Here is a 461,373-nt window from a genome sequence, read left to right as displayed (position 1 = left end):
CACCGGCATACACGCGGTGTGCAAGCTCGGGGTTAAACCCAATATATACACCAACTCTGCCGGGGTATTTCGCCGCAAGCTCGTTGAAAAAGCTCTCGTACATGTAATCGCCGTTGCCCACTAGCACAATTTGAATGCCGGAAAGCACAATGTATTCTGCTACATGGCGCACAAGGTCAAGCCCTTTGTGGCTGACAAGGCGGGTTACCATGCCCAGCACCGGCATATCGTTCTGCTCTAAATTAAACTGCTCGCGCAGTGCTTTTTTACAGGCTGATTTTCCTTCGCTGTAATTGGTAACATCATAGTTTGCTGCGATGTACGAATCGGTGGCGGGGTCATAGGTATCTACGTCGATGCCATTGAGGATGCCGCAAGTTTTATAGGCTTTTTCTCTCAGCAGTTTATCGAGGCCGTGGGCGTACCACGGGTCTAAAATCTCCAGTGCATAGCTGGGGGAAACAGTGGTAATCTTATCCGCTGCCTCAATAGCGCCCTTCATAAAGTTGACACAGTGGTCAAACTCAACAATGTGGGCATTCTCTTCGCTGATGGAGAGAATATCTGACAGCATCTCCAGCCCGTACTTGCCCTGATACTGGATATTGTGAATGGTGAATGCGGTTTTGATTTTGCTATATTTCTCTTCTGCGCGGTAATACAGGTTGAGGTAAACCGGCACAAGCGCCGTTTGCCAATCGTTGCTGTGCAGAATGTCGGGCGCAAAATCGATATGGCGCAACATTTCAAGAATCGCACGAGAGAAAAATGCAAACCGCTCTCCATCATCATAAAAGCCGTACAGACCGCTGCGTTTAAAATAGTATTCGTTATCTAAAAAGTAATAGGTAACACCGGCATGCTCTGCTGTAAACACCCCGCAATACTGGTTGCGCCAACCTACCGGTACAGTGAAGTTGGCAAGGTAGGTCATATGCTCGCGCAGTTCTGGTTTAATGGTGTCGTAAAGAGGCAGCACCACACGGCAGTCGGCACCGCGCGCATTGAGCGCCTTGGGCAGGCTGCCTGCAACGTCCCCAAGTCCACCGCTCATGGCATATGGCTGCGCTTCGCTTGCACAATATAAAATATTCATCCAAAGCGTCCTTTCCGGGCGGCAGTCTGTGGCTGCGCCCCACTGTCAATGAGAACTTGCTTTTGCCAGCTGCCGCAACTGATGGCAGCCACGGCAGCTGTCTCGCTTTATTTAAACGGTAGAGCCTTTTTTCACAAATACCTGGAAATTCTTCGTGCCGCCCAGGTACTGGCCCTCACTCACCGTCACATCTTTATCCGTAATCACGTAGTTCATTCTCGCACCAGGGCCGATAACTGTATTCTGCATTAGGATACAGTTTTTGACCACAGCTCCTTTGCCCACACGGCAGCCGCGGAAGAGAATGCAATTTTCTACCTCGCCCTCAATGATGCAGCCGTCTGCCATGGTTACGTTTTTCACCTTGCAGTCAATGGCGTAGCGCACCGGGGCCTCATCGCGCACCTTAGTGTAGATGGGACGTCCTTCGGGGAAAAGCCGGTTCAGGTTTTCCACATACAGCATCTGCATATTCGCTTCAAAATAGCTGCCCATATCTACGATGCGGCTGCGGTAACCCGAAAACTCGTAGCCATACACCTGCATAGTTTCAAGCTTTTTGGCGATAATCTCCTGCTCAAACCGCACCTGCCCTTTGGAGAAAGCATTTTTGACGATGGAAACCAGCATTTCGCGGCCCACTACCATAATGCCCATTGAAAGGTTACGTTTGCCCGTGGTAGAATCGTTCGTCAGCAGCTCACGCACCCGGCCCGAGGGCGCAAGTTGCAGCGAGATGTTGTTCTTTTCAATTGCGGGGGTCATTTTTTCTTTGGTGTAGGCAATTGTAATGTCGGCGCCCAGCTCTTGATGCTTCTGCACCAAAGCCGCATAATCCATGTTGCAGACTACATTGCAATCCGCAAGGATGACATAGTCTTCTTTTGCTTTTTCTATGTAGGGCAAAATGGTATGCAACGCTTCGATGCGACCATGGTAATCGACGCCTTCGCCTGCCGAATTCGGCGGAAAAATGGTAAGGCCGCCGCGCTTGCGCGAAAGGTCCCACTCACGGCCGTTGCCAAGGTGGTCCATCAGGCTTTGGTAGTTCTTTTTAACAATCAGGCCTACGTTCTGCACGCCCGCTGCCGTCATGCCGGAGAGGACGAAATCAATCAGCCGGTAACGGCCTGCAAACGGCACAGAGGCCATGGTACGGTGATCGGTCAGCTCTTTGAGTTCGCTGTCGTGCATATTGGGGAAAATAATACCCAGTGCGTTCAGGTTTACCATCTTAGCGCACCTCCTTGACGTCTTCTGTAAGCATGGATTTGGGCTGCACTCTTGCGCCCGCGCCCACTGTGATGCCTTCGCCCAGTACCGTAACGCCCCACTGGGACAAATCGGTCATGCACTCCGGCCTTGCACCGACAATGGCATCTTTTTTGATGGTCACATTTTCGGCAACGATAGAGTAGTGCACCTGTGCACCCTCTTCAATTACCGCACCGGGCATAATGATGGAATCACGCACCACAGCACCAGCGCCGATTTTCACGTTGGCGAAAATAACGCTAAACTCCACAGTTCCGTCCACCTCGCAGCCCTCGGTAATCATGCTGTTTTCTACATGTGCGAGGTTAGAGATGTGGTGCGGCGGCTGGGCAGCCGTGCGAGAGTAAATCTTCCAGTTCTCGTCCCATACGTCCAGCGGAACATTCGGGTTGAGCAGGTCCATATTGGCTTCCCACAGGCTGTCGATGGTGCCGACATCTTTCCAGTAGCCTTCGAACGGATAAGCACAAAGTTTCTGCCCATCTGCCAACATGGTGGGAATAATGTTTTTGCCAAAGTCATTTTCACTCTTGGTATCGGCTTCGTCCTGCTCCAGGTACTGTTTCAGCTTGCTCCAGGTGAAGATATAAATACCCATCGAAGCGAGGTTCGACTGCGGCTTTGCCGGTTTTTCTTCAAACTTGGTCACCACACCATTGGTGTCGGCGGTCATGATGCCAAAACGGGAAGCTTCCTCCCAGGGTACCTCTAACACTGCAATGGTACAGTCGGCACCCTGCTCTTTGTGGTAGCTGAGCATTTTGGAGTAATCCATTTTATAGATATGGTCACCAGAGAGGATGACCACATATTCGGGGTCATACCGCTCGATGAAATTGCTGTTCTGATAAATTGCGTTTGCGGTACCCTTGTACCAGTCACTGCCGCTCGCTTTTTGATACGGCGGCAGCACGTGCACACCGCCGTACAGGCGGTCAAGGTCCCAGGGTTGGCCGTTGCCGATATATTCGTTTAGTACCAGCGGCTGATACTGGGTTAAAATACCCACGGTGTCAATGCCGGAATTGACGCAGTTGGAAAGCGGAAAATCGATGATGCGGTATTTGCCGCCAAACGGCACTGCCGGCTTTGCCAGCTTTTGGGTCAGCGCATAAAGGCGCGAGCCCTGCCCGCCTGCCAGCAGCATTGCGATACATTCTTTCATAGACATTCTTCCTTTCTGGATGGCCCGCAGTTTCTTGCGAAAGACTTCTTTTTACCGCCCAAAGGTGCGGCCACAAGAGGTGCTGCTTTATTTTACAGCCGGCTTTTTCTTTTGCGTCGCGGTGCGTTTGGCCGGTGTTTTTGTTGTTTTCTGCGTGGCTGTGCTTTTAGGCACAGGCACAGAAAAATAAACGGTACTCATCGGGGGCAGTGTTACCTCGATGCTGTATTCCTGCCCATGGGCAGCTTTTTTCTTTGCGCGTATTGGCGGGTTGTGCAGTCCGGTGCCGCCAAATTCTACAGCGTCTGACGAAAGCAGCTCTTTGTAAGTGCCCGCACGCGGAACACCGAACCGGTATCCGGGCCGTGCAACCGGCGTAAAGTTACAGGCAATCAGCACCTCACGCCCATCGTCGTCCAATCTGCGGAAAACGATGATGCTCTGGTCTTTATCGTCTGCAACCACCCACTGGAAGCCTTCCCAGCTGTAGTCAATCTGCCAAAGCGCAGGTGTTTCGGTATAAAAGTGGTTGAGCGTTTTAACATAGTTTGCAAGCTGTGCATGTTTTTCATAGCTCAGCAGCAGCCAGTCCAGTTCTTTGGCTTCGTTCCATTCAATAAACTGGCCGAACTCTTGCCCCATAAAAAGCAGCTTTTTGCCGGGGTGTGCCATCATATAACCAAAGAAAATACGCAGATTTGCGAATTTCTCTTCGTACTCACCCGGCATTTTGCCAATCAGGCTACATTTGCCATGCACAACCTCGTCGTGCGAAATAGGCAATACAAAATGCTCAGAAAACGCATACATAAAACTGAACGTCAGCTTGTCATGGTTGCCCGCGCGAAAGAGCGGATCAGTGGCCATATACCGCAGCATATCGTTCATCCAGCCCATATTCCATTTAAAGTTAAAACCAAGGCCGCCCTCTTTGCCGGGCCTTGTTACCATCGGCCATGCAGTGGATTCCTCTGCAATCATCATCGCTCCCGGCAACCGCTCAAATACCGCGGCGTTCAAGGTACGCAAAAACTCAATGGCTTCCAGGTTTTCATTGCCGCCATGAATGTTGGGTCGCCACTCACCGTTCTGACGGTTGTAGTCAAGGTACAGCATACTGGCAACCGCATCCACCCGCAGGCCGTCAAGGTGATACTCGCGCAGCCAATAAAGTGCGTTGGAGATAAGGAAACTTTTCACCTCGTTACGCCCGTAATCGAACACCATGGTACCCCACTCTTTGTGCTCGCTGCGCAACGGGTCCGCATCTTCATAACAGTTTTCACCGTCAAATTTATAAAGGCCAAATGCGTCTTTGGGGAAATGCGCGGGCACCCAGTCCATAATGACGCCAATTCCGTTTTGGTGCATCGTGTCCACAAATGCCATAAAATCTTTTGGCGTGCCGTAGCGGCTTGTGGGTGCATAATAGCCCGTGACCTGATAACCCCAGCTGCCATCGAACGGATATTCTGCCATCGGCATCAGCTCTACGTGGGTATAGCCCATCTCTTTTATGTAAGGCACCAATTGCTCGGCAAGCTGGGCGTAGCTCAGCGGATTGCCATCTGCATGGGTGCGCCAGCTGCCGGCATGCAGCTCGTAAATATTCACCGGCGTGTTGACGATATCTTTATGCGAGCGGTCGCTGCACCATGCCTCGTCCTGCCAGCTATAACCCGAAAGGTCATACACTTTGCTGCAATTGCCGGGCCTTGTTTCGGTGTGAAAAGCATAAGGGTCAGCTTTCAGCAATTGTTCGCCGGTTTGTGTCGTAATTGCGTATTTGTACATTGCGTATTCCGGCAGGTCCTCTACAAAACCTTGCCAAATACCACTTTTGTCAGGGTCCGTCAGCGGGTTCGCTTCCGGATCCCAATCGTTAAAATCGCCTTCTACTGATACTTTTTTTGCATGGGGCGCCCATACAGTAAACAGTACGCCCTCACGGCCGCCCTGCACAGCAGGGTGAGCGCCGAAAAAGCGGTAGCTCTCAAAATTTGTGCCCTGCTTAAAGAGGTACACCGGCAGTTCGCTCGTGCCCATCTCCTGATAGTTCAATGGATTACCCCCTTTAAAAAAGACGGCAGGGGGCTTGATGAATTTGTATCTTCACCAAGCACCCCTGCCTTTCCTTCTCATTCTTACCCCCTATTTTAACACAACGGCACTTTTTTTCAAGTTGTATTTAAGCAATTACCCCCATAAAAAAAGTGCCCATTTTACTGTTTTTGTTTAAAGTGTCTAATTCTTATAGCAAAGAGTATCCAACATGTCGACATGGTTTGAGAGAAAACTTGTCTTTTCTTTCGGCTGTTATCAACTATTTGGTTTTTGCTAGCTGTTTTTTGTGATATTTCACAAAACATTTTTTAAAATTTATGTAAAGTGCCACATGAAAATCGTCATTATGGCTAATCAAGATTTTATAAGCCGCTGTTTGATTTTTAGGGTATCTACGTGCTGCACGTTTCTTGTTTTTATTTTTGAACCGCACTATGTTCTTATTTTTGGTTTTTGTTTTTAGCAATAAAATCATATTCTATGTAGCTATGACCGCAAGTATATAAGTTAGACAAAACTGCGTAAAATGTCAGCCACCAGACAAAGCTTTCAACAAACCAGTTGAAAAATGCTGTTTAGCCTTGCTTTAGCGGCATTTCACAGCCCTTTTGGTGGTAAATTGCAAGGGTTTGTGCTATACTATATTTTATATGTAAATTATCTTAAGGATCCGAGGGAACGCTAAGTGGAAATTTTGAAACCGGAACAGTATGCCGAAGCGGAAGCCTTTGTGGCTGCCCACCCGAACGGCAGCTTTATGCAAAGCCCCGCATGGGCCAAGGTAAAACCGAACTGGAAACACGAAATCGTCGCAGTACGGGATGAAAACGGCGCACTGCGCGGCACCATGAGCATTCTGATTATGCCTATGGGCCCCGGCGCATTGATGTACGCCCCGCGCGGCCCGGTGTGTGATTATGACGACAAGGCATTGATTGCCGAACTGCTGGAGGGTGCTGCCGCTGTGGCCAAGCAGTACCATGCCCATATTTTAAAAATGGACCCCTATCTTTACGAAGGCGACGAAAAGCACATTGAGCTTTTCCGCTCTTTGGGTTGTGATTTTACACCCGATGCCTCGTTTAAAGATACGATTCAGCCTCGCTACAACTATATGTTACCTTATATCAAAGGCCTCACTGAAGAGGAGCTGCTGGCAAAATTTGCCCGCGAAACCCGCTATTATATCCGCTACGCACCCAAGCAGGGCGTTGTTTGCCGCCATGGCATGGAATGCCTAGACGACTTTTACAAGGTGTACAGCGAAACCGGCGAACGCCAAGGCTTTTCGATTCGTCCGAGGTCCTATCTTCAGGGCTTTTTGGATGCCTTTCCTGAAGCAGCACGGCTTTATATGTGCTATTCACCGGACGGCGAGCCCATCTGCGGCGGCCTTTCGGTCAACTACGCCGGCCGCACTGCTCACGTTTACGGGTGCAGCAGTGACGACCATTCTCTGCGCCGCCTGCGCGCCACTTATATGCTCCAATGGGAGATGATGAAGTGGGCACTTTCCACCGGCTGCCATGTGTACGACATGCAGGGTGTCGCCATTACTCCAGAAGACAGCGAAGCACTCTACAACGTACTCGGCTTTAAGCAAAACTTCACAGGCGAAATTGTCACCACGGTGGGCGAGTTCCGCATTGTTTACAATGCCGCTGTAAACGCCGCACTAGAAACGGCACTGAAAGTACGCAGCAAGTTGCGCCACCACTAAACGCTCAGCGCATCTCGCTGGCAGGTGCCATTTATAACCTCACCACTGCAAAGTCTGTTTTCACCGGCAGCTGCTGTTCTTGTTTGGTGCAGCTGCCGTGTGCTTTGCGGGGCCAATTGCCCCGCTTACATTTTCTGCCCGTCTTGGCGGGAGGTTTTCTTTTCACGCTCTGGTACAGAGCAATTACACTACACAAATTAATTCGGCAGGCTCATTCGTCTGCCGGAGGAGGAAAACAATATGGAAAAGAAAAAATATTACATCACAACCCCGATTTACTACCCCTCGGACAAGCTGCACATCGGCCACAGCTACACCACGGTTGCCTGTGACGCACTGGCCCGCTACAAGCGGATGCAGGGCTACGACGTTATGTTTTTGACCGGCACCGATGAGCATGGCCAGAAAATTCAGGACAAGGCCGCTGACAAAGGCGTGACCCCGCAGCAGTATGTGGATGACATCGTCGCGGGCATCAAAGAGCTGTGGAAGCTGATGAACATCAGCAACGACCGCTTTGTGCGCACCACCGACGAATACCATGTCAAAACCGTACAGAAGATCTTCAAAAAGCTGTACGACCAGGGCGACATTTATAAAAGCGTTTACAAGGGCCACTACTGCAAACCCTGTGAGAGCTTTTGGACCGACAGCCAGCTGGTTGACGGCAAATGCCCCGATTGTGGCCGTGAAGTTTACGACGCAGAAGAAGAGGCCTACTTCTTTAAAATCAGCAATTACTCGGACCGTCTGCTGAAGCTGTATCAGGAAAACCCGCAGTTTATCCAGCCGGAAAGCCGCAAAAACGAGATGATCAGCTTTATTGAGCAAGGCCTGCAGGATACCTGTGTTTCCCGCACCAGCGTAAAATGGGGCATCCCGGTGGACTTCGACCCGAACCACACCGTATACGTCTGGATTGACGCGCTCTCCAACTACATCTCGGCACTCGGCTATGAAAATGATGCTTATAATGACTATGCCAACTACTGGCCGGCTGACCTGCATATGGTAGGCAAAGAAATTCTGCGCTTCCATACCATCATCTGGCCCGCTATGCTCATGGCACTGGATCTGCCGCTGCCCTCTCGCGTCTTCGGTCACGGCTGGGTACTCATCGACGGCGGCAAAATGAGCAAATCCAAAGGCAATATTGTGGATCCGGTCGTGCTTTGCGACCGTTATGGCGTAGATGCCATCCGCTACTTCCTGCTGCGTGATATTCCGTTCGGCAACGACGGCGTATTTACCAACGAAGCACTGATCAATCGTATCAATGCCGACCTTGCGAACGACCTTGGCAACCTGCTCTCCCGCACCACTGCAATGGTGAAAAAATACTTTGGCGGCACCCTGCCCGCAGAGCGCCAGCCCGAAGCACTGGATAAAGAGCTGATTTCGCTTTGTGAAGCATTGCCCGAAACCGTTACTGCCTGCATGGACAAACTGCTGCTGCCCCAGGCACTGCAAGAAATCTTTAAGGCAATTCAGCGTGCCAACAAATATATCGACGAAACGATGCCGTGGGCACTGGCAAAAGACCCGGCAAACAACGCCCGTCTTGCAACTGTGCTTTACAATTTGTGCGAAGTGCTGCGCTATGCCGCGGTACTGCTCACTCCGTTTTTGCCGACCACCGGCCCGAAGATTGCCGCACAGCTTGGTGCACCGGAAGATGTTCTCAGCTTTGACACCCTTTCTAAATTCGGCATGCTGCCCGCTACCCTTACCGTAGCTGGCGGCGACCCGCTCTTCCCGCGTATTGACGCTGCGAAAGAGCTGGCCGAGCTGGAAGCACAGAAAAAAGCACAGGAAGAGGCTGCAAAAGCCGCTGCCCCGGCACCGACTGCGCCCGTTTCTGCTGAGCCTATCGAGCATCTGCCGGAAATCACAATTGATGACTTCTGCAAATGCGAGCTGCGCGTTGCGAAAGTGCTCACCTGTGAGCAGATGAAAGAAAGCAAAAAGCTGCTGAAGTTCACCCTGTTTGACGGTGAGCGCGAGCGCATGATTCTTTCCGGCATTGCCAAATGGTACAAGCCGGAAGATCTGATTGGTAAACACGTCGGTATTGTGGCAAACCTTGCCCCGCGCCCGATGATGAAAGGCCAGTACGTTTCGGAAGGCATGATTATGGCTGCCGACACCGCTGATGGCGGCGCTTCGGTCGTTTTCTTCCCCGAAAGCGTTGCTCCTGGTTCTGCGATTCATTAAACTTTGTTCAGCGCCTGCCCCGTTTGGTTTGGGCGGGCGCTGATTGTTTTTACAGCACACAAACACCCCTTCTGGCTCTGATTGCATTTGTTGTGCGCTGTATCTTTTTCACTTTTCCAGAAAGGAAGAGGCACTTTTATGCCACAAATTTTTGATACACACACCCATTATCTTGCTCAGCAGTTCGATGCGGATCGTGATGCCTTACTTGCTGCATTGCCGCAAAATGGTGTAGGGCTCGTTGTGGATTGCGCTACCGATTTTGAATCCAGCGAAAAGGTCATCGCTCTCTGCGAAAAATATCCGCATATTTATGGGGCACTGGGCATTCACCCGGAAAGTATTATTGAGGAGGATGCCTCTACCCGGGCATGCTTTGGCGGCGACTGGCGCGCAGAAATGGCTGCGATTCGTCCACTTTACGAGCACCCCAAAGTGGTGGCGATCGGCGAATGCGGGCTCGACTATTACTGGCCGATTCCCAAAGACGAGCAACTGGCTTTGTTTGAAGCCGAGCTGCGGCTTGCGCTGGAACTGGATAAGCCGATTATTGTGCATGACCGCGAGGCGCACGGCGACACTTATGCATTGCTGAAAAAATATCGTCCCAAAGGAGTAGTGCATTGCTACTCCGGCAGTGCAGATGATGCCAAATGGCTCACTGCGCAGGGGCTGTACATTGGATTTGGCGGCGTCGTTACCTTCAAAAACGCACGCAAAACCATCGAAGCCGCTGCGGCTGTGCCGCTGGATAAGATGCTGATAGAAACAGATTGCCCCTATATGGCGCCGGTGCCCTATCGCGGCAAACGCTGCGACTCCACCCTGCTGACCTATGTGGCACAAAAGCTTGCCGAAATCAAAAATGTGGGTTCGGACGAAATACTTACCCGCACCTTTGAAAACGGTAAAGTGCTGTTTGGCATCGATTAATTGTTAGAATTGGCTCGCGCATAAATTCGTCAACCATATTTTAAATTAAGGTTGACATTTTGTTTTTTCTTGTTATAATAAATCTGTAATTACAAATAAACAGTGGAGGCCTCCGCTATGACAACCAAAGAAGCGTTACTTTTGCAGCTACTCGAGCATCGAGATAGTTTTCTTTCCGGCGCCGCGATTGCCGCCGAACTTGGCGTTTCGCGCAATGCCGTGCATAAAGCAGCCAACGAGCTGCGAGAAAAAGGCGTACTCATGGACGCTGCCGTTACCAAAGGCTACCGCCTTGCACCTCAGGCGGACGTGCTTTCGGCAGATTACATTAAAAAGCAATTGGGGTTAGATGATTGGAAGATTCAATGCTTTGATGCAGTGGACTCTACCAATCAGGTCGCGAAAGAGCTGGCCCTAAATGGTGAACCAGGCCCTGTCGCGATTATTTCGGCAGAACAAACTGCTGGCCGCGGCCGCCGTGGTCGGGTGTTCCACTCACCCAAACACGGCCTTTACCTCACCATGCTGGTGCGCCCCAGGGCGCTTGCTTCTGCTGACGGCGGGCTTGCAACGACCGCCGCCGCAGTAGCCGTCTGTGGCACCCTTGCAGACCGTGCAGGCATTGATGCCGGCATTAAATGGGTTAACGACGTCTTCATCGACGGCAAAAAAGTTTGCGGCATTCTTACCGAAGCCGGTACCGATATGGAAACCGGAGACGTAGACTGGATGGCTGTTGGCATCGGACTGAACCTGACCGCCCCCGAAGGCGGCTGGCCGGAAGAGCTGCGCCAGATTGCCGGCGAGATTTTTAAAGAAGGCCATCAGACGCTTTTCTCTAACGAAATTGCTATCGAGATTATTCGCCGTTTTGCCGCAATGCTGCCAGCGCTCGGCCAAAAAGGCTTTTTGCCCGAGTATCGCCGCCGCAGCATTCTGCCCGGCAAAAAAATTATGGTACTGCCCAATGGCCGCGATCCTTACCCTGCAACGGCAATTGAGATTGACGATGAATGCCGTCTTGTGGTAGAGTTGCCAGACGGTACCCGTGAAGCTTTGTTGACCGGCGAAGTGTCGACACGGCTCGAATAGCATCAAAAGCGCTTCTTTGATACTACAATTTGTATTATTGGAGAATATTATGACTAAATCTAAAACCAAAGATCTTGTTTTGGCAGGTCTGCTTGCTGCGGTAATCGCAGTGCTTGCACAGATTTCTCTGCCCATCGGCCCTGTGCCGTTCACCTTGGCGGTGCTTGGGGTCTTCCTCACCGGCCTGCTGCTCACCCCGGGCTGGGCAATGGCTTCCATTGCTGTTTACCTGGTCATCGGCGCCATCGGTCTGCCGGTATTCTCTGGTTTTTCTGGCGGCCCCGCCGTGCTGGTCGGCCCCACTGGCGGCTATCTTGTCGGCTACTTTTTTATGGCTCTTCTGCCCTCGCTTGCGGTAAAAAAACAACTGCCCACCTGGGCGATTGCCGTGGCTACCCTATTGGGCCTTGTCTGCTGCTACGCACTAGGCACCGCATGGTTTATGTTCCTTACCGGTAACGGCCTTGCGGCCAGCCTTGCAATGTGTGTCACTCCGTTTCTGATTCCCGACTTTGTAAAAGTTGCAGCTGCGGTAGCACTTTCCGGTGCGCTGCGCAAACGCATGGCACATATCTAATACACAAAACAAAAACCCCTTGCAGTGTAAAACTGCAAGGGGTTTTATTTATTCGTGTTTTACAATTGCTTGGCAGGTTTGGTACCATTCGCAGCTTGCGCAAACGGTTGAAAACTCTCCCGCGGCTAAAATTCGGCTGTCCACCAATGCGGCAAACTCGCTCCATTTTAAAGTATCCCCGGGCTGCAGGCCACAAAGCCGAAGTACTTCACCGTCAAACTTTCGCACCTTGGCAGCGCTTTCACATTCGGTTTTGTTGTGCGGGCAGGCCGCACATAGCACATCTTCGCCCTTTGCCAGCGTAAAGAACGGATCTTCCTGTGCAAGGCGTGCAATTACCGTTTTCATATTGGCTGTAAAAGCTTCGCTATAGCCCTTGCCCACAAAATTGTGGATGCAAAGCCCGTGGTGAGGCCGCAACATCAAGTTCATTAGTCGATAACCTTAATGCTGGTAATCTTAGGCTGGTCTTCTGCGGCTACTGTGCCGTTGCCGTCCTGTACCGGGGTATCTTTGCAGATTTGATCAATGACTTCCATGCCCTCGGTGACATGACCGAATGCAGCGTACTGACCATCCAGGAAGGTGCTGTCTTCGTGTACAATAAAGAACTGGCTCGAAGCGCTGTCCGGGGTCTGTGCACGCGCCATCGAAATAACGCCTCTCAGATGCGAAATTTTATTTTCAACACCGTTCTGGCTAAACTCGCCTTTGATGTTTTTGTCCGAGCCACCGGTGCCATTGCCCTTCGGGTCGCCGCCCTGTGCCATAAACCCACTGATGACGCGGTGGAAAGTAAGACCATCATAGAAGCCACCTTTTGCAAGATTTACAAAGTTGGTCACCGTGATGGGGGCAGTATCAGCATCAAGCTCCAGCTTAATGGTGCCGTAATTTTCTACTTCAATTTCAGCATGGTGCAGGCCGGTCAGCAATTCTTCCGTTGCAGCGCTACCCGATGCAGAAGATGCCGTAGAGGAATCGGCTTTTTTGCCGCAGCCCGAAAAGGCAGAGAGTGCCACTACCGCGCAAAGCGCAAGGGCAAATACTTTTTTCATAATTTTGTGTTCCTTTCTGTGGAAAGTTGCAAAATACGTACCGCTGTTTACGGCACTTGTTTTAGTATAGCATACCCGTGCCCGGCTGGGCTAGACAGCGGTGTGAAAAGCTTGTGAAAATCTTTCGCCTTTCTTTTGCAGCTATGGCGTGTCTTGTCCGCACTTCGATTGATTTTGACATGCTCTTATCTAAACTGCGCAAGCGCAAAGCGGAACATCTTGTTTTTTGCATATCTCTGTTTTAGCCCAACCAATGGCCTATTGGGCCTTTTATGGCTTAATGCTGCTGCGGATAATGCTTATTCATATTTAAAAATCACTCCGCCATAAACTTTATATATATTGCTTTAATTTGTTTTTTGTGTTTCTAGCGGCATTGTAGTTTTTCTTTAGCCAATCAGCAATAAAACAAAAATCATTTATTTTTAGCGGTTTTTTCTCTATTTTTAAACGTTTTATAATAAATATTCATAATTTTTCACTTTTCCACAGCATCACTTTATGGTACAATATTCTTAAATATTTTTCCGGGCGAGGCTTTCCCCCTCTCTCGCTGTACCTTAAAAATTTCAGAAACAACAACAACTTGGAGGCTTTATGGCAAACACCAACAGTTCCTTCCCCCCTGCTGGAAAAACCGTATGGCATATTTGCAACGGTACCGCAGCTGTGCTGGCAATTGTGGGTTTCCTGCTGGATACCCCGCGCAATATTCTGCATGGCATTTACACTTATGTACATACCCCGGATATTCTCGTTACCGACTATTTCGTCATCGGTTCACCCGGTGCGGCTTTTGTAAATGCATCTATCGTCATGTTTATCTCTATTGCACTGCTTTGGTTCTGCAAAACACCCTTTACGGGGGGCGCTATTTCTCGCTGCTTTTTGATGGCGGGCTTTGCGCTTTTCGGCAAAAACCCAATTAATATTTTGCCGTTTTTTCTGGGCGTGTGGATCTACTGTAAAATTCGCAAACTGCCGATGGGCAACTACACCGCTGCGGCACTTTACGCCTCAGCACTTGCGCCCATCGTCAGCGATATGATGAACCGACCCGAGATTCCCTCGTACTGGGCACGTTTTCTGCTTGCGGTTATCGTCGGCGCGCTGATCAGCTACATCATGATTCCCGTGGCGGAGCACTCTTTCTCTGCGCATATGGGCTATACTCTTTTCAACTACGGCTTCGCTGGCGGGTTAATCGCGCTGGTTTTTGCCTCCATTATGAAATCCCTCGGCAACCCCATCGACACCGTCAGCATCTGGCAGACCGGCATCGACCCGTTTATCTTTTCTTTCCTGGTCGCCATCTGCCTTGGGCTCATTGTCACCGGCCTTCGTTATTCCGATTGGTCGTTTCAGCCCTTTATCAAGCTAATGCGCCGTACCGGCCGCGCCCCGTCTGACTTCATCACCTCCGACGGCATCGGTGCTACTTTTGTAAACATGGGCATCGTCGGCCTTATCTGCATCGCTTACATCGTTGCCATCGGCGGCGACCTGAACGGCCCTGTCATCGGTGCCATTCTTACCTGCGTGGGCTTTGCTTCCTGCGGTTTGCATCCGCGCAATGTTGTGCCTATCATTTCCGGCGTGTTTTTGATGTCACTTTTCATTACTTCCGGTACTGCCGACCCTTCAATGCAGCTTGCCGCTCTGTTCGGCACCGCACTTGCCCCTATTGCCGGGCAGTTTGGCTGGGTTTATGGCATCGTTGCCGGTATGCTGCACACCGCGCTCGTGCTTGTGCTGGCAGCGCCCTGCGGCGGTTACAACCTGTACAACAACGGTTTTTCCGCTGGTCTCATCGCGCTTATTATGATTGGTTTCATTCAGGGTTTTTCTCCGAAATGGCACCACGACGCAGAAGAGGTGTAACCTTTTTATTTGCTTTTTGCAACTTTTGCTGTTTTAACGCATAAGATATTCTGTGAACAAAGGCGTTCGCCCCAGCTTTTGGGGCGTGCGCCTTTTATTTTTGCAGATGAGGTGGAGCTATGTGCGGAATTGCCGGATTTTGTAACTTTGAACAGGATTTTACCAAAGAACGTCCCCGCTGGACCGATGCCTTGGTTGCCATGCGGGAAGCCATCGCTCACCGGGGCAGCGACCAAACCGGAGAATACTTACAGCCGCATCTGGGTTTTGCCCATACGCGGCTTTCTATTCGTGATATTGCCGGGGGCGCACAGCCTATGGTACGCAATGCCGGCGATGCAGTGTATGCGATTGTCTATAATGGCGAGGTGTATAACACCGATGAGCTGAAACCCGATTTAGAACGTGCCGGATACCGTTTTGAAACCACCACCGACACCGAGGTCATCCTTTATGCCTATATGGAATATGGCCCCGATTTTGTCACCAGGCTCAACGGCATTTTTGCTTTTGCTATTTGGGATGGGCAGCAACAGTGCTTGCTGCTGTATCGTGACCGGCTGGGTGTGAAACCCTTTTTTTACACGATTCAAAATGGCACCCTTATTTTCGGCTCCGAACTGAAAGCTTTGTTTGCCCACCCTGCAGTTACCCCCGAAGCAGATGAAAACAGCTTTCGCGAAGTTTTCGGTATTGGTCCCGCGCGCACCCCGGGCTGTGGTGTGTTTAAAGGAATTCACGAGCTGCACCCCGCCAGCTGTGCTATTTTTAGCCGAGACGGATTTTCGGAATCCGTTTACTGGGAGCTAAAGGCACAGGAGCATCAAGACAGCTATGCGCAAACGGTGGAAAAAGTTTCGTACCTTGTGCGGGACGCAATTACGCGCCAGATGGTGGCTGATGTGCCGGTTTGCAGCTTTCTCTCTGGCGGCATTGATTCCAGCATTGTGACCGCCGTGGCTTCTCAAGTGCTTGCAAAAAGTGGGGGCAAGCTGAACACGTTTTCTTTCGACTTTGCTGGCAACGATGAGAACTTTCACGCAAACGCCTTCCAACCGGAGCGCGACCGCCCTTATGTAGACAAAATGCTTACCGCATATGACCTTAACCACACTTATCTTGAGTGCGACGAATACAAACTGGTCGACTTACTGTATGATGCTGTGCGGGCCAAAGATCTGCCCGGCATGACCGATATTGACGGTTCGCTGCTGTATTTCTGCAAGCTGGTAAAGCAACACAACAAAGTCGCGCTTACCGGCGAATGTGCAGACGAGATTTTTGGCGGCTATCCGTGGTTTTACCGCAGCGAGCTGCTTTACGCAGACGGCTTTCCCTGGTCGAGCGATCTTTCTGCGCGCACCGCGCTGCTGAATATGGAAACCCTTCAGCGGTTGGATCTCGGCAGTTATTCCCGCGCAAAATACGAAGAATCACTTGCTATGATGCCGCATCTGAATGGCGAAAACGCCGAACAAAAGCGCCGCCGCGAGGTGAGCTATCTGAACATTCGATGGTTCATGCAAACCCTGCTGGACCGTATGGACCGCACCAGTATGGCTTGCGGATTGGAAGCGCGGGTGCCGTTTGCCGATCATCGCATTGTAGAGTATCTTTATAATGTACCCTGGGAGATGAAATACCAAAACGGTGTAGAAAAAGCACTGCTGCGTGATGCTTGCGGCGGGCTGCTGCCACCCGAGCTGATGCACCGCAAAAAAAGCCCTTACCCGAAAACCTATAGTCCACAGTATGAAAAATTGCTGGTACAAAGGGTTACTGCCATGTTGCAAGACCCCAACGCACCGGTAATGGCATTGCTTGACTGCGGCAAGACAGAGCAGTTTTTACAAAGCCCGAAAGATTATGGTAAGCCCTGGTTTGGCCAATTGATGGCAGGGCCTCAGATGCTAGCCTATATTTTGCAGGTCAACGATTGGATGCAGCGCTACCATCTGGAACTGCGTTAACCTTATTACCCAAAAGCAACCGCATTGGCAGTTATCACCCCGCCAATGCGGTTGCTTTATTTTACTATGGCCGCCTTTTTGTATATGCTCACAGCCGGGCTACCGCAGCACGATGAATGGCTATCGGTTTAACGCTATGGCAGCTGCTTTTTAAATACCACTAAGTTGTCTGCCTTTTAAAACATATTGCTTTGTTAAGATTTTTCACGCGGCAAACAACCATTTCAAATCATTTGCTGAAAAATACTTTAATTTGACTTTTTGTTGGCTTGATAATCCCCCTGCAACATGCTATCATTTGCTTAAAAGCTAAACTTTTATCACAAAAAAAATATATATTTATCCTTTATTTTAGGCAACCCATACATAAATGCGGCTTTGCTTTCGTATGGTGCCGTTTTGCAGCTTGCCATTTTTGTGATGAAAAAGCAAAAAAATTGTTGGTTTTTAGCCAACCGGAGGTGCTGACATGGAGGGATTTCGTTTTCCTGAAAATTTCGCGCTCGGTGCAGCTTCCGCCGCTACTCAGGTAGACGGCGACTGCAAAGAGAGCAACTGGTACGATTGGTACCAAAAAGGGCACATCAAAGACGGTTCTGACCCTGATATTGCGACAATGCATCGCAAATATCTGCGAGAGGACACCGAATTAATGGCCGAGATGGGGATTCGGCACTATCGCTTTGGGATTGAGTGGGCGCGTATTGAACCGCGTGAAGGCGAATTTCAAGAATGCGAGTTTTTAAAAATTAGAGAAGAAATCGAGCTATTGCAGTCACATGGTATCGCCGTGCTGCTTACCATTCATCATTTTTCCAACCCTATCTGGTTTGAGCAACGCGGTGCCTTTTTAAGTGCAGATTGTGTCCCAATTTTTCTGCGGTTCACCAAAAAGGTAGTAGAAAATCTGGGCGATCTTGTCAGCGAATACATCACCATCAACGAGCCCAACGTGTATGCCGTCAGTGGCTATTTCGGCGGCGACTTCCCTCCGGGAGAGAACAGCATGTCTAAGACGCTAAAGGTGATAAAAACATTAGGCGAGTGCCACCGCCGCGCCTATGAGGTGATACATAAGCAGCGCGAAACAATGGGTTATACCGATACCAAAGTCGGTTTTGCACACCATATGCGCGCGTTTGCCCCTTACCATGCAGGTAACCCGTGGCATCGTTTGTGCTGTCGCATTTCTGAAAAAATGTTCCAGACTGATATCAGTAAAACCTACTTGCTGGGCACTGAAAAAGACCCCGGCCAATATGCTGATTTTCTGGCCATTAATTATTACGCACGCACAGCCTCCAAAGGCTTTGCAGACGGCACCTTTCCCGGAGCATCAGTCAACGACCTCGGGTGGGAGATTTACCCGGCTGGCATTGCGGAATGCTGTGCCAAACTGCACGCCCTTTTGCCGCAGCTGCCCATTTATATTACCGAAAACGGCACTGCCGACAACCACGACACCTTCCGCCGGCACTACCTCTACGACCACCTCAGAGCCCTTTGCGAAAGCGGCCTGCCTGTAACCCGGTATTACCACTGGTGCTTTGTGGATAACTTTGAATGGCTGGAGGGCTTTACCGCACGTTTTGGCCTTGTGGAGCTGAACACCAAAACGATGGAGCGCACCATCAAACAGAGCGGCGAGTTTTATCGCCAAATGATAGCATACCACGGCGTAAGCGAAGAAATGGCAGTCGAAGCCGAAAAAGAGGTGTATCCGCATGCCTGAAACACTGTGGTGGAAGCAGCGCGTCATCTATCAAATTTATCCGATGAGCTTTTGTGATTCCAACGGAGACGGCATCGGTGACCTGCGCGGTATTCTTTCCAAACTCGATTACTTGAAAAGCTTAGGGGTAGGCGCGCTTTGGCTTTCTCCTGTTTACTGCTCGCCCAACGAAGATAATGGCTATGACATCAGCGACTACTGCAACATTCATGAGAATTACGGCACCCTTGCCGATATGGATGAGCTGATTGCAGAAGCTGCCCAGCGGGATATCAAGATTATCATGGATCTTGTCATCAACCATACCTCCAACCAGCACGAATGGTTTCAAAAAAGCCGCCGACGCATTGCCCCTTACACCGATTATTATATCTGGCAAAAGGGCGAGCCCGGCAAAAAGCCCTCTAACTGGGGCAGCTTTTTTGGAGAAGACTGCTGGGAGTACGACGAACTGCGCGGCGAATATTACCTGCACCTTTTTGCAAAGGGCCAGCCGGATCTCAATTACCACAACGATGCCGTTATTGAAGCGGTAGAAAATGTGATGCGCTTTTGGCTTGCGCGTGGAGTAGCCGGATTCCGCTGTGATGTTATCAACATCCTCTATAAAGATTCGTTAAAAAACGGGCGTTGGAAGCCTGCCCTTACAGGAAGTGAGCATTATATCTCCACAAACGGCACGCATCAATTGCTTAATCGTTTCCGCCGCGAGGTATTTGAGCCTTACGACTGCTACACGGTCGGTGAAACGGTGTTTGTTACGCCGCAAATGGCGGACGATTTGGTCAATCCTTCTCGGGCAGAATTGGACTGTGTCTTCTCTTTTGAGCATATGGAAACCGACTGCCATTTTGTAAAGTGGTTTTTGCGCAAATTTTCGCCAGATCGCTTTTTTGATACGCTGACCAAATGGCAGACCTCGCTGGACTGGAACACCGTCTATTTTGAAAACCATGACCAGCCCCGCAGTGTTTCCCGCTTTGGGGACGACGGTGCATTCCACAACCAAAGTGCGAAAGCGCTTGCCACGTTGTTGCTTACCTTGCGCGGCACTCCGTTTCTTTTCGAGGGCCAGGAAATCGGCATGACAAACTTCGACTATCCCGATATGGAGAAAGTACGCGACGTGGAATCCATCAATATCTGGAATCTGACCGGTCGGCTGCACCTACCGCAGTCTTTGCGCTGGAAGATGATAAAAACAAAAAGTCGTGACAACGCACGCACCCCGATGCAGTGGAATGATACTGTAAATGGCGGTTTTTCTACCGGTACGCCCTGGCTTTCGGTCAACGGTAACTATCCGCTGTTTAATGTGGAGCAGCAGCTTCGCGACGAAGGCTCGGTGCTGCAGTATTATCAGGCGCTTATTGCCTACCGCAACCAAAGCCCGGTATTGCAGGCTGGCAGCTTTGCGCCGCTATACCGACAAAATGGTGTATATGCTTACGCTCGCACTTTTGAAGGCGAAACACTGCGTGTTGTGATAAACCTCACCGCTGAAGCAAAACCTTCGCCTTTTGAGGGCAAGGCGATATTCTCCAGCTATAACAAAGCAGAAGTGGACGGCACCCTTGCGCCGTACGAAGCTGCAATACTGAGGGGGTGAGTGTTTGCAGTACATTACACAAGCAGAAAAATTGTTTTTACTGCGCACCGACGAAACAGCTTACCTGCTGCTTATCAATGAATATGGGCATCCTGAACATCTGCACTATGGTACGCCGGTAGCACTGGCCGATGCAGCGGCACTGCGGTATAAGCGCACGATGCCATATGGTGCCGAAGTGCTGTATGCCGAAGATGACCCGACCTATTGTTTGGATAATCTGCCGCTGGAATGGTCAGGCATCGGCAAGGGAGATTTTCGGGTTTCGCCCATTGAACTGGAGCTACCGGACGGCTCGTACACCTGCGACTTTGTATTTCAATGTGCCAAACTGCAGCCCGGCGCCCGTGGGGCAGCAACGCTGCCGGGTGCTTACGCCGAAGAAAGTGCAGACGCTGAAACGCTGGTGCTTACTTTAAAAGAAAAGGTATTCGCGCTGCAACTGGAGCTTATCTACACCGTATACCCGCATGAAAACGTAATCACTCGCAGTAGCGTATTACATAGCCAAGAGGCAAGCCCAGTCAGGATACGGCGGATGATGAGCCAGCTGCTCGATTTGCCGAATGACGGCTACCGGCTGGTTACATTGGATGGGGACTGGATTCAAGAAGCACACCGGCACGATCGGGCGCTGATGCCCGGCTGTTTTGTGAACGAAAGTACCACCGGCAATTCCTCTAACCGGCATAACCCCGGCGTGATGCTTGCCGCCCCCACTGCCTGTGAAGACAGCGGTAACGTATATGGCTTTAACCTTATTTACAGCGGCAACCATTACACTGCGGTCGAGCTCTCGCCCCGCAACATGGTGCGTATTGTCTCCGGCATTAACCCGCTTTGCTTTTGCTGGCAACTGGTCCAGGGCGAAACATTTGAAACACCCGAAGCGGTACTTACTTTTTCGTCCCATGGCTTTAATGGAATGAGCCATAATTTCCACGAATTTATTCTCCACCGTATTCTGCGCGGAGACTGGAAAGCAAAAGACCGCCCTGTGCTTTTGAACAACTGGGAAGCCCATTTTTTTGATTTCACCCGCCGCAAGCTGTTACGTCTGGCCCGGCGGGCAAAAAAGCTGGGCGTAGAACTTTTTGTGCTGGATGACGGCTGGTTTGGGGCGCGCAACAGCGACCACGCTGGTCTCGGAGATTATACGGTCAACCGAAAAAAGCTAAGAGATGGCATCGAGGGCCTAGCCCAACGAATTAATGCGTTAGGGATGCAGTTTGGGTTGTGGTTTGAACCAGAGTCAATTAACACCGACAGCGAGCTGTACCGTAACCACCCGGAATACGCAATGCAGCTGCCAAGGCGCACCCCCGCATTGGGCCGCAATCAGTTGTTACTGAACCTTGCAAATCCTGCTGTGCGAGATTACATTGTAGAAAACGTCAGCAGTATTTTGGATCGCGCGAACATTACTTATGTGAAATGGGATATGAACCGTCACATGAGCGATATGTACTCTGCGGTTTGCCCAGCCGGAGAGCTTTATCATCGGTACATCTTAGGTCTTTACGAGGTACTGGAGCGCATTTTCCGGCCTCGGCCGCATATTCTGCTCGAAAGCTGCGCTTCCGGCGGCAACCGGTTTGACTTGGGTATGCTTTGCTATTCGCAGCAAATATGGGCATCCGACAACACAGACCCCATAGAACGGCTAAAAATACAGAAGGGCTTTTCGTATTTCTATCCCCCCGTTTGCATGGGGGCTCATGTTTCACAATCTCCTCATCAGCAGACGCTGCGCTCTACCCCGCTTTCTACCCGGTTTAATGTTGCGGCATTCGGGGCACTGGGGTATGAGCTGGACCTCGCGGAGCTTTCGCCGATCGAGCATCGGCAAATCAAAGAACAGATTTCATTTTATAAGCAGGTTCGGCACACCTTGCAGTTTGGGCGGTTCTACCGTTACCAGCTGCCTGAGATAAACAAAGATGTTTTCCTTGCAGTTGCGCCGGACCAATCCCATGCGGTACTCAGCTTTGTACAAACCCTTGCCACAGCCGGCGACAGCAACGATGTGCTGCGGGTCAAAGGCTTAGACGCCAACGCATGTTACCGGCTAACCGCCGTGCCACAAAAGGTATCGCTCGCACGGTTTGGTGGACTGCTGAAGCACATTATGCCATTTACACTGCGGGCAGACGGCTTTATTTTGCGCACTGCAAATCGCGTGCACGCGCTGCCCGATGGTCCGTTCTCGCTTTGTACCAGCGGTGCTGCGCTGCAAAGCGGTGTTGGACTGAATGACCAGTTCATCGGCACCGGATACCACAAGGATTTGCGACTATGGGGAGATTTCGGTTCTCAACTTTACGTTGTAGAGCTTGAGCAAGAGGAGGAAGCAGAATGACGAAACTGGACAGACGGAATATGATCTTTTTTGGTCTCGGCACCGTCGGTCGGGATATGTTCTATGCGCTCGAGGCGAACGCGCTGATTTATTATCTTTCGAATGTGATGCAGCTGCCCATTGGGGTTTTTGTGGCAACTAGCCTGGTTTTCACTGTGCTGCGGGTGTTTGATGCACTCAATGATCCTTTTATGGGGCTGCTGGTAGACAACTGCCGCTCCAAACATGGAAAATTCAAACCACCAATGCTGTTTGGCGCACTGGCAGGCGCCGCCTGCTATCTTGTACTTTTTACTGATTTTGGCCTGCGTAACTACTGGTTTGTGGCCATCTTTGCTATTGCTTACATCCTTTGGGATATTTTCTATGGGCTCAATGATATTGCCTATTGGTCGATGCTTCCTTCGCTGAGTGTAGACCAGAAAGTACGCGAAAACATGGGCGCTTTTGCCCGCATCTGCGCAAACATCGGTATGTTTGCCATTATGGTAGGCTGGGAGCCGATTACCCGCGGCCTTGGCAACACCCCAAAGGCATGGTTCCTCGTTGCGCTCACCGTAACGGTGCTGATGCTGCTGTTCCAGCTGTTCACTCTTCTGGGTGTTAAAGAAAAAACCACAATGTTTAAAGAAGAAGAGAAAACTTCTTTGCGTGATATGTGGGTGGTTATCGGTAAAAACGATCAACTGCTTTGGACAGCACTCTCCATGTCTCTGTTCACCATCGGCTATATGACAACCACGACTTTCTCTATCTACTATATGCAGTACGTTTTTGGCAACAAGGATATGTACGCTGTGCTCGCGGCTGTGGTTGGTGTAGCCCAACTTTCCGCCCTTACGGTTTTCCCCTTCTTTTCGAAGCGTCTCCCGCGCGAAAAGCTGTACCTTTACTCTACTTTTTTGGTCATCGCGGGGTATCTGGTATTCTTCTTTGCAGACCAAAGCCTTGCACTAGTGGTAGTGGCAGCGCTGCTGCTCTTTGTCGGCGAAGCTTTTATTCAACTGCTGATGCTGATGTTCTTAGAAGACACCATCGAATATGGGCAATGGAAATTACATAAGCGCAACGAGAGCATTACCCTTTCGGTACAGCCATTCATCAATAAAATCGGCGGTGCAGTATCCATGGGCTTTGTCAGCTTGGCGCTGGTTTGGGCCGGCATCAAAACCGGAGACACTGCCGCAGTTGCAATTGACGACGGCGGCAAATTAATCATTAAACTCGTAATGCTGCTTTTACCGCTTGTCTTTATTGTTACCGGCTACCTTATCTATCGCTTTAAATTTAAAATCAATAAAGAGATGTACGACCGCATTCTAGCTGATCTGCACGAACGCGGCGAGCTGAACCTTGACGCAAAGGATACAGCGCCCAATGCGTAACGCAGCATCTTTATAGCAAACTTCTATTCCATCGGCTTGCACATCATACCGCGAGAAAACGCATCGTTTCATATCATCGAAAAAGCATAAAACAACTAAAGGCAGAAGCTGCAAATAACAGCTTCTGCCTTTAGTTTTGTATTTTGAATGCATCGTGCCGAAAGATTTAGATTTGAGCAGCTGCTTCCTGATCCAACACCAGGATAAAGTCCGGGTGCATTTGCAAAATAGAAGCTGGTACTTCTGGCGTAACTGGACCGAAAAAGGCTTTTTTCACAATATCCGCCTTATCTGCCCCATTGACAACCATCAATATTTTACGAGCCTGCATAATAGATTTGATGCCCATAGTATAAGCTTCGCGCGGCACATCTTCTTTGCTCTCAAAAAAGCGCTTGTTGGCTTCGATGGTGGATTCAGTCAATTCCACACAGTGGGTACCCAGCTCAAATGCTACGTTGGGTTCGTTAAACCCAATATGCCCATCTCGGCCCAGCCCCAGCAGCTGCAAATCAATACCGCCCAGCTCATGAATCACCGAATCATAGCCTTCGCAAACAGCCTGTGCATCTAAATTTGCACCATCTGGCAGGTGAACATGGGCCGGCTGAATATTGATATGATTAAAGAAGTTTTGGTGCATAAAGTACCAGTAGCTCTGCGGATTTTCTTTGCTGATGCCCCGGTACTCGTCTAAGTTTACTGTCGTGACCTCTGCAAAATCAAGATCCCCTTTTCGGTACCACTCAATCAGCTGTGCATAGGTGCCAAGCGGGGTACCGCCGGTGGCGAGGCCCAGTACGCAGTTTGGCTTCATAATCACCTGTGCTGAAATGATATTAGCCGCCTTGCGCGACATTTCGGTGTAGTCTTTTGCACGAATAATTTTCATAATTCCGTCTTTCCTCTCTGCTGTTTTTGACGAGGCTGTCGATTTTTTCTACTGTCGTCACAGCCATTCCTCACCCATGCAAGCGCGGGCAAATATCCTCTGCTCTGCTTTGGGCCTGCTTTTCGCAGCATCCTTTCCTCTGCGCACACAATAAGGAGGAATCAGTGCGCGCAGAGGAGAGGATTGCGCTCGTGCCTAACTTGCCAGCCGCTATCCAGTTCCGCTATCAGGCTGCAAATTTCAGATTATGTAGACCCATTTCATCTGCCTTGCAGTCATTTTCTTATTGCCGCCTAAGCGCGGCAAAATCGCACCGTTGTTTTTGCGGTGCGATTTTGCACTATTGTGACTTTGCAAGGCTTTGTGGGCCAAAAGCCATTTTAATATATTGTTTTATTTAAGCAGTTTATTGAACTCGTCAGCTACAAACTGAACCTTGGGTCCAATGACTACCTGCACACTGGATTTGCCCGGACGAATAACACCCGCGACACCGGCAGATTTAATCTTCTTTTCATCTACCAGCAAACGGTCTTTTACTTCAAGGCGCAGGCGGGTAATGCAGTTATCAGCAGTCTCGATATTTGCTGCGCCGCCGCAGCCTTCGAGAATGATTCTTGCCATACCGGTATAGTCGTTGTTGGCAAGCTCAATCTTCATCTCTGCCGCATCGTCATCGTCCTCACGCCCTGGTGTTTTGAGGTTAAACTTTGTAATGGCAAAGCGGAACACAAGATAGAATACCACAAAAGCAGCAAGGCCCAGCGGGAGAATGAGCCAGGTTTTTGCAGCTGCGGGCAGCTGTGCCGAGAAGATGAGGTCGGTAAGGCCTGCCGAGAAAGAGAAGCCCGCGCGGAAACCGAGCATGCCGGTAATAACGGTGAACACACCATAAAGCAGTGCATAAATCAGATACAGGCCGGGAGCAAGGAACATAAATGCGAACTCGAACGGCTCGGTGACGCCGCAGATAAATGCGCAAAGTGCAGCTGAACCAACAAGGCCGATGGCCAGTTTGCGTTTATTGGTTTTTGCACTCTGAATCATGGCGAGCGCGGCACCGGGGATACCGAACATCATGCAGGGGAAGAAGCCGGACATATACATACCAAGGCTCCAGGTGACATTGTTAGCGCCCGTAACGTCGCCTGCCCAGAAGTGGGTGAGGTCGCCGAGGCCAATTGTATCAAACCAGAATACGTTGTTAAGCGCGTGGTGCAAGCCGGTCGGGATAAGTAAACGGTTGAGGAATGCGTAGATGCCTGCGCCCACATAATCCAGGCTGACAATGCTCTTGCCTAGGGCAACGAGCGCACCAAACAGAATCGGCCAGACGAACAGCAGCACAACGGAAGCCAAAATCGAAACTACTGCAGTTACGATGGCAACGCTGCGTTTGCCGCTGAAGAACGCGAGAACATCCGGCAGCTTTGTGCTCTTAAACCGGTTATAGCAAGCGCCCGCAATCAAGCCAGCGATGATGCCAATAAACGGGTTCTGAATTTTGTTAAATGCAATGGTTGCGCTTTGATTTTCTGCAATTGCCGGGATGATGGTGGTGACAACACTGGTGCTGAGCAGAGTGGTCATCATCAACCAAGAAACGAGACCCGCAAGGCCTGCGGTGCCGTCGTGATCATCTGCCATGCCGACTGCGACACCCACCGCAAACAGCAAGGCCATGTTGTCGATCAAAGCGCCGCCCGCTTTTACCAAAAACAAACCTACTGTCGGCAAAAAGCCGACGATATCGCCGCCCTGCATGGTTGCCGGGCAAAGCGCATAGCCGAGACCCATTAAAATGCCGCACACCGGCAGGCACGATACGGGCAACATTAAAGATTTGCCCAATTTTTGCAAATAGCGCATCATAATATGACTTTCCTCCTTATTTTGTATAAACCTAAGAACCGCCGGCCCACAGCAGTTCATCGTTCCATTTTAAAGATTTGCCGCCAAAAATTCGCTGATAGCAGCCGCAGCCATCTCTTCGTCTATACCTTCGCAGGTAATGGTCAGCGGAGTATTTTGTTTTGCCGCCAGCTTCATCACTGCTAAAATCCGCTTGGCGTCCGCCTCATTTTCCGGCGTTGCCAGCCGAATATTACACGCAAACCCAGCAGCCAGCTTTGCAAGCTGGCCTGCCGGTCGGGCGTGAAGCCCGACTGGGTCGGTGAGAAGATGTGTGAACTGTTTCATACGCTATACCTCGCTTTCGCAAACCCGTTTACGCAGGGCAAGTACCTCGCCCGGGGCTACGGATAATTCGTCAAATCCCATTTTTAAAAAGCGTTCTGTCAACTGTGGGTCTGCAGCAAGCTCTCCGCAGATGCCTGCCCAAATGCCCGCTTTATGAGCACTTTCAGCAATATAGGCAAGCATATTCAGCACCGCGGGATGATGTGGATCGCAGTAAGGCATCACTGCCGCATTCTGCCGGTCTGCCGCCAGCAGATACTGAGTTAAATCGTTGGTTCCCACACTAAAAAAGTCCACCATCTGCGCAAGCTGCTCACTGCAAATTGCCGCCGCTGGCGTTTCTATCATTACGCCAATTTCCGGCTTACCATGGGCGATGCCCTGCGCAGTCAGCTCTGCTTCCACACTCTCGCAGATGCTGCGTGCTTTTTCCACTTCCCACGCCGATGCAATCATCGGAAACATGATGCTGACAGGGCCACCTGCCGCCGCCCGGTAGATGGCACGCAACCCGGTGCAAAAAACATCTTCTCGGCCAAGGCAAAACCGAATTCCACGCTCACCAAGTGCGGGGTTTTCTTCTTCTTTTAGTCCCAGATAATCCGCTCGCTTATCCGCACCGATATCAATCGTGCGGACAATGACCGGTTTTCCCTGCATCGTATCCACTACACTGCGGTACGCCGTGTAAAGTTCTTGTTCATTGGGGTAATCCTCGCGCCCCAGGTACAAAAACTCGCTGCGCAACAGCCCGATGCCTTCGGCATCCCCACACATTGCGGCTTTTGCATCTTCTACATTCCCGATATTGGCATAGATTCGTACTGTTTTGCCCGATTGAGTAACGCTCGGCTTGCCGCGCCATGCTTCCAGTTCCCGGACCTTTTGACTCTGCGCATTCCGGCAGGCATTCAGCGCTTTTATCGTTTGCTCGTCAGGGTCAAGCGTATAGGTTCCGGTAAATCCGTCCACCGCCATTTGCCGCCCTGCAAGCTCCGGAGAAAGTTCAATCTCTGTTTGCACAAGGGAAGGGATATTCAGCGTACGTGCCAGAATGGCCGTGTGGCTGTTGGTAGACCCTTGCTTTGTTACAAGCGCAAGAATATTCTCTCGGGGCAGCTGGATGGTTTCGCTGGGGCCCAAATCTTCTGCCAAAACAATTGCGGGCTCTGGCAAAGAAATAGCATCCTGATTGCTGAGAATTGCTGCCAGCCGACGGGCTATATCTTGAATGTCGGCTGCCCTGGCTTTCATATATTCATCGTCGAGCGCTGCAAATTCTGCGCTGCACTCTTTCCCTGCATCTAAAGCGGCCTGTGCAGCACTTGCGCCCTTTCGAATTTTCACCGTCACATTGTCCAAAAAATCTTGATCCTGCAACATCATCTGCTGCACCTCAAGAATCATGACCTGTTCTTCGCCCAGGTCCTTGCGGGCATGCTCGGCAAGCTGCTCTAACTGGGCATCTGCCTCTTTGCAGGCACGTGCGAAGCTCTCCTGCTCTTGCTGCGGGTCGCCGCTTCCCGTAGTATCTATAGGACGATTACGCTGCAAAAGGCATACCTTGCCTACCGCTATCCCTGCAAATGCCGGAATTCCTTTTCCCTGTTTCATAAGCCACGCCCTTTCCGCCACAAGGGCTTTATTTTTTCAACGTCATAACCGGCTCGCCCTCTGCGACAACGGTGCCGATGTGCGGGGTGATGGTTTTAAATTCGTCGCTGTTGCAGATAACCATGGGGGTGACCGTATCATAGCCTTCCGCAGCAATCGCTGCACGGTCAAACTCGATTAGGAGCTGCCCCTCTTTTACCACGTCGCCCGTTTTAGTGTGCACCGTAAAGTGCTTGCCTTTGAGGTTGACGGTATCAAGGCCTACGTGAATCAGCACCTCGGCGCCGAAATTCGCCTTTAAGCTGACGGCATGCCCGGTGTCAAACATCAAATCCACAACTGCGTCGCAGGGGGCAACAATACGGTTACTTTCTGGCACAATCGCGATGCCTTTGCCCAAAATTTCGGTGCTAAAGGTTTCGTCCTTTACCGCGGTGACCGATACCGCTTTGCCCGCCGCTGGGGCGCTCAACCGGTACCCGTCATTTTTAAACAGTTTCCCTAACCATTCCATTGTGTGTGCTATCCTTTCTGTCTTGCCCTACCCGCTTCCGGCGTTCTTGTGCTGCAACGGCAGGCACGGTGAAAATAAACCGCAAGGTTGGCAATTTGTTCTTCTGTGATGGGACGATTGTACTGCACCTGAAGGTAGCGCCCCACCTGCCGTGCGCATTGGTATTCTGAAGCATAAATTTTACGCACCATACCAACAAAAGCGGGTTCTCCCTCTTCGGCTTCGTTTGCTTCGAATGCGCGCATCACTAAAAATTTCAGATGGACAATCAGCTCATCGTAATAAAGCGTATCCTCTTGAATCGGCAATTCTGGGTACTGGTGGATAATTTCCAGAATTCCTTTGATGGCCTGTGTGATATGTAGTGTTTCACTTAATGAGGTTTCATATTCCGCATTGACCAGATGAAGTGCAATACTCGCGGCCTCATCTTCGGGAAAACGAATCCCCTGCTCTTGTTCAATCAAGTCCAGCGCGTGTTTGCCAACAGCAAACTCTTGCGGATAAAACACTTTTACTTCTGTCAGCAGCGCATTTTGGAACATCATCCCCTGCTTCATACGCTGCACTGCAAACCCAATGTGGTCAGTGAGCGTCAAATAAACGCTCGGGCTCAAACGGCGGCTCAGTGTTTCGGTGGCATAGGCGATGATGCGGGCGCACATTTCAATTTCCTCCGGAGGAAGGCTAGCCAAAAGATCTTTGAATCGATCCGTTTCGCCTTGTGTCTCCATGCGAAATATTTTTTCCGCCTGTGCCGATAACAATGCCATTCCGGGTTTTGCGCTAAAGCCCAGCCCACGCCCCATCGCGATTAACTCTCGGCCGGAATCATCTACGCAGCTTACTACGTTATTGTTGATTACTTTTTGTATTCGCACGATAATTCCTCCTTTTAGAACTGGCGATGCGCGACTTTATAAAAAAAAACCAAATTCTGCAAAACACGGCAAAACGCCGACCATTGCAGAATTTGGTTTTGCCTGTTACAAACACAGTAACAATCCAATTTCTTGATGCCAGTTTAGCAAGTCGTTCACAGAATGTCAACAATGATATTGTCGATTGATTCTTTTTTGTTGACATTCACAACATTACGGATTTAGGCTTGTGCATTTGTGCGGCAGAGCTATGGAAACGTGTTCTTGAATTTGTACTTTTGTTGCATTTTACTTTTTGCTTATTTTGTAACCATCGCTGCCCTGTTGCAAAGGCATTACAGTAAACTTGACAAACAGATAAAACTGCGTTACAACAAACTAGCAAAGATAAAAACACAGTTCCGGTCGGTAGTCCGGACGCAGCATACGCTGTCAGTAACCTGCCTCCTTGGTTGTCCGTTCTTTGTAAGGCATTTATTAAGGAGGAGCAAACCATGAAACAGGCTTTTGCAAAATTGACGGTATTTTTTGAGGATCCGTTTTGGATTGGCGTATGCGAGCGCGGTGACAGCGCTGGTTACGAGGCTTGCAAAATCGTATTTGGGGCAGAGCCCAAAGATGGCGAAATCTACGACTATCTGCTCAAAAATTACAACAAGCTGCAGTTCAGTCCATCGCTGGCAAACTTTTCGTCTGATGAAAAGCGTCCAAATCCTAAACGGCTTCAGCGCGAGATTTATCGCACAGTACACATGGCAGGGGTTGGCACAAAAGCCCAGCAAGCTTTAAAATTACAGCAGGAACAATGCAAGCTGGAGCGTAAAACCCGCAGCCGCACACAGCGGGAAGCTCAGCAATATCTGCGGTATACCCTGCGTCGGCAAAAGCAAAAAGAAAAACACAGAGGGCATTAATGCACTCTGTGTTTTTCTTTGCAGGGCTGTACAGGGGTTTCTCTGTGCGGCCCTGCTCAATCTAGCGGGCTTTTATACAAATGGTGATGGAGGTGAGTAAATTAGAGGAGGGTATAAAAGCCGGAATTGAAGGTATTTGATAGGCTATTTAAAAAGAGGTTTATACCAGATAATTTTGCGTTTTAGGCTTTTGCCAGGGCTGCCCCAAGGGCCTCACAATCTTCTGCTACGCTGCCCGCGGGTGCGCCGTTTGCAATAACCGGTGATGCAACCAGCCGTGCTCCCGCAGCTTCGCAATCTTCCGCCCAGCTTTGCATCCACTCGCCATTGCCCCAGCCGTAAGAACCGAACAGCACTACGGGCTTGCCCGAAAGAGAAGGTCGCACTGCGTCATACATCGGCTGAAATTCCGTTTCTTCCAGCTGCTCGGCCCCCATCGAAGGGCAGCCAAAGCCGATAGCTTCGTAGTCAGCGGCTTGTGCGGCAGTAAAATCTGCTGCTAAAATCAAGTCTGTGGGTTTACCGGCTGCCGCCGCGCCCTGCGCTGCAAGCTGCGCCATAGCCTCCGTATTTCCGGTGCCACTCCAGTAAACAATTGCAATTTTATTCATATCTTTGCTCCTTTCTGCAAAAGAAAAAATAACGTTTATGCTGCCACTACGAGGTCCAGCAGCGGGGTGCCTTCTGCAAACCGTTGCTTGTAAATGGCAGTGCATTTTTTATATCGTTCAAAGCACTTCTGTGCTTGTTGCGGGTCGCTGTAAGACTTCCAGTAACCGCTGCAGGTAAAGTTGAGCCCCTTGTTTTCGATAAAGCCAACAACATCACAGAGTGGATAACCCAGAAATACGCCAATCTCATGCGGGAACTCACTTTCCATACAAAGCCGTTGAGAAAGCTGTGCCAGCAAACTTTGCAGCTGGTGGGGTTCACGGTACCCGACCTTTTGCAAAAATGCCTGAGAGGCTGGCTCTTGCAGCAAAGCCGTAAGCCATTGTTCGCGGTAAAGATAAATGAGAAACGACCCGCTACGCATACATTCTTTTAAGATGCAAATACGAATACCATACGGTGCAAATTCTGCCGCCCATTTTTTTGTGCTGCGCAAGACTTCTGCTCGGCTCGCTGCCTCCACACGAAACAGGTTGGCCGGCTTTACCGCAGCAAGCGTAGGGGCACCGTGTTCGATTAATACCAGTTCAAAGGGTCGCTGCATGGTTTCTCCTATCTGCTACAAAGTACTATAATTTGTAGCTTTTCAGTTTAAGTTAGCTATGGCTAACCCACGCTCAAAAAAAATTATAAGGGTTATTCGGCAAGAATAATAAGGGAGGATGCGGGGCTTGCGTGAGTTAGCCATAACTAACTGTTTATGTTATATCATACTGCTGCCCTTGCTGTCAAGCAGAAAAGTAAAATATTTTTCTTTACTTTTCTGCAAATTCGTATTTTTCGGTTTACATCTTAGCGGTACCTGTTGTTATTCCTTTCTTCTATTTATTAGGTGAGGCACAGCAAATATCAGCCGGATGTAATAAGCTTGGTATGCCGGCTTGCCGTGGTTTGTCGCTGGTTTCTTTCCAGTTCCCTTTCGATGGCATAAAGATTATATCGCAGAACAAATGATAAAAGCCCATTACAGCGTAGTAACAAGCAGTTCGCAATGCCCAGAAAGCGTATAAGCGCCGCACCCTGCGGGCATAAACATTGTTTCCCCTTTGTTTAGAGAAGCATTCTGTCCATCCAATTCCACCTGCGCAGTGCCATTGGTGCAAAGCAGCGCATGATAGCTACGTGCATCTGCACAAAGCTGTGCACTGCTGCTTACCCTTATGCGCGTAACAGAAAAGTAGTCGCAAAGCCCCAACAAGGTTTCCGTATAGCCGTCCCGCTGAATCTCAGGTCCGAACGGTTCTGTATTCCGCTTGGGCGCGCATCGCTCTGTCACATCAAGAGCTTTGTCGATGTGCAACTCTCGCAGATTCCCATCCTTATCTCGGCGTTGATAGTCGAAAATGCGATAGGTAGAATTAGAGTTCTGCTGAATTTCTGCAATCACGATTCCAGCGCCGATGCCATGGAGGGTACCCGCATCGATAAACAATACGTCACCCGGCTGCACCTTTACGGCATTAATATCTTCCAGTAAGGTTCCATCCTGGATATGGGCACGAAAATCCGCCTTACTGATCTCTTTTTTAAATCCGTAAAGCAGCTCAGCACCCGGCTCTGCCGCCAACACATACCACATTTCGGTTTTGCCGTGTTCGTGCTCCACCCGCTGAGCATATTCCTCCGTAGGGTGCACCTGCACCGAAAGCTGTTGTTTCGCATCGATTAGTTTGATAAGAACCGGCAGTCCACCGGCAGGGCAAGCAGTCCCCAGAGCTTCCGGATGGGCAGAAAGAAATTCCGGCAGGGTTTTGCCCCGCCATTCCCCTTCTGCAATCACCGAGGGCCCGTCCTTATGTATCGAAAGTTCCCAGCTCTCCGCCAAAGGCGAAGTGTCGGTCTGCTTACCGAATTCTGTTTTCAGGCGTTCCCCGCCCCATAAATAATCTTTAAATGCAGGCATTAAACGAAACGGTTTCAGCATCTTCACATTACTCCTTGTATAAACACCTCAAGATAGTACCTATTATGGGATTATTCGATGGTAATTCCCAGGCCTGCCAACATTTCGAGCGCTTTTTCATGCGCCTCGCCTATGGCTGCGCAGAGATCTTTTTTCACCACAATGTTCGCACGTCGAAAGGCGGTTTGCAGCATTACGGCATTTGCCAGTACGCAGATATTAGTGACCACACCGCAGATAACTACCTCATCCGGCTCATCGCCTTCGAATAGCTGCTGAACAGCATATGGCAGCCCTGCGCTGCCAAAACCTGGCTTGTCCAACAAACTGGTAGCGGGGTGTTCTTCATATTTACGCAAAGCACCGTAAAGGTGCCAGCCCTCGCTGTTTTTAATGCAGTGAGGTACCGGCAGAAATTTACCTTCACGCGTTTCAAGATAATCCTTTGCATGCGTATCACGGGTAAAAATGACTTTGGTGCCTTCCTCAAGTGCTGCTTCCACGAGCGCTTCAATTCCGTTCTCCAGCTTTTTTGCCTCTTCAAAGCCAAGTGAGCCAGTCACAAAATCATTCTGATAATCGATTACAACAAGAATTTTTTTCATTTAAAAGTCTCCCATATAGTCAGTAATGCTAATCTGTTTGCCGCCGCGTGTATAAACGCGCGGAACCCGGCGCCCGATGTCGCACAAAATCTCATAGTTGACAGTGCCGCACTTTGCAGCAATATCATCAATTGAGTCTGCCGCACCACCACCGAAAACAGTGGCAACCTCGCCTTGTTTCACGCCGGGAATCTCGGTGACGTCTACCATCATCTGGTCCATACAAACCCGCCCTACCACACGCGCGGGCTTTCCGTGGATAGAAACGATACCTTTATCCGAAAGCGCACGCTGATAGCCGTCGGCATAGCCCACAGCAAGGGTTGCAATCGTCATATCTTTTTCGGCACGGAAGATACGCCCGTAGCTGATATCGTCACCCGCTTTAATTTTTTTAACCAGGCTGATGGTAGCTTTAATTTCCAGTGCACCGCAAAGCTCGGCACAGTTTACATCTGGCGAAGGTTGGTAGCCGTAAAGCACTACACCGGGGCGCACCAGGTCAAGCTGCATTTCGGGGTACATAAAGATGGCCGCACTGTTACAGCAATGCTTGATAGAAAAAGCAATGCCGCGTTCCGCCAAACGTTTGATGACATCACAGAATAAAGTATATTGAGTTTTGGTGTATGCAATATCCGATGGCTGTTTGGAGTCACTGACAGCAAAATGCGTAAAAACGCCTGTCGGGCATAGTCCGGGCAAGCGGGTCGCTTCGGCGATTTCAGTCAGTGCAGTTTCCAAATCGTCACGCGCCGCAAAGCCAATGCGTCCCATGCCGGTATCTACTTTGATATGAATGTTAACCGTGGTATGCGCCGCGACCGCCGCAGAAGAAAGCGCACGCGCATATTCCAGCGAATAAACGCTCTGGGTGATGGTATTGATAGAAAGCATCGCCGCCTTTTGCGGGCTGGTATAGCCCAATACCAATACGGGACGTGTCACACCCGCGCGGCGCAGCCGCATGGCCTCTGCAAAGCCGGAAACAGCAAATTTGTCAGCACCTGCCTCTTCCAGTACGTTTGCCACCACAGCGTCCCCGTGGCCATAGGCATCTGCTTTTACCACCGCCATAATTTGGCTTTTAGGGGCCTGCTTTTTAATCACTTTCAAATTGTGTTCGATTCTATCGAGATCGATCTCGGCCCAGCAACGTTTCTCAAATTCCATGTGATGACCGTTCCTTTTATTATATAGTAGTATATAAAGTATAAATACGCTATTAAAGGTAGTATAGCACAATTTAGGGTAAAATAAAATTCAAAAATAGCAATCGAGTAAACTAGAGCATATAAGAGGAAACAAGAGAAAACGAGAGCTTCTAAAATCTAAATTAAAAAATCCAAAAAATGCTGTTGACAGGCTATAAAAGCCCTGTTATAATAACAACTGTGCCCAAATTGGGCCTTTAAATTGTTCAAAGTTTTTTGAAGATACAAGATAACAGGAGGAAACACGTTATGAGCACTACTTTAGCGAAAGCTGGCAAAGTGGAACGCAAATGGTATATCATCGACGCTGCCGGCAAACCGCTGGGCCGCGTTGCTGCCAAAGCTGCTGTTCTTCTTCGCGGCAAAGATAAGGTCATCTTCACTCCGAATGTGGACTGTGGCGACCATGTCATCATCATCAACTGCGATAAAGCAGTTCTGACCGGCAACAAGCTGGACCAGAAATTCTACCGCACCCACTCCGGCTGGATCGGTGGTCTGAAAGAGATCAACTACCGCACCATGATGGCCAAAAATTCTGACAAAGCAATGATGGTTGCTGTCAAAGGCATGCTGCCCCACAATACGCTGGGTGCATCTGCTCTCAAACGTCTGCGCGTTTACAAGGGCGCAGAGCATGAGAATGCCGCACAGAAACCTGAACTGTATACACTGTAAGGGGGTAACGAAAGATGTACGAGACAAAACCATATTTTTACGGCACCGGCCGCCGCAAATCCTCCGTTGCCCGCGTTCGCGTATACAACGGCACTGGCAAAATCACAATCAATGACCGTGACATCGACGATTTCTTTGGTCTTGAGACCCTGAAACTTATCGTTCGTCAGCCGCTTCACCTGTCTGAAGTGGAAGGCAAATTCGACATCGTTGTCCGCGTTGCAGGCGGCGGTGTTTCCGGCCAGGCTGGCGCTATCCGCCACGGCCTCGCACGTGCTCTTCTGCAGTACGACGAGAACCTGCGCCCGGCACTCAAAAAAGCAGGCTTCCTGACCCGCGATCCGCGTATGAAGGAGCGTAAAAAGTACGGCCTCAAAGCTGCACGTCGCGCACCTCAGTTCAGCAAGCGCTAATTCTTTCAATAATCAAAAAGAGAGCTACCATATGGTGGCTCTCTTTTTTTATTGATTTTACATTTAATCGGGCATCTATTGATTTTCGAGTGTCAGCATTGATCAATATGGTAATTCGTTGTGAAAATTCTCAAAAAGCGTTTTTAAAGCTGAAGTCGTATCAACCCTTGTGTTAAAGATAATTTAATAGTGCAGACCTAAAGTATATTGCCACTAAAACAAGTTAATATAAATGTTTGAGCATAACTCCCGCATCTGGAGGCCGCTGAATGAATTACCGCAGATATTCTGTCATGCTCATCCTATTTGCAGATATCATTAGCAAGTATTGGGAGACTGCTCTTACCTAAAAAAGCCTACCGTGATAGTCATAATTCACAGACTGGAATGTTTACATCACCATTTGTGGAAAATGACAAATCTCGATAGACCTATTTTCTTGATGCAAGCAAATAACAGTGCAAACCTATCTGTATGCCACAGTAAATCGCAGCTATTTGCCAAACAGAAAACATGAATGGCACTATAATGTGGCACAACTCGCATGAAAAGTACCATGTTTATGTTTAGCCCAGCGCAGAAATGAGGACACCTATGACAATTAAAGCCAGTGCCAACACTTTTTTCTTGTTTAGCTTCTCTTTAAAAATTACCACACCAAAAATGGTAATGTAAATATAACTTGTGGTTTCAAGCACAGGGCCAAGGCTGACAGGGATGCCCTTATAAGCAACTACGCCGAGCAGTGTGGTGCTAAAGAATAAAAAGTAGGCAAAAATCACAAGCGGATTCAAGTATTCCGCCATCATATTTTTATACTTTTTCATCGCTGCTTTTTTCAGTAGTACTTGAGATACCGAGGCCACAAAGATAGAACCCAAACTAATAGCGATATAAGGAAGCATGGCATTGATACTATTCATTGTCTGTCTCCTTTTTCTCCTCATCACTAAAAGCAAAGAGCAATACCCCCGCCACAATAATGACGCATCCAATCATTTTGCCTACGGTGATTTTTTCATTAAAAATCAGCAGACCCCAGAGTAATCCCCATACCACTGTGACCGCCTTATTCGCATAAGCGGCTGTTAAAGGCATCCTTTTGATAATTTGCTGCCAAAACAACGCATAAACTGCTAAAATCACCAAAACTAACCCGTAAAACAAGCAAAATTTAAAACTTAAAAAAGGCTGTTTAGAGGCAAGCTTACTGCAAACAGAAGAAAGGCTGAACAGCACAATTAACAAGTGCAATGCCAAATACATTTTAGGGCTGGTCTTATTTTTCATCGGCTTGCTCCTCAAAATTGAATCGTTTTTCTTCCACAACAAGCGGACGATGCATCAAGCGTTGATTCATACTGAGAATGTACTCACCCAAAAGACCAATAAACATCAATTGAATGCCACCCATCAAAAATACACCGATTAAAATTGGCGTAGTGCCAGCAATAAAGCGATTCCACCATACCAACTTCATGATGAGATAAACTAATGCTACCACGCAAGAAATACCACTTGCCAAAAAGCCTACTAAAGTTGCAAGGCGAAGGCCGATTTTCGTGTAGCTCGTAAAACTAAGCATTGCTGCATCGTAGAGGGTATACCAGTTGTTATGGGTTTTTCCGGCACGACGTTTGGGCTGTTCAAACGGAATATCCTTTCGATCAGGTCCAAGCTCTGCCACAATGCCGCGCATAAATGGGGTGGAATCGTCCAGCTTGCGCAGCGTTTCGATAAAACTATGGTCGTATAAACCAAAACCGGTAAAATGTTCGATTTGTTCTACCGAACTCATCTTTTTAATTGTTTTGTAATAGCAACTCCTCAAGAAATACATCAGGTGAGATTCTTTACTGGAGGTTTTGATGGCACAAACCACCTTATACCCCTGTTCCCATTCATGTACAAATTTCGGAATCATCGAAGGGGGATCTTGAAAGTCTGCCGACATGCTTACAGCACAATCGCCCGTTGTTTGCAGCAAACCATAATAGGGGCTATTAAACTGACCAAAGTTTTTAGAGTTAAAAATAGCTTTTACGCACTTATCCTCTGCACAAAGTCCCTGTAGCAAAATCCGCGTTTTGTCCGTAGATTTGTTATCAATAAATACAATTTCGTAGTTGTACTCTGGCAGCTCTTTTTGGATGACTCCACGCACGGCTTCGCAGATTGCAACAACATTTTCTTCTTCATTGTAACAAGGAATCAAAACTGATACTGTTTTTTTATCGCTCATTTTCTCGTTTCCTTTACCCAGTCAATTGTCTTCCGGATGCCGGTTTCAAAATCCATTTGCGGCATAAATCCAGTGTCTGCGGTCAACGCAGAAATATCTGCCTCCAGATGCATCACTTGCCCCTCCATATACGGGCGCTTACCCAAACCTGCATTAAGTGACGGGTTGATGGCATCTCGAATGGCGAGAATATACTCTTTAAGCGGACGAACGGTGCCTCCACCAAGCGGATACACCGCTCCATCGTGCCCCTTTTCTCCAGCAAGGAGAATCGCATGTGCGGCATCTTCGCTATACAGGTAGTCCCACATCTGCTCCCCGGCGGTAAATGCTGTTTCTTTGCCGTCCAAAAAGCTCTCAATGGCACTACCAACCAGCGTATAGGCGTTATCTCCGGGTCCGTAGATACTCAAAATGCGCACCCATACATGTCGCAAGCCTAATTTTTTACATTCTACGCGGCTCATTTCGCCTGCACACAGCTTTGCCATACCATATCCATTTTCAGGAAAGGTTGGGGTTTCGGGGCGAAGCTTGCCCTCTACCCGGCCATACTCCGCTTGACTGCCTGCGCCTACAAATACATTGCAGCCCATCGCTGCCGCCGCACGCACAGCATGTACTGTGCCGGTAATATTGCCTATCTGGCTATCCATATCATTGCGTCCGCCGCCAAAAGCATCTGCCCACGCTAAATGAAAAAAGCAGTTCCACTCATGATTAGCTAGTTTTTCCGGCAATGTGGAAATTTCATCTACTCCACATTCCACTAACGAAAGCATAGGCGAATCCGGCAAGTTTGCAAGCTTTTTTGTGCCGGGCCGCACAACCGCAAGAACTTGGGTACCTTGCGCAATCAACTGTTTTGCAAGGGTGCTTCCAATCATTCCTGTTGCGCCCGTGATAATCGCTTTTTTTATCATGTCAATTCCCCTCTTATCCAGCTTGTTGCTTCTGCCACTGTATATGCACAAAAAGCCACTCGTGGATCGGTAATATCTTCGGGTTTGGTTTGGCCCCAGGCAGCTAACACACAAGGAATCCCTGCATTTGCTGCGGTATCCAAATCGGTTTTTCCATCTCCCACATAAATCGCCTCATCAAGGGTACAATGTGCGGCTTGACAAATGCGTATGACTCCATCAGGGTCTGGCTTGGAGGGGCGTGTGTCATCATAACCTACAACGGCACAAAACGGAACATCAGGAAACAATTTTGCGACGAGGGCATCGGTCAGTTGTTGCCCTTTATTGGTATGCACCGCTAATTTAGCCCCGGCACTTTGTACCATCGCTATCATTTCCATAATGCCCAAATAGGGCTTGGTGTTCGGCTTGTCACTTGCAAGGTATCGTTCACGATAAGCCGTTTTCACTTGGTCTATTATTTTCGCATCTTCTTTTGCCGCTGGTGGCAGCATACGAGAGACAACGGTTTCCAGATTGCCGCCTACAAAATTGTCAAACGCTTTCAAGGAATGCCCCGGCTGACCACAGGCAGCCAGGGCCCCATTGAAGCAAATTGCTACGTCGGTAATCGTGTCTACTAAGGTTCCATCAAAATCAAAAATAACCAGTTTTTTCATTTGTCTGATCTCAGCCTTCAAAATGATTGGCACGATATTCTTCTTCGGGCAGGAACGGGAACATATCATCGAGCTTTGGCGATACAATCTTGCCATCGGGCAAAACTTTGGAAGAAAGTTTGGGCGCAAAGTTTTGTGTTTCGTCTACAACTACTTCGCAAAGTACAGGCCCTTCCACCGCAAGCAGTTCTGCCAGTGTAGCCTGAGCGCTCGCTTCGTTGTCAATGCGTCGATATGGAATCCCAAATGCATCCGCCAGCTTTGCAAAATCCGGAAAACCTACACCACTTTCCGGCCCGACACCTATCAAAGGCGGCTGAAAAATATTGGTCTGGGTCTGACGAATGGAGTGATATCCTGCGTTATTTAACAGAATGATTTTCATATTCTGTTTGTGGAGTGCCACAGTCGCAAGCTCTTGAATATTCATCATAATGCTTCCGTCGCCATCCACACAGATTACCCGACCGTCTTTTTTTGCGACAGCGGCGCCAAGTGCGCCAGGCAGGCCATAGCCCATCGCTGCACAACCAGAGTTGGTAAACATGCGCTGACCCTGTTTGATTTTGCTTGCTTGGAATGTCATAACACATGCGCTGCCATTGCCGCAGACAATCGTATCATTTTTATCCAATGCATCAAACATCTGATCCATAAATACATATGGATTCAGCTTTTCACTGCCGTGGTATTCAGGCAATGCTGCCGGGTAGCGCGCATTGATGGTACGGCACCAAGACAGCCACGCTTCATGCGCCGCAACCGGTGTATAATCTTCTTGCAGCAATGCACCCAGTACCTGTTTTACATCTCCGTGAATCGGAAGATCAGGTACAATGGTCGGCTTTTTCAATTCTTTTTCATCAATATCGACCACGATTTTATAAGCGTTTTCTGCAAATTGACGCTTGTTGTAGCTAATCATCCGGATATTGAGCCGGCAGCCCAGAGAAAGAAGCAAATCACAGTTTTGCACTACAAAATTGCCGCCACGGGTGCCAACGGTGCCGGGCATACCTGCAAAATAAGGGCTGTCTGCGCCTACCACATCGTTTGCATTCCACGCAGTAACAATCGGCAATTGCATTTTTTCCGCAAAACGAAGCAGCTCATTTTCTGCGTCACCCAACCGGATGCCAGTACCAACCAAAATCAAGGGACGTTTTGCAGCCGCAATCTTCGCCAAAATACTCTGAGCTTCTTGCGCACACAGCGAAGGAATCGCTGGTGCCGCCTCTTTCGCTGCATCAAAATGAACGAGGTCGTCCGTTTCGATTTTTGCACCTTGCACGTCGAGCGGCACATCTACCCACACCGGACCGCCGCGGCCTTCTTTCGCAAGATACAAGGCTTTTTCCAGATGATAGGCAATCTCATTTTCATTGGTCACCATGACCGCATATTTCGTCATGTTTGCAACGGTGTGTACAATGTCAAATTCCTGATCGCCAAGCTGGCGCAGGCCAAGCTCAGGAACAGACCAGATGGTCGTTTCGCGTTTGACCTGACCCGAAAGAATAAACATCGGGATAGAATCTAACCAGCCGCCCATGGCGCCGGTAATCGCATTGGTACCACCCGGGCCACTTGTCACACAGCAAACTGCCAGCTTGCCAGTAAGGCGAGTGTAGGCTTCTGCGGCAATCGAGCAAGCCTGCTCGTGGTGATTGTAGGTTACGGTGAGTGCGTTATGATGCCCCAGCGCATCATTCATGTGCATGGCACCGCCGCCGGTAACGGAAAAAACATCCGTAATCTCATTTTTCGCAAAGAAATCCGCAATATAATCGGCTACTCTTACTTTCATTCGTTGATTCTCCCCTGCACTGTTTCTTAATCTTGATAATGCGAACGAGTCACAAACGTGACCTCAATTTGATCTGCATGTTCTGCCAGGAATTTTTTCGCATAAGCGTTCAAATACTCCGCTTTTTCTTTTGCGAAACTGTATTCCATGTTGGTATTAAAATAGTTTTCTTCTTCTTCCCGCGCAGTATAGCCGTCAAATCCCGCCAAAAGAATTTTGGTGACACCAGATGCCATCAATACTTTTAACATCATGATCAGAGAGTTATCGGGAATTTCGGTTTTCTCGTCAATCAAATTGCTGTAATTCAGCTCATACTCAAAAGTGCCTTCCGCTTTTGTCACGTTAGAAGTGGCGATCAGCGGCATGTTTTTATTGGCGGGGTCTGCAAGACGAGTACTCAGCTGTGCATAGCGCTTGGAATTAGTCAAGAAGAGATAATCCGGCTTAAACTGCTTGGGCATAAAGTTGACAGAAATAATCACTGGGTCACAATTATTCAGGCAGTCCCCAATTAAATTGGCCTGCTGTACCAAGTTTTTGCCCGGGCCTAATACCAGCACGGTCTTGCCCGCAAGTTGTGCTTTTAGCTGGCTCCGTGCTTGAGAGTCTTCACACTCTGTCTTCTGATAGTCGAGATAAAGCTGCTCAATCAATTTTTTATCATACAGCAGCTTGCTTTCGCCCTGTAAATGCGGCAAAATCTCATTGATGGATTTAATCGAAAGCGTCCGCTTGTTCATCAGATAAGACACATAGCTGGGGTGGCAATGGTTGGATGCCGCCACATAATAAAACAGGTTATAACCCCACGGAATATGGCGATAGATTTCCATAATATTGTTTTCAATTGCTTCCAGCATCTGACCTACGTCGTACTGCTTGCCTAAATTGTCGTTCATATACATGCCCAGCAACTCAAGCGGTGCATTGCCAGCGCTTTTGCCCATACCATATAACGTACCGTCTACAAGAATGGTGCGTTCGGTATCGGTGTGCAGCATTTTGATGCAGTTCGCATATCCCATCTGGAAGTTGTTATGCGCATGGTAGCCAATGCAGATTTCCGGGTCAAGATTGTGGTCCAGAATATCAAAAATATGAGAAAGGTTTTCCTGATGCATCAAGCCATAGGTATCCACCATAGAAACTGCATAGGGCTTGACACTGTTCACCAAGTCAATCAATTCCAGCAATTCTTTATCGTTATAGCTGGTAACCGACACGAGCTGTGCGAAAACCTGGTATCCTAGGTCTTTGATTTGCTTGCAAAATGCCAGCGCTTCGTGCATGAGGTGTTTTTTAAAAATCACACGAATACCATCCAGATAGCTCTCATTACAAGGCTGAATCTGCTCGATTCCGCAAGTGCCATAGTCGATCATTCCGACCACCATTGCACTGCCTTTATCCACCCCACCGTATATCTTGCCGGCACTAGCCGTATCCGGCATAATACTGCGATTAATATCAAAGGCACGACGCTCGTCTAAAAATCCAATTTCAATTGCATCCACTTTGGTGCTGACAAGGCGTTCAAATACGCTAATTAGCGTATCATGGCCAAACTCCCAGTCATTGATATAGCCCCCATCGCGCAGCGTACAATCCAGTAATTTTACATTTTTCATAACTGTTTCCTTTCTCGGTGCTTTTTGAAGCAATCTTCAAGCTGCACAACTTCCGCTTTTCCGTATTAGCCTTAGAAATCCCACCTAACGATGATCCATTTTCATAACATCTGTAACAGCTTACTTTTCACGGTATCACTTTTCGTACAGACAGCACCTAACGGCTTAGCCAGTAGGTGCTGTCTGGTAGAGTAAGGAGTAAGCATAATCTGTATTCACAATCTTCCGGCGCTACGCAATTAATGCAAATCTTGAACACCAGTTTGGATTTTGTAGCTCATTACTTCAGCGTCCAAAAGCACTCTTGGATTTCTTATGGAATTAACCTACTAACGAAGTTTCAGCTGTGACAATTTGGAAGTACAATTCTCGAGGATCCTCAGGTGCTGATATGCGCTGAGTTGTAGTTGTCATAACCAGTTTATTGTCGCCTGTTTTCAAGGGCAATTTTAAATCAAGATTGAGCCGGGAGTTTTCTGAATCTACTGGTGTCTGAAATATGATTTGGTCATTCAGCTTAACGGTAAATTGCCCAGGGGTTTCTGCGTTACTCACAATCAGCTTTGTCTTAAGTTCTGCGTCCACCTGATGCTCTACGTTAGAGTTGATTGTATATTGCGCTTCTTTTTGACACCAAGTAAAGTTTGACTCGGGAGCGTATACACCTTCTACTGGATAAAGAGAAATAGAATCTGGCTTATAATAAGTAGATTTAATCGGATACCCATCATTTAAACGATAAACACCATAATCGCCTATTCTTCCAATCATGGTATATTGTGTGTTTGCGACGCTGTGAAACCAATCTACAATTTCACGTTGCTTTAACAATTTCCCATCACGAAATACATCTTCGTGCACCTCGATACAATAAGGAATCGTTTCCCAGATGATAATATCCGGCGGATTTTCTTTTAAACGTGATACTTCTTCTTCGACATAGCTATCTGCGGAAACGTCATAAAACAGAACCGGCATAAATGTACTCATTTTATACCGATTGGTTAGCACGTTAAAAATTTTAATATGAGGATACCCCCATACTACATCATCTTCATCACTGTTTTCTTCCACCAGTTTGGTGATTTCTTCATAGATTTCCTTTTGTTCTGCGGATAGCTTTAAACCTTTTAGTGCAGGGATGTCTACGGGATAAATCTTCTCATGAACAGAATAGTCAGTCCATCCCCACCATGTATATGCGCTATTGCACTTTTGGGCAATACAAACAACGGATAATAAGACGCAAGTACTTCCCAATAAAAATTTCCAAATCGTCACAATTCCTCTTTGATCTATTTTAAAAGAAAATACGCAGCAGATAAGCAGGGGAAGGGTGAGATTGAAAATCCGAGCGTCTATCTGGCCATTTGTAGTCATAACGAAAGCATATATCATACTCAAGCCACCACTAGTGAAAAAAAATAGCGCATCACTTCGGGAATCTTTTCTAGAGAAAAAATAAAAACACAGGCCAATTGTAATAAAAAATACAATTGTGGAGAAATCGCTTTCGATTAAGGTGTAAATTAACGTTTTTTCAGTCTGTGTCTGTTGCACAAAATCGGTCGTGAACGATTCATTACGAAAAACGGAGATTGCGGATATCACTGTGCCCAAGGCTATACTGAGTACTTCGATTGAGAGAGGTATTTTTTTGTTTTTATAACTTTTAAGTAGCTCAATGGTAATAAACGGTAGCAATGAAGCAAATATGATAAAACATTCGAGCGGATACTTTTGAAACAGCAAAAGCAACTCCACAATGCAGTCCTGATAACCGATCAAAATCGAGACTAGAACCACCATTAAACCAATTTTTTTTGCATAAAATGACCACTTGGTGCTTTTATGCCGTGCAGAATAATATTTGAAAAGTAAAGTAACCCCAATAATAAGAAGTGCCATCTGTAAGGCTCGGTATTTGGTAAACTGTAAAATCAAACGCCCCAGCATAATATTATACATTGAGCCTTTTCCGTCTACGTTCAAAAACACTTGCTCTACAAAAGGTTGAAAAGCATTGTTGCTAGCCAAATAAACAAACACTGGAATAATGGTTAATATAAGCCCTGCAGCAATCGCACCGCAATAGCTTAAATAGTGTTTGTCTCTATATTTAAAACAGAAAGCACTGAAGCAAAGAAAAAAAACTGCAAAGTTAGCTACAAAGACCGGCTGTTTTAATAAGAACATACCGCCTAATATAATGCCACCTATCAGCAAAAAAGAATACCTGCTGTTGTTTCCTTTGCGGTCGGCAAATCCCGTAGCACAGTAAATTAAAAGTAACGTAAATAAAAACTGTGTTTGATTGTAGTCACCAAACAAATCGTAGACATTCCCCGTGATTAAGACACCTGTAAATGCGCATCCGAGCCAGACTACACTGCTGTTAAAGTACCGTGAAAGATAGTTGAACACAAGTAGTAGAATTCCAATACGCTCTGCAAGGCGCCAAGCTCTGTATACCAAGAGCAACCCACCAGACAATCGCCACAGTAACGCATCAACCCAGATATTTAGAGGGGGAAGATAATAATAAAAGTCTCGATATGGAACCATACCGGATCCGATTAATTCTGCATAATTGATGCCCCACCCCTCTGTAGTTGGATAGGTGTTGAAAAAATATAACGACGAGTAGAACAAAATTACAGCTACTAACGCTATCGCCCAAGCAAATTTAACGCTTCTTTTTTGCACTATAAAACCTCTGCTTTGTTTTGACAATAGTTTCTCCAATAATACCTTTCCTTCCGCAGGGAAGATCGTTTGCCCTGACCTATTATATCAAGCCATTAACTAAGCAATCAGCTTGTTGATCTCGCTTTACAAATGAACAGCATCCAAAATAGTTTTTGCCATGTAGTCGATCATCTCGTCGCTCATGCCAGGGTAAACGCCCACCCAGAACGTGTTATTCATAATATAATCGGTGTTAGTCAGCTCGCCCACAATACGGTAGCCTTCACCGGTGGCACGCATTTCATCAAAGCAGGGGTGTTTCACAAGGTTGCCAGAGAACAACATGCGAGTCTGCACGCCTTTTCCCTCGATAAAACGCACTACCTCTTCACGGTTCAGCTTGGCCTCTTCTTTAATCGTAATCAAGAAGCCGAACCATGACGGGTTGGAGTTTTCTACAGGCTCCGGCAAAATCAGCTTATCGCTGCCAGCCGCCAGTGCAGCACGCAGTCTTGCCCAGTTGTGGCGGCGACGCTCTACAAACGATGGAAACTTTTTGAGCTGCTCACAGCCGATTGCTGCCTGCATATCGGTAACCTTAAGGTTATAGCCAAAATGGCTGTAGACGTACTTGTGGTCGTAACCCTTCGGCAGTTCGCCGTATTGACCATCATAACGATGCTTACAGAAGTTGTCCACGCCAGACGGGCAGACGCAATCACGGCCCCAGTCACGGAACGAGTTGATTAATTTATGCAGCAACGGATCATTGGTATAAACACAACCACCTTCACCCATCGTCATGTGATGCGGGGGGTAAAAGCTGGACGTACCAATATCGCCGATTGTACCGGTCAAGTAGGTTTTGCCATCCAGTGTATATTCGCTTCCAAGCGCATCGCAGTTGTCTTCGATCAACCACAGATTGTGCTTATCGCAAAATGCCTTCACCGCCGAAAGGTCAAACGGGTTGCCCAAAGTATGAGCAATCATGACTGCCTTGGTTTTTTCGCTGTAAGCAGCCTCTAGTTTGGTTACATCAATGTTATACTGTGGAATGGTAACATCCACAAATACCGGCACTGCGCCATATTGAAGAATCGGCGTAACTGTGGTCGGGAAGCCACAAGCAACGGTGATGACCTCATCGCCGCGTTTGATGCGGCGCTCACCCAATTCCGGAGCAGTAAGCGCTGTAAATGCAATGAGGTTTGCGGAAGAGCCGCTGTTAACGAGACTGGCATATTTCACACCAAGCCACTGTGCAAACTCTTTTTCAAACTGGTCAGAGAAGCGACCGGTGGTCAGCCAAAAGTCAAGGGTTGCTTCAGTAAGTGCGCACATTTCTTTTTCGTCAAAAACGCGTGCCGCATAGGTAATGCGGTCGCCTTCTGTAAACGGTTCTTTCTTTTCCTTGTACTCGTGATAATATTCCGCAACAGCAGCCAAAATTTCCTGACGTGCCTCGGCTTCTTTTTTCCCTTTAAACATGGTTTTCCTCCAAAAATTCGTCAATCTGTTTATCCATTACCGCTGGAATATCGCCACCGCTTAAGTAAGTGCGGGTCCATTCCACTGTTTTTTCAATCGCCTCGCTAATGTGCCAACGCGGTGCCCATCCAAAGCGACTTTTCAGCTTGCTGCAATCCAGCTTCAAAAAATTCGCCTCGTGAGGTCCACCTACCCATTTATTGACCCATTTCACTTTATCCGACCATTTTTCGCAGAACAAGGTGACAAGATCTCCGGTAGTCAAGCAATCACAGTCATCCGGTCCAACATTATACCAATCTGCATAAGTTGCGTCCTCATACTGTTTCTGCGCAATCATCAAATAGGCAAACAGCGGTTCCAGCACGTGCTGGTAAGGCCGTGTTGAATGCGGGTTCCGCACAACAATATCGTACCCTTTTTGAACCGCTCTTACGCAATCCGGTATGATACGATCATGGGCAAAATCGCCGCCGCCAATCACATTGCCTGCGCGTGCAGTGGAAACCGCCGGCAAATCGGTAGCAAAAAAGCTGTTTTTGTAACTGTGAGTGACCAATTCCGAACAGCTTTTGGAGTTGGAATAGGGGTCGAAGCCATCCAAAGGTTCTGTTTCGCGATAGCCCCATTCCCATTCATTGTTATGATACACTTTATCCGTTGTGACATTCAAAACACTCTGTACGGTGCTGGAAAGACGAACACATTCTAAAATGTTCACGGTGCCCATAACATTGGTTTCATAGGTATAACGAGGGTCATTGTAACTATCCCGGACAATCGGCTGAGCCGCCAAATGCAGCACAATTTCCGGACGCGCTTCCTCGAATACCCGCTTGAGGTGCTCGAAGTCTCGAATGTCCCCAATCACGCTGTTCATGCGTCCTTCCAAATCGGCCATAGAAAACAGGCTCGGCTCTGTTGGTGCGGGCAGGCTGTAGCCCGTCACCTCGGCGCCCGCATTGACTAACATACGGCACAGCCAAGCACCTTTAAACCCGGTATGTCCAGTTACAAAAACTCGTTTTCCTCTGTAAAAATCCAGTTTCATGCGATATTTTCTCCTACCACTTAATCCAAGGTGCTTTTTTCTTGGCAATCAAGTCTTCCAACATTTCTTTGTCTCGCATGGTGTCCATGCACTGCCAGAAGCCTTTGTGCGGATACGCAACCAGTTCGCCCTTGGCCGCTAGCGTCTCCAGCGGTTTCTTCTCAAAAACAGTTGCATCGCCGTCAATGTAATCAAAAATTTCAGGATCTAGCACCATATAGCCACCATTAATCATGCCGCCATCGCTGTCATTTTTCTCCCGGAAAGATTGAATGGCACCCTCTTTACCGATATCTAAAACGCCAAAGCGTTGTCCAACATTCACGGCGGTCATGGTTGCGATTTTATCGTGAGATTTGTGGAATTCTAACAGCTCGTTGATATTTACATCACAAACACCATCGCCATAGGTCATAAAAAACGGCTCATTGCCTACATATTTTTGAATGCGTTTGATTCGACCGCCTGTCATAGTGTTCAACCCTGTGTCAACAACGGTTACTTTCCAAGGCTCCGCAAAATTATCATGTACTTCCATACTGTTGTTCTGCAAATCAAAGGTTACATCCGATGTATGAAGGAAATAATCTGCAAAAAATTCTTTAATGACATATTGTTTGTAACCCGCACAAATAATGAAGTCATTAAACCCACAAGCCGAGTATTCTTTCATGATATGCCACAAGATAGGCTTTTCGCCAATTTCAATCATCGGCTTCGGTTTCAAATGACTCTCTTCACTAATACGAGTGCCCAGTCCACCTGCTAAAAGTACCACTTTCATATCTATGACTCCTTTAAAACACACTATTTTTCAATCATAACATGCCTGTTATAAAATCACAATTTATTGCATTCTACGCTTACTTATTTTACGATTCAGCAAAGAAAAAATTTTCGACATGGAAAATAGAGGCATTAGCCTCCTCCTCATCTTATAAATTTTACATAAAGAACTTTCCTTGCTTCGAATATGGCTTAGCATGTCCAATATTATCTTTGATGATATTACAGCTGTTACGTCTCTTTTGATTTACGCAAATAAACAGCGAGCAACGTTTTGTTCTATTTTTCTCACCAAAAGATTATTTTAGGCATATCTTTTTTATTAAAACAAAATAATAAAAAGCAAAAAGACAATTTTTCCGTTTTTTCATGCCGATACTCATATAAACAGTTTTGGGTACAAGTTATATCTCTCTCTATCATACATGTTTTAAGAAAAAAATTATAGGCAATTTGTCGAAAAAGCTCCGAATTTGTTTATTTTCACATTTTTTAATAAGGCATAATAATTAATTTGTAAGTTTCTTATAAATTCTCTCATGATTTCATCATTTAAGATATAAAAACACACTTTCTATCTATTGTAATAAAAGCGACAAGGTTATTTTATTAATACCGACTTAGAACTAGAAAAGCATCTTTTTTGCAGAATAATTTCGGCTAATATAAAACATTTTATGTGGTAGTTAAGAATTGAAATCTGATAATGGACAGGCGCAGATATTCCTATCTTGCGTATTTTTGCGTTTCGTCCTAAGATGGATTTTCTTGCTATTTTATATTGCCGCTGTCAGAAAATCCTACTTTTTTTGGCAACTGGTTTTAAAGAAATACCTTATTTATATAAAGCTACGCCATTTTCCACGCAAATTCCATATATAGGTGCAGAAAGGCACCTTCTTACTCTTCGCTTGCAGTTTTGCCATGTCTTTTCCTCATTCCGAAATGAGAGCTTTTGAGACAAGGTATGAGCCCTCTGTCCTAAGCAGCTTCTCTTTTATTCGAATTTCACCTGCATTGGTTACAGCCCGCTTGTTTCATCACATTCCAGTTTTGTTCCTGCATTCCCTTTAGTCTAACATATAGCTCTCGCATATCACCCGGTGCTGCTACTTTGTTCGCCTCTGAAACAAATAGCAATTTATTGACCCCCGGCTGAAGCGTCAAGGTTAAGGTGATTTTCTGGTAATCAGCATCAATTTCTGTCTGTTTTTGCACTTCACCATTTAATTGAATGGAAAGCGGACAACCCTCCGGGGTAGCCGGTGCGGCTAGCTCAAAGGACAAGTTATACCCCACAGGTTGTTCACTGGGATTAAAAATATTAAACTCTCCCGTCTTGGAAAGCCAAACAGCTTCTTCTTCCCAGCCTAACATTCCTTCTCCACCTGCAAGAATCGGAACCGAGGTGATTTTGTTCACCGTTTCCACATCCACTTCCCCGTTTTCGAGGTGGTAAAAGGCAATTTGGCCATCCTCACGAATGGTTGGCTCGCCGCAAAGTGCAGTTAACCTTTCTTCCAGCACTGCAAGCTGCTCTTGTTCCATATAAAGCCTGCGATCCACCCAAATGCCTGAAAATCCCACTTGCTGCAAAAACGCTACCATGTCATCAGTGTCCGCTCGCTCTACCGCACTATTCCAACAATCTGCATAGCTTCCTCGAATGCTCCCATAGCTCCAGCGGAGTGTATTGGAGTGTAAATAACTTGTCATTGGCAAATAGCTTGCTTCTGGGTATGGAACATAAGGCATCTGAAACACCATTGCTTGGGGTTGCAGAGAATCTTCGATTTGGGACACAAAGTTACGATCTTGTTCGTAAGCACTTTGATTTTGAGCAAAATCCGGTGTGTTTCCGGGGTACTGTTCCCAAATACCAAATGAAAAAAGCAGTACGAAACCTATTGTTAATAATCGTTGACGTGATGGCGAACATTTTATTTGTGATAACAGCAAACAAATTCCCGCAATACAGAGAAATGCAATAAAAACGCTGATGCGGTTATAGCATCGCAACGCACTTGTAATAAAAACACTAACAAAACTTCCGATACCGCCGATTGTCCCCAACAAAAATGCTGCGAGACTAAGCCTAGAAAAAAGATATAGCTTAGGATTTTGAGAGCCTTCTTTGAATAAGGCTAGCATTAGACATACAAATCCTAATGCGCCCATAATACCCAAATAAACATGAGTGTTTTCGTTGACGAGCAGGGCACGCTCTTGATAATTACTGATTAGTCTTTCCAGCGAAGGAATACCATGCCCATTTTGCGGTAAAAACAAATTGATGAATTTCAGACCATACACTTCCGCCTCAAACGGACTGCGACCTCCCGCCGCACCTATCGCAAAGCCATTGTTTGAGCTAAAAACCAACGGCAGCAAGCTGCTGCCCACTGTAAGTGAAATTCCTGTTATTCCTATAATTGCAGGCTGTACAGCACACAGCTTTTTCTTTCGCAACAGGCACATCAGCCCTGTAACCGCCAGCAAAAAGCAGGTAAAAAAGGGGTAATAAGTCAGCCCGTTCATTCCAATCAAAAAGCAAAAAATTAGGGCTATTATATTTTTGCGATAAGAGAAAAATCCGCGCTGCCAAACAAATAGCCTCTCATCTTCCCAAAGCCATGCACAAAGCAACACCGATAGCGGAACAAACTGATAAGCGCTTAATTCTATGTGCATAATGCCACGCAAGAAAATATAGCTAAGTGTCGCAAATGTTGTACTGCCACACAGCGCAAAAACTGGGCGAATTTTAAACTCTCGTAAAACGAAATAAGAAATCACTCCAATGAGCGGAAAGAGTAAAAGATACCATAGATTCACACTGAGAACAATGTTTTGTCCCGTCAAAAAAACGAGGATTGCTAAAAGCAAACTGTCAACGTTGTGTGTCATAGAGACCGGAAATGCGGTTCGATTCACACCAAATGGGGCGCCCTGCCGGTCAGAAGTTAAAATCCAACCGTTGTCCCGAATCGAGACTGCCTGCATATATGCCCCCATCACATCGGAATCCTCATAAGCAATCGGAAAATTCAAGTCCGATGGGGTAGCTTTCCATAGCAAAAAAACAATGGCAAGCGGCAGTAACGCAGCCAAAAGGCCATATGTAATATTGCTTTTCCATGTTTTCGTCCGTGCTTGTGCCATATATTTTCTCCATTTGTATGTATTGCTTTCAACTTATTCCTTACTATTAGAAGCCGTCATATAATATCACATTATAGGCCGACGTTCAATGAGGTCTCTATGCAACTTGGAAAAACAGCGCAAGAAAAGTTGCAAAACATCGTATTTCGTGTAAAATGATAATATGTATATTTTGCTATTATTTAGGAAGTAGGCTGATTATGATAAAAAAAAGGCTTTTTTCTTTTCTCTTAGCGTTTGTTCTTCTGCTCTCTACCACGCTTCCCACCGTTAGTGCGCTCAGCAACTCGTCTGGTCCTGCTGGTTCGTCTGAATCGATGACTACGTCGGAGCCGACTGCGACACCAGAAACTACTGCGGCACCAGAAACTACTGCGACACCAGAAACTACTGCGACACCAGAAACTACTGCGACGCCAGAAACTACTGCGACGCCAGAAGCTACTGAGACCCCAGAAGCTACCGCAACACCAGAAGCTACTGCAACACCAGAAGCTACTGCAACACCAGAAGCTACTGAGACGCCAGAAGCTACTGAGACGCCAGAAGCTACTGAGACGCCAGAAGCTACTGAGACGCCAGAACCAACCGCTACGCCGGAACCCGACGAAACTTTGATGGAGCAGGTGGTACTTAGCCCCGTGGAGCAGTTTGTCAGCCGGATGTACCGCATCGGCTTACAGCGTGTACCGGATGATGCCGGTCTTGCTTACTGGAGCAATGCACTGCTTTCTCATGAAATCACCGGTGCCTCTTTTGCCAACTCGATTCTCAACAGTGCCGAGTTTAATGCACGAGGTCTTTCGGACGGTGATTATCTGGAAGTGCTGTATCAGGCCTTCTTCGATCGTGCTTCTGATCCCAGCGGTGCTGCTTATTGGCAAAACTTCCTTAACCAACGCTTTTCCCGCTATTACATATTAACCAACTTTGTTTCTTCTCAGGAATTCGCCAATCTGTGCGCTGCTGCCAGCATTGACCGTGGTTCCATTCCCGCTTCTTCGGAAGCTCGTGACCAGAACGGCGGCATCAATACCTTTATTTCCCGCCTTTACCGCCAGTGTTTCAGTCGCGATTGTTCTAACGATGAGCTGAACTACTGGGCGGCTACCCTGCTGAGCGGCCAGCACACCGCAGCTTCGATTGGCCTTCCTTTTATCCAGGGTGCAGAATTTGCTTCCCGTCATCTTTCTTACGACCAGATCGTTGCTGTGCTATATGACATCTATATGGGACGCGGTGCTTCTGCTTCCGAGATTGATTACTGGGCCAGCTATCTCAAACAAGGCTATTCTGTTTATTTCTTGCAGGTCAACTTTGTCAACAGTCAGGAGTTTGCTGACATCTGTGCCGCTTACGGCATTCCCCGTGGCAGCCTTGCTGCTTCCACACAGCCCCGCGACCAGAATCCCAACATCAACGCTTTTGTGATGCGGCTGTATGACCAGTGTCTTTCCCGCTCTGCCTCTGGTGACGAGCTGAACTACTGGGCAGGGGTACTGCTTGCTGGCACCCAAACCGCAGCAAATCTTGCAAACTCTTTCCTGATGGGACCCGAATTTACTGCTCGCGGCTTATCCAACGGCGATTACGTCAAGGTATTGTACCGCGTTTTCATGGATCGAGAGCCGGCACAGTCTGAAATTGATTACTGGGCTGGTTTGCTTAATCAACAGGCTTCTCGTTACCGGCTGCTTGCCTCCTTTACCGGCAGCACCGAGTTTGGCAACATTTGTGCGAAATTCGGCATTCCGCGTGGCAGCTTGCCCGCTTCTACCGAAGCTCGCGACCAAAACCTAAGCTACAATCTCTTTGTACAGAGNTCTACCGAGGTGAGCTGGGGCGATTTATTATGGCCACACCAAACGCGTGAGAGCAGCGCAAGTGCCTCTCTGCGTGGTGTGCGCATCTCAAACTATGCTTTTTTATCGGTTGGCGATAATTATGATGGAATGTTCAATAACAGTGGCCGAGGCAACCGCACCATCTGTCATGAATTTTTGCACGGCATTGGTCTACCTGATCTTTATCGCTATGAAGACCAGGGCGCCAACCGTGACCCGGTTGGTTATTGGGATCTCATGTCCAACGGTTCTAACACCGCAGTTCCTTCCGTAAATGCTTATTTACAACATGAATATCTGGGCTATGGAAATCCACTGCCCACGGTTACTGCTTCCAGTACAGTTACTTTAACATCTGCTGGATACACCGATCCTTCAAAGCCCTATGCAGTCATTATAAAAAGCCCCTACAACAATAACGAATATTTTGTCGCTGAATATCGCAAAAATCAAGGTTATGGCGGCGGTGTAATTGTATACCGCATCATTCCTTCTCTGGCTTATGAGGGGAATAGAAACGCTAATCCTTACAATGGCGGCAATCCCGATTTTATGTTTGTCTTCCGCCCGCAGGATTTAGGCTATCATGCCGGTTCTGCGTTGCGGTTGATTTACGCAGGGCTTTCCCCCACCAATGCTACCGGGTGGACCTCATTGGGGCGAGCCCGTGGAAGTGCAGACGCCTCCTTCTCCAATACGCTCTATTTCTCCGATAAAACCAACAGTGGCATCGTATTAGACCAATTAAGCGGTGTTGGAACGGATACCGTTACCTTTCGGGTCACTATCCCCAATGGCCCTGAGGGCAGTGGCACACAAAATGACCCCTATCTCATTTATACCGCATCTGACCTGGATCTTGTACGTAGCAATAGTTACAGTGATACCTTTTATTATTATAAGCTGATGGCAAATCTGGATCTTTCTTATCTCTCTAGCTTTAAAAGTTTAGGTGGGCTGAATGGTGTGTTTGACGGAAATGGAAAAACCATCGAAGGCCTTACAATTTCTGCAACGAATGGCGACATTGCCGCACTATTCGATAGTGTTGAGGGGGGCAGTACTGTAAAAGACTTAACGCTCGCCACACCACATCTCACTGCTACCGGCTCTTCTCCTGCTGCCGCCATAGCGTATTCTCTTTCGGGAACATTGCAAAACATAGAAGTCCACGGAGGCACGGTTACCAGTGAAACACGGGCAGGTGGCTTAGTTGGTTCTTTGATCGGCTCTCCAAATAGCACCGACTATGGGCAGATCATTAACTGCACCAGTTCTGCCTCCGTCAGCGCACCAGAGGCTGGCGGTCTGGCCGCAATTAATGGCGGCGGCTCGGCTGTGCAGTGCCTTTTGACAGGGCGTGTTTCCGGCGCACGGTCCGGCGCAGTTTACGCTTATGAAATGATGGCGCCGGGCACAGTAACTGACCATTGTAGCGAAGTGTTTTGGTCTGCGAATTCTGTAGCTAAAAATGAAGCTACTAGCGCAGGACAAAAAGCTGGTACGGCCGGCATTCGGCTTTCTTCAGCGGCGTTTCTTTCTACGGGGCAAACAATGCAGCCCACTTTAGAAGTTCTAAGCGTAGGAACCCCCGTGTTAAAAGGTACCTATGCGGCATCCGGCAGTTTACGTTTACTGGACACTACCTCTGGGCGCTGCCTCGGAGCTTATGGCGGAAATGGCACGCTGCAATATACACTCACTGCTGGCACACATTCTTTTGCTTGTTCGGTCACGGTTGCCGTGTCAAGCGCATCCAGCCCCGTGGAGCAGTTTGTCAGCCGGATGTACCGCATCGGCTTACAGCGTGTACCGGATGATGCCGGTCTTGCTTACTGGAGCAATGCACTGCTTTCTCATGAAATCACCGGTGCCTCTTTTGCCAACTCGATTCTCAACAGTGCCGAGTTTAATGCACGAGGTCTTTCGGACGGTGATTATCTGGAAGTGCTGTATCAGGCCTTCTTCGATCGTGCTTCTGATCCCAGCGGTGCTGCTTATTGGCAAAACTTCCTTAACCAACGCTTTTCCCGCTATTACATATTAACCAACTTTGTTTCTTCTCAGGAATTCGCCAATCTGTGCGCTGCTGCCAGCATTGACCGTGGTTCCATTCCCGCTTCTTCGGAAGCTCGTGACCAGAACGGCGGCATCAATACCTTTATTTCCCGCCTTTACCGCCAGTGTTTCAGTCGCGATTGTTCTAACGATGAGCTGAACTACTGGGCGGCTACCCTGCTGAGCGGCCAGCACACCGCAGCTTCGATTGGCCTTCCTTTTATCCAGGGTGCAGAATTTGCTTCCCGTCATCTTTCTTACGACCAGATCGTTGCTGTGCTATATGACATCTATATGGGACGCGGTGCTTCTGCTTCCGAGATTGATTACTGGGCCAGCTATCTCAAACAAGGCTATTCTGTTTATTTCTTGCAGGTCAACTTTGTCAACAGTCAGGAGTTTGCTGACATCTGTGCCGCTTACGGCATTCCCCGTGGCAGCCTTGCTGCTTCCACACAGCCCCGCGACCAGAATCCCAACATCAACGCTTTTGTGATGCGGCTGTATGACCAGTGTCTTTCCCGCTCTGCCTCTGGTGACGAGCTGAACTACTGGGCAGGGGTACTGCTTGCTGGCACCCAAACCGCAGCAAATCTTGCAAACTCTTTCCTGATGGGACCCGAATTTACTGCTCGCGGCTTATCCAACGGCGATTACGTCAAGGTATTGTACCGCGTTTTCATGGATCGAGAGCCGGCACAGTCTGAAATTGATTACTGGGCTGGTTTGCTTAATCAACAGGCTTCTCGTTACCGGCTGCTTGCCTCCTTTACCGGCAGCACCGAGTTTGGCAACATTTGTGCGAAATTCGGCATTCCGCGTGGCAGCTTGCCCGCTTCTACCGAAGCTCGCGACCAAAACCTAAGCTACAATCTCTTTGTACAGAACCTTTATTCTCAGGCACTTCACCGGTTGCCTTCGGACGCCGAGATGAACAACTGGGTCGCAAATCTACTTACCAACAGCATGTCTGTAAAGCAGCTGACTGGTGCCATTGTGTTCTCTGCTGAGGCTAAAAACAACACCCTTTCGGAACGTGATTACATTGCCCTTATCTACAATATCCTTCTCGGCAGAGCTCCTTCCGATGGGGAAGTAACCTCATGGACACAGTCAATTATAAATGCAAATAACCGCCAGACGTTGGTGAACAGCATTGGGAATTCAGCGGAATGCGCCCAATATCTTTCTGGTAAATACACATTATCTAACCAAGGAGCTGACATGGATCTTCCGTCTTACTCTGAGGGAATTGATGTTGCCATGTACCAAAATATTGCCACAGGTGCTATTGACTGGATAAAAGTTGCCGCCAGCGGTAAAAGCTTCGTCATGGTGCGTGCCCTAGGCAACGGCAAAAGCGTGGACCCCTACTTTTATGAGAATGTGCGCGGTGCCAAAGCTGCCGGTTTAAGAGTTGGCGTTTACTACTTTACCTATGCGATCAGCGAAGCAGAAGTAATTGGAGAACTGCAAATTGTACTTAATGCCATGCAAACTTTAGAAAATGAAGGCATCCGCTTCGATTACCCCATTGCGGTCGATATGGAATCGAATAAATTTATTGATAAATTGACCGTGCAGGAACGTACACACCTTTTGCGGTTCGCCCTCACTATTTTGGACCAGCGCGGCTACTACCCGATGATTTATACCGGCACCCATTATGCAAATACGCAACTTGATATGTCTCAACTTGCCGGCATTGATGTTTGGATTGCGGATTACCGTGCAAATCTGGGTTATCGTGGACCTCACACTATGTGGCAATATTCCAGCAAAGGCACCGTTCCTGGAATTTCCGGAAATGTTGACTTGAACCATTGTTATGTAAACTACCCGCATTTGATTATGTCTAGCGGAAAAAATCATTGGAAATAATCCAGTTTTTCGTGTGATGGGAAGGAATCTATGAAAAAAAGACTTTGCACATTGTTTTTGGCCGCCAGCATTCTTTTTCAGCTTGGCGTGCCTGCGTTTGCGGCACTTCCAACCCTAGCTGTCGTACCGCCTTCCTCGGAGCAAACCTCAATCACTGAGCCAACTGCAACGCCGGAGCCAACTGCAACGCCGGAGCCGACTGCAACGCCGGAGCCGACTGCAACGCCGGAGCCGACTGCAACGCCGGAGCCGACTGCAACGCCGGAGCCGACTGCAACGCCGGAGCCGACTGCAACGCCGGAGCCGACTGTCCCGCCTTTGCCAGAGCGGGAAGAAGGCTCAGATCACTGGGATCATTACGATCTTTCCAAAGGCAGCAACCGTATTTCCGAGTCGGAGTTTTATGCTGCACAGTCTCCCGTTGCTTATACTAATATCAATAATCTGGTTGTCTTTGTTTCATTTGCAGATTCTGCGGAATATTTGACTGCCGAACGTTTTGCATATGCAAATACGAACTATAATACAGTGAGTGCAGCCAATGCCTCAGTTACTAACGGCACATTGAAAGATGTGACTGCACGCCTAAGCTATAACAAACTCACTGTAAACAGTGTTTTTTGTAGTACGTCCAATACCCAGTCTATTAAGTTATCGCGAAACAAGGGCTATTATATGCCTTACAGCAGCACTAACTTAGAAGGGTATCAGTCCTCTACGCAGCGTTGGGAGCGAGAAAATGAACTGGTGAGAACCGTATCTGGCGCTATGCCTACACTGCTTGCCGAAAATTGCAATCTGGATGATGACAAAAACGGCGTCGTTGACAGCATCTCTTTCGTGTTTCCGGTGTCTCTGTCTACCGAGGTGAGCTGGGGCGATTTATTATGGCCACACCAAACGCGTGAGAGCAGCGCAAGTGCCTCTCTGCGTGGTGTGCGCATCTCAAACTATGCTTTTTTATCGGTTGGCGATAATTATGATGGAATGTTCAATAACAGTGGCCGAGGCAACCGCACCATCTGTCATGAATTTTTGCACGGCATTGGTCTACCTGATCTTTATCGCTATGAAGACCAGGGCGCCAACCGTGACCCGGTTGGTTATTGGGATCTCATGTCCAACGGTTCTAACACCGCAGTTCCTTCCGTAAATGCTTATTTACAACATGAATATCTGGGCTATGGAAATCCACTGCCCACGGTTACTGCTTCCAGTACAGTTACTTTAACATCTGCTGGATACACCGATCCTTCAAAGCCCTATGCAGTCATTATAAAAAGCCCCTACAACAATAACGAATATTTTGTCGCTGAATATCGCAAAAATCAAGGTTATGGCGGCGGTGTAATTGTATACCGCATCATTCCTTCTCTGGCTTATGAGGGGAATAGAAACGCTAATCCTTACAATGGCGGCAATCCCGATTTTATGTTTGTCTTCCGCCCGCAGGATTTAGGCTATCATGCCGGTTCTGCGTTGCGGTTGATTTACGCAGGGCTTTCCCCCACCAATGCTACCGGGTGGACCTCATTGGGGCGAGCCCGTGGAAGTGCAGACGCCTCCTTCTCCAATACGCTCTATTTCTCCGATAAAACCAACAGTGGCATCGTATTAGACCAATTAAGCGGTGTTGGAACGGATACCGTTACCTTTCGGGTCACTATCCCCAATGGCCCTGAGGGCAGTGGCACACAAAATGACCCCTATCTCATTTATACCGCATCTGACCTGGATCTTGTACGTAGCAATAGTTACAGTGATACCTTTTATTATTATAAGCTGATGGCAAATCTGGATCTTTCTTATCTCTCTAGCTTTAAAAGTTTAGGTGGGCTGAATGGTGTGTTTGACGGAAATGGAAAAACCATCGAAGGCCTTACAATTTCTGCAACGAATGGCGACATTGCCGCACTATTCGATAGTGTTGAGGGGGGCAGTACTGTAAAAGACTTAACGCTCGCCACACCACATCTCACTGCTACCGGCTCTTCTCCTGCTGCCGCCATAGCGTATTCTCTTTCGGGAACATTGCAAAACATAGAAGTCCACGGAGGCACGGTTACCAGTGAAACACGGGCAGGTGGCTTAGTTGGTTCTTTGATCGGCTCTCCAAATAGCACCGACTATGGGCAGATCATTAACTGCACCAGTTCTGCCTCCGTCAGCGCACCAGAGGCTGGCGGTCTGGCCGCAATTAATGGCGGCGGCTCGGCTGTGCAGTGCCTTTTGACAGGGCGTGTTTCCGGCGCACGGTCCGGCGCAGTTTACGCTTATGAAATGATGGCGCCGGGCACAGTAACTGACCATTGTAGCGAAGTGTTTTGGTCTGCGAATTCTGTAGCTAAAAATGAAGCTACTAGCGCAGGACAAAAAGCTGGTACGGCCGGCATTCGGCTTTCTTCAGCGGCGTTTCTTTCTACGGGGCAAACAATGCAGCCCACTTTAGAAGTTCTAAGCGTAGGAACCCCCGTGTTAAAAGGTACCTATGCGGCATCCGGCAGTTTACGTTTACTGGACACTACCTCTGGGCGCTGCCTCGGAGCTTATGGCGGAAATGGCACGCTGCAATATACACTCACTGCTGGCACACATTCTTTTGCTTGTTCGGTCACGGTTGCCGTGTCAAGCGCATCCAGCCCCGTGGAGCAGTTTGTCAGCCGGATGTACCGCATCGGCTTACAGCGTGTACCGGATGATGCCGGCCTTGCTTACTGGAGCAATGCACTGCTTTCTCATGAAATCACCGGTGCCTCTTTTGCCAACTCGATTCTCAACAGTGCCGAGTTTAATGCACGAGGTCTTTCGGACGGTGATTATCTGGAAGTGCTGTATCAGGCCTTCTTCGATCGTGCTTCTGATCCCAGCGGTGCTGCTTATTGGCAAAACTTCCTTAACCAACGCTTTTCCCGCTATTACATATTAACCAACTTTGTTTCTTCTCAGGAATTCGCCAATCTGTGCGCTGCTGCCAGCATTGACCGTGGTTCCATTCCCGCTTCTTCGGAAGCTCGTGACCAGAACGGCGGCATCAATACCTTTATTTCCCGCCTTTACCGCCAGTGTTTCAGTCGCGATTGTTCTAACGATGAGCTGAACTACTGGGCGGCTACCCTGCTGAGCGGCCAGCACACCGCAGCTTCGATTGGCCTTCCTTTTATCCAGGGTGCAGAATTTGCTTCCCGTCATCTTTCTTACGACCAGATCGTTGCTGTGCTATATGACATCTATATGGGACGCGGTGCTTCTGCTTCCGAGATTGATTACTGGGCCAGCTATCTCAAACAAGGCTATTCTGTTTATTTCTTGCAGGTCAACTTTGTCAACAGTCAGGAGTTTGCTGACATCTGTGCCGCTTACGGCATTCCCCATGGCAGCCTTGCTGCTTCCACACAGCCCCGCGACCAGAATCCCAACATCAACGCTTTTGTGATGCGGCTGTATGACCAGTGTCTTTCCCGCTCTGCCTCTGGCGACGAGCTGAACTACTGGGCAGGGGTACTGCTTGCTGGCACCCAAACCGCAGCAAATCTTGCAAACTCTTTCCTGATGGGACCCGAATTTACTGCTCGCGGCTTATCCAACGGCGATTACGTCAAGATATTGTACCGCGTTTTCATGGATCGAGAGCCGGCACAGTCTGAAATTGATTACTGGGCTGGTTTGCTTAATCAACAGGCTTCTCGTTACCGGCTGCTTGCCTCCTTTGTGGGGAGCAGAGAGTTTAGCGATATCTGCGTATCTTATGGTATTCCTCGTGGCACATTGTCTCTATAATTGGCTTTATTAAAGGAGTTTTCATATGCTGACCCGTACCCAAAAAATTCTTTTTTCGTGCTGCGCCTTACTCTGTGCGACTTTATTGGCGATTGCTGCAAAATGGGATCTTTCTATCGCAAATTTTCTTTACCAGCCCGAAAGTTCTTTTGGCATTGTGATGGAAGCCTTTTGTTACTGGCCGATTAAGCTGCCTTGGATTCTTTTAGGTGCAGTTTTGGCTGCGCTGTATAAGGATCAGCCGTTGCTCCGTATCCCCTTTGAATTCTTCGTTTTATGGTATTTAAAGCAAATCACTGTCAGCTCGGTGGAGAACCTTGTCTTTCGAGGTCTGCTGGGCGAAGTTAATAGTAGATTCCTTATGATTGGTATTGTCTTTTGCGCAGTATTGATGCTGGCGGGCGCCAGCAAGCTGTCTACTCGCACTTTGCTTCGGCTGAGATTTGTTGCGATATTCGGCATCGTTTATAAAACGATTGAAATTTTTCTGGTTGACCGGGTCAAGCTCTTTTGGCTGCGTACCCGTTACGATGATTTACTTGCAGCGGGTGATTTTTCCGATTTTACGCCATGGTATCAAATAGCCGGTCACCCCGGCAATACCAGTTTCCCGTCAGGACACGCCGCAAATGCCTGTGGCATTTTGCTTTTATTGCTCCTTCCTATCCTGTTTTGCGGGCTAAAAAAGCACAGAGGACTTTTTTCGGGAATCTGCATCGCTTATATCGGCTTTTCGTGCCTTTCTCGCCTTGTTATCGGCCGGCACTTTTTATCCGATACCATCGTGGGCGTGTTGATATCCTGTACTGTCTTTTTTGTTTTACTTTCCTTGCCTTTTGTGAAAAAACAACTGCAACAATTAAGCTGTGAACCCGGCACAGCACCGTAGCGCACCTTCTGGGTTCCCACGTCTCCTTGGGCAAAACAAGGAACAAAAAAGGGCTATCGTTCTGCATTTAGCAGACCATAGTCCTTTTTTCTATTTATTCAAACTTCTTTTCTTATTGCTATACTTGCGTTTGGCTCTTCTTTGTCTCACAGATTCCCGCTTTAAACCTCAAACAAAAGCACCCCCACGGAAAACGATAACTACCATTTTCTACGGGGGGTGCTACTACTTATAACTTCGATTATCAACGCTTTCAATAACGTGTCAAAAGATCTAAACTGTCAAACTCGACCGGATCTGCATTGTTCATACGCCAAAGGAAGTAATTCTCATGTGCGATGACATCAGAGCGTACTAGCTTCTGAGTTCCCTCTGCGTCTCGATATAGGAAGGCAGTCGTCTCGCCCTTGGTAGTATAGATGCTTAGATCGCTGACTAGAACATCCGTTACTTCTTGCGTATCCGAACGATACCGTACAGTATCAATTTTGCCCAATGTTGCAAAGTATTCCGAATCGGTGCCGCTGTAATAAATTGCCCAAAGCGGTCGATCCGGTGTCCAAAGAATTTCTTGCCCCTCCGGCTTGCCCTTTTCCTGTACTTCTTCACCAAGCTGTTGCCGTGAGATACAGTTCAGCACAATATGACTGTATTCGGTGTAGAATGTCGGCCCGTTCCATTCATAATCTGTCATACTTACCAGCGTGGCTCCCTCTGGAAGCTGTGCCAAAAGCTGACTGTCAGCGGCAGCAGCATATGCCGCTTTCGGAAAGCGCCAATATGCTTGTGTTTGCTGGATAGCAATGCGCATATTCTGCTGCTCCAGCACAAGAACCATGGCTAAAGCAATGGTGACGATGCTTTTCATCCAGATTGCTGTTTTATGTTTAAGTGGTTTTGTGCGCACTATCAAACGATATACAGCAGCTGACAGCCACAGCAGGACTAAAAGCATACCAAACCAGGCAAGGTAAACCGAAATGTGTGCAACGCCCCAATACAATTCTGATTGGTACTTCGCGGATACGGCAATCAGACAGCCGGGGCAGAGCCACAGGCTCACGGCAAATAATAAAAATCTCCAGTCCTTAACCTTCTCGCTCCAGTCAAACTGCGTTGTGCGAAGTAGGTATACCATCAAGACGACAAATAAGGTTGCGAGCAGAAGGTCCCGAACTGTAAGGTTTTGCAAAAAGGCACCGATAGAATACGGATACGGCAAATGAGAATAGCCGGTATTGTTTTTGGTAAACAGATAATTAGAAAGCGGCAGCGCTGCAACCGACTGCTTAGCCAATGTTTGCAAAATAACCGCTGGCTTAATAGAAACCGTGATGCCCTCATAGCCAGAGGAATAATGCATTTTAACCCAAACATTAATGGCACCCACTGCGCCAAGAGACGGCAGATAGATGCATGCGGTCTTGACAGAGGGCCAAAACTTCTTTTTAGAATACCAAATAAGGCAGCCTGCAATGGCAATATAGGTAAATGCCACCTCATACAGTAGCAACCCAGCAGTGTAACAAACGAGGCTGAGTGCCAAATAAAATTTTTTACCCCGTGTCAGATAGCGCTGCAGAAAAATCAAAGTGCCCAGCAGCACGCTCATCATAATGGGCATAAACATATGGAACGAAAGAATCGAAGAGTGATAATTGGTTACCACCTGAAACATTAGACCCATGCCCAGCATGGAAAAATAGCAAAGCTGCCGCGAGCCGGTCATTTCCCGCATTAAAATGCCGAACAACCAGACACTAAAGCATATCGTAACGATAAAAAGCAGACGATATGCTGTTACGCTGCTAAAATAGTAAAACACCACAAGCGAATAGACCGAAAGAGGGAAAAAACGGCCTCGACTGATCCAGTTAAAAATTTCAGTGCAAGCGTATTGCCACAGAGTTTCATGGGTAATGGCCAAATGTCCGCGCAAAAAATAGTAAACACCGTCATCAGATACCATGGGACAGTTGATTGTAGGTGAAAGTACCACGGCGATAAAACATAAAATGCCGCACGTAATCAACCGATCTTTCCAAGCTGTCCACTGGGCATTCCGCAACAGCGAATCTCTTCCCGTCATAAAGTCTCCTTTTTCTGACCCACCGCGGCATTCAGCACACCAATCTGCTCAAGATGAAAAAACATCTGCTCCCCCGCAGCATCTATCTCGATGAGCTGATCCAACAGTAAATCTACCGGGTCATCGTCCTGCCAAGTACCGCTCAAAACACGACGCATAAATTCCGCATAGCGCTCGGCGTTAATCTCAATATCACAGTTCGTGTAGGCGAATTCCAATGCTTTTTCTCCGCACACGTCCAGCAACTCACGTTGTTCAGTGAACTTGCACAGTACCTGCAATATTTCTTGTATCTCGTCTTCGTCGTGGCTAATTTTAATGACAAAATCATCCGAATACTCATCAAAGCTGCCAATTGCGGTGACTAGGACAGGCTTGCCCAATCCCAACATTTGGTGTAAGCTGGCTGAACTTTCTCCATGGGTCGGATAGCGAAGATTCAGGCAAAGGTCGCAGGCCGCCATATAGGTCTGGAATTCTTCCATGTCTACAAACCCGGTCACCGTGACATAGTTCTCCAGTTGTAATCGCCCAAGGATTTCATCCGTATCCAGCCCTTCGACCTTGCCTACAATGTAATAATGAAAGTCTTGATTTTCGTTACGATAAAGTGCCAAAGCCTCAAGAATCTGCTCAATGCGCTTTGCGCGGGTAGCAAATCCAAAGGAGCCAAACACCATGGTCGTTTCGCTTAGGTGAAGCACTTCACGGGCATCCTTTTTTTCTTTGGCTGCATCTTTTGTAATATACGGCGTATGAAGTGGAATATTGATGACCGGCATCTTAGGATTGATTCCTTTAATCATCTGCTTTGCCATATCTGAATGGACAATGACACCCTTGGCATAATCGACCAGAAAACGGTTCATGGTCATCTCCAGCGCATGTTCTTCCCATGGCGCTTTGGCTTCCCCGCTCAAAAAGCGATCTGCCAGTTCCAGTCCATCTGTACCATGGTTGTATTCTGCCATCGCACGGTAACCCTCAACATCCCCGCGGGCATAGGTCATCTGCGCAACATAGTTATGCAAAGAAAAATCGTGCAGTTCCAAAAAACCAGAATGCTTTTGAAATTGCTTCACGATCCCACTGTGATGACCATAATGATTCCCTATTTGGCAAAGCAGCGCATCATATCCATCGCACACTGCGTCGCTTTCCAGTTCAGACAGTAAATGGCAGGGTGCAGTTTGGCAAAGAGTTTTATCTTCCGGTTCTACCTGGCTAAAGATTTCAAGAGGAATCTGCTTACTTAAGTAGGGCAGAAGCTGCTCTGCAAAATCCGAAATACCAGAGCGCACCGGGTTGAGCGGGGTGAGATAAGCTATTTTCATTCATATCCTCCTCAGCGCAGCGTCTCGGTCAACAAGTCAATTACATGGTCCCAAGAAATATCTTTTACCGCCTCATATCCGGCCTCACCCATTTGCTTACAGATGGTCTTGTTCTGATAGAGGGTATTGATATTATTGGCTAACTCTTGTGCCTGTGCTGCGCTGATAAATGCACTTTTTTCTTGCTCTACAAATTCCAGCACACCACCGGCGTCCCAAGTGGTAATGAGGGGCTTTTTACTGAGCAGTGCCTCCAGTGTGATATAGCCGTAGTCTTCATCGACCGGTGCAAAATACACTGCAAACGCATTCGCATAAAGTTTCAGCAAGTCTTCGTCCGGCGCAAAGCCTAAAAACTTCACACGATCCTCAAGCCCTAACTGGTGCGTCAGCTCTTCTAAGCGTTGACGTTCAGGACCATTGCCGCCGATATATGCTTTAATTTTAGGGTCACAAAACTGAAGCGCACGAATTAACTCGTCCACACGTTTTTTCGCATCTAAACGGCCTACAGAAACAATATAATCTCCATATTCTTCTGTGAAATAGTGGCCGACATGCTTCGGCGGGTGATACAGTGCTTCTGCTGCAATATGATTGTGCTGTGCCAATCGGTTGCAGACATTCTGAGAGATCGCATACAGCTTTTTTGCTTCTGGAATAAAGGTGTTGTCCATGGTTTCGATGCGCTGTTTCAACGCAGGGCCGCCAGGCAGTGTGCCAAGCCCCGCATAAGGTACGCTGTCATACAGGTCGTACGCCTCGCGGAACTGATGCATTAGCCAAAGCACCTTATTTTCACTGCGTGCCAAATAGGTCGGAAATTTTGTGCCAATGACCAAATCAATTTTTTGGCCGTTGCTTTCAGACAAATCAATCATGCGCCAAGCAAGGCAGCTATCCAGCAGTGTTTCGTTTGGATACCACTTAAAGGGCAATTGTACCAGCTCGGCATCATATCCTCTTTTTTTCAATTCTGATGTCAATGATTCTACCATCAGCTCGGCACCGCCCCGGATAAACGGGACTTGCGCACCCAATACGCAAATTTTCTTTTTCATGCTTCTCACGCTTTCTCGTTTTGGTTTTTTGGCAGCCAAACCGCGCCGATTGTCCAGAACAACGGCTCCTCTGCCAAATCTTGCGGCAGAGCTTCTAGTATACCTGCGCCTACTGGCAGCAAATAACAAGGTTCAAAGCCTTGTTCTGTGAGTTCTTGCAAGAGAGCCTCCTTGGTGAAAGGCACCTCATATAATTCAGTGTTGCCAAATCCACCTGCCCTATATTGAATCGGCATGTGTGCATTGGGCGCATCGAACAGTAGCAGACCGCCAGCTCGCAGATTGTCTTGAATTCGTGCATAGAGCGCACACCGCTGCGCATAACTGAAATGCCAAAGATACCCGAAAGCGGCAACGGCATCAAACTGCTGCGCCAAGTCCTGCTTGCTGTAATCACAAAGCTGTACCGAAAAATTCTCATTCGCACCGAAAAGCTGTTGCAATCGCTGCTTTTCCTCTTCTGCTCCTGTTACGGACACACAGGTTCCGGCCGTCAAACACTCTTGCGCAATTTCCGGATTCCCAGTAGCAATATGCAAAGTCTGTATCGGCTGGCTTCCAAACTGCTGTTGCAACACAACCCGAACCGCTCTCTGCTTGAAAGCGGAGAGACTTTTTTCTTTGGCATCAACGGTTCCCTCTGCCGGAGCTACGGGCGATAATGTTTGTAAGCGAGCATATTCTTTGATTGCATCTGTGCCACGCAGCAATTGGCGGCCGTTTGCGGCCAAAGTTTGTGCCCATTCGCCCAACATCATTACATCACGCGGCGGTGCTTCCTGTGCTTTTTCCTCTACGAGTTCCAGCAGCCTCATGCCACTAAACTGCTGCAAAAGAAAATCACGCATGGGTTCTTCCAACGAAGTGTTGCTCTCGTTCACCTGTCGCAGCGCATCGGCTACCGCAGATACTTCCGGCTTTGCAACGCCGCCAAAGCCGGTTTGCCGTACCAAATCACTTACTCCTGCTACGCTGGTGGCTACCACAGGAATATCATTGAGCATCGCTTCTATGGCAGAAAGAGAGCAAGCGTGGTTATTGTCCTCCGTAGTATAGGGAATCAGCAAACAACTAATTTCGTTGTAAAACCGCTCCATATCATATTTGCCGTAGCATATTTTGCAATTATCAGCGTTCGCAAGTGCTTTTGGCACAGCAAGCCCCGGGTTACGCCACAGCAAAAGAAAGTCGAACTCCGGCAAGGCAGTCACCAAGGCGCAAAGCAACTCCGCACCACGGTCTGCAAGCTGGTTCTCCAGCATGGGAGAAGAGGCAAAACCGACGACAGGCCGCCCCGTCCATTGCGTGCGGCGACGCGCCAAAATCTTAAACTGTTCCACCGGAGGGTAGCACAGATGTACATCGGTAAATCCACGCTGTTCCAGAATTTGAGCAGCTCGCAGCGATTCTACTGCATAAGTCTGTTTGCCGTAGTCATTAAAATGAAGCAATTCTTCACAGGTGTGTTCATCCAGCCCCTGTAAGGGGTTTTGCGCACTCAACCGTAACAGCAAGTGGTATGGCAGCAGTGCGTTATCAAAATCAAACACCAGATACGGTGTGCTTTCCATAATCACAACAAGTGCGGGGTTCAGGGTATCCAAAGTAGTTTTTAGCTGGCTTCTGGTAATATAATGCACATTCGCATTATCGCCGCAGCTTCGCACTTCTTCTTCTAGCGAAACCAACTGTACCGCATATTCGCTTTGCTTTGTTAATAAGGCAAATAACGCACCTGTTTCGTTTTTTATCGCTTCCAGACCATATTCGTTGTAAAAGTGGTTACACAAAAGTACAATCGGGCGCTTGTTACCTTGGTAGCACAGGTGCGTTCTGAGATGCTCTTCATATGCGTCTGCCACCTGTGTCAACAGGCTCTCGTATGCGTTTCCATCGTTTTGTGCCGCCCGCATCGTCTCGCAAAGGGGAGACGGCAAAGCGGATGCCGTAACCGGTATCGACAATACATTCTTATAAGGGCGAGTGGTCCGCAACTGGGGTGCCACTGCACGCTCAAAGCGTGCGGTGGACATTCGTAAATCCCATGTTTGCTGTTCCATGGTGCGACGGCATCTTTCTCGCTCCTGCTCCAGCGTCTGCCGATACACTTCCATGTCCTCTTCCAAAGCTGCACAGCGGTTCTCGGCATTTTCCAGTAATTTTCGATATTTGTTTTGCACGGTTTTCATCTCGTCTGCCCGCTGCTGCTGCAAGGTCAACAACTGACGAAGCAGCGTAGCGGCATCCGCCATTGCGTGGTTATACTCGTTTTGTTGTGCGATGACTGGATTGATTAACCAACCAAACAGAAAGAAAATCAGCTTACGCAGTGCGCGCCGCACCACGCTAACCCCGGGGATATGGGAAGCGATGGGATGATGCAACTGGTTGCCACTGTTGCGATATGCGCAACTTAGGTTTTCCTCCAGCATATTTACTGCGAGGGCGATATCAAATTCGCCCACACGATCGCTCTCGATTTCCGGAATTTCAGTTTGTGTGCCCCGCCATTGCTTGGCGAGCAGCCGCAATTTGTACTTGCGTTCCAGCTCGGCTCGCGCGTTTCTCATACTTTCTTCTCCTTTTGATGGTAACCGGTTATGCACCGAAGCGGGTCGTACATATTTTACTCAAACGCTGTACTGCTTCCTCTACCTTAGGCTCGGTTTCTGCTTTTGCTGTTACATATATTTTCAGCTTCGGCTCGGTGCCAGAAGGACGCACTACCAGATAACACCCCTCCGCCAGCCCAAAGGCCAAGACATTGCTTTTGGGTAGGCCGGTCTCGTCATTCTCATAATCGATGGTTTGCTCTACTGCATAGCCGGCAAACTCTGTCGGGCGCTCGGCACGCAGCTTGTCCAAAATGCCTTTCATGGTGTCCATCCCCGTAGGGCCTTCAAAGGTAAAGCTGAGCAAATCGCTTTTATAATAGCCGTATTTTTCATACAGACTATTCAGCACATCAACTAGATTCTTACCTTCTTTTTTATAGTGAGCAGCCATCTCGCAAATCAGCATTGCAGCGTCCACGGCGTCCTTATCGCGTACATATGCGCCGGAAAGATAGCCGTAGCTCTCTTCGAAACCAAAAATATAACGCTCCGGATGGCCTTCCTGCTCCAAGTATCCAATCTGTTCGCCGATAAACTTAAACCCTGTCAGCACATTGCGCAGTTCCACCTGATATTCTTTTGCAACGGCCGCCGCCATTTCGGTGGTAACAATGGTTTTTACAGCAACTGGATACTCAGGCATTGTACCTTTTGCAATACGATTTTTGCAGATAAAATCAAACAGCATGACGCCCATCTCATTGCCGTTAATCAAGGTAACTTGATCCCCTTGTACCACGGCTACACCTACGCGGTCGCAATCGGGGTCGGTAGCCAAACAAAGGTCTGCACCTTCCGCACGTCCTAGCTGTACTGCCAACTCCATCGTTTCACGGATTTCGGGGTTTGGATAGGGGCAGGTCGGAAAATTACCGTCCGGCAGCTCCTGCTGCGGCACCACCGTAACCTGCACATTTCCAATCCGTTTAAGAATTTCTCGCACGGGCTGATTGCCAGTGCCGTTTAAGGGGCTATACACAATTTTCAGCGGCACTGCCGGTGCTTCCACACTCTGCTCCAGCACGGCGCTGTAATAGGCCTCGATGGTTTGTGCGTCAATCAGTTTGATTTTGCCGTTGGCAAGGCAGGCGTCGTAGCTCGGCTCTTCTGAAACAAAATCGGCCTCGCTAGTGATAAACGAAAGCACTTTTTCTGCAGCTTCCAGCGTAATCTGGCAGCCGTCTGCGCCATAAACCTTGTAGCCGTTATATTTGGCTGGGTTATGGCTTGCCGTAATTACAATACCGCCCATACAGCCCAAATACCGCACTGCAAAGCTAAGCATCGGCGTGGGCATACGCTCCGGATACAAGTAGACCTGAACCCCCGCTTCGGCCAATACCGCTGCCGCTGTTTGGGCAAACAGGTGCGACTTATTTCGGCTGTCATATGCGATGGCACAGGACGGCTGAGGGAACTCGGCCTTTAAATATGCAGCAAGTCCGCGTGTCGCCTTTGCAACCGTATAAATATTCATGCGGTTCGTACCGGCCCCAATCACACCCCGGAGGCCTCCGGTGCCGAATTCGAGGTCGCGGTAAAAGCGATCCTCAATTTCAGTGCTATTGTCTGCATTTGCGACCAGCTCTGCTTTTAGTTCAGCATCCAAATTTTTATAATTCAGCCATTCTTGATAGCGTGTTTCAGCATTGCTCATAGTTCAGCGCTTCCTTTCTCTTCCGGCAAAAGCCCAAGCGTGTTTAGTCTCTTACGGACGATGCTACCGACAGCCACCGGAGAAAACTCTTCCTCGATTACCTTTTTGGCTGCTATTGCCATGTTGGTATAAAAGTCGGTATCATTCACCAAACGTTTCATTTGTCTGGCTGCATCTTCAATGTCTGGCTCGGCCCAGTGGCATCCTTTTTTATAAGGTCCATGTGTTGTTTGAATCTCCACCATTTGATAATCTACCGGACAGCACGCACCTTCTCGCATATATTGCGTGTTCCCGCTCCAATTTGTGAGGACAGCAGGAATACCCAAACCCATAGCTTCTGCCGGGCCAAGGCCAAAGCCCTCACTGCGGTGAAGCGAGACGTAAGCGTTAGAGCAACGAATCAGCGCATTGAGATCCGGCTTGGAAAGCCGTTCAGAAATGGTGAGCACATCGCTGCGGCGCAAAAGCTTTTTCAGCAACCCATCTTCACCATCCCAATCGGGGGGAACATTCAGCTTTAATAGCAAACGCACGTCATCGGTTTCCTGTGGAAACGCACGCAGATAAGCTTCTACCGCCCCTTCCGGATTTTTACGCGCAGAAAAACTGCGCACATCGTACATTACAAGGAATAAAAACGGTTTTTCTGGCAAGCCAAAATCAGTGCGCGTTTTTGAGGAGCGTGCCTGCATCGTGATAGCATGGGGTACCGTAGTAACCGTAACCGGAGATTTCTGCCGAATGGCCTCACTGGTAAAGTCAGAGCAGGTCCAGACCTCATCAAGTGGTGCAAATGCTTCTTCCCAGCCATTTTCGGGGAATTCCGGCAGTTCCCACGCCCAGTAGCCGATATTGTACCGCCCTTGCAGTGCCTGCGGTGCCACATGTCTCAAAAAGACCGCTTGTCCATCTCCGTTGGTATCGAAAATGTTAATATTATAAATAAAATTGTTGCTGATTTTATCGGCAAACGCCTGATTCGTGTAGGTGTGTTCTTTCGCATCTTGAAAATCCACAATGGTATATGGAATTTTCGCAGCCTCCAAAATGGTGGCCAAAATACGGGCAGATTCCCCAAGTCCAAAATCGCCCTTGATGAAACCGCATAAATTAACACCTGCGGGATATTTGGCCTGCGGTATTAGCGCGCTTTCTCGTTGTTTTTGTGGCATTTTCATGATGCGGCGCAACCGGTCTTCCACCTTTTGTGTAAACGTACGGCGGTCGATGGCGCGTGCCCTGCAATCCGCTTCATGTGCATCCACTGCTGCCTGCACTGCGTCGGTATAGGCTGCTTCCAACGAAAGCTCCTGTGCGCCGTACTGCAAATACCAATGCACAAAGGCTTCTCTGTTTTGCGAAAATTGATTCTGGAAGCCACAAATCAAATCCATCCGCTGCTGGCGAATCGCCTCCATCGCAGGAGTGACTTTCAGCAATGTGGTATCTCCCAGCAGCACCTGCTCATCGGTAAAAAGAGAACGATGCGCAAAGGGATTGCCTGCGCATTTTTCTTGCAAATGATAGTTAACGCCATAGTACTCGCGCAATGCTGGAAAAATGCGCACACCGTCCTCAAAAAAGTCGAATCGGTACGGTACTGCTTCTTTGTCCGAAGCTTGCGAAGTGCGTGGCGAGCTTGGCTGTAAGATTACCTTGCAGCCAAACAAACCGGCGTAATCCCACCAGCTTGCGCAAAAATTCCGTTGTCGTAACGCATCCGCATACTCTGGGGCGACGATATGCCGATGCTGCTCTAATAGCCAATCAAACTTTTTTTTGCACCAGCTTAACCAGTTTGCTACCCCTGTTCCATTTCCAAACAACAGATAATCTGGACGGTGGCTGTGTGCATGGCCCAGCACATAGCTCATCGCAAAAGTTGGTTTTTCTGAATCTGCTGGCAGCATAATCTCGTCGGGCTGCGGCACAGCGCAGTGTGTTACGGTTGCAGTAGGGGCAACCCAAAGGATCTGCCCCTGTTCTTTATTTAGGCGGGAACAAAGCAAAAAGCCGCAGTAATCCCGCAGCTCTTCTTTGCTAAAATAAAACGCCTTATCATAAAACGAATCGCCCAGTAGGTTTCGGGCGCAAAATAACTCGATGTCTGCCGCCTGCCCATGTGCAGGCGGAATGTCTCCATCCAACACGCACAGCCAAAGCCGTGCGTTGGGATAGAATTGGCAAAGCCGCTGCAAATTTTCTTTAGCAGCATCTCGTTCAGCCTCTGCGGCGATGCAGATGAGTGTTGTTTTCATCTCGGCCTCCTGCTTTTACGCTTGGTTTCTCCAGTATGTCAGGGTCTCTTCGAGCGTTTGTCCAAGTGAAATTTCGGGTTTCCAACCGGTTGCTTTTTGCAGCTTGCTAATGTCGGCTTCGATAATCGGCACATCAACAGGGCGCAGTTTGGCAGGGTCAATTTCCACCTGTATCGTCTCTTTCGACAAAGACAAAATCATCTGCAAAATAGCGTTAATCTCAACAGCTTTGCCCTGCCCTACATTGTAGGTTTCGCCTTTTTCACCGGTAAGTGCAAGCAGCCGGTAGGCACGCACCACATCACGCACATCGGTAAAATCGCGTTTTGCCGACAGATTGCCTACCTGCAAAACAGGTTCATGCCTCCCCTTTTCAATTTCAACCACCTGACGGCAAAAATCCGCCACCACAAATAGAGGGGTTTGATTGGGGCCGATGTGGTTGAACGAACGGGTCGATAAAATATCAAGACCATAGGCCTGCGCATAAAGCCGCCCAAGCTGGTTTTGCGTATTTTTAGTAACTGCATAAATATTACCGGGACGCGGCAAGGTAGTTTCCTTCACAGGAATTTCTTCCGGTGCTACCGCACCATACTCTTCGCTAGAACCAATGAGCAAAACACGAGGCGAGAAACCGCAGTCTCGCACCGCATCCAGCAAATTCAGCGTACCTTTGATGTTGACATCTACCGTCAATCCGGGGTTCTTCCAAGAAACCGCGACGCTGCTTTGCGCCGCAAGGTGAAAAATCACCTCCGGGCGCAGCTCCGCCAGCAGCGTGTCGACCGCTGCCCTGTCCAGAATATTCAGGTCATAGGCAGTAACAGATGCAATGGACAAGGCTTCCTGCGGCATTTTCGTCACGCAGACAGACCACCCACCAGCAGCATTTAACTCATCTGCCAGATATTTTCCAACAAAGCCCGCTGCACCAACAATCAGTGCCCGTCTGTCAGTCGGCTGCTTATTCATGGCTTACGCGCTCTTTGTCGGCCAGCACCATACGGGTGACCAATTCCTTAAAGTCGATTTCACGCTCCCAGCCAAGCTCTTTTTCTGCTTTGGTGGGGTCGCCCAACAAAAGCTCTACTTCCGCAGGGCGGAAAAATTTCGGGTTTACTTTCACAACGGTTTTTCCGTTTGCTTTATTGGTCGCATACTCGTCTGCGCCTTCGCCATGCCATTCTAGCGCAATGTCCAGTGCTTCAAAAGCAGCGTCTACAAATTCACGAACCATGCGGGTTTCGCCGGTAGCAACCACATAATCATCCGGCGTGTCCTGCTGAAGCATCAGCCACATTGCACGCACATAGTCTTTGCTGTGGCCCCAGTCGCGCTTTGCTTCCATGTTGCCCAGTTCAAGGCAATCCTGTTTGCCGGCAGCAATACGCGCAGCCGCATCGGTAATTTTGCGGGTAACAAATTCTTTGCCACGGCGCTCAGATTCATGGTTGAACAGAATACCGCTGCAAGCGTACATATTGTAGCTTTCACGGTAGTTTTTGGTAATCCAATGACCGTACAGTTTTGCGACACCATACGGGCTGCGCGGATAGAAAGGAGTCGTTTCTTTCTGCGGAATCTCCTGTACCAGACCAAACATCTCTGAGGTAGATGCCTGATAGAAGCGGCAGCTCGGTTTGACCAGTTTAATAGCCTCCAGCATATTGGTGACGCCGACTGCGTCAATTTCTGCTGTTGCCAAAGGCTGTTCCCAGCTTGTTGCAACAAAGCTCTGTGCGGCCAGATTGTACACTTCATCTGCATCAGATTCCCGCATTGCATTGACAAGAGAAACAAAGTCGGTCATATCCGCATAAATCAGATGCAGATGTTCCGCACCAATCAAATGGTCAATATTGCCATAGTCCAGCGTAGATTTACGGCGCATGATGCCGTACACTTCATATCCTTTTTCCAGCAGCAGCTCTGCAAGGTAAGAGCCGTCCTGACCAGTAATTCCGGTAATAAGTGCTTTTTTCATATTTTTGTCCTCCGAGTTGTTTTGTTTATAGCAAATTTTTTCAATTGTGGAAAAGGGTTATAGATATCTGATATCGCCCCGCTCTTTCAGCTTCGCCACAATTTTTTTCACATCCTGTGTATTGTCTTTGTCGCAGACCAAAGTGACATCAGGGGTTTCTACGACAATAAGGTTTTGTACGCCAATTGCCGCAACAAGCCGCCCATTTGATACGAAAATGCTGTTTTCGGCACCAAGTTGCAGTACGTTACCCTTGGCGTAGTTGCCAGCAGCATCCGTAGGATTAATTCGTTCCAAACTGAGCCAGCTTCCCACGTCATCCCAACCAAATGAGCCAGGCAGAGTATAAATGTTTTGTGCTTTCTCCATGATACCGTAATCAATCGAGACACCCACACAGTGCCCAAAGACCTCCGCAACTGTTTTTTCGTGCGTGTCTTTGCCCACGGAATCACGAATCTTTCCTGCATCTGCCGCAAGGTCCGGCAAGAAACGTGCAAAATTTTTGAGAATAGTGGACACTTTCCAGATAAACATGCCACTGTTCCAAAGGTAATTGCCCTCATCTACATAACGAGTGGCTGTTGCAGCATCCGGTTTTTCTTCAAACCGATCCACTTTATACACACCGTGCAGGCCCACTGCTGCGTCTTTGGTGAATTTGATATATCCATATCCGGTTTCAGGATAGGTCGGCGTAATGCCAATTGTAATTAGGTTGTCCCCTTTTTCGGCAACCTCTGCGGCAAGCGACAGCGTGTCCGCAAACAGTGCTTTGTTTTTGATAATATGGTCAGAGGGCACAATGCACATAACTGCATCCTCATATTTTGCCTGGATAACTGCCGCCGCATAAGCTACGCAAGGGGCAGTATTTTTTGCCATCGGCTCACACAGCACATTTTCTGCGGGAAGATCGGGCAACTGCTCTGCCACAATACTGCGATAGTTTTGATTGGTTACAACAAAAATATCTTCCATCTCTACCAGACGAAGCAGACGCTCCACGGTCAGTTGAATCATTGTTTTGCCATCACTAGTAAGCGAAAGAAACTGTTTTGGCATATTAGCACGGCTTTGGGGCCAAAAGCGTTCACCTTTTCCCCCTGCCATAATTACTGCAGTTGTTTTCAAAAAGTACATCTCCTTTTAGCCGTTTTATCAGGCTATTATAACCTAGCGATACGTATTGATATTATAATATAATATGTAGAACAAGTAAAGCGTTTAAAATGTTACGTTTTTGTGATTATGACGCACCAAACCGCTTCACAATCATAGTCTCTTTATTTTTTATCTATACTGCTTTTTGAAATTATGCTATACTATACTAATAAAACGACTTTATCGGAGGATTCCTTCTTGAAAAAAGAAAACATCCGCAATTTTTGCATTATTGCACATATCGACCACGGCAAATCCACGCTGGCAGACCGCATTTTGCAACTAACCAGTGCGGTAGATGACCGCCAGATGGAAGAGCAGTTGCTCGACAATATGGACTTGGAGCGTGAGCGTGGCATTACCATCAAAGCGCGCGCCGTTACTATGCACTATACCGCTAAGGACGGCGAGGATTATGAGTTCAACCTCATCGACACCCCGGGCCACGTGGACTTTGGCTACGAAGTCAGCCGCTCGCTTGCTGCCTGTGAGGGCGCTATTCTTATCGTCGACTCCACACAGGGTGTAGAGGCACAGACTCTCGCCAATACCTATATGGCATTGGAGCACAATTTGGAAATTTTGCCGGTGCTGAACAAAATCGATTTACCCAGCGCTGAACCGGACCGTGTCGCACACGAGGTAGAAGACGAAATTGGTCTGCCTTGCCTTGATGCACCACGCATTTCTGCCAAAACCGGACAAAATGTCAGTGACGTGCTGGAAGCGATTGTCGCAGGAATCCCTGCGCCCAAGGGCGACGATACCGTTCCCCTGCAAGCACTTATCTTTGATGCAGTATACGACAGCTACAAGGGTGTTATTGTTTACACCCGCGTTCGCGAAGGCAACGTAAAACCTGGCGATACCATCCGCATGATGCAAACCGATGCAGAGTTTGATGTTGTCGAGGTCGGACACATGGGCGCACTTTCGCTTGCTCCCTGTAAAGAACTGTGCGCCGGCGAAGTCGGCTATATCACTGCCAGCATCAAAAGTCTGCGTGAGGTACGCGTTGGCGATACCGTCACCAATGCGGACCGCCCCGCACCCGCACCGCTGCCCGGCTATCGTCAAGTTATGCCGATGGTTTTCTGCGGCATCTACCCTGCTGACGGCGCACATTACAACGATTTGCGCGATGCGCTGGATAAATTGCAGCTCAACGATGCTTCGCTTACCTATGAGCCGGAAACTTCCGCTGCTTTGGGCTTTGGTTTCCGCTGCGGCTTTTTGGGTCTGCTGCATCTTGAAATTATCATCGAACGACTGGAACGCGAGTTTGATCTTGACCTTGTGACCACGGCACCGAGTGTAAAATACCGCTTAACCATGACCGATGGCGCACTGATTGAAATCAGCAACCCGACCGATTATCCTGACCCGGCAAAAATCAAATCGGCAGAAGAGCCGTTTGTCAACGGACATATCTACACTCCGACCGAGTATGTCGGCAGCTTGATGGAACTTTGCCAAAACCGTCGCGGCATTTTTAAAGATATGAAGTATCTTGATGCCACTCGTGTCGACCTGCATTATGAACTGCCGCTCGGCGAAATTGTGTACGACTTTTTTGACGCTATCAAGAGCCTTTCGCGTGGATATGCCAGTTATGACTATGAGATGAAAGGCTATGTGGACAGCAAGCTGGTGCGTTTGGACATTTTATTGAATGGCGACACAGTGGATGCACTGAGCCTCATTGTTCACGCTGACAAAGCCTATGAGCGCGGCAGAAAAATCGCTGAAAAGCTCAAAGACAACATCCCCCGTCAGCTTTTTGAAGTGCCGATTCAAGCTGCCATTGGCGGCAAAGTGATTGCGCGTGAAACAGTACGTGCAATGCGCAAGGACGTGCTTGCCAAGTGCTACGGCGGCGATATTACCCGTAAAAAGAAACTGCTTGAAAAGCAGAAAGAGGGTAAAAAGAAAATGCGCCAACTGGGTACTGTGGAAGTTCCCAGTGAGGCATTTACGGCGGTTCTCAAACTCGATTAAAAATAGTAGTCGTACCGAATTTCGTTACTTTTGCATTGTCGGCGCCAATTTCGCGTATTTGGCCTTTATAAATTCGCAAAAAGAGATACAACTTGATAACATGAACAACAGCCTGACAGGCCTCTTTTATAAGAGTGCTGCCAGGCTGTTGTAGTTTAGTGAAAAGCGCTAGTGTCGTTCGGATAAAAGTAATCATGTACGGTACACTAGTAAAAGCGCCTAAAATCTGCCGCTTTTATTCACTCCGCATACGTAGAAAGGAGCATCATGAATAAAACAAAACTAATGTTAACAACTATGTTAGCAGTTGCAATTTTGGTTGGATGTGAAGATGACAGCAAACAGCAAGATATCAGCTCTTCTTCCACATCCTCTTCCAGCACTTCCGTTTCTTCCCAAAGTACGGTTATTTCGTAGGCTGTGCCGCATACCAGCGGCGAAGGAGCTGCTGCTTTGGCACTGGCTCCTTTGGGAGGTATCAATAGTATATCTGATGACAATATCCCATTGCCCAATTTTCTTAACAATGACCAGCAGAAATTATTTTTAGCCGCCACTAGATTGTACACCGGCGTGGGCGGCGGCGGACACCCCGGCTACCAACCGGATTTCTCCGTTGTCATTACGCAAACGGTAGGGGGCGTAACCTCGAATTACAATTTAGATACAGCTTTCGAAAATTACGCCGCGTTTGAAAAGGCAATCTATGCCACCTTCACTAAAGCATATGGCAAGGAGCTATTGTCCGATGTCGGTATAAAAGAACATGACGGAAAATTATATGTGGTGGATGCTGATCGCGGGAACATAGGAATTGGGTTTAAACGAGTCACCTATGAAGTGGTAAGTCAATCAGAAGATCAAATTGAATTTATCATGCGAGGACATTACCAGAGCGATGTAACCAAGCCCGAGACCACTACTGACTATCCTATCCGCATGCTAAAAGAAACAGACGGTTGGCGATTTGACCTTTTTGCCAGCCTAGCCTTTCGAAGTTAAACAATGATAAGGATTAAAAGGCATACACCTGAAAAGATGCATGCCTTTTGTTTTAGCGCGTAGCTCACGGAAGATTAAAGATGTGAACTCGCTGTCCCGATACAATGTAATCCTCTGTTTTTAAATATGCGTCTCTTTTACCTTCACTTAACTTTTTTATTCTATTTTTGCCTTAAGCTAATTTATCATTATCGTTTGGCAATGTCTGCGATAGTTTTATGACCAATTATATCCGCGTTCATAGTTTGTCTATTGAAGATACTATCTTACTGTGATATAGTTATCCACGTGAATGGGGTTCTTTTACTTTTAAGTAAGTGCAACCTCGTTGCGGTGGATTAGAAATTTTTTGTAAATATGAAAAGCTGTGCTATAATGCACAGCTTTTTTATAGAATAAACGAGGCAAAAGATGGAAAAGAAAAAACTATTACTTATGTACAACCCCACTTCTGGAAGAGCAAAAATCAGTCGACAGCTTGCTGACTTGCTTGAGCTCTTTTTCGACGCAGATTATGCAGTTACTGTCTCTTCAATTCGCCCACCCTATGGTGCAGAAGAAATTTTAACTGAAAGCGAGCCCTTTGATATGGTGGTTTGCTGTGGCGGAGACGGCACCTTAAACCATACCGTTAATGGTCTGATGCAGCTGCCTTCCAAGCCGCTGCTCGGCTATCTGCCCTGCGGTTCTACCAACGACTTCGCCGCCACCCTCGGCCTTGGCAGAGAGCTGATGGACGATTGCCGCGCCATTACAAAAGGCGAACCGTTTTGCTACGATATCGGCTCATTTAACGGCGAACGCTACTTTAACTATATCGCAGCATTTGGGGCATTCACTGAAGTATCATACACCACCTCACAGGCTGCAAAGAATTCGCTGGGTTACCTTGCATATATCATTGAGGGCATCAAGCATCTTCCGTTTGACTGCAAATACCATGCCAAAATCACTCTCGGCGATACCGTAATAGAGGATGACTTTTTATACGGTGCTTTCAGCAATTCACTCTCCGTAGGCGGCATCCATTTGGGCGACAACCTAACCGTGAAATTAAACGATGGCATCTTCGAGACGCTGCTGATTCGTGCACCGCGTAATGTGATTGAAATGCAGAACACCGTGGGCAAACTGCTCTCGCGCGATTTTTCGAGTGAAGAAGTGCGGCTGATTAGAGCCCAGCATGCAACGTTTGAGTTTGAAGAGCCAGTAGCGTGGACTCTGGATGGTGAAGCAGGTGGGAGTTGCACGCATTGCTCCCTCGGGGTCGTGCCCTCGGCAATCACTATCATGCGTCCTAAGGATGCACAATAAACTCTGCCCTCTTTCAAATGATTACTTGGTTACACATTATTTTTTAGCTTGCTACCAGAAAAAGAGCAGCCCTTGCCATACGGCATGGGCTGCTCTTTTAGATTCCTTATTCCGTCCCATTACTATCGCAAGTAGCTTTCCAGTTTTCATAGATCTTTTCGGCACTACGATTCATTTCATGAGAGAAGTCGCTTGCAAATTTACGTTTGTAAAAATTCAAAATTCCTTCCGCAGGCTCTATCTGCGCCGCTAGCGACGAGATATCTTCAGGATAAGTATTTTCAAACACAATCATTTCTTTTGCAAAACGGTCGGGCTTTTTTCTGCTTTTTTGCTGCTCCGTCGGATGACCAATGCAAAGCAATGCGACCGGAGCAGTTTCTTCCGGCAAGCGCAAAAGTGGCTTCATCTGCTCAAAATTCTCGGTTACATCACCGATATAGCAACTGCCTAAGTTCAAGCTTTCGGCCGCTACCACTGCATTTTGTGCAGCGATTAGCGTATCGCTTACAGCAAGCAATAAATCGCCCATACCAAGTGTGCGCGTTTCGCCTTCCACCGCAGCGCGAAAGCGCGTCTGCCAGCGATGATAATCGGCGATAAACACCAGCACCAACGGTGCTCTCGCAATCATCGGCTGATGGTCGCACAGCTCTGAAAGCTGCTGCTTGATGTTGGGGGCGGTAATCTGCAAAATGCTATAAAGCATCATATTCCCTGCCGTAGGTGCTTGCATGGCAGCTTGTAAAATCGCTTGTGTATCTTCCGTGCTCACCGGCTCTTCTGTATAAACTCGCACGCTTTTGCGTTGGTACAGACTAGCTAATATAAGGTTTTCTTTCATTTATCTTCCCGTCCTTCTGGCAAATGTGCCATTTTAATTTTTATAAAATTTTATATTATACTTTACAAAAAGCATCAATTGCAAATCAAGCCTTGCTTTTTCTTCTCTTTTACCGCCCACCAGTTTGATATACGAGGAAATTCAATGCCTAGATTTACTATTTTTCTTGACAATTTTTGACGTAAAGCAGCATTTTCGGTATAATGAGTAAGAACTTTTTCGTCTTTTCGGTTTTGGTAAGGCGGGAGGTAGACTTTAAGAAAAAGAAATGGGGATTTTTTATGACACCGATGGGAGCACTTGCCGTTTTTACTTACGGCTCGATTGGGCTGTCTGTTGCGGGACTGCTCGCCTTGTTCCTTGTCAAAAAAGCGGCAACAGCACGCGTGATTTTTATGCTGATGGCGGGATATTGCATTTTTAATGGATTTATTGCTTATACCGCACAGCCTTCTAACTATGCTGGTATGCAGATGATTGCCATTGCGGCTGCGTTGCTCGCCGTCGCAGCTATTATCTTGCGTTTTGTGTTAAAACGTTCGATTTTTCTGGCAAAATTGCTGCTCTGCGGCTCTTTGCTGATTAGTCTGTCCGTCACATTCTAGTACATATTGTTTCTAATATGAAAAGCGACAACCGTGCAAATGCGGTTGTCGCTTTTATTTTACCATAACTTTTATCATTGCTGAACTTATTTTATAGAAACTTTGTTGACATTTGCAGCAAAGTCGCTATAATATGAAATAAGCTTCACATGAAGTATATTTCACGTTATTAAAGGAGGAATCGTGATCAAAAACAGAGTGAAAGAATATCGTCAACAACATCGTCTTACTCAGCAAGAAGTTGCGGATATGGTCGGCGTTTCTTCGCGCACCATCATTTCGCTAGAAAAGGGGCAGTACAATCCCTCATTAATGCTTGCTTACCGGCTTGCATTGCTTTTTCACACCTCAGTGGAAGATTTGTACTGTCTTGCAGAAAATAAACAAGCGGAGGATCATATCAATGAAAATTCACCATAAGCGCGGTTTTGTCCGCGGAGTTGTCTTTCTCACTTTAGGCATCACAGTGCTGCTCGATATTTGGGCCAAAGGTTACCACACCCGTTTTGGGCTGGTTGCTACTTTAATGTTTTTGCTCGCGGCAATGGATATTACGCGCAGCTTCTCCAAAGTTTCTGCCCTAGAAGACTCGCTTGCTGATACCGACGAGCGCGACCAGTATATTATAATGAGAACGGCTCGCATGGCGCTGAATATCCTGCAAAGCTTAAATCTAGGCCTTACGCTATTATTGATGGTTCTTTACTCGCTCACCAATAGCCCGATGTTTCTTGGCGCGTTTATTCTTGCTGCAGGCTACACTGTCCTTTCCTTCATTATCATTTTGGCGGCAAATTTATATTACGAAAAGCATGAATAACCTATTCGATAAAAGCATTTCACAAACCATATGAAATAGGCTGTCTTTTCTTTTTTTCGCATTATTTTTTTGAATATCCGCTTTTATCGTTGTCATGTTTTATTCATAAGATGAAGATGCTTTACTTGTAAAGAAAAATTTGCTTTGCTATACTTGGTGTAACATCATCCAGCAGAAGAAACTGCGCTAACACACGAAAGGATGTGCGGCCTGTGACTTTAAACCAGTTAAGCTATTACGCCGAAATTGTGCAACAAAGCAGTTTTACTAAGGCGGCGGAGAAATTGTTCGTCAGTCAATCTACGCTTAGCAAATCTATTCGCACACTCGAAACCGAGTTTGAAACAGAGCTGATTGATCGTTCCGCCAAAGAATTTCAACTGACAAAAGAGGGCAAGCTTTTCTACGATTATGCTGTAAATCTGCTAGAGTATTACCACCTGCAAACACAGGAGCTATATCAACGAATTCACGGGGGCAGTGGAGCGCTTAGTTTAGGACTACCGCCAACTGCCGGTACTATTTACTTTTTTTCGCAAATTTATAAGTTTCAGCAAAAATACCCGCAGGTAGAGTTACGCATTACCGAAATGACTTCTAAATCTGTAAAAGAGCTGGTCGGGGCAGGAAAGCTGGATTTAGGTGTCGTGATAGAACCATTTGCAGACGAAGCTTTTTTCAGTCGCAAGGTTTACGCCTCAGAAGCGGTGCTTGTGGTTTCTAAACAGCACCCGCTCGCTGGCAAACGGGTTGTGAATGCCACAGAGTTAAAAGAAGAGCGATTTTTGATGGTAACCCCTGACTATATGTATTATGACCTTGTACTAGATTTTTGCAAAGCTGCGGGGTTTGTGCCAAAGGTTGCGTTTGAAAGCTCGCAGTGGGACTTATTGCTGGAGATGGTGGCAGCCGACCAAGGTGTCACTATTTTGCCCAAGCCCATTGTCGACAAATGTTACAATGCCAGGGTGCACCAAGCCCGGTTGAAAAATCCCGAGTTCCCTTGGGCATTAACTTTAATCTATCGCAAAGATAAATTTGTAACTGAGCCGATGCAACATTTTTTAAGTCTTTGTGATGAAACTAGACCTACATAGTCCCCTAATTTAAACAGAGCCACGATTGACGTGGCTCTGTTTTTTTGTTGCAGTGCATCTTTTTCTAGCGATATAAAACAAACACCCCGCATCAAACAAGTGCATTATGAACAAAAATTTATGTATTTTAGAGTTTTAATGAGTAAAACAGCATGAATTCTATTCATCACCCGATGAACAATTGCTATTTCCTTTTTGGGAGCGTGGATGCTATCATCAAAATAGAAAATCGCTATGGCCATTGCGAAAATATACCACTCATAGAGCGGACGGCGGTTCGCCCTATCTAGGAAAGGACATAGGAATCATGGAAAATCAGCAAACGAAGACTTCTTCGACCAGAGCGTTCGCCATCGAGTTTATTATGTTTTTCACCTATGCATTTTTTGCAGTAAACTGGATTGCCGGTAGCACGCTGACCCCACAGATTATGGAATATTTTCAGCTTAAAACTTTTGCTTCTGCCACTTTTATTTCTAACGCAATTACTCTTGCAAAAATTATCGGTAACTTTTTGGCGGCTCTTATTCTAAATCGCTTGTTTCCTAAAAAAGCAATTGGGCTTGGTTCAGGGCTTATCGTCTTAGGCAGTGCGCTTGCCATTTTGGCACCTCAGTACTGGCTCTTCATTCTGGGGCGCTTTATTATGGGATTTGGCGGTGCGCTTTATATTGTTTACTTTAGCCCCGTTGTAATCCACTACTTTGCACCAGAAAAACGCCCCACGGTGAATGCACTCAACGGTGTAGCTTATAACTTTGGCGGTATTGTTGCAATGCTGGTGGTGGGGCCGGTAATCGCCTGGCTGAAAACATGGCAATATAGCATGGCGTTTTTTGCTTGCATTAGTGCCTTACTCTTTGTTCTGTGGCCTGTACTCGGGCAAGATTTCGAGCTTAACCGCACTACCGGTGCAGCACAAAAAACCTATACCGCACGTGAGGCACTCAAAGAAAAAATCAACTGGTTGCTTCCGCTTACTTATTCTGGCTTGCTTACCTTTTACATTGTGCTGCTCAATATTTTCCCCATTTCGGGTACCACTGCAATCAGCGGTAAAACGTTGAGCACACTCGTAGCCGTTGGCGGAATCGTCGGTTCATTGCTTGCTATCGCACTTTCTAAGGTCTTCTTTAAACGTTTGCCGGTTATCCGCTGGGCTGGCCTCGCTATGACATTGTTTGGTTTTTTGATGTTCAAAACTGCAAGCGGCGGCGTTGCTGCTGTCGCAGCTCTTTGCATCGGCATCTTTATGTTCTTGCCCGTTACTTCTTTGATGATGATTCCGCAGGAACTTCCGGATATGACGCCCGCAAAGCTTACGACAATTATGGGCCTGTTCTGGGCACTTTCTTATATCATTGAAACCGTCGCGTACTTCGTAATCGGCTTTATTATTGATCGCTCCGGCTATACCATGGGGCTCAACCTCGCACTCATTATGAGCTGCACTTTCTTTTTGGGGTCTTTTTTATTGCCGGAAACAGGGCGCAAAAAATAATATTCACCGTTTTCTTACCGTTTACAACAAAGGAGTATTTATATGAATTCGTTTGAGTTAATGTACAGCGAAAAGCTGAAAACCCCGGAGCAAGCTTTAGAGCTGATCCAAGATGGTGACTATATGTTTTCAGCACAGGCCGGCGGCGAGCCGGCGGCCATTCTTTCTCATTTGCAACACCTCAAAAAAACAGGTGTAAAAAACACCACCTTAAACACCTGTTTACCCCTGCAATACTATGAGGCTTTTAAAGACCCCGAAATGCAGGGTGTTATGTCACATAATGGTTGGTTTTTCAGTGCGGCTCTGCGTGATGCCCATACTAAAAAAATGGTCAGTGCAATTCCGCAAAGCTCTACCTCTGTACTGCGCAAGGTGATGGACCGGGTACGCTATGAGAAACGCCGCCCCGTCGTGCTGGCTACGGTATCTCCCATGGATGCTCACGGCTACATGTCTCTTTCGGTCAGCGCAATCTACGAACGCGACCTTATCAACCAAGGTGCGCTTGCCATTGTGGAGGTCAACCCCAACTTCCCCCGTACATTTGGAGATACACAGGTTCATATTTCGGAAGTTGCTGCTGTGGTAGAATCTGACCGCCCTATCCCTATCAGCAAACTGGCCGCATACACCGATGTGGATGCAGCCATCGGTAAGCTCATTGCATCGTTGGTGGAAGACGGCTCTACGATTCAGCTTGGCATCGGTAATATTCCAAATGCCGTGGCTGCCGAACTGAAAAGCAAAAAACATTTGGGTATTCACACCGAAATGTTTACCGAAACGATGGTCGACCTAATTGAATGCGGTGCAGTCGATAATTCTTGCAAAGGGCTTTTGGATGGCTATTCTGTTTGCTCTTTTACAATGGGCAGCCAGCGCCTTTACGATTACGTAAACAATAACCCTTCCGTACTTTTCAAGTCTTGCACTTTCACAAATGACCCGTATACAATTGGGAAAAACAATAAATTCGTTTCCATTAATGCAACGCTGGAGGTTGACCTCACCGGCCAATGCGCGTCTGAAACTGTGGGCTATCAGCAGTGGTCCGGCACCGGTGGTCAATCAGAGACTGTGCAGGGCGCACAAATGTCAAAAGGAGGCAAATCCATCATTGCAATGCACGCTACCTATAAAGCCAAAGACGCTGACGGCAAAGAGGTGCTGCGCTCTAAAATCGTGCCATTTTTACATGAAGGCGCAACAGTTACCACTTCTCGCAACGACGTCGACTATGTGGTCACAGAGTATGGCATCGCTTGGCTACGAGGCCGGAACGTAGCGGAGCGCGCAGAAGCGTTGATTCAGATTGCACATCCGGACTTTAGAGAAGAATTGCGGGCACAAGCGCAACAATATATGATTTGGTAGGTTAACAAATTAGTTCTATTTTGTTTCTGTTGTGGTCCATAGCTAAAAATTCTATAGAGCGGTAGCACTACCAATCAGACCATTTTCTCCTTGCTCCTCTTGATTTTAGTAAGAGTAATTTCCCATCCACGTAAATTTATAAAAAACAGGGCTACCTCAAAAGCAGCCCTGTTTTTTTATAGCAAATGCAAAATTGAATTTCGGTCCTGTACTAGATTCGTTATTGCGCAGTTTCTGCAAGAAAATCAGCCGAGAACTGTGCCATTACGGCAGCACCGCGCTTCAGCACATCCTCATCGACAGTATATTTTTCGTGGTGGTTGGTATAGGTACAGCCTTCTTTGTCCGGGTTGCGGCTGCCGATAAAGCCGAATACATACGGAGCTTTGTCGCCAAAGAAGGAGAAATCCTCACTGCCCATCAGCGTTTCCAGATGGCCGATGCCAGACTCCCCGTACAGTTTTGCCACTGCGTCATGCGCAAGGCGGTTCAGCTGCTCGTTATCATTAATCACCGGTTTGGTCATGTACTGATAATCAAGGGTAGCGGTAGCGCCAAAGGCCGCAGCGGTGTTTTCAATAATGCGGCGCATAACACCCTCATCGGATTTATCGCGCGAGAAGGTGCGGATGGTGCCCTGCATCTCTACATGGTTTGCAATAATGTTAAAGCGCTGGCCACCGTGGATTTCTCCAATTGTCAGCACAAGCGGCTTCACCGGGTCGTTGATGCGGGAGACATATTGCTGCAAATTGTTGATGACAGCGGCGGCAACGGTGATAGCATCGACGCCGAGGTTGGGTGCAGAGCCATGAGCAGAAACACCCTCAATGTTGATGGTGAAGGTATCACAGCCTGCCATACGGTTGCCCGGTGTGACATCAATCAGCGGTGCATCAAAATTGCCCCAGATGTGCGCGCCGTAAATGGCGTCCACACCGTCCATCACGTTTTCTGCAAGCATCCATTTTGCGCCGCTGGCAATTTCTTCTGCGGGCTGAAAAATCAGCTTTACATTGCCGCACAGTTCGTCCTTGACTTCGGTGAGGATTTTCGCTGCGCCCAGCAGCATTGCCATATGGTTGTCATGGCCACACGCGTGCATCTTGCCGTCCTTTGCTGCGAAAGGCAGGCCAGTGTCCTCATTGACAGCAAGCCCGTCGATATCCGAACGGAGTGCTACGGTTTTTCCCGGCTTTCCACCGCGGATCATGCCGGTGAGGCCATAGCAGTTTTTCATCTCAGTTACTTCGACGCCCATGGCTTCGAGATCTTTTTTAAGTGCTGCGCGGGTCTCTTTTTCTTCGCCCGAAAGCTCCGGGTGCGCATGATAATAACGGCGGCGCTCGATAATGTACGCCTCGTGTTTTTCGGCCAATGCTTTGATGTTCATGATAATTACCCCTTTGTAATCTCATTTGTATTAGTCGGTACCGCACTGATTAGGTGGTATCGGCTTGATAATGCCCGAAATGCCCGGCTTTTTACAGCCGGGCATTCGTATGAATACTTTTTTATGCTTTCACAGCAGCTTACAGCAAGCTAGTGAAAATACCGGCGATGATGACCGAGGTGATGGTAACGGTAACGAAACCGCCGACAATCATCTGCGGCAGCATGTTGTCCATCAGATACTGTTTCTCTTCGGGATTGCTTGCAAGCGCAGTGGTCGCTTCATCAGTCAGCACGTAGTTCGGCGGGAAGCCGTACAGTGCCGTCAGGTTGACAGCAATGGCCATCAGCGGGCTCATCTTCAGCACTTTGCCAGAGATATAAGCCACGATGCACATACCTGCCACGCCAATTACGATGAGAATCATCATCGGCACAATTGCTGCACCCAGAATTTCCGGAGTAGCATTTTTGAGTGCGTCGAAGATGAAGAGCATAACGCCGAATGCAATCAGGTTAAAGCAGCTGCATTTCTTCAGTGCATCTTTTTCAAGGAAGCCCAGCTCGGTAAACACAACACCCAATACAAGTGCCGCAACCAGCGGGTGAATTTTAGCATAGCCCCAGCCAGCAGTCCATTTGCCTACCCAGGTTGCAAGGTAAGAGACAAGCGCCAGTTTTACCAAACAAACAGCGGTGGAAAGGAACTTTGTGGGCATTGCGGGAATGAGCTTTTTCTTGTGCTCTTCCTCAGCGGCAGAAGTGTCAATTTTAATCACTTTGCCAGCTTTGTAGTCAGCCAGAAGGCGTTTGCCCTCTTTTTTCAAAACGATAGCAGTCAGCGGGTATCCGGCAAAGCCCTGTACGGAGTACATCGCCAGTGCCAGAACCGAAGCAACGGTAAGGCCCTTTGCTGCTGCGGCTTCGCTCATGATGTTAGCTGCAACGATGCCACCTGTGAGCGGGGGCAGACCTGCTACAATGTAAGATTTATCGATAAACATGCCAGCGATAAAGTAACCAGCAATAATCATACCCACCAGACCGCACAGGCAGCTGACAATTACTTTCCACTGTCTTGCCAGTTCTTTCAGGTTGATGGTAGTACCCATATGGGTAACCAGCAGATAGATGCAGAAAGTAGAGGTAAAGGGCGCCGAGAAACCAGCAATCGAGATGATTTCTTTCGGGAAAAATGTCCAATAACCTGCAATGAACATGCATGCGATAACAAAGGTAGAGGGGATCCACGCTTTGGAAAGCACGCCGATGGTATCGCCAATGGCATACACAAGTGCCACAACGATAAACGCGAGCAAAGGATTGGCCGCAATTGCTTCTGTAAATGCTTGCATTTTAAGATTCCTCCTATGTATTGAATTCTGCCTGCTTGTCCGCCAAAACACCAGCGAACACCCTCCCACCGGGCAGAACGGGGGGATCTTTTGCTTTTGTACTTCGATGTACTAAAATGTAAAAGATTTGTTCTATTATACTGTATTTTTATTAATGATTTCAAGAGAAATGCCGGAACTTTGTTATGTGAAATTCACAATTTTTCTATATGTGCTTATTTAAAGGACAACAAAACCACGAAACCTGCTGCCTTTTTGACAGCAGGTTTCGAAATTCTGTAATTATTTTGTAATATTTATTTTTCCAAGGTGCTTTTTGAGGGTACTGTTTTAGTCTTATACAAGCCAAATTTGGGCTCTTGTCCCGCTTTCGCTTTCTGCCATAAGCCTCATAAATATTATAACTTAAAAATTTCTTCCAGCACCTCTGCAACACCATCTTGATCTACACTAAGTGTCACGCGGTCGGCAGCAGCTTTGGCAGCCGGGCGTGCATTGCCCATGGCCACACCCAATCCTGCGGCCCGCAGCATCGGTACATCATTATTCCCATCGCCTATTGCGATGGTTTCTTCTAAGCGGATGCCGAGAGTATGAAGCAACTTTTCAGCAGTGCGTGCCTTGTCGAGGTCTTTTCGGTATACATCATAGCTGCCGGGATGAAATTGGACAAACGACAGATTTGCATCCATCGGAAAATTTGTTCCCTTAGGCACCCCGTGCAGCACTGCGCCGTAAGGCATACTGCGGTAATGCCGTACACGATCTTCTCCGTTGCGCACAAATCCGGGGCCTTGCTTTGGTTCCGGATCAACCGGCGAATCCTCAGCGGCAAGATGTGCAAGCTTCTGGCAGAGCTCATCATAGCCGTAGTACATATAATAAGCATCTTCAAACGTATACCCAAGCACTATCTCCTGCTGCCGGGCCAGCGCATCCAATGCATCCATTTCCTGCTGTCCCAGTCGCTTTTCGTGCATTGGGCGTTTATCGGCATCCAATGTCAGGCTGCCGTTGACGCAGATATAATAATCTGCCGTAAAATTGCCCAAAAGCGCTGGGGTCAGCACAAACCCGCTGCGCCCGGTTGCGACAATCACTTTAACTCCGGTGCGGCGCAGCTGCTCGACGCAGCGCACTACCCGATCTGCCACTCCTGTGCGACCAATCGGCACCAGCGTTCCGTCAATATCCAGTAAAACCGCTTTGTAAGTCATGGTTGCCTCTTTCTATATCAAACTTAAACGATTCGTTTGCCGCCAATAAGGACAGCTTTGACCGAGAGATCCTGCGCGAGAATCAACAGATCCGCACGCTTGCCCTCCGAGCAGCTGCCGATTTCTTTTTCCAGCCCGACCGATTTGGCCGGATTAATGGTTGCGGCTTTCGCGGCCATCTCGATGGGAACACCAAAGTGTACCGCACGGCGGAAGCATTCCACCAGGTCTGTGGCGCTGCCGGCAATGGTTCCATCTGCAAGTGTTGCCTTTCCATCGGTCATTGATACCTTTTGCCCGCCAAGTGTGTATTCGCCGTTGGGTTTGCCGGTGGCGCGCATCGCATCACTAATCAGACAAACACGGTCGGCACCGAAAATTTGAAACACAGTGCGCACCATTGCCGGGTGAATATGGATGCCGTCCGAAATCAGCTCTACATAATCGGCATCTTCCAGTGCGGCCCCTACAACGCCGGGGTCGCGGTGTGCAAACGGAGGCATTGCATTAAACAGATGGGTGACATGGTTTGCACCGGCGGCAAAGCCCTCTTTCGTTTCTTCATAGGTTGCCGTAGTATGTGCAATTGAAACTGCACATTGTTTTGCTGCTCGAGAGATAAACTCTACCGCACCAGGCAGTTCCGGCGCAATATCGCAGAGCCGAATGTTGTTTTTACTGCGTTCCATCAGTCGTTCAAACATCTCGAAATCCGGGTCAATAATGTAACGCTCTGCCTGCGCACCTTTTTTAGATTTCGCAAAAAACGGACCTTCCATATTAATGCCGCGCAGGACAGCCCCGCCCTCTTCTTGATTAAAATGAGGTAGCGCGTCGTCGATGATGTGATTTAAAATTTCTTCTGAAAAAGCCATCGTGGTGCCTAAAAAGCTCGTGACACCTTTTTTGCCAAGATAGTTTGAAATGGTGCTGATATGGTCCGACGTGTCATCACAAAAGTCGGCACCATCCGCACCGTGGATATGAACATCCACAAAACCCGGCAGCACATAGCAGCCAGCGGCATCCAGCACTTCTTCTTCGTTTGAATCAAAGCCGGACGGGGCAATGCGTGTAATGCGATCTCCGCTGACTATCAAGTCATGGGGCTCAAAAAAGCACCCTTGAGTATAAAGGTTTCCGTTTTTGATCTGCATAAAAATCCAACCTTTCTTCTATTCTATTGCCGTCAGACACAGGGCTTGCCGACAATTTTAATATCTGCCTTTTCGAAAAATTTTTTATCGCTAAAAACGAAACTGCAGAAAACAGCAAAAACGCCCCCTGCACTTCCACTTCTCATGGTAGCACAAGGGGCGTGTAGGTGCAAGAAAAGCCATGCCGCGCACGGCATCGGTGAAGAAAATGCACAAGATTTTACAAAGAGCGCAATAAATGCGATATTCGCTTTCACTTGATATTGCGTCGCCTTTGAAGTGCAAACGCCAAGCGGTTGCTGCTTATTTTACGCTGACCAGCTCGTACTGACGGGTGCCAAGGCCAAGCGTTTCTGCGTGGCTCAGCTGTACTTCCCAATCAGTTTCGGGGTTGGTATTCTTAAAGTGGTCGCCCTGGTCCACAAACTCAGCGGTATCCATCAAATCGCCAAGCCGCGAGGCACGCACAGCAGGCATCGCATTGGCTGCATCTGCACAGGCCTGATCCAGTGCGACAGGGTCAAAGCTTGCGAACATACCCACATCCGGAATAATCGGGGCATCATTTTCAGCGTGGCAATCGCAGAACGGCGAAACATCCATCACCAAGCTGATGTGGAATGCCGGGCGTCCGTCCACCACCGCTTTGGTGTACTCTGCCATTTTTTTGTTGAGGTCGGCATTGGCAGAGCCATTTGCGTTGTGAATCGCGTCAAAGTTGCAAGCACCAAGGCAGCGGCCGCAACCAACACACTTATTGTGGTCAATGCGCGCTTTGCCATCGGTACCGTCAAACGAGATTGCGCTATGGGCGCAAATTTTCGCACAGGCGTGACACTTGCGGCATTTGCGCTCTTTCACTTCCGGCTTGCCAGAAGAATGCTGTGCCATTTTACCGGCGCGGGAACCACAGCCCATGCCCACATTTTTGATACAGCCACCAAAACCGGTCGATTCATGCCCTTTAAAGTGGGTTAGGCTGATAAAGATATCTGCGTCCATAACAGCACGGCCAATCAGTGCCGTTTTGCAAAGTTCGCCGCCCTCTACCGGCACTTCCACGTCGTCTGTGCCTTTCAACCCGTCTGCAATAATTACATTGCAGCCGGTAGAAAACGGACTGAAGCCGTTGAGATAAGCAGTATCAATATGTTCCAGTGCATGTTTACGGCCACCTACATAAAGCGTATTGCAATCGGTCAAAAAGGGACGCCCGCCCAAAGATTTGACCACATCCGCCACGACTTTTGCATAGTTCGGGCGCAAAAAAGACAAGTTGCCGGGCTCGCCAAAATGAATTTTGATTGCAACAAATTTATCCTCAAAATCAATATTATCAATGCCCGCAGTGCGAATCAATTTTTCCAGCTTTTTCAGCAGGTTGGTGCCCGGGCGGGCACGAAAGTCTGTAAAATAAACTTTAGATGTTTCCATTTTATAAATCCCCTCTTTGGAGCAGACAGGCATGGCTCGTAAACCTTTGCAGCTGTCTGCCACTTTTCTGGCCGCTTTTCTCTTTCGGCACGCCGCAATTCCTAGTTACCTAATAGAGATTCTTTGTTTATTTTACAACAAAACCACAAAAAAGTGCAAGGGCTATCCGTGTGTGCTGCGCAGCAGGTCGTCAACAGCTTTAGAGAGTGCCTCGATTTTCTTACGCGGCAGCTTCATCCCGCTTTGGTCCAGCTCACGCAGCGCTTCGATAAGGTTGGTGAGGCTGTAACGAGGCGCGTCCACAAGCGAAGTTGCCTGACGTTTCGGCTGAGGCTCTGCTTGCTCGGGGGCTTCCACAACCGGCTCTGCAGTATGCACCAGCATAACCTGCTCTGCCAGCAAATCTGTCTGGTCGCCAATCTCCGGTACCAAAGAGGTGAAGTCCAGCTCTTTTTCAATATATTCTGCAAATTCGGTGGCGGCCAATGCCTCACCGTGGATCACAAAGGTCATCTTGGGCTTTGTTGTAAAGCCTGACAACCAGCGCAGCAAGCCATTGCGGTCCGCATGAGCCGAGAGTCCATCCACGTTTTCAATTTTCGCATGCACCGCAACCGAATCGCCAAGAATCGTGACTTCTTTTTCACCCTCCAGCAACCGGCGTCCCAGCGTACCTTCTGCCTGATAGCCAACAACAACAACGGTGTTGTGCTCGTTCCACAGGTTGTATTTTAAGTGATGGCGAATACGGCCTGCATCGCACATGCCAGATGCGGAAATGATGATGCAGCTGCCTTTATATGCGTTGATTGCTTTAGAATCATCGCTGCTGATCGAGAGCTGCAACTGCTTAAAATTGATGACGTCCCCGCCTTTGCGAACAATTTTCATTGCAGCTTCATCATAATAATCATCTACATATTTGCTAAACAGTGCGGTTGCTTCGGCAGCCAGCGGGCTATCCAGAAAAACCGGGCAATGCTCATACCCGGCAAACTGGCCGGATTCGTACAGCTCGCGCAAGTAATAAAGAAGCTCCTGCGTACGGCCCACAGCAAACGCCGGAATAATCACCTTGCCGCCTTGCTCAAATGTTTCTCTAATTACGCGGCCAAGCTGCTCTTTGGCATCGTTTGCCGCGGGGTGAAGACGGCTGCCATAGGTGGATTCCACCAGCAGATAATCCGCCTCGCGCACCGGCTGCGGGTCTTTCAGAATCGGCTGGTTCAAGTTGCCCAGGTCGCCGGAAAAGACAATCTTTTTGGTTATGCCGTTTTCAGTTGCCCACAGCTCTACCGATGCAGAACCCAGAATATGCCCCGCATCATTAAAGCGGACGGTAAACTCCGGCGAAATGACTTTGGTGTCACCATACTCGACCGGCACAAACTGTTTCATCGTCAGGGCAACGTCTTCGGCGGTATAAAGAGGCTCTACCGATGGCTCACCGCGGCGTTCCCTCTTTTTGTTTTTCCACTCGGTATCCATTTTCATGATATGGGCGGAATCTGCCATTAAAATAGAGGCCAAATCCATAGAGGCCGGTGTTGCAAAAACCGGTCCATGAAAGCCTTGTTTTACGATCATGGGCAAATGGCCGGTATGGTCTACGTGTGCATGGGTAATGATGGCGTAATCCACCTCGCCTGCCGGGAAAGGCAAAGGCTGGATCAGCTTGGCATCCTTACCTTGAAACATGCCATAGTCTACGATGAGGCGTTTTCCTGCACATTCCAGCAGGTATGCAGAACCGGTAACGGTATGTGCTGCGCCGAGAAATGTAAGTTGCATCAAAAGTTCCCCCTTTGTTGTTTCGGCACTTTGCTTGTCCGTTCAACATCTGCAACGCTTTTCGTAAAGAAAAGAATGCACCGCTGCCGGCTGCCAATAAAAGTGCCGCTTAAAACAAAAGCACCGGTACCTGCGGGCGAGGCCCGCACTGGGGCATCCGGTGCTTTTTTCCATTGTACTGCGTTTTTTGTTGTTTAGCAAGTAAATTCCCGCCTTCATGCCTGACGCCTGCTGGTTTAAAAAGCCCTGCGGTGCGCAATGAAGAGCGCCTTTAAGAAATGCTTTCGACGCTTTCTTCCGGCTTATCGCGATTACTCACTTTCGCGGCATACATCGTAATGAAAAAACAGAGAATTGACACAAAAACAGGCATTTCCTTTGCTTTTATATACTTTAGATAAATTACCCGCCGCAGGGCGATTGTATGCACTGCTCTGTTGGCATTTCTTCGTGCGCGGCATAAAAAAAACGAGCTTTGCGGAAAAAGCAAAGCTCGCTCATATTTATTCTGTGGGGATATTCAAATCTCCCATGCTCTGGTACTCGCCTGGAATTTCGCCATACGCGTACACCAGCCCGGTCGGCAAACCCAGCTCAGCGGCAGGCACCGGGTCACTGTATGGCCGGAAATGGTCGTTTAACAGTGGCGCAAGCGCTTCTGCATTAACGCCATACATACCGGAGTGTCCATTGGTTTTCCCAAGGCCACCACCCGGGCAGCGAGTAAAGCCAATGTTAGCGCTGTCCATTTTTTGCAGTGCCGACGCCAGGCTAATCAGTTCGCTCACCTTATAATCGGTATTAAAGTAGTTGATAAAGCCCGGTGCAACTTTAATAATGTCCGACATCGGGAAAGTTTTCATCGTGCGGAACACTGCTGCAAAGAAATATTGCTGCGCCTGCAGACGCTTAATATCTCCCTGCGCATATCCCTTGCGGGAACGCACGATAATTTCCGCCTGGCTGCCATTAATAAGCTGGTCACCCTCGGGGATAACCCCAAGCTGATTCCCATTTTCATCAAAGTAGGGCACATCCCAGGGCACATACATCTGGATGCCGCCCAATACGTTGATTATTTCACGGAAATGCTGCATATCAATCGTCACGTAATGATCTACGGGCAGCTTGAACTGGCTGTTGATTACTTTTGCAAGGTTAGAGATGCGGTTCTGCGTATCCGCACCGTGCGAATAGACCGCGTTGATTTTACCGGTGCCGCCGGTCGGCACCTCTTCACCCACATAGGTGTCACGCGGAATCTGCAAGATCGACATGGAACCGGCTTTTCGGTCATAGCAAACCAGCATAATCAGGTCTGTCCGCCCCACGCCGCTGCGGGAGGGGTCTTCCTCGTCATCATCAATACCACAAACCAAAATATACTCGACGTCTTTGGCTTTGGTGGTTTCGGTGGTTTCCACTTCCGGGGTCAGCTTGCCGGCTTCCCCCTCATTCAGAGAAAGCTCAAAATAAAGATAAACCCCACCTGCAATGAGTGCAAGCACCAGTAAAATGCTGACAAGGATAACAGCTGTTTTTTTGCCAGTAGACCATTTTTTCTTTGGCAGTTTAGAGTAGTTATCCAATCTACCACACTCCTTCATAAAAATGAGCAAGTCGTGCCGATTTTACGGCTGGCTTGACTTTGTACAATATTCCCTATATTGGGAAAAACGCGTACTCATTATACTCTACTGCAAGCCGAGTTGCAACTTGTCGAATGTTGTCGTATTTTACAGTGCTTCCCCATTTACTTTTTATTGTCCTGCACCGCCTTCGGCAGGCTGATGCGGAACAATCGCCGGAACAGCTCTCGTCCGTTGAACGGAATGAGCGGATACAAATAGCTTTCGTTAGAAAGGGTGCGTGTCAAAAGCATCGTGAGGAATGCAAAAATCAAACCGCCAGCATAGCCCCATACACCAAACACCCCTGTGGCAAGCAGCAGAATTACACGCAAAAATTTGAGGGCATAACCCAGTTCGTAGCTGGCCTGTGAGTAGTTGGCAATTGCAACAAATGCCATATAAAGCATGGTTTCGGAGTTAAACCAGCCGGATTTTACCGTAAAGTCGCCCAGCACGATACCGGCGATTACGCTGAGAGGAGTGCTTAGCATACTTGGGGTATTCAAGGCGGCAAGCTTCATGCCGTCAATTGCGAACTCCAGCAGAAGCAGCTGCACCAAAATCGGTACATTAATGGTATCTGTAATTTTGGTAAACTCCAGCGCTGGGGGCAGCCACTCGGGATATTTTAAAAACAGCAGCCAGGTAGGGGTAAGCAGCAGAGCTGCGATATTGATTGCTAATCGAGAGAGCCGCAAATAGGTGCCCGTTACGGGTGGCAGATAGTAGTCGTCGGCTTCTTCGGTGATTTCAAACAGGGTGGTCGGCAAAACCATGGCAGAAGGAGAGTTGTCTACCAACAGCACAATGCTGCCCTCTAAAATAGCAGAGGCTGCGGTATCTGGCCGCTCTGTATATTTAAATTTCGGAAATGGGTTAATCCAGTTGCCGCGGTAAAGGGTTTCGGCAAGGCTTTCGGTATTCATGGTAAGCGCATCGACCTTTATTTCGGAAAGCAAGCGGCGAATTTTCGCGAGAAATTTTTCATCCACACGGTCTTTCATATAGGAAATAACAACATCGGTGTGCGAGCTTTTCCCCACCGCGGTAATCTCCATAATCAAGTCCGGGTGCCGAATGCGCCGGCGAATCATCGCGGTGTTGAAAACGATGGTTTCTACAAAACCATCTTTGGAACCGCGCAGTACTTTATCTTTATCTGGCTCTTCAATGCCGCGTGCAGGGTAGGTACGAAAGTCCACCGCAATGGCTTCAGCATAACCGTCCACCAGTAAAACCGGAACACCAGAAAGCAACATGGGGACGATTTGCGGCAAGTCTTTTAAAACATCTACCTCCCCATATGGCACTAAAAACTCTGAAAATTGCTGTACCTGTGCGGGTACATCCTCCGGTTTTAATTTCAGAAAGCTTTCCATGATTTTCTCGAGGATTTCGTCCTTGTTAAGGCCATCAATCACATAAAAGCAGGCCTGCTTATCTGCAATCATAAAAGTCCGCTCAATTAAATCAAAGTTTTCTTTTACATGCAGCAGTTTATCCAGCATTTTCTGATTTTCTGACAGTCGCTGCGAAAGCTTTGCTTCCATAGATACACTCCCATCCCTCTAACGGCACCTTTGCACGCTTAATACGGTTAGCATTTTCTCAAACTGCCAAAATATGCAAAGGCTTTGCCGAGAAAGGCTTGTGGTATGCTCGTATCTGAGTTTAAGCGGTGTTTTTCAGGCACTTATTTCGCTTTTTTGCTTTGTGAAAACGGCGCTTTTGCATGCATACCTCTTACCATCGAGGGAATACTTAAGACATCACTAACAGGAAGGAGATTTTTCTATGCCCAGACTTTCTTGCAGTGCCTGCGAATGCGGTCACAACTCCGAAGGCTATTGCTGCCTTGATGCAGTCAACGTTTCTGGCGGCGCATCCAAAGAAAACACTTGCTGCGCCAGCTTTACCATCAACTCGGGTGCATCTAACTGCTGCAGTACCCCTTCTGCACAAACTGCGGTCACCTGCCGCGCCAACGACTGTGTGCATAACGAAAACTGCACCTGCCACGCAGATTCTGTTTCTATCTGCACCTGTGGTTCCGGCTGCACCTGCAAAGATACCGAGTGCGATACCTTCAAGAAAAAATAGCACCCAGTGTTTTGCAGCATACCGAATAAATACAGCAAAAAACCATGGCACAAGGCTTTGCCCCTGTGCCATGGTTTTTTATTTGTATTTGCATTTTTAAGCTTTTATCCTATGACACCAGTAGTCAATTTTGCTTTTTCACCTATATCGGATCCAACTTTCAATAGGCAGCAGACAAACGCTTGCAGTTTGGCATTATTCCGCTTCCCGCAATCGCTCCACAATACTTTGATGGTCTGTCGCCCTGTAAACCACAAGCGGAACAGCAATGCCAAGCACCAACAACACCGGCACAGCAGCCAGTAATGGCCACAATACCAAGTGATAGGTTAAAAACCACATTTGGCTGCAAATAGCCTGCACGATAATAAGCGAACCGAGCCAGCCAAACACCAGCGAACACAAAGCCGAAAACCCGGCGTAATACAGCCCTTCGCAGCACAGCATTTTTTTCAGCTGCTTGCGTGTCATGCCGATGCTTTGCAACATCGCAAACTCTTTTTTACGTGCAACGATGCTGGTAAGCACTGCATTGATAAAATTCAAAATTCCAATCATGCCAATAATACCGCCCAGCGCACCGCCGACCATTAACACGGTGTTGCGCATCCCAGAAAAGGCTGCCATCGTTGTCCCCTTAGAATCGTAATTCATCATCGGTTCTATCTCTGTAGTGTACTGTTTTAAAAAGGCTTCCACAGCTGGCTCATTGTTGTCTTTTACATTAAACACATAACTCATCACCGCAGGGGTATCTACTATCGTTTGATAAACCGATGCCGGGAGATAAAAAGTATAGTCCCAACTGCTGCGGTCACTGTTGGTATATGTTTTAATGGCCACATGGCCTAGCACAGTATACTTATGCTCTGTGTAATCACGGTTTTCTGCATCCGCTGGATTTGTAGCGCGCCAATTGTAGAGGTTAACCGTGTCCCCCACTTTATATTTTGCAGTTTCGGGTATAACTCTGCCATTATCATCCAAGTGAATGCCTTCTAAAATATAATTGCCGCTGAGCAGTTTTTCCATATCTATTTCACCATCTATTAATTCAAGACGCTGCATAGGCAGTTGCTCAAGCCCAAATACAGCACCGTAAAAATTGCCGGATTCATCTCGATTAAACGTTTGGCTGTTGTTTGGGTCTTTGGCAAAAAACAAATTTTCACGCCCGCCGTAAAGTCGGCCTCCTTCTTCAAATCCTTCTAAACTTTTTATGGCCTCAATCATCTGCTCTGAAGTCTCATTTTCCACACCGTTAAAGTCATTATTAAAATAGTCTGCATGAGCAATCAAAAAATCAGTGTCCGTAAATTTCGAAAGAAATTTATCCATATCAATGCTGCCAGAAAGGGTTACCACGGTGTTTAGTAAAATCAAACTGAGTGACAGGCTGATAACAACCAGCACAGTACGTTTTTTATTGCGCCCCAAGTTAGACAAAGCTATCCGGCCCATTTTGGCGCCGTTGGTGCTCTTTTTGTGTTTTTGTTTTGGCTGGTCACATTCGGTATAGCGCACCGCTTCAATCGGCGATACTTTGCCCGCCATTTTGCCCGGTTTTAGAGTGCTAATCAGCACTGTCCCCAGGGCAAACAGCGCAGAGCCCATAAAAATAGCCGGGTGGGGTGAAACAGAAATTGCGCTGCCCGCATAACTGCTATTATTCATCAGCAGCGGAACCAAAGCCTTGCCCGAAAAAAAACCAAGAAAAAGCCCTATGGGAATGCCGATTGCTGATAAAATCAACGCTTGCCTGCGAATCATGCTGCGAATTTGCCCAGCAGTGGTGCCAATGGTTTTGAGTAGCCCGTAAAAACGAATATCCCGCACAATAGAGATTTGAAAGATATTATAAATAATCAAATATCCCGTAAAGATAATGAGCAGCAAACCGCATCCCAGCCCTAAAATCGTGCCTGCGTCCATGCCAAAATTGGTGGAAAGATAAGCCCAATTTATATTGCTGTCTAGATAATTCGGATCTGTTTCTATCGGCGAAAATTCACTTTCCGCCATCAGTTGATCCAGCTTTGCCTGCAGGTTCAGGCTATTCGGGAACATGACATACGCGTTAATCGCGCCGGTCATCGACAAATCCTTATAATAAGTGCATTGCAGCTCTTCGCTGTGCGCCTCTACATAAGCGCGGGAGGCGAAAATCTGTCCTACGTTAAAAGCCGGGTCGCTGGTCCACCATCCGCACAGCGTAAACTCGCGAGTAACCATTTCTCCCCGAATATTGAGCTGCAGACTCACCTTTGCCCCAAGCTGCTGCGGAACGCCAAGCAGCTGCAAGGTTTGTGAGTCCACCATTATCTCGTTTTCCGTTTGGGGTGCGCGCCCTACCTCTGGCTTAATATAGCTCAGTTTCAGACCAACCTCATCGTTATACCAAAACTCAGCGTGGCGTTTTAAAAGTTCTGGATTTTCCACACTGTCACAAAGTGCCATGTCAAACGCGATTTCTTTGATGCGGGAATTATCTTTCACCGCATCAAACTGCTCTTTTGTCATATATTTCAGCACCGCATGGCCATCACCGCCTGCCTGCCGCATGGTTGCCTGTTGCAGACTTTCTACCGTGCCCATGCCCAATGTGAAAAGGCTGGTAAACAAAATTGTAGTTAAAACAATAGCCAACACCGCAATATAATTGCGCGCTTTATTGGCACCAAAGCTGCGGCGAGAAAGGTTTGAAATTGCTTTTTTATTGTTCACCTTAATCATGCCTTGTCACCACCCACAATTTTGCCATCTTCAATGCGGATGATGCGATCTGCCAGCTGCGCGATTTCTTCGTTATGCGTAATCATAACAATCGTCTGGCTGAATTTCTGGCTGGTGACCTTTAATAAGCTCAGCACATCTTGGCTGGTTTTGCTGTCCAGGTTGCCTGTGGGCTCGTCTGCTAATATAATCGCTGGTTTAGATGCTAACGCCCGCGCGATTGCCACCCGCTGTTGCTGCCCGCCCGAAAGATTATTGGGCAGGCTTTGCAGCTTACTTTCGAGTCCCAATGTAGCAATGATGTTATTAATATAAGTATCATCGGGCACATTGCCATCTAACTGAATCGGCAGCACTACGTTTTCGTAAACATTCAGCACCGGAACAAGGTTGTAGTTTTGGAATACAAACCCGATTTTGCGGCGGCGAAAAACTGTAAGTTCCTCGTCTTTCAGCGAAAAAATGTTTTTCCCGTCCACTGTCACACTGCCCTCAGTGGGCCGGTCCAGCCCGCCAAGCATATGCAGCAGAGTAGATTTTCCGCTGCCGGACATACCCACAATTGCCACAAATTCGCCTTTTTCCACCGTAAAATCCACACCGTCGAGTGCATGCACCGCAGTTTCACCGGTGCCGTATATCTTTTTCAGGCTTTTGGTCTGTAATATATTCATGTCAGGTTCCTCCAAAAAGAAAGTGTGTGTTGCATCTCCACAACACACACTTTATCACAAGAATCTTTCTACAATCTTTCAGAGCCGCTTTTAAATCTAACAGTCTTGAAAGATTTTATCTGGCAATGGGAAGAAACACAGAAAAGCAGGTGCCTCCTCCGACCTTTGAATTCACTTTAATATAACCGCCCTCGTCTGCAATAATCTGTCGCGCCAAATACAGCCCAATCCCCACTCCTTCACTTTCACTAACCGCCGGAGAACGATAAAACCGTGCAAACACCTTTGCTTGCTCTTCTTCCGGTATGCCAATGCCGGTATCTTTGATATCAATGCGGCAAAAAAGGCTATACACGGTGGTGGCAATTTGAATAGTACCGCCGCACGGCGTGTACTTTACCGCATTATCGAGAATGTTGTAAATTGCCTCGGCTGTCCACTTGGTGTCAAAGCAGGCGTCTGCCGCGGTAGCATTATTACACGCTAAATGCAATTGCTTTTCACCTGCTTTGGGTGCCACCTGGGCCAAAACGGTATCCAGCATGGGCTGCACTGCCGACTGTTTCGGGTGCAGTTCAATCACCCCTGTTTCCAGCCGTGAGGTTTTTACGAGCGAGCCAATCAAAAAGCTCAGTTTTTCGGCCTGCGTATTCAGCGCCGTTACACAGGGCAGACTTTCTTGCGGCAAGTCTTGTTCACCCAAAAGCTGCGCGTACAGCAAAATGTTTGAAAGCGGTGTCTTGGTCTGATGAGAAATATCAGCAATCAGCTCTTTGATTTTCTTTTTCTCTTCTGCAAGGTTTCTTGCAGATACTGATGATGCAGATAAATAGTGCGCAAATTTGGTTTCTACCGAGGAAAGCAAGCTTTCATCAAATATGGTTTCGTCAAAAGTTCCATCCATAGCTGCGGTTAGCATCGCATCCAGATGGTCTAGAACGCGCTTTTCATTTATGCGGCTGCGCATTGTTGTAAATACTGCAAAAGCGACCGAAAGCATTGCAATGGCCAAAATCAGAATATTGAATTCGTTCATTTTATTCCACCGCCCAAGTATAGCCGATGCCGTAGACTGTTTTAATGTATCGTGGCTTAGCGGTATCATCGCCCAGCTTGTTGCGCAGACGTTTTACCGTAACGGATAGGGCGTTCTCATCTACATACTCTGCGCTATCTGTCCAGATGCGATCTACCAGCATGCTGCGCTCTAAAGTACGTCCTCGGTTTTCCACCAGTAATCTCAGCAGCTTTTGTTCCGTTTTACTCAACTCGATGGCCGTATTCTCTTTGCAAAATAGCATCGCATCGAAATCGAAAGCAAATCCGCTCTGCTGGAAATAGCTCGCGTTAGCACTTCCTTGTTTTCTAAGCTGAGCGTTTACCCGCGCTCTAAGAATCGCAAGGCTAAACGGCTTGGTCACATAATCGTCCGCGCCCATCTCTAGCCCAGCTACAATATCTGTTTCTGTATCATTTGCCGTTAGCACGATAATCGGTGTAGAGGAAGTTTCCCGTATCTCTTTCAGCAGCGTCAAACCATTGCCGTCGGGCAGGTTCACATCTAAAATCACAAGCTGCACGCAATGTGCAACAAAGCATTCCCTCGCCTGTTGCAGCGAAGCACACTGCACCAGCTCGGTCTGCTCGTCCCGTAGTGCCATAACAATGCCGTTGCTCAGCGCAATATCATCTTCCACCAACAAAATACGGTTCACTAAATCACCTGCTCTTCAAAATACGGAGGTTTTATATATCCATCTCGTGGCTTTTGCTGATTCTTTATAAAAATCAGCCTGTCAGCTCTGCAATCGGTTTTTGAAAACCAACTATAGAAAATAGTACCCCAGCTGACGCAAATCTTCAAGGTTTAATTCGCAGGCTCTTAAGTTGGCTTTTGGCTTACACACAAAGCCGCTTTTAACATTCGGTTTGCAGACAATAAAAAACAGGCTTCGGCAAAGGATTTATTTTATCCTTTGTCGAAGCCTTGTTTTCTCTATATTGCAATATTTTGTTTGAACCGTAGTGGTTTCACATTAAACCACAAGGAAGAATTTCAACAGGAACAATGCGGAAATGATATAGGTAAGGGGCGAAACCTCTTTGGCGCGGCCCGTAAATACCTTAATGACCATATACGAAATCAATCCAAGGCCGATACCGTGGCCGATAGAGCCGGAAATCGGCATGGAAATCAGCATCAGGCCAACAGGCAGACTTTGGCTGATGTCGTCAAAATCAATCTTTTTCAAGCCGCTCAGCATCAGCAAACCTACATAAATCAGAGCAGAAGAGGTAGCCGCCGCAGGAATAATCGCAGCCACAGGAGCGATAAACATGCAGGCGAGGAACAGCCCGCCTGTAACCAGCGCCGTCAGTCCGGTACGTCCGCCCGCTTCTACACCAGAGGCGGATTCTACAAAGGTTGTGACGGTAGAGGTGCCTGTCATAGCGCCAGCTACTGTGCCAATCGCATCTGAAAGCAACGCTTCTTTCATCTGGGGCATGCTGCCGTTTTCATCCAGCAAGCCTGCGCGGGAAGCAGTGCCCACAAAAGTGCCGATGGTATCGAACATATCAATCATGCAGAAAGTGATAATCAGCGTGATTACCGTAAACCAGCCGATTTCCATCAGATGAGAAAAATTGAACTTAAACAGTGTAGTAGCTGCCATATCGCCAAAAGCGGGCATAAAGGAGGCAGTTGCCAACGAGGCAAAGGGATTGGTGCCGAGGAAAATAGCTTCGCCGCCCCAATACAGAACCGAGGCCGACAGCATACCAAAAAGCACAGCGCCTTTTACGCCGTTGTGAGCCAGCACAACAATAACAAACAGGCCAATAAACATGGTAACCACAGATAGCACCATAGCGGTGTAGCCGGAGCCCATAGTGTCTTTCGCTACGCTGGGGGTCAGTGCGCCAAAAAAGTCGCGCATGACATAGAAGGGGCCACCAGTCTCAGAGTAAACGCCAGCATTGGACCCCACGCCGATGTTGAGTAGCATTAAGCCAATTGCCGGGCTGATGCCGAGGCGCACGCCCATAGGAATAGCGGACACAATCTTTTCGCGGATGTTGAGAATCGACAAAATAACAAATACAATGCCTTCCACCAAGATAATGCAGAGCGCCGCCTGAAAGGATTCGAGGTAGGTCAGGCCGGTGAGGCCAACGATGTTGGCAACAACGGTAGCAAAGAAGCTATTGAGTCCCATGCCGGGAGCAAGTGCAAACGGTTTATTCGCCAAAAAAGCCATAGCAATCATGCCCACTGCGGAAGCAATGCAGGTGGCAAGGAACACGCCGTTCCAAAGCGCAGGGCCGCCTTCCGCGCCAAAGCCAGTCAGCAGATTGGGATTTAATGCAATGATATACGCCATCGTCATAAAGGTGGTGAGCCCGGCAACCACTTCTGTGCGCACTGTGGTACCATGCTCTTTCAGTTTAAATAATTTTTCCATAAAATCTCCTCTCACAAAGCAAAAGCCCGTTCCGGGCAGACTGCACTACCTGCCTGTCAATCACTTGTTCCTCTGGGCGGTTAAAACTTTAGCGCCTTGAGAAAGAACAAACGTGCACAGACGTAATAATTATAACAAGTATGTCGTTTTTTGTCACGAGCATGGAAGCGATAAAGTACAAAGCCGAAATTGCAGGTATATGATATGCATTGTGGGCCAGGGCTCAGCAAAATAGCTCTAAAAAATTTAAAACAACAAAAAACCGCCATAAACATAAATGTTTAAGCGGTTTTTTGCTTGGTGGAGGAGGATGGATTCGGACCATCGAAGCGATTACGCAACAGATTTACAGTCTGCCCCCTTTGGCCACTCGGGAACTCCTCCATATTCAATTTGCCTGGGTTAGTGGAGCTGGTGGACGGACTTGAACCCCCGACCTGCTGATTACAAATCAGCTGCTCTACCAACTGAGCTACACCAGCGAATAGTGCTTAATTAATATACCACGACAAAGCGGCTTTGTCAACACCTTTTTTGAAAAAATGCGGCATATTTTTTGCTTTTTCTCCACCTACCCGGCAAATATCGCTACACGGCAAATTTACGGCCGGTCAAACAAAGCCCGGCGCTTTGTAGATTTGCGGAACATTTCTTTTAAACCTTCGGCATCCTCTGTTTCCAACATTTGCCGCATTTTAAAAAGTTCGCCTGAAAAAGCGTCAATTTGTTCAATTAAGGCTATTTTATTCAGCAAAAACAGTTCGCTCCAAAGGTTTTCGTTGATGCGGGCAATACGGGTCAAATCGCGGAACGAATCGCCGGTATAATTTTGCAAGTTTTCATCATTATTGCAGGTCATCAGCGACACTGCAATTGCATGGGTAAGCTGGGATACAAATCCAATAATCGCGTCATGCTCTTGCATCGAAAGCCGCGTAACCGTGTGAAAGCCTAGCAGCGCACCCAGCTCGGTGGCAGTATCAAGCCCCTGCGGGGTATTTTTTTCCGTGGGCACCACAATAAAGTTCGCAGGGGCAAACATCGCGTCATTGCTGTTTCGCACGCCACTCACCTCTCGCCCTGCCATGGGGTGGCAGCCAACGAACTCAAGGTCTTCACGCAAAAAGCCCTGTATCACATCCAGCACACCACCTTTGACGCCGGAAACATCGGTGAGCAAGGCGCCCGGTTTGCAGTGCTGCTGTTGTGCTCGCACCCAGTCAATCATCGTTTTGGGATAAAGGCCAAAGATAATGAGATCCGCATTGCGCAGCATCTCCGGTTCGGGTTCGGTGGCGCCGGCGCAGATAATCCCCTCGTGCAATGCATAACCGATGCTGTCCGGGTTGGTATCAATCGCCTCTACATGGCAGCCTGCACGGGTCAATGCACGTGCATAGCTACCGCCCAAAAGGCCAAGGCCTATAATCAGTATGCGGGTTTCTTTTGTAATCATACGCTCAACTCCACACCAATGCCTGCACGCCGCAGGTCATCAAAAAATTCAGGGTAGCTTTTGGCAACGCATTCTGCACCTGCAATTTCTGCGGGCACTCCGCTTGCAGCGGCACAAATCGCCATGCTCATTGCAATGCGGTGGTCATTATGCGCGTCAATCACCGGCACACTTTCAGGCATTTCGCTTGCTTTGCCATGCACAATGATTTCATTTTCACTTGATTCTATCAGGAAACCGAATTTGCGCAATTCCGCTTCCATTGCTGCAATGCGATCGCTCTCTTTTAGGCGAAGTCGCGCCGCATTTTGCAGTGTTGTTTCTCCTTTTGCAAAGCAGGCAAGCACCATCGCAGCCGGGCCCAAATCCGGGCAATCCGCAAGGTCAATCGTGCCACCGGTAAGCGATGCCGGAGAAACCGCAAAGCCATCTTCTATTGCTTCTACTTCTGCTCCAAATTGGCGCAAAAAATTGAAAAACACAGCATCGCCCTGCGCGGTATCTGCTCTAAGACCACAACAATGAACAGGTCCGGAAAGTGCTCCCAGCAGTCCAAAGAATGCCGCGCCGCTGTAATCTCCCTCAACCGTAACATCTTGCGGATGATAGCACTGTTTGCCCGGAATGCGCAGCAAGTTCTCGCTCTGCCATTCCGCGTTAATGCCAAAATCACGCAATATTTTGAGCGTCATCACCACATAGCTGCGGGATTCAAATGGCTCGCTAATTTCCAGCACACTATCTTGTTCACAAAGAGGCAACGCAAACAAAAGCCCCGTCACAAACTGGCTCGAAACATCGCCGCGCAGCCGGTAGTGCCCGGAGGGGAGCGGGCCGCTAAGCTGTATGCCCTGCTCGGTTTGTGCAAACGGCAAGCCTTGCTCAGTAAATAGCTGCTGGTATACCTGCTGCGGGCGATGCGGCAGTCTGCCTTTGCCGGTAAAGATAATTTCTTCACCCCCCAGGGCAAACACCGGAATCAAAAACCGCAACGTGGAACCGGATTCGTTACAATCCACCGACGTGGCAGCGTGGGCGCGCGGGTCGCAGCCGTCTACTATCAGTCTTTCGCCCTGGTGCGTGATATGGGCCCCTAGTGCTTTCAGTGCAGCAGTTGTCGCGATAATATCCTTGGAGCTACCCGCCCCGGTAATGCGGCTTTTCCCCTTTGCAAGGGCAGCGGCAATTAAGGCACGGTGAGCGACGCTTTTGGAAGGCGGCGCAACCACCGTGCCGTCTGCCCTGCCCGGAAATACCCGCGCGAGCATTACAAATCCCGCCCGACAACATGGGCAATGGCACGGCCTTTTTCGATGAGCGTAGCCAGCTGCTCCGGGTACAGGCTCTGTGCACCATCACTGGAAGCATGCGGCGGATCAACATGAGTTTCAATCATCAGACCGTCTGCACCTGCTGCGATAGCAGCGAGGGCCATAGATTCCACCAGCTTGCGATTGCCCGTGGCGTGAGAGGGATCAATGACAATGGGCAAATGGCTGCGCTGTTTTACGATGGGCACCACCGAAAGATCCAGCGTATTGCGGGTATACGGCTCGAAAGTGCGAATGCCGCGCTCGCAGAGAATGACGTTCTCGTTGCCGCCTGCCATAATATATTCCGCGCTCATCAGCCATTCTTCAATTGTGGCGGAAAGGCCGCGCTTCAGCAAAATCGGAGTTTTGATGCGCCCCAGCTCTTTCAGCAGCTGAAAGTTCTGCATATTGCGCGCGCCAATCTGAATCAGGTCTACGTTTTCCACAAATTCGTCCAGCTTGTCCGCACTCATCAGCTCGCTGACAATGGGCATACCATATTTCTCTCTTGCTTCAACCATATAGCGGATGCCTTTGCTCTCAAGCCCCTGGAAAGAGTAGGGCGAGGTACGGGGTTTGTAGGCGCCGCCGCGAAAAAACGTTGCACCGGCTTCTTTTACTTTTTCTGCAATTTGCTGTGTCAGCTCGCGGCTTTCAATAGCACAGGGGCCTGCCATAACAGCGATCGGCTGACCTGCGCCGATTTTCACGCCGCCTACATCTACCACGGTATCTTCCGGATGGAAAACGCGGTTGACCAGTTTGTACGGCGCAGAAACCCGCTGCACATGGTCCACATACGGGGATGCCGCAATTTGGCGATCATCCAGCATCGTAGTGTTGCCCACAACGCCAAAAACGTCAAAGTCAGTGCCTTCAATTTCGGTAACGGTAAGGCCGAGAGAAGTAATGCGTTTGATAACGGCCTCGGTCTCCTGCTGAGGCACACCTTTTTTCATGGTAATAATCATTGGTAAAACCCTTTCTATTCCGTCTACGTCGCTTTGCGTGCGGTTATTTTAGTTTTAGCTGCACTCTGCGTTGATTTGCAGAGCCATTACGCATTCGGTGGTAGCGAAGCACCTAAGATATGTTTTTTCAAAAGCCCAATTGCAGTTGCATAGCCGGGCAATCCCTCGCCTGCCACGGTCGCAATGCATGCTGCCCGAAGGTAAGAAATCTGCCGAAAATCTTCTCGTTTAGATACGTCTGAAATATGCACCTCTACTGCGGGCAGTCCAACTGCTTTCAGTGCATCTAAAAGCGCCACGCTGGTGTGGGTATAGGCCGCCGGATTGATAACGATGCCATCACAATCTCCGTAAGCCGATTGAATCTCATCCACGAGCACTCCTTCGTGATTGGACTGGGCAATGCGCACTTCTATGTCTTCTTCTGCACAGACTTGTCGCACGAGCGTTTCTAAATCGCCGTAGGTTGCTTTTCCGTAAATTTCCGGCTCACGAATTCCCAAAAAATTAAGATTTGGGCCGTTTAAAACCAAGAATTTCATCTGCGTCGCTCCTTTCTATCTTGCAGCATCTGCGCTGGCACTTTGCAAAAAGCCAAACCTCTGCCATGCGTTTTTACAATTTTCTAAAGTGTCAGCTACACTGCCGCTGCCGTCCACCACTGCATCCGCAGTGGAAAGGTAACGCGGCATCCGCTCTTCATATCGCCTTGCGAGTGCTTGTTTGTCTGCTGAAAGTGGTCTGCCATTACCGGTTTCCAGTGCTTCTAACGGGCGGTCAAGAAATAGCAGCCTACCATTTTGCTTTAAAGCCGCAAGGTTATCCTCCCGCAGTATGGTGCCGCCACCTGTGGCAATCACAAGCCCGGTCTGGGCGCCAATTTCTTTGGTGACGCTGCTTTCTATTTCCCGAAAAGCATTTTCTCCATATTGTGCAAAATAGTCAGAGATAGAGCAACCGATACGTTTCACTATTTCAGCATCAATATCTATAAAGGGGCGGTGCAGCACTTCGGCAAGTTGCCTGCCCACTGTGCTTTTTCCGCTGCCTGGCATACCGGTTAAAATTAAATTTTCTTTTTGTGCAAGCACCGTGCGGTACATCTGCTCGGTTATACCCGGTTTAAAAGTGGTATCCAGAAAATATTCTGCCGCGCGCACTGCCTGCGCAACCAGCATATATAGCCCGCCCTCTGCGGGTATGGCTTGCTGTGCCGCGTTAAGCACCAATGCAGTACGCAGTGGGTTATACACAGCATCCAGCACACCGCAAAGGTCGCTAAATGGTGCCAGCGAAATCGCCTGTTCCCCCACCTTCGGGTACATACCGCAAGGGGTCGTGTTGAAAATCAATTCTATGTTTTCCAGTGCTGCTTCTTCATAAGTCAGCGCGCCGCCTTTGCCGGTGCGGCTGGCTTTGTGCACGGCCGCTGCGCCGAGATGCTCGAGTGCTGCGGCAACGGTACAGGAGGTGCCGCCTGTGCCGAGAATGAGTGCCTGTCGCCCCGCCACCTCGATGCCAAGATGCTCAATTAAGGCAACTACGCCATCAAAATCGGTATTATAGCCGTAAAGCTTACCCTCACGGTTGACAATCGTATTAACTGCGCCGATGCTTTGCGCACGCGGGTCAATTTCATCCAAATAGGGCATGACTGCCTGTTTATATGGTATGGTTACATTGAGCGCCGCAAAGTTTTTCTCCGTCAAAAAATCAGCGAGATGCTCCGGCGGCAATTCAATGAGGTCATAGGTATAGTCTGCAAGCTGCTCGTGAATGATTTTAGAAAAGCTATGCCCAAGATGTTCGCCGAGCAGTCCGTAACGCTGTGGTTGCATAGGGTGTTTCCTTTCTATCTGCTGCTTATCTGCACATGGTGCAGGTTTACGTCGGTGCTTTATTTTTCACCTGTCTGCCAGTCGGTACCAAAACGCTGGGTCAGCAAATCCAAAAGCCCCAGAGCAATCACGCTGTCTGCCACCACGCGGGCACGGTGTACAATCGCCGGGTCGTGCCGGCCTTCAATAGAAAGCGTTGTTTCTTGCCCTGTTGCAAGGTTTACGGTTTGCTGCGGCTGATAGATGGACGGGGTCGGCTTAACCGCGGTACGGATGCGCAAAGGCATGCCGTTGGTGATGCCGCCATTGATGCCGCCGTTATGGTTGGTACTGGTCGCCACCTTTCCCTCTTTGATACAAAACGCATCGTTGGCAGCACTGCCGCGTTGCGCACACAGCCCAAACCCGTCGCCAAACTCTACGCCTTTCACACCTGGCACCGAGAAAAGCAGATGAGAGAGTATACTTTCTACGGAGTCGAACCACGGTTCCCCTACCCCCGCCGGCAAGCCTGTGACGGCTGTTTCCAGCACACCGCCTACCGAGTCCAGTTCTGCACGCGCCGTTTCTATTGCGGCTTTCATCTGCGCTGCTGCAATCTCATCGAGCACTGCAAACTCTTTTTTATTCAGTGTTTCCAATGCCTGCGTCAGCAGCCTCTCATCTTCTGGCAGCGGGGCATCTGCTATGCCGGCGCAAGCTGCAATATGGGTGCCAACCCGAATATCGTGGGCGGAAAGAATTTGTAGTGCAACCGCCCCCGCCGCAACAAGCGGCGCTGTAATGCGGCCCGAAAAATGCCCACCGCCGCGTACGTCTTCAAACCCGTGGTATTTGCAGCGCGCCGCAAAATCCGCATGGGCAGGCCGAGGCAAATCCCGTAGCGCCGCGTAGTCTTTGCTGTGCTGCTGCGTATTGGGAATCAAAATCGTCATCGGAGTACCGGTGGTGTGTCCATCCACAAAACCGCTGACAATTGTAAATTCATCCTGCTCTTGCCGGGCGGTGGAAAGCTTTCCCGTGGGGCGGCGCAGCGTCAGCTGCTGTTTTAGATGGTCAAGGTCAACTGTAACTCCCGGTGCAAGCCCGTCTATTACTGCGCCAATGCTCGGCCCGTGCGACTCGCCAAACAAAGTGACCGAAACTGCATTGCCAAATGTATTTTTCATTATTTCAACGCTCCTTCATCTGCCACACCGGCAGCGTGATTTGCTTTTATTACACCAAAAGAGCCTTCAGCGATGCCGTTAGCACAACTTCTAGCGTGCAGCTGCCGGGTTGGGTTACTTTTACAATGGTTGTCGTTTCACCGTTGCCCTTTTTATCGTGGCAAACAGCGGCATACGCATACTCTTTGTCATAATCAACAGCAGTGGGCAGGCCATATTTCTGGAGTACATTCGCAATCCGGCTGCGCAGCGGTTCCTCTGTAATGGCAAGCATGCCGAGGCCGACACATTCACCGTGTAGCAGGGTGCCAAGGCCAACTGCACTTTCAATGCCATGCCCCAGCGTGTGCCCAAAGTTTAGGGTCTTGCGCAAATCCGCTTCTTTTTCATCATTTTCTACTACGTATTGTTTCACCAGCAAGCTGCGCCAGATAACTTCATCAAGTTTTGCCAGTGCATCCTCCTGCTCAAACATCTCAAACAGTCCCGCATCGTGAATCAGTCCGGTTTTGATTGCTTCTGCCAAACCGTTCACTAGCTGGCGGCGATTTTGTGTTTTCAGCGTTTCCGGATCGATTAACACCCGCTTTGGCTGGTAAAATGCGCCGATGCTGTTTTTAACATCTTCAAAATTGATGGCGACTTTACCGCCGATGGAGGAGTCTACCTGAGAAAGGGTGGTCGTGGGAATGTTATAAAAATCCACACCGCGCATATAGCTTGCGGCAACAAATCCTGCAAGGTCGCCCATCACACCGCCGCCAAGCGCGACCACGCAGTCCTTGCGGCCAAAATTCTGGTGCAGCATCTCTGCCAAAAGCTGCTGAAACACAGCAAAGCTTTTTGCCCCTTCGCCCTGCATCACCCGCATAACAAACGGCGTTTTACACTGCGCCGAAAGCAGCTTTGCATATTGCTCAGGCACACCGTCGTCCGTGACAATCAGCACCTTGCGGTCGAGGTTTAGATATTTGGCTGCCGAGCCCAGCAACCCATGTTCCATCAAGATATCATAGCTGTCTCGGCCCAGCTCCATATGCAGTGTTTTCATCACGCACACTCCTTTTTGCTTCGGCTGTTTTGTTTCAGCCCACAATTTAAAAACAAAAAATCCGGCAACCCGCTACGCAGGCTGCCGGATTTTGGCTTCACTGTTGCAATAAGCCCATTAAACCGGATTTGCGCAGCACAAATTTGCCTCGGTAAAAAAATAACCGAAGCTAAAGTAAAAATATGCTGCTTTAAAATTTCGCTTTTCCATAAAAACGGGCTCCAAAATTCGTAAGTTTTTTCCAGTATAAGTGAATTTTTATACGTTGTCAAGCTTTCGCACAGCAGTGTGGCAAAAAACTTGTCTAAGCTTGTTCTATTTTGCTGTAGCAGCCAAGGGTGCGCAGGGTTTTGCAGACGGTTTGCAGCTCTTTTAACATTGCGGTGGCATTCTCACTTGCAAGGCCCCCATCCAGCTCGGCATAAAAGTAGTACTGCCACGGCAGCTCTTTCATCGCGCGGCTGCGCAGGCACTCCATATTAAAGCTATGGGCACCAATAATGGCCAGTGCCTTCACCAAACTACCGGCATCGTGGTCTACGGTAAACAGCAACCCAAACCGGCTGCCAATATTTGTTTTGGTACGTGTAATCAGAATAAAGCGGGTAGTGTTGACTGCGCTCGAGTTAATATCTGCTGCCAGCACCGAAAGCCCATAGAGGGCTGCCGTCTCCTGCGACGCAACCGCCGCCTTGGTTTTATCTCCGGTGCAGCTTACATACTCCGCTGCCTTTGCCGTATTGGCATAGGGAATCAGTTCCCAGCCGCGTTCACGCAAAAAGTCGCTGCTTTGGTGTAGCGCCTGCGGGTGGGAGTATACTTGTTTCAAATCGCTCATCACGGCGCCGGGTACACCCAGCAGGTTTTGGCGCACCTCCAAATCATACCAGCCAGAGATATAGCAGTTTTCGTGCCGGTATAGCAAATCCAGCACTTCACCCACTTCGCCGGTGGTGCTGTTTTCAAACGGCAAAACGCCCACGTCAATCTGCCCTGCTTCCACAGCAGAAAGCACGTCGTCAAAGCTTGCAAACGCAGTCTGCTTTGCACCCGCAAACAAACGGCTGGCCGCAATGTGAGAAAATGCGCCCTCCGTCCCCTGGTACCCGACATGGCTGCCAAACAAAATCCGGGTTTGGTATTTACGTGAGGATGCCATCACACTTTTAATAAAATCAGTGTAATATTCGGCTAAAGCCGGCTCACAAAGGCGCGCCGTATTTTTGGCAATTACAGCCTCCTCGCGGGAAGCATCCAGCACCGACATGCCGTGCTCTTTTTTATAGGCGACGACCTCACCGACCGCTTTCATCCGTGCCTCAAACAAAGCTGTCATCTCGGCATCGATGCGGTCGATTTCGGTGCGTGCATGTTCTAAACTGTGCAGCATTTCAGACTCCTTAATAGCCGAAGGTTCCTTCCAGGCTTTCATCATGGCCAATCCACTCAGATTCCACATTGACGGTGCGGAACTCATCCTCATTGATGCGCACGATTACGGTGGAGATACCGGCATTGATAATCATTCGTTTGCACATGCTGCAGCACATCGCATCAGGAATATATTCGTGCGTTTTTGCGTCGCGGCCCGAAAGGTAAAGGGTCGCGCCGATCATGTCTACACGAGGGGCGTTGATGATGGCGTTTGCTTCGGCATGCACACTGCGGCAAAGCTCGTACCGCTCGCCACGGGGTACCTGCAATTTTTCTCGAATGCAGTAGCCTAAATCGCTGCAGTTTTTGCGGCTGCGCGGGGCTCCGACGTATCCGGTGGCAATAATCTGGTCGTTTTGTACGATGATTGCACCATAGTTGCGGCGCAGGCAGGTACCACGCTGAGAGACGGTATCTGCAATATCCAGATAGTAATTAATTTTATCGCGACGGCTCATAGGGTTCACCTCTTAGATTTCCGAGTTTCCGGTAATTATTTTCTTTATCATATCGTTTTTTTGCAGATTGCGCAAGAATTATGTTATACTGTTGATGGTTACAATAAGCTCAAATGCGGCTTTTCACAAGAGAAAAACCGATCAAATTACCAATCGGCCGCCTGGCCGGAAAGCAGGATCACTTATGCCCGAATTAACCAATATGAGCTATATCCGCGCCCTGTGCGAAAAACATGGGTTTGCGCTTTCTAAAGGCTTCGGCCAAAACTTCATCGTTAACCCCTCCGTCTGCCCCCGCATGATTGCAGCCTCCGGTATTGATAAAAGTTACGGCGTGCTGGAGATTGGCCCCGGCATCGGCGTACTGACCAAAGAGGCTGCAAAAGCCGCCGCAAAGGTAGTATCGGTAGAGGTGGATACGCGGCTGCCAGCGCTGCTTGAAGAGAGCCTGGCGGAAGTGGACAACGTAAAAATCGTGCTGGGTGACGTGCTGAAAACCGACCTTGCCGAACTGATTCGGGAAGAGTTTGCAGGGCTGAAAGTTGCCGTAGTGGCGAACCTTCCTTACTATATCACCAGCCCTATCTTAATGAAATTGCTCGAGGAGCGCCTGCCGATTGAAAGCATTACGGTTATGGTGCAAAAAGAGGCAGCCGACCGAATTGCCGCTGCACCCGGCAGCCGCGAAAGCGGTGCCATCAGTTTGGCGGTGCGCTATTTTGCAGAGCCGGAAACACTGTTCACCGTCTCTCCCGGTAGTTTTACACCGCCGCCCAAAGTAACCAGTGCCGTCATTAAACTGGTTCCGCACATCGTTCCACCGGTACGCCCGGCAAATGAAAAGCGCATGTTTGCCATTATTAAGGCAGCCTTTAGCCAGCGTCGCAAAACAGCGGTAAACGGCATTTCCGCGGGGCTTTCTTTGCCGAAGGCAACCGTTGCCGAAGCTGTGGAATCGCTTGGACGAGGTGCGATGGTTCGCCCTGAAAACATGCTGCTTGAAGATTTCGCAAAACTATCTGCGCTGCTCTAGCCCAAAAATTTAGGGTTGACAATCATTTTTTCGAGGTTTATACTGAACAAAAATCGAACCACGAGGTTTTACTATGAATCACATCAACTGCACAGCTGCATATTATTTTAGCTTCGGTTATTATTTTACCGGGGCTTCTTCTGCTGTGCCGAAACGCGATTTGTAAGGTTTTCTACGTAAGCCAAACACCGCGCCGCTGCATTGCAGAGCGCGGTGTTTTTTATTTTGTTTCATCTAGCCGAAAGAAAAGGAGAGTACCCATATGATCATCATTTTTAAAAAATCTGCCAGTGAAGAGCAGATTGCCACTTTCACCGAGGATCTGAAATCTCAGGGTCTCGGCATTCACGAAAGCGTCGGCGAAAACACGCATCTCATCGGCCTTGTGGGCGACGTATCTAAGCTGGATGTCGACCAGCTTGCTGCCAACGATTTTGTGGAAGAAGTAAAGCGCATTTCTGAGCCTTACAAAGCTGCAAATCGCAAATTTCATCCCGATGACAGCACAATCGAAGTAAAAGGAGTGAAAATTGGCGGCTGCAACTTTGCTGTTATGGCTGGCCCTTGCAGTGTAGAAAGCGAGCCCCAGATTATTGGTGTTGCCGAAGCTGTAAAAAGCAGCGGTGCAAGCCTGCTGCGCGGCGGCGCCTTTAAGCCTCGCACCTCTCCTTACTCTTTCCAGGGCCTACGCGGCGAAGGGCTAGAATTGCTCTGTGCTGCACGCCGTGCAACCGGGCTGCCCATTGTAACCGAAATTATGAACACAGAAGATTTGCCTTTATTTGAAGACGTGGATATGATTCAGGTCGGTGCGCGCAACATGCAAAACTTTGAATTACTCAAAGCGCTTGGCACACTGGATAAGCCCATTTTGCTCAAACGCGGTCTTTCTGCTACAATTGAAGAGTGGCTGATGAGCGCCGAGTATATCATGGCCGGTGGCAACGAAAAGGTGATTCTCTGCGAGCGTGGCATTCGCACCTTTGAGCCGAGCATGCGCAATACGCTCGACCTTTCTGCGGTGCCGATGCTGAAAGCAAAAACGCATCTGCCCGTTGTGGTAGACCCGAGCCACGCGGCAGGCATTGCCTGGATGGTGGAGCCGCTGAGCATGGCCGCTATCGCAGCAGGAGCTGATGGCCTGATGATTGAGGTGCATAACGACCCGAAACATGCACTTTCGGATGGTGCACAGAGCCTGACCCCCGCAAAGTTTGATGCGGTAATGCAGAAGGTAAAAGCCACTGCCGCATTTTTCGGCAAAACACTTAATTAACCAAACCAGTTATCTGGCACATAAAAAAAGAGCATGGAAGACGTTTACTTCGGTTCTTCCATGCTCTTTTTTTGTTCTGTAAAAGCTGCCATCTGCAGGGTCGGTTCCTCTCCTGCGAGATATAGCCTCTCACACTCCAGCTGTGCTGCAATTAATAAATTAATTGCTTGCTCCGAGGCGCGAAACATCGTATGGTACATTTTTTTATAATCGGCCAAAAAAACCACCTCTTGTATATTTTAGGACGAATAGTCCTAAAATTCAATAGGACATATTGTACTAAAATATAATTACTTTGGTGATGAATATGAAAATGAAAATTCGCGATCTCCGCGAAGATGCTGATTTGACCCAGCGACAGATTGCGGATTATCTGCAGTGTGACCAGTCGCTTTACTCAAAATATGAGCGGGGCGAACGTGTGCTGCCTTTAGACATTGTGATAGCATTGGCTGACTTTTACGATGTCAGCCTTGATTATCTTGTAGGACGCGACTTAAGCTAAAAGCAATAAAAAACAAGGGCTGCCCCTACATTTCGGGCAGCCCTTGTTTTTTATTTTTATCCTAACCTCATAAAGGCTGGTGCAAACTACTTTTGTATTTGACCATTTTAAGCAGCGCAACTTTACTACCGGTGCTGTTTATTTTGTAAATTTGGAAGCTCTGTTTTATTTTTCGTTTTTGTGGCTCGCTTTGGGCACTCCCAAAATAAAACCGTTTGCTGCGCACCGGCGCCGGGCAGCACGCCTGCTGTATCAAAGCCCTGTGATGAAAAAAATGCAAAGATTTGCGTATCTTCAGGCAGCGGAGAGAGTAAAATCCCGTTATAATGCAGCGCAGCGGCAATGTGTTTTGCCTGTGCCATCAGCGCCGTGCCAATTTGCTGGCGCTGCCATTCTGCTGCAACCACAAGTTCCACCGTAGCAAATTGCTGCCAGCCGCCCTCGCCCATAGAGCGCAGCAACAGAACACCTTGTACGCATCCCTGCACTTGTGCCACAAGGCATAGACTTTGCCTATGTAAAAGGCTGCGGCAATCTTGCAGGCTTTGCAGCGGGTAAGGAAACAAAACGGAGCCCATTGCGACTGGCTCTAATATCTGCCAAAGCGGTATCACGTCGCTTTCGCTATATTTTCGTATCAGTAGCTCCATTTTTTCACCCCGCTTGTGGTATTGATTATAAAAGAAAAAGCAGCGCCGCGCAAGAGAAAGGATTTTCTGCCGCTCTCACCTTTGCTACGCCGGCTAAATTGATGCCAAAAAACAAAAAAGAGATTATCGGGCCAGTGCCCAATAACCTCTTTTTATTGTATTTATCATACCACAAATCGTCCAAAAATTCAAGACTTGTCATTGTTTACATCCGTGGTATCCTTGTAAGCCAGAGGTGGTAAAAATGGAACAAAACTTTGCACTGGCAATGGTAGAAATGCAAAAGATACAAGCGTTACAGGAGCTGCGCTGCTGTAACGAGTTATCCCAGCGCTTCGGGCTTTTTTTGACAGAACAGCAGATATCCAATTTGGTTGACCGACGATTTGAAGCACTTACTGAAACCGGCCGGGTAGAGTTTGATACCGGCATTTTACCCAAGCTGGTAGAAGCTTTTTGCGATTCTCTTTTTATCGATAATGCCAACTATGAGGAGGTATTACAAGAGCTTCAAAATTCGTTTTACTATTTTAAAAACGAGTGCCATGATTTGATTTCTGACGAAGAGCTGATTGAGTTTATGCGGCGTATATTTAACGGGCGCGCTCAAGGCTCTTTAGAATATCTAAGCGGGACTTCCCTGGATGAACTTTGCCGCAATACGCGCTACGGGTATGCCTATGAGGACCCTGACGATATACAAACGTTTTAGGAGGCTTGGATGGAAAACGCTTATCTTTCAGAAATTTTACCACACATTTTGCAAGGCTCTGCGTTTACACAAGAAGAGGTGCATCGCCTACAAGCCGCACTATGGCAGTTGCTGAAAATACAGACCGCAAGCTATACAATGGGCGAAAGCAGCTCTGTAACCGTGGAAGTGGCCGGTGAGCTGCTACAGTCCCTTTGCTTCACGCTTCAGCTGCATCTCACGCACACTGGAGATTTCAGAGAGCTTTTGACCAGTGAGCCTTCAGCCCTGCTCGCCAAGGCGCAGCAAACGTTAAAGCGTGAAGTTGATATTGGCAAATTGTTGTTCGCTCGGGCAAAAGCCGCGGGCCCTGCGCTCGACAGCGTTTCTTATCAGGATACTTTAAACGGAATTGCACTCTTTTTCAAGCAGTACGACCTTCGCTTTTTCGCGCATCAAATTCCGGGCGAGATTGATTATCAATTGGCACAACCGCTGCCGGATTCTTTGCAAGGCATCGCATATATCAACGAGTACCTGCGCCGCCTTTGCACTGAAAATATCTTTTGTTCGTATTTTCCTGCCGAGCATTTGGATTCGTTGCTGCAAAGCATTTCTCCCGAATACGGCGGCCTGCTGATTAATTTGTTCGAGCCTGCCGCAGTGAATGCGATAGGGCTTGCACTTTTGCAAAAAAATGTCCTTGGCTTAAATATTTCGGCAGCGGACCGAATTGAACTGCAAGCTTTGTTTCGGGATAAAGGACAAGATTCCACGCTTTCTTTGCTGGCTTTGGCATCCAAAGAAGTCTGCCGCCAACTTGCAATCAAAGACTCTCTGCTGCAAAATTATCTGCTGAAAACTGCACAGGATATTTACTCCCGGCTGGAAACTGCCGCCAACTTAGAGGGTCTTTTTCTCGCTTTTTATGAGCAGGCAGAGGATGAGCCCTCGCCAATTTTTTACGACGGGCCGCAGCTACCATTCAAATGTCTTGCCGCTCTTATCTGTGAGCTGCAAGATTCGCCCTGCATCCCTGATAAGATAGCTTTGGCGCTGCGTACGCTGCATAGCGTCGCAGACCTCGCGGAGGTTTTAAACGTTTGCTTTTGGGAGGAAGAGGCAAGTCAGCTTCTTGAGGCTCTCCCCGCTGAAACGCGCCAACAGCTCGCCGCTTTTATCACCCGCAAACCGGAAGGCTGGCATTCTGAAACTGGTTGGGAGAAGTTTTTAGAGTAGCAGGCATCCTTTATTTGTTCACCACTTTTGATATCCACTTTTAAAAATAGCGCCTAATGCAAAACAAACGCCCTGGCAGCAAAACAGCTGGCAAGGCGTTCTATTTTAAAGGCTATCCGGTGCAGGTAAAAAACAAAATCTATTCCGCAAAGCTAAATTCAGCTGCGTTTCTTTTTATTTTTAATAAACCAAAGCAGATAAATGCCGCTGGCGATTACGCCTAAAAAACCGACAATCATCCCCAGTGCATCAAACTGTTTATGTCCTAGCAGAAAATACTGCAAACCCTTGATGACAAACAGCAAAATAGAAAACATTGCGCCCCATGCAAAAATCATCGGGGGCTGGCCGTCACCCTCTTGCTTTTTGCGCACGTCGTCGTCATACTGCTGCATTAGTTTTGCGGCTACCTCTTCATAGTAGCCCATTTTGTTCATTGCTTCTTCGGGCGTTTTTCCGGCTTCAATCATCTGAAACAGCTCAGTTTCCAGCTGGTTGCGGATGCGTCCTTTTGTCGTTTCAGAAACATCGACAGCCTGCATAACCTCACTGATATATTCTTCCAACGTCATTGGTTTTGCTCCTCTCTTGCGAGCGGGGCATAGCGCCCACTTTTGCTCATAAAGAATATTATAGCGCAAAGACAAGCTTTTCTCAAATGGAAATATGTTATACTATTCTTATCCAAATTTATTTTGCAACGATGCGGCTATCTTTTGCGGGCAGTATCAAAAAAGCACCTTTACGCATTTTATCAGAAAGGCAGGCGGCACCAATGGCTTTTGGCCTCTATCTGCACATCCCCTACTGTAAATCCAAGTGCAGCTATTGCGATTTTTATTCGATGGGCAGGCGCACCGAAGTGCCGCAGGCCTATGTTGATGCACTGCTGCGCGAAATGCGCCGCTTTACCAACTGTGATTGCACCGCCTTGCGGCCGGACACTCTCTATTTCGGCGGTGGCACACCAAGCCTGCTTACACCTGCGCAGGTGACACGGCTAATTGACGAAGCATCCCCTGTGCCGAGCGCTGAAATCACGCTGGAGGCTAACCCGGATACGGTAACCGCAGAGAGCCTTGCCGGATACCGCAAAGCCGGTGTAAATCGACTTTCTATCGGGGTGCAAAGTGCCTCTGACCGTCAGCTTGCTCTGCTGGGGCGGGCGCATACCACACAAACAGCACGTGCCGCATTTGAAATGGCGCAAAAAGCGGGCTTTACCAATATCAGCGGCGATATTATGCTGGCTCTGCCGGACTACAGCCGGACTGAATTTGATGAAACACTGTCTTTGATTGCCGAGGGCGGTGCAACGCACATCAGCAGCTATTTGCTGAAAATCGAAGAAAAAACAAAGTTCGGGCTACACCCGCCGAAGGGTCTGCCTGAGGAGGATCAAGCTGCTGACTTTTATCTTTATGCGGTAGAACAGTTTGCCGCACGCGGCTATGCGCAATATGAAATCAGCAATTTTGCGCAGCCGGGTTACGAAAGCCGCCACAACATGATTTACTGGGAGCTGGGGGACTATCTTGGAATTGGCCCGGCAGCTTACTCCTGCATGAGCGGCGAACGGTTCCATTACCCCGCAGATTTAAACGCTTTTATCGCACGCACAGCGCCTGTACTGCCAGACGGCAAAACCGACGCCGAGGAATACATTATGCTGCAGCTGCGTCTGGCGCATGGTCTTGATTTGAAAAAACTGCGCACCGGTTTTGGCCTCAGCCTAAATGAGGAACAGCACAAAAAAATCACCCTTTACCAAAAGGCGGGGCTTTGTACCTTTTCCGGCGATGTGTTGTGGCTAACCCCGAAAGGTCTGCTGGTGCAAAACTCGATTTTGACAGAGCTTTTTTAAAGCGCTGTTTTGGACGCGGCAGGATAGCTGCCAGCTTTGCGGGTATGCTCTCCACTTTACGTATTAGAAATCCTTAGCATCTGCAAAGAGCATTTCATATCAGCGAAATTGTATAAAATGCAAATTAGCATCGATTGCTAATTGCTAAAAAAGCCCCCACCGGTTCACAAAACCGATGGGGGCTTTTGCTTTGCTGCACTTGGGGAGAGTTAGTCTTCGTCAGCCAGCTGCATGATGGTTTCGCAGGCAACTTCGATGCCTTTTTGCAGCTTATCATAATCGGTCCACTCTTCCGGGCAGTGGCTGCGTCCGTTTTTGCTCTGTACAAAAATAAGGCCAACCTTTGTAACGCCGCCCATTACCTGAGCATCATGGCCTGCACCGGAAAGCATTTCTTTGTGGCTCATATCTGCCGCTTCTGCATTTTTGGTCATCAATTCGCAGACATGCGGATCCATGTTGACGGGGGTGACATCCATCATCAGTTTAACATCGGCAGAAAGGTCTTTTACACCTTCCACGGCAGCCTCGGCCGCTGCTTTCACCTTGCCGAACACTTCGTCTAAGCACTCAGTATACTGGCTGCGGATATCGACAAAGAATTCTACTTTGCCGGGAACGATGTTAAATGCGCCGGGCAGCACATTTACTTTGCCTACGGTTGCAACAGTTCCGTGGCCTGCTGCGATAGCCGCTTCGTTTGCAGCAATCGCTACTTTACTTGCAGCAAGAAAAGCATCTGCACGCATGTCCATCGGGGTAGTGCCTGCGTGGTCAGGGCGGCCGGTAATGGTCACCTGCACCTCTTTGATGCCAACAATGGTCTTGACGATGCCGACATCAATGCCGCCATTTTCAAGAATCGGCCCTTGCTCAATATGCAGCTCGATGAAGTTTTTCACTTCTTCAGGCTTTTTCACAGCTTCGCTCAGCTTTGCAGGGTCAAGGCCAAAAGCCTTCATGGCTTCGCCGGTGGTAATGCCGTCTTTATCGTGGAAAGTGGCAAGCTCTTCTGCCGTCAGGCGTCCAGCCATGGCACGGCTGGCAAATAGTCCGCCCGAAAAGCGGGTGCCCTCTTCTTCAATCATCGCAACAAATTCGACCGGGTGTTTCGGCTGCTTGCCGAGGTCCTGATAGACGCGAGCTGTTTCGAGCCCCATAACTACGCCAGCAGGGCCATCAAAGTTGCCGCCGTTTTTTACCGAGTCGTAATGGCTGCCTGCCATCACCACCGGCAAAGTCGGGTCGCTGCCTTCCAGTCGTCCAATTACGGTGCCAACCGGGTCAATGCGTACGGTCAGACCCGCTGCTTCCATTGCTCCAATCAGGTAATCCTGCGCAGCTTTATGCTCTGGGGTGAACGAAAGCCGGGTAAGCCCTGCACCCGGGGTGGAGTTAAATGCGGAAAGTGCCTCAATATCCTTTTGGATACGCTCTACTTTTGTTTTCATTTTTAAACTTCCCTCCATACTTTTTGGCTATGCCACTTCAACGTATTAGTGTAATTATAGCGGAATATCACCACCTGCGCAACCGCCAATGGCTTTTTTATCCAGAAACCTTTTTCAAAAAATGGATTTGACGGCTAGAACTTGATATGCTATACTTCCAAATAGTTTGAAGTTCAAAGTTTGAATATCAAACAATTGGAGGATAACATGACAAAACAACAGCAACTGAATGCATTTTTGGTGCGTGTATTCAATGATATTCTGCGCTTGGAAGAGCAAAGCCTGGCGCACGGCCCATACAAAAACCTTTCGGTTAGCGAAATGCATCTGCTGGAGGCGGCCTCTCGCAGTGAAGAACCGCTTCCTATGACAGCCCTGGCACGTATGCTTAGCATTTCTGCGGGCACGCTGACAGTAGCGGTAAAGGCATTAGAGCAAAAAGGTTACTTGATGCGGCAAAAAAGTGAAGAGGATAAACGCAAAGTCCTCGTGGTGCTCAGCGATACGGCCGCTGGCGCGTGCGAGGCGCATCGCAGATTCCATGCACGAATGGTGGAAGGTGTTGCCGGTGTACTTTCGGAAGAAGAACTGGGTACATTAGTGCAAGCACTAGATGCGCTGCACGGCTTTTTTAAATCTCTGTAACTTCACTTTTTCTTTTTGCAAATTTAAGATTTTCTATTGAAAAACCTCTTGCCAAATTATTGTGCGTCCACGCGCCGCCCCTTTGGCAGAACGAGAAAGGAACTTTGCCATGATTCGTATTCTTACTGATTCTACTGCTGATTTTTCTGCTGCACAGCAACAAGAGCTTGGGGTCCACGTTGTGCCCCTTAACGTCAACTTTGGGCCAGATGAGGTTTACCGTGACGGTATCGACTTGGATGCTGAAGAATTTTACGAGCGGCTGTCACAGGCAGACCATTTGCCGACCACCAGCCAGCCCAGCCCGGACGCTTTTTTGCAGGAGTTTGAAGCCGCGCGCGACGCCGGTGATGATGTTGTAGCAATTTTGCTTTCCAGCAAACTTTCCGGCACGGTGCAAAGCGCAGAGCTGGCACGTGGCCTGTGTGAAGGCTGGGGCGACCATATTTATATTGTGGATAGCCTTACCGCCACCCTTGCGTTGCAGTTGCTCTGCCGCCATGCGCTGGAGCTGCGCGCCGCCGGAAGCACCGCTGCCGATATTGCAACCGCGGTAGAGGAAGATCGTCACTTTGTGCGCCTGTATGCTGTTGTAGACACGCTGAAATACCTGCAAAAAGGCGGGCGGTTGCCAAAAGCCGCAGCGGTTGCCGGCACCCTGCTCGGCATTAAACCGGTCGTGACAGTACGCGAAGGCAAAATTGCAGTTGCGGGCAAAGCGCGCGGGCTTGCCGGTGCCTATGTTAATATCTTTAAGCTGATTACTGACGAAGCCGGTGGCATGGACAGCAGCCGCCCCGCAATGCTGGGTTATACCGGCCATGCAAATACGGTAAAACCTTTCCAAAAATATATCGGCGATCAGCTGCATCTGCCAGCGCCGCTTGTTTCTCCAATCGGAACAGTCATCGGTACCCACGCAGGCCCCGGTGCCTGCGGTATTGCCTATTTTGCAGCTCAATAACTTCGCGCAACAAAACAAAAATGCCCAGCCTGAGCAGTTTCTCGGCTGGGCATTTTTTATTATGTTTCGGGCGGTACTGACATTTGCTTTGCAACGACAGCGCCTACAATGCCAAGCGCCATAATGGGCAGTTCCAGTGTGAGGTTGCGTGCAGAAAATCCACCTCTAATCAGCAAAAAGATGGTCTGTGCTGCAAAGCAAAGTGCAAAACAAACTGCAACATTGCTCAACCAAAAAAGGTTGGCTGTTTGGCTGGGGTCGCGCAAAAAGACGGCGCGCAGCAAAGCAGTAAGAAAAAGCAATCCAAAAATACAGCCACTAATTGCCACCGTAAGTGTAAAATGCTGGTTGCTGGCGGGGCGCTCCATATATTTCAGTAGAACAGAAAGCAAAACTGCACTTGCGGCGGAAAGCCCAAACCCTAACGTGCCAGAAGACGGAAATTGACCCGCACGCATTGCATTGCCGGTGCAAAAAAACCATACGCTGCCTAAAATGCTAAGCACCGCAAATAAAACGCGCGCCACGGTCAGGCCCGAGATGAAAACAAAAAGCGCCGAAAGAACAAAATAAGCGCCCGCTGCCCAAAACACAATGGCCAGCAGCGCGGTCGGTTTCAGCACCCGCTCGGTTTTTTTTACCCGGCGAGAAAAAAGAAACAGCAGGCAAATAACCAAAGCAAATGCCCCGTAATGCAGCCAAACACTGCCGAGTGTTACAAACCCGGTCGCTGGTGCAACCTCCATAAAAAGGTCTACGCTGAACAGCACTGTCCAGACAAATGTTAAAACAATAGAACTACGAAACTCTCGCATTCGATATACTCCTCATCCGGTGGGCATCTTCTTTTTTTCTGTCTGCCCGCATATTGATATTACAGGCTGTCCTGCTTTTGTCACAATGGTTTCATGATAGAACAAACCGCGAAAATAATCAAGCTTTTGGTGATAACTGCATCGGTTTACAGAGCCTTTTCTCGCCGTTGGGCAGCCGGGCCTGCTTGGCAGGCAAGGAACAGAAAGGATTGAATACGATGAAAAAAAGTTTTCCTGTTTTAATAATGTTCGCACTGCTCACGCTGCTGATTCCTCTGGCTGCCAGTGCGCTTACCGGGCTGGGCACAAAAACGCCCACGCCCCCTGCTTCAACTGCGCAAAGCACACCGCAAGCACCCGCCTCCTCGCAAGCAGGCAGCACGGCTTCCTCTGCCCCGGCACTAGATGCCGAGGCTCCTATGCTTCTGCTCGATGCTGCCACCGGAGAAGTGAAAACAGTCGCAATGCGCGACTTTTTGATTGGCTCGGTTTCCAGCGAAATGCCAATCAGCTACCAAAAAGAAGCGTTTAAGGCACAGGCAGTTGCCACCCACAGCTACGCTTTGGCAAGCAAGGCCGCACAGCTGCTCTCGCCCGATGCCGCGCTTAAGGGTGCCTATCTGCGCGTCAACCCTGCGGCACACGAGGGCTACATGTCCGATGCCGAGCTGCGCGCCACCTGGGGCGACAACTATGAGTCGAACTACGCTTACGTCAGTGCCGCCGTGGATGAGGTGTTAAACGAAGTGCTGATGTATGACGGTGCTCCTGCGCTTGCAACCTATTACGCCATTTCAAACGGTAAAACGGAGGCCAGCGAGGCTGTTTGGACCACCGCGTTGCCATATCTTGTCCGGGTGGATGCCCCGCTCGACAAAACCTCTCCCGATTATGAGGTATCCACCGAGATGACCGCACAGCAGGTGTATGATGCCCTGACGCTGAAATTCAAAGCGCTGAATCTTTCCGGCAAGCCTGCCGCGTGGTTTGGCGAGCCGACCCGGACCGAATCTGGTTATATTGCAACTATCCCTTGCGGTGGGCAGGTGCTGCGCGGCGTTGATGTGCGCGCCGCGTTGGGCCTGCGCAGTGCAGATTTCACAGTAACCTGCAGCGCTGACAACACTTTCACTTTCGTCACCCGTGGCTATGGGCATGGCGTCGGCCTTAGCCAGTTCACCGCAAACACGCTTGCGGTGACTGGTAAGACCTACCGAGATATTCTGGCTTATTTTTACCCAGGAACCACCCTTGCTACTCTTTAAAAATATCCCCTGCGCGTTTTTCAATGGAAGCAACGCAGTCGCGCAGTAATTTTTCGTAGCTGCCGGAGCTGGAAGCGCTGTACCCACTGCGGGCAATAATTTCAATGCAGCGGTCGGTTTGCGGCAGCTCTGTAGAAGCGAGATATTTACGCAGCTCTGCATAGGCGCTGCCCTGTTTGAGCAGCCGCGCGTAACTCTCTGCAAACTCTCTGCGGCCGGCGTAAACGCGGAATTGCTCTGTTTTGCCTCCCGGTACGCAAATGCTCGCCCAGTTCTGTGCCCGCTGCGATGCCGCGGTGCTGCCCCATCCACTTTCTGCTCCCCATTGCGCTAGAATAAATTTCTGTGGCAGACCGTAACATTGACGGCTCACCCACTGAGCCGTTGGTGCAAAGCTCATGACAAAAGCCTGCACTTTCGGCGTAGGCTCGGAATTTGGGTTTTTCCCCACCAGCTCTTCTGCGCCATTTGCCACCATCACTGTCTGCACCGGGATGTCTAGATATCGATTCAAAATGTACCATTCCTTTCTTCCGCTGTTTTTTCCCCGGCGGTATAATAGAAGCTTATTCCGAAGCAGGCGAAAACTTCCCTGCCCAGAAGCCCCCGGCACAGTATATGTCGAAAACTGTCGGCTGGTTCTCTGGCTCAACAATATGCAAAACAGCGATGAATCTCCCACAAGAAGATTCATCGCTGTTTTATTTTTATATCGACAAAGAGAACAATTAGAGATAATGCGCTACCAAAATAGCACTAATCAGCACCGTGTTCATTAGCAGTGCTGCCGCTGTGGATGCATAGCGCCAACACCTTTTTTCTTGCGCAAACGGTGCAAGCGCCACCGGCACCAGCATGAGCAGCTCGATAAAGTAACGCCCCTGAATGCCTGTGACAGAAGGTGCACCCACTACGTTAGAGGTGATATACATTCCAAGATAGGTAGCACACCACACACAAAACGCCACCCCGAAGAATGGTTTTGTGCAAGCACGGGAAGAAACAGGAAGTGGTTTTTCTGTCCGCATAAGCCACATTAAAACAAACGGTAACAGCAGCCCCAGCCAGGCGATGTCGTAAGTGTTCCATCCTAAATTGAAGAAGCCTTTATATAAAGTGTAAATTTCGAGGAACATCGTCCCCAGCACTGCATTCACACCCGCGCCCAGGTTTGTGAACAGGAAGTGCAGCTGTGCTCCGGCATCTGCCCCCTCGATGACTCGCAGGCCACGTAGACCTGAAAGCATCGTCCAAACCCCTGCTAGGGCAACGGCAATTCCCAGCTGCAACCATACCCAGTGCTTGCCGTTTTTTCTTGCATATGCGCTTTTAGGTAAAAGCAGAATCAGCGGCAACAGGCAGATATACGGAATGCGCGTCAGCGCCATGCAGGCGGTAACGGCAAGCCAAACAGCGGTTTGCCACAACTGCACCTGCCCGGCCGCTTTTTCACGCAGCCGCAAAAAGAGTGCGATAGAGATGAACCCCAGTGCAATCGTAATTCCATCCGGGCTAAAGCTAGCGGCCAAAAAGATGCTGTTGGGGAAACAGGCCAAAAAGGACAGCACTCGCTTATAACCCGGGCTGATTGCAACTGCAAGCCCGCAAAGTGCAGCGTAGTACAGCACATTCAATACGCGGGCAAGGTACAAACAGCTCATGGCAGAAATACCGGCAGCCGTGCCAATTTTAAGCCCCAGCGCAGAGGCAAGGTACCCGATAAAGAAATAGTTGCCCGCTGTTCCCGCCGTGGATTCCACACTTTCCTGCCCGGCAGGCATCGCATAAAGATGTGTATCCGAGAACCGCGCAAAGGTATTCTCCGACTGGCTGCCCATCGTCATAATTTGTTCTATATTCGCGTCTGCCTCAAATAAAGTGTCCGAATAGCAAAAAACTTTCCCTTGTGCCAGTGTTTGAGCACGCAGGGCATGAGCATGCTCGTCCGGTACATCCCCCAGCGGGTTGAGCATTGCCACAAAAAGCCCGATACCTGCCACCATGATAACTGTGTTCATCACCGGCTTTTTTCCGCTAAGCAACAAAATACCAGCAAACAGACAAACAGCAAGCGCCGCAACCACTTTATAAGTCGCAAGTTGCCCATTGGGCTGGTTGTTAAATTGTAATGCGAGCGGAGCATCCAGCGGCTTTCTGTCTAGCACCGCGTTTTGTGCAAAATCAGTGTCTTGCATTGTTACAAAGCGGGCCGCGTCATGCTCCATGGTGCGCACCACTTTCAGTTCCAGCGTATAGGTATTGCCCGCAAGCCCCTGTAACGGAGAGAGCAACACATTCACAGGAGAAGTCGCTTCCCCCGTTTTAAAATCGTTTTGCATCACCACTTCGCCGTTTACATCATACAGCGTTACCAGATACATGACCGAGTAGGTTGTATCCGAAGCGTCGAAGGAAAGGTAAAGCGCCCGCAGCTTATCGCAAGGCGCAACGAATGTTTGCGTCAGTAGCGAGCCTTCTGCCAGCGGCTCGGTGGTACCCGTAATTTCGGGAATATAATATTCATTTTCACTCGGTCTATCATATAGTCGGCCAAACGTATAAACATAGCCTAACAGCAAAACACAGGCACAAAACCATAATGCCGCCTTTTTCAGCAATTCCTTTTTAGAAAAATCGCAGTGTTCTTTAATGCACCTGGCAATTGTACTCATTACTACCCCTTAGTTGTCGCCTTCTGTTTCTCGGGCGAATCTTTGTCTTGTTTATGGGCCATCCGGCATTGTACACTAAAGCTGACGCAATAAAGTGTACCTTCCGTAATCAGCTTTGCACACCACGGTGCAATGGGAAGCGGATTGGTAAGCAACCAGATAAGACCGCAGTTTAGCACCAGAATGCACAAGGCTAAAAGAGCATAACGGCCAAATGTATAATATTTTTGGGCACCGGTAAATACCCATCTGCGATTCATCGTATAGTTGCAAACCGCGCTGATAACACGAGCACCAATGGTAGCTGGCACCGCAGCAAACGAAAACAGATAAGCAAACAGCGTGAACAGAAGATAATCAATTCCGAAAGAAAGCATCGACACCAGTGCAAAACGCGGAAATTTGGCAAACAATAGCCGATAGATACGCATACCGTCCGCAACGGGACGGAAATGAGACGAAGCGTTGTTCTCGATATATATTGTTTTGATAGCAATTTCCTCAATTCCGCCAAAAAGACGAGGAGTGGCAATCAACATATTCATTTCGTATTCATACCGGTCACCTTCTAGCCGTAGCAGCTCTTCTGCCCTGCCCTCTGTAAGCGGAATACCACGTAATCCGGTCTGGGTATCCCCCAGATCAATGCTGTACAACGCACGGAACAAAAATGCCGTCAACCGGTTACCGGTGCGCGAACGCGGCGGCATTTCTGCTGTATTGCGACTGCCAAGAACCAGCGCTTTGGGGTACTGTCTCATCGCTTCTGCGATACGTACAATATCCTTTACGGTATGCTGCCCGTCGGCATCCGCGGTTACCACACCGGTATAGCCTTGCGCTGCGGCCTCCGCAATGCCAGTTTTAAGGGCATAACCTTTACCGTGATTTTCAGGATAGGAGATGACCTCGGCCCCCATCTGGGCTGCGACATGAAAAAGCGGCCCGTATACGGGGCCGCTGCCGTCATCTATTAAAAATACTGATAAATTCTCTGCGCGGAGTGCCTGGACAAGCGCACACATTTTTTCATCCGGTTGGTATGCCGGAATCAATACTGCTATTTGTTTCATTTGCGTCTCCACCTTATTTTCGCACCTTTTTAGAAAGCACTTTACAAGTTTACATTATTATTTTAACATATTCTTCCAAATTCGACAAGCTATTCCATCTGGTGATAAGAATCCTTGTCCAACTTCATGGTCAATAAATGAGACTTATCGGCACAAAAAAACCGCCCTGCTTTGCAATACGCGCAAAGCAGGGCGGTTGAGTGTTTATCATGTAATGCTAGCAGAGCCATTAATCATGTTCGGGACAGCCGGTTTTCGGCAACTGATTCGCTTTGTAATAACCCGTAGTATGCGGGCAGTTTTTACCTGCCAGCCTTCCGGTTACAGTACAATATTCGGCCGTTACAACTGTTGCATCTACCGGGAACTCTTTATGCTCCAAACCACGCTGTGCCGTTGCCATCACGTTGCGCCATGCCAAGGTAGGCGGATGTGCATGATAGTTGACTGAAAGCGACAGGTTATCATCGTAACCATACCAGCTGGAGGTGACATAATACGGTGTTAAGCCGATAAACCAATGGTCACGGTCGTCGCTGGTGGTGCCGGTTTTGCCGATGCAGTCCATCCCGTCACCAACACTGTAACCGGCTGCGGTGCCGGCGCCAGTCATTACGCCGCGCAGTAAGCGGTTCATAATGTAGGCCGTATCACTGTCAATCACCTGCCGGGTTTCTATAACGGGTTTGAGCAGCACTTTACCATCACCGCGTTCTGCCGTGGTATAGCAGTGTGGTGTGGTATAGATGCCCCCGCTGCCAAAGATACTGTAAGCCGATGCCATCTCCAGCGGAGTTACGCCCAATGTAGAAGCACCAAGAATCATCGGTGCAGAGGATTTATCTTTGCTCAAAAAGGTGCTGATGCCCAGCTCGCGGGTAGTAAAGCGGTAGATGTTGCCCACCCCTGCGCGCTCACCTACCCGCACCGCAATTGTGTTAATGCTGCGGGCCAGTGCATCTGCAACAAGCAAGTCTTTATCTGAGTAGGTTTTGGAAAAATTCCGCGGCCAATCTTTTTCTTCTCCGGTCTTTTCGTCTTTGATTTTACGCACAGGAGAATCCAAAAACGCAGAAGACCAATTGATTTTATTATTTTGAAGCGCAACTACATAGGGGCCGATGGCTTTCATCGTGCTGCCTACCTGCCGTACCGCCATAGTCGAACGGTTGTAAGAGCGGCTTGTCTCTTTTTTGCCCAGCGCACCAGCGGTGGCACAGATTTCGCCATTATAGTTAAGGCTCACCATGCCCGCCTCTGGATAGACGGTCACTTCGCCCATTACACTTTTGCCCTCTTCATCCAAAATGGGTGTGCCGTCTTCATTTGTCAGGGCTTTTACCACTGTTCCCGCTGGCCGGGGATAAACTTTTGCCCCCGCAAGCTGGCGGGTCATGGCCTCTTGCAGGCTCGGTACCACCGTGGTGTAGATGCGCAAGCCGCCGTCATAAATCAAACGGCTCGCCTCTTTACGTGTCAGGCCCTTTTCATCCACCAGGTCACTGATGACCTCTTCCATTACAAGGTCAGTAAACCAGTCGGTAGGCGTTTTATCACGCTCCGGGTCGCCTTTGCCAGTGGTCTTTAAAGGGGTGGCGACCGCGACATCATGCTGTTCCTGCGTGATATACTTTTGCTCCAGCATCTCGCCCAGCACATAATTGCGCCGCTCCAAATGTTTGTCCGGATTCTTTTCCGGGTCATACCGGGTGGGGCTGCGTGTAATCGCGGCAAGGCTTGCACACTGCGGCAAGGTTAACTCGCTGGCATGGCAACCGAAAATTTTCAGCGCGGCAGCTTCGACCCCGGCAGTATTATCGGTAAAGCTAATCGTATTGAGGTAGGCAGTCAGAATGGCCTCTTTGTCGTATTTTGCATCCAGCTTATAGGCCCGGTAAACCTCTTTCACCTTACGCAGATAACCCATAATGCCGCTCGCTTCGTCATCGCGGGTCAGGTTTTTGATGAGCTGCTGGTCAATGGTGGAAGCGCCTTGCTTTACCCCGCCCGGGTACCAACCCGTCACGGCGTGCACTGCCTCATTAAAAATAGCAAACAGTGTGCGTTTTAAATTGACACCCTTGTGGTCGTAAAATTGCTGGTCTTCCACCGCTACAAAAGCGTGGCGTAGGTCATCCGGGATTTGATTGCCGGGTATGTAAATTTTGTTCTGGGTGCACGGTAGCGTGCTGTATTCTTCCCACTCGCCGGTATCTTCACTTTTTGCATACAAAATGGTTTCGGTTTTGTAGGGAATCTGATCGAGGTCGAGCCAAAGATCATCGTTACTTGTAGACGCGGTAAGGTAAATGCCCAGCGAGGTGCCGACAACTAATACCAAAATGAGCAGCAGCGTTGCCAGCCGCGCCCAGATGCTGCGTTTACGATGAGGCTTTTTCTCCTTTTTCGGCTTTTTCCGCTTTTTCGGAGAGGGTGCGGGCTCTTCCGGCTCAAATTCTTGATAAACGGCTTCTGTGTGTTTGAGGTCGTCAAACTCACTTGCAGGCGCATCTTCATCCGGCTCGTCCATCAAATCAAAAATATTATCTTCGGCCGTAAACTGGCTTTCTTCTTCTCGATAAGGATGGTCTTTTCTCACAAAATCCCCCCTCCTTCAAACAATGCCATTGTAGCATATTTTTTACTAAGTTTCTTGGCGAAACTATGAATTTTAGCTCGATTTTATCGTAGCAGATGCCAAAAAGAATCCTTTTTATTGGCCTGCCCTGTAGATATAACGCGGTTTGGGGTCAAAATACGTCAAAAGCACCCGTTTTGGGTGCTTTTGAGCGGGTTATCTTCTTTTGAGTACCGCCGGTACGCCGTCCCGGATAATCGGTGCAACTTCACCGGCAATCAGCGGGCGGGCATAGGCGATAAACGCTTCGGTCACATCATCGCCTGCCTCGTTGATATAGCTGCGGGGCACGCATTGTTCTGCGTTTGCTACGGCGCCAACGGGCACTGTAACGATTTCGCAGCCGTAGGGAGCATCGCCCGTACGGCGGAAGGCTGCCATTTCACCGGTGAGGCCTTTTTCAGCGGCGTGGAAAGCTGCTTCGCCAGCGGCAAAAGCTTCGGACTCATCGCAGGCCGAGAGCAGATGCGCAGCACAGCGCTGCGGGGTGTTCAGCTCGATACCCCGCGTTTTGCAGGAGAGCCGGCGCCCAATTACTTCTGCTAAAAACTGCGCAGTACCGCACAGCATCGTATGCCCAAATACATCGTGCCGCTTTTCGTCGCCGCCCATTTCGCACACATAACCGCCCTGTGCGGTGCGGATGCCTTCGCTGACCGTTACCACAAGCGATTTTTTTGTTTTCATCTTCGCTTCCAACTTTGTAAGGAAGGATTCGAGGTCAAACGCCAGTTCGGGCAGATAGATAAAATCGGGGCCATCGCAATCGGCACCGCGGCAAAGCGCGGTAGCACCGGTCAGCCAACCTGCATCACGTCCCATGACCTCAATAACCGTAACACTTTTCATGTCATATACGGTGGCATCGCAGATAATCTCTTTGGTAAGTGCGGCAATATATTTTGCAGCGCTGCCAAAGCCGGGGGTGTGGTCGGTGCCGGGCAGGTCGTTATCAATTGATTTCGGCACGCCGATAAAACGGATAGGGCTACCGATGGATTCGCCGTAAAGATGCAGTTTATGGATAGTGTCCATCGAATCGTTGCCGCCAATATAAAAGCAGGCTGTAATGTTCAGCTTTTCAAACTGCTGAAACAGCAACTCGTAAGTCTTTTTGCCGGTTTCAAGGTTCGGTAACCGGTAACGGCAGGAACCGAGAAAGCTCGACGGAGTGCGTCGCAACAGCGTGACGTCCTCCGGGGTTTTCAAAACCTCGTCCAAATCAAGCACGCTGCCTTTTAGCAGGCCCTCGATGCCGTAACGCATACCATACACCTTTGCGGCACCAGCCTGTTTGGCTGCGCTGTAAACGCCTGCAAGGCTTGCGTTGATGACGGCAGTGGGGCCGCCAGACTGTCCGATGATGATGTTTCCATTGTACATGCTGTATGTTCTCCTGTCTTTGGGTTTCCGCTTCGGCTGCATATTGGCAGCCGCGTTAAGTTGCTACGCTGTTTTTGGCGCGAACGCCGCAGTCACAGGCGCTCGGTCAAAAATCGGCAAGCTCGTGCCGGGTCATTTTACGGGCTCCGTCAATATCCAGCCCCAGCACCACACGGCGTGCCATATCCAGTGCCAGCTGGCTTGCCATGCGTCTTACACGGCTGCGCTCTGGTCTTGCAACCGTAATTCTGCGCACCCAAACGGTATGCTCTTTACTAACGGCAACGTAAACGGTGCCTGCAGGCTTGCCTGCCTCGTCGTCTCCACCGGGGCCGGCATACCCTGTCACCGAAACGCCCAGGTCGGCTTTGGCTTCTTTTTGTACACCAAAAGCCATCTCTGCCGCTACCACACTGCTGACGGCGGTGTATTTTTTCAGCGAGGCTGATTTTACACCGATTGCCCGCCGTTTGGCAGAGCAGGCGTAGGTTACTGCGCCATAATCGAACACTTCAGAAGCGCCCGGCACCGAAGTAATTCGTTGCGAAACCAATCCGCCGGTGCAGCTTTCTGCGGTTGCAATACGCATACGGTTCTTTTTCAGTAACGGCACTAAAGTAGATTCCAGCGTGCCGTTTTCTTCTTCACTATAAATCAAGCTGCCGAGGCGCTCATGAAATTTCATCACCAACGCGTCACGTAAAATCGCAGCTTTTTCTTCTGTTTCTGCAAAGCCGGTCACACGGACTGCCACTTCGCCCTCTTTGGCATACAGTGCCGCCGTCGGGTTTGCATCCTCCAGCAAATCTTGCACCTGCAGTTCAAGCGCACTCTCGCCAATGCCGTAAACGTGCAACATAGTAGAAACGATTGCCCCACCGTGCTGTGCTGCCAGCATAGGCCGCACAGATTCTTCAAACATTGCTTTCATTTCACGCGGGGGGCCCGGCATCAAAACTGCTGTTTTTGTACCCTCGTTAAAATAAACCCCGGGCGCAGTGCCGCAATTATTGATAAATTTGCCGCCTTTTTGCGGCACCATCGCCTGCTTGCGGTTGTTCTCTGGCATCTCGCCGCCGCGGCGCTCGAAATAGCAGTGGAGCTTTTTCAGTTCTTCTTCGTCAAGCACCAGGGTATCGCCAAACGCAGCTGCCACCGTCTCTTTGGTCAGGTCGTCCGCAGTGGGTCCGAGACCGCCGGTGAAAATCAGTAAATCGCTGCGTTCTTTTGCATTTTTCACAAGCGCGGTCAAACGCTCGGTATTATCCCCTACCACCGTTTGCTGGTAAACAGAAATGCCGAGTGCCGCCAATTCTCTCGAAAGATATTGTGCATTGGTATTCAAAATGTCGCCGAGCAACAGCTCGGTGCCTACAAAAATCAGTTCTGCCTGCATGGTTGTCCTTCTTCCTTTCCGGCTGTGATATTACATTTTGCTGTATCATAGCCGGCGGTTTGCCAAACAGCAAACCACCCGGTCCGTTTTTCTATCTACAGCTCACTGCAAACACCCATCTTGTGCTATACAATCAGCTTTAGGGCGCATAAACTCAGTTTTCTTCTTTCTGCTTGTTGCGCTTGCTGCCAAGGCCAAGGCCCGAGCCGATGAACACAACCTCGCACTCCTGCGCTACTTTTTCTTCCAGCGCCGCAAGTTCCGGCATCGCAGCTTCCGCGGCCAGAATTTCCTCCAGCGAAGGCTTTGTTTTGGGGTGCGGCGGGGTAAATATGGTGCAGCAATCCTCGTACGGGAGGATGCTGGTTTCAAACGTATCAATGCGGCGGGCGATGTCGGTGATTTCCACCTTATCAAAGCCGATCAGCGGGCGCAGCACCGGTAGCTCCTGTGCTGCATCAGTGCAAACGATTGCTTTCAGCGTCTGGCTTGCCACCTGTGCAAGGCTTTCACCGGTAATCAGTGCATCGGCACCGTTTTCGCGGCTGAGCTTCTCTGCTACACGCATCATACTGCGGCGCATTAAAACCGTAAACAGGTCAGGCACGCCGTGGTCACGGATATAAACCTGTGGCTCGGTAAACGGCACGATATACAAATTAAAACGCCCGGTCCAGGGGGCAAGTTTATTCGCAAGGGTAATCACCTTTTGCTTCGCACGCTCGCTGGTGTACGGCGGGCTTGCAAAATGGATCCCCTGCAGCGAGAGGCCGCGCTTTGCCATCATCCATGCCGCAACCGGGGAATCGATGCCGCCGGAAAGCATAACACTGGCTTTGCCGGAAGTGGATACCGGCATACCGCCTGCACCTTTTACTTTATCGGGGTGGACGTAAGCGCCATAATCGCGCACCTCCACCATTACGGTGCAATCGGGGTTGTGGACATCCACCTTGAGATGGGGGTAAGCCTGCAGCAGCACGCCGCCCAGCTCGCGGGAAATCTCCATCGAATTCATCTGGAAGGTTTTATCACTGCGTTTGCTTTCTACTTTAAAAGTTTTTGCTGCACGCAGTTCGTTTTCGAGATAAGGCACCGCAGTTTTTGCAATTTCTGCAAAATCTTTTTCGCACACAGCGGCGCGCGAAAGCGAGGCAAGGCCAAAAACCTTTTGCAGTGCTTCATAGGCACTGTCCATGTTGCAGTCCTCGTTGAGCGGCTCGATATAAATGGTGCTCTGTGCTTTGTACACCTTAAATTTACCGTGTGCCTGCATACGGTATTTGATGGTTTTCATCACCACATTTTCAAAGGTGATGCGGTTCAATCCTTTCAGCGCCATTTCGCCCTGATAGGCCATTAGTAATTCTTTCATTTATTGCATTGTTCCTTTCCGGGCGTTGCGCCGTTTGCTTTGGATGATTTCATTTAAAAAACTGTGAATTCAGCGTTTGCGTGCCAGTGTGGCAAGTCCCTCTTGCAGGCCTTGCAGCAGCGCGTCAATATCTTCGGGCTGCGAGCTCTCACAAAAACTCACCCGCAGTGCTCCGTCAATCCGCTCTGGCGGCAATCCCATGGCTGCCAAGGTGTGGCTGGCAGCGCCCTTGCTGCAAGCTGAGCCGCTCGAAACATACACTTCCTTACTTTCCAGAAAATGCAGCATCGTTTCACTGCGCACACCGGGAATCGAAAAATTCAGCACATAAGGCGAGGCGTCTATCGGAGAGTTGATGATAACACCATTTATCGCAGCAAGCCCATCGCGCAGTTTTGGGTTCAACTCTTTTACTTTGGCAAGCCGCCGCGTAATCGTGCTGCCGTATTTTTCTGCCGCTGCGCCAAGCGTTACGATATACGGGACGTTCTCGGTGCCGGGGCGCAGGCCGCGTTCCTGCCCACCACCGCAAAATGCGGGGTCGATTTTATAATTTTTCCGCAAATAGAGTGCGCCTATTCCTTTAGGGCAGTGCATTTTATGGCCCGAAAGCGCAAAACTGTCAATCGCACTGTTTTTCAGGTTCAGCGGGTGTTTACACCAGCCCTGTACGCCATCCACATGAATGGCAGCACGCGGCGCTTTGGCTCGCACCTTTTGGGCAAGGCCAAGCACATCCTGCATGGTGCCGATTTCGTTATTTACAAACATAAAAGTGACAAGACCGGTTTTGCCGTCCACCGCATCGAGCAGTGCCTGCTCGGAAATGCGGCCTTCCGCGTCGGGTGCGATAAAGCGTATTTCCCATCCCTCTTTGCCAAGTGCATCGAGTGTTTTATACACGGCAGGATGCTCAAATCCGGTCGCAACCAGGTTTGTCGCCCAGTGCTTTGCTTTTTTTGCAGCACCCAGCAGCGCAATGTTGTCGCTTTCTGAACCACAGGCGGTAAATGTGATTTCTGCTGCCGTAACGCCTAGCGTACTGGCAACCTGCTCACGCGCTTTATCAATCGCCATTTCACTTTTTGCACCGGGTGTGTAAAGCGACGACGGATTGCCAAACAGCTCGGTCATCGCTGCGCGGCAGATGTCCGCAAGCTCCGGATCTACCACGGTGGTCGCCGCGTTATCGAGATAATGCATGGTAATAAAACCAGTCCTTTCCTAAGGGGTGCGCCGCTTGGTTAAGCTGCGGCATCCGCGCACCAATCTTCAAACCAGCGCGCGGTGCCAAACCCTGCAAACAAGGTAAGCAACGGGCAAGCGGCAGAAAGATACATCAAATAGGTGGGGATGCCAAAGCTCATGGCGGTAAGGTAAGAGATTGCTGCCATACGCAGCAATGCAGTCAATAGAATGCCAACCATTAAAATGCAGCCCATCAAATCTTTGGGCACTTCACGCTTTTTGGCTCCGGCAACAAGTTTTTTGCAGTACGAAATTAAGAACCACAATGTTGCTGCCATCATGGGCCAAACGATAACACGCCAAACCATCGTAATGGTTTGAAGCCCCAGGTTGGCTATGCGTTGCAGCGGTGCATAATAGGCAACCGAGGTATTCTCCTCTGCCGCAATCGTGCTGCGGCAGTGCATAAAGTCTTCCCAGTATGCGGTCTGCTCCGGTGTAGCAATTGAAAGGTCTGTTGTCGGCTTAGTCTGCTCAAACAGCACCATTGCCTTGACGCTTTTGCCAAACTCGCGCAAAGTGGGTGCAATATAAGAAGCATCAAATGGGGCCAATGTGCCGCTGCGCCGCTTACCTGCGGGCAACAGTCCATCATCACATGCCTTGTTTACTTCCGCAGCAAGCGCTGTGTAAAATTGCTCAGCGGTTTTGGCATTTTCATAAATGCCTGTGCGCTGTGCAGCAACCCGTACTGCCCAGTGAAAGCCACCGGATGAAATTTCTTTTGCCGACACACTGCCATAGCTGTTATAAATGTCGTCAGTCTCCAGCTGCTCACCCAGTTTTGCAAACAGAGGCGAAACTGCATAAATCTGCTCGCGTGTTTCACGCGGCAGAATCAAAAACGGCTGATTTTCTTCCTGTTTTACGCGGGTGAGCGCACCCATGGCATCGTTAAACTCTTTGGAAGTAAAATCGCTGACGATAAAGCGACCATAGTGAGCCTGATTCATCGCACTGTAAGCAAGCGGCAAGCTGGCAAAACAGGCAATCGGAATAAGCAGCATCGCAAGCTTTGCTGTTTTTTGAGTGCCCTCTTTGCAAAGCAAAAGGAAAAGCACAAATACCAAGGTGCCGCAGGCCAAAAACGGAATAAGCAGCATATTGTCTTCGTGGGTTAACCAAGCTGCACCAAGTGCCAGGCCAGCAATAATATAATAAGGCAACGCCTTCAGCGGGCGTTCGCGCCAGCGCAAGAATGCACCGGTTAAAGCGGTAAGCCCCATCAGCACCAGCGCCGGGTAAATGTTATCCCGGTAAACGCGCAAGGTGTGCTCCGCCCAGGATGCAGGAGTATAAAGCACGCAGGCAAACATAAACAGCCTGGCCAGATTGGTGCGAAACAGCGGTTTAAGCGCAAACAGCGCAACCACACAGGCTGCCGCAAACAAAATCTGCCCGCCGAGCAGAAAGTTGATGCCAAGTTTATTGAGCAATGCCAACCAGATAGCGAAGCCCATGTGTTTGCCCAATGTCAGGCAATCGTAAGGGCCAAGCCATTCGCCTGCTACAATAGAGGAGGCCGCCCGCACCATCAAAGAATCGTCAATGGGTGAAAGGTTCGGCGAAGCCAACATCATCTGAAAGCTGCACAAGCCAAGCTTTAAGGCAATCAGCAGGGCAACACAAACAATCATTGCCTTTCTGCCCGGTTCCACTCGCCGCAGCCCATTTTTCAGCTTATTCATCCTGGTTCTTCCTTTCCTGCGGCTGTGCGCTTTTGTTCAAAGAGCCGCCTGTTTTCATCAAAGCGCACTGCCTTCATTCTGCAAGGCACCTTTTTGCACAGGCTGTTTGCTGCGCGTCGTCACCTCAATTGGCTTTTGTTTCGTGATATTCTTCTTCGGTATTTACGTCCCACAATGCCGATTTATCTGTCGACCCTGCGCGGACGAGGTCTACTGCACGCATTGCAGTGAGCATCGAGTGATCCATATTGTTGTAGCGGTGCTGGCCGTTTCGGCCGATGCAGAAGAGATTCTCATAGCCGTCTAGGTAGCTGCGGATGCCGTCAAACTCAGCATAAGTGCCAAAATAAGCAGGGTATGCTTTTTTGATGCGGATACGCACACTATCAAGCACATCTTTGGGATTGATAACCCCAATCTGAGACAGCTCTCCAATTGCAAATTTCGTGAATTCCTCGTCGGATTTAGACCACATCTCGTCGCCTTCATCGCAGAAGTATTCCATGCCAATCCACACGGTGTGCTCGGGATCTTTCAACATATACGGAGACCAGTTGTTGAAAATCTGGAGGCGCCCCACACGAACCTCACGTTCCTGCATATAAATCCAGCAGTCGGGTACGATGTTGCCCAGTGTTTTTGCTTTTGTTTTATTTTCAAGCTGAAGCTTATTTACAAGCAAGCCCACCGTGATAAAATCGCGGTACGGCAGGTTCGCCGCATTTGAGCGAACAGGCTCGGGAACCTTATCGCCCATGGCAATTACAAGGTCTTTCACCGACATGGTGGAGAAGTAGTAATCCCCGGTGTATTCGGTTTCGCTGCCTGCTTCATCCCGTGCCGTTACCGAGGTAATTTGACCGTCTTGTGTGGCAACTTTAACCACTTCCTGATGGAAATGAATCTCGCCGCCAAGGCGCTGAACCTCTTCAGCAAGGGTTTCCCAAAGCTGTCCGGGTCCTTTTTTCGGATACCAGAACTGTTCAATCAAGCTGGTTTCGTTGGTGTTTTTGAAAATGGAGATAAATGCCTTCCAAAGAGAAAGACCTTTAACGCGCTGTGCACCCCAATCCGGCGCAATCTGCGAAGGGTGTACGCCCCATAACTTCTCGGTATAATCCTCGAAGAACATCTCGTAAAGCGGGCGACCAAAGCGGTTAATGTAAAAATCCTCAAGAGACTTTTCTTCGCGTTTATGAACGATTGAGCCAAGGTAGCCGAAGCCCGCTTTCATGGTACGGCCAAAGCCCATATTGATAAAGGTTGCCGGGCGCATCGAGATGGGATAATCGAAAAACTTGTGCAGGTAGAAAATGCGGGATACGCGGTCGCGTATCAGCATGACATGCTCTTCTTTCTCGGGGTCGGGGCCACCCTCAACCAGCGGTTTTTCGCGGCCAAGAATTCTATCATCTTTTGCAAGCGCACCTTGCAGCGGCATAATCTGCTTCCAAAGGTCAGTTACCTCACTGCTTTTCGAGAAAAAGCGATGACCACCAATGTCAATACGGTTATCGCCATGAACAGCGGTACGTGAAATGCCGCCGATTACATCACTTTCTTCCAGGATGACCGGCTTCACGTCGGTTTCTGTCAGCAGCCGATACGCGGCAGTCAGGCCAGCCGGCCCGGCACCAATAATGATTGCTTTCTTTTCCATAGTAATTAATAGTCTCCTGTCTCTCTTTTATTTCGGGGCGGCATACCGGGTAACACCGGCGTGCAGTTCCTATTTTGCAGCGTCAGCTGCCATCGTTCAGGGGAGGTTTTCATCTCGGTGGTCAGGCGGGATATCCTGCCCGTGATGAAGCAGGCGGTAGAGTTTTGCAAAAGTCTGCGGTTTTAGTAAAATACGCAGAATAATAAACAGCTTATCTTTAAATCCAAGCGGCATCGTGTAAGCCTGGTCCAGTGTCATACTGTAACGGCGCTCGTTATAAAAATTCACAATGCCCTGCATCCGAAACTCAATCAAGTCAATCTTGTGATGCTCCGGCGTTTCTGCTACCGCCGCAAGCCGGCTCAGCTGTTCTTTTGCATTCCACAGCTCTCGCACTGCGGTTTGCCAAGGCAGCGCAAATCCACAGAGAACCTCTTTGCTCTGCGCAAAAAGTGGCAGTATAAAATCGGTTCCATTCGCTTTTTCTATCTCAGCCCACGGCAGGTCAGCAAAGCCTTCCAGCAATTCTGTGCGGCAGAAAAATGCGCTTTGCGGCATCCGCAATAAGGTTTTACCGAGCGGCAGCTTTTTGAGCGGGGTTTGGCGCAATAAAGATGCCAGCTGCGGCAGTTCTGCAAGCGGTACTTGGATGAGAAAATGATCTCCCAAGGTATCCGGTAAGGGGCATAGCATGCCCACGCCAGCAAGGCGGCTGAGCATCGCAATATCCGTAGGCACATCTCCCAGCGCGGCTGCTGTCGTTTCTGCCAGCGTGCGGTTCAGCAGCTCGTAAGAAATTTCCGGCATTGCCAACGGCAGGTAAAGCAGATATTCGTAACCTTCCAGCTGCGGCAAAATTTGCTCTGCCGCATAAGCAAGCGCAGGTTGCGAAGTAACCTGTACCGAAGCATCGGGCAGGGCTTCTTGCAGCTTTTGGGCCAGCTTGGCATCGGCAGCAATGCAGAACACCGCACTGCCGGCCGGCAGGCTTTGTGCCGTTTTAGTTGCCGCAGACACCATAGCGGGGCTATCCAACCAAAGGATGGCGGCTGTGCTGCCCTCTGCCAGTCGGTTTGCAGGCTGTGCGCAAGGCGTAAGTGCCATTGTGTAAACAGACGCCGGCACGGTGCGGGTCAGATTTTGCAAGATTAAGCCGATGTCGTAATTTGTTTGGTCTGCAAGGTATTGCAGCAAGTCGCCGCCAGCTGCCCCCTGCGGTACCGAAAGATACTCAGTACGGGCAGAAAAAAAGCTTTTGCGCTTCACAAACGGCGTATGCTTTTGGGTCAGCATCTCAATCGGCATACCCATAAGCGGGTAATCCATATAGCTTTCCCACTCAGTGCAGTCGAGATAAGGCGCCCCCTGGAATCCCAAATCTTCAAAATATTTGGTAAACCGCATCTCGTGCAGGCTGACTGCTTCTACATAATTGTGCAGCACCGGCAGCGTATTCCAATACTCGTCAAATTTTGCATCATGAAGCAAGCTGCCCCGCACGGCGAAGAAATAACTTTGAATATGAGGCGGAATGTAGCCATATTCCACTTTATCCCAAATCGTACCGGTCAAATCAGCGTTCAGCCCTTTATGATGGGTCAATCCCCAAAAGTCGAGGTTGCGCCCAGCCATCTCTGCAAACATCGTCTGCAACGGATAAACGGGGCCAAACACGGTTTGGTTAAAGAAAAGCAACTCATCCGCTTCGTTTAGCAATTCTGCATCGCGCAGACGGAAGTAGCCTTCTTTGTAGGCAGTAATATCAAGGCCTTCGTTAGGGCGGTAACAGACTTCATCCGCCACCGCGCGCAGCTTAGCGTCGTCTTCTTGGTTCAGCTTGCCATTCACCATGCACAGCAGGTAATCGCAATGCTCGGCCACCGAAGCAACCAACACCGGGACATAATCGTCCACCACGCCGTCTGCATCAAAATAGGCAAAAACGCCAATCCGCTTGGCCGTCTTTTTCAGGATCATCTTGTTCGCCGCCCTTTCGGTCAGTCTTTCGGCAGCACCGCTGCTTCTGAAAAATTCTCCATATCGAGGGTAAGATTGGGGTTATAGAAGGGGTCATGCAAAAGCGCATCTCCCCAACGTTCTTTCAGCCGGGCGCGCTCGCCGTCGAACCGTTCTTTCGCTTCGCCTTTTTTGTCAAGGCCACGGCTTTTGCTCTCATAGTGGTAGGCCTCGGCATAGGGCGTAAACACCACGCTGTACCCTGCTTTGCGGATGGCAAGGCAGAAATCCACGTCGTTAAAGGCAACTTTGAATTCTTCATCCAGTCCACCCACTTCATCGTAGACAGAGGCTTTCACCATCAGCATCGCTGCGGTGCAGCAAGAAAAATCCTGCACCGTCGCAAGGCGAAACATATATCCGCTGTGCCCGCGTGCTGCGTATTTATGGCTATGCCCTGCAAAGCCACCAAGGCCGGTAATCACACCGGCATGCTGAATCGTGTTGTCCGGATAATAAAGCATTGCCCCTACCGCGCCGGTTTCGGGCTGGCTGCAAAGGCCAAGCATTTCCTCTATCCAATTGCAGGTCAATACTTCAACGTCATTGTTCAGCAGCACAAGATACTCACCTTTGGCTGCCGCCCGCCCAACATTGTTGATAGCAGAAAAATTAAAGCCGCCCTGATAGCGCAGTACTTTAAGGTTTTTGTAGCGCGCCGGAGCTGACTCATAATATGCTTCAGTCTCAGGCTTGGTAGAATTGTTTTCAATGACCAATACCTCAAAATTGGGGTAAGTGGTTTTGCTGTAAAGTGCGGCAAGGCACTTTTCCAAATCATCGGTGTGATCTTTGTTGGGAATCAGGATAGAGACCAGCGGCGCAGGCTGCGGCAACTCGTATTCTACTTTATAAGTAGAGGGGAATTTGCCTTTAACAGCATGCCCTTTTACACCGGTACGGGCAAGGTGTGCGTCAATGGCTTTCATTGCAGCTTCTTCAACATAAGGCTTTGCCTCGACACCGCCCGATGTGCTGCCTGCGTGAACACGCCAGTAATACAGAACCTTGGGCAGATGCACAATTTTTTCTGCGCGCTCGGTCAGCCGGAAAAACAAATCGTGATCCTGGCTGCCATCGTATGCAGCATCCAGCCCGCCTGCCTCGAAAAACAGTTCTTTTTTAAAGGCCGCAAGGTGGCAAATATAGTTACATCCGGTCAAATAATGCGGTGCAAAGTCGGGTTTAAAATGCCCGGTCGAGGGACGCAGATAGTCGGTGGTAAACAGTGCTTCATCACTGTATAGAAAGTCTGCGCCTGTTTCTGCTGCCGCTTTTGCCATAACATAGCAGGCATTTGGCGCCAGAATATCATCATGGTCGGCAAGGGCAAGATAACTGCCGGTGGCAAGCTGTGCCGCCGCATTGGTATTTACCGAAATACCGCCATTATCTTCCAGCTTTACGTACTTTACCCGGTCTGTTTTTTGCATTATCTCGGCAATGTACTGCCCTACTGCCCCATGCGCATCATCGCTGGCATCAGCAAGGCAAAGCTCGCTGTTCTGGTTGGTTTGGTGTAAAAAGCTTTCCACAAACTCTCGCAGAAATTTAGGGTCGGTGTTATAAAGCGCGGTGCAGATGCTAAGTTTTGGGAATGCGGAGCAGTCCGTTTCCCGCTCACGCGCCAGCTCTTCTTTGCCGGGCAAAAAGCGCCCTTTTTTGGAACGCAGACGGCGTTTTAAAAACGCAGTTGCGCGGCCGAGCGTATAGCCCAGCCCGTCCTCCCGAATCATTTGGAAGAACAGGGCGAACAGCTCAGAGAGTCGTTTGAGTCGGAGCATGCGGAGTCCTCTTTCCTGTGGTTATTTGTAACCGTAGTTTTCGTATTTTAACGTGAGGTGCGGATTGTAATACGGATCTCCGCCCTCGCCCAAAAAGGCTTGGTATTTTTTAATAAAGCGCTGTTTTTCAGCAGCATAGCGCTCTGCATTGGGGCCGCTGGTGTCAAGGCCGCGGCTTTTGCTTTCGTAATGGTACGCTTCTACAAACGGCGTAAAAACATTTAACAAGCCTTTTTCACGAAGCTTGAGGCAGAAGTCTACATCGTTATAGCTAACGGCAAAGTTTTCTTCATCCAAGCCGCCAAGCGCTTCGTAGAGCGATTTTTTCACCATCAGACAGGCACCGGTAACGGCAGAAAGGTTCTGCACGGTAGCAACGCGGTACATATTGCCTTTGGTTTCGCGCGGCAAGCCTTTGTGGCTATGGCCAGCCGTGCCGCCAAGCCCAAAAAAGACACCTGCGTGCTGAATGGTTTCGTCTGGGTAATAAAGCTTTGCGCCAACTGCACCGACGTCTTCACGCTGCGAATACATCAGCAGCTCAGTCAGCACATTGTCGCTCAAAAATTCAATATCGTTATTGAGTAGCAACAAATGCTCGCCTTTTGCCTGCTTGGCGCCAAAATTATTGACGGCCGAAAAGTTGAAGGGCCCCTCATAAATCAGCAGACGGCAGCGCGGATATTTGGGCAGTTCCTGCTCGTAAAATGCCAGCGTTTCCGGCTCGGTGGAGTTATTCTCCAGCACCAGCACCTCAAAATTCTGATGTCCTGCGCGGGCATAAAGGCTATCCAGGCAGCGGCGCAAATCTTCCACATGGTCTTTACTCGGAATCATTACCGAAATCATGGGATCACCGTTGATTTCGTAGCTGACACGGTAGCTGCCGGGTCCATCTTTGATGGGGGTAACGATGCCCGAAAGTCCTACTCGTTTTAAATGAGCCGCAATCGCTTTTGCACCCGCTTCAATTGCATAGGGTTTCGCAGACATATCGCTGGCAGTGGAATTTTCATGGCTGCGCCAATAGTACAGCACCTTGGGAATGTGATGTACTTTGTTGGCTTTTTCTGAAAGCCGCAAAATTAAATCATAATCTTGCGCACCGTCGTACTCTTTACTTTCGCCTCCGCCTATTTGCTCAAGCAGCGCGTGCTTAAATACCAGAAAATGCGTGATGTAATTGCATCCGCGCAGCGTGTCGGGCGAATAATCAGGCTTAAAGTGATAGTCTTTTAGTGCTTTCAAATCTGAACCCAGCACAATCTCATCGCTATAAAGCAGTTCCGCCTGTGTTTCATTGATGGCCTGAACCACCTCAAACAGCGCATTCGGAGAAATTATATCATCATGGTCGAGCAGCGCCACATAGTCGCCGCTGGCCTCGGCAAGACCGAGATTTGTGTTTGCCGCAATGCCGCCGTTTTTGGCAAGGCGAATGCAGTTCACACGCGGGTCAGTCAGCGTTGCGCAGTATTCGCCCACCTCGGGGTGGTCGACACTGCTGGCATTTACAAGCACCAGCTCCAGATGAGCATAGCTCTGGCCCAGCACACATTCCACCAGCTCTTTCAGATAAACGAGTGGTGTATTATATACAGGCACTACAATGCTAATAAGCGGCATATACGGCAGTGTGGTTTTGCGCTGCTGGGCGAGTTCACGCCGCAACGGCAAATCGGCACGGTGCTGCCACGGGTCACGCTTCAGCATTAAATTAACGCGAAACGATATCTCGCGGCCGGTCGCTTCCACACCGCGGGTTGTAAGGCAATGGATGCCGCGCCCCGCAAGGTCCAGCGCTTTTTTCGGTGAGAGATTGCGCTTAATGGCCTTGCCGACAGTATCCTGCTCATTCATTTGCTGGTTGGTTTCGCTCGGGTTCATGGGCCGGCTCCTTTTGTAATTATCTATTACGATGTTCTGCCTGCTGCTGTGCTGCGGTGGGGTCCAGGTTTTTATAGGCCGCACACACCTCATCTACTGGGCCGCACATTTTCAAGTTGCCATGGTCAAGCCATGCCACTTTATTGCACAGGCGCTCAATCTGATCAATCGAATGGCTGACAATCAGCACGGTGGTGCCGCCACTCATGAGTTCTCTCATGCGGTCTTCGCACTTTTTCTGAAACAGAAAATCACCTACGGACAATATCTCGTCTGCAATCAATACGTCCGGTTTGGTGACGGTTGCAATCGCAAACGCAATGCGCGCCACCATGCCGGAAGAATAGTTTTTCAGCGGTACATCAAGGAAATCACGCAGTTCAGAGAACTCGACGATTTCATCAAATTTAGAATCAATAAATTTGGTGCTGAGGCCGAGCACTGCACCATTGAGATAGATATTTTCGCGCGCGGTCAGGTCCATGTCAAAACCTGCACCCAGCTCAATGAGCGGAGCGATGGTTCCGTTTACCTTGGCAGTGCCGGTGGTGGGTTTCAGCACGCCTGCAACAATTTTAAGCAGCGTAGATTTACCGCTGCCATTGAGTCCTACAAGGCCAAACACATCGCCTTTTTCCACCTCTATGGAAACGCCCTTGAGGGCATAAAACTCTTCAAATTTTAAAGCACCCTTTGCTTTTTTGATGAAGAACTCTTTGAGGTTGTCCACACGCTCTTTTGCCATGTTAAAACGCATGGTCACGTTATTGACTTCAATCACTTTCATTCGTTTGTACCGTTCCCTTTCTGGCTTTTTCAGCTAATGTTTAGATATAAAGAACAAAGCGATCCTGAGTCTTTTTAAAGGCGAACAAGCCAACCAGCAACGCAACAATTGCAGAGCCACAGGTGCCAATCCAGCAGTTCAGGCTCGGCATCTCGCCATAAATTACAAACCCGCGGAACATGCTGACAAACCAGTATAACGGGTTAAACGGGATGAATTTGAGCGCCCAGCCCGGCAGAATGGAAACATCATACATAATCGGGGTGAGATACATCAGCGCCATTACCAAGACACCGTAAAGGTGCATAATATCACGAAAGAATACCGTGGCTGCGGCAAGCAAAAGCCCTACACCAAAATTGAAGACAAACAGAATAACCAGCGGCACCCAAAATAAACCTATCGTCACATGAATCGGCGTACGGGTTACGGCCAGAACCAAGACCAATGCAATCAGCGAAAACATCGTATTCACGAACGAAAACGCTACTTTTTCGAGCGGGAAAAGATATTTGGGGATATATACTTTTTTAATCAGCGGCGCAGAACCCAGCACACTGGACATTGCCATCTGTGTCGCTTCGGAAAAGAAGTTATAGACCAGCTGACCAGTGAGCAGATACGCTGCGAAGTTTACGCTGATTTCACCCCGGCTCAACTGTGCCATATTGAAGATCTCACTAAAGACGACATACATAACAATCATCATCAGCAAGGGGTTCAGTACGCTCCAGATGATACCCAGCGCGCTGCGGCGGTATTTTACTTTAATATCGCGGCTGATAAGATTATGCAGCAGCGGACGATAACGCCAAAAATCCTGAAAATAGGGTTTCAGTTTCGCCATCTTGTTGACCATTCCTTTCTCGGGTGCTTGCTGCGGTTAGGCCGCAAGCAAAATGCAGACACAAGGGTTGTCCGCGTTTTTCCCACGCAGCAAACGCTGCGCTATTTTTTTACAGCCACTTTTTAAAGTAGACAAAATCTTGTTTTGCAAACGGCTCATGATGCTCATCTTTTTCAGAAAGCAGCCAGTTGCCTTCTACCTGGGGCCATTCTACGCCGATATCGGGGTCGTTATAAGGCACGCCGCCCTCATCGCCGGGGGTGTAAAAATCGGTGCACTTATAAGTGAACTCCGCCTCGTCAGAAAGCACGAGGAAGCCGTGCGCAAACCCTTCGGGGATATAGAACATACGCTTGTTCTCTGCGGAGAGCACAACGCCTTCCCATTTGCCGTAGGTTGCGCTGCCGGGGCGGCAGTCAACAGCAACATCAAACACTTCGCCCGAAACCACGCGCACCAGTTTGCCCTGCGGGTGCTCTTTCTGGAAGTGAAGTCCGCGCAGCACGCCTTTGGTGCTCTTAGACTGATTGTCCTGCACAAACTCTTTATCAATGCCGATTTCAGCAAAATCGCGTTTGGAATAAGTCTCCATAAAATAACCGCGGGCATCGCCAAATACAGACGGATCCAAAATCATAACGCCCGGAATTGCGGTCTGTGTTACTTTAAATTTTCCCATAGTCCTCTCCTTATTTAATGGTTTCAACATGCTGCTTTCTGCACGCAATTATCCACAATAACTCATTTTGTATTCTACCACAAAACACGCCAGAATTCCACCGGCTTTGAAAAACTGTCTATGTTTTGTTAAGAAAATTAAATAATTATTGCTTCTGGCTTTTTTATATGCAAAAAGCGCCCCTCGCTATACGGCGAAAGGCGCTTTGGGTGAAGAATTGTTTGGCAATAAAAAAGCAGGTAAACCAACTTAAAACAGGCCGCTGATTTTGCCATTTTCGTCGAGGTCGATATTCTCGGCAGCAGGCTTTTTGGGTAGGCCCGGCATTGTCATAATGGCGCCCATAATAACAACAACAAACCCAGCACCGGCAGAAAGACGAACGTCACGCACATTCATCACAAAACCTTTGGGTGCAGCAAGCAGCTTTGCATCGTCGCTGAACGAATACTGTGTTTTCGCGACGCAAACCGGCAGGTTACCGCAGCCCATTTGCTCGTACTGCGCCAACGATTTCAGCGCAGCGGCAGAGAAAGTTACATCATCCGCCCGGTAGATATTTTTGCAGACTGCGAGAATTTTCTCCTTTAAGCCTACATCAGACGCATAGGTGAATTGCAGCTCCGGTACCTGCTGCTGTGCATCGATGAGCGCCAGCACGTTTTCGGCTACCGCTTTGCCGCCCTCGCCACCCTTGGCGAACACTTCAGACAGCGCGCATGGTACGCCAAGCTTTGCACAAAGCGCATAAATAGCCTCATTTTCTTCGGCGGTATCGGTAGGAAATGCGTTTACGGCAACGACAACCGGCAGACCAAAACCTTTCATGTTCTCAATGTGCTGTGCAAGGTTCGGCAGACCTTTTTCGAGGTATTCCACCGACGGAACCGAAAGTGCATCTTTGGGGCAGCCGCCGTGATGCTTGAGCGCACGTACAGTGGCCACCAGTACGACAGCAGAGGGGCGCAAGCCGGAAAGACGGCACTTGATGTCCAAAAACTTTTCTGCGCCAAGGTCAGCGCCAAAGCCTGCTTCGGTAACGACGTAATCTGCAAGCTTTGCAGAAAGGCGGGTAGCAATTACGCTGTTGCAGCCGTGCGCAATGTTCGCAAACGGCCCACCGTGGATGATGGCAGGGGTGCGCTCCAGCGTCTGCACCAGGTTCGGGTCAAACGCATCTTTGAGCAGCGCAGCAAGCGCACCGGCCGCATGAATCTCTCCTGCTGTCACCGGCTCACCCGCATAGGTGTAGCCCACGACAATGCGGGACAGGCGTGCTTTCAAATCCGCAAGGTCGGTAGCAAGGCAGAAAATCGCCATGATTTCGGAAGCAACCGTAATGTCGAAGCCGTCTTCGCGCGGGGTGCCGTTTGCTTTGCCGCCAAGGCCGTCGGTCACAAACCGCAGCTGGCGGTCGTTCATGTCGATGCAGCGTTTCCATGTCACACGGCGCGGGTCAATCCCCAGTGCGTTGCCCTGGTAGATATGGTTGTCTACCAATGCTGCAAGCAGGTTGTTTGCGGCGCCAATCGCGTGCAAATCCCCTGTAAAGTGCAGGTTGATGTCCTCCATGGGGACAACCTGTGCATAGCCGCCACCCGCCGCGCCGCCTTTTACGCCGAATACAGGGCCCAGCGAAGGCTCACGCAGGCAAAGCATCGTCTTTTTGCCCAGCGCGGTAAGGGCATCTGCCAGCCCTACGCTGGTGGTGGTTTTCCCCTCGCCCGCAGGGGTGGGGCTAATCGCGGTAACAAGAATGAGCTTGCCATCCGGTTGCCCTGCCATACGTGCGACAAGTCTGTGGTCGATTTTCGCTTTATAGCGGCCATAAGGGGCATATTCTTCCTCTTGCAGGCCTAGCTTTGCAGCGATTTCGGCAATGGGTGCCATCTGGGTACTCTGTGCAATCTCGATGTCTGTTTTCATAGTCCTCTCCTTTAAATGTGTGAGTGATTAAGAAAAAAGCAAAAACCGAAAAGCACTGCTGCGCGCTTTTCGGCTTCTGGACAAAATTAGAGCGCGGCTTCGGGCAGTTTGCATACATCTACCCATTCACCGCCGGTATATTCGCTGAACCGTGCAACCTCTACACAAACGGCGCTGTCGGGGGTGCCTGCCGCCGGAAACACGGTGTCATATTTTTTTAGAGAAGCATCAAGATACACTTTGACTGTTTCGGGCAGTGCAAAGGGGCACACACCGCCTACCGGGTGGCCGGTTACCTGCAGTGTGTCCTCGTGGCTGAGCATGACAGCCTTACAACCAAAGGTATCCTTGTACTTACGGTTGTCAATACGCGCTGTGCCCTCGGCGACGAGAACGATGGGCGTGCCATCTTTGAGCAAAAAAGCCAAACTTTTTGCAATACGGCCTTCTTCTACTCCAAGCACCGCTGCCGCTTTCGCTACAGTGGCAGTATCTTCGCCGGTAAACTGTGCAACAAGGGGAAAACCTTTCGCCTTAAAAAATTCTGTTACTTTATTTTCCACCATTTTACCGCTTCCCCTCATTTTTTTGCTTTCAATACACAGAATAGTAACAAACGCCGGGTATAATTACAAGTAGGAGTTTTTTTGGTTTTTGGTGCAAACTGCCGGAATTGTGGGCCACATAGCACGGCTGCCCCGCTTCGGCAATGCTTTATTTGACAAATCGTTTTGCACATTTTACAATGAAAAGAACGACTTTAAAAATGAACGAAGAGCCGCCCGGCGGCAGGAGGACTTTATGGCAATAAAAATTCTCGCAGATAGCTGCTGCGATGTAACGCCCGCGCTTAAAAACCTCATGGAGCTGGATTTGATTCCGCTTAAATTGCTTGTGGGCAAAGAATTGCAGCTTGTCGACGACGAGACTCTCGATATTAAGAACCTGCTGTTTCAGATGAAGCACAGCAAAGAAGGATCCGGCTCTGCCTGCCCTTCACCTGAAGACTACGCGGCTGCCATGCGTGCTGCCGATGAATGCATTGTCGTTACATTGTCCAGCAAACTTTCCGGCAGCCATAATTCTGCCGTAGTAGCACGTGACATGGTTCTGGAAGATGAGCCAGATAAAAAGATTTTTATTTTGGACTCTGAATCGGCTTCGGCGGGCGAAACGCGGCTTGTGCTGTTGCTGCATGAGTTAATTTCCGCCGGGCTTTCTTTCGAAGAAATCTGCGCCAAGGCAGATGATTTTGCCAAAAATAAAATGCACACTTTTTTTGTGCTGGAAAGCCTTGATAATCTCATTAAAAATGGTCGTGTAAGCAAGGCAGCCGGTGTACTTGGCAGTATGCTCAGCTTGCGGCCGGTGATGTGCGAAGATGGTCACGGCGAAATTGCCTGCAAAGAGAAAGTGCGTGGCACCGCCAACGCCATGAAGCGTCTGGTGGAAATCATCGCCGAAACCACTGCCAATGCTGCTGAAAAAAGTCTGTTACTGGTTTTAAGCCAGTGCAACTGCCCTGAGCGTGGCATTTCGCTGAAAAAAGACCTGCTGGCCAAGTGCCCCGCACTGCGCGAGGTATTGGTTGTGCCCACCGGAGGCCTTTCCACCGTGTATGCCAATGATGGCGGTGTCGTGGTAGCGTTTTAACCTCGCCCAAATCAGCCGAGCATTTTTTCATACCTTTAAATAATGCAGGGCCTCTTCGTTAGCAATAACGAGGAGACCCTGTTTTTATATCTTGCCGATTCCATGCTTTTGCTTACCAGAAAGCTGAAATTGCAAAATTGGGAGCTGTCCTTTTTTATCTTTATTTTATTGCGCGTTCGCGACCGGCTGGATTACTTCTTGTTTCGTTTCGGCAGCTTCAGGTGGGATAATTGGATACTTGCGCCGGTAAAAGAACTGACAAACCGGCGACAGAATAGCATAAAAAATGAAGGGTACTGCCGCTGGCCCCACACCTAAGATAGCAAGCGGAATCGAGCAGGAAATGCTCCATGGCACCAAAGCCGCTACCTCAACCACCGTGTTAGAAAGGTCTTCTGCCAGCTGTTTCTTGTCGCCGTAGTTTTTCCGGCAAACCTGGTTTGCAAGCAAAACGGCCAGCGTTTGGTTGCAGCTAAATCCAATCGCAAAAAAGCCAGTGACAAACGTCGCAAAATAAGTGCCGATTTTCTGTGCCATTTTTTCGCTGAAAGCTTCTACGCCGGAAAGCATTCCTGTCTTTTCGAATATACCAATATAAGCAGAAGAGAAAGAAACGATAAACGCAGGTCTCACCATTGAAATGACTCCCCCGCCGTTCATCATCGTGGCAAGCGGGTGTTCCGCCGGCAGATGGAACCCCAGAAAAATCGCAGAAAGCGTTTCCCAAAATCCAGTATGCTGCACCGCCATGCAAAGCGCAGCCCCCAGCACAGCACCCACCAGCATATTGACTTTCACGTTCACTTTAAAAAGTGCCAGCACCAAAAGCACCACTGCTGGCAATGCCACTACCCATGGCAGCTGAAAAGTTTTCGCCAGCTCTGCTACCGCCGCGGTGGTATCTGCGCTTGCCGAAGTTCGAAAGAAAAAGTACACCGCGGCACTGATGAAGAACGGAAAGGCGGCCGTGCGGCACCAACGTCCGATAATTTCATAATAATCAAGGTCTGTGAGTTCACAGACAAGCCGACCGCAGGAGGACATCGGCGAAGCGCGATCTCCGACATAGGCGCCTGAAATCACCGCGCCCGCTGTGATAATCGGGTCTGCCCCAATAAGAGAGGCAACAATCATCAATACCGACCCCATGGTCGAAACAACACCCACGCTGGAACCGATGAGAATGCTCATCATTGTAGAGAGTAAAAAAGCACAGAGAGTAAAAAAGCGCGGGTCAATCAGCCCGGTGCTGAAATATACAATCCAGGGAATGGTACCGCAAGCGCGCCAAATACCGGTAATGGTGCCTATCAGCAAAAACATGGCCACCATATTTTTTGCTTTTTTTATACCGTCCCAAGACATTTGCAAAATGTCTCGCCAGCCCCAGCCGCGGCGGTATGCCCCCACCGCAAACAGGCCATAGCCAAATACCAACGCTACCACAACCGAAACGCCGGTGATGACGCAAAGCACCAACACGCCGATGAAAACTGCAAAAATCATTGCAAAGCTCCTTTTGCGGCAAGCGCTGCTTTGCGCAGTGTTGTCACATGCTCTATTTCGTTTCGGTTCTATTTTACAATATCATCCGGCTTTTTGCACGTTTTTCTTGTGCCCATTTTATTGGTACATGCGCTGTTTTGCGCTGCCATCTCCAAACATCGCGTTGTACTGCAATATTTTTTGCTGGTGCAATACTTTCCATTGCTTTTCGTTTGCCCCCGCAACAATGCCGCCCACTGTACCGTCCGGCTCAATTACGCGTCCCAGGTTAACGCCTTTCAGCGTCGTCGTGGTGTCTGCCAGCCAGTCAAACCAGGCGGGGCGCACCACATTATAATCCTTTAGCATCGTCGCAAGCAGTTGATACGGCGGCATCGCACCAGCGGTTTCGGCATTGCGCGTCTCAAAATTAGACCACATCAAATAAGGGGCATGGTGGGTGCGCAGCTCTTTTTCTTCGTCCGAAAGCTGGGTAAATTCGGGCAGCTCATCCAGCAGCTCTTTGCCTTCTTGGTCGCCAATGGCCGTCTGGTGGTCGCCAAAAATCAGCACCACCACATCGCGGTCAGACTGCGAGAAATAATCCAAAAGAATCCCAATGGCATCATCCACATCGCGCAAGCCGGTGGCCACGCTTTTCAGGCTTTGGGCACTGTAATCGGAAATTCCCGGCATCGTAATATTCACGCTGTAATCTTCTGGGTATTCGCCGGGTTGGTTCGGGATGTGGTTCTGCACCGTAACCGTATGCATAAACACACTACTGCCGTCTGCTGTGGCATCCTCATACAGAGATATGACCTTACGAGCGGTCTCGGTATCATCAATAAAATTGCCGTGCATAGCGGGGCTTACAAAGTCATCGCGCCCGTACACTTGATCAAATCCCATGGCCGGGTAAACTTCGTTTCTGCGATAAATTGAAAGGTCGAACGAGTGTAGCGCAATAGTTTTATACCCCTGCTCTTTCATAAAACGCGGGTAGCATGGAAACTCACCATTCACGTATTCCATATAGGGTATGGATCCAGTCGGTAAAAACGAGGTGGAAAAGCCAGTCAGTGCACCGAACTCCATACTCTCGGTTCCGCCAGAATATTTATCCGGAATATAGTCACCCGAAATGCCTTCCTTGGCATATCGGTCATAGTTTTTTGTCAAATCGGTGTCGCACACAAGACCCGGCAGGTTATCAAGGTGATAGTAACTTTCGAGCATTACCACAACGACATCCGGTCGTTTTTGCGTCGAGTGCTCACCCACGGGCAGTGCCGCAGCAGCAGCCTGCACTGTTTCGGGGCTATAATATTCGGGCACCGCAGGCTCTAACGCACCAAAATACATCAAAAATGCAGTTACAAACCCTGCTTTTTGATAAGATTGCATCGGGTAAAACTGAGAAGTATCGACACCAAAGTGAGTCTGCACTTTTTTATTCCAGAGCACTGTTTTCAAATAAACACCACAAAGCGCCGCCGGTACAAGGCAAATCAGCACGCGTGCACCAAAGGCTTTCCATCCTTTTTTTGCAAACACGCTGCGTACCGGCAAAAGCACACAAACCGAAAGCGCTACAAAGAAAAAGAAAAAGCCCATCTGGTAGGTAAGCTTGAGCCCGAGGCCCGAAGAAATTTTTGCCGCGTCCACAGCCAGCAATAAATCTTTTGGCAATAGCGGGTCTCCGCGGTAGGTAATTTTATAAAAGTTAACAAAGCTTCCTGTAAGCATCAGCAGCCCTACCACAAGGGTAGAAATCCATATCCGCCTGCTAAGAATGTAAATTCCTGTCATGATAAGGCTTAGCACTACAGTTCCCAGCAGGGCCAGCGGAAGCTGGCGTACAAATGCGCGTACGGTTTCGTGCCATTCACCAATTCTTACCCACTCGGTAAAAAGCTGACACAGAAGTGGAAAGCCACATAATGCCCATATGGTCAAAATAATGCTCGCGGGGCGGCTGTTTTGAATTTTATCACTAATCTGTTTCAAAAGCTAAATATCCTTTCTCACAGGTTTCGCGCTCTGCCGTAAGCAAAGCGCCGCCCGGCCAAGCGGGCTATAAATTTTGTTTTACTCCATTTATAACGACCTGGCAAGCATTTCCACTTCAAAAACACACGATTTTCACAAATTACAGAAAGGGTTGTTTTCTTCCACACATCTTATTATTTTAGCACCGAAAAAGTAGGAAACTGCTCTGATTGTCGCGATAACCGCTTATTTGCAGAACATTTTTCACTCATATTGGCGTTTTGCATGCTATTACAGCAGCAATCAAAACACAATATGAAAGTGTGCTACTTTGTAAGGATACCGGCCAATTAATGAAACACAACAAAACAAAAACCCCGAAGCCATAAGGCCTCGGGGTTTTATAATCAAAGATTATTTGCCAGCTTTTGCAGCTTTGAACTCTTCGATCAGCATCGGAACAACCTTGAACAGGTCGCCCTCGATAGCATAGTCAGCGCACTCGAAGATGGGTGCGTTGCAAGCTTTGTTGACTGCGATGATGCACTCGGAATCCTGCATACCAGCTTTGTGCTGGATAGCGCCGGAGATGCCCAGAGCAACATAGATGCGCGGGTGAACGGTTTTGCCGGTCTGGCCAACCTGGTGGTCAGCAGACAGCCAGCCTGCGTCAACGGTAGCACGAGAGCCACCGACAACGCCACCGAGAACGTCAGCCAGCTCGTGAGCCAGAGCAATGCCCTTCTCAACGTCTTTGCTGATACCACGGCCAACAGAAACGACAACTTCAGCACCGGTCAGGTCGACCAGCTCTTTGGTTGCTTTTACGATCTCAAGCACTTTGGTCTTGCAGTCGTCTTCGGTCAGGGTGAAAGCAGGTTTCACAATCTGGCAAGCATCAGCTTTAGCCTGGTCAAACTCTGCTTTTTTCATAACGCCCGGGCGAACGGTGGACATGCAGGGACGGAAGCGCGGGCAGATGATGGTAGCCATCAGATGGCCGCCGAATGCCGGACGGGTCATCTTCAGGTTGCGATCTTCCATATCGAACTTCTGGGTGGAGAGGTCCAAAGTGGAGCTCTCTTTGAGGAAGTTGATGTATTTGTTGACGTCAACATCGAGGTGGGTGCAGTCTGCGGTCAGACCGGTGTGCAGGCGAGCTGCGCAACGGGGACCGAGGTCGCGACCGATGTTGGAAGCGCCGATCAGGAAGATTTCCGGTTTCTGCTCCATGATGACATCACAGATAACTTTGGTGTAAGCATCGGTGGTGTAATCTTTCAGCAGCGGGGATTCGCAAACGAGAACTTTGTCTGCGCCGTAGCCGCCAAGCTCTTTTGCAAGGCCTTCGACGTTGTCGCCGAGCAGCAGGCCGCAAAGCTCAACACCGAGCTCATCAGCCAGTTTGCGGCCTTCAGAGATCAGTTCGAAGTCAGTGGGCATGAGCACGCCAGCGCGCTGCTCGCAAAATACCCATACGCCTTTGAAATCGGCGAGGTTAGTGTTGTTAAAAGTAGCCATTCTTTCTTCCTCCTTCTCTTAGATAATGTGTTTGCCAGCCAGAATGCCAGCAAGTTTTGCGCAGGTCGCTTTGTCAGCGCCCTCCATCATCATGCCAACGCCCTTCTGGGGAGGAGTGAAGGATTTGAAGATGTTGGTCGGAGAGCCTTTCAGGCCGATGGTGTCGATCTGAATCAGGGGATCGTCCTTAAGAGTCTCGTAGTTGAAGACTTCCATCGGTTTTGCGTAGCACTCCATAATACCGGAAACGCTCATGTAACGAGCCTCGTTCATCTCTTTGAGGCAGGTCAGCACGCAGGGGGTAGCGGTTTCGATCATCATGTAGCCGTCCTCGAGCTCGCGGCGGCAGACAACTTTGCCAGCCTCCACTTTCTCAACGCCAGCAACATAGGTGATCTGGGGCAGGTGCAGCTTCTCAGCGATCTGCGGGCCAACCTGAGCGGTATCGCCGTCGATTGCCTGGCGGCCGCAGAATACAACGTCATCGCTCTCAAGACCGATTTTGTTGATAGCAGCAGCAAGAATCTGGGAAGTTGCATAGGTGTCGGAACCGCCGAATTCACGAGCGGAAACGAGCACAGCACGGTCAGCGCCCATAGCAAGCAGCTCGCGGAGCATGCCTTCTGCCGGGGGCGGGCCCATGGTAACGACAACGACTTCGCAGCCGGTGTTGTCTTTCAGTTGAAGAGCAGCCTCAAGAGCGCTCTTGTCATCGGGGTTGATAATTGCAGCCATAGATGCACGGTTCAGAGTACCATCAGGATTGACAGCGACTTTGCCGGAGGTATCCGGGACCTGCTTTACACAAACGATAGCTTTCATAAATCTCAGTCCTCCTTCTTATTTTACGCCCAGCGCAGAAGCAATAACCATACGCTGAACCTCGCTGGTGCCCTCGTAGATCTCAGTGATCTTAGCATCGCGCATCATGCGCTCTACCGGGTACTCACGGGTGTAGCCGTAGCCACCAAACAGCTGAACTGCACGACGGGTTACGTCGCTTGCTGCCTCAGCAGCAAACAGTTTTGCCATAGCAGCATCCATGCTGTAAGGTACGTGTGCTTCTTTTTTCATTGCGGCAGAGTAAACGAGGAACTGAGCAGCCTGCATTCTGGTGTGCATATCAGCCAGCTGGAACTGAGTGTTCTGGAACTGGGAGATACGACGGCCAAACTGAACGCGCTCTTTGGTGTAAGCAATAGCTTCGTCAACAGCGCCCTCGCCGAGGCCGAGTGCCTGGGAAGCAATGCCGATACGGCCGCCGTCCAAGGTCTGCATAGCAATCTTGAAGCCTTTGCCTACCTGGCCGAGCAGGTTCTCTTTCGGAACGATGCAGTCTTCCATGATCAGCTCGCAGGTAGAAGAACCTTTGATGCCCATCTTTTTCTCGTGTTTACCAACAGAGAAGCCGGGGAAATCACGCTCTACGATGAAAGCAGAGATGCCGTGGTTGCCAGCGCAAGAGTCGGTCATTGCAAAAACAACGAAGACCTGTGCGTAGCCAGCATTGGTGATGAAGATTTTGGAGCCGTTCAGCACGTAGTGGTCGCCTTCGAGAACAGCAGTGGTCTGCTGGCCCGAAGCGTCGGTGCCTGCATTGGGCTCAGTAAGGCCGAATGCGCCGATCCATTCGCCGCTGCAAAGCTTCGGCAAATATTTCATCTTCTGCTCTTCGGTGCCGTGCTCATAAATGGGTGCGCAGCACAGAGAAGTGTGAGCGGATACGATAACGCCGGTGGTGCCGCAAACTTTAGACAGCTCCTCAACGCACATCGCATAAGTAAGCACGTCAGCGCCTGCGCCGCCGTACTTCTTCGGGAAGTAAATACCCAACATGCCGAGTTTCGCCATCTTTTCGACGGTTTCTTCGGGGAAGCGTTCGGTCTCATCGACTTCTTCCGCGAGAGGTTTTACTTCATTTTCGGCAAACTCTCTAAACAGAGCGCGTGCCATTTGCTGTTCTTTGCTCAATACAAAGTCCATCTGTTTTCCCTCCAGTTTTTAAAGGTTGCTTTATGAAAAAAGCGCAGGTGCAGAAAGGTGCAGCTAACTGCAACGAGCTTTTGTCAACGGAATAAAAAGTGCAAATATCGGTTGTCCGCATCGAGGCAACGGTACGGCCGCCAAAATCGGCAGCTGCAGCCCAAATGCGGAAAAGCCACTGCCCCTTACGGAGCAGCGGTTTTTTCACTGATATCGCAATTTCAAAGTAGGCTTTTATTTAGAATAATCGTAGAAGCCTTTACCGGTCTTGCGGCCAAGTTTGCCAGCGCGGACCATTTTGCGGAGCAGCGGAGCGGGACGATATTTGGTGTCGCCCATTTCGCTGTACAAGACTTCCATGATAGCCAGCACAACGTCAAGACCAATAAGGTCGCCGAGTGCCAGGGGGCCCATCGGGTGGTTAGCACCAAGCTGCATAGCAGCGTCGATGCCTTCAACCGAAGCAACGCCCTCAGAGTAGATGAAGATTGCTTCGTTGATCATCGGGATGAGGATACGGTTAACGACAAAGCCGGCAGCTTCGTTGACCTGAACCGGGGTTTTGCCCATTTCCTCAGAGATTTTGATGACCTGCTGAACGGTCTCGTCGGGGGTGTTCTCGCCTGCGATAACCTCAACCAGCTTCATTGCGGGAGCCGGATTGAAGAAGTGCATGCCGACAACGGGGCGGCCAAGGCCAGCGCCGATTTCGGTGACAGAGAGAGAAGAAGTGTTGGTTGCAAGGATGCAGCCCGGTTTGCAGATCTCGTCGAGGCTCTTGAACAGCTCTTTTTTGAGGTCCATGCGCTCGATTGCAGCTTCGACAACGAGGTCGCAATCAGCGGTGATCTCTTTGAGGCCGGTCACGATGCGGCCAGTGATAGCGTCAGCGTCTGCCTGTGCCATTTTGCCTTTTGCAACGCGAGAAGCGAGTGCTTTTTCGATTTTGGCTTTGCCGCCAGCTGCGAACTCTTCTTTGATGTCGCAAAGGCAAACATCATAGCCAGCCTGTGCAAAAGCCTGTGCAATACCGGAACCCATGGTGCCTGCACCAATAATACCAACTTTCATTGTAAATACCTCCATTACGTCTCACCATTACAAAGTGAACACCTTCTGGGTATCGACTTTATAATTATAATATAAATTCAAATATCATGTTGCACAAACTTACAAGCCCTGTTTTGTGCGTTTGTCTAAAAAATAACAATGTAGGGTGGAAAAGTGCCTGTTCAAAAACAAATCGTTTTATAAAAAATGTGGTAGATTAAGCAAATTTTTACATTTTGCTTAATAAAGCAGCCCAGCTCAGCGTAGGTAACTCCCCGCTGAGCCGGACGATGCTTATTTATTTGTTTTCGAATGCTCCGTGTTTGCGGTGTTCCAGGAACGCCGCCATGCCCTCGATCTGATCTGCAGTCTCAAAGCAGTCGCCAAAATAGCGTGCTTCGATGGTCAGTGCCGAGTCGATATCGACCTGTTTGCCTTCGTTAACCGCACGTTTGGTGTTCTGTACCGCAATCGGTGCATTGTTTGCAATGGTCTGTGCCAGTTTCTCAGCAGCAGCCATCAGCTCCTCTGCGGGGTAAACATCATTGACGAGCAGCAGGCGGTATGCCTCTTTTGCGTCGATGATGCTGCCGGTAAAGAGCATTTCTTTTGCTTTACCGGTACCAATAATGCGGGCCAGACGCTGGGTGCCGCCGAAGCCCGGGGTGATACCCAGACCTACTTCGGGCTGGCCAAAGCGGGCGTTCTCGCTTGCAATACGAATATCGCAGGCCAGAGCCAGCTCACAGCCGCCACCAAGCGCAAAACCGTTTACCGCCGCAATGACGGGAATCGGCATACGGGCAAGTTTGCGGAAGACAGCACTGCCTTCAGCGCCAAAGCGTTCACCGCCTTTTTTGGTCAGGTGCGCCATCTCTGCAATATCAGCACCTGCAACAAAACTTTTATGTCCTGCGCCGGTGACGATGAGGCAGCGGATGTTTTCGAGGTCAATCGCTTCGATTGCCTCGCCAATTTCGCAAATAACCTGGCTGTTGAGCGCATTCAGCGCTTCCGGTCGGTCAATCGTCATAATGGCGTAATGACCTTTTTCTTCATATCTGACAAAGCTCATGAGACGAGCTCCTTTCCTACAGTGCTATTGGTTGTGTGGCAAAAAGCGAAGAAAAACCGCTTCTTATTTCACGTTCTCGACAATGGTGCTAACGCCCATACCGCCGCCAACGCAAAGGGTTGCCAGGCCGTATTTGCCATCACGTTTCTGCAGCTCGTGCAGCAGGGTGACGAGGATACGGCAGCCGGAAGCGCCTACCGGGTGGCCAATAGCGATTGCGCCGCCGTTGACGTTGACTTTGGAGTCATCCCAGTTGAGCAGTTTGCCAACAGCCAGAGCCTGTGCAGCGAAAGCTTCGTTTGCCTCGATGAGGTCCATCTGCTTGATGTTCAGGCCGGTTTTGTCGAATGCTTTTTTGGTGGAGGTAGCGGGGCCAACACCCATGATGCGGGGATCTACGCCGCCGGAAGCGCCGCCGACCCATTTTGCCATCGGTTTTACGCCCAGTTCTTTTGCTTTCTCAGCGCTCATAACAATAACGCAAGCAGCGCCGTCGTTGATGCCAGAAGCGTTTGCAGCGGTAACAGTGCCGTCCTCTTTGCGGAAAGCGGGTTTCAGCTTGCCGAGGCTCTCAGCGGTAACGCCGTCACGGGGGCCTTCGTCAGCGGTAACCATGACAATGTCTTTTTTAACTTTAACGGGAACAGGAACGATCTCTGCGTCAAAACGGCCGGCTTTGCGTGCAGCTTCGCATTTCTGCTGGCTCCATGCAGCAAATTTGTCCTGCTCTTCACGGCTGATTTCGTACTCTTCTGCAACGTTCTCAGCGGTGATGCCCATGTGGTAGTCGTTGAATGCATCCCACAGTGCGTCGTTTACCATGGTATCGATCATGGTAGCATTGTTCATGCGGTAGCCGTAACGGGCTTTGGTCATAGCATACGGAGCCAGGGACATGTTCTCCATGCCGCCAGCAACGATAACATCAGCTTCGCCTGCTTCGATCATTGCAGCAGCCATGTTGACGGATTTGAGGCCGGAGCCGCAAACGTTGCCCAGGGTCAGTGCCGGTGCAGCATAAGGAATGCCTGCTTTAACAGCAGCCTGACGAGCCGGGTTCTGGCCCAAAGCAGCGGTGATAACATTGCCGAAGATAACCTCATCGATATCCTCCGGGCTAATGCCGGCACGTTTGATGGCCTCTTTCATAACGATAGCACCAAGCTCAACAGCGGGAACATTCGACAAGACACCGCCCATTTTACCAACAGCGGTACGGCATGCGCCAACCAGAACGATTTCCTTAGACATAAGTAGATCCTCCAATCAAAATTTACAACATTTGCCCGCGCGTGCGGGTAATCTTCTTAAGGTACGACTTTACTATATCACAATCAAAACTTGGTTTCAATAGGATATTGTTAAAAAATTATCAATCTATTTTCACTTCGGCAAAATGTTCAATTTTGCAGCTTTTTAACAAAGTTTATTGGCGGGTTTTGAGCGCAATTTTGCCCTTTTTTCGTCGTCGATTCTATGATATCACATTTCTCACAAAAAATATGGATTTTTTGTAAATAATTTCGTATCATGGACGACTTTCCGTATTACGGAATAGTCACTTCCTACAAGCCCTCATTTTTTGTTGCTGTATTTTTGGAATAATATACAAATTATATGCCTTCTCTTTAAAAAAACATGCCGTGCTCTAATCAGCACGGCATGTTCGTTTGTTTTTGAAAGCATCTGCTCAAAATCAGCCTGTTTTTTATGCCTTTAAGGTCTGTTTGTACTCCAAAAACTCATCAAAGCTGCCAGTGCGGTCAATGCAACCGCCACCCTCTGCTTCGGGACGCAGCTCGATGATGCGGGTCGCCACCGTGTCAATAAACTGGTGGTCATGGCTGGAGAAGAAAACGTCGCCAGAGAAATCGGCAAGGCCGTTGTTCACAGCGGTGATGGATTCAAGGTCGAGATGGTTGGTGGGCTGATCCAGCAGCAGTACGTTGGCGCTGCCAAGCATCATGCGGGAGAGCATGCAGCGCACTTTCTCGCCGCCCGAAAGCACCTGTACCTGTTTGTACACATCATCGCCCGAGAAGAGCATGCGGCCCAAAAAGCCGCGCAGATAGGTTTCGGTGGTATCGGTGGAGTACTGACGCAGCCACTCGACAAGGTTCATCTCGCAGCCGTCGAAGAAGGCGGAGTTGTCTTTGGGGAAATAGCTGCGGGTCGTGGATACGCCCCATTTGAAGCTACCCTCGTCCGGTTCCATCTCTTCATTCAAAATCTGAAACAGTGCAGTCTGCCCTGCTTCGTTATCGCCCACAAACGCAATCTTCTCGTTTTTGGTAACGCTGAAGGTCACGTTGTCTAGCACTTTCACACCGTCCACGGTTTTGGAAAGATTCTCGACAAACAGGATATCTTTGCCCAGCTCGCGCTCGGCGTTAAAACCGACAAACGGATATTTACGGCTGGATGCCGGCATATCCTCCAGCTCCATCGAGTCGAGAATTTTTTTACGGCTGGTTGCCTGCTTGGATTTGGATTTATTTGCAGAGAAGCGCTGAATAAAGTTTTGCAGCTCTTTCATCTTCTCTTCTTTTTTCTTGTTCTGGTTGCGGATGAGCTGCTGCATCAATTTGGACGACTCGTACCAGAAGTCATAGTTGCCCATATACATCTTAACTTGGTTGTAATCGATATCGACGGTATGGGTGCAGACCGCATTGAGGAAGTGACGGTCATGGCTGACAACCAGCACCGTGTACGGGTAATCCATGAGGAAGTCTTCAAGCCAGTTGATGGATTCAATATCGAGATAGTTGGTGGGCTCGTCAAGCAGTACGATGTTCGGCTGTCCAAACAGGGCCTGTGCCAGCAATACCTTCACCTTGCCGCGGCCGTCCAGCGCGCTCATCAGGCTGTAATGCTCATCGGTAGGCACGCCGAGGCCGCAAAGCAGCTGGGCCGCTTCGGTTTCAGCTTCCCATCCGCCCAGCTCAGCAAACTCTGCTTCCAGCACGCCTGCACGCTCGCCGTCTTCTTCAGAAAAATCTTCTTTTGCATACAGGGCATCTTTTTCCTGCCGTACTTCGTAAAGGCGGTGGTTGCCCATGATTACGGTATCCATGACGGTGTATTCATCATATTTAAAGTGGTCCTGCTCCAGCACGCTCATGCGCGTGCCGGCAGAAAGGCTAACGTTGCCGGTGGTCGGCTCCAGCTGGCCGGAAAGGATGCGAAGAAGGGTCGATTTACCTGCGCCGTTTGCACCAATGATGCCATAGCAGTTTCCATCGGTAAATTTAAGATCTACGTGTTTGAACAGGTCGGTACCGTCAAACTGCAGACTTACATCACTTACTGTTAACAATATTGTTCCTCCGTTTATATCTATCGTATTCTTTTGATTACTTTATAAAAAAACTGTGTACCGACCTAAAAAGACAGTACACAGTTTTTGATTGTAGCAGAAAAAGCATGCAGTTGCAAGCTATTCGGCATCTTTTGCAAAAAATTCCGCTTCCAATGCAAGGCAAAGTGCGTGGTACAGCGGCAGATGACATTCCTGAATACGGTAGGTCTCGGTTTCGGGCGCTTTTACGGTGACATCCGCAATGGCCGAAAGAGCACTTTCCTTTGCTCCGGTCAATGCAATCACCTGCATGCCTTTTGCTTTTGCGGTTTCTGCAGCATAGACACAGTTTTCGCTATTGCCGCTGGTAGAGATAGCAAGCAGCGCATCACCTGCATTGCCGAGGCCAAAAACCTGCTGCGCAAAGGTCAGTTGGGGAATTGCATCATTCGCAAACGCGGTAGAGAGCGAAATTTCCCCTGCAAGGCTGACAGCGGGCAGTGCCCGATGCAAGTTTTCGGCGAGCATTGCACCGTTTTTCGCAGAGGCCGCCAGCAGTGCAGACTTTTCGTCTGCGGTTACCGGGCGAGGCAGGCAAAAGTTTTTCATCAGCTCGCCGACAATATGCGCTGCGTCTGCCGCAGAGCCGCCATTGCCGCAGCAAAGCAGCTTGCCGCCGCGGCGATAAACTTCAGCCAACAGCTCGGTTGCCTGTGCCAGCGCTTCACTGCAAACCTGCAATTCGGGGCGACGCTGCACCAACTGGTCCAGTTCTTTTTTTGCGATCTCTCTCATTTGAATAAGGTCCTTTCGCGTGGCCGCAGGGGGGCGGCAATTTTAACTTCTCCGCACCTTGCTTTGGACATCCTTGGCAGGGCGGCTGATTTCTATTGTTTTTAGCATACCTTTTTTATAAAAAAAAATCAATCATCAGCGGGCTGAGGTCGATATAATTGTGCAGCAAATCGGTCCGCACGTTTTTGCCAGACAACCAAAATAAAAGCAGCCACCGGCGGAGGTGGCTGCTTTTTTAAGGGAGTGAAGCTTTGGCTGGATTACTCTTCTGCTTCCGGCTCTTTTTCTTCGCAACCGCAGGGAGCCATGTCTTTCTCGTCGCCCTCACGGCGGCCACATTGCACATAGGTTGCGCCGGTTTTCACGGTAGCGCCGAACTCTACCGGGATGTCGATTTTCAATACCTGGCTCACAGTGAACTCACAGCTGCCGTCTACCTTGCCTTCGCAATGGCAGCAGCGGTTAATTTCCATATCGCCGAGGCATCTTACAACAACGCGCCCGGTGCGGGCATAAGGTTTCACAGAGATAGGAACGCAAACTTTTGCAGTTTGGGTTGCGACTCTTGCACAGTTGGCTTCTTTGGTCTCTACTTCGTTGCACATAATACGTACCTCCAAATTTGGTTTCTGCCCCAGTATATGTACGATGACAGCTTTCGCCACTGGTTTTTCTTTTTCGTTTTGCAAAGCGCGTTTGTCTCTGTTTCTTCCTACCTTGTTCTTGCATTTTAAGACAATCGCTCATTTTTTCTTGCTTTGCTCATAAAAAAGAGAGCACCGGCATAAAACGCGGTGCCTTCTTTCGATTTGCGTTTTGTTTGGTTTTGGACAAACCGCGCAGCTATTTTTCCTCTGCGGGGGCAGGAGAATCATTTTGCAGCAAAATATTTTCTCTGCAGCCGCACGTTACATAGGTGCTACCGGTTTCTGCCTCGGCACCAAAGCCAATTGGAATTTCTATTTCCAGCATCTGTGTCACGGTAAACTCGCAGCTACCGTCTTTTACGCCCCTGCAGGGTACACCCATCTCTCCCACGGCTGGCTCGCGGCACTCTATTTTGGGCATACCTGCCCTGGCATAGGGATTAATGCAAACCGGCATGCACACCTTTACCCTCTGGGTAATTGTATCCGCATCCGGGCCTGGCACCAGTTCAAACGTTTCTTCCATCTCAGCTACCTCCTCAAAACAATTGTTCGTTCTCCAGTATATGCATCAGCACCCAGCTGCGATATTTTGCAAAATCGGTTTTCAAATATGCTGCATAGACTGGGGAAAGTAATTGAATTTCGAGGTGATTTCATGCCCTTTCGTCAAAAATCGCACCGGGCATTCCTTTCGTTTCTGGTCTGCGCATCACTTTTGCTGCAATGCGGAGCTGCTGCGTTCGCCGCTGAGGAGAGCCTGCCCGCTGCCTCTCAAGAGGCTTCTTCGCCCGCTTCGGTGGAAACCACAGTGCCGACGCAAACTGTACCCGAAAATTCCGCGATACCGCCTGCATCAGATTCGGTCGCAGATACCTCTTTTGCTCCGGTGCCATCATCCTCTGGGCAAACGCTAACTCCTACAGATGATTCTTCTGATGCAACTGCCCCTCCCGAATCGGCTGACAACTCTTCACCAATTTTCTCACCCCAGCCTATCGCAGTGCCTGCTTCCTCTGAAGCGCCAAGCAGCGAGGAAAGTCTACCAGCTGCAACGCCAACTGCAATACCGGATAGCACTCGTGCGGCAGTTTCAGCTCCATCCGCCACCGTTGCCGCACACAGAGATGACGACGATGACGATGACGATGATGATGACCGCCTGGTCGGCCATGTGTACGTATCCTACCGCGAGTGGAACACTGGCGATATTCTTGCCTCATCCACCACTCTGAGCGGTTATATTGGCACTCGTTATTCCACCTCGCCTAAATTAATTAACGGCTTTGAGCTTTACACCACTGTCGGCAGCACATCTGGCCGTTTTTTGCCCTTCGACCAATACGTTACTTATTATTATGTTGCAAAGGCACCTGTCCAAGGCACCGTAACCGCTAAGTATCTTGAAAAGTCTACCTCCATTCCTCTTTCTTCTCCCATGATTTATACCGGACCGGTAGGGTCATGGTACTCTACCAGTGCACAAACCATTTCTGGCTATGACCTTATAGAAATTCAAGGGAATCCGACCGGATACATTTCGGCTACTCCGCAAACTGTAATTTACTATTATGAAAAGACTCCACCGGCACAGGGCACTGTCACTGTACGTTATTGGGAAGAGGGCACTAACGCTGCGCTGGCACCTTCTGATACGCTCACGGGCACGATTGGCAGTGCTTATGTTACGTCCCCCAAATCGATACCGGGCTATCTGCTCAGCAGCGCCCCTGACAACGCTCAGGGCACCTACCAAACCTCTCCGCAAACGGTCACGTATTACTACCGGGCACTGCCGCCAGTGCAAGGCACCGTTAACGTACAATATTTAGAGCAAGGCACAACCACCCAGGTTGCCCCAACCGAAACGCTAACTGGGGCTGTGGGTTCAAACTACACTGCTACTGCCAAATCAGTAGCGGGCTACACCCTCAGCGGAGATTCTGGCAACACCTCCGGTCAGTACACGGCCGAGCCGCAGACTGTGATTTTTTACTACACTCAAAACCCACCTGTGCAGGGCACCTTATACGTTAAGTACCTTGAGCAAGGCACCGGCAACGAGATTGCTGCGAGCGATCTTTTAACCGGCACCGTCGGCGAGCCGTACACCACTACGCCAAAAACAGTTGCCGGCTATACCCTTAGCGGCAACTCTGGCAATACCTCCGGCACTTATACCGAAGAGGCCCAGACGGTAAGCTATTACTATACCAAGAATCTTCCTGTGCAAGGCTCTGTCACCGTGCGGTATCTGGAGCAAACGACCGGCACCGCACTTTCCCCGGAACTTACCCTAACCGGAGCTGTGGGCACCACCTACACCGCAGAGGAAAAAATCATCCCCGGCTATACGTTGATTTCCATCGACGGCTCTGTGGAGGGCATTTTTGCTGAAACACCGCAAACCGTTACTTTTTATTATAAAGAGGCCCCTGCAAATCTTGGCACCGTTACGGTAAAACATCTGGATAAAGACACCTCGGTGGAGCTTGCCGCCGCGGACACCCTGCAAGGCACTATAGGTGACCCGTATGCTACCGCGCCCAAAGCGCTGGAAGGCTACACCCTGTTCGCCATTTCCGGCAGCCCGGAGGGCCAATATCAAGAAGCATCGCAAACCGTCACCTATTACTATCAAAAAACGCCGCCTGCCACCAGCAGCATTATTGTACAGTATCTTGATCAGGCCACCGGGAAAGAGCTGGCCCCCGCCATCCGGATTTACGGCACTGTTGGCAGCGCCTACACCACCTCAGCACCCGAAATTGCTGGCTATACTGCTACCGGCAATAGTGGAAATACTTCGGGCACCTACACCCAGTCAGTACAGACAGTGAACTACTATTACACCAAGTTACCTGCCGCGCGCGGTTCTGTTGTAGTACTCTTCCTTGACCAGAAAACCAAAGCACCGCTCGCATCGCAAGAGGTGCTTTCCGGCGAGGTAGGCACATCTTATATCACCTCTGCAAAAATGATCAAAGGCTACCGCATGGTGCTGAACTCGAACAACGCTTCCGGCACATTTACAAACAGTGAGCAGACCGTAGTGTACCTTTATGAAAAAGTCGCTTCGGTGCCAGACACCGGCGATTTTGCCGCACCGCTGTGGGGCATGCTTGCAGTTTCGGCTATCGGGCTGCTTTACTGCACCCACCGCCTAACAAATCCGAACCCCCGCAAAAAGCGTTAATTCCTTCATCCCGCTCTGACTGAGAAAGCACAAACTGCCCGGCTGGCTGCATCTGGCCGGGCAGTTTGGCTTTGCGGGCATCTAGTTTAGTGAGGTGAGCCGTGCACATGGCATTTTCTCATCATTGTTTAAAGCGCAAAGGCCGGCTGCGCCTTTTTCTTTTGCTCGGCGTCTTTGCTGCCGTATTTTGCTTTTGTCTGGTCAGCCTGTTGCAGCGCGAATTAACCCTGCGCAAAGAAGCTGCCGATTTTAAAGTGCTCGCAGGCAAGATACATCCCGCGAGCTCAGCTCCCGGCACCTTTTCCCAAAACGGCGAAAGTCTGCCTGTTGTCTCGCCAGACGAAAGCAACACATCGGAACCCACGTCGTTTGCTCAGCTTGCAGCCCAAAACTCCGATTATTATGGCTGGCTTTCCATCGAAGGAACCAGCATTGATTACCCGGTCATGTATACGCCAAACGACCCGGAACATTATCTGCGACGGGATTTTCGCGGGCATTCTTCGCTCAGTGGTACCCCCTTTTCCGATGGCACCGTGCCGCCGGGGGGCACAAATACGGTAATTTACGGGCATAATATGCAAAACGGTACTATGTTTGCACCGCTGCTTTCTTATCGGTCGCAAAGCTTTTATGAAGAACATCCCACCATCACTTTGCAGACACAGCAAGGCCTCTTCCGCTACCGTATTATCGCCGCGTTTGCAACTGAAATTTTGCCGCCAGGAAGCGATGCCTTTTGCTACTATGAATATACCGACCTGCAAACCGAAATGCAGTTTGCAGATTATGTGGCTGGCTGCCGTGCGCTCACCGGATACCCCATCTCTGAGACTGCGGTATTTGGTGACCAGCTGCTGACCCTTTCTACCTGTAGCTATCACACCGTAAACGGGCGGTTTGTAGTAGTAGCAAAACGCTGCGAAAACTAGCTAACTGCGGGTTTTGCCGTGCAGCAGATAAACCCGCACAATATTGTTATGGGCTGTGGTGTATTATAAAATCGCCACATAGGTTATATCAGGAGGTTGTTGTAATGAAAAGAGAAATTGAGGTTTTTGATTATACCAAAGAGATTTTAGATGCACTGAAAAAAGGTGTGCTGCTCACCACCAAAGCAGACGGCAAAGCGAATGCCATGGCCATCTCATGGGGTACCCTTGGCATTGATTGGGGCAAACCGACCTTTACGGTTTTTGTGCGTGAAAACCGTTTCACCAAGCAGCAGCTGGATAAAAATCCGGAATTTACAATTAATATGCCCTGCGGCGATTATGATAAAAACATCATTGCCGTCTGTGGTACAAAGTCGGGCCATAGCGCCGACAAATTTGCAGAGCTTGGTCTCACGGAAGAACCTCCCCTGCGAATTTCAGTCCCCGGCATCAAAGAGTTACCGCTGACGCTGGAATGCCGCGTGGTATATGCACAAAAGCAGGACGCTGCTGCCATCACCGAGGCAAACCGTGCTGCCTTTTATCCACAAAATGTCGATAGTTCCTTCCACGGCGCAAACTGTGACTATCATACGGCTTATTATGGAGAAATTGTAGCCGCCTACTTTATAGAGTAAAAAGCTTGCGCGAATAGCAAAAGGCAGAAGCCATTGGGCCTCTGCCTTTTATTATCGTATGGGGACTGCCCTGCTTGGTAAGGGGGCAGCCCTTTTGTTGCATTTACCGGCAATCATTTTGGCCGACATCTGCCTGCCAGGTCGTCCAAAGCACTTGGCGGTGTCATGCAATTCAAAAACTTTTATCCTTTTTCATTTTGTGACACAGCGTTGATAGATAAGGTACAGCCCTTCCAGAAGCAGGTGTTCCCGATGTGCCACTTCTCGCTGGCACCAAGGCAGCACCCAGCGGGCAGCACCTCCTGTTACAACGGTCCTTACCGGGCAACCAAGTTCCTGCTCTACCCGTTTTGAAAATCCATCCACCAGTGCTGCTGCGCCAATCACAGCGCCGCTGCGCAGACATTCTTCGGTATTGTTTCCAACCACCGAAGCCGGCTTAGAAAGCTGAATTTCGGGCAATTGCGCTGTGCGTGTATGTAACGCACAAAGCCCCATCTGCACCCCTGCTGCAATCGCGCCCCCGCAAAACCGCCCCTGCTCATCTAAGACAGAAAGGGTCGTAGCGGTGCCAAGGTCAAAGAGTGCAATCGGCGGCTGATAAAAATGCAGCGCAGCAACAGCATCGACCATTCGATCGCGCCCAAGACTTGCCGTGTCATATCCTTTTATCTCAAGTCCCAAATCAAGGTCCGGGGTCACCACAAGAGGTCTTGTGCCGGTCACTGCCTGTAATGCCGGTACAAGGCAGCACTCTGCCTGAGGAACAACTGAAGAGACCACCACCCCTTCTATCTCCGCCGCGCAGCCATTTTGTTGCAACAGTGTGCGCAGCTCTGCTTCATAGCCCGTCTGCCCTTTTTCAGCATCCGTCGTCAGCCGCTGGGCAAAGCGCAGCTCATCGCCGGCAAACCCGCCGACTGTTACACTTGTATTTCCAATATCTATTGCAAGAACCATTTTTCTTCTCCGCTTGCGGCGTTGGGGGGAACCTACAGCGTCTTCAGCGTCTTCAGCTGCCCAGCCTTAAACCGCAATCTTTTGTCCGCGCTTTCACATCTGCTGCAATCTCAGCGCGACAATCTAAATTCATCTTCGTCAAGTGCCGCTACATTCACTATGCGCGGGGCGGTACTTGCTTAGTTTTTATCATTATTAAGGTGGGGCATCGCTTTCAGCAGCGGCAGGCAGACCAGCGGTACCAATACCGCGGCCACAAGCAGTTCCGGCACACCGTTTGCTGCAACCACACCAAGAATCACGTTGAATACTTCGCCGAGCGCAATGCCTTTTATGTCGGCATAAGGCTGGCGGAACACGAGATAAATCATCCCCATAACCAAAATAGTATTGGTCAGTGCGCCAACAATACCCGCAGCGGCAAGTCCGCCCGTTTGCATGGTTTTATTCTGTTTGGAAAACAGGGTTCCCCAAAGGCGATAAATCAACCAGGGGGTAACGCCAACTAAAATGCGAGGTACAAGGCAGATGACCAAAGCCCAAAGGCTGCCCTTGTCCTGCCCGGGAACCGGCATAAACGGAGAAAACGCAAAAGAAAGCGCGCTGGGTGCAATGGTGTTTTTGATGAGGCTGGCAACGCCAAACACTCCGCCTAAAAATGCACCCTTGCGCGGTCCAAGCAAAACCGCACCAATAACAACCGGCACATGTAGTATGGTTGCTTTGATGAACGGCAGATCAATCAGCCCCAGTGGCGTGAAAGCCAGCACCAAAATCACCGAAGTGAACATGGCTAAAATGGCAAGCCCCTGTACGCTTTGCCTGTTTGCAGATGAACGTCTTGAATTTTTCAATTTTCTTACCTCCGGCTGCTGTTCTTTTTCTCTGCAAGGGCGCAGGTTTGCTTTGCGAAGCGGTATTTGCAGGCAGGTTGCCGCGGCGTTGCAATATCGGCAGCCCTTTTTTATAAAAAGATACAGCGCTCAAAATAATTGGCTTATGCTCTGCTTTTTGCGTCTGCTGCCCTCCCCTTTTAGCAGGTGCAACGACACCGGCAGAACTTTTGCCCGCCTTATTATACTGGAACTGCCGGATAAATACAATGGAAAACTGTTTACACCCCCTCTGCTCTTTGTTATACTAAGGGGCAAACAGATGAAACGAGGCTGATATCGATATGCTGAAAGGAAAAACTGTGCTGCTGGGCGTTACCGGCGGCATTGCTTGTTATAAAGCTGCAGAGCTTACTTCTGCCCTGGTCAAGCAGCACTGTAATGTACAGGTTGTGATGACGGCGCACGCCACCGAGTTTATTGCTCCACTTACCTTTGAGTCGCTGACAGGTAACCGAACGATTATAGATACCTTTGACCGCAACCACCCCCATGAGGTAGAACATATCGCACTGGCAGATCAGGCTGACCTGGTGCTGATTGCGCCTGCTACGGCAAATGTGCTGGCAAAACTTGCACACGGCATCGCCGACGATATGCTGACCACCACCGTGCTGGCCTGCAACTGTCCTAAAATTGCCGCACCTGCAATGAACACCAAAATGTATGAAAACCCGGTGACGCAGGACAACCTTACCACCCTCCGCCGGTACGGCTGGGAAATTTTAGAACCTGCCAGTGGGCGGCTTGCCTGCGGTGCAATCGGCAAAGGTAAATTGCCAGACCCGGCAGACATACTGGAAGCGGCATTACACGCGCTGTCTCACGAAAAAGATATGGAGGGCCTGCACGTGCTCGTCAGCGCCGGCCCGACACGAGAAGCACTCGACCCTGTGCGTTTCCTCACCAATCATTCCACCGGCAAAATGGGGTATGCACTGGCACGCGCCGCAGCGGCGCGCGGGGCACAGGTAACACTGGTTTCGGGCCCGACCGAGCTGAAAGCACCTGGCTACCTGCAAACGGTAAACGTAAACTCGGCAGAAGAGATGTTTCAGGCTGTTTCGCAAAAAAGCCGCATGGCCGATATTGTGGTAATGGCAGCCGCGGTCGCGGATTACACCCCTTGCACCGTGGCCGAGCACAAAATCAAAAAAGGTGCCGAGGACGATTTAAGCTTGCCGCTTGCACGCACCACCGATATTCTTGCGTGGCTTGGTAATCACCGTATGCCGGGGCAGTTCCTCTGCGGTTTTTCGATGGAAACGCAGGACATGATTGCAAACTCCCGCAAAAAGCTTGAGAAAAAGCACATTGATATGATTGCAGCAAATAACCTGCGCGACGAGGGTGCCGGCTTTGGTGTTGCCACTAACCTGCTTACTCTTATTACTGCCGAAGGCGAGCGCGCCTTGCCGCTGATGAGCAAAGAAGAGGCCGCCAACGAGCTGTTGAGCGAAATTTTAAAGCGCCACAAGCTTTGATAAAACTATTTTGTCCCATCTTTGATTGAATTTCCGCTTTTTCTTTTCACACAAAAAGCCCGCTGAGAGGATTTCTCCTCCCGGCGGGCTTTCTTTTTATATTATTTTTTATGTTATTGGTTGCAACGCCAAAATGCATGGGTCACCTACAGCCGCACAAAAGCTTATTTCTTTTTCTGCAGCGCAGCGCTCCATTCCGGCTCACGAAAGCCGACCAACACGGTATCTTCTGTAACCAAAATAGGGCGGCGCACCAGCATGCCATCTGTCGCCAGCAGTGCAAGCTGCTCTTCTTCTGACATTTGCGGCAGCTTTTCTTTGAGGCCCTGCGCCTTATATAGCAGGCCACTGGTATTGAAAAAGCGCTTTAACGGCAAACCACTTTTGGTTTGCCAGCTGCTAATTTCCTCTGCGGTTGGATTTTGCAATTTGATATTGCGTATTTCATAAGCTTTGTCCATTTCGTCCAGAAATGCCTGCGCCTTTTTGCAAGTGGAGCAGGCAGGATAACATACAAAAAGCATTTTATAATCTCTCCTTTAAAAAATTTTGCAGCTGTGTACGAGCTGCTCGTATTGCGGTCCAATATGGTTCCAGACCATCGGTTTGTTTGTGTCGCAGCTGCTCTACCAGCGCACTAATGCAAGTTCGCAGCGGGGTAAGTTCCAGGTTTGCAGCAACGCCCTTTAGGGCATGTGCAGCCTCAAAAGCGGCTCGATAATTCTGTTCATGCAAAGCCTTAGCGCAAAGCTCAAAATTCTCGTCCTCCGCAAAAAGCTCCAAGCAGGAGCAATACAGCTCCTTATCGCCCAGCACCCTATCGATTGCGGCGGGAATATCGCAGCCCCAGGCTTGCAGCTCGTCCAGCAATTTTTCCATTTTTCCATCCTTATCCTTGCTTTGGTGATGCAACGTGATTTGCAGCCAAAGGTTTTTCTTTCGGTGTAGGTGTGGCCGTACGTCCGATTTTTTGCTTTACTTTATTGGCATACATACGCCGGTCTACTTCTTGAGAAAGGCTTTCAAAATTTTCGTAAATCGAATTATCATACCAGCCAAAACCTAGCGCTACCTGAAACTCGTAAGGCATCTGGGCGTCTTTTTCTCGCACGGTGCGCTCAAAGCACTGTATCGCCTGTTCTATTTCCTGCTCGCCTAGGCCATCTAAAAAGGCAGCAAATTCATCGCCGCCAATGCGGTAGCAACTGCCGTGTTTCGCAAAGCATTCTTCTATGCATATAAATGCTGTGCGCAGCGCTTCATCTCCGGCAGCATGGCCGTAACAATCATTAATGTATTTGAGGTTATTCAAATCAAACAGCATCAGCCAGCTGAGTTTCTGGCTGGTGGCGTTGAAATATTTCGGGATATCTTCGTAGTAAGCCGTGCGGTTTTTGCCGCCGGTTAAAAGGTCGCGATACGCAAGGCCACGCAGATAACGCGTTTCCTGATTCTTTTGCATCAAACTTTTTATTTTGCTGTAATAATACCAGCTCAGTACCGCAATATAGCACAGCAGGCCAATCTGCAGGCCAATTGTGGTGACCGAAAAATCCCGGCGATAGAACAGTACCAGCTCTGCCAGACTGCTGATAAACAGCACCGACTGCGCGAGCAGCAGATATGTCGCTCGTTTGTTGTGGCGTGTCACTGCCTCTCGCACCAAAATTGCAGTAATTGAAATAATGGCAACAATCATTAGTAGGTGAAGTGCTGGGATTGTGGTGTAAAAGTCAGCAATGCCTGCGAAATGCAGCACACTACATATTATAAAATTGCCTACAAATGCCCAAAATAAAGTACGGAGCAACCATTTGTTTTTTGTTTCGCCAAAGTCTTCTACGTAAAGAACAAGCGGCATGGGCAGCAGCAGGAGGCTTATAAACGGCAACAAGGTGGTAAAGGTACCATTACCGGTGAAAAACTGCAGCATTTTCGATTCACCGAGCAGCCAGCCGGAAGTTGCCATTGCAAAAAGAGAGAGATAGATTGCCTCTTGCCTTGGAAAAGATTTTTTGTCCATGATAAACTGAAGCGGAAGCAGCAGAACGCCCAAAAGAAAAATCAATATGCCTATGATTAAGCCGCTGCCGTAGCGGCGCACAATATTTAACAATATGGTCGACTCGTCGCCTATCACTACCTCATTTAACGTGCCCGCTCTTCCCGCATGTTTGCTGACCAGCGAAATCTCCAGCGTCTTACCTGCAGTGGATAGTGGCAGTTGTACGAGGTTCCAGCGGCTATCAATCAGCCCGCCACTGCCCGCAGTGCCGGAATCATAAAGCAATTCGCCATCCACTTTCACGTGGACCTGAGAAAGCGAGCTGCGCAGGCAGATGCTTGTTCCGGACGAAAATTCCAAGGGCAGTGTCGTACTGAAAGTCATCTCCTCATATGGCATGGAAGGCAACGCAACGGGTAGTGTTACACGATGTTCCTCCACCCCTTTTCTGTAATACCAAGTGGTAAGCGAAGTGACCTCTTTGGTACCGAATTTATCCATTTTTTCAGATGTCATCAATGGCACTAAAAAAAGCAACATCACACTCAGCACTACAATGAAACCAAGCGCAAAATTTCTAAGATTCCTCTGCCAATATGGTTCTTGCATAGGCAGCCCCCTTTAGGCAATTATTTTCCATTTTACATACTTTTTTATCATAACAGCTTTTTGGGCAGCTCACAAGAGACACAAAAAAACTTGAACAAAAAAATATCAAGTTTTTTTGAAAGTTAAAAATTGGAAAAAATTGTAAACAAATAAGCTTTATGCTAGAATAAATTTTATATTGTCAAAAATCCTATTCAAAAAAAGAGAGGAGCTCGTGCAATGTATACTGTTTTGTCACGAGGCCTTGCTCTCTGCTTTTTTCTGTTTTTAGTATCCGGCTTTGCACTTTCGCTTTCTGCTGCCAGCAATTACCCCGGCGCAGTATCTCCTACCACCAATGTTGCACAAGGAAGCAAACTATTCTACCTGGGCTTCCTTTTGGTCATAATTTTGCTTATTTTTTTAGTGGTTTGGCTAATAATCCGTCTGCGCCGTGCAAACAGCCTGGCATCTCAAAAAAACAGTGATATTTTAAAGGCTTTGGCTGACCACCTGAACGGCGGCATGCTTGCGCTGGTTCCAGACGAGTATGCTTCGCTTGCTTATGCCAACGATGGGTTTTGGGCGCTACTCGGACGGCCTGTGCCGGATACCATCGAGACTTTACCGAATTTGTTTGATTTTGTTACAAAGGAAGACCGTGCAGACTTTCTCCGTATGCTCTGCGCCGTGCAAAGTCTCGGTCAATCTATCGCTACCGAGCTTAACCTCGTGCGAACCGACGGCTCTTTGCTACCGGTGCTGCTGCGCGGTACCCTATCTGCCTGCGAAAGCAAACCGCTGCTTTTCTGTGCTGTTATTGATATCAGCGAACAAAAAAAATTGCGGCAACGCCTGGAAGCAGAGCACAAGCGTTATGAAATTCTTATAGAACAATCAGACGCTATTATTTTTGATGCCAGCCTCGAAACAGGAACTGTGGTTTCCTCCAGTCAGTTCGAAAAAGTTTTCGGCCGCTCTGCACAGCCACTGCAAGTCCTTAAAAATCCTATCTTGGCAGAACAGATTCACCCGCAGGACCGGGAACAGATTCTCAAGCTGCGAGAGGAAGAAACCGGCCAGCACTCACCGGTATCTACACGGGTGCGACTCATAAAAGCGGACGGTGAATATTTATGGTGCGACCTCACCCTCTATGGCCTGTATGATAACGGCAAATTAACCCGACTTATGGGGAGAATACAGGTAGTGGACGAACTGGTGAAAGAGCACTTGCGTTTAGAAATGCTGGCTCAAATCGACCATATGACCGGTGTTTACCACAAAGAAGCCTTTCAGTTTTTAGCGCGCAATTCACTTGCAGAGCATCCGGGCGAGGAATTTGTTTTATTCTTTATTGACTTAGATAATTTCAAGCAGCTCAATGATCGGCTGGGCCATCTGCAAGGCGATGAAGCACTGCAGCATGCAGCACAAAAAATTGGCAATATTTTTCGTGAAGACGATTTAGTCGGCCGTTTCGGCGGTGATGAATTCTATGTTTTTGCGCATCATATGCCTTTGCGCGCTGTGCGGCAAAAAGCAGCTGCTCTTTGCCGACAGTTGCAGCAAAATTTTGCATCGGCTGATGGAGAAGAGCTGACCATTACCGCAAGCGTGGGAATTGCACGCAGCCCCAGTGACGGGCTTACTTTTCGAGAGCTGCTGGAAAAAGCCGACCACGCACTTTATTCCGCAAAGTCGCTTGGCAAATCGAAATTTCGCATTTATCGCGAAAGTCTCCCTGTAAAAGGCCTTTCGCTTGAATCCAAAGCAAAAAACATCTAAGCTGTCCTCACACTTTTTACGCTGTAAAACAAAATGCTTCCGACCCTAAAAAATGGGACGGAAGCATTTTTTATTTTATGATGTAAAGTCTTAGCTATTGCAGGCATTTGCCGCACTTTGCAAAAGTGGATGCTTATACTTTTTTTGCCTTTTCACCGCAGGCAATCATCGCTTCGATAACACTGCTGCGCAGACCTTTTTCTTCAAGTACCCGCACTGCTTCAATGGTGGTACCTTTGGGCGAGCAGACCATATCTTTCAGCTCACCGGGATGTTTGCCGGTCTCAAGCACCATTTTGGCTGCACCGTAAACCGACTGGGCCGCAAACTCGTATGCCATTGGCCGGGGCATACCTTGCAGCACGGCGGCGTCAGCCATCGCCTCAATAAACAGATAGACATAGGCGGGCGAAGAACCGCTTACCGCAACAACGGCGTCCATCAAACCTTCCGGAATCAGCTTCGCTTTACCAAAGCTGGACAGAATCGCCAGCACGTTCTCCATCTCCTGCTCGGTAACCGCCGCATTCTTGCAGGCTGCTGTCATGCCCTCGCGTACCATGGCGGGCGTATTCGGCATTGTGCGCACCAGCTTTACCGAATGGCCGAAAAGCTCTTCCAGCCGTGCCAATGTAAAACCAGGGGCAATGGTAACAAGCACCGTGTGCTCGTCCACCGCCGAAGCGATTTCCGCAATCACTTCAGGATATACCTGCGGTTTGACTGCCAGCACTACAACTTCGCAATTCTGAGCTACCTCGCGGTTATCCGCTGTAGTACAGATGCCGTAAGCTTTTTCTGCCGCTGTGCGAGTGGCCTCGGTGCGTGCAGAGGCCAGCACCTCCTGTGCGGGCACCAACCCAGAAGCTACAATTCCACCAATCATTGCTTTCGCCATATTGCCGCATCCGATAAAGCCTATCTTTTTCATTTCACCGTCTCCAATCGTTGCTTTGTGCCCCATTTTGGCCCTTCTCTATCGGGCTTAGCACGTTTCTCTTCTTTGGAGATTATACCACTCTGCCACTTTCAGTGGAAGAGGCGGCAACAAATTCCCGCAGGCGGCGTGTGAGTTCTTCGCTGTTTTCACAAAGCACTGTGCCTGTTTTATGCTCTGCCCATACCAAAATCGGCTCGCGGCCAAAAGCGCCGCTGTGCTTACTTTGCGGCTGTGCAAGGTAAAGCTCATGTCCTGCGCCTTCGTCCAGCACAAGCAGTCCCTGCACTTCAAAACCTGCTTTGTCCGCTTCTTTTTCTACTCCTCCGCGGCATTGCAGATAGCTTTGAGGGTTGCTTTGATACTCTGGATTACTGTTCGCCAGCACGGTATATAAAAATGGCAGATACCCACTTTGCATATTCGTTTGCTCAATTTCCAATGTCGGAAAACCGCTGCGCAAAAAAGCGACCAGCTCGCGCGAAGAAGCGCTGCAAAAAAGTTCATCTCCGGCTTCCACTAAATATCCATTCTCGTCCAGTTTTTGCATTTATAACATCCCTTCTATCTACCGCTCAAGTTATTTTACAGCTATTATTTGCATTTTAATACGGTTCTATTTTACCACAAGCACCCAAAACAAAACAGAGCAGCAGCACTGCGGCCTCTGCTCTGTTTTTCTGGATGCGCTTAAATCGCTATATTCATAAATACTGTAATAACAATGCTGTTAAAGAAGTTAATAAACAAACTGCCCACCAATGGAACGATGAAGAACGCTTCTGGCGATTCGCCATAAGTGTCGGAAAGGGTTTTCATGTTTGCCATTGCAGTAGGCACTGCGCCGAGGCCAAAGCCGCAATGTCCGCTTGCCATCATCGCCGCTGTAAAATCTTTGCCCATCAGCGGGAAGGTGACAAAGATGGCAATGAGCACCATAAGTACAACCTGGCACACCAGCAAAATAATCATCGGAATCGCCAGATCCACCAGCTGCCACAGTTTCATCGTCATCATTGTAATGGCAAGGAAAAGCAGCAAAGAGATGTTGCCAATAATATTAATTGCTTCATGCCGAATTTTAATCTTTGGCACAACATCTGCGATATTGGTAAACAGTGCTGAGGCAAGCATCGCGCCTACCGAAGCTGGGAAACTGAGGCCTGTCTTTTTCAGCAGTACAGAGATCATGCTGCCCAGTGCCATTGCCAGCAAAATTTGATAAGTAGCTGCCAAAAAGTCCTTTTCCGTCAGTGCGGTTTTATCGGCGCTGACAGTAGCGGATTTTTCCATTGCTTTGCGCTGCAGCGGAGAAAGGCCACATTTCTTTTCTGCAAGGTAACGCCCAACCGGGCCGCCAATCAAACTGCCTGCGACCAGGCCAAAGGTAGCTGCCGCCAGCGCGATGGTGGATGCACCGGAAAGGCCGAGAGCCTCAAGTTCAGGCGCAAAGGTTGCCGAGGTGCCATGTCCACCCGTCATCGGGATAGAACCGGTGGCAAGGCCAATCAGCGGATTGATGCCGAGCAGGCTTGCCACACCAACGCCCAGCGCGTTTTGCAGCACAACCGCCAACACCGCAATGGCCAGATATTTGAATACTTTGATGCCGCCTTTGCGCAGCACTGTAATGCTGGCGGTAAAGCCAATGCCCGCATAAAACGCCAGCGAGAAAAAGTCTTTTAAAACACCGTCAAATTTAAATTCGCAAACGCCAGCACTGTAAAGTATTGTCGCCAAAACAGTAAAAACCAACCCGCCAATGACAGGTACCGGGATACAGAATTTGCGCAAAATCGCACTTTTATTTTTAATCCATTCGCCGAGCATCAAAACCAGAACCGCAAGACCACAGGTATAATATACATTAAGATCTATTACCATAAATTCACCACAGCCCAAAAGGAGCCATGGCCACACCTTCCTCTCTGTTTGACTTCGTTCGTATCGTGTTTTTGTTCGCGAGATTTTTTATTTTAATTTGATGGGACGGTGTCGTCACACCATAACTACACCATCTTTTAAGATTACCACACCATCGGCTTCGATAGTGGCTTTGTGCATAATCAAGTCGTAATGGCAAGCTGCTTTTACCGTGCCGCCTAAGGTAATGCTGGTGCCGATGCCAATGTGCACAGAGCCATAAACGCCCTCATCCTCCAGCATAAACCCGATAAAGCTGCAATTGGGGTTAAGGCCTACGCCAAGCTCTGCAACATTATAAACATTGGGGTCATTTTTCGCTTCCAAATCACGAATCAGCATCTCTGCCTGTTCGCCGCCTTCGATTGAAATGATTTTGCCGTTTTCCACCTTGCAGCGGATTTCTTCTTTCAGCAAACCAATGCCAATATAAGGGACGCTGGCGTCTACTACGATAGTGCCCTGCGCTGTTCCCTCAAGCGGCGAGGTGTTCGCCTCTACTGTCGGCACCGGGGCAAACTCTCCCGGCTCTACCATGCAATACATAGCGTTGTACCGGCGGCCTTCGGCGCTAAAAGTAAGGTCAGTACCTGCACGGGTGGTAAGGTGTACTTTTTTTGCGCCGCCTAAACGCTGTGCAATGGCTTTGCAATCCCGTGCTGCTGCTGGAAAATCTGCCTCCAGGCCGCCGTGTACCATCATCGCCTCGCTGAACTGGGTCAGCATAATACCGCGAGAGCCTGCTGCACAGGCATCTTTAACGGCATGGGTATGAGTTATGGATTTACCTACAACGCATACGAAAGCGTCGCTTTCTTTCATTGCCGCGGCAACAGGTGCCGGTGGTTCCTGACCGTCCCGGTCGCGCGCCGGCATCACGATAAGTACTGGCTCCGCTTTTGCCGCATACATCGCAGTAGCAACACTTTTTGCAATAGAAAGCTTTGCTGCTTCGGTGACAATCACTACCTTTTCGCCCGGTTTTACGCCAACACATACATTGGCAACGGTTGCGGCGCCGCGCGCCATTAGAATCTGTTCCATAATACTCCACCTTTACTATAAAAAATATTCTATAGAGTTTTATCTTAAAAAATAAAACTCTAATTTCCACGTTATATTTTCTATTTAAAATATTCTATAGAATTTATCTTTAAAAAAGTTCGCCCTTTTCGGGCGTAACTTTATTCTTTTTCGGTTTGCTTTAAACTGTATTCAAAGCCCTTACGGATATGGCTGGACAGTACTTCTTCCGCACGGGCGGTATCTCGGCTTTCAAGTGCCTCTAATAAACGCGCATGCTCTTTAATAATCTCTGCACGGCGTAAATTATCGCTTGCAGAAACGTTGCGCTCTCTAAGCGTTACCGTGCTTAACTGCCCTATCATAAGCTGAAGCTTTGAGTTTCCGCTGCCTTTAATCCATACATCGTGAATGGCTGAGCTGGTGCGCACAAATTCGGAGATATCGGTGGTGGTGCGCGCTGCATGAATCATATAACGTAGCGCATCCAACTCTTTCTCAGTCATTTTTTCCATAAACAAGCGCAGAGCCAACAGCTCGAGTACCTCGCGGCATTGGCAGTTTTCCAACGCGGCTTGCTTAGAAAACCCCTGAACCACAGCGCCTTTCCACGGGTCAATCTGGATAAGCCCCTCCATCGAAAGCATACGAAACGCCTCACGCACAGGGGTAGCAGAAACGCCTAGTTGTTTGCCCATTTGCACTTCGGAAAGTTTTGCGCCCGCCGGGATGTCCCCTTTTAAAATCGAGTGCTTTATTGCCTCATAAACGGTGCGGTTCAAAGTTTGCCTTTTTACGCGCTTAACCGTAAACTCTTGTTGTTCTTCCATGGTTTTAGGGTCCTTTCGCGGGCAGCACATTTTATTGGGTGCTGCGTAAAAATCTGGTTTGCAATTACATTCTATAGAATATGGAATGATAAATCAATGTTTTTTGTAGTACACTATCGTTTTTTGGAGAATCCACTAAAGATTGCTGCGCTCTACTTGCTACAATGCCCAATCTTAAATGCAGATTGCTTTTACTTCTATCTCCAAAAGCACCTTCTGAACGTTAATTTGTACAAGCTGTAAATAATATGGTATACTTTTGCTACATTTCGGAGGTGCTATCGTTGAAAAAATCAGAAAAAATCAGCTTTGCGCTGTTGGGTCTTCTTGCAGTTGGCCTAATGGTCGTGGCATTACGGTACGACCTGGCGCTCGACCATATGCTGTTTTCCCCGCAAAACCCGTTCGCTATCATTATGGAAGCATTCTGCTTTTGGCCGCTCTATCTGCCTTTCGCTCTGCTTGGCATTGTTTGGGCAAATCTTTACCCCGGCGACGTGCGCCGCATCTTGGGCGATTTATTTGTCGTGCTTACCTTTGGCGCGCTGCTTTTTCTTTCGCTGCCAAACCTTGCAAAGCGCGGGCTTACCAATGGCTACAGTTCACCGCTCGGCATTCTTTTAACTTTTGTACTGACGCTTGCTTCCATTAAGCTTGCAGGCCGCTGGCAGAAAGCGACCTTGCTGCGGATGGAATTCCTGGCAAAATTCGGCATTTTATTTTGCATCTTAAATAATGTCATCATCCATTTGATGAAAGGGCTTTGGACCCGTATGCGTTACGACGACATGGCAAAGCTCGGAGATTTTTCTTCTTTTACTCCGTGGGTGCGGTTTGGCGAGGTTGCCGGCAATACCAGCTTTCCCTCTGGACACACCGCTGCTGCCTGTGGCATTTTAGTGCTTTTGCTGCTGCCCCGCCTGTTTGCAAAACTACGCGGCAAAGAGCTGCTCTTGCTCGTTATCTGTTACGGATATATCGCCCTTTCAGGCTTCTCACGCCTGGTCATTGGGCGCCATTATCTGTCTGACACGGTGGCCGCGGCCACCATCATTACACTGCTTTTTCTTGCACTTACCGCTCTGCCAATCTTCCGAAAAAAGCTGGAAGAAACCAACCGTAAGGCAGACGCCATAGAATAATCTCACATAAACCACAGCGCCTTTGGAAAGCTAAGGCAGTACCTACAATTCCAAAGAACAAGCGAGCTCGCTTGTTCTTTGATGAATACTGTAGTGTGTTGCGCACATTCCAAAGGCGCTGTTTTTTTATTCTGCTTCTCTTACCCAGCAAAAGCGCGGTGCTGTTTTGCCGTCACGCTCGATGATTTCGTTCCACATCGCAGCCGGGCGCACCCAAATGCCGCGCTCGCCATATAGGGCTTGGTATACCACCAACAGCTCGCGGGTTTCGCTGTGCTGCGCCGTGCAAATCAGCCGGTACTCATTGCCTTTAAAATGCCGGTAAATGCCCGGTCTGAACTCCTGTTCCATCTGGTCGACTCCTTTTTGCGGCAGCGTATCGCTTGTGGCTTGCTGCCGCTTTTTGTTGTTTACTGCTGTGGACAAGATGTAATGCAAAATATTTGCGAAAACATAGCGCAAGCAGTCGAACTATTTTAAAGTATAGCCAAAACTTCTGTGTTTGCAAAGCAGATTTTTTGAGGTACAATAAAATCGTTACTTTTTGCCAATATTTGAAAAAGAGCGTGGCATTCGGCCAGGCTCTCTTGTAAAGGAGAATTTATGGATCAGGCCCGTTTTGCTGCACTTTGCGCCGAGGAACTGTCTGCCGCGGAGGGCGGCATCGGCACATTGGGAGAAAAACGGCTGCACGCCGTGCTCAAACGTTATTACGAGCCGCGCGCAGAATACCGTGAGGTGCGGGCTGGCCGGTACGTTGCCGACATCTGCAACGAAAATGGCATTATCGAAATTCAGACAGGCAGCTTTTCTGCGCTGCGCAAAAAATTGCCTGCGCTGTTGGCGCAATATCCTGTTACACTGATCCATCCCTTGCCAGCCACAAAGACAATCCAGTGGATTGCCCCGGATAGTGGGCTTGTGAGTGAGCCGCGCCGCTCGCCGAAAAAGGGTGCGTGGATTGATGCCTGCTACCAGCTTTGCTTTGCCGCTGATTTGCTTACCCTGCCGGGGCTGACTATACAGCTTTTGCTGGTGGACCTTGACGAATACCGTTTGCAAAATGGATGGGGCAACGACGGAAAGCGAGGCAGCACACGGCACGAACGGCTGCCAAGCGCTCTCTCCGCCGAGCTTACACTGCGCTGCCCCGCAGATTACCTTGCGCTTTTGCCTTCGGGCTTGCCAGACCCGTTCACCACCACCGACCTGCGACGCGCTGCAAAACGCAGTGCTACCCTAGCCGCCAAAGCGGTACGAGTATTACTTGCCGTCGGCGCCATTGAAAAGTGCGGAAAACGCAAAAACAGTATTTTGTATACCTACTCGAAAGGAGTTTTATCAATGAAATTATCTGATATGACCTATACCCGTCCCGACCTTTCTAAAATGCTTGAGGAGCTCAAACAGCTTTGCCAGCGGATGGAGAAAGCGGATGAAAAAGAGGCTTTTGATATCTTCGAAGCCTACGAAGCAATCTCGGACCGCTGGGCCACCGAAGCGACGCTTGCTTCTATTCGGCACACCTGTGACACCCGTGACGCTTTTTACGATGCAGAGAATGACTTTTTTGATGAGTCTTCCCCGCTTGTGGCAGATGCTGCAAACACACTTAATCGCTTACTGCTGAAAAGCGAACATCGTCCGGCTTTAGAAGCCAAATTCGGCAAACTGCTTTTCCAAAAGCTTGAAATTGCCTCAAAATCCATTTGCGAAGCTATCATTCCGCTGATGCAGCAGGAAAACGCGCTGACCAGCCGCTACGAAAAGCTTTACGCAAGTGCACAAATCCACTTCGATGGTAAGCTGCTTACCGTTCCCCAGATGGCTCCTTATAAGGAATCCCCCGACCGCAGCGTACGCCGTGCAGCTATGATCGCTGAGGGCGAGTGGTTTGATGCGCATCGCGCCGAGTTTGACGAGATTTACACTAAGATGGTAGAAAACCGCACAGCTCAGGCAAAACAAATGGGCTACGATAACTATATTCCCCTCGGCTATCTTCGCATGAACCGCATCGGCTACGGTCAAAAAGAGGTGGAAGCATATCGCGAAGCGGTGGCCAATGAGCTGGTGCCGGTGGTGGCCGAGCTAAAAGAGCTGCAACGCAAACGCATCGGCGCAGAAAAACTTTGCTATTACGATGACGGTTTTCGTTTTGCAGAAGGCAACGCCGCCCCCTACGGCACACCGGAAGAGATTCTGGCTGCTGGCAAAAAAATGTACCACGAGCTTTCACCCGAAACGGCAAAATTCATCGACTTTATGTTTGATGGCGATTTGTTTGATGTTCTCTCCCGCGAGGGCAAAGCACCGGGCGGCTATTGCACCTATATTCCAGAATATCATGCACCTTTTATCTTCTCTAACTTTAACGCCACTGCGGACGATGTGGACGTGCTGACCCATGAAGCGGGCCATGCTTTTGCAGCTTACCTTGCCGCAGGCCAAAAACTGCCCTCCGCCCTGCGTGAGCCGGGCCTTGAGTCTTGCGAAATCCACAGCATGAGCATGGAATTTTTGACCAGCGACTACCACCACCTCTTCTTTGCAGAGGACACAGCGCGCTACCAGCTTGCCCATGCCGAGGCAGCCATCAGCTTTCTGCCTTATGGCTGCATGGTAGACGAATTCCAGCACTTAGTCTACGCTTCGCCGAATGCAACACCGGAAGAGCGAAACGCCTTTTGGGCCAAGCTGGAGAAAAAATATCGCCCTTGGATTGATTTTGAATCGTTGCCCTTTTATGGGCGCGGCGCTGGCTGGCAGCGTCAGCTTCACATTTACGAGCTGCCTTTTTATTATATTGATTATTGCTTGGCACAAACAGTGGCGCTGCAATTCTTCGCTGCATTTTTGAAAGATAAAGAAAACGCCTGGCAGCGCTACCTGGCACTAACCAACCTCGCCGGTACCCGAACCTACACCGAGCTCGTTACCTCTGCCGGGTTCCGCACCCCATTTGAGCCGGGTGCTGTGAAAGAAGTTGCGGTTACAGTAGCTGATTGGATTAAAACGCACCAAATTTAACAGTATGCTTCAGCACACAAGCGGTTTATAGCCCCAAATATCCCTATGCAACCGGGCAAAATTTGCAGCAGATAGTTTCTCTTCTTGCCTTTTATGTACTACCTGCTGCGTTACATTTACACTACAGCACAAGGCATAATATATAATCATTTTTCGCCAATAGGATATCGTAACGGCCTGTTCTGGAATAACGAAAATAATTTGACACAATATAAATATCCTTGTATAATGATTTTAAAAATTATATTGCTTTTTTAAAAGCAATCGAAGTGAGGAAATACGATGGCACAGTTTGTTTTAACCTGTTGCTCGACCGCTGATTTGCCTGCCGAGTATTTTGAGGCTCACCAAATCCCTTGGCTTGCCTTTCATTTTACCCTCGACGGGCAAGACTATGAAGATGACCTCGGTAAGAGTGTCTCCTTTGACCAATTTTACGAACGCATCGCCCACGGGGCAGAGCCGGTTACTTCTCAGGTGAATATTTCGCAGTATGAAGGCTGTTGGGAGCCGTTTTTACAAGAGGGCAAGGATATTTTACATCTCACTTTGAGCACCGGACTTTCCGGGACGTTTAACTCGGCCTGCATTGCGCGTGACCAGCTTTTAGAAAAATATCCGGAACGACAGATCTTTGTCATTGATTCCCTTGGCGCATCTTCCGGCTATGGACTTTTGGTGGACACCGCATGCAGCTTGCGAGATGCAGGTGCTTCGATTACCGAGGCAGCAGACTGGATAACCCAGCATCGTCTGCGGCTGCATCACTGGTTTTTTTCCACTGACCTTACCAGCTATCTGCGGGGCGGCCGTATCTCCAAAACAGCCTATGCGTTCGGCACAATGCTCGGCATCTGCCCACTGCTGAATATGGACCACCTCGGCAGATTGATTCCTCGCGATAAGTACCGTGGCAAAAAACATGTCATTCAAGAAATCGTCAAGCGCATGGAACAGCACGCTGACGGTGGACTGGATTACAGCGGCAAATGCTTTATTTCAAACTCTGCCTGCTATGTCGATGCCCGTGCCGTAGCAGACCTTATTGAAGCAAGATTTAAAAAGTTAGACGGAAAAGTTATGATTAATAGTGTAGGCACCACAATTGGCAGCCACACCGGCCCCGGAACGGTTGCGCTCTTCTTTTTCGGCGACGAGCGGAAAGACTAAAATAATAGAAAAAAAAGAAAAGGCCGCAGTTGTAAAACTGCGGTCTTTTTGTTTTGCTTATTTGCCTTTGTACATATCAGCGTAGTAGTTCTGGTACGCGCCGCTGGTCACGCGCTCCATCCACTCGGTGTTTGCAAGATACCAGTCAATGGTCAGCTCAATACCCTTTTCAAACGGGGTCTCCGGATACCAACCCAGCTCGTCTTTGATTTTCTGCGGGTCGATGCCATAACGGCGGTCGTGGCCCTTACGGTCCTCGACATATTTGATGAGGCTCTCATCAATGGTCTTGTCGTACTTGCCGGCAAGGCTCTCGATGATTTTTTTAACGATGAAAATATTGGGGCGCTCGTTGTGGCCTCCAACATTGTAAACTTCGCCGTCACGGCCGTTTTCTGCTACCATATCAATGGCTTTGCAGTGGTCTTCCACATACAGCCAGTCGCGTACGTTCATACCATCTCCGTAAACCGGCAGTGCTTTTTTCTGCTTAGCGTTGTTGATAATCAGCGGAATCAGTTTTTCCGGGAACTGATACGGGCCGTAATTGTTCGAGCAGCGAGTAATGTTCACCGGGAAGCCGTAGGTGTCATGGAATGCCATGACGAACATATCTGCGCTTGCCTTGCTCGCAGAATAGGGGCTGTGCGGGCAAAGCGGTGTGGTTTCCATAAAGAACCCATCATCGCCCAAGCTGCCGTATACCTCATCAGTAGAAACCTGCAGATATTTTTTGCCTGCTTTGAAGCCTTCGCCTTCTGCCCATGCGTTTTTCGCGCACTGCAGCATATTCACAGTGCCGCCAACGTTGGTATCCACAAAGATTTCAGGATTTTTGATGCTGCGGTCTACATGGCTTTCTGCTGCAAAGTTGATGACATAATCGAAGTCATATTCTGCAAACAGTTTGCTGATTGCTTCGCGGTCACAGATGTCTGCCTGTACAAAAACATGGCGCTCGTCGCCCTCAATCTCTTTCAGGTTTTCGAGGTTGCCCGCATAGGTCAGTTTGTCTACGTTTACAATTTTGATGTCTTTATGCTTTTTCAGCATATACAGCACAAAGTTAGAGCCGATGAAGCCTGCGCCACCGGTTACGAGGTATGTTTTCATATTCGCACTCCTGTTTTTAGTATATCTTATTACAATTAATACTCGTGGTAATTGTCAAAGAAACAAGCAAGCGCTTCTTTCCAGTCGCGCATATCGTTGCCCACGCTGCAGCGCAGCATTTTATTATCCAGCGCAGAGAAAGCGGGGCGGCTGGCTGCTTCTGGGTGTGCCGCTGCATATCCTGCACTGGTGCAGGGGGTAACCGTGGCATCAATGCCCGCAAGGCGGATAATCTCTGCCGCAAAATCATACCAGCTGCAGGTGCCTTCGCCGGTGCAGTGATAAACACCGTACTCGGTAGTAGCCGCCAGCTTTAGGATATGGTGCGCAAGATCTGCGGCGTTGGTCGGGTTGCCCAGCTGATCGCTGACCACCGTCAGTGCGCCGTTTGCCTTGCCATACTTCAGCATCGTTTTCACAAAATTGTTGCCGGCGTAGCCATACAGCCACGCGGTGCGCAAAATGAAATAACGGCTGCAGAACTCACGTACGTATGCCTCGCCCAGCAGCTTGGTTTTGCCATACATGCTGATGGGATCCGGCAGATCATATTCGCTGCGCGGCTCCTGCTCGGTGCCCGCGAATACATAGTCGGTAGAAATATGAATCAGCTTGGCACCAACCTCTTCGCAGCAGATTGCGAGGTTGCGCGGGCCCAATGCATTTACAGCAAAGGCTGCGTCGCGCTCCACTTCGCATTTATCTACATTGGTGTAGGCCGAACAGTTAATCACCACATCCGGCTTTTCTGTCTGCAATACACGGCGGCAGGAGGCCTGCTTTGTGATATCCAGCGTGTCTACATCATAAGAGCAGACCTCTGCACCCAGCAACTCGATAGGCAGAATGCCCAGCTCACTTTTGCCGTGCTCAAGCACACGGCGCAGCTCGGTGCCCAGTTGTCCTGCTGCACCGCTGATGAGTATTTTCATCTTAAAACCTTCTTTCGGTTAGAACTTTGGCTTTTAATAGCGTACGCGGCCTTCGGCTACACGCTTCAAATGTTCACCGTACGGAGATTTGCCATATCTTTCAGCAGACTCCATCAGTTTTTCTTTATTGATCCAGCCATTGATATAAGCGATTTCTTCAAGTGCGGAGATTTTGATGCTCTGCCGCTTTTCGAGGGTACGGACAAAATCAGCAGCATCTACCAGGCTGTCCATCGTGCCGGTATCCAGCCACGCAAAACCACGGCCTAAGCGCTGCACATCAAGGGTTCCATCGTTGAGGTACATTTCATTCAGGGTCGTAATTTCCAGTTCACCACGAGCAGAGGGTTTGACCTGCTTTGCAAGCTCTACCACGCGCTTGTCGTAGAAATAAAGGCCGGTAATTGCGTAGTTAGACTTCGGCTCTGCGGGCTTTTCCTCTACCGAAAGAGCTTTGCCGTTTTCATCGAATTCAACCACACCAAAACGTTCCGGGTCGTTGACGTAGTAGCCAAATACGGTAGCGCGGCCACTCTTTGCATTCGCAACTGCCTCACGCAGAATTTGACCAAAGCCGGCACCGTAGAAAATATTGTCGCCGAGTACCATTGCGCACTCTTCGTCGCCAATAAACTCTTCGCCCAACAAAAATGCCTGTGCAAGGCCGTCGGGGGAGGGCTGAACCTTATAAGAAAGGCTGATGCCGAACTGGCTGCCATCGCCCAGCAGTGCCTCGAAACGAGGGGTGTCTGTGGGGGTGGAGATAATTAGGATATCTTTGATGCCTGCGAGCATCAGGGTGGAAAGCGGGTAGTAAATCATCGGTTTGTCATAGACGGGCAGCAACTGTTTGCTGGTCACCATCGTCAGCGGGTACAGACGAGTGCCTGCACCTCCTGCAAGTACAATGCCTTTCATGATAAGTTCCTTCCTTTCGGGAAACTGCCGTACTATTGACCGGCTTTCCCATTTACTTAAAATTAATTTTTATTAGATAAAACTGTTTCGCCTGGCGATACAGTCAAAGCTCGCTATTTCAAATGAAAGCCCCATTTGCAAAAATACCGTCCCATACTTTGCAGCTGCATGAAAAAATGCTTGCGGCTGCGGGTGGTATTGCGGTGCCAAGCATGGTGAACATAAGTGGACGGCACAAAAACAACGCGTCCTTTTGCCATTGCCTTACGGGTGATATCCGCATCTTCCACATACATAAAATAGTCTTCGTCAAATCCGCCTATTTCACGAAATACCGAAGTTCGAATCACAAAAAAGCAACCGCTGCAAAACTGAATGTCCTGTTCGCGGGTCAGGTCTTCATCCAGCATCAGGTAATGGTCTTCATACTTTTTCAAAAAGCCAAGATGAAGCTGCCGTGCTAAAAGTGCCAGAAAAGTGGGGGCACGTTTTGCGGTATGCTGCGGTGTATCATCGGGAAAGCGCAGCTGCGGTGTGACCATCACAACATCGGGGTGCTCGTCCAGATACTGGCAAAGCGTGCCTAATACGTCGTGGTCAATTGTAATGTCGGGGTTAATCACTGCGTGGTAGTCACTTTGCAGCTTGGGAATGACCGTGTTGTGCCCCGACCCAAAGCCGATGTTATTGGGCAAGCAGTTCACTGTCACATGCGGGATGCCGTCAAATTCTCGTTGTAGCAAAGCCGCAGAATCATCTGGCGAAGCGTTATCTATCACATAAAAGGTGAGGTCGCAAGAATTGGAATTTGCAAGGATGCTGCGCACCCCATCTGCTGCTTCCTCTGCGCCGCCGTACACCACCATTGCGGCGCTTACATTATATTTTTGCATAGTTTCCTGCCGTTTCTCTGCCGGCGGTGTTGGGGCCGCGTCCGCTTTGCAAAAACATGAGCGACTGTGCCCCGCAAGCCGGGTGCGAAATTTTGTTTTGTGCTGCCGCGCTGGCGGTTTTGCCATTGCTAAGCACAGCCTGGTCAGAATCGTTACAATTATACCATTCTGCCTGGGTTTTATCAATGCCTCATGCACTTTTGTCTCTTGTTTTTTGGGCTTTTGTATATTATCATAACAGAAGAAGCAAATTGTTTTACCACAACAGGGAGGACAAATATGGGAGTAAAAGACGAGCGCGTTGAGCGCACCATGGCGGCTTTGATGCGCAACCGCATGGAAGCCTATTTTGTAGAGACAAAAGACGAGGTCGTACAGATGGTCGGCCGCCTGCTGAATGAAGGCGACACCGTCTCCTGCGGGGGCTCGGTCACCTTGGCAGAAACAGGCGTGATGGACCTGCTGCGCAGCGGCGAATATGAATTTTTAGACCGCGGAGCCCCCGACCTTACCCCGGAAGAAATCGGCGAAATTTACCGCGACACCTTCTATGCAGACGCATTTGTCACCAGCACCAACGCGGTAACCGAAGAAGGCGAACTGTATAACGTGGATGGCAATGCCAACCGCATTGCTGCTATGACCTTTGGCCCTAAAAGCGTCATCGTGGTCGCCGGCATCAATAAAATCGTTAAAGATACGCACGAAGCTGCGCGCAGGGTGAAAACGGTCGCCGCGCCTAAAAACGCACAGCGGCTTTCTTGCAAAACGCCTTGCGCCACCACCGGCGAATGTTGTGACTGCCGCAGCCCCGAGCGCATCTGCTGCACTACAGCAATTCACCGCTTTCAGCGTATTCCCGGCCGCATTAAGGTTATTCTGGTCGGCGATACGCTTGGCTATTAATCAAACGTAAAAACAAGCAAAACAAAAGAGGTACAAAACCAATGCAGCTACACTGGTTTTGTACCTCTTGCTTTTTTAAAAAGTCCCGCACTGCCGTCTGCAACCATGTTAAAACCCGTCGCGAAGACAGGTGGGTGCCCGGCGCCGGTTTCGCGCTCCCTTCTTCCCGCCGAGGCGGGGAGGTCTGCAGGCCTGCCGGATAACCAGAGCTCCCTTTTCATTAACTTGTAGGATTATAAACGGTTACAACAAATCGAACAGCGCAGGATGGTTTTGCGTTTTTAAAAATTAAGAACGAGGCAGATTATCATCGATGTCGTACATTTCCTCGAGGCGCTGGGCAAAGATATCACCAACATTGTAGAGTTCCTCATCATCTTCTACGATATCGAGATACTCTTCGCCGTTCTCTTCGCCAACGCGCATAATGATTAGCTCGGCATCTTCTTCGAGAGCAGCCTCTGCCGCTTCTTCGCTTTCGGCATAGGGTACCACCGCAAGGTAACGCTCGCCGTTATAGTCAACCGCGTCGATGACCTCAAAAGTGTGTTCTACGCCATCTTCGTCTTCCAGTGTCATCAGGTCGGGGGTATTCTCTTCGAGCATTATTTTTTCCGCCTTTCTGCGTAATATGTGTTTTCTAACCTAAGAATAGCGGACTTTATTGCTGCTGTCAAGAAGGGAAAAGCGTTCGCTGAGGATTTATTTTTTGGAAAAACGTATTCCTTGTTTTGCGAGTTGTACAAATAAAGTTTACAACCAGTTCACTTTTTACGGCAATCTCACTGGTATAATAAAAATGTGTTAAAAGTCTGTTTTTTTGCAGATTTCTTATGTAAAAATTATTTTTTTGGCAGGAGGTGACAGAATGCTCAGAAAAACTTTTGCGCTGGTGGGTACCGCCGCCTTGCTGCTGGTGTTGCTTGCCGCCTGCCGCAGCAGTGTACAGCGGCCCTCGGTTCTGCGCAACTCTGTCCCTCAGCTTTCAGGGCCTCAGCCAGGCGATATGATTGCAACGATTACTACCGACCGCGGCACCATCAAAGCAGTGCTGTTTCGCGATGCCGCACCCAATGCCGTTGACAATTTTGTCGGCCTGGCCCAAGAGGGCTATTATGACGGCGTGCTATTCCACCGTGTTGTTGAAGATTTTGTGATTCAAAGCGGTGACCCGACAGGCACCGGCACCGGCGGGCAAAGCATCTGGGGCACTTCTTTTTCCTGCGAATACTCGCGGCAGCTGCATAATTACTCTGGCGCACTGGCAATGGTAAGCGATGCAAGCGGCCAAAACAACAGCCAGTTTTATATTGTAACCACCCCGCCGGATTCTGTCAGCCAGATTCTTGCGCAAAAGCTGCTCTCGGCCGGGTTCGACCGCGACGTTGTCAGCACCTACCGTGAGGTGGGCGGCGCACCTTACCTCGACTGTAAATCCACTGTATTTGGACAGGTTTACAGCGGCATGGAAATTGCAGATGATATTGACGCTACGGCTACCATCGCTGAGCGCCCTAAAAAAGATATCCACATACAAAGTATCACAATCGAAACCTATGCAAATGCAGGCTCTGCCGCTGGCTAAGCTGACATTTTTCGAGAAATATGATATCCGGTTTGCTTTTTCAAGCAGACCGGATCTTTTTTGTGCTTTTGTGGCTGTTTGCCCCCTGATGTGATATAATAATATAGATTTTGATTTGGGAGGCCACTATGAGAAAACTGAATAAAATTTTGCTTAGCCGCAGCTTTTTGTTCGCCATTCTGGCGCTCCTGCAGGTTGCTACTTTTTTTGTATTGGTGTGGCAGTTTACCCGCATCGGGCCTTATACTTACGCGATGATGATTATTATCAGCGTTTTGGTATTGGTTTTTGTTTTAGAAAAAGATGACCTTAATCCATCTTATAAATTGATGTGGATTTTGGTGACAGTATTGCTGCCCATTACAGGCGCTGCAATGTATATTTTGTGGGGCGACCGCAAGATGCCAGAAAAGACCGGTAAAAAATTCAAAGAAATTGAACAGCATGCCGCTGAGGCAATGATTACAGACCTGACGCTGTTTGAGGTGCTGGAAAAAGCAGACCCCACCCTTTGCCGTCAGGCGGAATACTTGGGCCGCACCGCTGCTGCACCCGTTTACTGTGACACCGACTGCACCTACTTTTCCAGCGGAGAGCTTTTTTTCGTTTCGTTTTTGGACGAGATCAAAAAAGCCAAACACTCTATCTTTATGGAGTATTTTATTATTGAAAAAGGCCGCATGTGGGACGAAACCTTAGAAGTGCTGAAAAAAAAAGTGGCGCAGGGTGTTGATGTGCGGGTCATTTACGACGGTTTTGGCTCCCTTTTCACACTGCCGCTTGACTACGCTGAGGAATTGCGTAGTTATGGCGTCAAAGCCTATGTGTTCAATCGATTTGCACTTTCGTACCACATCAGCAATTATATTCTGCTCAATCATCGCGACCATCGGAAAATTTGCGTTGTCGATAATGAAGTGGGATTTACCGGAGGGCTGAATTTCGCCGACGAGTACATCAATGAAAAACCACGTTTCGGATATTGGAAAGACACCGCATTTATGATTAAAGGTCCGGCTGTCTATTCTTTGACCGCTACGTTTTTGAAGATGTGGAGCTTTGTTTCGGGAGATGTGCCGGATTATGCCAGCCATCTGCCTACCACCCGCGCGGCTACAGATGGATTTGTCCAGCCCTATTCTGATACCCCACTTGATGATGAAAACATTGCAGAATCGGCATACCTTAACATTATTAACCGCGCACAGCAGTACGTGTTTATCACCACCCCTTATCTTGTAATCGACTATGAGCTGCAAGCCGCACTTGCCCTGGCCGCAAAAAGCGGCGTGGATGTGCGCATCTTGGTGCCCGGTATACCCGACAAGCCTTATGTCTATCTGCTCACCCAGAGCTATTATCGTCAGCTGCTGCGTGCCGGCGTGCGCATTTATGAATATACCCCTGGTTTTATTCATTCTAAAATGTACGTCAGCGATGATAATGTAGCGGTAGTTGGCAGCGCAAATATGGACTTTCGCAGCCTTTATCTGCATTTTGAAAATTGCTGTGCTTTTTATGGCGGTGCGATTGTGGAGGATGTGAAAACCGACGTTACCGACTGTATTGCGCAAAGTCGGGAAGTAACTTTAGAAGATGTGGACAGCACCCCTTGGTATAAGCGCACCCTGCAAATCTTCTTCCGTTTCTTCGCTCCTTTGATGTAGCGCAGCTGTACTTTATCAAAAACAAGTGCCCGATGGATGATTTCCACCGGGCACTTTTATTCATGCTGCTCCTCTTCCCCTTAGAGTGTTTGTGTTTGTTTGCGGAACATTTTATAGAAGAAAAATTTAAGCCTGGGTCGCGGCAACTGCATTTTGCCAGCTGACAGCACTGTGTCCTACAGCAAAAATAAAAGCAAAAATCAGCAGCGGCCAATCTTCCGTCATAATACCTGCAAGCAAAAACAGGGCTATGGATGTGAGTGCCAGCGCCATAGCTCTCGCCTGGGTAACACGAGGGACATACAGCACCCAAAACGTCCAATAAACCAGCACGAGCATTCTTATGGCGATAAACCACAAAGTAAAACTTGCATCAGTAGCAAAAGCTGCATTATAAAAACCAAAACCGAAAACAAGAAATAACATCGTACCAATACTACTCTATTTGTTCTGGGCGATGAAACATTCGGCTTGCATAGTGGCCTTCGACAAAGCCATGCCACCGCGCATAAATTGCATTGGGTACCAAAAGTGCAACCAGTAGCCCTGCCTGAAATAAATTAGCCCATCTCATCTGTTATTTCTCCCATTTTGTGTCTAGGAGAGGCCACTGATTTTATATTTCACGCTTGCTTATTTCCTACTCCTGTGGTATGTTTAAAGTAATCCAATATATAAAAAGGCGGCGACATATTTTAGCCGCTATAAAGCCGTGGAAACGGTGATTTTAAGGAGGTCTTTTATGATGGATAACAATGCAATGTTCAGTCTTAGTTATGGTCTTTTCGTCCTTTCTGCAAACAATGAGGGAAAAGACAACGGCTGCATCATCAATACGGTCACACAGGTCACTACGACACCGAACCGTATTACGATTGCAGTAAATAAACAGAACTTTACCCATGATATGATAAAAGCATCTGGGCGTTTTAACGTGTCTGTCCTGAGCGAAACGGCACCGTTTGCGCTGTTCCAGCGTTTCGGGTTCCAATCTGGACGCACTGCCGATAAATTTGATGGCATTGAAGCGGTACGCTCCGAAAACGGTTTGCTCTACCTGTCCCGCCACACCAGCGCACTGATTTCTGGCGAAGTGGTAGAAACGATGGACCTCGGCACACATACCCTGTTCCTTGCAGACGTTGTCGACGCGAAAGTGCTTTCTGCGGAAGCTCCTGCCACCTATGCTTTCTATCACAAAAACATTAAGCCGCAGCCGCAAGCACAGGAAGCCCCGAAAAAAGGTTACCGCTGCAAAATCTGTGGTTACATCTATGAGGGTGAGCCTCTGCCCCCCGACTTTATCTGCCCCATCTGCAAACATGGCGCAGCTGATTTCGAAAAAATTGGCTAACTGAAAAACGACACGGCTTTGCTTAGGCAAGGCCGTGTTTTTGATTGTGCCGGTTTATGGGGAATTTTCTCGTTTTTTCTGCTTAGCCAAATAGAATCATGGGGTTATAATCGCGGTAAAAAAGCGACCTCAAACTCTTCGCATACCACCAGCATTTCTTCGCTGAATATTTCGCCAATTTCTTTTAGCTCTTCGGTAAAAACAGCGCGATGTACCTCGCGCCAATAAGCCAGGCTACGATCTCCCTCACCCTCTTTGTACGCCTGCTCTTCGCTCACCTCACAAAAAGGCACCACCTTTACCTGCGTGGTTTTGATAATGCAAAGTGCTTCACCGCCAGTTGCAAGAATTACACTGTAATTCCCCGGCTGGGGTAGCGGGCAATTTTCGTAAAGATAAAAGGGATGGGCCGAAGCCGTCGCTGTTTTGGTGCCACTGCAGGTCAGCTGTGCCAGCAAATCCGGATTATAACTACCAAAGCACCACGCCTCATAAGGCTGGTCTGTTGCCTGCGGGCATATCGAAATATATTGCTGCCACAGCTCCTCTGTTGTCATTTTACAGTACTCCTCTTCTTTCATCTTAAAACAAAGCAAGCGCAGGCGTGCTAATGCGCCTGCGCTTTTTTCTATTTATCTTCTTGTTCCCGCTGGTTTTTGCGGTAAGCAAGGTAACTTTCCAAAATTACTACAGCCGCTACGGCATCCAGCACTTCTTTTCGCTTTTTGCCATAAGTGCCGTTTTGAGAGAGAATGTTGGCCGCAGTGATGGTAGTGCTGCGCTCATCCCACAGCTCTACCGGAATGGTCAGTACGCCGCGCAGCACGCCAGCCAATTTTTCCGCTTTTTCCGCCCGCGCCCCGCGCGAGCCATCCATATTAAGCGGCAAACCTATAACAACCATTTCGGCCGCATACTCGCGGGTAGCATAAACGATTTTTTCTGCCACTTTTGCAAAGGCTTTTTCGGTAATGATACCAATAGGCGAAGCCAAAAACTCAGTTCGGTCGCACATGGCAAGCCCAGTGCGGGTATCTCCAAAATCTACGGCGAGGATTTTCATAAAAGAAACTTCCCTTTCTCACTTTATGCGCGCCTGCCTGAAATCTTAAGCTGCGCTGTTTTTACAGTATGCCCACGCAAGCCTTACCTGCGCAGTTTGCTTTTTATTATAACAGGCAGTCCTTTGGTTTGCAACCGCCAGAAGGCCAAAGTGTCGCCCTATACATCCTCAAAAGTGCCCCGCATTCATCCCTATAAAGACATATGCGGGGCTTTTGCAAACAGGTAATACACCTTAATTCAAGACCTTCATGGATTGGAGGATTTTGTGCTTTACAAGGCTCACGAAAAGAAATCGGTCCAAATCAGCTGCTAGGTGCGGACACCCGCAAGTGGCCGCATTTTTTCCTTTCAAGCCTACAAATAAGCACATTCTAAAATTATAAGCTCACTTTCCAGTCGGTTAAAAGCAAACCCCGGCCTTTTGTTGCACTAACAACCATAGCAATGCACTTTGTTTGGCGCAGCCATCGCTGCACCGTCATTTTTCACTTTTCTCTTTACAGATTGCCCTATAAAGCGGTACCCATGACAGGTTGTTGCAAGCTTTTGTATCTCCGTCGCTCCTTTCTTTTTATTCCCAGAAGTACAAGGTAGGTGGTGCAAAAATATGATAAAACAAATATAAGGTGCGGATGATACTTCTTGGGTTATGCAACAGGTTTGTCATTCTGAAAGCCTTGTGCATCAACATCTGCGCCATTTTCCATCCATTCTAATTGACTCGCAGTTTTGCACAATTTCAATCGTACGCCACACCAAATGAGCTACGCGATAAGGACTACTGAGTTTTTCAAGAAACAGCGCGGCGGAGTAGGTGGCAATGCCATCTACACGCTGCCTCAATAAATTACGACCAACAGTATACCTTAAACCGATCAGCTTAAAACGCAAAAAATCGAATCAACAAGAATGTTCGTTTTACAAATACAAGCATAGTACCCATACTTTAAGTATGAGGTAATATGCTTGTACAAAAAGTGCTATGATGTTGATAACTGGCAGGCAATCCTCACCCTTCCTGTTATCTCAACAATAGCACTTAGTTTTATGAATTCAAGAAAATAGTACCGAAATATTTAATTTTTGTTCCCAAAATTCGTCAAAATACGACGGTCGAAAATTGGAACCAGCCGTCATGTGCCTCTACTGCAGGAACCGAGTTGTAACGGGATAAAATCGTATACACATTCTGTAAGCCAAACCCGTGCAGCCATGGAGATTCTTTGGTTGTAGCTGGTATTTCCCCGGAAAGCGACAGCTTTTCATCGGTAGTGTTACGCACTGACAAAACTGTCTGTGTTTCTTCACACAGCATTTTAACGTGAATTTCGCGTTGCCCTTTCAACTTACAGCAAGCTTCAATTGCATTATCCAAAAGATTTGCAAGGATTACAACAATTTCTTCAGAGGAAAACGGAAATGCAGCCAGGTTATTCAAAACAAAAGTCATTTCAATATTTTGATTTTTGGCCACCGTATATTTTTGGTTCAACACAGCGTCTATAATTGGGTTACCACAACTTACAACATCTGTCTTGAGCAGCGGTGTATTTGCCACTACATCTATGTATTTGATCGCTTCCTGTGTTTGTTTTTGGTGCAGCAGTGTAGAAACCACATTCCAATGATGTTTAAAATCATGAGTGATTTTCCCCTGATGTGTCTGAGATTCGAGCAAGACATTAACGGTCTGCATCTGCGAAGCCACCTGGTGCTGGAGAATAATGTTTTCTGTTTTTGCTTGCTCTTCTTTTACCAAGCGGCTTAAAAGGAAGAACAGAACAATATTCGCTACTAAAATCCCCGCTACATCCACAATAATTAAAGAAGAAACTGTGGTGGCTGTAAGAGCAACTTGTAGCAGTATAACGAGAGTTAAAAGCGAAAGAACAGGGAAAATGCAGGTAATTAGAGAGGATGAAAACGAAATACGCACCCATTGTTTTTTTGCTTTTCTGAACCGATACAGAAAAAAAGAGAGTGAGAGCATCAACAGGTTAGAAGTTGCTGCAGTAATGAGAAAAGGTGCCACTTGGGTTTGTAATACCTGCATCGGAATTTTCAACATGTAGATGAATAAAAATACCGTAGCAGTTTCTAGCGCAAATGCACATGCATATGCAAATAATACGCAGAGTGCCTTGATGCGTAGATTCCCCTTAAAGGCGAATTGTGCAAATGCAATCAAACACGCAAGACCTGCGATTATTTTAAAAGGGAAGTCCCTTAACACTGGCATATAAGAGATAAATAAAGTACTCATGACCAATAAGCCAAACGCAATGAGACAGTGCTTAATTGGCTTTTTAAACTGAAAAAACGCCATGCAGATAAGTACCAACGAACACATTTGGCTAATTGTAAGAACCAGAGAAACAAAATATGCCATTATAATTTACCTCGCCATAAACAATAAGTGCGGAGGAGCTCGTTGCTGTTTTGCTTACTGAGACTCAACTCTATGTGGTTTTTAAGGGTAACGTGGGAGTTGTTCATATATTGAATGAATTCCATATTTACCAAAAAGCTTTTATGGATGCGCAGAAAACCGACAGGAGAAAGCTTCTCCTCCACATCAGATAATTTTCCATAGCAAGAGTAATACTCCCGCTCCTCGTCCTGCACATAAAATGTTACTACGCGCTTATTACTTTCCACATAAATAATGTGTTCGGGTGAGATCCAATAAAGGCCCATATCTGTCTTTATCGGATATGCAGCACTTTTTTTATGGAGCATTTTCAGCACTGCGTCCATACAGGGAGCAAAGCTTTTTTCGAGAGAATCTTTCATTAAATACCGAAACGCCGATACCTCATACCCTTGCGGTGCAAATTCCAGGCGTTCTGAGATATAAATTAAAATAATGGAAGGATTCTCTTTACGAATTTGTTTGCCCACCTCGATGCCATTTTTATCTGGCATATAAACATCCAAAATTGCTGCATCATAGTCTTGAGGGTGGCATTCCAGCAGTGCATTTGGATTATCAAACGTGTCTATTTGAAAAATGATATCGTGCTGTGCGAGGTATTCTTTTAAGATTTTTTCCAGAGCAATTAATTGTTGTGGTGAATCATCACATATTGCAAATTTCATTACATTCATTTTTCTTCACTTTATATTTTAAATTCTATTCACTCTACCCCTGCGGCGTCAGGGCGGATAATTAAAGGACTACTAAAAATATTTCAACATAAAAGCCAAAAGATGCTTTCTAAATGACCAATATAATAGAAAAGACTTGCCCTTTGTCGCTTTTGCAACTAAAGTACAAGCCTTCTCTAAATTTAAATTATAAAACCTCTTGCAGCGCCCGGGAGCTGCCGCCACATCGCAAAATTTTTCTCTGTTTTAATGTTTTACTGTCCGATCGGCTTCATGGTCGGGAAGAGTAGAACATCGCGGATGGATGCCGAATCGGTAAGCAGCATAACCAGGCGGTCTACGCCAAAGCCAAGGCCGCCGGTGGGCGCAAGGCCATACTCGAGCGCGGTGACATAATCGTAGTCTACCTGTGCTTTGCAGCTGGGGTCGAGTTCTTTGCGCTCACGTACCTGGCGCTCAAAACGTGCTTTCTGATCAATGGGGTCATTCAGCTCGCTAAATGCGTTGCCAAACTCGGTAGCATTGATGAAATACTCAAAGCGCTCGGTAAACGCAGGCTCTTCAGGTTTGCGTTTGGCCAGCGGACTAATCTCGACCGGGTAGTCATAAATAAAGGTCGGCTGAATCAGCTTATCCTCAACAAATGCATCGAAGAACTCTGCCAAAATTGCACCGCGGGTGGGCACTTCAGGCAGCTCTACGTGATGCTCTTTTGCTGCGGCAATTGCATCTTCGTCGTTCTTCCAGTCGTAGTAATCCACACCGGAATATTTCTTAACTGCTTCTACCATGGTCAAGCGCTCCCAGTGGCTGAGATCAATCTGGTTGCCCTGATACGGGATGGTCAGGCTGCCGCAAACATTGGTTGCAAGGCGCTTATACAGCTCCTCTACAAGGTCCATCATGCCGTAGTAATCGGTGAAAGCCTGATATAGCTCAATGCTGGTGAATTCTGGATTGTGTTTCGGGTCCATGCCCTCGTTACGGAAAATACGGCCAACCTCATACACACGGTCAAAACCGCCAACGATAAGGCGTTTGAGGTAAAGCTCGGTTTCGATACGCAGGGTCATATCCATATCTAGCGTGTTGTGGTGCGTGGTGAACGGACGTGCCGAAGCGCCAATCTCAAACGGGGTCAAAATCGGGGTATCTACTTCAAGGAAGCCCTTGTCATCAAGATACTCGCGAATTTCTTTCATGATTTTGCTGCGTTTTACGAAGACCTCTTTGACCTCCGGGTTGACGATAAGGTCAACATAACGCTGACGATAACGTGCCTCGGTATCAGTAAGGCCGTGGAATTTTTCCGGCAGCGGCAGCAGCGATTTCGAAAGCAGCTCGATTTCGCTGACCTTGACCGAGATTTCGCCCATGTGGGTGCGGAAGACCTCGCCCTTGATGCCGACAATGTCGCCTATATCGTACTTTTTGTACAGTGCATACTCATCGTCGCCAATCACATCACGGCGGATATAAATCTGGATATCACCGCTGTTGTCGCGCAGCTCAGCAAAGCTTGCCTTGCCCATGATGCGTTTGCTCATCAGTCGGCCTGCAAGTGAAACGATACGGCCCTGCTCGCCCTCTGCTACCTCGGTGAAGTTTTCACGAACTTCCGCAGCGTATGCATCTACCGGATATTTCGTTTTGCAAAACGGGTCGCGGCCAGCTTCCTGCAAAGCGGTCAGCTTGTCGCGGCGAATCTGAAGAAGTTCACTGTATGCAGCAGCAGAAAGCTCTTCTCCTGCCTGTTGTACCTTCTGTTTCACTTCGGCAGCCTTTTCTTTTATTTCGTTCACTACTTCGTTGCGGATTTCGTTTTCCATTTTCTGCCTCCATCGTATTCATTTGCGCAAAAAATGCGCTTTTATTTTTGGAATCATTTTATTGTACCGCATTTGCGGCAGGGTTTGCAACGGCTTTGGCAGAAGTTTACACCAAAAAGGGACAAACCCACAAAAACAAAGGCGACAACCCGGGGTTTTTGCCCGTTTTGCCGCCCTTTTAAAAGCTTTGCCTTAAAACTTACGCTTTAATTTCAAGAATTTCGTAGTGGATCACTGCTCCGCTGGGCACAGTGACATTGACGACGTCACCGGCTTTATGGCCCATCAAAGCCTTGCCAACTGCGCTCTCGTCCGAAATTTTGCCCTCAGCAGGGTTTGCCTCGGTAGAGCCAACGATGGTGTACTCTTCTTCCTCATCGTCTTCGTCTTTCACCACAACGCGGCTGCCAACCATGACAGCATCGGTGCTAAGTTCGCTCTCGTCCAAAACGCGGACATTCTTGAGCATTTTTTCAAGATAAACGATGCGGGTTTCTACAAGGCCCTGCTCGTTTTTCGCTTCATCGTATTCACTATTTTCTGAAAGGTCGCCAAAACCGCGGGCAATTTTAATCTTTTCTGCCACCTCACGGCGTTTGACGGTTTTGAGTTGTTCGAGTTCATCCTCCAGAGCTTTCAAGCCCTCCGGGGTGATAACCAGTTCTTTCGTAGCCAAAATCGCTGCTCTCCTTTTTTTCCCACCGTACAGCCAGCTGAGGCACGGCCGGGTTTTTATTCTAAGAAGTTTTCTAACACTGAAACCAGTGTTTTCTTAACAGGCGTACCTGTTTTTTCAACAGTATGATGTATTATATATTAGTTGTCCCAGACTGTCAAGACAAAAAAGGGAATACATCATACAATTTGCTGTGAGTTTCTGTGATTTGTCAATTATTTGTATGCATTTTTAGCAAAAAAAATACTTATTTTTTCCGATTTTTTATCTTGGACTGCACTCACAAGAAAACACGGCGCTGCACTGCAGCGCCATGTTTTAAATTTCGGGACCTCAAGTAATAAGCGGACCCGGTCATGATTCACATTGTCGGGCAAATTTATTCTTCTTCCGCGCCTCTTACCATGAATTTTTTGGCTTCTTCTATCACTTTGCTCTCGAGGTTTGCGGGCAAAGGCTCATACCGCGCAAAATCAAAGGTAAAATAGCCACGCCCCTGAGTAAGGCTACGCAGATAGGTCGTAAAGTCATGCATCTCTGCCACAGGCATCTCTGCCTCTACCAGCTGCAAGCCATCCTCTGCCCTGCTCATGCCCAGCACGCGCCCGCGGCGTTTATTGGCTTCGCCCATCACATCGCCGGTGCAATTGTCAGGCACATAGGCTTTCAGCGTGCCAATCGGCTCCAGCAAAACAGGGCCGGCTTGTGGCAATGCAGATTTATAAGCGATTTTTGCTGCCATCTTGAAGGACTGCTCGTTAGAATCCACCGGGTGGTAGGAACCGTCGACCAGCGTTGCTTTTAAGCCCACCAACGGATAGCCTGCCAGCACGCCGTATTTTACCGCTTCCTGTAAACCTTTTTCTACTGCGGGGAAGAAATTCTTCGGCACCGCACCACCAAACACGTTTTCTTCAAACACCAGCGATTCGCAATCGGTCGGCTCGAACTCAATCCACACATCACCAAACTGACCGTGGCCGCCAGATTGCTTTTTATGCCGCCCCTGCGCCTTTACTTTTTTACGCAGCGATTCACGATAAGCAATGCGCGGTGTGGTCAGCTCCACCTCAACGCCAAACTTGGATTTCAGTTTTGAGACCACAGCGTCCAGATGCTGCTCGCCGAGACCACTGATGATTTGCTGTGTCGTTTCGGTGTTCATGCGATAAAGCAGGGTGCAATCCTCTTCCATCAAACGGGAAAGTGCGCCCGAAATTTTGCTTTCATCTCCCTTTTGTTTTACTTTTAAGGCCATAGAAAGGGTTGGAATTGGGAAATTGGGGCGCGGTGCTTTAAACACCTTACCCGGTGCGCAAAGAGTGTCGCCTGTTTTGGTCTCGGCAAGTTTGGTCAGCGCGCCAATATCACCTGCCGGAATCTGCGCAGTATCAATCTGCTTCTTGCCTTTTAAGAAGAGCAGCTTGCCCAGTCGCTCCGATTCCCCCGTGCGGGAGTTCACCAGCGGAGAATCCGCTTTCAGCACACCCGAAAGCACTTTGACATAACTCAGCTTGCCGATAAAGGGGTCGGCAATCGTTTTAAATACATATGCCGCCAGAGGCCCTGTGGAGTCGCACTCACGCTCCACCGTTTCGCCGTCGGCATTTTCACCGACGACAGGTCCTGCCTCTGCCGGAGAAGGCATAAGGTGCTTCATATAGTGCAGCAGCTGGTCGGTACACTCTTGCCTGGTGGCTGCGCCGCAGAACACTGGCGTAATTGCACCGGATTTAATGCCCGCTTTGATGCCGCGCTGCAGCTCTTCCTGGGTAAATGCTTCACCGGAGAAATATTTCTCCATCAATGTTTCATCCGTTTCCGCAACCGCTTCGCTCATTGCGGCAATCAAGCCATCCAAGCGGTGGCCAAAGCTCGGCATCGGCACTTCACGTGCTTCGCCTGCCACGTAGCTATAAGCTTTCATCCGAACGAGATTTAGATAAACGCGCCCACCAGCCTGCTCGACCGGTACAATAATAGGGCAAACAGAGGGGCCGAATTCGGTTTTCAGCTCTTCAAATACTTTATAGAAATCCGCGTTTTCCACATCAACGTTGGAAACGTAGATTATCGCGCTTTTATGGTGTTTTTTTGCCAGCTCGTGAGCTTTGACACTACCCACTTTGAGACCATCGCGTGCAGAGATGCAGATGATGACCGACTCAGCGGCTTCGATGCCTTCATGCATACCCAGCTCAAAGTCAAACAGTCCCGGTACATCGATTAGATTTAATTTTGTGCCGCTGTATTCCACCGGCGCAATGGCAAGAGAGAGTGAAGCTTTGCGTTTGACCTCTTCGGGATCAAAATCGCACACGGTATTTCCGTCTTCCACGCGACCAAAGCGGTCAGTCCCCTTTGTATAGTAAAGCAGCGACTCAACGAGAGTCGTTTTGCCGGTACCGGCATGGCCCGTAAGCAAAAGGTTTCGGATGTTTTCCTGTGTGTAGTTCATTTTTCTATGCCCCTTTCAAAATCGGCAGCGCACGGGACAAAACTGGGGTTTCTACGATTTTGCCCTGTGCGTTCTTGCCGGGCTGTTGCTTACATGATACCACAACAGAAGTGCATTTTAAAGCCAAATTGTGTAAAATATAGCTAGTTTTATTCCAAATTATAGGGAAAACACTTGGACAAGATGTACAAAGGCGCTTTCTGCTTTCGCAGAAAACGCCTTTGCTATCAACTTTATTTAATATTTTTTGAGTAACGGAATAGCGACCGTCAAAATCAGCCATGCCAGCTGATAAAGCAATACTGCAAATACCGAAAGCCGCCCAAGGCCCGCGGTGAAGGTCAGCAAGAGGGTCAGCACAATGCCCAGAATTACCGAAGCTGCCTCCACGATGGCGGCGGTGCGCTCTGCGGTAAAGGCTGCAAGTGCTGCCTGCAAGCCGCCGATGAACGAGGCAAAAGTACCGATGTGAGTCATAACGCCTTCGCTGGCAGGCAGGTAGGCAAGGCTGGGAGAAAGCGCGTTCAGTTCACTTTCGGTCAGCACCTTAACATCCGAGAGAGGCACATTGTAGCAGCGTGCAATCAGCTCGTTGCTGATGCTGAAGTCGGTAGAGCGTACCAGCAAAGAAATACCGCTGTGGCGCAGCTCGTCAAGGGTGTCCTGCACTTCTTCTGCGGGCAGATAGCTGACAAGGAACATGCCGAACAACTTGCCCGAAACTGCGAGATAAATGGGCATACGGTCGTCTTTGGTATACTTGCGCTCGTAATCCATCGACGGAATCTCGATATCGTGCTGTTTCATAATCTCGCGGTTGCCCACGATGACTCGATTGCCTTCAATCCAGCCCACAAAACCGCGCCCGGTTTCGCAGGTCAGGTTTTCGACTTGGTACAGCATTTCACGCTTGCCGGCCACGACTTCCAAAAAGACATCGCGCAGGGTTTCGCAGCCTTCTACCAAAATGCTTGCCGCATAAAGGATTGCAAGGTCGATGCGCTCTTTTTCAAAGGTTTTGATGCCGCGCAGCGCAACATGTCCGGTTGGGAACAGGTCTTTGCCGTTCATCATCACAACATTGGTGCGTTTAAGTGCCTCTACTGCTGAGGGGCCGGGAATGATAGCGCCCACCCGTGCTGCACTGCTTTGCATCAGCCCAGCGGGAATCGCGCCCACCAGAGTAGACGCCAACGGTGCGCCGAGGCAGATGGCACCTGCAAAGCAGGAAACCGCGCTAAATCCGTCTTTGGTCATAACCAAAACGGCGATACCACAAACAGCACTGGCCGCAATGGCTGCAACGCCCAGCCACTTGGCAAGCTTATCGCTGAGGTGCTCAGAAAAACTCTGGCGTAAAAAGCCTTTTACGAGCGCGGTCGGGCGGGTAACCAGCAGATGCGGTTCGGTTTCGCCCAGGCCGTTGGTTACCTTTTTCAGCAACTCTTCGTTTTCGATGCTGTAAGCCGCAGAATGTTCAAATCCGCTGCTCGCCATTTCAAAGTTATCCAGAACAATACGTGCTGTCAGCTTTTTGCCCAGCAGGTTGAGTGCAAGGGTCAAGGCCGCCACGCCACAGAACATCGTGTAATTGCCTGCGGCAAAACGTTTGGGGTCAGTAAGAAAGACGAGGCACTGTACTGCGGCAAAAATGCCCGCAAATGCAGGTGCAATGTCCGGGTTCGGCTCTCGCACGATAGAAAGGATACCGCCCGTCAGTGTTTGCCAGTTGACGGCAAGACAGATGCCGGTGAGGGCCGTACAGACCAGCAGATACATCAGTGGCTGGGTGGTCGGGCTCAGCAGCGGCAAGTTGGGCAGCGAAGGATACGATTTGACCAGGGTGATGTAAGTGAGGAATACGGTAATGAGCCCGGTTACGGTAAACCGCAGCGAAAGGCTTGCCTTCAAGCTGCGCAGGTCTGCGCTGACCGCCTCGGCATCTGCCGGGTTTTCGTAATCTTTCAGCGGCTCCTCTTCGTCCTCGTCGTCCTCAAATACAGAGGGCTCCGCAATTTCCTGCTCGGGCGAGCGGATATCGGCCTGAGGTGTCGCCGTTTTAATGGGTTGCACCGGCTCGTCCACAAATCCTGTCGGCTGCGCAGCACGCGCAAAGCCCGTATCGGTAAAAATAGAAGCACCGCTGGAGGCTGCCACTGCTTCCGGCTCTTCGCCGTCGTACAGGCTGCCAGGTATCGGCTCGGGAGCTTCCTGGACTTGTGCCGGTTCGGCGGCTGGCTCTGCCGATGCAGTTGTCGAATCAAAATATCGAATCTCGGTACGCGGCTGCGGTGCTGCCGGTTCCGGAATAGAAGTCGGCGGTGCTGGCTCGGCCGGGAATAGAAGTCGGCGGTGCTGGCTCGGCCGGCGCCGCGGGCTGCGGCGCTGGGGCAGGCTGGGGCTCAGGCGCTTGCGCAAAAAGGTCTTTAGGCAGATCTTTTTTCTCGGGCTGGGCCGGGGTCGGCTCTACGGGTGTTTCTGCGTCGCCCTCTTCGTAATCTTCTTCGTCCTCGTCGTACTCTTCATAGTCTTCTTCGTATTCGTCCTCATCACGGTCTTTACGCCCACCAAAAAGTCTGGCGAAAAAGCCTTTTTTCTTTTCTGTCGGGGCCGGTTCCGGCTCGGGCAGATCGTTAAAGGACTGGGTGAAGAACTTGGTAAACTGATCATCAATAAAATCTTCGCTGCTGTGCGGTTTAGGGCGTGGCAGTTTCGGCTCGGGGAAAATTTCCTCCACTGCGGGAGCAATTTTTTCTACCGGCTCAGATTTTTTTTCTTCTTGCTTTTTCGGGGCTGGTGCAGCAGGTGCGGGCACAGGCTCGGCCTTTTGCTCCGGCTCTTTCATTGCAGATGGTGTAGGCGGGTCGCCGGGCGACATTTCTGTGCCTTGGCGCTGCGCGCGCAATTCCCGCAATATTTCCTCCACCACTTGGTTGGCATCGCGTTCTTTTTCGGTCACTATTACGTTGCCTCCTTCAGGCGGCCCTCTGCCGTCCGTTTGTTACCGGCCCTTAAAAGAGCCTTTCTGCGCCGCAACCCGGCGCACTTTTTTGCTTCAGTTCTCGCGCTGGCGCACGATTTCATACATCAGCACGCCCGCTGCTACCGAGACATTCAGGCTGTCCACACTGCCGCAGTGCGCGCTCATGGGCAGGCTTACCAGCCCGTCGCACAGCTTTTTGACCAGCGCAGAAACACCGCTGCCCTCGCTGCCCATAACAAGACCGATGGAACCTGTGAGGTTTTGCTTTGCAGCAGGTTCGCCTGCCATATCGGCGGCATATACAAATACATTTTTATCTTTCAGGCGGCGAATCGCTTCGCCGATGTTTGCCACGCGGGCAATCGGCAGCTCCATGCTGGCGCCGGCAGATACTTTGGCGACGATGGGCGTTACCTGTGCGCCGCCGCGTTTGGGGATAGCGATACCGTGTGCGCCTGCGAGCAAGGCAGTGCGGATGATTGCCCCAAGGTTGTGCGGGTCTTCAATGCCATCGCAAAGCACGATAAACGGCGGTTCGCCGCGCTCGGCTGCGAGGTTCAGAATATCCTCCAGCGAAGCATACTCCACTGCACTGGCAAACGCTGCCACGCCCTGATGGCTTTCGGTGCCGCACATGCTGCGCAATTTCGCGGTATGTACCCGCTTTACAGCGGCGCCCGCCTCTTTGGCAAGGGCAGTATAGTAAGCGGCCTGTGCGGGTGCCATGCCTTCCGACAGATAGACAGTGTCCACCCCTGTGCCGTTTTTCAGCAGTTCTGTTACTGCATTTTTTCCGTAGATGACTGTGCTTTCCAGTTGTTCCATTGGTTCCTCCGATAAAACCGGCCTTGGGCGCAGCATTGCCACGCCCTTGCGCCGACCTGTAAAATAATGACGATATTTATTCTATTATAGCAACTGCAAGCTCGGTTTACCAGAGAGTGTTGATGCTTTTACAGAAAAAAAGCCACCAGCACGACAAGCGCTGTCACGCCAAGCGCAAGCGACCACAGTACTGCGGGTCTGCGCAACTGGGGCGGCAGCACGCTGTGCTTCCAGCAGACAATGCCGGAGGCATACTTTTGCGCTTCCTCTTTGCTTTTTGCCAGACGCACATTGCCGTCTTGACGCAAAAACACCTGCACTTTTTCGATGTATTCGTTTTCAGGCTCCTCAATCTCAATAATCCGTTTGTTGATTCCTTTCATGTTACGTTTACCCCTCCGTCTTCACTGTGTGCGTTGTGCGCTCCGCCGGAACCGCACCTCTTTCATTATAGGCGAAAGGTTGGCGGTTCAAACAGTTCCATAAACTGGCTGGCTGCGTCGGTGTTCTGCACAAAGTCCAAAAGATATTTTTGGTATTAGAGGTATTTTTTCTCTGTGAACGGAAATTATACGTCTTGTAAACTGGACTTTTTCAGTCTGTTTTTCATTTCTTTGTTGAAAACTCTGTGGAAAACGTTGATAACCCCACTGTTTTGGCGCTTTTTCCCCTTTGTGAGGTCTGTGAATTCACAAAGTTTTCCACCGAGTGTTGAAAACCTTTCAACTTAACCCTCCGTTGAACCTTAAGTGTCAAGTAGTAATAGTTCCGGTTTTTACTTAAATTTTTCGCGTTTTTTCTATAATTTTCACCATCTCTTTACAAATGGTTCAATTTACAGCTTTGGCCGACAGCGCAGCTATGTTATACTAAAATTTATAAAATAACACCCACCAGCCGCATCGGCAGAAAGGATATCATATGCAAACAGCATGGGCTGAAAATATACTTACCATACAAGGCACCGGCGGATTTGACGCCGAGGCAACTTTTTTCTGTGGTCAGTGCTTTCGCTGGGACGCAAAGCCCGACGGTAGCTATGCCGGCATTGTCCGTGGGCGGTCACTTACCCTGTTGCAGGGCGAGGACAAATTAACTCTCTTCCCCGTAGCAGAAGCAAAGATTCCCTATTACATACATTATCTGGCACTGGATGATGACTATCCCACCATCTGCACCAAGCTGAGCCGCAACCCCACCTTGCGCCGCTGCATTGAAAGCGCACCGGGCTTACGGGTATTGCATCAGGATTTCTTCGAGATGCTGCTCACTTTCATCATTAGCCAGAACAATAATATTCCGCGCATCAAAGGCATCGTTGACCGGCTTTGCGCCCTTTGCGGCGAACCGCTGGCAGAAGGTGGCTACTGCTTCCCCACGCCCGAGGCAGTAGCTGCACAAACCCCGGAGAGCATGGCGGTGCTGCGTGCAGGCTGGCGTGTGGATTATCTGCTCGATGCAGCAAGGCGCGTTGCATCCGGAGAGATTCGCGAAGAAACGCTGCGGCTTTTGCCCTACCACGAAGCCAAAAGCCTGCTGATGACCATCCATGGCGTTGGCCCCAAGGTGGCAGACTGCGTGTTGCTGTTTGGCCTGGGTCAGGCAGAAGCGTTCCCTGCCGATGTCTGGATTAAACGCGCAATGGCTTCGCTGTTCCCCAAAGGGCTGCCGGGTTATGCGCAGCCCTACGCCGGCATTGCGCAGCAGTTTATTTTTGATTACGCACGCCGCAACCCACACCTTGTGAAATAACGCAGAAATCGTCGAAGGATTTGTGACAGTACACAAACCCCCGTCAGCGCTTTTTTCCAGCTTGTGCAGACCTCCAAACTACGTGGTTTTCACATTGACACTTCTTTGACAGCTCAGTATAATACCCCATAAAGCGGAATACAAGGTATTTAAAGGAGTGTTATTATGGCGAGGGCAACGAAAGCAAAGCTTGCTGCGGGCAAGTATTATAAAATTTTTGCAAAACAAAGTGGCAAAGTGCTGGAAATCAGCGATGCATCCATCGAAAATGGCGGCGCTGTGCAGATTTGGGAAGACGCTGATGCCGAAAACCAGCAGTGGCGCATTTTAGAAGCCGAGCCGGGCAGCTACTGTCTGCTCAACCGCCACTCCGACAAAGCACTGGATGTTATTCTCGGCAGTGCGCAGGATGGTGCCTATCTCCACCAGTGGGACTATAAGGGTGCCGCAAACCAGCTTTGGCTGCTGGAAGCAGATGAAGAGGGCTATTACAAAATCAAATCCCAACTTTCCGGCAAGTGCCTTGATATCGCCGGTATCAGCGGCGAAAACGGCAGCCGTCTGCAAATTTGGGAAGACGTGGATGGTGACAACCAGAAATGGACCTTTGCTGAAATAAAAACAGCGCGCACCGCAGCAAAGCCCGCAACCAAAAAAACAGCGGCTAAAAAAGCCTCTGCCGCAAAAGCTGCTGGCGAAGTTGCTGAAAAACAGACCAAATCGTCTGCAAAAGCAAAACCTGCTGCCAAGGCCAAAGAGGTTGCTGCAACAGCCCAAGCTGCCACACCTGAAAATGCAGAAATGGCCACACCAAAGCGGGGCCGCCGCAAAAAAGCTGTCGCTGTTGCGCAGTAATAAAACAATTACATATAAAACAAAACGCGCCCAAAGCTTGGACGCGTTTTGTTTTTCGCCTTTTTCAGGCCAAGTGGTCTGGTTTATAAAAATCGCATTGATTTAAAACTTAGAAAAACTCGAACCCAAGCAAACCGCGGTTCAAGCCGCCACCCTCTTCCGATTGTTCAGGCCAATACAAATCCACAAATCAGTATCGTTAGGATAAAGGAGATTTTCATGAATCAGTTCAATCAAACCGAACGGGAGAAAACGCTTACCTTTCTCTCTTCCACCATCATCAAATGTCAGGCAATGCAGTCAAAATTTGCTGTGGGCAGCTCACAGCATTCTTTGCTGAAAAACCGTATCAGTGCGCTTTGCATCGCAAAAACGCTTTTATCCGGCGAAGATGCATCGCGCTATTCCGAAGCAGATTTGCGCAAAGCATTGCCGCCCATAGCATCCATTCTCCATAAAACCTCCAAGGCACAAAGCAAGTATGAAACGGGCACAAAACAATTTGCCCGGTTTGAACCGATTTTGCGTGCAATGGAGATATCGCAATCTGTGGTAGCGCAGCAGCTTTCTGGCGAGGCGCCTTTCTAGCCTTTTGCCGCTGCGTTGCATTTTATCATCTCCCCAAAAGTGCGCATAAAAAAGTCTTGAGCTCCTTTATGGAGTCCAAGACTTTTGGTTTTTCATGATGTTTTTTCGACGCACAGGCCGCATGTGCGGATAGCGCGGACCTATCGCTTCGCTTCAACGCCTCGTTTTGCCATCTCTTCGGCAAGCAGCTCCGCAGCAAACCGGCAAAGCTCCGCACAGGGACGCTCTGCATAATACTGTGCAGTGCGGGCAGACGCAACCGCAGATTCTTCCACACCGTCAAGCCCCAGCAGATCACGGCAAAGCAAGCTGCCGTGCTGTGTCCGAAACGCTGCGCACAGCTTCCGGGTCAGCTCATAGGTTGCTGTCTTTGCTTCGTCTGCTGCCGGGTCGCTGTAACCAAACAGCAGCCCTGCGGCCATGCACATTCCGCTCACTGCACCGCAGATTTCTCGCTGGCGGCCATAGCCTGCACCTAGCCCGGAGGCAAGGCGCAGTGCAGTTTCTTGAGGTAAACCGGTAGCCGGGCAAAAAGCGGCAAAGGTAGATTGGCAGCAGTTGTAGCCTTCGCAAAACAGCGCTTTCGCTCGCTCGCCGTATTCGCTCATCTTCCCTGCCTCCTTGGTTTAGTTGCTAAACATGGTCACAAAACCGGTGCGTGCCCACGGGTTGTTCTTGGCGGGCTGATATTTACCGAACACCACTGTCAGCTCGGTCACATCGCTCTGGGTATATTTAATCATTTCACGCACACGGGTCGTGTCGTCTTTGGTATAGAGCAGATAGCTAACGCCTTCTTTGCGCGCGCGGCCGGTGCGGCCGATGCGGTGCAGATAGTACTCGTTGCTCTGCGGAATATCATAGTTAAACACCACCTGCACGTCAGAAACGTCGATGCCGCGTGCTGCCACATCAGTGGCAACCAGCACATCAATGCCGCCGTCGCGAAAACGGTTCATGATTTTGTTGCGGTCATTTTGCGACATGTCACCGTTGAGTGCTTCTGCTTTGAAGTTCAGCTCAAGCAGCTGGTTGCAAAGTGCCTCGGTGGCGTATTTGGTGTTGCAAAATATCATCGCTTTTTTATAGTCGTTTTGCACCATCAAGCTGGTAAGGTCTGCAATTTTGTTGCGTCCGGTGGTCAGCAGGCTGTACTGCTCAATTTTGGGCTGGCTTTCCTGTACCGGCTCAATATTAATTTCCTGCGGATCTTTCTGGTACTTCCAGCTGATGTCCATAACCTCGCGCGAAATGGTGGCCGAGAACATATGCAGGTGCTTGCGTGCGGGCAGGTGATCGACGATTTTCATGACGTCTTTGTAAAAGCCCATATTCAGCATTTCGTCTGCTTCGTCCAGCACCACCGTGTGAATGCCGCGCACGTCCACGGTGCGGTGATCCATATGGTCTTGCATACGGCCGGGGGTGGCAACAATCACCTGCGCGCCCTCTTTCAGCGCGTTAATCTGCTTTGCAATCTGCTGGCCGCCGTAAACGGCAACAATGCGCAGCTGGGGTAAAAATTGAGCAAGGTTTACAAGCTCGTCCTTAATCTGGATGCAAAGCTCACGGGTAGGGCAAAGAACCAATGCCTGGGGATGAGGATTTTCAAGGTCTACCTGCTGGAGCACCGGAATGCCGAATGCACAGGTTTTGCCGGTGCCGGTCGGCGCTTTAGCGGTCAGGTCATGCCCTGCAAGAATCAGCGGAATTGCTTTTTCCTGCACCTCGGTCATCTCGATAAAGCCCATGGCCTCGGTGGCGCGTTTGATCTCTTCCCTTGCGGAAAGTTCGCTATATTTCATACTAAGTCCCTTTCTGAAACTGCTGGCTGCATCGTTTTGCGGCAAATTGCCCCGCAGCCTATCTTTATATCATCCTGCCGCCGGTGTTGTTTCATTTCTCAAACAGGCACGGGGCAGCATTTTGTATTGTTGTAATATTTTTCATTTTACCACACCGCAGTTTTGTTTGCAATTTCCTTTACATTCGCTTTGTTGCGTTGCTATAATAAAATTTAAATATATTTTATATTCTGGCATCAACCATTACATACCGAAAGGTGGACTGCAATATGATCAGTTTTGCAAATGATTACAGCGAGGGCGCCTGCCCCCAAATTTTAGAAGCACTGGGCAAAGAAAACCTGCTGCAAAACCCGGGCTACGGGCTGGACGCACACTGTGAGGCCGCAGCAGATATGATTCGCACCCTTTGCGCCGCGCCAAATGCGGACGTGCATTTCCTCGTGGGCGGCACACAAGTAAACTTTATTTCTATCGCTGCTTTTCTGCGCCCTCATCAGGCAGCGATTGCAGCAGACTGCGGACATATTGCCACCCATGAAACCGGCAGTGTAGAGGCAACCGGGCACAAGATATGCACCGTGCCGGGTGTTAACGGTAAGCTGACGCCAGAGCTGGTGCGCCAGGTTGTGGCGGGTCACCCGAACGAACATATGGTGCAGCCAAAACTCGTTTTTCTCTCCAGCCCCAGCGAGTTCGGTACCATCTATTCCAAAGCAGAGCTGACTGAGATGCGCAAGGTATGCGACGAGCTTGGCCTTTATCTTTATTTGGACGGCGCACGCCTCGCGGCGGGGCTTACCTGCTCTGCCTGCGATGTTACCCTTGCCGACATTGCAGCTGTGGCCGATGCCTTCTATATTGGCGGCACGAAAAACGGCCTGCTGATGGGCGAAGCACTGGTTATTTTGAACGATGCACTGAAAGCCGATTTCCGCTACCTGGAAAAACAGCGGGGCGCCATGCTGGCCAAAGGGTTTTTGCTGGGCATTCAATTTGAAACGGTGCTAAAAGATGGCCTTTATTTTGCACTTGCCAAAAATGCAAACGACCGTGCCGATGAGCTGCGCCGTGGCTTTGCCGCTCTCGGTGTGCCGATGCTGGTGGATTCTCCGACGAACCAGCTTTTCCCTGTTTTGCCCAAAACCGTTACTGCCAAATTGGCAGAGCACTATGTCTTTGAGCAATGGGAAGACGTGGACAGTGAGCGCGAAGCTGTGCGCTTTGTATGCAGCTGGGCAACCCCGGCAGAAAACACTGCTGCTTTGTTGGCAGACCTGAACACACTGATGGGCGCTTAAATTACCATCGGTGGTAAAAAACACCTTTACGCCGTGTGCTGTACCCCAGCCACGGTGTTTTTTTGGCCTTTTTTGCACCTGCGGCGAAATTTTGTCATAGACTGGCGCAGCAGCCGGAATAGCGTTTGCCCTAATGCGGCTCTTTCCGGATAGAACGCAAACTGATAAGAGAGGTGTTTTTTCATGATCGGCGTTTTTTCAGAGGACGCAAACGAGATCACCTATTTACTGAATAAAGTAAAACTGATTGAAAAAAAGCAATTCGGTGAGATGGTTCTTTACGTCGCAGTTCTCAACAATACCAAATTTGTAATTGCAGATTCTGGCTATTGCAAGGTCAATATTGGTGCGGCAGCCGCACTGGCACATTACCTTTATAAGCTGGATCACATCATCGGCGTGGGCGACTGCGGATGCCTGCGCAGCCGTGGTGCAAACCCGGGCGATGTCGCCATCGCCGAAACCAGCCGGCAGTATGATGTGGATTACTCTGCTATCGGCTATCAGCCTTCGCTGGTGGTTGGACTTTCGCAGCCGCAGTACCCAGCAGACGAAGCGCTGGTTGCGCTGGCACAAGAGCAAGCCACCGCGCTAGAAATTCCGTTCATCGTTTCCAACTTTGGCTCTGCCGACCGTTTTCTCGCCGACGGCGACGAATTTTATGGGCTGAGTCAGGAGTTCGGCTTTGACACGGTGGATACCGAAACCGGTGCCCTTGGCGAATTTGCTTTTATTAACTCGATTCCCTACGTCTACGTTAAAGGCGTTTCTAACTTTGGTGATGCCGATGCGCCCGCTATGTATGAAGAGTATCGTCATATGGCTTACGAAGTCGCTTGCAAAGTTGTATATCAAATGCTTAATGTGCTTACTGGCGGTGGCGGCGGGTGTACTTGCACCGGCGGCGACCCGATGAGCATCCCCATCAATATCAGCACTTATACAGAAATGACCAAAACGCAGATTTTCGAAATGCTTGCGGTCACCCCTATTGCGCGGCTTTGCGTTGCTGAAAACGGGCAGCCCTATGCCGTGCCGATGGCCTTCCGCATGAAAGTGCGCGGCAACAGCATTATGTTCTGCCTTTACTCTCGTGCAGGCGGGCGCAAAATGCAGTGCATCACGCAGAACAGCAAAGTTTGCCTTGAGTTTGACTGGATGACCGAAAACGGCGTACTCAGCGTTGTCGTCACCGGCAAAGCGAAGATTTGCCACGGCAACTTTACTGCAGCCTGCAATAAAGACCTCTCTGCTATCGAGGTCACTGCGGACTCTATTACGGGCAGAATCTATCCTCTCTGCTAACCTCCTTTTGGCAACCCCCAAACAGCAAAACGCCTTGTGCCTGCAAAGTGCACCGGGCATTTTGCTGTTGCCCAATAAAAACACCGCAACCTTTGCTTGGCTGCGGTGTAAACTTTATGCTTTTTCTCTCAATCAGGCTCGGTGTCCGTGGTGTCGATTATCATCTTTTCACAGTCCGGGCAATAGTAAGCTTTCAGCTCGCTCGTCATTCCGCAAAGCTTTTTGCCCTTAAATGCTTCCAGAAAGCCGCGTTCCAACTGTTCATCAGAAAACCATCTTAAGACACGGCCTCTGCTGTCAATAATGCCTTTTTGCATCTTGCCGTGGCAATATGGGCATTGCATCACAATTTTTCTCCTTTCCCGCGCAGAAAACTCTGTGCAGTACCGCTTTGCTTTTATGATACCGGAAAATTCAGAAAAAGCAAATTTCTATAATTACTTTTTCATGCTTTGCTCGTTTTTGCGCAGCAGCTGTTCGGTGACAATCTCCACCTGATCACCCAGCTCGTAATTGTCCACCAGCCTGCTGCCCTGTAAGCCTTCGTATTTTTTCTCGCCTTTAAAGACAAGCTTAAGAAGCACAGGCGTAACCATCGCGCAGAAGATAACCATAATAATCAGCGAGCCGAAATATTCTGGTTGCAGCATATTCAGTGCCATGCCTTTGTTGGCTACAATCAACGCCACTTCGCCGCGGCAAACCATCCCCATACCTATCTGTACCGACTGCCGGTTCGTAAACCCGCAGGCTCTTGCGCCAAGGCCGCAGCCAATGAGTTTTGATACCACGCTTACCAGCACCAACAGCAGGGTAAATAAAATCAGGCGCGGGGTTAAGGCAGGCAACGTCACTTTAAGGCCGATGTTCGCAAAAAAGATTGGGGTAAGAAAAAGGTAGGAAAGCGGGTTGAATTTGCTGGCGATATAGCTGCCTTTAGAGGTGGAAGCGATGACGACACCGGCGGCAAATGCGCCGATGATATCCGCCACCCCAAAAACACTTTCGGCCGCCCACGCCATAAACAGGCACAGTGCAAATGCCAAAACCGGGAAACGGTGCAAGTCGCGTTCGTTAACCCGCCGGGCATACCAGTCAAACACCTTGGCTGCTGCAACGCCCATGGCAGCCACAAAGATAAAGAACAGCAGCACCTTAATCAGCACCACCACAATGCTTACCTTTGCGCCGGAAAGGCTGGTGATAACGGTAAGGCAAAGCAAGCCTAAAATATCGTCGATGAGGGCAGCGGCAAGAATTGTATTGCCGACCTTGGTATTCAGCTTGCCGATTTCTTTGAGCGTTTCCACCGTGATGCTCACCGATGTAGCAGTCAGCACTGCACCCATAAACACATGGGTCAGCACCGATGTGCTCGGTTCAAAGCAGTACATCAGCAATGCACCGAGCCCGAGCGGTACCACTACGCCCACCAAAGCTACCACAAAACCCGCTTTTCCGGATTCTTTGAGGTCTTTGATAGAGGTTCCCATGCCGGCACTGAACATAATGACGATAACACCCAGCTCTGCCAGCATACTTAAAAAATCGCTTGGCTGCAATACTCCAAAACAGGCGGGGCCAAGCAACAGCCCGGCTAGCAGTGCCCCTACCACCTGTGGCAGCTGAAACTTGCCGGTAAGTAGGCTAAGCAGTTTTGTAGAAACTAAAATAAGGCAAAGGGTTAAAAGATAATCGTAGGACATATTTTCTTCTCTCTTTCCCGGTCAAGGCTCTGCAAAAAATGGTGCAATGCTAAAAAAGTGTTTTTGCAGGACATGCAAATCTCTCTCGGTGCCATCATAGCACCAAAAATCAATAAATGAAAATTATAAATATTTATGCTTTTATAAAAATGTGTTATAGTTGTGAAAAAGACAAAGGGGTGTGCCTATGTTAGATTTTCGGATTTATACCTTTCTCGAAGTTTGCAAAACGATGAGCTTTACCAAAGCCGCGGAGCAACTGCACATTACACAGCCCGCAGTTTCTCAACACATCCGCTCGCTGGAAGAGTATTACGGCAACAAGCTGTTTCGGTACGAAAAGCGCAGTCTTACGCTAACAGCTGCCGGGAGGCTACTGATGGTAAGGGCCACCGCAATGAAAAATGATGAGCAGCTCTTAGCAGAGCAGATGGTTGCCCTGCCCCAGCAGCATACAACGCTTTATTTTGGCGCAACTATGACCATTGCCGGGTATACCCTCGCACCTCAGCTTGCACAATTTTTAAAAAGCCACCCAGACGCCGAAATGCGAATGATTCTTGGCAATACACAAGATTTGATGTCAAAACTGCGCACAGGCGAAATTCATTTTGCACTGCTTGAGGGTTTTCATGATGCAGAGCTGTTCGATGCGATTCCCTACCGCACCGAGCCGCTGGTTGCCATCTGCAACCCACGCCACCAATTTGCCACCCCTCCGCACTCTATTCAAGACTTGCTCAAAGAGCATATTCTTATTCATGACCCAGGTAGTGGTGCCCATGAAATTTTGAAAAAGAACCTCGATGCGCATAATATTCAGCTTAAAGACTTTGCGCGTGTCACCGAAATCGGCAGTCTGCACGCTCTGGTAGAGCTGGTAAAAACAGACATCGGCATCGCTTTTTTATACCGGGTTGCTGCAAAACAGCAATTGCAAAGTGGAGAGCTCGTTGAGATTCCTTTGCGTGACTGCAACTTTTCTCACGACTTTTCTTTTGTTTGGAACCGCGGAAGCACTTATGCCCCGTTATACCGGCAAATTTGCAGCGAACTAAAATAAGAGAACAGATTCGTTTTTATTTACTGTAAAGCTTCGTGGTGCTTTTCAACAAGAATTTTTATGCATTTGATTTATCAATTCGCAAGCTTAAAATGCCTCATTTCTTGTTTTACTTCAAGTTTAAAATAACAATATTTATAGTTTCCTGAAGGTTTTCTCCAATAATAGCTGCTTTTCAAAAATTGCAATATTATTCATAATTTTCTTGCTTTTTGAAACATCATATGTATAATTATACGTATCAATCTATTGTTAAAAGGAGGCAGAAAATGGAAGGGCAAGATAAAGCAAAACTGTGGGGCGGGCGTTTTCGTAAGCAAGAAGATGACCTGATGGCGCAGTTTAATAATAATTTCGAGCAAACGAAATGGCTTTATGAGGCAGATATTCTGGGCAGTATTGCCCATGTTGCCATGCAAACGCAGGTTGGGTTACTAACGCAAGAAGAGGGCGCTGTGCTTATCAAAGCACTCGAAGCTCTTTTGGCTGAAATCCAGTCCGGCGAGCTAGCATTAGAGGGCGATTACGAAGATATCCATACCTTTGTAGAACTGCAATTAACCGCGCGGGTGGGCGAGGTAGGCAAAAAGCTGCACACTGCCCGCAGCCGCAACGATCAGTGCAATCTGGATATGAAGCTGTATGTGCGCCAGCAGGTAACAAAAACACTGGCACTGGCCGAACAGCTAAAGACCACTCTAAAAGCCGTGGCCGAAAAGCACCCCTGCATCATGCCTGGGTACACCCATTTGCAGCGCGCGCAGGTGATTACGTTTAAGGCGCACCTGATGGCCTATCACGGTATGCTGACACGCGATGGGCTGCGGCTGCAAAACGCGCTTGTGGTGATGGACGAGAACCCGCTTGGGTGCGGTGCACTGGCAGGTACCACCCATGCAATTAATCGACAAATTACCACCACATTGCTCGGCTTTGCCAAACCTTACGACAATTTTTTAGACGGTGTCTCGGACCGGGACTTTTGCTTGGAGGCAATGTCGGATTTTTCGATTTTAATGATGCATCTTTCGCGCCTGGCCGAAGAGCTGGTGCTTTGGACGAGCCAGGAGTTTGGCTTTGTGGAACTGGACGACCGTTATACCACCGGCTCAAGCATTATGCCGCAAAAGAAAAACTCTGACGGTGCCGAACTGATTCGCGGAAAAACAGGCAGAGTTTACGGCAACCTGTTTGCTCTTTTAACCGTAATGAAAGGACTGCCCCTGGCCTATAACAAAGACATGCAGGAAGACAAAGAAGCTTTTTACGACAGCGCCCAAACGGTGCAGGCGTGTTTGACGATTATGGAGCGAATGATTGCTACGCTTTCGGTAAACAGTGATAAAATGAAAGCCGCCGTAAAAAAAGGCTTTTTAAATGCCACCGAAGTTGCCGATTACTTAGTCGCTCAGGGAATGCCCTTTCGTGATGCACACACTACCGTGGGTCAGCTTGTGATTTATTGTGAAGACCGCGGTATTGCAATTGAGGATCTTTCCGAATCGGAGCTTGCCTCTTTTTCTGAGCTGCTTGGTCCCGACCTGTATGCCTACATTGATTACGATAATATTTTGCAAAAAGGCATTAAGTGCGAGATGCTGTAGCACTTTGGTGTAAATCTTTTTGATAATCCAACTTATCGATTGACGGATACCCGTTTGGCGTTTCAGCGTTTCTCGCCATTACAAAAAATAAAAGCCCTCCGTTTTTGCCTTCAGACTGGGCAAAAACGGAGGGCTTGTTTTTATTTTTATAATAGCAAGAAAGCACTTTTACAGCTTGCCGCTTTGCAGCTAGCGGTGATTTTCTCTTTCCTGCTGTTTTGCATGGTGTGGGCCAAGATGTACAGAAGGCTTTTCGCCCTCATATCGCGCAAAATGACGCCTTATCACAACCACCGAAATCAGCACACAGCCGATGGTGTAAGAAGGAGTAGCAAGCCATAACGCAACCGTAGCGCCAAACAGAGTAAACGTGATAACCGAGCGGTAAAAATGCGGATCGATAACCGCCACCAAAGAAAAAAACAAATAATAGATTGCAAGGATAAGAGCCGGGGTTAACTCCGGCAGCAGACCCAGCAACGCGCCAAAAGACACGGCAATGGCCTTGCCGCCCCCACGCAACCCATAATAAAGCGGATATGCGTGCCCCAACACCGGCGCAGCAAGCACCAAGCCAAACCACGGGCTATCCGGCGTCAGGCGCTGGACGGCAATGGCCACCGGCAAAAAACCTTTCAGTAAATCCAATGCGACGCACACCGCACCAGGTAATGGCCCTGCATATCGAAAGACGTTTGCGGCTCCTGGGTTATGGTCTTTTCCCCGTGCGCAGATGTCGATGCCGCAAAACACTTTAGGGATTTCGTACGAGTACAATACACTGCCGGAAAGATACCCCGCCAATGCATACAGCAGATAGCTCATATTCGCTCCTCCCCTGCCAGCTTGCAGAGCAGAGCGGTGCAAGCTGCCGCTGCATTTGGCTTTGCATTACGTTGCTGTGCAGCTTTCATCTGCTCACGCAGGTCGCACTGATGCAGGAGCCTGCGCCCGGCCGCAATCTGCTCGCTTGCATCTGCACCGGTCAGCGAAAGGCCTCGACTGCAAAAAAAGCGCAAATTGGCCGTTTCGCACCCGGGAATGGGAGCAGTATGGATAATTGGTACCCTTTTGCAAAGCGCCTCGGTAGAAGTAAGCCCGCCCGGCTTGGTAAAAAGCAGATCTGCCGCATCCAAGTAAAGCGGAACCTGATAAGTGTATCCTACCGGATGCAGCGTAGGTATTTGCTCCGCTTCCTGTCGCATCTGGTCCAGCAAACGCCCATCCCGTCCACAGAGTACGGCTATCTGGGTACCGCGCAACCCGGCAGCTGCAAGCCTTGCAAACTGCCGCATTTCTCCAAATGCCATGCTTCCGCCCATCACTACCGCAAGCGCGTCTGCTGGTAAAAATCCTAATGCAGCCTTTGCCGCTGCGGCACTTTTGGGCGATGTATAGGCCGGGTCAACCGGAATCCCAATAGGATACAACTTTTCCCGTGGAATTCCTTTTTGCACAAACTCGGGGATTAGGTCTTCATGCCCCACTACATACGCATCGCAGCGCGTTTCTTCCCAAAATGGAATACACGTATAGTCGGTAGCAATCGCCACCGTTTTTTGGCGCAGCAGCCCTTGCCTTTTCATATAGGTCAGCAGTTCTGCACCATACAAATGGGTAGTGGCAATAACGTCACAATCGTGCCTTGCAGGTAATTTTGCAAGCATTTTTTCAGCCCGCTGTTCGCATAATAAACAGGGGATTTTCGGTTAGGGGCGCTGATTGCATCGCCCAGATGGTAAGCAGCGCCAAATAAATCCGGCGTGTATTTTGCAGCATGAATATAAAGGTCTCCTACCACCCGCGAAACCCGTGCACTTTTCAGCCGCATCATGTCCACCAGCACAGCCTGGTGGCCCTCTTTTAAAAGCTGAGCGCGCAGTGCTTTCGCTGCCGTGTTGTGCCCCTCGCCGGTGTTACAAGATAAGATTAAAACCTTCATCAGTTTCCCTGCTCTCTTCACGAGATCTTCTTTCTTTTATTGTACCACCGGTCATTTTTGCTCACAATGGACAGCCGCGGCACATTGTCCAAACAGCTGACCACCGCACTTTACTAGCCTGCATCGTTGGTGTTTGCCCATATGTCTTTGCCGTCTTTTTTGTGATAAACTACTTTACCGTTCATCACAGTGGCAAGCACCTGCGTTTTAATCTCCAGTGGATCGCCGTCTGTAATAATAAAATCGGCATCTTTACCTGGTTTTAAACTGCCCAAACGGTTTTCCAGCCTGCAAATGCGGGCCGCATTGATTGTAATCGCCCTCAGCGCCGCCTCGTGGCCCATCCCCTCTTTTGCCGCAAGCGCTGCACAGATAGGCAGATATTGCAACCGGGTTACCGGGTGGTCTGTAGTCAGCGCTACCAGCACCCCGGCTTTGTCTAGAACTCCTGCTGTTTTAAAATCAGCCTCCTCCACCTCTATTTTGCTGCGAGAAGCCAGTGAAGGCCCCACAATGGCAGGAAACCCACTTTCGGCAATCTCCTGCACAATCAAATGCCCCTCGGTACAATGGTCGAGCGTTAGCCCTAAGTGAAACTCTTTGGCAATGCGAATCGCAGTTAAAACATCATCTGCGCGATGTACATGCGCTTTCAGCGGAATTTGTCCTTCAAACACAGGACGATAGCACTCCAGTTTAAAGTCAGGCTCGCCTTCTCCTTTTGTCTGGCTTTCTAAATATCGCTGCGCGCGAAACAGTTCTTCTCTCAGCAGCGCTGCAATCCCCATGCGGGTCATGGGGGCCTTTCCGCTGCCGCCGTAATCCTTTTTGGGGTTCTCGCCAAAAGCAATTTTCATGGCTGCCGGGGCGAGCAGCGTCATCTTTTCAACGCTGCGTCCGTCTGTTTTGATAAAAGCAAACTGCCCGCCTACCACATTAGAGCTGCCCGGCCCCACCATAACCCCTGTAATACCCGCTGCTACCGCATTATGGAAAGCGCTGTCCATTGGGTTAATGGCATCGAGCGCCCGCAAACTAGGCGCAAGGGGATTCGTTTTTTCGTTGCAATCGTCTCCCACGCTTCCTATTTTGTCTTCTGAAATGCCAATGTGGCTGTGCGAATCAATAAAGCCGGGATAAATTTCAAGGCCGATTGCATCCCATACCTCTGCACCTTCCGGTACCGGTAGGTTTGGGGCTATTTTTACAATTTTGCCGTCTACTGCCAGTAAATCTGCTTTTAATGTACCTGTGGGCTCCATTGTATGGATGTTGCCGCTTTTTACAAAAAGCATCTTCTACTCCTCATCGCTACATATTTATTCTTTTTCCGGGAATATTGTAAACGGATCGTTTCAAACTATCCATAAGTCAACCAACCAAATTTTATTTTGAAGGAGTGTCTTTTAAATGTACAATTCTAACAATCGCAACAGCCAGAACAGCCAGAACAGCAAAAACTGCCAGAATAGCCAGAACAAACAACCGAACCAATACAGCAGCGAGAGTGAGAACAAACACCCCAACCAGTACAGCAACCAGAGCGAGAACAAGCATCCCAACCAGTACAGCAGCGAGAGTGAAAACAAACACCCGAACCAGTACAGCAACGAGACGGACGAGCACAAACACCCGAACCAGTACACTCGCTAAAACTAAATTTGTTTGTATAAAAGCCAGAAGCGGAGTCCTCGAACTTTATCGGGTACTCCGCTTCTGGTTTATTTTTTGCATCAGTATAGCCGTTGCGGCTACAATTGCTTTGCTTTATTTAAATGTATTTAATATCTGTGCCATTTCTCCTAACGAATCATATACCGCATCGGGGATTATTTCAGCACTCTCAAGCTGCTCCTTGCGGGTTTCGCCCGTTAACACCAGCACTCCTCGGGCGCCATTATTTACTCCGGTGGCAACGTCGGTATAAAGCCGGTCGCCTACAAAAGTAATTTGGTCTCGAGAGCAATCTGTTTGGTCTAAAATCATCTCTACCGTTTCTGCAAATGGCTTTCCGAGGTAGGTTGGCTTTTTGTCGGTTGAAAGTGTGATTGCCGCACAAAAACTGCCGCAGTCAGGAATGAACCCATTTTCCGTAGGGCAGTTAATGTCTAAATGGGTTGCCAAAAACAACGCACCATTGCGGATATAGGTGCAAGCATTAGAAAGCTTTTGATAGGTAAGCGTTGTATCAAAAGCCACTACTACAATATCGGGTTGTTCCTGAATAAGCCGAATTCCCGCTTGACGAAAGCTTTCTTCTAAAGGTGGAGTTCCAACCAAGTAAACTGTTTTCTCTGGGTAATGGCTGCGCAGATATCTAATCGTCACATCGCCACTCGTCATAATTTGGCTGCGTGAAATAGGGCACCCCATCTTGGCCAGTTTGTTTATATAATCTTCGGGCGCACGAGAAGAGTTATTGGTAAAAAATAGATAGTGTTTTTCTGCTTTTTGGGTGGCTTTCAAAAAATCTGCTGCCCCCGGCAGAATCGTCTCGCCCAAATAAAAAGTACCGTCCATATCCAGCACAAAAAGCCGGGTATCGCGTAACAATTGCTCTCGGTCCAATCCGCTTCCTCTTTTCTTTTACTTGGTGCTAAAGCTCTTCCATATAACGCACATAATCTTGCGTGCGCAATTGGTTTAGCAATTCCATTCTGCCGCGGGCATCTTCCATCTCCAGGGTCGCCACGGCGTTTGGTCCTTCTCCTTTTATTTTGCTTTTCCCTATTTCGAAATTCACCACTTTTATTTTCAACTTTCGCATTTCACCAATAAATGTACTTACCCCTTTGTTGCTATCAAATTCTATGTAAGCATCAAACACTTTGGAGCGTTTATGAATTTCTTCATCCACCCAACTCAGCACTTTCAACGTAAAGATCACAAGCAAAAGCGTTACTAGGGCACCATCTACAAACCCAATGCCTACCGCAAGGCCCAAACAAGCGCAGGTCCATAAGCTGGCCGCGGTAGTAAGCCCTCTCACTTGGTTGCGCCCGGTGACGATAATGGTACCCACACCCAAAAAGCCAACACCGCTAATAACTTGTGCTGGCAACCGATCAATATAATTGCTGCCGTTTGTCGTCATGTAAATGAACTGACCGGTTAGCATTACAAGGGCTGAGCCCAAACAAACCAGCGTGTGTGTTTTGATGCCGGCCCCGCGGCGCTTCATGCCACGGTCCAAGCCAACAACGATTCCGATAATCAGCGCGCTCACCATACGAATTATAATCGCACCGGTGCACCATGAAGCACAATAATCTGAAATCTGCTTCCAAAGTGTCATTGGGATTTCCTCCTATTCGTTTCAGTGGCACCAATCTGCCATGCTTGTAGCGTACTGGTACCTGGATTATCTTTTTATTAAAGTTCAGTTAAAGCAATATCGAATAAAGTCCGTAAGCTGAGCGGTATGCGGCGCACTGGCTGGCACCAGCAAATAGTAGGTATCGGTAATGGCTGGGTCCTGGTCCACCCCAATGCCTGCCACGAAACGGCTTTGTGTCATATCCAGCGCCAGGCAAACAGTCTTGCCATCTTTAAAGGTGGGAACCAAACTATTTTGTAATGCTTTTTTCAAATCGTCCGGCAATATTTCATTTAGGTCTTTGAGCGGGATCAACTCTTGATAATGCTGCATCACTTCACTGCTCGTTACAATAAAATCCAGCTCGTGCGTTGCCATGTACGCGATAATTTTGCCATTGCTTGCAGCAGTATAATCGCTGGCCTTTCCCCCAAGATCAATATAGAGAGAATCATCAAAAACTACACTTTGATTCTTTTGTAGGGATAAGGTCGTTTGATAATCTTTTTGCAGTTCTTCCGCCGAAAAAAGATTCCATTCGTCATTTGTAAAAAAGCCTTGCAATACTACTTCTTTTTGGCTTTGTGCAACCATATCCCCAATGTAAAAGCCGACACATATAAGCACTATCAGCCCAATCAGCCAACCGCGGTAATAGTGCAGCAGATAGCCGACCCGTTTTTTCCAGGAAAGCGCGCGAAGCTTTTCTTTTTCTTGTTGATACCAGCTTTTGAACCTATTTTCGGTTGTTATCATGCGGTTGCTCCGTTCTTTTTCTTTTCTGTAGGCAATGTTCTTTGCATAAAATTAGAAAACATTTCCTTTTTTGTTCTTTCCGACTATAATAAGCAAAAGAGCATTAAGTGACTCTTGGTTTATCCTCAAAAGGAGATGTCGCAAATGATTCCCCTGTTTAATCCGGAAAATAAATTTTGGAGCTTCATTGGCAAATTGGCGGATCTGGTTTGTCTTAGTCTTTTATGGGTATGTACCAGTCTTCCTGTTTTTACCATAGGTGCTACAATAACAGCATTTTACAACTTTACAATTCATCAAGTCAACGATACGGAAAGCACGGTTTGGCATGGTTTCTTTACAGCTTTTCGCAAATGTTTTAAAAAGGCGACCTGCCTGTGGGGCATCCAACTAATTGGTACAGCTTTTTTGGTTTGCGACTTTTGGCTCGCTTGGCAATATTACCTTTCTCATAACGAAGGTTTTGGCGCCTTACTGATTCTCAGCGTAATTTGCTGTGTGTCTTTTATCTTTTTCAGCTGCTTTTTTTATACTTATCCATTGCTTGCAATCTTTGATTTTCCGCTTAAAAAGCTTTTGTCCCACTCTTTTATCATGGCAATGGGCAACCTGCCCGTTACAATTACGCTTTGGGTATGCTGGGGATTATGCAGTGTGGGTATTTATTACCTAAGCGGAGTATTCTTTGTATGGATTGGACTGGCTATTTTTATTTCTTCCTATTTTCTTTTCGGCGTATTCAAAAAATATACCGGCGAGCTTACAGAAGAGCAAACCTTGCATGCGAGGCGTAAAAAACGCTGCAAAGAACAAGAGGTTATCTGATTTGTACAAAAAGCGACAGCCTGCTCTCGATGGGCGTAGGCTGCCGCTTTTTTGGGGTGTGTTGCTTTTTGGAGAAAAGCCAAATATCATTCAGAGAAATCTCGCGTGCAAAGAGTCACTCCAAAATATTTGTGGTAATAAAATCGACCCCCATGTCTACCAAAGCATTGCCTTCCGCTTCGGTGTTCACCGTCCAGCAATTTACTTGCAACCCGGCACTATGCACCTCACGCACAATTTCTGGCGTCAGCGCACTGTGGCGAATATCTAGGTCGAGATGATATTTTTTCAAGGTGTTTATAGAGCCGGATTCCCAACTGTTTAACAGGTATTGCGCGGCTTGTTCGGGGTAACGGCGGCGCAATGCGACCAGATTTTTCAGCTGGAACGAAATAAAGATGACATGCTCAAGATATTGCAGCTTATCAACCTCTGCTACAATTTTATAAATATCTGACGCTTTCAATTCGTTCTTTAGCTCCAGGACACAATCTTTTTGATATTTTTTGCAGATATTAACGTACTCGGCCAAGGTAGGGAGGCGCAAGTCGGCCCGCCCACGTGTACCATCCGTATCCATTAATTGCAACTGTCGCAGTGTTTGAAAGGTGGTTTGTTCTATAATAAGGCTGTCACCGCCTACTCGGGCGGTGTCATCGTCGTGACAAATAATAAACTGGCCGTCCACTGTACGGTGTACGTCTGTTTCTATTGCATAATATCCTGCATGATTACCTGCCGCTACAAAAGCTGAGCAGGTATTTTCTTTTTCTAAGCCACTTAACCCTCGGTGCGCGACCATCTTTACCTGCTTGCGATTAATTTTAATCGTATCCATTTTGCCGCATTCTTTCCTTCTCTGATTTGGCGGACAGCGCGATTTTTGTCGCTTTGCCGACCGAGAATTTAACAAGAGTTTAACACTGCCTCGGCCAGTTTTCAATGCTTCGATTTACAGTAGCGCAATAGTGTTATAGTTTTTGGTGTTCTGCACAATTAGATGGACGATTTTAACTCGCACCTTTCAAAATGTTGCGTATTTTTGGAACAAAATCATTATTGAAACCAGATATTGTAAAATTATTCCAATAAAGCTATACTGTGGATATCAAATTTTAAACAATGTGTCAAATTTATCACAATCTTTTACTTGCATGCAGATTCCGGTTTTCCTCAAAAAAGTAACCAAGATGCTGGAGATATTAGCAATCCCCGCATTTTAGATTAGCACAGCTTTAAATTGGAAAAGGAGTAAAAACATGAAAAAGAGTTTTCTGCGCAACTACAAGTCAGTAGCCTGCGTCGCGATGGCAGCAAGCTTGTTGCTGACCGCATGCAGCGGGTCTACTGGCGCCCCCGCTTCTCCCGCTTCCTCTGCAGCTTCGGTAGCCTCTTCGGCAGCAGGCGGCGACTACGCCGTTACCGAGCCCATCAAAATCGTCTGGTGGCATGCACTCGAGTCTCAGTACGACGAGCTGGTTGCATCTGTTGTGGATGATTTCAACAAGTCGCAAGACATGATTACTGTGGAAGCGCAGTACATCGGCAAGTACAAAGATGTCAACGAGGCCCTTGTGGCTGCAAACGCCGCTGGCTCCGGGTTGCCTGGTGTAGTGGTTGCCAATACCGACTATGTTGCCTCTTACGGCGAATCCGGCCTGTTTGAAAACCTGGATCCATATATTAAAGGCACCGGCTATGACGCAAACGATTTTGCTGAAGGCTTGCTGAGAAGTGCACAGTATGATGGCAAACAGGTTTCTCTGCCCTTCCTGCATTCTACACAGGTAATTTACTATAACAAAGATATGGCGAAAGAAAGAGGTCTCACCATCCCCGATAAAATCACCGATTTTGGTGCTTTCCTTGAATCCGCCACCCAGAAAGCAGCCGATGGTTCTACCTCTGTTTACGGCACAGTGTTCCCCGGTTGGGACCAATGGTATTTTGAAACGCTGTACCTCAACGAAGGCGTTAATATCATCAATGAGGATAATACCTGCGATTTGAATGGCGATGCAGCGCTGAAAGTAACCCAGCAACTGCAGGATTGGTGCAATGAGGGCGTTGCCTACTGGGCTTCCGGCGAAGATGCTTCGGCTGTGATGCGTCAGAATTTCTATGACGGCAAATGCTTCTCTGTTCTGCACACCTCTTCTCTCTATAATAACTATGTAGATAACTGCTCGTTTGAAGTTGGTATGGCATGGTACCCCGCTGGCTCTACCGGAGATAAAAATTCCGAGGTTGGCGGCTGTGTACTCGGCATTCCTTCCAAAAATGATCAGGCAACCAAAAATGCAGCTTGGGTCTTCTTGCAGTACCTGTGCGGCAAAGAAGTCAACATGAAATGGGCCGAAGGCACCGGCTACCTGCCCACCCGTAAATCCGTACTCGAAACACAGGAAGGCAAAGACTTCCTGACGCAGAAACCCGAGTTCCAGTGCATCTTTGACAATCTGAACCTGGTGAATCCGCGCATTCAGAGCGGCGCATGGAGTGAACTCGCTACCACCTGGAAGAACTACATGGATCAGATTATGCTTGAGAAATCTGACGTCACAAAGAGTTCCAACGATATGGTAGTCGAGATTGACGAAATTTTGGCTGACCATTCTTAAAGCGTAACTATACTACCGTAGAATTACCCTTTTGGGGAAAGGATTTGAAACCATGGCAAATACATCTTCTACGGCAGTTCTTGCAGAGCGAGCACCCGCTTCTTCACCAAAGAAGAAGCGGGGCCTTTCCGCAAGGACCCGCTCTAAAATTGGAGATTTTATGTTTGTTGTGCCGGCATTGGTTTTGCTGGCTGTTTTTACTTATTACCCTATCTGCAAGCTATTTCAGATTAGTCTCACCGACTGGAATCTACTCAACGATACCTGGAAGTTTGTAGGGTTAAAAAACTGGATTTGGCTATTTACCGGCACCGGCGCAAAATATCTATGGAACTCACTAAAAATCACTTTCTTATATTCTCTCGGTGAGCTTACGGTCACTATTGTGGGCGGTATGCTTTTTGCCCTGCTGTTTAACCGCATGTCCCGCTCGTTCAGTTTGATGCGGGCTATCGTGTTCATGCCGAAATACGTGGCGATGTCTTCTGCCGCGGTTGTTTTTTTATGGATATTGAATACCGATTCGGGCGTTTTAAATTATCTGATTAAAAGTGTAGGGCTACAGCCTGTAGATTGGCTGAACCAAAAAAGCACCGCACTGATTTCTATTCTTATGCTTACGGGCTGGCGCGTCATCGGCTACGGCATGATGATTTACCTCTCCGCTATGATAGGAATTTCTAAGGATTATTACGAAGCATCTTCACTGGATGGTGCCAACGGACGGCAGCAGTTCTTCCGCATTACGCTGCCATTGCTTTCGCCCACCACCTTGTTTTTGCTTGTCACCACATTCCTTTCTTCTATGAAAGTCTTCCAGTCTGTGGATATTTTGACTTCTGGCGGGCCTTCGCGGTCTACCGAAGTATTCGTTTACTTAATTTACCGATATGCAATGGTAGATTTCCGTATGGACCGGGCTGCTACTTCTGCTGTGATGTTCTTCCTGATTCTTCTCACCATCACGATAGCAACCATGAAGTATTCTAACAACAAAGTAACCTATGACTCCTAAGCGAAAGGACACGTTTATGAAGAAAGAAAAAACTATAGACCACAATCCACGCAAACCGCACAATGCGTGGTACTATATGCAATGGGTGGTGGCTATTCTGGTCACGCTGATCATGCTGTTCCCTATTTATTGGATGATTGCCACCTCTTTAAAATCCGCACAGGAAGTTCAGCTGGTTATCCCCACCCTGTTTCCTCATAGCTTTCACCCTGAAAACTATTCTTATGTGCTAAAGCGTGCCAACTTTTTCAAGTATTACTGGAATACCATCGTGATGACTGCGGGCATTTTGTTTTTACAGGTAACCACCGGCATTTTGGCAGCTTACGGGTTTGCACGCGGCGACTTTAAAGGCCGAAACGTAATGTTTTATTTGGTGCTGGGCGCATTGATGATTCCTCTACAGGTCACTTTTATTCCCATCTATATCATGTGTTCTAACTGGGGACTTTGCGATACCTTTTTAGGGCTGATTTTGCCAGAGGCTGTTTCTGCATATTATATTTTCATGCTCCGCAACACGTTTCTTTCGATCGACCCCAGCTACACCGATGCCGGACGTATTGATGGTTTAGGACGGCTGGGCTGCATCACACATGTGCTGGTACCCATGAGCAAAGCGACAATCTTTACCGTGACGCTCGTTACCTTTACAAATGGGTGGAATGCTTATTTTTGGCCCAAAATTATTGCCAAAAATGAAGTGCGCCGCGTACTTACAGTAGGCCTTGCACAGCTAAAAAATACTTTTGCCGGGCAATCGGTTTCTAACTATCACCAAATTATGGCTGGCGCTGTGCTCGCTATTTTGCCGGTGGTAATTCTGTTTTTGATTTTCCAAAAATATATGATGACCGGCTATTCCAAGGCTGCAATGAAGTAAAAAATGGCGGCTGAATTCAGCCGCCATTTTACTTTTTAAACCTAATTTGCTATGGGCGTACTAGTGTCGATTACGATTCCGGTAAAATCCTGAAAATACTCTGGTACATTAGTTACCACAATATCGATTTCTTTGAGTGCCAAAACGCTGCATCCGGCATATTTGTCGACCTGAGTATTGTCGCACAACAACACCATTTTTTGCGCGCAATGTTTTGCCGCGTCAATTACCTGCATTGTGTTAAAATCATAATAAGTAAGCATTTTCTGCGGTGTTAATGCATCGCAGGATAAAAAGACCAAATCATACTGAAATTTGGATGCAAATTCTGCTGCCAGCCGCCCGGTAAAGGAATCTTGTGCGGCAAGATAGGTACCGCTGGTACAAAAAATTTGCACCCCTTTGCCACAAAGCGAATTGGCAATTTGGGCACTATCGGTTACCACGCGCAAGTTGGGTCGATTCTCCAGTGGCGGTACCATAGAAAGCGGCAGCGACGCAGATAAAAAAATAGTGCTTTTTTGCGGAATTAAATTTTCCGCACGGGCACCCAGCGCATTTTCAACCGGCAGTATACCTGATATTTCACCCATCAAATCGTTCTTTTTCATCTCGGTAACTGCCACAGCCCCGCCCGAAGTGCGTGCAATCAGCCCACGTTTTGCAAGTTCCGCCAAATCTCGGCGCACGGTAGATGGGCTAATGTAAAGCTCATTCGCCAAATCTTCAATGGTAACTACACGTTTTTGTTCAATCAGAGAAAGTGTGCCGATCAGACGTTCTTCTTTATACATTATTTAAGCCCTCCCGTTTTAACCCTCAGCACGGTTGCTGTGGTATTGTCCGGGCGTTCCGGGTCGTCTGTAACAATGTACCGAAAGTCATTGATATGTGCCAGATTATAAACACGGTGCTGACCTATTTTGGAGGAATCGCAAAGCAGCACCCCGCATTGTGCCCGTTCTAATGCGGCCTTGCGCATAGAGGCTGCTTCTACGGTTGTTTCTGCTGCGTACCCTTGTGGCGTAATGACGACAGGAGAAAAAAACGCATAGTCAAAATTGTACTCCTGTACCGCCTGTTCTGCCAGCGGCCCCATAAAGGCATGAGACCGTTCTGACATTTGCCCGCCGATTAAATAAACAGGAATTGAGCTGCCGCGCAAGCGAGCCACCACCATAAGGCTATTGGTGACCACCACCACATTCGGGACGCGATAAAGGTAGTTGGCCATATTTAAAACGGTAGAGGAAGAGTCAAGAAAAATCACACTGTTACTTTTAATTAGTTTTACGGCATCTTTTGCGATAGCTACCTTTGCCTGGGCATTTACCCCGGTGCGAAAGCTGACAGAGGTATCCGTACGCATTTCTGATGCCGGAATGACGCCGTTTTTGCTGCGTACAACCAATTCACGGCGTACCAGCTCGTCCAAATCTCTGCGCAAGGTAGAGGTGCTAATGGCAAGTTTCGCCGCTAACTGTGAAACCGTAAGGTACTTGCTTTCTTGCAATGCCCCCAGTATCTGGCGCAAGCGCTTTTCTTTCAACCCAGTTCCTTCTCTCCGCAATTTTATAAATGTGAAATTTTGGTTCAATGGTAGCAGAAAGCAGTTTTATTTGTCAAGCAAAAAAACGTTCCTTTAATAGAAAGGATTATGTATGAACTATATTATAAAAGATGCACCTCAGTATAAGGCAAACCTGCACTCGCACAGCACAATTTCTGACGGCAAATTAGCACCCGAAGCTTTGGCTGCCGCCTACCGTGAGCACGGCTATTCGGTGCTCGTTATTACAGACCACGAAGCCCCTTGGGACCATAGCGCACTTGCGACCCCTGATTTTTTATTGCTCACCGGGTACGAGGCTTATATTCGCCCTTCTGCGGAGGGCGTTTTTGACCCTTACGGGCCAGAAATTCATTTAAACCTGCTTGCCAAAGAGCCGCACAACACAACTTTCATCTGTTATGATTCTGCTTTTTGCAAATATTTAAGCTCTGCGCAAGCAGCCGCCTACCCCCAAGCAGGCCAACAAGGCTCCCGTAAGTATACGCGCGAATACATTCAATACTTTATTGATACTGCGCGAGCAAACGGTTATTTAGTTACTTATAACCACCCTTGCTGGTCGATGGAAGATATCGCGGACATCTTAGCATACGAAGGTTGTTTCAGCCTCGAAATTTTCAATACCAGTTCGCAGCGTATCAGTGGCCACGAAGCCAATGGGGCGCTATATGATATGTTGCTGCGAAGAAACAAGTTTTGGTACTGCCATGGCAGTGATGACAATCATAACAAGCACCCTTTTAAAGATTTATTGTCAGACTCCTTTGGGGCCTGGACAATGATTCTTGCAAAAGAGCTTACTTATCCTGCGATAATCGAGGCACTCGAATCCGGAAGTTTTTATGCCTCGACCGGTCCGGCTATTACTGCACTTGAGATTTGTGGCCAAAAAGCACATCTGGAGTGCTCGCCCGCCGCACGGGTAGTCATGCATCAAAGCTTAAAGCGCACCAAGTCCTGTTATGATGTGGGAGGCGGACTGATTACCAGTGCAGACTTTGAAATTCCTACCGATGCCGCCTATGTTTATTTTTCCGTGTTCTCTACAAACGGTCAAGAAGCACATACCCGAGCCTATCGACAAGAAGAATTTTCGGTTTTAGAGTAAACCACAGGAAAGGACGATACCATGTTATCTCATAATTTAAAAAAGGCAATTAGCCTGTGCGCGGCAGTTGCCAGTGTTTTGTTTTTGTCGGCCTGTACCAGTGCTACCTCAAGCACGCCCCCAAGCAGCCTTTCCACCGTCTCATCTGCTGTTTCGGACGCTAATTCTTGGCGTATGACACAGCAATCCACAGTACGAAAAAAGTCTTACGAGAAAGTTTCTGCTTATCAGGATTTTCTTGCTTTGGCCTCTCCTTGCGGGATAATTCCCGGATTGAAAGAAGGTCTGGTGCCGCAAGGGATGGATTTTTCCGAGTCTGATGGTCGGTTATACATTTCGGGTTATTATATCGCCGATCTTCCCTCGGCCCTTGTGGTGCTAGACAGTGCCGATAACACTTTTATTGCGGAGTATAATCTCTATAATCCTGACGGAACTCCTTTTGTCAGCCATGTAGGCGGCGTTGCCGTTACTGATACGACGCTTTATGTTTCCGCAGCACTGGATAATGACGGCAGTTACAGCATTGCGGCTATTCCTTTAAGCGAGCTTGCAAAAGAAGGCAGCCACGATTTGGTGGTACAGCAAAAAATAACGGTTCCTGTTTCGCCCTCGTTTTTAAATTATTCGCAAGGCATTTTGTGGCTGGGTAATTTTTATCATCCATCTCAAGAGTACGGGCTGCCGACGCTGCTCAATCAAACGACCACGAGTGCCGATGGTGATTATGGGTGCTATATTCTCGGCTACCGGCTAGACGCCAGCCAAGCATTACCCAAAGCAAGCGATGCCGCTTATCCAATTCCCGATTTTATCCTCGCAGCACCAGACCGCATTCAAGGTATGACCATGGCAGATGACCAAACCGTTTGGCTCAGCCAGTCTTACGGCCGCAAATCTGATGCCACTTTGCTGGCGTATGACGTTGCGCTGACCGAAGCACCCGATACTACTTTAGAGCTAGGGGGCAACAGCATACCTGCTTTCGTCTTGGATTCTTCTTGTAAAAAAGCCGAACTTACAGCGATGCCCATGACCGAAGCTCTCGCCAGTGGGCCCGACGGCCATATCTGGGTTTTGTTTGAATCCGGTGCCACCAAATACAGTGACGGAAAAAACCGTACGGACTGCGTCTGGAGCCTGAATCCACAGCAATAATCATGCAATCGTATCAACCGCATCTTTCGCAATCTTCTCCAACAAAAAGCAAAGGTACCCGTAATAAAACGGGGCCTTTGCTTTTTGTTTGCCCTTTTTTATAGTCAGGGAGGTCTTCCACCTCTCTTTATACCGTCTTAATGGCCCAGCTTGCACATTAACACCAACTTTAGAAGCCTCGTGCTATGCTTACAACAGCTCAAAAACGAGGAGGGTTACCATGCAAGTTTTGATCGTACTAATTGGCATTGCAGCAATTGCTCTGCTTGCTTATTATCTGAATGTGCTCATGCGCGGGGATAAAAACTAGCAAGACACGCGCACTTTTTACGCTCGGCCACACAGATGCCGCGCGGTATGCTTTGTTATTGTAGCTTTGTTTTGTCGTTTTGGCAGATTTAGGAGGATTCACAATGATGCTGCAAACTATATTTCCCTATCTATGTTACCTTGCGGTATTGCTTGTACTTGCGGTACCGCTGGGGCGTTATATCAAAAAGGTGATGTTTGGAGAAAAAACATTCCTTTCCCCTTTGCTTGGCCCCTGCGAAAATTTCATTTATAAGCTCAGCGGTGTTTGCAAAGAGGAACAGATGGACTTTAAAAAGTATACGGCTTCGGTGCTGCTGTTTTCGGGCATCGGGTTCGTTTTTTTATTTCTGCTGCAGCTTTTGCAGGGCTTTTTACCCGGCAATCCGCAAGGGATTGGTAGCCCCAGCTGGCACCTTGCCTTTAACACTACCGCAAGTTTTGTAACCAATACCAACTGGCAGGCGTATTCCGGTGAGTCTACGCTTAGCTACCTTACCCAGGCGCTGGGCTTAACGGTGCAAAACTTTGTTTCTGCCGCCACCGGTATCGCGGTGCTGTTTGCGCTGATTCGCGGCTTCAACCAAGTCAAAGAAAAACATCTCGGCAATTTCTGGGTAGATTTGACCCGCATTGTGGTACATATTCTTTTGCCGCTAAACCTTGTACTTGCGGTTGCGCTGGCGGGTGGCGGCGTGGTGCAAAACTTTAAAGGTGCCGAATCTGTCACCCTGCTCGAGCCCGTAGCCATCAGCGCAGAAGGTGAACTGCTTTCGGGCGCCGTGATAGACTCCAAAACCAACACTGTAACAATAAACGGTACGCAAGTGCCGGGTGCCACGGTAGTGACGCGCGAATTTGTACCCATGGGGCCTGCTGCAAGCCAGGTTGCCATTAAGCAAACCGGCACCAACGGCGGCGGCTTTTTCGGTGTGAACTCGGCACACCCGCTCGAAAACCCGAACGCTTTTACGAACCTTCTTGAAATGACCTCTATTCTACTGATTCCTGTCGCACTTTGCTTTACATTTGGCGAAGCGGTAAAAAACAAAAAACAGGGATTTGCTATTTTTATGGCGATGTTTCTCTGCCTTGTGGTGGCGATTGGATGTATTGCGGTCAGCGAGCAGTCTGGCACCGTGCAGCTGGCCCAAAACGGTACAGTCAACCTTTCTGCCGTGGGGCAGGCGGGCGGCAATATGGAGGGCAAAGAGTGCCGCTTCGGCATTGCAGGCTCCTCCACCTGGGCAGCATATACCACTGCGGCTTCCAACGGCTCTGTCAACGCCATGCACGACAGCTTTACCCCGCTGGGTGGTATGGTTACCATGCTGCTGATGCAATTGGGCGAGGTTATCTTTGGCGGCGTAGGCTGCGGCCTTTATGGAATGCTTGCATTTGCAATTCTCACCGTTTTTATTGCTGGGCTAATGGTAGGTCGAACGCCTGAATTCCTCGGCAAAAAAATTGAGCCGTATGAGATGAAATGGTCCGTGCTTGTCTGTCTTGCAACCCCGGTTGCAATCCTAGCTGGCAGCGGCATTGCAGCGATTGTGCCAGAAGTAGCCCAAAGCCTGAACAACGGTGGCGCACACGGCTTTTCAGAGATGTTATATGCCTATTCTTCCGCTGGCGGCAACAACGGTTCCGCCTTTGCAGGTTTTAATGCAAACACTGTGTTTTTAAATCTTTCTATCGGCATTGTCATGTTGTTTGCAAGGTTTTTGCCGATCATCGGTACACTTGCCATTGCTGGCAGCCTAGCACAAAAAAAGAAGATTGCCGTTACTGCCGGCACCCTTTCTACTACCAACGGCATGTTTGTTTTTCTGCTGATTTTTATCGTCTTACTGGTCGGCGCGCTGAGCTTTTTCCCCGCGCTTGCACTGGGACCTCTTGCTGAATTTTTCGGCAGTATCGCATAAGGAGGCACGCAAAATGTCAACCAAATCTAAAAGCACCTTCGCCGACCGAGCCATGCTCGGCCGTGCCGTGCGAGATTCTTTTCTCAAGCTGGCGCCCAAAACGCAAGCACAAAATCCCGTGATGCTTCTTGTTTACCTTTCTGCAATTCTTACTACTGTTTTGTGGGTCGCCTCGCTGTTCGGCATCATGGATGCCCCTTCCGGCTACACCCTTTCTATCGCAGTAATTCTTTGGTTTACCTGCCTTTTCGCCAACTTTGCTGAGGCCATTGCAGAGGGCCGCGGCAAAGCGCAGGCAGACGCGTTGCGCGCTGCAAAAAAAGATGTGGATGCACATAAAATACCCGCTGTGGACCGCAAAGGCGAGGCTACCATAATTTCTTCTGCGCAGCTAAAAAAAGGTGACCTTGTTTTTGTAAAAGCAGGGGAACAGATTCCCGCAGACGGTGAGGTCATCGAGGGCGCGGCTTCGGTGGATGAAAGCGCCATCACTGGCGAATCCGCTCCGGTCATCCGCGAGGCGGGAGGCGACCGCAGTGCTGTAACCGGCGGCACAACTGTGCTTTCTGACTGGATTGTGGTACAAGTAACAAGCGAAGCGGGCGAAAGCTTTCTGGATAAAATGATTGCGATGGTCGAAGGTGCCGCCCGCAAAAAGACCCCCAACGAGATTGCGCTGCAAATTTTTCTGGTTGCACTATCCATTATCTTTATCCTTGTTACGCTCTCGCTTTATACTTATTCTGCTTTTTCGGCAAAGCTGGCAGGTATCGAAAATCCTACTTCTGTCACTACGCTGGTAGCGCTGCTGGTTTGCCTTGCCCCCACCACGATAGGTGCGCTGCTTTCCGCTATCGGCATTGCGGGTATGTCCCGCTTAAATCAGGCAAATGTACTTGCCATGAGCGGGCGCGCCATCGAAGCGGCGGGTGACGTAGATATTTTGATGCTGGATAAAACCGGTACCATTACGCTGGGCAACCGGCAGGCGCACGACTTATTGCCGGTTGACGGCACCCTGCCGCAGGAGCTGGCTGATGCCGCACAGCTTTCTTCGCTTGCAGATGAAACCCCAGAGGGCCGCAGTGTGGTTGTGCTGGCAAAAGAAAAATTCGGCCTGCGCGGCAGAACGCTGCAAGATAAAAACATGACCTTTCTTCCCTTTACCGCTGCCACTCGAATGAGTGGTGTGGATTATGACGGGCACGAAATACGCAAAGGTGCAGCAGATTCCGTCCGCGCTTATGTAGAAGCTACGGGTGGATGTTATTCCGAAGAATGTGCCCGCATCGTCAAAGAGATTGCACGTCAGGGCGGCACCCCGCTGGTGGTGGCAAAGGACCGTCGCATCCTCGGTGTAATTCATCTAAAAGACATTATTAAGCAGGGTGTGCAGGAAAAATTTGCAGACCTGCGCAAGATGGGCATCAAAACTATTATGATCACCGGCGACAATCCGCTGACTGCGGCTGCAATTGCCGCAGAAGCTGGCGTCGATGATTTTCTGGCCGAGGCAACGCCGGAGGGTAAGCTTAATATGATTCGCGACTTTCAGGCAAAGGGGCATCTTGTGGCAATGACGGGAGATGGCACCAACGATGCGCCCGCACTGGCACAGGCCGACGTTGCAGTAGCGATGAACACCGGCACCCAGGCTGCAAAAGAAGCGGGCAACATGGTAGACCTCGATTCCTCCCCCACCAAGCTGATTGACATTGTACGCATTGGCAAGCAGCTACTGATGACCCGCGGCTCGCTGACCACCTTTTCGATTGCCAATGACGTCGCCAAATATTTTGCGATTATCCCCGCCCTGTTTATGAGGCTTTACCCCGGCCTTGGCGCACTGAATATCATGGGGCTCACCTCGCCGCAAAGCGCAGTGCTCTCTGCCATTATCTACAACGCACTGATTATTATTGCGCTGATTCCGCTCGCGCTGAAAGGCGTGCGCTACCGCGAGGTACCGGCCGGTAAGCTACTGTCGCGCAACCTGCTGGTTTACGGGCTGGGTGGTTTTGCAGCACCTTTTGTTTTCGTAAAACTAATCGATGTTCTGCTGACTGTCTGTGGCCTAGCCTAAGCACACAGTCCCTTTTTACAGGCTGATTTTATCCCCAAGGCCATCGACTTTGGCAGTTCTTTGTTTTGTTCACCCGCTCGTTTTAAGCTTACAGGAGGTTTTCTTGGATGAAAACAATGAAAAACATTTTTCCGCGTGCAGCGCTTTTATTTTTAGCGTTTACCGTTTTATGCGGTATTTTGTACACCGGAGCCGTTACAGGCCTTGCCCAGCTGCTTTTTCCACATCAGGCAAACGGCAGCATTATTGAGGTGAACGGTGTCAAATATGGCAGTGCCCTGCTGGGGCAGCAATACACAGACGACGCGCACATGTGGGGGCGCATCATGCAGCTGGACGTGATGACCTACCGGGACGAAAACGGCGAAGCTTTGCTTTACGCTGCGCCCTCAAATATTAGCCCCGCCAGCGAAGAGTACCAGGCGCTTGTAGCTGAGCGCACCGCAAAGCTGCGCGCCTCTAACCCCCAGATGGCTGATACGCCTATCCCGGTCGACCTTGTAACCAGCTCTGGCAGCGGGCTCGACCCCCACATCTCCCCCGCTGCTGCCACCTATCAAATCCCCCGCATCGCTGCCGCCACTGGTCGAACTGAAGCAGAAGTTGCAGAAATTGTATCGGCATGCAGTACCGGTAAATTCCTCGGTATTTTTGGAGAAGAAACCGTAAATGTGCTGCGCGTAAATTTGATGCTGGACGGCATTTTGCAGCCCGCTTAGTTTTCTGTTTTATATGCTAAAAGATAAAATAATCCAGCTTTTGTTTTGCGCCTTGCACGTGGTACAAAAGCTGGATTTGTCTTTTTTGCGGTGCTATAATCTTTATGTTATCTTAATGTCAGCTTGCAGTTATTTACACCGCTTTAAACGTCTTTGCGGTACAATAGAAAATAAAATGTAAGGGAGATGCCTCGCTATGGAACCCCCAAGAGCGAACCCGGACGAATTGCTGCGGGCGATACAAAGCCAGGACCGTGCCGCAGCGCAGGGCCATTTAAAGATATTTTTCGGCTATGCAGCCGGGGTGGGCAAAACCTATGCCATGCTGGAAGCGGCGCACGTCGCCAAAAAACGCGGTGTGGACGTAGTGGTCGGCTATGTCGAGCCTCACCCGCGCCCACAAACGGCGGCGCTGCTGCCCGGGCTGGAAGAGCTGCCCCCGCGAACGGTGCGGCACAGCAGTATTCAGCTTGCAGAGTTTGATGTAGATGCTGCGCTTGCCCGCAAGCCGCAGCTGGTTCTGGTAGACGAACTGGCCCACACCAACGCAGAGGGCTGCCGCAATAAAAAGCGCTATCAAGACGTAAACGAGCTGCTGCGCGCGGGCATTGACGTTTACACCACGGTTAACGTACAGCATATCGAAAGCCTAAACGACGTAGTGGCCTCTATTACTGGTGTAACTGTACGGGAACGCATTCCCGATAAGGTGTTTGACGATGCTTCTCAGGTTGAACTGGTGGATATTGAGCCGCAAGAACTGATTGACCGGCTTAATGAAGGCAAAATATACAAAGAAACTCAGGCCCAATGCGCGTTGAGTAATTTTTTCAGTGTAGAAAATTTAATTGCGCTGCGCGAGATTGCACTACGCCGCTGCGCAGACCGAATCAATCGGCTTTCCGACAAGGCACGCATTCAAAGCAATAACGAGTATTTTACCGATGAGCACATTCTCGTTTGTCTTTCCTCCTCACCGAGCAATGCAAAAATTATCCGCACCGCTTCAAGAATGGCACAGGCGTTTCGCGGCAGCTTTACTGCGCTGTTTGTAGAAACACCGGATTTTGCCGCCATGACCGAGGAGGATAAAGACTGTCTGCGTAAAAACATCCATCTTGCCGAGCAGCTGGGTGCTTCTATCGAAACCACCTACGGCGAGGATGTGGCATTTCAGATTGCTGAGTTTGCCCGCCTTTCCGGCGTATCTAAAATTGTGCTGGGGCGTTATAATGCCAAGCGAAAAACCATTTTCAGCAAACCAACGCTCACCGAGCTGCTGACCACCTACGCACCAAACTTGGACATTTATATCATTCCCGACAAAAATGCCCGCCGATACAGTTCAAAAAAGGCAGCTACGTCCTGTAAAACGTTTCTGCTTGCCGACCTGCTCAAAAGCGTAGGTATCTTAGTCGGCGCTACCCTCATCGGCTTTTTGTTTTATAATTTAGGCTTTAGCGAAGCCAACGTCATTACTGTTTATATTTTAGGCGTGCTGCTCTGCTCCATCGTTACCACACGGCGCACATACAGCATGGTGTCTTCCGCCGTGAGTGTACTTATTTTTAATTTTTTCTTCACCGCTCCGCGCTTTACTTTTAACGCATCAGATTCCGGATATCCGGCCACTTTTCTTATCATGTTTCTGGCCGCACTGCTCACCAGTAATCTTGCGCTGCGTATCAAAGAGCAGGCACGTCAATCGGCACAGGCAGCTTATCGCATGAAGGTGCTGTTTGACACCAATCAGGCCTTGCAAAAAGCCGATGGCAAGGAGGAAATCATCTCGATTGCCGCCACCCAGCTCAATCGCTTATTGAATCGGGACATCATTTTTTTCCCAGTAGAAAAAGGCAAACTTGCCCCGCCCCGCAGCTTTCCACTGGAAGGTAATCAGCTGGAGGAAGCCTACTTTTCGCCCAACGAGCAGGCTGTCGCGGCGTGGGTACTAAAAAACAACAAACGCGCAGGCGCTACCACTGACACCCTTTCGAGTGCGCAGTGCCTTTACATGGCGGTGCGAATCGGCTATAAGGTTTACGGTGTAGCGGGCATTGTCATGCACGACCATCCCTTAGAGGCCCCAGAAAGCAGCATGCTGCAACCTATTTTGGGCGAATGTGCGATGGCGCTGGAAAACGCACAGATTGCGCACGAAAAAGAACAGGCGGCGATCCTTGCCAAAAACGAGCAACTGCGAGCCAACTTGCTGCGGGCCATCTCGCACGACCTGCGCACGCCTCTTACGTCTATCTCGGGCAATGCGGGGGTGCTGCTTGCCAGCGATGTTACGCTGCCTGTGGAAAAACGGCACCAGCTATATGAGAGCATCTATGACGATTCTCTCTGGCTCATCAATCTGGTGGAAAACCTGCTCTCTGTCACCCGGATTGAAGACGGCAGTATGAGCCTGCGGCTTAAGCCGGAGCTGATGGACGATATTATCGCTGAAGCATTGCGGCATCTGAATCGTCAAAAATCCGAGCATCCTCTTTTGGTCACACAGGGCGACGAACTGGCACTTGCGAAAGTGGATGCCAGGCTCATCGTGCAGGTGGTCATTAATATCGTCGACAATGCCATCAAATACACGCCACCGGGCGCTGCAATACAAATTGCTACCACCGTGACAAAAACACAGGTGGTTGTAGAAATTTCTGATAATGGACCCGGCATTGCCGAAGACGAAAAACCCCGTATCTTCGATATGTTCTATACCGTTGGGGTCAAGGTGGCCGATAGCCGCCGCAGCCTTGGGCTGGGGCTCGCGCTTTGCAAATCGATTATCAATGCGCACGGCGGTGAAATTTTCGTGCTCGACCACCAGCCACACGGCACAACCTTTCGCTTCACACTGCCCAAAGAAGAGGTGACTCTACATGAATAAACTGCTTATTTTAGTGGTGGAAGATGACACTGCGGTACGTAACCTCATCACCACTACACTGGAAACCCAAAGCTACCGGTTTCTTTCTGCCTCCACTGGCGAAGCCGCCATTTTAGAGGCAGTCTCGCACAACCCGGACATCGTTCTGCTGGACCTTGGTCTGCCCGATATGGATGGTATCGAGATTATTCGAAAAATACGGAGCTGGTCGGCTATGCCCATCATCGTGCTTAGTGCACGCAGTGAGGATACCGATAAAATTGATGCGCTTGATGCCGGGGCAGATGATTACTTAACCAAGCCATTTTCGGTGGAAGAACTGCTTGCCCGGCTGCGCGTAACCCAGCGCCGTTTGATTGCTGCGGAGGGACTGATCACCTCTCAGCAGACGGTATTCCAAAACGGAGCACTGACCATCGACTATGCCGCTGGTTGCGCTTATCTGGACGGCGAAGAGATGCACCTCACGCCAATTGAATATAAGCTACTGCGTCTGCTTGCCAAAAATGTAGGCAAGGTGCTTACCCATACCTATATCACCAAAGAAATATGGGGCAGCAGCTGGGACAATGACATTGCCTCTTTGCGCGTGTTTATGGCAACCCTGCGCAAAAAACTGGAAAGCGCGCCCAACTCGCCGCAGTATATCCAAACGCACATCGGCGTGGGCTACCGCATGCTGCGCGTCTAAAAACGAAATCAGCTGCTTTACAACATAAACAAAAACTACCTCGCCTTTTTAACAAGGGCAGGTAGCTTTTGTTTATAGCCATATCCGCTTTTGTCCACTGGCAATATCCGCTTATTCTTGCGGATTCTCCTGCTGGCTGAGCAAGTCGCGAATTTCGCGCAGCAACAGCACTTCTTCAGAAGGCGCTGCCGGCTTGGGCGCTTCTTTCGGCTTTTGGTGGCGAAAGCGATTCATCGCTTTTACAACAATAAATACAACCAGCGCGATGAGCAAAAAGTTAACAACACTTTGGATGAAGTTGCCGTAGTAGATGGCAGCTTCATCCGTGGTGCCAGTAGCCGGCGTGATAACATACTTGAGGTCAGAAAAGCTGATTCCGCCAATCAATAAGCCAATCACCGGCATAACCACATCATTCACCAAAGAGGTAACAATCGCAGTAAATGCACCACCAATGATGACGCCTACGGCCAGGTCTAATACATTGCCACGAGAGATAAACTCTTTAAATTCTGCAATAAAGCCTTTTGATTTTTTCATTTTTCTTCATTCCTTCCTTTACAATTGCCTGTTCATTCGCGGGCACAAACAACGTTGTTTTTTTACCCGCGTTCTCAATCTGGCAATCAGAGCATGCTTTTTTACGCTCTGTTTTCAAATTCATTTTATACTTACGCATACTGTACCACAGCCGACAAAAAGTGGCAAGAAATATATTGCTATTTTTGCAGTAATAAAAAGCATGCAAAGGGTAAAATGTCGAAGAAAAATTTCAGACACAATGACGCCGATTCGGTAGTATCAAGAATGATGCGCAAATTAGTTTACAGTACCAGGAATAATTTGGTTATCCCACAATGGATGTGCCATCAAGGATAGCCTTCAAGCGCTTCATATTCATGTATTTCTTGTTGTCTACTGAGTGCCTGCAACATGCTACAACCGTGCACAGCCTGCCACCCCGGTGCGCCTGCGTCACACTTTGAACACAATATTTTAATCTCGCCTTCTGTCGGCTTGAATTCTGGCTGAGGCTGCTGGCAATTTGGCTTTTGAGTTTCTTTTATATTCGCTTTAAACTTGGCAGTATAGTCAACCTCACAAGGCTTATGAACGCTGAGAAAGAAATAAGCAAGCTCTTCCATATCTCTTTCGCTTATAGTATTCGCTTTGGGATCTGCGTCGATTCTGCGGATATATTCAGCCAACGGATCGGCCCGGATGCCTCGCTCTTTGACTTCCCTCTTTGCGAATTTCGCATTTAAAACCGTCTTAGAATTTGAAAGGACCACCAACGAGCGGTAATTTTCATGAAAATGTTTTTTAAAGAGTGCTTTCGATAAAAGATTTGTTTTTTGGTCTGAACGAATCTGTTTGATCAGTTCTAAATGACGGTGATTTTGTGTGATGGGTGAATAAATGCCCTCTTTTTAAAACCGCGTCCTGCCGGCATTGTCCGAATAAAGTCCCTGGTATTGTTAATTTCGATATTGCCGTAAAGATTTCTACATTCCAATACAAACCGGTGCTTGCGCGTGACAATTAGGTAGTCAATCTGCGCAGTTTGCCCATCGTACTCCCATATAGATCGAGGAGAACAAACATGTGGATGTGGCTGTTTTCCAGTTCGTAGCAAACGGTGTTTTCTCTGTAAATTCCAGCATTCACTCTGCGGATTTCCAGATCAAACTCTTGTCCTACATAGCCGGAGAGCGAAGTTTGCAGTGCTTGAAGGGAAAAGTTTTATTCTCATATTTCCATTTTTCTTTTCTTATGACCTATTGATTGAGGATGCGAGAAATTCAACAAAACATCTTACATAAAGCAAGATGTTTTGTTGTAATACTCAAATGGCAGTTGTGGAAAATGGCCAGCTCTTTATTATTTTCCTCTTAGACTGATATGCACTTAAAAACAGTCAGAGACCACTGATCAGAATCCATACACCAGAGTGTCATCAATAGGCAAATAATTAGATTTATTTGCCCAATAATCCGACTTTTCAATTAACGAAAACTCGAACACAATCCGGTCAGTAAAAAAAGGAGAACCATCTGGTGAAATATCCGGTGTTTGAATGCTCTTTTCTCCAGTCATTACCAGATAATAATCGGTGTTTTCTTCAAATATCCCTACAAATTTTCCGTTACTTACTAGGCAATGTTCTATAATTGTATTTGTTTTTATATTGTAAGATATTTTTTGGCTTTCTCCAGTTTGTGGATTGGTGCAGTTGAAAAACAAATGGTCATCTACTACGTCGCCTGTTAATGCAATTTGGTTATAGGCACTATTATTGGGCTGTATAGTTTTTTCTAACAAAGCTTCCCGCTTCTCATGAAAATCAAAAAATTTCAGCTCATTGGTTAAGGTATTATAAAAATAAAATTTATTTTTATATACTATTCCACTGATAATAGATGGGTCCCAAGTAAAACACGGCTCTAGCTTTACGGATTTGTCATAGGGATAGTATCTCAAGAGTTGATATGAAAAGCTTTCCATATAAGTATCGTAGTCTTTATCAACAGATGAATCGAATTTTCGAGCAAATTGAAAAACAATACTGTCCTCGCTCACTCCAATAATCGACATTGACTGTTCTGGTGGAAATATAGTCACATCCTGCAACTGCATCGTATCAATATTTAGGCTGGATAAAACAAGATTTTCAAACGCATTGCCGTGTTCATCAAAACGATAAAGCAAAAAAAATATTTGTTGCCCATCGGAAACCATAGCACTCCTATCCACAAACCGCTCGTTCGGCTTCAACTTTGCACTTTTTCGAGATGAACCGTCTAACTCCATTTGTAAGAACAATGCTTGACCGGCATCTCCATATGCGGCTACCAATTCTGGTTTCCCTCTTTTTACAATATATAATTTGTTGTTTACTGTAAAAATTGACGAGCCGCCAGTTACCGACTCTATCCAACTTTCATCGGTACTGTCATTGTGTGTCGAATCCGGCTGCGAGGAAAGATAGATAGTTTTTCTGGAAGAGTAATCAGTGTAAAGGATATTGCCGCTTCCATCCGTGTTTGTCAAGACTTCATAGTAACCCGCCTCTGTTCCGGCATATTTTGTATATGCCATCCCAGATTTTGAAGTAACCAATTCCAACGATGATTTTTCATCTTGCTGTGGCTGAAGAAAATCCATCTGATGTGAAGCCGATGGAGAAGATGGATTATTATCTAATTTTTTACACCCTGACATTGTTATGCATAGCAAAAGGAGGAACAATAATATCAAAAATCTTGACAGAACTTTGCTTTTCCAACGTGGTACTGATGGAATTAAATGATACAAATTAACCATTTTTCTCATAAAACCGTTTACTCCCCGTATTAAATTCACAGTATTTGCTAGTTCCTTTCCCATCAGACGCTGGTGTAGGCTGCGAGGACACTGTTAAATTTAATGAGCGATATGTCACTCCGTTCGTAATACGGCTCTGAGTAGTAATTATATATGATAAAAAATTGGAAGCCGCATTAATTTCATTCTTAATCATTACCGTATCATTATAATAATTTCCTATTTGCGGATATAGGTTAGCTGCTAATTGTGTGCCACTATTACTACGTACAACATTAAGTGTCACATCTGTATTGGTATTCGGCAACAACAAAACTTCTTTGGGAATCCGCGGCCCCATTCGGGTTTCCCATAACTGTGTAGCGTCTGCATTTGTTTTCCATGTCGATATGCGTGTTCCACTAATAGGCATTCCAGAAGTATATTGGTTTAGTGAAACACTAAAAGAGCTATCCGTATAAAGGTGTTTTCCATGCAACGTATCCTGAAAATTCATATTGTCGTTTGAGTCAAAAATACCGTCCCATGCTGCATTTGTTGTTATACTAATTTCTCCTACGCACATCATTACCATTAATAGAGTTGTAACTTTTTTTAAATATTTTTTTATGTATTCCATCCTCTCTGTCAATAAAGAAAAATTTACATGATGAGAAATATCTCTGCCATCACGCAGACACAGCAAGGAAAGAAGATTTTCCTGCATCGACGTTTGGTGACCCAATTTTATCATCTGCTTCGATATCACAATAGCGCTTTCACATTTTATATACAAGAAACATGTAACAGCATTCAAATAATTGATTTTTACCACGAATACAGTTACTGAAATTCACTTGTTATGCCTGCTATTTTCCAATTTCCATTTTGGTAAACCAATATAACCGTTTGGATGATTTTTTCATCCGGGTACATATCATCTATCAATATTGTGGTATATTCAATTCGTTCATCTGAGAAAGAAACAACCAAAATATCATCTCCGCTCAGTGGCTTATATGGCCATCCCCCGAAATCATACAAGGTTGCATATAGCCGGCCTTCCACTTCTTGAATGTAATTTGGAATCAATCGTGTGTAGAACAGATCATTGGCCAGATCCTTTGTAAAAGCCTTTTCTGTCGCGTCTCGCAATTTCGCCATCGTATCCAAATTTTCATTTAGGACTGGCAAAAAGAGTGTATCTTGCAGCATAATTGCATTTTTGTATTCCGGGTCATCCGGTTCGGGCAAGCTCATTGTACTTGCTCCATAAAAACTAATAACAGCATCATACGCCGGAGTAATAGCATTGACAATTGCTCTTGTTCGTTCTTTTTCCTGGGCAGGTGTAATTTCTTTTTTTTCCCGCACCAACAGTCCAACTGTTGCTATGAGCAGAAGGGAAAACATTATTGTTGGAAATGCGTGAGCCCGTCTTTTCATTTTTCTCCCTCCAAATCTCGTAGTTGCTTTTTCATGCAAAGACATATAGCCGATCTACTGTCCATCCATAAGAGGTATAATCCGAAAGAACCAGTGCATTTTTCTGTGCATTGGGATCATGAATCAAAATGGAGGTGCTGTAATATCCTCTAGCGACTACAAAATGCGTATTTGTTGGGTTCGCTGCAGTTCCTTGGCGCATACCTATCAACACTGGATGATTATCCAGAAGTGCACCTACGCAGAAGTTCAAAGTATTAGTATAACTTTGATCTGCCCGAGAATAGTTAAGAATAGAATATCCAAAAGCATTAGCTGCAGTTAAATAATTTAGAGGAGAAGCCGCATTACCTAACCTGGTATTCATTCCTGACGGATCAAGACTTCCACCTAAATACCTATGAATCATCGTAAAGCTAGTCAGCGCACATCCGGCTCTTGCGATGGTTACTCCCCCACTATTATTCAAAATAACGGAATCCCAACTGTTACCACCATTTTGGTAAAGTTTGGGAACTTACTATGATGTTTGGGATGTGCGCATTCTAAGGGCCGCTTTCCCCGTTTCTATCAGGGTTTGATTCTCCAGCATGGTCTCAACAAGCCCCGAATCATCAAATATTGGTCTGTTAGATGTGTCCGTTAATCCTGTTGCGGAGGGAGAAAGCATTAAGCCATATAATATAGTTATCGCCATAATGAAAGAAAAAATCTTTTTCATTTTTTCTCCTTTGTTTGACAAAAATTAGTAGATTTTTATGGCTTTTTCCAGTCAGCATAAGATTTTAAAATCTTTTTGCTATTTTGCCTGCTAACCGGAAGGGCTGTGCTGTTGGATAGGATAACGCTTTCCGTCGTCAGAGAAACGATGTGTTCCATATTTACCAAAAAACTTTTTTGAATCCGTAAGAATCCGAATGGTTCTAATTGTGCTGTTAAAACCGAAAGCTTTTCATAATAAGAAAATCTTTCTCTTTCTTCTTTGATGCGATGAAAAACAGCGAGTCTCTTGTCGCTTTCAATATATAAAATGTGTGAAACGGGAATTGGCTGTTTTCCCAATGTCTGTTTTTATTTCTATTGTTGGTTGGCAATCTTTTTGCCGTAGCACATCATTTAAACAAGGAACAAGCGAGAAGGACAGCTCATTTTTTAAATGATAGCGAAACGCGCCTAGCTAATATCCCTTATGGGCATACTCCGGCACATCAGACACGAGAATATACAAGGCATCAGATTGTTTTTGTTTCCCCTGCTTTGCAAGCTGTAAGCCGTTGATAGAAGGAAAATGAGACTCTTCAAAAATAAGTCTTATGTATCTCGCTGAGCATTTAATAGTTCTTCCGGTAGGCTGAAAAGGCTGATTTCACAGGGCTGATTTTGTGCCATCATATATTGCCCTACCAGCGCTTTGAGCCGGACTAAAAAACGGGTATCGTTATCACAGATTGCAATTTTCATATTAAATATCTCCTGCCAGCGGCTAAGGTTTATTTTGCATGACATTAGATATTCGTTTGAAACCGCAAAAAGGTTACAAGATTTTTCATTTATTCGATATCAACATATATGGATATAAAAGTAGATCTATTAGTGTTATATTGGACAAAATAAAACAGCCCAAATGCTTTCATTTGGGCTGTTTGTGTTTATTTGTGTCTCTCTTATAGGTGTGTTTAAAGATGGTAAGGTGGTTGGATAAAAGATTAAAAACTTTTTACAAAAGAAGACGTTGCGGTTTCGGAGGTTCCGTTGCTCGTGACAACAGCCGTAACGTCTATTTTATAAGTTTTACCGGAAGAAACTGCATACGAGCCGGAAAATGTATGTGGATTCCCGTAATAAGTTTCGCTGGTACGGGCAACTTCTGAATATGTGCCAAAGAGGCCTTTCTGAGAAAGAACTAAAGTGCATGCAATTTTAGTAGTGCCGCTTACACCTGTTACAGTCGCATAATACGTACTGGAAGAAATATTAGGACTAATGCTTGCGGTATTTGTCCAACGCGGCTCTACCGCAAAGGCCGTGCAAGCCAAAAAACAGAAAAGTAAAACGACCGCAAGAATGGCACTGCTAACTTTTTTCATCATAATTCTCCTTTTTTCGTCTAAGAGAGACAATTATATCCGTATAGAAATGAAAAAAGGTTACATAAAATTAAGAAAAATTTATTCCTTGTGCAATGCAAACTAGTTCTGCAATATCCAAACTTCCAGAAACATTGTATGCCAAGTTGTCTTTATTCCAAATAAGAAAATTACTTCCGTCTTGACACGCAACCCACAGCGCTTGATTTCCATCAAACTCCAAAGAATAGTATTGAGAATGTTCATTATCAACATTCTCTACATAGTTATCACCAATAACAGTAATGGAAACAGAAAAATAGTTTGTTGTATTGTTTGTATATTTTAGGTTGAAAAAAGAGCGGTCGAAGCTAACAGTTTCTTGTAGCTGATATCCTTCTGGAACATACTCTAGCTCAATTGTCCCTGGCAGTTCTGTAACCGCATTGTCTTTGGAAGAAAAAACAATAGAAGAAAACTTGTCCCGCCACTCGATGAATGTTTCCACCACTGCCTGACGAACAGCCCTCACCGGTAACATAACACAGCTAAATAGAGCAACACTTGCTGCCAGAACGGTCGATGTGCGCTTAATGTAAAAACGCGTTTTTCGACGTCTTTCCTTTTTATCGTTTTTGCGAATTACTCGTTCTATTCTGGCTTGGAATGCGGTAGATGGCTCAAAAGCGCGATTCATTTCATTCAGCGATGGCAACTCTGCCATTTCACGCGCTTCTGCCTCCGTCACAGCGAGCGCTAAAAGCGCATCAACCGACAGTTGCAGCTGGTCATGATTCATAGCTCTCCTCCAATGACGCCAACAAAATCTTGCGCGCACGGTGCAGCCGTACTTTTACAGTTTGTGAATTTAACTCCAAAATTTTCGCAATTTCTTCAATTTTATACCCTTTGATCTTCAATGACAGCGGGGCCCGGTAAATTTCACTTAACTGCATGACCTCATTTACGATCCGCTCAAAAGATTCAGAATCTACAGCAATTGTTTCAGGGTCCGGAGTCGTCTGTGCCATCCGGGTTGCTAAAACTTCATCCTCTTCGGGCTGGACATGGTCCAGTTTGCGAACATAATCTACCGCTCTGCTATGAGTAATGATTTTGATAAATTGCGCTAATTCCTTGGAATTGTCCACTCTGACGTCATCTATTATCCGTATGAGCTGCAAAAAGGTTTCATGAATTACGTCTTCTGCTAAAAAATGATCTTTGGTTACGGCGCATGCTTCGTGATACATAAGTCCCGCATACTTATGATAAATCATTTCAAATTTGTTTTTCTGCTCCTCTGTTTCTAAAAGGGACAGGTAAATCATTAACATAACGCTCCTCCTTTGGGAACCCTACTCCCTCACAAGGGGCGTATTTCTTCATTTTGAAAAGAACGGTCAAAATTCGGCTGTGCCAAATACCAACCAATAAAATTGACGATAAACTGTTTTTGCTCTGCGCTGCAATGGCTCAGTCGATAAGTTAGTTCCTCCGACAAAAAACTCCGTTGGTACGGCTCGTCTGCCGGCAAAATAGAATAGACGGAGCATTCTAAAATATTCGAGATTTTATAAAGCAACTCTAATGAGGGCTGAACCACACCTCGCTCAATACGACTGAAATACTGAGTGGACACCTCCGCTAAGTCTGCCGCATGTTCCTGTGTCCAATGCTTTTCTTTACGCTTTTGACGAATTAACTGTCCAATAGACTGATAAATTTCCTGCATGTTATTTCACCTCATGATAAGCGTATCAGTTTACAGAATTTGTTTTGAGGGCTTAATGAATTTATAAGTATGTCTATCAATGCTTATATTTCCGAATATATTAAACTTTTTAGACTATTTTTAATTCTATTTGGTTTACTATTATTTTTATGAGTATGTAACTTTTTGCCTTCGCCTGCGTATTGTAATAGCCGCGCCTTGCCAATTTTGAAAGGCGCGCGAGCTATGAAGAGTCGGGCAGTGATAAGATATCGCATCAATCGGCGCAACAAATCCGGTCAAGAAAAAGATAGCTTTGCAGGTTTTTTCTGCAAAGCTATCTTTTTTATTAAGAATCAAGATGTCAGCTTTTGTTGCGTTTTCGGTCTGTTGTGCTACGTTTCCTATTTTGACATTCACAATCAATTTTGAAGATGCACAAAGGTTTAGACAGGTAAACAGCATGGGCTTTCGCTTTCGCCGCAGTCAGTGGCATGATCTCACAGTAGAAGTATATTTATAATCAAAAAAGGAGCGCACCACTCAAAAAGTGGTACGCTCCTTATACTTTTAGCGTTTAGACATTCACGCGAAACCGCAATGAAATCTTATGCGCGGGGGTTTTTGATAGCAGCCTGTGCAGCAGCGAGGCGTGCGATAGGCACACGGAACGGAGAGCAGCTGACATAGTCGAGGCCGACTTTGTGGCAGAACTCAACGCTCGTCGGGTCGCCGCCGTGCTCGCCACAGATGCCAAGGCCGAGCTCCGGACGGGTTGCGCGGCCAAGTTTTGCAGCCATCTCTACCAGTTTGCCAACGCCGTTCTGGTCGATATGAGCAAACGGATCGGACTCGTAGACTTTGTTCTCGTAGTAGTAATCGAGGAACTTGCCTGCGTCGTCACGGCTGAAGCCGAAGGTCATCTGGGTGAGGTCGTTGGTGCCGAAGCTGAAGAACTCAGCCTCTTTTGCGATTTCGTCAGCAGTCAGTGCTGCACGCGGAATCTCAATCATGGTGCCAACTTCGTACTTCATATCAGCGCCAGCAGCAGCAATCAGCTCGTCAGCGGTTTTAACAACCACGTCTTTGACGAACTTCAGCTCTTTGACCTCGCCAACCAGCGGGATCATGATGTGCGGCACGATGTGCAGGCCGAGTTTTTTGTTGACATTGAGTGCTGCGTTGATGACAGCTTTGGTCTGCATGACAGCAATTTCGGGGTATGCAACGGCCAGACGGCAGCCACGGTGACCCATCATCGGGTTAAACTCGTGCAGGCTGTCGATAACATTGTGCAGTTTCTCAACAGTGATGCCCAGCTCATTTGCAATCTCAGCGATATCCTCTTCTTTGGTGGGGAGGAACTCGTGCAGGGGCGGGTCGAGGTAACGGATGGTTACCGGGCGCTCGCCCATGACCTCGTAGATGCCCTCAAAGTCGCCCTGCTGGTACGGCAGAATTTTCTCGAGTGCTTTCTCACGGTCAGCGGTGTTGTCAGCAACAATCATCTCGCGCATTGCTTTGATGCGGCTTGCCTCAAAGAACATGTGCTCGGTACGGCACAGGCCAATGCCTTCGCTGCCGAAGTCAGAGCCCTGCTGTGCATCGTGCGGGTTGTCTGCGTTGCAGAAGACCTGCAGCTGACGATATTTGTCGGCCCACTCCATGAAGCGGCGGAAGTCGCCGGAGATGGAAGCCTCAACGGTAGCAATAGCAGCACCATAGATGTTGCCGGTAGAGCCGTCGAGAGAGATGAACTCGCCCTCTTTGTACTCTTTGCCGCCCAGGGTAAATTTCTTAGCGTCGTAGTCGACAACGATATCGCCGCAGCCGGAAACACAGCATGTGCCCATGCCGCGAGCAACAACAGCAGCGTGGCTGGTCATACCGCCGCGAACGGTCAGGATGCCCTCTGCAGCTGCCATGCCCTCGATATCCTCGGGGCTGGTCTCAAGACGAACGAGAACAACTTTCTCGCCGCGCTCTGCCCACTCTTTTGCTTCCTCAGCAGTGAAGACGATTTTGCCGCAAGCAGCGCCCGGAGAAGCTGCAAGGCCTTTGCCGATTACTTCAGCAGCTTTCAGTGCAGCAGTGTCGAACTGCGGGTGCAGCAGGCTGTCGAGCTGTTTCGGCTCAACGCGCAGAACTGCGGTCTTCTCATCAATCATGCCCTCGTCAACAAGGTCAACTGCGATTTTCAGAGCAGCAGCAGCGGTACGTTTGCCGTTACGGGTCTGCAGCATGAAGAGCTTGCCATTCTCGATGGTGAACTCCATGTCCTGCATGTCCTTATAGTGTTTCTCAAGGCGGGTAGCAATCTCAACGAACTCGTTGTAGACTTCCGGCATCTGCTCCTGCAGGTGGCTGATGGGGAACGGAGTGCGGATGCCCGCAACAACGTCTTCACCCTGTGCATTGATGAGGTACTCGCCGTACAGCTTCTTCTCGCCGGTGGACGGGTCACGGGTAAACGCAACGCCGGTGCCGGAGTTTTCGCCGCTGTTGCCGAACGCCATTGCCTGGACGTTGACTGCGGTGCCCCAGTCGTAGGGGATCTCGTTCATGCGGCGGTAGACGTTTGCACGGGGGTTGTCCCAGCTGCGGAAAACAGCTTTCACTGCTTCAATCAGCTGCTCTTTCGGGTCAGACGGGAAGTCTTTGCCCATCTTCTCTTTATACAGCGCTTTAAATTTGACAACGAGAGCCTTCATATCGTCGGCATCAAGCTCGGTGTCCATTTTTACGCCTTTTGCTTCTTTCATCTCGTCGATGATTTTCTCAAACTCGGTTTTGGACATTTCCATAACAACGTCAGAGAACATCTGGACGAAACGGCGATAGCTGTCGTAAGCAAAACGGGGGTTGCCGGTCAGGTTTGCAAGGCCTTCAACAGCCTCATCATTCAGGCCGAGGTTAAGGATGGTATCCATCATGCCGGGCATGGATGCGCGTGCGCCGGAACGGACAGAAACCAGCAGCGGATTGCTGACATCGCCGAATTTTTTGCCGACGATCTCTTCCATCTTGCCGATGTACTCATAGATCTGGCCCATGATTTCGTCATTAATCTGACGACCGTCGTTGTAATACTGGGTGCAGGCTTCGGTAGAGATGGTGAAACCCTGCGGTACCGGCATGCCAGCCTTGGTCATTTCCGCGAGGTTTGCGCCTTTGCCGCCGAGCAGCTCACGCATGTCGCGGTTGCCCTCGGAAAACAGATAAACATATTTCTTGCTCAAAATTATCTACCTCCATAAAATATACTGCCTTAAAAAACCGGTCAGTTACCTGAAAACAGGCTTTGTTACGGTTTTGTCAAGTCCGCAAATAATTATACCAAACTTAAACTGTTATTTCCACATTAATTTATATGAATTTAATAAAATTCTCGAAAATTGTACTGTATTCCCTAGTTGCCCTTGCAAAAAGCTGTGAATACTGTAAAATAAATCTGTATGGGTGTAGAAAATCGTAAAGAATTACTGTTTATTTTACTGAATTTGGAGGTTTCTGCATGAATAGCAGCACCGAAACCGCCCGTGAGCGTTTTCTTGCCCGCGAGCAGGCGTTCCGCGATACATTTGAGCGTCACCTCGACGCAGGAGTCGAGTTTATCTGCCGCGACGGCATCTGCATCGACCCGGAAGTTGTGATTGCACCAGGTGCGACAATTTTGCCGGGTACCATCCTAAAAGGCAAAACCGTCATTGGCGCGGGCTGTGTTATTGGCCCGAACAGCTTGCTGGAAGACGCTGTCCTCGGTGAAAACATTAAGTTTAACGCCAGCCAGGGTCGCCAGTGCACCATTGCAGAAGGCGCCGAAATCGGCCCTTACGTACAGCTTCGCCCGGATAGCCATATTGGTAAAAAAGTCCATATTGGCGATTTTGTTGAAATCAAAAATTCTACTATCGGGGAAGGCACCGCCGTGGCACACCTTACCTATATTGGCGATGCTACTGTTGGTAAATATTGCAACTTTGGCTGCGGCGTAGTTTTTGTTAACTACGATGGCGAAATTAAAAGCCGCACCGAAGTAGGCGATTACTGCTTTATCGGCTGCAACACCAACCTTGTAGCCCCGGTGCGCATTGGCGACGGCGCTTACACCGCTGCCGGCAGCACCATTACCGAAGACGTACCGCCTGCGGCGCTTGGCATTGCCCGCGCCCGCCAGGTAACCAAGGAAGATTGGGCCGAGCAAAAACTCGCTGCCTATATTTCCAAAAAAACAGGGCTTGCAAAATCACCCTCAGAAGGGGCAAAATAGTATTAAGGGATAACGCACCGCCTGCGGCATCTGCCCAATCCGGTGCAAAACCATCCCTGGCCTGCAACGCAGACGCTGCACGCACCCAATGCGAGCAGCGTGCTTTTGCGCGCCGAAACACGGATCGATGAAGACGACTTGGTGTGTCGCCTTCATGATATAAACGGACAGGCTCCGTTCTACGGACCTGCAAAAAAATTACGGGGGCATTTAAAAATGAATATCCATGGTAAAGACATCAAAATCTTCGCAGGCAACTCGAATATCGAGCTTGCGACATCCATCGCCGAGTGCCTTGGGCTTCCTCTTGGCAAAGCAGACGTTGGCATGTTCAGCGACGGTGAGATCAGCGTCTCTATCCACGAATCTGTACGCGGCAGCGACGTATTTGTGGTACAGAGCACGTCTTACCCTGTCAACCGCAACCTGATGGAACTGCTCATCATGATCGACGCATTCCGCCGCGCTTCCGCCGGCCGCATCACCGCAGTCATTCCTTACTACGGCTATGCACGTCAGGACCGCAAAAGCAAAGCACGTGATCCCATCAGCTCAAAGCTGGTCGCAGACCTCATTTGCAAAGCCGGCGCAGACCGCGTGCTGACCATGGACCTCCATGCTGCACAGATTCAGGGCTTCTTCGATGTCCCGGTGGATCACATGCAGGGCATGCCGATTCTTGCATCTTATTTTGAGAAAAAGGTCGCAGAAGAAAAAGATAAAGATTTCATCGTGGTTTCCCCCGATCTCGGCTCTGTCACCCGCGCACGCACCTTTGCAGAGCGCCTGGGCCTGCCCCTGGCCATTGTTGACAAACGCCGCCCGAAAGCAAACGTTTCGGAAGTCATGAACATCATCGGCGACATCAAAAACAAAGACGTCATCATCCTCGACGATATGATCGACACCGCCGGCACCCTGTGCGGCGCTGCAAAAGCAATCCTTGAAAAAGGTGCACGCAGCGTTTGTGCTTGTGCTACCCACGCTGTGCTTTCCGGCCCGGCGATCGACCGCATCAAAGACAGCGTGCTGGACGAAGTCGTTCTGCTCGACACCATTAAACTGGATCCCGAGAAGCGCATTGATAAAATCAAAACGCTGACCGTTGCTCCCGTCCTAGCAGAGGCAATCGCACGCATCTACTCTGACAAGCCGGTTTCTACCCTGTTTGTCTAATCTTACCCCCGCACACCAAACAATGCGCCGCGACGGCAAGCGAAGTCGCGGCGCATTTTTCAAAAGGACGGAATTTACCATGCTCTTCAACTCTTCTTCTACCGAATTTTTGATTGTCGGCCTGGGCAACCCCGGCAAAAAATATGAAGCTACCCACCACAACGCTGGCTTTATGGCGCTGGATGCGCTGGCAAAAGAGCTCGGCGTTTCGGTGACCCGGGCGAAATTCGATGCACTGACCGCTCCCGCTACCATTGCGGGCCACAAGGTGCTGCTGCTCAAGCCGCAAACCTACATGAACCTTTCGGGCGATGCAGTGTATAAGGCCGCTTCCTTTTACAAAATTCCGCCGCAGAATGTTATCGTGCTGTACGATGACATCTCGTTGGTGCCGGGCCGCCTGCGCATTCGGCAAAAAGGCAGTGCTGGCGGGCACAATGGCATCAAAAGTATCATTGCCGCCATTGGTGACGAATTCCCCCGCATCAAAATCGGCGTGGGTGAGCGGCGCAGCGGCGAAGCAGACCTTGCAGACTTTGTGCTCGCAAAGTTCAGCAAGGCGGACGGCGAGGCAATGACCGCGCGATTCGACGATATTTGTGCTGCGGTGGAGCTTATCATCAAGGGTGATACAGCCACTGCGATGAACCGGTATAATTCCTGACGCGATGCAAAAATCACGGCTTTTGACCGGTTTTTTGAGATAGAGGGACATTTGCCATGCTGCATGAAGCAATTCAAAAAACACCTGAATATCAAAAACTAAAAGGGGCCATAGGCGGCAGTCTGCCTGTGGCCCTGTTTGGCTTGCCGCCAGTCGCGCGGGCACAGATGCTCTGCGCGCTGACGAGCGACCTTTCCCGCCCGGCGGTTGTGCTGTGTGAAAACGAAGCCGCCGCTACCCGCTTTGCTTCAGATGCCGCACTTTTTGGTGCGCGAAGCAGAGTGCTGCCCGCACGTGATTTTTCGCTGCGGCACGCGCTTGGGCAAAGCCATGAGTACGAGTACCGCCGGCTTTCGGTGCTAGGCGACATTGTAGGCGGGCGCTGTAATCTGCTCTGCGCTTCGGTAGAAGGCGCGCTGCAACTAACAATGCCTCGCATGGATTTTGAGCGCAACACCCTTACCTTAAAAGAGGGACAGGAGTTTAAACAGAACGCCTTGATTGCAAGGCTGCTGGCCGCCGGCTACCACCGGCGCGACCGGGTAGACGGAGCAGGGCAGTTTTCTGTACGCGGCGGCATTGTGGACCTTTTTGCCCCGGATATGCCGCGCCCTGCACGTATCGAGTTTTGGGGCGATTTGGTCGACACAATGTCCGGATTCGACCTGCTTTCTCAGCGCCGCGAGGTGCCGCTTAAAAAAATTCATATCTCCCCTGCGCGTGAGGTATTATTCGCCGACCCAACCGAAGCGCTCTCGATTTTGGAGCGCGGCATGAATGGGCTGAGCGGCCGAAAAAAAGAAGCTTACCTTGAGGCTTCCGCAGAAGACCGCAGCATGCTGGCGGGCGGCGCAGTGCCCGAAGCCATGGATAAATATCTCACACTGCGTTATCCAAACCCTGCCACAGCACTGGATTATTTCAACGCGCCAATTCTCTTTTTTGAGGATACCGGTGCTGTAAAAGAAGCGTGCCGGGCATTTGGGTTCCGGGTAGGTGAAGAGATTAAAACGCTGCTGGAACAAAAAGTTTTAGCCCCGGGCTTAACTGAATTTTACCGCGACTATACCTGGTTGCAGCGCCAAACAGACAAGCACCCAACCATCCTTTCAGAAAACTTTGTGCGCTCGATGCCGGACTTCCGGCTTGGTGAGCTGATCAATGCTCCCGCTCACACTCTGCCGCCCTGGAGCGGTGAAGTGAAGGCGCTGGTGCAGGATTTGAAAGGCTATGTAGAGCGCGGCTACTTCTGTGCTGTGCTGGCCGGTACGCCGCGTGCCGCTGCCGCTTTGGCAAAAGACCTTTCTAATGCGGGCTTGAGCGCCGTTGCCGTCAAAGGTTCTCCTCTGCCCTCGCCTGGCACCATTGCGGTGCTGGAAGGACATCTTTCCGCAGGCTGCGACTGGCCGGGCGCCAAATTTGCCGTTATCACCTCCCGTCGGCAAAACACCACCGAACAAAAGCCCCGCCGCAAAAAGGCAAAAGGGCTTTCCAGTTTGGAAGACATCAAGCCCGGCGATTATGTGGTGCATCAAAACCACGGTATCGGCCTTTATGTTGGTATCGAGCGACTGGATTTGCAGGGTGTCGTCAAGGATTACATCAAGATTCAATATCAGGGCGCTGATACGCTCTACGTTTCGGTTACCCAGCTTGACCTTATCAGCCGCTACACCGCCCCCGGTGATGCGGAAAAAGTAAAGCTGGCAAAGCTGGGCGGCGGCGAATGGCAAAAGACCAAAACCCGCGTCAAAAAAGCCACCGAAGAGATGGCGAAAGAACTCATTGAGCTGTACGCCAAACGGCAGACTGCACCGGGCTACTCTTTCCCCAAAGACGGTGACTGGCAGCGTGACTTTGAGACCCGCTTTGAATATGACGAAACTGAAGACCAGTTGCAGAGCGCTTCCGAAATCAAGCGCGATATGGAGCGCCCCCACCCGATGGATCGACTGCTTTGCGGTGACGTAGGCGTTGGCAAAACCGAGGTTGCGCTGCGCGCTGCATTTAAGGCCATTATGGGCGGCAAACAGGTTGCCGTGCTGGTGCCTACCACCATTCTTGCCTGGCAGCACTACAACACGATTTTACAGCGTATGGAGGCATTCCCCGTCAAAGCGGGCATGCTTTCGCGCTTTTGCACCCCCAAACAAACCCGTGATAATTTGCGCGGCATCAAAGACGGCACCGTCGACATCATTGTCGGCACCCATCGTCTGCTGCAAAAGGACATCAAGTTTAAAGACTTGGGACTTATTATCATCGACGAGGAACAGCGTTTTGGCGTAAAGCACAAAGAAAAGCTAAAAGAAAACTTCACCGGTGTCGATGTGCTCACCCTCTCTGCAACCCCGATCCCCCGCACGCTGAATATGGCAATGAGCGGTATTCGTGATATGAGTACCATTGAGCAGCCGCCATTCGAGCGCCAGCCGGTAGAAACCTTTGTGCTGGAATATGACGCAGGGGTGGTCGAACAGGCCATTGCGCGCGAGCTTGCCCGCGGCGGGCAGGTGTACTACCTTTATAACCGCGTAGAAACCATTGAAAACTGCGCAGCACGTGTGGCACAGCTTGCCCCGGATGCCCGCATTGCAATCGCTCACGGCAAGATGACCGAAGAGCAGCTTTCGGACGTATGGCAAAAGCTGATGGACGGCGAGGTGGATATTCTCATCTGCACCACTATCATCGAAACCGGCGTTGATGTGCGCAACTGCAACACGCTGATCATCGAGGATTCTGACCGCATGGGACTCTCGCAGCTTTACCAGATTCGCGGACGAGTGGGCCGCAGCGGCCGCAAAGCTTATGCGTACTTCACCTTCCGCCCCGCCAAGGTACTCACTGATGTCGCAGCCAAGCGCCTTTCTGCCATTCGTGAGTTTACGAGCTTTGGCAGTGGTTTCCGCATTGCCATGCGCGATTTACAAATCCGCGGCGCAGGCAACCTTTTGGGTCACAGTCAGCATGGCCATATGGAAGCCGTCGGCTACGAGCTGTATGTGAAAATGCTCAACCAGGCAGTGGCAGCCCAGCGTGGCGAAGCCCCGACGATGGACAAGAGCGATTGCCTGATGGACGTGCGGATGGACGCTTATCTGCCTGAGAACTACATCCCGGATGCACCTGGCCGCATCGAGGCTTACAAGCGAATCGCCGCCATCGAAACCGAGCAGGATGCCGCCGATGTGCTGGAAGAGCTGGACGACCGCTACGGTGAGCCGCCGAAGAGCGCAAAAGCACTCATCGACGTCAGCTTGATTCGTGTCGATGCCGCAAAGGTTGGTATTTACGAAATTACACAGCGCAAAGAGGACCTCACTCTTTATTCAGATGCAATCTCGGCTACCAGTGCACCGCCGCTGGTGCGCTTGATTGGCCCCCGCGCAGTGTTCCACCCCGGCAGCAAACCTTATCTTACGGTTAACATCAAAACGGGCGAAACCCCGCTGGACGTGCTGCGCTTTACACTGGATAAAATTATTGAACTGCGCGACCGCTTAACTTCGCCCTCTTTCTAGCGCAGCCGATAGAAGTCCCGGATGCAATTCGCGCCCGGTAAAGAGACTTTTGTTGCAGCATCTGCTGCTTCTTGCATCGTTCCCTTGCTGGACAAATACCCTGCCGCACTATATAATGTTATCTATACCTTTTCGTTTTGGTGCTTGCGGCATCGAATAAATCCGTTTGGAGTTGATTTTTTGAAAATGAAAAAAGTCCTCGCGCTTTGCCTTTCCGCACTGCTTTGCGTCTCTTTGTTTGCTGGCTGCGGCAAGAAAAGCTTCGATTCCGTGCTCACAGTCGACGGCACCCCGATCACCCCGGGCATCTATCGCCTCTATCAGTCGATTGCTTACACCGAAGCCTCGCGCTCGGTGCCCGATGCTTCGAAAGATATGTTCTCGCAGAAAATCGAGGACAAATCCGTTTCGGACTGGATCTATGACCGTACTGTAAGCCTGCTGCAAAGCTTCGTCTACTTCCAGCGTGAGTTTGACCGCTTAAAGCTTTCCTTCACCGAAGAAGAGCAGAAGCAGATGAACGAAACCATCGAATCTGAGTGGAAAGAAGTTTCTGGTGTCTACGAGAAAAACGGCGTCACCAAAGAGGACTTCACCGTTTATGACGAGAGCAGCTTTAAGGTCCAGAAAGTCTTTTTGGATTCTTGCAGTGATTTGAGCGAAGAGCAGGTAAAAGATTTCTTCAACAAGAATTTTGCACTTATCACCTATACCCAGCTGCCGCTGATGGACAGCACCGGCAATGCGCTGAGTGAAGAAGCCGCGAAAAAAGTTGCTGCCATTGCAGAAAAAGCACTGGCCGAGACCAAAGACGGCGCATCTTTTATGGAAGCTGCACTGCCCGCCATCACCGATGCCTACAAAGAGGCTGGGTTTGACATTACCAGTTACAAGCCTGAAAACTTTGTCATGCGCACTTATCTGAACCTCGATAACGAGGATGGCAAGAATGCGCTTGGTGAAACCGTCAGCAAAGTTGACGTCAACAACATTGGCATGCACAAGGCAGACGGCCAGTATTACGTACTGTTCCAACGCCTTGAGAATTACAGCTCGCAGGATGAATTTGAAGCCTTAAAGCTGAATGTTCTGCTGGAAATGCGCAGTGATGAGTACAATGCAAAAGCAGAGCCTATCTACAAAGCATATGAAATTGTGGCAGATTCTGCTGCTGTGAAGTACTACGATCCGAAAAAGCTGGATCTCACTGAGCCTCCCGTAAACAGTGCCGCGTCGGCACTTACCCCCGATGAGGATACAACTGCTTCCAGCGAAGCCGCTTCTGGGGCTTCGTCCGCTCCTGCAGACGCTTCCTCAAAATAAAACAAAATAAAGAGAGCCCGATTTTCTATAATTTGGAGAAAATCGGGCTCTCTTTCGTTTTATTCTTGGGGGGAGGGTAAAGCACAGCACGATACTTAATTATAATGGGTGCAATATCTTGCTACGTGTTGCTCGCGCAATCGCCAAACGCGGCTTTTTGCACTTGCGTTTTGAATGAAAAGCACCGCCCAGTTACCGCGGTAGTTTTGGGTGGGTATGTGTGCAGCACCGGATACCAGATAAAAAAATTATCTCTGGCCCGTTGACAATCGCCCTGCACCGTTGTATTATTGTATTAGACAATTAATACAAACAAAGGAGGGGTGGTCGTGACCTGGGAACTAAACTCTGACCGGCCCGTTTATCTGCAACTCGTCGAGCATCTTCAGCTCGCTGTTATTTCTGGCGAATTCGCACCGGGCAGCCGTGTGCCCTCTGTTCGAGAGCTTGCCGCCGAAGCTGCGGTAAATCCGAACACGATGCAAAAAGCACTGGCAGAACTGGAAAGTGAAGGCCTGGTGCAAACACAGCGCACCAGCGGACGTACCGTCACCACAGACGTTGCGCTGATTACCGGGGCAAAAAAAGCTCTGGCTGGCAACGTATTGGAAGCATTTTTCCACCAAATGAAAAAACTGGGGTATACCCCTGAACAAGCCTGTGAGCTGGTGTGTGAACGCCGCAGCTCGCAGCAGGCAGCTACGCTGCCTTGCGACACTGCGCAAAGAAAGGAAGACATCTGATGGAACCGATTTTGGAGTGCAAAGATCTCTACAAATCTTACCCCGGCAAGCAGGCGTTGACCGGGCTGACCCTTTCGGTGCACCGCGGCCGCATCGTTGGCCTGCTGGGACCGAACGGCAGCGGCAAAAGCACTTTGATTAAGCTCGCCTGCGGTCTGCTTACCCCGTCTTACGGCGAAATTTTAATCAATGGAATGGCTCCCGGCGTCGAAACGAAAAAAATCGTTTCGTACCTGCCAGAGCGCACTTATCTTTCCGACTGGATGACGGTAAAAGATGCGGTTGCTTTTTTTGCTGATTTCTATGAGGATTTCGACCCCGCTGTGGCAGGTGAAATGCTGGCAAAGCTTTCGATTCGCCCCGACGCACGGCTGAAAACCCTCTCGAAAGGCAACAAAGAGAAAGTGCAGCTGATTCTGGTTATGAGTCGTAAAGCACAGCTTTACCTGCTTGACGAGCCGATTGGCGGCGTTGACCCGGCTGCACGTGACTTTATCCTTTCTACCATCATCTCCAACTACAACCCCGATTCCACCATCATCATCTCTACCCACCTGATTGCTGATATTGAAAAGGTGCTGGACGATGTTGTCTTTATCTCGGACGGTGCTGTACAGCTGTGCGCTCCGGTCGAAGAGATTCGCGCCGAGAAAGGCTGCAGTGTGGATGCGCTGTTCAGGGAGGTATTCAAATGTTAGGCAAACTGTTTAAATACGAAGTAAAAGCCACCGGGCGGATGATTCTCCCCTTTTACGCCGGGTTGCTGGGCATGACATTGCTGTTCCGTATTTTTTCGGCCATTCGCATGCCCGCCCGTTTCAGCGAGCTTTACGATGTTTTCACCGTACTCGCCACCGCAATTTTCCTTATTCTCATCATGTCCACCTTCTTTGTCTGCTTTATTGTAATGCTTACCCGCTTTTACAAAAACATTTACGGCGACGAAGGCTATTTGATGAACACGCTGCCGGTCTCTGCGGCACAAAACATCTGGGCCAAAGTATTTTGCTCGGTGGTATGGTATCTCGCTTCATTTGTCGTATGCGGCATCACCGGCTTCATCTTCTTCTTCGGCGGCTATCTTTCCGAAATCGCAAATGGGTTCCGCTCGTTCTGGAGTGCGCTTATCTATGAAGTTCTGCCTCAGCTGACCATGTACGGCACTTTCTCTGCTGCCGGTATTTTTACCGAGCTGCTGCTTATGATGCTGGTATCGCTGTTCTCTGCGCCGCTTATGATGTACCTGTGCATCTCGATTGGTCAAAAAATGCCCCGGCACAAAATCTTGGGTGCGTTTGGCGCTTATCTCGCCATTACCTGCGCGCTGCAAACGTTAATGTCGCTGGGTGGTGTGGTATTCGGGCTCACAGCAGATTCCTTCTGGATAAACGACTTTATCATGAATCGACCCACCACCTTTATGATGTTATTCTTGGGCGGTACTCTGGTTTTGCAGCTGGTGCTTGGTGTTATTGCATTCTTTGTCACCAATCATCTGCTCAGCAAGCAGCTTAATCTTGAATAATTCACCTATCTACTAGAAAAAAGGAGACGACAGTGATGCAAAAGCAAACTTACATTTGCCCCAAATGTGGCAACACCAGCTTTGAGAACGACCAGTTCCAGGCAACCGGCGGTAACTTCGCCAAAATTTTCGATGTGCAGAACAAAAAATTTATCACGGTAAGCTGCACCCGCTGCGGCTACACCGAGCTATATAAAGCACAAACCGATGACGGTATGAACGTTCTCGATTTTCTGCTTGGTTAATTTCATCGCTCTGCCTGCGCTTTGCACGGGCAGGGCGATATTTTCTATTTTTTAAATGAAAGGAGCATCTTACGTGAAACCTGTCGTTCTGTATCAATCAAAATACGGCGCAACAAAACGCTATGCCGAATGGCTTTCTGCCGCACTCGATTGCCCTGCGCTTTCGATTAAAGGGGTCAATCCCGAAGCACTTGCAGCCTATGATACCATTATTATCGGCGGCGGCGTCTACGCTTCCATGATTTCCGGCATCTCTTTTTTACAAAAAAATTATGCCTTATTTGCTGAAAAGCAGATTTTCGTTTTCGCAGTCGGTGCCTCCCCGGAAAGTAAAAACGTACTTGCTGATTTGCGTACCCGTAACCTGCCGGGAGACCTTGCGGCGTTGCCGCTGTTTTATCTGCGCGGCGCATGGAACCAATCTGCACTCTCTGTGCCCGATAAGTTAATCTGCTCGATGATTCGAAAATCTGGCGAGCGCAAGGGCATCGGTTCCATTGATGAGCAACACGCAGCAATGCTTGAAATCATCGGCACACAGCAAGACTGGACCGATCGAGCTGCTTTGCATCCACTGCTTACGGCGTTGCAAACCCAAGAGCCCCTTTTGCAATAAAAAATACTGCGGTTTTCGGCCTGGTCAGGTGAAAACCGCAGTATTTTATTTTATCGCTTAGCTTTCGTGTCTCAAAGCCTTTTATAAGCTTCCAGTCAGCCCTTTGCTCGTGCTGGGGGCAGTTTTTCCATAAACATCTTTTGATTTGTGGAAAACCAAAAGCCATTCTTTGGTCGCAGTAATGTTTTGCAGCATTGCATTTTGGTTGAACCTATTACATGCTGACACCAATCCTGCGTTTCGCATTGCTTATTTGTGTAAATCAGCATCAGTCAAAAACGAAATTGTATCAGTTACAGGGATCCCAAGCTCTTTTAACAAGGCAAGGCCTTCTTCGCGATAGGTTTCATCTTCAATGTGGTCATTATCGTGTGCATCCACGCCGAGGATAGCGGTGCAGCCTTCCTCGGCGGCAATCTCCCAAAAGCTGCGGTGGGGGTAGCATTCTACCCCGTTTTCATGATTATACAGTGCCCCGGCGAGATTATATTCCAGCAGCACACCCAGTTGCTTCGCTGCCTGGCAAATCGAGCGGCTGACACTGCGGGCGTTCTCGTCAAACTTAGGATAGCTGCGCATAAACAGGTCTGGGTGTGCAAAATACGCATAGAGCGGGTCCTGCATGCCTTTGAGAGCACTGTCGTGGTAGCTGCGCAGCATCGCAACGTTGGTGGTACCATTGCCATAGTAAGGACCCGTTTCATCATCGGGATAAAAATGGTTGCCAAACAAAACGTAGTCTATCTGCTTTTGCGCCACCAGTTCGCGCAGCCAGCTCATATGCTCCGGGAAATATTCGCTCTCCAGTCCAATTTTAATCGTAATTCCGTCTTTATATTTTTGTGCCAGCGCTCGTATGCTTTGCAGATATTCGTCTGTGCTTTCCGGCGAAAGCCGCATATGCGAGACATAGCCCGAAGCGTAGTTCCAGGGCCCGTGTTCAGAAAAACCAAGCTCTGTATACCCGGCGCGCAAGGCACTTTTTACGTAGTCTTCATCCAGCCCAACTGCATGGTTGCAGCGCATGGTATGGGTGTGATAATTGGTTTTGCGCAGTTTTGTCATTTTGCAGTGGTTCCTTTCCTTTGCTGTTCATGAAAAAGCGCTCCTGCCCTTGGGCCTCACGGCCAACCGGTCAATGGAGCGCTTTTCGTTACATGATGGGGTTTTCTGGGATGCGGATAGCTGTGTAATACAGCAGGCTGCCTTTTTCGTAGCCCACCTCAATTTTATACACATAAATGCCGGGGCTGCTGGGGGTGAGAATTTCACTGCCGGCAATTTCATAATAATCCTGCGAATAAATGCTGCCATCCGCACGCGATACCTTCATCCGGATATAGTTCGGGTCAGACATTGTGATAACCAGCGGTGTGCCGGGTGTTACGTCCAATACCGAAAGTGCCAGGTCCGCATTTTCGGGCGAAAGTGCAGGCCCGTACTTTTTACAGGTTAAATAGTTCCACTCATAGTGTGCCCGGGGCACCACCAGCTTTGTATAACCTACTGAAACATCAATCAGCGGCAGGGTGTTATCCGGGTCAGCAGAATCTATTCGCTCTTTTACCACGACGCTGAAAGTCGCCGCAAGCATAATAAGCGCCACAGCCAGTATAATTTTTACCGTAACGCGTTTGGGTTGTTTCATGCGAAAAAATCATTCCTTTCGGGCGCAGGTTCAGCGTTGCATAACCACTAGGGATCCATCTTTTGCGGTGGCTCTTCTACTACGGGCACTGGCGGTACCGGGTTGCCTTCCGGGTCAATCCCTTTTTCGCGCAGACGTGCTGCAACAAACTCACTGCCCAGTGCATACAGCACAGCGAAGCTCGGAACGCCCAGCACCATACCGGGGAAGCCGAACAAACCACCGCCGACAATGATAGCGACCAGTACCCAAATAGCGGAAAGCCCCGTCGAATCACCGAGAATCTTCGGCCCAAGAATGTTGCCGTCAAACTGCTGAAGCAGCAGCACAAAGATGCCGAACCACACCGCGCCCCATGGGTCCACAATCATCAGAATCATGATGGAGGGGATAGCGCCGATGAAAGGGCCAAAGAACGGAATAATGTTGGTAACACCGATGATAACGCTGATGAGCATTGCATACGGCAAACGCAGCAGGTTCATGCCCACAAAGCAGATGACACCGATGATGGCAGAATCGAGGATTTTACCAACGATAAAGCCGGAGAACACCTCATTTGCATGGGCGCAGATAGAAAGAAAACGGGTCGCTTTCGGGCGGGGAGAGAAGGCATACACCAATTTACGGAACTGCCGCACCAGCGTATCTTTGCTGGTGAGCATATAGATAGAAGAAATCAGCGCAGTCAATGCATTTACAACACCGCTGCCGATACGCACCGACATATTGAGCAGCTGCGGCAGCCCTTGAGTGACGAGCTCGGTTAACCGGTTAACAAGGTCGGTGTAGGAGATGAGAAACGGCTTCGTCGTCTCGGGGGAAAGATGCAGCTTTTCTGCAAGCGCGTGAATGTAGCCGGTAAAGTTTTCAAGATAGATTGAAATATTATTTGCCAGAGCAACTAGGCTTTGGCCTACCTGCGGTAGCACTAAGCCGAGCAAAGCACAGAGCAGCAGGAATGCCAGCATGTACACCACAAAAATAGAAAGCCCGCGTTTCATACGACATTTTGAGAACAGCTTACGCTCGAAAAAATTCACGGGGCGGTTTAACAAATATGCAATGGCAAAACCGATGATAAACGGATTGATAATGTTTACAAAGGTTGCTACCCGGGCAGAAACTTCTCCAAAATTAGAAAGTGCGAGATAAACTAAGATGCCAACCACCACAACAAAAAGGTTGGCAAGGGTTCTTTTGTTCAGCAGCCATTTGCCGTGTCGTCTCATGGCAGGCCTCCTTTTACAGCACCTTGGGTGCTATTTTTTCTTTACCTTATATTATATACCACAGCCTGCCAAAAAGCCAGAGTTGCAGGTGCTTTCTGCCTCGAAAAAGCGCTGAAGGGATCGTTTTTTAGGCCATCGGCAATATTCTTTCATCTGTGGCACGCCAGCTGCATAAACTAATGGGACAACGTCTCGAATTCTGCTGCTGCGCCCATGTGCCAGGCTCCGCACAGCGCACCGAAAGGAATGGCTGAACCATGATCACCTCTACTTCTCAAACGCGTCTTTCTCCGGAAAGCTTTGTCTGCCGCCGCATGTTGCGGCAGGATATTCCCCAGCTTTGTGCACTTTACGCTGGCTTTTTCGCGCCCTCTGCCTGCCCTACCTGCCGCGAGGTAACCGAGCGGTTTGAAGCAGGCGAATGCTACGGCATCTTTCATCAAGACCATCTTGCTGCTGCCATTACGGTATTACCGATGGCAGCGCGTATTTCGCCTGCGACCGAACTGCGCACCTTGCACCACTGCCTGCCGGCCTTGCCCGGCGATGCCAAATTGCTTTGTGATGCAGCATTCGCTTCCCCGCTGCCTGCGTCGGCCGAATTTTTGCTTGCGGCACTGCTTTCTTTTGTAGAGGCTAGCTGTGCACGCGGCGGCAGCCTGCCGGTGCTTTGTGCGGTACTGCCGGTAAAGTCCTGCGCCGGGCTGCGGGTGCTGTTTGAGGGCGAATTTTTACTGTATGCCATCCGGCCTATGGTGCGGTTATGCCCCTGCTACTTATTCTGCCGTGACCCGAACCAGACCGATACATATACTCTCACCCGACAAGAAGCGATCCACGACACTCATTTTATTAGCCGCGAACTCGAGGAAGGCTGGCGTGGCTACGACCTTGTTTCGGAAGAAACACTTTTACTGCGCCGATAAAATGCAAAAGGCAGACCAAATGGCCTGCCTTTTTTATTGGTTAAATCAAAGAGTGCTAATCCGCCCGTTGCTATTGCAGACTGTTTTCTTTCACAACTCAGCTCAGCAGCATACGGTCATTATCGAGGCTTTTGCGAAACTTTACCAGCAGTGTTTCCACTGTCATTGCGGCACGCTCTTCCCCGGCAATATCCAGCACAATGTGCCCATCCTCCAGCATCAGGGTGCGGTCTCCCAATCGGAGTGCGCTTTCAATGTGGTGGGTAATCATCATGCAGGTCAGTTTTTGCTCGCGCACCGTTTCGCAGGTAAGTGCAAGCACCTTCTCTGCGGTGGCGGGGTCCAGTGCAGCGGTGTGCTCATCCAAAAGCAGCAGTTTGGGCGGTACCAGCACTGCCATCAGCAGTGTCAGTGCCTGCCGCTGCCCTCCCGAAAGCAATCCCACCGGGCTCTCCATGCGGTCTTCGAGGCCAAGGCCCAGCGTTGCAAGTTTTTCACGAAACTCTTCACGCTCTTTTTTGCCAATACCAAAGCCGTGGCTGCGCTTGCACTGCATATAAGCGAGGGTGAGGTTCTCGCTTATGGTCATATGCGGGGCGGTACCCATCATAGGGTCCTGTAAAATACGGCCAATTTCCCGGCTGCGGCGATAAGCGGGCAGATAGGTGATATCTTTGCCGTCGAGCAGAATCTGGCCTTCGTCGACCAAAAAGCTGCCGCCGATTGCATTAAACAGAGTGCTTTTACCGGCTCCATTGCCACCAATCACGGTGACGAACTCGCCTTCTTTCAGTTCCAGGGAAAGCGGGCCAAGCGCGCGTTTTTCATTGACTGTGTCGGGATAAAAAGTTTTGCTGACCTCATTTAGTACGAGCATGCAAAGCACCTGCCTTTCTCTTTTTTGCAGAAAGTGCAAACGATGCGCGCACGGTGGGCGCGCTGATGGCAACTGCAACAATCAGTGCGGAAACCAGCTTTAGGTTAGAGGGAGAAACCGAGGCAGAAAGCGCCACCGCAACAATCAGGCGGTAGATGACTGCGCCGCCGAGTGCGAGCGCAATACGTTTGCCCATGCCACCTTGCCGCAGCAGCACCTCGCCGATAATAAGTGAAGCAAGGCCGATAACCACCATACCGGTGCCGGTATTAATCTCCATAAACTGCTGATACTGTGCCAGCTGTGCACCGGCAAGTGCTACCAGCGCATTGGCAAGTGCCAGGCCAACAGCGGTGGTGTAAGCCGGGTTGATGCTGCTGGCCTCTACCATGGCACGGTTGTCGCCTGTCGCGCGGACGGCAAGCCCCAAGGGCGTGCGCAAAAACAGCCACACCCCAATGCCACAAAGCGCTGCAATCAGCGCAATGGGAACCAGCTTTGCAAACTGGCTGCCAAACACTTTTTCAGAAAGCGAAAACACCGTGGTTTTGCGCAGCAGTGTGAGGTTTGCTTTATTGCCCATAACCATAAGGTTGATAGAATACAGTGCCGTCATGGTAATGATGCCTGCAAGAATCGGTGCCACGCGGCATTTGGTTTGCAGCACTGCGGTTATAAGGCCCGCAGCCGCACCCGCAAGCGGGGCTGCAACCAGTGCAAGCAGCGGGTGCCCTGCCAGTGTCAGCACCGCAGACACTGCGGCACCCAGCGTAAAGCTGCCGTCTACCGTCAAATCGGCAATGTCCAGCACCCGGTAAGAAAGCAGCAGTGCCAGTGCGACAAGACCATAGATAAGACCCTGCTCCACGGTGCCCATTAAAACCAGAAAAGACATACTGTATCCTCCGTTGTATCAAAAGCTAAAATCTGCCATGCCGTTTCTGCGGCAATAGTTTAATCGCCCCAGTGAAGCCGGGCCACCTGCTTTGCGCATCCGCATAAATTTGCCGGTAACAGCGCAGTGCGTCAGATTATTTTACATAACGCTGCACATCAACCCCCAGCGCTTTTGCGGTATCGGGGTTTACTGTGATTTGTTTGTCGGTCAGTGTTTCTACAGCCAACTCGTTTGCTGAAGTGCCACTCAGCACTTTCAGTGCCATCTCTGCGGTTTGTTTGCCAAGGTTGGTATAGTTGATACCCACCGCTGCAAGACCGCCGTCGTACACCATCGTGTCGGCAGAAACATAGACCGGCACACCTGCTTTATTTGCGATTTCTGCCACGGCTGGCATTGCCATGGCAATCGTGTTATCAATGGGGACGAAGATGGCATCGACTTTATTGACCATCGTGGCTACTGCTGTCTGAACATCGCCGATGGCAGCAACTGCGCCCTCTTCGTAGGTGCAACCGTTTGCCTCAAGGTAAGCTCTGGCATCGCGCAGCACCGAAGCACTGTTGTCTTCGCTGGTGCAGTACAGCAGACCGAAATTCTTTGCATCGGGGGTAAGCTCTTTCGCAAGTTCGAAGATAGCATCTACCGGAATCGCATCTGAAGTGCCGGTCACGTTATGGCTCGGCGCATTCAAATCTTCGACAAGCCCAGCTGTGACGGGGTCGGTAACTGCGCTGAAGATAACCGGAATGTCGGGGGAAGCAGCCGCTACGGCAGCCTGCGCTGCGGGGGTAGCAATCGCAACAATCAAATCCACCTTATCTGCAACAAACTGCTGGCAAATGGTATTGATGGTAGACGGATCGTTCTGTCCGTTCTGGTAATCTATCTCAACGGAAAGCCCATATTCGGGTGCTTTTTCTTCCAGCTGCGAAACAACAGCGGTGCGAATTTCATCCAGCGAGGGGTGCTCGGTAAGCTGAATCAGCCCTACTTTCATCGATTTGCTGCCGCTTGCAACTACCTGTGATGTAGCCGCAGAAGCTGGTGCGGAGGATGCCGCGGAGCTGCCGCATCCGGTAAAGAGTGAAGCGCCCAGGGTGAGGGCGGTCAAAATAGCGAGGTATGCTTTCTTTTTCATAATCGATGCTTCCTTTCAAGTAAAAGCGCAGCGTTGCTGCGGGTCAGTCGTTTTTCGGGCACGACCGCTTCTTTCGCATCGAGAGGCTTGCATGGGCAAGCTCTGCTTTATCGGGAAAGAAGCGGCTTTTTATCAAATTGCAAGCTGCGCCATCGCCATCGTTTCTCCTCTAGGTTCATCCGTTTGCCGCTCCTTTCTGTCGTTTTAACTGGTTAAGAGTGCAGGTTTTCGACAAACAAAAAAGACCTGCCCTTGTTTAACACAAGGACAAGTCTCTGAATTCAAAGAAACCTGCGGTACCACCTTGATTGCCTGCGCCAGTTACGTGCGCAAAGCCACTCTACCGGGTGCTATCACACCCTACGCCCTGTAACGCGAGCACGCGTCGTCAGATACTCAAAAGCCAAAACTTTCTTTCTCCTCGCCCTCAACGGTCCATTTACCTGCTCCGCTCTGCGCCCTTTCTCAGCATCCGGGCTCTCTGTGGCTGCGCCTGCAGTGTTATCTCCGTCTCAACGGTTTATAGCTATTAAACACGATTTGCCTGTATTTGTCAAGCATGAATTTGAAAAAAATTTGATAGTGTTTGTGGGCAGATGGTATTTTTTACTTTACAATTTCCCGCACAAGGGTTTGTTGTAATGCTCTTTTTAAAACACTATAATAATAAAATATGCTTTATGTTACCTGTACGCTGAAAGGAGTTTTTATGAAAGACCAAAAGCAGCCAACCCATAAGAGTACTGCTTATCGCATTTTACAAATATGTGAAGCCATCTGTTTTCTAGCACTGGTAATCTTATCTGTTTTATATTTTACGGGCAAGTGGCCCGATGCGATGTTTATTACGCCTGGGTTATTTATGGTGAGTATATTTCTTCACGCTGCAAAAGCTTGGCGCAATAATCGCACTTTAGCTATTTTAAATATTATTGAGGGCTGCGTGATGCTAGTAGGGTTCTTTTTGATTGCAAAAATTCTGCTGCGTTAATTTTCGAGCTTGTGCGGCGAATATTTTCCACCGGATTTTTTGCTTTTGTGGAAAAACTAGTGCCAGCAGTCCCTGCGCTATTGGAGATTATTTAGCTTATGTTATGCAAAAGGCGGCGGGTATGTTTTCCGCATATCCGCCGCCTTTATTATTTTACCCTTTTGATCTGTACCGTTACTGCATTGCTTTGCGCAGTGCACTATTTTTTTCAATTACACGCACAAGCACCAAGCCCAGCAGTACGCAGCTTAAAATCTCGCCAATGCCTACCGTTACCATGTTCACGGCAAGCACTGCACCGGTCGCCGGCACATCCATAAAGAAAAATGTAATCTCGGCACCGATAATTACTGCATTAAACAGCACCGGCGAAAGTGCCGACCAAATCGGCAGGCCGTGCCAGCGCAGGTTGCGCAGCTTATAGGTTACCAGTGCGGCCAGCAATGTCGCCAAGGTGCCAAATACCGCGTCAATCGGCGAAGAGCCAATCAAATTGGTCAGCAGGCAGCCTAGGGTTACGCCGATAATGGCATCCGGCGCAAAAACCGGCAACAGGCAAAGCGCCTCTGCAAAGCGCACCTGCACTGCCCCGTAAGAAAGCGGAGCAAACGCCAGGCTGACAGCGGTGTAGAGCGCTGCAACCATGGCACAGCGCGCAAGCTGTTTTGAGGTAAACTGTCTCATATTCAATTTTCTCCTTCGGACGAGGGAAAGCAGCCCTGTCCCGCGGCAAATTTTAGCTTGGCGGCGCCGCAAAATTCCGCAAAGCTTCGCGCAAAGCGCGGGTCGAAAAGGGCGGATACCGGCAGCGAGGGAAATGCCCTGCCCCGAAGTATCATGCGCCAAAGGCGACCGGTGGTTATTTTATCATATCCCCTGCCAAAAGGCAAGCAAACGGGTGCTGCGGCAGCAATGGCAAGTGTTACCTGCCGCACCCATTTACCCGGGAACTATGCAGTTTAATTTTCAGCTTGCAGCCAACGTAATGTACAGCCCCAAAATACCCTCAGCGATACTTACGCTGAGATGTGTTTGCTCCTTTTTCAGCAATACACCCGCAGATGCTTCGTTCTCTGCGGCTTCAATTTGCTGGTACCCGTCAGCTTCCAGCGTGCGAAGATAGTCTTTCCCCTCTTCGGCGGTAATGTCTTTTATGAAAATCGCGTAATATCCTTTTTCTGCGTCTGAGATAACATAATCCGGGCTACCTTTTTCGGGCTCGGGGATCGTTTCGGTATATTTATTTTCGGGCCACGCCGTAATCTGCTGGGGCACTGGCTCGGTTGCCGTATCACTGTTATGCAGCTCTGTCTGCATACATCCGGCAAATGCCAAAACCACAAGCAAAAGCGCGGCACACCATGTTTTTTTCATTTTTGTTTTCCCTTCTGTCGGGTTTTCGCTTTTATAAAAAGCACAGCCGTAAACAGTACTAAAAGCACAGTAATGCCGTAAAGCAGGTAAAGGTAGATGGGCGTACCGCTTACCCAAATGTTAGTTGCTGCGTCAGCATAGCCTATTACATTGTCTGGCAACGCATTCTTTTGCTGCCAAAACAGTGCCGCTGCAGAAAACAGCACAAAAAGTACGGTCACCGCCGCCAAACGCCGGTGACCTCTGCCTCGTTTTTGCGGCATAGAATCGAGCGTTTGCGGTTCAGTCAGCTCGCTGAGGGAAACACCGAATAAATTGCAAAGTGCCATCAAATTTGCGGTACTGGGCAGCGAAACGTCGCTTTCCCACTTTGCGACTGCCTGCCGCGAAACATTTAGCTCATTTGCGACTGCCTCTTGCGACAGTTGCCTTTTGGTACGAAGCGTTTTGATTTTTGCGCCAAGCTGCATAGTAGGCTCCTTTACTTTTGCCATGTTGAATCGAGCAGTTTTAAAATACAACAAATCGAAAATCTTGTCTATCAACTATTGCGCAACAATTGGTTGCGCGACTCTTTTTGCTGTTGTATGCCTGTTTTTACGACAGGATATAAAGAAAAGCGGCAATCACCGGTAAGAGCAATTGCCGCTTTTTCCTATTCTTTTTAGCGCCCAAAACCAAGCGGGCAGCCAGCAAGTGTCAGCCTTATGCTTTGCCTGCAGAGCCGAACAGCTCGATTTTCTCACGCACGGTTGCTTTGATGGCGTCTACGCCGGGGGCAAGCAGCTTGCGCGGGTCGAAGCCTTTGCCTTCAAGGTCTTTGCCGGCTTCGATATATTTACGGGTAGCCTCTGCAAAAGACAGCTGGCACTCGGTGTTAACGTTGATTTTGGAAACGCCAAGATCGATCGCTTTTGCAATCATGTCTGCCGGGATGCCGGTGCCGCCGTGCAGCACGAGGGGCAGTGTGCCGGTTTTTGCCTGGATTTTGTCGAGTGCGACAAAGTCAAGACCTTTCCAGTTCGCGGGGTATTTGCCGTGGATGTTGCCGATGCCTGCTGCGAGGAAATCAACACCGAGGTCTGCAATCATTTTGCACTCTTCGGGGTCAGCAACTTCGCCAGCGCCAATCACGCCATCCTCTTCGCCGCCGATGGAGCCGACTTCAGCTTCAATCGAAAGGCCTTTTTCGTGTGCCAGAGCAACCAGCTCTTTGGTTTTTTCAACGTTCTCTTCGATGCCGTAATGGCTGCCGTCGAACATAATGGAGGTGAAGCCTGCATCGATGCAAGCTTTTGCGCCTTCATAAGAGCCATGGTCGAGATGCAGCGCAACCGGCACAGTGATGCCGAGGGCTTTGTCCATTGCTTTGACCATATCAGCGACGACCTTAAAGCCAGTCATATATTTGGCCGCGCCTTCAGAAACGCCGATGATAACCGGAGATTTCATTTCTTCTGCGGTTTGCAGGATTGCCTTGGTCCACTCCAGGTTGTTGGTATTGAAGTGCCCAACGGCATAATGGCCGGCCTTTGCTTTGGTCAGCATTTCGCTTGCGTTGACTAACATGAGTAGTTACCTCCATGAAATTATTTTCTGTGTGGAGTATTTGTCCAACCCTTATTATATACAAATCACGACAAGATTACAAGGCGGCAAACCGCTCTCATTTTTGCATAAAACAATCCTGTTATTGTGGCTTTTGTCTGCGGTAAGCAAGGTAAGAATACAGCACCGGCACTGCTACAATCAAAATTAAAATAGCCCCAGTTACCATTGCGTTAATGCTCGGCGGCAGTAAAAATGCAGCCGCAATTAAAACCAGGCCGCCCCAAAACCAAAGGGCACCGCCCAGCCGGTGAGTTTTGCGCCAGACTTCCTCGGATGCGAGGGTCCACGGCGTTTTGATGCCGACAAAATAATTGTGCTTAAATTTAGGCATGTAATTGCCGAGCAGGCAGAACAATACACCCACAGCCGCCGGAACCAGTATCTCGGTGCGCACCGTTTCGGGAGAAAAAGCGCTGGTGATAGTAATGCCTGTCATCACAATGAGGAACAAATTGAACACCAAACGAAAAATATCGTAGCTTTTTCGAAAAGAAGCATAGTTATTGCGTTTAGGGTCTATTTTCGGTAGCACGACAAACAGCAGATTAACGCCAATGCACATCAGTGGCATCATCCATGCCGAGCTGCGGCTGCCCCAGCGGTCAATCTCGCCCGCTGCGTTCCAGTGCATCGGCACTGCGTCCGGCAGGGTCGGCATTGCAATTGCAGTAAGTATCAGCGGCACCAGTGCGAGGCACCAGCAGATGATTTGAAACCGTTTATTTTTCATCTTCGCCGCCTCCTTTTTTGCCGCCAAAGGAACTAATCCAGCGCATAATATCCTCCATAACCGAGGTATTGAGCTGGTAGTAAATATATTTGCCTTCACGCTCATCGTCCACCAAACCTGCTTCTTTTAAGCAAGAAAGGTGATGACTGATGGTGGCGCCTGTCATACCAAAGCCTTCGCCCAGCTCTCCGGCTGTCATTCGGTCATGTTCCGAAAGGCGCTCTAAAATCGCCCTGCGTGTAGGGTCACCGAGCGCTTTAAACGTTTGTTGCAGGGACACTGTGCCGCCTCCTTGATTAGATGATTTTCTAATTGTATTATAGCGGCTTCCCTGGATACCGTCAAGAGAACATCTACCGTGTGGTCGCCCTCTTAGCGGTTAAGGTAAACAATTGCCACGGCATCGGTACCGGTGTTGCTGGTAACTGCCGCGCCAAGTTTAAAGCAAAGCTCAGGCGGGTAGCCCATTTCTTTTTCGCATAACTTTGCCAGCTCTTTTACATCGCCGTGCTTATCGTCAAACCCGCGGGTACCCGCAATCAGGTAAGGGGTACGGTCGCCGGAGTTTGCTTTGAGATGCGCGCAGAGGGTCGGCAATATTTTTGCATCACCGCGCACCTTCTGTATCACCTTTGTCTGGCCTTGAATTAAGGTGATAATCGGTCGCAGTCCCATCAGTTCGCCAGCAAAGGCCGCAGCAGCAGAGATTCGTCCACTTTTTTTGATGATTTTCAGGCTGTGAACAGAGAGTACAATTTCCACTTTCTGAAAGCCGTCTACAAGGTAATCCACTACATCAGAAAGCTCGGCACCGTTTGCCAGTTTTTTGGCTGCCATCAGCACAAAAATGCCATATCCCATCGAGTAGGTATGGCTATCTACAATCGCAATTTTCATTTTGCTGTCGGGGTGCTCATCTAAAAACATGGCGCGTGCTGCCTGCGCGTTAGAGTTGGTGGCACTGCCGGTAGAGTTGATGGAAATATACAGCACCTCATCTACACCTTCAGCGTCGAGCTGCTCAAATTTATCCAAAAAAGTAATGGAAGTGATCTGCGAAGTCGTGGGCATGTTTTTCGCCTCGTCCAGCAGCTGATAGTAGCTGTCGAAGGTGAGGTCTTCCCGCTCGTAGTATTCTTTGCCGTCGACCTGAATGACAAAGCTCATGACGTCAATATTAAACTGAGCCGCAAGCTCAGGGGGCAAGTCGCAGGCGGAGTCGGTTAAGACCACAAATTTCTTCATTCGTTCAATCCTTCCTTTCCGGTGCCGCGGCAATTTGCTCAGCACCGCTGCAGCCGGGCTGCAAACTGGTTATCTTATCGTTTCGTTTAGAGGTCTAGCGGGGCGTCGCTCCAGTCATAACGGGTTAGCGCGCCAATTTCTTGCAGGCCGGTAAAATCGCGCTGACGCAGTGCTTCGTACACTGCAATCGCGACGGTGTTTGAGAGGTTGAGGCTGCGTGCGCCGGAAATCATCGGCAGGCGCAATGCACTGCCCGGGTGCTCAAACAGCAACTCCTCGGGCAATCCTGCATCTTCGCGTCCAAATACCAGGTAAGCATTTTCGGGGTATTTCACATCACAGTAACGGTGCTGCCCCTTAGTGGTAAAATAGAAAAACGGGCCTTCGTTTTTGGCAAAAAAGTCATCGAGCCCGTCATAATAGGTGATGTCCAACAGGTGCCAGTAGTCGAGCCCGGCACGTTTCAGCTGGCGGTCGGTGATGGTAAAGCCCATTGGCCCTACCAAATGCAGCCGTGCGCCGGTGGCAGCACAGGTGCGAGAAATATTGCCGGTATTCTGTGGAATGCGCGGCTCTACCAGCACAATATTTAATGGCATAGCAAATCCTCCAATGTCCCAAGAAGGGGTTCAAACTCTACCCCAAAGCGCGGCTCACAGCCGGCGGCAAACGTCGTATGTACGACGCGCTGCGTAAAGCAAAGTGCTGCATTTGCGGCGGCTTTCAGGGTTTTGCCCCGCAGCAGTGCGCCCGTGAGCACTGCGGTAAACAAATCTCCGGTGCCGGGGTATTGCGCGTTCACATAGTCACATTCCAGCATAAAAAAATTGTTTGCTTTTCGGTCAAAACCGCCGCAAACCACATGGTCTTCGGCCAGGCGGCAACCGGTCAGTACCACATCACACCCGAAGGTTTCCGCCAGTTGCCGGCATCTGCTTTCCAAAAGCTGCTCGTTCCAGCACGCCGTCAGCGGGTCTTGCCCGAGCAGCAGCGCGGTTTCGGTGGGGTTTGGGGTAATTACATCTGCCTTTTGGCAAAGTGCGGAAAGTGCTGCGACCATGCCGGCATCAAAGCCGTGGTAAAACTTACCGTGGTCGGCCATGACAGGGTCTACCACAATCAGTTCTGCAGTGTGTTTTTCCAGCGCGCTGCAAACCAGTGCCGCCTGTTCGGGGCCAGTCAGGTAACCGGTAGAAATCGCATCAAAGCAAATTTTTTGTTTTTCATAGGCAGCAAAGCTACGGGCCATCTGGTCGCTCATCTGCTGCACTTGTACAGGTGCAAAGCCACCAAAGTGGCTGGAAAGTACTGCCGTTGGCAACGCGCAGCATTGTACACCCGCTGCGGAAAGCACCGGCAGGATGACCGCAAGGCTTGCACGGCCTACCGTGGGCAAATCATGGATACAAAGCGCTCGCTTCACAGCAGCCGCCCTCCCTCTGGTGCATTTTTGGTCAAAATGACCTGCAATATTACTATATTATAGCGCACTTTAGCAGAAAAATAAATTGTTTTTTTGTACAGCGGCCGACTCGCGGGATTGCTGAGTGAAAAATTCATAAAACGCAAAGCAGCGGGTATGCTAACGGTGAAGCAGCCGACAGAAAAGCTGCTGATGTGACAATATAATCCACAAATGGACAGCAATGGCTTTTCTGCTGTATAGCAGGCCTTAGCTGCAAAGAAAGGAAGAAAACAAGATGAAACGCGAAAGTGAAGCAATGGCAAAGGGCGCCGCTCTTGGCGTTGTTGCAGGTGCCGCCGCCGGCATGGCAGGCGCATACCTTGCCTCCGAAAACAAAACCGAAATTAAAAAGTTTGTAAAAAAAGCTGAAAAAACCGCAAGCAAGGCGCTGGACCAGTTTGACGAAATGCGCCGTATGCACTACTAAGCGCGTTTTTAAAGCCCAGTGCCCCTAATGGGCATATTTTCACAGCATAGCTGATTTTCTCCTCTTTTCTCTTTTCTGGCCGATTTTCTATCAACCGGCCAATCCTCCTATTCTTCTGAAACACAGGCATACAAAAAACTGCGGGACGCCGAGCAAGAGGCGTCCCGCAGTTCTTTTTGCCGTAAATACAGCGTTAGATAAGCAATTCTAGATAATGCGCACGCGAATGGTGCCGGGCATGCCTTTTAGGCGTGCCACTACACCGCCGCCTACATTGCCGGAAACATCCAGCATTGTGTAAGCGTAACCGCCGCGGCTTTTGTTGACCAGGTTTTCGATGTTGAGACCTGCATCGCTTGCGGCACCGGTGATGCCGGAGAGCATGCCGGGCACATTTTTATGCAACACGCAAATGCGGCTGCCGCCAACGCGGGGCAGTTCCACGTCGGGCCAGTTGACGCTGTTTTTGATGTTGCCGTTGAGCAGGTAATCCTGCAGCTGGTCTGCTGCCATAACTGCGCAGTTCTCTTCGCTTTCGGGGGTGGAAGCGCCGAGGTGCGGCAGTGTGACAACGCCGGGCTCACCGATCAGTGCATCGGTGGCAAAATCGGTGACATAGCCCGCCACCTTGCCGCTGCGCACTGCGCTAATCAGCGCGCCGGTTTCTACCAGCTCGCCGCGTGCAAAGTTCAGCAAACGCACACCGTGCTTCATCTGAGAGATGGCCTGTGCATTGATGAGGCCACGGGTGTCTTTGGTAACCGGCACGTGCACGGTGATGAAATCGCACTGGGCATAAAGGTCGCCCAAGTTGACACAGTGGTGGACTTCGTGAGAGAGGTTCCAAGCGGCATCGACCGAGATATACGGGTCATAGCCATATACTTCGAGGCCAAGATGGGTTGCGGTGTTGGCCACTTTAACACCAATGGCACCCAGGCCGATGACGCCGAGTTTTTTGCCGGCAAGCTCCGGCCCTACAAATTTCTTTTTGCCTTTTTCAACCAAAGCCGGCACTTCTTCGCCTTTTCCTTTGAGGGTATCCATCCAGCGGACGGCAGGCGCAATGTTGCGGGCAGCCAGAATCAGTCCGGCGATGGTCAGCTCCTGCACTGCATTTGCGTTTGCACCGGGGGTATTGAATACCACGATGCCTTTTTCGCTGCAGGCATCGACCGGAATATTGTTGGTGCCGGCACCGGCGCGTGCAATTGCACAAAGCGATTCGGGCAGCTCCATCTCTTTCATTTCAGCGCTGCGCACGAGAATACCAGTGGGATCCTCTACGTCGTCGCCGATGTTAAACGCGTTGGTAGAAAGGCGTGCAAGACCTTTCTGAGAAATGCTGTTAAGTGTAAGAATATCTTGCATTGTTAGCCATGCTTCCTTTCAAATTCTTTCATAAATGCGACGAGCTGTTCTACGCCCTCGCGCGGCATTGCATTGTAGATGGAGGCGCGCATACCACCCACCAAACGGTGGCCTTTGAGGTTGATGAAGCCTTCTTTTTCTGCCTCTTTGCAGAACAGTTTATCCAGGTCTGCATCGGGAGAAGTAAAGGTAACGTTCATAATGCTGCGGAACTCTTTTTCTACCGGGTTCTGGAAGAAGGCGCTTTCGTCAAGATAGTCGTAGAGCAGTTTTGCTTTTGCGTTGTTCAGCTCTTCCATCTTAGCAAGGCCGCCGATTTCTTTTTCGATGTAATTAAGCACCAGGCCTGTCATGTAGATGCACCAGCAAGGCGGAGTATTATACATGCTGTCGTTGTCGATGATGGTTTTGTAGTCCAGCATGGTCGGCACGTTGGCTGCGGCATGGCCCAGCAAATCCTCGCGGATGATTGCAATTGCCATACCAGCCGGTGCAACGTTTTTCTGCACGCCAAAATAGATAGCGCCGTATTTGCTCACATCGGTGGGGCGAGAAAGGATGCAGCTGCTCATATCGGCAACGAGGGGGATGCCCTCTACCTGCGGCAGCTTGGTAAAGCGGGTGCCGAAGATGGTGTTGTTTTCGCAGATATGGATATAGCTTGCATTTTTGCTGTATTCGATTGCATCGACATCGGGAATATAGGTGAAGTTTTTATCTTTGCTGGAAGCAACGATGTTTACCTTGCCGAATTTTTCCGCTTCTTCTGCGGCTTTTTTCGAAAAGTTGCCGGTCACGAGGTAATCGGCCTCACCGGTGGTCATCAGGTTCATCGGCACCATTGCAAACTGGGTGGAAGCACCGCCCTGGAAGAAGCCGACTTTATAGTTTTCAGGGATATCGAGCACCCGGCGGAGCGCCGCCTGCGTCTCGGTGATGATGGCATCGTACACACTAGATCGATGGCTCATCTCCATTACCGACTGTCCGCTGCCGGCATAATCCAACAGTTCGCTCTGGGCAGTTTTCAGCACACTTTCGGGCAGCATAGAAGGACCCGCGCTGAAGTTGTATACTCTTGCCATTGTCATTTCCCTTCCTTTCATATCATTCGTGCATCCGCTTGGGAGCGCGGATACCGCGCCGTGTTTTACGGCATTTTTTATGGCCCACGGCTTTGTTTATTTTAGTGGACCGTATGATACATTTTACAGAAAATATCACGCCGTGAACAGAGGTAAAAATGCAGAAAAAGCCCGTAGGGACGGGCTTCTTTTTCCACAACACCTACAAATGTTCGCGTGTGAAATACAATTATTCAATATTCAATGCCGCGGCGGGCATTTAGGCCCTTATCGTAAGGGTGCTTTTCTGCCAAAAAGCGGGTTATATAGTCTGCCGATGCAGCAAGCTGTTCTGGGCAGCTGTGCCCGGTGAGCACCAGCTCCAGCGCCTCGGGTCGCTTCTGCACAATCCCTTGTAGCAGGCCAGCGGGTAAAATGCCGAGCTCTTCGGCATCCAACACCTCATCCAGCACAAGCAAATCGAGGTCGGCCATCCGCGCAGCTGCCTCCTGCAATGCCGCAGCGGATACATTGCGGCAAACCTGTTTCTCGGCTTCGTCCATTTCAAACCAAAAGCGGGGGCCGGTGGCGGGGGCCAAAACCCATACCCCCAGCGTTTCAAGCGGCGCACGCTCGGCAGTGGGACGGCCTTTCAGAAATTGCAAAAAGCCACAGCGCAGCCCTGCGCCGCATGCACGGACACAAAGCCCCACGGCAGCTGTCGTTTTGCCCTTGCCATCGCCGTAATAAAGATGCAGACATCCTTGTTTCATTTTACTGCCCTTTCCTTTTGGCCACGATGCGAATTTCAGCATTACCGAAAGCAATACTGAGGCACTTTCATCCCACAGATTCACATTTTTGCGTTTTGCGTAACAGAAATTACTCCTGCGCGCAGGTTTCGCCGTAGCCGTACGGCACAATATTGGTCGCTTCCACAATGCCGTCCCGCATATAGCTGGCGGTACTGGTGATGATGGTAAAACCGCAGCCGGGGTCGCAGGCCCAAAGCTGAGGCTCACGCTCCGGCACCGCGTGCATGGCAAGTGCTGTCATAAGCAGGCCGCCATGTGTAACAACCGCCACTTCGCGGTTATCGCTGCGAATTACGAACTCGCAAAGGCGCTGCAATGCGGTGCTGCAGCGTGCAGCAAACTCCTTGCCGCTTTCGCCGCCCGGGGGGGTAACCTGCTTGCTGGGATCAAGCCAGTCGTGAAAATCCGGGTTGCCCTCGAGTTCTGCCGGGGTTTTACCTTCAAATTCACCAAAGCTGATTTCGCGTAGGTCATCGATACCAATCTGCTTGATGCCGGGATATAAAATATCGGCGGTCTCGCGGGCGCGCAGCATCGGCGAAGTAATGACGAGCGGTACGTTGGGATATTCAAAATCACGGCGCAGCGCTTCCAGCTGGGCTCGGCCTTCCGGGCAAAGCGGCAAATCGGTGCCGCTGCCGGCATAGATGCCCTCCAGGTTGGCGCGGGTAAGGCCGTGGCGAATCAGATGCAGTTTGTATGTTTTCATTCGGTTGATTCCTTTCTGGTCCGGTACAGAGTTCACGTTTCATTGTGGCCCCATTGGGGCGAAAAATCACAAAAAAGTCTCTGCTTTTCAGTATTTTAAAACTTTGCCTAAAAATAAGTGTCGAATTTTGACAATTTAATTATTTACAAATCGCTTTTTGTCGCTTATAATTTACAATACGTATTCAAAAGTACCGCTGTATACCAGCGGTATTTTAGCGAAGACAGGTACGCTGTGTAGAAAATACACCAAAAAGGGCAAGGAGTCTGAAATGACGCAGGAATTTAGTCGTATTATCACGCTTTTACGCAAAGAAAAAGGAATTACCCAAAAGCAGGCCGCTGCCGAACTTGGCGTTTCGCAGGCGTTGCTTTCTCATTATGAAAAAGGCATTCGTGAATGCGGGCTGGATTTTGTGGTACGGGTAGCTGATTTTTACGGTGTTTCCTGTGATTATCTTCTGGGGCGCAGTGCAGACCGCAGCGGGCTGACGCTCAAGGTGGAGGATATCCCGAACCCCGAAACAACCCGCGACAGCATTTACAAAGGCAGCCTGCTGCCCACCTTAAATAAAAAGCTAATTTCCAACTCGCTGAACATTCTGTTCGATAAACTGGGCAGCTGCCAGAATAAGGCGCTGACCAGCGAAGTAAGCAGCTATTTAATGCTTGCTGTATATAAAATGTTCCGCACTTTGTATGGTGCAGCTCCCAAAAACGCTTCCAGCATGTTCAGCATCCCCAAAGAGGTCTATGCTGGCTATGCACTCGCAGAGCAATGCCGCGCAGAGAGTAATGCTGCTGCACTGCTTGCAGGGCAAGATGTCGGGCTTGGCGAAACGGATTGCGATTTATCATCGCTTGCCATGACCACCGAAGCGCTTTCGGCAGATTATCCGCTTTATGCCACCAGCCTGTTGAATCTTATTAAAGTAAGCGAAAGCCGCATGAGCGGCGAATAAGCTTTGCCTTCAAAACCAAAGAGTACCCGTTGCCGGGTACTCTTTTTTTATGCCTCTTTGGTTTGCAGTGTCTTATTGCTCCGGCTCGCTTGCAACTTCTTCCCGGCAATTTTTGCAAATCCACTTACCGCGGAACGGTGCAAGCTCTTTTCGGTTGCCACAAAACACACAAGCCTCCGTATGCTTTTGTAGTATAATCTGGTCTCCCTGCGCAAAAATTTCCAGCGGGGTTCCCTCTTCCAGGTTCATGCGGCGACGAAGCTCCACGGGCAACACAATACGTCCCATATCATCAAGATGACGTGTGATTCCAGTTCCCTTCATACTTTGGCTCATCCCTTTCTCATTGAAATTACAATTGCAACAGTACTCTTTTCACGCTTTTGGTTTGCAGCAACGCAAGCCAAAAGAACGGCTAAGGTAATTACGGCAGCACCCGCGGGTTAGGGTGCGGGGTTTCCAACAAGTTGTGGATTTCTGCCGTATTAATCTGTCCGGAAATTGCAGACGGGCGAGCCGCCAAGTCAAGCAACAGCGTTGCATATACTTCATCGCCGCCATGATATCCGTCCAAATATTGTACTGCGGTAGTGCCTTCTACACTGCCGTAATTATAGCACTTTTTTCCATATTCTGCAAATAGTTCCTCAAGGGCATCCGGCAGCTGTGCAAGGTAACCGTAATGACCGCTATCTGCCATTTTTTGTGCCACAGACGGAGCGAACGGGGGCAGAATGCCTACAACGTCGATACCAGCTTCTTCGCAAAAAGCAAGCAGGCTGCGGGTCGCCTCCAACGCGCGTTCAGAAGGTGCCTCGCCCCAGGCAAACCGTGCACGGGAAAAATCAATGTCGCGCATCGTATCAGCGAAAAGCGCTTCCGGCTCGTCGAGCGATTTTTCCGCCACCTCGCCATAATGGTAGCTGCCGTCTGCCGAAAAACCGCTGCCACGCCCTGCCGCTGCAAGGCCATAAACGCCCGGCTTGCTGCGCAAATTATCCAGCAGCGAAAACTTGCGGTTGCCATAGCTTGCACCCACACGCAGCAGCGCATCTTTTTTGACCGGAATATCCATAAGCTGCAACTCCTGGGTGGCATTCTCTGCACACCAGGTTTCGTTGAACATATTCTGGTCCAGCACCAGCACTACCGTGTCAGGGCGAGACTGCTCGGGCATTGCACGCAAAAAGCGTTCATAATCATAAATATCACGCGCACCGCCACCTGCGTTAAAAAAAGACGGCTCACTGAAAAACGCAGCACGCAGCTGCATGCTGCGGCTGGTACCGAGCACCAGCAGCTTGGCCTGCTTTTGCACCGCGGTGCGGTATTTGAACGCCTGAATATTTTCATGGTAAGCGCTGCCATAACGTTGCAGGCTGCCGTCCATGGCAGCGGCTACCACATCGTCCAGCGGTGCAAGTTCACGGCTGTTGAGCAGGACGATACCAAACAGCAGATAAAGCAGTGCAATCGGCAGCAAAAACAATGCCGTAACTTTTAAAAAGCGTTTCAAGCTCGTCCCCTCCTTTCGTTGCGGCGTACGCTATGCAGCATACCACGGCTGCTTGCCTTAAAATTTGAAATAGATAAATTCGCCTGCGCCAAAATTGCCAAACAACACTACCAGCAGCACGAGCAGGTAGCACAGCCCTATCCTTACCGGCTTGCTGCGTGCTTTTAAAAATGCAGGGAAAGTAGTGTTATAGCAGGCAAGGTCGAGCACAAAGATGCTGCCAATCCAGAGCATCTGCTGTAAAAAGGCTTCGGGCGAAAGCCCAAGCAATACAATGCTGTCTTTGAGATAGCGCACGCTCGGCACAAAATCGGTAAACAGATGGGTGGCCATATAAAGGCCTTGCTCCGGTGTTGGCGCGCTGAAGAATATCCACGCATAGGCCACCAGACAAAAGGTAATCGCTGTGCTGAAAATGCGCGCCGTAATGCTTTCTCTGCTCCAGTGTAATGCAGCGAACATTCGATCACGCAAGGGTTTTGTAAGAGTGCCTACCACCATGTAAACACCGTGCAGCGCACCCCAAAGCAGCATCATCAGGCTTGCGCCGTGCCAAAGGCCCGAAAGCACAAAGGTAACCATCAGGTTAAAACAGTGGCGCGGTTTAGAAACACGGCTGCCCCCCAGCGGAATGTAAAGATATTCAGAAAGCCAGGAGGACAGCGAGATGTGCCAGCGGCCCCAAAATTCTTTAATTGAGGTGGAGAGATAGGGCGTGCGAAAGTTTTCGGCAAGATCGATGCCCAGCAGCCCGGCAAAGCCGCGCGCCATATCGGTATAGCCCGAAAAATCCGCATAAATCTGAATGGTATAAAACAGCGCCAGCAGCAACAGCGAACCGCTGTACACCTGGTAGCCGTTGCGGTAATAGGTGCCGATCCAGGCAGCAAGGCTGTCTGCCACCACCATTTTTTTGAAAAGGCCCAGCAAAATCAACTGCGCGCAAGCAATTGCGGTATCGTAATCAAATTTTTGCTCTTCGGTAAATTGCGGCGCCAATACTCGAGGCCGTGTCATTGGGCCCGCAATGATTTGCGGAAAGAACGAAAGAAACAGCCCGCAGACAAAAAAGCTTTTTTCCGGCTTTTGTTTGCCGCGGTAGATATCTACAAGATAGCTGACCGCCTGAAAGGTATAATAGCTGATGCCGACCGGCTGTGCCAGCCGCAGCAGCACCGGAGAAACAGGCAGTGCAATGGCCGAAAGTGCACTCGCCAGCAGGCCAGAAGCAAAATCGAAATACTTAAACAGCGCAAGCGGCGCAAAGACGAGCACCAAAGCCAGCCGCAACCGCGCTTTTGTTGGGTTTGCGGCAAGCCATTGCCCGCCTGCCCAAACCGCTGTAATGCAGCCCAGTAAAAGCAAGAGATAGCTGCTGCCAAAGCAAGCATAAAACCCCATACTGGCAACAAATAAAACCGGCACTCGCCAGCGGGCAGGCAGCGCCCAGTATGCAGCAAATACCACTGCAAAAAAAGCAAAAAAGCCAAACGAATTCAGCTGCACAACCTGCCCTCCTCTCTTGTCTTACGGCTTGTTCCCCTACATTTGCCAAAGCAGTATAAACAGCTGTTTTGACACGGGGTTTTCCGGGAATAATCTTTATTATACACGATGCAATGTTGTTATTCAATTTTGGCTATATAGATTTTCACACCGTTTTCTCTTATGCCGGGATTTGCAGCCTTTTAACACAGTTTTTTCGCTTGCTGAATTGACAAACACGCGCGGGCAGTTTAAACTATACTTTACCATATTATATGCTATTTGCCCTTTTTTACAGGGCTTTATCGAGGAGGAACATCTATGTCTGGGAAAGTCAGAACACGTTTTGCGCCGAGCCCGACCGGCTATATGCACGTCGGCAATCTGCGCACCGCACTGTACGCCTATCTCAAAGCCAGAAGTGCCGGCGGCACCTTTGTGCTGCGCATCGAGGATACCGACCAGGAACGCTTTGTTGAGGGCGCGCTGGATATCATTTACGGCACCCTGCGCGAAACTGGCCTGCTGTGGGACGAAGGCCCGGACAAAGACGGCGGCTTTGGCCCCTATGTTCAGAGCGACCGCAAAGGCCTCTACCTGGATTATGCCAAACAGCTGATTGAAAAAGGCGCTGCTTATTATTGCTTCTGCGATAAAGAGCGCCTTGATGAGATGCGCGCTGTGCAGAAAGCCAGCGGCCAGGCTCCCCATTATGACGGCCAGTGCCGCGAGCTGACCCCCGAGCAGGTGCAGGAGAAACTGGACGCTGGCGTTCCGTATGTTATCCGTCAGAAGATGCCCCGTACCGGCACCACCAGCTTTGAAGATGTGGTCTACGGCCACATTGAAGTGGAGAACTCCACCCTCGATGACCAGATTCTGCTGAAAACCGATGGCATGCCGACCTACAACTTTGCAAACGTAGTCGACGACCATCTGATGGAGATCAGCCACGTCATTCGCGGCTCCGAGTATCTCTCTTCCACCCCTAAATACAACCTGCTTTATCAAGCATTCGGCTGGCCGCTGCCGGTCTATATCCACTGCCCGCCGGTTATGAAAGATGCTCAGAACAAGCTTTCCAAACGTAACGGCGACGCAAGCTATCAGGACCTTATCGCAAAAGGCTACTTGACCGCTGCAGTGCTTAACTACATTGCACTTTGCGGCTGGAGCCCGAAAGGCGAGCAGGAAATCTTCTCGCTCGAGGAGATGGAGAAAATCTGGAGCGAAAGCGGCATCAGCAAATCCCCCGCTATTTTCGATTCTGAGAAACTTCGTTTCATGAATGCTGAGTATATCCGCCGCATGACACCGGAAGAGTTCTTTGCTGCCGCAGAGCCTTGGATTGATCAGGCGGTTAAAACCCCCTGCGACAAAAAGGTGCTTTGCCATGTGCTGCAACAGCGCTGCGAGGTGCTGGGCGACATTCCCGCACAGCTGCCGTTTGTGGACGCTGTACAGGAGTACGACGTTGAGATGTACACCAGCAAAAAGATGAAAACCACACCCGAGACCGCCAAAGAGGCTCTCACCGCTTTGCTGCCCGTGCTTGAGGAGCTGCAGGACTGGACCGTGGAGAAGATTCACGCAGCCTGCTTTGACCTCATTGCAAAACTAGAAGTAAAGAACGGCTGGATGCTGTGGCCGCTGCGCGTTGCGCTTTCCGGCATGCAGTTCACCCCGGGCGGCGGCATTGAAATTGCTGCCATCATCGGTAAAGAGCGTACCATGGAGCGCCTTCGCGCTGCTCTGGCAAAGCTCGGCTAACTGATATAACTATAAAAACAGGTATCGAAGTATTCGATACCTGTTTTTTCTTTGCTTTTTTGCTTCAGCATTAACCAGCCCTTTGCAGCGCGGCGAAAATTACATCTCGCCTGCACAAATTCGGTGTTTGAGCGATTCGAGCTTTGCTTCAATTTCGCGTGCTGTAGCAAGATAAGCCGCTTCGCCTTTACCGCTCGGGTCTTCAAGGCCCCAGTCTTCCCGGCTGCGGCAGGGCAGCCCCGGACACTGCACGTTACAGCCCATCGTCACTAAAATATCTATCGCCGGCAGCTCCGCAAGCAATTTGGGGCGCTGTGTTTCAGCCATATCGATACCATAATGCTGTTTTATCGTCTGCACTGCACCAGGGTCTATACTCGCTTTGAGCTCAGTACCGGCAGAATAGCTTTCCATAGCATCTGCTGCAAACTGGCGTGCAAGCGCTTCTGCCATTTGGCTACGGCAGGCGTTATGGACACAAACAAATGCGACTTTCGGCTTCTTTATCATCTTTTATCCTCTTAGTTTGTGCAGCAGTTCTACAATCTCTTCTTTTTTCAGCACTTTGCCATAAACAGCTACTTTACCGTCCACCACCAGCGCAGGGGCTGACATTACGCCATAAGCTGCAATTTCAGCAAAGTCTGTCACATGCTCTACCGCGGTATCCATGCCCAGCTCTGCCAGCGCCTCTTTGGTCGCTTTTACAAGCTCGTTGCATTTTGCACAGCCCGAACCGAGCACCTTTACATTGGCTGACACCTCTGTTGCCTGCGTTTTTGCTGTCCCGCAGTTGCCATTGCAGCTGCAAGTTGTTTTTTCCGGCGCTTCTTTCTTTTTTCCGAAAAGGCCCATCTTTCTTCCCCCTTATATCAATAGAAATGAAAATGCGTTAAAAAGGTAACCTAGGATTATAATACCCACAGTGCAGATGCCTACAAACACCGCCAGCAGTTTGGGCTTAATTGCTTTGCGCAGCATAATCATCGAAGGCAGCGAAAGCGTTGTTACTCCCATCATAAATGCCAGTATGGTGCCAAGCTGGGCACCTTTAAAAAGCAGTGCCTCAGCCACAGGAATGGTCCCGAAAATATCAGCATACATCGGCACGCCTATGAGGGTTGCAAGCACCACACCAAACGGGTTATTGCTGCCCAGCACGGCTTCTATCCAGGTTTCGGGTATCCAGTTGTGGATAATTGCGCCAATGCCCACACCCACCAGAATATAGGGAAACACTTTTTTAAAGGTTGACGTTACCTGGTCTTTGGCGTAGATTAAGCGATCTTTTTTCGTTAGTGTCGGCGCATCCAGCTCCACGGCGCTCGCGTTGCGGATAAAGGCTTCCACCTGGTCTTCCAGATGCAGTTTTTCAATCATGGTACCGCCGATCACAGCAATCACCAAGCCTACCAGCACATACACGATGGCAACCTTGGTGCAGAAAATGCTCATCAGCAACACCAAACTGCCAAGGTCCACCATCGGCGATGAAATCAGGAACGAAAAGGTTACGCCAAGGGGAAGACCGGCACTGGTGAACCCGATAAAAAGCGGGATAGACGAGCAGGAGCAAAAGGGTGTCACCGTACCCAGCAGCGCCGCAATGCAGTTGGCCCAGATACCATGAAACCTGCCCATAATTTTTTTGCTGCGCTCGGGCGGAAAATAGCTTTGAATATACGAGATAAGAAAAATCAAGCAGCAAAGCAGCACCGAAATTTTCAGTACATCATAAAGAAAAAACTGAAAGCTACCGCCCATGCGCCCGGTAATGTCGATGCCGACTGACTCAAGCAGTCGACCAATCAGCGCGTTGAGCCACTTCATCCCCAAAACCTGATCTTGCACAAAGTTCCAAATCATTTACAGTTACACTTCCCCTCGTCCCCGCAACAGGTTAGCGAACCTAAAAACTGCTGAAAAGCAACGAACGTTTCGCAGTTTAGAGAATAGTGGTTCCACTTACCTTCGCGGCGCACATCCACCAAGCCGCTTTCGCAAAGAATTTTCATATGGTGCGAAAGCGTCGGCTGAGTAATCTCAAACGCTTCCAGCAGCTTGCAGGCACATTTTTCTCCATCTGCCAGCATCTGCACAATCTGCAACCGGTTGGTATCTCCAAGAGCTTTACACAGCAGCGCTACGTCAATAGCATTCATGTTTTCTCCCCCATCACATTGATAGTCGTCTATCTGTATTATATTCTTCACATAGATAAACATCAATATGTCTGCTAAAAAATTTTTATCAGCAGCTTTTTCTGCAAAAGCAAAGGCTCTGTTTTTTGAAAGGATAAAATAAAGCCCTCGCCAATGCCAAATGCATCAGCGAGAGCTTCATGGAATTGATAGAACGTTAATTGTCAGCCCCCTTTTAAAAAAGAGAAAGCCCTGTTGTGCCCCCTACCGGCAGCACCTGGTGCCTTTGCATTACACAGTTACCAGCTCTTTTTCGGCTTGGGGCTGCACTGTTATTTTGGGTGTGGTTTTTCTGCCAGCCCAAAGCAAAAGCGCCCCTGCGACTGCCCAGCACAGCGCAATAAAAACTGCACAGTGCAGAAAAAAAGCAGCCGGCAGAATATAAATGATAGGATCTGTGGCGTAATCAAACAGCCAGTTGGTTGCACCGGGAAAAAACAGTTTATGAAACACTACAAATGCGGTGTCAAAATCCAGTGCCATCGCTGCGAGAATTACACCCGGCAGCACAAGTGTGGCAATACCGGCACTACGGCACACAATACGGCCTAAAAGCTTTGCTTTTTTCAGCACCACAAGCAAAGCACCACTCAAGCCGCCCGCAAAATACACCCCAAGAAAAATACGCTTGGTATCCGCAAAGTGCGCTGCACCTTCGGCAGAAAATTTGAGGCTGGGCAGCGAAAACGCCGACCGGGAAAACGGAGAAAGATACTGCATTACGGCGTGGTAATTGCTCAAAATTTCTTGCTTTGCGAGACCGCTGGTGGCTTCAATATCCAGCCAGCGGATATCCAGCCGATAAAGCCAATCGCTGATATGTAACAGCCCCAGCCCGCAGGCAGTGGCCAGTAGCAGCACGGGCAGTGAGAGCATGGCCCCGCCCAAAATTAATTTCAGTTTCATTTATCCGACTCCTTTTTTGCCACCGGTAGCTTTTCGTCTGAGCTGTTTTGATAAAGCTTTGAATCTTCCAGTTGTGCGCCGCAATACCGGCAGCACCGGTCGTTGCCTGCTACTGCCTGGCCACATAATGGGCAATGGCGGCGGGGTGCCTGCGGCAATGGCGGGTGCCATTCTGGCCGCTCGCGTTGCTCTTTTTCTTGATAGCCGGGGCGGGTCATCCATAGCCTTACAATACCGCCTAAAACAGCTTGTACATAAAAAAACACAGCAATCCAAAACAGCCAGCGCGGTAAAGTACGGTATACAATTACGAGGACCACAACCCCCAGCCCAAGCCCCGCGAGGGTAAGGGCAACCGTTGCGGCCCATTTTAACCATTTTTTCTTCATTTTTGCCTCGCTTTAGTTGCGATATAACTTTTTTCAGTATACCACATTCGCTGCCCGTTGAAAAAGCTTTCTTTGCTTTCACAAAATTGAACAGGTGCAGAAAAAGCACAAACAGAGAACACCGCCTGCCCTCAGGCAAGCGGTGTTTTATTTCGTCTTATTTTGCGCCTTTTGTGGGCGAGTTTATGCACCCAGATATGCTTTGCGGACTTTATCATCCTCCAGCAAATCATGGGCATCGCCCGACATAACGATTTTGCCGGTTTCCAGCACGTAAGCTCGGTCGGCAATCGAAAGGGCCATTTTTGCATTCTGCTCCACCAAAAGAATGGTTTTGCCCTGGTCATTGAGATCTTCAATGATGCGGAAGATGTCTTTTACCAGCAACGGCGAAAGGCCCATCGACGGCTCATCCATCAAAATCATTTTCGCACCGGTCATCATCGCACGGCCGGTGGCAAGCATCTGCTGCTCGCCGCCCGAAAGAGTGCCTGCAAGCTGTTTTCTGCGCTCATCCAAACGCGGAAAACGGCGATAAACCTCTGCCATCAGCTCCTGAATCTGGTCTTTGTCTTTTAGGATATAAGCACCGAGCTCCAGATTTTCCTGCACGGTCAGCCGCTGAAAGACGCGGCGGCCTTCGGGCACGTGCGCCATTCCAAGCGTGAGAATCTTCGGCGGGTCCGTTTTCACAAGGTCGTGGCCCTCCAGCACGATGCTGCCGCTGTCCGGGCGTTTAAGCCCAGAGATTGTGTGCAGGATGGTGGTTTTACCTGCACCGTTTGCGCCAATCAGCGAAACAATTTCGCCCTCGTGCACCTCTAAGCTAACATCGTGAATGGCGTGGATGGAGCCGTAGCTGACGTTGATATTTTGTACTTGTAACATATGTTCCTCCATCCTTTATTCGCCAAGGTAGGCCGTGATGACCTCCGGATTGCTGGTAACCTCTTGCGGGGTGCCCTGTGCAAGAATATTGCCAAAGTTCAGCACGATTACCCGCTCGCAGATGCCGGTTACCAAGCTCATGTCATGTTCAATCAGCAGCACGGCCACCTTAAACTTTTCGCGAATCAACGCAATGGTTTCCATCAGTTCTGTGGTTTCGGTCGGGTTCATGCCTGCCGCCGGTTCATCCAAAAGCAGCAATGTGGGGTTGGTAGCCAGTGCGCGGGCAATCTCCAGCTTGCGCTGTTTGCCATAAGGCAGATTTTCTGCGGTGGCATCCGCAAGCGATTCCATGCCAAATACCGAAAGCAGTGCCATTGCTTTTTCGCGGGCAGCCTTTTCTTCTTTCCAGTATTTCGTGGTACGCAGCAGTGCGGATGCCACGCTGTAAGTACGGCTCCCATTATCCGCCACCAACACATTATCCAGCACCGTCATCTGTTTAAACAGGCGGATATTCTGAAAGGTACGTGCTGCGCCGATGCTGACAATCTGCTCCGGCTTTTTGCCGGTTACATCCTGCCCGTTCAGCGTGATACTGCCGGTAGTGGGCTGATAAACGCCGGTGAGCAGGTTGAAAACAGTGGTTTTGCCTGCGCCATTGGGGCCAATGAGGCCGACAAGTTCGCCTTCGGAGATTTCAATAGAAAAGTCTTCTACTGCCTTGAGGCCGCCAAAAACGACCGAGATATTTTTTGCTGTTAAAACGCTCATTTTGCTGCCCCCACTTTCTCCTGCTCTGCTTTTTCTTTGTTTTTGCCACGCAGTTTGCGGACCAGCCGGCTCAGCGAGAACTCGTAGCCACCCATCAAACCAGTCGGTTTAAACAGCATTACAAGAATAAGGATAACCGAGTAGGCCAGCATGCGGTAATCCGAGAAACCGCGCAGCAACTCCGGCAAAATGGTAAGCGCAATTGCGGAAACAACCGAGCCCGTAATGCTGCCCATACCGCCGAGCACGACCATGACCAAAATTTCGACTGAGTAGTTGAAATCGAATTTGGCAGGATTCAAAACGCCCAGATGGTGTGCATACAGTGCGCCCGCAACGCCCGCGAAGAACGCAGCCATGACAAAGGCAAGCAGCTTGTAGTAAGTAGTATTGATGCCGGAAGCCTCGGCTGCGATTTCGTCTTCGCGAATTGCGATAACTGCACGGCCGTGACGGCTGCGGATAAAGGCGGTGATGAGGTAGATGGTGAGCACCGCAAGGAAAAATGCATAGCTGAATTTGACAAACTCAACGCTAATGCCACTGCTTTTATCTACCACACGGGGGATACCGCGCAGGCCGCGGGCGCCGCCGGTAAAATCGAAAAAGTTAATTAGTACTTTGATAATTTCGCCAAAGCCGAGCGTGATAATGGCGAGGTAGTCGCCTTTCAGCCGCAGCGCCGGGATACCGATAAGGATACCGAAAATCACCGCTACCACACCTGCAATCAGGATAGAAAGCGGAAACGCCACCGAAATGGGAAGCCCGGAGTTAAGGGTGAACAAGGCCGAAGCATAGGCGCCGACGCTCATAAATCCTGCATGGCCCAGCACCAGCTGCCCGAGAAATCCGGACGCAAGGTTTAAGCTGACAGTAAGAATAATGTTGACAAGCACCATCACGAGGATGCCGCTGACGTATTTGTTAATTCTGCCCGATGCCACGAGAAATGCAGAAACGCCATACAGCACCACAACCAGCGCCAGCGTGAGCAGATAAGAACTTTTTTTGTTTTTAGGCATAGTGAAAATCCTTCCTTTCCGGCGCAGCCGTCAAACTTTTTCTTTGGTGTTTTTGCCCAGCAGGCCTGCCGGACGCACCAGAAGAATGACGATGAGAATGCCGAATACCACTGCGTCGGTCAGCTTGGAAAGGCCAAACGCTTTGGTAAGACTTTCACTGACCGCGATGAGATAGCCGCCAAGCATTGCGCCCGGCAGGCTGCCAATGCCGCCAAGTACCGCTGCGACAAAAGCTTTTAAGCCAAGCATACCACCCATGTACGGGGTAATCAGCGGATAGGCCGAGCTGTAAAGCACGCTGCCGACCGCAGCAAGGGCACTGCCCAAGCCAAAAGTAAACACGATGGTGCGTTTTGTGTTAATGCCCATAAGTACCGCAGCACCGGCGTCTTCGCTGGTGGCACGCATGGCTTTGCCAATGCGCGTCTTTTTTACAACAAGCTGCAAGCCAGCCATCAGCAAAACAGAAACCGCAATGGTTACCATTGTAACGCGGCTGATTTGCAGGCTGCCAATGTTCAGCGGCGCGCCGGTAATCATGCTGGGCATCGATTTGCCGGAAGATGAGAACAGCATCTGGAACAGGTTCTGCAAAAAGATAGAAGCGCCGATAGCGGTAATGAGCAGAGAGATACGCGGCGCGCCGGAATTGAGCAGTCGCTGATATGCGACCTGCTGAATGAAAATGCCCGTGAACGCGCAGACCAGAATAGAAGCCAGCACAGCGACCCACAAAGGAGCACCCGCCACCACCATGGCAACATAGACCATGTAGCCGCCTACCATAATAATGTCGCCGTGTGCAAAGTTAATGAGGCCGACAATGCCATATACCATGTTGTAACCTAAAGCTACCAAGGCATAGATGCTGCCAAGCGACAGGCCGTTGATGATCTGTGAAGCAAATTTCATGAGAGATGATCCTTCCTTTCCGGGCGCGCCCTCGGCACGCGGTATCGTCTTAATGGGGCGTGAAAGACGGAGGTAAAGCTTGTAATTCTAACGGCCAAAAGTAGGACGATTCGCAAATCGCCCTACTTCCAGCGTCGTATTTAGATGAGTCGGCTTAGCCGAAGTTTTCAACAAACTTGGTGGTGCCATTCTCAAAAGTGAGGATAACAGCCGATTTAACCGGGTTGCGATTTTCGTCAAAAGTCATGTTGCCGGTAAGGCCTTCGTACTCCAGTTTGGTCATCGCTTCTACGATTGCAGCAGAATCGGTGCTGCAAGCATCTTCGATGGACTGAAGCATCATGCGCATTGCATCATAACCAAGCAGTGCAAACATGTTCGGTGCTTCGCCATTGGCATCGGTGTAACGTTTGATGAAGTCCTGAACAGCGGGGTCGGTGCTGTCGGGTGCATACTGGCTGCAGTAGTAGGCGCCATTTACAGCGTCTTTGTTGCTGTCGTCCAGTTTACCAAGTACGCCGTCCCAGCCGTCTGCGCCCATCAGCTTAGCGCTGATGCCCATTTCTTTGGCCTGCACAGTGATGAGGGCAAGATCTTCGTAATACACCGGAATAAAGAGCACGTCGGGGTTTGCCGCTTTGATTTCGGTCAGCTGGCTCTTAAAGTCGGGGGTGCCGCTCTGGTAAGTCTGCACAGAAGCTGCGGTCATGCCGGCAGCGTCTGCAGTCTCCTGAAAGACTTCTGCAACACCGAGGCTGTAGTCGTTGGTGTCGTCATACAGCACAGCATAAGTTTTTGCGCCCAGCTTCTCAGCTGCATATTTTGCCATCAGCTCGCCCTGATAGGGGTCGATGAAGCAAGCACGGAAGACGTTTTCGCCGGTTTCGGTAACTGCCTGTGCAGAAGCAGAAGCAGTAATCATCGGCAGGCCGGTTTCCTGAGAAGCCTGTGCCACCGCAAGGGTCGGGGTGGTGGTAACGTCGCCAATCAGTGCAACCACTTTGTCGTTGTCTACCATTTTGTTGTAGGCGTTGACAGCTTCGGTCTCGTCGCCTTTTTCGTCATAAAGCACAACTTCGACCTGTTTGCCCAGTACACCGCCTTTGGCGTTTACGTCCTCGGCTGCCATTTTAGCACCGTTGGTAACGTTAATGCCGTAAACAGAAACTGCGCCGGTCAGAGGGCCGAGCACACCAACTTTTACGGTGTCGCCGGTAGCGGCGGCAGAAGAACCTGCGGCGGATGCTGCCGGTGCACTGCTCGATGCACCGCCACAGGCGACCATCGACATTGCCATTGCTGCTGCGAGTGCACAACATACAAATTTTTTCATATACTTTTCCTCCTCTATGTCACCCAAACTTCTCTCGCAACCAATGCGCCCCGCACCGTTGCTTCGGGTTGTTGTTGTCCATTATAAAGGCAGCGTTTTCGGTTGGCAATGGTATCCTTTTACAAGTTTTTCCTAAAAATTTTAATTTTTTGTTGGCTCAATATACAAAAAAGAGGTTATGTTTTTCTGAAATAGTAAAAAAGTTGTAACTTTTGTGTCATAATTATTTTATTTTGTTTGCGTTGCAGCAACAAAAAAGAGCGACCTTTTCCACAAAAAGTCTCTCTTTTTCTGTTTATTTCGTCATGTCCTTAACATCTGTGCAGCTTGCCACACAATCGGCACCAGCAGCGCCGGCAACATGTTTGCTGTTTTGATTTTAAGGTTTTCACTTATAAAGTTCAGCCCAATGCAAGCAACCAAAGCAAAACCTACCATGCAAAGCTGATCCAGCAGCGCACCTTGCAAGTAAGGCGCCACACTGCCTGCCAGCAATGTAATACCACCTTGATAGATAAGTACCGGCACAGCAGAAAAGCAAACGCCTGCCCCGAGTGTTGCACCGAGGATAATAGAGCTGATGCCGTCAAGCAAGCTTTTAACATAGAGTACCGAAGCATCTCCTTGTAAGCCATCATTCAATGCACCGACAATCGCCATCGCACCAACACAATAAATCAGTGTACCGTTGATAAAAGCGGCGCCAAACCCAGCCGAGCCGATTTTCTTTTCTACTTTCGTGCCAAATCCGTTAAGCCGGTCGTCAATCCTCCACAACTCGCCTAAAAATGTGCCAACTACAAGGCTGACAATCAGTAGCAGCTCGCCGGAAGACGAAATGCGTCCGCCCTCCCCCACGCGAAACATCGCACCAATTACGCCGTTAAGGCCCAAAATCAGCACTGCCACGCCGAGTGTTTTGTGAATAGACGCCTCATAATTCGGCTTCATGCCCTTTTTGAGTAGCATGCCGACCAAACCTCCGGCAACGATTGCACCTGCATTCACCAATGTTCCCGTCATTGTGTTCCCCTTCCTGTTTCCGGCCTTTTCCCTAAAACTTTGTCTGCGGTTTCCCCAGCCGGAGCACTTCCGATTTTTACATATTTTTCATAATAACGCGGACAAGGTGGGATTGCAAGCTATTTTTCGGCGCATACGAGCCAAATCAAAAAACGATGTAGCGAAAACATTTTGAGACAAAATGCTTAATATAAGCTTAATTTTTAATACATCATACTTTTCTACAATAAAAAAAGCAGCGGCAGCACACTATGGCTGTCGCTGTTTTAAAATACAAAAAATTTAGAAAGCAGGGTAAAGGATCTTTGTTCACCGGGCTGCGGTCTTTTGTATCTCGAAGCTCGTTTTAAGTGAGAAACAGTCTAAGGCAAAATCAAAAACAGCTTGAAATAGGTGGTGCAGCAAAAACAACTCTATTTCATATTCTTTTACCGATTTACGGCAAGCACTGCAACCCGCCGTTTAGTTGATGGCAAGGCCGCCACCAAGCTCAAACAACTTCTCTACCTCATGGCGCAGCGGGGCATTCTTGGGTGCGGTCAGCTTTGGATCTTCGCTCAGCAATGTAGCTGCTTCTGCTGCTGCGGTCTCCAGCACCCGCGCATCCTGCATGGCATCTGCCACTTTCAGCCGGGGCAGGCCGTGCTGCCGCTCGCCAAAGAAGTCGCCAGGGCCGCGGTGCTCCAAATCGTACTGAGCGACTGCAAATCCGTCGTTGGTATGGCACATCAGCGCAAGACGGCTGTGAACCTCTTCGCTGTCGTGGTCGCTGACCAGAATACAAAAGCTCTCTGCCGCGCCACGTCCAACACGTCCACGCAGCTGGTGCAGTGCTGAAAGTCCGTAACGCTCGGCATTTTCAATCACCATCACGCTTGCATTCGGCACGTCCACGCCGACCTCAATCACGGTAGTGGAGCAGATAACATCAAGCTCGCCACTTGCAAACTGCTGCATTACCTGCGCTTTTTCGGTAGGGCGCAGTCTGCCGTGCATCAACCCAATGCGTCGGTGCGGCAAAAACTGCTTTGCGACCTCTTCAAAATAGGTCGTAACTGCCTGCATCTCATGTGCTGCCGGAGAATCTCCGTCGCTTTCGTCGATAAGCGGGCAGACGATAAACACCTGCCGTCCCGCTTCAATCTGTTTTTCCAAAAAGCCGAACATGCGGCCGCGCAACGCGGTAGTGACAGCATAAGTTTTGATGGGAGTACGCCCCGGCGGCAGCTCGTCGAGAATCGAAACATCGAGTTCGCCGAAAAGCAGCAGCGAGAGAGTGCGGGGAATTGGTGTTGCTGACATCACCAGCAGATGCGGACTTTCTGCCTTGGCCGCCAGCAGGCCGCGCTGGCGTACACCAAACCGGTGCTGCTCGTCCGTAACAGCAAATCCCAAGCGGTGAAATATCACGTCGTCGCTCAGCACGGCGTGGGTGCCCACCACTACTTGTGCCGCTCCGGTGGCGATTGCCTCCAGCAAGACGCGGCGGGGTTTTGCACGCACACTGCCCGTCAGCAGTGCCACCTCTATACCAAGCGGGCGCAGCATACCCTGTAGCGTATTCGCGTGCTGCTGGGCCAATATCTCGGTGGGTGCCATCAGCACGCTTTGAAAGCCGTTTTGCGCGGCAATTACCATAGCGGCGGCAGCCACCAGCGTTTTACCGCTGCCAACGTCGCCTTGCAGCAGCCGGTTCATGGGCGTTTTGCCGCAAAGGTCTGATGCGATTTCGGTAATGGCGCGCTGCTGTGCCCCGGTGGGCGTAAAGGGCAGCGCATTATAAAAGGCAGTTAAGTCAGTATTTGCCATCACCGCACGGTTGGCACGCAGGTTAATGCTCCGCATTAGTTTCATGCCAAGCTGCAGATAATACAGCTCTTCAAATACCAGCCGACGGCGGGCAGCAGTGACTTCATCCTCGTTTTTCGGGGTGTGTATCATTTCCAGCGTCCGGCGTAAATCCGGTAGTCGATACTTTTGGCGCAGCACTTCCGGCAGGGGGTCTGTAATTGCGCCGCAGCCTGTAAGCGCGGTGCCTACCAGCTTTGCAATATATTTCGAATTGACACCTTCGGTAAGATGATAAACCGGAGTCATTGGCAGACTGCCATCTGCCGGTACATAGGTGGGGCTCACCATCTCGCGGCGTGCCAGCGCACCACCCACCCGGCCATAAAACAGGTAATCGCGGTTCTCTTCCAGCCCACGTGCCGCATAAGGCGAATTGAAAAAAGTGAGCAGCAAACCAGCGGTATCGTCACCCGCTGTAACACGGTAAATGGTGCGGCCGCCGCGGATGCGCATGGGCAGCTGCTTGCCGTAGACGGTAGCCTTTACCACACACATCCCCTCATAGGGGGCCATTGCGACCGGGTAGGGATGGTTATAATCGATATATCCACGCGGATAAAAGCGCAGCAAATCTTCCACGGTAAAAAGTCCCAGCTTTGCCAGTTGTTTTGCCCGTGTTTCCCCTACGCCTTTTAAAAATTGAATGCTGTCTTTGACGTCCATTGCCGCACTCCTTTCGCGTTTGCTTGTCTAAAGTATAGCACAAAACACAGCCGATTTATCCTGCTTTTTCTCGGCTCTGCATATTTCGTCTTTGTTTAAAAGCAAAACAGGCAGGCGCACTGTTTTGTGCACCTGCCTGGCATTTTATTTGTTTTCGGTTTGGGGCGGTGGGGGTGGTTCCTCCGTTGTGCGCCAGAAAAATGCAGCGTAAGCGGCAAGCAACACACCAGTAACCAGCAACAGCAACTCTATAGACACGATGTCGGCAAGCGGTCCAAACACCATCATCGCGGCCGGCATTGCACCGGACATGATAATCTGCAAAATGGAAAAGACACGGCCCATCATTTCAGGGGCAACATGTGTTTGAATCAGCACTGTGAGGCTGCTGGAGATAATCGGCATAAATACGCCTGAAACCGCCATAACGCCAAGGTAAACCCAGAAACTGCCTGCTGCACTAAGCAGTGCCACGCAGAGCGCAAACCCAGCCAGCCCAATTGATGCGGCTCTGATTTTCTGCTTAAAATCGCCGTGGATTGCTACATATATGCCGCCACCCAGGTTGCCCAGCGTCCAGGCAAGCTCGTTTGCAGTGAGCCGCCAAACCTCTGTGCCATAGGTGCGAGCGACAAGAATATTTGTCAGGCACGCCGCTGGTGTCATCAGAAAAAAGCAGACGCCAACGCCTGTCATTACACTGCGCAGCAGCCGCTGACGTGCCACAAACGAAAGCCCAATCTTGAGCTCCGCAAGGGCAGATTCTGGCGCTTCGGTGCGCTGCACCTTCTCCACCTTAAGGCAGGCCATCACAACAATGGCGAGGGCCGCCGTCACAACGTCAAGCAAAAACGCCCATTCCATGCCAAATCCGCCAAGTATCGCACCGCCAACAGCGGGCGAAAGCAAGAGCAAGATGGAGCTTAGCGTTTGGTTGATGCCGTTGACCCGTGCTAGGCCGCTTGCAGGCACGATTTGCGGGTAAAGTGCGCCGACAGCAGGGCTTTGTAAGCCGGAGCCAATCGAACGAATAACCGAAACCAGCAGCAAAAGCGAAATGCTTTGCGCGCCCGCCATCCATGCGCAGGCAAGCGCCAGTGTAGAAAGGGCGATGAACCCATCCGAAAGCATGATAATCCACTTGCGGTTATGGCGGTCTGCAAAAACACCGCCCCAAAGGGTGACAAACATCTGCGGCAGCATAGAGGCAAGGGTTGCCATTGTCATATAAACGCCGGAAGAAGTTTTCAGCGTGATGTACCAAATGATGGCGTACCCGGTAACGGAGGAGCCAAAGATAGAAATATTCTGGCTCAGCAGGAAAAGTGCTGTTTTCCGCTTCCAGCTTTTGTTTTCGGTTGGCATGGGGTTCCTCTCTGCAACTGCCTGGGCAGCACATGGCAGTTTTTTTGCTCTGTGCTGCAAATTTTTATTCTTATGTAAAATCGTATGCCATATTACACGAAACCGTCCGTTGCAGCGGCTTAAAATCAAAGAAGATTTTGCGGCTGCAGCTGCGCTGAAAGACCGGTGAAAAAGGCACCCACAGAGTGTATTCTGTGGGTGCCTGAGTAGATGCTTTAGGGGCTTGCTTACTCTACACTGATGATATAGTAGTAAACCGGCTGACCACCATTGAGGCGGGTAACCTCTACGCCAGAGGGCATTTTGGCCGAAATCTGCTCGGTCAGTTTTTCCGCATCCTCTTCGTTAACATCGCAGCCGGAGATGACTGTGACGAAGCTGGAATCCTTTTTCACCATGCTGCGTGCCAGTTTGACAGCCGCTTTGGTGAGGTCTTTTTCGGTAAAGGACAGCTTGCCGTTTTCGAGTGCGAGAATCTCGCCCTCTTTAATTTTGTGGCCGTCAAAGTCGCTGTTGCGCGCAGCAAAGGTAACAAGGCCGGTGGCCACGCGGTCGGCGGCCTGCATCATTGCAACGGCATTGGCTTCTGCGTCGGCAGCATCGTCAAAGCTCAGCATAGCGCTGATGCCCTGCGGAATGGTACGGGTGGGCAGTACGATGACCTTGCGGTCTGCAATGTCCACTGCCATTTCAGCAGCCATAATAATGTTTTTATTGTTGGGCAGCACAAACACAGTTTTTGCCGGCACGCTGTGGATTGCCTCAAGGATATCCTCGGTGCTGGGGTTCATGGTCTGGCCACCGGAAACCACGGCGTTAACGCCGATGTCGGTGAAAATATCTTTCAACCCGTCGCCCGCTGCAACAGCCACAAAGCCATAAGCGGTGTCGGGGTCAACAGCAGCATATTTAAATTTGCCCGCATTAGGGTTCTTTTCTGCCTCGGCCTGCTTTTCAAGGCCTTTTCCCTCGGTCTGGCGCTCTGCATTCTGCTCTTTCATGTTCTCAATTTTCATGTTGCTCAAAAAGCCGTGCAGCATTGCCGAAGAAAGTGCCTTGCCGGGATCGTTTGTATGAACATGGGCTTTGATGATATCTTCATCATCCACCACTACAACCGAATCGCCGATGCTTTCGAGGAAAGCGCGCAGTTTCACCGCACTGGCCTTGTCGTTTTTGTTGACAAGGAACTCGGTGCAGTAGAAGTTTTTCATGTTGGGGTCGATTTCAGCAGCGTAAACGCCCTTCGGTACGAAGTTCGCTTTTTCTTCTGCTGTTTTCTCAGAAGCTTCGCCTTCCACCATCACGCCATCGCGCAGCACGCTGAGCATGCCTTCCAAAATGGTGACAAAGCCTGCACCGCCAGCATCTACAACGCCTGCTTTTTTCAGCACGGGCAGCTGCTCGGGGGTGTTGGCAAGCGCTACTTTTGCAGCGTCGAGAATAATGGTAAACATTTCTGTGGTGTCTTCTGTTTCGGCAACAGCTGCTGCTTCTGCGCCCATACGCGCCACGGTCAGCATCGTGCCTTCGGTCGGCTTCATAACGGCTTTATAGGCCGCTGCAACGCCGCTTTCAAAAGCTCTTGCCAAATCTTCGGCACTGGCCTCTTTTTTGCCCACAAGCGCTTTAGAAAAACCACGGAACAAAAGCGAGGTGATAACACCGGAGTTGCCGCGTGCGCCGCGCAGCATGCTGCTGGCAGCAACGGAGCTTACCTTTTCTACGGTGCAGTCGTCCGGCAGTTTTACCAGTTCGCGTTTGGCCGCGGTCACCGTCATGCTCATGTTGGTGCCGGTATCTCCATCCGGGACAGGGAAAACGTTCAGCTCATCGATCTGGCTGCGCTGGTTCGCAATACTATTTGCGCCGCTGATCATGCTGTCTCTCAAAACAGAACCTTTAATCATCATTTATACTCCTAAATATATCAAGATTTCACGCTGCCGTTTGCCGCGCTTTTCGCATAGCGCAGGCAGCACTGGTTGACACAGTTGCCGGCAACTTTTAGCCGACGATATCATCGACCGAAACGTTGATGCGCCGCACCGTCAGGCCGGTGGCTTCTTCTACCACATACTTCACCTTATGGGTGATGCTGCGGACGATGGCGGTGATATTGAGGCCATAGGTGACCTTGATGTGCAGCTCGATGATGAGCTTACCGTTCTCTTCGGTGACACGCACGCCCTTATCGGGGAAATCAGAGCCGAAAACAAAGCTTTTCAGCGTATCGCCGGTGCCGCTGGTTGCCATTTCGGCAACGCCGTAGCAGCTGCTTGCGGCCGCAGAAACCAGGCCTGCAAAGTAATCGCCTGTCATGCTGATTTTGCCCATTGTATTGTAGAAATTAATCATAGCTGTCACTACACTCCTTTGTAGGTGTCTGCGTTATTTTTTGGCAGACACGGAACTGACTTGTTCAAAGCCGTAGAATGCGTCGCTGATGGTGGGCGTAAAGCCCTTGAGCTGTTTGGTGTAGGTGACCACGCCGTTTTTATACACAAGCGGTAAAAACGGCAGCTCGGCAGCAAACGCCTGCTCAAATGCGCCATATGCAGTAAGGTCCGCCTTTGCGGCACGGTAAGCGCCAAGCAGTGCTTCGCTTGGCACAATGCCATAATGTACGTCCCCGGATGCAGAAAAGAAAGGCGACATATTTATATTATTATACAACTTTACTTCGCCAATGTATAGAGAGAACTGCCCAGACGCAATTTTTTCGTGGTAGGCGGCAAAGTCATTTTCTTCCACTAAAATGATCTCTATCCCGCAATCCTTGAGCTGCTCTTTTACAAGGGTGGCAAGGTAGCGTTTAAAGTTATTGCCCGAATAGCACAGCAGCTCCAGCGAGAGCCGTTTGCCCGAAGCATCCTGGTAATACCCGGTTGCGGTGTCATAGGTATACTCCAATGATTCAATCTGTGCCTTGGCAGCAGCCACATCGGCATCCGCCGGCAGCGTATGAGTGCCGTCCAAAAAGGGATAGCGGGAGTTTGCAAGCGTTGTCGCAACATATGCGCGGGAATAATACGCTTTGTCAGCAATCTGCCGGCGCGACACGCCGAGGTTCAGCGCACTGCGAATTGCCGGCTGGTTCGCCACCGGGTTCGCCGCATTGATGCCAAGAAAGATGAGGTGATTGAGATTGTAATAGGCCGTATGACAGATATTATTGCCCGCAAGGTCAGCATCCTGCTCTGACACATAAAGGCTAAGGTTGCCCATGTTCACACCGGAAACAATAGCATCATAGGCAGTTACAGGGTTTAAAGTAATGGTATCAAAGATGGTCTTTTCGGCAAACCAACCGTTTGCTTCAAGGGTGTTGCCCCCAGCGCCTACCAAGTATCGACCGCTCGACATCGGCTGCTTTTCTCCGGTCTGCCCTGCTTTCATCACAGGTATATCGAGCAGGTAGGCAAAAAGCGCATCCGGCTCGCTGAGGGTAACCACGACGGCATCTCCCTCTGTTCGTACGCTGGTAACGCCTGCAAAGCGAGAGCCGTAAAGCTTGCTGGCACGGGCAGCCTCAATGCTTGCCGCAAGGTCAGCAGCTTCAACGCGGCTTCCGTCTGCAAATGTGGTACTGCCTGGGGTAATGCGCACGCTTTCTCCACTTGGCTGCACATCGGCAGCCGCAAGATATTCCAGCGAGAAATCGTCTTTAATCGTCACCAGGTTGGTATAAAGGAGCTGTGCACACTGGAGCACGAGTGTATTGGTGGACAAATAGGGATTAAAACCCTCTTGTTTGGCATACGCGAGCACAACCTCATGCGCTGCCGTTTGAGACGGCGCAGGAGCCTGTGTCTGTTCCGCTGAAGAATTTGATGTTTTATCGGATTGCCCGCAGGCGGTCAGCAGACAGCAACCACAAAGCAGCAGTGCGAGTAGCCGTTTGGAGTATTTTTTCATTTTACAGTCCTCCTTTGACCGAAATCCCGCGAAACACAGCAGTAATCGTTTGATACGCCGGAAAGGAAATTTTTGATTCGAGCTATTATACCGCGTTTTTTGCGGCTCGTCAAAGAAAACCTCGCTTTTTCACAGACAAACCTGCCCAAAGCAAAACAAAAATCTGCTTTTGTTCTATTTTGCGCAAAAATTCGCCAAACTTCCGTTTTTGCCGCTAACCTTCTGTTGTGAGTATGCCTTCTGCGGAAAGGCAGCGCCCGGTGGCCTCGTCTATCGTGAACAATACGGCATCCATGCGGCAGGGGCCTTCTGCCACTGCAAACCGGACCGGTCGGTGGGTCTTTTGTTTGCGAATGGCCAGCTCCGGCACAACACCAATCACGGATTCTCGCGGACCCGTCATGCCGACATCACTCTGATAGCCGGTGCCTTTTGGCAGCACCCTTGCATCTGCCGTTGGCACATGGGTATGGGTACCAAACAGTGCCGAAACCCTGCCGTCAAGATAACAGCCGAGGGCCTGCTTTTCTGCCGTCGATTCGGCGTGAAAATCCACAATCCGCACCTTCGCACTGCTTTGTGCCAGTAAGCGGTCTGCCGTTTCAAAGGGGTTGCCCAGCGGCTCTAAAAAGGCTGAGCCTGAAAGATTCATCACCTGCACCTTAAAACGCCCGAAATCCAGCTCGCACCAGCCGTTTTGCTCTGCGCCCGGGAAATTGGCCGGGCAAAGCAGAAATTCGTTTTCTTCATACAAGCTATCCCCCGCGCGGAAAAAACAGTGATTCCCGGTGGTGATTACATCCGCCCCGTGCGAAAAGATATCCTCGGCGATGGCCTGGGTAATGCCTTTGCCAGAGGGGTCTGCATTTTCTCCGTTCACAACACAAATGTCAGCCCCGGTACTGCGTTTGAGCGAGGGCAGCCTGCGGCATAAAAAATCCACGCCTGGCGTCCCCACAACATCTCCGACACATAGCACTTTAATCATAATGGTTTGGTTCCTTTCGCACATCACCCACGCGGCAGTACTGCCAGGGCAATTTTTATAAAAATATACGATATACTGGTCCTGCTCGTTGCTTCACCTTGGTGTTCACAGTCGTTTTTTTCGGCAAAGTACCGGCTTTGCAGCAAATTCCTTTTCGATACTTTTGCCCGTGTCGATTTGAAAATATGCCATTCTCAGCGGTGCCATGTCTTTTTTACCAATTTTTCACGGCTTTGCTACCGGGCGTTTCCCATTTGTGCAGCAGGTGTAAAAAGGGCCTGCCGCAAAGCAGCAGACCCTTTATGCAGATTATTTTGCGTAGTCGGTAGCACGGTTTTCGCGAATGACGTTAATCTTGATTTGACCGGGATATTCCAGTTCGTCCTCAATCTTCTTCACGATGTCATGTGCAAGGATGGTCAAGCGGTCGTCGCTTACCACCTCCGGCTTAACGAGGATGCGCACCTCGCGGCCTGCCTGAATTGCGTAGCTGGTTTCAACGCCGGGGAAGCTGGAAGAAATTGCTTCCAAATCCTCAAGACGTTTGACATAGTTTTCTACGTTCTCGCGGCGCGCGCCGGGGCGTGCAGCCGAGATGGCATCTGCTGCCATGATAATGAATGCCAGCGGGGTGGAAGGCTCTACATCACCATGATGTGCTTCCACTGCATGAATGATCGCCGGGTTCTCCTTGTATTTCTTCACAAGATCCACACCGATACCGACGTGGCTGCCCTCGATTTCATGGGTGAGTGCTTTGCCGATATCGTGCAGCATACCTGCGCGTTTTGCCATATTTACGTTGAGGCCAAGTTCGGCAGCCATCAGGCCGGCGATATAAGCGACCTCCATAGAATGGTTGAGTACGTTCTGACCATAGCTGGTACGGTATTTCAGACGTCCGATCAGTTTTACAAGGTCTGGGTGCAGGCCGTGGACACCAACGTCCATTACGGCACGTTCGCCTTCGCGTTTCATGGTTGCGTCCATTTCGCGGCGGCATTTTTCCACCATTTCTTCAATGCGGGCCGGGTGGATACGACCGTCTGCAATCAGTTTTTCCAATGTCATGCGGGCAACTTCACGCCGCACCGGGTCGAAGCTGGAAAGCGTGATAGCCTCCGGAGTGTCGTCGATGATGAGGTCTACGCCGGTTGCCGTTTCGAGCGCGCGGATGTTACGGCCCTCGCGGCCAATGATACGGCCTTTCATCTCATCGTTCGGCAGCGTAACCACCGAAACCGTGATTTCACTGGAATGATCTGCTGCACAGCGGGAAACCGCCTGTGTAATCAGCTCTTTTGCCAGTTTGTCGGCATCTTCTTTGGTCTGGGTTTCGTAAGCGGCAATTTTCAATGCCTTCTCGTGGGTCAGTTCCTCGTCCAGTCTTGCAAGCAGCATTTCTTTTGCAGCTTCTTGCGAGAGGCCTGCGATGAACTCGAGCTTTTCCACTTCACGCTCTCTCATCTGTTCGATTTCAGCGAGACGGGCTTCAATCAGCTCTGCGCGTTTGCGCTGGTCTTCTTCTTTTTTCTCAAGCGCGTTGGTTTTGCGGTCGATGTTTTCTTCTTTTTGATCCAGGCGATGCTCTTGGCGGCTGATTTCGCTGCGGCGGTCTTTGATTTCCTTATCCGCTTCTGCTTTCAGCCGGAACAGCTCGTCTTTCGCTTCGATAGCGGATTCTTTTTTCTTTTGCTGCGCTGTTTTGATGGCGTCGTTGATGATTCTTTTTGCTTCTTCTTCAGCAGAGCCGAGTTTCTGCTCTGCAACCTTGCGACGGTAGCTTTGCCCCCCGAAAAAACCGAGGACAGCAGTAATCGCACCCACAACAACGGCAATCAACACAGCAATTGCTGTTGATACCATAAAAGGGCTCCTTACTTTTGAACGGAAATTCCATTCAAATTCCATAATTTTTTTTAATGTATATATATTCATTTGGTAATTACATACACTATGAGAATATTTTACGTCTTTTCACGGGTGCTTGTCAAGCAGATTCTCCCCCTTGCAGATTTTAAAAAAATTTGAAAAAAATCAGAGAATTTTATCTTATCGTCCCCGATGCCGTTTTTGCGCCCGACTCCCTTTTTTTACCCGGGTGTTGACAATCCGAAAAAGGGGGTGTACACTGATAAACACGAAAAAGCTTTGATGCGGACAATAAACTGCCGCAAATGTTTGGAAAGAGAGCAGGGTCACCGGCTGAAAGCCCTGTACGAACCAGTGCAGTTTTACCACCGCGGAGCGCAGGGGCGAACCCCAGCCGGCCGGATACCGTTACCTTTCCATAGAGCGGCGCATTCTTTTTTGCAATGCGCAATACGGGTGGAACCGTGGAGCTTTTGATTTTGTAGTCGATGCTTCATCCCAGTTTTCTGGGGTGGAGCATTTTTTATTTTCCGCCTGCAACGGCATAGTTTATGTTTAGTAATATCTTACATTTAAAGGAGGATATCGTTATGATAAAAGTAACGCTGAAAGGCGACGTTGTGAAGGAGTATGAATCCGGCACCTCGATTGCAGACATTGCCAAGGACATCAGCATGGGGCTTTACCGTGCTGCCACCTGCGCCAAAGTGGATGGTGTCGTGGTCGACCTGCGCACCCCGCTGGAAAAAGACTGCGCACTTGAGATTTTGACCTTTGAAGATGCAGACGGCAAAAAGACCTTCTGGCATTCTGCAAGCCATGTGCTGGCACAGGCCGTCAAACACCTATTTCCGGCAGCAAAACTGGCCATCGGCCCTGCCATTGACGGTGGCTTTTACTATGACTTCGACGTAGAAAAACCTTTCTCTGCAGAAGACCTTGCGAAAATTGAAGCTGAGATGAAGAAAATCGTCAAAGCAAACGAGCCGATTGAACAGTTCTTGTCGACTGCCGAAGAGGCACGCGAGCTGATGAAAGACGAACCTTACAAGCTGGAGCTGCTCGAAGAGCACGCTGGCAAAGGCGAAAAACTCTCCTTCTTCCGCCAGGGCGATTTCACCGACCTCTGCGCCGGCCCCCATCTGATGAGCACCGGTGCTATCAAAGCATTCAAGCTGACCAGCGCAACCGGCGCTTACTGGCGCGGCGACTCCAACAAGGCAATGCTGTGCCGCGTATATGCAACAGCATTCCCGAAAGCCAGCGAGCTGGAAGCACACCTGGCTGCCATTGAAGAGGCAAAAAAACGCGACCACAATAAAATTGGCCGCGAGCTGAAATATTTCACGACCGCTGATTGCATTGGCCAGGGCCTGCCCCTGCTGATGCCGAAAGGTGCAAAACTGTTCCAAATCCTCAACCGCTATGTGCAGGACAAAGAGGAGAATGAATACGGCTATGTGATGACCCGTACCCCGCTGATGGCGAAAAGTGATCTTTACAAGATCAGCGGCCACTGGGACCATTACAAGGACGGCATGTTTGTGCTGGGCGATGAGGAAAAGGACAAAGAAGTGTTCGCCCTGCGCCCGATGACCTGCCCGTTCCAGTATAATGTCTATCTTTCGGAAAAACATTCTTACCGCGACTTGCCGATTCGCTATGGCGAGACTGCTACCCTCTTCCGCAACGAAGCCTCCGGTGAGATGCATGGCCTGATTCGCGTGCGTCAATTCACCATTAGTGAAGGGCACCTGGTACTGCGCCCAGACCAGCTCGAAGAAGAGTTTATGAACTGTGTTAAGCTGGCAAAAGAAGTGATGACCGACGTTGGCCTGATTGACGACCTAAGCTATCGCCTCTCTAAGTGGGACCCGAATGACCGCGAGAAGTATATCGGCACCCCTGAAATGTGGGACGAGGCCGAGGGCCTGATGCGCAATATCCTCGATGACATCGGCATCAACTATACCGAAGCGGTCGGCGAAGCAGCCTTCTATGGTCCCAAGCTTGACATCCAGGTCAAAAATGTTCACGGGAAAGAAGATACCTTGATTACGGTGCAGATTGACCTGATGCTGGCAAAACAGTTTGGTATGACTTATACCGATAAAGACGGCTCTGAGAAATATCCGTATATTATTCACCGCACCAGCCTTGGCTGCTACGAGCGCACCATTGCCTTGCTGCTTGAAAAATTTGCCGGCGCTCTGCCCACCTGGTTAATGCCCACGCAGGTCATGGTAATTCCCATCAGCGAAAACTACCACGACTATGCCGAAAAGGTGCACAAAGCGCTGCGTGCTGCTGGCATTCGTGCTGATGTAGACTACCGCGCAGAAAAAATGGGCTACAAAATCCGCGAAGCACAGCTGGAGAAAATTCCCTATATGCTCGTGGTTGGTGAAAAAGAGGCCGCAGATAATACAGTTGCCGTTCGCGCCCGTAAGGAAGAAAATGGCGGAACCAAGACAATTGAGCAGTTTATTGCGGATATTCGCACCGAAATCGACAATAAAGTCGTTTAATTAGCCACTTTATACAAAAATTGAAAGAAAACCAGGTGTTTTTTCATCTGGTTTTCTTTTTTGTTTTTGGGTAAAATAGTATTGACAACCTGTCCTTTAACTGTTATAATTATCAAGCGTCAAAACGACAGCAGCTTATGAACCACTAGCTCAGCCGGCAGAGCACCTGACTTTTAATCAGGGTGTCCGGAGTTCGAATCTCCGGTGGTTCACCAAACAAAACAGCTTGGTTTGCAAAAACCAAGCTGTTTTTGTTTTTTCTGCTTTTTCTTTTTCGGGCGCCGCTTCCCTTTTACACTAAAAATCGATTAAATCCGACTGTTACGAGGATTTGAAACGCTATTCCAGCCATTGCTACCCTCTTCGCACACTTTCGTCCTTTTCGGCATAGAGTGAGAGAAAGGAGGGATGCCCTATGGCAACCACAGTTGCAATGCCTCCGTATTACGGAGTAGTTTTACAAAATGGAAGCAGCGGCCCCGATGTCGCAATGGTCCAAACCTGGCTTAATGGTGTTCAGAGCAAATATCCTCAGCTCCCCAAATTCACCGTGGATGGTGCATATGGAAGCGGCACCACCGCAGCCGTTAAAACTTTCCAGCTGCTCACCGGTTTGACCGCTGACGGTAAAACCGGTGGCGCTACTTGGGATGAGCTTTATGCTCAATATGCAAGTATTTATGGAGAGGGAGAAGTTTACTGCAATATCGTTTCCCGCGCTGGCGATCAAGGCGCCGTCGTAAAAAGTATGCAGCAGCACTTAGGCTACGTCCGGACGCTTTACACCGCGATTCAAAGCCTCAGTTTTGATGGCATTTACGGTTCCGGCTCTACCGCTTCGCTGCGGCAGTTCCAACCGCAGTTCGGTCTCACCGCTGATGGCTCTTACGGCAAACAAAGTTTTGGCATGCTGAAATCTGCTGCAAGCAGCATTGAGGTAGGCAACCCGCTACGTGTCACCACGCGCTATCCCGGCTATGTGCTTACTGTTGGCTCTAGTGGCGATAATGTTCGTTTCGTGCAGAGCTACCTCTCTGCGCTGGGCGGCAGTATCCCCAAACTGACCATCGATGGACAGTACGGCAACGCTACCAAGAATGCGGTTATGCAGTTCCAGGCTTCTAAAGGCCTGAAGATTGACGGTGTCGTTGGCTCCACCACTTGGAGTGCCCTGATTGTCGCTTTCAACGCAACCCTTTAAGCCGCATTCGCAGCACAGCAAAACTTCTCGCGCTATAGAAACAGAAATACTTCCCGAATAAAGCAGAAGGCTGAGCCGTTGGCTCAGCCTTCTGCTTTATTACAGCGATCGGAGATACCCTTTCTGCTCGCTAACTGCCGCTGAGCACAACTCAAAAAAACGCCCGCGCAGCGCTGCCAACAGTTCTATCCCCTGTTTATACAAGTTGTTTCATATACTACCGCTTCTTACTTATTAACAATCTTATTAGCGACTAGGCTCCAGGCCGCTCTGTGGGTGCGCCCACACCGTTTTGTTGTACTATAAACTGTGCATACGCTGCGTTTTCGCAAAGTAGAACCAATTAATATTTTCTGCAAAAACAGCAGCCCACTCTAAAAGTGGGCTGCTGCACTTTAATAGCATTACATCTTTTCACAGCAGCCAACCATCAAATTGATTTTCTAAGACCCACCTTACAGAAAAGGCTGTGCCGTGTCATTTTAAAAAAGCGATAGTTTTCTTTTGCGTTTCAGTACCGCTTGGAACTGCGGGCTGGAAGCACCATTTTGATAATTGCTGTAAATTGCATCCCAAGTCAGCCGATCTACATAAGGCAGGACTTCAATCCCAAACTCTTTCTGGAATTGATTTACCACTTTCATCGTTTCAGGGCCTAAAATACCGTCCGGGGTTGCGTAATCGATAGTGTCGTAACGCGCACCGATATTGTTGAGATAAGTTTGCAGGCGATAAACCTGTAGGCCCGTGCTGCCTTGCACCAGTACATATCCCCCGTACTCCCCTTCTGGAATCTGGCTGGGACCGTAGGATTTAGATGCGCAGGAGAAATAGATAGTCAGCAAGGCATCCCAAGTCGCTGCATCTACCACACCAGTAACTGTTTTTTTGAATTCGGTCTGGAAATTCTTCACTGCGTTTTCTGTCGCGACATCATAGACGCCAGTAAGCGGCGTATTCGGCAGCAATCCAGAGTAGAAGGGCTTGATGTAGGTGAGCATGAACTGTACAAACTGCACCGCCGTACCATCCATACCAAGTAGCAGCGGAGAGCCTGGGTATGGTTTTACAAATAAGCCGCTGATGGAGCCGTCAATGATATGCAGCACGGTGATCTGGGTGTAAAGCGAAGTCCATGTCTGCTGGCCGACAATACCGTCTACGGGCAGGCCAATCAGTTGCTGCCAAATTTTCACGGCTTCTTGTGTTGCTTTACCAAAAACGCCATCATAAGCAATGGTAGGCAGAGCGCCATAGTACGCACTAAGCAAGTAGAGGTAATACTGCATCTCCTTAACCGCCAAACCTTGCGAACCCAGCATAAGGGGAGCGCCAGGATAAGTGCCAGGAATTGCAGTGTTGGCAATGATATTGCCGACAAGGTCTGTATAAACTTCAAAGCCTTTATCCCAGGTAACTTCGCCAACGATACCGTCAACAGGGAGCCCATAGTAACTTTGTGCAGCACGCACACAGCGCTCGGTACCCGCACCAAAAATGCCATCCATCGCGATAGTAGGAATACTGCTATTATAGCGAGAAATCATATTAAGCGCGAACTGGAGCCGTTTTACCGTGTTGCCGCGGCTACCGAGTTTTAAAACCACCCCGGCGTATTGGCCCGGAGAAGTAATATATGGTATTTCATCTAATACTAAGCTGGAGTATTGAAGGTAAATCGCATCCCAGGTATTTCTACCTATTACACCGTCTACCGAAAGCCCGTACTTGGTCTGAAACGCTTTCACGCTGGTTTGAGTGCCAGAGCCAAAGATGCCATCTACGGCCAGACTCGGAATCTCCGGCGTTGCAGTCGCCACTTCGTTCAAGAAAAACTGAATTTGGAACACACTATTGCCGCGACTTCCCACATAGAGGGCAGAGTTAGAGTATTCACCCTCGACAAAATCACCGGTCGACTTTTCACCTTCGCTGCCCAGTTCTGCCAGCTTTTTAACGGCAACATAAATATAGCTTATTTTATACCAAGTGTTTCTGCCCACAATGCCATCCGCCGTTTGGTTAAACTGTTTCTGGAACTTTTTAACCTGAGAGGTGGTAGCCGGGCCAAACACGCCATCTACATTTGTAGTGCCAAACGATGGGTAATCTTTTGCAATGCGGTTCAGCTGACGCTGAATCACTTTGACTTCTACGCCCGAGCTGCCTTCGCGCAGCGGTGTGCCGGGGTAGCTTTCCGGGGTATTTTTAATGTTATTCGTACGAATGATTTCAATATCGTTGCCGTAGTAATATTTCAAAATTTCCAAGGCATTTTTGCCGCTTTGCGCCTGTGTTACGGTGCCCCACTGCTTCATGCCTTTGCAAGTGACCGATTTACCATCGCAATACTCGGTATAATAAGGATTCACGGTGCCGAGTTTGCGCACGTAAGTGTTGAAGATATCATCGCAGATGCGGTTCATTGGATCGAAAATAGTGCGTCCCTGGACATAAAACTGATCATAGGAGGTCGAGTTGGTAATATCGAAGGGATATCCTTTACTGCGGTACCATTCGGTATAAATTCGGTTGAGCGCAAGGCTAATTTCGGCGTGCATATTTGCTCTTAAAGCTTCTTCGGGCCAAGTGGGGTATATTTCGCTGGAGGCAACATTTTTGATGTAATCACGGAAGGTGACGGTAACGTTTTTGGCACTGGAAGAAGGGCTGCCGAGATGCACAGTAATTGTATCAGGGATGGCCACTTCTTGATAGGCCAGTAAAGCGACCGCTGCCGTTGGGCTTGCATAGGCCATAACAGGCTCTACAATCGGCGGGACTTCGGGAGCCGGGCCGCTGCCGCCTTGCCCATACAATCCATGTTCCGGAGTATCAACAATGTCTTCCTGTGGCTGCACCGGGCTGCCATCCGTTGTTTCGTTAATAGGCTCCATATTTTGCTGCGCAAAGGTTACTTCGCCATCCAGCACTTCAAAATTGTACATTCGAAGCGTATTGTACCCTGCAAGCTCTGCAGTCAAGTCATAGACACCATAAGGCAACTGTGACGGATCCGGCTCTAAAGAAAGTGCACGGGGCGGACATGCCAATGGCATTCCCTCTAAAACGCCTGTTTCGTCTGTAACGCCTTCGTAAATAGGTTCTGTGCCGCCGCTGGGCAGCACCTGAATCTTTACATCTCCTAAAGGCACTGCATCTTGGCCGGTCGTAATCTGTACTTTCAGCCAGCCAGTACCCTCTGTGGTAAATTTGGTCATAATAAGGGCCTCTCCTCTCATTTTTTCCACTATATGCGACAAAAAAGAGAACTGCTACTTTATAAGCCCCTAAACAGCCTGCTTTATAGTTTATCTTTTGAGGCCTTCCTTTACAAAAATAGTTTTTACCATTCTGGGCAAACTGCTTATATTGCACAGCGTAAAATTAAAAAACACCACCACTTTGCTCTAATTTAAGGCAAGCGTTTTTTCAAAATTACCCGCATCGATTGTTTTGTGAAAAATACCCATTTGAATCCCCTTGCAATAACGTGGTATAATATAATAGATGCTAAACGTGTAGTTCGCTTTGCGGGACATAAGTCCAGTTTCAGCGTGCTACATGTTTTCTTTTTTTAGCGAAAGGAGACTATCATGTTTGCTATCGGTGACAGCTTTATCTACGGCGAAAACGGCATTTGCACGTTGGTCGATATCCAGCGCAAAACGCTTGCAAAGGAACCGCGCGTTTATTATGTGCTTGCTCCGGCATTTACTGCAAATTCACTGGTGTATGTGCCCACAGACAGCCCGCGGCTTGCAGAAAAAATCCGTCCTTTGCTGACCCCAGAGGAGATTTACGCGCTCATTGACGGAATGCCCGCCGTCGACACTTTATGGGTGGAACCTGAGGCAGCGCGGCAGGACCTGTATCGCCACGCACTTACTGATGGAGACCGCGCCCCGCTGATTGGCATGATTAAAGCGATTTTCGCGCATCAGCAGCAACTGAAAGCCGATGGGCGGAAACCCCGGATTTCAGACGAACGCTTTTTAAAAGAAGCAGAAAAACTGCTCTATGACGAATTTGCCTATGTGCTGAAGATCAAACAAGAAGACGTTTTACCCCTTATTCTCGAACGTTTGGGAATCGAAGATAACAAAGCATCTAAAAAAGCAGTGGGCGACTACATCTAACAGAGCCCAGCGGAATTTTGCGTTTCGCTTTTAGCTTGCAATTGCTGTTGGATGTTTGGGCCTTTTTTTCGATTTTGCAGCGGTATGGCAGTTTTGCCGTGCCGCTGTTTTGTTTTTCCGTGATTCGCTGGAGCTTGACATCTGCTTGCAACCCGCGTATCTTATATGATATTTCAACAAAGCACTGCCCTTGCTCAGCCTCTGAGCAGCGCACTGCTGCCGATGGGAGAAACAAAATGAAAACTGCAATTGTTTATGCATCTAAAACCGGTAACACCAAGCTGCTGGCCGAAACTATCCGCGCTGCTCTGCCACAGCAAGAAGTTATTTTCTGCGACGCAGGCACACCCCCGTCAGATGCCGAACTTTATTTTATTGGCTCCTGGACAGACAAGGGCAACTGCGATGCAGCCGTGAGCGACCTGCTGCACAGCTTGCAAAATAAAAAGATTGCCTATTTCGGAACCGCAGGGTTTGGCGGTTCGCCTGCTTATTACGAACAGCTGTGGCAGCGAGTAGTCACCGTCATTCCAGAGGGCAATCAGTTGCTCGGGCACTTTTACTGCCAAGGTAAAATGCCTATGAGTGTGCGCGAGCGGTATGTTGCGCTCATGACCGCACATCCTGATGACACCAAACTGCAAGTAAATGTGGAAAACTTTGACCGGGCACTGTCTCACCCGGATGATGAAGACCTGCACGCGGTACGGTCATGGGCAAAAGAAATGTACGCGCTTTCTGAAAAATAGCGAAAGTTTTCTATAAAATCGGAAGCCAAATACTGTAAGCTATACAACAAAAGCCTTGAGCCTCATTTAGAGGGCTCAAGGCTTTGTTTTTACTTTCTAAAAGGGTACGCGAGGGCCCTTTTAATGCATCGGGGCTTGGGGCGGCTTTACGAGCGTCTTAATCCAAGTGAATAGCTATTCGCCTATTTCAAATTACATAATCTCCGCCGGTCGGCTGTCCAATCAGTTCAGACAGTGTAATCCCGTCGAAAAATTCGTTTATCATTGCGTCCAGCCGCGCCCACATCGGCAGGGTGCGGCACTCTGCCGCCCGGGCACAAGGTGTTGCGTTTTGCTCTAAGCAGGCAACCGGAGCAAGGCTGCCCTCCGTAAGCCGCAGAATATCCCCCACACGGTAATCCTCTGGCGCGTGGCAAAGTCGGTAACCACCACCCTTGCCATGCATACCTTCCACAAGCCCCGCTTTAGAAAGAATGGCAGTGATGCTTTCCAGATATTTTTGCGAAATTTCTTGACGTGTGGCAATGGCCTTAAGCGGCACAAACCCTTGCCCGCGATGCTCTGCGAGGTCAATCATCACCCGTAGTGCGTATCTTCCTCTGGTAGAAATCATCATTGCTTGCCTCCTGCGCGGCTCCGGCCGCCTCTTCATTTCTATTGTCCTATTATACTGTTTTGCCCTGCGGGAATCAACGGTCAGCAGATGATGCCGCCGCCTACCACAATATCACCGTCATACAGCACCACAGCCTGCCCCTTTGTAATGGCCCGCTGCGGCTCGTCAAATACAATCTCTGCGTTTTCTGTGCCAATGGGCCAAACCGTCGCCCATTGCTCCTTGTGCCGATAGCGTATTTTCGCTTTCAGCCGCAGTGGCTCGTGCGGCACCTCGCCCGAAATCCAGTGGAACCGCTCCGCGATAAGCTTGCTCGAATAAAGCGAAGCATCGCTGCCGAGCACCACTGTGTTGCTTTGCAGGTCTATGGCCGAAACATAAAGCGGCTGCGCTGCGGCAATGCCCAGCCCTTTGCGCTGACCTATGGTGTAATGAATAATGCCTTTGTGCCGGCCGAGCACATTACCCTCGCTGTCCACAAAGTTTCCCTGTGGGCAGGTTTCGCCGGTGTGCAGGGCAATTACTTTGGCATAGTCCCCATCGGGTACAAAACAAATATCCTGGCTATCCCGCTTTTTGGCGTTGATAAAACCTTGCTCTTCTGCAATTTTGCGGGTTTCGGTTTTGTGCATCTCCCCCAGCGGAAAGCGAATGTGTGCAAGCTGTTGCTGGGTAAGGTCATACAAAACATAGCTTTGGTCCTTGGTTTCGTCCACTGCTTTTTTCAGTAGATACTTGCCGTCTTGCTCCTCCACCCGCGCGTAGTGCCCGGTTACGACAATATCGCAGTCCAGCTCTTTTGCGCGGCGCATCAGCTTTTCAAATTTCATATAGCGGTTGCAGTCGATGCAGGGGTTCGGGGTGGCGCCATGCAGGTACGCCTCCACAAAACGACCAATCACTGCGGTGCGGAAGTCCTGCGTGAAATTGAGCACATAGTAGGGCATCCCGAGCCGAAAGGCGACGCTGCGTGCGTCGGCGACATCCTGTAGCGAGCAACAGGTACGGTCGCTGCAAAGCCCGGCATCTGCATTTTCGTACAGCCGCATCGTTACGCCCACGCAGTCGTACCCCTGTTTTTTTGTAAGATAGGCGGAAACGCTGGAATCTACACCGCCGCTCATTGCAATCATTGCTTTTTTCATCGACATCCTGCTTTCCTTTCTTGCATCTCATCGGCTTTTTACGCTATAAAAGTTGAATTTCATTTTTCGTTTATTCGGCAAAAAAATCGGCAGCACGGTAAGGCACTGCCGATTATTTTTCTTAGTCTGCAAAAAGCGCCGTGGAAAGGTATCTATCCCCGGTGTCTGGCAGCAGAACCACAATTTGCTTTCCTTCATTTTCCGGGCGCTTGGCCAGCTCGATGGCGGCCCATACTGCTGCGCCCGAAGAAATACCAACCAGCACACCTTCGCGGCTGCCTACCTTTTTACCGATGGCAAAAGCATCCTCGTTGGTGACAGTGATGATTTCGTCATAGATGCCGGTATTCAGCACATCTGGCACAAAACCGGCGCCGATGCCCTGGATTTTGTGCGGGCCAGGCTTACCGTGAGAAAGCACTGCGGAATCGGCAGGTTCCACTGCTACCACTTTAACAGCGGGATTTTTGGATTTGAGATATTCGCCCACGCCTGTGACGGTACCGCCGGTGCCGATACCTGCGACAAAATAGTCGACCTTGCCGTCGGTGTCATTCCAAATTTCGGGGCCCGTGGTAGTAAAGTGCGCTTTCGGGTTTGCGGGGTTTTCAAACTGGCCGGGTACAAACGCATCGGGCAGTTCCTTTGCCAGCTCGTTTGCTTTGGCAATGGCCCCTTTCATACCCAGTGTGCCGTCGGTCAGCACCAGTTCTGCGCCATAAGCTTTCATCAGCTGGCGGCGTTCTACCGACATGGTTTCGGGCATGACGATGATAATGCGATATCCTCTCGCCGCAGCCACCGATGCAAGCCCGATACCCGTGTTGCCGGAAGTAGGCTCAATAATGACGGTGCCCGGTTTTAGCTTGCCGGTTGCTTCGGCATCGTCGAGCATCGCTTTGGCAATGCGGTCCTTCACCGAACCTGCCGGGTTGAAATATTCCAGTTTTGCAAAAATCTTTGCTTTAAGGTCAAGCTCTTTTTCAATATGTGTCAGCTCTAGAAGCGGGGTGTTTCCAATCAATTGATCAGCCGAAGTATAAATACGTGCCATAATAGACTCTCCTTTATCATAAGTGGATTCGATGTTGTGTAGGCTTGCGAACTCTTGCCGGGTTCAACATCGGAAAACCACCCCGGCTGCTCTTATGATTTGCATATCAGCTTCTCCTTTAATACCTGCGCCGGTTCCCGCTCTGCACTTTATTCAAAAGTGCTTGGGCTCGCCCACCACTACTGGGTCGGTGCATTGGTGTTTATTTTAGGATGTTGTTATTATAAACCCACTAACATACTATGTCAATAGGTTACTATTTATTTTTCTGTTTTTTTTCCGGCAACGTAACTTTTCAAGAATTGCTGATTCTCAGATGAAAGCTTTCGATTTTCAGTTTTTTATTTATCGCGTTATAAATATTTCTAAAGCAAAGCGCTTGCAAAACAGCAGCTTTCCATTTTCCTGCTTGTTCGCGCGGCTTTTGTGGTAAGCTTGTCCGGTTATAGATACATCTACTGTAAGGAACGGCGCAAACCGGAAGCACTGCTTTGGCAAGGATGCAAAGACATGATCTTAAAAACCAAAGGCAGACACCCTAATTGGTATCTGCCTTTGGTTCTCGATTATTTTATAGCAACACACAGGTTACCAACAATTCATGCTTTTTAATCAGTTTATCAAGCCAGGCAATGCGGCTGATTTTTATAAATCGCGAAAATAAACCAGTGTGGTTCCGCTTACGGTAATCTCTATTTCGTCGACACTACGGTAATTCCAAGCGGCGACGAGCGCTCCGAGCGCATCTTCCAGCCCCTGCTTGTGGAAGAAAAATTCATCTCCTTCCGAGGCTGGCTCAAGCAAAAAAGTATTCGCAACACAATCCACCCGTAGTGTTTCACCGGTGGCAGCAGTCCAGCTTCCGTGTAAAAATGATTTCGCGGCAGAATCTTGCAGGCAAATCTGACCCACTTCGTACCCTTGCTGCTCTGCTTGGCGCAGCACCTCCAGCGTCTTTTTTAATGCTTTTTGGCTTTGCGTGCCACCGGCAGCCGCATCCGCAAGGGTACGCCCTGCCCCGGCAAGCGTAAGCCCTACCTCGGCCTCTTCTATATCTATACTGGCAAACATCTCTTCGGCTTTCCAATACTCTTTGGTGTTTAGTGCTGTCCAAGCGGCTTGCAGCAGAGCGGTTTCCGTTTCTTTTTTTCGTTCTGCACTATCCAAAAATTCACCCAGTGCGCCAAATTGGTCATGCCGCTGCTGCAGGTCGGTGGCTTGCTCCGCGGCATGGTAGCGCCGCAGCATCCATGCCAGCTCTTTTGCTTCGGCAAGGTTAGTCAGCTGTTCTGCCTGCACCAGCGCCTCTTGTGTTTTCCCGGCATGGGCAAGGCGCAAGGCCTCTGCATATTGCTTCTCTGGCACACTTTTTTGCACCCAAGGCATCGCCTGTGTATCGAGAAACACCTGCTCCCAGGCTTGCGTCTGCAAGTGCTTCAGCATCTCTGTATTTTTTGCCGCGGCATATCCGAACAGTAACACCACAGGCAATGCTGCACAGCAAAGGCCAATTGCAATTTTTCTGCGCAGCCGTAGGTTTTGTTCAAAAGGCAGCTTTGGCTGACACGCCGGAGCGGCTATTTGCCGCTCTTGCTGTTGTAACATTACGCCACCTGCCTTTCGGTTTTATTTCAGAATACCATGTTTTGCTCTTGGGGGCAATTACGTGATTCAGCTTAAAAACTGTCCGTTTGAAATGTGAAATTTCTGTTAGAAACGGTTTTTTAGTGAAATCAAACGCTTTGCAAAAACGTTTCATTGAGTGGTTTTGCAGAATAGGACGAACTCGCTTTTTTGGCTGTATTACTTTATTTTACGGGCATTATTTCTCTCAATTCAACCGAAAAAGAAAACGGTAAATCGGCAAAAAAATGTAATTTTTGTAGATTTTCGCCCGTAAGGTTTATGCGCTTTCGACCTTTACAAAATCTGCCATCTAAGATATAGTAAAATAAGTAAATTATAAGGAGACTTTTCTTATGAAACGTGTGTTTGCCTTGGTGCTGGCCTTAGCACTTACCCTTACCGCATTTACTGCGTGCGGCGGCAGCAAGCCTTCTGGCTCTACTACCACCCCTGCAGCCAGCGCCGAACCGACGCCGGAGCCCACCCCCGTATATGATCCCGACCCGCTTACCGGCCGTGAGAAGCCTGCTGGCTTTAACGGTGGTCGCCCGGTTGCGATTATGATTAACAACATTCAGCAGTGCCGCCCGCAGCGCGGCCTTAACGAGGCAAAGGTTCTTTACGAAAGCAAGGTTGAGGGTGGCATCACTCGTTTTATGGGCTTGTTTGAGGATTATGAGAACCTGCCCGATATTGGCCCTGTTCGTTCTGCACGTGACCAGTTCTTCCGTGTCATCATGCCGTTCCAGCCGCTTTACGTACACATTGGCCGCAGCGGTATCACTCAGCAGTATATCGACGATGCTGATTACGGTGACCTCAACGTGGACGGCAACGACACCACCATTACCTATTGGGACCAGAATCGCCGGAACCAAGGTTTTGCGCAGGAACACACGGCATACACCAACAGCGAATGGCTGCAAAAATATGTAGACAAAAAAGGCATTGATATGGACCGTGAGCTCACCAGCCCCATCTTTGACTTTGTAAACTACAACGAGCCGGTTCGTGCACTGGGCGGTGAAACAGCAACCTCGATTGGCATCACCCACTCTCAGAGCTACCGTACCTATTTTGATTATGACACTGCCACCAGCAAGTACATGATGAGCCAGTACAGCTCTGCCCGAGGTGTTACCCCCACTGTCGATGAAAACGATAAAGAGCAGGTTGGCTTTAACAACGTCTTTGTTCTGTTTGCAGACATTTCTGCTTACCCCTACCCGGGCGGCAACCTCGATAAAAACGGCAATGACAAAGGTGACCCCGACTATCAGAAAGTCGATTACACCTTTGGCGGCCTTGGCTATTATTTCAACAATGGCAAATGTGAGAAAATCCGCTGGTTCAAAGGCGCAACCAATGAAGTTCTGCGGTTTACAGACGAGTCTGGCAGCACCTCTTTGAAGATTAACCCGGGCACTTCTTATGTTGGCATCGTTGACCTGGATGAGTACGAAAAGTTTGAATACACCGGACCCGAGACAGATGCTTCTATCTCGGCCCCCGCTGCAAACCCGGATGCTGCCGCTTCCGACGCTGCTGCGGAAAAAGTAGCTGAATAAACACTTTTCAATTTAAATCCTCCGCGGCAACGCGGGGGATTTTTATCAAGCCGCGCAAAATTCGCTATTCGACACCATTATTCCGGTTTTTTAATGCAGATAGGAGATACTAGTTCTATTCGCTTATCTTAACTGCCGGCTTTGGTGTGTCTTACAGTGTTTGCGTCCGTTTTGCCATTGGACAAGCCCGTTGGCCGGCTTACGATTTCATTATAGAAAGGACTCTGCCATGAAACGAACCCTTGCTTTGCTGCTCGCCGCAACTTTGTTTTGCGGTGCTCTTGTGGGCTGTGGCAACGCGGCCGCTAACAGCGTGCCGGCACGGCCCGAAGTATTGCCGGAGTACAACCCCAACCCGCTTACCGGGTTGGAGAAAGACGGTGGCTATCCTTACGGCCAACGCCCTGTCGCCGTCATGATCAACAACATCAAGGAATCGCTGCCCCAGTCCGGCATCGCAGGGGCTGACCTCATTTACGAGATGGTAACTGAGGGCGGCATCACCCGCATGATGGCAGTTTACTCTGACCTCTCAAAAGCTGGGGGGTATATTGGCCCTGTGCGCTCTGCGCGTGACCAGCACATCCAGATGATGCTTCCGCTTAACGCCTTGTACGTTCATATCGGTGCTTCTACCTTTGCACGCGATATGCTTGAAACTTATCATTATGCGGATAAAAGCATCGACGGCAACCCTACTGCGGTACGAGATACCGTGTTCTGGCTCGACGAAGAGCGGCACAAAACAAAAGATATTGAACACTGCTGGTACACGAGCAGCGAGCTAATTCAAAACGGCATCCGCAAATATAAGCTGGACGCTGAAGGTGAGCCAGAGGCTATTTTCCGCTTCCGCTCTTATAAAGAAAATGCACGTATGCTGCCGCTTTCCGGGGCATCCAGCGCACACATCCAGTTCTCCGCAAGCTATTACAGCGATTTCACCTACGAGCCTTCTTCGGGCAAATACCTGAAGTCCGAATTCGGAGAGCCGCAGATTGATGCGGCCACCGGCGAGCAACTGGCCTTTAATAATGTTCTTATTCTGTTTACCAACATCTCCCCCCGCCCAGACGGTGTTTTGATGAACGTAGACTATTCTTTCGGCGGTATCGGGTATTACCTGTGCGGTGGCAACTACGAGCCTGTACGCTGGATGAAAGGCACTCCGGAAAGTCCGCTGCGCATTGTCAGCGCAGAAGGTGACGAAGAAGAAATTGAAATCAACCCCGGCAAAAGCTACATTGCTGTGGTGGGGTTAGACCAGTTTTCTTCGCTTACCATCGGGGCGGATAACCCGCTTACTCTACCGGATTCTGCTTCTTCTGAAGCATTGAGCAAAAACTCGTAATATTTCCATTTATCTGCTGGTTTTTTTCTTCGATTTCTGTTGCTTCATATTTCAACAGACGGTATAATTGTAAAAGAGCCTTGGCTTTTTGCCGACGGCCCTGCGACTCTGCGCACACTGCGCTCCTATTTGATGGGGGGATATTTTCATGAAACGTACTCTTTCGCTTTTGCTTTGTTTTGCACTCTCGGCAGCTCTGTTTGCCGGTTGCGGCAAGCAAGGCGATTCTGCCTCCGGCTCCGGTCAGCAACCCGAGGCCACCCCACAACCCATTGAGGTATATGATTACAATCCTTTAACAGGGCTTGCTAAGGATCCTAACGTCCCGGATGGTCAGCGTCCGGCGGCGGTAATGATAGACAATCTGCGCGAGGCGCTGCCACAGTCTGGCATCTCTTCGGCGGATGTGGTTTTTGAGGCTGCCACCGAGGGCGGCATCACCCGCCTGCTCGCGGTGTTTACCGATTATAAAGCAATGCCTACTGTTGGCCCTGTGCGCTCTGCACGGGATCAGCATGTTCAGTTTGTTCTGCCGATGAACGCTCTGTTCGCTCACATTGGCGGCAGCAGTTATGCCAATAGCCTGCTGAACTACTATAAGTATCAGGACATTGACGGCTACTACCTTGGCACCAACGCTTTTGCATTTGATGACGCACGTCGTGCCAGCAAAAGCAGCGAGCACTGCTGGTACACCAATGCCGCTCTGATGCAGCAGGGCATTGATAAAATCGGCACCTTGCCGGTCACCGGTACGCTGAAACCGCTTTTTGAGTTTTCTACCAGCCAGCCCGTTGTGCCCAATGGCGGCAACGCAGCAGCTTTCTCGTTCAATTTCTCAAACTATGCAGACAGCGCATTTGCTTATGATGGTGCCAGCGGTACCTACCTGCAGAGCCAGTTCGGCATCCCGCACACAGATGCAAACAATGGCGCACAGCTTGCTTTCAAAAACATCATTGTGCTTTCAAGCAATGTCTCTTTGAAGAAAGATGGCTTCCAGCTGGAGTTTGACCTTTCCGGCGGCGATGGCTGGTATGTCACTGACGGAAAATGGATGGCCATCAAGTGGACCAAGGGCGAGCCGGACGCTCCTCTCGTGCTGAAAACCACTTCGGGTGGTAAGCTTTCGGTAAACCCCGGCAAAAGCTATATTGCGTTAATCGGTAATGACATGCGCGGTACTGTAACAGCCGATGGCACTGTTATCTCTGGGTAATTGTAGTAACAACTATAAAAAACAGCATTTTTGCCTTGTGCAGATTGCTGTTTTTTTATTTCACATTTTTTTCTATTTGACGTTAGCACTTTAAACTAGTAAACTAAATAATGGTACATTATTTTTGTTTCTACAAAATTTGTTTTGCCGACGCGTCGCTACCTTCAAATTGATTTGAAGGTAGCTGGCTTGTACCTCGGCGATAAGGAGGGGATATCCGATGTCCGCAACTGCTTTCGGGGTGACGAAAGAGGGCTTGCCTGTTACCCGCTATACGTTAGAAAGTCGCAGTGGCATCACTGTCGGTGTGCTGGACCGGGGCGCAATCATTCAAAGCATTCTTGTCCCCTGTCCAGATGGTCCTGTAGATGTTGTCGCCGGGTTCGACGACATAAGTGGCTACGAGGCCTGCGATGCTTATCTCGGCGCGTTGGTCGGGCGGCACGCAAACCGTTTGGGCGGTGCTTTTATCGAAATCGACGGTAAGCGTTGGCCCGTTACCGCAAACGAGGGTGCCAAGCAGCTTCACGGCGGCCTGCATGGCTTTGACCAAAAGATGTTCGCTGCGGAACAGCCTGCACCAAACTGTCTTGTGCTGCGTTGTGTCAGCCCGGATGGCGAAGAGGGTTTCCCCGGTGAGGTTACGCTTCAAGCGACCTACACGCTTTCGGATGAGGGCGCGCTTTCGCTGGACTATCAGGCTACTTCTACGCGTGATACGGTCATTAACCTGACCAACCACAGCTATTTTAATCTAAATGGCGGCGGCTCGGTACTGCAGCACCGTTTATGGCTTGCAGCAAGCCGCTTTACCCCCATTGATGCTGACGCACTGCCCACGGGCGAAATCCGTGACGTAGCGGGCACCCCTTTTGACTTTTGCACCGCAAAACAAATTGGAGCTGACCTTGATGCGTGCGACGAGCAACTTGCTTTGGGCCACGGTTACGACCATAACTTTGTACTGGACAAGGCTTCCGGCGAGCTTGCCACGGTTGCTGAGCTTTGCGGCGACCAAACAGGAATCCGGATGCGTTGTGTCACCACCTGCCCCGGGCTGCAGCTTTACACTGCAAACTTTTTGCAAAGCCCGCCGTTGGTGAAAGGCGAAAAAACGATTGCCCCGCGCGAGGCAGTCTGTTTAGAAACACAGTACTTTCCTAATTCAATGAACTGCCCTGCTTTTGAAAAACCCATTGTGCGGGCAGGCGGTCTTTATCACGAGCGCACTATTTACGAATTTATTAAATGAGGAGGAAATCCAAAGGTTGGTGTCCTTTGGAGAATGATCTATGAAAGAACGCAAATATAACCTACTTACCGCTGTTGCCATGATTGTCGGTATCGTTATCGGTTCCGGCATCTTCTTTAAAAGTGATAACGTGCTTGCTTTTACCGGCGGCAACGTGCGCGACGGCGTAATTGTCTTCTGTGTTGCGGCTATCGCTATTATTTTTGGCTCGCTTTCGCTCAGCCAGCTGGCACTGCTTACCGATGAACCGGGCGGCCTGCTGACCTATGCAAACGAGTTCTCTTCCCCCAAACTTGCCTGTGCACTTGGCTGGTTTGAGTCTTTCCTTTACTACCCCACTCTGGCTGTTGTTGTCAGCTGGGTGGCAGGCGTGTATGCCTGCGGCCTTTTCGGCTGGGAAGGTACTCTCACCAACCAGATGCTGTTCGGCGGCGCTGCAATGATTCTGCTGTGGGTCATGAACGTTCTTTCTGCCAAGCTGGGCGGCCTGTTCCAGAGCGCAGCTTTCCTGATTAAGCTGATTCCGCTGGTGTTGATTGCTGTAGCTGGCCTGATTTGGGGCGATGTCCCGGCTGCTTTCCTTGCCAACCCGACCTCTGTGGGTGCTGCCGGCTTGTTTGCCGCCATTGTTCCCATCGCTTTTGCTTTTGACGGCTGGGTTATCGCAACATCCATCTGCGGCGAGATTAAAGACAGCAAAAAGAATCTTCCCCGTGCTATGATTCTCTCCCCCATCATGATTCTTGCGGTCTATATTGCTTACTTTGTAGGTATTTCCGCACTGGTTGGCCCGGAGCAGATTCTTGCACTTGGCGACGCACACGTAGAGATGGCTGCTACCACTCTGTTTGGACCGATTGGCGCTAAACTGATGGTTATCTTTGTTATCATCTCGGTACTTGGTACCTCTAATGGCCTTATCCTTGGCGGTATGCGCCTGCCCTACGCACTGGGCCTGCGCGGCATGATGCCTGCAAAAGACTACCTGACCAAAGAGAACGAAAAACTCGGCGGCATGCCTGTTGGCAGCACCGTCGTTATGCTGGTTGGTATGCTTTTCTGGTGGTGTGTACACTTCCTTTCCATGAAGTTCGACCTGCTTCCCGGCAGCGATATTTCCGAAATTGCTATCGTTGTGCACTACCTGCTGTTCATTCCGCTTTATCTGTCGGTCATCAAGCTCTGCAAACAGGGCCGCATCACCAACAAGTTCTACGGCTATGTTAGCCCTGTGCTCGCCTGTGTTGGCTCTCTGATTGTGCTGATTGGCGGTTTCCAGAACAAACTGTTCCCGCTGTATCTGGTCATTTGCGCAATCGTTGTAATTGCAGCACTCGTTTTCTTCCACAAGAATCGCGAGAACATCAACAAATAAACTACTCTAAGGCGTTTGCTCTTTGGGTATTGCCTAAAAATAAAACGGCAGTCACTGAATCGTGACTGCCGTTTTTTATAGATCTTTTGCTTTAGGACAAGCTTTGGATGGATTGCTCAGTTAGGTTATAAGTAGAATAGAAAACCACCTGGAGCGTAGGGGTTTCTGCCGTGCAGTACACTTTTATCTGAGAAAGCAGAGAAAAAGCAGAAACTCAGGTGCCAAATAGTTAATATTTAATCATAAAATACAAAACGTATAGCCACCCAAACAGCCCATGAACAATCGCCCAACCGACAGACTGCCATGTGGTATAGGAAATGACCATCGCCAAACAGCTGCCAAAGCCAATGCCGTTTTTCACGGTTTTGTTAATAATGGTGCTGTTATGATTATTCGGATATTGGTCCTGCATAAAAAGTCCCCTTTCTTGCGGGCTTCGGCACGAAACGCTGCCCCATGAAATACTAAGTGCAAAAGAATACTTTTATTATACCTGCTTTGGGGCAAAAATCCAATCGTTCATAAAGATCTTTGCAGTATGGCGTGATTTTTGAGCGAACAAGTAAAATAAAAAACCGCTGTGATAAACACAGCGGTTTTTTGAGGTTTTAAAAGAACTTATTTCAGTTCGACTTTAGCGCCGAGCTCTTCAAGTTTCTTCTTCATTTCCTCAGCGTCTGCTTTAGAAGCAGCCTCTTTGAGGGTCTTGGGAGCGTTGTCAACGAGATCTTTTGCCTCTTTCAGGCCAAGACCGGTCATCTCTTTAACAGCTTTGATGACGCCCATTTTGCTGTCGCCAGCGGCAGTCAGAACAACGTCAAACTCGGTTTTCTCCTCTGCAGCGGGAGCAGCAGCGCCGCCTGCAACAACAACGGGAGCAGCAGCGGAAACGCCGAACTCCTCTTCGATAGCTTTGACCAGCTCGTTCAGCTCGAGAACGGTAAGGGTCTTGATTTCTTCAACGAAATTGGTGATTTTCTCAGAAGCCATTTTTATTTACCTCCATAAAGTAATTTTTTAATTTTTTTTGCGCTTATCGGGTTCGATTAAGCGACTTCTTCGCTCTTCTCTGCGATAGCATTAAGAGCAACAGCAAGGCCACGGATGTTGCCCTGGAGAGCAGAACACAGCATAGAGAGCAGTTCCTGCTTGCCGGGGAGTTTCGCGATTGCCTCAACTTCGGCAGCGCTCATCTCAGCGCCGTCCATGTAGCCGGCTTTAACGGTAAATGCACCTTTGGACTCCTCTGCATATTTGCAGAGAATCTTTGCAGCAACGAGAGGATCCTCATGGGAGATCGCAATAGCGGTGGTACCTTCGAGGGTTTTCTCCAGCTCGGTGTAGCCTTTACCTTCCAGAGCCAAACGCAGCATGGTGTTTTTCACAACAGCATACTCAACGTTAGCTTCACGCAGTGCGCGGCGAAGTTTGGTGTCGTTTGCAACGGAGATACCCTTGTAGTCAACAACAACGCCTGCAACGGAGCTATCGAGTTTGGCTTTAAGGGCCTCAACGTAAGCCTGTTTCTCGGAAAGAATTTTCTGGCTGGGCAAAATTTTTCACCTCATTTCAAATTTACGTTCGTATTCACAAACAAAAAGTCCCTCCACGCACAGACGTGGAGGGACAGAAAAACCTTACGGTAATTTGTACGCACTCCTCGGCAGGCGGGATATCCCTTTATATTCTTACGAATACCTGCTGTCTTTGGACAGCTTAATTATTATACTCGTTTTCACGAGATTTGTCAAATAATTTTTAAAGAGTGCGTGCAGCGGCAAATTAGCCGCCGAATTTCAGGCTGTTCAGGCGAATGCCAGGGCCCATGGTTGCAGCAACGGTAGCACTTTTGATGTACTGACCTTTTGCAGCGGCCGGCTTCGCTTTCACGATAGCGTCCATAACAGTCTTCAAGTTCTCGCCGAGTTTCTCAGCGCCGAAAGAAGCTTTGCCGATGGGCACGTGAATGATGTTGGCTTTATCAAGACGATACTCGATTTTACCAGCTTTTGCTTCTGCAACAGCTCTGCCCACGTCCATGGTAACGGTACCAGCCTTCGGGTTCGGCATCAAGCCACGGGGGCCGAGCACTTTACCGAGACGGCCGACAACGCCCATCATGTTCGGGGTGGTGATCAGAACGTCGAAATCAACGAAGCCTTCGTTCTGAATTTTGCTTGCAAGCTCTTCGTCGCCAACCATCATAGCGCCGGCTTCTTCTGCAGCTTTTGCAGCGTCGCCTTTAGCGATAACGATAACGCGGACGTCTTTACCAGTGCCGTGGGGCAGAACAACTGCACCGCGAACCTGCTGGTCTGCGTGACGGCTGTCAACGCCCAGGCGGACGTGCAGCTCGATGGTCTCGTCGAATTTAGCTTTTGCAGTCTGGCAGCAAAGTGCCAAAGCCTCTTCGCTGTCATAGTTTTTTGTACGGTCGACAAGCTTTACGCTCTCGACATAGTTTTTACCATGTTTCATATTATCCTCCTGTGGTGTATCGGAAAGTTCCTCCCACTAATGGCGAATGTCCAATTAGTCGGCAACGGTAACGCCCATGCTGCGGCAGGTGCCTGCGATCATGCTCATCGCAGATTCTTCGTCGGCAGCGTTCAAGTCGGGCATTTTGATCTTAGCGATCTCGCGAAGCTGATCCTTGGTGATGGTTGCGACTTTAGTCTTGTTGGGTACACCGGAACCGGACTCGATACCCAGCGCTTTTTTGATTAGCACGGGTGCCGGAGGAGTTTTGGTGATAAAGGAGAAAGAACGGTCTGCATAAACAGTGATAACGACCGGAATGATGTAGCCGATATCTTTCTGAGTGCGCTCGTTGAATTCCTTAGTAAAAGACATGATGTTGACGCCGTGCTGACCGAGTGCCGGACCAACAGGCGGGGCCGGTGTTGCTTTACCGGCGGGGATTTGGAGTTTAATATACCCCGTTACCTTCTGAGCCATAGTTTGCACCTCCAAAAAATTGTGGTTCGTTGCGGACAAAGACCTTCTCTGCCCTCCCACGGGCGGCGAGGCCACCCATATAAAAACCGCAAAAACGGCCTTTAACAAAATAAATCGAACTTACAGGGGTTTCACCTGTACCAGTTCCAGCTCTGCTGCGGTTTCGCGGCCGAACATGGAAACCTTGACCTTGACCTTCTGTGCATCCATATCGATAGCCTCGACCACGCCGATAAAGCCTTCGAGCGGACCACTGGTGACCTCGACATTTTCGCCCACCTTGTAATCGATGGCAGCTTCGCGGGTTTCTACACCCAGGGCTGCTACCTCTTCTTCGGTGAGGGGCACAGGCTTCGAGGACGGGCCTACAAAGCCGGTGACGCCGCGCGTGTTGCGCACGACATACCAGGAATCATCTGTCATGACCATTTTGACGAGCACATAACCCGGGAAGAGTTTACGCTCAACCTCGCGTTTGACGCCGTCTTTGATTTCGGGGACGATTTCGGTCGGAATCTTGATTTCCTGAATCAAGTCATGCAGCCGGCGATTTTCCACCAGCGTTTCCAGATTTGTTGCAACCTTGTTCTCATAGCCGGAATAGGTATGCACAACATACCAGCATGCTTCCTCTGCCATGACATATCCCCCTTTCACATAGACGAGTAAGTTTGAACCTGCGTGTTAAAAACGTTATGCGCGCTGCAGAACGAATTTAAGTACCAAGCCAAACAGGGAGTCGAGACCAAAAATGAAAAGACCTGCGACAACAACCACCGCGATAACCACGAGGGTGTTGTTGATGACCTGCTTTTTGCTGGGCCATACAATCTTCTTCATTTCGGTAACAACGTCGCGGAAATATTTGCCGATGCCCTTGAAAAAGCCAATGATTTTGCTGGGCTTTTTCTCTTTTTTAACAGCATTCTCAGCCATGTTTCTCCGCCTTTCTTACTTTGTTTCTCTGTGAAGAGTGTGTTTCTTGCAGAAGCGGCAATACTTGTTCATCTCCAGCCGGTCAGGGCTGTTCTTCTTGTTTTTCATGGTGTTGTAATTGCGCTGTTTGCACTCTGTGCAAGCAAGTGTGATTTTGACTCTCATTCTTCGGCACCTCCATTAAACGGTTCGTATAGCCTCCAAAAAACCTCTCAGGCGAGTGATTTTAAGGAGATGGCCTCCCTCTAAAAACAGGCACAAAAAAATAGACCTGCAAAAAGAGGTACAACTAATATACCATAAAGCGGACGGGCCGTCAAGTTATTTGCTTTAACTTTTTGTGTTTTCCATAAAATTGCGAACCTTGCATCTTTCTTTTACCGGCCTAATATGTTATGATATATCATTGCAACGCTTTTGATATATATATTATAGTATGGTAATATGGGCCGCTGCACGGCGGTTCCCAGCCCGTAAGGAGGGTGTTCCAATGGAAACTAAAATGAAGCTCTGCGTCGTCTTCGGCGGTATCTCCAGTGAACACGAGGTCTCGCTGCTTTCGGCCACCTCGGTGCTGACCAACCTTGACCGTGAACATTACGATATTGTGATGCTCGGCATCACCAAAGCGGGCCGCTGGCTGCGCTATACCGGCGATGTCGCCGCGCTGCGTACCGGCGAGTGGGAAAAAGATGAAGCGCATCTTGCTTCCGCCTTTCTCAGCCCGGACCCCACCATCCATGGCATTGTCACGCTGAAAGACGGCACCGCTGTCACCGAACGCGTTGACGCAGTGTTCCCAGTGCTGCATGGCAAAGGCGGCGAAGACGGGACCATCCAGGGCCTTTTGGAAATGGCGCAGATTCCCTACGTGGGCTGCGGTGTACTGGGCAGTGCTGTTTGCATGGATAAAATCATCGCGGACCTTGTAATGGACGCCGCTGGCATCGCTCGCTGCGAATGGGATTACATCCTTGCCGGTGATGAAGCAGATTTTGATGCTCTTGAGGCACGCCTTGCCGCAAAGCTTGGCTATCCTATTTTTGTAAAACCCGCCAACGCTGGCAGCAGTGTAGGCATTACCAAAGCACACGACAAAGCTGTGCTGAAAGCCGCAATCGAGCTTGCATTACAACACGATGACCGCGTGCTGTTTGAGCGTTTTGTTGACGCACACGAAGTAGAGTGTGCCGTCTGCGGCAACCGCGTCGTTACCTCTACCCTGCCCGGCGAAATTCTTGCCAGCAAAGAGTTCTACGACTACGAAGACAAATATCTTGCGGGCACCTCCCGCGTCGCAATTCCGGCACAGCTTTCGGAAGAGAAGCTGCTGGAAGTGCAGGCTGCGGCAGTGCGTGCTTATAAAACCCTTTGCTGCACCGGCCTTGCACGCGCTGACTTTTTTGTAGAGCGCGGCACCGGCAAAGTGCTGCTGAACGAAATCAACACCTTGCCCGGTTTTACCGACATCAGCATGTACCCCAAACTGATGATGGACACCGGACTTACTTATGCTGCGCTGCTCGACCGGCTAATCGCGCTGGCGCTGGAGCGAAAGGAAGCTGCACATGGATAATCGGCCAATCGGCGTTTTTGATTCCGGTCTCGGCGGGCTTACCGCGGTAAAAGAACTTGCCACCCTGCTGCCCGGCGAAGACATCGTATATTTTGGCGATACCGCGCGCATCCCTTATGGCAATCGCAGCCGCGAAACAATTATGCGGTATGCCGAAGAAGATATCTGGTTTTTACTTTCTAAAAATGTCAAATATATCCTTGCGGCCTGCGGCACCGTTTCTTCTACCTACCCCGCCGAGCGCGCCGCTAAATTGTCGGTGCCTTATCTCGGCGTAGTTGGCGCGACAGCACAGGCTGCTGCACAGGCAAGCCAGAGCGGACGCATTGGCATCATCGGCACCAAAGCCACGGTGAACAGCGGCAGCTATGCTAAGTTCATTCAGACGCTTCGTCCGGATGCTGAAATTACGGCAATCGCCTGCCCGCTTTTTGTGCCGGTTATCGAGGCCGGGCGGATTGCACGCGACGATCTCATCACCACTACACTTGCAAAAGAATACCTCGCACCGCTGAAAGAAGCCGGTGTCGACACCTTGATTCTGGGCTGCACCCACTACCCGATCATCACCGATATTATTGGCGATGTGATGGGTCCCGATGTCACACTGATCAATTCCGGCCGGGAGGGTGCGCACTGTGTGCATCAGCACCTCGGGACAGAGGATATGCTTTCGGAGAAAACCGAAGGCGGTAGTCTCTCGTTTTACGTCAGTGATTCACCCGACAGCTTCTGGGAAATCGGCAAGCTGTTCCTCGGTGAAGGGCTGGAAGGTCCGGTAGAACAGGTGCGTTTTTAACATGCAACAAAGGCCGGGCACTTATTGCGACCCGCGATACCACCACTTTGCGAAGGAGGCGAAGTAAGGAAGTGAAAGAACAATATCTCATTAAAATCTGCGGTACACAGCTTTCAGACGGCGAAGAAAATTCTGTAGAGCTAACCACCAAGGGCAGCTATGCCATCCGCGGAGAGAGTTATTATATCAGCTATAAAGAAACGGAAGCCACCGGCTATGAAGGCTGCACCACCACGGTAAAGCTGGATGCCACCGGCAAGGTAACGATGCTGCGCTTCGGCGCCGCCGCAAGCGAGCTGGTCATCGAGCCCGGCAAACGACATATCTGCCATTATGAAACGGGGCACGGTGCACTGACAATGGGCATTGCAGCCAACGAGGTGATTGCCAACCTGAACGAGCAGGGCGGCGAGCTGAAATTCTCTTATGACCTCGACATCAACTCAAACCCGTTTTCACGCAATATCGTAAATATATCCGTCAGGGAGGTACAATAAAATTGGAATTCAAACATTTTGACCCGGTGGCGACCGCAAAACAGGAAGCCTACGATTTGGTCCTCGCAGCACTCGGTAAGGCAGTTGCTGCCGGCGAGCTGCCCGCAGAGGCCGCACCGTCTTTTAAAATCGAAATTCCCGCCGATGTAAAGAACGGCGATTTTGCAACCAACGCCGCCATGGCGGGTGCAAAAGCATTCCGTCTGCCCCCGCGCAAGCTGGCTGAGATTCTGGTGGCACACGCAGACTGCACCGGCACCTGCTTTGACCGCCTTGAAATTGCCGGACCCGGCTTTATCAACTTCTTCCTCTCCCCGCGCTATTTTGCAGATGTTGTGCTTGCAGCCAACCTGGAGGGTGCAGACTATGGCCGCACTGATTTTGGCGCTGGCAAAAAAATCAACGTTGAGTTCGTTTCTGCGAATCCCACCGGCCCCATGCACCTGGGCAATGCCCGCGGTGGCGCACTGGGCGATTGTCTTGCCTCTGTGCTGGATTGGGCTGGCTACGACGTCACCCGCGAGTTCTATGTTAACGATGCAGGCAACCAGATTGTGAAATTTGGCAAGAGCCTGGCTACCCGCTATCTGCAGATTTACAAAGGCGAAGAAGCTGTGCCGTTCCCCGAGGACGGCTACCAGGGCGAAGATATCAAAGCCGGTGCAAAAGTGTTTGCAGACCTGCACGGTGACGCCTATGTCGGCAAGCCGTTTGAAGAGTTGCAGGAGGCCATTACCGATTTGATTCTGCCCCGCAACATTGCGGCACTGAAAACCGACCTTGGCAAATACCGCATCGAGTATGATACCTGGTTCCTCGAAAGCGCACTGCATGAGAGCGGCGACATCCAGCGCATTCTCGACCTGCTGGCAGAAAAAGGCGCAACTTATGAAAAAGACGGCGCTATCTGGTACAAAGCAAGCGAATACAGTCTGAAATGGGGCGCAAACAAAAAGCCGAAGAAAAACGGCGAAGATTCTGCCTCTGAAGACGGCCCCAAAGATGAGGTCCTGGTGCGTGCCAACGGCATCCCAACTTACTTTGCGGCGGACATTGCTTACCACTACAACAAGTTCGTCACTCGTGGCTTTGATACCGCAATTGACATCTGGGGCGCTGACCACGGCGGCCACGTTGCCCGTATGAAGGGCGCTATGGACGCCATCGGCCTTGACGGCGGCAAGCTGGACATTGTATTGATGCAGCTGGTTAAGCTGATGCAGGGCGGCCAGCCCGTGCGTATGAGCAAACGTACCGGCAAAGCCATCACCCTGGTCGACCTTCTGGACGAAGTGCCCATCGACTCCGCACGCTTTTTCTTCAACCTGCGCGAGCCGGGCAGCCAGATGGAATTTGACCTTGACCTTGCTGTAAAAGAAGACAGCGAGAACCCGGTTTACTATGTCCAGTACGCACATGCCCGCATTTGCAGCATTCTGCGCGCCCTTGCAGAAGAGGGTGTGACCCCGGCCGAAGTTGCTTCGGTCAACCTTTCGCTGCTCACTGACCCCGCGGAAATTGAGCTGATTCGTCATATCGGCTATTTCCCGGGCCAGATTTCGGGCGCTGCTGTGGCATACGACCCGGCACGTATTACCCGCTACGTCATCGACCTTGCCAACCTGTTCCACCGTTTCTACGGCGCCTGCCGCGTGAAAGGTGTAGAGGCTGACCTGATGCAGGCTCGTATTGCGCTTTGCGTGGCAGCAAAGAACACCCTCGCAAACGGTCTTTCGATGCTGAAAATTACTGTGCCGGATAAGATGTAACCGACACTTTTACCCAAGTCATACTAAAAAGGCAGCCCGTGTGGGCTGCCTTTTTAGCGGCTTGAACTACTCGCAAAATTCAAAAGAATCAGAGAGCAAATATGATCATGCACAACCAAACCAATCGACTTTACAGCGCAGACAATATCAAGGCTTTTTTAATCTGCTGTGTGGTGCTGGGGCACCTGTGCGAGGTGCTGCCGTTTCAGGGCAGCTCGTACTTATACTTGTTAATCTACTCGTTCCACATGCCAGCTTTCTCTTTTTTAACCGGTATGATGGCCACCTATCATCCCGGAAAGATTGCCCGCAATCTGGTATATCCCTACCTTGTGTTTCAGTTGCTTTACCTTGTATTCTGTAACCAGCTGCTGGACCAGCAAAAGGACATCCAGTTCACCAAGCCCTACTGGCTGATGTGGTACCTGATGGCCACCATCGTCTGGCACCTTGCCATTCCGTTTTTAGAATTGGTGCGGCCGGGCCGCCGGTGGCTTGCACTGGCAGCTATGATGGCACTTTCGCTTGCCATTGGGTATGACGAAAGCATCTCGTATTACCTTAGCCTGTCACGCATATTGGTGATGCTGCCCTTTTTTGCTGCCGGGTTTTATTTCCGGCGCTCGGCAGGGTATGAAAAGCTGGCGGAGGCACTGCCGCAAAAAAGCAGCAGAAAGCGAACCGCAAAGCTGTTGCTCGGCACCGGGGCGCTTGCCGCTGCCGTCTTGCTTTACCTGTTCCGGCACGACCTGCGTGCCAGCTGGCTTTATGGCTCTTATCCTTATGAAAAGCTGCAATATGGTGCTGCTGTGCGCGGGCTTTCCATTGTCATCGCATTTGTTTTTATCTTCTTGTTTCTTGCGATTTTCCCCAACCGCCCGCTGCCGCTGATTACTCGGGTTGGCCAGCACACCATGCCTGTATACTTGGCACATGGATTCATTCTGCGGATTCTGCAAAACGGCGACTTTTCTATCAAAGACTGGGCTGACAGCCGCTTGGAAGTATTGCTGCTGACGGCAGCACTGGTGCTTCTCCTCTCCAGCCGGCCAGTGCGCAAGTTGCTTGCCCCACTGATGCACTACCCGTTTAGTAAACCCCCTGCGCGCGCTGCAAGCCACTAGCCTGCAACGCTGCTTTACAGAGTGTTTTTGCCCGCGCATTTGGAGGTGTTTTTCTTGCTTTTGCAAAATTTATCTATACAGCATATCCCTGCACTTTTGTGGGGGCCGCAAAGCGAGCGCGTCATTCTTGCGGTACACGGCAGCGGGTCTTCCAAGTCAGACGTGCCGATTGCTCTGCTTGCGGAAATCGCCACTGAGCGCGGGTATCAGGTGCTCAGCTTTGATTTGCCCGAGCACGGCGATCGCAAACAGGAAGAAACGCTTTGCAAGGTGCAAACCTGCGTTGCAGAGTTGCAGCAGGTGCTGGCCTTTGCGCAAACCGAATTTGCACAAATCAGCCTTTTCGCCAACAGCATGGGGGCCTATTTCAGTTTACTGGCACTGCATGATGCTCCATTGCGGCAAAGTCTATTTCTCTCTCCCATTGTGGATATGGAAATGCTCATCCACGGGATGATGCAGGGTTTCGGCATCTCAGAAGAGCAGCTGCGCCAAGAACAAGTCATTCCTACCCCTATCGGGCAAACGCTTTACTGGGACTACTACCAGTACGTAAAACAGCACCCGGTGCAGCACTGGCCCACTGATACTGCTATTTTATATGGCGCACAGGATGACATGACTCCGCGCGCAGCCATAGATGATTTTGCAGCGCAATTCGGCTGCCGGCTCACTGTGGCGCAAGGGTCTGCACATTACTTTTATACCCCGCAGGACCTTGCTGCACTGCGCAGCTTTTTGCAAAGCAACCTGCTGACGTAATTGGATAGAAAAAGGCACCACCGTTTTCTTTGCGGTGGTGCCTTTTTTGTGTAATTTTATTTCGAGCACTCTTTCAGCAAGCGCTGACGCTCGTCCCACAGTTTTTGGGAAAGGTCAACATAATAGCGGTGCGGGAATTCGAAGCGTTTTACCTCGTCCCACAGCGTATCTACCTGCTCAGCGCAGAAAGTTCGAATGCTCTCCAGCGACGGCAAATCATAAACACAGGTGCCATTTTCAAACAGCTGCACCTGGATGGGCTTCGCGGTGCAGTCCTCCAGCGTTTTGGTCTTCCAGGTTTCAATCGGGTCAAACAGGGTGATGCCGCTTGTGGTATCGACCTCTTCGTCATACACCGTGATATAGTCTGCCATTGCTTTGCCGGTTTTGTTGTCAAAAATACGCCAGATCTTTTTGCGGTGCGGAGTGGTGAGTTTTTCTACCGATTCGCTCACCTTGATTTTTGGCAGATAGCCTTCGCTCTGCTTTACAGCAGCCAGCTTGTAAACGCCGCCAAATACGGGGTCGCTTTTGCTGGTGATGAGGTTCTCACCGATGCCAAAACTGTCCACCTTGGCATCCTGCAAAATCAAATCGCGCACGATATATTCGTCCAGTGAGTTAGAGGCAACGATTTTCACGTCCTGGTAGCCCGCAGCATCCAGCAGCTCGCGAGCCTTTTTGGAAAGGTAAGCAATATCGCCGGAATCAATGCGCACGCCTTTCGGGCGAATACCGAGCGGCTGAAGCACCTCTTCAAACACGCGAATCGCATTGGGAATACCGCTTTTGATGACGTTGTAGGTATCTACCAGCAGCACGCAGTTATCCGGGTACAGCTCGGCATACTTTTTAAACGATTCATACTCGCTGGGGAACATCTGCACCCAGGAGTGCGCCATTGTGCCCGAAGCGGGAATGCCAAAATCGCGCGCGGCGAACACGCAGCTGGTAGAGGCGACACCGCCGATGTAAGCAGCACGTGCGCCGTACACTGCGGCGTCATAGCTCTGTGCGCGGCGTGCACCGAACTCGGCTACGGGGCGGCCCGCTGCTGCGCGGCAGATGCGGCTTGCTTTGGTGGCAATCAGGCTTTGATGGTTCATGTTGACGAGCAGCAGCGTTTCAATCAGCTGTGCTTCAATCGCGGGGCCCTCAACCGTAACGATGGGCTCACCGGGGAAGATCGGAGTGCCCTCCGGCAGCGCCCACACGTTGCAGGAGAATTTCAGCTCTGAGAGATACGCAAGAAAGCGCTCGCTAAAGCAATTGCAGCTGCGCAGGTAGGCAATATCCTCGTCGGTGAATTTGATGTTTTTGAGTGCTTCTACAAGCTGCTCGACCCCGGCGCAGATGGCAAATCCACCGCCGTCCGGCACCCTGCGGAAAAACATATCGAAAACGCAGATCTGCTCTTTGTAATCTTCCTCAAAGTAGCCAGCCGCCATCGTAATTTCGTAAAAGTCGGTCAGCATCGTTAGGTTGCGCGGTTGTTTAACGTCCATCTTGATAACCTTTCCTTTCCTCGCAGCCTTAGGCTTTCGCCCCGCACGGCATAGTGTGCTGGCTGCCTGTTTGAAAAAACTTTTTTCAAACATTCTGGTTTACCGGGTAGCGCCCAGCTTGTTAGAAGCGACGATGATTGCGGTCTACTTTGCGCCGCTTTTTATTATTCCGGTTAATCCAAATCAGATAACCGACATAAATACACAACGTGATGCCAACCAAAACGGCAAGCACCTTAAAGTACAACGAAGAGAAGAATCCACCAATTTGTGCAATGATGAAGAGCGCTGTGTTGCGCTCGACGTCCTTGGTGGCGACCAGGTCCACTGTACCAACCTCTTCGCCGGCAAGCGAAAGGGTTACGGTGCCCACCACGTCGCCTTTTTTGACCGGCGCGCTCACAGATTCCGGCAAATTAAAGGTTTTGCCCACTGTTGTTTCGTCTGACTCTTTGGGCAGCAGTGTCATGAGATCATCTGCCGGGCGAAGCATCAGCGTGTCTGTCTCGGATGAGTACTTTACCGGAATTTCAGTAATGTCTTTGGTGGTGTCCAACGCCGGGCGCACTGAAAAATTATTAAATGCCCAGTCGTATAATTGTTTGGAAACACCGAATGCCAGGCCGTAGCCGTCCGCATCCTTCTCGTAAGGGGTACCCATAACCACCAGCAGGTAGGTTTCTCCGTTTTTGGTGGCGGTGGTAATCAGGTTGTACCCAGCCTCTGGGGTAGAGCCTGTTTTGATGCCTTTCACTTCCGGCATATAGTACGGGGTGCCAAAACGCATCATTGCGTTGGTGGTGCGGATAGCATAGCTTTTGCCCTCTGGTGTAGAGCCAGGGTACAACGCTGTGGTGTGCTTGTTGGAAAGCGGCATCCAGTACTCGGTAGAGGACGCCACCTCGCGGAAGGTGTTCTGCACTGTTGGGTTTTCGCTGTACCAGCATTCCTTGGCGATTAAATACATATCATACGCGGTGGAATAATGGCTTTCGGCCATGCCGTAAAGGCCGTGTGCGCAGGTAAAATTGGTGTCTTTTGCGCCAAGCTGCTGGGCGCGCGCTGTCATCAGCGAGCAAAAGCTTGCAATGCTGCCACCACCAATATGGTCAGCAACAATACTTGCAGCTTCGTTGCCGCTGGGCAGCATCATAGCATAGAGCAAGCTGCGCATCGAAACTTCTTCGTAAGGCCAGATATCGGCACTGGATGCGCCCTGTCCGTACAGCTCATCAAAAATATAGCCCGGCGCAGTTACCACAGTTCCGTCGAGGTCCTGCACATTTTCAAGCAGAAGCAGCGCCGTCATAATTTTGGTAAGACTGGCGGGGGCACGTTTTTCATGGGCATTTTTCTCATACAGTACGGTGCCGGTATCCATATTCACCATATAAACGCTTGTGGCATTGGGCTCAAACGGCGGGGTGAAAGTGGCAGCAGAGGAAGGCAGTGCCAGCGCCGAGACAGAAAGCAAACATACAAGTGCGAGAGAAATGAATTTTTTCATGCAGCGGGGTCGTCCTTTCGGCAAATCGTAAAGCGCAGGATACTTTTCCATTCTTTGCCCTGCGCAAAATATAGTAATATAGGTCGAAATATGCTATAATCATCAAAAACTATGTTTTTGATGGGTGGATATACAGTTGTTAGTATAGCATACTCCCCCCTCTTTTTCAAAACAAATTTACTCTTCCCAAAAACTTGCGTAAATAAAGGATACTGTAAAAAATACGATCCACAAAGGGGATTTCCTACAATGATTTATGTGACAGCAGACCTGCACGGTGACGTTGACCGGCTGCGCAGTCTTCCGGTAAAGCTGGGCCGCAAAGATACGCTTATTGTGCTGGGCGATTTCGGCTTTTTATGGGACGGTTCAAAAGCAGAAAAAAAGATGCTGAAATGGCTGGGCAAACGCCGCTACCAACTGCTATTCCTCGACGGTGCGCACGAAAACTACGACCTGCTGGACAGCTATGAAGTCACTGATTTTGCCGGTGGGCGTGCACAGCAGATCAGCGGCAAGCTGTATCATCTGATGCGCGGCGAAGTTTACACGATTGAAGAGAAAAAACTGCTTTGCTTTGGCGGCGGTGAAAGCCCGGATATGGACAGTCGCATCGAGGGGCAAAGCTGGTGGAGCCGCGAACTGCCGAGCGATGAAGAATATGCCCGCTGCGAAGCCAGCATTGCCGCCTGCGACAACCAGGTAGACTATGTGCTGACCCACGCACTGCCCGCCCGCATGCTCACCTTTATGAACCTTGAGACCCGCGGCCTGCTGGAAACCAATCCACTGGAAAACTATTTTGATGAACTTGCCGCCAAATTGCAGTATACTCATTGGTATTTCGGCTCTCAGCACCGAGACCAAACACTGGGTCCCAAAGCAACTGCGGTTTATAAAAAAGTGCTTCCGCTGTTTAAAGTACAGCGCAAAAAGTGAAGATTTACGCCCTGCGCGATATGGCACTGCTTGTTTACGGCAGTGCTTTTTTATCATATGCCCACACGAAAACCAACAAATGTAACACTGCGGCTTGGGCTTGTTAAAAAAACACGTCTTTCTGCCGCAGAAGGCCTCATACAATAATAACGGCTGTTTTTTGCTGCCGACAGGAAAGGATTGACCGCACTTGACACAAAACACCCGCACCCGCAAAAAATCATCGCTGACCGTAGCCCTGGTACTGGTACTCGCTGCCGTACTGCTTGCCGGGCTTTTTGTTTTGCTGCCCGGCAAAGCAGCCGTGCCGTTTGCCCCGCAGGGTGCTGCCGCTGCGGCCCGTACCCAGCCACCACCAGAGGGCGCTACCGGCAAAGCATTGCAGCAATGGGCGGACGAAGCTGTTGCCGCCGCACAGGCCGCCGGGCTTAACACACTGCTTTTTGAGGCACATCCCGGCAACCAGGTATATTACCAAAGTCCTGTGTTTGCGTCCTACCCGGGCGGAGAAGACCCTCTTGCGCTGTTCTGCCGCACGGCAAACGCAAAGCAGATTGCCGTGTACATTTTAGTTGCCCCTTACACTGCCGGGGTTGGCAGCATGCACCCCACCAAACTTACCTTTACACCGCCGGAATATGCGAAAGGCTCGCCGGCCACTACCGCGACTCTGCTCACTTTGGGGGATATTCAGTATTTTGACCCCGCCGACAAAAGCTATGCCAAATTATTGGTAAAAGATCTCGCTTATCTTGCTCAAAATTACCCGGCTGCGGGCATTTTAATCCAAGATCCTTCCGCCGTGTCTCCCTCGGTGGAAGAGCTGACCCAACTTGCAGCCGCAATTACTCACGCGAACGCTAAAACCACTGCCGGCCTTTGCGATTTTAACGAGCTTTCCGGGCGCAGAAAAGATTTGCCTGCGCTCGTCAGCGGCGGTTTTTCGCTGCTGGTACCCAGAATAGAGTCAGAAGACGGCAGCCTTTATGCAGACTGCCTCGCCGCAAAAGCCGGGGCAGTCTGGCCGGATACGCTCTCTACCCTAGGCGGCGAAGAGCGTTATTATGCCCTTGCCACCGCCAACAAATTGCCGGGTGCCGTGTTTGGCACACTGGGCAGCAATGCGCGGCACATCGGCGCTATGGTAACTGCGCTGGGCAACCCGCTAAACGCCGAATCTCTGCCGGTGCCGGGCACCTTGCAAATCGGCACACCAAAGCCGGAGAGCACAACCACCCGTGAAAACTGCCTGATTCTCGGTACCAGCGACCCGGCACAGCCGTTGCTGTTAAACGGCAGTGAAGTTGCCCGCACCACCAAAAATGGCAGCTTTGCCGTTTTTGTACCGCTTGCAATGGGCGATAACAGCTTTACGCTAACCCAAGGTGAAACCACTGCGGCGCTCACCGTAACCCGCAATGCGCCAGAGCCGGGCACCGGCGGCAAAACGCCAACCCCGGATACCTCGCTGAATACAGAGCTGGCCGGGCGCACCATTCAAATTACGGGGCAGATTGCCTCTGCACTTTCGGATCCCAAAAGTGACGGTGCGATTTCAATGACCTTGAAAGAGGGTATGACCGCCACTGTGCAGGGCACCGTAGAAACATTGCGCAGCGGCAAAATTGTCAAAGCTTATCTGCTCGAAAGTGGCGATTACCTGCTGGTGCGCAATGCAGATTTGTTGGACGCACCGCTGCCTGCCCCCGCACTTTCGGTAACGGGCACTACACAGAGTGATCGGCTGCTGACGGTACAGCTGGAAGGCGGCTCTCCGCTTTGCTATCCTTCCCGTACTGAAAATACGCTGGTTCTCGATTTTTACGGCGCATCGCTGGGCGATATTGCTCCACTGACCGCCCTGCCGGAGCAAATTGCTTCCGCCACGGCAGAAAAAACCGAAAAAGGCGCACGGCTTACCCTGCAATTTGCGCCCCAATTTGCGTTTTGGGGTTACGATCTGGCCTGCACCGACACCGGCATGACCCTGAGGATTACCTCTGCCCCGGTGCTTGGCAGCGACCCGCTGAAACCGCTTGCAGGCGTTAAAGTATTGCTGGACGCTGGCCACGGCGGTACCGACTTTGGTGCGGCGGGCATTACCGGCCTGGTGGGCGGTGCCTGCGAAAAAGATGTCAACCTTGCATTGGCACAGGTGCTTCGTCAGCGACTGGAGCAGCTGGGCGCTACTGTGACGATGACCCGCACCGATGACAGTTTTCCCACCCTGCAGGACCGCTACGCGCTGGGCGGCGAGCAACTGCCGGATTACTTCCTCGCGCTGCACCACAACAGCATTGAATTTGTAAAAGACACAAATACGGTCAATGGCATAGAATGCTATTATTTCGAGCAGGAAAGTCTGCCGCTGGCGCAAAACCTGCTGTCTGCTGTTTCTGTTTCCACCGGGCGGCGGGCTGCCGCTGCGGATACCGCTTACTTTTACGTCTGCCGTCAAACTGCGTTCCGCAGCGTACTGTTTGAGTTTGGCTATCTCGTCAATCCGGCTGAGAATGAAAGCTGCTTTTCCGCGGCTGGCTTGCGCAGTGCGGCCGTGGGTATTACAAACGGCCTAATGGCAGATCTCGGCGTTTTCGAGCCTTTGGCGTAAAGTATTCCGCTACAAATTAGGCCTGTTTTCCATCGAATTCGTTTCCCAGCATCATTCATACATTTGTCGAAAATTGTCGGTGTTCGCAATGGCATTTGCGTGGTATACTACTTTGCAGCCGCTGCGGCGGCAATCTTTAAAGGAGTTTTCCTATGTCAGACATTACCTCTCTCGACACCGTGGTATCTTTCGCAAACGGTAAAAACTTTTACAAAGTATTCTGGGTCTTTTTCATTTGTTGCTTTTTGGGCAACTGCTGCGAGATGGTTTTCGCTTATGCCAAAAACGGCAGCTGGATCTGCCGCCAAGGGCTGATTTGGGGCCCATTTAACCAGATTTACGGCCTTGGCGCAGTGCTTTTTATGCTTGCACTCTACAACCTGCGAGACCGCAATGCCGGTATTATTTTTGTTGCCAGCGCCCTTTCCGGCGCTGCGTTTGAATGGCTTTGCAGCTGGGTGCAAGAAATCGCTTTTCACTCTCACAGCTGGGAGTACAGCGATACGCCGGTTAATATCGGCGGCCGTACCAACCTCTTCTTCGCCATCTGCTGGGGCTTTATGGGCCTCGTCTTCATCCGCAACCTTTACCCTTGGCTTTCCGAGCATATTGAAAAAATCCCCAACAGTATCGGCCGCCCGCTTACCTGGGTGCTTGCCGTGTTTATGGCTGTTAACATTATTGTATCGATTGCCGCGGTAACTCGTTGGAAAGAGCGCACCTACGCGCCTGACGTGCCGCCCAAAACTGCAATTGGCCGGCTGCTGGATAAATACTATCCGAATGAAAAGATGAGCAGCATCTACACCAGTCTTACCTTTAAATAACCTTGTAAAACCAAATAAACACAAAAAAGGCGGGCAGCCATGCAGAACTTCTGCGGCTGTCCGCCTTTTGTTTTATAAAAAGCAGCTGAAAACTATGCTTTTTCGCTGGGCTTTTGTTCCGGCTGGGCTGCACAGGGCAACTCAAACCAAAAGGTGCTGCCTACGCCTTCGGCGCTGCGCACGCCAAAATCAGCACTGTGTGCCACAAGAATGGCTTTGACGATGGAAAGGCCCAATCCGTTGCCTTGGCGTCCCTCGTCGCTGCGGGCGCGATAATAGCGGTCGAACAGATGCGGCAATTCGCTTTCAGGAATACCGCTGCCATTATCGATAACCTCCGCACGAAGCAGGCCGTTGTTTACCGGGGTAAGCCGTATTGTTACCAGCCCATGGCTGCCGAGGTGCGCAATGGCGTTGGAAACGAGATTGTGCAGTACCCGCTCAATTTGGGCCGGGTCCGCATTCACTTCAGCCTCTTCCAACCCCTCTGCCGCGAGCAAAAACTCCTCCTTAATAGAGCGGTCGGTATACTTGCCCAGCACATCGCGCGCCAGCTCTGCAAGGTCAAACCGTGTAATGTGGGGCGGCAGCGTACCCGAAGAATATTTCGAAAGCTCCATAACGCTGTTCACCAAGCCGGACAGGCGGTCGGTCTCATCGATAATAATGTTCAGGTCGTCGGTACGGCGCTCCTGGTTATCACAGTTGAGGTCGCGGGCGGTTTCTGCATATCCTTTGATGAGGGTAAGCGGCGTGCGCAGGTCATGGCTGATATTCGCAATCAACTCTCGCTGCAGCTGGCTCGATTTTGCCACTTCCCCCGTCATATAGTTAAAATCGCGGGTCAGCACGCCCAATTCGTCTTGCGATTCGGTCGGTACTGCCACATCGTACTCACCGGCAGCCACCTTGCGCGCTGCTTTAGAAAGCGCTGTAATCGGTTTGGTAAACCACCGTGCAAACAGCAACGCGCCAACAATTGAAACCACCAGCAGAATCACCGAAATAACCACAAGCTGGCTTCTCATTACTTCTACAGCCTGGCTGACACGCTCGAGGTTGGTGCTAACGATAACGGTATAGCCATTGCTGGTCACCGCACCTTGCAGCGCCTGCTGGTGGCCAGTAGCGTCTTCAATGGTGTAGTTGATGGACTTCTGCACACGCAGGCTTTGCCGAATGCGAATTGCGGTATCGGAATCTTGATTGTTGCGGAGCAAACCAAATACAGCGGTATTGTCCTGATGAAGCAGGCAGTTGCTGCCAATCCCCTCAGAAATGCCGATGCAGCGGTTGGTGCGGTCAGAAATATCGATGCAGATACCATCTTTAACATAGTCATTGAGCTCATCGGTAACAGCGTTGACCGAGTTTGCTTTTTCTAGAATTTCTACAATCGAGGTGAGCCGGCGCGAAAGCTCGCTGTTAATCATGCGGTGGTAATTCGGCTCAAACAGTGCAACCGTAAGCAGCCAGACCAGCGCAATGAGCACTACACAGAGTGCCGTAACAAAAAGCGCAAGTTTGCTTCTGATAGATTTCAGGGAGGGTCATCCTTTCCTTTGCAAAACGGCCCGCAGCAGTAGCAGCGAGCCGTTTGCGTTGATGGCAGAGCCTACAGCCTGCCTTGCTTTTGTTTAGTTCGCCGGTTCAAATTTGTACCCAACGCCCCACACGGTAGCAATGTCGTCACGGTGGCTGCCCAAGTGGCCGCGCAGCATTTTAATATGGGTATCCACGGTACGGTCCTCGCCGTAGTAATCGTAGTTCCATACTTTTTGCAAAATTTTCTCGCGTGAGAGCGCAATGCCCTTATTGTGCGCGAGGAAAACCAGCAGGTCAAACTCTTTCGGGGTCAGGCTAATCTCTTCGCCTGCAATGCGTACGCTGTGAGAAGCGGTATCGATAAGAAGGTCGCCAAAGACAAACTTCTCGCCGTCACTTTCGCCGCGCGGCATGGTGCGGGCCAGCACTGCCTTTACGCGGGCTACCAGCTCGCGCGGGCTAAACGGTTTCACCACATAGTCATCTGCGCCGCCCTCGAGACCCGTTACGCGGTCGTACTCTTCCCCACGCGCTGTCAGCATGATAACCGGGGTGACCAGCTTTCGGGCGCGAATTTCACGCAGGCAGGTCATGCCGTCTACAAACGGCATCATGATATCCAAAATTACAAGGTCAAAACTCTGCGCCGCAAGGCTCGCCAATGCAGCAGAGCCGTCAGTCGCCTCTGCACATTCAAAGCCTTCGTGCTCCAGGTACTCACTAATGAGCTGACGGATACGAGGTTCGTCATCCACGATTAAAATTTTAGCCATGGCTTAGGCCCACCTTTCTTTTATCTGCATTTATCTTAGGTTTTGTTGTTAAAACTGAAACCCTTACGGCATGGTTGCAGGATAGCATAACCGCACCGCCGGTGTATTTCCATATTAATTTGCCTGTATGTCGAAGTTGTGAAAATTTTGAAACCATTTTTTCAAGTTTGCAAAACTCTGGTTTTTGGCTGTTTTTCTTTGCCAAAAGGTGCAGTTTTGCTTGACGCATTTCCCTGGGGAACGTACAATAAAAAGCAAGCGGTTTTGTGCCGCCTGTTATTTTTTTGAAAGATGGTGTTACCTTGACCTTTTTCGTTCTCGCAGTTTTACTTATACTGCTGATTTTGTTTTTCATTTATCCCTGCCGGCCCTCGCAAGAAAAATCTCGCCCTTTTTACGGGCGCAACTATGCGCACCGCGGGCTGCACACCAAAGATAAATCGGTGCCCGAAAACAGCCTTGCAGCTTTCCGTGCTGCCGTCGAACATGGCTACGGCATCGAGCTGGACATTCAGCTTTCCAAAGACGGTGAGGTGGTGGTCTTTCACGACGATACGCTCGACCGCGTTTGCGGCGTGCATGGGCGTGTAGACGCTTACACTTTAGAAGAGCTGCGTAGCTTTTCTCTGTGTGGCACCGAGCAGCGCATTCCGCTCTTGACCGAAGTGTTTGAGGTAATGGACGGCAAAGCACCGATGATCATTGAACTGAAAAGCGGCCCCCGCAATACCGAGCTTTGCGAAAAAGGCTACGCGCTCATGCAGCAGTACCACGGCGCTTACTGCATCGAAAGTTTTGACCCGCGCATTGTTTGCTGGTTTAAAAAGCATGCGCCGCAGGTGCTGCGCGGCCAGCTGGCCGGCCGACCCGAAACCTACAATACCCTGCCGAGCGTCGGCGGCTTTGTGCTTGGTAACCTACTAGGCAATGTGCTTGCCCGCCCCGAGTTTGTTGCTTACGATAACGCCAAAAAGCCTTGGACTGTCCGTCTATGCGACCGTCTTGGCGCACTGAGAGTTCTTTGGACAGCACGCGATGAAGCCGACAAGGCGCGTGTTGAGTCTGAGAACGACCTCGTTATCTTCGAGTTTTATCTGCCGGAAGTGCAGTTCCGCACCGAGGCTTAAACGGTAGCTGTTCCCTGCGTTATCCTTTATATGATAAAAGTGCTGATGAATGCAAGCCTTGGCTGCCATCAGCATTTTTTATTGCCGCTTTTTTGTATAGTGGCAGGTACCACAAAGTAAGCGAGAAAGTTTGGGGCCGGGGCTGCCAACTTGGCTTATTGACGCAATAAAAACAACAAAAGTGCTTGTCGTTTTCTTAGTCTGGGCTGTCAGTTGCAGCGGTATCCTTTTGCGCTTTTAAAATCTCATTTGCTGTAAGCATTCTAGCACAAGTACAAGCCCCGGTAAAGCAGTGCTTGCAGCGTACAAACAAAGTGGCACAGCATAATTGCTGTGCCACTTTTTATAATTAGGAGAGAATCATTTCAATGAGATGGTCAGCCACGGCCAAAAATGATAATGAGTACGATGGCCACGAAGATGCAGGGAATCAGAAAATCCAGAAAACGAATTACGCCTGGCACCTTTTTTTGCGGTATTTTATCGTACATGCGCTCTTTCCAGTTAATAAAACTTTCATTGCGCGGGTCGGGCTTTTCAGGGGCTGTTTCGGGCAAATCTGCCTGTGCAGTTTGCTCCAACTCTTGTTTTTCTTTTTCGTCCATATTGCTTATTTCTTGGCAAGGTATTTGCGGATATCCATTGCAACTGCAACGATGATGACAAGGCCCTGCACAATGTAGGTGTAGCTGGTTTCAACGCCCATAAACTGCATTGCAATTTTCAGCAATTCGAAAACGAGCACGCCGACAAAGATGCCGGAGACTTTACCGATACCGCCAGTGGTGGAAACACCGCCGATGGTGCAGGCCGCGATAGCGTCAAGCTCGTAGCCCTGTGCGGTGTTAACCGAAGCACCGCCGGACTTTGCAGCCATCAAGAAACCTGCAACGGCAAACAGAACGGATGCCAGCATGTAGATTTTGATTTTGGTTTTCGGTACGTTAACACCAGCAACTTCTGCTGCGTTTTCGTTGCCGCCGATGGCGTACATGTACTTGCCGTGACGGGTCTTATTGTAAAGGAACCACATAAAGGCACAAATAACGATGGCATACAAGAAGATGTAAGAGAACTTGGTGCCAAACAAGCCTTTGTTTGCAACGTTGGTAAAATCAGTGCGCAAGCCGCCGATGGGTTTTGCACCGGTGTAAACCAGGCAGATACCATAGACGATAGTCTGCATACCCAGGGTAGCGATAAACGGCTGAACCTTGAGGTAGGAAACGACCAGACCGTTGCACAGGCCGACGATGGAGCAGATAGCCATAACAATGATAAGTACCAGCCACAGCGGCATCTCCGGCATGTTGGGATAAAAGCGGTCAGAGTAATCTGCACGCTGCAGCAAAATAGCAGCAATGCAAGCTGCAAAACCAACGGTACGGCCAGCAGAAAGGTCGTTGCCGGTGGTAATCAAGCAGCCGGAAATACCAAGTGCGATGATGTAACGGATTGAGGTATTCTTCATCAGGTTGACGATGTTTGCACCCGAGAAGAAACCAGGGCGGGCAATACCTACACCGATGGCGATGGCGACCAGCAGAATGATGATCGCGTTATTGCCCAGAAAAGATTTGATTCTTTTGCTGTTCAGATTTTTTGTAGCCTCCACTTTGGCGACCCCCTTATTCAAATTGTGTGGCGTATGCCAGCACATTTTCCTGTGTTGCGTTCTTACCGTCGACAATGCCAGTAACACGGCCGTCGCACATTACCATGATGCGGTCGGACATACCGATCAGCTCGCCCATTTCAGAAGAGATCATAATGATGCTCTTGCCCTGTTTTGCGAGGTCTGCAATAATGCAGTAAATCTCGTATTTTGCACCTACGTCAATGCCGCGGGTGGGCTCATCGAGAATCAGCACGTCCGGGCTGTTTGCCAGCCAACGGGCAATAAGTACCTTTTGCTGGTTGCCGCCTGAAAGCGAGCGAATCGCCGTTTTGCTTGACGGGGTTTTAATGGACATTTTTTCCTTGTTGTCCTGTACCAGCTCTTCAATCTTACCGTTGTCCAAAACAATTCCGGCGCGCAGATACTGGTCCAGAGAAGAAATGGAAATGTTGTCGGCTACGCTCAGCACGCCAAGGATGCCTGTCGCACGGCGGTCCTCGGTCAGCAGGGCGATTTTCTTTTGAATCGCATCACGCGGGTGCTTGATGTGTAGTTCTTCGCCTTTGTATTCCACCTTGCCGCTGATGTGTCCGCGCAGACCGAAAATTGCTTCCATCAGCTCGGTACGCTGTGCACCAACAAGGCCGCCAACACCGAGGATTTCGCCCTTGCGCAGCTCAAAGCTGCAATTGCGGAAGCTGCGGGGATGGATAGAGGTGAAATCTTCTACTTTAAGTACCACCTCGCCCGGCACGTTTTCGCGCTTCGGGTAGAGATTGGTCAGCTCACGGCCAACCATGCGGGTGATGATAAGGTCAGTGGTCAGCTCTTTAGAATTCCAGGTGCCGATGTACTGGCCGTCACGCATAATGGTGACTTCGTCAGAAATGCGCAGAATCTCATCCATTTTATGCGAGATATAGACGATGGAAACGCCCTGTGCTTTCAGCTCACTGATAATCGTGAACAGTGCTTCTACCTCGTTTGCGGTCAGCGACGAAGTTGGCTCGTCTAGAATGAGCACTTTACAATCCGCCGAAACCGCCTTCGCAATCTCCACCGACTGCATCTGGGAAACCGAGAGCGTGCCAAGCTTCTGCTTGGGGTCAAAGTTCATATGTACTTTTTCAAGCAGCGCTTCGGTATCTTTAAACATCTTTTCGTGGTCAATGACAGGGAGGAATCCGAGCAGTTTTTTCATCGGATACCGACCAATATAGATGTTTTCCGCAACACTGCGTGCAGGAATGGGCTGCAGTTCCTGATGCACCATAGCGATGCCGCGGTTTAGGGCGTTCATCGGGTCAGTAATATCGACCTTCTCGCCCTCGTAATAAATTTCGCCGCTGTCCATTTTGTAAATGCCAAACATGCACTTCATCAGTGTGGATTTACCTGCGCCGTTTTCTCCCATCAGCGCATGGACAGTGCCCGGTTTCAGTTTAAGCTGCGCGCTATCCAGTGCTTTAACACCAGGAAAGGTTTTCACCACATCGCGCATCTCTAAACGATACTCAGACATAGACTGGCCCCCCTTAACTATACTTTACTTTATTATAGCAGGGCATTTTTTCTCCGTCTATCTCCATTCGTTGCATAATCAGAGAATATTGTCCTGTAATTTTTGGATATTGGCTTTTTGGGGTATTTGTACATACCCAAAAAGAAAGGTGCGTGCGCGACTCATCGCACACGCACCTGTTCATTTTGAAGGTTTAAGAATTACTTATTTGACAACTTTCACGTAGTCAACAGTGTAGTTCTGGTCGCCGTCATCTTTGTTGAGGCCGCCGTCAATGAAGGTCTTGACGCAATCGCCAGCGGTGTGTGCCTGGCCGATGTGGTCGTTCAGAACGGTGCCGGTCATGGTGCCAGCGTCAACCATTGCTTTTGCCTCTTCGAGAGCGTCAACACCTACGAGGTAGATGTCTTTGCCAACGGTGCGGCCTGCAGCGGTGATAGCCTGTGCAGCGCCAAGAGCCATAGCGTCGTTGTTGCAGAAGATAACGTCGATCTTATCGCCGTACTGGGTCAGAGCGGTAGCAGCCAGCTCCTGGCCTTTTGCCTGGTCCCAGTCACCGCGCTGCTCGAACAGTTTGTTTACTTTCAGGCCAGCGTCGGTAAGTGCTTTGATGGAGAACTCGGTGCGGTACTGTGCGTCAACGTTCTCAGGGTCGCCCATGATCATGATGTAGTCGACAGTGCCGTTGCCGTTAAAGTCGCCTTTGTTCTCGGTCTCAGCGATGATTTCGCCCTGGAAGGTGCCGGACTGACGAGCGTCAGCGCCAACATAGCAGGCTTTCTCATAGCTTGCGAGGTCTTCAGCAGTCGGCTCACGGTTGATGAATACAACGGGGATGTCAGCAGCTTTTGCAGCTTCGATTACGGTCGGAGCAGCGGAAGCCTGAACCAGGTTGACAACGAGGCAATCAACGCCCTGGGTAATGAAGGTATTGACCTGCTCGGTCTGAGTTGCCTGGTCGTTTTTGCCGTCAACAACAGTGACGTCGTAGCCCATGTCGCTGAGGTATTTGTCCAGTTCTTCACGATAGAGGGTCATGAAGTTGTCGTCGAATTTGTAAATGCAAACGCCAACTTTGCCGCCTTTAGCGGTAGTGGAAGCGACAGAGCCTGCTGCAGAAGATGCAGGTGCAGAAGCTGCCGGTGCAGAGGATGCCGAACCGCCGCATGCCACGAGGGACAGGGCCAGCACAGCAGTCAGAGCTAATGCGATGACTTTTTTCATTGGATTCTCTCTCCTTTTTTCTTTTCGGTGCTGCCGAACCCCTTAATTAACTGCACGGCAAACGGTGTTTGCCGGTATGAGAAGGGTGCTGTTAATTATGGATATTCTGTGCAGCGCGTCGAAAAATGTTGCATACCGCACCTTGGTTTAGGTGCACCTTCATGTTAGCACCCGTTTTATAATATGTCAACAAATTTAAGATTTTTGATACGATTTTTTAATTAATTCTGCTCATTTTTGGTCGTAGCATCAAAAAGCTACAAGCTTTTTTATACATTCCTCACATGAAAGCAGGTATATAACTTTCGTTCAATCAATGGATTTTTGTTGCTTATTGCTATTTGCCAGTATTTTGTATAAGAATTACACCTCGTAATCCGCCGCATACCGCTCTACTGCATAAGAGTGCACAATGGTTTTTGCTTTTAGGTGCTCTGGATGGCCTTGATATCCCTCCACTGCAGCGCGATCGGTCAGTTCTGTGTACAATGCGACATCACAGCCCTGATAGCAGCGGCGCACTTCTGCACTAAGCAGGCCGGGCACAAGGCCGACCAAACGTTCCAGAGCTACCTTAATCTCTGCTGCCGCGGCATCCTTGTCGCAATCCTCACGCAGGTTCCAAAGTACAATATGCTTTACCATAAAAATCCTCTTTCCGGCACGGCAAATCACCGCTGCCCCATAATTAGTTTTATCTTAGTCTTTTTTGTGAAAATCTTCAAGTCCCAGGTCATTGCCAAGCAGACTGCCTGCGGCAACGGCCGTCTGCCCGTATCTCTGCCGCAGGGCGTCCATTGTCCGCTCCAGCTTTTCGCGGCGGGGATCGGGCGGGGCAGTCTCCTGCTCTGCAAACAAGCCCATCTGGCAGGGCACCGGACCGGTAACCAGCCGCTCGGCCGTAACGGTAAGCGCGCGAATCGGCTTGCCGGCTGGCCAATTTGCACGTACCAGCTGCACGGCAGCTTCGGTAATTTCGCTTGCCAGGTCGGTTTCTCGTGGCAGTGTTTTCTGGCGCGAGATACTTTTGAGCGCGGTATCTTTTATCATAACCTGTACCGCCGTGCATTTAAGCCCCTTTGCCCGCAGGCGTGCTGCCACCTCATCGGCGAGGTAGCCGGTGCCGGTGCGCAGATCTGCAGGGGTGACGAGATCCCGCTTGAAGGTAATGCCGTTACCAATGCTTTTGACCTGTTCCGGCTCATGCTGGGGTGCGACGGGCGACTCGTCCTCACCAGCAGCATAGCGGCGCAGTTGCTGCCCCATCTTGCCAAACACCTGCGTCAGTCGTGCTTCATCGGCACTGGCAAGCTCACCAAGTGTACAAATTCCCATGCTGCGCAGCTGCTGTTCCGCGGCTCGCCCCACAAAAATCATCGCAGTAGCTCGCAGCGGATACACAATCTCGCGGCAATTTTCGCGAGTAATCACCGTGGTGGCATCCGGCTTTTTATAATCTGAACCCAGCTTTGCATAAATTTTATTGTACGAAACTCCGACCGAAATGGTTAGGCCCAGCTCTTTTTTTACAGTAGCGCGAATGACATCCGCAAGTTCAGCGCCGGACTGGGCAAACAAATGCAAACTGCCCGTCACATCCAGCCAGCTTTCATCAATGCCAAACGGCTCAACGAGATCTGTATAGCGACCGTAAATCTCATTAAGTTTTTTGCTGTATTCGCGATAGCGGTCGTGGTGGGGCGGCAGCAAAATTAAAGCAGGGCATTTGCGTCTTGCCTGCCACACAGTTTCCGCCGTCACAATCCCAAACTTTTTTGCGGCTTCGTTTTTTGCCAAAATAATGCCGTGTCGGCTGTTGCCATCATGCCCGACGGCTACCGGCACCTCGCGAAGTTCCGGGTGCGCCAGCAACTCGACCGAGGCAAAAAAGCTGTTGCAATCACAGTGCAAAATCACACGATCCATGCTGTTTCCCCTTTCGCGAAATTTTGCGATACCGCGCGTTTTGGCACGCCTTTCGCCGTAGTTTTTTCTTACCTTCTTATTATATCGCATCCCGAAACCCGGCGCAAACAACTGCTCAGTAGAAAATGCGTGCAGGTTAGCCGCTCATTTTTACACCTTACGCCAAAACGCTTGCAGCGACGGGGTCTATTTTCTATAATACAGACACAGGGCCCGAACAAACGGCTGCCCGCGATGCGGCAACCCGCGGCGCAGCAGAGGAAAGGAATCACACCGCCTATGAACATACGCATTCAGAAATCTCCCGGTGCAGCAGATACCGAGGTTGTTATTATCTGCCGACGGGCAGATGAACAGATTCTTAAAATGATTTCGCTTTTGCACACCTTTGAAAAGAAACTCACCGGGGTAAAAGACGGCGAAACCTTTTTGCTGGACGCCGCTTCCGTCCTCTACATCGACACGGTAGATAAAAAAACTTTTCTTTACACCAAAAATGGTGTTTTTGAAACGCCGCTTCGGCTTTATGAGCTGGAAGAACGGCTTTCTGCTTCTGATTTTCTGCGGGCAGGCAAATCCTGCATCGTGAACTTTGCACAGGTGCAGTCGCTGCGCCCGGAATTTGGCGGCAAGCTTATTTTAACGCTGACCAGCAAAGAGCGCATTTTTGTTTCACGCCAATATGCGGCAGCGGTAAAACAGAAACTCGGCATCTAGCCGAAAACAAGGAGGGTATTATGAAACGATTTTTAGAGGGCACGCTGCAATGGAAAACTGCCGCTTGCTTTATGTTTACCGGCTCGGTCATTGTCACCATGCTCGTTTTCAGCTGTTTCGGGCAGCAGTATATTTCGATTATGACCCTGCTTTCGCTGCTGATTATTTCAGCGCTCGGCACCTTTATCCAGTTTCTCGCATTCACAGATACCATCATTAAAAATCTGCGGTATTCGCTGCGGCTACTTCTCTTTGCAATTCCTTTTTTGCTGCTGCTCACCTGCTGCGCCTATTTCTTCGCGTGGTTCCCTACCGAAGAGTTTGGCAGCTGGGCAATTTTTGTTGGCATCTTCGTCGGCATCTTCTGCATTATGACGCTTGCGTTTGAGCTGTATTACCGCTATATGGGCAAAAAGTACGACGGATTGTTGGGTCAATACCGCAAACAGCAGGAAAAACAAAAATAAGTTCGAGAATTGCCGATCCGGCCCTACCGGATCGGTTTTCTTTTTGCTTTTTTTCGCGTATAATCAAAGCAAACAGCATGTTCTTACAAGAGGTGAAACCATGAACAAAGCGGTACAAAAACAGCTGGCAAAACTCGGCGCAAAAGAGCAAAAACGTTTGGAGGCCCCCACAAAAGAACCCGGCCTTTCTGCAAAGCTGATAGAAAAAGTGCCCCCCGGGCTAAAAACCACGCTGGACACCGCATTTGCCAAAGCTTTTGAGGTCGTGTTCACCAAGGGCACCCCCATCATTGATAAATCTTATAATAAAGAGGCTGTTGCCTTTCGGTTTGACGTAAGCAATTACGCCGTAGACCGCAAAACCACGAAAAAAACGCTGCGCGCAGTAGATAAAAATGCCAACCGCACCGGTCTGCTCAGCCATGGGCTTTCGGTCGCAAGTGGTGCCGGGCTGGGGGTGCTGGGCATTGGCCTGCCGGATATTCCTATTTTTTTAGGGCTTTTATTGCGTGGCCTTTACGAAACCGCACAAAGTTATGGCTTTTGCTGCGATACCCCTGCCGAGCGTGTTTATCTGCTGCGGCTCATCCGCACCGCCCTTACAGACGGCGAGGCCCGCGCGCGCAGCACTGCCGCCCTCGATATTTCTCTCTGCGGCGGGGCATCGCTCGAAGAAGAAATTCGGCTTACTGCAGCCGCACTTTCTGACGCGATGCTGGTAAGCAAATTTTTGCAGGGCATTCCTATTGTGGGCATTACAGGCGGCATTTCTAACCACATCGTTTACCGGCAGGTGCTGCAGCTGGCAAAGTCAAAATATAAACAGCGCTATTTGTATACCAAGCTGTAACAAGCCTTTTGCGGGCATTGGCTTTTCTGCCCTGGCGCGCCACATATTTTCACCGGTTTTTCATCACCCAGCGGTATTTGTCGGATGCAATACCGATAAAACTGTGGTATACTAAGGCCAAGAAACTTCGTAATTCGGTACGCCCGAACGGTTTTGCCCTTTTGTTGCACATGGGCAAAATAATGGATTGTGGAAGAAAGGTGAGATGACCCTTATGGAAAACAACGTAAAAAGAATGATTTCGGATATGGCACTGCGCGCTTCTGTTATGGCAGAGGGCGCAAAGGACGTTTTTGCAGATGCAAGCCGCGTGGCAATGAACAAAGCAGACCTTGCGAAACTGAACCTGGAGCTGGTACGGCTGCGTGCAGACTGTGAAAGCCTTTTCGCTGAAATTGGCAGAACCTTTTATCTGATGAACAGCGGCTCCTGGCCGATGCATGAAGAAGAAACCCCGGAACAGCGCATTGAAACCCTGCTGTGCCAGGTATCCGAAAAAGAGATGCTGGCCAATAACATCAGCGACCGCATTGCAGCAATGAGCGGCAAACTGACCTGCCCGAGCTGCGGAAAAGAATGCGACCGCGAAGCTGCATTTTGCTCCGGCTGCGGTGCAAATCTGCATTCCCCCATTTACACCGAGGCAGACTAAACAAATTTTGCCCGGCTGCAACGGACTGTGAAAATTATTTTTTCTCAACGCTAATCACAAAGGGCGTCCCTAAGAGGGCGCCTTTGTGCTTTTAAAAGGAGTGTTCCCTTATGTGGCAAACCGAATTATTCGGCTTTACCGTTTATCAACTTTTCTGGTATTTTTGTATTTATTCGGTGCTGGGCTGGTGTACAGAGGTGGTATTCTGCACTGTCAACACCGGCAAATGGGTCAACCGAGGGTTTCTCAATGGGCCGGTTTGCCCCATTTACGGCTTCGGCGTGCTTATCGTGCTCTGCGTTTTAACCCCGTTGAAAGACAACTTTTTTATTTTATTCGCAGGGGCGGCTTTGCTGACCAGCCTTCTTGAACTTTTTACCGGCTTTGTGCTGGAAAAAGCGTTCCATACTCACTGGTGGGATTACAGTGATGTACCTTTCAACATTGGCGGCTACATATGTTTAAAGTTTTCCCTCATCTGGGGGCTTTGCTGCGTTATGGTCGTTCGGGTGGTGCATCCTGTTGTCGCAGACCTTGTTGCGCTGGTGCCTCCGCTGGCAGGCGAAATTATTGCCATCCCGGTATTTATTGTTTTTGTCACCGATCTTATTGTTACCGCAACCTCGATTGCGCACTTTAACCGCGACCTTGGCGAGCTTGCCCGCCTCACCGATGCACTGCATCATCAGTCGGATATCCTGTCGCAGGCACTGGGTGATACCTCGCTGGCAGTTTCTGAAAAACTCGAAGGCGCTGCAAGCTTGCTCTCTGACAAACTGGAGGATACCAAAGCAGACCTGACCGCAAAAGCAGCGGTTGCCGCAGAAGAGACTTTCCGCCGCAAAGAAGAACTTGCAGGCAAAGCAATTGCTGCCGCTGAGGCCGCTGCGCGCCGCAAGGACGAAATTACAGAAAAAGCCCGCGCAAAGGCTGCTGAATCGCTGCGGTATAAACAGGAGCTGACCGCGCGCTACGAAGCACTGATGAACAAGCGCCAGCACACCGCACGCCGGTTGGCACGTGCTTTCCCGGATATGCGCCACACTGTTTACCGCGAAACATTTGAGGCAATGCGCGAGCGGATGCGCCGCAAATAAGCGCGTTTTATCTCGCATCGCTTACTGAAATAAAACAAAACAGGGTACCCCGGCCAGTGGCAATGGGGCACCCTGTTTTTCTTTTATTGTTCCAGCTTGGCACAAGCATACAGCTTACTTTCCAGATAACCAAACATACGGTTGCGCTGCCAGACGAGCAGCAAAAACAGCCCAATCAGCGCCAACACCGAAAGTATCGGCTTTGAAAGCAGTCGCCCTGCGACAAACCCGCTCAGTAAGCTGGTAACTTCCAGCCCCAGCGAAACGCAGTGCTCTTGCAGCCATTTTCGCTTCCAATAAGCGCGGCGCTCCGGCGTCGTAAATGTTTGCTCTTTTAGCTCGGCAAAAGCCTCACTGCGGTTTCGCACGGCCTTTTTCGTATTTGATACTTCACCTGCCAGCAGTTCTGCCACGCTTATCTCAAATAATTCAGCAAGCAGTTGCAGCATTTCAATGTCCGGTAAATAGCGCGCATTTTCCCACCGCGACACGGTTTTATTGGTGATACCCAGCTGGTCTGCAAGTTGCTGCTGGGTCCACCCCTTGCCGCGACGCAGCGATGCGATGAATTTCCCTATTTTAATTTGATCCACACGCCCACCCCCTGCAAACATCATTGTAGCACAGCCGCCAAAAAAAGAATTGCCCACCAAACGCGAATCTTTGGACACGCGCACGGTTTGCGCTCACCTCCGTGCACTAGTGGGTTTGTCGGTTTACAACTCGTGGGTAAGCTCTGCAATTTTTTCTTTGGCCGCAGCAAGAGTTTGCCGGCCCTCTTCGGTAATGCAGTAGTATTTGCGGGTCTTGCCCTCCACTACTTGTTTTTCGGTTTGCAACAAATCTGCTTTTTCAAGATTGTGCAAAATGGGATACAATGTGCCTGCACTGATATCGTACCCGTGATGAGCGAGTTCTTCCATCATCCATGCCCCATAAAAAGGAGCTTGGGCAGCATGGTGCAAAATATGAATTTGAATAAAGCCTAGAAAAAGTTTCCGCAAAATTGCATCTTGCATCTCGGTGTCCTCCGTGGTAGAATATCGATATCGAATTTCGATATCGATATTCGCTTTTATTTATGATACCTATATTTCTTAGGTATGTCAAGGAGGAACCCCTGGATGATGCCTCTCTTTCAGTTTTCTGATGTTTGTTTTGGTGATTTTCTCACTTATCCCGATATTACACTGGCAGAAAAGCGCTGTACTTTTATTATGGGCCAAAGCGGCTGCGGCAAAAGCACGCTGCTGCGGTTGCTCAACAGCCTTGTCAGCCCTTCTCGCGGCACCATTCAATACCGCGGCGAGAACCTTGCCACCCTCGATACACTGGCCTTGCGGCGCAATGTATTGCTCTGTCCGCAGGATGTTTTTTTATTTGAAGGCAGCATCAGCGAAAATTTTTCGCAGTATTTTGGCTACCGTGATGCCCCCTGCCCCAGCGAGGAAACGATGCAGCAATTTTTACAACTTTGCTGCCTTTATCTGCCATTGACAGCCCGGTGCGAAACGCTTTCGGGTGGCGAGCGACAGCGTGTGCTGCTGGCCATCTGCCTTTCGTTTTTGCCACAGGTGCTGCTGCTGGACGAACCCACCGCAGCCCTTGACGAAACAACTGCGCATCAGGTGTTGGCAAATGTGAAACTGTTTTGCAGCGAGCGGCAGATTACACTTATCATCGTTTGCCATAATCCCCGGCTGGCAGAACTTTATGCAGATGAAACCGTTCTACTGGAAAAGGAGGCGGCGAAATGAATCAGGTCGTTCAACTTCAAATCGCCCAGTTTGCACTGATTTACCTTTTGCTGCTCGCTGTGCTTGCAGTAATGAAAAAATGCCGGGTGAACGAAGCAAAATTGCTCGTGGTTGCCAGCGTGCGCATGACGGTGCAGCTTACGCTGGCGGGGTGGGTGTTAATGCTACTCTTCGCGCATCCGCACCCTGCTTTTACGTTTCTCTACCTCGCTGTAATGGTCGGGTTTGCAATCTACCAGGTGCTGCGTAAAGTGCCGGGGTTAAACCGCCGCTTTCAGTGGATTGTCGGGCTTTCGGTAGCCGCACCGGGGCTGGCCGTACTCTTCTTTTTTGTACGGGTAGTAGTGGGCGAAAGTATCTTCAATCCGCAATACGTGATTCCGATTTCCGGCATGATTATGGGCAACACGATGACAGGCGCCGCACTGGGACTAAAAACTTTCTGCGATAGTCTTGCAGGCCAGCGCAGCAAATTGCAGGCACTGCTTGCAATTGGGGCTTCGCCGCAAAAAATTCTGTTTCCGTTTGTCAGCAGCGCGCTCGAAACTGCGCTGCTGCCGACCCTCAACTCCATGCTCGGCATGGGTATTGTTTCACTGCCCGGGATGATGACAGGACAAATTCTTTCCGGCACCCTGCCTACTACGGCTATTTTATATCAAATCGCAATTATGGTGGCGATTTGCGCCGTGGTCTGCCTTTCCTGCTTTGGGGCGCTGTTTTTTGGCTACCGAACCCTTTACAATGACCGCAACCAGATTATTTTGTTGTAATCCTCAAATCAGCGCCTGCGCAATAACCTGATTACATAGAAAAAGCACCCCTGCCGGCTAACCCGGAAGGAGTGCTTTTTATTTTAGATGTTCGCCTGCGATTTTCAACGCCGCAAGCTATGCGCTGTTTATTTTTCAAACATATCCTTAATGGTTTTGAAAAAGCCCTTGCGCTGCTCGTAGTTTTCGTCTTTGAGTGTATCCTCAAACGTTTTCAGCGCATCGCGCTGGGTACGGGTCAGCCGTTTGGGAATCTCCACATTGACCTTGACATACTGGTCGCCGCGGCCTTTGCCATTGAGATACTGGATGCCTTTGCCCTTAAGGCGGAAAGTTGTACCGCCCTGGGTGCCTTCCGGCACAGTGTACTCTACCTTGCCATCGATGGTGGGCACCACGATAGATGCGCCAAGCACAGCCTGCGAGTAGGTGATGGGCACAGTGACCCAAACGTCGTAATGGTCACGCTCGAACAGGGTGTCGGGGCGCACCGTTACCACAACGATAACGTCGCCTGCCGGGCCGCCGTTGATGCCTTTATCACCAAGGCCACGCATTGCAAGGCTCTGGTCATCATCGATACCAGCCGGGATATTAACCTCCAGCTTTTTGGTGCTCTGCACACGTCCGGTGCCAGAGCATTTGCGGCAGGGGTCAGAAATAATCTTGCCCTTGCCAGCGCAGCGCGAACAGGGGCGGCTGCTCTGCATTACACCAAACGGGGTGCGCTGCTGCACGTTTACTACGCCGCGGCCGCCGCAGTCGGGGCAGGTTTGCGGGGTAGTGCCTTTTGCAGCACCGCTGCCACCGCAATCGGGGCAGGTATCCTGATGGGTAACGGTAACCGTTTTTTTGCAGCCGTGCGCCGCCTCCATAAAGGAGATAACGACCGATGCACGGATATCTGCGCCCCGGCGCGGTGCATTGGGGTTGGCACGACGGCTGCCGCCGCCAAAGCCCTGCCCAAAAATGCTGCCAAAAATATCGCCGAGGTCGATGTCGCCCTCAAAGCCGCCGAAGCCGCCACCAAAGCCGCCTGCGCCTGCCCCATAGCTGGGGTCAACGCCTGCATGGCCAAACTGGTCGTATCGGGCTTTTTTATCCTTGTCGGAAAGCACTTCATAGGCCTCGTTGACCTCTTTGAATTTTGCTTCCGCCTCTTTGTCATCGGGGTGCAGGTCCGGGTGGTATTTTTTCGCCTGTTTGCGGTACGCTTTTTTAATATCGTCGTCGCTTGCGCCCTTGGCGATGCCGAGCACCTCGTAATAATCGCGTTTCTCTGCCAATGGTATTCACCTCGTCTATGTGCGCCCGCTCGCCGCGCGCCGCTGGTATGTGACCCGCAAAGCCGACAGAGCGTTGTGCCCTGTCGGCCTGCGGAAACTTATTTGATGCCTAAGCTGCCCGTTTGGGCTGCTTTTACAGGATTGCAGCTTGCGGCTGCGCCGCTGGGATGGGCGGTTTATTCGCCGTCCTTTACCTCGCGGAAGTCAGCGTCGACAACACCGTCGTCATTTGCAGGGCCGCTCTGTGCTGCACCCTGTGCGTCTTGTGCGCCCTGTGCTGCCTGAGCCTGCTGTGCAGCCTCGCTGTAAACGCGCTGGCTCATATTGCCGATGGCTTTTTCCAGCTCGCCCTGTTTTGCTTTGATTGCTTCAAGGTCCTCGCCTTTGAGTGCCTCTTTGAGAGCCTCTTTGGCATCCTCAATGGCTTTTTTCTCATCTGCGGTCATCTTGTCGCCCATCTCGCTGATGGTTTTTTCGGTCTGGTAAACCATGCTGTCAGCAGCATTGCGGGTCTCAACTTTTTCTTTCTGCTTTTTGTCTTCTTCAGCGTGTTTTTCTGCCTCTGCAACCGCTTTCTCGATGTCGTCTTTGCTCATGTTGGTAGAAGCGGTGATTGTGATGCTCTGCTCTTTGCTGGTGCCGAGATCTTTTGCGGAAACATGAACGATGCCGTTGGCGTCGATGTCGAAGGTAACTTCGATCTGGGGCACGCCACGCGGTGCAGCGGGGATACCGTCGAGGTGGAAAGTACCCAGAGACTTGTTGTCACGTGCAAACTCGCGCTCGCCCTGCAGAACATTGACTTCTACGCTGGGCTGGTTGTCAGCAGCAGTAGAGAAGACCTGGCTCTTTTTGGTCGGGATGGTGGTGTTGCGCTCGATGATTTTGGTGCAAACGCCGCCGTAGGTTTCGATACCGAGGGACAGCGGGGTAACGTCGAGCAGCAGAATGCCTTTGACATCGCCGCCCAGAACGCCGCCCTGGATAGCTGCGCCGATTGCAACGCACTCATCGGGGTTGATGCCCTTAAACGGCTCGGTGCCCATGAATTTCTTTACAGCTTCCTGTACCGCCGGAATACGGGTAGAGCCGCCAACCAGCAGAACCTTGTGCAGGTCGCCCGGTTTGAGGCCAGCGTCTGCCAGTGCCTGGCGGGTGGGGGCCATGGTTTTCTCAACCAGGTCAGCAGTCAGCTCGTCGAATTTTGCACGGGTAAGAGTGGTGTCGAGATGTTTGGGGCCAGTTGCGTCTGCGGTGATAAACGGCAGATTGATTGCGGTGCTGGTCACGCCAGACAGCTCAATTTTTGCTTTTTCAGCGGCTTCTTTCAGGCGCTGTGCGGCCATTTTGTCGCTGCGCAGGTCGATGCCGTTTTCTTTTTTGAATTCTTCTGCGAGGTAGTTGATGATGCGCTCATCGAAGTCGTCGCCGCCCAGACGGGTATCGCCTGCGGTTGCAAGAACTTCGGTAACGCCGTCGCCCATCTCAATGATGGAAACGTCGAAGGTGCCGCCGCCAAGGTCATAGACGAGAATCTTCTGATCGTTCTCTTTGTCTACGCCGTAAGCAAGTGCTGCTGCGGTCGGCTCGTTGATGATACGTTTGACCTCGAGGCCTGCGATAGCGCCAGCGTCTTTGGTTGCCTGACGCTGCGAGTCAGAGAAGTAAGCCGGTACAGTGATAACTGCTTCGGTAACTTTCTCGCCGAGGTAAGCCTCTGCATCCGCTTTCAGTTTAGCAAGCACCATTGCAGAAATCTCTTGCGGGGTGTATGCTTTGTCGTCAATTTTTACTTTGTAGTCGGTGCCCATTTCACGTTTGATCGAAGAAACGGTGCGCTCCGGGTTGGTGATCGCCTGGCGTTTTGCCACCTGGCCGACCATACGCTCGCCGGTTTTAGAAAATGCAACAACGGACGGTGTGGTACGCGCGCCTTCTGCGTTAGCGATAACGACCGGCTCGCCGCCTTCCATAACGGCCACACAGGAGTTTGTGGTGCCCAAGTCAATACCAATGATTTTTCCCATAACTGATCTCTCCTTATCAATATCAAACTGTTAAAGTCAAATGTTTTATGATAAACAGCCGAAGCTGAATATTGTTGTGTGCTTATTCTGCAACTGCGACAGTTGCGTGACGGATTACCTTGCCGTGTAGGGTGTAACCCTTTTGCAGCACTTTTGTGACGGTGCCGCTCGGCAGCTCGTCGGTGGCGGGCTCCTGCATCACGGCTGCGTGCAGTTCGGGGTCGAACAGCTCGCTTTGTGCTTTGATTTCGGCTACGCCGAGTTTTTCAAATGCAGCTGCGCATTTGGTCAGTGTCATCTCTACGCCTTTGCGGTAGGCTTCGTCCTGCGTGGGCGCGGCTACTGCCATCTCAAGAGTATCAATCACCGGCAGCAGCTCTGCAACTGCGCTGGATACGCCGTTTCCGAAAGAAGCCTCTTTTTCTTTTGCGGTGCGTTTGCGATAGTTATCGTACTCCGCCGCAGTCCGCATCAGTGTGTCTTTCGCGTTGTCGGCTTCTTTCTGTGCTGCTTGCAGCTTTTCGGTCAGTGCGGCAATTTCTTTTTCTGCTTTGCCCGGCTTTTCTTTTTTATGTTTCATATCCTCTGCTTTCGGGGGCTCAGCCGTTTCTACTTCGGGGGGATTCGGCTCTGCAGCCACCTGCTCCTGGTTCATTTTTTCTTCTGCCATGTCGTTCGTTCCTTTCGTTCCGTCGGGGGCACATCACCGCTTGGGTGTGGCCTTCGGGGGATTAACCCTCGATTCCGGTCATTGCGGTGCCGAGTTTTGCAGCAAAATATTCCAGCTGCGGCAGCACCTTAAAGTAAGGCATGCGCGAGGGGCCAAGCAATGCGATTGTGCCGGTGCGCCCGCCGCCTGCAAGGTAGCGTTTGGTAGCAATGGCTGCACCCGGCAGCTTGCCTTCTTCCAGCTCATCGCCAAGCAGCACAGCTGTGCGGCTTGTGGTAGGGCTGATGAGGCGCTGCAATTCCTCGGTGTTGCCAAGCAGTTTAAGACAGCTTTTCAAGCTGGGTTCGAGTTCTGGCCAGTTGAGCATTTTTTCCTGACCCGCGATAAACACCTTGCCGCGGCCCGCACCTTTGAGCAGCCGAAGCGCCGCAGCCAAAATAGGCCAAAGCGCCTGTTGTGCGCCGAGCCCCTCTTTGAGCAATGTTTCGGTCAACGGATTAATATCGTCTTTGGAAACAAAGCAGAGGGTGCGGTTGAGGTATGAGGTAATCGATGCAATATCGTCACCGGTGAGCGGGCGTTCTGTCGCCGCCACGCGGGTGGCCACACCGCCTACGGAAGAAACACTGAGTACCGCGGCGTTAGAGCGCCCGGTTTGTATTACGTTGAAGTAGGCGACCTTGACATCGTCGCTTTTGGGTGTGGTTGCGATTGCCGTGTAACCGGTCATCGCAGAGATTTCTTTGGCGGTCGCTTTTGCGAGCCGTTCGGGTTCATAATCAAACCCTTCAAACGCGCGGTCAATGCGGTCTTTCTCTGCGGCAGTCAGTCCGGTTTCCGGCTCAAGCAGGTTTTCGATATAGTAGCGGTAGCCCTCCATGCTGGGCACACGGCCCGCGCTGGTGTGGGGCTGTTCCAGCAGGCCCAGCTTTGTCAGCGCCGCCATCTCGTTGCGCAAGGTGGCAGAGGAGACCGCCATATCGAGGTAGTTGCAAAGCAGGTTGGAGCCCACCGGCTCACCGGCATCTGCGTAAAGAGAAACGACAGCCGCAAGGATACGTCGTTTGCGTTCATCCATGCCCATCAGCTTCCCTCCCTTTGGTTTTGTTTTAGCACTCGTTACTCTTGAGTGCTAAGATTATTTTACACCAACTTTTCTCATTGTCAAGGGCTGCTTAAAAAATATTCGATTTTTTAACAGATTGGTCACATTTCTTTTTTACTGCTAAAACTTCCGATGCCAAATAAGCCGCCCTGCCGTTTAATATATACATTATAAGTAAAAATATCAGCCGCCTTCTGCTCCGTTTTTCCACATCGCGTTGCAAAGTTGGCAACCTATCTCAGCAGATTGCAGCAGTAACCGCGCGGGTGGTTCTCTTGCGGAGCAAATAAAAAAGCACCAGCGGCCTAAGGTGGCTGTTGGTGCTCTTTTATTTTGTATGAATGTTTGCTGGCAAGTGCCAACACAGGCTGACACAATGCTTTAAACTGTGCCGTTTTTCTCTGGCAGCTCTTCTTTTACTGCAATCAGCGCCTTAATCGGCACACCCATCGTAGCAAATTTCTGCTCATATTCGGTGCGCAGGTTCCAGTCTGGCTCATCGGCATGCAAATCTCGGCTGCAAAAGCGCAGCGAAAAACCACATTCTGCAAAATACTCCAAACTTGCTTCAAAAAGCTCATCATCATCGGTTTTAAACCAGATTTCGCCCCCCGGTTTTAAAAACGCGCGGTACTGCATCAACTGGCGCGGGTGGGTCAGCCGACGTTTGTTATGGCTTGCCTTGGGCCAGGGATTGCAAAAATTAATATGGATGCGCTCTACCGTGTCTTCGGGCGCAATGTCTGCATCAATCCACTGGATATTGAGTGCGGTCAACCGAAAATTGCCGCTGTCTTTGCCCGCTGCCTCATACTCTTCTTCTACCCGACGCTTGGTAAGCACCAATACATCGCTTAAATAGTCCACCGCAAGATAGTTGATGTCAGGATGGGCGGCGGCAAACCGTGCCGCGAAGCCGCCTTTGCCGCAGCCCAGCTCTAAAATAAGCGGCTGGGGTTTTGCAAAAGCGCTTTGCCAGGCACCGCGCTGGGTTTCCGGGTCAGCAATATAAAAGGGGCAAGCTGCAAGCTCGGGCTTTGCATAGGGTTTGTGCCTCATTCGCATAGTTTTCGTATCCTTTTCTGTTTCAACGTTCCCGCTCTGCATCGCGTGCGCAGAGCCTCTTACTATTATATAGAATTGTTCGCTTGCGTCAATGCCGCGCGCTCTGCATCTATCAGCTGCGACGGTCCACGGAAGAGATTGTCATACCGATAGACCGCATAGCCGTCTGCGCCGGCCTCGCGCAAAAATTTGACCATCTTGGCAAGGTTGGTGCCGCTTTGCCATTCGCTGCTCTCCTGGCTGCTGCCGTCGCCCTCACCAATGCGGTAAGCGCCAAGACCCACATACAGCGCCACCGAATCATCGCGCGGCATATCCAGCCAGTTTTTGGTGCACACATCAAAGGCAAACTTGTTGCTGCCGCTTGATGTGCGATAATCAAAGCCCCAGTAAATTTGCGGGCAAACATAATCCACAAAGCCGGGCTCACGCATCCACAGGCCAACATCGCTATACTGCTGCCCAAAATTGTTGTCAGCATTGCCCTGCGGGCTAATGCCAAACGTCATCTTAGGATTTACCGCTTTCACGGTGTCGTAGACTGCCCGCACCAACTGGTTTACGTTGCTGCGCCGCCATTCGTCCAGCGCTTTGCCTTCACCGTATTTTTCATAGGCTGCCGCATCAAACGAAGGATCGGTGGTGGGGTAGAAATAATCATCAAACTGCACTCCGTCAATGTCATAGTTTTTGCACAGTTCCGCCACGCCATCCACAATCAGCTGCCGCACTTCCGGAACGGCGGGGTCGTACCACAGGCCGCCGTCCACCTCATGCACCCAATCGGCTGTCGCTTCGTCCTGCATATATTTCGCCGCCGGGTTGCTCACTGCCAGCGTTTCGGGCTTGTTAGCGCCAATGCGCACGCGGTAAGGGTTTACCCATGCTTCGGCAGCCAAACCGCGTGCATGTGCTTCGCGCACCATAATTTCCAGCGGGTCATAACCGGGGTCTTTGCCCTGGGTACCGGTGAGGAAGTGGCTCCACGGGAACACCTCGCTGCGGTACATCGCATCGCCCGCAGGGCGCACATGCAGCAAAACGCGATTTAGCCCTGCGGCTTTAATCTGGTCAAACATAGCCGTAATTTCGGCAGTAAATGCCGCTTCGCTGGAAAAGTCCATATTCTGATATTCCAGATAGCTAATCCATACTGCTTTATATTTATCGGGTTCGCCGGTCATCTCGGGCGGCTGGGTTACCGCGCCCGGTGTTGCTGTGGGCGCAGGGGTGACAACAGGCAGTGAAGCCGCACCGGAACTTGCCGCCGACGAAGCTGCGCCGGTACTGCCGCCAAAAGAGCCGACAAGTGCCACCAAGGTACCGGCAAGCAGCAGCATTGCCAGCAAAATAAGTACAATCATTGGCAGCTTGTTATTTCTTCTCATGTTATCCTCTTTTCTTTGCAGCAGTGCGCTTGCCTGCCCGTCCGTTTTTTTTGCGCGGCAGCGCTTTTTAAAAGCCGCGCGCCCTTTGCTTTTCACTTGTGCGCACGGACAGTCATTTTCAAGTGGTTTCAGTATAATCGAAAGCCGCTTCTGCGTCAAACCGCTCTCTTTCATTTGTAATCTTTTGCATCCAAAAATAGACCCTTTTGCCGAATGAAAAATTTTCCTTCTCGCGCTTATAATTGACAAAACGCTGTCCAGCGGCTACACTGAAAAAATAAAGCCGCCCTCGCCGCTAGGCCGAGCGGAAAAGGCTTTTTTCGGCTTCGCTGCACCTTTCAGCAGCATTGCCTGCACAAATTTCTCGCTGTTTTCTCTGCCCTTGTGCGCAAAAGAAAGGATCTGTTTATGTACAAAAAAGTTTTATGCGCTGCCTTTGCCGCAGCTCTCCTGTTTTCCGCTTGCTCTGGCAAGCCTTCGGCCAGCAGCTCCGCTGCTTCCAGCGAATCTGGCAAAGAGGCACCGTCTGTGGCCGCCTCTTCTGCGGTTTCCTCCTCTGTCGGTTCCTCCTCTGCCCCCACGGCAGAAAAGCAGGATGATTTTTCTGCCCTGCCGCAGGACTTACAGCCTGTGTTTGACAAAGCGCGCACGCTTTACGACTTTTTCTATCTGCGCGCACCAGAGCACGACAAAGCCAACACAGTAACCATCAACGGGCAGGATTTCTGGCTCGTGACAGACGCACGCTTTACGACCTATGAAGCATTTGTAAATGAGCTTTACAGTGTTTTCACTGCAGATTTCGTTGACACCGAGCTGCTGGAGTCTGGGTTGTATGAAACCATTGAGGGCAAACTGTATACCAGTGTGGTAGACCGTACCCCAAACACCACTTTTCATCACGCAGAAATTGCAACGGTACAGCCCAGCGAAACTGAGGTTGGTTTTACCGTTGCCGCCCATTATGAAGATTCCGACCTGCCGGCTGCCGAGCAGGAAAGCATTAAAACTTTTGGTTTCCACGCTGTAAAGAGTGAAACCGGCTGGCAGTTTGACCAGTTTGATATCTACCGCTAAGCGTTTTACTTTACCTTTATATAAAGAATCCCCTTTGTGCCATACTAGGCTCAGAGGGGATTCTTGTTTTTCTTTTTGGTAAAAATTCTCGTAAGTAAAGTTATATAATACAGTTGACAAATTATTAATTTAGCAGTATTATTATAGCATACCAAAATAATAGCGGCCAATTTTAAAGCTTAATTCGGCCGCAGTTGGAAGGATGATGACACCCATGGGTAAAAGTGTTTACAGCGTTATGCTTACCGACGATGTGGTCGCCGCAGTGGATGCTCTGGCTTACCAAACCGGTATCAGCCGCTCGCGCATGATTGACCGCATTTTGGCACAGCATGTATGCTGTGAAACCCCTGCCCAGCAGATGGCGGATATTTTTCGCCGTATTGAAGAGATGGCAAATTTCCACAGCCGAATGCAGTTGCTTTTTCCGCCCAGCCAAGAACTGTTGCAACTAAAAAGCGCTGTTCCCTACAAATATAACCCAACGGTAAAATACGCCGTTTATCTCACACCTGAAGACCCGCTTTCCCTTGGTCAGCTGCGGGTGTCGCTGCGCAGCCAGTCTGCCGCATTGCGCAGTGCAATGAATGGCTTTTACCGCTTTTGGGCGAATTTAGAAGAACAGCATTTCCATGAGGGACGCTTTCTCAGCTATCGCATCGATGAGGACCGCTATGAGCGCAGCCTGCGCCGCCCCAACGGGCTTGCTCCCGCCGAGCAGGGCGATGCGATTGCCGCATACCTGAGCCTGTTTGATGCAACGCTGAAAGCTTATTTTGACGGATTGCCCAACCTGCAAGAGGCTGCTCGCAGTGCCTATGGCGTGTTTGGCAGCGAGACGCACCCCAAGAAAAACGCGCATATTCTTGCTTTGTAATTCCACACTACTAAAATATAAAAGAAAGGCTTTGAGTGCAGTATGAACATGAATCAATTGACCCAAAAGTCGCAAGTGACGCTGCAAAGCGCCCAGAGTCTTGCGACCGAATACGCAAACCAGCAGCTAGAGCCGCAGCACCTGCTCTGCGCGCTATTAAGCGACAGAGAGGGGCTGATTCCCCAGCTGATGAAAAAGATGGAGACCGACCCTGAAGCACTGCGCCGCGCAGCCATTGCCGAGGTGGAAAAACTGCCCCGCGTCACCGGCAGCGGCCGCGACCCAGAAAAAATCTACATCTCCCAACAAACCGACAAAACCCTTGCCGCAGCAGAAAAAGCTGCCACAGAGATGAAGGACGAATACATCTCGGTGGAGCATCTGATGCTCGGCCTCTTTAAAGAAGGCGGCAATGCTGTCACCGGCATCTTTTCCCGCTTTGGCCTGGATAAAAACAAATTTCTCACTGCGCTTGCCACCGTGCGCGGTAACCAGCGTGTAACCAGCGAAAACCCCGAAAACACCTACGACGTGCTCAAAAAGTACGGTCAGGATCTCGTTGAGCTTGCAAAGAACCATAAGCTCGACCCGGTGATCGGGCGAGATGCGGAAATCCGTAACACGATTCGAATCCTCTCGCGTAAAACAAAAAACAACCCCGTGCTCATCGGCGAGCCGGGCGTTGGCAAAACTGCCATTGCCGAGGGCCTTGCCCAGCGCATTGTCGCCGGCGATGTGCCGGAGGGCTTGAAAGACCGCACGGTTTTCTCGCTTGATATGGGCGCACTTGTTGCGGGTGCAAAATACCGCGGCGAGTTTGAAGAGCGGCTGAAAGCAGTGCTCGAAGAGGTGAAAAAGAGCGAGGGCCGCATTATCCTCTTTATCGATGAGCTGCACACCATCGTGGGGGCAGGTAAAACCGACGGCGCAATGGACGCTGGCAACCTGCTGAAACCGCTGCTGGCTCGCGGCGAACTGCACTGCATCGGTGCCACTACCTTAAATGAGTACCGCCAGTACGTCGAAAAAGATGCCGCACTCGAGCGCCGGTTCCAGCCTGTTATGGTCAGTGAGCCGACGGTGGAGGACACCATCAGCATCCTGCGTGGCTTGAAAGAGCGGTATGAGGTATTCCACGGCGTTAAAATTCAGGACGGTGCGCTCATCGCCGCCGCTACCCTCTCCAACCGCTATATCAGCGACCGTTTTCTGCCGGATAAGGCCATCGACCTGGTCGACGAGGCCTGTGCTTCGATTCGCACCGAGATGGACAGCATGCCCGCTGAGATGGAGGACATCAAGCGGCAGATTATGCAGCACGAAATAGAAGAGGCCAGCCTCAAAAAAGAGGATGATAAGCTGTCGAAAGAGCGCCTTGCAGAAATGCAGGCAAAGCTGGCCGAGCTACGCAGCGAATTTGCCGAGATGAAAGCAAAGTGGGAAAATGAAAAAACCACCATTGGCAAATCTCAGAAACTGCGCGAAGAGATTGAGCAGGTAAATGCGGAAATCGAAAAAGCCCAGCGCGAGTATGACCTGAACAAGGCCGCCGAGCTGAAATACGGCCGCCTGCCCGAGCTGCAAAAGCAACTCGAGGAAAGCGAGCGTGCCGCAGAGCAGACCGAGCAAACCGCCACCCTGCTGCGTGACAAAGTAACCGAAGAGGAGATTGCCCGCATTGTAGGTCGCTGGACCGGTATCCCTGTCTCGAAATTAATGGAGGGTGAACGCCAGAAACTGCTGCATCTCGACGAAGAGCTGCATCACCGCGTCATCGGCCAGAACGAGGCTGTCACCAAGGTAAGCGAAGCAATTCTGCGCAGCCGCGCCGGCATTGCGAGTGAAAATCGTCCGATTGGCAGCTTCCTCTTCCTCGGTCCTACCGGTGTTGGTAAAACCGAGCTTGCAAAAGCTCTTGCTGAGGTACTGTTTGACGACGAAAAGAACATCGTCCGCATCGACATGAGCGAGTATATGGAGAAGTTCTCCGTCTCGCGTCTGCTCGGTGCTCCTCCGGGATATGTGGGCTATGAGGAGGGCGGTCAGCTGACCGAGGCTGTGCGCCGCAAACCGTATAGCGTGCTGCTTTTTGACGAGATTGAAAAAGCACACCCCGACGTTTTTAACGTGCTGCTGCAAATTCTGGATGACGGCCGCGTAACCGACAGCCAAGGCCGCACGGTGGACTTTAAAAACACCATTATTATTCTCACCAGCAACCTCGGCAGCTCTTATCTGCTGGAAGGCATTGGCCCGGCTGGCGAGATTACCCAGCAGGCAAAGGACGAGATCGACCACCTGCTGAAAACCTCTTTCCGCCCCGAGTTTCTCAACCGTCTGGACGAGATTGTGCTTTACAAACCGCTCGCAAAAGATGAGATTGGCAGCATCGTAGAGCTGATGCTCAAGAGCCTGGCCAGCCGCCTTGCGGCAAAACAGCTGCATCTTGAGATGAGCGACGAAGCGAAAACCTTTATCATCGAAAACGGCTATGACCCCATTTATGGTGCGCGTCCGCTGAAACGATTTATCCAAAACCGTGTTGAAACGGCAATCGCCCGCGCGATTCTTTCCGGCGACCCGGCACCTGATTCCACACTGCGTGTCGGCGTGGAAAACGGAAGCCTGACTGTTTCGATTGGCAACTAACAAGCGCTGCCACCGGCAGTTGCCGCAAACCAAATAAAAGAGCACCCGCTGCATATAAGCTGCGGGTGCTTTTCTTTTGGCATTTGCTACGGTTCAACATTTCTGCCCTCTACCAGCAAAATGGCATATACGGTGTGTATCTGGGCAGGGTAGCTTTCCGCAATCTCTCCGTTGTAGTAAACCCCTACCCTGTCGCCTGGTTTAAAATCAGTCATGCTGTCTTTCAGCTGCACCTCAAGCGAAACCGAAATCAAATCGCTGCTTTTGATTTCGTCTTCCTCTGGGTCTACCTCAACAAGAATAGCCCCCTCGCTCACCTGCACGACAGTTCCTTTAAAGTTCGGCTTGTCATAAATATCGTTCATCGTCATTGGCTTGAAATAATAGGCCAGCCCAAGTGCAAAAATCAAAAGCAAAAAAGCACCCATCAGGTATTTTCTTTTCTTCATTTCTGTGCCCGTCCTTTCTTAGCGCCATGCGCTCTAACATTTGCCTCGTTTTCTGTGATGCGCGTGCGAAACGATCTGCAGTGTTGCCGAAAATCTATTTTTCTATTTTCATTCAGCATACCAAAAGCGGGTTTGGTGCACAAGCCCCAAAACTTTTCAGGCAAAACAAAAAGCGGCCGCTCGTACGAACAGCCACTTCTCGCTTCATTCACCTTAGTACCGCGCTAATTATTTTGCTTCAGTCTCCAGCTTTGCTTCAGCTTTTGCGCCGATTTGTGCATTAGAAACCATGATGCGCAGATGCGATCCTTCGCCGCATTTGCCTTTTTCATCATTTACTTCAATGTCAAACCACATTTTGCGGCGCTCAATGCTGCGCAGGCGAGCCGTAGCGCTTACCTGCATGCCAACGGGTGTTGCGGAAAGATGACGCACATGGACCTCTGCCCCTACGGTGGTCATACCCTCATCAAGATAGGCTTTTGCAAGCTCTAAAGCAGCGCCTTCCATTAGCGCCACCATGTTGGGGGTAGAAAAAATTTTGGAACCGGCGCTGCCAATCCGTTTGGCGGTCATGTCATCGGTCACGGTCCAGGTAAGGGTGTACTCGGTCGGTTTTTCCATCAGCGTTTTCCTCCTGCATTTTCACATTTCAATAGATGTTTTTAAGTATAAGCGCCACGGCGGAAAAAAGTCAACCCACAAACGAAAACACCAAGGAGCTGTGCGTAATGCTTGCCTCATAAAAGCCCCCCAGCAGTTCTTCCCAATGCGCCACCGCGGCGGCGGCAATTTGCGGATCGTACCGAACCCCGGCATTACAGGCGATTTCTTTTTTGCATTGCTCGGCAGAAAGTCCCTTGCGGTAGCTGCGGTCGCTGCACATCGCATCAATCGAATCTGCCACCGCAATCACCCGTGCCCCGTAAGGAATCTGCGCATCTGCAAGTCCATCCGGATAGCCGCCGCCATCCCACCGCTCATGATGAGAGCGAACGATGCCCGCAATCTCGTCAAAGCAATCTACCCGGCGAAGAATATCGCTGCCAATAACCGGGTGCAGCCGCATTTTTTGCCACTCACTTTCATTCAAAGGGCCTTGCTTTCGCAAAACAGCATCCTCAACGCCAATTTTGCCGATGTCGTGGAAGTGAGCAGCAATATGTATAATTTCTGCCGTATCTGTACCCAGCGGCAGAACGCGGCAAAGCCGCTGCGTCAGCTCTGCTACCCGCATCGAGTGACTTGCAGTATAGGGGTCGCGCGCTTCCATTGCTGCCACAATACCGGCAACAAGGTCATGGTAAATCAGCAGATGTTTCGCATCACGCATAGCTTTTTCCTCTTACTTTCCCAAAACTTTCTGGCCCGAGCCGCACGGCTGATTTTCAAAAAAAGAGCGTGAGCCACCTTGTGCCCACGCTCTTCGGTTTAGTGCGAATGGCACGACCCCGAAGCAGAGCAGCCTTCGCAGCCGCAGCCACAACTGCTGCGGTGATGTTTTTTATTATAGATGCCTTTGAGGATGATCGCCGCCACAACAGCAAAAACGACCACCGCACCAATCAAGGTCGGTAAATTCATAAATAAGCCTCCTAATCTTTCAATTTCGCACCGGTGCGCGCAGCAAGCTCGTGTTGGGGTTTGCGTGCCAGCAACCAGCACAGCAGAGCTACCAATGCCACTGCCACCACGGCGCCAATGCCAAAGCCGCCACCGGTAAACAGCAGGCCAAGCTGGTAAACAATCAGCGAAATGACATAAGCGAAACCGCACATGTAGCCAATTGCGATGAAGGTCCATCTCGGGCTGTTCATTTCGCGCTTAATGGCACCCATCGCAGCAAAGCAGGGGGCGCACAGCAGGTTAAACACCATAAAGCTGTAAGCGCTCAGGCGGGTAAAGTCGGCAGCCAACAGTGACCAAATCTCGGCGCCATCCTCTGCCACTTCAGCAAAGCCATACAGCACGCCAAAGGTGCCCACAACGTTTTCTTTTGCAATTAAGCCGGTAAAGGTTGCGACAGCTGCCTGCCAGCCACCAAAGCCAAGCGGAGCAAAGATGGGTGCAACTACTCTGCCGATGGATGCGAGCAAGCTGGTGTTATTGTCGTCCACCATGCCAAAGACACCATCCACAACGCCAAAGCTCTGCAAGAACCACAGAATAACGCTGGAAGCGAGAATTACGGTACCGGCACGCTTGATAAAGCTCCAGCCGCGCTCCCAAGTAGCGTGTAGCACGTTAGATGCGCTGGGCACGTGGTAGGCGGGCAGCTCCATAACAAACGGAGCCGGATCGCCCGCAAACAATTTGGTTTTTTTGAGCATGATGCCCGAAACGATAACCGCTGCAACACCGATAAAGTAGGCCGAAACGGCAACCCAGCCGCTGCCGCCAAACAGTGCGCCGGCAAACAGCGCAATAATCGGCATCTTTGCACCACAGGGAATAAAGCAGGTGGTCATAATCGTCATTTTGCGGTCGCGGTCATTTTCAATGGTGCGGGATGCCATAACACCCGGCACGCCGCAGCCAGAAGCCACGAGCATCGGAATAAAGCTTTTGCCCGAAAGCCCAACTTTGCGGAAAATGCGGTCCATGATGAAAGCAACGCGTGCCATATAGCCGCAGTCTTCCAGCATCGAAAGCATCAGGAACAGGACCAGCATCTGCGGCACAAAGCCGATAACAGCGCCCACGCCTGCCACAATGCCGTCTACAACCAGCCCAACCAGCCAGGGAGCCATCTCTGCGCCCACCATCCAGTCGCGCAGGCTGCCGAGAATCATCTCGCCAAACAGCGTGTCATTGGTCCAGCCGGTGAGAAAATCGCCCAGCGTGCCAATGGCAATCGTGTAAACCAACCACATCACACCCACAAAAATAGGCAGGGCCAGAATCCGGTTGGTGACAAAGCGGTCGATTTTATCAGAGGTGGAAAGACTGTGTTTCGCCGCTTTCTTTTTGACGGCCGAATCCACTACTTTACTGATGTACGCATAGCGCTGGTTGGTGATAATACTTTCTGCATCGTCGTCCAGCTCGGTTTCACAGTCTGCAATATGTGCTTGGAGGTGCTGTTTGAGGCTTTCATCCAGTGCCAACTCTTCTTCTACCTTGGCATCGCGCTCAAACAGTTTAATCGCGTACCAGCGCAGGTTGCGGGCATCCACCCGGCCAGAAATCGACTCTTCAATATGAGCAAGTGCGTGCTCCACACTGCCGGTAAACACGTGGGGCAGCTCCTGATGCTGATACTGCTGTGCCACAGCAATGGCACGTTCTGCCGCTGCCATGCCGCCCTCGCCTTTCAGCGCGCTCATCTCAACTACTTCACAGCCGAGTGCCGCACCCAGCTTTGCAAGGTCGATTTTGTCGCCGTTTTTGCGCACCAGGTCAATCATGTTAACCGCTACCACGACCGGCAGCCCCAACTCAATCAACTGGGTGGTCAAGTAAAGGTTTCGCTCAATGTTGGTACCGTCCACGATGTTGAGAATTGCGTCCGGTTTTTCGTTGACGAGATAGCCGCGCGCGACGACCTCCTCTAAAGTGTAGGGCGAAAGCGAGTAGATGCCGGGCAAATCCTGAATAGTAACGCCTTTGTGCTTTTTCAGCTTGCCTTCTTTTTTCTCTACTGTAACGCCGGGCCAGTTGCCTACATATTGGTTTGACCCGGTGAGGTCATTAAATAATGTTGTTTTGCCGCAGTTGGGGTTACCCGCAAGTGCAATTTTCAGTTCCATTGGTTGCTCCTTTCGGTTGTTAGTTTCAGCTAACCAGGTTGTAAAAAGCAGCGCTTGCCGCTTTACTCAATCTCAATCATTTCCGCGTCGGCTTTGCGCACACTCAGCTCGTAGCCGCGCAAGTTCAGCTCCATCGGGTCACCCAGCGGCGCCACTTTACGCACCTGCACTGCCACACCCCTGGTAATGCCCATGTCCATAATGCGGCGCTTTACGGGCCCTTCGCCGTATAAGCGGCGCACGGTTACCGTTTCGCCCACCTTGGCGTCCTTTAACGTTTTCATGTCTGTTTCCTCCTCAGCTTAAATCATAATACGGTTTGCCATCGTTTTATCCAGAGCAATGCGGCTATCTTTGACCTGCAAAATCAAATTGCCAGAAAGCTCGCTCACGACGGTGATGGTGCCGTCTACTACAAAGCCCAGCTCTGCAAGGTGCTGGCGCACCTCGTCTTTGCCGGTGATTTTACGTATAACCACCCGCTCGCCTGCTTTTGCCATTGCCAAAGGCATCATGCCGATTCCTCCTCTTTAGTTAGTAGCCGCTAACCTTGCGGCCAAATTAATAGTTAGCCAAAGCTAACCTATGTTGCGTGATTAGTTTAACACGACTAACCCGTACTGTCAACCCTTTCTTTGCGGGTTTTCTTGCGTAACAGGTTAGTTTGTGCTAATCTATAAGAAAGCTTTTTCTAGCGGAGGCGAAAACTATGAATATCCATGAATCCGGCGAAGATTATCTCGAATCTATCCTTATGCTCAAGCAGCGCCTTGGCCAAGTGCGCTCTATCGATATCGTCAATGACCTTGGCTACACCAAACCCAGCATCAGTATTGCAATGAAGCGCCTGCGTGAAAACGGCTTTATTGAAATGGATGGCGAGGGCTTCATCAGCCTGACCGAAGCGGGCCGCACCATTGCCGAAAAGGTGTACAGCCGCCACCGGCTGCTGACAGGCTTTCTGGTCAGCCTCGGCGTCAGCGAAGAAACTGCCGCCGCCGATGCCTGCAAGGTGGAGCATGATCTCAGCGATGAAACCTTCGAGCACATCAAAGCCTATATGCAGGCCCAGCAACCTAAATAAAATGAATTTTCAAACCAAAGCAGGCGGTCCGCACCGGGCCAGCCTGCTTTGGTTTCTATTAGGCTATGCACGCCCTTATGGGGCAGGTCAAGCGGGAGGATTTATGGTTTTACTTATTATCGATACGCAAAAATTGCTAGTAAACGAAGCTCTCTACAATCTCGACAGCTGGGTGCAAAACATTAAAACGCTGATTGCCACTGCAAGGGAAAATCAGATTGAGGTTATCTATGTGGCACACGACGACGGCCCTGGCACCCAGCTTACCCCCGGTGCAGAAGGCTTTGCGGTTTTCGAGCCGTTTGCCCCACAACCACAAGAGAAAGTATTTGTAAAAACGGTAAACAGCGCCTTTAAAGGCACCGGACTTTGTGAATATCTACATCAAAACACCGAGAAAGAGCTGGTAATCGCCGGGCTGCAAACCGATAAATGCGTTAACGCCACTGTGATTGCCGGCTTTGAGCACGGGTTTAAGCTGTTGGTGCCGGGTGGCTGCAACTCTACGGTGGACAATACTTTTATGCGTGCAAAAGAAAGCTACCGCTATTATAATGAATTTTTATGGCCAGACCGGTTTGCACGGTGCCTGCCGCTTAGCGACGTACTTAAGGCCATGCAAAACGTATCGTCTGCACCTTCCTTCTAAAATAAAACAAACTGCCGAAAGCGTATGCTCTCGGCAGTTTTTCTTTTAGCGTTTTGCGGCGTTGTTCTCCGCAAAGGGCAACTCTGGCGGCAGGCTATCCAGGTAGGCCGTCAACGCATCCAGATTTTCTATCGTTGTCCGGTTTAAAAAATGCTCTATTTTTTCGGCCTGTTCCAGCTCATCGGCAGAGCGGTTCAGTCGACACAAAAAGCGACAGAGTACCTCATGCCGGTAAAGCAGATATTCTCCGGTCTTTTCACCTTTCGGGGTCAGCGTTATCATGCCGTAGTGTACATTCTCAAGATAACCTGCCGCTGCCAGCTGCTGCACCATTTTGCTGACAGAGGAGGGTTTGACGTGCAGCATTTGGGCAAGGTCCCGCGCTTTCATATGCTCCGTGCGGTGCTTCATTCGGCAGATCATCTCCAGATAATCCTCCATCGCCGAAGTAATCTCTCCGTCAGCCGTCGCCTCATATCCTTTTAAAGTATAAAAGCCGTCATTTTTTTCCATGGTTTGCATCCTTTCTGCCATCTTTGCAAAGAAACCGCTGTCACCAATCCTCTAAAAAGAGAATAGCATAGATGGAAAGTTTCCCTACCCTAAGTTTATTGGAAAGGTGTTTCGCATATGAGCAATTTATTATGTCTTAACGACGTTGTCCCCGGGCAACGCGCTATTGTAAAAACACTTCGGTCCACCGGCAGCATGCGCCGCCGTTTGCTGGACATTGGCCTGATTGAAAACACAGAGGTAGAATGCGTAGGGCGCAGCCCCAGCGGCGACCCCAAAGCGTTTCTCATCCGCGGCGCAGTCATCGCCATCCGGTCAGAAGACTGCCAAGACATTATGATTAAAGTAGGTTAGGAGGCAGAGTAATGGGGTTGACCAACAGTTCCATCGGGATAAGGGCAGCAGCATCAGAACTTGAGATTAAAAAGCAGGCGGTAGAAGATAAGGTGGTTGCGCTTGCCGGTAATCCAAATGTCGGCAAAAGCACCGTATTCAATGGGCTCACGGGCATGAATCAGCACACCGGTAACTGGCCCGGCAAAACCGTAACCAACGCGCAGGGGTATTGCGCCACAAAGCAGCAGTCATATGTTATGGTAGATATCCCCGGCACCTATTCTTTAATGGCACACTCGGCCGAAGAAGAGGTCGCGCGGAATTTCATCTGCTTTGGCCAGCCGGATGCGGTGGTGGTAGTCTGCGACGCCACCTGTCTGGAGCGGAATCTCAACCTGGTGCTGCAAACTTTGGAAATTTCATCCCGGGTGGTCGTCTGTGTAAACCTAATGGACGAAGCGAAGCGCAAAAACATCAAAATCGATCTTTCTGCAATTGCAAAGCGGCTGGGCGTTCCGGTCGTCAGCACCGTGGCACGCGAAAAAAAGAGCCTGGATGGCTTAATGAACACCCTGGATAACGTGGTCAGCGGCGCTGTAATGCCCACACCGGCACAGGTGGTCTACCCTGATGCTGTCGAGCGTGCCATTGCAAAAATTGAGCCGCTGGTGCGCAAAAAGACCGACAGCCTTGCCAGCCGCTGGCTCAGCCTCAAACTGCTCGACCCCGACCCCTCGCTGACGCTGGAAATCAACAAATTCCTCGGGGAAGATTTTTTGCGCAGCCCCGAACTTGCCGATGCGCTTGCAGCGGCAAAAACAGAACTGCTGGCGGACGGCATTGGTCCCGATGCTTTAAAAGACCTCATTGTTTCTACCCTTGTAAGTGCCGCAGAAAAAATCTGCCGCGGCACTGTGGTTTGTGAAAAAGCGCAGTACGATGCATTTGACCGCCGCGTCGACCATATCCTGACCAGCAAAGCCACCGGTTACCCTATTATGCTTTTACTGCTCGCCCTTATCTTTTGGCTTACCATCACCGGGGCCAACTACCCGTCACAAATGCTCTCGGGTGCTCTTTTTGCACTGCAAGACCGGCTGACATTGCTTTTTCATGCCTGGGGTGCGCCAGAGTGGCTGCACGGTATGCTGGTGCTTGGTGTTTACCGGGTGCTCGCCTGGGTTATTTCGGTAATGCTGCCGCCCATGGCAATCTTTTTCCCGCTGTTTACGCTGCTCGAAGATGCCGGCTACCTGCCGCGTGTCGCTTATAATCTGGACCGTCCATTCAAACGCTGCTGCGCTTGCGGCAAACAGTCGCTTACCATGTGCATGGTCAGTATAATTCTGCACTAGAGTCTCCACTGTATTTTTATCGATTTTCCATCTATTAAGATTTTTTCTATAAGTCGGGATATCATGAGTCGTTGTTGCTCTATTTTTGATTCTTTAAAACCATCGACATAATCGCTTAAAGCATCTTCAAACAAATCACTTTGAGGAATTACATTTGAATTTTTCAACTGCTGGGACAAGCTGATTTTTTCGTGGGAAAGAGCTTCAACTTTTTCAGAAATAGAAGCCATCGGGATAGAGGATACTTGATACAGTTCGATTAGTTTACCAATTTGCTTATCTATCTCAGATATACGCTTATTCACTCGGCTGCGGTCAACTTCAATTTTGTTTATTTTTTTAGAATCGTGCTTTAGTTCCTCTAGTGAATCTTTGCTAGTGGATAAAAGGTCTATTTGGCCAACTATTAAATTATCTAAAATAGATATTTCCCAATTATCGTTCTTGCAGTTTGGATCAACAATAAATTTCGGGGTGCTTTTTGCTCTCGAATAACATTTATAATACCCATGATTTGCAGAATACTTAGCACCACAACGAGAACAGTAAACTAATCCTGATAGAAGATATTCAGCCCTAAAGGGAGTCTTTGGGTAAGAAGTTGTTTTTTCATTCCTGGCAGAAGATGAGAGCAATGCATTTGCCGCCCTAAAAATAGTTTCTTCTATTATCGGTTCATGCGCTCCTTGGTGTTCTTCTTTCATAAATTTCACCTTGCCAATATACACACTATTTTTTAATACATTTCTTACTTTGGCTGCACTCCATTTTGTTGTGTATGCTTTTTCTAAACCACGGTGAATTGCATTTATAGAAGAGCCAGCCAAAAACATATTAAAAACTTTGCGCACTTGTTGTGCTTCATATTCATTTATCACTAGCTCGCCGTCAATGTAATCATATCCCGTGGGAGCATTACCACCACCGTGAAAATATCCGGCTTTACTGCGTCCGATTCTTCCCATCGTAAACCGTTCTGTAATTTGGTCTTTTTCAAGTTGCGCAAACACAGACAAAATTCCTATCATCGCCCGGCCAAATGGCGTGGATGTATCGAAATTTTCATTTATTGAAACGAAATCAGTGCCATGTGAAAGCAGTTCATCTTCTATTAATGTGAGGGTGTCTTTTTGGCTACGGCTAAGACGGTCCAATTTATAAACTACAACAGCGTCTATTTTGCCTTTGTGAATTTCAGCCAGCATTTGCTGCAGTGCCGGACGGTCTGTATTACCGCCAGAATAACCACCATCCACATACGTTTGCACTAAAATCCAGTCCTTGGCGGCACAATATGATTTTAAGCGCTCTGTCTGTTCTTCTATAGAATAGTTTTCAAGTTGGTTATCGGTGGACACGCGTGCGTAACCCACGACCATCATTTTATTTTGCATAAGGTACCTTCTTTAAAACAAAAATGTTTATTTGTGCTTAATTACGATATATCCGCACGGCGTACCATACACCTCATTATATTTAATATATAGATACTGGCCTTTATCAACGGTAAATTCACCGCCTGTATTCTCAGCCCCACCCACAGTTGCCACAAGCTCGCTCTCTTTGAGCTCACTTAATTTTGCATATTCCTGGCTTGAAACGTAAATGTCCCATACCATCATTGTATCTTCTGGCTTTGTTGCATTACCACGCGATTCTATTGTATATTCGCCAGCTGCAATTACATCACCGGAGAACGAATCACTTTCCACTGCACACATATAATTCGCGGCATCGGCAAATTTTATTTCCGTCTTATATTCGCTCTGGCTAGATGTACTACTACCACAAGCAGAAAGCGAAAGTGCTAAAGCGGCGACCATAATAATGGATACGATTTTTTTCACAATAATTCCTCCAAACATTTTTAAACAAATTAGGGTGCTACTGTTGAAAACTAAACCTCTTCCTCACCGGTTCCTCAGGCATACCCCAAAAAGAAGCTATTTGCTCTACCGTCCACCCTTCGTATTCTTCAAGGCAAGAGTCCGGGTGCAATAGGCAGCACGCAAATAAATCAGCCTCTTTTTCATAGCTGCTTGTTTTCATAAAGGTTTTAGTATCTAAAAAAGTTCTATTGATATGTTTATGAAGCATAAAGTGGCCTAACTCATGGGCGCATACAAAGCGCCGCTCCCTTTCATCCAGTGATTGGTCTAACCAGATGATGTTACGACGTTTTAACCGCATGAAAAGTCCCCGTATATCTTCCATGGGCATAGACATAACCACAATATGTAATTCTTCGCAAAGTTGAAAGGGGTCATTGGTTTTATATTTTTTCGTAAGTGCCTTGCATATCTCCACGAAGGTCACTCCTCTTTTCGGTATTTTTTCGGTGTATAAGTTTCTTTATTTAATTTTTTTGCGTATTCCAAGCCCATTGCAATTGCATTACGCAGTGTTTCCTTTGCTGCATCGGTAGCCGGATCACCATCAAACATGACTGTTTCTGTGCTTTCTATTTCGGCCATGATTTTTTCTAAATCTCGCGCAATGTCACGCTTGTCTTTACTCGTAAGCCCGTCGCTTTTTGCGGCGGGCTTTTCATTTTGTTCGCCGTTTAAAAGATAGTCTACTGTAACGCCAAAGTAATCAGCCATTTTAGACAGAGTTGTGCCATTCGGAGTTCCACCTTGTTTCCATTTAGCTACAGCTGAACGGTTAACGCCGATAGCAATACAAGCTTTATTGTCCGATACGCCTTTTGATTTACACAGCTTTGCAAATCTGTCATAAAACATAATTTACTTCTCCAATCTTTGTGCACAACAACAAAGATTACAAAAGTCATCACTTTATCATTGACTGACTACAAAAGTAGTCATATAATGACATTGCAACGATGACCAAAGTAATCATTGTTATTATCCTTGTTTGCATATCGATAATATCACTTTTGATTACCTAGGTCAACATTTAACAAGAAAGGAGTTGACTTTTGTATGCCTGCACAATGGACTGGCGAAATTGTAGGTAAAATGCATGGCAAAATCACGCAAAACGAATTAGCTGCATACCTTAAGCTCCACCCCAAATATGTAAGTGCGATTCTGAATGGTAAGCGCAGCCCTGCAAATGCAGAGCAAACGTTCCGTAAGGCTGTGGATGAATTAATCGCAGCAAGGAATATCGATTAGCAAGATGGACAAACGCTCGTTCATATACTGTCTGGAGGTGATTTACATGGAAGGTGTAACAATAATAAACATTATGGCCGATGGGACCATCTGCGACGATTTATCTACATATATAGGTGAAAACCACCATCTTCCTGTAGAGGTGAAAAACATCATGCTCGACATGATGCGCAGGGGAGCAGAAATCAGACGCAAAAAGGAAACTGCACAGTGTGCAGAATGAAACGCTCTGATGCTATCACATTACCGATTCATAAAGGACAGTTTTAGCGGAAAACGTTAAAACCTGCTACAGCAATAGGTAGAGCGCAACCCGCAACAATGGACAAGCACAACTCATGAGAAGAGGTGCCCCGATGCCCCAAACAAAAGAGCTATCTGCTTTTGAACAGGCGCGTCACCATTACTTAATTTATTACGCGCATTGCACACCGCAAGAACTGCAAGAGTTGTTCGACCGCACCGACAATGCGCAAAGCCGCCTTCATGGAAAAATCACAAACGCCACACTGCTTTTCGCGATGGGCAAAAAGTTTGCGATTCAAGAGCTATTACGCGCGGCCAAAAACAAAAGAAAGTGAGGTACATATGGCAGTCAAAGAATTAGGCTCAATCAATATTTTTGTGGACAACTTGGGTAACTGCAATGCCGAGGTCAACACCGACCACGCAAACCCAAACGGCTTACAGCTTTCGGAAATGCTCTGCGATTTTGCCGACCGCATCAATCGCACGCTCCATGCAGAGCCGGAGCAGTACGGCATCCCTGCAGCAGCGGACAAGCTGCGTAAAGATGTAGAAAGGGTCGCAAATGAATACACAAAATCCCTCAAAACCGTGTAGCACGGACGAATTACTGGCGCGCAAATACCGCACCGCCTACCAAGCCGAGCGGCATCGTGCCGAGCGGCTTTCCTTTTACGCTGCTGGCATGGCCGGTGTCGTGCTATTGCTCGGATTTGTCATTGCAAACGGTTTGCAGACGCAAAAAGTATTGCTTGATTCTGCAAACGCCACTATCGAGCGGCTCACGATTCAACAAAAAGAAACCCCAGCAGCGGAAACCATGACTTTTCAACAGGCCACACCTGTTGAGGTTGAATACCTCGGTGAATTTGATTGCACCGCATATTGCTGCGAAGCTTACCCGCATATCTGCGGCACCGGCGACGGTATCACCGCAAGCGGTGCGCCTGTAACTGCTGGCGTTAGTGTAGCGGTAGACCCGGAAGTGATACCACTCGGCAGCTGGCTCTATATCGAAGGTGTGGGCATCCGACAAGCACAGGACATCGGCAGCAAGGTTAAGCAAAACAAGCTAGATGTTGCTGTGGATACACACGAAAACGCTTTGCACTGGCAAGGCTACGGACCACACAAAGTATATCTACTCTCCGAGGGGGTGCAGCAGTGAGCCGCTTTTTCAAAAACAAATTCAAGCCCGGCGACCGGGTGTACATCAGCTCTGGATGCTTTCGCGGCATGAAAGGTGCCATCTACTCTGGCGGCAGCATTCTGGAACGCGCACCAAAGCGCTGTTTGGTACAGCTCGACAACGGGCGATGCATCTACATATCAGAAACCCATATCGAAAGGAGCGTTGCAAATGACCAGAAAGGAACTGGCAGCGGAAATCCTGCAGGAACGCAGTGAAATGTTCGCGAAAAGTGCACGGCGAGAACGCAACCCGCTCCCCTACTACTTACTCAACCTATCGCATCCCACAATGCACCAGCTATATGACAACTGGCGGATTGCCAAAAAGGGACAAGCTCGTTTTCCGCCCAGCGATATAGAGCGCACCGAGTTTGAGCTGGAAATGCTCAGCGATATCGCACTCAAAGCACTGGAGCAGCACTTCCAAGAAAAAAGCACAAAAAAAGTGAGCCCCTCACGGCTGCAACCGTGAAGGACTCGGGTGGGATATATTCGCCTTATTTAAGAATATTATACCACCCTTTTCTATTCCTTGCAAGCGGCGCAAAGCCGCTGTTTGCCTAGGTTCAAGTATTAATAACTGGAATCTGAAAGGGGGTCACGGCACTGTGCCGTACATCAAGAAAATCTATAATGCCGGGGGCATCATCGAAGTAAAGAAAACATACTCAGCAAGGTATGGACTGAAAGGCATCGCACGTTCTGAAAACAGCAATCCTACCCCACTGGATGTGGAGAAGGTCAACGATGCCAATGCAGAACAAAAGCTCCGACTATTGCTTTTCACGAACTTCAAAGCAAATGACTGGCATCTGGTATTCACCTACCGCCCGCAAAGAAGGCCTGCGCCAGAACAAGCAAAGGAAGTGTTTAAAAAGCAGGTCACAAAAATGCGGGAGTACTTTAAAAAGACATTGGGAAACGAACTCAAATACATCTATGTTACAGAGTACGAAAGCACGGCAATTCACCATCACATGATTATTCCAGACGCAGACATCCGGCCATTGCAAAAAATGTGGCGGGAATTCGGCACATTGCGAGGAACACCGATTCGAGACACTCAGCACCTTGCCAACCTGGCTTACTACTTCATCAAGGAAACCAAGCACAGAAAAGATCGTGCCGGTAGGCATCAGCGCCGCTGGATTGCTTCTACAAATCTGGATAAACCGACAGTTAAAACAATCAAAGTATCCGCATCAGAATGGGCTAAGGAGCCTAAGGCGAAAAAAGGCTATTACATAGACAAAACAGTTGGCGACGGCAGCGGCGTAAAGAACTATGAAAACCCGCTCAACGGCCTGCCCTGCCAGTTCTACCGGCTGATTCCATGGGAACGAGCAGCGGAAGAGAATTTCGAGGACTTCCCTGCTGTATAACAAAAAATTTGGAGGTACATATCCATGAAACTGAAAACAGACGCAAAGGTGCGGGTTATCCGCCCCGAAAACGCGAAAGCACCGCTCGGCAAATTTGAAGCGGCCACAGAAAAGCCGACCATCGGAACCGTGGTATTTATCCACCCGCTCGGCAGGTTTGTAACCGTGGAATTCCCGGACAAGCGTTCCGCAGAGTACAAGGTGCTTTACCGAGAATGCTTTAAGCTCGACCAGATTGTGCTGCTGCGCAAGAAAAGAGCATCTCGCAAATCAAGGTAAGCCAAATGGGAATTGATATAAGCCGCCTCGGTCCAGATGCACAACGGCAAATTGCCCGCCAGCTTGCCGCCGGGCAGCAGCGGAAAAGCGTACCACCTGCAAAGCTGCCCAAAGATGCTTTTGACAGCAACGGCGAGCGCGAGTTTTATCTGGCCGAGGTTTTGCCCGGGCTGCACAATGGCACCATTGCCCAATGCGAACTACACCGAGAGTTTGAGCTGTATCCGGCAGCGGAGTTTTGTGGTAAGAAATTCCCGGCAGCGGTATTCAAGCCGGACTTTGTACTTCACTACCGCAGCGGAACAATTGAAGTAGTGGAAATCAAAAGCAAATTCACAAAGAGGAAATCCCGCGATTACACATTACGCCGTCGGCTTTTCATCGAGCGGTATGCTCGGCCCAGCGGATGGCTCTGGCGCGAGATTGTGACAGACAAAAATTGATTTTGCAATCAAATGCATCACAACACAAAATGGAGGTTTTGCAAGTGAGTATTGAAAGAACTATCGCGCTAATAAAAGCGCAGCAAACGGCGTTAAAAACCAAAAACAATGCATTTTATGTCGGAGAGCAACTCAAAGATATCGTCCGCAACGGAACACCGGAACAAGCCGACATTGTTTTGCATGATCTAGAGCGCAGTGGAATGGGCATAGGGGATGCAGAAAAGAAAATTGCGGAATATGCTTTAGCACACAAAGAAGGTTCACAAGGATGCTGCCCACCACAAGAAGCAGACCGAATTATTCGGGAATTCTACGGACTCGGAAAAGAAAGCCAATCAAATCGCAAGGCGACACCAATTAACCTGCTTGATTTCATGTAGGAGGTGCGCCATGAAATTTATAAAAAAAGACCTATTGCAGATAGCAATGCGCAAAATGCCAAGCCCGGAGACTGACAAGCTTCTCCTCTTGGATGCCTTTATACACGGAAAGAAATCAGAGCGTATATTGGTGGTGACATTGTACTATGCAGTAGAGCAGCAGCCAGTGCTTCGAGTGTTCTTGTCAGAAAGCAACTGGATAAGCTACAGCCTAGAGGAACAAAAGTGGACAAGAAAAAACTTAGACAAAATATCTCTTGAGTGCATACAGGACAGTGTCAATCGCAGAAATTGCTCGGTAACTAACAATGCAATAAAAGCGATAAAAGCAATGTTTCCGAATTTCCTGTGGGTAATAGATGCAGCGAGCATCGATTCCCTACAACGATTGCTGCAAAGAACGCAGGAAGCAGAACAGTATAGTGCTAAAGAAAGCAGAGCGAAAGAAGCTCTCCGTAAGCTGGGGCCAATTCCGCAGATATCGCACGAAGATTTAGTTGCACTGGCAGAAAAGCACCAGTCAAAAGCCAATATCATTTACTGGGTAGAACATGAAAGAAATCCCCTCACAAATGAATGGGAACCGTACACCGAAGCATATTGTACGCGCTGCAAACAGCGCACACAGATTGATTTTGCATGGGCAAACGGAAATACCTGCACCTGCCCTGAGTGTGGAATTGAAGCGAATATGATTACTCCGTCGAAAATGAAAAACGGTTGGCACGATAAATTAGATGCCATTCGCTATTATACCAGCGGAGAAGTAGCATTCGCGGTTGGGTATCACATAGAAAGAGATTTATATATCACTTCTGAAAATCCCCGCAAAAAACAAAAGAACTACAAAATCGAGGATACAGTATTAGGCCAAGAAAGCGAACTCTACATATTCACACCCAAAGAAGCTTTTTTCTTTGCGAAGTGGGAAGCAGGCTATATGGGGCAAAAGTACCCTGTAGATGATTGGTCCCTAAGGCAGAAGTTAAGAGAAAACAAACCATATGTAGTTGCGCAAGAATTGACCGAGGACACACTCAAAGGCACTGTATTAGAAAATTCGCACGTTTGGGACTATGTATCGCAGATGCAAAACAAGGAAGTTCGGTGGATGGGCGCAATGGAATATTGCGCGGCCTACTTAAAAGCACCGGGGCTAGAGAATTTGCTCCACATAGGCATGCTCAAGCTAGTCCGTGAAAAAGCATATGGCAGTCAGGTACTTAATAAGGCAGCGGATTTTAAAAAACTAAAGCCTTCTGAAATCCTAGGGCTTAACAAAGAAGAAATCAACCGAGCGATGGAAAACAGTTGGAACGGTACCGCACTTCTTTACTACAAAAAGGCCAAGGACGAAGGGTGGGACATAACAGAAGAAGAGCTGCATGTGATTGATGAAATCATGTGCAACACGTATAGCAAGCAACGGTTTGATTTCGTGGCCGGAAAAAATTTAAAAAAGGCCATCCGCTACATCGAGCGCCAGTCAAAAAAAGAGAACCTATCACCCACCGGAATACTGATGCTATGGGGAGATTATATGCGGGACGCAAAAAAGCTCAACTACGATTTAGAAAAAGAAACCCTGCACTATCCATCGCATTTAAAAGAAATGCACGACCGCGTGGCTATTGTTATCAAAACACTCGGAGTCAAAGCTTATGAGCAGGCCGTATCCAAAAGAGCAAAAGAACTTGAACAGTTTGCTTTTTCAAATGAAGAGTATCTTATTCGGCCAGCACAATCAGCAAAGGAATTCGTTGAGGAAGGCACAAAGCTAGACCATTGTGTAGCCGGATATGTGCAGGACCATGCTGGCGGAGAAACGGCAATTTTCTTTATCCGGAAACTATCAAATCCAGAAGAACCGTATTTTACGCTTGAGTTTGATGAAAAGCGGCAAACTGTGAGGCAAAACAGAGGATTTAAAAATTGCGAACCACCGGCAGAAGTAACACAGTTTGTACGGCAATGGCTGAAAGAGCTATCGAGAAGAAAAGGCAAGAAAGCCGCATGACTTAAAACAAGGAGGATATTATGAACGACTTACAGGTAACTGAAAAATACACCGAAGCGGTGGAACTCCATAAGCGAATTATGACCAGCGGGCAGATTATGGCTTCTGCCCTGCTGGATTTCTGCCAGGAACTCAAGGAAATGCGGGACAAATGCCTGTATGAGGAACTGGGCTACACCGATTTCGATAGCTATGTAGAGGGTGCAGTGGGAATTAAAAAGCGCATGGCCTATAACTACATACAAGCCCTTGAGCGCAACGGCCCGGTCATTATGTCCGAGCATGCTTCTATCGGAATCACTAAATTGCAATTGATTGCACAGCTTTCCCCCACTGATCGGGACGAAGTGATTTCCACCGAGGACCTGGCAACCATGTCGGCCGCAGAGGTGAAAGAATTAGTGGCCAAGTACAACAAGGCTACCGAGCAGCTGAACTTCCTGCAGGAAGAAAATAAGGCGCTCAAAGAAAAAGAGCCGGGTGAAGTGCTTTATACTGCCGAAGATTTGCAAGCAGCGGTTGAAAAAGCCAGATTGGAAGCAGAAAGCCAGACCGAAAGCAATGCCGAATCTTATGAGGATTTAAAAGCACAGGCAGAACAGGACGTACGCAAAGAACTGGACGTAATCCACAAGCGTGAGCTGGCCGATGCGCAAAAGAAAGCCAAGGAAGCCGCGGACGCTGCCCTGCAAAAAAAGATTGATGCAGCTACGAAAAAGGCCATAGGCGATGCAAAAGCCGAGGGGCGAAAAGAAGCGGAAAAGGCAGCGGAAGATTTGCGGCAGCAAGTAGAAGCCGCAGCAAAAGAAAAGGAAGCAGCGGAAGAGCGGGCAGCACAGCTTGAAAAGAAGCTTGAACTCGCCGCCAGCACTGAAAGCACCGCATTTGCACTCTACTTTGACCAGCTGCAACAAGCCAAATGTAAAATGGACGGGCTGCTTGAGCAGATGCAGCAAAAGGGGCAAGCCGAGCAGGCAGAGAAGTTGCGCCGGGCGCTCAAAAAAGCACTTACGGCCATTCTGGAGGGCATGCAATGAAAACAACAGGTATTGTAAGAAAAATTGATGAAATGGGGCGACTTGTTATACCGAAAGAACTGTGCCGAAACTTTGGTATCCGGCCGGGCGATCCTGTGGAGTTTTTCGCCGACGGCAAAAACATAATCATAACAAAATTTGAACACAGCGCGTCGGATATTGTAGCCACCGCCTTTGCGGCCATTGATGGGCTTGTTCATTTAGAGCCTGATGCCCAAAAATCAAAAGAGCTGTTGGAAGTGCAAGAGAGTCTGCAAAAAATCCTTTCTAATTGTGAGGAGAAGGTGCTGTGATGCCGGATAAAAGGAGGATATATGATTAAAGACGTGATTAAGCGCATTTTTTGCAGCCATGAATGGGCTACTAGGGGCGCATCGTGGAAAGAAGATAACCAATCAGCTTGTTATGACACCACGTATATTTTCGAGTGCCAGAAATGTGGGAAAAAGAAATCAATTTATACGAGCGGCATTGATTGCATCAAAACACCAAACAAGGTTTACAACGAACTTATCAAATATGAAAAATACGGAGGTTTTGGGCTGCCCTGCTGCCCGGCGCCGCCAAGAACCGGAAGCTCAATCGTAAAGGAGGAATCAACTTGGAAAGATTGACGTGGGAAGACTATAACGGAGGCTGTTATGCTCAAGATATATTGCAGCAGGATTATGACACGGCAACAGTTTTCACAGGTGATCCAATAGATCGGCTTGCAGCTTATGAGCGTACCGAACACACCCCGGAAGAGTGCGCTGCTGCGTTTAAAGAGCTGGCCGCATACCGCGACGCAGAGCCGGAACTCGCAGTTGAAGATATAGCGTACGCATATCTTCAAATTTGTGAAAAAGATTGTGCTGGCGACTGTACTACTGGAATACCACCATGCAGGTTTTACAATCCGCCCGATGTGGGTTTATTTGGTGAACCGTTGCCGTTTGGGTGCGAGCTTGAAGACTACTGTGGATACCGCTCCGAAGCCGCGCTGAAAGAACAGGAGGGCTGAATAGTGCCTATTACTCAGCAGTATTATTCATCTGTCACTTGTGATGGATGCGGAACTGGATTTGACGAAATAATGTATCATCCAAGAGAAGAAATGATCTCGTTGAGAAATGATGGATGGACCGGCACTATTAAAAAGTGCTTCTGCCCGGAATGCAGTCTGAGGCGCAGAAAGGGAGAGCGTTTACCAAAGGAGGCCCACAATGCAGCGGAAAGCGATTCCTAAACAAATCCGGCAGCGGGTGTATGAAAAGTATCGCGGTCGCTGTGCATATTGCGGTAGTGCGATTGAGTACAAAGATATGCAGGTTGATCATCTAGTGCCTCTTTATAATGGCGGCGCTGACGATGTTGAAAACATGATGCCTGCGTGCCGGAGCTGCAACCATTACAAGCGGGCCAGCAGCCTAGGAGAATGGCGCAAGCAGCTTGAAGCAACCACAAAGACGCTGGCACGCGACTGCTATACATACCGGAATGCCGTGCGGTTTGGGCAGGTTACTGAAACGCCACATAAAGTTGTTTTCTACTTTGAACAGGAGGCAGCCAATGTTTAACACAAATCTCAACAATCAGTTTTCATACAACATAAACGCCGTTAGCGGAACATTGAGAAAATCACACCCCAAAAGTAAAATCTGCGTTAGAACAATAGAAAAAGATTCATATGTGTTTTTAGACAAGTCACCTCGCCTAAACGGAAGTTATGAAAGCAAAGAAATAGTTGTTCTGCAAATAATGTTAACTGGGGAAAACAAATGTTTGGTTGAGTATGTCAATAAGTCTGATTTTGTTGAAAGCGAACAGGATGCCAACCATTGATGAAATCGCAGCAGAGAGGAAGATGACAAATTGAGTAAACCACGGTATGACTGGTGGCCGTACATAAAGGGAATGATTCGAAGATACCCGGCACTTGCAGCAGAATACGAGGAGCTAAAACAAACGAAAATTACCACGCAGTTCAGCGGGATGCCGCACGGTGCCGGGATATCAGATCCAACAGCCGCGGCTGCTCTTCGGCAAATGTCAACAGTAAACCAGATAGAGTATAATGCTGTGCACAACGCCATAGAGACCACAAAGACTTATAGCGATGGTGAAGCGCGCATCAAAGTAATAAAGCTCGTGTACTGGGACCGGACGCATAGATTAGTGGGCGCAGCCATGGAAGTACACAGCTCAGAGCCTACCGTTATTCGCTGGCATGGCGAGTTCATTCGACTGGTTGCACAGAACTTTGGACTGCTCGAAGAAGCAGGTTGATATCCTAGAGCCAAAAAAAGGTAGTAAACTTATAGCATAGAAAAAACCGCCACACGGGAAACCGCAGGCGGTTTTCTATTTTGCGGGTTAACCTCCACCCGCTTATATACCTGTCGTTTCCTCGCGGCAGGTATTTTTATGCCAGCGCGCAGCTGCATGAGGCGGCGCTGGGGAATTTCGCTCGTTGTAGTTCCGGTCGCACTTGATAGGAGGACGACATGGAGAATTACAGGAATCAAATTTACAACATGGATTGTATTGCAGGCATGAGTCTGCTGCCGGACAATTCGGTGGACATGCTGCTAACCGACTTGCCATATGGCACAACAGACTGCCGGTGGGATAGCATCATACCGTTTGACCAGTTATGGAAACAGCTCAATCGAGTCGTGAAGCCAAACGGAGCAATGGTATTCACTGCGGCCCAGCCTTTCACAACAGATTTAATCAACAGCAACAGGCGGCATTTTAAATACCTGTGGTACTGGCATAAAAACCAAGTAACAGGCTTTCCATTTGCAAAATACCAACCGTTGCGCTGCGTTGAGGATGTTGTTGTGTTCTACAGGAAAACGCCCACTTACAATCCGCAAGGGCTCATTGCGATTTCAAATCCAAAAATGCAGTCAGGGAGAAAAGACTCCGGTGATTATGTGTATCGCACAACGCTCGGAAAGCCATATACCAGCAGATACACAAATTATCCGCGCCAAATACTCACATTCGCTTGCCAGCGTGACGGGCTACATCCTACACAAAAGCCGGTTGCTCTGTTCGAGTATCTCATCCGGACATACACCGAACCGGGACAGCTTGTTCTTGATTGTTGTATGGGCAGCGGAACAACCAAAGTTGCTGCAATAAACGCTGGCCGCGAGTATGTAGGATTTGAACTCGACAAAGAGTATTTCAACATTGCCAAAACGAGATAGGAAACAGAGGTCTATGAATCAGCGGTACACACCAGAAGGGCTCACACGTTGGATACAAGAATTAGTGGCAGCGGATAACATTCACGGCTTTTATATCTGTAAGCCGTGGGTTCACCTTCGAGCATTGGTTTTGAAAGAACAGCATTATGAATGCCAGGACTGTAGGACCAAAGGACTCTACACACCCGCCACCACGGTGCACCACGAGAAGCCGCTCCGCAAGTTTCCTTGGCTGGCATTGACTAAAAGCAACCTTACTGCATTGTGCGATGAGTGCCATTATCAAAGACACCACAAAGCGCCCAAATCTGTCCCAAAAAGCAAGTGGAATGATGAAAAATGGTAGTCCCCCCGGTCAAATAATTCAAAAAGCGGCCAGCATGGGCAGAACGGGAAAGAGAGGGGTACCGTGTTCCGGTTTCTCGCGCGCGTGAGAAAAAATTGAGAAGGAGGTAGGTAGAATATGGCCAAATTTTCAGAAAAAAGAATCCGAGAATCGCTGACACAGCAGCTAAAAAGCAAAGGTGCAGATGTTGATTTATATCGTTCAATGATTGAAGATTACGTCTTTTTCTTTAAACAGCTTGAGCATATGAAGCACGATATTGCAGCGCGAGGGCACACGTATACCGCTTATTCAGCAGCGGGCAAAGAGTACGAAAAGGAGAATCCGTCGGTGAAAAATGCAATCGTATATTCGCGCCAAATGCTCGCTATTATTTCCTCTATGGGACTGAGTACCGAAAAGATCGCCGGCGGCTCCGGCAGTGAGGCAGATGGCGACCTTGGTTAAACTACCACCCGAAGTTGCCAACTATATCGCATATGTCAGGGCAGCCACTGTGCCGCAGTGTAAAGACCAAATTGCGTTGTGTGACCATGTAGAGCATTGCTTCAATACTCAAGATATTTATATTGATGAAGACCAACTTCACCGGTATTTGGCACAGCAGAAGTACTTCCCTTTCAAATTGCTTTCGTGGGAGATTTTCGTTTTTACTCTTCACAATTGTACTTATTGGCGTGAAAGTGGTCTGCTGCGCTGGCCTAACCTTTTGGCATTGGTAGGTCGTGGCGCTGGTAAAAATGGATATCTCGCTTTTGAAAGTTTCTGCTGGATTACACCAATTAACGGTGTTCCTAAATATGATGTCGATATTTTTGCCACCAGTGAAGATCAAGCCAGAACCAGTCCAGACGATGTACGCGATGTTCTGGACGCTCATAAAGGAACACTGGAAAAATACTTTCACTGGAACAGTGAGTGCATCACAAATAAGAAAACAAAGAGTCGAATCCGGTTTCGCACGTCTGGCTTTAAAACCAAAGACGGTGGCAGGCCGGGTGCGGTTGTTTTTGACGAATATCACGCCTATGAAGATTACCGCATGGTAGACACGGCCACCACCGGACTTGGCAAAAAAGAATTCCCACGCAAAACAATTATCACCACAGATGGAAATATCCGAGGCGGCCCCTTGGATGATTTGAAGCGTTTGGCGGAAGACATTCTCCACCGGGGGCAGGACGACGGTGGACTTCTCCCATTCATCTGTCGGTTAGACAGTCCGGACGAAGTAGACAATCCTCTTATGTGGCACAAGGCCAATCCTTCTTTAACCCACTTTCCAGTATTAATGCAACAGCTTATTTCGGAGTATGCCTCTTACAAGCAAAAGCCATCGGCTGCTGCTTCTTTTATGTCCAAGCGGATGAACTTGCCGCCGGAACGCTTAGAGGACGATGTTACCGAATGGTCAAATATTCTCGCTGCAAATAAGCCTCTGCCAGACCTGCGCGGTATGCCTTGCGTCGCGGGCATCGACTATGCCAAAACAACCGACTTTGTGGCAGCTGGGTTGCTTTTCAAAAAAGACGGCATCTATTATTGGCTTTCGCACACTTGGGTGTGCCGTGCTTCGTATGATCTTCCAGCTATCAAAGCACCACTGGATAAATGGGCAGAGATGGGCTTGCTTACTTATGTAGATGCCCCTGAAATATCACCAGACATTGTGGCAGAGTGGCTCGAAAAGATGGGTGAAACATACGATATTTCCTATATTGGCATGGATGGTTTCCGCTACACCTGGATTGCAAAAGCGCTCAAGAACTGCGGTTTTGACACTGACCGGGGCGGGAGAAATAATATTCTTTTGACAAAGCGCGTTACTGTGATGCGTTGGGCACCGGTAATCACTAGCATTTTTCTTAACCAATCAATTGTCTGGGGTGAAAACAATGAGCTGATGAACTGGTATATCAATAATACCTATGTCACGGCAAACGATGATGGAAATATGTACTATCTCAAAAAAGAAAAGAAATCACGCAAAACCGATGGGTTCATGGCGCTGGTCTCGGCGGTGTGTGCAAGCGAAAGCCTGCAGGACTGCGAAGACGACAGCGGAGAATATGAACCTGCACAGGTTTACAGCTATTAGGAGGCGAATCAGTGAAACTTGTTGAGATGCTGCGCAATATCTTTACCAGTGCAGAAACGATCAACGTCAACCAAAAGTTAGAGTCGGCGCGATACCAGCTGGCGGTCGAAGATTTTGCAATTCAGATGGCAATCAATTTGATTGCCGGTACCATTGCAAAGTGCGAATTTCGCACCATGCTGAAAGGCAAGCAAGTAAAAGGCGATGACTATTACACCTTCAACGTAGAGCCGAACAAAAATCAGAACTCAAACCAGTTTTGGCATGAGGTCGTCGCAAAGATGCTCTATTACAACGAGTGTCTTGTCGTGGAAATGAACGGTCAGCTCATAATTGCAGACAGCTTCACGCATGACGAATATGCGCTTTTTCCGGACAAGTTCAGCAACGTCACGCGCAAAGATTTTACATTTCTGCGCAGCTTTTCCGCTGATGAGGTCCTTTACTTTACATACGCAAACAAGGACATTCGCGCTCTGCTGTCCGGTGTAATGGCCGGATATGCCGACCTGCTGACTTTGGCCGTCGGCAAGTACAAACGCGCTGGTGGACGCAAGGGTGTAGTGAAAACAGACACCATTCCCACGAAAGATGAGAAGTGGCAGAAAGCCCTTGACGACCTTTATGGTAGACGCTTTAAATCCTACTACAGCGATGAAAACGCATTAGTGGTGCTGCCAAAAGGCGTGGAATATGAAGAAATCACCGGTGAGGGCAGCAAGAAAAGTACAAGCGAGGTTGGTGACATCGCCAAAATCACAGAAGAAGCATTCACCCGCGTGGCGCAGGCATTTAAAATCAACCCCTCGCTGCTGCTGGGCAACATTGCAAATGTGGATAGCGTGGTGGACGAATTCCTCACGTTCTGCATCGACCATATTGTTGATATCATCGTCACCGAAGTGAATCGCAAATATTACGGCAAGAAGAGCGTTCTCGCTGGCTCGTGCCTTAAAATCAACACCATGTGCATCAAGCACATCGACATATTCAGCATCGCAGAAAAGGCAGACAAGCTCATTGCAGACGGCATTTTCTGCATTGATGAAATCCGTGAATTGGTCGGCGCTGTGCCATTGAACACATGGTGGAGCAAAAAGCACTGGCTGACGAAAAATCTGGCAGACCTTGAAGGAGGTGAAACACAAAATGAGTAAACCGGTAAAAACCATGTGGGTGGCAAAGCAGGCAGCGGAAACGCTGGACATCTATCTGTATGACGACATCGCGGCCGACGGGCGCGACTGGTGGACGGGTGAAGTGATTGAGAGCGACACTTCGGCAAAGCACATGAAAAATATTCTCGATGCGGCCGGAAACGTTTCACAAATCAATCTCTTCATCAATTCCTACGGCGGGGATGTATCAGAAGCGATGGCCATTTACAATCAGCTCAAACGGCATAGCGCGCACAAAACCGTGTATGTGGACGGCTTCGCCTGCAGCGCGGCAAGCGTCATTGCCATGGTGGGCGATGATGTCGTTATGGGCAGCAATACGCTGATGATGATTCATCACGCTTGGATGTGTGCCTGTGGCAACCCGAAAGAATTGCGCAAGGCAGCGGATGACCTTGAAGTCATCGACACCGCAAGTTGTAAAGCGTATCTCGAAAAAGCTGGCGACAAACTGGACGAAGCCACGCTCACTACCCTGCTTGATGCAGAGAGCTGGCTGGATGCCGAGACCTGCGTTAAGTATGGCCTTGCGGACCGCATCGCGGCAAAAGAGTCCGTGGAAGATATTGCACAGCAGCGGCTGGATGCCGCAAAAGCGCAGGCGCTCGCCACTGGAAGAGGAAAACCCGCACCGGCACAAAGTGTGCCACAAGAATTTACACAGAACAAAACCATCGCAGAACAGCTGATGGCAGCGTTCGCCACCAAAAAGGAGTAACGAATATGAGAAGCAAAGATGTAGTAAAAAACGAACTCAAAGAAAAACTCAACACCGCGCTCGCTTCCCAGAATGCCGAAGAGCTGACCGAAGCACTCGCTGATTTTGCCATGGGCATTCAGCAGGAAGTGGTGGCCGATTTCAAAGCATTCCAGCGCACCGGCGACCAGCAGATTATGGCAAAGCGCGGCGTGCGCCAGCTGACCAGCGCCGAAGAGGGATTCTACACCGCCATGATGCAGGCAGTACGCACCGGAGATATCAAGCAGGCTTTTACCGGTCTTGAAAACGACATGCCGGAAACCGTCATTGACGCAGTGCTGGATGATGTCTCTACCGCGTTCCCCTTGCTCGGCGCAATCAATGTACAAAACACCGCAGCAGTCACCAAGATGCTGATCAACAAAAAAGGCGTTCAGCTCGCTATGTGGGGCGCGCTTGGCAGTAAAATCACCGAAGAGCTGGAAGGTGCTATCGGCAAAATCGACATCACCACCAACAAGCTGACTGCGTTTATGCCTGTCAGCAAAGACATGCTGGACGCTGGCCCGGCATGGATTGACGCATATGTGCGTGCAGTTTTGACCGAAGCCCTCGGCGGTGCTCTCTGTAAAGCAGTGGTGGCCGGTACCGGTAAGGACCAGCCGATTGGCATGCTCAAAGATGTTTCCGCAACCGCTAACGTGCAGAGTGGTGTCTATCCCGACAAAGAAGCAATCACACTTACCGAAATCACTCCGAAAACCATCGGCGGCATTGCAAAGACCATCGCTACTGGCCCGAACGGCCGTACCCGCGTTGTGCCGGAATTGCTGATGGTGGTGAACCCGGTGGACTACTTTGAAAAAATCATGCCTGCCACTACTCTGCTGCTGCCGGATGGCACCTACCGCAACAACGTCATGCCGTACCCCACCAAGATTGTGCAGGATATCAACGTCCCCACAAACAAAGCTATTTTCGGTCTTGCATCTCGTTATTTCATGGGTGTAGGCAAAGGCGGTATCGGTGGCAAAATTGAGTATGACGACAGCGTTCGTTTCCTCGATGATGAGCGCGTCTATCTGACCAAAATGTACGGCAACGGCAGACCGCTCGACGAAAATGCTTTCGTGATTGCTGACATCACCAACCTCAAGGAAGCCGCGCTGCCGGTATCCGTTAAAGGCACAGTCGCCACTTCTGCAATCGTTGAGGAAGTCAAAGGCGTTGTGACCACCAAAGCGCAGGCATAGCCAAGTAAGGAGGGCTCACCATGGCAGAACCTACACAAGAGCAGCTGGAAGAGCTGCTGCGTGATGTAATGGAAGAGCTGGTGGCTAACGACGATGATGCCACAAAAAAGCGCGTCAACGGTTACATAAAATCAGCAATGGAGCGTCTGCAGGTAGTTGCAGGCGCTCCGCTTGATTTTATAGCGCCGGGGTTGCCGCGCGATTTGTTGATGGCCCGTTGCCGGTATGCCAATGCACAGGCGCTCGAAATGTTTGAAAAGAACTTTTCAAGCGAATTGGTTTCGCTCAATTTTCTCAGTCAGGTGGTGGTACCAGTTGAAAATCAAAGTACCTACTGATTTTGTGACCTTTAACGATGGACGGCTTTCGGTGTTTGAAACCTTGGCCAACAAGCCAGGTCCGCAAAAGGCCGCGGGCATTCGTTTTGGTGAGCGCACCGTTAGCTTTAAACGCTTTTACGCAGCGCGCACCGCCAGTACAGAAATCAGCCGCGTTGTTCATATTCCCTACCGTACCGGGATTGACCCGCACGACAATGTCGTGATTGGCAGCGAACGCTACAAAATTGAGCAACTGCAGCCTGTACGAGATACCAACCCGCCCTGCATGGTGCTGACGCTTAAAAGAATCGGGGCGATTCCATGAAAGAAGTAACCCCGGACAACCTTGCTGCCGCGTTGATGAAAGAGCTCGAACAATATTCGAACGACGTGACCGAGGGCATTAAAGAAAGCGTTGAACGCGTGGCCAAAGAAGCCAACGAAGAAATCAAAGACCACATTACATTCAAGCAGCACACCAAAAAGTATGTAAAATCATTTCGCATTAAAAAGACCTATGACTCGCACTATCGGCGCGAGCGCACATGGTGTGTAGCAAATGGGCAACATCGGTTAACGCACCTGCTAGAAAAAGGCCACGCTCTGCATCAAGGCGGTCGCACTGACGCATTTCCGCATATCATTTACGGCGAGAAGCTGGCGCAGGAGCGCATGGAAGAACTGGCAAAGGAGGCAATCAAAAATGCTGGACGTTAAACTGTACCTCTCGGCAGCGGGCGAAGATGTGGCGGACACTGCATTTGTCGATGCGCATGATTACCCTTTTATTGCATTTCTGGATAGCGCCGAGGGCATCGGCTCAGATTTTCGCCGCGATTTGATTCAGCACGACCTTACCGTGGAGCGGTACAGTGCCGACGGCGAACCGAATGCAAAGCTGCTCGAATTGCTGGAAAAGCTCGACCCGGGTTATTCCAGTGACAAGCAGTGGCTACCGAAAGAAAGCTGCTTTATGGAAATATTCGACCTCAGTTTTAAAGAAAGAAGGTAAATCAAAATGGCAGACAACAGAACTGCTGATGTAAAAATTCCGCTTGGCAGCGGATATATTTACATCGCGGAGTACAAAGGATCTATTCCCGCCGATGAGACCATTGAAACGGCAGACAATCTTTTCGGATATGTACAGAAAGGCGCTACCATCGTGTACAAGCCGGAGAAAAAGACCATTAAGGACGATATGGGTCATGTTTCCCGCACCATTACGACAAGCGAGGAAGCGACCCTCAAATGCGGATTTATTGCCTGGTCTGTGAAAAAGTTGCCGCAGCTCGTGGCCACCGGTCGCAAAGCGACAGTCGGTAACAAAACCACAATCAAAATCGGCGGCATCAGCAATGATGACGGGCTGCGCTATGTGGTGCGATTCGTACACCCCGACAAAGAGTTGGGTGATTTGCGCATTACCATTGTCGGCACCAACACCGCAGGCCTTTCGCTCGCTTACGCGATGGAAGAAGGCACATTGCTTGAGCCGGAGTTCACCGCAGAGCCTTGCGATGGCGAAGGCACGCTTATTATTATGGAAGAGACCGCGCCGACCGTTTCGGTGTAACAGGAGGACAACATGGGAAATTGCTTTTACAGCTACAAAATGCCGGACGGCAAACTCATTATGGTGGGGCTGCCTGCCAAAAAGCAGCTTAGCCAGATGATTCTGGTGTCACAGCTTTCGCAGGAGGAAGACATCACACAGGAAAGTATTGATGTGCTGTACGACACAGCATCTGCTATTCTGAGCCGCAATAAAGCCAGCATCAAAATCTGCGCCGATGAGCTGGACTTGCAGCAAATCCGGCAGTTTTTTAAAGGCTACGGTGCTTTCATCGAAAAGGAACTCTCCCGCCCAAACTAAAACTCCCGTCCTGCCCCAGCAGCGGTGGGCCGAAGCTGTACTACACAGCCGAGCTGATTTATGAGCATCTGGTGTACCAATACACCGGCATTGACATTACCGCACAGGAAGAGCTGCCCATTGATGAATGGCTGCTGTATCGCCGGGATGCTGCAATCGCAGAATTAAACAAGAGCGAGGACGGGAGAAACTATTTAGAGCGTTGCTGGCTGTTTGAGCAAACAGAGCCAGATCGTGGCGCATTGCGAAAACAGTTCAACGCAAAAACAGCAGAAAAGCAAGCCCAATAACGAGGGCTTGCTTTTTTCTGCATTTAAGGTGGTGAGGATATGAACGAAAGAATAAAAGGCATAAAAGTAGTAATCGGCGGCGATACACAGTCATTGGATAAAGCTTTAAAAGGTGTCAACAGTCAGGCTGCAAGCCTACAGTCTGAGCTGCGGGAAGTCAACCGCGCGCTCAAGCTTGACCCCACCAATACGGATTTGCTACGGCAAAAGCACGATTTGCTTGCCAGCAGCGTAACCGAAACAAAGAACAAGTTACAAACGCTTAAGCAGGCCGATGCTCAGTGCAGCGAGCAGTTTAAGAAAGACCATGCAGAACAGTACCGAGCCCTGCAGCGTGAAATTGTTTTGACTGAAGGAAACCTCAAAAAACTCGAATCACAGGCAAAAAACAGTAATGTTGCTCTTGCCAAAATTGGTGGAGTGGCAGATGGTATTTCGCAATCAGCCGGGAAAGTCTCCTCTGCTATGGCCCCGGCTACACTTGCCATCGGTGGCATGGGAATTGCTGCATTTAATGCGGCATCGGACGTGGCAGAGAGCCAAAACAAAGTAGAGGTCGCTTTCGGCAGCAGCGCCGATGTCGTGGAGAAATTCGCAGAGACCACGCTCGACACTTACGGCATTGCAAAAGGTACCGCGCTGGATATGGCTTCTTTGTTTGGCGATATGGCTACCAGTATGAAATTGCCACAAGGCGAGGCTGCGGATATGAGTACCAGCCTTGTAGGGTTGGCCGGAGACCTTGCATCGTTCAAAAACGTGCGTATTGATACTGCGCAGAACGCTTTAAAGGGCATTTTCACAGGCGAAACCGAGAGCCTCAAGGGCATGGGCATCGTGATGACCCAAGCGAACCTCGACACTTTCGCTATGGCAAACGGATTTGGAAAAGTGACCAAGGACATGACAGAAGCGGAGAAGGTGCAGCTGCGCTATGCTTATGTCATGGATGCCACAAAAAACGCTCAAGGCGATTTCGCCCGCACGTCCGATGGAGCCGCAAACAGTACCCGTGTTATGAGTGAAAGTGTCAAAGAAGCAGCGGCAGAATTCGGGCAGTCTCTTTTACCTATGCTCACACCCATTATCCAGCAAGTGACAAGTATGATTAAATGGTTCGGTGGGCTGGATAGCTCCACAAAAAGCTTAATTATTACCATTCTACTGATGATTGCAGCTATCTCCCCTGTCGCCGGAATTATTTCAGCGATAGCCGGAGCTATTTCATTTTTGTGTGCCAACCCGATTGTACTGCTGATTGCTGCAATTGCACTTCTGGTGGGCACTGTCGCTTTTGGCGGAGACCAGATCCAAGCGGTACTGCAATCGGTGGACGCTTTCATGCAAAATATATTCGTCACAGATTGGACGAACATCTTCGGCCCGGTGCTGGGCGGGTTGCTCAACACATTTTTCACGATGTTCAAAGGCATTTGGGACGGCGTGATGCTTATTTTTAACGGTGTCATTGATTTCGTGCGCGGTGTGTTTACCGGAGATTGGGAACGCGCATGGAAAGGAATCACGGAGATTTTCGGCGGCATCTTCGGCAGTCTGGATGCCATCGCCAAAGCACCGATTAATGGCATCATCGGGCTGCTCAATATGGCAATTTCTGCGGTAAACTCGCTAATCCGTGGTTTCAACAGCATGGGCTTTACAATGCCGAAATGGCTCGGCGGTGGGTCTTGGCACCCCAACTTGCCGTCCATTCCGTCTATTCCTTTTCTTGCAAAAGGCGGCACATTTAACCAAGGTTCCGCGATTGTAGGTGAAGCAGGCCCGGAGTTGATCACGCTCATCGGCGGCGCTGCACGTGTTACCCCGCTTACCAACAGCCAAAAGCAGATAAAGGCAGCGGGTGCTTCTTTCGGAGATATCAATGTAACCGTTTACGGTCAAAACCTTGGCGACCCCAAAGCAACCGCAAAAGCTACTGCGGATGAGCTGCAGAATGAAATCCAGCGAAGGGAGATGGTATTTGCTTGAAAGGCATCTTTTTCTTAGACGGGCGCTCAAGCGCAGACTTAGGTCTTTATATCAGCAGCGGTGGAATTTTGAATAGCCCCGAAATTGATGCAGAGGCCATATCAATTCCCGGTAAAAATGGTGATTTGGTGATTTCAAACAACAGGTATAAAAACCGTCCGATACAGTATCCGGCATTTGTTGGTGAAAATGCTTTACAGCGCACCGATGAACTCAAGGCATGGCTACTAAACAAGCCCGGTTATCGTCGCCTGCAGGACAACTTCAATCCTGCGTTCTTTCGCATGGCTCGGTTTATCGGCCCACTGGATATTGAATCGTATGTGCTGAAAGCTGCAGAATTCACGATTGCATTTGATTGCAAACCACAGCGGTATCTGTGCGATGGTGAAACCATAGTCACTATGTCCGCCGCCGGAAAAATCTACAATCCTACTGCATTTGCTGCGCTCCCCCTAATTCGCATATACGGTACTTCGTCTGGCACGCTTACCGTCGGAAATATCGTGGTGCAAATCAAAAGCATCGACGAATATGTAGACCTTGACTGTGAACTGCAAGATGCATTTAAAGGCATCACAAATTGCAACGGCAATGTTTATGCGCCGAACTTTCCGGAACTGCCGCCCGGCGGTACCGGCATCAGTTTCTCCGGTGGCATTACCAAAATTGAAATCAAACCGAGGTGGTGGATTGTATGACACCTTTACTTTTCGCGGCAAACACAACTAAATTTGATACGAACGGCATCGGCGCTTTGGCTGATGCCGTTTCTTGTATCGTAACCGAAGAGCGCAACGGCATGTTCGAGCTGGAAATGCAGTACCCCATTACCGGCTTGCATTATGCCGAGATTGCGCTTTCAAGCATTATTGTCGCGGTGCCGGGTGACGGACGCACCCGGCAGCCATTCCGAATCTACAAAATCACAAAGCCTTTGAATGGCATTGTTACGGTCTACGCGCAGCACATTAGCTATCAGCTGTCACATATCCCCTGCATGCCTTTCTCGGCTGGTTCTGCAGGTCTGGCGCTGGCGGGCTTTAAAACCTACGCGGCAGAAGCGTGTCCGTTTGAGTTTTGGACGGACGTGACCACGGCGGGCAATTACTCGCAAGTTATTCCTGCAAGTATTCGCTCCCGGCTTGGCGGTGTAGAGGGGTCTATCCTCGATACCTACGGCGGTGAATATGAGTGGGACGGCTATACCGTTAAACTTCACACAGCGCGTGGGGCTGATAATGGTGTCACGCTCCGCTATGGAAAAAACATTACTGACCTCACGCAGGAAGAAAACATCTCAAGCACAATTACAGGTGTTTGCCCTTATTGGGCTGGTACCGATGGCATCACCGTAACACTGCCAGAGAAGGTGCTTTCCGCTGAAAATGCTGCAAACTTTCCTTACCCGCGCACGGTACCGCTTGACCTTTCCGGAGAGTTTGAGGAAAAGCCGACAGTCGAAGAGCTTCGTGCAAAAGCGCAAGCCTACATCTCAAAAAGTGGCATCGGCGTGCCAACAGTTAGCCTTGATGTTTCTTTCGTTGCCCTCTGGCAGACAGAGGACTACAAAGACATAGCTCCGCTGGAACGTGTGCGCCTCTGCGATACCGTCACCGTTTTATTTGAAAAGCTCGGAGTATCCGCAAAGGCTAAGGTCATTTCCACAGTTTACAATGTGCTGCTTGACCGATATGACCACATCGAGATTGGTGACGCAAAATCCACATTGGCCGGAACAATCGCAAGCACCAACCAAACGGTGGCAGAAAAGACCAGCACAAGCTTTTTACAGGCTGCGGTTGACCGCGCGACCGGGTGGATTACCGGAGCAAACGGTGGATATGTCGTGATGTGCAAGGATGCAGATGGTCAGCCTTACGAAATTCTTATTATGGACACACCGAATATCGAAACCGCTCAAAAGGTTTGGCGGTGGAACTCCGGCGGTCTTGGGTATTCCAAAAACGGATATGCTGGGCCTTATAGTTTAGCTATGACGCAGGACGGTGCTATTGTGGCCGACTTTATCACGGCGGGCACAATTAATGCGAATCTAGTTAAAATTATTAATCTAATTGTAGACCACCTACACAGCGAAGTAGAAAGCGGCGAAAGAACCTTAGATGCCACCGCAACTGGTGTTACATTTAGGGCGGCAAATAACACTAAACACAGAATTTCGATGTTTATAAGTTCCGCTGATCAAGGAGTAATCCGCATTGTTAGCGGAGATACGAACAAGGATGGCACTGTAATTCCAGACAATGGTGAAATGTCCATAATCACTTCTAATTATATTTCACTTGGGAAAAAGTCAGATGGAAGTTACAACGGTAACATATCTTGCGGCAGCGTATCTGCTAAAAATATTTCACTGGCTGGAGCTTTGTTTTTAGGAGATAAAGGCTATGCACCGAAGTGGTATCCAATGAATATCGGGGGCCAGAACTATATGGTTCCAGCCGTACCGTATTAGGAGGGATTAAATGCAAACAATCAAACTTGATTTACAGCGGCAGTCAATCTTGACCCCGCTAAAAGCAAAACAAAATGATCGGTACAGCAGATTTTTCAAGTTGGAATTATGGGACAACAGCACGGAATTCCAGCTGCCAGAAGGTGCTGTGTTCACGCTGCGATATGTTGCCCCTAGCGGCTGCGGATGGTATGACACCATCACAGAAATTGACGGTAAAAAAACGCACAGCGCTTTTCAAGTAAGCGAAAACGAAGTGACCGTTGAACTTGCTGAAGCAATGCTGACGCTCCCCGGCAGCGGCACGCTGTGCTTGCAAATCTACACTGCATCCGGTTACCGCATCGGCACATGGAACATCCCGATTGAAATAGAGGAAGATCCGTGCAGCGACCAGAATGTAGTTGCAAGCGACTACTACAACGTGCTAACCGCGCAGATTGCGCAAACATTGGGATACCGAGATGCCGCAGAAAAAGCTGCTACAGCGGCAGCACAATCTGCAACAAATGCTTCCAATAAGGCAGTGGATGCTAATAACAGTGCAGGAGCAGCGGATGCAAGCGCCAAGGCTGCAAAGACAAGCGAAACGAACGCGGCTGCATCCGCAAGCACAGCCGCCACAAAAGCAACAGCAGCGGACACGAGTGCCAATGCCGCAAAGACAAGCGAAACGAATGCAGCTGCATCAGCAAGCACAGCCACCACAAAAGCAACGGCAGCGGACGCAAGTGCCAAGGCCGCAAAGACAAGCGAAACAAATGCAGCTGCATCTGCAAGCACCGCAGGCGCAAGTGCAACAGCCGCAGCTGAAAGTGCTGCAGCAGCCGCTGAAAGCGCAAAACAAGCATCAATTCCCAATCGCAACTTACTCGATAATGCCAGTTTTATTTTCCCTATCAATCAAAGAGGGAAAACAACATATTCAGCGGCAGGGTACACTATTGACAGATGGGCTATTGCTTACAATCAGCTGACCATTACTGCGCAAGGCATCGTACTGACTAAAAATGCCAATCTAACAAGCCACATTTATCAAATTCTGACCACGAACAGTACCGGCAAGACTCGAACTCTAACAGTCGCAACAGCGGACGGCATATTTACAGTATCCGGCACTATCGGAACACAGCCCGTCAGAAAAGAAACACCCTTTGGTTATATTCAGTTCTACATTCCGAGCGGGCTAGACGCAGTGTTGATTGACTTTAGTAAAAAAGGTTCTACTTTATATTGGGCAAAGCTTGAAGAGGGCGAAGTTGCTACTCCGTTTGTGCCTAAAACATTTAGTGCTGAGCTTGCTGAATGTCAGATGTATTTCAGAATGATGTTTGCGAGTGCTGTGCGTACGTCAGGCAACCTCTTCACCGTATCCCGTGAAATCAATATGCGCATCGCCCCAACACCCGTCATTAAGTATTTTGCTCCGTATGGTGCAGCCACAGTAACAGATTTCACAGGCTGCAGCATTGAAACCACGTCCACCACTGTTGGGTATGCCAACCTTCCGACATGCGCAGGACACGCGGCAGGCGGGTTGAACTTCGAATTATCTGCCGATTTGTGAGGAGGCTAAAATGAACAGTTATATCGTGTATGTTAAAGCAGACAGTTCCGGCCGCATCACGGCCATCAATTCGGATGCATTTTTAGAAGAGTCGGTGATCGGATGGACTAAAATCGACGAAGGCACCGGAGACCGTTTTCACCATGCGCAAGGCAATTACCTGCCGCTGCCGCTTATGACGGAACAAGGCGCATACCGCTACAAATTAGTAAAAGGCAAGCCTACAGAACGCAGCGCGGAAGAGCTGGCAGCAGATATCGCTGTGCTGCAGCCTGCGCCTAACGATAGTGACCGCATTGCTGCCCTTGAGGCCGCTATGCTCACGTTGATGGAGGTGCCGCCCAGTGTTTGATTTTATTAAAATTCAGTTTACCATCGGCAACATCACAGCCGAAAAAGTGCAGAGCTATGTGCCGCGCTTTATTACACAGCAACAAGCCGATGAAATCATCGGCGGAGTAGAAAGGAAGTAAAACAAATGAAAAAAGGTATTGATGTTTCCAAGCATCAGGGTGTAGTTAATTTCGACCAGGTGAAAGCATCTGGGGCAGCGGAGTTTGTTATGATTCGTGCTGTATCCACCAACAAACACGGCATCTACATCGACCCGCAGTTTGAGCGCAACTATGCAGAGTGCAAGCGCCTTGGCATCCCGGTAGGCGTTTACTATTACACCTATGCACAGACCCCGGCGCAGGTGGATGCAGAGCTGGCCATGGTGCGTAAAGCAATCGCAGGCAAGCAGTTTGAATATCCGGTTGTCGTTGATGTTGAGGAAAACTTACTCAAACCGCTTTCTGCGGATGCATTGACCGATCTGGTTATAAAAGCTGCAAAGGCAATTGAAAGCTGGGGCTGCTATGCGATGATTTACACCTATACATATTACCAGCAGACCGAGCTGAACATGAGCCGACTTGCCGCCTTTGACCTCTGGATTGCAGACTATAGCGGCACCCGGCCCAGCATTAAGCATGGTATGTGGCAGCACACCAGCCGAGGCAGAGTATCGGGCGTTTCTGGGTATGTCGATTGCAACTTTGCTTATAACGACTACCCTGCACTGATCAAGGGCGCGAAACTGAACGGCTTTGCTGAAGAGGTACAAGCCCCGGCACAGCCCGCAGTACCCGCGCCCCACTTTGTCATTTCGACCAGCCCGTGCACCGGCGGCGATGCCGCCAGCCTGTTTGCTCTGCTCTCTGAACAGGCCGCTCGACTGGGTAACATCAGCGTAAACAAAACGGAGGTATAATATCATGGAGAACGTAATCGGCAAAATCAAAACCATGGTGATTTTCTTTTTCACAGGGCTTACCTCGTTCCTTGGTGCACTCGCAATTCCTGTTTATTTGCTTGTTGGCGCAAACATCATTGACTATGTCACTGCTTTGCTGGCAGCTCCCTACCGCGGAGAGCAGCGAACCAGCAAAAAGGGCATTAGCGGCATTGCTAAAAAGATTGGAATGTGGCTGCTAATATTGGTTGGTTTCTTACTCGATACCCTTTTGGCATACCTTACTCAGACAATGGGTTGGGCTGTGCCGTTCAAGTTTGCTATCGCCTGTATTGTTTGTATTTGGATTCTTGTAAACGAACTTATTTCCATCATTGAAAATATCGCAGACTTGGGAGTAGAAGTTCCGTTCCTTATGCCACTGGTTAAATGGGTAAAGCAAAAAGCAGAAGATACCGCGAAAATCAGCGAAACAAAATCTTAAATGAAAGCCCCCGACCTTGATTGGCCGGGGGCTTTTTCTATTCTTCAATATATTCCATCAAGTCTGCTGGCTGACATTGCAGCACACTACAAAACTTGTTCAAAACATCAACCGGGATGTGCTTTGCCGAGCCGGTGCAAATCGCTGATACTGTGGGCGGGCGCACGCCTGTGCGTTCCGATAACTCTTTTTGCGTCATCTCACGTTTTGCCAGCATGACTTTAACAGTAAACTTTATCATTGCTTACCACCTCACTTGATTGATATATTCATATTACCACTAAAAGCGTATTTTTTCAATACGAATATTGTAAATATTTTTATCAATATAACGAAAATAGTATTGACACATTACGTTATTCGTAGTATAATTAAATCATGGAAAGGGGGTGAGGACAATGGCAAAACGAAAAAAGAAGCGCCGTAAGCAAAAGCCCACGGCGCTGGCTAGTAGCTGGTTGGCAGACCTGCTAAAAGCCATAGCAAGCGGCGTGATAACCGCCGCATTGCTCAAGGCACTAAACCTTGAATAGAAAGAAAGGGGCCGGGCAACCGGCTCGGCCCCTCTTTTATTATATACAGACAGTTTTGTTAATACAATATGCAAAGGAGGTTAGCAATGAAGTATATTCTATTCGTGCCAATCTTTGTGGTAGTGTACCTTGTTTTGAGTGGTTGCGAGCGCGCTATAAAAAATTTCATTCAACGTAATTCGTCCCGAAAAAATTAGATAAAGAAAAGCCCCGGCCTTTGTTGGTTGGGGCTTTTTATATTATTCAATTTGCATATTTATATTTACTATGTGTATGGGGTTTGGCTGCAACGCCGCCGGCATTGTCGGCTGCCGTATTATCGACTCTCCTCGTGAGCGGCTGCTGGCCATCCTGACCAACAATTTTGTGCCCTGCAATGGGCGCTTCCCCACTTTAATCGCCATTCTTACAATGTTCTTTGTCGGGGTGGCGGGCGGCGCTTTTTCCTCGCTATTTTCCGCACTCTTGCTTACGGGTGTTATTTTGCTGGGCGTTCTCACCACTTTTGCGGTTACCAAGCTGCTTTCTAAAACACTGTTAAAAGGCGTGCCCTCTTCTTTCACACTGGAGCTGCCACCTTACCGCAAGCCGCAGGTTGGCAAAGTGCTGATACGTTCTATCTTCGACCGTACCCTTTTTGTGCTCGGGCGGGCGGTTGCCGTTGCAGCCCCGGCGGGCCTTGTCATTTGGCTGATGGCTAATATCACCATCGGCGACAGCAGCATTTTAACCCACTGCGCCACATTTCTGGACCCGTTTGCGCGGCTGATGGGGCTGGACGGTGTCATTTTGATCGCCTTTATCCTCGGTTTCCCCGCAAACGAAATTGTTGTGCCGATTATCATTATGGCATACCTCGCCCAAGGCAGCATTTTAGAGCTGGAAAGCCTTGCCGAGATGAAAGCACTGTTTGTGGCAAACGGCTGGACCTCGATTACCGCTATTTGCACAATGCTGTTTTCGCTGATGCATTGGCCCTGCTCTACCACACTGCTGACCATCAAAAAAGAAACCGGCAGCTGGAAGTGGACCATGCTCGCCGCCGTGTTGCCCACCGGCATCGGCATCCTTGCCTGCATGCTGGTCAACGGCTTTGCACAGCTTTTCATTTAATCTGCAACAAAAAAGAGGGCGTGTCGCTTTGTGCGGCAGCGTCCTCTTTTGTTTGTGCGTACTGTGTCTTCTAAAGCTTATTCATAGCGCAGGGCCTCAATCGGGTCCAGCTTTGCCGCTTTATTGGCCGGGTAATAACCAAAGAACACGCCGATAACCATCGAAAAGCCAACGGCAATACCAATCGTGGCAAAATCCGCTTTGGCTGCATAGCCAAGCATTTGGCAAGCCAGTGCACCAAGCCCTGTGCCCACCGCAATGCCGAGCAAACCGCCAACCATGCAGATGACAACCGCTTCTACAATAAATTGCAGCCGGATTGCACCCTGCGGCGCGCCGAGCGCCTTGCGTGTACCAATTTCGCGGGTACGCTCGGTGATAGAAACCAGCATAATATTCATAACACCAATGCCGCCCACCAGCAAACTAATAGCAGCGATTGCAGAAATTGCAAGGCTGACTGTATCCAAAATGCCGGTAATGGTAGAAACCAAACTGTCTAAACTCGAGCATTCTACCGTCCAGCTATCGTTTTGGGTGTAGTACGTTTCAAAAAACTGCTGCGTAGTGGTCAAAAACGAGGCGGTATCGGTATCCGCTGCTGTTACTACGGTAAACAGTTGGTATCCCTTACCGGTGCTGCCAGCAAGCTTTCTTGCCGTTTCCAGCGGCATATAAAAATTCGTTACCACGTCATCAGAAGAGGAGGACGTTACCGAAACGGTATCCTCTTCCTCATAGGCATAAACACCCTGAATGTAAAAGGTGTAGGGTACGTTATTTACCGTAATCTGTACCGTTTGCCCTATCACATTGCGCGGAGAGGTGCCCAGTGCCTGCTCTACAAAGCGGTCTGCGACAACGCACACCTTGCGGTCGGCATCGCTGGTATTGGCAATGCCGCGCCCATACAGCAGCTCTATCTGCTCGGCTTGCAGGTACTCGTCATTGATGCCAAGCATTGTGGCGCTGATGGTGTCGGAGGTATCTTCTGCCGCGGGCAGGGTACCGGTGCCCAGCTGCGAGGTCAGCTCCACATATGCAACATCATCGGGGAAAGTCGCGCGGTATTCTTCTATCATTTCGTCGGTCAGCAAATCTTTTCCCGAGGGGGTTGCATTTTTGAACATCCGCACCCTTGGTGCTCCGGCCTCTGTGCTCGTCTTGGAACTGCTCTCGCTTTCTTTTTGTGTCAGGCTGACCGAAATATTGCGGATGCCAAAGCCGGACATACTGTCGGTGATGGAACCGGTAAGGCTGTTACCGACTGTTTTAATGGCGATGACTGAGCCAATGCCGATGATGATACCAAGCATGGTTAAAAGAGCGCGCATTTTGTTGGCACGCAAGCTTTGCAGTGCCAGCGAAATATTATCCCACATGTACACCACGCCCCTTTCTGTCCTCTATGATGCACCCATCCAGCAGAGTAAGCACCCGTTCGCACTCATCGGCAAGGGCCGGGTTGTGGGTGATGAGCACAATGGTTTTGCCCTCTTTTTCATGCAGCTGGTGGAAAATATCCATCACAGTTCGGCTGGTGGCAGAGTCCAGCGCACCGGTCGGCTCATCGGCCAAAATCAGCGCAGGGTCGTTTGCCATGGCGCGGGCAATGGCAACGCGCTGCTTTTGGCCGCCGGACAATTCGCTCGGCTGGTGCTTCATGCGGTCTTCCATGCCCACCATGCCCAGCAGCTCGCGGGCGCGAGCTGTGCGGGCGTGGACTGGTATTTTTGCGTACAACATCGGCAGCTCTACATTTTTCAGTGCACTTTGCCTGCCAATGAGGTTAAAGGTCTGAAACACAAACCCTATTTTTTTGTTGCGAATCGCAGAAAGCTCCTGATCTCGCGCCGTTTCCACATTAATACCGTCCAAAAAATAGCTACCGGCAGTCGGCCGGTCCAGCGCCCCAATCATATTCATCAGGGTGGATTTGCCCGAACCCGACTCACCGACAATGGCAACAAATTCACCTGCATACACCGTCAGGTCAATGCCGTGCAAAATCTCCAGCTCACCGGGCTGGCCTACATAATAGCTCTTGCGTATGCCCTGCATTTCAATAATGGGGCGGCGGTCTTCAGCGCCGGGTACGGTTCCACTTCTCTCTTTATCTTGATTGCTCATATTGCACCGCCTTTAGCCTTGGCCGCCGGGGCCGCCAGAGGGCATACCACCGCTGGGCGGTGTACCGCCGTTGCCACCATTGCCCCGATTGCCGCCGCTCATGGTGCCGTTGCCGCTGGGCGGTGTACCGCCGGGAACACCTTGACCGCTGCTTTGTCCGCCAAACAAGCCCCCAAACAAACTGCCCAAACCAAGCCCGCCGGTTTGCTCTTCGGCGGTTTCCTCAACACCCTGCGTTAAATCGGCAGAAGAGCGCACAATATCGCCCTCAGTAAGTTCAGCAGCGTTAATCTCAATATAATAATCATTGGAAGCACCGGTGGTGACGGTAACCTTTTCAAACGTGCTGTCTGCCCCGCTGCCACCTGTTTTGCGGTAAACAAACTTATCGCTGCTGCCTTCTTCGGTGCCTACGGCATCGATGGGTACCATAAAGCAATCCTCGGTTTCGCTTTTTACAATTTCTACTGTCGCATTCATGCCAATCAGCAGTCCACTATCCGCATCGTTAACCGTCACCTCTGCCCCAAAAGAGCCATTCTGGTTGGCCACCGGGTCAATCTGGGTCAGCGTACCCGAAATCGCATTGGCAGTTGCGTCGGTGGTAATATAGCAGCTCATGCCGACTGCCACCTCGTGGATGTCTGCTTCTTCAATTGTAATCGTAATTTTTAGTGCCCCGGTATCCTGAATGGTTGCAAGGGTGCCGTTCGGGGTGCTGCCCACGCTGGCATTTAGCGCAGTAACCTTGCCTGCTGTTTCTGCTTTTAAACTACATGCCGCAAGTTGCTCCTGCAAACTTTCCAGCGCATCAGAGCTGGAGACCTTCGTGAGTGTTTCTTTTGTCTGCTTTAACGTAGAGGTGCAGGTTTCCACTGTTTTTTCGTATTGGTCCAGCGCCGAGCGCGCCTGGGCATAGCTGTTTTGCGCAGTGTTGACCGCCTGCTCATAGTTTTGGTAGTTACAGGCGCTCTTTGCATTGTTCAGTGCTGTTTGGGCGGCTGCAGTGGCCTGCACCAAATTTTCGTATGCTGCTTTTGCATTCTGCTGTTCTGCATCCGCTGCACCCATTGTTGCATTTGCAGCACTTGCAGCGGCAGAAAGTTCCTGGTTTGCAGGGTCTGCTGCCGCTGCGGCCTGCGCGGCATTGTTCGCGCTTACGGCCTCGTTGTAAGCAGCAAGCTTTGCGTTATAGGCATTGCCAGCTGCCTCTTGGGCAGCGGCGGCATTGTTGTAAGTGGTTTGAAAACTGGCTACCGAGCTAACGGCATTGTTATAGTTGGTCTGCGCTGTGGCAAGGCTCGCCGCAGCTGTGGCTACGCTGCTTTCATAGTTTTCTGCGGTTGCCACCGCTTTGTTGTAGGCTGCAAGTGCCGTGTCATATTTATCCTGCGCGCTTGCCACCTCATCGGCAATATTTTCTTTTTCTTTGGCAATCGATTCTTCAATATCCGCTGTATCGAGGGTGATAACTACATCCCCTGCGGCCACTGTATCGCCAACGGCCACCTGCACTGTTTTAATTTTGGGTGCTGCGCTGCCGTTACCCGAAGAAGCGTAGCTGACGGTAGAGGTGTTGGCACTGCCCACCGTGCCGGTAGTGCTGACAGAATCGCTCAGGCTGCCTTTGGTTAAGGTGGTGGTTCGCACAAAGTTGTAGGCCATTTTACCGCTTACGGCACGTACAGCCGACCAGCTGCGATAGCTCAAAAAAGCCCCTGCACCCAGTACAAGCACCAGTACCAGCGTAAGCACCTTATGTTTTTTTGCCCTGCGCCCTATTGCGCAGCCTATTTTTTTGATTCCGCTGCCGATCCGGCCGAATCCTTCGCCGATTCGATTCAAAACTTTCATTTTGCTGCATCGCTCCCCTGCTTTGTTTGGGATAAAGTATAAGCCGCAAAACTTGAAAGGGACTTGAAAAGAAGCTTAAAATCTTTCAAGGTTGCTTCAAGCATTGTGAAAAATCCGTGTTTTTCGTTGTTTTCACTTTTTTGTAGCAGAGATGCATTCTTCAACAAAAATTCAAGGTTTACTGTTATAATAGGGTGCAAAGGGGGCTTGGCAGATGCACATTTTAGTAGTGGAAGATGAAAAAGGCTTGGCAGAAGGGCTGCGTGCGGTACTTGAGAAAAACGGGTTTACAGTAACCACCGCCTACGATGGTATTGCCGGGCTTGACGCTGCGCTTTCGGCAAGCTTTGATGTGATTTTGCTGGATATTATGTTGCCCAAGCTCAATGGGCTGCAGGTGCTGCAAAACCTGCGGCGGCTGAAGATAGAAACCCCGGTGATTCTGCTTACTGCAAAATCTGAGGTGGAGGATAAAATCAACGGTTTAGATACCGGCGCCAACGATTACCTGACCAAACCGTTTGACACCGGAGAGCTACTCGCGCGGATTCGGGTACATACGCGCCGCCACCCCGGCGCAGCAGAAGCCGACCTTTCGTTTGGCGACCTGCAACTGAACCCGCGCAGGCAAGAACTTTGCTGCGGCGCGGCGGCAATTCGACTGGGCAGCAAAGAGTACCAGCTGATGGAGTGCCTGATGCTCAACCAAAACCAAATTGTCCCCAAAGATCTGCTGTGGGAAAAAGCCTGGGGCCTCGCAGATAATAGTGAGTACAATAATGTGGAGGTCTATATCTCGTTTTTGCGCAAAAAGCTCACCTGCCTGCATTCGGGCGTAACTATTCAAGTAACCCGCAACATCGGCTACTCGCTGGAAAAGGAGCGCTTATGATAAAGAAACTGCGCAGAAAATTCATCCTTTCCACAATGTCTATCCTGGTCGCGCTCTTTGCCGTTGTGCTGGGCACCATCAACTATTCCTACGCGCGCATGGGCATCCGCCAAAGCGAAGCTTTTTTGCAATCGGTCGCACAGGCGGAGGCGATTCCCCATAATCGTCCCGGCAAAAACAGCTCCGGCTCTTGGGCGCAGCGGCTGCTGCAAGAGAGTGGCGCGTTGCCGCCGCCAACTGCCCCGCACCCGGATGGGCAAGACCCCGGTGTCGGCATGGGCGGATTTGATTCATTGGGGCAGCTTTATCTTGTTAGGCTCGACACAACGGGCGAGATTACCCAAATACAGTCTCTTACCGAGACCTCAACAGCATCCGAGCAGGAAATCACAAATGCGGCACAATCAGCGCTTGTAAAAAACCAAACTCTGGGTAAAATTGATAGCTACCGCTACTGTGTGGCAGAAAAGCCATATGGCAAAATTCTGGTTTTGATGGACAAAACGAACAGCTATGAATCACTCGCCCGCAGCCGTTTGCTGACGGCTTCGTTCACGGTGGGTAGTGTAGGGCTTGTACTGCTTTTCTTTGTCAGCTTGTGGCTCTCTCGTTTTGTCACAAAGCCAGCCGAAGAAACTTTTAACAAGCAAAAACAGTTTATCTCAGATGCCTCACATGAGCTGAAAACACCGCTTTCGGTTATCGCGCTGAATGCTGATGTGCTCTCTGCCGAAATTGGCCCGAACAAATATATGGATTATATTCGGTCTGAAACCAAGCGCATGGATGGGCTGATCCATCAGCTGCTTGAACTTTCTCGCATGGAGGATGCAAGCCGCCCGTTGCACAAAATCTCTTTTTCGCTTTCTCAGGCACTTTTTGAGATTTTGCTGCCTTTTGAGAGCACTGCATTTGAGCGTGAGATTGACTACCACATCGAGGTGCAGGAAAACTGTTTTTATAACGGCGAGCCGGAGAGCATCAAACAGCTTGCGGCCATTCTGCTGGACAATGCTTTTAAAAACACACCTGACTGCGGCAAAATTTCGGCGATACTCAGCTGCCGGGGCGTCACCCCGGTGCTCACAGTCAGCAATACCGGTGCCGGCATCGCGCCGCAGGATTTGCCACACATCTTTGAACGGTTTTACCGCTGTGATAAATCTCGCTCTGAGCAAAACGGCAGCTATGGGCTGGGGCTTGCAATTGCAAAATCCATCGTAACCGCACATAGCGGCAGCATCAAAGCTGAAAGCACCCCGGGCGGTATTACCACCTTTACAGTGCAGTTATGAGGCTTCGCGGGGTATGCCAGCAGGCAAAAATGGAAACGCCTCGGTTTGGACCTGATTGGTTACTGCCACGGCTTATTGAAATATGGAATAAAAGCAGCATGCAATAAAATAAAAGCAGAGCGGGACTACTTTATCGTAGTCTCGCTCTGCTTTTTCCTGTGAGAGGAGTTTTGCCTAAACGCCGGGGGAAAGCCAGCTTTTAAACACATTACTATTGCAACCAAGCACCTATTGAGGCTTATTTTCAATATTCAGCGGTTCATTTTCCGGAAATGCTTTGCTTTAATAGTTGCGCGACAAAGCGTCTCCTTTTCTCTGCCGCAAATACTTGATTGGCACCTTTACGGAGACATGTAAGGAATCACGTTTTGTCCCGCTTATCATAGCATAGTGGACAGGCTGTATTGTGCTGTTTTTGTCGAATTATAAAATTTGTTTCTACTCAAAATATTTTTGCGCCTTTTTCTTTGCGTAGGCCAGATACTGCATAAAAAAATAATCCGAACTCTGTGCCAGCAATTGACGCAGAATTCGGATTATTGCATTATGGTGGGCCTTCAGGGACTCGAACCCGGGACCGACCGGTTATGAGCCGGTGGCTCTAACCAACTGAGCTAAAGGCCCATATATATCCTAAGATACGCGTTACATTATACTATATTTCTTCTCGCCCCGCAAGAGGAAAAGTAAACTTCGCCACTGCAGAAAAACAGCTTTTTTCGCACCGCGCACACTGCTGTTAAATTAATGCGCAAGGCTTGCTTTTCGCAAAAAAACACCCTATACTGAAACCATAAATACACCTGCAGCGCCTGTGGCGAATACCTGGCTTACAGCGGGGGCCCGGGGGCTAACAAAAAGGGGGCCTGTTTTATGAAAAATTTCATCGTCACCATCGCACGCGAAAATGGCAGCGGCGGCCGCGCCATCGGCGAGGCACTTGCAGCTAAGCTGGGTGTGGAGTTTTACAACCGCGATCTGCTCCGGCTCGCTTCGGAAGAAAGCGGCATCAGCGAAGAGCTGTTCGCCAAAGCAAACGAACGGGTCTCCAGCACGCTGATGTTTCGCGTGGTCAAAGATGCCTGCAACGGCGAGGTGCTGCCACCTACCAGCAATGATTTTGTCTCTACTGAAAATCTGTTCCGCTATCAGGCGCGCATCATTTTACAGCTTGCGCAAAGCAGCAGCTGCGTGGTGATGGGCCACTGTGCCGATTATATTCTGCGCGACTGCAAAAATGTGATTCGCGTCTTCGTCCACGCACCGGAAGAGGCTCGTGTACATACCTTAATGGAACGCCACCACATGCAAGAAGACGCTGCCCGCCGGGAGATGAACCGGGTAGACAAACAGCGTGCCGCTTACTACCGCACTTTCACCGGCAAAAACTGGCGGGATGTCCGCTACTACGACCTCTCGCTGGATACCTCAAAGCTGACACAGGAAGAATGCCTTGACCGCATTTGCGGTTACCTTGCGCTGACGATGCCCGAAACGCTTTAGCCGCTACGGGTGCACACCAACCAAAACAAAACCGCCGGCTGGCCAATTGGCTGCCGGCGGTATTTTCTAGCGCTTAGGATTATCCGTTTATCTTGCAGCGCCCATACCGCCGCGCCAGGGTGTGCAGGCGCTCGCCTAGTGCTGCTGTAAGCGCATTTTGCGGCATTCGCCAGCTCCAGTTATCGCCCACTGTGGAAGGCGCGTTAATACGGCCTTCTACGCCAAGCTCCAGCAAATCTGCAACAGGTATTACACAGCAGTTTGCGGTGCTGGCCTCTGCGGCAGTAATCATGGCCCATACCTCATCATCTCCGGGACGAATGCCCAAGTACTCGCGCGCATACTTTACCGCCTCTTGCGGCTCGGTGCGCCACCAATCGGCAGTGGTCGTATTATCATGGGTGCCGGTATATACAATGCTGTTCTGGGTATGGTTGTGCGGCAGGTATTCATTGTCTGTGCCGCTGCCAAAAGCAAAGTGAAGTACCTTCATACCTGGGTATCCGGTCGCTTTCAGCAGCTCGCGCACGCCGTCGGTCAAAATCCCAAGGTCCTCCGCCACAATTGGCAGTTCGCCAAGGCGGCTTTTGACGGCATCAAATAATTTCATGCCCGGGCCGGCGCACCAAATGCCCTCTTTTGCGGTTTTTGCACCAGCCGGCACCGCCCAGTAGCTGTCCAGTCCACGGAAATGGTCGATGCGCACCAAGTCATAAAGCCGTAATGCATAGGTAATACGGCGGGTCCACCAATCAAAGCCGGTTTGCTCATGGTACGCCCAATCGTAAAGCGGATTGCCCCAAAGCTGGCCCTCGGCAGAGAAAGCATCGGGGGGCACCCCTGCCACCCGGCCCAGTCGGCCTTCGCCGTCCAGCTCAAACAAATTCGGCTGCGCCCACACATCGGCAGAGTCCGGCGAAACATAGATGGGTAAATCACCCATAATGCGAATGCCCTTGCCGTTGACGTAAGCGCGCAGTGCCTGCCACTGGCGGTAAAACTCGAATTGCATAAATTTATAAAAACTGATTTCTTCTTGGTTATCAAACCACAGGTGACCCATGGTTTCTCCATCGCGGCTGCGCAAAGGCTCGGGCCATTCGGCCACCGGGGCAAGGCCATTTTGCGCCTTTGCCGTCATATACATCGCATAATCGTCTACCCACCAGGTTTCTTCGCGGCAAAAGTTTTCCCACTCTGGCGGTGGCGACGCGATAAACCGCTGGTATGCTTTGCGCAGCAAAGCGAACCGTGTTTCAAACAGCCATCCATAGGGAATGCGCTCGGCATTGCTTTCGCTGCTTTTGCATTCCGCTTCGGTCAGCAAGCCCTCTTGCACAAGGGTCGGCAAATCGATAAAATAAGGATTACCGGCAAACGCTGAAAAACTTTGATACGGCGAGTCGCCATAGCCGGTGGGGCCTACGGGCAAAATCTGCCACACGCTTTGGCCTGCGGCAGCAAGAAAATCTGCAAAATCGCGTGCTTCTTTGCCTAAACTGCCAATGCCGTAACGGCTGGGCAGCGAAGCGATTGGCATCAGCACGCCGCTTGTTCTCTGCTGGTTCATTCCTAGTTCCTTTCCGGCGGCAATGTTCTGGATTGCTTTGCCGCACATGGCCTGCCCTTTTGGCAAGCCACATCATTTTCTTTTATCCTAGGCGGGCAGCGCACCTTGGCTGCATAGCCTGCCCTTTTCTCTGTTTGCCGAAAACGGGCGAATTTTTACCCGACACAAATAGTACCACAGCCACTGGGCCCTCGCAAGTGGAAACATAAAATTTCCTCTGCGCGGCTAGAAAGGACGTATCATGCCAACAAAACGACTTTACCAAAACGACAGCTATCTGCGCAGCTTCTCCGCCACGGTGCTCTCTTGCGAACCGTCCAAAAACGGTTGGGAGATTATGCTGGACCAAACCGCTTTTTACCCCGAAGGTGGCGGCCAGCCTGCCGACCACGGCACACTGGGAGATGCACAGGTGCTGGACGTAAAAAACCGCGGCGAAGAAATTTTGCATCTCACCGACACACCGCTTATCCCCGGCAGCACGGTAATCGGAGTGCTGGATTTTGCCCGCCGATTTGATCATATGCAGCAGCATTCCGGCGAACACCTGGTATCTGGGCTGCTCCATGACGCTTACGGATTTGAAAACGTCGGTTTTCACCTGGGCACAGAGGCGGTTGTCATCGACATCAGCGGGCCGTTGGGGAACGAAGCTTTAGAAGAAGTTGAGCGGGCAGCAAACGAAGTGGTGTTTGCCGATTTACCCATTACTGTAACTTATCCGGATGCCCAAGCCTTGCAAGCGCTTGCTTACCGCAGCAAGATTGAAATTGAAGGACAGGTGCGAATTGTCACGATTCCCACTGCGGATACCTGTGCCTGCTGCGGGACCCATGTGGCGCGCACCGGTGAAATTGGCCTGATAAAACTTTGCGGGGCACAAAGCTACAAAGGCGGCACCCGAATTACGATGCTGTCCGGGCGGCGTGCTGTGGCTTTTGCCATGCGGGAGCACCAGCAGGTTGCAGCAATCAGCGCGTTGCTTTCTGCCAAACAGCCGGATATCGTATCTGCGGTAGAACGGCTACAGCAATCCGAGGCTGCTGCCCGGCAGGCACTGGGTTGCCGAACCACCGAGCTGCTGAATTACCGGGCCGCCGCTTACGCAGGCGAGCGCTGCCCGTTGGTGTTTGAAGAAGCGCTTGCGCCGGACGATTTGCGACGCTATGCCCTGCGCTTACTAGAGAGTGGCGCGGAGCAATGTGGCGTATTTTCGGCAAAAGAAAACGGCTTTCAATATGCAGTTGCAACAGCAGAAACACAGGATTTGCGAGCTTTCGGGCTTGCCTTAAACAAGGCACTTAATGGCCGCGGCGGTGGAAAACCGCCATTGCTGCAAGGCAGTGTCAGTGCCACACGCAAACAAATTGAAGCGTTTTGGAATGAGGGTGCCCAATTATGAGTACTTTTACCCCCATTGATTTGACACAATGGCCTCGTACTCCTTATTTTAACCATTATCTCGACGAATTGCGCTGCACTTACAGCATAACTTTCCACATTGACGTAACCTCTTTGTGGAAAACTTGTAAGGCGAGAAAAATCAAGTTTTACGCGGCCGAATTATATCTGCTCACGCGGGTTGCCAACCAACACGAAGAGTTTCGCACGGCGTTTGACGAAAATAATCAGGTTGGCTTTTTTGATGAAGTGCACCCCAGCTATACGGTTTTTCACCCCGAAAGCGAAACCTTTTCTTCGCTTTGGACGCCTTATTCCGCTGACTTTTCTAAATTTTACGCTGCTTACTTGGCAGATTTGCAAACTTTTGGGAACTGCCCCGGCCTTTTGGGCAAACCAAATCCGCCTTCGTCTGCCATTCCTATTTCTTCGTTGCCTTGGGCGGATTTTTCTTCTTTCCAGCTCAACATTTACAATGATGGACGCTTTCTTTTGCCCATTTTTACGCTGGGCCGGGTAACATCACAGGGGCAACAATTTAAGCTTCCGCTGTGTTTGCAGGTTCATCATGCCGTATGTGACGGTTTTCACGCCAGCCGCTTTGCGCAAGAGGTAGAAGCCCTTGCTGCGGATTGCTCACTTTGGATGTAGCCTAATGTATGCTATAAACGTAAAAGAGCCACAGTCGAAATGACCGTGGCTCTTTTCTCATATGCCGCAAAGAAATAATGCAATTTAAATGGGTTCTCCTACCCAGCGTTCCGCTGTGCAAAGCACAGGGCTGCCGGCGGCAAGGCTTGCTGGCACATTCAGCACCCGCTGGTTTTTGCTACCGCGAAACCGCAGCTCCAGCGTGCGCTCTGCCAAAACAAACCGTCCGTCCACCAGCACATTAAGCTGCTCAAGCAGTTGCTTTGCAAATGGCACTTCGCCACTCATCAGCTCTTCCCAGGTATACCCTGTGTAAGAGGCAACTTCGTAACCTTCTGCTTTCAGCAAGCCTGCAAGGCTGCTAAGTTCTTGAGCCTGACAAAACGGCTCTCCGCCCGAAAGAGTTACCCCGCGGCAAAGCGGATTTCGCTTTACTGCGTCGAGCACGGCTTCCACCGTCCACTCCTGGCCGCCTTCAAACGTCCAGCTTTCGGGGTTATGGCAGCCCTCGCAATGGTGGGGGCAGCCCTGGCAAAATACCGTCATACGGATGCCGGGGCCGTCCACAATAGAGTCTCCGACGAGACCGGCGATTTTTAGCATCCGCAGCCCATGCCGTGTTTCACACGGTCATGCTCCTCGGCACGTTTTGCGTCGTTCCATTTATCCATGGTACCTACAAGGTAGCCGGTGATGCGGCGGATACGCTCAAATTTGACGTCCTGGCCTACGGTAGATCTTTTCTGTACTGCTGACATAATTACGCACCTCGTTTTTGTAAAATCATAAATTAGTCGAATTGAAAACTTTTGCTGCCGTTTTCACCGCATTCACAGCTGCGCTACCTACGGCAGAAGGGGTTTATCGGTTTTGGTTTACTCGAGACCGACAAAGCTCGGTACATTCGGGTACTTTTTGCGGAGCTCGGCAATCTGCTCTTCGCTCAGTGCCTCGCCGTCGCGGCGGCCGCAGCGCGGGCAAACATCGCCGATTACACCAACGTAACCGCAAACCGGGTCACGGTCAACCGGGTGGTTGATGGAACCGTAGCCAATGCCTGCATCGTGCATGCAGCGCACTACGCTTTCAAATGCTTCTACGTTGTTTGCGGTGTCGCCGTCCAGCTCAACATAGCTGATGTGGCCCGCATTGGTGAGCGCGTGGAACGGAGCCTCTTTGCGAATCTTATCAAATGCGGGGATGGGATACCATACCGGCACATGGAAGCTGTTTGTGTAGTAGTCTTTATCGGTCACACCGGCAATTTCGCCGAAGCGTTTGCGGTCCATACGGATGAATCGTCCAGAAAGGCCCTCTGCCGGGGTAGCAAGCAGGCTGAAGTTCATCTGATACTCGCGACTCTTGCGGTCGCAATAATCGCGCATGTGCTGCACAATCTCAAGGCCCTTTTGCTCCATCTCGTCGCTTTCGCCGTGGTGGTGGCCGTAAAGCGCGGTCAGCGTTTCGGCAAGGCCGATAAAGCCGATGGAAAGGGTTCCGTGTTTGAGCACTTCACGTACTTCGTCGTTAGGTCCGAGAGTGTCGGAATCCAGCCAGACGCCCTGACCCATCAGGAACGGGAAGTTGTAAACGCGTTTGGAGGCCTGAATCTCAAAGCGGTCGAGCAGCTGCTGTGCAACCAGCTCCATACGCTCATCCAGCAGGTCGTAGAATGCTTTCTCGTCACCTTTGGTCTCCAGCGCAATGCGCGGCAGGTTGATAGAGGTGAAAGAAAGGTTACCGCGGGAGTAAGAAATCTCGCGGGTGGGGTCATAGGTGTTGCCCATTACGCGGGTACGGCAGCCCATGGTTGCAACCTCGGTTTCGGGGTGGCCAGGCTTATAGTACTGCAGGTTGAAAGGACTATCGAGGAACACATAGTTCGGGAACAGACGCTTCGCGCTGACTTTGCAGGAAAGCTTGAACAAATCGTAGTTCGGGTCGCCGGGGTTATAGTTGACGCCCTCTTTGACCTTGAAGATGTGAATCGGGAAAATCGGCGTTTCACCGTGGCCGAGACCTGCGTCTTCTGCAAGCAGAATGTTGCGGATTGCCATACGGCCTTCCGGAGTGGTGTCGGTACCATAGTTGATGGAAGAGAACGGTGTCTGGGCACCGGCACGGGAGTGCATGGTGTTCAGGTTGTGCACAAAGCCTTCCATTGCCTGATAGGTCTGACGGTCGGTATCACGGGTTGCGCGGCGGCGTGCCGAAGCAATCAGATGGATTGCCTGCTGGGCATCCACTTTGCCGGTCGCTACCAATTTTTCAGCAACAGCAGCGTCCAAAGCCTCCGCGTCAATCTCAAGCCGCGGGAAGAGATTCTTCTCGGCTTTGATTTCTGCAATGACACTGTCGATAAACTCGCCCTGCTCATCCAAGCTGGTTACATCTTCGTAAGACTCGGTGAGCTTGCGTGCATACAGCTTTTTAAAAGTTTTGGCAACGCCCAACGCCATGGCATAGTCAAAGTTCGGGATCGACTGGCCACCATGCTGGTCGTTCTGGTTAGACTGGATGGCGATTGCCGCGAGCGCTGCATAACTTGCAATGCTCTGGGGCTCACGCAAAAAGCCGTGGCCGGTAGAAAAACCGCCCTTGAATAGCCGGATAATATCAATCTGGCAGCAGGTGGTGGTCAGCGCGTAAAAATCAAAGTCGTGGATGTGAATATTGCCTTCGCGGTGTGCAGCTGCCTGCTCCGGTTTCAGCAGATAAGCAGCATTGTAAGCCTTTGCACCTGCGGTGCCAATCTGCAACATGCTACCCATCGAAGTGTTGCCGTCGATGTTGGCATTGTCACGCTTCATATCGCTATTGCGGGCATCCACGTTGGTAATCTCATCAATTGCCTTCATCAGGCTGGTTTTAGATTCACGGATGCGGGTGCGGTTTGCACGGTAGATGATATATTTTTTCGCCGCTTCTTCGTAGCCTTCACGCATCAGCTCGGTCTCTACGGCATCTTGAATTTTTTCAATCGTGGGGGGTGCTTCTGAATCAAGACCAGCCAGACTTTCGCCCACTGCATTTGCAATGCGCGCCGCAACGACGGGATCATCTTTTCCATCTGCAATCAAAGCTTTCAGCACAGCGGACGCAATCTTTTTCTCATCATAGATCGCCACTCGGCCGTCCCTTTTTACTATTGTTTTCACTGTTCCCTTCGCCATGTTCGTCCTCCAATTTCGTTCGTAGCACTATCTGTATCTTGTGTGTTTTTGTGTTGCTTATTCATTATAGCACAATATCTAGTACGGTCAACTGCATTTTTAGAGCAAAAATTTTTGCTTTTTTGTTTGATTTGCCAAATTGCAAAAAGCTAGTTATAATAGGTTGACAAAATGCGAAAGAGGTAAAATTTTGTGGAACGCCATTTAAATAAAGATGGAACATCCTTTTGCTATGTTTTGACACGCAAACGCGTGAAAAACTTAAATCTTCGTGTACAAAAAGATGGTAGCCTCACTGTCAGTGCCCCGGCGCGGGTGCCTGTGAGTGAAGTAGACGCTTTTGTGCTTTCTCGCGCAGATTGGATTATTGCGGCCTGGGCACGGCTTGCTGCAGCCCCGGCAGAATTGCCGTCCTGTACTTATACGGATGACGAATGCGAGAAATTCTTTGCACCTTTGGTAGAAAAGTACGCACCGCTTTTTGAAAACGCTTTGTCCGGCCGTACGCTTACCCTCAAGTACCGCACCATGAAAAGCCGCTGGGGCGTTTGCTATCCCGCCCGTCCTCAAATCACTTTTAACCGTCGACTACTCGATAAACCGCTTGACGCAGTGGAATATGTTGTGGTTCACGAACTGGTGCACCTTAACCACCCCAACCACGGCAAGGGATTTTATGCTCAGCTTGCGGAAATATTACCCGATTACAAGCGCAGACGTGCTGCTTTGCGCACAATGTAACTGCGGCAACCACTGGATTTTTGCGTTTTTGCCTATAATATAGTATAATAAATAATTACGGCGCTTGCTGTTTGCAAAACCGCTTCTTTATGGGGCGGCGAATCTTCGGATAAAACGGCTGCGTCTTGCTTTTTAACAAAATTTACGAACCGGGCAGGTGAACCTTTTGGACAAATACAAGCGTCTGCTCTCGAATACCGTGCTGTTCGGCATCAGCTCGTTTGCCAGCAAAATCCTCGTTTTTCTGCTGATGCCTTTTTTCACGCGCGTTCTGCAGCTGGGCGATTTTGGCGATGCCAACCTTATCACCAAATATGCGCAGCTGCTTTTGCCGCTTGTTTCTCTTGGCATTGCAAATGCTGTTATCCGCTTTGGGCTAGACAAAACCTATAATAAATCCAGCGTGTTCACCGGCGGCTTCGTTGCCATTATGATTGGTTTTACTGCGCTTTTGCTTTGCTGGCCTCTGCTGGTGCGCATTCCCGGCACCGGCCAATATACCGCGCTGCTTTGTGTCTACATTTTGATGAGCGTATTGCGCAACCTGTGCAGCCAGTTTGTACGTGCCAAGCAGTACACCCGGCTCTACGCGGTGGATGGCCTGCTGAATACCGTGCTCTACCTCACCTTTGTGGTGCTGTTTCTCGGCGTATTCAAATGGGGCATTTCCGGCTATGTGCTGGCAACCGCCGCTGCAGACTTTTTCTCGGCTTGTTTTTTGTTTTTGGTAGCCGGGCTGCGCCATTATCTTTCATTCCGCAAGTTTGACAAAGGTGTCTTTTTAGAGATGCTCAAATATGCGGCTCCGCTGATTCCCGCAAGCATGTTCTGGTGGATTACCAACACCAGCGACCACGTTTTTATTACCTATATGCTGGGCAACGAGATGAACGGCCTTTATGAAACCGCTTATCGGGTGCCGAATATTATTATGCTGTTTTCAACTCTGTTTACCGAGGCCTGGCAACTTTCTGCCGTTACCGACGGAGACCGAAACAGCCCTGGGCGTTCTCACTTTTTCAGCAAGGTGTTTTTAAGCTATCAGGCACTGCTTTTTATCGGGGCGGCTGGGCTGATTTACTGCGCAAAGCTGATTGTCATTTTGCTCACTGCATCTCTTACTTCGCCTTTCTACCCTTCCTGGCAGTATATCCCTGTCCTTGTAATTGCTACTGTGTTCAGCTGTTTTGTCAGCTTTATGGGCAGTATTTACATGGTAGAAAAGCGCTCTGGTGCAAACCTGTTTACAATGATGGCGGGCGCGGTGCTAAACCTTATTTTAAATTTCCTGCTCATTCCTAAAATGGGTCCCAACGGTGCAGCGCTTGCCACCTTTGCCAGTTACCTGCTGGTATTTATTCTGCGTGCTATTAACACACGTGCCCTGCTGCCGTTCAACCTGCACCTTTCACGCATGACCGTTTCGGTGTTGCTGCTCGCTGCCGAATCCGTTTGTATGATTGCGGAAGTACCGTATTGGCAGCTGTGGGCGGCTTTGCCTGCGCTGTTTGTTATTGTACTAAATGCCAAACCGCTTTTGCTGAGCCTGATGAAACTGCTCGGCCACCGCAAAGCGGAGTAAACCTTTTAAAATCAAAAGCCGCGAAAGCTGTTACGCTTCGCGGCTTTTTTTGTTCAATCTTTATTTTTATCCAAAAACATTTTTTCGTCGGCTTCTTTCAGCAGGGCATTGATGCAGGCCGAAGTATTTTTAAACTGAGTGGTAGAAGCAATGCCGAAATTCGCTACGGCGCACAGCTGCTTTTCCGGGTCGTAGATGACCTCTTTTGCCATCTTTCTGTTAATGTTCTCGATGACTTTTTCCGCATCCTGTGCAGTGCTGTCATTGAGAATGAGCAAAAACTCGTCGCCTCCGATACGGATGACCGAGTCTTCGTTGCCGACACAGGCGCGCATTACTTTGGCGGTTCGCTGCAGCACCCAATCACCTGTACTATGACCATATGTATCGTTGATCAGCTTAAACTTTTTGAGGTCCACCATTACAAAAACGACCATATCCGAAAGCACACATCGCGCATTGTCACAGAAAATCCGCTCATCAAAATAGCGACGGTTAAAAACTTTGGTCAAGGAGTCCTGATAAAGTTTTTTCTGGTACGTTACGATGTTCATATTAAAATTGTGCTGTCCGCGTGCCCCTACCAGCAAAGCATCCTTTACGGCAAACACAATCTCCATGATGCAGTAGTAAAGGCTACCGTCTCGCTGTTCGATTTGTATGGGGCAGGCAATCACCTGATAGGTTGCCTCGTCGGTAAATTCAAATTTCACTTTGCGCTCACCTGTCTCCATAGCTGTTTTGCTAATGCAGGTTTCGCAACGGGTATTATCTTCCCATATCGAAAAGCAGTATTTATCTGGCTGCAAAATTCCCTCTTGCGGCAATAGTATGCGCCCATCCATCGGGTCCACCAGCCGCACGGTGTCAAACACCTGCGACAAATGATCCATCAGCTGATTTATTTCATAAATTTTATATGCCATTTTTCTCCCTCCTGCTAATATCAAAAGATATTTTGCCGGTGCCGCTTTTGCCACGGTTTCGCTGCGCCACCGGCAGCCACCCTGTTACAGGTGACAGCGCGCTAAACCACAGTGTGCTGTTTTGCTCTGCGGCCGCAGGGCATGGTTGCATATCGTGGGGCCAGCCTCTTTTATTTTTTGCGGCGCGCTTTTTTTACAGGTTTTTTACGCACAGAGAAACCAAAAGTGCCCAACTTTTTGCCCAGCTGATAATATTCGCCATGGGCGTACGCCAAAAGGTCTGCTTTGTCAAGCCGCAGCTTCCCATCGGGGTCTAAAAACTGGTCGTCCACCGCAATGCCGACGATGTCAGCCAAAAACATATCATGGCTGCCAAGCGGAATTATATCAAATACCCGGCATTCAATACAGACGGGGCATTCCGCAATGGATGGTGCGCTTACTTGGGCAGAAGGTTCTGCCGTCAGGTTGCACTCGGCAAATTTATCGGTGTTGCTGCTGCTTTTGCAGCCGCAGTAATCTACCGTACGCACCAGAGAGGCCGGTGCAAGGTTGATAACAAACTCACCGGTTTCACGCAGTATCGGGTACGATGCGCGGGTAGGCCGTACAGAAATATATGTTTTGGGCGGCTTGGTGTTAATCGTGCCTGTCCACGCAATGGTCAGCACCTTGGGGTCTTCTACACTGCCGCAGGTTACCAGTACGGGCGGCACGGGGCTGGTAAGTGCGCCGCCTCGCCAATTTTGTTTGCTCATATCGTTTATTCCTATCTTTTGTATTTGTCTTAGTATAGCACATTCTGCGTTAAATTTGTCGAAATATTTTATTGACAAATCTTCGCGTTTTCGGTATGGTAATAGATAAACCAAAATTGGCCAAAGGGGCGTTTTCTTTTGCTGTCAAAAGCGAGAAAATGCCCTTTGCTCAAATGGGGATTTTGAAGCCGCTGTATCGGGTAGCCGGTAATTGCCAGCTGCCCCCAACCAGAAAGGAGCGTGGAATATGAAAGACAGAAACATCGCTATGGCTGCTGCGCGCACCCGTGGACCTTTTGAAAAAGTATTTCGCAACCTGCATTTTGTCAATGTGTTCACGCGCGAGATTTACCCGGCAGAAATCGGGGTATGCGGCGGGCTTGTTGCCTATGTCACCTCCCCCGGTGAAGCGGGGCTCTCTGGCTGCGAGGTCATCGACTGCGGCGGGCGTTATGCCGCCCCCGGCCTGATTGACACCCATATTCATATCGAGAGCAGCATGATGACACCACGCTATTATGGTGCCGTATGCGCTGCCCGCGGCGTAACCACCATTGTGGCAGACCCGCACGAGATTTGTAATGTACTTGGTACAGATGCCTTCCACTACATGCAAAAAGATGCAGCGAAAGCAAAAATGCGCATTTTATACGCGGTGCCCAGCTGTGTTCCGGCACTGCCTGGGTTTGAAACAAGCGGTGCAGAATTTGGCCCCGGCGAAATTGGCAAATTACTCGATGAACCAAATGTCGCTGGTCTGGCCGAGGTGATGGATTACATTGGCGTGGTGCAGGAAAGCCCACGCATGTCGGCTATTGTGGAAGAATGCGCAAAGCGGGGCAAACCCGCCTTTGGCCACGCACCCAATGCCGATATGCCGACCCTTGCTGCTTATATTGCCAGCGGAATTGCCAGCTGCCACGAAACCACCAATGCCGAAGAGGCAAAGATGAAACTGCGCAACGGCATGGTAGTAGAGTGCCGCGAAAGCAGTGCCTGCCACGACCTTGCGGCCATTGTACCCGCACTGCAAGAGCTAAACTGGCCTGACAACGCCTGCCTTTGCACCGACGACCGAGAGCCAGACGACCTTGTGGCCGAGGGTGCGCAGGATAATACAGTGCGTCGGGCCATTGCACTTGGCGTGCCTCCGGTGCAGGCGATTCGCATGGCCACCCTGCACGCGGCACAGCTTTTAGGCAATACCCGCATTGGCGCACTTGCCCCTGGTAGAGCCGCAGATATTCTGCTGCTTGACGATTTGGAGACATTCCAAGTGGCCGAGGTTTACGTGGAGGGTGAGCTTGTCAGCAAAGGCGGCCATCTGATTACCCCCGTAGACCTTACACCGAGCGGAGAAATTGAAAAACGCAACACTGTAATTTTACCCACCGCGCCGACTGAAGAACAGTTTTCGATTGCGGCAAAAGGCGCCAAAGCCGACGTGCATGTGATTGGCTTTGACGATGCAGTGCCCATTCTCACCCATCTCTGCCGCGATGAAGTGCCGGTGCGAAATGGAAAAATTGATATTTCAGACCGTCCTGACCTCTGCTACTTAACCGTTTTTGAGCGGCATGGCAAAGGCGGCGGACACACCACCTGCTTGGTCCGCGGCTGCGGCATAGCGCAGGGTGCAGTGGCTGCAACCATCAGCCATGACTGCCACAACCTTGTTGTTCTGGGCCGCGACCCTGCCGAGATGGCACTTGCCGCAAACCAGCTACAGCAATGCGGCGGCGGTGTTACCAGCGTTTTAAACGGCAAGGTAACCGGACTGCTCGAGCTGCCGGTCGGCGGATTGATGTCTGCTCAGCCTGTTGAGCAGATGGCACCTCGCGTCGTTGCTATCAAAGAGGCGGTGCGGGCACTTGGCATGAAGGGCCAAAACCCGATCATTCAGCCCGGTTCCTTTGCACTTACCGTCATTCCCGAGGTGCGAGTTTCTAACCTTGGCCTTGTGGATGTACTGCGCCAAAAATTCATCCCTGTTGTAATTGAGTAACCATCAGCACCTGAAACTGCCGAGGCAAGTAAAACATGCTTGTCTCGGCAGTTTTATATTGTTTTAGATCTCGCAGTCTGTACTGTGGAAGTTGCCCTTGCAAAGCGAGAATGGTATACTCATAAAAACACCATGGCTTAACTGCGGCAAACGCGCCGGGCAGTGCCAACCGAATAGAGGATTTATGATGAACCTGCGATTAGCTACCTCCGATGATTTGCCAAAACTCAAAACAATGTATCGCCAAATCATCGCGTCGATGCACCAAAAAGGTCTGCCTATCTGGGACGAATTTTACCCTTGCGAATTTTTTGCATGCGATATAGAAAAGCATCGGCTGCACCTGCTGGTAGACTGCACCGATACCATTGTTGCCGCTTTTGCGCTCTGCGAATCCAACTCCGGCGAACCCTATGTTACCTGGGAAAACAGGCATGGAAAAGCATTTTACTTAGAACGTTTGGGGGTAAGTGCCGCCTACCCACGGCACGGTCTTGGCAGTAAAGCTTTGCAAGCAGCAATGGCGCTTGCAAAACAAAACAATGCCGACTACCTGCGGCTTTTTGTGCTGGATATCAACACCCCGGCCATAAATTTATATTGCAAAAACGGTTTTCGGCAAGCCGGTGGTGTCTGCGAAGAAAGAATAGACGAGGACCTTACTCTGCGCGAATATGGATTTGAAATCGCACTTTAGGCAACACTTTCTTTTATCACTTGCCAAGTTAGCTTACAAAACACATATCAAAAACCCTGCATGGCGCAATGCCATTGCAGGGTTCTTTTTTCTTCATATAAAGCAAACCAGCGTTGCGGCTTGCAACTTGCTAATTACACGGTAACCGTTTAAAGCTTTTTGCCCTGCGTGGGTTTCAAGAATAGCAGCAGCACAAACCCCAGCGCGGTGGCGGCAATGGCAATGATATTGCGTGCCAGCACAGCTCCAAAGCCGCCGGCAATCAGAGAAAACACCACGCTGCCAAGGCTCATGCCCAGTGCGAGAAACCCGTAGTTGACACCCGCATTTTTAAAGCCAAAAAGGTCGGTACCCAGTGCAGGAATTACCGCGGCCTCACCGGAATAGCAGAAAGTCAGCACAGTATAGCCTGCGATAACCCACCACCCCTGTGCAAAAATAAAGGCAACCGACAGCAGACAGAGCGCGGCAAACAATCCGAGATCCACTGCACGGCGGCCAATTTTGTCAGAGAGTGCAGGCATGGCAAGCCGGCCGGCCGCACTGCCAAAGCTGCCAATAATAATAGAAAGGTGCGCCGCTGACTCTGAAAGGCCGCGCTGCTCACCCAGCTCTACAATAATGGGGGAGAACAGCAGCACCGCCGGTGTGGCAAGTGCAACCACAAAAAACACAAGATAATATTGCTTAGTTTTCAGCATTTGCTTTACGGTATAGTCTTTGCCCTGCTGTTTTTTCTTTGGTTGTTGGGCCGCTTTGGGCGGGTTGCAGAGCAAAATGCAGGCACTGCCGCAACAAACAGCCATCACCGCGCCAAATCCTAAAAAGGCACCGTGGATGCCCCACATTTTTATAAACCAGCGCCCCAGCAAAGTCAGCACCGCGCCCGAAAGCCCGACCGCCCCGCCGATGACACCGGTGGCCACGCCTTTTTTATCGCTATACCACTTTTGTGCGGCACTCATGACAGAGGGATACAAAAAAGCACAGCCCAAACCGACCAGAAGGCTGAACGTAAAAAACAACAGCCACGGCATTGATTCCGGAACCAGGCCGGATAACGCAAACCCGCCGGAAAGCATAACTGCTCCCACGATGCCCGCTACGCGCGGACCTTTTTTGTCTTGCAGCAAACCGCCTAAAATACAGCCCACACCAAACGAACCGACGGTAAACGCAAAAATCATTGAAGCAAACCAATCCTCTACGCCAAACGCCTGTTTGACCGGTTTTTGAAACACGCCCCACGCGGCGGGCACGCCGGTAAAAATCTGCACCACCGCACCTGCCAGTAGCAGGCTCCATTTATTTTTCGAAACAAAACTTTCCACACACGTTCTCCTTTTTTTGCTCTCGGTGCTTTTGTTTTAAGTACCGTGTTTTGTGCCGCCTTGTCAAAGCAAAATTGCTTTAAGCAATCTTGTATTTTTCGCGGCAAGGCAAACCGCACACCAAAAAGTGCCCTCTTTGCGCAGCTGAAAAAATGCTGCTGGTTTAGCAGGCGGGCCGCCGCTGCAAAGAGCTTGCAGATAAAGCAAGGCTCAATACGCGGGTGGCGCATTGAGCGGTCTTCCTTTAGTATGCACAAAAAAAGGCGCCGCTTTCGGTTTTTCCGAAAACGGCGTCATTTTGTTTAGTTTTCTTCCACCGGCAGTGCAAGCTGGATGGAAAGCTCATCAAGCTGTTTGTTCTCGACGAGGTCCGGGCAGCCGCTCATCGGCTCGCCGGCATTCTGTACTTTCGGGAACGCGATGACATCGCGGATGGAATCTTTTTTCAGCATCAGCATCACCAAACGGTCAAAGCCAAAGGCCATGCCACCGTGGGGGGGTGCGCCAAATTTGTAAGCGTCCATCAAGAAGCCAAAGCTTTCGCGGGCACGCTCTTCGCTAAAGCCGAGCGCTTTGAGCATACGCTCCTGCATGGCAGGGTCGTTGATACGCATGGAGCCACCGCCGACTTCGCAGCCGTTGAGCACCATATCGTAAGCACGTGCGCGCACGCTGCCCGGGTCGCTCTCAATTTTGTCGAGATCTTCTTCGCGCGGCAGGGTGAACGGGTTGTGTTTTGCCATAAAGCGGCCTTCGTTTTCGCTGTACTCGAAGAACGGGAAATCAGTAACCCACAGGAAGTTGAACTGATCCGGATTGATAAGGTCGCATTTTTTCGCAATTTCAAGACGCAGTGCGCCAAGGGCTGCAAAAACGTGCTCGTCGTTTTCGTCTGCCACAATCAGAAGCACGTCGCCGGTTTCGACATCGGCAGCTTTGCGCAGTGCCAGCTTCTCTTCTTCGGTGAGGAATTTCTCAAAGCTCGAAGTTTCGCCGTCTGCAGTAAGGCGGGTGTAAGCAAGGCCTTTGGCGCCATAGGTTTTCACCACTTCGGTCAGCTTATCAATGGCTTTTCGGCTCAGCTGGTCTGCAAGACCTTTTGCGTTGATGCAGCGCACACTGCCGCCTGCCTCAATGGCACCTTTGAACACAGCAAACTCGCAGCCTTTCAGCAGCTCGGTTACGTTTTTCAGCTCCAGGCCAAAGCGGGTGTCCGGCTTATCCGAACCAAAGCGCTCCATTGCCTCCACATAAGGCATGCGGATAAACGGGGTGGGCACATCTACGTCAAGAACCTCTTTAAAGAGCTTTTTAACGAGACCTTCGTTCATGGACTCTACGTCCTCCTCAGAAACGAAGCTCATCTCCATATCCACCTGAGTAAATTCCGGCTGGCGGTCTGCACGCAGGTCCTCATCGCGGAAGCAACGAGCAATCTGGAAGTAGCGGTCGAAGCCGGAGAGCATCAAAATCTGCTTGTACAGCTGCGGGGACTGCGGCAGCGCATAGAAATGGCCCGGCTGTACACGGCTCGGCACCAGGTAATCACGCGCGCCTTCCGGTGTGGATTTGATAAGAATCGGAGTCTCAATTTCACAGAAGTGATTGTCGCAATAGTAATCGCGGATAATTTTTGCAATTCTGCTGCGCAGCACGATGGGATAGTGCATCGATTCGCGGCGCAAGTCAAGGTAACGATAACGCAGACGCAGCTCGTCCTTTACCTTGATATTATCGCGCAGCTCAAACGGGGTGGTTTCTGCGGCAGAGAGTATCCGCAGCTCGGTGACGAAAAGCTCAATTTCACCGGTGGGGATGGTTTTGTTGATACTTTCGCGGCGGCGCAGTTCGCCTTTTGCGATGATAACATACTCGGTTTTTAAAGCCGAGGCTTTTTCAAACACTTCGCGGTCAGAAGAATCGTCAAAGCTGAGCTGCAAAATACCAGTGGTATCGCGCAGGTCTGCAAAAACGACGCCGCCGAGGTCGCGGCTTTTGGCGATAGAACCGGCAACGATAATCTCTTTGCCGATGTCTTCGGTGGTAAGTTCGCCGCAATAAGCAGTGCGGCGCAGATTGCCCATAGTTTCCATAATTAGCAACATTCCTTTTTGTATAATAAAGCTATTTTATAACGGTTTAGAGGAGTGCACTCTCCAGCTCGGCATAAGCCACTTCTGTTTCGATGCCGTCAGACATACGCTTCAGCTTGCCTTTGCCCTCTGCCAGCTCGGTTTCACCGATGACAGCGGTATATTCAGCGCCTAGTTTGTTTGCGTATTTCATCTGTGCTTTCAGGCCGCGGCCCATCAAATCGTGCTCTGCCCAGATGCCTTTTGCGCGCAGCCGCGCTGCAAGGCTTTGCGCCAGCATACGGGTTTCGCCGCCCATGTCGCAGAAGTAAATCTTCGGCACTGCGTCAGCGGGAATTTTTGCGCCCTCGGCCTCCATTACCATCAGCAAACGCTCGATGCCAAGGCCAAAGCCAACCGCCGGGGTGGGCTTGCCACCCAGCTCTTCAATCAGCCCGTCGTAACGGCCGCCGCCGCAAACGGTACCCTGTGCACCTGCACCGGTGTGGACGAACTCGAAAACGGTTTTTGTGTAATAGTCAAGCCCGCGCACAATGGTCGGGTTTTCCACCCACTGAATGCCCAGGTTGTCTAGGCCTTTCTTCACATCTGCAAAGTGGTCTTTGCACTCTTCGCAAAGGAATTCACGCATCAACGGTGCATCTTTGGCAACTTCGGCGCAGGTGGGGCATTTGCAGTCCAAAATGCGCAGCGGGTTGCGGTCAAGACGGTCTTTACAGGTATCGCAAAGTGCATCTAAATGCGTGCGGAAGTAGGATTTCAGCGCTTCGTGATAGGCAGGGCGGCAGTGCGGGCAGCCAATTGAGTTAATCTCAAGGCGCACGCTGCGGATGCCGACATTTTTCAGCACTGCATCGCCGACAGCAATGGTCTGCACGTCTGCATCTGCACCGGCAGCGCCCACCATCTCGATGCCCAACTGATGAAATTCGCGCAGGCGGCCGCTCTGCGGTTTTTCATAGCGGAAGCAGCTCTGGATGTAATATGCTTTCAGCGGCATTGCGTCACCGAGCAGGCCGTGCTCCAGCAAAGCGCGCACTGTGTTGGAGGTACCCTCCGGGCGCAGCGTAATACTTCTGCCGCCTTTGTCCAAAAAGGTATACATCTCTTTGCCCACAACGTCGGTGGTATCGCCCACGCCGCGTGCAAACAGCTCGGTTGCTTCAAAAGTCGGCAACCGAATCTCTTTATAGCCATAGGCGCTGACGGTTTTTCTCAGCACGTCCTCAACGTGCAGCCAACGGTAACTCTCTGCGGGGAGAATATCTTTGGTGCCTTTTTGTGCGGTAATTTTTTCTGCCATGCTGTTTCATCGTCCTTTCTCAAGCTCGCGCAAACTGCGCGCTGGGGTACCCTCTGAATCAAATTACAGGCCGACCCCTGGGGGCAGGCCTGTAGAGGTTACAATGATTATGTTCGGTCCGGCCTTAAGCCTTGGGGTTGACGATATTACGCCAATCAAGGTCTCCGCGCTCCAGGCCGTGGATCAAAACCTCCGCCGTTGCAATGTTGGTGGCAACGGGGATGTTGTGTACGTCACAAAGGCGCAGTAAGTTCAGCTCATTCGGCTCATGCGGCTTTGCCGAGATGGGGTCTCGGAAGAAAAGCAACAGGTCGATTTCGTTACAGGCGATCCGCGCCGCGATCTGCTGGTCGCCGCCGTGGGTGCCCGAAAGGAAGCGCTGGATGGAAAGCCCGGTGGCCTCCGCTACCATTTTACCGGTGGTGCCGGTTGCGATTAAATTATGCTGGCTGAGCACGCGACAATACGCGATACAAAACTGCACCATCAGTTCTTTTTTAGAATCGTGTGCAATGATTGCAATGTTCATAACCATCCTCCTTCGGTTTATTTCCGGGCGATTGACTCGCCCCTTGGTATCTTTGGCAAAATTATCGAATCACAAGCGGGGCGTCTTCGCCCAAAATGCGAAAAGCGATGCTCCGCATGATAAGTTTTTCGTCTGAAGCTGCGCCCAGCACACGGCCCTCGGCCGCAGCAAAGGCAATTTCCTGCGAGGCAGGCACCACACCAATCAGCTGTGCGCCTACGGTGTCAATGCATTCATCCAGGTTGCTGACAGGGTTTTTGGCCCCGCGCCCAACCGCTACACGATTGATGATAAGGCGAATTTCCGGCATACCGGCATCAAACAACTCATCTGCTACAATACGGCCATCCCGCATGGTGACCGCGTCCGGCGTAATCACAACAAGCGCCATGGAAGCTACTGCTTTTGCTGCCAAAAAAGGTGCGCCCAGCCCTGCGGCGGTATCCAGCAAAACAATGTCGAACACCGGCATCATTTTGTTTACCATCACCCGCAGTGCCTCGGGGCGGATTTCACCGCCGCTGTACGGCGCACTGACGACTGAAAGACCGGGATACAACGGGCTTTGCACTACGGCTTTGTCCGCTTCGCACCGGCCCGAAAGAATATCCTCAATGTCATAAACCGTTTTGCCGCAAACGCCGGCGATAATGTCAACGCTGCGCAATCCGGAATCCAGTTCGATCAGCAGGGTCCGTTTTCCCGCCGCGGCAAGCTCTGCCGCGAGCAAAACAGAAAGTGTACTTTTACCGGTGCCGCCTTTGCCAGACGCCACCATAATAACCTTTGCCCCCATGCGCTCCCCTTTTTTGATTGCTTTCGATAGATGTTATCAGTATATCATACCGTTTTCGGAATAACAATGAATTTTCCGTCCGGCTGGGAAAAATATTGCACAAAAGCGCCTGTTTCCGGCGTGGAAGACAGGCGCTTTTGCAAAAATTGTTTCTATTGCTTCGGCTTTGCCGTATAGTGAGCATTAGCCCAGCAGCATTCCGGCAGAAGCGATTTCGGTATTCTGGTTTTTGCCTGCGTAATACTCATCAAAAATATCACGCACCATCCGTGCCAGCTGGTAACCGTTGCCGGCGCTTTCTACGACGGCGCCGATTGCAAGCTCCGGCTCTTCGGTGGGGCCATAGGCAACAATCGTTGCATCATAGAAGCCTTTCGCGTTCTGCGAAGTACCGGTTTTGCTGGCGATGTTGTACACATAGTTGCCGAGGAACTGGGTGGCAGTACCGGTGCGGCTTGCCATCAACATGCCCTCTTCTACCGTTGCAAAGGTTGCATCCAGTGTTGCCTGGTCTGCATCCAGCTTTGCCACTATTTCCGGTTCGGTTTTTTGCAGTAGCTCATCAAAATTATAGGTGCGGATGCCATCTACCAAGTGGGTGCGCAGGCGGTCGCCCTTGTTGGCAAGGCTGCAAGCATAGGTTGCAAGCTGTACCGGGGTAACCTGAGTATCCATCTGTCCAATGGCCGCCTGAATAACGTTACCTTTCTGCCAGCGCTCGTTTTTGTGGTTGGCATTAAAGTATTCTTCGGTGGAAAGGTTGCCCGCAGCTTCGCTGATTTCAAGCCCGGTTTTGGCGCCGAAGCCTAGGGTTTCCGCAACCGAGTTGAAGCTTTCAACGCCCAGCCGACGGCCGAGGTCGTAAAAATAGATATTGCAGGAATCTCGCAGTGCAGTAGCAGCATTTTCGTTGCCGTGGACATGCGTACATTTGGGCTGATAGTCAGACCAGAAGGTATACACACCGCCGCAGCGCAGCGTATAGTTGGCGTCCACTGTGCCGGTCATCAGACCGTCGGTGGCGACCGCCACTTTAAACGTAGAACCCGGACGGTAAAGCCCGTTGAATGCACGGTTGAAAAGCGGCAGTGTTTCATCACTTGCATACTGGGCATACCCGGCAGCGGTTTTGTACGTTGTGATATCGTAGCTGGGGTAAGTAGCCGCTGCAAGTACACCGCCCGTTTTTACATCAATAACAACGAGCGCGCCGCCACCCGGTCCGGGCTCACGATTTGCCTCTGCACGCTTTTGCAGCTCAACAATCTGTTTTTCGAGAATCTTCTGCGCCGCTGCCTGCAGGTTCTTATCGATGGTCAGCACCACGGTATCGCCCGGTTGTGCTTCTTCCACTACATTGGTGGAAAGAATCTGCCCGGACTTTGTGCGTTCGATGGTCATTTTGCCATCAATGCCTTTCAGCTGCTTCTCATAAGCCTTTTCGATGCCGCTTTTGCCAACCAGGTCGTTCATTTTATAGCCGGTCTGGCCTTTGTAGAGGTTTTTCCATTCCTCTGCGTCAATCTTGCCGATGCTGCCCAGAATGTGTGGCATCAGGGTCGGGTCGGGATAGCTGCGAATTGCTTCTTCCACGATATCCACGCCCGGAAGGTCGAGGTTGTGCTCTTTGATTTGGGACACGGTACGGATGGAAACATCGCTTGCGATGACAAATGGCGTAACAAGCCCGTACTCTTCATATTCCATCTGGTAACGCAGCCCTGCCAGCGCACGCTGATATTCTGCCGGCACTGTTTCCAGCTCGTAGCGTTTTACCATCTGGTCGTAAACGTTTTGGGGTGTCGCATACTGCGCAAGACCCAGCTTTTCCTTCATCTTTGCCACGGCAGATTCCCGCTCGGTATCAAATGTATACGGCGCAGTGGTAGAAAGCGGCGCCGCATCGTTCCAGCTTTCGCCATTGGCGGTAAAAATCTGTATCAGCGCAACCAATGTTTCATTGAGGGTTTCGTCCGGCAGCATTGCTTTGACAAGCCGCACATTATATGCCTGCCGGTTGGTCGCGATTGGTCGACCGTAGCGGTCGACAATCTCGCCGCGCGCTGCCGTAACAGGCAGCGTAATCAGCGTGGTGGAGGTTGCTTTGTCGTAATATTCTTCGCCGTCTACCACCTGCAGCTGAAACAGCTTAAGCGAGAAGATACCGAATACAAACGTAAGCGCCAGCAGCAGTGCAACCGCACGGTGCTTTAAGTGATCCTTCATCGGCGGTCACCGCCTTTCTTTTTTCTTGGTCTTCAATTTGCTATGCGTCCTCATAAACAAATTTGGCGTGGATGCGTTTGACCAGCCAAACATTAATAAAGGTACATGCGCCAGAGTAGATTACAGTGGGCAGCACCTGCCTGAAGTAGACGCCGGATACTGCACCGTACCCCTGCAGCCAGTACGAAAAAACAAAATCCGCACTGCCGATCAGCAGTAAGCAAAAACCGGAGAGCAGCGAGAGGTTAAGGACGGTGCGGCGCAGATACAGTGCGATGGAAACGCCCGTTAAAAAACAAAGCAGAATCATCATCACCGAAAAACTGCCGATGATGCGGCCCGCGGCAAGCTCCCAAAAAAGGCCTGCCAGCATGCCGTACAGCGCACCAATGTACTCTCCCTCATACGCCGAAATGACAACGGCCAGCGGCACTACCCAGATGGGTTTGATGCCCCAAAGCGTAAAAAGCCCCGGCGTGGTTTGCAGCACGTAGCCCAGCAGCATCAGCAGAATATAGCAGGTGTGCTTTGCCGCAACCGTGAGTTTGCGTTTGCGTGAATCCATGCCTATGCTCCTTACTGGTCAAAATCCGTAATGACCATGACCATCTTGATGCTCTCGATATCCTCAATTGGCTCGATTACCGCGTACATCGAGGTACCGCTGGTTTCGGGCAGAATTTCTTCCACTGTGCCAACGATGAGGTTTTTGGGGAACACCCCGCCAAGGCCGGTGGTGGTAATGCGGTCGCCCGGCGCTGCCAGGGTATCGCGCGCCAACAGCGTCATCGTGCATTTTTTATCGAGTGCAAGTTCTGCATCGCCGCCGATCAGCCCGTTGTCACGGGTGCGGCTGACGATAGCGCCAATCGAAACGGAGGGGTCAAGAATAGTGCTGACCTTCGCATAGTTCGGGCCAACTTCAATCACTCTGCCCACGATGCCGTTGCTGCCAATGACGCAGTCTTTCACTTTGATGCCATGGCGAGTGCCTTTATCAATGGTGAACGAATAGTATTTTTCGAGCGGGTCACGACCAATGACGTTGGCATTCACGACTTCATAGCTGGGGTTCTCTTCTAAAATGCCCCATGCTTTGCGCAGCTGCTCATTCTCCGCTTTCATCGCGTCATAGTCGGTCATCTTCGCGCGCATTTCAGAAATCTCTTTCTTCAATGCTTCGTTTTCGTCCATCACCTTATCGATAGAGATGTACTTGTTGACAAACGCCTCGCTTTTGTTGGTGATGGCGGTCGCCATTTTTTGGAACGGAACCGCGATTGCACCCAACAGCTCTTGCGGGGCCGCTGTCAGTCGCCCGTTGGCTGCGGCATAGGTCATAACGCCGGCCAGCACAACCACAAGCGCCATCAATACCTTAAATTTTACGGTATGAAAAAAATCTCTCACGCGAGGTGGTCACCTCTCTTTTCTCATGAACTTTGATTGGAAAAAGGGCAGCCGACATCAGGGAACGCAATACGTCCCCGTGTGCCGCTGCCCCTCTTGGTTTCGTTTATCAATCCGCTGATGCTGCCGGCGAGCAGCCCGGCCACGGTACCGCGTTTTTACGCTTTGCGCAAAACGTCCGAACCCACAGCCGCTCCGACCTCATCAGCACAGATGCTTTAGAGCTTCCCCTGCTGTGCAAAACGGCGGTGCTCAACCCATCCGTTTTGCATCGTACGGGTTTGCCTTAAAATTTGCGGTCAGAATCTGCCACAACCTCTGCCAGCAGGTCAATGTTGTCCAGCACCATGCCAGAGCCGAGTGCTACACAATCCAGCGGATTTTCTGCGATGTGCACATCGATGCCGGTGAATTTGTTAATCAGCTGGTCCAGACCGCGCAGCAATGCGCCGCCGCCGGTGAGGATGATGCCGTGGTCAATGATATCCGCAGCAAGCTCAGGCGGGGTGCGCTCCAGCGTCTCTTTAATTGCATCCACGACGCGCTCAAGGCTCTCAGCGAGTGCCTCGCGCACCTCTTCGCTGTGGACGATGATGTTCTTCGGCAGGCCGTCTACCAGATTGCGGCCTTTAATTTCGATGCTGGTCTCGGTCTCGAGTTTATAAGCCGAGCCAATTTCGATTTTAATCATCTCAGCGGTACGCTCACCGATGAGCAGATTGTATTTTCTCTTGATATAAGCAATGATGGCTCCATCGAACTCATCGCCGCCAACGCGCACACTGCGCGCTGCAACAATGCCGCCGAGCGAGATTACAGCGACCTCGCTGGTGCCGCCGCCGATATCCACAACCATGCTGCCGGTTGCTTCAGAAACAGGCAGGCCTGCGCCGATTGCTGCTGCCATGGGCTCTTCGATGACGAGCACCTGACGTGCACCGGCTTTCAGGCTGGCTTCACGCACAGCACGGCGCTCTACTTCCGTAACGCCGGACGGAATGCAGATGACGACGCGCGGACGCACGAACATACCGGAACCGCAAACCTTTTTGATGAAAATCTGCAGCATCGAAGCGGTGATGTCAAAGTCGGCAATAACGCCATCTTTCAGCGGGCGCACAGCAACAATGCTGCCGGGGGTACGGCCGATGACCTCTTTTGCCTCGTGGCCAACATAGCGGACGGTATCGGTTTTGGTATCCACAGCAACCACGCTGGGCTCGCGCATGATGATGCCTTTGCCTTTCATATAAACCAGAGTATTGGCGGTACCAAGGTCGATACCAATATCTTTATTAAACATTTTCATTCCTCATTCCTGTCAATTCTACAAACCATCGCCACGGGGCAGCTGCCCGCAAATGGCGCAATTACTCATTGTATAACATTCCTTATTATAACCGCTGATTCTTTATTTCTCAATATACGAGCAAAAAATTTAACAATTAAACATTTTTTACCTGCCGAAGATGCGCAGATGGCGGTATAATGCCGAAACAGGCAATCCCATAATATTAAAATAGCAGCCCAAGATGCCGGTGCAGAACTTTGCGGCTTTGCCTTGAATGCCATAACCGCCGGCTTTATCATATGGCTCATCGGTAGCAATATAGTCTTCAATCTCCTGCTCGCTTAAAGCAGCAAAACAAACCTCGCTGCTTTCTACAAAGCAATCTTCTTTGCCGTTGCTGATGAGACACACACCGGTGTGGACGAAGTGCTTTCTGCCGGACAGGCGCTGCATCATGCTGCGGGCCTCATCTTTGTCGGCGGGTTTGCCCAGCACTTCTCCGTCTAGGTCAACCACCGTATCGCAGCCAATTACAACCGCATCCGGGTGGGTGGCCGCAACAGCGGCAGCTTTGGCCTGTGCCAGCTTTTGCACCAGCTCTTTTGCCGTGGGTGCAGTAATGGCACGTTCGTCTACTTCGCTGGTAAAGACCGAAAAGTCAGAGGTAATCAGATGGAGCAGCTCCTGCCTGCGCGGGCTGCCGGATGCTAAAATCAGCATGGCTGTTTCTCCTTTGTTCTAAACGAATGAGGGGGATCATTTTTTTCATCTTCGCAAATTTACCGAATGCGGGAACGGTTGTAAAGAAAGATGGCAATGCCGACACAGAGGATCTGCGCGACCGAAACGCCCATCCAGAAACCAAAATAAAGCTTGATGATTACAAGGTCAAGACAGGCTGGCTCGTTTGCAGCAAAGCCAATGCCGCCCGAATACGAAAGCCAGGACAGCATAGGGATATTAGCGCAGAGATTTGCCAGCAGGCTGCCGAAGATGATACCTGCGAGCAGATAAAAAATAAAAATCAAATTCTTTTTCATGTACGGTTCCTTTCCCGGAGCTTTGTTTTGGCCATTCCACAGTTGCCTGCAGCCGTGGCTGCCGGTTCGTGCTGGGTGGTTTCATTGCGTCGGCAGTTTTATGCCTTTATGTAAGCCACAAAAGCTTAGCGCAAATGTTTTCACAGTGCAAAGCCTTGGGCCGCTGTGTTGCCAGTGTCGGCTCAGCGGGTGCCGGTAGAGCCAAACCCGCCTTCACCGCGCTCAGTTTCGCCAAGAGTATCGCAGGCTTCAAATGCAGCGCAGGCAACCGGCATAATGGCAAGCTGTGCAATGCGCTCGCCAGGCTGCACGGTGTAAGCTTCTGCGGAAAGATTCACCAGTCCCACCGCAATTTCTCCCCGGTAATCAGAGTCAATAACCCCGACCGCATTGGAAAGGGTGATGCCTTTTTTAATGCCAAGGCCACTGCGCGCAAATACCAGCGCAACATAATCCGGCGACGGCAGTTCAATGGCAATGCCGGTCGGGATTAACGCCCGCCCGCCGTTTGCCTCCAGCAGTACCGGAGCATCACAGGCAGCGAACAGGTCCGCGGCCGCACTGCCAGGGGTGGCGCGCATCGGCATCTGTGCAGCGGGGCGCATTTTTTTAACTTTAATCGTGGGTTGCATCGGGTTCTCCTTTTGTCGTTTTGGGCAAGCTGCCCGGTGCTGCCGCGGCGGATAACGCCGCTCGGCATGAATCTAAAATATGGCATGTCTCTGCAATACAGTAGGTTAAGACACGCCCTTATAATAAAGCCCGCGGGTAAAATTACCCTCGCAAGGCTCGTTTTGCATAAATGCCTTCAGCACCTGCTGCACCTCTTGGGCGGATTCGCGCGTAAAATAGAGGGTTGCAAAATCAGTGCCGACTTCTTGCATGCGGTCGCCGAGCCAAAGCGGCACGGGGTTATAAATCTCCCGCGCACCCGCCGGGCCGCTGCCGGAACATTCCACCGTCAGCACCATTCCTTTTCGGTCCGCAAGGCTGCCCTGCTGGTTGCAAACGGCACAATCCATTACATTGCGCATGGGGCATGCACGTACCAGCATCACCGGCATATGCCCGTAAACAATGAGTCCCAGCGGCACCTCTGCGCTAATGGCGTTTGCCTGCGCAAGGGTAAGCTCGGGGGAGAGTGTCAGCGAGACAAGCCGCTGCCCGGCGTATTCTTTGGCCGAAAGCGTGTTGGTGATGTTCAGCCCAAAACCGCCGCTGATTTCTGCTTCTGGCAGCGTTTGGCGTATCAGCCCTACACCGCAGATGCTTTGCGCTTCAAATCGGCGAAAGCCAAACCGCCATGCCGTTTCCAGCGCAGCAGCCACCATTTTGTCATCAAACAAAGCGCGGGGCAGCGCCAGCACGGTTTTGGCGCGGTATTCTTCGGGTACTTGTCCTGCTTCCCTCAGCGGGAGAGTCCATGCCGAAAGCATCGTGGCCGCTTCTGCCGTCAGCTGCCGCACAGAAGCAAACCTTGCGCGCAGCTTAGGGATTCTTGGCATCGCCCGGGTAATGGGTTCCGGTGCAATGTCCCGCACCTCTTGCGGCGTTACTGCGCTGCGTTGTTCCAGCAGGGCGGCAAGTGCATCACGACGCAGCTCGTTTACGGCAGAAAGCGAGCTGAATTTGCCCGGTAATGTTTTGCAGGTAATTTCCTCGGCAAAAAATGGGGTTCCACCCGTTTTGGCGAGGCTGCGCTGCAGTGCAGGGGTAATATCGTTTTTCGCCTCTTCATAAACCACCGGGCAGGACAGTGTCAGCGAGCGGATATCGTCGCTCACGGTCAATGCCAGGCGATCGGGCAGCATCTCCAGTGCCAGTTTGACCGGCACACTCTGCCGCTCGCGGCGGTAAAGCTCCCTCAAAGCGGGCAGGGCTGCTTTGGTCGCACTGCCGTCCTCTTCGGTGCGGTGGCCAAACATCTCGCCGGTGAGGTAGTGGTTCTCGTAAAAGCCCGCGGTAAATCCGGAACGGCTGAACGCCTTTTCCAGCATTGCACGGTCGTATGGTTCGTTCGCCAGCGCGCGGCGCGCAGAATCCACTGCCGCGGCGACGTATTCCGGCGTGCGCAGGCGACCTTCGATTTTCACGCAGGCCACGCCCATATCCCGAATCTCGGGCAGGTGGTCCATTAGCGAAAGATCTTTCAGCCCCAGCAGCGCATCGGTTTTGCCTCCCGCAGTATAGGGCAGGCGGCAAGGTCCGGCACAGGCGCCCCGGTTGCCGCTGCGCCCGCCGTAGAAGGCGCTCATATAGCACTGTCCCGAAACGCACATGCAGTGCGCGCCGTGGACGAAAATTTCGGTTTCAATGCCGCAGTGCGCGGTAATCTCGCGGATTTCGTCCGCGGTCAGCTCACGCGCAAGAATTACCCGGGAAAAGCCCTGTGCAGCAAGCGCTTTTGCGCCTGCAAGGTCGGTTACCGACATCTGGGTAGAGGCATGCAGTGCAAGACCGGGCGCAATTTGGCGCACCAGCCGAGCAACGGCAAGGTCCTGTACAATGGCTGCATCTGCACCGCTTTTGGCAACGGCCCGCACAACCCCGGCAAGGTCGGGCAGCTCGTCGTCATACAGCACGGTATTGAGCGCCACGTTTACTTTTACCCCGCGCGCATGGCAAAATGCCACGGCTTCGGGCAGCTCGTCCACCTCAAAGTTAGCCGCGGTACGGCGCGCATTAAAGCCCGTCACCCCTAAATAAACACTATTTGCGCCCGCAAATACAGCCGCCTCCATCATGGCGCGGCTGCCCGCAGGCGCAAGGATATCAACAAATTGCGGTTTCACCCAGATATTTCCTTTCTGCGTTGAGGCACGGCTAATCAGCCGTTTTTGTTTTGTAAATAGCCAATTTCACGGCGCAGGCGCTCCAGCTCGCGGCGGGCTTCTTCCGCCTCCAACTTCGCTTTTGCCGCATCTTCGAGATAATCTTTAATCTGACTGCGCATATTATCAGCAGAGGCACTGCTCTTTTCAAGTTCGTCTAAATAGCTTAAAGCGCAGAGCACCGCAGCACTTGTCACCGACGCCGAAGGCGTGGTGGCTAAAAATTCATTCATCTGTTTATCCAGCTTTTCCGCAAGAGAAAGCGTATATTCTTCAGTATCGGTGGTCGAGATCACATAATTGTTGCCGCAAATCTCGAGCCTGACTTTGCTTGCCGGCATAAGAGGTCCCTCATTTCTATTGTTTTTGACATCTTTATAGTCGGTTTTAGTATAGCACATTTATAAGATTTTGCACACTGTTTTAGGGGCAAAATCCTAAAAATTAAGGGTTTGAAAAACTACCGGTCTAAAAACACAGTTTGTTTGTATTTTGCACAAACTTTTGGGGTATCATGGTGCAAAAGCTGGAAATTTCCTACCGAAACGTTCCCGGAATAGCTGCATTTTGTTGAAAACCTTTTTAGTACTATATATAATGGAGGCGGTGGAAACGTTTTCAGTTCCCCCCGTTTTCTGCATATTACCCACAAACAATAGTTTAGTTGAGGAGTGAATAGATTGAGCAAGAAAAACTACAACGCAAAAGAATTCGACCAGCTGTTACGCGACTGTCTGTACCACGAATTCTCTACCGATGTCCTCTCTGCGACACCGGACCAGCTGTACCGTGCCCTCGCGCTCGTCACCCGGCGTATTCTCTCGGAAAAACGCAAACATTTTATGGCCGAAACCTACGGCGAAAACGGCAAGCAGGTGTATTACCTGTGCATGGAGTTCTTGATGGGCCGCTCGCTGAAGACCAACCTTTTTAATCTGGGGCTGAACGAAGTTGCAGAACAGGTGGTCGAAAGCTACAATTTTAAGCTTGCCAACCTTTATGAGCTGGAGCCTGATGCCGGCCTTGGCAACGGTGGCCTTGGTCGCCTTGCAGCCTGCTATTTGGACGGCCTTGCAACCTGTGATTTGCCCGGTATGGGCTATTCCATTCTCTACGAATATGGCATTTTCCGCCAGAAAATCGTAGACGGCTGGCAGCAGGAGATGGTGGATAACTGGCTGCCTGGCGGCGGCATCTGGCTGAAAAGCCACCCAGACCAGGCGGTCGAAATCCGTTTTGACGGTGAGATCAAAGAGGTGTGGGATGGTAACTACCACCATATCGAGCATAAAAATTACAACTCGGTACTGGCCATCCCGTACGATATGTATGTTTCCGGTTATGGTTCTGAGGGCGTTTCTCAGCTTCGTCTGTGGAGCGCGAAAGCACCCGGCATTGATATGACCGCTTTTAACAATGGCGACTACACCAGTGCACTGCGTCAGGGCGGCACCGCCGAGCTGATTAGTAAGGTGCTCTACCCCAACGACAACCACGTAGAAGGCAAAATTCTGCGCCTGCGCCAGCAGTACTTCTTATCCTCGGCCTCAATCAACGATTTGGTGCGCCGTCATCTGGCACAGTACGGCACCCTCGACAACCTACCCGACAAAGTGGCCATCCACATCAACGATACGCACCCGACGCTCGCAATCCCGGAGCTGATGCGCATGCTGCTGGATGAGTGCGGCTACACCTGGGAAAAGGCTTACGACATTGTGCACCGCACCTTTGCCTACACCAACCACACGGTCATGAGCGAAGCGCTGGAAAAATGGAACCTCGACATCTTCCGCACGACTTTGCCGCGCATTTATGAGATTGTAAAAGAACTGGATCGCCGCGCCCGTGAGGAGCTGTTCCGCGCGTTTCCCGGCGACACCGGCAAGGTCGATTATATGGCAATGATTGGCGACAACCAGGTACGCATGGCGAATATCTGCGCTTACGTCTGCCACTCGATTAACGGTGTTTCCAAGCTGCACAGCGAAATCATTAAGGACAGCGTTTTCCACGATTACTTCCTTTACAAACCGCAGGCCTTTAAAAACGTAACCAACGGCATCGCTTACCGCCGCTGGCTGTTGCAATCAAACCCCGGCCTGACTGCGCTAGCCGAAGAAGCAATTGGCGACGGTTTTAAATATGATGCTTCCGAACTAAAAAAGCTTTCTGCTTTCAGCAATGATAAAGCCTTCCTTGAAAAGCTGACCGCCGTGAAGCACCAGAACAAAGAAGCATTTGCCGAGTATGTAGAGAAAACCTCCGGCATTGTGCTGAACACCAATTCTATTTTCGATGTACAGGTAAAACGTCTGCACGAGTACAAGCGCCAGCATCTGAACGCGCTCAACATTGCAGCGGAGTACCTCTACCTTAAAAACAATCCCAATGCCGACTTTGTGCCCAAAACGTATCTGTTTGGTGCGAAGGCTGCCCCCGGCTATTATATGGCAAAACAGATTATCCGCTTGATTTGCACCCTCGGCAAAGTAATTGACGAAGACCCCACCGTGCGCGAGAAGCTTCAAGTGGTCTATTTGCAGGATTACTCTGTTACGATGAGTGAGCACTTGATGCCCGCAAGTGAAATCAGTGAGCAGATCAGCCTTGCTGGCACCGAGGCTTCCGGCACCGGCAACATGAAATTCATGCTCAACGGCGCGCCTACCCTTGGCACTCTCGACGGCGCAAACGTTGAAATCTGCGAGGCCGCCGGTGAAGAGAATTTCTTCCGTTTCGGCATGCTGACCGAGCAGGTCAACCAGCTCAAGCAGTTCGGCTACCTGCCCAGCTCCTTTATTGCAGATGACGAAGTCGCAAAAGAAGTACTCAGCTTTTTGGAGCATGGCCTTGATGGCAAAAACTTCTCCGAAATTGTCACCAACCTTGAGACACAGGACCCCTATATGGTGATGGCGGACTTTAAAGACTATCGCCGTGTTCAGGCCGAAGTCTCCAAAGCGTACCTCGACAAAGAGCGCTTTGCTCGCATGAGCCTTGCAAACATTGCAAACAGTGGCATCTTCTCGGCCGACCGCGCCGTTATGGACTACGCCCGCGACATCTGGCATATGCGCCCCATCAAATAAATTTTGTCCATCTCTTCAAGCGGGACGGTTCACCTCTGC

Annotated in this window: 432 protein-coding genes, 4 tRNA genes, 1 other RNA gene, 2 pseudogenes and 1 other annotated feature (1 of these 440 running past the window's edge); of the genes and pseudogenes, 171 read left to right on the top strand and 268 right to left on the bottom strand. The window is 49.7% G+C overall.

The features are described from left to right. The 4 genes from glgA to glgB form a co-directional block, all read right to left on the bottom strand. Nucleotides 1-1,096, bottom strand: the 5' portion of a protein-coding gene (glgA, locus tag C1A11_RS07790; protein ID WP_102049918.1) for a glycogen synthase GlgA. Its footprint begins 329 nt before the window's first position; the window shows 1,096 of its 1,425 coding nt (coding positions 1-1,096); it begins with the start codon at nt 1,094-1,096; its stop codon lies beyond the left edge, outside the window. Nucleotides 1,097-1,207: 111 nt separating this feature from the next. Beyond that, entirely contained in the window at nt 1,208-2,329 is a 1,122-nt protein-coding gene (glgD, locus tag C1A11_RS07785) for a glucose-1-phosphate adenylyltransferase subunit GlgD (RefSeq protein ID WP_102049917.1), read from the bottom strand. Between the two features lies 1 nt (nt 2,330). After that, nucleotides 2,331-3,536: a glucose-1-phosphate adenylyltransferase gene (locus tag C1A11_RS07780; RefSeq protein ID WP_102049916.1), complete on the bottom strand. Its 1,206-nt coding sequence runs from the start codon at nt 3,534-3,536 to the stop codon at nt 2,331-2,333. An 87-nt stretch (nt 3,537-3,623) separates the two neighbouring features. Continuing rightward, the gene (gene glgB, locus C1A11_RS07775; RefSeq protein WP_180950376.1) at nt 3,624-5,582 is read right to left on the bottom strand and encodes a 1,4-alpha-glucan branching protein GlgB; all 1,959 of its coding nucleotides are present in this window, start codon (nt 5,580-5,582) and stop codon (nt 3,624-3,626) included. A 703-nt stretch (nt 5,583-6,285) separates the two neighbouring features. Here glgB and C1A11_RS07765 point away from each other — a divergent pair. The 5 genes from C1A11_RS07765 to C1A11_RS07745 all read left to right on the top strand — a co-directional run bounded on the left by C1A11_RS07765 (nt 6,286) and on the right by C1A11_RS07745 (nt 12,136). Further along, complete coding sequence (locus C1A11_RS07765) at nt 6,286-7,320, top strand: lipid II:glycine glycyltransferase FemX (RefSeq protein ID WP_102049913.1); 1,035 nt, start codon at nt 6,286-6,288, stop codon at nt 7,318-7,320. A 240-nt stretch (nt 7,321-7,560) separates the two neighbouring features. Next, on the top strand, nt 7,561-9,534 hold the full coding sequence (metG, locus tag C1A11_RS07760) for a methionine--tRNA ligase (protein WP_102049912.1): 1,974 nt from the start codon (nt 7,561-7,563) through the stop codon (nt 9,532-9,534). A 138-nt stretch (nt 9,535-9,672) separates the two neighbouring features. After that, complete coding sequence (locus C1A11_RS07755) at nt 9,673-10,467, top strand: TatD family hydrolase (protein WP_102049911.1); 795 nt, start codon at nt 9,673-9,675, stop codon at nt 10,465-10,467. 117 nt (nt 10,468-10,584) lie between these two features. Then, nucleotides 10,585-11,559 carry a biotin--[acetyl-CoA-carboxylase] ligase gene (locus C1A11_RS07750; protein ID WP_102049910.1) on the top strand — a complete coding sequence of 325 codons (975 nt, stop codon included), beginning with the start codon at nt 10,585-10,587 and terminating at the stop codon, nt 11,557-11,559. Between the two features lie 49 nt (nt 11,560-11,608). Further along, a complete protein-coding gene (locus C1A11_RS07745; protein WP_102049909.1) occupies nt 11,609-12,136 on the top strand; it encodes a biotin transporter BioY in 528 nt (175 codons plus the stop codon). 48 nt (nt 12,137-12,184) lie between these two features. Here C1A11_RS07745 and C1A11_RS07740 read toward each other — a convergent pair whose 3' ends face one another. Together C1A11_RS07740 and C1A11_RS07735 are read right to left on the bottom strand one after the other, a co-directional pair. Next, nucleotides 12,185-12,568 (bottom strand): DUF1284 domain-containing protein, encoded by a 384-nt coding sequence (locus C1A11_RS07740; RefSeq protein WP_102049908.1) that lies wholly within the window; start codon nt 12,566-12,568, stop codon nt 12,185-12,187. Next, a complete protein-coding gene (locus tag C1A11_RS07735; RefSeq protein ID WP_102049907.1) occupies nt 12,568-13,194 on the bottom strand; it encodes a peptidylprolyl isomerase in 627 nt (208 codons plus the stop codon). Before C1A11_RS07735 ends, C1A11_RS07740 begins: the two co-directional genes overlap by 1 nt. 597 nt (nt 13,195-13,791) lie before the next feature. Between C1A11_RS07735 and C1A11_RS07730 the strand changes: the two genes are divergently transcribed. The 6 genes from C1A11_RS07730 (at nt 13,792) to C1A11_RS07705 (ending at nt 24,130) form a co-directional block, all read left to right on the top strand. Then, the gene (locus C1A11_RS07730) at nt 13,792-15,075 is read left to right on the top strand and encodes a DUF1576 domain-containing protein (RefSeq protein ID WP_102049906.1); all 1,284 of its coding nucleotides are present in this window, start codon (nt 13,792-13,794) and stop codon (nt 15,073-15,075) included. Between the two features lie 119 nt (nt 15,076-15,194). Further along, nucleotides 15,195-17,045 carry an asparagine synthase (glutamine-hydrolyzing) gene (gene asnB, locus C1A11_RS07725; RefSeq protein WP_102049905.1) on the top strand — a complete coding sequence of 617 codons (1,851 nt, stop codon included), beginning with the start codon at nt 15,195-15,197 and terminating at the stop codon, nt 17,043-17,045. Between the two features lie 469 nt (nt 17,046-17,514). Beyond that, nucleotides 17,515-18,777, top strand: a complete 1,263-nt coding sequence (locus tag C1A11_RS07720; RefSeq protein WP_102049904.1) for a glycoside hydrolase family 1 protein — start codon at nt 17,515-17,517, stop codon at nt 18,775-18,777. After that, nucleotides 18,770-20,386: a glycoside hydrolase family 13 protein gene (locus tag C1A11_RS07715; protein ID WP_102049903.1), complete on the top strand. Its 1,617-nt coding sequence runs from the start codon at nt 18,770-18,772 to the stop codon at nt 20,384-20,386. Before C1A11_RS07720 ends, C1A11_RS07715 begins: the two co-directional genes overlap by 8 nt. A gap of 4 nt (nt 20,387-20,390) precedes the next feature. Further along, complete coding sequence (locus tag C1A11_RS07710) at nt 20,391-22,745, top strand: alpha-galactosidase (RefSeq protein WP_242965870.1); 2,355 nt, start codon at nt 20,391-20,393, stop codon at nt 22,743-22,745. After that, nucleotides 22,742-24,130, top strand: a complete 1,389-nt coding sequence (locus C1A11_RS07705; protein WP_102049902.1) for a glycoside-pentoside-hexuronide (GPH):cation symporter — start codon at nt 22,742-22,744, stop codon at nt 24,128-24,130. Before C1A11_RS07710 ends, C1A11_RS07705 begins: the two co-directional genes overlap by 4 nt. Nucleotides 24,131-24,296: 166 nt before the next feature. Here the strand turns inward: C1A11_RS07705 and nagB are convergent, their stop codons facing one another. The 6 genes from nagB to licT form a co-directional block, all read right to left on the bottom strand. Further along, on the bottom strand, nt 24,297-25,022 hold the full coding sequence (gene nagB, locus C1A11_RS07700; protein ID WP_102049901.1) for a glucosamine-6-phosphate deaminase: 726 nt from the start codon (nt 25,020-25,022) through the stop codon (nt 24,297-24,299). A 393-nt stretch (nt 25,023-25,415) separates the two neighbouring features. Then, nucleotides 25,416-26,894, bottom strand: coding sequence for an N-acetylglucosamine-specific PTS transporter subunit IIBC (nagE, locus tag C1A11_RS07695; protein ID WP_102049900.1), 1,479 nt, complete (start codon nt 26,892-26,894; stop codon nt 25,416-25,418). A 69-nt stretch (nt 26,895-26,963) separates the two neighbouring features. Continuing rightward, on the bottom strand, nt 26,964-27,221 hold the full coding sequence (locus C1A11_RS07690) for an HPr family phosphocarrier protein (RefSeq protein WP_102049899.1): 258 nt from the start codon (nt 27,219-27,221) through the stop codon (nt 26,964-26,966). 3 nt (nt 27,222-27,224) lie between these two features. Beyond that, nucleotides 27,225-28,835: a phosphoenolpyruvate--protein phosphotransferase gene (gene ptsP, locus C1A11_RS07685; protein ID WP_102049898.1), complete on the bottom strand. Its 1,611-nt coding sequence runs from the start codon at nt 28,833-28,835 to the stop codon at nt 27,225-27,227. A 28-nt stretch (nt 28,836-28,863) separates the two neighbouring features. Beyond that, nucleotides 28,864-29,349, bottom strand: coding sequence for a PTS sugar transporter subunit IIA (locus tag C1A11_RS07680; RefSeq protein WP_102049897.1), 486 nt, complete (start codon nt 29,347-29,349; stop codon nt 28,864-28,866). A gap of 8 nt (nt 29,350-29,357) precedes the next feature. Next, on the bottom strand, nt 29,358-30,230 hold the full coding sequence (gene licT / locus C1A11_RS07675; RefSeq protein ID WP_102049896.1) for a BglG family transcription antiterminator LicT: 873 nt from the start codon (nt 30,228-30,230) through the stop codon (nt 29,358-29,360). Nucleotides 30,231-30,724: 494 nt separating this feature from the next. Between licT and C1A11_RS07670 the strand changes: the two genes are divergently transcribed. Beyond that, nucleotides 30,725-31,144 carry a YjdF family protein gene (locus tag C1A11_RS07670; protein ID WP_102049895.1) on the top strand — a complete coding sequence of 140 codons (420 nt, stop codon included), beginning with the start codon at nt 30,725-30,727 and terminating at the stop codon, nt 31,142-31,144. A gap of 182 nt (nt 31,145-31,326) precedes the next feature. On the opposite strand, the gene C1A11_RS07665 is transcribed toward C1A11_RS07670, so the two are convergent. From C1A11_RS07665 to alr, 5 genes are all read right to left on the bottom strand, one after another. Continuing rightward, on the bottom strand, nt 31,327-31,755 hold the full coding sequence (locus tag C1A11_RS07665) for a flavodoxin (protein ID WP_102049894.1): 429 nt from the start codon (nt 31,753-31,755) through the stop codon (nt 31,327-31,329). Between the two features lie 35 nt (nt 31,756-31,790). Beyond that, nucleotides 31,791-32,360 (bottom strand): DUF3793 family protein, encoded by a 570-nt coding sequence (locus C1A11_RS07660; RefSeq protein ID WP_102049893.1) that lies wholly within the window; start codon nt 32,358-32,360, stop codon nt 31,791-31,793. Nucleotides 32,361-32,780: 420 nt separating this feature from the next. After that, nucleotides 32,781-33,740, bottom strand: a complete 960-nt coding sequence (locus C1A11_RS07655; protein WP_102049892.1) for a type I phosphomannose isomerase catalytic subunit — start codon at nt 33,738-33,740, stop codon at nt 32,781-32,783. Nucleotides 33,741-33,790: 50 nt separating this feature from the next. After that, nucleotides 33,791-34,324, bottom strand: a complete 534-nt coding sequence (locus C1A11_RS07650) for a cysteine hydrolase family protein (RefSeq protein ID WP_102049891.1) — start codon at nt 34,322-34,324, stop codon at nt 33,791-33,793. Continuing rightward, a complete protein-coding gene (gene alr, locus C1A11_RS07645) occupies nt 34,325-35,497 on the bottom strand; it encodes an alanine racemase (RefSeq protein ID WP_102049890.1) in 1,173 nt (390 codons plus the stop codon). Between the two features lie 290 nt (nt 35,498-35,787). Here alr and rplM point away from each other — a divergent pair, with 290 nt between their 5' ends. Both rplM and rpsI read left to right on the top strand, forming a co-directional pair. Continuing rightward, complete coding sequence (rplM, locus tag C1A11_RS07640) at nt 35,788-36,216, top strand: 50S ribosomal protein L13 (protein WP_102049889.1); 429 nt, start codon at nt 35,788-35,790, stop codon at nt 36,214-36,216. Between the two features lie 14 nt (nt 36,217-36,230). After that, entirely contained in the window at nt 36,231-36,629 is a 399-nt protein-coding gene (gene rpsI, locus C1A11_RS07635) for a 30S ribosomal protein S9 (protein WP_102049888.1), read from the top strand. Nucleotides 36,630-37,195: 566 nt separating this feature from the next. On the opposite strand, the gene C1A11_RS07630 is transcribed toward rpsI, so the two are convergent. The 12 genes from C1A11_RS07630 to C1A11_RS07575 form a co-directional block, all read right to left on the bottom strand. Next, nucleotides 37,196-37,552, bottom strand: coding sequence for an EamA family transporter (locus C1A11_RS07630; protein ID WP_102049887.1), 357 nt, complete (start codon nt 37,550-37,552; stop codon nt 37,196-37,198). Continuing rightward, nucleotides 37,545-37,919 (bottom strand): EamA family transporter, encoded by a 375-nt coding sequence (locus C1A11_RS07625; RefSeq protein WP_102049886.1) that lies wholly within the window; start codon nt 37,917-37,919, stop codon nt 37,545-37,547. The genes C1A11_RS07630 and C1A11_RS07625 overlap by 8 nt, the downstream gene beginning before the upstream one ends. Next, a complete protein-coding gene (locus tag C1A11_RS07620) occupies nt 37,909-38,871 on the bottom strand; it encodes a glycosyltransferase family 2 protein (protein WP_102049885.1) in 963 nt (320 codons plus the stop codon). The genes C1A11_RS07625 and C1A11_RS07620 overlap by 11 nt, the downstream gene beginning before the upstream one ends. Beyond that, nucleotides 38,868-39,794, bottom strand: coding sequence for an NAD-dependent epimerase/dehydratase family protein (locus C1A11_RS07615; RefSeq protein WP_102049884.1), 927 nt, complete (start codon nt 39,792-39,794; stop codon nt 38,868-38,870). The genes C1A11_RS07620 and C1A11_RS07615 overlap by 4 nt, the downstream gene beginning before the upstream one ends. Next, nucleotides 39,791-40,456: an HAD family hydrolase gene (locus C1A11_RS07610; protein ID WP_180950285.1), complete on the bottom strand. Its 666-nt coding sequence runs from the start codon at nt 40,454-40,456 to the stop codon at nt 39,791-39,793. The genes C1A11_RS07615 and C1A11_RS07610 overlap by 4 nt, the downstream gene beginning before the upstream one ends. A gap of 10 nt (nt 40,457-40,466) precedes the next feature. Further along, nucleotides 40,467-42,263 (bottom strand): thiamine pyrophosphate-binding protein, encoded by a 1,797-nt coding sequence (locus C1A11_RS07605; RefSeq protein ID WP_102049883.1) that lies wholly within the window; start codon nt 42,261-42,263, stop codon nt 40,467-40,469. 26 nt (nt 42,264-42,289) lie between these two features. Continuing rightward, a complete protein-coding gene (locus C1A11_RS07600; RefSeq protein ID WP_102049882.1) occupies nt 42,290-43,894 on the bottom strand; it encodes an aldolase catalytic domain-containing protein in 1,605 nt (534 codons plus the stop codon). Nucleotides 43,895-44,215: 321 nt separating this feature from the next. Next, nucleotides 44,216-46,639 (bottom strand): glycosyltransferase family 39 protein, encoded by a 2,424-nt coding sequence (locus tag C1A11_RS07595; protein ID WP_102049881.1) that lies wholly within the window; start codon nt 46,637-46,639, stop codon nt 44,216-44,218. An 87-nt stretch (nt 46,640-46,726) separates the two neighbouring features. Further along, entirely contained in the window at nt 46,727-48,073 is a 1,347-nt protein-coding gene (gene rfbH / locus C1A11_RS07590; RefSeq protein ID WP_102049880.1) for a lipopolysaccharide biosynthesis protein RfbH, read from the bottom strand. Then, complete coding sequence (rfbG, locus tag C1A11_RS07585; RefSeq protein ID WP_102049879.1) at nt 48,066-49,124, bottom strand: CDP-glucose 4,6-dehydratase; 1,059 nt, start codon at nt 49,122-49,124, stop codon at nt 48,066-48,068. The genes rfbH and rfbG overlap by 8 nt, the downstream gene beginning before the upstream one ends. A gap of 13 nt (nt 49,125-49,137) precedes the next feature. After that, complete coding sequence (rfbF, locus tag C1A11_RS07580; protein WP_102049878.1) at nt 49,138-49,908, bottom strand: glucose-1-phosphate cytidylyltransferase; 771 nt, start codon at nt 49,906-49,908, stop codon at nt 49,138-49,140. Nucleotides 49,909-50,918: 1,010 nt separating this feature from the next. After that, on the bottom strand, nt 50,919-53,072 hold the full coding sequence (locus C1A11_RS07575) for a DUF6311 domain-containing protein (protein WP_145995740.1): 2,154 nt from the start codon (nt 53,070-53,072) through the stop codon (nt 50,919-50,921). A gap of 155 nt (nt 53,073-53,227) precedes the next feature. Between C1A11_RS07575 and C1A11_RS07570 the strand changes: the two genes are divergently transcribed. From C1A11_RS07570 to C1A11_RS07560, 3 genes are read left to right on the top strand one after another with little or no spacing between them, the layout of a single operon-like run. Beyond that, the gene (locus C1A11_RS07570; protein WP_423242024.1) at nt 53,228-58,855 is read left to right on the top strand and encodes a DUF4214 domain-containing protein; all 5,628 of its coding nucleotides are present in this window, start codon (nt 53,228-53,230) and stop codon (nt 58,853-58,855) included. A 30-nt stretch (nt 58,856-58,885) separates the two neighbouring features. Further along, nucleotides 58,886-62,632 carry a DUF4214 domain-containing protein gene (locus C1A11_RS07565; RefSeq protein ID WP_102049875.1) on the top strand — a complete coding sequence of 1,249 codons (3,747 nt, stop codon included), beginning with the start codon at nt 58,886-58,888 and terminating at the stop codon, nt 62,630-62,632. A gap of 25 nt (nt 62,633-62,657) precedes the next feature. After that, complete coding sequence (locus C1A11_RS07560) at nt 62,658-63,521, top strand: phosphatase PAP2 family protein (RefSeq protein ID WP_102049874.1); 864 nt, start codon at nt 62,658-62,660, stop codon at nt 63,519-63,521. Between the two features lie 253 nt (nt 63,522-63,774). On the opposite strand, the gene C1A11_RS07555 is transcribed toward C1A11_RS07560, so the two are convergent. From C1A11_RS07555 to C1A11_RS07515, 9 genes are read right to left on the bottom strand one after another with little or no spacing between them, the layout of a single operon-like run. Next, nucleotides 63,775-65,610, bottom strand: a complete 1,836-nt coding sequence (locus C1A11_RS07555; protein ID WP_102049873.1) for a hypothetical protein — start codon at nt 65,608-65,610, stop codon at nt 63,775-63,777. Beyond that, the gene (locus C1A11_RS07550; protein WP_102049872.1) at nt 65,607-66,944 is read right to left on the bottom strand and encodes a glycosyltransferase family 4 protein; all 1,338 of its coding nucleotides are present in this window, start codon (nt 66,942-66,944) and stop codon (nt 65,607-65,609) included. Before C1A11_RS07550 ends, C1A11_RS07555 begins: the two co-directional genes overlap by 4 nt. Nucleotides 66,945-66,955: 11 nt before the next feature. Beyond that, the gene (locus C1A11_RS07545) at nt 66,956-68,005 is read right to left on the bottom strand and encodes a glycosyltransferase family 4 protein (protein ID WP_102049871.1); all 1,050 of its coding nucleotides are present in this window, start codon (nt 68,003-68,005) and stop codon (nt 66,956-66,958) included. Nucleotides 68,006-68,010: 5 nt separating this feature from the next. Then, a complete protein-coding gene (locus C1A11_RS07540) occupies nt 68,011-70,575 on the bottom strand; it encodes a glycosyltransferase (RefSeq protein ID WP_102049870.1) in 2,565 nt (854 codons plus the stop codon). A 28-nt stretch (nt 70,576-70,603) separates the two neighbouring features. Further along, the gene (locus tag C1A11_RS07535; protein WP_102049869.1) at nt 70,604-72,277 is read right to left on the bottom strand and encodes a phospho-sugar mutase; all 1,674 of its coding nucleotides are present in this window, start codon (nt 72,275-72,277) and stop codon (nt 70,604-70,606) included. Continuing rightward, complete coding sequence (locus tag C1A11_RS07530; RefSeq protein WP_102049868.1) at nt 72,274-74,538, bottom strand: glycosyltransferase family 4 protein; 2,265 nt, start codon at nt 74,536-74,538, stop codon at nt 72,274-72,276. The genes C1A11_RS07535 and C1A11_RS07530 overlap by 4 nt, the downstream gene beginning before the upstream one ends. A 15-nt stretch (nt 74,539-74,553) precedes the next feature. Beyond that, nucleotides 74,554-75,513 (bottom strand): GDP-mannose 4,6-dehydratase, encoded by a 960-nt coding sequence (locus C1A11_RS07525; RefSeq protein WP_102049867.1) that lies wholly within the window; start codon nt 75,511-75,513, stop codon nt 74,554-74,556. Continuing rightward, the gene (gene gmd / locus C1A11_RS07520) at nt 75,506-76,525 is read right to left on the bottom strand and encodes a GDP-mannose 4,6-dehydratase (protein WP_102049866.1); all 1,020 of its coding nucleotides are present in this window, start codon (nt 76,523-76,525) and stop codon (nt 75,506-75,508) included. Before gmd ends, C1A11_RS07525 begins: the two co-directional genes overlap by 8 nt. A 57-nt stretch (nt 76,526-76,582) precedes the next feature. Beyond that, a complete protein-coding gene (locus C1A11_RS07515) occupies nt 76,583-77,668 on the bottom strand; it encodes a mannose-1-phosphate guanylyltransferase (RefSeq protein ID WP_423242023.1) in 1,086 nt (361 codons plus the stop codon). A 174-nt stretch (nt 77,669-77,842) separates the two neighbouring features. On the opposite strand from C1A11_RS07515, the gene lepA reads away from it, so the two are divergent. The 4 genes from lepA (at nt 77,843) to C1A11_RS07500 (ending at nt 82,003) form a co-directional block, all read left to right on the top strand. Further along, a complete protein-coding gene (lepA, locus tag C1A11_RS07510) occupies nt 77,843-79,687 on the top strand; it encodes a translation elongation factor 4 (RefSeq protein ID WP_180950284.1) in 1,845 nt (614 codons plus the stop codon). Between the two features lie 267 nt (nt 79,688-79,954). Beyond that, nucleotides 79,955-80,104, top strand: coding sequence for a hypothetical protein (locus tag C1A11_RS13805; RefSeq protein WP_180950283.1), 150 nt, complete (start codon nt 79,955-79,957; stop codon nt 80,102-80,104). 36 nt (nt 80,105-80,140) lie between these two features. After that, nucleotides 80,141-80,689 (top strand): DL-endopeptidase inhibitor IseA family protein, encoded by a 549-nt coding sequence (locus tag C1A11_RS07505; RefSeq protein WP_102049863.1) that lies wholly within the window; start codon nt 80,141-80,143, stop codon nt 80,687-80,689. 411 nt (nt 80,690-81,100) lie between these two features. Beyond that, nucleotides 81,101-82,003 (top strand): diacylglycerol/lipid kinase family protein, encoded by a 903-nt coding sequence (locus C1A11_RS07500; RefSeq protein WP_102049862.1) that lies wholly within the window; start codon nt 81,101-81,103, stop codon nt 82,001-82,003. A gap of 106 nt (nt 82,004-82,109) precedes the next feature. Here C1A11_RS07500 and C1A11_RS07495 read toward each other — a convergent pair whose 3' ends face one another. Next, nucleotides 82,110-82,847 (bottom strand): nitroreductase family protein, encoded by a 738-nt coding sequence (locus tag C1A11_RS07495; protein ID WP_102049861.1) that lies wholly within the window; start codon nt 82,845-82,847, stop codon nt 82,110-82,112. 281 nt (nt 82,848-83,128) lie between these two features. On the opposite strand from C1A11_RS07495, the gene C1A11_RS07490 reads away from it, so the two are divergent. The 6 genes from C1A11_RS07490 to C1A11_RS07465 all read left to right on the top strand — a co-directional run bounded on the left by C1A11_RS07490 (nt 83,129) and on the right by C1A11_RS07465 (nt 88,247). Continuing rightward, complete coding sequence (locus C1A11_RS07490; RefSeq protein WP_102049860.1) at nt 83,129-83,452, top strand: hypothetical protein; 324 nt, start codon at nt 83,129-83,131, stop codon at nt 83,450-83,452. Between the two features lie 186 nt (nt 83,453-83,638). Then, the gene (locus C1A11_RS07485; protein ID WP_102051035.1) at nt 83,639-83,872 is read left to right on the top strand and encodes a helix-turn-helix transcriptional regulator; all 234 of its coding nucleotides are present in this window, start codon (nt 83,639-83,641) and stop codon (nt 83,870-83,872) included. After that, nucleotides 83,856-84,272, top strand: coding sequence for a DUF2178 domain-containing protein (locus C1A11_RS07480; protein ID WP_102049859.1), 417 nt, complete (start codon nt 83,856-83,858; stop codon nt 84,270-84,272). Before C1A11_RS07485 ends, C1A11_RS07480 begins: the two co-directional genes overlap by 17 nt. A gap of 212 nt (nt 84,273-84,484) precedes the next feature. Next, nucleotides 84,485-85,369 (top strand): LysR family transcriptional regulator, encoded by an 885-nt coding sequence (locus C1A11_RS07475; protein ID WP_102049858.1) that lies wholly within the window; start codon nt 84,485-84,487, stop codon nt 85,367-85,369. A gap of 307 nt (nt 85,370-85,676) precedes the next feature. Beyond that, nucleotides 85,677-86,870: an MFS transporter gene (locus C1A11_RS07470; protein ID WP_102049857.1), complete on the top strand. Its 1,194-nt coding sequence runs from the start codon at nt 85,677-85,679 to the stop codon at nt 86,868-86,870. Between the two features lie 42 nt (nt 86,871-86,912). Continuing rightward, complete coding sequence (locus tag C1A11_RS07465; protein WP_102049856.1) at nt 86,913-88,247, top strand: acetyl-CoA hydrolase/transferase family protein; 1,335 nt, start codon at nt 86,913-86,915, stop codon at nt 88,245-88,247. 220 nt (nt 88,248-88,467) lie between these two features. Here C1A11_RS07465 and C1A11_RS07460 read toward each other — a convergent pair whose 3' ends face one another. The 8 genes from C1A11_RS07460 to C1A11_RS07420 all read right to left on the bottom strand — a co-directional run bounded on the left by C1A11_RS07460 (nt 88,468) and on the right by C1A11_RS07420 (nt 99,774). After that, nucleotides 88,468-89,640, bottom strand: coding sequence for an amidohydrolase (locus C1A11_RS07460; RefSeq protein ID WP_102049855.1), 1,173 nt, complete (start codon nt 89,638-89,640; stop codon nt 88,468-88,470). 139 nt (nt 89,641-89,779) lie between these two features. Then, a complete protein-coding gene (locus tag C1A11_RS07455) occupies nt 89,780-90,994 on the bottom strand; it encodes a hypothetical protein (RefSeq protein ID WP_180950282.1) in 1,215 nt (404 codons plus the stop codon). A gap of 398 nt (nt 90,995-91,392) precedes the next feature. Then, a complete protein-coding gene (locus C1A11_RS07450; protein WP_102049854.1) occupies nt 91,393-92,211 on the bottom strand; it encodes a Cof-type HAD-IIB family hydrolase in 819 nt (272 codons plus the stop codon). A 23-nt stretch (nt 92,212-92,234) separates the two neighbouring features. Beyond that, nucleotides 92,235-93,368, bottom strand: a complete 1,134-nt coding sequence (nagA, locus tag C1A11_RS07445) for an N-acetylglucosamine-6-phosphate deacetylase (RefSeq protein WP_102049853.1) — start codon at nt 93,366-93,368, stop codon at nt 92,235-92,237. Between the two features lie 303 nt (nt 93,369-93,671). Continuing rightward, a complete protein-coding gene (locus tag C1A11_RS07435; protein WP_102051033.1) occupies nt 93,672-94,802 on the bottom strand; it encodes a DUF362 domain-containing protein in 1,131 nt (376 codons plus the stop codon). A gap of 162 nt (nt 94,803-94,964) precedes the next feature. Next, entirely contained in the window at nt 94,965-96,593 is a 1,629-nt protein-coding gene (locus C1A11_RS07430) for an MBL fold metallo-hydrolase RNA specificity domain-containing protein (protein ID WP_102049851.1), read from the bottom strand. Between the two features lie 503 nt (nt 96,594-97,096). Then, complete coding sequence (locus C1A11_RS07425; RefSeq protein ID WP_180950281.1) at nt 97,097-98,182, bottom strand: LCP family protein; 1,086 nt, start codon at nt 98,180-98,182, stop codon at nt 97,097-97,099. 164 nt (nt 98,183-98,346) lie between these two features. Beyond that, complete coding sequence (locus C1A11_RS07420) at nt 98,347-99,774, bottom strand: spore germination protein (RefSeq protein ID WP_102049849.1); 1,428 nt, start codon at nt 99,772-99,774, stop codon at nt 98,347-98,349. Between the two features lie 244 nt (nt 99,775-100,018). Between C1A11_RS07420 and C1A11_RS07415 the strand changes: the two genes are divergently transcribed. Further along, entirely contained in the window at nt 100,019-100,324 is a 306-nt protein-coding gene (locus C1A11_RS07415; RefSeq protein WP_102049848.1) for a DUF1540 domain-containing protein, read from the top strand. Between the two features lie 195 nt (nt 100,325-100,519). Here C1A11_RS07415 and C1A11_RS07410 read toward each other — a convergent pair whose 3' ends face one another. The 16 genes from C1A11_RS07410 to C1A11_RS07330 all read right to left on the bottom strand — a co-directional run bounded on the left by C1A11_RS07410 (nt 100,520) and on the right by C1A11_RS07330 (nt 116,885). Beyond that, the gene (locus C1A11_RS07410; RefSeq protein WP_102049847.1) at nt 100,520-103,057 is read right to left on the bottom strand and encodes an ABC transporter permease; all 2,538 of its coding nucleotides are present in this window, start codon (nt 103,055-103,057) and stop codon (nt 100,520-100,522) included. Further along, the gene (locus C1A11_RS07405) at nt 103,054-103,731 is read right to left on the bottom strand and encodes an ABC transporter ATP-binding protein (RefSeq protein ID WP_102049846.1); all 678 of its coding nucleotides are present in this window, start codon (nt 103,729-103,731) and stop codon (nt 103,054-103,056) included. Before C1A11_RS07405 ends, C1A11_RS07410 begins: the two co-directional genes overlap by 4 nt. 115 nt (nt 103,732-103,846) lie before the next feature. Next, complete coding sequence (locus C1A11_RS07400; RefSeq protein WP_102049845.1) at nt 103,847-104,767, bottom strand: sensor histidine kinase; 921 nt, start codon at nt 104,765-104,767, stop codon at nt 103,847-103,849. A 1-nt stretch (nt 104,768) separates the two neighbouring features. Beyond that, on the bottom strand, nt 104,769-105,446 hold the full coding sequence (locus tag C1A11_RS07395) for a response regulator transcription factor (RefSeq protein WP_102049844.1): 678 nt from the start codon (nt 105,444-105,446) through the stop codon (nt 104,769-104,771). Nucleotides 105,447-105,767: 321 nt separating this feature from the next. Further along, nucleotides 105,768-107,195, bottom strand: a complete 1,428-nt coding sequence (locus C1A11_RS07390) for an NCS2 family permease (RefSeq protein ID WP_102049843.1) — start codon at nt 107,193-107,195, stop codon at nt 105,768-105,770. A 298-nt stretch (nt 107,196-107,493) separates the two neighbouring features. Then, nucleotides 107,494-107,579, bottom strand: a tRNA-Tyr gene (locus C1A11_RS07385). Nucleotides 107,580-107,601: 22 nt separating this feature from the next. Beyond that, nucleotides 107,602-107,677: transfer RNA gene (locus C1A11_RS07380), tRNA-Thr, on the bottom strand. Nucleotides 107,678-107,796: 119 nt separating this feature from the next. Continuing rightward, the gene (locus C1A11_RS07375; protein ID WP_102049842.1) at nt 107,797-108,651 is read right to left on the bottom strand and encodes a prephenate dehydrogenase; all 855 of its coding nucleotides are present in this window, start codon (nt 108,649-108,651) and stop codon (nt 107,797-107,799) included. Next, the gene (gene aroA, locus C1A11_RS07370) at nt 108,648-109,919 is read right to left on the bottom strand and encodes a 3-phosphoshikimate 1-carboxyvinyltransferase (RefSeq protein WP_102049841.1); all 1,272 of its coding nucleotides are present in this window, start codon (nt 109,917-109,919) and stop codon (nt 108,648-108,650) included. Before aroA ends, C1A11_RS07375 begins: the two co-directional genes overlap by 4 nt. After that, entirely contained in the window at nt 109,919-110,935 is a 1,017-nt protein-coding gene (aroF, locus tag C1A11_RS07365) for a 3-deoxy-7-phosphoheptulonate synthase (protein WP_102049840.1), read from the bottom strand. The genes aroA and aroF (C1A11_RS07365) overlap by 1 nt, the downstream gene beginning before the upstream one ends. A gap of 86 nt (nt 110,936-111,021) precedes the next feature. Further along, nucleotides 111,022-111,477 carry a type II 3-dehydroquinate dehydratase gene (gene aroQ / locus C1A11_RS07360; protein WP_102049839.1) on the bottom strand — a complete coding sequence of 152 codons (456 nt, stop codon included), beginning with the start codon at nt 111,475-111,477 and terminating at the stop codon, nt 111,022-111,024. 15 nt (nt 111,478-111,492) lie between these two features. Beyond that, a complete protein-coding gene (locus C1A11_RS07355; protein WP_102049838.1) occupies nt 111,493-112,773 on the bottom strand; it encodes a shikimate kinase in 1,281 nt (426 codons plus the stop codon). A 59-nt stretch (nt 112,774-112,832) separates the two neighbouring features. After that, nucleotides 112,833-113,942: a chorismate synthase gene (aroC, locus tag C1A11_RS07350; protein WP_102049837.1), complete on the bottom strand. Its 1,110-nt coding sequence runs from the start codon at nt 113,940-113,942 to the stop codon at nt 112,833-112,835. A gap of 49 nt (nt 113,943-113,991) precedes the next feature. Beyond that, nucleotides 113,992-114,993: a 3-dehydroquinate synthase gene (aroB, locus tag C1A11_RS07345; RefSeq protein WP_102049836.1), complete on the bottom strand. Its 1,002-nt coding sequence runs from the start codon at nt 114,991-114,993 to the stop codon at nt 113,992-113,994. Nucleotides 114,994-115,297: 304 nt separating this feature from the next. Then, nucleotides 115,298-116,428: a bifunctional chorismate mutase/prephenate dehydratase gene (locus C1A11_RS07335; RefSeq protein WP_242965868.1), complete on the bottom strand. Its 1,131-nt coding sequence runs from the start codon at nt 116,426-116,428 to the stop codon at nt 115,298-115,300. Next, a complete protein-coding gene (locus C1A11_RS07330) occupies nt 116,394-116,885 on the bottom strand; it encodes a deoxycytidylate deaminase (protein WP_102049834.1) in 492 nt (163 codons plus the stop codon). Before C1A11_RS07330 ends, C1A11_RS07335 begins: the two co-directional genes overlap by 35 nt. Before the next feature lie 184 nt (nt 116,886-117,069). On the opposite strand from C1A11_RS07330, the gene rsmA reads away from it, so the two are divergent. Continuing rightward, nucleotides 117,070-117,918: a 16S rRNA (adenine(1518)-N(6)/adenine(1519)-N(6))-dimethyltransferase RsmA gene (gene rsmA, locus C1A11_RS07325; RefSeq protein ID WP_102049833.1), complete on the top strand. Its 849-nt coding sequence runs from the start codon at nt 117,070-117,072 to the stop codon at nt 117,916-117,918. Nucleotides 117,919-118,180: 262 nt separating this feature from the next. Next, nucleotides 118,181-119,194, top strand: a complete 1,014-nt coding sequence (gene aroF / locus C1A11_RS07320; RefSeq protein ID WP_102049832.1) for a 3-deoxy-7-phosphoheptulonate synthase — start codon at nt 118,181-118,183, stop codon at nt 119,192-119,194. 44 nt (nt 119,195-119,238) lie between these two features. Here aroF (C1A11_RS07320) and C1A11_RS13800 read toward each other — a convergent pair whose 3' ends face one another. After that, a complete protein-coding gene (locus C1A11_RS13800; protein ID WP_180950280.1) occupies nt 119,239-119,412 on the bottom strand; it encodes a hypothetical protein in 174 nt (57 codons plus the stop codon). Between the two features lie 89 nt (nt 119,413-119,501). Here C1A11_RS13800 and C1A11_RS07315 point away from each other — a divergent pair, with 89 nt between their 5' ends. Further along, entirely contained in the window at nt 119,502-119,699 is a 198-nt protein-coding gene (locus tag C1A11_RS07315; protein WP_102051031.1) for a helix-turn-helix domain-containing protein, read from the top strand. Between the two features lie 125 nt (nt 119,700-119,824). Here the strand turns inward: C1A11_RS07315 and C1A11_RS07310 are convergent, their stop codons facing one another. Next, a complete protein-coding gene (locus C1A11_RS07310) occupies nt 119,825-120,349 on the bottom strand; it encodes a GNAT family N-acetyltransferase (protein ID WP_145995737.1) in 525 nt (174 codons plus the stop codon). 244 nt (nt 120,350-120,593) lie between these two features. Here C1A11_RS07310 and C1A11_RS07305 point away from each other — a divergent pair, with 244 nt between their 5' ends. Next, complete coding sequence (locus C1A11_RS07305) at nt 120,594-121,061, top strand: DUF6323 family protein (protein ID WP_102049830.1); 468 nt, start codon at nt 120,594-120,596, stop codon at nt 121,059-121,061. Between the two features lie 9 nt (nt 121,062-121,070). Beyond that, on the top strand, nt 121,071-122,279 hold the full coding sequence (locus C1A11_RS07300; RefSeq protein ID WP_102049829.1) for a DUF6179 domain-containing protein: 1,209 nt from the start codon (nt 121,071-121,073) through the stop codon (nt 122,277-122,279). Between the two features lie 158 nt (nt 122,280-122,437). Here C1A11_RS07300 and C1A11_RS07295 read toward each other — a convergent pair whose 3' ends face one another. After that, nucleotides 122,438-122,851, bottom strand: a complete 414-nt coding sequence (locus tag C1A11_RS07295; protein ID WP_102049828.1) for a hypothetical protein — start codon at nt 122,849-122,851, stop codon at nt 122,438-122,440. A 203-nt stretch (nt 122,852-123,054) separates the two neighbouring features. Here C1A11_RS07295 and hemW point away from each other — a divergent pair, with 203 nt between their 5' ends. Beyond that, nucleotides 123,055-124,143: a radical SAM family heme chaperone HemW gene (gene hemW, locus C1A11_RS07290; protein WP_102051030.1), complete on the top strand. Its 1,089-nt coding sequence runs from the start codon at nt 123,055-123,057 to the stop codon at nt 124,141-124,143. Between the two features lie 209 nt (nt 124,144-124,352). Here hemW and C1A11_RS07285 read toward each other — a convergent pair whose 3' ends face one another. Further along, nucleotides 124,353-125,594 (bottom strand): Zn-dependent hydrolase, encoded by a 1,242-nt coding sequence (locus C1A11_RS07285; protein WP_102049827.1) that lies wholly within the window; start codon nt 125,592-125,594, stop codon nt 124,353-124,355. A 207-nt stretch (nt 125,595-125,801) separates the two neighbouring features. Between C1A11_RS07285 and C1A11_RS07280 the strand changes: the two genes are divergently transcribed. Then, nucleotides 125,802-126,239: a MarR family winged helix-turn-helix transcriptional regulator gene (locus C1A11_RS07280; RefSeq protein WP_102049826.1), complete on the top strand. Its 438-nt coding sequence runs from the start codon at nt 125,802-125,804 to the stop codon at nt 126,237-126,239. A gap of 109 nt (nt 126,240-126,348) precedes the next feature. Further along, nucleotides 126,349-127,203, top strand: a complete 855-nt coding sequence (locus tag C1A11_RS07275) for a DegV family protein (protein ID WP_102049825.1) — start codon at nt 126,349-126,351, stop codon at nt 127,201-127,203. A gap of 59 nt (nt 127,204-127,262) precedes the next feature. Here the strand turns inward: C1A11_RS07275 and C1A11_RS07270 are convergent, their stop codons facing one another. Further along, a complete protein-coding gene (locus C1A11_RS07270) occupies nt 127,263-128,018 on the bottom strand; it encodes a hypothetical protein (protein ID WP_102049824.1) in 756 nt (251 codons plus the stop codon). Nucleotides 128,019-128,236: 218 nt separating this feature from the next. Here C1A11_RS07270 and spoIID point away from each other — a divergent pair, with 218 nt between their 5' ends. Then, entirely contained in the window at nt 128,237-129,283 is a 1,047-nt protein-coding gene (spoIID, locus tag C1A11_RS07265; RefSeq protein ID WP_102049823.1) for a stage II sporulation protein D, read from the top strand. Here spoIID and C1A11_RS07260 read toward each other — a convergent pair. The 18 genes from C1A11_RS07260 to C1A11_RS07175 all read right to left on the bottom strand — a co-directional run bounded on the left by C1A11_RS07260 (nt 129,273) and on the right by C1A11_RS07175 (nt 154,908). Then, the gene (locus tag C1A11_RS07260; RefSeq protein ID WP_180950279.1) at nt 129,273-129,797 is read right to left on the bottom strand and encodes a glucosaminidase domain-containing protein; all 525 of its coding nucleotides are present in this window, start codon (nt 129,795-129,797) and stop codon (nt 129,273-129,275) included. The two genes, spoIID and C1A11_RS07260, sit on opposite strands and share 11 nt — an antisense overlap. A gap of 214 nt (nt 129,798-130,011) precedes the next feature. Beyond that, nucleotides 130,012-131,955 (bottom strand): DUF2142 domain-containing protein, encoded by a 1,944-nt coding sequence (locus tag C1A11_RS07255; RefSeq protein ID WP_102049821.1) that lies wholly within the window; start codon nt 131,953-131,955, stop codon nt 130,012-130,014. A 2-nt stretch (nt 131,956-131,957) separates the two neighbouring features. Continuing rightward, the gene (locus C1A11_RS07250) at nt 131,958-133,028 is read right to left on the bottom strand and encodes a bifunctional glycosyltransferase family 2/GtrA family protein (RefSeq protein ID WP_102049820.1); all 1,071 of its coding nucleotides are present in this window, start codon (nt 133,026-133,028) and stop codon (nt 131,958-131,960) included. Between the two features lie 229 nt (nt 133,029-133,257). Further along, a complete protein-coding gene (locus C1A11_RS07245) occupies nt 133,258-135,627 on the bottom strand; it encodes a transglycosylase domain-containing protein (RefSeq protein WP_102049819.1) in 2,370 nt (789 codons plus the stop codon). Between the two features lie 195 nt (nt 135,628-135,822). Beyond that, a complete protein-coding gene (locus C1A11_RS07240) occupies nt 135,823-137,049 on the bottom strand; it encodes a 6-phosphofructokinase (protein ID WP_102049818.1) in 1,227 nt (408 codons plus the stop codon). Between the two features lie 106 nt (nt 137,050-137,155). Further along, the gene (locus C1A11_RS07235) at nt 137,156-138,445 is read right to left on the bottom strand and encodes a competence/damage-inducible protein A (protein WP_102049817.1); all 1,290 of its coding nucleotides are present in this window, start codon (nt 138,443-138,445) and stop codon (nt 137,156-137,158) included. Between the two features lie 154 nt (nt 138,446-138,599). After that, on the bottom strand, nt 138,600-139,820 hold the full coding sequence (thiI, locus tag C1A11_RS07230) for a tRNA uracil 4-sulfurtransferase ThiI (RefSeq protein ID WP_102049816.1): 1,221 nt from the start codon (nt 139,818-139,820) through the stop codon (nt 138,600-138,602). 69 nt (nt 139,821-139,889) lie between these two features. Further along, entirely contained in the window at nt 139,890-141,023 is a 1,134-nt protein-coding gene (locus tag C1A11_RS07225) for a cysteine desulfurase family protein (RefSeq protein WP_102049815.1), read from the bottom strand. Nucleotides 141,024-141,064: 41 nt separating this feature from the next. After that, nucleotides 141,065-142,756: a hypothetical protein gene (locus tag C1A11_RS07220; protein WP_102049814.1), complete on the bottom strand. Its 1,692-nt coding sequence runs from the start codon at nt 142,754-142,756 to the stop codon at nt 141,065-141,067. Between the two features lie 124 nt (nt 142,757-142,880). Continuing rightward, nucleotides 142,881-144,416, bottom strand: a complete 1,536-nt coding sequence (locus C1A11_RS07215) for an NAD(P)/FAD-dependent oxidoreductase (protein ID WP_102049813.1) — start codon at nt 144,414-144,416, stop codon at nt 142,881-142,883. Between the two features lie 96 nt (nt 144,417-144,512). Continuing rightward, nucleotides 144,513-146,393 (bottom strand): rhamnan synthesis F family protein, encoded by a 1,881-nt coding sequence (locus tag C1A11_RS07210; protein WP_102049812.1) that lies wholly within the window; start codon nt 146,391-146,393, stop codon nt 144,513-144,515. A 20-nt stretch (nt 146,394-146,413) separates the two neighbouring features. Next, nucleotides 146,414-148,216, bottom strand: a complete 1,803-nt coding sequence (locus tag C1A11_RS07205; protein ID WP_102049811.1) for a glycosyltransferase family 2 protein — start codon at nt 148,214-148,216, stop codon at nt 146,414-146,416. Between the two features lie 21 nt (nt 148,217-148,237). Continuing rightward, complete coding sequence (locus C1A11_RS07200) at nt 148,238-150,103, bottom strand: glycosyltransferase family 2 protein (protein WP_102049810.1); 1,866 nt, start codon at nt 150,101-150,103, stop codon at nt 148,238-148,240. 19 nt (nt 150,104-150,122) lie between these two features. After that, entirely contained in the window at nt 150,123-150,890 is a 768-nt protein-coding gene (locus C1A11_RS07195) for an ABC transporter ATP-binding protein (RefSeq protein ID WP_102049809.1), read from the bottom strand. Nucleotides 150,891-150,930: 40 nt separating this feature from the next. Next, nucleotides 150,931-151,737 (bottom strand): ABC transporter permease, encoded by an 807-nt coding sequence (locus tag C1A11_RS07190; RefSeq protein ID WP_102049808.1) that lies wholly within the window; start codon nt 151,735-151,737, stop codon nt 150,931-150,933. A gap of 109 nt (nt 151,738-151,846) precedes the next feature. Further along, nucleotides 151,847-152,416 (bottom strand): dTDP-4-dehydrorhamnose 3,5-epimerase, encoded by a 570-nt coding sequence (gene rfbC, locus C1A11_RS07185; protein WP_102049807.1) that lies wholly within the window; start codon nt 152,414-152,416, stop codon nt 151,847-151,849. 249 nt (nt 152,417-152,665) lie between these two features. Then, on the bottom strand, nt 152,666-154,342 hold the full coding sequence (locus tag C1A11_RS07180; protein ID WP_102049806.1) for a formate--tetrahydrofolate ligase: 1,677 nt from the start codon (nt 154,340-154,342) through the stop codon (nt 152,666-152,668). A gap of 86 nt (nt 154,343-154,428) precedes the next feature. Then, nucleotides 154,429-154,908: a YbaK/EbsC family protein gene (locus tag C1A11_RS07175; protein ID WP_102049805.1), complete on the bottom strand. Its 480-nt coding sequence runs from the start codon at nt 154,906-154,908 to the stop codon at nt 154,429-154,431. A gap of 235 nt (nt 154,909-155,143) precedes the next feature. Between C1A11_RS07175 and C1A11_RS07170 the strand changes: the two genes are divergently transcribed. Continuing rightward, nucleotides 155,144-155,995 (top strand): DegV family protein, encoded by an 852-nt coding sequence (locus C1A11_RS07170; RefSeq protein ID WP_145995736.1) that lies wholly within the window; start codon nt 155,144-155,146, stop codon nt 155,993-155,995. A gap of 165 nt (nt 155,996-156,160) precedes the next feature. Here the strand turns inward: C1A11_RS07170 and C1A11_RS07165 are convergent, their stop codons facing one another. The 13 genes and pseudogenes from C1A11_RS07165 to C1A11_RS07110 all read right to left on the bottom strand — a co-directional run bounded on the left by C1A11_RS07165 (nt 156,161) and on the right by C1A11_RS07110 (nt 170,370). Continuing rightward, a complete protein-coding gene (locus C1A11_RS07165; RefSeq protein WP_102049803.1) occupies nt 156,161-157,501 on the bottom strand; it encodes a Na+/H+ antiporter NhaC family protein in 1,341 nt (446 codons plus the stop codon). Between the two features lie 117 nt (nt 157,502-157,618). After that, a complete protein-coding gene (locus C1A11_RS07160) occupies nt 157,619-159,490 on the bottom strand; it encodes an LTA synthase family protein (RefSeq protein ID WP_102049802.1) in 1,872 nt (623 codons plus the stop codon). A 396-nt stretch (nt 159,491-159,886) separates the two neighbouring features. Further along, nucleotides 159,887-160,993, bottom strand: coding sequence for an acryloyl-CoA reductase electron transfer subunit beta (gene acrA, locus C1A11_RS07155; RefSeq protein WP_102049801.1), 1,107 nt, complete (start codon nt 160,991-160,993; stop codon nt 159,887-159,889). 18 nt (nt 160,994-161,011) lie between these two features. After that, nucleotides 161,012-161,815, bottom strand: a complete 804-nt coding sequence (gene acrB, locus C1A11_RS07150) for an acryloyl-CoA reductase electron transfer subunit gamma (RefSeq protein ID WP_102049800.1) — start codon at nt 161,813-161,815, stop codon at nt 161,012-161,014. Between the two features lie 18 nt (nt 161,816-161,833). Beyond that, nucleotides 161,834-162,976: an acyl-CoA dehydrogenase gene (locus C1A11_RS07145; protein WP_102049799.1), complete on the bottom strand. Its 1,143-nt coding sequence runs from the start codon at nt 162,974-162,976 to the stop codon at nt 161,834-161,836. Nucleotides 162,977-163,210: 234 nt separating this feature from the next. Continuing rightward, nucleotides 163,211-164,047: a 3-hydroxyacyl-CoA dehydrogenase family protein gene (locus C1A11_RS07140; RefSeq protein ID WP_102049798.1), complete on the bottom strand. Its 837-nt coding sequence runs from the start codon at nt 164,045-164,047 to the stop codon at nt 163,211-163,213. 277 nt (nt 164,048-164,324) lie between these two features. Then, on the bottom strand, nt 164,325-165,101 hold the full coding sequence (locus C1A11_RS07135) for an enoyl-CoA hydratase-related protein (RefSeq protein WP_102049797.1): 777 nt from the start codon (nt 165,099-165,101) through the stop codon (nt 164,325-164,327). A gap of 63 nt (nt 165,102-165,164) precedes the next feature. After that, complete coding sequence (locus C1A11_RS07130; protein ID WP_102049796.1) at nt 165,165-166,352, bottom strand: acetyl-CoA C-acetyltransferase; 1,188 nt, start codon at nt 166,350-166,352, stop codon at nt 165,165-165,167. 457 nt (nt 166,353-166,809) lie between these two features. Further along, nucleotides 166,810-167,826, bottom strand: a complete 1,017-nt coding sequence (locus C1A11_RS14095; protein ID WP_446676996.1) for an ABC-F family ATP-binding cassette domain-containing protein — start codon at nt 167,824-167,826, stop codon at nt 166,810-166,812. A 54-nt stretch (nt 167,827-167,880) separates the two neighbouring features. Beyond that, nucleotides 167,881-168,420: pseudogene (locus C1A11_RS14090) on the bottom strand (ATP-binding cassette domain-containing protein); the annotation flags it as partial. Nucleotides 168,421-168,540: 120 nt separating this feature from the next. Continuing rightward, the gene (locus tag C1A11_RS07120; protein WP_102049794.1) at nt 168,541-169,197 is read right to left on the bottom strand and encodes a D-sedoheptulose-7-phosphate isomerase; all 657 of its coding nucleotides are present in this window, start codon (nt 169,195-169,197) and stop codon (nt 168,541-168,543) included. Between the two features lie 260 nt (nt 169,198-169,457). Continuing rightward, nucleotides 169,458-169,802, bottom strand: coding sequence for a hypothetical protein (locus C1A11_RS07115; RefSeq protein ID WP_102049793.1), 345 nt, complete (start codon nt 169,800-169,802; stop codon nt 169,458-169,460). Nucleotides 169,803-170,040: 238 nt separating this feature from the next. After that, complete coding sequence (locus C1A11_RS07110) at nt 170,041-170,370, bottom strand: hypothetical protein (protein ID WP_102049792.1); 330 nt, start codon at nt 170,368-170,370, stop codon at nt 170,041-170,043. 132 nt (nt 170,371-170,502) lie between these two features. Between C1A11_RS07110 and C1A11_RS07105 the strand changes: the two genes are divergently transcribed. From C1A11_RS07105 to C1A11_RS07095, 3 genes are all read left to right on the top strand, one after another. Continuing rightward, a complete protein-coding gene (locus C1A11_RS07105; RefSeq protein ID WP_180950278.1) occupies nt 170,503-173,040 on the top strand; it encodes a MucBP domain-containing protein in 2,538 nt (845 codons plus the stop codon). Nucleotides 173,041-173,147: 107 nt separating this feature from the next. Continuing rightward, a complete protein-coding gene (locus tag C1A11_RS07100; protein WP_102049790.1) occupies nt 173,148-173,972 on the top strand; it encodes a class B sortase in 825 nt (274 codons plus the stop codon). Nucleotides 173,973-174,076: 104 nt separating this feature from the next. Continuing rightward, nucleotides 174,077-174,613: a flavin reductase family protein gene (locus C1A11_RS07095; RefSeq protein ID WP_102049789.1), complete on the top strand. Its 537-nt coding sequence runs from the start codon at nt 174,077-174,079 to the stop codon at nt 174,611-174,613. A gap of 192 nt (nt 174,614-174,805) precedes the next feature. Here C1A11_RS07095 and C1A11_RS07090 read toward each other — a convergent pair whose 3' ends face one another. Both C1A11_RS07090 and C1A11_RS07085 read right to left on the bottom strand, forming a co-directional pair. Further along, nucleotides 174,806-175,573, bottom strand: a complete 768-nt coding sequence (locus C1A11_RS07090; RefSeq protein ID WP_102049788.1) for a type III pantothenate kinase — start codon at nt 175,571-175,573, stop codon at nt 174,806-174,808. 179 nt (nt 175,574-175,752) lie between these two features. Then, nucleotides 175,753-176,427 (bottom strand): ECF transporter S component, encoded by a 675-nt coding sequence (locus C1A11_RS07085; RefSeq protein ID WP_278335975.1) that lies wholly within the window; start codon nt 176,425-176,427, stop codon nt 175,753-175,755. Between the two features lie 323 nt (nt 176,428-176,750). Between C1A11_RS07085 and coaBC the strand changes: the two genes are divergently transcribed. Next, entirely contained in the window at nt 176,751-177,950 is a 1,200-nt protein-coding gene (coaBC, locus tag C1A11_RS07075) for a bifunctional phosphopantothenoylcysteine decarboxylase/phosphopantothenate--cysteine ligase CoaBC (RefSeq protein ID WP_102049785.1), read from the top strand. Between the two features lie 164 nt (nt 177,951-178,114). Here the strand turns inward: coaBC and C1A11_RS07070 are convergent, their stop codons facing one another. Genes C1A11_RS07070 through C1A11_RS07060 form a run of 3 tightly spaced genes read right to left on the bottom strand, consistent with a single transcriptional unit; the run spans nt 178,115 to nt 180,564 of the window. After that, nucleotides 178,115-178,474 carry an arsenate reductase family protein gene (locus C1A11_RS07070; RefSeq protein ID WP_102049784.1) on the bottom strand — a complete coding sequence of 120 codons (360 nt, stop codon included), beginning with the start codon at nt 178,472-178,474 and terminating at the stop codon, nt 178,115-178,117. Between the two features lies 1 nt (nt 178,475). Then, nucleotides 178,476-178,829, bottom strand: coding sequence for an Hpt domain-containing protein (locus tag C1A11_RS07065; RefSeq protein ID WP_102049783.1), 354 nt, complete (start codon nt 178,827-178,829; stop codon nt 178,476-178,478). Between the two features lie 10 nt (nt 178,830-178,839). After that, the gene (locus tag C1A11_RS07060; RefSeq protein ID WP_102049782.1) at nt 178,840-180,564 is read right to left on the bottom strand and encodes a GGDEF domain-containing protein; all 1,725 of its coding nucleotides are present in this window, start codon (nt 180,562-180,564) and stop codon (nt 178,840-178,842) included. Between the two features lie 219 nt (nt 180,565-180,783). Between C1A11_RS07060 and C1A11_RS07055 the strand changes: the two genes are divergently transcribed. Next, complete coding sequence (locus tag C1A11_RS07055; RefSeq protein WP_102049781.1) at nt 180,784-182,331, top strand: sensor domain-containing diguanylate cyclase; 1,548 nt, start codon at nt 180,784-180,786, stop codon at nt 182,329-182,331. A gap of 133 nt (nt 182,332-182,464) precedes the next feature. Here the strand turns inward: C1A11_RS07055 and proC are convergent, their stop codons facing one another. From proC to C1A11_RS07030, 5 genes are all read right to left on the bottom strand, one after another. Then, the gene (gene proC / locus C1A11_RS07050) at nt 182,465-183,295 is read right to left on the bottom strand and encodes a pyrroline-5-carboxylate reductase (RefSeq protein ID WP_242965866.1); all 831 of its coding nucleotides are present in this window, start codon (nt 183,293-183,295) and stop codon (nt 182,465-182,467) included. Between the two features lie 46 nt (nt 183,296-183,341). After that, entirely contained in the window at nt 183,342-183,818 is a 477-nt protein-coding gene (locus C1A11_RS07045; RefSeq protein WP_102049780.1) for a hypothetical protein, read from the bottom strand. Between the two features lie 140 nt (nt 183,819-183,958). Next, nucleotides 183,959-185,152 (bottom strand): sodium/glutamate symporter, encoded by a 1,194-nt coding sequence (gene gltS / locus C1A11_RS07040; RefSeq protein ID WP_102051028.1) that lies wholly within the window; start codon nt 185,150-185,152, stop codon nt 183,959-183,961. Between the two features lie 114 nt (nt 185,153-185,266). Next, on the bottom strand, nt 185,267-186,235 hold the full coding sequence (locus tag C1A11_RS07035) for an aminopeptidase (RefSeq protein ID WP_102049779.1): 969 nt from the start codon (nt 186,233-186,235) through the stop codon (nt 185,267-185,269). Nucleotides 186,236-186,375: 140 nt separating this feature from the next. Continuing rightward, nucleotides 186,376-187,044 carry a GntR family transcriptional regulator gene (locus C1A11_RS07030; RefSeq protein ID WP_180950277.1) on the bottom strand — a complete coding sequence of 223 codons (669 nt, stop codon included), beginning with the start codon at nt 187,042-187,044 and terminating at the stop codon, nt 186,376-186,378. Nucleotides 187,045-187,328: 284 nt separating this feature from the next. Between C1A11_RS07030 and C1A11_RS07025 the strand changes: the two genes are divergently transcribed. Beyond that, the gene (locus C1A11_RS07025; protein ID WP_180950276.1) at nt 187,329-188,186 is read left to right on the top strand and encodes a phosphatase PAP2 family protein; all 858 of its coding nucleotides are present in this window, start codon (nt 187,329-187,331) and stop codon (nt 188,184-188,186) included. A 126-nt stretch (nt 188,187-188,312) separates the two neighbouring features. Here C1A11_RS07025 and C1A11_RS07020 read toward each other — a convergent pair whose 3' ends face one another. Beyond that, nucleotides 188,313-188,537 (bottom strand): DUF1653 domain-containing protein, encoded by a 225-nt coding sequence (locus C1A11_RS07020; protein WP_102051027.1) that lies wholly within the window; start codon nt 188,535-188,537, stop codon nt 188,313-188,315. 252 nt (nt 188,538-188,789) lie between these two features. On the opposite strand from C1A11_RS07020, the gene C1A11_RS07015 reads away from it, so the two are divergent. Continuing rightward, complete coding sequence (locus tag C1A11_RS07015) at nt 188,790-191,216, top strand: M3 family oligoendopeptidase (protein WP_242965865.1); 2,427 nt, start codon at nt 188,790-188,792, stop codon at nt 191,214-191,216. A gap of 282 nt (nt 191,217-191,498) precedes the next feature. Then, nucleotides 191,499-192,386 (top strand): DegV family protein, encoded by an 888-nt coding sequence (locus tag C1A11_RS07010; RefSeq protein WP_102049776.1) that lies wholly within the window; start codon nt 191,499-191,501, stop codon nt 192,384-192,386. Between the two features lie 57 nt (nt 192,387-192,443). Here the strand turns inward: C1A11_RS07010 and rfbB are convergent, their stop codons facing one another. From rfbB to C1A11_RS06990, 4 genes are all read right to left on the bottom strand, one after another. Next, nucleotides 192,444-193,499 carry a dTDP-glucose 4,6-dehydratase gene (gene rfbB, locus C1A11_RS07005; RefSeq protein ID WP_102049775.1) on the bottom strand — a complete coding sequence of 352 codons (1,056 nt, stop codon included), beginning with the start codon at nt 193,497-193,499 and terminating at the stop codon, nt 192,444-192,446. 35 nt (nt 193,500-193,534) lie between these two features. After that, a complete protein-coding gene (rfbD, locus tag C1A11_RS07000; RefSeq protein WP_102049774.1) occupies nt 193,535-194,431 on the bottom strand; it encodes a dTDP-4-dehydrorhamnose reductase in 897 nt (298 codons plus the stop codon). A gap of 33 nt (nt 194,432-194,464) precedes the next feature. Further along, complete coding sequence (gene rfbA / locus C1A11_RS06995; protein WP_102049773.1) at nt 194,465-195,349, bottom strand: glucose-1-phosphate thymidylyltransferase RfbA; 885 nt, start codon at nt 195,347-195,349, stop codon at nt 194,465-194,467. Between the two features lie 113 nt (nt 195,350-195,462). Then, nucleotides 195,463-196,242 carry a glycosyltransferase family 2 protein gene (locus C1A11_RS06990; RefSeq protein WP_180950275.1) on the bottom strand — a complete coding sequence of 260 codons (780 nt, stop codon included), beginning with the start codon at nt 196,240-196,242 and terminating at the stop codon, nt 195,463-195,465. 279 nt (nt 196,243-196,521) lie between these two features. Between C1A11_RS06990 and C1A11_RS06985 the strand changes: the two genes are divergently transcribed. Beyond that, nucleotides 196,522-197,148: a lactate utilization protein gene (locus C1A11_RS06985; protein WP_102049771.1), complete on the top strand. Its 627-nt coding sequence runs from the start codon at nt 196,522-196,524 to the stop codon at nt 197,146-197,148. A gap of 78 nt (nt 197,149-197,226) precedes the next feature. Here the strand turns inward: C1A11_RS06985 and ssrS are convergent. Further along, nucleotides 197,227-197,420: non-coding RNA, 6S RNA (ssrS, locus tag C1A11_RS06980), on the bottom strand. 16 nt (nt 197,421-197,436) lie between these two features. Then, nucleotides 197,437-197,754 (bottom strand): DUF1292 domain-containing protein, encoded by a 318-nt coding sequence (locus tag C1A11_RS06975; protein WP_102049770.1) that lies wholly within the window; start codon nt 197,752-197,754, stop codon nt 197,437-197,439. A gap of 262 nt (nt 197,755-198,016) precedes the next feature. Between C1A11_RS06975 and C1A11_RS06970 the strand changes: the two genes are divergently transcribed. Further along, nucleotides 198,017-198,733 carry a peptidylprolyl isomerase gene (locus C1A11_RS06970; protein ID WP_207653947.1) on the top strand — a complete coding sequence of 239 codons (717 nt, stop codon included), beginning with the start codon at nt 198,017-198,019 and terminating at the stop codon, nt 198,731-198,733. A gap of 128 nt (nt 198,734-198,861) precedes the next feature. Further along, nucleotides 198,862-200,400, top strand: a complete 1,539-nt coding sequence (gene cls, locus C1A11_RS06965) for a cardiolipin synthase (RefSeq protein ID WP_102049769.1) — start codon at nt 198,862-198,864, stop codon at nt 200,398-200,400. Between the two features lie 126 nt (nt 200,401-200,526). On the opposite strand, the gene C1A11_RS06960 is transcribed toward cls, so the two are convergent. Together C1A11_RS06960 and C1A11_RS13795 are read right to left on the bottom strand one after the other, a co-directional pair. Then, nucleotides 200,527-200,826 carry a hypothetical protein gene (locus tag C1A11_RS06960; RefSeq protein ID WP_102049768.1) on the bottom strand — a complete coding sequence of 100 codons (300 nt, stop codon included), beginning with the start codon at nt 200,824-200,826 and terminating at the stop codon, nt 200,527-200,529. A 10-nt stretch (nt 200,827-200,836) separates the two neighbouring features. Next, a complete protein-coding gene (locus C1A11_RS13795; protein WP_180950274.1) occupies nt 200,837-200,974 on the bottom strand; it encodes a hypothetical protein in 138 nt (45 codons plus the stop codon). Between the two features lie 168 nt (nt 200,975-201,142). Between C1A11_RS13795 and C1A11_RS06955 the strand changes: the two genes are divergently transcribed. Further along, nucleotides 201,143-201,754 (top strand): flavin reductase, encoded by a 612-nt coding sequence (locus C1A11_RS06955; RefSeq protein ID WP_341458137.1) that lies wholly within the window; start codon nt 201,143-201,145, stop codon nt 201,752-201,754. A gap of 104 nt (nt 201,755-201,858) precedes the next feature. Here the strand turns inward: C1A11_RS06955 and C1A11_RS06950 are convergent, their stop codons facing one another. The 10 genes from C1A11_RS06950 to C1A11_RS06900 form a co-directional block, all read right to left on the bottom strand. Beyond that, complete coding sequence (locus C1A11_RS06950; protein WP_102049767.1) at nt 201,859-202,311, bottom strand: ASCH domain-containing protein; 453 nt, start codon at nt 202,309-202,311, stop codon at nt 201,859-201,861. A 71-nt stretch (nt 202,312-202,382) separates the two neighbouring features. Next, nucleotides 202,383-202,817 carry a Holliday junction resolvase RuvX gene (ruvX, locus tag C1A11_RS06945; RefSeq protein WP_102049766.1) on the bottom strand — a complete coding sequence of 145 codons (435 nt, stop codon included), beginning with the start codon at nt 202,815-202,817 and terminating at the stop codon, nt 202,383-202,385. Between the two features lie 1,101 nt (nt 202,818-203,918). After that, the gene (locus tag C1A11_RS06940) at nt 203,919-205,208 is read right to left on the bottom strand and encodes a sensor histidine kinase (RefSeq protein WP_102049765.1); all 1,290 of its coding nucleotides are present in this window, start codon (nt 205,206-205,208) and stop codon (nt 203,919-203,921) included. After that, nucleotides 205,208-205,918: a LytR/AlgR family response regulator transcription factor gene (locus tag C1A11_RS06935; protein ID WP_180950273.1), complete on the bottom strand. Its 711-nt coding sequence runs from the start codon at nt 205,916-205,918 to the stop codon at nt 205,208-205,210. The genes C1A11_RS06940 and C1A11_RS06935 overlap by 1 nt, the downstream gene beginning before the upstream one ends. Before the next feature lie 263 nt (nt 205,919-206,181). Then, nucleotides 206,182-207,756 carry a lysine--tRNA ligase gene (lysS, locus tag C1A11_RS06930; protein WP_102049763.1) on the bottom strand — a complete coding sequence of 525 codons (1,575 nt, stop codon included), beginning with the start codon at nt 207,754-207,756 and terminating at the stop codon, nt 206,182-206,184. 199 nt (nt 207,757-207,955) lie between these two features. Beyond that, nucleotides 207,956-208,432, bottom strand: coding sequence for a transcription elongation factor GreA (gene greA, locus C1A11_RS06925; RefSeq protein WP_462687311.1), 477 nt, complete (start codon nt 208,430-208,432; stop codon nt 207,956-207,958). Nucleotides 208,433-208,811: 379 nt separating this feature from the next. Continuing rightward, nucleotides 208,812-210,890, bottom strand: coding sequence for an elongation factor G (locus C1A11_RS06920; protein ID WP_102049761.1), 2,079 nt, complete (start codon nt 210,888-210,890; stop codon nt 208,812-208,814). 237 nt (nt 210,891-211,127) lie between these two features. Next, the gene (locus C1A11_RS14000) at nt 211,128-213,308 is read right to left on the bottom strand and encodes a cation-translocating P-type ATPase (protein WP_145995735.1); all 2,181 of its coding nucleotides are present in this window, start codon (nt 213,306-213,308) and stop codon (nt 211,128-211,130) included. Between the two features lie 637 nt (nt 213,309-213,945). Then, entirely contained in the window at nt 213,946-214,698 is a 753-nt protein-coding gene (rlmB, locus tag C1A11_RS06905; RefSeq protein WP_423242022.1) for a 23S rRNA (guanosine(2251)-2'-O)-methyltransferase RlmB, read from the bottom strand. Nucleotides 214,699-214,826: 128 nt separating this feature from the next. Then, on the bottom strand, nt 214,827-215,081 hold the full coding sequence (locus C1A11_RS06900; RefSeq protein ID WP_102049757.1) for a hypothetical protein: 255 nt from the start codon (nt 215,079-215,081) through the stop codon (nt 214,827-214,829). Between the two features lie 538 nt (nt 215,082-215,619). On the opposite strand from C1A11_RS06900, the gene C1A11_RS06895 reads away from it, so the two are divergent. The 3 genes from C1A11_RS06895 (at nt 215,620) to C1A11_RS06885 (ending at nt 217,893) form a co-directional block, all read left to right on the top strand. Then, nucleotides 215,620-216,450 carry a DNA-3-methyladenine glycosylase family protein gene (locus C1A11_RS06895; RefSeq protein WP_102049756.1) on the top strand — a complete coding sequence of 277 codons (831 nt, stop codon included), beginning with the start codon at nt 215,620-215,622 and terminating at the stop codon, nt 216,448-216,450. A 165-nt stretch (nt 216,451-216,615) separates the two neighbouring features. Then, entirely contained in the window at nt 216,616-217,305 is a 690-nt protein-coding gene (locus C1A11_RS06890; protein ID WP_102049755.1) for an RICIN domain-containing protein, read from the top strand. A 48-nt stretch (nt 217,306-217,353) separates the two neighbouring features. Further along, nucleotides 217,354-217,893 carry a hypothetical protein gene (locus tag C1A11_RS06885; RefSeq protein ID WP_242965862.1) on the top strand — a complete coding sequence of 180 codons (540 nt, stop codon included), beginning with the start codon at nt 217,354-217,356 and terminating at the stop codon, nt 217,891-217,893. Nucleotides 217,894-218,033: 140 nt separating this feature from the next. Here C1A11_RS06885 and C1A11_RS06880 read toward each other — a convergent pair whose 3' ends face one another. Together C1A11_RS06880 and C1A11_RS06875 are read right to left on the bottom strand one after the other, a co-directional pair. After that, nucleotides 218,034-218,501 carry a C-GCAxxG-C-C family protein gene (locus tag C1A11_RS06880; protein WP_102049753.1) on the bottom strand — a complete coding sequence of 156 codons (468 nt, stop codon included), beginning with the start codon at nt 218,499-218,501 and terminating at the stop codon, nt 218,034-218,036. Between the two features lie 18 nt (nt 218,502-218,519). Beyond that, complete coding sequence (locus C1A11_RS06875; protein ID WP_102049752.1) at nt 218,520-219,698, bottom strand: DEAD/DEAH box helicase; 1,179 nt, start codon at nt 219,696-219,698, stop codon at nt 218,520-218,522. 269 nt (nt 219,699-219,967) lie between these two features. Between C1A11_RS06875 and C1A11_RS06870 the strand changes: the two genes are divergently transcribed. Both C1A11_RS06870 and C1A11_RS06865 read left to right on the top strand, forming a co-directional pair. Then, a complete protein-coding gene (locus tag C1A11_RS06870; protein ID WP_102049751.1) occupies nt 219,968-220,999 on the top strand; it encodes a threonine aldolase family protein in 1,032 nt (343 codons plus the stop codon). Between the two features lie 183 nt (nt 221,000-221,182). After that, complete coding sequence (locus C1A11_RS06865; protein ID WP_102049750.1) at nt 221,183-222,304, top strand: phosphorylase family protein; 1,122 nt, start codon at nt 221,183-221,185, stop codon at nt 222,302-222,304. 128 nt (nt 222,305-222,432) lie between these two features. Here C1A11_RS06865 and C1A11_RS06860 read toward each other — a convergent pair whose 3' ends face one another. Further along, nucleotides 222,433-222,648, bottom strand: a complete 216-nt coding sequence (locus C1A11_RS06860) for a PF20097 family protein (protein ID WP_102049749.1) — start codon at nt 222,646-222,648, stop codon at nt 222,433-222,435. A 93-nt stretch (nt 222,649-222,741) separates the two neighbouring features. Further along, complete coding sequence (locus C1A11_RS06855) at nt 222,742-224,010, bottom strand: cation:proton antiporter (protein ID WP_102049748.1); 1,269 nt, start codon at nt 224,008-224,010, stop codon at nt 222,742-222,744. Nucleotides 224,011-224,197: 187 nt separating this feature from the next. On the opposite strand from C1A11_RS06855, the gene C1A11_RS06850 reads away from it, so the two are divergent. Both C1A11_RS06850 and argH read left to right on the top strand, forming a co-directional pair. Continuing rightward, entirely contained in the window at nt 224,198-225,073 is an 876-nt protein-coding gene (locus C1A11_RS06850; protein ID WP_102049747.1) for a LysR family transcriptional regulator, read from the top strand. Nucleotides 225,074-225,342: 269 nt separating this feature from the next. Further along, nucleotides 225,343-226,677, top strand: a complete 1,335-nt coding sequence (gene argH / locus C1A11_RS06845; RefSeq protein ID WP_102049746.1) for an argininosuccinate lyase — start codon at nt 225,343-225,345, stop codon at nt 226,675-226,677. A 189-nt stretch (nt 226,678-226,866) separates the two neighbouring features. Here the strand turns inward: argH and C1A11_RS06840 are convergent, their stop codons facing one another. The 4 genes from C1A11_RS06840 to C1A11_RS06825 form a co-directional block, all read right to left on the bottom strand. Continuing rightward, entirely contained in the window at nt 226,867-227,502 is a 636-nt protein-coding gene (locus C1A11_RS06840; protein WP_102049745.1) for a glycerol-3-phosphate acyltransferase, read from the bottom strand. Then, nucleotides 227,499-228,344: an MGDG synthase family glycosyltransferase gene (locus tag C1A11_RS06835; protein ID WP_102049744.1), complete on the bottom strand. Its 846-nt coding sequence runs from the start codon at nt 228,342-228,344 to the stop codon at nt 227,499-227,501. The genes C1A11_RS06840 and C1A11_RS06835 overlap by 4 nt, the downstream gene beginning before the upstream one ends. Then, entirely contained in the window at nt 228,269-228,619 is a 351-nt protein-coding gene (locus tag C1A11_RS06830; protein ID WP_102049743.1) for a hypothetical protein, read from the bottom strand. Before C1A11_RS06830 ends, C1A11_RS06835 begins: the two co-directional genes overlap by 76 nt. Before the next feature lie 113 nt (nt 228,620-228,732). Then, nucleotides 228,733-229,914 (bottom strand): amidohydrolase, encoded by a 1,182-nt coding sequence (locus C1A11_RS06825; protein WP_102049742.1) that lies wholly within the window; start codon nt 229,912-229,914, stop codon nt 228,733-228,735. A 115-nt stretch (nt 229,915-230,029) separates the two neighbouring features. Here C1A11_RS06825 and C1A11_RS06820 point away from each other — a divergent pair, with 115 nt between their 5' ends. Then, nucleotides 230,030-230,272, top strand: a complete 243-nt coding sequence (locus C1A11_RS06820) for a hypothetical protein (RefSeq protein WP_102049741.1) — start codon at nt 230,030-230,032, stop codon at nt 230,270-230,272. A 114-nt stretch (nt 230,273-230,386) separates the two neighbouring features. On the opposite strand, the gene C1A11_RS06815 is transcribed toward C1A11_RS06820, so the two are convergent. The 3 genes from C1A11_RS06815 to C1A11_RS06805 form a co-directional block, all read right to left on the bottom strand. Further along, on the bottom strand, nt 230,387-231,187 hold the full coding sequence (locus C1A11_RS06815) for an HAD-IIA family hydrolase (RefSeq protein WP_341458136.1): 801 nt from the start codon (nt 231,185-231,187) through the stop codon (nt 230,387-230,389). A gap of 28 nt (nt 231,188-231,215) precedes the next feature. Next, a complete protein-coding gene (locus C1A11_RS06810) occupies nt 231,216-231,914 on the bottom strand; it encodes an MgtC/SapB family protein (protein ID WP_102049740.1) in 699 nt (232 codons plus the stop codon). 84 nt (nt 231,915-231,998) lie between these two features. Next, nucleotides 231,999-232,691: a hypothetical protein gene (locus C1A11_RS06805; protein WP_102049739.1), complete on the bottom strand. Its 693-nt coding sequence runs from the start codon at nt 232,689-232,691 to the stop codon at nt 231,999-232,001. A 144-nt stretch (nt 232,692-232,835) separates the two neighbouring features. Here C1A11_RS06805 and C1A11_RS06800 point away from each other — a divergent pair, with 144 nt between their 5' ends. Then, complete coding sequence (locus C1A11_RS06800; protein WP_180950272.1) at nt 232,836-233,516, top strand: YesL family protein; 681 nt, start codon at nt 232,836-232,838, stop codon at nt 233,514-233,516. Nucleotides 233,517-233,631: 115 nt separating this feature from the next. Here the strand turns inward: C1A11_RS06800 and C1A11_RS06795 are convergent, their stop codons facing one another. Continuing rightward, entirely contained in the window at nt 233,632-234,354 is a 723-nt protein-coding gene (locus C1A11_RS06795) for a glycerophosphodiester phosphodiesterase (protein ID WP_102049737.1), read from the bottom strand. Between the two features lie 421 nt (nt 234,355-234,775). Between C1A11_RS06795 and C1A11_RS06790 the strand changes: the two genes are divergently transcribed. Genes C1A11_RS06790 through C1A11_RS06780 form a run of 3 tightly spaced genes read left to right on the top strand, consistent with a single transcriptional unit; the run spans nt 234,776 to nt 238,035 of the window. Next, on the top strand, nt 234,776-236,137 hold the full coding sequence (locus C1A11_RS06790; protein ID WP_102049736.1) for an ABC transporter substrate-binding protein: 1,362 nt from the start codon (nt 234,776-234,778) through the stop codon (nt 236,135-236,137). 52 nt (nt 236,138-236,189) lie between these two features. Continuing rightward, complete coding sequence (locus C1A11_RS06785; protein WP_102049735.1) at nt 236,190-237,152, top strand: carbohydrate ABC transporter permease; 963 nt, start codon at nt 236,190-236,192, stop codon at nt 237,150-237,152. Between the two features lie 16 nt (nt 237,153-237,168). Further along, nucleotides 237,169-238,035, top strand: a complete 867-nt coding sequence (locus C1A11_RS06780) for a carbohydrate ABC transporter permease (RefSeq protein WP_242965861.1) — start codon at nt 237,169-237,171, stop codon at nt 238,033-238,035. Nucleotides 238,036-238,076: 41 nt separating this feature from the next. Here the strand turns inward: C1A11_RS06780 and C1A11_RS06775 are convergent, their stop codons facing one another. Beyond that, nucleotides 238,077-238,829: a DeoR/GlpR family DNA-binding transcription regulator gene (locus C1A11_RS06775; protein WP_102049733.1), complete on the bottom strand. Its 753-nt coding sequence runs from the start codon at nt 238,827-238,829 to the stop codon at nt 238,077-238,079. Then, nucleotides 238,829-239,584 carry a DeoR/GlpR family DNA-binding transcription regulator gene (locus C1A11_RS06770; RefSeq protein ID WP_145995734.1) on the bottom strand — a complete coding sequence of 252 codons (756 nt, stop codon included), beginning with the start codon at nt 239,582-239,584 and terminating at the stop codon, nt 238,829-238,831. The genes C1A11_RS06775 and C1A11_RS06770 overlap by 1 nt, the downstream gene beginning before the upstream one ends. Before the next feature lie 112 nt (nt 239,585-239,696). On the opposite strand from C1A11_RS06770, the gene C1A11_RS06765 reads away from it, so the two are divergent. The 7 genes from C1A11_RS06765 (at nt 239,697) to C1A11_RS06735 (ending at nt 250,491) form a co-directional block, all read left to right on the top strand. Beyond that, nucleotides 239,697-240,716, top strand: coding sequence for a PHP domain-containing protein (locus C1A11_RS06765; RefSeq protein ID WP_102049731.1), 1,020 nt, complete (start codon nt 239,697-239,699; stop codon nt 240,714-240,716). A gap of 21 nt (nt 240,717-240,737) precedes the next feature. Next, nucleotides 240,738-241,874 (top strand): hypothetical protein, encoded by a 1,137-nt coding sequence (locus C1A11_RS06760; protein ID WP_102049730.1) that lies wholly within the window; start codon nt 240,738-240,740, stop codon nt 241,872-241,874. A gap of 416 nt (nt 241,875-242,290) precedes the next feature. Then, on the top strand, nt 242,291-244,108 hold the full coding sequence (gene kdpA, locus C1A11_RS06755) for a potassium-transporting ATPase subunit KdpA (RefSeq protein ID WP_102051022.1): 1,818 nt from the start codon (nt 242,291-242,293) through the stop codon (nt 244,106-244,108). A 13-nt stretch (nt 244,109-244,121) separates the two neighbouring features. Then, nucleotides 244,122-246,191 carry a potassium-transporting ATPase subunit KdpB gene (kdpB, locus tag C1A11_RS06750; protein ID WP_102049729.1) on the top strand — a complete coding sequence of 690 codons (2,070 nt, stop codon included), beginning with the start codon at nt 244,122-244,124 and terminating at the stop codon, nt 246,189-246,191. Between the two features lie 107 nt (nt 246,192-246,298). Next, entirely contained in the window at nt 246,299-246,910 is a 612-nt protein-coding gene (gene kdpC, locus C1A11_RS06745; protein WP_102049728.1) for a K(+)-transporting ATPase subunit C, read from the top strand. A gap of 196 nt (nt 246,911-247,106) precedes the next feature. Next, nucleotides 247,107-249,800, top strand: coding sequence for a sensor histidine kinase (locus tag C1A11_RS06740; RefSeq protein ID WP_102049727.1), 2,694 nt, complete (start codon nt 247,107-247,109; stop codon nt 249,798-249,800). Next, nucleotides 249,793-250,491, top strand: coding sequence for a response regulator (locus C1A11_RS06735; RefSeq protein WP_102049726.1), 699 nt, complete (start codon nt 249,793-249,795; stop codon nt 250,489-250,491). The genes C1A11_RS06740 and C1A11_RS06735 overlap by 8 nt, the downstream gene beginning before the upstream one ends. Before the next feature lie 111 nt (nt 250,492-250,602). On the opposite strand, the gene mscL is transcribed toward C1A11_RS06735, so the two are convergent. From mscL to ppdK, 16 genes are all read right to left on the bottom strand, one after another. After that, entirely contained in the window at nt 250,603-251,031 is a 429-nt protein-coding gene (gene mscL / locus C1A11_RS06730) for a large-conductance mechanosensitive channel protein MscL (RefSeq protein ID WP_102049725.1), read from the bottom strand. 329 nt (nt 251,032-251,360) lie between these two features. After that, nucleotides 251,361-251,636: a hypothetical protein gene (locus C1A11_RS13695; protein ID WP_145995733.1), complete on the bottom strand. Its 276-nt coding sequence runs from the start codon at nt 251,634-251,636 to the stop codon at nt 251,361-251,363. Between the two features lie 239 nt (nt 251,637-251,875). Then, entirely contained in the window at nt 251,876-252,127 is a 252-nt protein-coding gene (locus C1A11_RS14065) for a nuclease-related domain-containing protein (protein ID WP_145995732.1), read from the bottom strand. Nucleotides 252,128-252,423: 296 nt separating this feature from the next. After that, entirely contained in the window at nt 252,424-253,824 is a 1,401-nt protein-coding gene (locus C1A11_RS06720) for a hypothetical protein (RefSeq protein ID WP_145995731.1), read from the bottom strand. Then, nucleotides 253,808-254,563 carry a hypothetical protein gene (locus tag C1A11_RS06710; protein WP_145995730.1) on the bottom strand — a complete coding sequence of 252 codons (756 nt, stop codon included), beginning with the start codon at nt 254,561-254,563 and terminating at the stop codon, nt 253,808-253,810. The genes C1A11_RS06720 and C1A11_RS06710 overlap by 17 nt, the downstream gene beginning before the upstream one ends. A gap of 74 nt (nt 254,564-254,637) precedes the next feature. Beyond that, nucleotides 254,638-255,240, bottom strand: coding sequence for a hypothetical protein (locus tag C1A11_RS06705; protein WP_102049720.1), 603 nt, complete (start codon nt 255,238-255,240; stop codon nt 254,638-254,640). A 31-nt stretch (nt 255,241-255,271) separates the two neighbouring features. Continuing rightward, nucleotides 255,272-255,709 (bottom strand): C39 family peptidase, encoded by a 438-nt coding sequence (locus tag C1A11_RS06700; protein ID WP_145995729.1) that lies wholly within the window; start codon nt 255,707-255,709, stop codon nt 255,272-255,274. A gap of 51 nt (nt 255,710-255,760) precedes the next feature. Next, the gene (locus C1A11_RS06695) at nt 255,761-255,961 is read right to left on the bottom strand and encodes a hypothetical protein (protein WP_102049718.1); all 201 of its coding nucleotides are present in this window, start codon (nt 255,959-255,961) and stop codon (nt 255,761-255,763) included. Between the two features lie 35 nt (nt 255,962-255,996). After that, nucleotides 255,997-256,302 (bottom strand): LytR/AlgR family response regulator transcription factor, encoded by a 306-nt coding sequence (locus tag C1A11_RS06690; protein WP_102049717.1) that lies wholly within the window; start codon nt 256,300-256,302, stop codon nt 255,997-255,999. 249 nt (nt 256,303-256,551) lie between these two features. Then, a complete protein-coding gene (locus tag C1A11_RS13790; RefSeq protein ID WP_180950271.1) occupies nt 256,552-256,701 on the bottom strand; it encodes a response regulator in 150 nt (49 codons plus the stop codon). A 245-nt stretch (nt 256,702-256,946) separates the two neighbouring features. Beyond that, nucleotides 256,947-257,330, bottom strand: coding sequence for a hypothetical protein (locus C1A11_RS06685; RefSeq protein WP_145995728.1), 384 nt, complete (start codon nt 257,328-257,330; stop codon nt 256,947-256,949). A gap of 67 nt (nt 257,331-257,397) precedes the next feature. Next, nucleotides 257,398-258,105: a DUF4367 domain-containing protein gene (locus tag C1A11_RS06680; protein ID WP_102049715.1), complete on the bottom strand. Its 708-nt coding sequence runs from the start codon at nt 258,103-258,105 to the stop codon at nt 257,398-257,400. After that, nucleotides 258,095-258,643 carry an RNA polymerase sigma factor gene (locus tag C1A11_RS06675; protein ID WP_102049714.1) on the bottom strand — a complete coding sequence of 183 codons (549 nt, stop codon included), beginning with the start codon at nt 258,641-258,643 and terminating at the stop codon, nt 258,095-258,097. Before C1A11_RS06675 ends, C1A11_RS06680 begins: the two co-directional genes overlap by 11 nt. A 29-nt stretch (nt 258,644-258,672) precedes the next feature. Next, nucleotides 258,673-259,041, bottom strand: coding sequence for a helix-turn-helix domain-containing protein (locus C1A11_RS06670; protein WP_102049713.1), 369 nt, complete (start codon nt 259,039-259,041; stop codon nt 258,673-258,675). 147 nt (nt 259,042-259,188) lie between these two features. Further along, a complete protein-coding gene (locus tag C1A11_RS06665) occupies nt 259,189-259,485 on the bottom strand; it encodes a hypothetical protein (RefSeq protein ID WP_102049712.1) in 297 nt (98 codons plus the stop codon). Between the two features lie 143 nt (nt 259,486-259,628). Next, nucleotides 259,629-262,259, bottom strand: coding sequence for a pyruvate, phosphate dikinase (ppdK, locus tag C1A11_RS06660; protein WP_102049711.1), 2,631 nt, complete (start codon nt 262,257-262,259; stop codon nt 259,629-259,631). 275 nt (nt 262,260-262,534) lie between these two features. On the opposite strand from ppdK, the gene C1A11_RS06655 reads away from it, so the two are divergent. From C1A11_RS06655 to C1A11_RS06610, 10 genes are all read left to right on the top strand, one after another. Further along, nucleotides 262,535-263,290: a UDP-N-acetylglucosamine diphosphorylase gene (locus tag C1A11_RS06655; protein WP_102049710.1), complete on the top strand. Its 756-nt coding sequence runs from the start codon at nt 262,535-262,537 to the stop codon at nt 263,288-263,290. A 216-nt stretch (nt 263,291-263,506) separates the two neighbouring features. Further along, nucleotides 263,507-264,466 carry a ribose-phosphate pyrophosphokinase gene (locus C1A11_RS06650; RefSeq protein ID WP_102051021.1) on the top strand — a complete coding sequence of 320 codons (960 nt, stop codon included), beginning with the start codon at nt 263,507-263,509 and terminating at the stop codon, nt 264,464-264,466. 79 nt (nt 264,467-264,545) lie between these two features. Beyond that, nucleotides 264,546-265,130, top strand: a complete 585-nt coding sequence (gene pth, locus C1A11_RS06645; protein ID WP_102049709.1) for an aminoacyl-tRNA hydrolase — start codon at nt 264,546-264,548, stop codon at nt 265,128-265,130. A 56-nt stretch (nt 265,131-265,186) separates the two neighbouring features. Continuing rightward, nucleotides 265,187-268,654, top strand: coding sequence for a transcription-repair coupling factor (gene mfd / locus C1A11_RS06640; protein ID WP_242965860.1), 3,468 nt, complete (start codon nt 265,187-265,189; stop codon nt 268,652-268,654). A 180-nt stretch (nt 268,655-268,834) separates the two neighbouring features. Beyond that, nucleotides 268,835-269,977, top strand: coding sequence for a hypothetical protein (locus tag C1A11_RS06635; RefSeq protein WP_145995727.1), 1,143 nt, complete (start codon nt 268,835-268,837; stop codon nt 269,975-269,977). 329 nt (nt 269,978-270,306) lie between these two features. Then, nucleotides 270,307-270,720, top strand: coding sequence for a GntR family transcriptional regulator (locus C1A11_RS06630; RefSeq protein WP_102049707.1), 414 nt, complete (start codon nt 270,307-270,309; stop codon nt 270,718-270,720). Next, nucleotides 270,720-271,418: an ABC transporter ATP-binding protein gene (locus C1A11_RS06625; protein WP_102049706.1), complete on the top strand. Its 699-nt coding sequence runs from the start codon at nt 270,720-270,722 to the stop codon at nt 271,416-271,418. The genes C1A11_RS06630 and C1A11_RS06625 overlap by 1 nt, the downstream gene beginning before the upstream one ends. After that, a complete protein-coding gene (locus tag C1A11_RS06620) occupies nt 271,412-272,245 on the top strand; it encodes a hypothetical protein (RefSeq protein ID WP_102049705.1) in 834 nt (277 codons plus the stop codon). Before C1A11_RS06625 ends, C1A11_RS06620 begins: the two co-directional genes overlap by 7 nt. Nucleotides 272,246-272,280: 35 nt before the next feature. Beyond that, nucleotides 272,281-272,490: a zinc ribbon domain-containing protein gene (locus C1A11_RS06615; RefSeq protein WP_102049704.1), complete on the top strand. Its 210-nt coding sequence runs from the start codon at nt 272,281-272,283 to the stop codon at nt 272,488-272,490. A 73-nt stretch (nt 272,491-272,563) separates the two neighbouring features. Continuing rightward, nucleotides 272,564-273,106: a flavodoxin domain-containing protein gene (locus tag C1A11_RS06610; RefSeq protein WP_180950270.1), complete on the top strand. Its 543-nt coding sequence runs from the start codon at nt 272,564-272,566 to the stop codon at nt 273,104-273,106. 249 nt (nt 273,107-273,355) lie between these two features. On the opposite strand, the gene C1A11_RS06605 is transcribed toward C1A11_RS06610, so the two are convergent. The 3 genes from C1A11_RS06605 to C1A11_RS06595 all read right to left on the bottom strand — a co-directional run bounded on the left by C1A11_RS06605 (nt 273,356) and on the right by C1A11_RS06595 (nt 275,986). Further along, nucleotides 273,356-274,171 carry a histidinol-phosphatase gene (locus C1A11_RS06605; protein ID WP_102049702.1) on the bottom strand — a complete coding sequence of 272 codons (816 nt, stop codon included), beginning with the start codon at nt 274,169-274,171 and terminating at the stop codon, nt 273,356-273,358. Between the two features lie 88 nt (nt 274,172-274,259). Further along, nucleotides 274,260-274,754 carry a hypothetical protein gene (locus tag C1A11_RS06600; protein WP_102049701.1) on the bottom strand — a complete coding sequence of 165 codons (495 nt, stop codon included), beginning with the start codon at nt 274,752-274,754 and terminating at the stop codon, nt 274,260-274,262. Between the two features lie 47 nt (nt 274,755-274,801). Next, a complete protein-coding gene (locus C1A11_RS06595) occupies nt 274,802-275,986 on the bottom strand; it encodes an AI-2E family transporter (RefSeq protein WP_102049700.1) in 1,185 nt (394 codons plus the stop codon). Nucleotides 275,987-276,243: 257 nt separating this feature from the next. Here C1A11_RS06595 and C1A11_RS06590 point away from each other — a divergent pair, with 257 nt between their 5' ends. Continuing rightward, nucleotides 276,244-276,912 carry a hypothetical protein gene (locus C1A11_RS06590; protein WP_102049699.1) on the top strand — a complete coding sequence of 223 codons (669 nt, stop codon included), beginning with the start codon at nt 276,244-276,246 and terminating at the stop codon, nt 276,910-276,912. Between the two features lie 97 nt (nt 276,913-277,009). Here the strand turns inward: C1A11_RS06590 and C1A11_RS06585 are convergent, their stop codons facing one another. The 3 genes from C1A11_RS06585 to C1A11_RS06575 form a co-directional block, all read right to left on the bottom strand. Next, a complete protein-coding gene (locus tag C1A11_RS06585; RefSeq protein ID WP_102049698.1) occupies nt 277,010-277,789 on the bottom strand; it encodes an ABC transporter ATP-binding protein in 780 nt (259 codons plus the stop codon). After that, on the bottom strand, nt 277,773-278,684 hold the full coding sequence (locus C1A11_RS06580; protein WP_102049697.1) for an ABC transporter permease: 912 nt from the start codon (nt 278,682-278,684) through the stop codon (nt 277,773-277,775). Before C1A11_RS06580 ends, C1A11_RS06585 begins: the two co-directional genes overlap by 17 nt. Before the next feature lie 136 nt (nt 278,685-278,820). Beyond that, the gene (locus tag C1A11_RS06575) at nt 278,821-279,828 is read right to left on the bottom strand and encodes an ABC transporter substrate-binding protein (RefSeq protein ID WP_102049696.1); all 1,008 of its coding nucleotides are present in this window, start codon (nt 279,826-279,828) and stop codon (nt 278,821-278,823) included. A gap of 709 nt (nt 279,829-280,537) precedes the next feature. On the opposite strand from C1A11_RS06575, the gene C1A11_RS06570 reads away from it, so the two are divergent. Next, nucleotides 280,538-280,819: a hypothetical protein gene (locus tag C1A11_RS06570; RefSeq protein WP_102049695.1), complete on the top strand. Its 282-nt coding sequence runs from the start codon at nt 280,538-280,540 to the stop codon at nt 280,817-280,819. Between the two features lie 174 nt (nt 280,820-280,993). Here the strand turns inward: C1A11_RS06570 and C1A11_RS06565 are convergent, their stop codons facing one another. The 9 genes from C1A11_RS06565 to C1A11_RS06520 all read right to left on the bottom strand — a co-directional run bounded on the left by C1A11_RS06565 (nt 280,994) and on the right by C1A11_RS06520 (nt 287,202). Then, complete coding sequence (locus tag C1A11_RS06565) at nt 280,994-281,503, bottom strand: QueT transporter family protein (protein ID WP_102049694.1); 510 nt, start codon at nt 281,501-281,503, stop codon at nt 280,994-280,996. 282 nt (nt 281,504-281,785) lie between these two features. Further along, complete coding sequence (locus C1A11_RS06555; protein WP_102049692.1) at nt 281,786-282,193, bottom strand: hypothetical protein; 408 nt, start codon at nt 282,191-282,193, stop codon at nt 281,786-281,788. Beyond that, nucleotides 282,190-282,663: a helix-turn-helix domain-containing protein gene (locus C1A11_RS06550; RefSeq protein ID WP_102049691.1), complete on the bottom strand. Its 474-nt coding sequence runs from the start codon at nt 282,661-282,663 to the stop codon at nt 282,190-282,192. Before C1A11_RS06550 ends, C1A11_RS06555 begins: the two co-directional genes overlap by 4 nt. A gap of 235 nt (nt 282,664-282,898) precedes the next feature. Beyond that, complete coding sequence (gene fba, locus C1A11_RS06545; protein ID WP_102049690.1) at nt 282,899-283,762, bottom strand: class II fructose-1,6-bisphosphate aldolase; 864 nt, start codon at nt 283,760-283,762, stop codon at nt 282,899-282,901. Between the two features lie 121 nt (nt 283,763-283,883). Continuing rightward, nucleotides 283,884-284,534 (bottom strand): SdpI family protein, encoded by a 651-nt coding sequence (locus C1A11_RS06540; RefSeq protein ID WP_180950269.1) that lies wholly within the window; start codon nt 284,532-284,534, stop codon nt 283,884-283,886. Next, nucleotides 284,524-284,814, bottom strand: coding sequence for an autorepressor SdpR family transcription factor (locus tag C1A11_RS06535; protein WP_102049688.1), 291 nt, complete (start codon nt 284,812-284,814; stop codon nt 284,524-284,526). Before C1A11_RS06535 ends, C1A11_RS06540 begins: the two co-directional genes overlap by 11 nt. Nucleotides 284,815-284,906: 92 nt before the next feature. Next, nucleotides 284,907-285,779 (bottom strand): DegV family protein, encoded by an 873-nt coding sequence (locus C1A11_RS06530; protein WP_102049687.1) that lies wholly within the window; start codon nt 285,777-285,779, stop codon nt 284,907-284,909. An 86-nt stretch (nt 285,780-285,865) separates the two neighbouring features. Continuing rightward, nucleotides 285,866-286,378: a tRNA (cytidine(34)-2'-O)-methyltransferase gene (locus C1A11_RS06525; protein ID WP_102049686.1), complete on the bottom strand. Its 513-nt coding sequence runs from the start codon at nt 286,376-286,378 to the stop codon at nt 285,866-285,868. After that, a complete protein-coding gene (locus C1A11_RS06520) occupies nt 286,369-287,202 on the bottom strand; it encodes a pyridoxamine kinase (RefSeq protein ID WP_180950268.1) in 834 nt (277 codons plus the stop codon). Before C1A11_RS06520 ends, C1A11_RS06525 begins: the two co-directional genes overlap by 10 nt. A 277-nt stretch (nt 287,203-287,479) precedes the next feature. Here C1A11_RS06520 and C1A11_RS06510 point away from each other — a divergent pair, with 277 nt between their 5' ends. Further along, complete coding sequence (locus C1A11_RS06510; protein ID WP_102049683.1) at nt 287,480-287,671, top strand: hypothetical protein; 192 nt, start codon at nt 287,480-287,482, stop codon at nt 287,669-287,671. Nucleotides 287,672-287,878: 207 nt separating this feature from the next. Here C1A11_RS06510 and C1A11_RS06505 read toward each other — a convergent pair whose 3' ends face one another. The 4 genes from C1A11_RS06505 to C1A11_RS06490 all read right to left on the bottom strand — a co-directional run bounded on the left by C1A11_RS06505 (nt 287,879) and on the right by C1A11_RS06490 (nt 291,630). Next, a complete protein-coding gene (locus tag C1A11_RS06505; RefSeq protein ID WP_102049682.1) occupies nt 287,879-289,042 on the bottom strand; it encodes a phosphoglycerate dehydrogenase in 1,164 nt (387 codons plus the stop codon). Between the two features lie 2 nt (nt 289,043-289,044). After that, nucleotides 289,045-290,127 carry a 3-phosphoserine/phosphohydroxythreonine transaminase gene (gene serC, locus C1A11_RS06500; protein ID WP_102049681.1) on the bottom strand — a complete coding sequence of 361 codons (1,083 nt, stop codon included), beginning with the start codon at nt 290,125-290,127 and terminating at the stop codon, nt 289,045-289,047. 233 nt (nt 290,128-290,360) lie between these two features. Continuing rightward, the gene (locus C1A11_RS06495) at nt 290,361-290,879 is read right to left on the bottom strand and encodes a cob(I)yrinic acid a,c-diamide adenosyltransferase (protein WP_102049680.1); all 519 of its coding nucleotides are present in this window, start codon (nt 290,877-290,879) and stop codon (nt 290,361-290,363) included. A 109-nt stretch (nt 290,880-290,988) separates the two neighbouring features. Then, the gene (locus C1A11_RS06490; protein WP_102049679.1) at nt 290,989-291,630 is read right to left on the bottom strand and encodes a histidine phosphatase family protein; all 642 of its coding nucleotides are present in this window, start codon (nt 291,628-291,630) and stop codon (nt 290,989-290,991) included. Nucleotides 291,631-291,901: 271 nt separating this feature from the next. Between C1A11_RS06490 and C1A11_RS06485 the strand changes: the two genes are divergently transcribed. Further along, a complete protein-coding gene (locus C1A11_RS06485; protein ID WP_102049678.1) occupies nt 291,902-292,591 on the top strand; it encodes a helix-turn-helix domain-containing protein in 690 nt (229 codons plus the stop codon). A 72-nt stretch (nt 292,592-292,663) separates the two neighbouring features. On the opposite strand, the gene C1A11_RS06480 is transcribed toward C1A11_RS06485, so the two are convergent. From C1A11_RS06480 to C1A11_RS06470, 3 genes are all read right to left on the bottom strand, one after another. Further along, nucleotides 292,664-292,915, bottom strand: a complete 252-nt coding sequence (locus C1A11_RS06480; RefSeq protein ID WP_102049677.1) for an AbrB/MazE/SpoVT family DNA-binding domain-containing protein — start codon at nt 292,913-292,915, stop codon at nt 292,664-292,666. 100 nt (nt 292,916-293,015) lie between these two features. Continuing rightward, complete coding sequence (locus C1A11_RS06475) at nt 293,016-294,107, bottom strand: hypothetical protein (RefSeq protein ID WP_102049676.1); 1,092 nt, start codon at nt 294,105-294,107, stop codon at nt 293,016-293,018. A gap of 57 nt (nt 294,108-294,164) precedes the next feature. Beyond that, nucleotides 294,165-295,613 (bottom strand): MBOAT family O-acyltransferase, encoded by a 1,449-nt coding sequence (locus C1A11_RS06470; RefSeq protein ID WP_102049675.1) that lies wholly within the window; start codon nt 295,611-295,613, stop codon nt 294,165-294,167. A gap of 300 nt (nt 295,614-295,913) precedes the next feature. Between C1A11_RS06470 and gltX the strand changes: the two genes are divergently transcribed. Beyond that, nucleotides 295,914-297,362, top strand: a complete 1,449-nt coding sequence (gltX, locus tag C1A11_RS06465) for a glutamate--tRNA ligase (protein WP_102049674.1) — start codon at nt 295,914-295,916, stop codon at nt 297,360-297,362. A 99-nt stretch (nt 297,363-297,461) separates the two neighbouring features. Here gltX and C1A11_RS06460 read toward each other — a convergent pair whose 3' ends face one another. From C1A11_RS06460 to rny, 19 genes are all read right to left on the bottom strand, one after another. Further along, on the bottom strand, nt 297,462-297,872 hold the full coding sequence (locus C1A11_RS06460) for an arsenate reductase ArsC (RefSeq protein ID WP_341458135.1): 411 nt from the start codon (nt 297,870-297,872) through the stop codon (nt 297,462-297,464). Between the two features lie 3 nt (nt 297,873-297,875). Next, nucleotides 297,876-298,217 carry a thioredoxin family protein gene (locus C1A11_RS06455; protein WP_102049673.1) on the bottom strand — a complete coding sequence of 114 codons (342 nt, stop codon included), beginning with the start codon at nt 298,215-298,217 and terminating at the stop codon, nt 297,876-297,878. A gap of 12 nt (nt 298,218-298,229) precedes the next feature. Further along, complete coding sequence (locus C1A11_RS06450) at nt 298,230-299,228, bottom strand: permease (RefSeq protein ID WP_102049672.1); 999 nt, start codon at nt 299,226-299,228, stop codon at nt 298,230-298,232. Then, the gene (locus C1A11_RS06445; RefSeq protein ID WP_102049671.1) at nt 299,225-299,524 is read right to left on the bottom strand and encodes an ArsR/SmtB family transcription factor; all 300 of its coding nucleotides are present in this window, start codon (nt 299,522-299,524) and stop codon (nt 299,225-299,227) included. The genes C1A11_RS06450 and C1A11_RS06445 overlap by 4 nt, the downstream gene beginning before the upstream one ends. Before the next feature lie 270 nt (nt 299,525-299,794). Further along, nucleotides 299,795-300,469 (bottom strand): TIGR01906 family membrane protein, encoded by a 675-nt coding sequence (locus tag C1A11_RS06440; RefSeq protein WP_102049670.1) that lies wholly within the window; start codon nt 300,467-300,469, stop codon nt 299,795-299,797. Next, on the bottom strand, nt 300,466-300,858 hold the full coding sequence (locus tag C1A11_RS06435) for a zinc ribbon domain-containing protein (RefSeq protein ID WP_102049669.1): 393 nt from the start codon (nt 300,856-300,858) through the stop codon (nt 300,466-300,468). Before C1A11_RS06435 ends, C1A11_RS06440 begins: the two co-directional genes overlap by 4 nt. 183 nt (nt 300,859-301,041) lie before the next feature. Next, entirely contained in the window at nt 301,042-301,746 is a 705-nt protein-coding gene (locus C1A11_RS06430; RefSeq protein WP_102049668.1) for an ABC transporter ATP-binding protein, read from the bottom strand. Nucleotides 301,747-301,761: 15 nt separating this feature from the next. Next, nucleotides 301,762-302,520: an ABC transporter ATP-binding protein gene (locus C1A11_RS06425; protein ID WP_102049667.1), complete on the bottom strand. Its 759-nt coding sequence runs from the start codon at nt 302,518-302,520 to the stop codon at nt 301,762-301,764. Then, nucleotides 302,517-303,545 (bottom strand): branched-chain amino acid ABC transporter permease, encoded by a 1,029-nt coding sequence (locus C1A11_RS06420; RefSeq protein WP_102049666.1) that lies wholly within the window; start codon nt 303,543-303,545, stop codon nt 302,517-302,519. The genes C1A11_RS06425 and C1A11_RS06420 overlap by 4 nt, the downstream gene beginning before the upstream one ends. A 30-nt stretch (nt 303,546-303,575) precedes the next feature. Further along, complete coding sequence (locus C1A11_RS06415) at nt 303,576-304,457, bottom strand: branched-chain amino acid ABC transporter permease (protein ID WP_102049665.1); 882 nt, start codon at nt 304,455-304,457, stop codon at nt 303,576-303,578. 154 nt (nt 304,458-304,611) lie between these two features. Beyond that, nucleotides 304,612-305,790, bottom strand: coding sequence for an ABC transporter substrate-binding protein (locus C1A11_RS06410; protein WP_102049664.1), 1,179 nt, complete (start codon nt 305,788-305,790; stop codon nt 304,612-304,614). 303 nt (nt 305,791-306,093) lie between these two features. Beyond that, nucleotides 306,094-306,813: a DUF554 domain-containing protein gene (locus C1A11_RS06405; protein WP_102049663.1), complete on the bottom strand. Its 720-nt coding sequence runs from the start codon at nt 306,811-306,813 to the stop codon at nt 306,094-306,096. 462 nt (nt 306,814-307,275) lie between these two features. Then, nucleotides 307,276-309,327 (bottom strand): ATP-dependent DNA helicase RecG, encoded by a 2,052-nt coding sequence (recG, locus tag C1A11_RS06400; RefSeq protein WP_102049662.1) that lies wholly within the window; start codon nt 309,325-309,327, stop codon nt 307,276-307,278. Nucleotides 309,328-309,471: 144 nt separating this feature from the next. Continuing rightward, nucleotides 309,472-310,692, bottom strand: coding sequence for an MFS transporter (locus tag C1A11_RS06395; protein ID WP_102049661.1), 1,221 nt, complete (start codon nt 310,690-310,692; stop codon nt 309,472-309,474). Between the two features lie 227 nt (nt 310,693-310,919). Next, the gene (locus tag C1A11_RS06390; RefSeq protein ID WP_102051018.1) at nt 310,920-312,602 is read right to left on the bottom strand and encodes a DAK2 domain-containing protein; all 1,683 of its coding nucleotides are present in this window, start codon (nt 312,600-312,602) and stop codon (nt 310,920-310,922) included. Nucleotides 312,603-312,699: 97 nt separating this feature from the next. Then, complete coding sequence (locus C1A11_RS06385; protein ID WP_102049660.1) at nt 312,700-313,050, bottom strand: Asp23/Gls24 family envelope stress response protein; 351 nt, start codon at nt 313,048-313,050, stop codon at nt 312,700-312,702. 33 nt (nt 313,051-313,083) lie between these two features. Then, nucleotides 313,084-314,610 (bottom strand): ABC transporter substrate-binding protein, encoded by a 1,527-nt coding sequence (locus tag C1A11_RS06380; protein WP_102049659.1) that lies wholly within the window; start codon nt 314,608-314,610, stop codon nt 313,084-313,086. A 214-nt stretch (nt 314,611-314,824) separates the two neighbouring features. Further along, nucleotides 314,825-315,598, bottom strand: a complete 774-nt coding sequence (locus C1A11_RS06375) for a TIGR00282 family metallophosphoesterase (RefSeq protein WP_242965859.1) — start codon at nt 315,596-315,598, stop codon at nt 314,825-314,827. Between the two features lie 309 nt (nt 315,599-315,907). Continuing rightward, nucleotides 315,908-317,464 (bottom strand): ribonuclease Y, encoded by a 1,557-nt coding sequence (rny, locus tag C1A11_RS06370; RefSeq protein ID WP_102049658.1) that lies wholly within the window; start codon nt 317,462-317,464, stop codon nt 315,908-315,910. Nucleotides 317,465-318,060: 596 nt separating this feature from the next. Here rny and thrS point away from each other — a divergent pair. The 3 genes from thrS to C1A11_RS06355 all read left to right on the top strand — a co-directional run bounded on the left by thrS (nt 318,061) and on the right by C1A11_RS06355 (nt 321,199). Then, nucleotides 318,061-319,998, top strand: coding sequence for a threonine--tRNA ligase (thrS, locus tag C1A11_RS06365; RefSeq protein ID WP_102049657.1), 1,938 nt, complete (start codon nt 318,061-318,063; stop codon nt 319,996-319,998). A gap of 139 nt (nt 319,999-320,137) precedes the next feature. After that, a tRNA-Lys gene (locus C1A11_RS06360) sits at nt 320,138-320,213 on the top strand. A gap of 200 nt (nt 320,214-320,413) precedes the next feature. Further along, entirely contained in the window at nt 320,414-321,199 is a 786-nt protein-coding gene (locus C1A11_RS06355; protein WP_102049656.1) for a peptidoglycan-binding domain-containing protein, read from the top strand. A gap of 482 nt (nt 321,200-321,681) precedes the next feature. Here C1A11_RS06355 and C1A11_RS06350 read toward each other — a convergent pair whose 3' ends face one another. After that, complete coding sequence (locus C1A11_RS06350) at nt 321,682-324,420, bottom strand: peptidoglycan-binding protein (RefSeq protein WP_242965858.1); 2,739 nt, start codon at nt 324,418-324,420, stop codon at nt 321,682-321,684. A gap of 375 nt (nt 324,421-324,795) precedes the next feature. Between C1A11_RS06350 and C1A11_RS06345 the strand changes: the two genes are divergently transcribed. Both C1A11_RS06345 and bilS read left to right on the top strand, forming a co-directional pair. After that, a complete protein-coding gene (locus C1A11_RS06345; RefSeq protein ID WP_102049655.1) occupies nt 324,796-325,338 on the top strand; it encodes a CarD family transcriptional regulator in 543 nt (180 codons plus the stop codon). 236 nt (nt 325,339-325,574) lie between these two features. Beyond that, the gene (gene bilS / locus C1A11_RS06340; RefSeq protein ID WP_102051015.1) at nt 325,575-326,087 is read left to right on the top strand and encodes a flavodoxin family protein BilS; all 513 of its coding nucleotides are present in this window, start codon (nt 325,575-325,577) and stop codon (nt 326,085-326,087) included. A 187-nt stretch (nt 326,088-326,274) separates the two neighbouring features. On the opposite strand, the gene C1A11_RS06335 is transcribed toward bilS, so the two are convergent. The 4 genes from C1A11_RS06335 to C1A11_RS06320 form a co-directional block, all read right to left on the bottom strand. Further along, nucleotides 326,275-326,703, bottom strand: a complete 429-nt coding sequence (locus C1A11_RS06335) for an RrF2 family transcriptional regulator (protein WP_102049654.1) — start codon at nt 326,701-326,703, stop codon at nt 326,275-326,277. A gap of 80 nt (nt 326,704-326,783) precedes the next feature. Next, entirely contained in the window at nt 326,784-327,848 is a 1,065-nt protein-coding gene (gene mnmA, locus C1A11_RS06330) for a tRNA 2-thiouridine(34) synthase MnmA (protein ID WP_102051014.1), read from the bottom strand. Nucleotides 327,849-327,969: 121 nt separating this feature from the next. After that, nucleotides 327,970-328,902, bottom strand: a complete 933-nt coding sequence (gene cysK, locus C1A11_RS06325; RefSeq protein ID WP_102049653.1) for a cysteine synthase A — start codon at nt 328,900-328,902, stop codon at nt 327,970-327,972. 645 nt (nt 328,903-329,547) lie between these two features. Then, a complete protein-coding gene (locus tag C1A11_RS06320; RefSeq protein WP_102049652.1) occupies nt 329,548-330,507 on the bottom strand; it encodes a hypothetical protein in 960 nt (319 codons plus the stop codon). 374 nt (nt 330,508-330,881) lie between these two features. Between C1A11_RS06320 and C1A11_RS06315 the strand changes: the two genes are divergently transcribed. The 5 genes from C1A11_RS06315 to C1A11_RS06295 all read left to right on the top strand — a co-directional run bounded on the left by C1A11_RS06315 (nt 330,882) and on the right by C1A11_RS06295 (nt 337,293). Continuing rightward, nucleotides 330,882-332,096 carry a DUF3048 domain-containing protein gene (locus tag C1A11_RS06315; protein ID WP_102049651.1) on the top strand — a complete coding sequence of 405 codons (1,215 nt, stop codon included), beginning with the start codon at nt 330,882-330,884 and terminating at the stop codon, nt 332,094-332,096. Between the two features lie 229 nt (nt 332,097-332,325). Further along, entirely contained in the window at nt 332,326-333,447 is a 1,122-nt protein-coding gene (locus C1A11_RS06310; RefSeq protein ID WP_102049650.1) for a DUF3048 domain-containing protein, read from the top strand. 148 nt (nt 333,448-333,595) lie between these two features. Further along, nucleotides 333,596-334,666 carry a DUF3048 domain-containing protein gene (locus tag C1A11_RS06305; protein WP_102049649.1) on the top strand — a complete coding sequence of 357 codons (1,071 nt, stop codon included), beginning with the start codon at nt 333,596-333,598 and terminating at the stop codon, nt 334,664-334,666. Nucleotides 334,667-334,886: 220 nt separating this feature from the next. Further along, nucleotides 334,887-335,918 carry an aldose epimerase family protein gene (locus tag C1A11_RS06300; protein WP_102049648.1) on the top strand — a complete coding sequence of 344 codons (1,032 nt, stop codon included), beginning with the start codon at nt 334,887-334,889 and terminating at the stop codon, nt 335,916-335,918. 40 nt (nt 335,919-335,958) lie between these two features. Continuing rightward, nucleotides 335,959-337,293, top strand: coding sequence for an APC family permease (locus C1A11_RS06295; RefSeq protein WP_102049647.1), 1,335 nt, complete (start codon nt 335,959-335,961; stop codon nt 337,291-337,293). Between the two features lie 229 nt (nt 337,294-337,522). On the opposite strand, the gene C1A11_RS06290 is transcribed toward C1A11_RS06295, so the two are convergent. The 8 genes from C1A11_RS06290 to rpmG all read right to left on the bottom strand — a co-directional run bounded on the left by C1A11_RS06290 (nt 337,523) and on the right by rpmG (nt 341,355). Next, the gene (locus C1A11_RS06290) at nt 337,523-337,708 is read right to left on the bottom strand and encodes a hypothetical protein (protein ID WP_102049646.1); all 186 of its coding nucleotides are present in this window, start codon (nt 337,706-337,708) and stop codon (nt 337,523-337,525) included. A 206-nt stretch (nt 337,709-337,914) separates the two neighbouring features. Next, entirely contained in the window at nt 337,915-338,286 is a 372-nt protein-coding gene (gene rplL, locus C1A11_RS06285) for a 50S ribosomal protein L7/L12 (protein WP_102049645.1), read from the bottom strand. A gap of 56 nt (nt 338,287-338,342) precedes the next feature. Beyond that, nucleotides 338,343-338,849, bottom strand: a complete 507-nt coding sequence (rplJ, locus tag C1A11_RS06280) for a 50S ribosomal protein L10 (protein WP_102049644.1) — start codon at nt 338,847-338,849, stop codon at nt 338,343-338,345. A 32-nt stretch (nt 338,850-338,881) separates the two neighbouring features. Beyond that, nucleotides 338,882-339,025: a sequence feature (ribosomal protein L10 leader region), on the bottom strand. A gap of 53 nt (nt 339,026-339,078) precedes the next feature. Beyond that, complete coding sequence (gene rplA, locus C1A11_RS06275) at nt 339,079-339,774, bottom strand: 50S ribosomal protein L1 (RefSeq protein WP_102049643.1); 696 nt, start codon at nt 339,772-339,774, stop codon at nt 339,079-339,081. A gap of 54 nt (nt 339,775-339,828) precedes the next feature. Then, nucleotides 339,829-340,254: a 50S ribosomal protein L11 gene (gene rplK, locus C1A11_RS06270; protein ID WP_102049642.1), complete on the bottom strand. Its 426-nt coding sequence runs from the start codon at nt 340,252-340,254 to the stop codon at nt 339,829-339,831. A 120-nt stretch (nt 340,255-340,374) separates the two neighbouring features. Then, complete coding sequence (gene nusG, locus C1A11_RS06265; protein WP_102049641.1) at nt 340,375-340,893, bottom strand: transcription termination/antitermination protein NusG; 519 nt, start codon at nt 340,891-340,893, stop codon at nt 340,375-340,377. A 54-nt stretch (nt 340,894-340,947) separates the two neighbouring features. Beyond that, the gene (secE, locus tag C1A11_RS06260; RefSeq protein ID WP_102049640.1) at nt 340,948-341,190 is read right to left on the bottom strand and encodes a preprotein translocase subunit SecE; all 243 of its coding nucleotides are present in this window, start codon (nt 341,188-341,190) and stop codon (nt 340,948-340,950) included. Nucleotides 341,191-341,205: 15 nt separating this feature from the next. Beyond that, complete coding sequence (gene rpmG, locus C1A11_RS06255; RefSeq protein WP_102049639.1) at nt 341,206-341,355, bottom strand: 50S ribosomal protein L33; 150 nt, start codon at nt 341,353-341,355, stop codon at nt 341,206-341,208. A 325-nt stretch (nt 341,356-341,680) separates the two neighbouring features. Here rpmG and C1A11_RS06250 point away from each other — a divergent pair, with 325 nt between their 5' ends. From C1A11_RS06250 to C1A11_RS06225, 6 genes are all read left to right on the top strand, one after another. After that, nucleotides 341,681-342,766 carry a D-alanine--D-alanine ligase family protein gene (locus C1A11_RS06250; RefSeq protein WP_102049638.1) on the top strand — a complete coding sequence of 362 codons (1,086 nt, stop codon included), beginning with the start codon at nt 341,681-341,683 and terminating at the stop codon, nt 342,764-342,766. Further along, nucleotides 342,759-343,565: a glutamate racemase gene (murI, locus tag C1A11_RS06245; protein WP_102049637.1), complete on the top strand. Its 807-nt coding sequence runs from the start codon at nt 342,759-342,761 to the stop codon at nt 343,563-343,565. Before C1A11_RS06250 ends, murI begins: the two co-directional genes overlap by 8 nt. 71 nt (nt 343,566-343,636) lie before the next feature. After that, nucleotides 343,637-344,062 carry a YwiB family protein gene (locus tag C1A11_RS06240; RefSeq protein WP_102049636.1) on the top strand — a complete coding sequence of 142 codons (426 nt, stop codon included), beginning with the start codon at nt 343,637-343,639 and terminating at the stop codon, nt 344,060-344,062. 2 nt (nt 344,063-344,064) lie between these two features. After that, nucleotides 344,065-345,831 (top strand): arginine--tRNA ligase, encoded by a 1,767-nt coding sequence (argS, locus tag C1A11_RS06235; RefSeq protein ID WP_102049635.1) that lies wholly within the window; start codon nt 344,065-344,067, stop codon nt 345,829-345,831. Between the two features lie 107 nt (nt 345,832-345,938). Beyond that, nucleotides 345,939-346,955, top strand: a complete 1,017-nt coding sequence (locus C1A11_RS06230) for an acyltransferase family protein (RefSeq protein ID WP_180950267.1) — start codon at nt 345,939-345,941, stop codon at nt 346,953-346,955. Nucleotides 346,956-347,015: 60 nt separating this feature from the next. After that, on the top strand, nt 347,016-347,717 hold the full coding sequence (locus C1A11_RS06225; protein ID WP_341458134.1) for an alpha/beta hydrolase: 702 nt from the start codon (nt 347,016-347,018) through the stop codon (nt 347,715-347,717). 56 nt (nt 347,718-347,773) lie between these two features. On the opposite strand, the gene C1A11_RS06220 is transcribed toward C1A11_RS06225, so the two are convergent. Then, nucleotides 347,774-349,222, bottom strand: a complete 1,449-nt coding sequence (locus tag C1A11_RS06220; RefSeq protein WP_102049632.1) for a nicotinate phosphoribosyltransferase — start codon at nt 349,220-349,222, stop codon at nt 347,774-347,776. 121 nt (nt 349,223-349,343) lie between these two features. Beyond that, complete coding sequence (locus C1A11_RS06215) at nt 349,344-350,729, bottom strand: D-alanyl-D-alanine carboxypeptidase family protein (RefSeq protein ID WP_180950266.1); 1,386 nt, start codon at nt 350,727-350,729, stop codon at nt 349,344-349,346. A 249-nt stretch (nt 350,730-350,978) separates the two neighbouring features. Here C1A11_RS06215 and C1A11_RS06210 point away from each other — a divergent pair, with 249 nt between their 5' ends. The 3 genes from C1A11_RS06210 to C1A11_RS06200 all read left to right on the top strand — a co-directional run bounded on the left by C1A11_RS06210 (nt 350,979) and on the right by C1A11_RS06200 (nt 355,106). Next, a complete protein-coding gene (locus C1A11_RS06210; protein WP_102049630.1) occupies nt 350,979-351,668 on the top strand; it encodes a metallophosphoesterase in 690 nt (229 codons plus the stop codon). Nucleotides 351,669-351,858: 190 nt separating this feature from the next. Next, nucleotides 351,859-354,279, top strand: a complete 2,421-nt coding sequence (locus C1A11_RS06205; protein WP_102049629.1) for an N-acetylmuramoyl-L-alanine amidase — start codon at nt 351,859-351,861, stop codon at nt 354,277-354,279. A 152-nt stretch (nt 354,280-354,431) separates the two neighbouring features. Further along, a complete protein-coding gene (locus C1A11_RS06200; RefSeq protein ID WP_102049628.1) occupies nt 354,432-355,106 on the top strand; it encodes a putative ABC transporter permease in 675 nt (224 codons plus the stop codon). Nucleotides 355,107-355,198: 92 nt separating this feature from the next. On the opposite strand, the gene C1A11_RS06195 is transcribed toward C1A11_RS06200, so the two are convergent. The 3 genes from C1A11_RS06195 to C1A11_RS13785 all read right to left on the bottom strand — a co-directional run bounded on the left by C1A11_RS06195 (nt 355,199) and on the right by C1A11_RS13785 (nt 357,779). Then, nucleotides 355,199-356,599, bottom strand: coding sequence for a sensor histidine kinase (locus C1A11_RS06195; protein WP_102049627.1), 1,401 nt, complete (start codon nt 356,597-356,599; stop codon nt 355,199-355,201). Nucleotides 356,600-356,743: 144 nt separating this feature from the next. Further along, on the bottom strand, nt 356,744-357,424 hold the full coding sequence (locus C1A11_RS06190; protein WP_102049626.1) for a response regulator transcription factor: 681 nt from the start codon (nt 357,422-357,424) through the stop codon (nt 356,744-356,746). After that, the gene (locus tag C1A11_RS13785; RefSeq protein ID WP_180950385.1) at nt 357,417-357,779 is read right to left on the bottom strand and encodes a hypothetical protein; all 363 of its coding nucleotides are present in this window, start codon (nt 357,777-357,779) and stop codon (nt 357,417-357,419) included. Before C1A11_RS13785 ends, C1A11_RS06190 begins: the two co-directional genes overlap by 8 nt. On the opposite strand from C1A11_RS13785, the gene C1A11_RS06185 reads away from it, so the two are divergent. Then, nucleotides 357,691-358,551 (top strand): glycerophosphodiester phosphodiesterase, encoded by an 861-nt coding sequence (locus C1A11_RS06185; RefSeq protein WP_278335974.1) that lies wholly within the window; start codon nt 357,691-357,693, stop codon nt 358,549-358,551. The two genes, C1A11_RS13785 and C1A11_RS06185, sit on opposite strands and share 89 nt — an antisense overlap. A gap of 377 nt (nt 358,552-358,928) precedes the next feature. Here C1A11_RS06185 and C1A11_RS06180 read toward each other — a convergent pair whose 3' ends face one another. From C1A11_RS06180 to dinB, 6 genes are all read right to left on the bottom strand, one after another. After that, nucleotides 358,929-359,156 (bottom strand): hypothetical protein, encoded by a 228-nt coding sequence (locus tag C1A11_RS06180; RefSeq protein WP_102049625.1) that lies wholly within the window; start codon nt 359,154-359,156, stop codon nt 358,929-358,931. A gap of 5 nt (nt 359,157-359,161) precedes the next feature. After that, nucleotides 359,162-360,166: a galactose/methyl galactoside ABC transporter permease MglC gene (locus tag C1A11_RS06175; RefSeq protein ID WP_242965856.1), complete on the bottom strand. Its 1,005-nt coding sequence runs from the start codon at nt 360,164-360,166 to the stop codon at nt 359,162-359,164. A 13-nt stretch (nt 360,167-360,179) separates the two neighbouring features. Beyond that, on the bottom strand, nt 360,180-361,691 hold the full coding sequence (locus tag C1A11_RS06170) for a sugar ABC transporter ATP-binding protein (RefSeq protein ID WP_102049623.1): 1,512 nt from the start codon (nt 361,689-361,691) through the stop codon (nt 360,180-360,182). A gap of 204 nt (nt 361,692-361,895) precedes the next feature. Beyond that, nucleotides 361,896-362,915 (bottom strand): galactose ABC transporter substrate-binding protein, encoded by a 1,020-nt coding sequence (locus C1A11_RS06165; RefSeq protein WP_102049622.1) that lies wholly within the window; start codon nt 362,913-362,915, stop codon nt 361,896-361,898. Nucleotides 362,916-363,278: 363 nt separating this feature from the next. Then, complete coding sequence (locus C1A11_RS06160) at nt 363,279-363,560, bottom strand: Dabb family protein (RefSeq protein ID WP_102049621.1); 282 nt, start codon at nt 363,558-363,560, stop codon at nt 363,279-363,281. A 54-nt stretch (nt 363,561-363,614) separates the two neighbouring features. Further along, entirely contained in the window at nt 363,615-364,841 is a 1,227-nt protein-coding gene (gene dinB, locus C1A11_RS06155) for a DNA polymerase IV (protein WP_102049620.1), read from the bottom strand. A 279-nt stretch (nt 364,842-365,120) separates the two neighbouring features. Between dinB and C1A11_RS06150 the strand changes: the two genes are divergently transcribed. From C1A11_RS06150 to C1A11_RS06130, 5 genes are all read left to right on the top strand, one after another. Further along, nucleotides 365,121-365,558 carry a LytTR family DNA-binding domain-containing protein gene (locus tag C1A11_RS06150; RefSeq protein WP_102049619.1) on the top strand — a complete coding sequence of 146 codons (438 nt, stop codon included), beginning with the start codon at nt 365,121-365,123 and terminating at the stop codon, nt 365,556-365,558. A 20-nt stretch (nt 365,559-365,578) separates the two neighbouring features. Further along, a complete protein-coding gene (locus tag C1A11_RS06145) occupies nt 365,579-366,025 on the top strand; it encodes a hypothetical protein (protein ID WP_102049618.1) in 447 nt (148 codons plus the stop codon). 100 nt (nt 366,026-366,125) lie between these two features. After that, nucleotides 366,126-366,875, top strand: coding sequence for an EcsC family protein (locus tag C1A11_RS06140; RefSeq protein WP_102049617.1), 750 nt, complete (start codon nt 366,126-366,128; stop codon nt 366,873-366,875). Between the two features lie 214 nt (nt 366,876-367,089). After that, a complete protein-coding gene (locus C1A11_RS06135) occupies nt 367,090-367,527 on the top strand; it encodes a zinc ribbon domain-containing protein (protein ID WP_102049616.1) in 438 nt (145 codons plus the stop codon). Nucleotides 367,528-367,637: 110 nt separating this feature from the next. Continuing rightward, nucleotides 367,638-368,624: a putative ABC transporter permease gene (locus C1A11_RS06130; protein WP_102049615.1), complete on the top strand. Its 987-nt coding sequence runs from the start codon at nt 367,638-367,640 to the stop codon at nt 368,622-368,624. An 83-nt stretch (nt 368,625-368,707) separates the two neighbouring features. On the opposite strand, the gene C1A11_RS06125 is transcribed toward C1A11_RS06130, so the two are convergent. Both C1A11_RS06125 and C1A11_RS06120 read right to left on the bottom strand, forming a co-directional pair. Further along, nucleotides 368,708-369,217 carry a helix-turn-helix domain-containing protein gene (locus C1A11_RS06125; RefSeq protein ID WP_180950265.1) on the bottom strand — a complete coding sequence of 170 codons (510 nt, stop codon included), beginning with the start codon at nt 369,215-369,217 and terminating at the stop codon, nt 368,708-368,710. A gap of 123 nt (nt 369,218-369,340) precedes the next feature. Next, nucleotides 369,341-369,643: a PadR family transcriptional regulator gene (locus C1A11_RS06120; protein WP_102049613.1), complete on the bottom strand. Its 303-nt coding sequence runs from the start codon at nt 369,641-369,643 to the stop codon at nt 369,341-369,343. A gap of 105 nt (nt 369,644-369,748) precedes the next feature. On the opposite strand from C1A11_RS06120, the gene C1A11_RS06115 reads away from it, so the two are divergent. Continuing rightward, a complete protein-coding gene (locus tag C1A11_RS06115; protein WP_180950264.1) occupies nt 369,749-370,381 on the top strand; it encodes an ABC transporter ATP-binding protein in 633 nt (210 codons plus the stop codon). After that, nucleotides 370,378-371,154, top strand: coding sequence for an ABC transporter permease (locus C1A11_RS06110; protein WP_102049611.1), 777 nt, complete (start codon nt 370,378-370,380; stop codon nt 371,152-371,154). The genes C1A11_RS06115 and C1A11_RS06110 overlap by 4 nt, the downstream gene beginning before the upstream one ends. A 128-nt stretch (nt 371,155-371,282) precedes the next feature. Here the strand turns inward: C1A11_RS06110 and dnaJ are convergent, their stop codons facing one another. The 6 genes from dnaJ to C1A11_RS06080 all read right to left on the bottom strand — a co-directional run bounded on the left by dnaJ (nt 371,283) and on the right by C1A11_RS06080 (nt 378,695). Then, complete coding sequence (gene dnaJ / locus C1A11_RS06105; RefSeq protein WP_102049610.1) at nt 371,283-372,440, bottom strand: molecular chaperone DnaJ; 1,158 nt, start codon at nt 372,438-372,440, stop codon at nt 371,283-371,285. 176 nt (nt 372,441-372,616) lie between these two features. Beyond that, nucleotides 372,617-374,467 carry a molecular chaperone DnaK gene (dnaK, locus tag C1A11_RS06100; RefSeq protein WP_102049609.1) on the bottom strand — a complete coding sequence of 617 codons (1,851 nt, stop codon included), beginning with the start codon at nt 374,465-374,467 and terminating at the stop codon, nt 372,617-372,619. Between the two features lie 82 nt (nt 374,468-374,549). Next, nucleotides 374,550-375,137, bottom strand: a complete 588-nt coding sequence (locus tag C1A11_RS06095) for a nucleotide exchange factor GrpE (RefSeq protein ID WP_102049608.1) — start codon at nt 375,135-375,137, stop codon at nt 374,550-374,552. A 61-nt stretch (nt 375,138-375,198) separates the two neighbouring features. Further along, a complete protein-coding gene (hrcA, locus tag C1A11_RS06090; RefSeq protein WP_102051012.1) occupies nt 375,199-376,215 on the bottom strand; it encodes a heat-inducible transcriptional repressor HrcA in 1,017 nt (338 codons plus the stop codon). Nucleotides 376,216-376,623: 408 nt separating this feature from the next. Further along, complete coding sequence (gene trmB / locus C1A11_RS06085; RefSeq protein ID WP_102049607.1) at nt 376,624-377,307, bottom strand: tRNA (guanosine(46)-N7)-methyltransferase TrmB; 684 nt, start codon at nt 377,305-377,307, stop codon at nt 376,624-376,626. A gap of 65 nt (nt 377,308-377,372) precedes the next feature. After that, nucleotides 377,373-378,695 (bottom strand): glycoside hydrolase family 10-like protein, encoded by a 1,323-nt coding sequence (locus C1A11_RS06080; RefSeq protein ID WP_242965854.1) that lies wholly within the window; start codon nt 378,693-378,695, stop codon nt 377,373-377,375. Nucleotides 378,696-379,103: 408 nt separating this feature from the next. On the opposite strand from C1A11_RS06080, the gene C1A11_RS06075 reads away from it, so the two are divergent. The 3 genes from C1A11_RS06075 (at nt 379,104) to clpB (ending at nt 383,298) form a co-directional block, all read left to right on the top strand. Continuing rightward, nucleotides 379,104-379,772 carry a DL-endopeptidase inhibitor IseA family protein gene (locus tag C1A11_RS06075; RefSeq protein ID WP_102049606.1) on the top strand — a complete coding sequence of 223 codons (669 nt, stop codon included), beginning with the start codon at nt 379,104-379,106 and terminating at the stop codon, nt 379,770-379,772. Nucleotides 379,773-379,986: 214 nt separating this feature from the next. Further along, nucleotides 379,987-380,649: a hypothetical protein gene (locus tag C1A11_RS06070; RefSeq protein WP_102049605.1), complete on the top strand. Its 663-nt coding sequence runs from the start codon at nt 379,987-379,989 to the stop codon at nt 380,647-380,649. A gap of 42 nt (nt 380,650-380,691) precedes the next feature. Next, nucleotides 380,692-383,298 carry an ATP-dependent chaperone ClpB gene (gene clpB / locus C1A11_RS06065; RefSeq protein ID WP_102049604.1) on the top strand — a complete coding sequence of 869 codons (2,607 nt, stop codon included), beginning with the start codon at nt 380,692-380,694 and terminating at the stop codon, nt 383,296-383,298. Nucleotides 383,299-383,384: 86 nt separating this feature from the next. Here clpB and C1A11_RS06060 read toward each other — a convergent pair whose 3' ends face one another. The 7 genes from C1A11_RS06060 to C1A11_RS06030 form a co-directional block, all read right to left on the bottom strand. Continuing rightward, on the bottom strand, nt 383,385-383,747 hold the full coding sequence (locus C1A11_RS06060) for a DUF3221 domain-containing protein (RefSeq protein ID WP_242965853.1): 363 nt from the start codon (nt 383,745-383,747) through the stop codon (nt 383,385-383,387). Nucleotides 383,748-383,975: 228 nt separating this feature from the next. Beyond that, a complete protein-coding gene (locus C1A11_RS06055) occupies nt 383,976-384,371 on the bottom strand; it encodes a thioesterase family protein (protein WP_102049603.1) in 396 nt (131 codons plus the stop codon). A gap of 70 nt (nt 384,372-384,441) precedes the next feature. Further along, a complete protein-coding gene (locus C1A11_RS06050; RefSeq protein WP_102049602.1) occupies nt 384,442-385,080 on the bottom strand; it encodes an HD-GYP domain-containing protein in 639 nt (212 codons plus the stop codon). A gap of 98 nt (nt 385,081-385,178) precedes the next feature. Further along, the gene (locus C1A11_RS06045; protein ID WP_102049601.1) at nt 385,179-385,331 is read right to left on the bottom strand and encodes a FeoB-associated Cys-rich membrane protein; all 153 of its coding nucleotides are present in this window, start codon (nt 385,329-385,331) and stop codon (nt 385,179-385,181) included. Nucleotides 385,332-385,342: 11 nt separating this feature from the next. Further along, nucleotides 385,343-387,496, bottom strand: coding sequence for a ferrous iron transport protein B (feoB, locus tag C1A11_RS06040; protein WP_102049600.1), 2,154 nt, complete (start codon nt 387,494-387,496; stop codon nt 385,343-385,345). Nucleotides 387,497-387,558: 62 nt separating this feature from the next. Further along, on the bottom strand, nt 387,559-387,780 hold the full coding sequence (locus C1A11_RS06035) for a FeoA family protein (protein WP_102049599.1): 222 nt from the start codon (nt 387,778-387,780) through the stop codon (nt 387,559-387,561). 18 nt (nt 387,781-387,798) lie between these two features. Further along, a complete protein-coding gene (locus tag C1A11_RS06030; protein ID WP_102049598.1) occupies nt 387,799-388,011 on the bottom strand; it encodes a FeoA family protein in 213 nt (70 codons plus the stop codon). Nucleotides 388,012-388,205: 194 nt separating this feature from the next. Between C1A11_RS06030 and C1A11_RS06025 the strand changes: the two genes are divergently transcribed. Continuing rightward, the gene (locus C1A11_RS06025) at nt 388,206-388,580 is read left to right on the top strand and encodes a metal-dependent transcriptional regulator (protein WP_102049597.1); all 375 of its coding nucleotides are present in this window, start codon (nt 388,206-388,208) and stop codon (nt 388,578-388,580) included. 103 nt (nt 388,581-388,683) lie between these two features. Further along, the gene (locus tag C1A11_RS06020) at nt 388,684-389,229 is read left to right on the top strand and encodes a cysteine hydrolase family protein (protein ID WP_102051009.1); all 546 of its coding nucleotides are present in this window, start codon (nt 388,684-388,686) and stop codon (nt 389,227-389,229) included. Between the two features lie 45 nt (nt 389,230-389,274). Here C1A11_RS06020 and C1A11_RS06015 read toward each other — a convergent pair whose 3' ends face one another. Next, a complete protein-coding gene (locus tag C1A11_RS06015) occupies nt 389,275-389,742 on the bottom strand; it encodes a metal-dependent transcriptional regulator (RefSeq protein ID WP_102049596.1) in 468 nt (155 codons plus the stop codon). A gap of 117 nt (nt 389,743-389,859) precedes the next feature. Here C1A11_RS06015 and C1A11_RS06010 point away from each other — a divergent pair, with 117 nt between their 5' ends. Further along, complete coding sequence (locus C1A11_RS06010) at nt 389,860-390,096, top strand: FeoA family protein (RefSeq protein WP_102049595.1); 237 nt, start codon at nt 389,860-389,862, stop codon at nt 390,094-390,096. Between the two features lie 11 nt (nt 390,097-390,107). After that, a complete protein-coding gene (locus tag C1A11_RS06005) occupies nt 390,108-391,433 on the top strand; it encodes a FeoB small GTPase domain-containing protein (protein WP_102049594.1) in 1,326 nt (441 codons plus the stop codon). Here C1A11_RS06005 and C1A11_RS06000 read toward each other — a convergent pair. The 4 genes from C1A11_RS06000 to C1A11_RS05985 are packed head-to-tail and all read right to left on the bottom strand — an operon-like array spanning nt 391,430 to nt 394,177. Next, nucleotides 391,430-392,827, bottom strand: a complete 1,398-nt coding sequence (locus C1A11_RS06000) for a recombinase family protein (RefSeq protein WP_242965851.1) — start codon at nt 392,825-392,827, stop codon at nt 391,430-391,432. The genes C1A11_RS06005 and C1A11_RS06000 overlap by 4 nt on opposite strands. Nucleotides 392,828-392,854: 27 nt before the next feature. Beyond that, complete coding sequence (locus C1A11_RS05995; RefSeq protein ID WP_102049593.1) at nt 392,855-393,280, bottom strand: hypothetical protein; 426 nt, start codon at nt 393,278-393,280, stop codon at nt 392,855-392,857. 37 nt (nt 393,281-393,317) lie between these two features. Next, nucleotides 393,318-393,740: an ImmA/IrrE family metallo-endopeptidase gene (locus tag C1A11_RS05990; RefSeq protein ID WP_102049592.1), complete on the bottom strand. Its 423-nt coding sequence runs from the start codon at nt 393,738-393,740 to the stop codon at nt 393,318-393,320. A 5-nt stretch (nt 393,741-393,745) separates the two neighbouring features. Further along, entirely contained in the window at nt 393,746-394,177 is a 432-nt protein-coding gene (locus tag C1A11_RS05985) for a helix-turn-helix domain-containing protein (protein WP_102049591.1), read from the bottom strand. A gap of 201 nt (nt 394,178-394,378) precedes the next feature. Between C1A11_RS05985 and C1A11_RS05980 the strand changes: the two genes are divergently transcribed. The 41 genes from C1A11_RS05980 to C1A11_RS05780 all read left to right on the top strand — a co-directional run bounded on the left by C1A11_RS05980 (nt 394,379) and on the right by C1A11_RS05780 (nt 420,568). Continuing rightward, nucleotides 394,379-394,573: a helix-turn-helix domain-containing protein gene (locus C1A11_RS05980; protein WP_102049590.1), complete on the top strand. Its 195-nt coding sequence runs from the start codon at nt 394,379-394,381 to the stop codon at nt 394,571-394,573. A 46-nt stretch (nt 394,574-394,619) separates the two neighbouring features. Next, a complete protein-coding gene (locus C1A11_RS13780) occupies nt 394,620-394,796 on the top strand; it encodes a BOW99_gp33 family protein (RefSeq protein WP_180950263.1) in 177 nt (58 codons plus the stop codon). Nucleotides 394,797-394,929: 133 nt separating this feature from the next. Beyond that, a complete protein-coding gene (locus C1A11_RS05970) occupies nt 394,930-395,154 on the top strand; it encodes a hypothetical protein (protein WP_102049588.1) in 225 nt (74 codons plus the stop codon). A 7-nt stretch (nt 395,155-395,161) separates the two neighbouring features. Next, nucleotides 395,162-395,416: a hypothetical protein gene (locus C1A11_RS05965; protein WP_102049587.1), complete on the top strand. Its 255-nt coding sequence runs from the start codon at nt 395,162-395,164 to the stop codon at nt 395,414-395,416. Further along, complete coding sequence (locus tag C1A11_RS05960) at nt 395,385-395,987, top strand: 3D domain-containing protein (RefSeq protein WP_242965850.1); 603 nt, start codon at nt 395,385-395,387, stop codon at nt 395,985-395,987. Before C1A11_RS05965 ends, C1A11_RS05960 begins: the two co-directional genes overlap by 32 nt. Continuing rightward, on the top strand, nt 395,984-396,226 hold the full coding sequence (locus tag C1A11_RS13775; protein ID WP_102049586.1) for a hypothetical protein: 243 nt from the start codon (nt 395,984-395,986) through the stop codon (nt 396,224-396,226). The genes C1A11_RS05960 and C1A11_RS13775 overlap by 4 nt, the downstream gene beginning before the upstream one ends. Next, a complete protein-coding gene (locus C1A11_RS05950; protein ID WP_145995725.1) occupies nt 396,180-396,482 on the top strand; it encodes a hypothetical protein in 303 nt (100 codons plus the stop codon). The genes C1A11_RS13775 and C1A11_RS05950 overlap by 47 nt, the downstream gene beginning before the upstream one ends. Before the next feature lie 136 nt (nt 396,483-396,618). Further along, nucleotides 396,619-397,392 carry a rolling circle replication-associated protein gene (locus C1A11_RS05945; RefSeq protein ID WP_102049584.1) on the top strand — a complete coding sequence of 258 codons (774 nt, stop codon included), beginning with the start codon at nt 396,619-396,621 and terminating at the stop codon, nt 397,390-397,392. 24 nt (nt 397,393-397,416) lie between these two features. After that, nucleotides 397,417-397,671 carry a hypothetical protein gene (locus tag C1A11_RS05940; protein WP_102049583.1) on the top strand — a complete coding sequence of 85 codons (255 nt, stop codon included), beginning with the start codon at nt 397,417-397,419 and terminating at the stop codon, nt 397,669-397,671. A 5-nt stretch (nt 397,672-397,676) separates the two neighbouring features. Then, nucleotides 397,677-398,114 carry a DUF1064 domain-containing protein gene (locus C1A11_RS05935; protein ID WP_102049582.1) on the top strand — a complete coding sequence of 146 codons (438 nt, stop codon included), beginning with the start codon at nt 397,677-397,679 and terminating at the stop codon, nt 398,112-398,114. Nucleotides 398,115-398,158: 44 nt separating this feature from the next. Further along, a complete protein-coding gene (locus tag C1A11_RS05930; protein ID WP_102049581.1) occupies nt 398,159-398,497 on the top strand; it encodes a hypothetical protein in 339 nt (112 codons plus the stop codon). Between the two features lie 10 nt (nt 398,498-398,507). Beyond that, a complete protein-coding gene (locus C1A11_RS05925; protein WP_102049580.1) occupies nt 398,508-400,514 on the top strand; it encodes a PcfJ domain-containing protein in 2,007 nt (668 codons plus the stop codon). A gap of 20 nt (nt 400,515-400,534) precedes the next feature. Then, a complete protein-coding gene (locus tag C1A11_RS05920; protein WP_102049579.1) occupies nt 400,535-401,551 on the top strand; it encodes a hypothetical protein in 1,017 nt (338 codons plus the stop codon). Further along, on the top strand, nt 401,548-401,844 hold the full coding sequence (locus tag C1A11_RS05915; RefSeq protein WP_102049578.1) for an AbrB/MazE/SpoVT family DNA-binding domain-containing protein: 297 nt from the start codon (nt 401,548-401,550) through the stop codon (nt 401,842-401,844). The genes C1A11_RS05920 and C1A11_RS05915 overlap by 4 nt, the downstream gene beginning before the upstream one ends. A gap of 21 nt (nt 401,845-401,865) precedes the next feature. Then, on the top strand, nt 401,866-402,165 hold the full coding sequence (locus C1A11_RS05910) for a hypothetical protein (RefSeq protein WP_102049577.1): 300 nt from the start codon (nt 401,866-401,868) through the stop codon (nt 402,163-402,165). After that, nucleotides 402,153-402,554 carry a hypothetical protein gene (locus C1A11_RS05905; protein WP_102049576.1) on the top strand — a complete coding sequence of 134 codons (402 nt, stop codon included), beginning with the start codon at nt 402,153-402,155 and terminating at the stop codon, nt 402,552-402,554. Before C1A11_RS05910 ends, C1A11_RS05905 begins: the two co-directional genes overlap by 13 nt. A gap of 202 nt (nt 402,555-402,756) precedes the next feature. After that, on the top strand, nt 402,757-403,110 hold the full coding sequence (locus C1A11_RS05900) for an HNH endonuclease (RefSeq protein ID WP_102049575.1): 354 nt from the start codon (nt 402,757-402,759) through the stop codon (nt 403,108-403,110). Continuing rightward, nucleotides 403,103-403,375 (top strand): hypothetical protein, encoded by a 273-nt coding sequence (locus C1A11_RS05895; protein WP_102049574.1) that lies wholly within the window; start codon nt 403,103-403,105, stop codon nt 403,373-403,375. Before C1A11_RS05900 ends, C1A11_RS05895 begins: the two co-directional genes overlap by 8 nt. 30 nt (nt 403,376-403,405) lie before the next feature. Continuing rightward, nucleotides 403,406-403,819, top strand: coding sequence for a hypothetical protein (locus C1A11_RS05890; RefSeq protein WP_102049573.1), 414 nt, complete (start codon nt 403,406-403,408; stop codon nt 403,817-403,819). Between the two features lie 218 nt (nt 403,820-404,037). Then, nucleotides 404,038-404,751, top strand: a complete 714-nt coding sequence (locus C1A11_RS05885; RefSeq protein WP_102049572.1) for a DNA-methyltransferase — start codon at nt 404,038-404,040, stop codon at nt 404,749-404,751. A gap of 13 nt (nt 404,752-404,764) precedes the next feature. Beyond that, nucleotides 404,765-405,097: an HNH endonuclease gene (locus C1A11_RS05880; RefSeq protein WP_102049571.1), complete on the top strand. Its 333-nt coding sequence runs from the start codon at nt 404,765-404,767 to the stop codon at nt 405,095-405,097. Nucleotides 405,098-405,214: 117 nt separating this feature from the next. Next, nucleotides 405,215-405,544, top strand: a complete 330-nt coding sequence (locus tag C1A11_RS05875; protein ID WP_102049570.1) for a P27 family phage terminase small subunit — start codon at nt 405,215-405,217, stop codon at nt 405,542-405,544. Then, nucleotides 405,528-407,195, top strand: coding sequence for a terminase TerL endonuclease subunit (locus tag C1A11_RS05870; RefSeq protein WP_102049569.1), 1,668 nt, complete (start codon nt 405,528-405,530; stop codon nt 407,193-407,195). Before C1A11_RS05875 ends, C1A11_RS05870 begins: the two co-directional genes overlap by 17 nt. Before the next feature lie 11 nt (nt 407,196-407,206). Continuing rightward, entirely contained in the window at nt 407,207-408,352 is a 1,146-nt protein-coding gene (locus tag C1A11_RS05865) for a phage portal protein (protein WP_102049568.1), read from the top strand. After that, complete coding sequence (locus C1A11_RS05860) at nt 408,345-409,091, top strand: head maturation protease, ClpP-related (protein WP_102049567.1); 747 nt, start codon at nt 408,345-408,347, stop codon at nt 409,089-409,091. Before C1A11_RS05865 ends, C1A11_RS05860 begins: the two co-directional genes overlap by 8 nt. A gap of 5 nt (nt 409,092-409,096) precedes the next feature. Beyond that, nucleotides 409,097-410,326 carry a phage major capsid protein gene (locus tag C1A11_RS05855; RefSeq protein WP_102049566.1) on the top strand — a complete coding sequence of 410 codons (1,230 nt, stop codon included), beginning with the start codon at nt 409,097-409,099 and terminating at the stop codon, nt 410,324-410,326. A 20-nt stretch (nt 410,327-410,346) separates the two neighbouring features. Beyond that, nucleotides 410,347-410,664: a hypothetical protein gene (locus tag C1A11_RS05850; RefSeq protein WP_102049565.1), complete on the top strand. Its 318-nt coding sequence runs from the start codon at nt 410,347-410,349 to the stop codon at nt 410,662-410,664. Beyond that, nucleotides 410,642-410,971 carry a head-tail adaptor protein gene (locus tag C1A11_RS05845; protein WP_102049564.1) on the top strand — a complete coding sequence of 110 codons (330 nt, stop codon included), beginning with the start codon at nt 410,642-410,644 and terminating at the stop codon, nt 410,969-410,971. Before C1A11_RS05850 ends, C1A11_RS05845 begins: the two co-directional genes overlap by 23 nt. Further along, a complete protein-coding gene (locus tag C1A11_RS05840; RefSeq protein WP_102049563.1) occupies nt 410,968-411,363 on the top strand; it encodes a hypothetical protein in 396 nt (131 codons plus the stop codon). Before C1A11_RS05845 ends, C1A11_RS05840 begins: the two co-directional genes overlap by 4 nt. After that, nucleotides 411,350-411,658: a hypothetical protein gene (locus C1A11_RS05835; RefSeq protein ID WP_102049562.1), complete on the top strand. Its 309-nt coding sequence runs from the start codon at nt 411,350-411,352 to the stop codon at nt 411,656-411,658. Before C1A11_RS05840 ends, C1A11_RS05835 begins: the two co-directional genes overlap by 14 nt. A gap of 6 nt (nt 411,659-411,664) precedes the next feature. After that, complete coding sequence (locus C1A11_RS05830) at nt 411,665-412,222, top strand: hypothetical protein (protein WP_102049561.1); 558 nt, start codon at nt 411,665-411,667, stop codon at nt 412,220-412,222. A gap of 12 nt (nt 412,223-412,234) precedes the next feature. Next, nucleotides 412,235-412,522 carry a hypothetical protein gene (locus C1A11_RS05825; protein ID WP_102049560.1) on the top strand — a complete coding sequence of 96 codons (288 nt, stop codon included), beginning with the start codon at nt 412,235-412,237 and terminating at the stop codon, nt 412,520-412,522. A gap of 71 nt (nt 412,523-412,593) precedes the next feature. After that, nucleotides 412,594-412,812, top strand: coding sequence for a hypothetical protein (locus C1A11_RS05820; RefSeq protein WP_102049559.1), 219 nt, complete (start codon nt 412,594-412,596; stop codon nt 412,810-412,812). 39 nt (nt 412,813-412,851) lie between these two features. Continuing rightward, nucleotides 412,852-414,801, top strand: coding sequence for a phage tail tape measure protein (locus C1A11_RS05815; RefSeq protein WP_102049558.1), 1,950 nt, complete (start codon nt 412,852-412,854; stop codon nt 414,799-414,801). After that, nucleotides 414,798-415,502 carry a hypothetical protein gene (locus C1A11_RS05810; protein ID WP_102049557.1) on the top strand — a complete coding sequence of 235 codons (705 nt, stop codon included), beginning with the start codon at nt 414,798-414,800 and terminating at the stop codon, nt 415,500-415,502. The genes C1A11_RS05815 and C1A11_RS05810 overlap by 4 nt, the downstream gene beginning before the upstream one ends. After that, nucleotides 415,499-417,280 carry a phage tail spike protein gene (locus C1A11_RS05805; protein ID WP_102049556.1) on the top strand — a complete coding sequence of 594 codons (1,782 nt, stop codon included), beginning with the start codon at nt 415,499-415,501 and terminating at the stop codon, nt 417,278-417,280. The genes C1A11_RS05810 and C1A11_RS05805 overlap by 4 nt, the downstream gene beginning before the upstream one ends. A gap of 10 nt (nt 417,281-417,290) precedes the next feature. Next, nucleotides 417,291-418,847 carry a hypothetical protein gene (locus C1A11_RS13685; protein ID WP_145995724.1) on the top strand — a complete coding sequence of 519 codons (1,557 nt, stop codon included), beginning with the start codon at nt 417,291-417,293 and terminating at the stop codon, nt 418,845-418,847. Nucleotides 418,848-418,857: 10 nt separating this feature from the next. Further along, the gene (locus C1A11_RS05790) at nt 418,858-419,199 is read left to right on the top strand and encodes a hypothetical protein (protein WP_102049554.1); all 342 of its coding nucleotides are present in this window, start codon (nt 418,858-418,860) and stop codon (nt 419,197-419,199) included. Continuing rightward, nucleotides 419,192-419,320 (top strand): XkdX family protein, encoded by a 129-nt coding sequence (locus C1A11_RS13680; protein ID WP_145995723.1) that lies wholly within the window; start codon nt 419,192-419,194, stop codon nt 419,318-419,320. The genes C1A11_RS05790 and C1A11_RS13680 overlap by 8 nt, the downstream gene beginning before the upstream one ends. Before the next feature lie 5 nt (nt 419,321-419,325). Further along, on the top strand, nt 419,326-420,102 hold the full coding sequence (locus tag C1A11_RS05785) for a glycoside hydrolase family 25 protein (RefSeq protein WP_102049553.1): 777 nt from the start codon (nt 419,326-419,328) through the stop codon (nt 420,100-420,102). Nucleotides 420,103-420,106: 4 nt separating this feature from the next. Next, on the top strand, nt 420,107-420,568 hold the full coding sequence (locus tag C1A11_RS05780; protein ID WP_102049552.1) for a phage holin family protein: 462 nt from the start codon (nt 420,107-420,109) through the stop codon (nt 420,566-420,568). A gap of 37 nt (nt 420,569-420,605) precedes the next feature. On the opposite strand, the gene C1A11_RS05775 is transcribed toward C1A11_RS05780, so the two are convergent. Next, nucleotides 420,606-420,809, bottom strand: coding sequence for a helix-turn-helix domain-containing protein (locus C1A11_RS05775; RefSeq protein WP_102049551.1), 204 nt, complete (start codon nt 420,807-420,809; stop codon nt 420,606-420,608). Nucleotides 420,810-420,966: 157 nt separating this feature from the next. On the opposite strand from C1A11_RS05775, the gene C1A11_RS13995 reads away from it, so the two are divergent. After that, the gene (locus C1A11_RS13995; protein ID WP_278335973.1) at nt 420,967-421,101 is read left to right on the top strand and encodes a hypothetical protein; all 135 of its coding nucleotides are present in this window, start codon (nt 420,967-420,969) and stop codon (nt 421,099-421,101) included. 264 nt (nt 421,102-421,365) lie between these two features. Then, a pseudogene (locus C1A11_RS05770) lies at nt 421,366-422,214 on the top strand (nucleoside recognition domain-containing protein); the annotation flags it as partial. 77 nt (nt 422,215-422,291) lie between these two features. Here C1A11_RS05770 and C1A11_RS05765 read toward each other — a convergent pair. The 3 genes from C1A11_RS05765 to C1A11_RS05755 are packed head-to-tail and all read right to left on the bottom strand — an operon-like array spanning nt 422,292 to nt 426,198. Next, on the bottom strand, nt 422,292-423,596 hold the full coding sequence (locus C1A11_RS05765) for an ABC transporter permease (RefSeq protein WP_242965846.1): 1,305 nt from the start codon (nt 423,594-423,596) through the stop codon (nt 422,292-422,294). Continuing rightward, nucleotides 423,586-424,344: an ABC transporter ATP-binding protein gene (locus C1A11_RS05760; protein WP_102049549.1), complete on the bottom strand. Its 759-nt coding sequence runs from the start codon at nt 424,342-424,344 to the stop codon at nt 423,586-423,588. The genes C1A11_RS05765 and C1A11_RS05760 overlap by 11 nt, the downstream gene beginning before the upstream one ends. A gap of 12 nt (nt 424,345-424,356) precedes the next feature. After that, nucleotides 424,357-426,198 carry an HlyD family efflux transporter periplasmic adaptor subunit gene (locus tag C1A11_RS05755; protein ID WP_102049548.1) on the bottom strand — a complete coding sequence of 614 codons (1,842 nt, stop codon included), beginning with the start codon at nt 426,196-426,198 and terminating at the stop codon, nt 424,357-424,359. Nucleotides 426,199-426,412: 214 nt separating this feature from the next. Here C1A11_RS05755 and C1A11_RS05750 point away from each other — a divergent pair, with 214 nt between their 5' ends. Then, the gene (locus tag C1A11_RS05750) at nt 426,413-427,090 is read left to right on the top strand and encodes a response regulator transcription factor (RefSeq protein WP_102049547.1); all 678 of its coding nucleotides are present in this window, start codon (nt 426,413-426,415) and stop codon (nt 427,088-427,090) included. Further along, nucleotides 427,087-428,385, top strand: a complete 1,299-nt coding sequence (locus tag C1A11_RS05745; RefSeq protein ID WP_102049546.1) for a sensor histidine kinase — start codon at nt 427,087-427,089, stop codon at nt 428,383-428,385. Before C1A11_RS05750 ends, C1A11_RS05745 begins: the two co-directional genes overlap by 4 nt. A gap of 547 nt (nt 428,386-428,932) precedes the next feature. Here the strand turns inward: C1A11_RS05745 and C1A11_RS05740 are convergent. Then, a tRNA-Ile gene (locus tag C1A11_RS05740) sits at nt 428,933-429,009 on the bottom strand. A 249-nt stretch (nt 429,010-429,258) separates the two neighbouring features. On the opposite strand from C1A11_RS05740, the gene C1A11_RS05735 reads away from it, so the two are divergent. Beyond that, nucleotides 429,259-429,888 (top strand): cytidylate kinase-like family protein, encoded by a 630-nt coding sequence (locus C1A11_RS05735; RefSeq protein WP_102049545.1) that lies wholly within the window; start codon nt 429,259-429,261, stop codon nt 429,886-429,888. 79 nt (nt 429,889-429,967) lie between these two features. Here the strand turns inward: C1A11_RS05735 and malQ are convergent, their stop codons facing one another. After that, nucleotides 429,968-431,458, bottom strand: a complete 1,491-nt coding sequence (gene malQ / locus C1A11_RS05730) for a 4-alpha-glucanotransferase (RefSeq protein ID WP_102051004.1) — start codon at nt 431,456-431,458, stop codon at nt 429,968-429,970. A 241-nt stretch (nt 431,459-431,699) separates the two neighbouring features. On the opposite strand from malQ, the gene C1A11_RS05725 reads away from it, so the two are divergent. Together C1A11_RS05725 and catA are read left to right on the top strand one after the other, a co-directional pair. After that, nucleotides 431,700-432,860 (top strand): alanyl-tRNA editing protein, encoded by a 1,161-nt coding sequence (locus C1A11_RS05725; RefSeq protein WP_102049544.1) that lies wholly within the window; start codon nt 431,700-431,702, stop codon nt 432,858-432,860. Then, on the top strand, nt 432,857-433,510 hold the full coding sequence (gene catA / locus C1A11_RS05720) for a type A chloramphenicol O-acetyltransferase (protein ID WP_102049543.1): 654 nt from the start codon (nt 432,857-432,859) through the stop codon (nt 433,508-433,510). The genes C1A11_RS05725 and catA overlap by 4 nt, the downstream gene beginning before the upstream one ends. A gap of 84 nt (nt 433,511-433,594) precedes the next feature. Here catA and nrdG read toward each other — a convergent pair whose 3' ends face one another. The 3 genes from nrdG to C1A11_RS05710 all read right to left on the bottom strand — a co-directional run bounded on the left by nrdG (nt 433,595) and on the right by C1A11_RS05710 (nt 436,683). Then, a complete protein-coding gene (nrdG, locus tag C1A11_RS05715; RefSeq protein WP_102049542.1) occupies nt 433,595-434,113 on the bottom strand; it encodes an anaerobic ribonucleoside-triphosphate reductase activating protein in 519 nt (172 codons plus the stop codon). Then, entirely contained in the window at nt 434,107-434,268 is a 162-nt protein-coding gene (nrdD, locus tag C1A11_RS13675; protein WP_145995722.1) for an anaerobic ribonucleoside-triphosphate reductase, read from the bottom strand. Before nrdD ends, nrdG begins: the two co-directional genes overlap by 7 nt. Before the next feature lie 117 nt (nt 434,269-434,385). After that, entirely contained in the window at nt 434,386-436,683 is a 2,298-nt protein-coding gene (locus tag C1A11_RS05710; RefSeq protein ID WP_102049541.1) for an anaerobic ribonucleoside triphosphate reductase, read from the bottom strand. A gap of 192 nt (nt 436,684-436,875) precedes the next feature. Between C1A11_RS05710 and C1A11_RS05705 the strand changes: the two genes are divergently transcribed. Both C1A11_RS05705 and C1A11_RS05700 read left to right on the top strand, forming a co-directional pair. Continuing rightward, on the top strand, nt 436,876-437,424 hold the full coding sequence (locus C1A11_RS05705) for a M48 family metallopeptidase (RefSeq protein ID WP_102049540.1): 549 nt from the start codon (nt 436,876-436,878) through the stop codon (nt 437,422-437,424). A 166-nt stretch (nt 437,425-437,590) separates the two neighbouring features. Then, nucleotides 437,591-439,006, top strand: a complete 1,416-nt coding sequence (locus C1A11_RS05700) for a lipopolysaccharide biosynthesis protein (RefSeq protein ID WP_180950262.1) — start codon at nt 437,591-437,593, stop codon at nt 439,004-439,006. A 53-nt stretch (nt 439,007-439,059) separates the two neighbouring features. Here the strand turns inward: C1A11_RS05700 and C1A11_RS05695 are convergent, their stop codons facing one another. After that, nucleotides 439,060-439,932 (bottom strand): GGDEF domain-containing protein, encoded by an 873-nt coding sequence (locus C1A11_RS05695; protein WP_102049538.1) that lies wholly within the window; start codon nt 439,930-439,932, stop codon nt 439,060-439,062. Nucleotides 439,933-440,102: 170 nt separating this feature from the next. Then, on the bottom strand, nt 440,103-440,690 hold the full coding sequence (locus C1A11_RS05690; RefSeq protein WP_102049537.1) for a flavin reductase family protein: 588 nt from the start codon (nt 440,688-440,690) through the stop codon (nt 440,103-440,105). Nucleotides 440,691-440,937: 247 nt separating this feature from the next. Between C1A11_RS05690 and ade the strand changes: the two genes are divergently transcribed. Both ade and C1A11_RS05680 read left to right on the top strand, forming a co-directional pair. After that, entirely contained in the window at nt 440,938-442,695 is a 1,758-nt protein-coding gene (gene ade / locus C1A11_RS05685; RefSeq protein ID WP_102049536.1) for an adenine deaminase, read from the top strand. A gap of 187 nt (nt 442,696-442,882) precedes the next feature. Beyond that, nucleotides 442,883-443,392 carry a GNAT family N-acetyltransferase gene (locus C1A11_RS05680; RefSeq protein ID WP_102049535.1) on the top strand — a complete coding sequence of 170 codons (510 nt, stop codon included), beginning with the start codon at nt 442,883-442,885 and terminating at the stop codon, nt 443,390-443,392. A gap of 149 nt (nt 443,393-443,541) precedes the next feature. Here the strand turns inward: C1A11_RS05680 and C1A11_RS05675 are convergent, their stop codons facing one another. From C1A11_RS05675 to C1A11_RS05610, 14 genes are all read right to left on the bottom strand, one after another. Then, complete coding sequence (locus tag C1A11_RS05675) at nt 443,542-444,723, bottom strand: MFS transporter (protein ID WP_102049534.1); 1,182 nt, start codon at nt 444,721-444,723, stop codon at nt 443,542-443,544. A gap of 302 nt (nt 444,724-445,025) precedes the next feature. Then, nucleotides 445,026-446,816 (bottom strand): aspartate--tRNA ligase, encoded by a 1,791-nt coding sequence (gene aspS, locus C1A11_RS05670; protein WP_102049533.1) that lies wholly within the window; start codon nt 446,814-446,816, stop codon nt 445,026-445,028. Nucleotides 446,817-446,862: 46 nt separating this feature from the next. Then, the gene (hisS, locus tag C1A11_RS05665) at nt 446,863-448,119 is read right to left on the bottom strand and encodes a histidine--tRNA ligase (RefSeq protein WP_102049532.1); all 1,257 of its coding nucleotides are present in this window, start codon (nt 448,117-448,119) and stop codon (nt 446,863-446,865) included. A 124-nt stretch (nt 448,120-448,243) separates the two neighbouring features. Beyond that, nucleotides 448,244-448,648 carry a methylglyoxal synthase gene (gene mgsA / locus C1A11_RS05660; RefSeq protein WP_102049531.1) on the bottom strand — a complete coding sequence of 135 codons (405 nt, stop codon included), beginning with the start codon at nt 448,646-448,648 and terminating at the stop codon, nt 448,244-448,246. A gap of 61 nt (nt 448,649-448,709) precedes the next feature. Further along, nucleotides 448,710-449,444, bottom strand: a complete 735-nt coding sequence (locus C1A11_RS05655) for a nucleotide-binding protein (RefSeq protein ID WP_102049530.1) — start codon at nt 449,442-449,444, stop codon at nt 448,710-448,712. A 183-nt stretch (nt 449,445-449,627) separates the two neighbouring features. Then, nucleotides 449,628-451,670 carry a penicillin-binding transpeptidase domain-containing protein gene (locus C1A11_RS05650; RefSeq protein WP_102049529.1) on the bottom strand — a complete coding sequence of 681 codons (2,043 nt, stop codon included), beginning with the start codon at nt 451,668-451,670 and terminating at the stop codon, nt 449,628-449,630. Between the two features lie 40 nt (nt 451,671-451,710). Next, nucleotides 451,711-452,235, bottom strand: coding sequence for a rod shape-determining protein MreD (mreD, locus tag C1A11_RS05645; protein ID WP_102049528.1), 525 nt, complete (start codon nt 452,233-452,235; stop codon nt 451,711-451,713). An 11-nt stretch (nt 452,236-452,246) separates the two neighbouring features. Then, the gene (gene mreC, locus C1A11_RS05640) at nt 452,247-453,080 is read right to left on the bottom strand and encodes a rod shape-determining protein MreC (protein WP_102049527.1); all 834 of its coding nucleotides are present in this window, start codon (nt 453,078-453,080) and stop codon (nt 452,247-452,249) included. 286 nt (nt 453,081-453,366) lie between these two features. Further along, nucleotides 453,367-454,383, bottom strand: coding sequence for a rod shape-determining protein (locus C1A11_RS05635; protein WP_102051003.1), 1,017 nt, complete (start codon nt 454,381-454,383; stop codon nt 453,367-453,369). A gap of 153 nt (nt 454,384-454,536) precedes the next feature. Further along, a complete protein-coding gene (locus C1A11_RS05630; protein WP_102049526.1) occupies nt 454,537-455,091 on the bottom strand; it encodes a Maf family protein in 555 nt (184 codons plus the stop codon). A gap of 59 nt (nt 455,092-455,150) precedes the next feature. Beyond that, entirely contained in the window at nt 455,151-455,411 is a 261-nt protein-coding gene (locus tag C1A11_RS05625) for a DUF4321 domain-containing protein (RefSeq protein WP_102049525.1), read from the bottom strand. Nucleotides 455,412-455,593: 182 nt separating this feature from the next. Beyond that, nucleotides 455,594-456,043, bottom strand: a complete 450-nt coding sequence (gene dut / locus C1A11_RS05620; protein WP_102049524.1) for a dUTP diphosphatase — start codon at nt 456,041-456,043, stop codon at nt 455,594-455,596. 105 nt (nt 456,044-456,148) lie between these two features. After that, nucleotides 456,149-458,203, bottom strand: a complete 2,055-nt coding sequence (locus tag C1A11_RS05615; protein ID WP_242965844.1) for a U32 family peptidase — start codon at nt 458,201-458,203, stop codon at nt 456,149-456,151. 35 nt (nt 458,204-458,238) lie between these two features. Then, a complete protein-coding gene (locus tag C1A11_RS05610) occupies nt 458,239-458,583 on the bottom strand; it encodes a cell division protein ZapA (RefSeq protein ID WP_102049523.1) in 345 nt (114 codons plus the stop codon). 330 nt (nt 458,584-458,913) lie between these two features. On the opposite strand from C1A11_RS05610, the gene C1A11_RS05605 reads away from it, so the two are divergent. Next, on the top strand, nt 458,914-461,334 hold the full coding sequence (locus C1A11_RS05605; RefSeq protein ID WP_423242021.1) for a glycogen/starch/alpha-glucan phosphorylase: 2,421 nt from the start codon (nt 458,914-458,916) through the stop codon (nt 461,332-461,334). Nucleotides 461,335-461,373 lie beyond the last annotated feature (39 nt).

This window comes from Pygmaiobacter massiliensis (genome assembly GCF_900199435.1).
In the GTDB taxonomy this organism is placed as follows: Bacteria; Bacillota; Clostridia; order Oscillospirales; family Ruminococcaceae; genus Pygmaiobacter; species Pygmaiobacter massiliensis.
Note: the sequence above shows the minus strand (reverse complement) of the source record. Positions and strands in the feature narration are given on the sequence as shown.

Bases quoted from the DNA above. Each gene is read 5' to 3' on its own strand.
- C1A11_RS07740 (WP_102049908.1), bottom strand. From the start codon at position 12,568: ATGAACTTGATGTTGCGGCCTCACCACGGGCTTTGCATCCACAATTTT.
- C1A11_RS06300 (WP_102049648.1), top strand. From the start codon at position 334,887: ATGTCCGCAACTGCTTTCGGGGTGACGAAAGAGGGCTTGCCTGTTACC.
- C1A11_RS07215 (WP_102049813.1), bottom strand. From the start codon at position 144,416: ATGGAAAAGAAAGCAATCATTATTGGTGCCGGGCCGGCTGGCCTGACT.
- coaBC (WP_102049785.1), top strand. From the start codon at position 176,751: ATGCTGAAAGGAAAAACTGTGCTGCTGGGCGTTACCGGCGGCATTGCT.
- C1A11_RS06835 (WP_102049744.1), bottom strand. From the start codon at position 228,344: ATGCTTGCAAAATTACCTGCAAGGCACGATTGTGACGTTATTGCCACT.
- C1A11_RS07165 (WP_102049803.1), bottom strand. From the start codon at position 157,501: ATGATTTTTGCAGTTTTCATCGGCGTGTTGGTGCTTTGCGTCATCACC.
- C1A11_RS07100 (WP_102049790.1), top strand. From the start codon at position 173,148: ATGGCATTTTCTCATCATTGTTTAAAGCGCAAAGGCCGGCTGCGCCTT.
- feoB (WP_102049600.1), bottom strand. From the start codon at position 387,496: ATGGAACTGAAAATTGCACTTGCGGGTAACCCCAACTGCGGCAAAACA.
- C1A11_RS07175 (WP_102049805.1), bottom strand. From the start codon at position 154,908: ATGGTGGAAAATAAAGTAACAGAATTTTTTAAGGCGAAAGGTTTTCCC.
- C1A11_RS06580 (WP_102049697.1), bottom strand. From the start codon at position 278,684: ATGTCTTTTCTGGTTTTAATGGGCACCGTGGAGCAGGGTCTTATCTAT.
- C1A11_RS05850 (WP_102049565.1), top strand. From the start codon at position 410,347: ATGGCAGAACCTACACAAGAGCAGCTGGAAGAGCTGCTGCGTGATGTA.
- rfbG (WP_102049879.1), bottom strand. From the start codon at position 49,124: ATGAAACTGGATTTTTACAGAGGAAAACGAGTTTTTGTAACTGGACAT.
- rfbB (WP_102049775.1), bottom strand. From the start codon at position 193,499: ATGAAAACATACCTCGTAACCGGTGGCGCAGGCTTCATCGGCTCTAAC.
- C1A11_RS05965 (WP_102049587.1), top strand. From the start codon at position 395,162: ATGGCAGTCAAAGAATTAGGCTCAATCAATATTTTTGTGGACAACTTG.
- C1A11_RS06600 (WP_102049701.1), bottom strand. From the start codon at position 274,754: ATGAAACAACCCAAACGCGTTACGGTAAAAATTATACTGGCTGTGGCG.
- C1A11_RS07090 (WP_102049788.1), bottom strand. From the start codon at position 175,573: ATGGTTCTTGCAATAGATATTGGAAATACAAGTGTAACAGTCGGCGGG.
- C1A11_RS06655 (WP_102049710.1), top strand. From the start codon at position 262,535: ATGAATAGCAGCACCGAAACCGCCCGTGAGCGTTTTCTTGCCCGCGAG.
- C1A11_RS07375 (WP_102049842.1), bottom strand. From the start codon at position 108,651: ATGATTACAAAAGAAACCCGCATACTGATTATAGGCCTTGGCCTTTTG.
- spoIID (WP_102049823.1), top strand. From the start codon at position 128,237: ATGAAAAAAAGTTTTCCTGTTTTAATAATGTTCGCACTGCTCACGCTG.
- C1A11_RS06765 (WP_102049731.1), top strand. From the start codon at position 239,697: ATGAACTATATTATAAAAGATGCACCTCAGTATAAGGCAAACCTGCAC.
- C1A11_RS06575 (WP_102049696.1), bottom strand. From the start codon at position 279,828: ATGAAAAAGAAAGCATACCTCGCTATTTTGACCGCCCTCACCCTGGGC.
- C1A11_RS06985 (WP_102049771.1), top strand. From the start codon at position 196,522: ATGGGAGTAAAAGACGAGCGCGTTGAGCGCACCATGGCGGCTTTGATG.
- C1A11_RS07615 (WP_102049884.1), bottom strand. From the start codon at position 39,794: ATGATAAAAAAAGCGATTATCACGGGCGCAACAGGAATGATTGGAAGC.
- C1A11_RS07540 (WP_102049870.1), bottom strand. From the start codon at position 70,575: ATGAGAAACGCGCGAGCCGAGCTGGAACGCAAGTACAAATTGCGGCTG.
- C1A11_RS06820 (WP_102049741.1), top strand. From the start codon at position 230,030: ATGTACAATTCTAACAATCGCAACAGCCAGAACAGCCAGAACAGCAAA.
- C1A11_RS13995 (WP_278335973.1), top strand. From the start codon at position 420,967: ATGGCAAAACGAAAAAAGAAGCGCCGTAAGCAAAAGCCCACGGCGCTG.
- C1A11_RS06890 (WP_102049755.1), top strand. From the start codon at position 216,616: ATGGCGAGGGCAACGAAAGCAAAGCTTGCTGCGGGCAAGTATTATAAA.
- C1A11_RS07495 (WP_102049861.1), bottom strand. From the start codon at position 82,847: ATGAAAGAAAACCTTATATTAGCTAGTCTGTACCAACGCAAAAGCGTG.
- C1A11_RS05885 (WP_102049572.1), top strand. From the start codon at position 404,038: ATGGAGAATTACAGGAATCAAATTTACAACATGGATTGTATTGCAGGC.
- C1A11_RS06315 (WP_102049651.1), top strand. From the start codon at position 330,882: ATGAAACGTGTGTTTGCCTTGGTGCTGGCCTTAGCACTTACCCTTACC.
- C1A11_RS06250 (WP_102049638.1), top strand. From the start codon at position 341,681: ATGGAAACTAAAATGAAGCTCTGCGTCGTCTTCGGCGGTATCTCCAGT.
- ruvX (WP_102049766.1), bottom strand. From the start codon at position 202,817: ATGAAAATCCTCGCCGTAGATTTTGGAGATACCCGCACTGGGCTTGCC.
- C1A11_RS06875 (WP_102049752.1), bottom strand. From the start codon at position 219,698: ATGAAATATAGCGAACTTTCCGCAAGGGAAGAGATCAAACGCGCCACC.
- C1A11_RS07460 (WP_102049855.1), bottom strand. From the start codon at position 89,640: ATGAACATCAAAGCATTGGCCGAAAAACACGAGGCGTACATTATCGAG.
- nrdG (WP_102049542.1), bottom strand. From the start codon at position 434,113: ATGCTAAAAATCGCCGGTCTCGTCGGAGACTCTATTGTGGACGGCCCC.
- C1A11_RS06870 (WP_102049751.1), top strand. From the start codon at position 219,968: ATGATCAGTTTTGCAAATGATTACAGCGAGGGCGCCTGCCCCCAAATT.
- kdpC (WP_102049728.1), top strand. From the start codon at position 246,299: ATGAAAACAATGAAAAACATTTTTCCGCGTGCAGCGCTTTTATTTTTA.
- C1A11_RS05630 (WP_102049526.1), bottom strand. From the start codon at position 455,091: ATGCTGATTTTAGCATCCGGCAGCCCGCGCAGGCAGGAGCTGCTCCAT.
- C1A11_RS06620 (WP_102049705.1), top strand. From the start codon at position 271,412: ATGTTAGGCAAACTGTTTAAATACGAAGTAAAAGCCACCGGGCGGATG.
- C1A11_RS06075 (WP_102049606.1), top strand. From the start codon at position 379,104: ATGTACAAAAAAGTTTTATGCGCTGCCTTTGCCGCAGCTCTCCTGTTT.
- C1A11_RS05925 (WP_102049580.1), top strand. From the start codon at position 398,508: ATGAAATTTATAAAAAAAGACCTATTGCAGATAGCAATGCGCAAAATG.
- C1A11_RS06865 (WP_102049750.1), top strand. From the start codon at position 221,183: ATGATCGGCGTTTTTTCAGAGGACGCAAACGAGATCACCTATTTACTG.
- C1A11_RS06900 (WP_102049757.1), bottom strand. From the start codon at position 215,081: ATGAAAGGAATCAACAAACGGATTATTGAGATTGAGGAGCCTGAAAAC.
- proC (WP_242965866.1), bottom strand. From the start codon at position 183,295: ATGGGGCACAAAGCAACGATTGGAGACGGTGAAATGAAAAAGATAGGC.
- C1A11_RS05625 (WP_102049525.1), bottom strand. From the start codon at position 455,411: ATGAAAAAGAATTTGATTTTTATTTTTTATCTGCTCGCAGGTATCATC.
- C1A11_RS13785 (WP_180950385.1), bottom strand. From the start codon at position 357,779: ATGAAAAACAAAATCAGCAGTATAAGTAAAACTGCGAGAACGAAAAAG.
- C1A11_RS06375 (WP_242965859.1), bottom strand. From the start codon at position 315,598: ATGATTAAAGTGCTATGTGTCGGAGATGTTGTGGGGACGCCAGGCGTG.
- thrS (WP_102049657.1), top strand. From the start codon at position 318,061: ATGATAAAAGTAACGCTGAAAGGCGACGTTGTGAAGGAGTATGAATCC.
- C1A11_RS06150 (WP_102049619.1), top strand. From the start codon at position 365,121: ATGAACATACGCATTCAGAAATCTCCCGGTGCAGCAGATACCGAGGTT.
- C1A11_RS07390 (WP_102049843.1), bottom strand. From the start codon at position 107,195: ATGGAAAAATTATTTAAACTGAAAGAGCATGGTACCACAGTGCGCACA.
- C1A11_RS06805 (WP_102049739.1), bottom strand. From the start codon at position 232,691: ATGATAACAACCGAAAATAGGTTCAAAAGCTGGTATCAACAAGAAAAA.
- C1A11_RS06010 (WP_102049595.1), top strand. From the start codon at position 389,860: ATGAGCAATTTATTATGTCTTAACGACGTTGTCCCCGGGCAACGCGCT.
- C1A11_RS07610 (WP_180950285.1), bottom strand. From the start codon at position 40,456: ATGAAAAAACTGGTTATTTTTGATTTTGATGGAACCTTAGTAGACACG.
- C1A11_RS06685 (WP_145995728.1), bottom strand. From the start codon at position 257,330: ATGATGAAAAAAGTTAGCAGTGCCATTCTTGCGGTCGTTTTACTTTTC.
- C1A11_RS06485 (WP_102049678.1), top strand. From the start codon at position 291,902: ATGACGCAGGAATTTAGTCGTATTATCACGCTTTTACGCAAAGAAAAA.
- C1A11_RS07745 (WP_102049909.1), top strand. From the start codon at position 11,609: ATGACTAAATCTAAAACCAAAGATCTTGTTTTGGCAGGTCTGCTTGCT.
- C1A11_RS07405 (WP_102049846.1), bottom strand. From the start codon at position 103,731: ATGAATATATTACAGACCAAAAGCCTGAAAAAGATATACGGCACCGGT.
- C1A11_RS06530 (WP_102049687.1), bottom strand. From the start codon at position 285,779: ATGAAGAAATTTGTGGTCTTAACCGACTCCGCCTGCGACTTGCCCCCT.
- C1A11_RS06495 (WP_102049680.1), bottom strand. From the start codon at position 290,879: ATGAAACAAGGATGTCTGCATCTTTATTACGGCGATGGCAAGGGCAAA.
- C1A11_RS06670 (WP_102049713.1), bottom strand. From the start codon at position 259,041: ATGCAGGAAATTTATCAGTCTATTGGACAGTTAATTCGTCAAAAGCGT.
- aroF (WP_102049840.1), bottom strand. From the start codon at position 110,935: ATGATTATTACCATGAAAAAAGGTGTGCCTCAGCAGGAGACCGAGGCC.
- C1A11_RS06145 (WP_102049618.1), top strand. From the start codon at position 365,579: ATGAAACGATTTTTAGAGGGCACGCTGCAATGGAAAACTGCCGCTTGC.
- C1A11_RS06120 (WP_102049613.1), bottom strand. From the start codon at position 369,643: ATGCAAGATGCAATTTTGCGGAAACTTTTTCTAGGCTTTATTCAAATT.
- nagA (WP_102049853.1), bottom strand. From the start codon at position 93,368: ATGCAGATCAAAAACGGAAACCTTTATACTCAAGGGTGCTTTTTTGAG.
- C1A11_RS07140 (WP_102049798.1), bottom strand. From the start codon at position 164,047: ATGAAAGTTGGTATTATTGGTGCAGGCACCATGGGTTCCGGTATTGCA.
- C1A11_RS06920 (WP_102049761.1), bottom strand. From the start codon at position 210,890: ATGAACTACACACAGGAAAACATCCGAAACCTTTTGCTTACGGGCCAT.
- C1A11_RS07120 (WP_102049794.1), bottom strand. From the start codon at position 169,197: ATGAGAGAGATCGCAAAAAAAGAACTGGACCAGTTGGTGCAGCGTCGC.
- C1A11_RS06215 (WP_180950266.1), bottom strand. From the start codon at position 350,729: ATGAAAAAATTCATTTCTCTCGCACTTGTATGTTTGCTTTCTGTCTCG.
- cysK (WP_102049653.1), bottom strand. From the start codon at position 328,902: ATGGCACGTATTTATACTTCGGCTGATCAATTGATTGGAAACACCCCG.
- C1A11_RS05760 (WP_102049549.1), bottom strand. From the start codon at position 424,344: ATGAGCAATCAAGATAAAGAGAGAAGTGGAACCGTACCCGGCGCTGAA.
- C1A11_RS05805 (WP_102049556.1), top strand. From the start codon at position 415,499: ATGACACCTTTACTTTTCGCGGCAAACACAACTAAATTTGATACGAAC.
- asnB (WP_102049905.1), top strand. From the start codon at position 15,195: ATGTGCGGAATTGCCGGATTTTGTAACTTTGAACAGGATTTTACCAAA.
- C1A11_RS06080 (WP_242965854.1), bottom strand. From the start codon at position 378,695: ATGAGAAGAAATAACAAGCTGCCAATGATTGTACTTATTTTGCTGGCA.
- C1A11_RS06505 (WP_102049682.1), bottom strand. From the start codon at position 289,042: ATGCAAGATATTCTTACACTTAACAGCATTTCTCAGAAAGGTCTTGCA.
- glgD (WP_102049917.1), bottom strand. From the start codon at position 2,329: ATGGTAAACCTGAACGCACTGGGTATTATTTTCCCCAATATGCACGAC.
- hemW (WP_102051030.1), top strand. From the start codon at position 123,055: ATGGCTTTTGGCCTCTATCTGCACATCCCCTACTGTAAATCCAAGTGC.
- C1A11_RS13780 (WP_180950263.1), top strand. From the start codon at position 394,620: ATGGAAGGTGTAACAATAATAAACATTATGGCCGATGGGACCATCTGC.
- C1A11_RS05650 (WP_102049529.1), bottom strand. From the start codon at position 451,670: ATGAAGGATCACTTAAAGCACCGTGCGGTTGCACTGCTGCTGGCGCTT.
- C1A11_RS06435 (WP_102049669.1), bottom strand. From the start codon at position 300,858: ATGAAGAAAAAATGGTTAAAATGGGCCGCAACGGTTGCCCTTACCCTC.
- C1A11_RS07180 (WP_102049806.1), bottom strand. From the start codon at position 154,342: ATGAAAACAGACATCGAGATTGCACAGAGTACCCAGATGGCACCCATT.
- C1A11_RS06540 (WP_180950269.1), bottom strand. From the start codon at position 284,534: ATGAAAAATAAACGGTTTCAAATCATCTGCTGGTGCCTCGCACTGGTG.
- C1A11_RS06405 (WP_102049663.1), bottom strand. From the start codon at position 306,813: ATGACGGGAACATTGGTGAATGCAGGTGCAATCGTTGCCGGAGGTTTG.
- C1A11_RS07010 (WP_102049776.1), top strand. From the start codon at position 191,499: ATGGCACAGTTTGTTTTAACCTGTTGCTCGACCGCTGATTTGCCTGCC.
- rpmG (WP_102049639.1), bottom strand. From the start codon at position 341,355: ATGAGAGTCAAAATCACACTTGCTTGCACAGAGTGCAAACAGCGCAAT.
- C1A11_RS06350 (WP_242965858.1), bottom strand. From the start codon at position 324,420: ATGACCAAATTTACCACAGAGGGTACTGGCTGGCTGAAAGTACAGATT.
- C1A11_RS07560 (WP_102049874.1), top strand. From the start codon at position 62,658: ATGCTGACCCGTACCCAAAAAATTCTTTTTTCGTGCTGCGCCTTACTC.
- C1A11_RS06060 (WP_242965853.1), bottom strand. From the start codon at position 383,747: ATGAAGAAAAGAAAATACCTGATGGGTGCTTTTTTGCTTTTGATTTTT.
- C1A11_RS06970 (WP_207653947.1), top strand. From the start codon at position 198,017: ATGCTCAGAAAAACTTTTGCGCTGGTGGGTACCGCCGCCTTGCTGCTG.
- murI (WP_102049637.1), top strand. From the start codon at position 342,759: ATGGATAATCGGCCAATCGGCGTTTTTGATTCCGGTCTCGGCGGGCTT.
- C1A11_RS07670 (WP_102049895.1), top strand. From the start codon at position 30,725: ATGAAACAGGCTTTTGCAAAATTGACGGTATTTTTTGAGGATCCGTTT.
- C1A11_RS07600 (WP_102049882.1), bottom strand. From the start codon at position 43,894: ATGAAAAATGTAAAATTACTGGATTGTACGCTGCGCGATGGGGGCTAT.
- C1A11_RS06070 (WP_102049605.1), top strand. From the start codon at position 379,987: ATGGGTAAAAGTGTTTACAGCGTTATGCTTACCGACGATGTGGTCGCC.
- mscL (WP_102049725.1), bottom strand. From the start codon at position 251,031: ATGAAAAAATCAAAAGGCTTTATTGCAGAATTTAAAGAGTTTATCTCT.
- metG (WP_102049912.1), top strand. From the start codon at position 7,561: ATGGAAAAGAAAAAATATTACATCACAACCCCGATTTACTACCCCTCG.
- C1A11_RS07060 (WP_102049782.1), bottom strand. From the start codon at position 180,564: ATGCAAGAACCATATTGGCAGAGGAATCTTAGAAATTTTGCGCTTGGT.
- C1A11_RS05840 (WP_102049563.1), top strand. From the start codon at position 410,968: ATGAAAGAAGTAACCCCGGACAACCTTGCTGCCGCGTTGATGAAAGAG.
- C1A11_RS06320 (WP_102049652.1), bottom strand. From the start codon at position 330,507: ATGTTACAACAGCAAGAGCGGCAAATAGCCGCTCCGGCGTGTCAGCCA.
- rfbD (WP_102049774.1), bottom strand. From the start codon at position 194,431: ATGAAAATACTCATCAGCGGTGCAGCAGGACAACTGGGCACCGAGCTG.
- acrB (WP_102049800.1), bottom strand. From the start codon at position 161,815: ATGAAAGCTATCGTTTGTGTAAAGCAGGTCCCGGATACCTCCGGCAAA.
- C1A11_RS07295 (WP_102049828.1), bottom strand. From the start codon at position 122,851: ATGACGTTGGAAGAATATATCAGTGAGGTTATGCAGGCTGTCGATGTT.
- C1A11_RS06850 (WP_102049747.1), top strand. From the start codon at position 224,198: ATGTTAGATTTTCGGATTTATACCTTTCTCGAAGTTTGCAAAACGATG.
- rfbH (WP_102049880.1), bottom strand. From the start codon at position 48,073: ATGTTTAAAGGGAAAAAAGAAGCCGAGGCACGTCAGGAAATTTTGGCT.
- nagE (WP_102049900.1), bottom strand. From the start codon at position 26,894: ATGATGCGCTATTTGCAAAAATTGGGCAAATCTTTAATGTTGCCCGTA.
- C1A11_RS06675 (WP_102049714.1), bottom strand. From the start codon at position 258,643: ATGTTAATGATTTACCTGTCCCTTTTAGAAACAGAGGAGCAGAAAAAC.
- C1A11_RS07330 (WP_102049834.1), bottom strand. From the start codon at position 116,885: ATGAGCCGTCGCGATAAAATTAATTACTATCTGGATATTGCAGATACC.
- C1A11_RS06615 (WP_102049704.1), top strand. From the start codon at position 272,281: ATGCAAAAGCAAACTTACATTTGCCCCAAATGTGGCAACACCAGCTTT.
- gmd (WP_102049866.1), bottom strand. From the start codon at position 76,525: ATGAAAAAAGCACTTATTACCGGAATTACTGGTCAGGACGGCTCTTAC.
- ptsP (WP_102049898.1), bottom strand. From the start codon at position 28,835: ATGAAACAGGGAAAAGGAATTCCGGCATTTGCAGGGATAGCGGTAGGC.
- lepA (WP_180950284.1), top strand. From the start codon at position 77,843: ATGCTATACTATACTAATAAAACGACTTTATCGGAGGATTCCTTCTTG.
- C1A11_RS06410 (WP_102049664.1), bottom strand. From the start codon at position 305,790: ATGAAAAAATTTGTATGTTGTGCACTCGCAGCAGCAATGGCAATGTCG.
- C1A11_RS06355 (WP_102049656.1), top strand. From the start codon at position 320,414: ATGGCAACCACAGTTGCAATGCCTCCGTATTACGGAGTAGTTTTACAA.
- C1A11_RS07620 (WP_102049885.1), bottom strand. From the start codon at position 38,871: ATGAGCGATAAAAAAACAGTATCAGTTTTGATTCCTTGTTACAATGAA.
- C1A11_RS06740 (WP_102049727.1), top strand. From the start codon at position 247,107: ATGGAACCCCCAAGAGCGAACCCGGACGAATTGCTGCGGGCGATACAA.
- C1A11_RS07270 (WP_102049824.1), bottom strand. From the start codon at position 128,018: ATGCGAGAGTTTCGTAGTTCTATTGTTTTAACATTTGTCTGGACAGTG.
- C1A11_RS05895 (WP_102049574.1), top strand. From the start codon at position 403,103: ATGTTTAACACAAATCTCAACAATCAGTTTTCATACAACATAAACGCC.
- C1A11_RS06525 (WP_102049686.1), bottom strand. From the start codon at position 286,378: ATGCCATTAAATATTGTGCTGGTAGAGCCGCGCATTCCACAGAATACC.
- C1A11_RS06975 (WP_102049770.1), bottom strand. From the start codon at position 197,754: ATGCTCGAAGAGAATACCCCCGACCTGATGACACTGGAAGACGAAGAT.
- C1A11_RS06030 (WP_102049598.1), bottom strand. From the start codon at position 388,011: ATGATGCCTTTGGCAATGGCAAAAGCAGGCGAGCGGGTGGTTATACGT.
- C1A11_RS07065 (WP_102049783.1), bottom strand. From the start codon at position 178,829: ATGGAAAAATTGCTGGACGAGCTGCAAGCCTGGGGCTGCGATATTCCC.
- C1A11_RS05610 (WP_102049523.1), bottom strand. From the start codon at position 458,583: ATGCCGGCAAGCAAAGTCAGGCTCGAGATTTGCGGCAACAATTATGTG.
- C1A11_RS05830 (WP_102049561.1), top strand. From the start codon at position 411,665: ATGGCAGACAACAGAACTGCTGATGTAAAAATTCCGCTTGGCAGCGGA.
- C1A11_RS05750 (WP_102049547.1), top strand. From the start codon at position 426,413: ATGCACATTTTAGTAGTGGAAGATGAAAAAGGCTTGGCAGAAGGGCTG.
- C1A11_RS07470 (WP_102049857.1), top strand. From the start codon at position 85,677: ATGGAAAATCAGCAAACGAAGACTTCTTCGACCAGAGCGTTCGCCATC.
- aspS (WP_102049533.1), bottom strand. From the start codon at position 446,816: ATGGAAACTATGGGCAATCTGCGCCGCACTGCTTATTGCGGCGAACTT.
- C1A11_RS05790 (WP_102049554.1), top strand. From the start codon at position 418,858: ATGAACAGTTATATCGTGTATGTTAAAGCAGACAGTTCCGGCCGCATC.
- C1A11_RS05755 (WP_102049548.1), bottom strand. From the start codon at position 426,198: ATGAAAGTTTTGAATCGAATCGGCGAAGGATTCGGCCGGATCGGCAGC.
- C1A11_RS06550 (WP_102049691.1), bottom strand. From the start codon at position 282,663: ATGCAGCTTGGCGCAAAAATCAAAACGCTTCGTACCAAAAGGCAACTG.
- C1A11_RS07490 (WP_102049860.1), top strand. From the start codon at position 83,129: ATGACACCGATGGGAGCACTTGCCGTTTTTACTTACGGCTCGATTGGG.
- C1A11_RS07055 (WP_102049781.1), top strand. From the start codon at position 180,784: ATGTATACTGTTTTGTCACGAGGCCTTGCTCTCTGCTTTTTTCTGTTT.
- C1A11_RS07550 (WP_102049872.1), bottom strand. From the start codon at position 66,944: ATGAAAATAGCTTATCTCACCCCGCTCAACCCGGTGCGCTCTGGTATT.
- C1A11_RS07250 (WP_102049820.1), bottom strand. From the start codon at position 133,028: ATGAAACAAATAGCAGTATTGATTCCGGCATACCAACCGGATGAAAAA.
- C1A11_RS06860 (WP_102049749.1), bottom strand. From the start codon at position 222,648: ATGCAATGCCCATATTGCCACGGCAAGATGCAAAAAGGCATTATTGAC.
- C1A11_RS05875 (WP_102049570.1), top strand. From the start codon at position 405,215: ATGGCCAAATTTTCAGAAAAAAGAATCCGAGAATCGCTGACACAGCAG.
- aroC (WP_102049837.1), bottom strand. From the start codon at position 113,942: ATGAAAAATACATTTGGCAATGCAGTTTCGGTCACTTTGTTTGGCGAG.
- C1A11_RS05950 (WP_145995725.1), top strand. From the start codon at position 396,180: ATGACCAGAAAGGAACTGGCAGCGGAAATCCTGCAGGAACGCAGTGAA.
- C1A11_RS05725 (WP_102049544.1), top strand. From the start codon at position 431,700: ATGCCAACAAAACGACTTTACCAAAACGACAGCTATCTGCGCAGCTTC.
- C1A11_RS06570 (WP_102049695.1), top strand. From the start codon at position 280,538: ATGAAAGACCAAAAGCAGCCAACCCATAAGAGTACTGCTTATCGCATT.
- C1A11_RS05780 (WP_102049552.1), top strand. From the start codon at position 420,107: ATGGAGAACGTAATCGGCAAAATCAAAACCATGGTGATTTTCTTTTTC.
- C1A11_RS07735 (WP_102049907.1), bottom strand. From the start codon at position 13,194: ATGAAAAAAGTATTTGCCCTTGCGCTTTGCGCGGTAGTGGCACTCTCT.
- dnaK (WP_102049609.1), bottom strand. From the start codon at position 374,467: ATGGGAAAAATCATTGGTATTGACTTGGGCACCACAAACTCCTGTGTG.
- C1A11_RS07535 (WP_102049869.1), bottom strand. From the start codon at position 72,277: ATGAGCAATGCTGAAACACGCTATCAAGAATGGCTGAATTATAAAAAT.
- C1A11_RS05910 (WP_102049577.1), top strand. From the start codon at position 401,866: ATGATTAAAGACGTGATTAAGCGCATTTTTTGCAGCCATGAATGGGCT.
- C1A11_RS06895 (WP_102049756.1), top strand. From the start codon at position 215,620: ATGCAAACAGCATGGGCTGAAAATATACTTACCATACAAGGCACCGGC.
- C1A11_RS06165 (WP_102049622.1), bottom strand. From the start codon at position 362,915: ATGAAAAAAGTCATCGCATTAGCTCTGACTGCTGTGCTGGCCCTGTCC.
- C1A11_RS06450 (WP_102049672.1), bottom strand. From the start codon at position 299,228: ATGATTTGGAACTTTGTGCAAGATCAGGTTTTGGGGATGAAGTGGCTC.
- C1A11_RS05785 (WP_102049553.1), top strand. From the start codon at position 419,326: ATGAAAAAAGGTATTGATGTTTCCAAGCATCAGGGTGTAGTTAATTTC.
- C1A11_RS06555 (WP_102049692.1), bottom strand. From the start codon at position 282,193: ATGAAAAAAACATGGTGTGCCGCGCTTTTGCTTGTGGTTTTGGCATTT.
- C1A11_RS07400 (WP_102049845.1), bottom strand. From the start codon at position 104,767: ATGAACGAATTCAATATTCTGATTTTGGCCATTGCAATGCTTTCGGTC.
- rfbF (WP_102049878.1), bottom strand. From the start codon at position 49,908: ATGAAAGTGGTACTTTTAGCAGGTGGACTGGGCACTCGTATTAGTGAA.
- C1A11_RS06055 (WP_102049603.1), bottom strand. From the start codon at position 384,371: ATGGAAAAACCGACCGAGTACACCCTTACCTGGACCGTGACCGATGAC.
- C1A11_RS05735 (WP_102049545.1), top strand. From the start codon at position 429,259: ATGAAAAATTTCATCGTCACCATCGCACGCGAAAATGGCAGCGGCGGC.
- C1A11_RS07145 (WP_102049799.1), bottom strand. From the start codon at position 162,976: ATGGACTTTGTATTGAGCAAAGAACAGCAAATGGCACGCGCTCTGTTT.
- C1A11_RS06380 (WP_102049659.1), bottom strand. From the start codon at position 314,610: ATGAAAAAATACTCCAAACGGCTACTCGCACTGCTGCTTTGTGGTTGC.
- C1A11_RS06720 (WP_145995731.1), bottom strand. From the start codon at position 253,824: ATGAGAAAAATGGTTAATTTGTATCATTTAATTCCATCAGTACCACGT.
- C1A11_RS06200 (WP_102049628.1), top strand. From the start codon at position 354,432: ATGTCAGACATTACCTCTCTCGACACCGTGGTATCTTTCGCAAACGGT.
- C1A11_RS06950 (WP_102049767.1), bottom strand. From the start codon at position 202,311: ATGACAACAGAGGAGCTGTGGCAGCAATATATTTCGATATGCCCGCAG.
- C1A11_RS07300 (WP_102049829.1), top strand. From the start codon at position 121,071: ATGGAAAACGCTTATCTTTCAGAAATTTTACCACACATTTTGCAAGGC.
- C1A11_RS07415 (WP_102049848.1), top strand. From the start codon at position 100,019: ATGCCCAGACTTTCTTGCAGTGCCTGCGAATGCGGTCACAACTCCGAA.
- C1A11_RS07555 (WP_102049873.1), bottom strand. From the start codon at position 65,610: ATGACGGGAAGAGATTCGCTGTTGCGGAATGCCCAGTGGACAGCTTGG.
- C1A11_RS07465 (WP_102049856.1), top strand. From the start codon at position 86,913: ATGAATTCGTTTGAGTTAATGTACAGCGAAAAGCTGAAAACCCCGGAG.
- ade (WP_102049536.1), top strand. From the start codon at position 440,938: ATGAAAGACAGAAACATCGCTATGGCTGCTGCGCGCACCCGTGGACCT.
- C1A11_RS06335 (WP_102049654.1), bottom strand. From the start codon at position 326,703: ATGATGATTTCTACCAGAGGAAGATACGCACTACGGGTGATGATTGAC.
- cls (WP_102049769.1), top strand. From the start codon at position 198,862: ATGAGAAAACTGAATAAAATTTTGCTTAGCCGCAGCTTTTTGTTCGCC.
- C1A11_RS06625 (WP_102049706.1), top strand. From the start codon at position 270,720: ATGGAACCGATTTTGGAGTGCAAAGATCTCTACAAATCTTACCCCGGC.
- C1A11_RS07170 (WP_145995736.1), top strand. From the start codon at position 155,144: ATGGCAATAAAAATTCTCGCAGATAGCTGCTGCGATGTAACGCCCGCG.
- C1A11_RS07715 (WP_102049903.1), top strand. From the start codon at position 18,770: ATGCCTGAAACACTGTGGTGGAAGCAGCGCGTCATCTATCAAATTTAT.
- C1A11_RS07650 (WP_102049891.1), bottom strand. From the start codon at position 34,324: ATGAAAAAAATTCTTGTTGTAATCGATTATCAGAATGATTTTGTGACT.
- C1A11_RS06005 (WP_102049594.1), top strand. From the start codon at position 390,108: ATGGGGTTGACCAACAGTTCCATCGGGATAAGGGCAGCAGCATCAGAA.
- C1A11_RS07410 (WP_102049847.1), bottom strand. From the start codon at position 103,057: ATGATTAAGGTGAACAATAAAAAAGCAATTTCAAACCTTTCTCGCCGC.
- C1A11_RS06170 (WP_102049623.1), bottom strand. From the start codon at position 361,691: ATGTCTGAGTATCGTTTAGAGATGCGCGATGTGGTGAAAACCTTTCCT.
- C1A11_RS07750 (WP_102049910.1), top strand. From the start codon at position 10,585: ATGACAACCAAAGAAGCGTTACTTTTGCAGCTACTCGAGCATCGAGAT.
- aroB (WP_102049836.1), bottom strand. From the start codon at position 114,993: ATGAAAACACTGCATATGGAGCTGGGCCGAGACAGCTATGATATCTTG.
- C1A11_RS06140 (WP_102049617.1), top strand. From the start codon at position 366,126: ATGAACAAAGCGGTACAAAAACAGCTGGCAAAACTCGGCGCAAAAGAG.
- C1A11_RS07335 (WP_242965868.1), bottom strand. From the start codon at position 116,428: ATGATGAAAGCCTGGAAGGAACCTTCGGCTATTAAGGAGTCTGAAATG.
- bilS (WP_102051015.1), top strand. From the start codon at position 325,575: ATGAAAACTGCAATTGTTTATGCATCTAAAACCGGTAACACCAAGCTG.
- C1A11_RS05745 (WP_102049546.1), top strand. From the start codon at position 427,087: ATGATAAAGAAACTGCGCAGAAAATTCATCCTTTCCACAATGTCTATC.
- C1A11_RS06705 (WP_102049720.1), bottom strand. From the start codon at position 255,240: ATGAAAAGACGGGCTCACGCATTTCCAACAATAATGTTTTCCCTTCTG.
- rfbA (WP_102049773.1), bottom strand. From the start codon at position 195,349: ATGAAAGGCATTGTACTTGCAGGAGGTGCAGGCACTCGTCTGTACCCG.
- C1A11_RS05765 (WP_242965846.1), bottom strand. From the start codon at position 423,596: ATGTGGGATAATATTTCGCTGGCACTGCAAAGCTTGCGTGCCAACAAA.
- C1A11_RS07665 (WP_102049894.1), bottom strand. From the start codon at position 31,755: ATGAATAAAATTGCAATTGTTTACTGGAGTGGCACCGGAAATACGGAG.
- C1A11_RS06455 (WP_102049673.1), bottom strand. From the start codon at position 298,217: ATGGGCCTTTTCGGAAAAAAGAAAGAAGCGCCGGAAAAAACAACTTGC.
- C1A11_RS06810 (WP_102049740.1), bottom strand. From the start codon at position 231,914: ATGACACTTTGGAAGCAGATTTCAGATTATTGTGCTTCATGGTGCACC.
- C1A11_RS05935 (WP_102049582.1), top strand. From the start codon at position 397,677: ATGGGAATTGATATAAGCCGCCTCGGTCCAGATGCACAACGGCAAATT.
- C1A11_RS06095 (WP_102049608.1), bottom strand. From the start codon at position 375,137: ATGGCAGAAGAAAAAATGAACCAGGAGCAGGTGGCTGCAGAGCCGAAT.
- C1A11_RS06395 (WP_102049661.1), bottom strand. From the start codon at position 310,692: ATGCCAACCGAAAACAAAAGCTGGAAGCGGAAAACAGCACTTTTCCTG.
- C1A11_RS05985 (WP_102049591.1), bottom strand. From the start codon at position 394,177: ATGTTTTATGACAGATTTGCAAAGCTGTGTAAATCAAAAGGCGTATCG.
- C1A11_RS06035 (WP_102049599.1), bottom strand. From the start codon at position 387,780: ATGAAAACGTTAAAGGACGCCAAGGTGGGCGAAACGGTAACCGTGCGC.
- C1A11_RS05960 (WP_242965850.1), top strand. From the start codon at position 395,385: ATGAATACACAAAATCCCTCAAAACCGTGTAGCACGGACGAATTACTG.
- C1A11_RS07200 (WP_102049810.1), bottom strand. From the start codon at position 150,103: ATGAACCCGAGCGAAACCAACCAGCAAATGAATGAGCAGGATACTGTC.
- C1A11_RS05980 (WP_102049590.1), top strand. From the start codon at position 394,379: ATGCCTGCACAATGGACTGGCGAAATTGTAGGTAAAATGCATGGCAAA.
- lysS (WP_102049763.1), bottom strand. From the start codon at position 207,756: ATGGAAAACGAAATCCGCAACGAAGTAGTGAACGAAATAAAAGAAAAG.
- C1A11_RS06430 (WP_102049668.1), bottom strand. From the start codon at position 301,746: ATGTTACAAGTACAAAATATCAACGTCAGCTACGGCTCCATCCACGCC.
- C1A11_RS06415 (WP_102049665.1), bottom strand. From the start codon at position 304,457: ATGAAATTTGCTTCACAGATCATCAACGGCCTGTCGCTTGGCAGCATC.
- C1A11_RS05655 (WP_102049530.1), bottom strand. From the start codon at position 449,444: ATGGGGGCAAAGGTTATTATGGTGGCGTCTGGCAAAGGCGGCACCGGT.
- C1A11_RS07450 (WP_102049854.1), bottom strand. From the start codon at position 92,211: ATGACTTACAAAGCGGTTTTACTGGATATTGACGGAACGCTGGTGCCG.
- C1A11_RS05855 (WP_102049566.1), top strand. From the start codon at position 409,097: ATGAGAAGCAAAGATGTAGTAAAAAACGAACTCAAAGAAAAACTCAAC.
- C1A11_RS06460 (WP_341458135.1), bottom strand. From the start codon at position 297,872: ATGATAAAGAAGCCGAAAGTCGCATTTGTTTGTGTCCATAACGCCTGC.
- C1A11_RS06800 (WP_180950272.1), top strand. From the start codon at position 232,836: ATGATTCCCCTGTTTAATCCGGAAAATAAATTTTGGAGCTTCATTGGC.
- C1A11_RS06110 (WP_102049611.1), top strand. From the start codon at position 370,378: ATGAATCAGGTCGTTCAACTTCAAATCGCCCAGTTTGCACTGATTTAC.
- C1A11_RS06180 (WP_102049625.1), bottom strand. From the start codon at position 359,156: ATGGACGAAAAAGAAAAACAAGAGTTGGAGCAAACTGCACAGGCAGAT.
- C1A11_RS07690 (WP_102049899.1), bottom strand. From the start codon at position 27,221: ATGAAACAGTTCACACATCTTCTCACCGACCCAGTCGGGCTTCACGCC.
- C1A11_RS06385 (WP_102049660.1), bottom strand. From the start codon at position 313,050: ATGATTAATTTCTACAATACAATGGGCAAAATCAGCATGACAGGCGAT.
- C1A11_RS07430 (WP_102049851.1), bottom strand. From the start codon at position 96,593: ATGCAACTTACATTTCTCGGCGCAGCACATACCGTTACCGGTTCTGCA.
- C1A11_RS06735 (WP_102049726.1), top strand. From the start codon at position 249,793: ATGAATAAACTGCTTATTTTAGTGGTGGAAGATGACACTGCGGTACGT.
- C1A11_RS07030 (WP_180950277.1), bottom strand. From the start codon at position 187,044: ATGGAAGAACAACAAGAGTTTACGGTTAAGCGCGTAAAAAGGCAAACT.
- C1A11_RS05775 (WP_102049551.1), bottom strand. From the start codon at position 420,809: ATGATAAAGTTTACTGTTAAAGTCATGCTGGCAAAACGTGAGATGACG.
- C1A11_RS06565 (WP_102049694.1), bottom strand. From the start codon at position 281,503: ATGAGACAGTTTACCTCAAAACAGCTTGCGCGCTGTGCCATGGTTGCA.
- C1A11_RS06345 (WP_102049655.1), top strand. From the start codon at position 324,796: ATGTTTGCTATCGGTGACAGCTTTATCTACGGCGAAAACGGCATTTGC.
- C1A11_RS06445 (WP_102049671.1), bottom strand. From the start codon at position 299,524: ATGAATGCTATTGACGTAGCGCTGCTGTGTAAAGCTCTTGGAGATACC.
- mnmA (WP_102051014.1), bottom strand. From the start codon at position 327,848: ATGAAAAAAGCAATGATTGCAATGAGCGGCGGTGTAGATTCCAGCGTT.
- C1A11_RS06190 (WP_102049626.1), bottom strand. From the start codon at position 357,424: ATGGCTAAAATTTTAATCGTGGATGACGAACCTCGTATCCGTCAGCTC.
- C1A11_RS07275 (WP_102049825.1), top strand. From the start codon at position 126,349: ATGATTCGTATTCTTACTGATTCTACTGCTGATTTTTCTGCTGCACAG.
- hisS (WP_102049532.1), bottom strand. From the start codon at position 448,119: ATGGCAGAAAAAATTACCGCACAAAAAGGCACCAAAGATATTCTCCCC.
- trmB (WP_102049607.1), bottom strand. From the start codon at position 377,307: ATGCGAATGAGGCACAAACCCTATGCAAAGCCCGAGCTTGCAGCTTGC.
- C1A11_RS07500 (WP_102049862.1), top strand. From the start codon at position 81,101: ATGGAAAAGAAAAAACTATTACTTATGTACAACCCCACTTCTGGAAGA.
- C1A11_RS05860 (WP_102049567.1), top strand. From the start codon at position 408,345: ATGAGTAAACCGGTAAAAACCATGTGGGTGGCAAAGCAGGCAGCGGAA.
- C1A11_RS07655 (WP_102049892.1), bottom strand. From the start codon at position 33,740: ATGCTGAAACCGTTTCGTTTAATGCCTGCATTTAAAGATTATTTATGG.
- clpB (WP_102049604.1), top strand. From the start codon at position 380,692: ATGAACATGAATCAATTGACCCAAAAGTCGCAAGTGACGCTGCAAAGC.
- C1A11_RS07220 (WP_102049814.1), bottom strand. From the start codon at position 142,756: ATGAATAAGCTGAAAAATGGGCTGCGGCGAGTGGAACCGGGCAGAAAG.
- C1A11_RS06955 (WP_341458137.1), top strand. From the start codon at position 201,143: ATGATGGATAACAATGCAATGTTCAGTCTTAGTTATGGTCTTTTCGTC.
- nrdD (WP_145995722.1), bottom strand. From the start codon at position 434,268: ATGTCAGCAGTACAGAAAAGATCTACCGTAGGCCAGGACGTCAAATTT.
- C1A11_RS06825 (WP_102049742.1), bottom strand. From the start codon at position 229,914: ATGCTTTTTGTAAAAAGCGGCAACATCCATACAATGGAGCCCACAGGT.
- C1A11_RS06420 (WP_102049666.1), bottom strand. From the start codon at position 303,545: ATGCCTAAAAACAAAAAAAGTTCTTATCTGCTCACGCTGGCGCTGGTT.
- C1A11_RS06390 (WP_102051018.1), bottom strand. From the start codon at position 312,602: ATGATTAAAGGTTCTGTTTTGAGAGACAGCATGATCAGCGGCGCAAAT.
- C1A11_RS06115 (WP_180950264.1), top strand. From the start codon at position 369,749: ATGATGCCTCTCTTTCAGTTTTCTGATGTTTGTTTTGGTGATTTTCTC.
- C1A11_RS06045 (WP_102049601.1), bottom strand. From the start codon at position 385,331: ATGAATTTACCGACCTTGATTGGTGCGGTGGTCGTTTTTGCTGTTGTG.
- malQ (WP_102051004.1), bottom strand. From the start codon at position 431,458: ATGAACCAGCAGAGAACAAGCGGCGTGCTGATGCCAATCGCTTCGCTG.
- C1A11_RS07565 (WP_102049875.1), top strand. From the start codon at position 58,886: ATGAAAAAAAGACTTTGCACATTGTTTTTGGCCGCCAGCATTCTTTTT.
- C1A11_RS06585 (WP_102049698.1), bottom strand. From the start codon at position 277,789: ATGCTCGTACTAAATGAGGTCAGCAAAACTTTTTATCCCGACACAGTC.
- C1A11_RS07630 (WP_102049887.1), bottom strand. From the start codon at position 37,552: ATGAATAGTATCAATGCCATGCTTCCTTATATCGCTATTAGTTTGGGT.
- rplL (WP_102049645.1), bottom strand. From the start codon at position 338,286: ATGGCTTCTGAGAAAATCACCAATTTCGTTGAAGAAATCAAGACCCTT.
- C1A11_RS07115 (WP_102049793.1), bottom strand. From the start codon at position 169,802: ATGTGCAACGAAGTAGAGACCAAAGAAGCCAACTGTGCAAGAGTCGCA.
- kdpA (WP_102051022.1), top strand. From the start codon at position 242,291: ATGCTGCAAACTATATTTCCCTATCTATGTTACCTTGCGGTATTGCTT.
- rplK (WP_102049642.1), bottom strand. From the start codon at position 340,254: ATGGCTCAGAAGGTAACGGGGTATATTAAACTCCAAATCCCCGCCGGT.
- C1A11_RS05825 (WP_102049560.1), top strand. From the start codon at position 412,235: ATGGGAAATTGCTTTTACAGCTACAAAATGCCGGACGGCAAACTCATT.
- gltX (WP_102049674.1), top strand. From the start codon at position 295,914: ATGTCTGGGAAAGTCAGAACACGTTTTGCGCCGAGCCCGACCGGCTAT.
- C1A11_RS06220 (WP_102049632.1), bottom strand. From the start codon at position 349,222: ATGGACGTTAAACAACCGCGCAACCTAACGATGCTGACCGACTTTTAC.
- C1A11_RS13695 (WP_145995733.1), bottom strand. From the start codon at position 251,636: ATGGAAGAGCTTGCTTATTTCTTTCTCAGCGTTCATAAGCCTTGTGAG.
- C1A11_RS07070 (WP_102049784.1), bottom strand. From the start codon at position 178,474: ATGCTTTTTGTATGTTATCCTGCCTGCTCCACTTGCAAAAAGGCGCAG.
- C1A11_RS05635 (WP_102051003.1), bottom strand. From the start codon at position 454,383: ATGTTTAATAAAGATATTGGTATCGACCTTGGTACCGCCAATACTCTG.
- C1A11_RS05915 (WP_102049578.1), top strand. From the start codon at position 401,548: ATGAAAACAACAGGTATTGTAAGAAAAATTGATGAAATGGGGCGACTT.
- C1A11_RS07310 (WP_145995737.1), bottom strand. From the start codon at position 120,349: ATGGAGCTACTGATACGAAAATATAGCGAAAGCGACGTGATACCGCTT.
- C1A11_RS06130 (WP_102049615.1), top strand. From the start codon at position 367,638: ATGTGGCAAACCGAATTATTCGGCTTTACCGTTTATCAACTTTTCTGG.
- C1A11_RS07705 (WP_102049902.1), top strand. From the start codon at position 22,742: ATGACGAAACTGGACAGACGGAATATGATCTTTTTTGGTCTCGGCACC.
- C1A11_RS07720 (WP_102049904.1), top strand. From the start codon at position 17,515: ATGGAGGGATTTCGTTTTCCTGAAAATTTCGCGCTCGGTGCAGCTTCC.
- C1A11_RS06025 (WP_102049597.1), top strand. From the start codon at position 388,206: ATGAATATCCATGAATCCGGCGAAGATTATCTCGAATCTATCCTTATG.
- C1A11_RS06990 (WP_180950275.1), bottom strand. From the start codon at position 196,242: ATGCAAAAATATAATGTAAGCGCCGCAATGGTGGTGTACGGCGGCGCA.
- argH (WP_102049746.1), top strand. From the start codon at position 225,343: ATGGAAGGGCAAGATAAAGCAAAACTGTGGGGCGGGCGTTTTCGTAAG.
- C1A11_RS07730 (WP_102049906.1), top strand. From the start codon at position 13,792: ATGGCAAACACCAACAGTTCCTTCCCCCCTGCTGGAAAAACCGTATGG.
- C1A11_RS07135 (WP_102049797.1), bottom strand. From the start codon at position 165,101: ATGAGCTTTGTCAGATATGAAGAAAAAGGTCATTACGCCATTATGACG.
- rpsI (WP_102049888.1), top strand. From the start codon at position 36,231: ATGTACGAGACAAAACCATATTTTTACGGCACCGGCCGCCGCAAATCC.
- C1A11_RS07130 (WP_102049796.1), bottom strand. From the start codon at position 166,352: ATGTCTAAGGAAATCGTTCTGGTTGGCGCATGCCGTACCGCTGTTGGT.
- C1A11_RS06490 (WP_102049679.1), bottom strand. From the start codon at position 291,630: ATGAAAACATACAAACTGCATCTGATTCGCCACGGCCTTACCCGCGCC.
- thiI (WP_102049816.1), bottom strand. From the start codon at position 139,820: ATGAAAGAATTACTAATGGCCTATCAGGGCGAAATGGCGCTGAAAGGA.
- C1A11_RS06855 (WP_102049748.1), bottom strand. From the start codon at position 224,010: ATGTCCTACGATTATCTTTTAACCCTTTGCCTTATTTTAGTTTCTACA.
- C1A11_RS06290 (WP_102049646.1), bottom strand. From the start codon at position 337,708: ATGCAGGACCAATATCCGAATAATCATAACAGCACCATTATTAACAAA.
- C1A11_RS07225 (WP_102049815.1), bottom strand. From the start codon at position 141,023: ATGCATTATCTCGATAACGCGGCGACCACCGTGGTAGATCCGGAGCTT.
- C1A11_RS13805 (WP_180950283.1), top strand. From the start codon at position 79,955: ATGAATAAAACAAAACTAATGTTAACAACTATGTTAGCAGTTGCAATT.
- C1A11_RS07455 (WP_180950282.1), bottom strand. From the start codon at position 90,994: ATGCAAGCATTTACAGAAGCAATTGCGGCCAATCCTTTGCTCGCGTTT.
- C1A11_RS07210 (WP_102049812.1), bottom strand. From the start codon at position 146,393: ATGATCCTGAAAAAGACGGCCAAGCGGATTGGCGTTTTTGCCTATTTT.
- rplM (WP_102049889.1), top strand. From the start codon at position 35,788: ATGAGCACTACTTTAGCGAAAGCTGGCAAAGTGGAACGCAAATGGTAT.
- rfbC (WP_102049807.1), bottom strand. From the start codon at position 152,416: ATGGGAAAATTTAAAGTAACACAGACCGCAATTCCGGGCGTTATGATT.
- C1A11_RS07240 (WP_102049818.1), bottom strand. From the start codon at position 137,049: ATGTACAATGGAAACATCATCATCGGACAGTCTGGCGGCCCCACTGCC.
- C1A11_RS14095 (WP_446676996.1), bottom strand. From the start codon at position 167,826: ATGGATTACCCGTACACGGTGCTGGTTGTCAGCCATGACCGTCACTTC.
- C1A11_RS06785 (WP_102049735.1), top strand. From the start codon at position 236,190: ATGGCAAATACATCTTCTACGGCAGTTCTTGCAGAGCGAGCACCCGCT.
- C1A11_RS06015 (WP_102049596.1), bottom strand. From the start codon at position 389,742: ATGGAAAAAAATGACGGCTTTTATACTTTAAAAGGATATGAGGCGACG.
- C1A11_RS07015 (WP_242965865.1), top strand. From the start codon at position 188,790: ATGGATCAGGCCCGTTTTGCTGCACTTTGCGCCGAGGAACTGTCTGCC.
- nagB (WP_102049901.1), bottom strand. From the start codon at position 25,022: ATGAAAATTATTCGTGCAAAAGACTACACCGAAATGTCGCGCAAGGCG.
- C1A11_RS06480 (WP_102049677.1), bottom strand. From the start codon at position 292,915: ATGAAGGGAACTGGAATCACACGTCATCTTGATGATATGGGACGTATT.
- C1A11_RS06830 (WP_102049743.1), bottom strand. From the start codon at position 228,619: ATGAAGGTTTTAATCTTATCTTGTAACACCGGCGAGGGGCACAACACG.
- mfd (WP_242965860.1), top strand. From the start codon at position 265,187: ATGCTGCATGAAGCAATTCAAAAAACACCTGAATATCAAAAACTAAAA.
- C1A11_RS06590 (WP_102049699.1), top strand. From the start codon at position 276,244: ATGATCACCTCTACTTCTCAAACGCGTCTTTCTCCGGAAAGCTTTGTC.
- C1A11_RS07575 (WP_145995740.1), bottom strand. From the start codon at position 53,072: ATGGCACAAGCACGGACGAAAACATGGAAAAGCAATATTACATATGGC.
- gltS (WP_102051028.1), bottom strand. From the start codon at position 185,152: ATGGTAATAGATCTTAATGTATATTATACCTGTGGTCTTGCGGTTCTG.
- glgB (WP_180950376.1), bottom strand. From the start codon at position 5,582: ATGGGCACGAGCGAACTGCCGGTGTACCTCTTTAAGCAGGGCACAAAT.
- C1A11_RS07605 (WP_102049883.1), bottom strand. From the start codon at position 42,263: ATGAAAGTAAGAGTAGCCGATTATATTGCGGATTTCTTTGCGAAAAAT.
- C1A11_RS06840 (WP_102049745.1), bottom strand. From the start codon at position 227,502: ATGAGCTATCTGCTGTATGCATTGGCGGGGTATCTTTCCGGCAGTGTA.
- aroQ (WP_102049839.1), bottom strand. From the start codon at position 111,477: ATGAAATTCTTGGTTTTAAACGGCCCAAATCTTAATTTTTTGGGAATT.
- C1A11_RS06440 (WP_102049670.1), bottom strand. From the start codon at position 300,469: ATGAAACTGAAATTAATTTTGGGCGGGGCCATGCTCTCACTGCCCGTG.
- C1A11_RS06665 (WP_102049712.1), bottom strand. From the start codon at position 259,485: ATGCTGTTTACCTGTCTAAACCTTTGTGCATCTTCAAAATTGATTGTG.
- rplA (WP_102049643.1), bottom strand. From the start codon at position 339,774: ATGAAACATGGTAAAAACTATGTCGAGAGCGTAAAGCTTGTCGACCGT.
- C1A11_RS07105 (WP_180950278.1), top strand. From the start codon at position 170,503: ATGCCCTTTCGTCAAAAATCGCACCGGGCATTCCTTTCGTTTCTGGTC.
- C1A11_RS07315 (WP_102051031.1), top strand. From the start codon at position 119,502: ATGAAAATGAAAATTCGCGATCTCCGCGAAGATGCTGATTTGACCCAG.
- C1A11_RS07205 (WP_102049811.1), bottom strand. From the start codon at position 148,216: ATGCTCCGACTCAAACGACTCTCTGAGCTGTTCGCCCTGTTCTTCCAA.
- secE (WP_102049640.1), bottom strand. From the start codon at position 341,190: ATGGCTGAGAATGCTGTTAAAAAAGAGAAAAAGCCCAGCAAAATCATT.
- rlmB (WP_423242022.1), bottom strand. From the start codon at position 214,698: ATGGAACAACTGGAAAGCACAGTCATCTACGGAAAAAATGCAGTAACA.
- C1A11_RS06050 (WP_102049602.1), bottom strand. From the start codon at position 385,080: ATGCGTGATGCGAAACATCTGCTGATTTACCATGACCTTGTTGCCGGT.
- C1A11_RS06210 (WP_102049630.1), top strand. From the start codon at position 350,979: ATGATTTATGTGACAGCAGACCTGCACGGTGACGTTGACCGGCTGCGC.
- C1A11_RS06295 (WP_102049647.1), top strand. From the start codon at position 335,959: ATGAAAGAACGCAAATATAACCTACTTACCGCTGTTGCCATGATTGTC.
- C1A11_RS06695 (WP_102049718.1), bottom strand. From the start codon at position 255,961: ATGAAAAAGATTTTTTCTTTCATTATGGCGATAACTATATTATATGGC.
- C1A11_RS07045 (WP_102049780.1), bottom strand. From the start codon at position 183,818: ATGCAAAAACTGGACGAGAATGGATATTTAGTGGAAGCCGGAGATGAA.
- C1A11_RS07235 (WP_102049817.1), bottom strand. From the start codon at position 138,445: ATGCAGGCAGAACTGATTTTTGTAGGCACCGAGCTGTTGCTCGGCGAC.
- C1A11_RS06775 (WP_102049733.1), bottom strand. From the start codon at position 238,829: ATGTATAAAGAAGAACGTCTGATCGGCACACTTTCTCTGATTGAACAA.
- rny (WP_102049658.1), bottom strand. From the start codon at position 317,464: ATGGTATCAACAGCAATTGCTGTGTTGATTGCCGTTGTTGTGGGTGCG.
- C1A11_RS06425 (WP_102049667.1), bottom strand. From the start codon at position 302,520: ATGAGCGTTTTAACAGCAAAAAATATCTCGGTCGTTTTTGGCGGCCTC.
- C1A11_RS07305 (WP_102049830.1), top strand. From the start codon at position 120,594: ATGGAACAAAACTTTGCACTGGCAATGGTAGAAATGCAAAAGATACAA.
- C1A11_RS06790 (WP_102049736.1), top strand. From the start codon at position 234,776: ATGAAAAAGAGTTTTCTGCGCAACTACAAGTCAGTAGCCTGCGTCGCG.
- C1A11_RS05900 (WP_102049575.1), top strand. From the start codon at position 402,757: ATGCAGCGGAAAGCGATTCCTAAACAAATCCGGCAGCGGGTGTATGAA.
- C1A11_RS06305 (WP_102049649.1), top strand. From the start codon at position 333,596: ATGAAACGTACTCTTTCGCTTTTGCTTTGTTTTGCACTCTCGGCAGCT.
- C1A11_RS07755 (WP_102049911.1), top strand. From the start codon at position 9,673: ATGCCACAAATTTTTGATACACACACCCATTATCTTGCTCAGCAGTTC.
- C1A11_RS07355 (WP_102049838.1), bottom strand. From the start codon at position 112,773: ATGCAACCACAGCGTTACGGACTGCTCGGCGAACATCTTGGGCATAGC.
- alr (WP_102049890.1), bottom strand. From the start codon at position 35,497: ATGGAATTTGAGAAACGTTGCTGGGCCGAGATCGATCTCGATAGAATC.
- C1A11_RS07095 (WP_102049789.1), top strand. From the start codon at position 174,077: ATGAAAAGAGAAATTGAGGTTTTTGATTATACCAAAGAGATTTTAGAT.
- C1A11_RS06780 (WP_242965861.1), top strand. From the start codon at position 237,169: ATGAAGAAAGAAAAAACTATAGACCACAATCCACGCAAACCGCACAAT.
- C1A11_RS06160 (WP_102049621.1), bottom strand. From the start codon at position 363,560: ATGGTAAAGCATATTGTACTTTGGAACCTGCGTGAGGATTGCGACAAG.
- C1A11_RS05695 (WP_102049538.1), bottom strand. From the start codon at position 439,932: ATGGCATATAAAATTTATGAAATAAATCAGCTGATGGATCATTTGTCG.
- C1A11_RS07255 (WP_102049821.1), bottom strand. From the start codon at position 131,955: ATGAGTACAATTGCCAGGTGCATTAAAGAACACTGCGATTTTTCTAAA.
- recG (WP_102049662.1), bottom strand. From the start codon at position 309,327: ATGGACGTCAAAGACAGCATTCAATTTTTAAAAGGCGTAGGGGAAACA.
- C1A11_RS06135 (WP_102049616.1), top strand. From the start codon at position 367,090: ATGGAAAACAACGTAAAAAGAATGATTTCGGATATGGCACTGCGCGCT.
- aroA (WP_102049841.1), bottom strand. From the start codon at position 109,919: ATGCTCGCGCGGGTATTTCCGGGCAGGGCAGACGGCACGGTGGTTGCG.
- C1A11_RS06510 (WP_102049683.1), top strand. From the start codon at position 287,480: ATGAAACGCGAAAGTGAAGCAATGGCAAAGGGCGCCGCTCTTGGCGTT.
- C1A11_RS07435 (WP_102051033.1), bottom strand. From the start codon at position 94,802: ATGGAAACATCTAAAGTTTATTTTACAGACTTTCGTGCCCGCCCGGGC.
- C1A11_RS07680 (WP_102049897.1), bottom strand. From the start codon at position 29,349: ATGGAATGGTTAGGGAAACTGTTTAAAAATGACGGGTACCGGTTGAGC.
- C1A11_RS06795 (WP_102049737.1), bottom strand. From the start codon at position 234,354: ATGGATACGATTAAAATTAATCGCAAGCAGGTAAAGATGGTCGCGCAC.
- hrcA (WP_102051012.1), bottom strand. From the start codon at position 376,215: ATGGATGAACGCAAACGACGTATCCTTGCGGCTGTCGTTTCTCTTTAC.
- C1A11_RS07780 (WP_102049916.1), bottom strand. From the start codon at position 3,536: ATGAAAGAATGTATCGCAATGCTGCTGGCAGGCGGGCAGGGCTCGCGC.
- C1A11_RS07545 (WP_102049871.1), bottom strand. From the start codon at position 68,005: ATGAAAAAGAAAATTTGCGTATTGGGTGCGCAAGTCCCGTTTATCCGG.
- C1A11_RS07195 (WP_102049809.1), bottom strand. From the start codon at position 150,890: ATGAAAGTGATTGAAGTCAATAACGTGACCATGCGTTTTAACATGGCA.
- kdpB (WP_102049729.1), top strand. From the start codon at position 244,122: ATGTCAACCAAATCTAAAAGCACCTTCGCCGACCGAGCCATGCTCGGC.
- pth (WP_102049709.1), top strand. From the start codon at position 264,546: ATGCTCTTCAACTCTTCTTCTACCGAATTTTTGATTGTCGGCCTGGGC.
- C1A11_RS06605 (WP_102049702.1), bottom strand. From the start codon at position 274,171: ATGACAAAACTGCGCAAAACCAATTATCACACCCATACCATGCGCTGC.
- mgsA (WP_102049531.1), bottom strand. From the start codon at position 448,648: ATGAACATTGCAATCATTGCACACGATTCTAAAAAAGAACTGATGGTG.
- C1A11_RS07625 (WP_102049886.1), bottom strand. From the start codon at position 37,919: ATGAAAAATAAGACCAGCCCTAAAATGTATTTGGCATTGCACTTGTTA.
- C1A11_RS07660 (WP_102049893.1), bottom strand. From the start codon at position 32,360: ATGCAGCGACCCTTTGAACTGGTATTAATCGAACACGGTGCCCCTACG.
- C1A11_RS13795 (WP_180950274.1), bottom strand. From the start codon at position 200,974: ATGAGATGGGCTAATTTATTTCAGGCAGGGCTACTGGTTGCACTTTTG.
- fba (WP_102049690.1), bottom strand. From the start codon at position 283,762: ATGTTAGTCAACGCAAGCGAAATGCTGACCAAAGCAAAGGCCGGCCAT.
- C1A11_RS05940 (WP_102049583.1), top strand. From the start codon at position 397,417: ATGAAACTGAAAACAGACGCAAAGGTGCGGGTTATCCGCCCCGAAAAC.
- C1A11_RS06940 (WP_102049765.1), bottom strand. From the start codon at position 205,208: ATGGCATATTTTGTTTCTCTGGTTCTTACAATTAGCCAAATGTGTTCG.
- C1A11_RS06000 (WP_242965851.1), bottom strand. From the start codon at position 392,827: ATGCAAAATAAAATGATGGTCGTGGGTTACGCACGCGTGTCCACCGAT.
- C1A11_RS07530 (WP_102049868.1), bottom strand. From the start codon at position 74,538: ATGAAAACAACACTCATCTGCATCGCCGCAGAGGCTGAACGAGATGCT.
- C1A11_RS05880 (WP_102049571.1), top strand. From the start codon at position 404,765: ATGAATCAGCGGTACACACCAGAAGGGCTCACACGTTGGATACAAGAA.
- C1A11_RS06935 (WP_180950273.1), bottom strand. From the start codon at position 205,918: ATGAAATTTGCAATATGTGATGATTCACCACAACAATTAATTGCTCTG.
- catA (WP_102049543.1), top strand. From the start codon at position 432,857: ATGAGTACTTTTACCCCCATTGATTTGACACAATGGCCTCGTACTCCT.
- C1A11_RS05870 (WP_102049569.1), top strand. From the start codon at position 405,528: ATGGCGACCTTGGTTAAACTACCACCCGAAGTTGCCAACTATATCGCA.
- C1A11_RS07420 (WP_102049849.1), bottom strand. From the start codon at position 99,774: ATGGAAGCAAAGCTTTCGCAGCGACTGTCAGAAAATCAGAAAATGCTG.
- C1A11_RS05920 (WP_102049579.1), top strand. From the start codon at position 400,535: ATGAACGACTTACAGGTAACTGAAAAATACACCGAAGCGGTGGAACTC.
- C1A11_RS07525 (WP_102049867.1), bottom strand. From the start codon at position 75,513: ATGAATAAGCAGCCGACTGACAGACGGGCACTGATTGTTGGTGCAGCG.
- C1A11_RS06760 (WP_102049730.1), top strand. From the start codon at position 240,738: ATGTTATCTCATAATTTAAAAAAGGCAATTAGCCTGTGCGCGGCAGTT.
- C1A11_RS05835 (WP_102049562.1), top strand. From the start codon at position 411,350: ATGCTGGACGTTAAACTGTACCTCTCGGCAGCGGGCGAAGATGTGGCG.
- C1A11_RS07285 (WP_102049827.1), bottom strand. From the start codon at position 125,594: ATGAAAACAAAAGTAGAGCGTATCCAAAAGGATATTGAGGCACTTTCC.
- aroF (WP_102049832.1), top strand. From the start codon at position 118,181: ATGATCATCATTTTTAAAAAATCTGCCAGTGAAGAGCAGATTGCCACT.
- C1A11_RS06960 (WP_102049768.1), bottom strand. From the start codon at position 200,826: ATGTTATTTCTTGTTTTCGGTTTTGGTTTTTATAATGCAGCTTTTGCT.
- C1A11_RS07035 (WP_102049779.1), bottom strand. From the start codon at position 186,235: ATGGAACAGATTCTAATGGCGCGCGGCGCCGCAACCGTTGCCAATGTA.
- C1A11_RS06680 (WP_102049715.1), bottom strand. From the start codon at position 258,105: ATGAATCATGACCAGCTGCAACTGTCGGTTGATGCGCTTTTAGCGCTC.
- C1A11_RS07280 (WP_102049826.1), top strand. From the start codon at position 125,802: ATGACAAAACAACAGCAACTGAATGCATTTTTGGTGCGTGTATTCAAT.
- C1A11_RS05690 (WP_102049537.1), bottom strand. From the start codon at position 440,690: ATGAGCAAACAAAATTGGCGAGGCGGCGCACTTACCAGCCCCGTGCCG.
- C1A11_RS07110 (WP_102049792.1), bottom strand. From the start codon at position 170,370: ATGGAAGAAACGTTTGAACTGGTGCCAGGCCCGGATGCGGATACAATT.
- C1A11_RS06310 (WP_102049650.1), top strand. From the start codon at position 332,326: ATGAAACGAACCCTTGCTTTGCTGCTCGCCGCAACTTTGTTTTGCGGT.
- C1A11_RS07190 (WP_102049808.1), bottom strand. From the start codon at position 151,737: ATGGCGAAACTGAAACCCTATTTTCAGGATTTTTGGCGTTATCGTCCG.
- C1A11_RS06230 (WP_180950267.1), top strand. From the start codon at position 345,939: ATGCACAACCAAACCAATCGACTTTACAGCGCAGACAATATCAAGGCT.
- dinB (WP_102049620.1), bottom strand. From the start codon at position 364,841: ATGGATCGTGTGATTTTGCACTGTGATTGCAACAGCTTTTTTGCCTCG.
- acrA (WP_102049801.1), bottom strand. From the start codon at position 160,993: ATGGCTACTTTTAACAACACTAACCTCGCCGATTTCAAAGGCGTATGG.
- C1A11_RS07480 (WP_102049859.1), top strand. From the start codon at position 83,856: ATGAAAATTCACCATAAGCGCGGTTTTGTCCGCGGAGTTGTCTTTCTC.
- nusG (WP_102049641.1), bottom strand. From the start codon at position 340,893: ATGGCAGAGGAAGCATGCTGGTATGTTGTGCATACCTATTCCGGCTAT.
- C1A11_RS05710 (WP_102049541.1), bottom strand. From the start codon at position 436,683: ATGGCGAAGGGAACAGTGAAAACAATAGTAAAAAGGGACGGCCGAGTG.
- C1A11_RS13685 (WP_145995724.1), top strand. From the start codon at position 417,291: ATGCAAACAATCAAACTTGATTTACAGCGGCAGTCAATCTTGACCCCG.
- C1A11_RS07020 (WP_102051027.1), bottom strand. From the start codon at position 188,537: ATGGAACAGGAGTTCAGACCGGGCATTTACCGGCATTTTAAAGGCAAT.
- C1A11_RS07515 (WP_423242023.1), bottom strand. From the start codon at position 77,668: ATGTACTTTTTGAAAACAACTGCAGTAATTATGGCAGGGGGAAAAGGT.
- dut (WP_102049524.1), bottom strand. From the start codon at position 456,043: ATGCAACCCACGATTAAAGTTAAAAAAATGCGCCCCGCTGCACAGATG.
- C1A11_RS05815 (WP_102049558.1), top strand. From the start codon at position 412,852: ATGAACGAAAGAATAAAAGGCATAAAAGTAGTAATCGGCGGCGATACA.
- C1A11_RS05970 (WP_102049588.1), top strand. From the start codon at position 394,930: ATGCCCCAAACAAAAGAGCTATCTGCTTTTGAACAGGCGCGTCACCAT.
- C1A11_RS06880 (WP_102049753.1), bottom strand. From the start codon at position 218,501: ATGAGCGAATACGGCGAGCGAGCGAAAGCGCTGTTTTGCGAAGGCTAC.
- C1A11_RS06020 (WP_102051009.1), top strand. From the start codon at position 388,684: ATGGTTTTACTTATTATCGATACGCAAAAATTGCTAGTAAACGAAGCT.
- rsmA (WP_102049833.1), top strand. From the start codon at position 117,070: ATGCCCGAATTAACCAATATGAGCTATATCCGCGCCCTGTGCGAAAAA.
- C1A11_RS06650 (WP_102051021.1), top strand. From the start codon at position 263,507: ATGAATATCCATGGTAAAGACATCAAAATCTTCGCAGGCAACTCGAAT.
- serC (WP_102049681.1), bottom strand. From the start codon at position 290,127: ATGGCAAGAGTATACAACTTCAGCGCGGGTCCTTCTATGCTGCCCGAA.
- C1A11_RS13790 (WP_180950271.1), bottom strand. From the start codon at position 256,701: ATGAAAATTGCAATCTGTGATAACGATACCCGTTTTTTAGTCCGGCTC.
- mreD (WP_102049528.1), bottom strand. From the start codon at position 452,235: ATGGATTCACGCAAACGCAAACTCACGGTTGCGGCAAAGCACACCTGC.
- C1A11_RS06595 (WP_102049700.1), bottom strand. From the start codon at position 275,986: ATGAGACGACACGGCAAATGGCTGCTGAACAAAAGAACCCTTGCCAAC.
- C1A11_RS05680 (WP_102049535.1), top strand. From the start codon at position 442,883: ATGAACCTGCGATTAGCTACCTCCGATGATTTGCCAAAACTCAAAACA.